Here is a 461,373-nt window from a genome sequence, read left to right on the forward strand (position 1 = left end):
CCTCGGCGCATTCACCGTGGGCGACCAGCTGCTGTGGGGCGCGGCGGAGCCGCTGCGTCGCATGTTGCGGATTCTGCTGGAGCGTTGATCGCTTCCTTGCATTGAAAAACCCCGTGCCCTGGTGACAGGCGCGGGGTTTTTTATTGCCCTGGCTTGCCTGCGATGAGGCCATCAGCCATCCCCCAAAGCCCCAGGCTAATTGCCTCACCCCCAGCCACCCGGTAAAGTGCCGCTCCCCCCGCAATGCCCGAGGCAGCCCCATGACCCAGACCTTTGAAATCGCCGTGATCGGCGCCACCGGCACCGTTGGTGAAACCCTGGTGCAGATCCTCGAAGAACTGGATTTCCCGGTAGGCACCCTGTATCTGCTGGCGGGCAGCAACTCCGCCGGGGCATCGGTGCCGTTTCGCGGCAAGAATGTGCGGGTCAAGGAAGTCGACGAGTTCGATTTCAGCAAGGCGCAATTGGCGTTCTTCGCGGCGGGGCCGGCAGTGACCCTGAGCTTCGCGCCGCGGGCCACGGCCGCCGGATGCTCGGTGATCGACCTGTCGGGCGCCTTGCCCGCAGAGCAGGCGCCCCACGTGGTGCCGGAGGCCAATGCTGAGGTGCTGAAGGGGCTGAAAAAGCCATTCCAGCTCGCCAGTCCCAGCCCCTCTGCCACCAACCTGGCGGTGGTCCTGGCGCCATTGCACGGCCTGCTGGATATCCAGCGGGTGAATGTCACCGCCTGCCTGGCAGTCTCCGCCCAGGGCCGTGAGGCCGTCAGCGAGCTGGCCCGGCAAACCGCCGAGCTGCTGAACGTGCGTCCGCTGGAGCCGCAGTTCTTTGATCGGCAGATGGCGTTCAACCTGCTGGCGCAAGTCGGCACGCCAGATGCCCAGGGCCACACCGCGCTGGAAAAACGCCTCGTCCACGAACTGCGCGCGGTGCTGGGCTTGCCTTCCCTGAAGATTTCCGCCACTTGCGTTCAAGCCCCGGTGTTTTTTGGCGATAGCCTGACAGTGTCGTTGCAATTGGGGGCGGCGGTGGATCTGGCTGTCGTCAATCGCGCGCTGGACGCAGCGCCCGGCATCGAGCTGGTCGAGGAGGGCGATTACCCCACCGCCGTGGGCGACGCGGTGGGCCAGGATGTGGTCTATGTGGGCCGAGTGCGCGCCGGTGTGGATGACCCGGCGGAACTAAATTTGTGGCTGGCGTCAGATAACGTACGCAAAGGCGCAGCGCTTAACGCCGTACAGCTGGCGCAGTTGTTGATAAAAGGCCTTGCGTAAAAGATACTTGGCGGCAATTTGTAGATTGATTCTAGCCAGGCGCTATGCTTGGCCCGAAGCGGAACAGAAGCGTGTCGGTGACCTATCGGCTCGCCATGCCTTATGGCAGCGGTTACCAACCTTCTCGCAGGCCGGGGAGTGTTCAAACAAAGGATGAGGCTATGGTTCAAGTTCGCAAACTGGTGTTAGCAATAGCGGCCGCCTCGGCGCTGTCCTCCGGTATGGCGCAGGCGCTGCAGCTGGGGGAGATGACCCTCAAGTCGAAGTTGAACCAGCCGTTGTCGGTGGAAATCGAATTGCTCGATGTCGGTGGCCTCACGGCGTCCGAGATCACCCCGAGCCTGGCTTCCGACCAGGCGTTTGTGGATGCCGGGGTTGACCGCCAGGCCTTTCTCAATGACCTGACCTTTACACCGGTGGTCAATCCCAACGGCCGCAGCGTGGTGCGTGTCACCTCCAGCAAGCCGTTGCCCGATTCCTACGTACGCTTCCTGCTGCAGGTGCAATGGCCCAACGGCCGCCTGATGCGCGACTACAGCGTGTTGCTTGACCCGGCAAAATTCGACCAGCCAGCGCCGACGGCAGCAGTCCCTGCACCGCGTGCGGGGACTGCAGCCAGCACCGCGCCTGCCGCGACCAAGCCTGCGCAACACACAACCACCTCCCGCGATACCTTGTGGGAAATTGCCGCGAAGAACCGCAACGGCGGTTCGGTACAGCAGACCATGCTGGCTATCCAGGCGCTCAACCCCGATGCGTTTATCGACGGCAATATCAACCGGCTGAAAACCGGCCAGGTCCTGCGCCTGCCCGACACGGTGCAAAGCACCGCACTCGCGCAACCACAGGCGATTGCCGAAGTCAGCGCACAGAACGCCGCCTGGCGTGAGGGGCGCCGTTCGGGCACGAATCAGGCGGCAGGCAAGCAACAGCTGGACGCCACCCGGCGTACCCAGGCCGGTAATGCACCGGCAAGCACCAACGCCAAGGACAACCTGAGCCTGGTCTCGGCCGAAGCCGCGCGCAAGGGTGGCAAGGGCAAGGCCGGCGACGGCCAGGCGCTGAGCGACAAGCTGGCGATGACCCAGGAACAACTCGACACCACTCGCCGCGACAACGAAGAGCTGAAAAGCCGTGCGGCCGACTTGCAGAGCCAGTTGGACAAGCTGCAAAAGCTGATTCAGCTGAAGAACGATCAACTCGCGCGCTTGCAGGCGGAGAAGGGTGATCCGAGCGCGCAGGCCACGGCGGCGATGCCCGCGCAGTTGGCCAGCGACCCGGCGGCCGCTTCAACGGCCCCTGCAGCCCCGGCCGCTGCCGCTACGCCAGCAGCGCCCGCACCCGAGCCGATCAAGCCGGAGGCTGCGCCCGCCACCACCGAAGGCAAATTCAATGACCTGCTGACCAACCCGATCGTCCTGGGGGTGATCGGCGGTGCGGCGGGCTTGCTGGTGCTGCTGCTCCTGCTGTTGTGGGCGCGTCATCGCAATGCGCGCCTGGAAGAGGAAAAGCACCTGCGCATGGCGCGGGCCCTGGCTGAAGAGCCGGCCTTCACCTCCAATATCGACCATGACCTGCCGCCCGACAGCTTCGAAGGCCTGGAAGTACCGCCGCCGAACGTCAAGCTGGCGGCCGCCCCCGCGCCGGCCCCCGTGGTTGAACCGGCGGTGGTGGCGCCGACGGTTGCTTCGGTGCTCGCGCCGCTGGCCGTTGCCGTGGCCCCGGAAAACGCCAACGACGCATTGGTACAGGCGCAGTCGCATATAGACCGTGGCCATCTGAACCAGGCCGCTGACGTGTTGGAGCAAGCGATCAAGCACGAGCCCAAGCGCAGCGACCTGCGCTTGAAGCTGATGGAAGTCTACGGCCTGCAAAACGACAAGGACGGTTTCGTCACCCAGGAGCGTCAACTGGTCGCCAACGGTGAAAACCATGCCCAGGTCGAGCAGCTCAAGAGCCGCTTCCCGGCCATGGCGGTGCTGGCGGCAGGCGTCAGTGCCGCCGTCGCCGCGGCCGCGCTGGATGCCCAGTACGTCAAGGATTTGCTTGAAGACAAACCCGCGGCCCCTGAGCCTGAGGCGTTCGACACCGATTTCGACCTGAGCCTGGACGATCTCGAAGCGGCTTCGCCGGCCGAGGTCAAGGGTGATCAGCAGACGTTTGAATCGCTCCTGCAGCAGCAGACCGAAGCCAAGGCGAGCCCGGATGATCTGTCGGACTTCGACCTCGACCTGCAGTTGGATGCCCCGGTTTCGGCGCAGTCCGACGACGACTTCCTTTCCGGCCTTGAAGACCAGATGAAGGATGTGCCGGCGGTCGAGCCGCCGACCCTGACGCCTGCGGCGCTGGATGACTTCGACCTGCCGGAAGATTTCGACCTGTCCCTGGCCGACGAACCGGAGGCCACCGCCAAGCCTGATGCCTTCGCCTCGGAGCTGGATGACGTCAACGCAGAGCTGGATCGCCTGTCGCAGAGCCTGGAACACCCCTCCATCGAGCCGTCCTTCACCGCTGAAGACGCGGCACTGGGCGGTGATGAACCGGAGTTCGACTTCCTCTCCGGCACTGACGAAGTCGCCACCAAGCTCGACCTGGCCCAAGCCTATATCGACATGGGCGACGCCGACGGTGCGCGGGATATCCTTTCCGAAGTGCTCACCGAAGGTGATGAAGTGCAGCGCGGCGAGGCCAAGGAAATGCTCGGCCGGCTGGCGTAACAGTCAATAGTTGATGCAGCGGCGACCTTCGGGTCGCCGTTTTTGCTTTTGTCGGCGCTGATTTGCCGGCGATACCCTTCACTCGGTTTTACCGAAAGACCGGGTCGCTTGCATCGCAGGCAAGCCAGCTCCTGCACAAATCGGCATAATGGCGGCCTTTGCGCAACTCATCAGGCTCTCAGTTCTTGGCAAATATAGATAATCCGGTCGCCGAAATGGCGGCTGACGGCTTTTACCGCATCGCCCTGGGCGTGGAATACAAAGGTTCGCGCTATCGCGGCTGGCAGCGTCAGGCCTCGGGCGTGTTGACGGTGCAGGAAACCCTCGAGAATGCCCTGGCGAAAGTCGCCGACTCCCCCGTATCGCTGATGTGCGCCGGACGCACCGATGCCGGCGTGCATGCGTGCGGCCAGGTGGTGCACTTTGACACCCAGGCCGAGCGTTCGATGAAAGCGTGGGTGATGGGCGCCAATATCAATTTGCCGCATGACGTCAGCGTCAGCTGGGCCAAGGTCATGCCGGCGCATTTTCATGCGCGTTTCAAGGCGATTGCCCGGCGTTATCGCTACGTGATCTACAACGACCAGATCCGCCCGGCGCACCTCAACCAGGAAATTACCTGGAACCACCGCCCGCTGGACGCCGAGCGCATGGCCGAGGCCGCGCAGCACTTGGTCGGCGTGCATGATTTCAGCGCCTTTCGCGCGGGGCAGTGCCAGGCCAAGTCGCCGATCAAGGAAGTCCACCACCTGCGCGTGACCCGTCACGGCAAGATGATCGTGCTGGATATCCGTGCCGGGGCGTTCCTGCACCATATGGTACGAAATATTGCCGGTGTACTGATGACCATCGGTACCGGCGAGCGTCCGGTTGAATGGGCCAAGGAAGTGCTGGAAAGCCGTATACGCCGCACCGGCGGGGTGACGGCGCATCCGTTCGGCCTGTACCTGGTGCAAGTGGAGTACCGTGACGAGTTCGAGCTGCCGGAGCGTTTCATCGGGCCACACTTCCTCACAGGTTTCAGTGAACTTGGCGGCTGACGCCCGGAAAAGCTTTTGTTACCATCCGGGACTTTCTCGGTTCAACCCCTGAGGTTTCTACGATATGTCTGCCGTTCGCAGCAAGATTTGCGGGATTACCCGCATAGAAGACGCGCTGGCGGCAGTCGAGGCGGGGGCGGATGCCATCGGTTTCGTGTTTTATGCACGCAGTCCGAGGGCGGTGAATGTGTTGCAGGCGCGGGCGATCATCAATGCCTTGCCGCCGTTCGTGACCACCGTGGGCCTGTTCGTCAATGCCAGCCGCTGCGAACTCAACGAAACCCTGGATGCCGTGCCGCTGGATATGCTGCAGTTTCACGGCGACGAAACCCCTGATGAATGCGAAAGCTACCAGCGCCCGTATATCAAGGCGTTGCGGGTCAAGGCCGGTGACGATATCGCCCGTGCCTGCGCCGCCTATGCCGGTGCACGCGGGATCCTCCTGGATACGTATGTCGAAGGTGTGCCCGGTGGCACCGGCGAGGCGTTCGACTGGTCGCTGATTCCTCCGGGGCTGAGCAAGCCGATCATCCTCGCCGGGGGGCTTAACCCCGACAACGTCGGCGCGGCGATCGCGCAGGTGCGCCCGTATGCGGTGGATGTCAGCGGTGGGGTAGAGCAGGGCAAGGGCATCAAGGATCACAGCAAGATTCGCGCATTCATGCAGGCTGTGCGCAACAGCAGTGGCGGGATGTGACGGCTGGCAGTCTGCCGCCGTCCATAACTACCACTGTGTAAAACAGCCCGGCGCCGCCTGTGGGTGGCCCGGCAATGAAGTGGCAAGCCTGCGCTGGCAGGTTGTCTGGAAGGCTGAGGATGCAGGCGGGAAATGGCTGGTCGAACACCTGACCCCGTCCCACCTGTGTCATCGCCACATATGAATTTAGCTCAAGGGCATACGCGGGGCTGTGTTCAAGCCACCGGTACTGGAGAAAGAAAGCATGAGCAACTGGTTAGTAGACAAACTGATCCCTTCGATCATGCGTTCCGAGGTAAAGAAAAGCTCGGTTCCTGAAGGTCTGTGGCACAAGTGCCCATCCTGCGACGCGGTGTTGTACCGCCCCGAGCTGGAAAAGACCCTGGACGTTTGCCCCAAGTGCAATCACCACATGCGTATCGGCGCCCGCGCCCGCATCGATATCTTCCTCGACGCCGAAGGCCGTAACGAGCTGGGTGCGGACCTGGAGCCGGTTGATCGCCTGAAGTTTCGCGACGGCAAGAAGTACAAGGACCGCCTGACCGCTGCGCAAAAGCAGACCGGTGAGAAGGACGCACTGATTTCCGTCAGCGGCAAGCTGCTGGGCATGCCGGTGGTGGTGTCGGCGTTCGAGTTTTCCTTCATGGGCGGTTCCATGGGGGCCATCGTCGGCGAGCGCTTTGTTCGCGCTGCCAACTACGCCCTGGAAAACCGTTGCCCGATGATCTGCTTCGCCGCCTCTGGTGGTGCGCGTATGCAGGAAGCGCTGATCTCCCTGATGCAAATGGCCAAGACCTCTGCGGTACTGGCGCGTCTGCGCGAGGAAGGCATTCCATTCATCTCCGTACTGACCGACCCGGTCTACGGCGGCGTTTCCGCCAGCCTGGCGATGCTCGGTGACGTGATCGTCGGTGAGCCAAAAGCCCTGATCGGCTTCGCCGGCCCGCGCGTAATCGAGCAGACCGTGCGCGAAAAACTGCCGGAAGGCTTCCAGCGCAGCGAGTTCCTGCTGGAGCATGGCGCCATCGACCTGATCATCCCGCGCGGCGAACTGCGTCCACGCCTGGGTAACCTGCTGGCACAAATGATGGGCCTGCCGACCCCTGTGTACGTCGCGCCTAAAGTCGAGCCAATCGTCGTCCCACCGGTGCCTGCAAACCTATGACCCAACGTACCCTCGGCGAATGGCTCGCCTACCTTGAGCAGTTGCATCCGTCCGCCATCGACATGGGCCTGGAACGCTCGCAACAGGTAGCGGCCCGCCTTGGGTTGGGTCGGCCGGCGCCGCGAGTGATCACGGTGACCGGCACCAACGGCAAAGGCTCTACGTGTGCCTTTGTCGCGGCGCTGCTGCAGGCCCAAGGGCTGAAAGTCGGCGTCTACAACTCTCCGCACCTGCTGCGCTACAACGAGCGGGTGCAGCTCAATGGCGTCGAAGCCACGGATGAGCAACTCTGCGAAGCCTTCGCGGCACTTGAAGCCGGCCGAGGCGAGATTTCCCTGACTTACTTCGAAATGGGCACCCTGGCGGCGTTCTGGCTGTTCGAGCGCGCGCAACTCGATGTGGTGGTGCTGGAAGTTGGCCTGGGCGGGCGCCTGGACACGGTCAACGTGGTGGATGCCGACATGGCCCTGGTCACCAGCATTGGTGTGGACCATGCCGACTACCTGGGCAATACCCGTGAGTCGGTGGCTTATGAAAAGGCCGGGATCTTTCGCCAGGGCAAGCCTGCGCTGTGTGGGGACGTGGATCCGCCGTCTACCTTGCTCGACAAGGTCCGCGAGCTGGATTGCCCGTTCTTTCTGCGCGGTCGTGAATTCAATCTCGAAATCGGTGACCAGCACTGGCGGTGGCGCGGGCGTGATGCGCGTGGCCAGGTGGTGGAGCTGCATGACCTGCCGCTGTTGAACCTGCCGATGGAAAATGCCGCGCTCGCGCTGCAAGCCTATCTGCTGCTGGATCTGCCGTGGGATGCCGCGCAGATTGCGGCGACTTTGCTGGCGACCCGCGTCGTGGGGCGCCTGGATCGTCGTGAATTCGAATGGCAAGGCAAGCGCCTGAACCTGCTGCTGGATGTGGGGCATAACCCGCATGCGGCCGAGTACCTGGCGCAGCGCCTGTCACGCACGCCACCGGTCGGGCGTCGCCTGGCGGTCTTCGGGTTGTTGGCGGACAAGGACCTGGATGGCGTGGTTGCGCCGCTGCTGGCGAGCGTCCAGGCTTGGGCGGTCGCGCCGCTGGATACGCCGCGAAGCCGTCCTGCGGTTGAGTTGGAAAAGGCGTTGCAGAACCTTGGTGCGCCGGTGGCGTCGTATGCAAGCCTGACCGCAGCCCTTGAGGCGCAGTGTGCGGTGGCGACGGCCGAGGACGAAATTCTGTTGTTCGGATCATTTTATTGTGTTGCCGAGGCGCTTGAGTGGTTGGCCCGGCGCTCCACGGAGGAAGCTGCACATGGCATTACTGGATAGCGCATACAAGCAGCGAATGGTCGGAGCCCTGGTTCTGGTGGCATTGGCGGTGATCTTCCTGCCGATGCTGTTCTCCCGCCAGGACGAACAGCGCCAGGTGGTGGTGGAGGCGCCAGCCGCGCCGCAGGCACCGGCGGTGCCGCAGGTGCAGGTTGAGCCAGTGGTGGTGCCCGAGCCGCAGGCCCTGCCGGAAGAAGAGCCGGTGCCGACCGACGATGAAGTGGCCGCGCAACAGGCGCCTTCGATGCCCGTGCAGCCAAGCGTGCCGGTGGTCAAGCCGGCTCCGGCCGCACCTGTCGCCGCTGCCAAGCCCGCAGCGCCGGCACCTGCGCCCAAGCCGGTCGCGCCGCAGCCTGCCGCACCGGGTAAGCCGGACGTGGGGCAGAGCCGTATCGACCCGAATGGCCTGCCGATCAGTTGGTCGATTCAAGTCGCCAGCCTGGGCAATCGCGACGGCGCCGATGCGCTGCAGAAAAAGCTGCGTAGCCAGGGGTATAACGCCTATATCCGCAGTGCCGACGGCAAGAACCGGGTGTTTATCGGGCCGCTGATCGAGCGTGCCGAGGCCGACCGTCTGCGCGACTTGCTGGATCGCCAGCAGAACTTGAAGGGGTTCGTCACCCGTTTCCAGCCTGAGCGCGGCTGATCACTGTCACTCTCTGGTTGGAATGCTGGCCAAATGTGGGAGCTGGCTTGCCGCGATGGCGGTGGTTGCAGTCGACAGCGATGTTGAATGCGCCGCCCTGATTGCAGGCAAGCCTGCTCCCACATTGGTTTTGGGGCTGGGTTGAAGTTGGACGGGGTCTCCAAACCATTGATTTGCAAAGCACCCGCAATCACAGCTTACCGACAGCCCGACGCTCTGCTAAAATGCGCCGCCTTATCCGTCCGTAGGCTCAAACGTGCCATTTACCTGGGTTGACTGGGCGATCGTTGCAATCGTCGCCATCTCCGCTTTGATCAGTCTAAGCCGCGGCTTCGTAAAAGAAGCACTGTCGTTGCTGACCTGGATCATCGCAGGAGTCGTAGCCTGGATGTTCGGCGGTTCATTGTCGGTTTACCTGGCCGGATACATCGAGACACCTTCGGCTCGCGTCATCGCGGGCTGCGCCATCATGTTCATCGCCACGCTGCTGGTGGGGGCAATGGTCAATTATCTTATTGGCGAGTTGATACGTGTCACCGGCCTCTCCGGGACCGATCGATTTCTCGGCATGGCCTTCGGCGCCGCGCGTGGCGCGTTGCTGGTGGTTGTGGCGGTCGGGCTGTTAAGCCTGGGGCCGGTACAGCAGGATTCGTGGTGGCAGGAGTCGGTACTCGTGCCAAAATTTCTATTGGTTGCAGATTGGTCCAAGAACCTCATATTGGGGTGGAGCAGTCAGTGGCTGGCCAGCGGAATCAGCGTACCCGCTGATCTTCCGTTCAAGGAACACCTCTTGCCGGCCAAAACGCCTCAGTAAGCTGTGTTCAGTCAAGATTCATTAAGTAGGGGTTGCGTCGCATGTGTGGCATCGTCGGTATCGTCGGTAAGTCGAACGTCAATCAGGCGCTGTATGACGCGCTAACCGTCCTCCAGCACCGCGGCCAGGACGCTGCCGGTATTGTGACCAGCCACGACGGCCGGTTATTCCTGCGCAAGGACAATGGCCTGGTGCGTGACGTGTTCCATCAGCGTCACATGCAGCGCCTCGTCGGGCACATGGGCATTGGCCATGTGCGTTACCCGACTGCCGGTAGCTCCACATCGGCCGAAGCTCAACCGTTTTACGTCAACTCGCCTTACGGCATTACCCTGGCGCACAACGGTAACCTGACCAACGTTGAACAGCTGGCCAAGGAGATTTACGAATCTGACCTGCGCCACGTCAACACCAGCTCCGACTCGGAAGTGCTGCTCAACGTATTCGCCCACGAGCTGGCCCAGCGCGGCAAGCTGCAGCCGACCGAAGAGGACGTGTTCGCCGCCGTGACCGACGTGCACAACCGTTGCGTCGGTGGTTACGCGGTGGTGGCGATGGTTACCGGCTACGGCATAGTCGGCTTCCGTGACCCGCACGGCATCCGTCCGATCGTGTTCGGCCAGCGTCACACCGACGAGGGCGTCGAGTACATGATCGCCTCCGAAAGCGTGTCCCTGGACGTGCTGGGCTTCACCCTGATCCGTGACCTGGCGCCGGGCGAAGCGGTGTACATCACCGAAGATGGCAAGCTGCACACCCGTCAGTGCGCCGTGGCGCCGAAACTCACCCCGTGCATCTTCGAACACGTCTACCTGGCGCGTCCGGATTCGATCATCGACGGCGTTTCGGTGTACAAGGCACGCCTGCGCATGGGCGAGAAGCTGGCCGAGAAGATCCTGCGCGAGCGTCCTGAGCACGACATCGACGTGGTCATCCCGATCCCGGACACCAGCCGTACGGCTGCGCTGGAATTGGCCAACCACCTGGGCGTCAAGTTCCGCGAAGGCTTCGTGAAGAACCGCTACATCGGCCGTACCTTCATCATGCCGGGCCAGGCGGCGCGCAAGAAGTCGGTACGCCAGAAGCTCAACGCCATCGAGCTGGAGTTCCGCGGCAAGAACGTGATGCTGGTGGACGACTCCATCGTGCGTGGCACCACGTGCAAGCAGATCATCCAGATGGCCCGTGAAGCCGGCGCCAAGAACGTGTACTTCTGTTCCGCAGCGCCTGCCGTGCGCTACCCGAACGTCTACGGTATCGACATGCCGAGCGCCCACGAACTGATCGCTCACAACCGTACGACCCAGGACGTGGCCGACCTCATTGGCGCCGATTGGCTGATCTACCAGGACCTGCCGGACCTGATCGAAGCGGTCGGCGGTGGCAAGATCAAGATCGACCAGTTCGACTGCGCCGTGTTCGACGGCAAGTACGTGACCGGTGATGTCGACGAGGCCTACCTGAACAAGATCGAGCAGGCGCGCAACGACTCCTCGAAGATCAAGACCCAGGCGGTCAGCGCGATCATCGATCTGTACAACAACTGAGTAGACACCGGCCCTGAGGGGCCGGTTTTGTATCTTAAATAAAGAATTGAGTAAGGAGTCACAGCATGAGTCAGGAATGGGATGCCGGTCGGTTGGACAGCGACCTCGATGGCGTAGCTTTCGATACCCTGGCTGTGCGCGCTGGCCAGCACCGCACGCCCGAAGGCGAACACGGTGACCCGATGTTCTTCACTTCCAGCTACGTGTTCCGCACTGCCGCCGACGCCGCTGCGCGCTTCGCCGGTGAAGTGCCTGGCAACGTGTATTCGCGCTACACCAACCCGACCGTGCGTGCGTTCGAAGAACGTATCGCGGCCCTGGAAGGCGCGGAGCAGGCCGTGGCCACCGCCACTGGCATGGCGGCGATCCTGGCAGTGGTGATGAGCCTGTGCAGCGCTGGCGACCATGTGCTGGTTTCGCGCAGCGTGTTCGGTTCGACCATCAGCCTGTTCGAGAAGTATTTCAAGCGCTTCGGCATCGAAGTGGACTACGTGCCCCTGGCGGATCTTTCCGGCTGGGACGCGGCAATCAAGGCCAACACCAAGTTGCTGTTCGTCGAATCGCCGTCCAACCCGCTGGCCGAACTGGTGGACATCGCCGCGTTGTCCGAAGTGGCTCACGCCAAGGGCGCGATGCTGGTGGTCGACAACTGCTTCTGCACCCCGGCGCTGCAGCAGCCGCTGAAGCTGGGCGCGGACGTCGTGGTGCACTCGGCAACCAAATTCATCGACGGCCAGGGCCGTTGCATGGGCGGTGTGGTGGCCGGTCGCAGCGAGCAGATGAAGGAAATCGTCGGGTTTTTGCGCACGGCTGGCCCGACCCTGAGCCCGTTCAACGCGTGGATTTTCCTCAAGGGCCTGGAAACCCTCAGCCTGCGGATGAAGGCCCACTGCGCCAACGCCCAGGCCCTGGCCGAATGGCTGGAGCAGCAGGACGGTATCGAGAAGGTGCATTACGCCGGTCTCAAGAGCCATCCGCAGCATGAGTTGGCCCAGCGCCAGCAGCGCGGCTTCGGTGCCGTGGTGAGTTTCGAGGTCAAGGGTGGCAAGGAGGGCGCATGGCGCTTTATCGACGCGACTCGACTGATCTCCATCACCGCCAACCTGGGTGACAGCAAGACCACCATCACCCACCCAAGCACCACCTCCCACGGCCGCCTGGCGCCGCAGGAGCGCGAAGCCGCCGGTATCCGTGACAGCCTGATCCGTATTGCGGTAGGCCTGGAAGATGTAGCCGACCTGCAAGCTGACCTGGCTCGCGGGCTGGCAGCCTTGTGATCGAGTGGTCCATGGAAGCTGCAGCGGCCAGTAACGGCCGCGTCGCATTGGTCACTGGGGCGGCCCGGGGCATTGGCCTCGGGATTGCTGCGTGGCTGATCAGTGAAGGCTGGCAGGTGGTATTGACGGACCTGGACCGCGAACGCGGTTCCAAGGTGTCCAAGGTGCTGGGCGACAACGCCTGGTTTATCACCATGGACGTGGCGGACGAGAAGCAAGTGGCCCAGGGTGTCGCCGAGGTGCTGGGGCAGTTTGGTCGCCTGGACGCGTTGGTGTGCAACGCGGCAGTGGCCGACCCGCGCAATATCACCCTGGAAAGCCTCGACCTGGCTTACTGGAATCGCGTACTGGCGGTGAACCTCAGTGGGCCGATGTTGCTGGCCAAGCACTGTGCGCCGTACCTGCGCGCCCATGGCGGGGCGATCGTCAACTTGGCGTCGACCCGGGCCCGTCAATCGGAGCCGGACACCGAGGCCTACGCGGCGAGCAAGGGCGGCTTGCTGGCGCTGACTCACGCATTGGCGATCAGCCTGGGTCCGGAGGTGCGAGTGAACGCCGTCAGCCCCGGCTGGATCGATGCGCGTGATCCTGCGGCGCGCCGTGCCGAGCCGTTGACGGACGCCGACCATGCCCAGCATCCGGCGGGCAGGGTGGGGACGGTGGAGGACGTGGCGGCGATGGTGGCGTGGTTGTTGTCGCGTCAGGCCGGGTTTGTCACCGGGCAGGAGTTCGTGGTCGACGGTGGCATGAGCAAGAAGATGATTTACAGCGAGTAGGCGGTCTTGAAGCCATTTTGTCTTTTTCAGAAAAACTTCAAGCAGGCTATTGACTTAGGTCCGCTACCTGCGTAAATTTCGCGGCCTCAACGAAGCAAAGGGTGATTAGCTCAGCTGGGAGAGCATCTGCCTTACAAGCAGAGGGTCGGCGGTTCGATCCCGTCATCACCCACCACTTCTTGAGAGTTTTGCCTTCGGGCAAGACGCAACGTTAAAGGTTGCACCGACGCGCAGCGGTAGTTCAGTCGGTTAGAATACCGGCCTGTCACGCCGGGGGTCGCGGGTTCGAGTCCCGTCCGCTGCGCCATATTTTCCAGGTTCGATTCGTCGGGCTTGAGATTGAACAGCCAAGGCTGGTCGATCAGACGTTTCAAGACGGTTGTGGGGTTTACCCGTAGCTGGTCAAGCGATACGCAGCGGTAGTTCAGTCGGTTAGAATACCGGCCTGTCACGCCGGGGGTCGCGGGTTCGAGTCCCGTCCGCTGCGCCATATCTGCCTCAAGGCCCACTGAACGCCTTGAAGCACAAAGAAAGCCTCTGGCTACTTTGATCCGATAGCAAAGACCCTGGTCGAAAGACCGGGGTTTTTTGTGTCTGCGATTTATGAAATGTGCGAGCCCGCTCATGGGCAATGGCGAACTCACGGACGCCATCGCCCGCGAGCGGGCTCCTGCAGGTTTTGCCTCAAAAGCCTAATTTGTCGCGCAAGCCGTAGTACCAGGCGCCCAGTGCGGCAAACGGCGTGCGCAACAGTTGGCCGCCCGGGAATGGGTAGTGGGGCAGGTCGGCAAACGCATCAAAACGCTCTGCCTGGCCTCGAAGGGCTTCTGCCAGTACCTTGCCGGCCAAGTGTGTGTACGTCACGCCATGGCCGCTGCAGCCCTGCGAGTAGTAGATGTTGTCGCCCAGGCGGCCGACCTGTGGCAAGCGCGACAGGGTCAGCAGGAAATTGCCGGTCCAGGCGTAGTCGATTTTCACGTCCTTGAGCTGCGGGAAGGCCTTGAGCATCTTCGGACGGATAATCGCCTCGATGTTCGCCGGGTCACGCGCGCCATACACCACGCCGCCGCCGAAGATCAGGCGCTTGTCGCTGGTGAGGCGGTAGTAGTCGAGCAGGTAGTTGCAGTCTTCGACGCAGTAATCCTGCGGCAGCAGCGACTTGGCCAGTTCGTCACCCAGCGGTGCAGTGGTGATGACTTGCGTGCCGCAGGGCATCGACTTGGCTGCCAGCTCCGGCACCAGGTTGCCCAGGTAGGCATTGCCCGCGACGATGATGAACTTGGCCCTGACCTTGCCCTCGGCGGTGTGCACCACCGGATTGGCGCCGCGCTCGATGCGCACTGCCGCGGACTGCTCGTAGATGCTGCCGCCCAGGGATTCCACCGCCGCTGCTTCGCCCAGCGCCAGGTTGAGCGGATGGATGTGCCCGCCGCTCATGTCGAGCAGGCCGCCGACATAGTTGTCACACGCCACGACCTCGCGGATGCGACGTTCGTCCAGCAACTCCAGCTGCGTATGGCCGTAACGCTCCCACAGGCGCTTCTGCGACTCCAGGTGGCCCATGTGCTTGCTGTTGAGTGCAGCGAACACGCCGCCGTCCTTCAGGTCGCACTGGATCTGGTACTTCGCCACCCGCTCGCGAATGATCTTGCCGCCCTCGAACGCCATCTGCCCGAGCAACTGTGCCTGCTTGGGGCCGACGCTGCGCTCGATCACGTCGATGTCACGGCTATAACTGTTGACGATCTGCCCGCCATTGCGACCAGAGGCACCAAAGCCGACCTTGGCGGCTTCCAGCACGGTCACGCGAAAACCGTTCTCCAGCAGGAACAGCGCGCTGGAAAGGCCGGTGTAGCCAGCACCGATCACGCACACGTCGGTTTCGATCTCGCCTTGCAGGCTTGGGCGTGGCGGTACGGCATTCGCGGAAGCGGCGTAATACGACTGGGGGTAGGGGGTGTTCGCCATCCTGGAACCTCTGTTTTATATTTTTTACGAGTGCCCCGATCCTACCTGAGTTGAAAATTGCCTGCCAGCCACCGAAAAAATACCGATGTGCCGGCCGCAAATAAAAAATTCGCATATTCATAGGGTTAGCTGCAAAAAAGATGTTGACACCCCTCCGGAATTCCGTAGAATGCCGCCTCACAGCAGGCACGTAGCTCAGTTGGTTAGAGCACCACCTTGACATGGTGGGGGTCGTTGGTTCGAGTCCAATCGCGCCTACCAAACAAAATCCGCTCTGCTGGGCGGTCTAGAAGGGCTCACCGAAAGGTGGGCCCTTTTTTGTTGCCTGGGATTTAATCCTGACGCCGCCCTCAATTAATCGACCGACACGCCGATGCAGTCGGTAAGCCTTCATCATCGGACATTTGGCATGCTCATCAACATTAGCAATCCTCCTGCCGTAGCCAGCAGTCAAAGCGTTGCAACCTCGACGGTTCCCCAGGCAAGCGAGAGCACCAACCGTACCGGCGGCCTGACCGTCAATATGAACGCGGGCACGCAAGCGACTGCGGGTGCTGGCGGCGGTGGCCAGGCGTCTTCCAGCTCGACGGAGTCGGACACGGTCAAGGAGTTGAAGAAGCAGATCGAGCAGTTGCAAAAGCAACTTCAAGAGCAGCAACAAGCCATGCAGCAGGCGCAGTCCAGCAACCAGAGCGAGGCGGCCAAGGTTGCTGCGGTTGCGGCGGCGCAAGCGCAGATTGCAACCACTGCCGCTGCGTTGCAGACAGCAACTGCCGCGCTGTTGCAGGCTGTCACCGCTGAGGGCGGCAGTGCGACGGGATCAATCGTCAGCACCACCGCCTAATTCGACGAGGCGGCGTTCAACCGCGCTTCAACACACTTTCTCCCGCGTGCGCTGGCAGTCGATAGACGTCTACCAGCGCGAGCGCCCCCAGCAATGCCACCCCGATGAACGCCACCCGGAAGTCACCCACTTGTGCGTGAATCTCATGCCCCTGCACGCTCATCGACGCGCGCAACAACAGCGCCGCTGCCGTCACGCCCATCCCCATGGCCAGCTGAAACGACATGCTGAACAACGCCGACGCCTCGCTCATGCGTGGCTTGGGCACATCTGCAAAGCCAATCGAGTTGTAGCAGGTGAACTGCATCGAGCGTGACAACCCGCCCACAAACAGCACCACTGCGATGACCGCGAGCGGGGTCTGCGCGGTGAAAAGGGCGCAAGCCGCAATCGACGCCACCCCGATCAGGCCATTCACCAGCAGCACCTGGCGAAAGCCGAAGCGCTGCATGATGGCCGTGGTCAGGGGTTTCATCGCCAGGTTGCCGGCAAAAACCGCCAGCACCAACAGGCCCGCGTCCACCGGGGATAAGCCAAAGGCCACCTGAAACAACAGCGGCAGCAGGAACGGCAGCGCGCTGATGGCCAGGCGAAACAGCGACCCACCATAGATACTCACGCGAAAGGTATTGATCGCCAGGGTCTGCAGCGGCAACAGCGGGTCAGTATGGTGCTGACAGTGGTGCACGGCCCACACCGCCAACGCAATGCCCGCTGCGACCAGCGCCACGCCTGGGATGAGCATTTCGCCGGCCTGGCTGCCCAACCATTCCAGCCCGCCCAGCAAGGCGACACAGGCGCCTGCGAGCAGTACGAACCCCTTCGCATCAAACTTGCGCACGCTGGCTTCGCGACCTTCCGGCACCAGCCACAGTGCGGCGGCCAACGCCAATACGCCCAGCGGCAGGTTCACGTAGAAGATCCAGGGCCAGGAGGCATGGGTGACGATCAGTCCGCCGGCCACTGGCCCCAGGATCGGCGCCACCAGGCCGGGCCAGGTGATGATCGCGATCATTTTGACCAAGTCTTTTTTATCCGTATTGCGCAGCACCGCCAGCCGCCCCACGGGCACCATCAGTGCGCCACCGATGCCCTGCAGGACGCGCGCAAAGACGAACATTTCAAGGCTCTGGCTCAGCCCGCACAGCAGCGAGGCGAGGGTGAAGACGATGATCGCGCCGGCAAAGACCCGGCGCGCACCCAATCGGTCGGCGATCCAGCTGGACAACGGTATGAAGATCGCCACGGCGAGGATGTAGGCGGTGATGCCGATGTTCATGTCGACCGGCGTGACCCCGAACGCTGTGGCCATGGTCGGCAATGCCGTGGCGATCACCGTGGCATCGAGGTTTTCCATGAAGAAAGTCACGGCGACCACCAGGGCGATCAGGCGGGTCTGGATGCTGAGGCCATTCTCGGCGGTGGGTGTGGCGGAAGAAGTCACCGGTGCTGCCCCTTGTTCATTGACGGTCGTTCTGGGTTGACGATACCGGGTCGGGCTTGAGTACACACTCACCGGTATGCAGTTATTTCAAAAAAGCCGGAGTGATGTCTAAATGATATCGCGCATGTACAATCGTCGCCGGCCGATATCCGGCCATGCCAATGATGGCGATAAGGAGCGGTAGTCATGAGCGTTCGGTTAGTGGTGGGGATTGCGGCACTGATGGTTCTGGCGGGATGCGCCACGAGTCGGTCGGAAGTGGATGTCAATGTTGCGCCGCTCAGCACAAGCCAGGCCGCAGCAACAAGCAATGGCAAGAAAGTCCTGATCAGCACCGTGGATGATCGCGTTTTCCAGATCGCTCCACGAAGCCCGGATACGCCATCGCTGAAAAATGACGAGGTCAATGACAAGTCGATTACCGAGCGCGCCATTGCTCGTAAGCGCAACGGTTACGGCAAAGGGTTGGGCGACGTGTTGCTGCCCTCTGGCCGCACCGTTTCCCAACTGGTGAATGAGTCGGTAGCCGCGGCTTACAAGCAGGCCGGTTACCAGGTCGTCACCGAGCCAGGCACTCCGGATGCCGCGCCAGTGAACGTGCATATTGTCGAATTCTGGTCCTGGTTTACCCCAGGCTTCTTCTCTGTCGACGTGAGTAACAAAGCCCACCTGCGTATCGAAACCCCGGGCGCCACTGCGCTGAATGTGGTGACGCGCAAGAATGAAAGCATGCAGGCGGTGACGGAGAGTGATTGGAAGAAAATCACCGAGGCCGGTCTGCAAGAAGTGTCGCGTGAGACCCTCAAGCAACTCTGAAGCAAGCCAGGCGGAATTGCAGTGTCAGGGCCAACCCAGCGGTTGGCCCTTGTTTAAGGCGCGGTGGCTTACTGGGCCTTGGCGCTCTTGATGTCGCTGATCATCTGCTTGGCGATTGCCTGGACCTGCTTCTGCGTCATTGCCGAAGCCACGCCTTCCCAGGCCGAGGATGACGTGTCGTAGGTGCGTGAGCCAATGGGCGCGCCGGATTTCAAGTCGGAGTAGTCGGCGCGGGAGAACACCCAGGCATTACCCACCAGCGCACCGGCGACATACCGCGAACCCGGTTCGATGTAGCGAAACTTGCTCACGTTGATGCTGATGCCCACGCCGTCTTCACCATTGGCCGCGACTTTAGGGCTTTCGGTGACCGTGAAGCCGGCCTGGCGTGCTTCGACCTGGAGCGCGTTATTCCAGTCGCGCTTGAGCAGGTTCCAGTCAGGGTTTTGCTCCACCTGTTTTTCGCCCTGGATGCTCACCACCAGGTTCTGCTTGGCCGCTTCCGGGATGGCCAGTGCTGCGCTGCCGCCACTTTTAACTTTCGCTGCACAACCGCCCAGCAGGGACAGGGCAACGGCGCACGAGAGGGCGATCAGGACCTTTTGGGTTTTCATCGAATTTCCATATCCACAACAATAGTGAGAGAGGCGTGCGCCGGTACCCGGTGCCGCACCCGATCAACGGGCGGCGCTAAGATGCGTGACTCGCGGGTTACCTGTCCACATCTTGTTACGTGTGCGCAGCAAACCCCGACAAAATTTATTGGTTTGCAGCAACAATTTTTCTTGTTGGACACCTCCCGCCCCCAGGCAGCAAAGTTGCCGCCACTGACGCTCGACCTTCCGGGTCAACAATAAAAAACCGAGCCGACTGCACGCCACTTCCTGCTGTGAACCCTTTGTTCACATCCTGCTGTAACGGCGCCGCAGCGCGCATTAAAGGACCTCACCGCCATGCAAACTGTTGTGAACTTATGGCCGTTGATCGGCGTACTTGTGATCGTGGTTGGCTTTGTCTTGCGCTTCAATCCGCTGTTGGTGGTGACCGCCGCCGCCATCGCCACCGGGCTTGCCGCCCACTTCCCGCTGGAAAAAATCCTCGCGACCATGGGCGACGGTTTCCTTCAGACCCGTGCCCTGCAATTGATTCTGTTGCTGCCCCTGGCCGTCATCGGCCTGCTGGAGCGTCATGGGTTGCGCCTGCACGCGCAGAACTGGATTGCGCGGTTCGAGCGCGCCACGGTAGGGCGCCTGTTAATCATTTATCTGTTTGTGCGCGAATCCACGGCCGCCATGGGCTTGACCAGCCTCGGCGGACACCCGCAGATGGTGCGCCCACTACTGGCGCCGATGGCCGAGGGCGCAGCGGAAAAACGCTACGGCAAGTTGCCGGACAAGCTGCGCCACAAGGTGCTGGCCATGTGCGCTGCGACGGACAATGTCGGGCTGTTTTTCGGTGAGGACATCTTCGTCGCCTTTGGTGCGATTGCGCTGATGCACACCTTCCTGCTGGGCTCGGGGATTGATGTCGAGCCGCTGCACATCGCGGTGTGGGGCATCCCGACGGCGATCTGCGCGTTTATCATTCACGCGATTCGCCTGCATCGGTTCGACCGGCGGCTGACCCGTGAGATGACGCCGGTGGCCACTGCCGTGGAGGCCGCGCAATGATCATCTCGATTCAATACCTGTACTGGCTCGCCGGAGTGCTGCTGCTGATCACTGCGGGCATGATCCTGATGGACCGGACCCACCCCAAGCGCTGGTCCAGCGCCTTGTTCTGGTTGCTGTTCGCGGTTCCGTTCCTGGTGGGCGAGCGCCTGCCCTCGGTGGTCATTGGTGTGGGCGTGGTGGTCATGGCGTTGATTGCCGGGCTGGGCGGCGTCGGCCGTGGCACGCACGCCGAGCTGCATGACAAGGCGTCCCGCGCCAGCGCCGGTCGCCTGGGGCACAAACTGTTTATCCCGGCGTTGGCGATTCCCCTGACGACGGTGATCGGCTCGGTATTACTCAAGCACACCGAGATCGGCGGCGTACCGCTGCTGGACCCGAAAAACACCACCTTCGTTTCCCTCGGCATCGGGTGCCTGATCGCCCTCGGCCTGGCGTGCTGGCTGACCCGCGACACCCCGGTGCAGGCCTTGCGCGAATCGCGGCGCCTGACCGAGGCCCTGGGCTGGGCCATGGTGCTGCCGCAAATGCTGGCGATGCTGGGGCTGTTGTTCAATGAAGCCGGGGTCGGTACGGCCGTCGCGCATGTGACCACCACCTACATCAACCTGGATTTCAAGCTGGTGGCAGTCATGGTGTATGTGCTGGGCATGGCACTGTTCACGGTGATCATGGGGAACGGCTTCGCGGCATTCCCGGTGATGACCGGCGGCGTCGGCGTGCCGGTGCTGGTGGGGATCTACGGCGGCAACCCCGCAGTGATGGCCGCGATTGGCATGTTCTCGGGTTACTGCGGTACGTTGATGACACCGATGGCGGCCAACTTCAATATCGTGCCAGCAGCACTGCTGGAGTTGCCCGACAAAAACGCGGTGATCAAGGCCCAGCTGCCGACCGCGCTGATGATGCTGGTGGTCAATATTGTCCTGCTTTACCTGTTGATGTGAGGCCATGATGCAGACCCTATTGTTGACGGGTTTCGAGCCCTTTGATCAAGACCCGATAAACCCGTCCTGGGAAGTGGTGCGCCTGCTGGATGGCTGGCAACTGGGCGCCGATGTGCAGGTTGTTGCGCGTCGGCTGCCGTGTGCGTTTGCCACGGCGGGTGAGTGCCTGATCCAGTTGATCGACCAATTGCAGCCGGCGATGGTGATCGCCACGGGGCTGGGGCCGGGGCGCAGTGCTATTTCCATGGAGCGGGTGGCGATCAACCTGAATGACGCGCGTATTCCCGACAACCTCGGCGAGCAGCCGATTGATGCCGCCGTGGTGGCTGACGGCCCCGCAGCCTACTTCACCACGCTGCCGATCAAGGCGATGGTCAAGGCGGTGCGCGAAGCGGAGATTGCGGCGACGGTGTCGCATACGGCCGGTACCTTCGTGTGTAACCAGGTGTTTTACCTATTGCAGCATGCACTGGCTGCTAGCGCCGTGCGCAGTGGGTTTATCCACGTGCCATATCTGCCCGAACAAGTGCTGGCTTCGGGCGCGGCGTCAATGGCACTGGAGACGCAGGTCGAGGGACTGCGGGTGGCGTTGCTGGCCGCTTGGCATACATCAGTGGATGTGACGGAAACGGGCGGGCAGGTCAGCTGACCTGCGCGGGTCATCGTCAGGTAGCAAACAAGCGGGTGAGCCCGAAGGTGATGGCGCACGCCAGGCCAGTCATTGCGAAGGCGGTGGCCACGTACCATTTGATGAGATTCACCTCGGTGGTCGTAAGGTCGGCCTTGGTCGCGAAGTGCTTTTCCAGGGAGTCTGCCCTGCTCGAAACGGTGATCAGCCTTTCTTTCATTTCAGCCAGCCCCTTTTCCAGTAGACCCAATCGTTTTTCCATGCCTGAACCTCCGTCGTTACCGCCACCACCTCTGCCTTGAGGTGGGGTGTTCAGCGAGTTTGTCCCGCCGAATCGATAGTGTTTCCTTTCCACTGCACTTCACCTGTTTCCAATACTGAGCGTGCGCTTTGGGGAAAGAATAGTGGGAACTCCGGCCAGGGGTGACAGCCAAATTTTTGCAAAATAACACCAGGCGCCTGGGGCGCGCGATTCAGTCGTCCCGCCTCGGAAAAAACAACTCAAAACACGTCAGTCCTGCCTCGCTGGTCACGCTGTATCGACCGTTATGCAACTGCATGATGGTCGCTACAATCGACAGGCCCAGGCCATTGGACTGGGCCGAGCGCTCGCGCGATTCATCCACCCGGTAAAAGCGCTCGAACAGCCGTGGCAGGTGCTCGGCAGCAATGGTTTCACCCTGGTTGCTGACCCTCACGGTGATGCCTTCGGCCTGTGGCACCGCCTGGATCAGCAGCTCGGAACGCGGCGCGCCATATTTGATCGCGTTGGCGCACAGGTTCGCCAGGGCCCGGCGCAGTAGCATCGGTTCAGCCCAGATCACACCTTCACCTTCGGCACGAATGCTGACCTCCACGTCACTGGCCAGGCCTTCGAAGTAATCGGCGATTCGTTCCACTTCATCCGCTGCGCTGAGTTCCTGGCGTTGGCGCAGGGCGCTGGCCGGATCAGTGCGGGCGAGAAACAGCATGTTGTCGAGCATCCGCGCCAGGCGTTCAAGCTCTTCGACGTTGGACGCCAGCAACTGCTGATAACTCTCGATGCTGCGGCTCTGTTGCAGCGCGACCTGGGTTTCGCCCAGCAGGTTGTTGATCGGCGTACGCAGTTCGTGGGCCATGTCTGTGGACACCTGGCCCAGTTGCACAAACCCTCTGGCCAGGCGTTCGAGCATGGTGTTGAACGCGTCGATCATCGGCAGCAACTCTTTTGGCGCGCCGTGGCTGTCGAGGCGCTCGGCCAGGTTGCCGACGCCGATGCCTTGGGCATGCCGGGCCAGGCGTCGCAACGGCAGCAGGCCACGGTGCACCAGCAAGTACCCGACCAGGGCAAGGATGATCGCGGCAATGCTTGCCAGGATAAACACGCTCAGGCGATAGCTGGCGAGCATGGCGGTGCGTTCGGTCATCAAGCGTCCGGTGGTGACTTGCAGGCTGCCCAGGTCCCCGGAATCGATCGACGCCGCCACGGCGGCGAAGGGGACATTGTTGACCCCAGGCAGATGGTGCACATCGGCAAGGCCCAGCGCGTGGTCTTTGGCAACGGCTGGCACCACCGGCATCTCGATATTGCCTGGGTTGACCAGTAGCAAGGGCTTCTGCCCCGGCGCCGCGATGCTCAGCACTGACTCGCTGTTGCCCAGCATGTTCTGGAACAGCTCCGGCTTGGTCTTGATCAGGTCCAGCGTATTGCTGTCGTTGAGCAGGTTGCGTAACTGATCGGTGCGATAGATCAGCGCAGCGTCGTCACGCTTGATCAACTCACGCTCGAGTTCGCGGTACAGCGCAACGCCCAGCGTGGCCAGCAGCGCGAAGGCCAGCAGGGCGAAAATCACTGCCAGGCGCAGGGTCAGTGAATAATGGCGACGGCGGGTCATGGTTGGGTATCGAAGCGGTAGCCGATGCCCCGCACGCTGTGGATCAACTTGAGCTGGAACGGGTCGTCGATTTTCAGGCGCAGGCGCCGCACGGCCACGTCCACCACGTTGGTGTCGCTGTCGAAGTTCATGTCCCACACTCGCGAGGCAATCAGCGAGCGCGACAACACCTGATCCTGGTGAGTGGCAAACAAATGCAGCAGGGCAAACTCTTTGTTGGTCAGGGTGATGCGTGTGCCGGCGCGGGTCACGCGGCGTTTCAGCACATCGATCTGCAGGTCGGCGACCTGCAGTTGTTCTTCTTCCCGGCTCGGGCCACGGCGGGTCAGGGTGCGCAGGCGCGCCACCAGTTCGGCGAAGGAGAAGGGCTTGATCAGGTAATCATCGGCGCCGAGTTCCAGGCCCTTGATGCGGTCGGCGATATCGTCGCGGGCCGTCAGAAAAAGCACCGGCGTATCGGCTTCCTTGCGCAGGCGGCGCAGGACCTCCCAGCCGTCCATCTTCGGCATCATCACATCCAGCACGATCACGTCGAACGAGGTTTCCAGGGCCTGGTGCAAACCGTCCACGCCGTCGCGGGCGAGGCTGACGGAGTAGCCCAGCTCCTGCAGGCCGTTAAGCAGGTAATTGCCGGCCTTGGGTTCGTCTTCGACTACAAGAATGTTCATGGGAGTTGCCCTGCTTCTGTGCGTTGCGCAAGTGTAGTCCGATCAATTGTCACTCGGGCAACCGATCGCCTGTACCTGGTAGTCCAGCACGTGTTCGCGGCCCTGGTGGTCCAGGTAGTCGAGACGCGCGGGAACGATGCCGCATTGGCCGTAGGTATCGGTACTCGACAAGACTTTGTCGACATCCAGGTGCACGAAAAAGCCGGTCTTGTCGTGGATGACGGGTTCGGCAGCGAACACAGTGCCAGTGGCAAACAAAGCGGCAAAGCCGAGGATAAACAGTTTCATGGCGATCTCTCTCTTAATAGGTTGGCTGCCAGAGCGTGGCAGTGGGTTCACGGTAACCAAGCGCTCCGAACAGCCAACCAACAGGTTCATGACAAGTTTGTAATGCAAGGGCTCAAGGCTGGCGGCCGGAGGCTTCGAGGATCAGGTCGGTGATTTCCTTGGCGTGGGACACCAGCGACAAGTGGCTCGAGGGCAGCTCGATCGTGCTGGCGTTCATGCGCTTGGCGAGGAACCGTTCCAGGTCCGGGTTGATGGTCTGGTCCTGGGTCGACACCGCGTACCAGGACGGCTTGGTGTGCCAGGCGGCGTTAACGGTGCGGCCGCTGAACAGGCTCTTGGTGATGGGTTGCTGCACGGCGTACAGCTCCATGGCCTTGGCGTGCGGCACGTCGGCGGCGAAGTACTTGAGAAACGCGTCCTGGCTCAGCGTGAGGTAGCCGTCGTGATCCTCCACACCGGCCCGCACCGGCATGGTCGGGTACTTGGCGGAAAGCGCGACAAAGTCTTCATTGGCATCCGGGGCGCGGGCCGCCACGTACACCAGGGCGCTGACGTTGGGGTTCACCCCGGCATCGCTTACCACGGTGCCAGCGTAGGAATGGCCGACCAGCACGGTAGGACCGTCCTGTTGATTCAGTACGCGGTTGGTGGCGGCGACATCGTCGGCCACCGATGTCAGTGGGTTTTGCACGGCGGTGACGTGCAGGCCGGCGGCCTGGAGGCGGGTGATCACTTCGGACCAGCTCGAGCCATCTGCCCAGGAACCGTGCACCAGCACCACGTTGTTGGCTTTGACCGGTGCGACAGTGCCGGCCAGGGCGGTGCCGGTACCCAGCATCAGCAGGCTGGCGGCGATCAGGCAGAGTTTGCTTGCAGGTTTCATGGGGTGACCCTTTTCATCAGTGGGAAGGTGGCGTCAACCGGTGTGGGTGACTGACGCCGCCACTGTATGAAGTGAGGGTGCTGACAAGACTTACAGCTTCATTACAAAGCTGTAATGCGATCGAGGGGTTGGCGGCGTTTACAAGCACCGAGGTGATCCGTAGATTGCATCGGGCCGATTATTTGTTACCGCCCACGAGGAAGCCACGCAGTGTCCATCCGAGGTTCAGCCGTATTTGCCCGCCGTTACCGCGCCTTTCTGTTCGATATGGACGGCACCCTGCTCAACTCCATCGCCGCCGCCGAGCGGGTGTGGAGCACCTGGGCCGAACGCCACGGCCTGGACGTGGCGGCGTTCCTGACCACCATTCACGGCGCCCGCGCGATCGATACCATCACCCGCCAGGCGTTGCCGGGGGTTGATCCCGAAGTTGAGGCGCAGTGGATTACCGAAGCGGAAATCAATGATGTCGAAGGCATTGTCGCGATCCCCGGCGCGGTCGCGTTTCTGAACCACCTGCCGGGCGATCAATGGGCGCTGGTCACCTCAGCGCCTCGTGAGCTGGCGTTGCGTCGGCTGCGAGCGGCCGGGATTGCCCCGCCGGCGGTGCTGGTCACGGCCGAAGACGTCGCCATTGGCAAGCCCGACCCGGCCTGTTACCTATTGGGGGCACAGCGCCTGGGCGTGCCGGTGCAGGACTGCCTGGTGTTTGAAGATGCGTCGGTGGGGATTCGTGCGGGAGAAGCGGCAGGGGCGGACGTGATGGTCGTAACGTCGACGCACCTCAAGCCCATGGTGACCGAGCACGCCAGGATTGACGGCTATGCCCACCTGCGCGTGCAGCGCGGTGCTGATGGCTTGCTGTCCTTGCAGAATGAAGTGGGCTGATACAAAAAGGCCGAGCCCGTTACTGGTCTCGGCCTTGTTCGCAGCCAGGTGAAGCAGAGGGAGGCTGCATCCGGTCATTCCTCATCGCCTGGCGGGACAGCACCATTTCCCTGAGAATTTCATTCGCCAGCCGGGCAATGGCTTCCGCCCCACGATAGTGCGCGCGCACGATTCCGGTAATTGCGAAATGGTCGGTTTCCGGGCCGCTGAGCACCGCCGAAAGGGTGCCGTCGGCGTGCAATGTGCAGGTGACCTTGTAGCTCGGCAGACGGGCAGCCAGTGCAGACTCGATTTGCGATTTGCTCAAAGTGTCCATCGGTTTCAGCACCTTTCAGTGAGCGTGCAGAGCAAAGCATAGGTCGTGCTGCGTCGCTGTAAATACCGGCGATCTGATAGCGAAGCGCTGCGCATCAACGTGCATTTTTCTGAGCGGTTTGTTGACACAATTTAAGCTGCACGGCCCTCTGGATGGGCTTGAGGCAGAACATGAAGAGGTAGCCACCCAGCACCAGTGTGAGGTCGAGCCAGGACGGCGGATCGGCGGGGTCGGTGCCTGCGATTTCAAGCCTCAAGCCATATTCCAGCCCCACGAATGCCAGCCCTATCAGGAGGGCGATGATCCAGGCTCGTAGAGCGAATGGTTGCGCAGGGGTTAGCCTCATCGACGTGCTCCTTCGCGCACACGGATGGCAGGGTATCAGTAGAAGATTCGGCTATGGATGACACGACAAGTTCAAAGCGTGAAGACAGTTTCATCTTGGCGCGAAGATGAATGCATTGGAGGCGTCAATCACGCAATAGACACAAGAGCGGTTCGAAGGGGTTTTCGCCAGCCGTTACAGTGAACGAAAGGGCTGGCTACTGAAGGTTCTTCAAGGCGTCTGGTTTTTGTCCGGGGCACTCAGGCCGGCCTGGATGCGCTGGTAGATCTCCTCGCGATGCACGGCAACATCCTTGGGTGCGTTGATGCCGATTCGTACTTGCTGGCCGCTGACGCCCAGGATGGTGATCGTGATGTCATCACCGATGTTTATGCTTTCACCGACTTTGCGGGTGAGTATAAGCATGGACTTCTCCTTGATTACTTTTAAGGACACGTGTTTCAGACAGGGCAGATGTCAGATGTGTGTAGCTTACTGCTAAGCGCTTCCCTGTGGCTGCCTCTTTTAGGACGCATAGAGGCGGCATTAATTCCCATGCCGGCATCATACAGGTCTGCGATACATCATTCGCATTGTTTAAGCCAACGTTTATGACGGCCAGAATAGACAGTGAATGATAAAGTCGCCTCTTTAATCCTTTAAGGAGCAGGGCAGTGCGTAAAGTAGCGATGGCAATTGCGGTGTTGGCATTGGCCGGTTGCGGTGAAGGCAAAAGCGTCGATGCGCCCAAGGCCAAGCCTGCCGTGACTGAAAGCCAGCCACAAACCGGCGCGATTGCCGCTCAGGAGTGGGATGTATGGGTCGGGCCACCCGACCACAAATTACAGGCGCTCACCGACCTCACGGCCTGGTTGCTGGAACATGGTTTCAATTTTTACATCGTGAAGGTCGACGGCAAGGACGAAGTGCTGCTGGGGCCGTTCGCCACCAAGGCTGAAGCCGAGGCCAAGCAGGTGCAACTCACTGAAAAGCTGGCCCGCGCCAAGAAAACCGATACCGAATCGCAAGTCATCGAGCACGCGGCTGCGCAATAACCGGCTGGATGGGCGGGAGTACCGCCCAGTTTCAACCGCAGGCCTTCAGGTTCACCGGGCCGACGAACTCATTGCCACGTCCCATCACACACGCCACGGTCTGGTTGCGCTGGCGCTCCCAAGCCTGCACCGGGTAGGTCTTGTTCCAGGCTTCGTAGAGCTGGCGATCCTGTTTCGACAGGCGCAAGCCGTACTGCTTGCTCATATAGAAATAGGTGCGCGCGATCATTCCGCGGATGGACGGGCGGGGCATGACCTTCTTGGCCTTGAAGTCGACCTGGGTCAGGCATGAACCGTACTGCCCGCTTTGCACCGGCAGCCAGCCAAAACTGAAGTTGTTACGGTCACCGTTGACCTCGCCGATACTCGGCACCAGGTTGTGCAGGTCTGCCTCGGCGCGCTTGAACACGTCATCGTGGCGCGTGCAGTTCTTGCGCCCGCCGTTCTGCCAGCACTGGCGCTGGTGCCCGATCTGCCAGGCCGGAACAATGTGCTCCCACTCGATGCGGGCGGCGCGGTTGGCGTTTTTGCGCGGGATGTAGCCGCAGGCTTTCAGGTCTATGCGGTTGCCGGTGTATTTGCAGCCGCAGTAGAACTCGGTGGATTGGGGGGCATAGAGTTTCCAGGCAACTTTCTTGGCTTCGCTGAAGGTGCGGGGTGCCTGGGCCTGGGCACCGACAGCAAAGAACAGGCAGCACACAGCGATAAAACGGACACTCATTGAATCAATCTTCCTTCGGTACAACCCAGAAAATCTGCACGCCACCGTCGTCCCGATAGGCGAGGGTGACGTTGTCGTTCTCCGCAATTTCTTCCAGCAACCGCTCCCACTCATCCTCCGGCTCGTCCGGCAGGCGGAAGATCAAGGCTGCCTTGGCTTTTTGGGCGTTGGTCGAGTTGATGATCTTTTGCACACGAATGGCCAGGCGTTCGTAGGCATCAGGCGGGGTTGGCGCTGCGGAAGAGGACTTTGCCACGGAGTATTCCTTAATAAGCTGTACGCGCATACAGTATTTAACTGTGGGCGATTTCGCAACTGCTTAAATTTCAAGAAGTTCGTCTGACAGCTGTTCAGGTAGTTTTGCGTAAGGCGGGGGAGTGAAATGTGTAGGAGCGCGTCTGGAGAGGCGAGCTCCTACAAGGTATGGCCAGGAATCAATATTCCCAGAACATCCGTTGCAGCTCTTTGCTGTCCTGGGTCTTGGTCAGGGCGACCATGGCCAGGATGCGGGCTTTTTGCGGGTTCAGGTCATGTGCGGCGATCCAGTCGTACTTGTCGTCAGGTTGTTCAGCATTACGCAGAACGAAGCCACCGGCATTCACGTGGGAAGAGCGGATGATCTGTACGCCTTGCTTGCGCAGTTCCTGCAGGGCAGGGACCACCTTGGAAGACACCGAACCATTGCCGGTGCCGGCATGGATGATGGCTTTGGCGCCAGCCTGGGCCAGGGCCTTGACCGCTGTGTCGCTCACGTTGCCATAGCCATAGGCGATTTCCACGTCCGGCAGGCTCTTGATGGTCTTGATGTCGAATTCCGAATCCATGGTGTGGCGCTTGGCAGGCAGGCGGAACCAGTAGGATTTGCCTTCAACCACCATGCCCAGCGGGCCCCATGGGCTCTTGAACGCCTCGGTCTTGATGTTGATCATCTTGCTGACGTCACGACCCGACTGGATCTCGTCGTTCATGGTCACCAGCACGCCTTTACCGCGCGCGTCTTTGCTGCCGGCCACGGCCACGGCGTTGTACAGGTTGAGCACGCCGTCCGCCGACATGGCGGTGCCTGGGCGCATGGAGCCGACCACGACGATTGGCTTGTCGGTTTTTTCCACCAGGTTCAGGAAGTAGGCGGTCTCTTCCAGGGTGTCGGTACCGTGGGTGATCACGATGCCATCCACGTCCTTGCTGTCGGCCAGTTCGGCGACGCGACGGCCCAGTTGCAGCAGGTTTTCGTTGTTGATGCTTTCGGACGCAATTTGCATCACTTGTTCGCCGCGTACATTGGCGATCTGGCTAAGCTCAGGAACACCAGCGATCAATTGCTCGATACCGACTTTCGCCGCCTGGTAGGTGGCACTGTTGGCCGCGCTGGCGCCAGCGCCGGCAATGGTGCCGCCGGTGGCGAGAATCACCACGTTGGACAGCTTGGTCTTGGTTTCGGCTTCCTTTGCCTGGGCGGCAACAGGGAACAGCAGCAGGAGGGCTAATGCGCCCGGGACAATGTTCTTCAGTGCAGATTTCATTATTTTTCTCTCTGGTTTTTGATGAGTGCTGTAGCAGGTTCATCTAGAACACCCGGGCGGTTCTGAATGCCACGAGGTGCAGGATGAGAGCAGGATCTGTACCAGGCTGATTGTATTCGCGGATATAAATTAAGCTGTTGATTTAAAACAACTTATTTTGTTGTTTTTGAGTGCGTTCGAACGCCCTTCGTCCGGCTTTCCGAACATTGGCTGCGATTGCGTTCGGTTGTCCGAAAAGGCGCACTGGTTCCATGAAGGCGGTGGCGAATGTTCCGGCAAAGCCTGTCGTTTTAGAGAACGAAGGGCAGGTCGCGATGTTTAATCTCGCGCCTTGCACACTGCGAGGCCAGGCACTAGAGGGCTTGGATGAAAGACGGGTTTCTACCGTTGACAAATCTCGACAAGGTTCTCATAGTTTGATTAACGCAAACGTTTGCGAGATGTTTCACGGCGCACTCCTGGAGTAACGTGACAGCTCGTATCAGTCACCCCGGGTGGGAGGGCTGCCGAAGCACTCTTCGGTGCAAGCGTTGCTCACAATAATCATAAGATCGGAGTGAACCCATGAAGCTGCCATTCGCTGGACGTCTTCTTGCTGTCGCTGTGCTTGCTGCCGCATCCGCCGTTTTACCTCTTTCCTCTGCATTCGCCGATGACGCCGCCAAACCCAAGGTTGGCCTGGTGATGAAATCCCTCGCCAACGAATTCTTCGTGACCATGCAGGACGGCGCCAAGGCTTATCAGAAAGACCACGCCGCCGATTTCGACATGATCACCAACGGTATCAAGAACGAAACCGATACCAGCGCGCAGATCGATATCGTCAACCAGATGATCCTCGCCAAGGTCAACGCCATCGTCATTGCGCCCGCCGATTCCAAGGCACTCGTGACCGTGTTGAAGAAAGCCTCCGATGCCGGCATCAAGGTGGTCAACATCGACAACCGCCTGGACCCGGACGTGCTGAAAAGCAAAAACCTCGACATTCCGTTCGTAGGCCCGGACAACCGCAAAGGTTCCAAGCTGGTCGGCGACTACCTGGCCAAGCAACTGGCCGCGGGTGACAAGGTCGGCATCATCGAAGGCGTACCGACTACTACCAACGCCCAGCAGCGCACCGCAGGCTACAAGGATGCGATGGACGCTGCCGGCATGAAGATCGTCTCGACCCAATCCGGCAACTGGGAAATCGACCAAGGCCAGAAAGTGGCCTCGGCCATGCTGAGCGAATACCCGGACCTCAAGGCCCTGTTGGCCGGTAACGACAACATGGCGCTGGGCGCGGTTTCCGCCGTGCGTGCGGCCGGCAAGGCTGGCAAGGTCCTGGTGGTTGGCTACGACAACATCGAAGCCATCAAGCCCATGCTGCAGGACGGCCGCGTCCTGGCGACCGCTGACCAGGCTGCTGCCCAGCAAGCTGTGTTCGGTATCCAGAACGCGCTCAAGCTGGTCAAGGGTGAGAAAGTCGATGCCAAAGATGGCGTGATCGAAACCCCGGTCGAACTCGTCCTCAAGAAGTAATCCTGGCAGCACCCAACAGCGCCCGCTCGTCCTGAGCGGGCGCCTGGAGATTTTCCTATGTCATCTTCCGCCCCGAACGCTGTCCTCTCGGTCAGCGGTATCGGCAAGACCTATGCCCAACCGGTTCTGTCCGACATCACCCTGACGCTCAATCGTGGGGAAGTGCTGGCGCTGACCGGTGAGAACGGCGCTGGTAAAAGCACGTTGTCGAAAATCATCGGCGGGCTGGTCACGCCGACGACCGGGCATATGCAGTTCAACGGCCAGGATTACCGTCCCGGCAGCCGCACCCAGGCTGAAGAACTGGGCGTGCGCATGGTCATGCAGGAGCTCAACCTGCTGCCGACGCTGACCGTGGCCGAAAACCTGTTCCTGGATAATCTGCCCAGCCACTGTGGCTGGATCAGTCGCAAGCAGTTGCGCAAAGCCGCCATCGAAGCCATGGCCCAGGTCGGCCTGGACGCCATCGACCCGGACACCCTGGTCGGCAGCCTCGGTATCGGCCACCAGCAAATGGTCGAGATCGCCCGCAACCTGATCGGCGACTGCCATGTACTGATCCTCGACGAACCCACGGCCATGTTGACTGCCCGTGAAGTCGAGATGCTGTTTGAACAAATCACCCGCCTGCAGGCCCGGGGCGTGGCGATCATCTACATTTCACACCGGCTTGAAGAACTCGCCCGTGTCGCCCAACGCATTGCAGTCCTGCGTGACGGCAAGCTGGTGTGCGTCGAGCCGATGGCCAACTACAACAGCGAGCAACTGGTCACCTTGATGGTCGGTCGCGAGCTGGGCGAACACATTGACCTGGGGCCGCGCAGCATCGGCGGCCCGGCCTTGACGGTTAAAGGCCTGACCCGCGCGGACAAGGTCCGCGACGTCTCCTTTGAAGTGCGTGCCGGCGAGATCTATGGCATCTCCGGCCTGATCGGCGCCGGTCGCACCGAGTTGCTGCGCCTGATTTTCGGCGCCGACCTGGCCGACAGCGGCACAGTGGCCCTGGGTTCGCCGGCCCAAGTGGTGAGCATTCGTTCGCCAGTGGACGCGGTCGGCCATGGCATTGCGCTGATCACCGAGGATCGCAAGGGCGAAGGCCTGCTGTTGACCCAGTCCATCAGCGCCAATATCGCCTTGGGCAACATGCCGGAAATCTCCGGCGGCGGCGTGGTCAACAGCCGCGACGAAACCGCCTTGGCCAAGCGCCAGATCGACGCCATGCGTATCCGCAGTTCCAGCCCGGCGCAGCTGGTGTCGGAGCTGTCGGGCGGCAACCAGCAGAAAGTCGTGATTGGCCGCTGGCTGGAGCGCGACTGCTCGGTGATGCTCTTCGACGAGCCCACGCGTGGCATCGACGTGGGTGCCAAGTTCGACATTTATGCCTTGCTCGGCGAATTGACCCGCCAGGGCAAAGCGCTGGTGGTGGTGTCCAGTGACCTGCGCGAACTCATGCTGATCTGCGACCGCATCGGCGTGCTGTCCGCCGGCCGCCTGATCGAGACCTTCGAGCGCGACAGCTGGACCCAGGACGAATTGCTTGCCGCCGCCTTTGCCGGCTATCAGAAACGTGATGCGCTGCTCAATGACGCAGTGCTTAGGGATACCCCATGAAAACAACAACTTCCCCCGGTAAAACTGGCGGCAACTTCTACGGCCTGGGCACCTACCTGGGGCTGGCGGGCGCGTTGCTGGCGATGATTGCGCTGTTCTCGGTGCTCAGCGACCACTTCCTGTCCTATGACACCTTCAGCACCCTGGCCAACCAGATTCCAGACCTGATGGTGCTGGCGGTCGGCATGACCTTCATCCTGATCATCGGTGGCATCGATCTGTCGGTGGGCTCGGTGCTGGCACTGGCGGCGTCGGCGGTCAGCGTGGCGATTCTCGGCTGGGGCTGGAGCGTCTTGCCGGCGGCCGTGCTCGGCATGGGCTGCGCCGCATTGGCCGGCACTATCACCGGTTCGATCACCGTGGCCTGGCGGATCCCCTCGTTTATCGTGTCCCTGGGCGTGCTGGAAATGGCCCGTGGCGTGGCGTACCAGATGACCGGTTCGCGCACCGCCTACATCGGCGACTCGTTTGCCTGGCTGTCCAACCCGATTGCCTTTGGGATTTCGCCGTCGTTCATCATCGCCTTGCTGGTGATCATAGCGGCCCAGTTGGTGTTGACCCGCACTGTCTTCGGGCGTTACCTGATCGGCATCGGCACCAACGAAGAGGCCGTGCGCCTGGCGGGGATCAACCCCAAGCCGTATAAAATCCTGGTGTTCAGCCTCATGGGCCTGTTGGCCGGTGTGGCGGCCCTGTTCCAGATTTCACGCCTGGAAGCGGCGGATCCGAATGCTGGCTCCGGCCTGGAGCTGCAAGTGATTGCAGCGGTGGTGATCGGCGGCACCAGCCTGATGGGCGGACGCGGTTCGGTGATCAGCACCTTCTTCGGCGTGTTGATCATTTCGGTATTGGCCGCTGGCCTTGCGCAGATCGGTGCCACGGAACCGACCAAACGCATCATCACCGGGGCCGTGATCGTGATTGCCGTGGTGCTCGATACCTACCGCAGCCAGCGCGCCAGTCGTCGAGGCTGAACCATGGCAACGATCAAGGATGTGGCGGCGCTTGCAGGCATTTCCTACACCACGGTGTCCCACGTGGTGAACAAGACGCGCCCGGTCAGCGAGCCGGTACGGATCAAAGTCGAAGCGGCGATCAAGCAGCTCGACTACGTGCCCAGCGCCGTCGCGCGCTCGCTCAAGGCCAAGACCACGGCAACCATTGGCTTGTTGGTGCCCAACAGCCTCAACCCATATTTTGCCGAACTGGCGCGCGGCATCGAAGATTATTGCGAGCGTAACGGCTACTGCGTGATCCTCTGCAACTCCGATGACAACGCCGAAAAGCAGCGCAGCTATTTGCGCGTGTTGCTGGAGAAGCGCGTCGACGGGTTGATCGTGACCTCAGTGGGCGGCGATGACAGTGGCCTCGCCGCCGGCTTGAGCGCGGTGCGCACGCCGATGGTGATCGTCGACCGGGCGCTGGACGGCATTGATGTCGACCTGGTGCGCATCGACCATGAGCAGGGCGCGTACCTGGCCACCCGGCATTTGCTCGAGCTGGGCCATCGGGACATCGCCTGCATCGGCGGCCCGGCCCATACCCGTGTCGCGCAGATGCGCCTGGCGGGGTATCACCGCGCACTGCGCGAGGTGGGCGTCGAGGTGGCGGCTGATCGTGCGCAGGAAAGTGATTTCACCAGCACCGGCGGGTATGCCGCGGCGGTGAAGCTGCTGGCGGAAAACCCGCCCAGTGCGATTTTCGCCAGCAACGACATGATCGGTTTCGGCGTATTGCGCGCCGCTGCCGAGCGTAATATCCGTGTACCCGGCGAGCTGTCGGTGATCGGGTTCGATGACATTCAAATGGGTCGCTATGTCTACCCGGCGTTGACCACGGTCGGGCAGTCGATCGTGCAACTGGGCGAGACCGCGGCCGAGCTTTTATTGCGACGAATTGCAACACCCCAACTGCCGATCGATCAACGGATCGTGACGCCGAGCATCGTGTTGCGCGAGTCGACGGCGCCTATCGCCGGTACGTTTGCGCAATACCGCTGAACCGAATTGATGAGTACTGATGTATGCCAGCAAAAGTAGTGGTAGTAGGCAGCTTGAACATGGACCTGGTCACCCGTGCCAGCCGGCTGCCGCGTGCCGGTGAAACCTTGGTTGGCCAGACGTTTTCCACCGTGCCCGGCGGTAAGGGCGCGAACCAGGCTGTGGCGTCGGCGCGGCTCGGGGCGGAGGTCGCGATGGTCGGCTGCGTCGGCAGCGATGCGTATGGCACTCAGCTGCGTGACGCGTTGCAGGTGGAAGGCATCGATTGCCAGGCCGTCAGCATCGTAGATGGCTCCAGCGGCGTGGCGTTGATTGTGGTCGACGACAACAGCCAGAACGCCATCGTGATCGTCGCCGGCAGCAATGGTCAGCTGACGCCCGCCTCGTTGCAGGCGTTTGACGCCGTGCTGCAGGCGGCCGACGTGATCATCTGCCAGCTGGAAGTGCCGATGGAGACCGTGGGTTATGCCCTCAAGCGCGGTCGCGAACTGGGCAAGACGGTGATCCTCAACCCGGCCCCGGCCAGCGCGCCCTTGCCGGCCGAATGGTACGCCTCGATCGACTACCTGATCCCCAACGAAAGCGAAGCCAGTGCACTGAGCGGCGTGACGGTTGATTCCCTCGACAGCGCCAAGGTCGCTGCGACGCAGTTGATCAAGGCGGGCGCCGGTAAGGTCATCATCACCCTGGGGGCCCAGGGCGCGCTGTTTACGGACGGCCAAGTGTTCGAGCATTTGCCGGCACCCAAGGTCAAGGCAGTGGACACCACTGCGGCCGGCGATACGTTTGTCGGTGGCTTCGCGGCAGCGCTGGCCAATGGCAAGCGCGAAGCCGAGGCGATTCGTTTTGGCCAGGTCGCGGCAGCGCTGTCGGTCACTCGTGCCGGTGCGCAACCCTCCATTCCCACGCTGCACGACGTACAAGGTTTTGTGCCCTCATGAAAAAGACCCCTCTGCTCAATATCGCCCTGTCGCGCGTGATCGCCTCCCTGGGGCACGGCGACATCCTGGTGATCGGCGATGCCGGCTTGCCGGTACCGCCCGGCGTCGAGTTGATCGACCTGGCGTTGACCCAGGGCATCCCGGATTTCATCAGCACCTTGCGCATCGTGCTCAGTGAGATGCAGGTGGAAAGCCATGTGCTGGCCGAAGAGATCCTGCTCAAGCAGCCGCCGGCGCTGGCCGAGCTCAATACGCTCACCGAACAGGCGGCCCTGGGTGAGCGGCGGCTGGTCAACCATGACGAATTCAAACAGCTCAGCCGCAAGGCGCGCGCCGTGGTGCGCACCGGCGAATGCCAGCCTTACTGCAATATCGCGCTGGTGTCCGGCGTAACCTTCTAGAGTTCCCAACGACAAGGAGTGTTTTATGCAACGTGGTCTCCCAACCCTGAAAAATCTGTTTCGGAGTGTTCTGCTTTTGTCCGCGCTCACTGCTGCAAGCGCCCAAGCGGCGGAAAAAATCGACTTGATCATCGACACCGATCCTGGCGCCGATGATGTGGTGGCGTTGCTGTTCGCCATGGCCTCGCCGGATGAGTTGAACATTCGTGCGCTGACCACCGTCGCCGGCAACGTGCGCCTGGACAAGACCTCTCGCAACGCACGCCTGGCCCGCGAGTGGGCAGGGCGCGAGGACATTCCGGTGTACGCCGGTGCGCCACAGCCACTGCTGCGCACGCCGATCTACGCCGAGAACATCCATGGCAAGGAGGGGATTTCCGGGGTCACCGTGCATGAACCGAAAAAGGCCCTGGCTGACGGCAATGCCGTCGACTACCTGATCAAGACCCTGAGCACCGCCAAGCCCCACAGCATCACCATCGCCATGCTCGGTCCGCAGACCAACCTCGCACTGGCGCTGACCCAGGCGCCGGAAATCACCCAAGGCATCAAGGAAGTGGTGGTGATGGGCGGTGCGCACTTCAATGGCGGCAATATCACGCCCGTGGCCGAGTTCAATCTGTTCGCGGACCCGATAGCGGCCGAGATCGTGCTCAAGAGCGGGGTGAAGCTGACTTACCTGCCGCTGGACGTGACCCACAAGGTCCTGACCAGTGAAGCGCGCCTGAAACAGATCGCCGATATCAAGAACAACGCGAGCAAGATCGTCGGCGATATCCTGAATGAATACGTCAAGGGCGACATGGAGCACTACGGCATCCCCGGCGGCCCGGTGCATGACGCTACCGTGGTTGCCTACCTGCTCAAGCCTTCGCTGTTCAGCGGCCGTGAGGTCAATGTGGTGGTGGACAGCCGTGAAGGCCCGACCTTCGGCCAGACCATCGTCGATTGGTACGATGGCCTGAAACAACCGAAGAACGCGTTCTGGGTTGAAAACGGCGACGCCCAGGGCTTCTTCGATCTGCTCACCGAGCGCCTCGCGCGCCTGAAGTAACGCTGCTGCCGGTCGGCGCTCGCCGACCGGTTCTTATTCGCGCTCGGGGTCGTGTGCGCCCATGTGGTCGGCCGGGTATTTCTCGAATATCTGGCCGATGAAGGCTTGCGCCGCCTGAGTGCCGAGTTCCTTGACCAGCAGGTCGATACCGATGATCGCCAATTCCTCCGGGCTTCCGGGGCTGTAGGAGCTCTGTCCTTGGGGCCACTTGGCTTTGATGTCGGCTTGGAGGGTTACGGTGGTCATGGAAATCTCACGGGGCTGAAAGTACTGGGCAATGCGCTGGAACGCGGTTCTCACGGGCGCAGTTAACCATTTTGCGCAGCGTTTGGCACTGCTACTTAGGCATCAAGCGCTTCGGCAGATGCCCAGCCCTGTGCGACACTGTCCGCCTGTCCAATTGCCGGGGAACACCGCGTGCAGATCGATTTGAACAACCCCGAGAACCTGACCCTGGCTGCCGTGCGTCAACTGATCGCCAGTGCCAGCGACGACGAACATACCCAGTTGCGGGTGACCAAAGGCGGCATTGCCTACATCTCTTCCGGGAAGGCTGTGGGCGGCGTGGACATCGATGGGCTGCTGTTTCGCCTGGAAACCTGGGCCAAAGGCTCTGGTTACGTAGGCAATGTGGCGGCAAGCGATGAGGTATGGGTCACGCAGATTTTCAATGCGTTGAAGCAGAACTGGCCGAAGCCGCCGTTTGACTACATCGATATCTACTGATTGTTTTCATATCTGGTCACGATTGACCGGGCGAATGCCGGTGCAGAGTCAGGCAGACTTGCCCGGCGGCGGTTTACGTCTTGAAACCAATCCGCGCGACTGCTGTCGCACGATCTCTGTCCATTTTTTATCATAGGAGGCTTCATGCCTTGGAAGCTCGCATCATTCGGTACTTTGTTGGCAGCACTCGCGTTGGCGGGTTGCAGCACCCAGGGTGCCTCTGAGCCAGCCAAAGACGCCGCCGTGGCCGATGCCGGTCATAGCCGCTGTGAGTCGAAGGCCGCCGAATTCACGATCGGCCAGAAAGCTTCGCCCCAGTTGCTGGAGCAGGCCCGTACCCGTGCCGGTGCGCAGAACGCGCGCATCCTCAAGCCCAACGATATGATCACCCTGGAATACCGCTCCGACCGCTTGAACCTCAACACCGACGATAACCTGGTGATCACGCGGGTCAACTGCGGCTGATAGCCTGCCGGCTTTTGCAGCGCGCATAAAAAACCCCGTCACATGGACGGGGTTTTTTTTAGCTCAGCGGAGAATTACTCGCCGCGAACCTGTGCAGCTTGCATACCCTTTTGGCCTTTCTCAGCCACGAAGGAAACGGTTTGGCCTTCTTTCAGGCTTTTGAAACCGTCGCTTTCGATAGCTTTGAAGTGTACGAACAGGTCGTCACCGCCACCTTGAGGAGTGATGAAGCCGAAGCCTTTTTCATCGTTGAACCATTTAACGGTGCCGGTTTGGCGATTAGACATGGTGTATCTCCAAGAAACATATATTTTCAGTAGTGCTGTGCTGCTCAGGCCAACTGGGCACACTGGGCTATCATAGTCGAAATGTTCGACTTGGGAGCCCCCCCAAGGCATTGTTTGCTAATCAATAGCGTTGCGTTTAGTACTGTTCTTGGCTGAAAGCCCCGATCTACGGGGCTTTAGCGCGAAATATCAGCTGTTAAAAAAAGCCGTAAAAGCTGCGTAATTTGTGCGAAATGGCAGTTTTCAGGACTTTTTTTCAGCAAAACGACCGTCTGATTTCGGGTCGGAGTTACTTTTTCTTCACGACTTTGCACGACGTAATCGCCGCGACTGCCTTGTTCTTGAGCGCAGGATCCGCGTTCTGATTGGTCATCAGCTCCTTGATCTCGGCAGTGCTCAATTCTGCGTTGATCTTGTCGGCGCCACATTCGCAATGGTCTTTGGCAGTTTTGGCGTCCACGTTCTGTTGGGCGGCTGCACTGCAGTCTCTGACGAAGCTGTCACGGGCGCCGGCTGGCCAGTTGGATGGGGCTGCAGCCTGCGCGCCGAGGGAAAGGAGGCTCAGGGTAGCGGCGAGAGCGAGGGTAGATGTGAAACGCATCATGGGATGCTCCTTTGGGTCGAGGACGAACGGCGATTCTCAGTGGGTTTGAGGCATGGCGTACAGCTCAAGTTCACTTTTGCAGCTATAAAGGCCGGAATTTGCGTTTACGCAGGATGCCGTCGGCGCGATGACCGTTCATCTGTGCTAGCATCTTGCGCTTGGCGAATTCCGGGCGTGCCAATTGCCGCCTTGCCATGTTTCTTTTTAGCTCACTCCAGTCACTCTGGTTCGATTATCGGTTGGCCGAAAGGCTCCTGCCGCTGTAAGGCAGGCGTTCATCACTGAACGGCCTGGTGTTGGATCTTGTACTGGCTCATCCCAACCCACGTGACCTTTGGTAGGGGTCACCACTAGGAGAGGAGGCGCCATGCCAACTATTACTCTTCCCGACGGCAGTCAACGTTCATTCGATCATTCGGTTTCCGTAGCCGAGGTCGCCGCATCCATTGGTGCAGGCCTGGCCAAGGCCACCGTGGCCGGCAAGGTCGACGGCAAGCTGGTGGATGCCAGCGACCTGATCACCCGTGACGCCAGCCTGCAAATCATCACGCCCAAGGATCAAGAGGGGCTGGAGATCATTCGCCACTCTTGCGCGCACTTGATTGGCCATGCGGTCAAGCAGCTGTACCCGACCGCGAAGATGGTGATCGGCCCGGTCATCGAAGAAGGCTTCTATTACGATATCGCCTACGAGCGTCCTTTCACCCCGGACGACCTGGCGGCTATCGAGCAGCGCATGCACGCGCTGATCGAAAAAGATTACGACGTGATCAAGAAGGTCACGCCGCGCGCCGAAGTGATCGACGTGTTCACCGCCCGTGGCGAAGACTACAAGCTGCGTCTGGTGGAAGACATGCCGGACGAGCAGGCCATGGGCCTGTATTACCACGAAGAATATGTCGACATGTGCCGTGGCCCGCACGTGCCGAATACACGCTTCCTCAAGTCGTTCAAGCTGACCAAGCTGTCCGGTGCCTACTGGCGCGGCGACGCGAAGAACGAGCAGCTGCAGCGGATCTACGGCACTGCCTGGGCCGACAAGAAGCAGCTGGCGGCCTACATCCAGCGCATCGAAGAAGCTGAAAAACGCGATCACCGCAAGATCGGCAAGCGCCTGAATCTGTTCCACCTCCAGGAAGAAGCGCCGGGCATGGTGTTCTGGCACCCGAACGGCTGGACCCTGTACCAGGTGCTCGAGCAATACATGCGCAAGGTCCAGCGCGAAAACGGCTACCTGGAGATCAAGACTCCACAAGTCGTTGACCGCAGCCTGTGGGAGAAATCCGGGCACTGGGCCAACTACGCCGACAACATGTTCACTACCCAGTCGGAAAACCGCGACTACGCCATCAAGCCGATGAACTGCCCGTGCCACGTGCAGGTGTTCAACCAGGGCCTGAAGAGCTACCGCGAGTTGCCGATGCGCCTGGCCGAGTTCGGTGCCTGCCACCGTAACGAGCCCTCGGGTGCGCTGCACGGCATCATGCGTGTGCGCGGCTTCACCCAGGACGACGCCCACATCTTCTGCACCGAAGAGCAGATGCAGGCCGAATCCGCCGCGTTCATCAAGCTGACCATGGATGTCTATCGCGATTTCGGCTTTACCGAAGTCGAAATGAAGCTGTCCACTCGTCCGGAAAAACGCGTCGGTTCCGACGAGCTGTGGGATCGCGCCGAAGCTGCCCTGGCCGCAGCGCTAGACAGTGCGGGCCTTGCGTACGACCTGCAGCCGGGCGAGGGGGCCTTCTACGGGCCGAAGATCGAGTTCTCGCTGAAAGATTGCCTTGGCCGTGTCTGGCAATGTGGTACCTTGCAGCTCGATTTTAACCTGCCGATCCGTCTGGGAGCCGAATACGTCTCCGAAGACAACAGCCGTAAACACCCGGTTATGCTGCACCGGGCGATCCTCGGCTCGTTCGAACGGTTCGTCGGGATCCTGATCGAGCACTACGAGGGTGCATTCCCTGCGTGGCTGGCTCCGACCCAGGCAGTGATCATGAATATCACTGATAAACAGGCAGATTTTGCCGCTGAAGTTGAAAAAACTCTCAACGAAAGCGGATTTCGTGCCAAGTCCGACTTGAGAAATGAAAAGATCGGCTTTAAAATCCGCGAGCATACTTTGCTCAAGGTTCCCTATCTTTTGGTTATCGGAGATCGGGAAGTCGAGATGCAGACTGTCGCTGTGCGTACTCGTGAAGGTGCTGACCTGGGCTCGATGCCCGTCGCCCAGTTCGCTGAGTTCCTCGCGCAAGCGGTTTCCCGGCGTGGTCGCCCAGATTCGGAGTAATTATTATTAAGCGTGAAATGAGACAAGATAAACGAGCTGCACCGAAAGCCCCGATCAACGAGAATATCTCGGCACGCGAGGTTCGGTTAATTGGCGCTGACGGCGAGCAGATTGGCATCGTCTCGATTGATGAAGCGCTTCGTATCGCTGAAGAGTCCAAATTGGACCTGGTGGAAATCTCCGCCGACGCAGTCCCGCCTGTTTGCCGGGTGATGGACTACGGCAAGTCGATCTTCGAGAAGAAGAAGCAGATTGCTGCGGCGAAGAAAAACCAGAAGCAGATTCAAGTAAAAGAAATCAAGTTTCGTCCAGGGACGGAGGAAGGGGATTACCAGGTAAAACTGCGCAACCTGGTACGTTTCCTGAGTGATGGGGACAGGGCCAAGGTATCCTTGCGATTCCGCGGCCGTGAGATGGCCCACCAGGAGCTGGGGATGGAACTCCTCAAGCGGGTTGAAGCTGACCTGCTCGAGTACGGTTCGGTCGAACAGCATCCTAAGATGGAAGGACGCCAGCTGATCATGGTCATCGCCCCGAAAAAGAAGAAGTAATCAACAGGGCACGGCAGGCCTTCTGATTATGTTTATCAACTGAATGCGGAGTATCCGAACATGCCAAAGATGAAGACTAAAAGTGGTGCTGCTAAGCGGTTTCTGAAAACTGCTAACGGTATCAAGCACAAGCACGCTTTCAAGAGCCACATCCTGACCAAAATGTCGACCAAGCGTAAGCGTCAACTGCGCGGTAGCAGCTTGCTGCATCCGTCTGACGTGGCAAAAGTCGAGCGCATGCTGCGCCTTCGTTAATTTTTGGATCAAGAATAGAGGAAGTAACTCATGGCTCGTGTAAAGCGTGGCGTCATTGCCCGTAAACGTCACAAAAAAATTCTGAAACTTGCTAAAGGCTACTACGGCGCACGCTCACGCGTATTCCGTGTTGCCAAGCAAGCGGTAATCAAGGCAGGCCAATACGCCTACCGTGACCGTCGTCAGAAAAAACGTCAGTTCCGCGCTTTGTGGATCGCTCGTATCAACGCTGGTGCTCGTGTTAACGGTCTGTCCTACAGCCGTTTCATCGCTGGCCTGAAAAAAGCGTCCATCGAGATCGACCGTAAGGTTCTGGCTGATCTGGCAGTGAACGAAAAAGCGGCGTTTGCTGCGATTGTCGAGAAAGCTAAAGCCACCTTGGCTTAAGTACCCCCGACAGTCACCCTGGGTCACTCCTGTGGCCCAAGGTGTTAAACGTCATAAATAGGGGAAGAGCCTTCAAGCTCTTCCCCTATTTTGTATCTGGAGTCTGTACATGGAAAACCTGGACGCGCTCGTCGCTCAAGCTCTTGAGGCTGTGCAAAGCGCTGAAGATATCAATGCCCTGGAGCAAATCCGGGTTCACTACCTTGGCAAAAAGGGCGAATTGACTCAGGTGATGAAGACCCTGGGGAATTTGCCGGCTGAAGAGCGTCCGCAAGTCGGTGCGCTGATCAACGTCGCCAAGGAGCGTGTCACAGAGGTGCTCAATGCGCGCAAGGCGTCGCTCGAGGAGGCCGATCTAGCGGCCAAGCTCGCCGCCGAGTCGATTGACGTGACCTTGCCTGGCCGTGGCCAGGCCTCGGGCGGTCTGCATCCGATCACCCGGACTCTGGAACGAATCGAGCAGTTCTTCACCCACATCGGCTACGGCATTGCCGAAGGCCCTGAGGTCGAGGACGACTATCACAACTTCGAGGCGCTCAACATCCCAGGCCATCACCCGGCCCGGTCGATGCACGACACCTTCTATTTCAACGCGAACATGCTGTTGCGCACCCATACCTCGCCGGTACAGGTCCGCACCATGGAAGCGAATAAGCCGCCGATCCGCATCGTCTGCCCAGGCCGTGTGTACCGTAGCGACTCCGATATCACCCACTCGCCGATGTTCCACCAGGTTGAAGGCCTGCTGGTTGATCGCGACATCAACTTCGCCGACCTCAAGGGCACCATCGAAGAGTTCCTGCGGGTGTTCTTCGAGAAAGAGCTGGCGGTGCGCTTCCGTCCTTCGTTCTTCCCGTTCACCGAGCCGTCCGCCGAAGTCGACATGGAATGCGTGATGTGCAGCGGTAAAGGCTGCCGCGTCTGCAAGCAGACTGGCTGGCTGGAAGTGATGGGCTGCGGCATGGTTCACCCCAACGTGCTGCGCATGTCCGGGATCGACCCGGAAGAGTTCTCGGGCTTTGCCTTCGGCATGGGCGTCGAGCGCCTGGCCATGCTGCGTTACGGCGTGAATGACTTGCGTCTGTTCTTCGACAACGACTTGCGGTTCCTCGCGCAATTTCGCTAGTCGTAACGAATCTTTAGGAGAGCAGGATGAAATTCAGTGAACAATGGCTGCGTGGCTGGGTAAGCCCGCAGGTAGGTCGCGACGAGCTGGTTGCTCGTCTGTCGATGGCCGGCCTTGAGGTCGATAGCGTGACGCCGGCCGCCGGTGTTTTCAGTGGCGTGGTGGTGGGCGAGGTGCTGAGCACCGAGCAACATCCGGACGCCGACAAATTGCGTGTGTGCCAGGTCAGTAATGGTGCGCAGACCTTCCAGGTCGTGTGCGGAGCGCCTAACGTGCGCCCGGGCCTGAAGATCCCGTTCGCCATGATCGGTGCCGAGCTGCCAGGCGACTTCAAGATCAAGAAGGCCAAGCTGCGTGGCGTCGAGTCCAACGGCATGCTGTGCTCCCAGGCCGAGCTGCAGGTGGGCGAGGGCAACGACGGCTTGATGGAGCTGCCGGCCGACGCACCGGTTGGCCAGGACATTCGTGTCTACCTGGAACTGGAAGACGCCAGCATCGAGGTCGACCTGACCCCGAACCGTGGCGACTGCCTGTCCCTGGCCGGCCTGGCCCGTGAAGTGGGTGCGCTGTACAACGCCCCCGTGACCCGTCCCGTGGTCGCTCCCGTAGCGGCAGTGCACGATGAAGTGCGCTCGATCGAAGTGCTGGCATCCAACGCCTGCCCACGTTACCTGGGTCGGGTAATCCGTAACGTCGACCTGTCCAAGCCTACTCCGCTGTGGATGGTCGAGCGTCTGCGTCGCGCTGACGTGCGCAGCATCGATGCCGCTGTCGACATCACCAACTACGTGATGTTGGAATTGGGCCAACCGCTGCACGCGTTCGATCTCGCCGAAATCAACGGTGGCATCCGCGTACGCATGGCCGAAGAAGGCGAGAAGCTGGTGCTGCTCGATGGCCAGGAAGTCAGCCTGCGTGCCGATACCCTGGTAATCGCCGACCATTCCCGCGCCCTGGCCATTGCCGGTGTGATGGGTGGCGAGCACAGCGGTGTATCCGCGACTACCCGCGATATCTTCCTGGAGAGCGCGTTTTTCGACCAGATCGCCATCGCTGGCAAGGCGCGTTCCTACGGCCTGCACACCGATGCCTCGCACCGCTACGAGCGTGGTGTGGACTGGAAACTCGCCCGTGAAGCCATGGAGCGCGCCACGGGCCTGCTGCTGGAAATCACCGGTGGTGAAGCGGGTCCGATCACTGAAACCGTCAGTGAGCAGTACCTGCCGTCCATTGCGCCGATTACCCTGCGTGCCAAAAGCGTCGAGCAGATGCTCGGCCTGGTGATCGCGCCGGCTGAAATCGAGCAACTGTTGTCCGCTCTCGGCCTGGGTATTACCGCCGGTGGGGAAGGGCAGTGGCACGTTGAAGTGCCAAGCCATCGCTTCGATATCAGCCTGGAAGTCGACCTGATCGAAGAACTGGCGCGTCTATACGGTTACAACCGTCTGCCGGTTCGCTACCCGCAAGCCCGCCTGGCACCACAACCCAAGGCCGAGGCGCGTGCGCACTTGCCTGAGTTGCGCCGTCTGCTGGTTGCCCGTGGCTACCAGGAAGCGGTGACCTACAGCTTCATCGACCCGAAGCAGTTCGAACTGTTCAACCCGGGCGTCGAGCCGCTGCTGTTGGCCAATCCGATCTCCAATGACATGGCTGCCATGCGTTCGTCGCTGTGGCCTGGCTTGGTGAAGGCGCTTTCCCACAACCTGAACCGTCAGCAAGACCGCGTGCGCATGTTCGAAAGCGGCCTGCGTTTCGTCGGTCAACTCGACGGCCTCAAGCAAGAGCCAATGCTGGCGGGCGTGGTCTGTGGCAGCCGTCTGCCGGAAGGCTGGGCGCAGGGCCGCGATGGCGTGGACTTCTTCGACGTCAAGGCCGACGTGGAAGCAGTATTGGGCTTTTCCGGTGCGTTGGATGACTTCACTTTTGTACCGGGTCAGCATCCGGCACTGCATCCGGGCCAGACTGCACGCATCGAGCGCGAAGGTCGCCTGGTGGGTTTCGTGGGGGCTATTCACCCTGAGCTGTCGAAAACCCTGGGGCTGGACCGCCCAGTCTTCGTTTTCGAGCTGGTCCTGGCTGAAGTCGCCGCGGGCAAGATGCCTAAATTCAGCGAGTTGTCGCGCTTCCCTGAAGTGCGTCGCGACCTGGCGCTGATCGCTGACCGTGAAGTGGCCGCCACTGCCGTTCTGGATGTAATCCGTGAAAATGCAGGGGAATGGCTGACAGACCTCAGGCTATTTGACGTCTATCAGGGTAAAGGCATTGATCCGCATAGAAAAAGCCTTGCAGTTGGCTTGACCTGGCAGCATCCATCGCGCACTCTTAATGACGATGAGGTGAATACCACGACACAAAATATCCTCACCTCGCTCGAACAAAGGTTGAACGCCACGTTAAGGAAGTGACGTATGGGGGCTTTGACGAAAGCTGAGATGGCGGAACGTCTGTACGAAGAGTTGGGTCTGAACAAACGCGAGGCCAAGGAATTGGTCGAGCTGTTTTTTGAAGAGATCAGGCACGCTCTGGAAGACAATGAGCAGGTCAAATTGTCCGGTTTCGGCAATTTTGACCTGCGGGACAAACGCCAGCGGCCTGGCCGCAATCCAAAAACGGGAGAAGAAATCCCGATCACGGCTCGCCGTGTGGTCACCTTTCGTCCAGGGCAGAAGTTGAAGGCCCGAGTTGAGGCTTATGCTGGAACCAAGTCATAACGACGAGCTACCCGTCATCCCAGGCAAACGCTACTTCACCATTGGTGAAGTCAGCGAGCTATGCGCGGTAAAGCCGCACGTGCTGCGCTATTGGGAGCAGGAGTTTCCTCAACTCAACCCCGTCAAACGCACCGGGAACCGTCGGTATTATCAGCGCCAGGATGTGCTGATGATCCGACAGATCCGTGCGTTGCTGTACGACCAGGGGTTCACCATCAGTGGTGCGCGCCAGCGCATGTCCGGTGATGAAGCCAAAGATGACACCACCCAATACAAGCAACTGATCCGCCAGATGATCTCCGAACTCGAAGATGTGCTGGTGGTTTTGAAGAAATAAATCCGGCTTTTAAAATACTTCCACATTTCAAAAGCTTGCGGTATATTCCTGATCGCTTCGTTGCGAAGCAAACCCAGTAACACGCCTAGTCGGGGCGTAGCGCAGTCCGGTAGCGCACTAGCATGGGGTGCTAGGGGTCGAGTGTTCGAATCACTCCGTCCCGACCATATTTTTCAATGACTTAGCCCAATCTGAAACGATTGGGCTTTTTCATGCCCGCAAAAAATAATCGCGCCTCGCAGGCTGGCCGCGAAGGTCGGTGAAGTCCCCACTTTGTTAACGCTGCAGCCTATCTGAATACCCGCCGTCCCCCCTGAAAAATCAGAAAACTCGATCATCATCATCGGCATTTTACGGTTTTTCGATAACGCCCATTGACGATAATCCAAGCTTCTCAAAAAGGGAGGGCTATCCGAATGTCGAAGGCAGAAAGCTATACGGCCACCGCGAAGTGGTTGCACTGGGGCATGGCGCTGATCTGGGTGGTGGCTTGGTTTGTCGGGATTGTGGCGGTGCATTGGCGCGATGAGCTTAACCCTCAGCACCAGCTCACCTTTGTCCATAAGGCGATGGCCAGCGTTCTGCTCTTGCTTATCGTGCTGCGTGTTGGCTGGCGTCTTACACATGCGGCCCCGGCGATGCCTGCGACGATGAGCCCGCTGATGCAGCGGGGCGCGTTCGTCGGTCATCTGCTGTTGTACGGCGTTGCGCTTGTGGGGTTGCCGATGTCCGGCTGGTACTGGAGTTCGGTTGCAGACAAACCCATCCTGCTCGCCGGGTTGTTGCTGTTGCCGCCGCTGGTGGAGCCTGATCAAAGTCTCTATGACTTGGCGAAGGCCATCCACACCTACACTGCCTGGCTATGCGGGGTACTTGTGGGTGGGCATGCATTGGTGGCGTTGAAGCATCACTTCATTGACAAGGACAACGTGCTCGCAGGCATGCTGCCCGGCCGCGGCGATTGAAGGGGGAGCGTGATCGGCGCGCTCCAGGGCTTGGGCCCTGGAAGTGCTGCGCGTAGGCTTACTGGAGCATCGCCTCGACTTCCCCCAGCGTCACGCGGGGTATGACGCTCTCGGGGATCCGCGAGCAGTCGGAGAAGTTGTACACCATGAAGTCATTACCCATGACCTTCCTGGACATCAGCTCGAGCGAGGGAAGGATGCGGGTTTCATAGTGCTCATCGAGCCCGCAGGGCGACTTGACCGAGTCTTGGGTCTCGTAGAACCGTCCCGAATTTTCATGCAGGTCGACGCCGACCAGAAAGACCTTGGTGAAGCCTGCGTGGTAGGCCAACTGGATGGCCAGGTAGGCCACGGTTCGTGCGTCGAAAAAGCCCTTGCTCATGTCTTTGCTGAAGCCTACCGGCCTTTTGCGCATTGCGAGCAGGGAGTGGTCAGCCACCAGGGCAGCGTGTCTGCCCATGGTCGCATCGAGCCAGGAGGGTCTTTTCGCCTTGGTCAGCCGATAGAGCTGCCCGGTCGGACGCGCACGGGACGATTGCGCATGGTCCTCCCACAGCGCCACGCGTTTGCTGGTTGCCATGGCGTATTTGAATAAATCCGGCTGTTGCTTGGAGAAGCTTCTGTCGGTGCAGGCGTAAAAAAACGGTTGGATGTCTGTGTTCAGAAACATCGAGACAGCGCCATTCATCGTGATCATAGGCACGTGCGCAAACGTTTCGAACGGGAATGACTTGGCCGACAGGCCGGAGGCAATAATAAATACGGCGCCTGATTCGATATTCCGACAGCTATCAAAGTCGTGCACAGCCTGCTGGCTTGCGTTAGCGTGCCTGGGGCCTGAGAGGCGGGCATACAGAGCGTCCTTGGCGGCGCCAGCATGCTCGGTCTCGACGAAGGACATCTGTTTCATCCGACCCATCCGTGTAGTGAAATGAAAATAGGTACATCAGCCGACCCGGAAGCTTCGTGGGAGTTCCTTTATAAAAAAGACTACATAAACGCACGCTTCGAAAAATCCGAAACTCTTGTGGCTCTTTTCCCTATTTTTCAGGGAGGTGGCGTCGCCATTTCCCTGCGATGTTGAAGAAAGTTGGCCGAAGCCTGTCCCCTTTTTTCGCCTCGCCTGTCATTCCAGGCAAGTGAACAAAATCGAGAGCTTCCTCCAATGCCCGCAGTTCTACCTTTGCGCTTGCGCCCGTTGCTGAAACTGAGCCTGATGCTGAGCCTCAGCGCCAGCCCGTTGTTCGTCCCCGTCAGCTATGCCGAAGACACCGCCGCCCGGCGCAGTTACCAGGTGCCGGCCGGCAGCCTGAGCGCGGCGCTGACCCGGTTTGCCGGGTTGTCGGGCGTCAACCTGTCCGTCGACCCGGCGCTGGTCAGCGGCCGCAGCAGCAGTGGCTTGTCCGGTGAATATGGGGTGGAGGAGGGCTTTGCCCGCTTGCTGCAAGGGTCGGGCCTGCAATTGCAACCGATGGGCGACCGCGATTACATGCTGGTGCCGATACCGGATGGCAGCAGCCTGGAGCTGGCGCCGACCTCGATTCTCGGCACCACCGGCCTCTACGACGGCGACACCTACGCCGGTGGCCAGGTGGCGCGGCGCGGCTCGCAGGGCCTGCTGGGCACGCGGGACTTCATGGAAACCCCGTTCAGCATGACCACCTACACCCAGGATGCGGTGAAGAATCAGCAGGCGCGCACGCTCGGTGACCTGATTGCCAGCGACCCGTCGGTACGCGCCACCAACCCGGCCGGTGGGCGCTATGAACAGTTCACCATCCGCGGCTTCAGCCTGTTCAACAGCGATGTGGCCTACAACGGCCTCTACGGCGTGTTGCCGACCTACACCATCGACATGGAAATGGCCGACCGCGTCGACATCTTCAAAGGCCCGACCCAGTTGATCAACGGCATCTCGCCGCGTGGCAGCGTGGGCGGCGGGATCAACGTGGTGCCCAAGCGCGCCACCGACAAGGACATCAACTCGTTTACCGGCAACTGGGCCTCCGACAGCCAGGCCGGCGGCGCCGTGGATGTAGGGCGGCGCTTTGGCGAGGACAACAAGTTCGGTATCCGCTTCAACGGCGTCAAGCAGTCCGGCGACACCGAGTGGGACCACCAGAGTGTCGACCGTGAAATGGCCGTGCTCGGCCTGGATTTTCGTGGCGAGCGCCTGCGTCTTTCCACGGATATCGGTCACACCGAGCGCGACACCGATGCCCCGCAGGAGCGGGTGCAGGTGGCAGCCAATGCGCCGGTGCCGAGCGCCAACGATGTGCGTCGCAATTACGCGCAGTCCTGGAGCAAGGCCAGCACCAACGACACCTTCGGGACGGTCAACGCCGAGTACGACCTCAGCGATAACGTGATGCTGTACGGCGGTATGGGCGCGCGCAAAAGTAACCACGACTTCCTGCGCCATGCAGTGTCTGTGACCAACGCCGCCGGCGACTTCCTGGTGCTGCCGCGCGATTTCACCCGCGATGAAAATGTGCGCACCTACACCGCCGGCGTGCGCAACTGGTTCCAGACCGGCTCGGTGAGCCATGAGGTCAACCTGGCCGCCAGCTACTTCTATATGGATTTCGAAAACGGCGGCGCACGGTATGCGCAGGGCCGCAGCAACCTCTACAACCCTGTGCAGATACCGACACCCTCGGTGCAAACCCGCCCCGATCCGAAGGTCTACACCGAGAACCGCTTCAGTGGCGTGGCGTTGTCCGATACCCTGGGCTTCTTTGACGACCGCCTGCTGTTGACCCTCGGCGCGCGCTGGCAGCGGGTCAAGGTGGATGACTGGAACAACGGGGTCAAAGGCCGCACCGCCTATGACGAAGAAAAGATCTCGCCGTCCGGTGGCCTGTTGTTCAAGGCCACCGACAAACTGTCGCTGTATGCCAACTACATGGAAGGCCTGAGCCAGGGCAAGGTCGCGCCGTCGACCTCGGCCAACGACGATGAAATCTTCCCGCCGTTCATCAGCCGCCAGGTGGAAGTCGGCGCCAAATACGACGCCGGCGCCTTTGCGGTGACCGCTGCGGTGTTCCGTATCAAGCAGCCTGCCTACGAAACCAATGCCATCACGACGGTGTTCGGTCCCAACGGCAAGCGCCAGAACACCGGGGCGGAGCTGAGCATGTTCGGCGAGCCGCTCAAGGGCGTACGCCTGCTCGGCGGGGTGATGTACATCGACAGCAAGCTGCAGGACACCACCAACGGCGCCACCAACGGCAACCGCGCGCCGGCCACGCCCAAGTACAACGTCAACCTCGGCGCCGAATGGGATGTGCCGGGCCTCGAAGGCTTGACCCTGACCAGCCGTGGCATCTACTCCAGCTCGCAGTACCTGGACACCTCCAACGTCAAGGAGATCGACGCCTGGAACCGTGTCGACGTCGGCGCGCGCTATGCGTTCAAGGTGGATGACAAGCACATTACCTTGCGCGCGAACGTGGAAAACGTCGCCGATAAACGCTACTGGAGTTCGGCGGGAGCGTCGGATGACAGCGAGCCGGGGCTGACCCTGTCGACACCGCGTACGTATTTGCTCTCGGCTACTGTCGATTTCTGATCGCTGTGACGGGTATGCCTGGGTAGGGGCTTTCTATGGTGAGCAGGCTTTCTATGGTGAGCCTGCAGGGCGGGGTGCACAGGATCTTTTGTGGCGAGCGGGCTTGCCCCGCGTTGGGCTGCGCAGCAGCCCCTTTCAAGCAAAAAGCGGTGTGCCAGGCATTCCATGCTGATCTGTTTTGGGGCTGCTGCGCAGCCCAACGCGGGGCAAGCCCGCTCGCCACAGGAGCGTGCTCACCACAATAAATTTGCTGACTCCAACAAACGTGCTCACCACAATAAGTTTGTTGGCTCAAACAAACCTGCTCACCCCAACAGGTTTGCTGACCCCAGCAGGCTTGCTCAGCACAGCAAGCCCGTTGCCAGGGTGGAAATGAGAATGTTTTTTGATCACGCCGCGCCGATATGGAATAGTACCCGCCGTTTTCCCCAGCCTGTCTAGCCGGGGTGTTTTAACGCCGAGGTACTTGTCATGCGAATGCTGCGCTCCATCCCGACCCTTGCCGCCTGCCTCCTGGCGTTTTCTTCAAGCGTGTTAAGCGCTGCGCCCATCGACCTCAATGACGGCCAGCACGCCGTGCATCTGCCGGATGCGCCCAAGCGCGTGGTGGTGCTGGAGTTCTCCTTTCTCGACAGCCTGGCCGCCGTCGACGTCACACCCGTTGGCGCCGCCGACGATGGCGACGCCAACCGCGTGCTGCCCAGGGTGCGCCAAGCCATCGGCCAGTGGCAGTCCGTAGGCTTGCGTTCGCAGCCGAGCATCGAGGAAATCGCTCGGCTCAAGCCGGACTTGATCGTTGCCGACCTTAACCGTCATCAGGCGCTGTACAGCGACTTGGCAAGCATTGCGCCGACCCTGTTGCTGCCCTCGCGCGGCGAGGATTACCAGGGCAGCCTCAAGTCCGCCGAACTGATCGGCAAGGCCCTCGGCAAAGGCCCGCAGATGCAAGCGCGTATCGCGCAGAACCGCGACAACCTGAAAAAAATCGCCGCGCAGATCCCCGCCGGTACCAACGTATTGTTTGGTGTCGCGCGGGAAGACAGCTTCTCGGTGCACGGCCCGGACTCCTACGCGGGCAGCGTACTGCAGGCGATCGGCCTGAAGGTGCCAGCGGTACGCGCGAATGCGGCGCCGACCGAGTTCGTCAGCCTGGAGCAACTCCTCGCCCTCGACCCGGGTTGGTTGCTGGTCGGCCATTACCGCCGCCCGAGCATCGTCGACAGCTGGAGCAAGCAGCCGCTGTGGCAAGTGCTTGGCGCCGTACGTCACCAGCAGGTGGCCGAAGTGGATGGCGACAGCTGGGCGCGTAACCGTGGGGTGCTGGCGTCGGAGCAGATCGCCGAAGACGCGTTGGCGATTCTCAAGGGCGGTAAAGCCGTACTGAGCCAATAAGCATGGCGCGCAGTGTGGCGGCAGCCGGCATTCTGCTGCTCGGCGCCGGGTTGTTCTGGCTGTCGTTGTACAGCTGGTCACCGTTCACCCTGACGGCGGCGGATGCCTGGAACGGCCTGGTTCATCAGGGCCGTGTCGGCGGCAACATGGCCTATATCGTGGCTCAGTTGCGTGTGCCGCGTGCGGTGTGCGCGGCGTTGGTGGGGGCTTGCCTGGGCCTGGCCGGGGCGCTGATGCAAGGCATCACCCGCAACCGCCTGGCATCGCCTTCGTTGTTCGGCGTGACGGCGGGGGCGGCGTTGGGGCTTGCGTTGTTTTCCACCGGGTTGGTCGCGTTGCCGTTCGCCGGTGGCGCCTTGCTGATGACCTGCTTGGGCGGCGCACTGGCCTGGATCACGGTGTTCAGCCTCGGCGGTGCCTGGTCGCCGACCACGGCCCAGGGGCGCCTGGTATTGGCGGGCGTTGCCGTCGCAGCCCTGTGTGCAGCCTTGACCCGCCTCACCGTGATCCTGGTCGAGGCCCAGGCGCAAAGCGTGTTGAACTGGCTGGCCGGTTCCCTGGCCAACGTCGGTGCGGCGCAGGTGCAATTGCTTTGGCCGTGCACCTTGATCGGCGGCCTGTGGGCGCTGTGGTGCGCGCCGCGCTTGAACCTGATCAACCTCGGCGAAGACGCCGCGCGCTCGTTGGGCGTGGGCATCGCCAGCCTGCGCCTGCAGGTGTTTGTCGCCAGCCTGTTGCTGGTGGGCGCTAGCGTTTGCGCGGTGGGGCCGATTGGTTTTGTCGGGCTGATCGCGCCGAATATCCTGCGCCAGTTTCTCGGCAACGATTACCGCTGGCTGATCCCGCTGAGCGCAGCGTTGGGTGCGGTGATCGTGCTGGGCGCCGACCTGCTCAGCCGCGCCGTGGCCTTCCCGGTGGAAACCCCGGCCGGGGTGGTCACCGCGTTGATTGGTGCACCGTTCTTCCTCTTTCTCGCCAGGCGTACCCTATGACCCAGCCACGATTGCGCCTCTGGCTGTTGCTCGGCCTGTTGCTGCTGGCGACCTTTGTCAGCCTCAGCGCAGGCACCGTTTGGCTCGCTCCGGAGACCGTGCTGGACCGGCTGCTGGCCCATGACGCGCTCGACTTTGAAGTGTGGAACCACCGCCTGCCACGCAGCCTGATCGCGATCCTCGCAGGCTGCGCATTCGGCCTGGCCGGGGCGATTGTGCAGGGGGTGATTCGCAACCCGCTGGCCTCGCCGGAAATCCTCGGCGTGACCCAAGGCGCGGGATTGGCGCTGACCGTGGCGATCATCGGTTGGCCGCACCTGCCGATCGCCTGGCTGCCGCTGGTGGCGTGCCTGGGCGGTGCCGGCGGCGCGTTGCTGCTGGCGCTGTACAGCACCGGTGTGAGTTTTTCCGGGGTGCGCTTTGCGCTGTCCGGGGTGGCGATTGCGGTGACCTTGTCCAGCGTCACCGAGTTTCTGATCCTGTCCCATCCGCTGGATATCAACACCGCCTTGCTCGCGCTGACCGGCAGTCTGTGGAGCCGCAACTGGCACCATGTGGCGCTGGTGCTGCCGTTCCTGGTGCTGATCCCGCTGGGTTTGTGCCTGGCCAAGCCGCTGAACCTGATCGCCCTGGGCGATGAAGCCGCCCACAGCCTGGGCACCGCGCTCGGCCGCACGCGCTGGCTGGCAATGGCTTGCGCGGTGCTGCTCACCAGCCTGGGGGTGGGCGTGATCGGCCCGATCGGGTTTATCGGCCTGGTCGCACCCCACATGGCGCGGCGCCTGGTGGGCGGGCATCACCACTATTTGCTGCCGGCAGCGATGCTGATCGGCGCGCTGCTGCTGGTGCTCGCCGACACCCTCGGGCGCAGCTTGATTGCGCCCAGCGAAATCCCTGCGGGGGTGCTCACGGCGGTGATTGGCGCGCCGTATTTTCTTTGGTTGCTGGCACGGTTCAAGGGCTGATCACATGAGTATTCTCCACGCACGACAGCTCGATATCGGTTACGGCGCGACGCGCATCGTGCAGGGCCTGTCGTTCGCGCCGCCGGTGGGCAAGGTCACCGCGTTGATCGGCCCCAACGGCTGCGGCAAGTCCACCTTGCTCAAGGCATTTGCGCGCATTCTCAAGCCGACCCAGGGTGAGTTGACCTTGGATGGCCAGGCCTATGCGAGCCTGTCTGCCCGCCAACTGGCCCGACAGGTCGCGTTTCTGCCTCAGGTGTTGCCGGTGCCGGAGGGCGTCAGCGTGCGCCAGTTGATCGCCTACGGTCGCAGCCCGCACAACTCACTGTGGGGGCGCCTGAGCGGCAACGACCAGTCTCATGTGACCCAGGCCATGCAGCGCCTGGAACTGGATAACCTGGCCGACCGTGCCCTGGCCGACCTGTCCGGCGGCCAGCGCCAACGTGCCTGGCTGGCCATGGTGCTGGCGCAGAACGCGCCCGTGGTGCTGCTCGACGAACCCACCACCTACCTCGACATCAGCCACCAGGTCGAACTGCTCGACCTGATGGGCGAACTCGCCGCCGAAGGCAAGACGGTGATCACCGTGCTCCACGACATCAACCAGGCCTGCCGCTACGCCGATCACCTGGCGGTGATGCACGGCGGCAAGCTGGTGGCCGATGGCGCGCCGGAGCAAGTGATCAGTGCCGAATTGATGCGCCAGGTGTTTGAAGTGCAAGTGCAGATCATGCAGGAGCCGGTGGCGGGCACGCCCATGTGCCTGGTCGAGAAGAGCACCCGGCTCGGTTAGAAAATGTGGGAGCGGGCTTGCTCGCGAAGGCGGTGTGTCAGTCACCTCATGCAGTGGCTGACCCACCGCCTTCGCAGGCAAGCCAGCTCCCACATTTGGGTTGTATTTCAAGTTCGAACCGGGTCGTACGTCGGCGCGAATGTTGGCGAAACACCCCAAATCCCAAACCCGGACGACGATCAAAACTGTGGGAGCGGGCTTGCTCGCGAAGGCGGTGTATCAGTCACCTCATGCAGTGGCTGATCCACCGCTATCGCAGGCAAGCCAGCTCCCACATTTGGGTTGTATTTCAAGTTCGAACCGGGTCGTATCGTCGGCGCGAAGGTTGGCGAAACACCTCGAATCCAAACCCGGACGGCGATCAAAACTGTGGAAGCTGGCTTGCCCGCGAAGGCGGTGTGTCAGTCACCTTATGCAGTGGCTGACGGACCGCTATCGCAGGCAAGCCAGCTCCCACATTTGGGTTGTATTTCAAGTTCGAACCGGGTCGTATCGTCGGCGCGAATGTTGGCGAAACACCTCGAATCCGAACCCGGACGATGATCAAAACTGTGGGAGCGGGCTTGCTCGCGAAGGCGTTGTGTCAGCCATCTCATGCAGTGGCTGACCGACCGCTATCGCAGGCAAGCCAGCTCCCACATGGGTTTTGTATTGTGGCTCAGGGCACCGTCCAACCTGTGGGAGCTGGCTTGCCTGCGATGGCGGGCTATCCGTCGATACAAGGTCAACTGACCCACCGCCTTCATGGGCATCTCCGCGGTACTGCTATCAGCGAGCGTCAACACTCCACGCTGCCTTCTTTACTTCAATCGCCTTGGGCAGCAGGTGGTTCTGAAAGAACAAATCTGCCGTCGCCTGCTGCGCGTTAATGATCCCCTCATCAATCGGCAAGATCGGCGAAGGCGGGCGGTTATCCATGTAGCGTGCGATCACTTCGCGGGGCAGGCCCATGAACTGTGTCAGCACGCGCAGGCTGTCTTCGCGCTGGCTGCGGGTGAGGGCTTCGGCGCTGCTGAGTTCCTCCAATAGATCATGGATAAAGCCGCCGTTGGCGTTCGCATATTCGCGCCGCGCGGTATACACCGGCCCCGACAGGCCCAGGCCTTCGCCGTTGGCCAGCACATGGCTGGGGCTCTGGCTCAAGGCGAGTGACGAGTAGGGTTCCCAGATCGCCCAGGCATCCACGCTGCCTTGTTCGAACGCCGCGCGCGCGTCAGCGGGGGGCAGGTACACCGGCTGGATATCCTTGTAGCTCAGGTCGGCTTTATTCAGGGCGCGCAGGATCAGGTTGTGAGAGCTGGAGCCTTTCTGGAACGCGACTTTCTTGCCCTTCAGGTCCGCCACTGAATGCAGCGGGCTGTCGTTGCGCACCAGAATGGTTTCGGCACTGGGCTTGGGGGGCTCGGCGCCGATGTAGACCAGGTCGGCACCGGCGGCCTGGGCGAACAGTGGCGGGATGTCACCGGTCGAGCCCACGTCCAGCGCACCGACGTTGAGCGCTTCGAGCATCTGCGGGCCGGCGGGGAATTCGATCCACTTCACGGTCGTCTGCGGAAAGCGCTGTTCGAGCAAACCATGTTCCTTGGCCAGCACCAGGGCGATCGAGCCTTTCTGGTAGCCGATGCGCAAAGTGTCGGGTGCGGCCGCCAACGCGGTGTGCGTAACCGCCAGCAGGCTGAGCAATAACGCGGCAATCCTCATGCCTGAACCTCCTTGAAGCGATTTTGCGGGCGCGCCAAACCGAGGTTTTCGCGCAAGGTCGAGCCGCTGTATTCGGTGCGAAACAGGCCGCGCCGTTGCAGCTCGGGCACCACCTCGCGGGCAAAGTCTTCCAGCCCCCCGGGCAGATGCGGCACGAGGATATTGAAACCATCCGCTGCACCCTGTTCGAACCAGCGCTGCAGCTCGTCGGCGATCTGCGTGGGTGTGCCGATCAGGCTGTAATGCCCGCGACCGCCGGCAATTCGCCGGCCCAGTTGTGCCAGTGTCAGATGCTCGCGTTCGGCCAGTTCGCTCAACAGCTGCTGGCGGCTGCGCTGCCCGCTGTCGGTTAACGGCAGCGCCGGCAACGGCCCGTCCAGCGGGTAGCCGGACAGGTCGAAATTGCCCAGCATGCGCCCCAGCAGCGCGACGCCCACTTCAGGTTCAACCAGCGCCTGGAACGCGGCGAATTTGGCCTGCGCCTCGGCCTCGGTCTGCCCGACCACCACAAACACGCCGGGCATGATTTTCAGCGCGTCCGCCTCACGTCCATACCGGCTCAACCGCGCCTTGAGGTCGGCATAGAACGCCTGGGCATTCGCCAGCGACGTCTGCGCGGTAAACACCACCTCGGCGGTCTGCGCGGCCAGCTCGCGGCCCGCTTCGGAAGAGCCGGCCTGCACGATCACCGGCTGGCCCTGGGGCGAGCGCGCCACATTCAACGGGCCCTTGACCCGGAAGTGTTCGCCGACATGCTCCAGCACATGCCGCTTGCTCGGGTCGTAATAGGTGCCACTGGATTTGTCGCGCACAAAGGCATCGTCTTCCCAGCTGTCCCACAGGCCGGTGACCACTTGGTGAAACTCGCGCGCGCGGCTGTAGCGCTCAGCATGGCCCAGGTGTTCCTCGCGCCCGAAGTTCTGCGCTTCGGCGGCGTTGTCCGAGGTCACCAGGTTCCAGCCGGCGCGCCCGCCGGACAAGTGGTCCAGCGAGGCGAATTTACGCGCCACATGGTAAGGCTCGTTATAGCTGGTGGTCGCCGTGGCGATCAGGCCGATATGCTCCGTCACTGCACTCAACGCCGACAGCAATGTCAGCGGTTCGAAATGGTCCGAGCGCGCCATATGGCTGGCGACCTCACCGGTGGCCGCAGCGATGCTGTCCGCCACGAACAGCGCATCGAACTTCGCCGCCTCGGCCACGCGCGCCAGGTGTTTGTACTGGGCGAAATCCAGCCCGGCATTCGCCGGTACGTCCGGGTGGCGCCAGGCGGCGACATGGTGCCCGGTGGCCATCAGGAAGGCGCCGAGTTTCAGTTGACGGCTCATGCTTAGAAATCCTTGCGCAGTTGCACGCCGAAGTAACGTTCATCGTCACGGGGCACGGCGCGGTAGATGTAGTTGCCGCCGGTGGCCAGCAGCGGTGAGTAGGACTTGTCGGCAAGGTTCTTGGCCAGGAACGCCACGCGCCAGCCGTTGCTGTAGTCGGCCAGGGCCACGCTGGCGTTCCAGATGCCGTAGGCGCCTTGCTTGGTGTCGACATTCTGGCTGATGTCGTACTGCACTTCGCTCTGCCAGCTGTAATCGGTGCCCAGTTCGATGTCCAGGCCGTTATCCAGCGGGATTGTGTAGTCGGCGCGCACGTAGCTTTTCCAGTCCGGGCTGTACGGCAGCGGCTTGCCATTGACATTACAGGTGGCCGCCGCGCCCGCCGGGCAGGCGAATTCATCGATGCGTGCACGGGTGTAGGCCAGGGCACCCGAGAATTTTAGCTGTTGGGTGGCCTGCAAGGCGTAATCCAGTTCGACGCCCTCGGTGCTGACGCTGCCGGCGTTGATCAGGCGCGTGACCACCTGCCCGGCAACCGTGTCGAAAAAGTTGGCCTGGTAGTTGTCGTAATCGCTGTGGAACACCGCCAGGTTGGTGGTCAGGCGGTTGTTCCAGGCCGTGGCCTTGATCCCGGCTTCCCAGGTGTTGGAGGTTTCCGGCTTGAGCGCGTCGGTGTCACGCGCCAGCATGTTGAAGAACACGTTGTACGCCGGGCCTTTGTAGCCGCGCGAGTAGGTGAGGTAGCTGGTGATGTTGTCGGTGATGTCGTACTGCACGCCGAGGCGACCGGACCAGCCATCCTCATCCACCGAGCCGGAACTCGAGGTGGCCGGTTGAATCCCGCTGACCAGGGTGGCCGAGGTGGAGGTGCGACGGTGATCGTATTTCAGGTCGTCGTGGGTATAGCGCAGGCCGGCGATGCCGCGAAAGCGCGAGGTGAAATTCAGTGTGGTCTCGCCGAATACCGCGTAGCTGTCGCTGGTGGTGCTGTAGTCGGCGATGCCGCGGTCCGTGCGTGTGGTGGTCGTCAGCGTGCGCTGGTAGGTCTCTTTGTCTTTGCCGTGCATGTAGAACAGGCCGCCGACGTACTCCAGGAATTCACCTTTGGGCGACGCCAGGCGTAGTTCCTGGGAGTATTGGTCGAAGGCCAGCTCGCCTTTGTCGGCGGTGCCGGGGAACGCGGCGGTGACGCTGCCGAGGCGGTCGCCATCCTGGTACTGGGTGTTGTCCCAGCCGCGCCAGGCGGTGATCGAGGTCAGGGTGTAGTCGCCCAGGTTCCAGTCCAGTTGCGCAGACAAGCCCTTGTTGGTGTCTTCCACATGGCTGCGGGTGTCGGTGTTGATATCACGGTTGTCGCTGGAGGCGCGCACCGGGTTCAACGCATTGGCGAAGGCCGGAGTCAGGGACTTGCTCACCACGCCATTCGGCGCATCGTCGTGGGACTGCATGTAGTCGGCGATCAGGGTCAGTTTCACGTCGTCATTCGGGGTGAATTCCAGTTTGCCGCGAATGCCCTTGTGGTTGTAGCCGTTGACCTCCTGGCCATTATGTTGGTTGTCGACGTTGCCATCGTAGCTGCCGAACAACGTGCTGATCGAGCCCTTGAGCACGTCCGGCACCAGGCTGCCGCCGATACCGAAGCGGGTACGGCTTTCATTGCCGCTGTAGTAGGACTGGTCGATATAGCCATGGGTTTCGGCCGTCGGCGCCTTGCTGGTGATGTTCAGCACGCCGGCCGAGGCGTTCTTGCCGAACAGCGTGCCTTGCGGGCCGCGCAGCACTTCGATGCGTTCCAGGTCGAGCAGGTCGAGGGTGGCCTGGCCAGGGCGCGCGTAGACCACGCCGTCGACTACGGTGGCCACGGTGGGCTCGACGCCAGGGGAGGTGGAAATGGTGCCGACGCCGCGCACGAACAGCGACGTGTCCTTGTTCGATGCGCCGGTGCGGAAGTTCAGTGACGGCACTTGTTGTGCGATGCTCGCCACGCCGTTGCGGTTGTCGCGCTCCAGTTGCTCGCCGTCCAGGACGGAGACCGCCACCGGGACTTTTTGCAGCGACTCTTCGCGGCGGGTGGCCGTGACCGTGACGGACTTGAGCGTCGGTTCCGCCTCGTCGGCGGCAAAGGCGCCGGTTACGGGGAGCGCCGTCAAACCGGCGAGTAAAAACAAGTGAGTGCGTCTGTGCATGCTGTGTCCGCTCGAAAGAAATGCCCTGAACCGCTGCGGTTCTTGCGACCGTCAGCGCCTGTGAAACTGTCTTGGGCATTCGCTCGAGCGAGTAGCAGACAACGCGCTTTGTTAGCGCTAACATCGGCATTATTGGTAGGTCTGGTTTAGAGCGTCAAATACTAAAAAATTAGCCCTATATTCTTTTTGGTTTTTAACAGGATCATCCCGTGAGCGAAGACAAACCGCGCAAACGCCGTGGCGCCGGGCGCGTCACCTTGAACACCGTGGCGCGCCAGGCCGGGGTATCGGCGATTACCGTGTCGCGCTATTTCAACCAGCCGGAACAGGTCTCGCCCGAGCGTCGCGAGCGCATCGCTGCGGTAGTCGCCGAACTCGGCTATGTGCCCAACCTGGTGGCCGGCGGGCTGGCTTCGGCGCGAGGACGGATTGTGGCGATGGTGATCCCGAACATCTCGGGGCCGATCTTCGCCAATACCATCCAGGGTTTCAGCGACACGCTCAGCCGCCACGGCTATCAGCTGTTGCTGGCGTCCAGTTACTTCAGCGCCGAACAGGAAGAAAGCGCGGTGCGCGCCTTCCTCGGCTGGTCACCGGCGGCGCTGGTGCTGACCAGTCGCTTCCACAGCGCGGGCACCGAAAAGATGATCGCCGACGTCGATATCCCGGTGGTGGAAACCTGGGACTACGTGCCCGAGCGCGAGCCGTTGCAGATCGGCTTTTCCCACTACGACGTGGGCGTCACGGCCGCGCGCTACCTGCATGGCCAGGGCTATCGGCGCATCGCCTTCGTGCAGAACAGCGCCCCGGGCGACTTCAGCGCGTTGGAACGGCGAGACGGGTTCGCCGCGACGCTGACGGCGTTGGGCGTCGCCCCCTGGGTATTCGCCCCCGACGCTGACCGCGCGCCCTTTGAAGCGGGCAAGCAGGCGATGGAAACCCTGATGGGCCATGCGACACCGCCCGACGCGATCTTCTTCGCCAATGACAACCTGGCCGCCGGCGGCCTGTTGGCCGGGCAGCGTGCCGGCGTGAAGATCCCGCAGGACTGCGCGGTGCTGGGGTTCGGCGATTATCCGTTTGCCGAAATGTTGTTGCCGAGCCTCAGTACGATCAAACCGCCGGCCCTGGATATCGGTGTATTAGCAGCGACGCGGGTTCTGCAAAGTTTGGGCGTATTGCCGGTTGAAGAGGAAGTTCAGCGCTTGAATCTTTTGCAATGTCGCTTGATCGAGCGCGAAAGTGCCTGAATAACTAAGCACGTGGCTAATTGCAATTAGCCAATTCCTGACGGCAGGTAAAGAAGGCTTTAAATCAAGGGTTGTACCGGAAATCCGGGACAGTCCTTGGCTATTCTTTTCAGTTTGTTTCCGAGCTTCCGGAACTAGCGTTGTAACTTCCAGTCGATAACCCCGGTTAACTTCGACTGCGGCGTGGCGAACTAATGGCCTTTTACCTTTAATGCCCAGTAGTTCCAAATAGCCATACTTTCTCGCAATCAGACACCCACTACTATGTCGTCCATGCCTATCGATGCCTGCCATCTGCAGATACCGCACACCGACCAAGTGTGCGCGTGGCTGATGCAGCACGCCGGGCTGAAAACCGTCGATCTGGAGCGTGCCCGACGCTTGTCCACCGATGCCGACGACCTGCTGGGGCTGCTGACGCGCCTGGGGCTGGTCTCGGAAATCGAGCTGGCGCGTGCCTGGGCCGGCCTGCTCGGTGCGCCGCTGTTGCTGGCGGATGCCGCGCCGCCGCTGCTCGACCCTTTGCCGGCGCTCACCGAGCGCTTCATGCGCCACTACCAGGTGGTGCCCATGGGCTGGAACCAGGGCGGGCTGCGCGTGCTCGCGGCCAACCCGGCGCAGGCCTATCCGTTCCAGGCCCTGGCCTACGCCTGCCAGGTGCCGGTGTGGCTGGCGATCGGCCCGCGTACTGAAGTCGACACGCTGATCGAGCGCTATTACGGCCAGGGGCGTTCCGCCATGGGCACGCTGATCGAGAACCTCGATGAGCAGGGCGGCGCGCTGGAAGATATCGAACACCTCAAGGACATGGCCTCCGAAGCGCCGGTGATTCGGCTGGTCAACCTGATCCTGCAGCGCGCCGTGGAACAGCGCGCGTCGGATATCCATATCGAACCCTTCGAAAGCCAGCTCAAGGTGCGCTACCGCATCGACGGCGTGCTGCACGACGCCGAGGCACCGCCGGCCAGTTCGTCGGCGGCGGTGATCTCGCGGGTGAAAATCATGGCGCGCCTGGACATCGCCGAGCGACGCCTGCCCCAGGACGGGCGGATCATGCTGCGTATCCAGGGCAAGGAACTGGACTTGCGGGTCTCCACGGTGCCGACCAGTTTCGGCGAGTCGGTGGTGATGCGCCTGCTGGACCGGCAAACCGTGCAGTTCGACTTCCCCAGCCTGGGCTTCGACGGCCAGCGCCTGGCGGCCTTCCTCGATCTGCTGGAGCGGCCCCACGGCATCCTGCTGGTCACCGGGCCCACCGGTTCGGGCAAGACCACCACGCTGTACACCGCGTTGGCGCGGCTCAACACCACCGAACGCAAGATCATCACCGTGGAAGACCCGGTGGAGTACCAGCTCGAAGGCATCAACCAGATCCAGGTCAAGCCGGCCATCGGCCTGGACTTCGCCGGTGCGCTGCGCTCCATCGTGCGCCAGGACCCGGACGTGATCATGATCGGCGAGATCCGCGACCTCGAAACCTGCCGCATCGCTATCCAGTCCTCCCTCACCGGCCACCTCGTGCTGTCCACCCTGCACACCAACAGCGCCGCCGCGAGTATCACGCGGCTGCTGGACATGGGCGTGGAAAGCTACCTGATCGCCTCGACCGTCAGCGGCATCCTGGCGCAGCGCCTGGTGCGACGGCTGGATCCGGCCACGCGCGTGGCGTTCGAAGCACCGCCGGAGCTGGTCGAGGAACATGGCCTCGACCGCCTGACCGACCAGCGCCCGATCCTGCTCTACCGTGGCAGTTATCACGGCCGCAGCGCCATCACCGAACTGTTGGTGATGAACGATGAACTGCGCAGCCTGCTGATGCGCCACGCCGACGCCGACACCCTGGAGCAGGCCGCCCGTCGTGCCGGCCTGCGCACCTTGCATGAAGAAGGCCTGCGCCAGGCCTTGGCGGGCATTACCTCGCTGGAAGAAGTACTGCGCGTCACCCGTGGAGAGGGCGCGTGAGCCTGTTCAAATTCCGCGCCCTGGACAGCCAGGGTGCCAAGCAGAGCGGCACGTTGGATGCCGCCGACCAGGCTGCCGCCGTCGCCGCCTTGCACAAGCGCGGCTTGTTGCTGCTGCACATCGAAGCGGCGGGCAGCCGGCTGCTGCGCAACACGCGCGGGCCGTTGAAGGGCGCAGCGCTGGTGAGTTTCACCCAGCAACTGGCCACGCTGTTGGGCGCCGGCCAGCCCCTGGAACGTGCCCTCGGCCTGTTGCTCAAACAGCCCGGCCCGCCCGCGGTGCGCGCGTTGATCGAACGCATCCGCGAGCAGGTCAAGGCAGGCCAGACGTTATCCGCGGCGCTTGCGCAAGAGGGCGACAACTTTTCCCCGCTGTACCTGAGCATGGTGCGTGCCGGTGAAGCTGGCGGCGCGCTGGAAAGCACCTTGCGCCAGCTCAGCGATTACCTGGAGCGCAGCCAGTTATTAAAGGGCGAAGTGATCAATGCGCTGATCTATCCCGCGTTCCTGGTGGTCGGCGTGCTCGGTTCCCTGGCGCTGCTGCTGGCGTATGTGGTGCCGCAATTCGTGCCGATCTTCGAGGACCTGGGCGTGCCGATTCCATGGATCACCGAGGTGATTCTCGCGCTCGGCCAGTTCCTCGGTCGCTATGGCCTGGCGGTGTTGGCGGCATTGATCGGGATGGCCTCGACACTCGCCGCGCGCCTGCGCGATCCCCTGCGCCGGCAACGCCACGACCGTCGCCTGCTCGGCCTGCGCCTGATCGGACCGCTGTTGCAGCGGGTCGAAGCCGCGCGTCTGGCGCGCACCCTCGGCACCTTGCTCAGCAACGGCGTGGCGCTGCTGCAAGCGCTGGTGATCGCGCGGCAGGTCTGCAGCAATCGCGCGCTGCAGGCCCAGGTGGCGCAGGCGGCGGAGTCGGTGAAAGGCGGCGGCACCCTGGCCAGCGCGTTCGGCAGCCAACCGCTGCTGCCGGAGCTGGCCCTGCAAATGATTGAGGTCGGCGAACAGGCCGGTGAACTGGACAGCATGCTGCTCAAGGTGGCCGACATTTTCGACGTCGAGGCCAAGCGCGGCATCGACCGCCTGCTCGCCGCGCTGGTGCCGTCGCTGACTGTGGTCATGGCCGTGCTGGTGGCAGTGATCATGCTGGCGATCATGCTGCCGCTGATGAGCCTGACCAGCAATATATGAACCTTCAAGGAGCCACACCGATGAAATCTTCACGCCGCCAACGCGGTTTCACCCTGCTGGAAATGCTCGCGGTGATCGTGCTGCTCGGCATCGTTGCAACCATTGTGGTACGCCAGGTCGGCGGCAATGTGGACAAGGGCAAATACGGCGCGGGCAAGGCGCAGCTGGCGAGCCTGAGCATGAAAATCGACAGCTACGCCCTGGATGTCGGCTCGCCGCCCAACAACCTGCAGCAGTTGGTGGACAAGCCCGGCAACGCGGCCAGTTGGGCCGGGCCATATGCCAAGCCGTCGGACCTCAAGGACCCGTTCGGCCACGCCTTCGGTTATCGCTTCCCCGGTGAACACGGCGCTTTCGACCTGATCTTCTACGGCCAGGACGGCCAACCGGGCGGCGACGGCTACAGCGCCGACCTGGGCAATTGGGAGTAACCCGGCGATGGCCCAGCGCGGCTTTACCCTGCTGGAGATGCTGGTGGTGATCCTGCTGCTGGGCGTCGCTGCCGGGCTGCTGGGGCTGGGGGTGCGCCAGGGGCTGCAGGCGGCGCAGGAGCGGCGGGTGGTCGGGCAACTGGTCGATGCGCTGCGCACCACGCGGGCCGGGGCGATTGTCGACGGCCAGGTAGCGCGCACGGCGTTCGATTTGCCGGGCAGGACTTTCCAGGCACCGGGCCGTGCGCTGCAACACTGGCCGCCTGAGTTGCAGGTCAGTTTGCACACGGCTGAACAGGCGGGATCGGCCATCGAGTTTTACCCCGATGGCAGTTCCACCGGCGGCCATCTGGTGCTGGCCAACGGCAGTCGACGTTGGCGCATTGATATCGGCTGGCTGACCGGCAGCGTCCAGTCCCGGGTGCTGCCATGAAACGCCAGGCGGGATTCACCCTGCTCGAAATGCTCGCGGCGTTGACGCTGATGGCGGTGTGCAGCACGGTGCTGCTGGTCGCGTTCGGCCAGAGCGCGCGCTCGTTGGCACACGTCGCCCGCAGCGATCGGCTCACCCACGTGGCGCTCACCGTGCTGGACCAGGAAGCGGCCGGGCGCCTGGTCGAAGGGCGCAGCCAGGGCGAACTGGATGGCATCCACTGGCAACTGACCCGTACCCGCCAGCAGCCGCAGCTGTTTCGCCTCGACCTGAGCGTGCGCGAAGGCCAGCACCAGGCGCACTTCAGCACCCTGAAGGCACGCCTGTGACGCGCCGCGAGCAGGGCTTCACCTTGCTGGAAATCCTTGTGGTCCTGAGTTTGCTCAGCATGTTGCTGGTGCTGGTGGGCGGCGCATTGCTGGGCGCCAATCGCGCGGTGGCCAAGGCCCAGCGCTACACAGTCAGCCTGGATGAAAGGCGCGCCGCCCAGCAGTTTTTGCGCACGGCGATCAGCGAAGCGCTGCCCCTGGACGTGACCGAGGACGACAGCCAGGCCGATGGGTTTTTTGTCGGCACGCCCGAGCGCCTGCAGTTTGTGGCGACCTTGCCCGGTGTACTCGGCGGCGGCATTCAACGCTTCACGGTGCAAAGGACCGGGCAGCAATTGCAGGTGGCGTTTTCGCGCTTGGAATCGGCCAGCACCGTCGCGCGTGATGAGCCGCAGGTGCTGCTCGACCACCTGCAAAGGTTGCAATTGAGCTATCGCGGGCTATCCCCGCTGGGCCAACCGACTGGTTGGATCGACACCTGGCCGTGGCCCCGGCGCCTGCCGGCGGCGGTGCGTATCGCCGCGCATGTCGACGGACCGGTGCCCTGGGTGACCCAGGTGATTGCCCTGCGCCTGAACCTGTCCAGCGGGAGCGTCGAGGAATGAGGCGCCAGCGCGGTGCCGCGCTGCTGCTGGTGCTGTGGGTGCTGGCCTTGCTCGCCGTGTTGCTCGGCGGCCTGGCCGGCTGGGTGCAACTGGAAAGCCGCCAGGCATTGTGGCTGCGCCAGCACACCCAGACCGTACTGGCCGCCGAAGCCGGCATCGCCATGGCCATGGCTGATCGACACTGGATCGCCGATGGCCGCGACAGGGCCTTGAGTTTTGATGACGCGCAGGTGCAGGTGAACCTGCGCAGCGAGCGCGGCAAGCTCTACCTGATCAACGCCGAGGCGCAGGACCTCATGCGCCTGGCCCTCGCCTGCGGCGCCAGTCCGGCCGAGGCCGGGCAGTGGGTCAAGGCGCTGGAGGCGCGACGCAACCAGGGCCTGGCGCCGTTTCGGGTGCTGGAAGAAGTGCGCCAGTTGCCCGGCATGACCCAGGCGCTGTACAGCCAACTGCTGCCCGAGATCACCTTGTGGAGCGACCTCGATCGCCCCGACCCGGCCTTCGCCAGCCCCTTGATGCGCCAGGCGCTCAACCTGCCACACGCGGACGCCGAGGGCGCCGACCCGGGTGAAGTGCTGGTGGTAGACAGCCGCGCCCAACGCCCCGGCGGCTATCAGGCCCGGCTGCAAGTCACGGTTTTATTGAGCCCATCGGAGGACAGCGCACAACCCTACCGGGTGCTGCGTTGGCAAGAATGAATCGACTCGAACCCATCGCCCGGCACTGGCGTGGCAGCCTGCTGCAACAAGGCTGGCGCCTGTGGCTCGCGGAACTGCGCGGTTGCCTGCCGCGTTGGCTGGTGCTGCGCGAACCGCCGGAGCAGATCCACCCGTGGCCGCTGACGGCGCCGGTTGCCGTGGATAGCACGCGCCAGGTGCTGATGCTCGCGCCCGAGGCGGTGTTGCTGCAAACCGTGCAACTGCCGCTGGCAGCCGCGCGCAATCTCAACGCCGTGGTCGGCTATGAACTGGACCGCTACACGCCGTTCGAAGCCGAACAGCTGTACTTCGTCGCCCGCCAGGAGCGGCGCACGTCCAGCCACCTTGAGGTGACATTGGTCGCCATCCTGCGCGAGCGCCTGGACCAGATCCTTATCGACTGCGCAGCGTTCGGCCTGCATCCCCATCGGGTGGATGTGGCCAATCTGGGCATCGACCTGCTTCCGGCGCCGTTGCGTCCGCGTCAACGCCCGGTGGGCAAGGGCTTGCAACGCAGCCTGCCGTGGCTGTGCGGCGCCTTGCTGATCGCGGCGATGCTGCTGTGGCTCAACGACCGCCAACGCGTGCTCGACGCCATGCACGCCAGTGTCCAGCAACAAAAGGCCGAGGTCGCGCAGGTGCATGCGCTGCGCCAGCAACTGCTCACGACACGTGGTGCGGCGCAGTACCTGACCCGGCGCAAACTGGCACAACCGCCCCTGGCTGCGCTGCTCAATGACTTGACCACCTGCCTGCCCGCCGACACTTGGCTCGACCAGCTGGATGTGAAGGACGGCGAGATTTCGTTTGCCGGGCAAAGCGCCAAGGCCAGCGCCCTGATTACCCGGATCAAGGGCTGCCACAGCCTCGAAAACGCCCAGTTCGAAGGGGTGATTCAACCCGATGCCCGCACCGGCAAGGACCAGTTTGCCTTGCGCGCTCATCTACGCCAGGAGGCCGCCGATGCGCCGACCCCTCACACCCCGTGAACGTCGCGGCGCGGCCTTGCTGTTGTTGGCCATGGTGGTCGGCGCGGCCTATTGGCTGCTGATCGACAGCTGGTTCGCCGGCCCCCTGCGCGCCATGGGCGAACAGGCCGAGCAACTGCGCGAGCAGCAGCAACGCTACGCCGGCGTGCTGCGCCAGGGCGATTCCCTGCGCCAGCAACTGGAGCAGGCCAGGCAGGACCCGGCCAGCAGCACCAGCCTGTTGCCCGGGGATGACCCCGACGTGGTCGCCGCCGACCTGATGCAACGCCTCGCCGACCTGATCAACAGCCACGCCAACCTCGGCGGCGGCTGCAGCCTGACCCAGCGCCAGCCGATCACCCCGGAGCAGGACGACGGCGAGCCCTATCGCCAGGTCAAGGTCAGCCTCACCCTCAACTGCGCCATCGAGCCGCTCACGGCGATCCTGCACGAGCTGGAATACCAGCCGCCGTTCCTGTTCGTCGATGCACTGCGCGTGCGCCGTGCCCAGCAGGCCCCGGCCAGTGGCGGCGCGGGCCAACTGGTGGTGCACCTGCTGGTGCGCGGCTACCTGCAACCGCAGGGGGCGCGATGATCAGTGCCTTGCGCCCCCTTGAATGGGGCCTGCTGGTCCTGGCTGCCGCCTTGGGCGTGTTGATGGCGGTGATCCTTAGCAGCATCGGCGATGAACCGCAGTGGCTGCCCGAGCCCGCCGCGCGTGCCCATCCTTCGGCCAGCGTGCAGGTGGCGCCCAGCGTGCCGTTGGAAAGCCTCGCCGCCACCTGGCAGGCGCCGCTGTTCAGCCCCGATCGCAGCCCCGATCGCGTGGTCGGCAAGGCCCAGGTGTCGAGCCTGGCCAACCTGACCCTCAGCGGGATCATGATCACCGGCAACCTGCAGATGGCGATGCTCAAGCAGGCCGATGGCCGCGCGTTGACTGTGCGCCTGGGGCAGACCCTGCCCAATGGCTGGCGCCTGGAACACCTGACCCCGCAATACGCCCGTTTTGTGCTGGACGGCCGCACGCAAACCTTGAGCCTCTACGCCAGGCGCTTGCCGCCGCCGTCCTCCCGCCCACCGACTTCTCTTCCCCGCGAGCCCCTCCCTTGATCGATTTGCGCACCTCAACGTTTTGCCTGGCCACCGCCATTGCCCTGGGTGGCTGTGGCGCCTTTCCCGATCGTCTCGAGCCGGACGACGATCTGCTCCACGAAGCCATGCAAGGCACCGGTTCGCAACGACCGCCCAGCGCACCGCCCGTGGCCGAAAACCCGCAAGCGGCCATCCCTGCGCCGCCGCAGCGCCAGCTGATTCGCGGCAACCAGCAGTTCGTGCGCCAGCCCGCCGCCACGGCGCAGGGGAAGGAGGAGGGCAGCGGCGATATCGTGTTCAACTTCCAGGACCAGCCCATTGAAGCGGTGATCAACAGCGTGATGGGCGACCTGCTGCATGAGAATTACAGCATTGCCCAGGGCGTGAAGGGCAATGTCAGCTTTTCCACCTCCAAGCCGGTTGACAAACAGCAGGCGCTGTCGATCCTCGAAACCCTGCTGTCGTGGACCGATAACGCCATGATCCGCCAGGGCCAGCGCTACGTGATCCTGCCGGCCAACCAGGCCGTGGCGGGCAAGCTGGTGCCGCAAATGCCGGTGGCCAAGCCGTCCAGCGGCTTGTCGGCGCGGCTGTTTGCGTTGCGGTATATCTCGGCGACCGAGATGCAGAAACTGCTCAAGCCGTTCGCCCGGGAGAACGCATTCTTGCTGGTGGACCCGGCGCGCAACGTGCTGAGCCTGGCGGGCACCCCGGATGAACTGGCCAATTACCAGGACACCATCGACACCTTCGACGTGGACTGGCTCAAGGGCATGTCGGTGGGCGTATTCGGCCTGCAACGTGCTTCGGTGGCCGAGCTGATGCCCGAGCTGCAGAGCCTGTTCGGCCCGGACAGCGGCATGCCCCTGGCCGGCATGCTGCGGTTTTTGCCGATCGAGCGCACCAACTCGGTGGTGGCGATCTCTTCGCAGCCGCAGTACCTCAGCGAAGTGGGCGACTGGATCCGCACCATCGATGAAGGCGGCGGCAACGAGCCGCAGATGTACGTCTACGATGTGCGCAACATGAAAGCCTCCGACCTGGCCAAATACTTGCGGCAGATCTACGGCAATGGCGCGATCAAGGACGACACCCCGGCCAGAGTCGCACCGGGCCTGCGCACCACCACCCTGTCATCGCTCAACAGCAGCGGCGGCGGCTTGCAGAACACTCCGCCACCGCCTGCCGATGAGCCCGAAGCCACCGAGGAAACGCCATCCGCCGCGCCGGACAAAAGCCTCGAGGCCGGCACCCGTATCACCGCACAACAAAGCAGCAACCAACTGCTGGTGCGCACCCGCCCGGCACAGTGGAAAGAGATCGAAGCCGCGATCAAGCGCCTCGACAACCCACCGCTGCAAGTGCAGATCGAGACCCGCATCCTCGAGGTCAAGCTCACCGGCGAGCTGGACCTCGGCGTGCAGTGGTACCTGGGGCGCCTGGCGGGCAATTCCGCCAGCACCACGGTGGCGAATGCCTCGGGCAGCCAAGGCGCCTTGGGCGGCGGCGGGGCAGGGCTGGGCGCGACGGATTCGCTGTTCTACTCCTTCGTCAGTTCCAACCTGCAAGTGGCCCTGCACGCCCTGGAAACCAACGGCCGCACCCAGGTGCTGTCGGCGCCGTCGCTGGTGGTGATGAACAACCAGCCGGCGCAGATCCAGGTCGGCGACAACATTCCCATCAGCCAGACCACGGTGAACACCGGCGATGCGGACACCACCTTGAGCAGCGTCGAATATGTACAGACCGGGGTGATCCTGGATGTGGTGCCGCGCATCAATCCGGGTGGCCTGGTGTATATGGATATTCAACAGCAGGTCAGCGACGCCGAGAACCCGGGTTCCAACAGCGACACGCCGGTGAACCCGCGCATCTCCACGCGCTCGGTGTCGACCCAGGTCGCGGTGCAGAGCGGGCAGACGGTATTGCTCGGTGGGTTGATCAAGCAGGACAACGCCGAGAGCGTCAGCGCGGTGCCGTACCTGGGGAAAATCCCCGGGTTGCGGTGGTTGTTCGGCAATACCAGCAAGTCCAAGGATCGCACCGAGTTGATAGTGTTGATCACGCCCAAGGTGATCACCAGCAATGGCCAGGCGCGGCAGGTGACAGATGATTATCGGCAGCAGATGCAGCTGCTGCGGCCTTGAACCGACCGGTGTGGTCAACATGTAGGGGCTGGCAAGCCAGCTCCCACACAAAAGCCAATCAGCTTTTGATCCGGCTTTTGATCTGGCTTTTGATCTTGATCCTCAGGCGCCCCATTAACCACGCTGGCCGAAAACAGGTAGTACGGAGCGGGTAAACCGGCAGGACGCCGGTTTAGCCGCGACGGGGCAGGGACGCCCCGTCGCGGCGGCCCGCTTCGGGCTGCCTGTTTTCGGGCACACCGAGCCTAGGCGAGGTGCCGAGTGGTGGGGCAAGAGCGTTTTGCTTACTTTTGCGCTTTTCAAAAGTGAGCCGCCGTAAGGGCGGAACCCATAGCCGCCGTTACCCAGATAACAGATATGTACCCCCACCCCCACCAAACATAATCTCAAAAAGACATTACCAACAAGAATAAAACAAATAACAAATAATGAATTTAGAGAATATTAGCTTATGCCCAAATAGCATTATATTTTTGATATCCATTCCTTTATGTTGAATCCAACAGCCTACCCCTGACCTCGGATGGTACCCAGCGTAATTCAGATTCTGCCCGCCACAACCGGGTCACGCGCCCCGCGGCAGAATCGTTGGAAGGGAGTTCAACGTATGTTGCCAATTCAATCCCCACACCTGCCCCACACCTAGTTCCAATCGCCGCAACACCCCTTGAAAAAACATCGAGCACCGCGCACGACCGCGTGATTGCCCGACCTCGCGATTTGGAAAGTCTGGAGTGGCTATGAAGCACGTTTTACAACCGACCGCCGTAGTGGCCCTGGCAATCCTGGCCGCTGCGGCCCAGGCCCAGGACGACAGCACCCTGTCTACCGTGGTGGTCACCGGTAACCGTGGCGCCGAACAACGCACGGTCACCAGCAGCCCGGTGCCGATCGATGTGGTCAGCGCCAAGCAATTGCAGAGCACCGGCAAGCCCGGTCTGATGGAAGCCCTGAGCGCGGTGATCCCGTCGCTGACCCTGCCGGAAAAGACCGGCTGGGACGCCAGCGGCATTGCCCGCGCACCCAACCTGCGCGGCATGAGCGCCGCCGAAGTGCTGGTGCTGGTCAATGGCAAGCGCCGCCACACGGCCGCGACCTTGAATATCAACGGCATCAACACCGGCGCGGCGCCGGCCGACCTCGACCTGATCCCCATCAGCGCCATCGACCATGTGGAAGTGCTGCGCGACGGCGCCGCTGCCCAGTACGGCTCGGATGCCATCGCCGGGGTGATCAACGTGATCCTCAAGGCCGACACCAGCGGCACCTCGGTGACCAATGTCGGCCAGGGTTATGACGGCAAGAAGCAGACCGTGCAGCAAAGCCTCAACAAGGGCTTTGAAATCGGCAACGGCGGCATCGTGCAGCTGGCGCTGGATGCACGCAGCCAGAACGATGACAACAAGGCCAGCGCCAACGGCTACACCTACGCCCAGGCCTATGAGCAGGCCGGGCGCTCCACCTACGGCGGCTACGGCACCCCCAAGACCAACCTGCTGACCCTGGGCTACAACGCCGAGTTGCCGATCGACGACAGCTTCAGCCTCTACTCCTTCACCACCTATTCGCGACGCAAGGCCGAGCAGGGCCAGAACTTCCGCCTGCCGACCATCACCAACACCATTACCACCGGACCCAACGGTTACCCCGGCGGCTACACGCCGACCTGGTTTATCGACGAGGACGATTTCCAGGCCGCGTTGGGTGGCAAAGGCACGGTCGGCGAGTGGGACTGGGACTTGTCCACCACCTACGGGCGCAACGACGCAGAGCAGGGCACCACGCATAACCAGAACCCGTCGCTGGGCGAGGCCACGCCGAACCACTTCACCTCCGGCACCTGGATTTCCACCGAGCTCACCACCAACCTCGACTTCAAGCGCGGTTTCGACATCGGCCTGCAAAAGCCCCTGGACCTGAGTTACGGCTTCGAGCATCGACGTGACACTTATGAGGTCCAGGCCGGTGATTACGCGTCCTATGCCAACGGCGGCTACTGCGTGGCGCCGGGCAACTGTGCATCGTCCGGGGCGCAGGTCACCAACGGCATTTCGCCGGATGAAGAAAGCAGCGCCTCGCGCAACAGCCTGGCCAGCTATGTCGACGTCGGCTTCAACCCGGTGCCGGACTGGTACGTGGGCACTGCCTTTCGCTACGAACACTACAACCAGGGCGTGGGTGCGACCCGCAGCGGCAAGCTGACCACCCGCTATGACTTCACCCCGCAGTTCGCCGTGCGCGCCACCGTGAGCAATGGCTTCCGTGCACCGTCCCTGGCCAACAGCCTGTTCAGTGCGCGCTCGACCACGTATGGCGTGGTGAACGGGGTGTACCAGTCGATCAACTACGGCGTGCTGCCGGTCGGTTCGGCGGCGGCCAAGGCCCTCGGTGCCGAGGAACTCAAGCCCGAGCGCTCGACCAACTTCAGCCTCGGTTTCACCCTGACGCCCACCGATCGCCTGAACTTCACCGCCGACGCCTACGTGATCAACCTGCGTGACCGCATCACCCTCACCGGCACCTTGCTCGGCCCCGAAATCACCCAGGTACTGCAAGGCAACGGCATCACCTCCACCTCCGGCGGGCAGTACTTCATCAACGGTGCCGACACCCGCACCAAAGGCCTGGACCTGGTCGGCAACTACAGCCAGGACCTGGGCCAATACGGCGCGCTGAAGTGGACGGCGGCGTTCAACTGGAACCAGACCAAGATCCTCAACTACAAGGAGTCGACCACGATCCTGGGCACCGCCTATGACCTGATGGACCGCCAGGCGCGCAACCTGATCACCGGTGTGCAGCCCAGCACCAAGCTGATCCTGGGCGGCGACTGGAGCATCGACCGCTTCAACCTCAACCTGGCCCTGACCCGCTACGGCTCCTACAAGGAGGTCAACGTCTCCGATGACCGCAGCCTCGACCGGGTCTACAGCGCCAAATGGATTACCGACCTCGACCTTGGCTACAACCTCACCAAAGACCTCAACGTGGCCATCGGGGCCAAGAACCTGTTCGACGTCTACCCCAAGAAACAAGGCGTACCCAGCAGCACCATGGTCAGCAGCTACGGCACCTATTCGCCCTTCGGTTTTACCGGTGGCTACTACTACACCCGCTTGACCTATGCCTTCTAAGGCCGAGGAATAAACCATGCCCATTGTCGCCAAATCCTATGACCTGATTGATGAGGTCACCGACCCGCCGGTTCGCCAGAGCCGTGTCTCCACGCCGATCAAGGCCCTGCAGGTGGTGCCGGCCCGGCATCCCTGGCGCTGGGCAGGGTCGATCTTTGCCGCGCTGGTGCTGCTCGCCATCGTGCACTCCCTGGCCACCAACCCACGCTGGGAGTGGGGCGTGTTCGGGCAGTGGTTCTTCTCGCCGTCGGTGCTGCGCGGCCTCGGCCAGACGCTGTTGCTGACCCTGCTGAGCACCGTGTTCAGCATCATCCTCGGCACCGCGCTGGCGCTGGCGCGGCTGTCGGGGTCGCCGCTGCTGGCGGCCCTGGCCTGGGGCTATATCTGGTTTTTCCGCTCGATGCCGGCGCTGCTGGTGCTGATCATCCTCTACAACTTCGCCTACCTGTACGACCACATCGTGCTCGGCGTGCCATTCACCAGCGTGGTCTTCGCCGAGTGGTCGACGGTGGACGTGCTCAGCCAATTCACCGTGGCGGTGCTCGGGCTGAGCCTGATGCAGGCGGCCTATGCGGCCGAGATCATTCGCGGCGGCCTGATCGGCGTCGACGCCGGCCAGCATGAGGCCGCGGCGGCCCTGGGGCTGCCGGCTTCGCGGCGGATCTTCCGGATCATCCTGCCCCAGGCGCTGCGCTCGATCCTGCCGTCGGGGTTCAACGAAATCATCGGCCTGGTCAAGGGCACCTCGATTGTCTACGTGCTGGCCCTGCCGGAGCTGTTCTACACCGTGCAGGTCATCTACAACCGCACCCAGGCGGTGATCCCGCTGCTGATTGTCGCGACCGTCTGGTACCTGATCATCACCACCGTGCTCACCAGCGCGCAGTACTACGTCGAGCGTCACTTTGCACGGGGCACCGCGCGCGTGTTGCCGCCCACGCCGCTGCAACGCATACGCGGCTGGCTGAAGGAGAAAACCCATGGCTGAAGCACGCGCAGGGCGTATCCAGATCCAGGGCGTGGGCAAGCGCTTTGGCAACCAGCAGGTGCTCAAGGACATCGACCTGACCATCGATCCAGGCAAGGTCACGGTGATTCTCGGGCCTTCGGGCTCGGGCAAATCCACCTTGCTGCGCACCATCAACCACCTGGAGAAGATCGACAGCGGGCACATCACCATCGACGGTGAATACGTCGGCTACCGGCGCAAGGGCGACCTGCTCTATGAACTCAAGGAGCGCGAGATTCTCAAGCGGCGTATCGACGTCGGTTTCGTGTTCCAGAACTTCAACCTGTTCCCGCACCTCACTGCCTGGGAAAACATCGCCGAGGCGCCTTTGGCCCACAAGCGCTGGAGCAAGGCCGAGGCGCAGGCCAAGGCCAGTGAACTGCTGGCCAAGGTGGGCCTGGCCGACAAGGTCGACGCCTACCCGCGCCAGCTCTCTGGCGGCCAGCAACAGCGCGTCGCCATCGCCCGCGCCCTGGCGCTGGACCCCAAGGTGCTGCTGTTCGATGAACCGACCTCGGCCCTCGACCCGGAACTGGTGGGCGAGGTGCTCGACGTGATCAAGGGCCTGACCCAATTGGGCGTGACCCTGGTGATCGTCACCCACGAGATCGGCTTTGCCCGCGAAGTGGCCGACCACGTGGTGTTCCTCTGTGACGGGCAACTGATTGAAGAAGGCCCGCCCGAACAAATTTTCCGCCAACCCCGACATCCCCGCACCGTGGCCTTTCTCGGCAAGGTGCTTTAGTTCAAGGAGTGACTGCCCATGTTTATCACCACAGCCCGCGTGGCCCTGCTGGCGCTGGCCGTCAGCACCGCGCAAAGCGCCTTCGCCGTGCAACAGGTTGACCTCAGCCCTGACCGCGTGCGCATCCATGTGCCGCGCAATGAAGCGGCGATCGCGCAGATCCCGCCAGGCTTCAAGTTCGCCCAGCCGGGCAAGTTCACCGTCGCCGTGTCCGGTGTCGCCGGGCCGCCCCTGGCGCTGCTTGCCAGTGACGACAAGACCACCATCGGCAGCGAAGCCGATACCGCGCAACTGGTGGCCGACAGCCTCGGCCTGCAACTCAACGTGGTGCAGACCAGTTGGGAAGACTGGCCCCTGGGTGTCAGTTCGGGCAAATACGACGCGGTGATCAGCAACGTCACCGTGACCGAGGCGCGCAAGAAGCGCTTTGACTTCGCCACCTATCGCCAGGACGTGCTGGGCTTCTACGTGAAGAGCACCAGCAAGATCACTGAGATCAAACAGGCCGAGGACATTGCGGGGCTGAAGATCATCGTCGGCTCCGGCACCAACCAGGAAAAAGTCCTGCTGGCCTGGAACGACGCCAATGAAAAGGCCGGCCGCAAGCCTGCGCTGTTGCAGTACTTCGACGACCAGGCCGCCGCGCAACTGGCGGTGCAGTCCGGGCGCAGTGATGCGCTGTTCGGGCCGAACTCGGTGTACGCCTATTCCGCCGCGATCACCGGCGGCATCAAGCGCGTCGGCACCGTCAACGGTGGCTGGCCGTTGCAGGCGGATATCGCCGTGACCACGCGCAAGGACAACGGTCTGGTCAAGCCGATCCACACCGCGCTGGAAGGCGCGATTGCCGGCGGCCAATACGAGCAGGTGCTGCAACGCTGGGGCCTGGACGTGGAGCGGGTCGACAAGTCGCTGATCAACCCACCGGGCCTGCCGGATTAAGGAGGATTTGACATGGGACTGACACGACGTGAAGCGCTGTCCAGCATTGCTGCGGTCGGTGGCGAAAAAGCCGTCAAGGATGCGCTCGCGGTATTGGGCCTGGGGCCTTCATCCCACCGCCGCCCGCAACCGCTGAAACTCAAGGAAGGCCTGGGGCAGGGCACCCGCGTGCTGGTGCTCGGTGCCGGGATTGCCGGCCTGGTCACCGCCCTGGAATTGACCCGCGCCGGCTTCAGTGTGCAAGTGCTGGAGGCGCGTGAGCGGGTCGGCGGACGCACCTGGACCCTGCGCAACGGCGACCGCGTCGACTACAAGGACGGCCGCACGCAAACCGTGGCATTCGATCAGGGCCTGTATTTCAACGCCGGCCCTGCGCGCATCCCCAGCCAGCACCGCACGATTCTCGACTACTGCAGCGAGCTGGGCGTGCCCCTCGAAGTGCTGGTCAACAGCAGCCATGGCGCTCAGGTGCGGCCGGATGTGAGCAAGCCGGCGTTCACCGTCGGCCAGGCGATCAACGATGCGCGCGGGCACCTGTCCGGGTTGCTGGCCAAGGCGGTGCAGCGCGATGCCCTCGATGATGTGTTGAGCAGTGAAGAACGCACGCGGTTGCTGGCGTTCCTGCAGGTGTATGGCGACCTGTCCCAGGAGCTGGCCTTCGAGGGCACGATTCGTTCCGGGCACCTGGAATCGCCCGCGCATCCTGGTGCCTTGCCGGCCAGCCGTGGTCCGCTGGCGCTGGATCAACTGCTGCACCCGGAACTCTGGGGCGCTTTGTTGCACACCGAGTTTCCGGAATTCTCGGCGACCATGTTCCAGCCGGTCGGCGGCATGGACCGCATCACCGATGCGTTCTACGAGCGGGTTCGTGGACAGGTGCAACTGGGCGCGCAGGTGCGCCAGATCCGCCAGCTGGAAGACGGCGTGGCAGTCACCTACCACGACACCCCGAGTGGCCGTGAACAGGTGGTCCGCGCCGATTACCTGGTCTCGACCCTGCCGTTGCCGCTGCTGGCCAGGCTCGATACGGACTTCAGCGACCCGATCAAGGCCGCCTTGCTCAGCACCCGCAGCGACCAGGCCACCAAAGTCGCCTGGCAATCGCCGCGCTTCTGGGAGACCGACTATCGCACCTACGGCGGCCTGTCCTGGATCGAGCACCCGGCGCGCCTGCTGTGGTACCCGAGCAACGATCTCAACACCCGCGAAGGCCTGCTGGTGGCGGGCTACGTGACCGGAGAGGGCGCCGCTGCCTTTGGCGCCCAGCCGTTCGACAAGCAGTACGCCACCTCCAAGGAAGCCGTGGAGCTGTTGCACCCGGGCTACTCGAAACACCTGCGCAACCCGCTGGCCGTGTCCTGGGAACAGATTCCCTACAGCGAAGGCCCGTGGCTGCAACGCGAACACTTCCCCGCCGACGCCAGTGCCTTGCTCGAACAGGCGCATGGGCGCGTGTACTTCGCCGGCGATGGCCTGGTGCAAAGCGGCGTGGGTATCTGGCAGGAATCGGCGGCCAACTCGGCACGGCATGTGGTCGCGCAATTGGCTGAGCGCGTGACCCAACAAACCCACCTTGCGGCCCTGGCCGCCTCCTGAGGATCAACACCATGAGCGACAGCATTCAACGTACCAGCGTCGGCGATTTCCCGATCTCGCAGACCGTCACCGTGCCGGCCTCCGCCAGCCTGATCTTCGTCAGCGGCACCTTGCCGGACCTGCACGACGCCAATGCCCAGGCGGGCACGCCGGCGGCCTATGGCGATACCGAAGTGCAGACCGTGTCGGTGTTCAACAAGATCCGCAGGATCCTTCAGCAACACGACCTCGACCTGGGCGATATCGTGCAATTGCGCGTGTTCCTGGTCGGCGCCGAAGAGACGGCCGGCAAGCTCGATTTTGCCGGCTTGCAGCGTGGCTATACGCAGTTCTTCGGCACGCCCGAGCAGCCGCACAAACCCGCGCGCACGGCGTTGCAAGTGGTGGCGTTGCCACTGCCCGGTGCACTGGTGGAAGTCGAAGCCATCGCTGCCCGCACCGCTTGATGCCAACCAGGAGACCTCCCATGTCCACAGCACTACGGCAACTCAAATTCGGCGCCATCCTCACCGGTGTCGGCACCGCGCAAAACGAATGGCTGCACCCGCAGATCCCAGGCGATGCCAGTGTCGATATCGACTGGTACCGTGCCCAGGCGCGGCAGGCGGAAGCGGCCAAGTTCGACCTGGTCTTCATCGTCGACAGCCCCTACATCACTGCGGATTCGGCGCCGCATTTTCTCAACCGCCTGGAGCCACTGACCTTGCTCTCGGCCATCGCCGGGGCGACCTCGAAGATCGGCCTGGTGGCGACGTTGACCACCTCCTATACCGAACCTTTCAACGTCGCGCGGCAGTTCGCCTCGCTGGACCTGATCAGCGGCGGGCGTGCCGGCTGGAACGTAGTCACCACGGGCCTTGAAGGCGCAGCTGGCAACTTTGGCCGTGAACAGCATATCGACCATACCGAGCGCTACCGCCGCGCGGCCGAACACCTGGAGGTGGTGCAAGGCCTGTGGGACTCCTACGAGGACGACGCCTTCGTGCGCGACAAAGCCAGCAAGGTCTTTCTCGACCCGCAGCGCCAACATCGTCTCGACCACCATGGCGAGTTTTTCTCGGTGACCGGGCCGCTGAATATCCAGCGTTCGGCGCAGGGTCAGCCGGTGATTTTCCAGGCGGGCATCTCCGAGTCCGGGCGCAGCCTGGCGGCCAATTATGCCGAGGGGATTTTTGCCGGCGTGGGTAACTTCGAGGACGCCCAGGCCTACTACAGCGACATCAAGCAACGCACCGCAGCGGCGGGGCGCAACCCTGACCACGTGACCATCCTGCCGGGCATTTCGCCGATCATTGCCGACACCGACGAAGAGGCCCAGGCCATCGACCGCGCGCGCAATGGCGAGCTGGACCTGGACAAGGCGCTGGTACAACTGGGGCGGCCGTTCAACTACCACGACTTCAGCCAGTACCCGCTCGACGAACCTTTTCCGGAACTGGGCGACCTGGGCAGCAACGGCTATCGCGGGCATGCCGAGAATATCAAGCAGGTGGCCCGTGACCAGAAGCTGACCCTGCGCCAGGCGGCGCTGCGTTTTGCCAAGCCGTTTTCGAGTTTCGTCGGCTCGCCGAAGACCGTGGCGGACGAGATCGAGCGCTGGTTTGTCGAGGGCGCGGTGGATGGTTTCAACATCCACGTGGGCGCGCCGGATGACTTTGCGCGGTTTACCGATCAGGTTTTGCCGCTGTTGCGTGAGCGTGGGTTGTTTCGCCATGAGTACAGCCACGACACTTTGCGTGGGCACCTGGGCTTGCCGGTGCCGGTGAATCGCCACACGGCGGCGCGGGTGACGGATGAGGTTTTGAGGGTTGTTGGGGCTTAGATTGTGTGGGGATCCGTTGTTTGGGTAATGGCTGCAATGGGGTCCGCCCTTACGGCGGGTCACTTTTGAACAGCGCAAAAGTAACCAAAGGGCTCTTGCCCCAACACTCGGCACCTCGCCTAGGCTCGGTGTGCCCGCACGCAGGCTTGAATCCGTGGGCCGCCGCAATGGGCCATCCCTGGCCCAGTGCGGCTAACCCGGCGTCCTGCCGGGTTACCCACGGATTCAAACCTGCGTGCGGCCAGCGTGTTTAATGGGGCGCCTCAGATCAAGATCAAAAGCGGCTCGCTTCGCATCGTGGATGCGCTTTTTGATCTCTGTAGGAGCCGGCTTGCCGGCGAAAAAAATGTGGGTGCGCCGCGTGCATTCTGATTTTCTCGCGTCATCGTTAACGACCATCGCAGGCAAGCCAGCTCCCACATTTGATCTCTATACACCCGGGGGCCTGAGCCATACCTCAATTCCTGTGGGAGCAGGCAAGCCAGCTCCTACACATATCCGCTCTTGATCTAACCACTCAGGCCGGCTGCCAGGCCGCCTTGCTTTTGCTTTTGATCTTGATCTGGGCGCCCCATTAAACACGCTGGCCGGAATTCGATATTGATTTGGGGGGTAAACCGGCAGGGATGCAGGTTTAGCCGCCCCGCGCCATGGATGGCGCGTGGCGGCGGCCCCCCAAATCAATGTCGGATTACGGGCACACCGAGCCTAGGCGAGGTGCCGAGTGTTGGGGCAAGAGCCTTTTTGGTTACTTTTGGGGCTCTTTTCCAAAAGTGACCCGCTGTAAGAGCGGAACCATAGTCGACCATCACCCAAATAACGGATATGCCCCCCATCCCCCAAACCCCAAAAAATGCAATTAACTGATCATCCACCGCAAGCATATTAAAAAAAGCTGATTATTAGCATATGACTACAAAGCCTTTTACAGACGTTTCTTAGACGAATACCTTTCAACCCAGCGACAACACACTCGACCCGACCCCTCGCATGGTGGAGGTGAGCACCGACGATACCCACCTGCGAGGGGCCCCCTGATCATGACGACCTGACCACACTTCCCGCCGCCACACCGTCCTTGCGTTTTCACTGCCGGCCCTGCCGAGCCACGGATTCGCTCGCCTATAAAAACTGCCTGATCAGGGGTTGCCTGTATGAGTCATTCCACACTGTTCCCACAAACCATCTACACCTTGCCCTACGACAATAATCGCCTGGCGCTGGGCGCCGTGCCCACCCATGACGACCCGCTGCAAGAGCGCCTGCACCGCAAGCAGCGCCTGGCGGCCGCCTACCGCCTGTTCGGCCGCCTGGGTTTCGAGGTAGGCGTGGCGGGACATTTCACCGCCCGCGACCCGGTCCATCCCGAGCAGTACTGGATCAACCCGCTGGGCGTGCCGTTCTCGCAGATCACCGTGTCGCACTTGTTGCGCGTCGATGGCAATGGCCAAGTGGTGGAAGGCGAGGGCCTGCTGAATACCAGCGCCCTGGAACTGCACCACGACCTGCAACAGGCGCGCCCGGACGTAGTCGGCATTGCGCACTTTCATGGTTTTCATGGCCGCGTCTGGTCGTCGTTGGGCCAGCTGTTCGAGCCGATCACCGCCGAGTCCGGCGCCTTCCTCAATGACCAGGTGATCTTCCCGCGTCACGCCCTGCGCACCGCCAGTGGCGCGCTGGAACAGGACCGCAACATCGTCAGCCAGGCGTTCGTCGAGACCTTCGCCCAGAACAACCTGTTGGTGTGGCAGAACCATGGCCTGTGGGTCACCGGCGCGACGGTGGAAAGCGCCGCCTGGCGGTTCATCCTCGCCGAAGACACCGCCCGCGTGCACCTCGCCGCGCGGTCGGCCGGGCAGCCGCTGGTGCCGCCGGCGGACGCCTTGGAGGGCGGCATCGACAAGGCCCGCCACGAGTTCTTCGCCTGGCTCAACTTCCTGCCGCTGTGGGACCAGATCCGCACCGAAGAACCCGACCTGCTCGACTGAGGCACCTGCCATGCACACCCTGACTCGTCGGCAATTACTGTTGGCTGGCGGCACCCTCGCGGCTGGCGCGCTGCTGGGCGCCCAGGCCGCCGAACCCTTGCGCGTGTGGCGCTACAAGGGCACCGCCGCGTCGTTTCTGGCCGACGCCGGCCAGGCCGACACGCCGTACCCGGTGGAATGGGTGGATGTCAGCGGCGGCAACCTGGTACTCGAAGCCCTGAGCAGCGGCCACCTGGACTACGCGTTCATGAGCGAGATCCCGCCGATCTTCGCCTCGATCGCCAAGGTGCCGATTGCACTGGTGGCCCAGTACGCAGGCGACCGCAACGACACGAGTCTGGTGGTGAAAAAAGGCGCTGGCATCCGCACGGTCCAGGACCTCAAGGGCAAGACCATCAGCTACGTACGGGCCACCAACACTCACTACTTTGTGCTGAACATGGGCGCGCAGAACGGCCTGTCCCTTGCCGATGTGACGGCGGTACCGCTGCCGATGCAGGACGCACTCACCGCGTTTCGCAACGGCCATGTGGATGCCATCGCCACCGGCGGCATCAGCGCGCTGCAAGCCACCAGCCAGATGGACGGCGAACTGCTGGCGGACGTCAGCCGCTACTACTCCGGCAACTACGTGATTGCGACCACGCAACAGGTATTGGCCAACCCTCAACGCCGCAGCCAGGTAGGCGATTTCTTGCGGCGTGAGCAAGCTACCTGGGCCTGGGTCAACGCCCATCCCGAACGCTGGGCCGAGCGCAGTGAAGCGCTGACCGGCATCGATCGTGCCCTGTACCTGCGCCAGTTCCAGCAACGCAGCCGGCCGGGCCGCCTGCAAGCAATCGATGCCGACGCCATGACCTCCCAGCAGCAGGTGGCCGACCTGTTTTATGCCAACCATTTGATCAGCCAGAGCGTCGATGCACGACCGCTGTGGCGTGACGACTTCAACCCTATTCTGAACAGTTGACCTGCCATGAAACCCATTGCCTACCGTTCCACCCTGCAACTCGCTCCCTTGATATTCGCCGGCTTTTCCATGCTGCCAGCCTACGCCGCCACCAGCGATGACACGCTCGACACGGTGATCGTCACCGGCTCGCGCGGCAGCGAGGCGCGCACCGTCACCAGCAGTCCGTCGCCTATCGATGTGATCAGCGCCCAGCAGCTGGAGAAAACCGGCTCCAGCAGCCTGCGGACCGCCTTGCAGAAAACCCTGCCGTCGTTTTCCCAGCGGCCTTCGGGCACGTCCAACGACAGCATCGCGCGGCCCTACAGCCTGCGCGGCCTCAACGGCTCCAACGTGCTGGTGCTGGTCAACGGCAAGCGCCGCCACAACAGCGCGGTGATCAACCTCGACTCCACGGCGGCCTACGGCACCAACCCGGTGGACCTGGACATGATCCCGGTCAGCGCCATCGACCATATCGAGGTGCTGCGCGACGGCGCCTCGGCGCAGTACGGCTCGGACGCGATTGCCGGGGTGATCAACATCATCCTCAAGCAGAACGACAACGGTGGCTCGGTCAGCACCTCCTATGGCGAGTACACCAAGGGCGACGGCGGCACGATTCGCCAGACCCTGAACAACGGTTTCGCGCTGCCCAACGACGGCTTTTTCAACCTGTCGCTGGACGCCAAGTCCCAGCAGACCGCCGTGCGTGCCCGCGATGCGACGGGCGCGTTCTACTACCCGCAGGCCAACGGCTCACCGGACCCGCGCGAGGCCAACGACAAGGACGTGCAGAAAAACGGCCTGCCGAAAATCAAGGCGATCAACGTCGCCTACAACGCCGAACTGCCCCTGGACGACGTGACCCTGTACTCGTTCTCGACCCTCAGCCAGCGCGACGCGCGGGGCGGGCAGAACTACCGGCGGCCCAACTCCACCAACATCATCCCCTCGATTTACCCCGACGGTACGGCGCCGTTCTACACCCTGCGCGAAACCGACTACCAGGTCGCGGCTGGCGGCAAGGGCAAGATCGCCGAGTGGAACTGGGACTTGAGTTCGACCTTTGGCCGCGACAAGGGCGTGGCCGGCGCCGACGAGACCCTCAACGCCTCGCTCGGCCCGTCGAGCCCCACGCACTTCACCACCTACACCAACTATTTTGACCAGTGGACCAACAACCTCGACCTGACCCGCGCCTTCGACATCGGCCTGAGCAAGCCGCTGCAAGTCTCGGCCGGCCTCGAGCATCGGCATGAGCGCTACAAGACCGAGTCGGGCAACCCGCTGTCTTACATCAACGGCGGCTATGTCTACCCCAGCGGTCCGCTGGCCGGGCAACCCGGCGCGGTGGGCGCCCAGGGCGCAATCACCCTGACCCCGGATGACGAAGGCCAGGCCAGTCGCAACAGCTACGCCAGCTACCTGGATGTGGGCCTCAACCCCACCGAGAAACTCTATGTGGGCGTGGCCGGGCGCTTCGAGTATTACGACGACAGCTCAGGCAACACCAGCAGCGGCAAGCTCTCGTTGCGCTATGACTTCACCCCTGAATTCGCCTTGCGCGGCACCCTCAGCAACGGTTTTCGCGCGCCGTCGCTGTCGCAATCGGTGTATGCGCAGACCGCCAACCAATACACCACCGTCAATGGCGTGGCGCAGTTCGTCGAGGCCAAGTCGGTGCGGGTCGATTCGCCGCTGGCCCAGGCGCTTGGCGCAGAGGATCTGAAGCCGGAGAAGTCGCGCAATATCAGCCTCGGCTTCGCCTACAAGCCGGTGCCCGAAGCGAATATCACTGTGGACGCCTATCAGATCGAGATCAGCGACCGCATCGCCCAGACGGGTTTCCTCTACGGCAGCGGCGTCGACCAGATCCTGCAGGCCAACGGCTTCCGCCCTGGCTACCGGGTCAAGTACTTCACCAACGCCGCCGACACCACCACGCGCGGCATCGACCTGGTCACCGACTACCGCGTCGATTACGGCGCCTTCGGCACCGTCAAATATGGCGTGGCGGCCAACTACAACAAGACCACGATCGACAGCATCAAGTCGACGCCCGCCGCACTCACCGCCGTGGGCAGCAACCTGGCGCTGTTCGACCGCGTGGCCCAGGGATACCTGACCGTGGCCAACCCCAAGACCAAGCTGATCCTCAGCGCCAACTGGAAGGTCGACAAGTTTGACATCAACGCCGGCCTGACCCGCTACGACAAGGTCATCGCCCGTGACACCAACCCGGCCTATGACGTGACCTACGGCGCCAAGTGGCTCACCGACCTGGAGGTGGCCTACAACCTCACCAAGGACCTGAACCTGGCGGTGGGCGCCAACAACCTGCTCAACGTCAAGGCCGACAACAACGCGTTCCCCCAAGGCGATATCAACGGGTTCCCCAAGTTCGGCAGCATCTCGCCGTTCGATCCCTACGGTGCGTTCTGGTACACCCGCGCGACCTACACCTTCTGATGAGGACTGCGACATGAGCCAACAAGAACGACAGATACTGCTCGGCGCCTTCATTCCGAGTGCCGGGATCATGGGGTCGGCCTGGCGCCACCCGAGTGCCGCCGCCGACTCGTTCCGCGATTTCGAGCACTTTCGCTGGATCGCCGAAAAGCTTGAAGCGGCGCGTTTTCATGCGTTGTTTTTCAACGACACGGTGAACGTCGACCTCGACCCCCTGGCCCTGGCGCGCGGCCCCAACAGCGTGCGCTGGGACCCGCTGGTGCTGTTGCCGGCGCTGGCCCTGGCGACGCGGCATATCGGCCTGATCGCCACCGCCAGCACCACCTACAACGAGCCGTACAACATTGCGCGCAAGTTCGCCAACATCGATCACCTCAGCGGTGGCCGGGTCGGCTGGAACCTGGTGACCTCACTGGGCGGTGGCGAGAATTTCAACCGCGACGACCACATCAAGCACGCCGACCGCTATGAGCGCGCCGAAGAGTTCTACGACGTGGTCACCGGCCTGTGGGACAGCTGGGCCGACGACGCCTTTATCCAGGACAAGGCGTCCGGGCAATGGCTGGATACCGACAAGCTGCACGTGCTCAACCACCACGGCAAATACTTCCAGGTGCAGGGCCCGCTCAACGCCGCGCGTCCGGTGCAGGGCTACCCGGTGATTGCCCAGGCCGGCTCCTCCGATGCCGGCCGGCGCTTGGCGGCGCGGGCCGGGGAGTTGATCTTTACCGCCCAGCACACCGTGGAGCAGGGCCAGGCGTTCTACCGTGAAATCAAACACACCGCTGCCGGGTTGGGGCGTAACCCCGAGCACCTGAAAGTACTGCCGGGCGTCTCCACCGTGATCGGGCGTACCCAGGCCGAAGCCCAGGCCAAATACGATCAACTGCAGGAGCTGCAGGACCCGAAGGCGTTCCTCAGTTCGATCTCGCGCTTTACCAGCTTGGGTTTCGACCTGTCGGAGCTGCCGTTCGATTCATTGGTGCCGCTGCCGCCCGAGCAGTTCGACACCAACACCCACAAGAGCCGGCAGAAGCTGGTGTTTGACCTGATCCGCCGCGAGCGCCCGACCGTGCGTGAGCTGTTCAACAAGCTCACCGCCGGTGGGCATCGGATCCTGATCGGCACGCCCGAAAGTGTGGCGGATGACTTCCAGGAATGGTTCGAAAGTGGCGCCGCCGATGGCTTCAACGTGATGTTCTCCGGGCTGCACCAGGGCATCGCCGATTTTGCCGATGGCGTGGTGCCGCAGTTGCAGCGCCGCGGTTTGTTCCGCCAGGAATACCAGGGCCAGACCCTGCGCGAAAACCTCGGCTTGCCGTACATCGCCAACCGTCGTCAGGGAGCGCGTTCATGAAGCCGTATTCAGTCGCACTGTTGGCGCTGCTGCTGGCCGGCTGTGGCGGCCCGTCCGGCGAGGTCAGCCAGGCCGACCCGTCCAAGCCCCACAGCGGCGGCACTCTGCGCGTGGCCCTGGACGGCGATCCGCAGTGCGTCGACCCGCAGCAGGCAGGCAATAACACCGCGCTGAACGTCGGGCGGCAATTGGTGGACTCCCTCACCGACCAGGACCCGGTCACCGGCGCCATCGTGCCGTGGCTGGCCGAGCGCTGGGAGGTGGATGCGGATTCGCGGCGCTTCACCTTTGTGCTGCGCCAGGGCGCGACCTTCAGCGACGGCGCGGCGGTGGACGCTGCGGCGGTCAAGGCCAACCTGGAAGGCATCCTGGCCCTGGGCGCGCGCTCGATCCTCGGCTCGACCTACCTGGCCGGGCTCAAGCGCATCGACACCCCGGACAGCCACACGGTGGTGGTCGAGTTCGAGCAGTCCAACGCGCAATTCCTGCAAGCCACCTCGACCATGACCCTGGGACTGTTGTCGCCCGCCAACCTGGCCTTGTCGTCAGGCGAGCGCTGCCAGGGCCAGTTGGTCGGCTCGGGGCCGTTTGTACTGAAGTCATTCGTGCATAACCAGAAAGTGTCGCTGAGCCGGCGCGAGGACTACGCCTGGGGTTCTTCCTTGGCGGCCCACACGGGCAAGGCCTGGCTCGACGGCATCGAGTTCCTGATCATTCCCGAATCCGGCGTGCGCCTGGGCAGCCTGGCGTCCGCGCAGATCGAGGTGAACACCAGCGTCGCGCCACAGGATGAACCGGGCATCGAAGGCCAGGGCCTGGTGCTGTTGACCCGTGCCAATCCCGGCGTGGTGTTCAACCTGGCGCTGAATGAATCGACGCCGCTGTTCGCCGATATCAAGGTGCGCCAGGCGCTGAACAAGGCGATCGACCGGGCTGAGTTGCAGCGCATCATTTCCCGCTACCAGAAACCCGCCACCGCCTTGCTCGCCACCAGCACGCCGCTGTACCGCGACTTTTCCGGCCTGTTGGCCTATGACCCGGACGGCGCGCGCCGGCTGTTGGACGAGGCCGGCTGGCAAGTGGGCGCGGATGGCGTGCGGGTCAAGGACGGCAAGCGCCTGGCGTTTCGCCTGGACTACTGGCAGCAGACGCCCATCCTGGAACTGGTACAGCAGCAATTGAAGGGCGTGGGCATCGACTTCCAACTAAATAAATCCACCATCAGCCAGGTCACGGCGATCCAGGCCGGTGGGGATTTCAGCGTGCGCTTTCTCAACCTGACCCGCGCCGACCCGGACGTGCTGCGCACCGTGTATGACGCCCGGGGCTACAACATCAACAAACGCGAACCGGGCGAGGTGGACCGGCTGTTGAGCGAGTCGTCCAAGACCCTCGACAGCGCCAAGCGCCAGGGACTGATCGACCAGGCCAGCGAGTTGCTGCTGCGTGACGGTCATGCGATTGCCCTGGTGGAGCTGGCGACGGTGCTGGCCCACGGCAAGAAGGTCCAGGGCCTGCATTACGAAGCGTCCTCGCGGCTGCAGTTCTTCGACACCTGGTTGCAGCCATGAGGGGCACCGCGCTGTACCTGTTGGGCCGTGGCGGCCAGGCGTTGCTGGTGCTGTGGGCGGCGTTCAGCCTGTCATTCGTGATTCTGTACGCGCTGCCCAGCGACCCGGTGAGCATCATGCTCAACCAGAGCGGCGAGCAGAGCACCGTCAACCAGCAGCAAGTCGCGGCGCTACGCGCGCAGTACCATCTCGACGAGCCGCTGGCGGTGCAGTACGGCATTGCCCTGTGGCATGCCGTGCAGCTGGATTTCGGCAACTCGATCCAGAGTGGCCAGCCGGTATCGGCGTCATTGGCCGAGGCCTTGCCGAAGACGGCGGCCCTGGCGCTGGTGTCGCTGGCGGTGGCGCTGGTGCTGGGCGTGAGCCTCGCGCTGGTCGCCAGCCTGACCCGCCGGCGCTGGCTGCGCGACCTGTTGCTCGGGTTGCCGGCGGTGGCCGTGTCGTTGCCGACCTTCTGGGTGGGGCTGCTGCTGTTGCAGTGGTTTTCCTTCGGCTGGCACTGGTTTCCGGCGATGGGCAACCAGGGGTTTGCCTCACTGGTCCTGCCGACCCTGACACTCGCGATTCCGACCAGCGCGGTGATCGCCCAGGTACTGGCGCGCTCGTTGGCCGCCACCGCGCGCCTGCCATTCGTGGATGCTCTGCGCGCCAAGGGCTTGAGCCCGCTGCGGGTGCTGTTGACCCATGTGCTGCACAACGCGGTGATCCCGATCCTCAGCTTGAGCGGGGTGATTGTCGGCTCGCTGCTGGCCGGCTCGGTGGTCACCGAGACCGTGTTCTCCCGTGAGGGCGTCGGCCGCCTGGCCCAGGGGGCGGTCAGCACCCAGGACATTCCGGTGGTACAGGGCGTGGTGGTGTTGGCGGCATTGATCTTTATCGCGGTCAACCTGCTAGTCGACCTGTTGTATCCGTTGCTCGACCCACGTATTCGCGGAGCCGCACGATGAGCCTTGCCTTGACCGCTGTTTTGCCGCGTCCGCACCACTTGCGCGCGTTGCGCCGCCGCCCGTTGCTGCCGCTGGGCGTGATCGTCCTGCTGCTGGTGTTGGGCTGGGCGTTGTGGCCGCAACTGTTCACGCATTTCGACCCGCTGCTCGGGATGCCGGCCAATGCCTTGCAGAGCCCGTCCCTGGTGCACTGGTTTGGCACCGACCACCTCGGCCGCGACCTTTACAGCCGTACCGTGTACGGCGCCGGGCTGTCGTTGCGCGCGACCTTGCTGGCGGTGCTGATTGCGCTGGTCAGCGGCATCCTCCTCGGGGTATTGGCGGGGTTCTTCGGCGGCTGGGTGGACGCGGTGCTGATGCGCCTGGTGGAAGTCTTGATGGCGATCCCGGCATTGCTGCTGGCCATGGCGGTGATCACGGTGCTGGGGTTTGGCACGCTGAACATCGCCCTGGCGGTGGGCCTGTCGTCGGTCGCGACCTTCGCGCGCCTGGTGCGCGGCGAAGTGTTGCGTTGGCGTGCGAGTACCTTTGTCGAGGCCGCATCGGCCTGTGGTGTCGGGCCGTGGACCATTATCGCGCGGCACATCCTGCCCCACGCCAGCGCGCCGGTGCTCGCGTTGGCCGCGCTGGAATTCGGCAGTGCGGTGCTGTCGGTCTCGGCCTTGAGTTTTCTCGGCTTCGGCGCGCCACCGCCGCAACCCGAATGGGGTCTGCTGGTGGCCGAAGGGCGCAACTTCATGATTGCCGCCTGGTGGTACACCAGCCTGCCGGGCCTGGTCGTGGCTGCGGTCGTGGTGTCGGCCAACCAACTGGCGCGGGCGTTGCAACAGGATCAAGGAGGCACACGATGACAGACCACCTTTTGCTCGACGTACGCGACCTGCGTATCGCCTATCACGGCCGCGATGGGCGTACCGAAGGCGTGGCGGGTATTGATTTCCAGCTCAAGGCCGGCGAGATCCTGGCGATTGTCGGCGAGTCCGGCTCGGGTAAATCGACCACGGCGGCGGCCTTGGTCGGCTTGCTGGCGGGCAACGCGCAGATCGAATCCGGCAGCATTCGCCTGGCAGGCGAGGAATTGACCACTGTCAGCGAACGCCAGTGGCAAAGCATTCGCGGGCGCAGCGTGGGCTTTGTGCCGCAGGATCCGGGCTTGTCCCTCGACCCGGTCAAGCGCATCGGCCACCAACTGGTCGAGGCCCTGACCCTGCACGGCATGCCCAAGCCGCTGGCGCGCCAGCGCAGCGTGGCACTGTTGCGCGAAGTCGGGCTGGCGGACGCCGAGCGTGTTGCTCGCGGTTATCCGCATCAACTCTCCGGCGGCATGCGCCAGCGCGTGCTGATCGCCATCGCCCTGGCCAATGACCCGCCGCTGGTGATCGCCGATGAGCCGACCAGCGCGCTGGATGTGGGCGTGCAGCGGCAGATTCTCGACCGCCTGCAAACCCTGGCCCGTGAACGTGGCACGGCGGTGTTGCTGATCACCCATGATCTGGGCGTGGCCCTCGACCGCGCCGACCGGCTATTGGTGATGCACCAGGGGCGCATCGTCGAAACCGGCGACGCCCGTCGCGTCTTCGAGGCGCCGCAGCATGCCTACACCCGGCAGTTGCTGCAGGCGGCGCCAAGCTTGTTGGTGCAGCAACGCCGGCAGGTGAGTGCGCAGCGTGTGGAGGCCACGCCGCTGTTGACGGTGCAGGGGCTGCGCAAGGATTTCTCGACCTGGCGCCACCCGACACCGCTGGCGGTGGATGGCGTTTCATTCCATCTGCCGCGTCACGGCACCACCAGCCTGGTGGGGGAGTCGGGGTCGGGCAAGTCGACCACTGCGCGCCTGATTCTCGGGTTGGAGCGGCTGGACAGCGGCAGCGTGGTGTTCGATGGGCAGGACATCAGCCACGTGTCGCGCCGCGAGTGGCTGGCGTTGCGGCGGCAGATCCAGGTGGTTTATCAGAATCCCTATGCGTCGCTGAACCCACGGTTGAGCCTGGAGCAGATCATCAGTGAGCCGTTGCAGGCCTTTGCGTTGGGCGACAGCGCCTGGCGCCGACAGCGCGCGGCGACCTTGCTGGAACAGGTCGAGTTGCCGGCGAGGTTGCTGGGGAGTCGGCCGGTGGAGTTGTCGGGCGGGCAGCGGCAGCGGGTGGCGATTGCACGGGCGCTGGCATTGGAGCCGCAGTTGCTGGTGCTGGATGAGGCGTTGTCGGCGCTGGATGCGTCGATTCAGGGACAGATTCTGACGTTGCTCGCGGACCTGCAAGAACGGCTGGGCTTGAGCTACCTGTTTATTTCCCATGATCTGGCGGTGGTGCGGCAGATTTCCGATCATGTGGTGGTGATGCAGGCGGGCAAGGTGGTGGAGCAGGGCGCCTGTGAACAGATCTTCACCGCGCCTGCCCATGACTACACCCGTAGCCTGCTGGCCGATATTCCCGGCCAGCACACCCCCTGCAGGCGCCGGCTGGCCGGCGATGAGGCGCCTTCTTTGAGCGTCAATTCGGCGACCGCCATCGCCGGCAAGCCGGCTCCTGCCAGGAGGGTGGTGCAGCTTTAGGCCTCGATAAGCTGCGGGCTGCCACTCTCCACGACAAAGTGCTTGAGCGTCGACACCGTGGCGTTGGGGTCCAGGCGATCGGAGATCGCCTGCATCTTCACCGCCAGGCGCTCAGGCGTCAGGTCCAGCGACAAATACCCACGGGGCCGACTGTCGTAAAAGCGGATCTGCGGATTGGCCGGCAATATGGACTGCACCGCCTCGTAGCTCGGCCCATTGGAGGTGATCGAGGTGCCGACAAACTCCGCCGCCACCAGCTTCGACTCCGGATCCTCCGGCCGCTCATACAAATGGTTGGCCCAGAACGAGTGATAGTCCCCGCTCAAGACCACCGGGTTCGCCACCCGGCTGTCACGCAGGTTGTCGATCAGCCGCCCGCGTGCCGCCTGGAAACCGTCCCAGCTGTCGGTCCAGTACCGCGCGCCATCGGTGCCCGGCCGTTCCGCCCGCAGCGGCGCCACCAGCAGATCCTGGGCGAGCAGGTTCCAGCGGCTGTCGCTGCGGCGCAAACCGTCGTACAGCCAGCGTTCCTGCTCAAACCCCAGCAGCGTGCGCTTGGGATCGGAGAGGTCCACGCAACTGCTCAGTTCCATGTGGCCTTTGCCGAAATTCGGCGCCTGGTAGCACGGCTGGCGCGAGCGGTACTGGCGGCCATCGAGCACCGGGATCGCGGCGAGATCGCCATAGGTGAAACGCCGGTAAATCTGCGGGCTGCCATTACTGCCCAGCGGCGGGCGCCGCAACGGCATGTTCTCCAGGAAGGCCTGGTACGCCGCCGCCCGGCGTTGCTGGAAGGCCGCGAGGGTCACGCCCGGATCCTTGGAGGACACACCGGAGTAGTCGTCCTGCACCTCATGGTCGTCCCAGGTCGCGATCCACGGTGCAGCGGCGTGCAGCTGTTGCAGGTCCGGGTCGGTCTTGTGCAGTGCGTAGCGGTACCGGTAGCCGGCCAGGTCGGTGGCTTCGGGGGCACCGTATGAACGGGCCAGGCCCTGTGTGCCGGGGGCGTTGGTGTATTCGTAGATGTAGTCGCCGAGAAACAGCACCAGGTCGGGACGCTCGTCGGCCATGTGCCGATACGCACTGAACAGCCCACGCTCGTAATGGGCGCAGGAAGCGACGCCCAGGCGCAGGTGATCGACTTTGGCGTTCAGTGCCGGCAGGGTCAGGGCGCGGCCGGTCGGCCCGCGCTCGCCCAGGGCGATGAAGCGATACCAGTACTCGCGGCCCGGTTGCAGCCCGTGCAATTGCACGTGCACGGCGTGGCCGTTGATTGCCAGGGCCTGGGTGCGTCCGCGCTGGGCAATGCGCTGGAAGTGTTCATCCAGGCCGACTTCCCAGTCCACCGGGATGCTCGCCGGCAGCGCGTATTCATTGCCAGGAAACAGCGGCAGCGTGCTCAATCGAGTCCAGATCACAAAACCATCGGGCCAGGGATCGCCACTGGCGACCCCCAGCGTGAATGGCGTGGCGACATTCGCCAGCGCGCTGCCGTAACGCAACACCAGGGGCGCAGCCGCCGCCCCGGCCAGCAGGCGCAGGGCCTGGCGGCGGTTCAGATCAAAAGTCATGGCAGGTCCCTAGAATTTGTAGCTGGCCTGGACACCCACGGTGCGTGGGTCGCCCGGCGTGGCGATTTGGGCGTTGGACAGGAACGAGCCGTGGTACAGGTCGTATTTCTTGTCGAACACGTTGCGGGCCCACAGTGCCCCCGACCAGTTGCTGCCCTTGGGCGTCACACCCAGGCGCGCATTCGCCAGCCAGTAGGCCTGGGTGGTGGTGCCGTTGCTGCCGGTAATGCGGTCGTGGAACGAGTAGTCGCTCTCGGCGCTGAAGGTAAAACCGCCGACGTCCCACACATATTGCAGCTGGCCGCCGTAGCTGATTTTCGGGAAGTTGGTCAGGCTGGAACCGGAGAAGTCGGTGTACACCGGGTAGGCAAACCCCACCGCGCGGGTCGCGGTGCTGTTCAGGCCCTGGTAGTCGACGTACTTGCCTTTCTTGGTGCCGAAGTACTGGCCGAGGGTCAGGCCCGACACCGGCTCCCATTGCAGTTCCAGCTCATAGCCGTAGATCTTCGACTTGGGAATATTCACCAGCCGGCCGACATTGCCCACCGCCTGGCTGATCCACACCTGCGACTGGTATTGCTGGTCGCGATAGTCGTAGTAGAACGCCGAGCCGTTGAAGCGCAGCGTGTCGCTCAAGTCACTCTTGAAGCCGACTTCATAGGCCAGCAGTTTTTCCGGTTTGACCGGTGCGATCTGCTCGGCATAGCTGGAGTTGTAGGCGGTAAAACCACCGGACTTGATCCCGCGGCTGACCGTCGAATACAGCAGGGTCGACGGGGTGAGCTGGTACTCGAGGCCGAGCTTCCAGGAGGTGGAGTTGCTGTCCAGGTCGCTGTCGGCGGCCGGGAAACTCAACTGCCCGAGACGGTACACGCCGTTGTTGACGAGGATGCGCTGGGTGGAGAAATCCTCGAGTTCGCGGTGTTCTTTTTCCTGGCGCACGCCGATGATCAATTTCCAGTCATCGGTCAGCTGGTAGTCGCCTTGGGCGAAGGCGCTGTAGGTGTTGGATTTCTGCGTGTAGGAGGTGTAGGTGCCGTAGCCGAGGTTGGCGCTGAAGTCCGAGTAGAAGTTTTCGTCCAGGCGGTCCTGGGCGAAATACAAGCCGGTCTGCCAGTTGAAGCGCTCGTTGTCGTGGGAGGCCAGGCGCAGCTCCTGGGAGAACACTTCGATCTTGGAGTCGAAGTATTCATCCGATTGCGGGATCACCGACGCGTCCCAGTCGATGTATTCGCGGCGCCGAAAGCGGTCGGATGCGGTGATGCTGGTCACGCTCAAATGGTCATTCAGGTCGAACGTACCCGTGAGCGCGAAACCGGTGTTGTCGTTATCGCGATGCGGCTTGTCACCCACCGACAGCCCGGTGAGCTTGGCAAAGCCCGGGGTCAGGCCCCAGCCGGTTTTCTTGCCGTCGTTTTCCGGGCTGATGCTCGAGTAGGCGGCGCCGTTGGCGTTGGGTTTCAGCCCCTGATACAGGTACGAGCCGCGGCTGTCAGACTTGTCCTCACCGGCATGCACGGTCAGGTTGAAGTTGATGTCCGGCGTGGCGTCCCAATCGAACTGGCCGCGCACCGAGGTGTTGTCCTTGTCGCCCAGGCTTTGCCCGGTCACCCGGTTCTCCTGCCAGGCGCCGCCTTGTTCGGTGATGAACGCCAGGCGTGCGCGCAGGGTGTCGCTGAGCGGCCCGGAGAGAAACCCCTCGACGTTGCTGGCGTTGTAGGAGCCGTAGCTGGTGGTCAGCCCACCGTGGAATTCACGCGTGGGTTTGTTGGTGATGAAGTTGATCGCGCCGGCTGTGCTGTTGCGCCCGTACAGCGTGCCCTGCGGGCCACGCAGCACCTCGACGCGTTCCAGGTCGAAGAGCTGGCCCTGGGTCTGGATCGGGTAGGGCAAGGCGACCTGATCCAGGTACACGCCGACGGTGGAGGTGTTATTGCTGCCGTAATCCTTGAGCCCGACGCCGCGAATGCGGAACAACGGGTTGCCGCCGCCGTACTGCGGCGCGATGTCGAGGTTGGGCACGTAGTTCTGCAGCTCGTTGACGTTGGTCACACCCTTGTTCTGCAGGTCCTGGCCGCTGAGCGCGGTCAGGGCGATACCCACGTCCTGGGCGGATTCTTCATGCCGCTGGGCGGTCACCGTGACCTGGGGCAGGGCAGTCGTGGTCTGGTTGTCGGCCCCCAGCGCATCGCCGGCCAGCAACGCCATGAAGGGCGCACTGGCAAGGACAAACGGGCGGGCGGGTTTGGTGTAGCGATGGTTGCGAAGCAGCGAGTGCATGGCAAGGTCCCTTAAGAAATCCGATTCTTGAGCGCGGGGCAGGCGGAATGCCGTCCCATCGCGCAGGGGCCGCTCTTTGAAGAGTAAGCTGCTGACATCGATAGCAAGCTATATGCCATCATTTTGTCATAATTAAGTTGATGAATTTATTGGGGATTTTTCAACGGGCACGGTTGGAGCGTTGCTTATGCAACACGCGGGCGGCAGGTTGTTACGCAAGCAACAGCGGCAGTCACCCCCTTGCAGGAGCCGGCTTGCCAGCGAAGATCTTCAACAATGACGCGGCAACCCAGGCGCAACGCGGTGCCCGAAAGATTTTCGCCTGCAAGCCGGCTCCCACAGGGTCAGCGCGTACCCGGATACCGCGTCTCCATCACGATCGACAGTGCATCCGGGCGCCAGTATTCCTGGTCGAATTCCACCGCCTGGTTGTCCTCGCCGAAGTTCAGGCGCTCCAGGTACACGCTGGTGGAGCCTGGCGACAATTGCAGCAACTCCGCCTGTTCTTCATTCACCGTGCCGATGTGCATCTGCAGTTCACAGCGTGATTGCACCCGCGCAAAACGGTCGCGCAGCAGTTGGGTCAGCGAGGTATTGAGGTCGGCTTCCAGCAGGCCGGGGCACCAGCTGGCGAGCAGTGCGTTGAATTCCAGCAGCACCGGGCGGCGGTCGATCCAGCGGCGGCGCTGCAGGAAAAACACCGGCTCCTGCGTCGAGGCCAGGCCCATGCGCTTGGCCAGCCAGGCGCCGGCCGGGCGCAGTTCGGCGTGCAGGCATTCGGTGCGGGGTGTGCGGCCCTGGGCGCTGACGTAATCCATGAAGCCGCTGATACGCGTCGGGTCGTAGCGGATGCGCTGTGGGCTGACGAACCAGCCCCGGCGGTTTTCGCGGTACACCAGGCCCTCGGCCTCGAGTTGCTGCAAGGCCTGGCGCAAGGTGACGCGGGTGCAGCCGAAGCGTTCGATCATTTCCCGCTCGGAGGGAAATTTCTCGTCGGCCTGGGGCACACCGGCGGCGATGTCGTGGGCGATCTGTTCGCGGATGCGCTGGTAGTGCGGCGAGATGGGGTCGAAAGGCATCCTGGGGTTCCGTGTGCAGGCATGACGTGGGGCAGACTCTACCGTTCCTGTCGGCGCAGGTCACCTGGTCCCACGCAGGCTTTATGCAAAGCGGAACGAGGCGCCGTGCGCCGAGGCGGGCAGGCGATCACTGCCGTCGACGCTGAGCCGCGAGCGCAGCGTGCCGGTTTGCGCGGTGGTGCGGTACAGGCCGCGCTTTTGCAGGGCCGGGATCACCAGTTCGACAAAATCATTCAGCGAGCCGGGGCTGATCAGCGGGTTGAGCATGTAGCCGCTGGTGCCCGAGATGCGGGCGTGCTCCTCGATCTTTTGCGCGATCTGCTCCGGGGTGCCGACCAGGATCAGGTCGCTGCCACGGGTGACATTCGCAAAACGCTGGCGCACCTCGCCGGCAGTCAGCGGCTTGCCGCTGCCATCGGGTTTCATCACGTAGGAGGTCATGCCTTCGGTGTGGGTCGACAGCGCTTCATTGTCGGCGTAGCGGCTGATGTCGATGCCGGTGTCGCCGGCATAGCTCACCAACTGCGCTTGCAGGTGATAGTTGCTTTGCAAGGTGTCGTATTTTTTCTGCGCCTCGATAGCGGTGGGCGCCGTGACGATGCGCAGCACGGTCAGTGACTTCACGTCGGCGGCGCGGCGGCCACGGGCTTCGGCCTGGCGCCAGATGTCTTCGAGGCCCTGGCGGATTTCCAGTGGATTGGACTTGGCGATAAACACCAGCTCCGCGTGCTTGGCCGCAAACTGCCGACCGCGTGCCGACCAGCCGGCCTGGATCAGCAGCGGCGTGCGTTGCGGCGATGGCGAGGTCAGATGCGGCCCGGCCACGCGGTAATGCTCGCCGGCATGCGCGATCGGCCGCACGCGGGCGCCATCGGCATAAGTGTGCGCCTGTTTGTCGGCGCGCACCGCGTTATCGGCCCAACTGCCTTCCCAGAGCTTGTACACCACGTCGAGAAACTCCTCGGCGCGCTCATAGCGGTCGTCGTGCTTGATCATCTGCTCCAGGCCGAAATTGCGCGCTGCGCTGGACAGGTACGAGGTGACGATGTTCCAGCCGATCCGCCCTTCAGACAGGTGATCGAGGGTGCTGAAGCGCCGCGCGTGGGTGAACGGGTGCTCGTAGGTGGTGGTCACGGTGACGCCGAAGGCGAGCTTTTCGGTGAGGGCCACCAGCGCCGGAATAATGCTTAAAGGATCGTTGGCCGGGGCTTCCACTGCCCATTTCAACGCCATGGCTTCGGAGCCACCGAACACATCGTAAAAGCCCAGCACGTCGCCGAAAAACATCAGGTCGAGGTTGGCTTCATCCGCCGTGAGGGCCAGGTTCGACCAGTATTTGAGGGTGTTGATGCCCAGCCTTTCATCGCTGGGGTGGGTCCACAGGCTGGGCGCGCCGCCGCAGCCGACACTGGCTTGTTCATAGAGACCGAATAACAGCGGGGTAGGATCGGACATGGTGCTTCCTGCGTGTAAAAAAAGTGCGGCGACAGACTATCGCCCGTGGAGATAAGCCTTGCCGTAGTGCCGTTCCAGCCGGGCCTGGATCAGCTCCAGGCCGATCGACAACAGCCAGTAGATGACGGCGGCCGTGGTAAGCATTTCGATATAGCGGTAAGACGAGCGGCCATAGGATTGCGCGAGGAACATCACCTCCCACACGCCCATCACCGAGACCAGGGACGAGTCCTTGAGCATCGAGATGAACTGGCTGGTGGTCGGCGGAATAATGGTGCGCATGGCCTGGGGCAGCACGATCTGCCAGAACGTCACGGCCCGGCCCATGCCCAGTGCAGCGGCGGCATTGCGTTGGCCCTGGGACACGCCAAGAATGCCGGCGCGGAAGATCTCGCTCAGGTACGCCCCGTAGTTCAACGACAGCGCAATGATCCCGGCGCTGATCGCGCCGGGCACCACGCCCAGTTGAGGCAGGCCGAGGTAGATCAGCAGGATCTGGATCAGCAACGGCGTGCCGCGAAAGAACGAGGCATAGAAACTGGCGATCCCGAACGCCACGGCGCTGCTCGACAGGCGCGCCAGGGCGGTGGCGAAACCCAGGGCCACCGACAGCCAGATCGAGCAGAAACACAAGAACAGCGTCAGCGCCGCGCCTTGCAGAAAGCCCTGGGGCGAGAGGTGCAGCCCCACCAGGTTCTGCCACTTCGCGGCGACGATGGCGAACTGCAGGTCAAAGCTCATGAACATCGCGGTGAACAGGCCCAGCATCACGCCCCAGGTCAGCCATAGCCGCACACGGAACGACAGCCGTGTGCGCTTGGCCACGGGCGGCTTGATCGTGGTTGGAGGGGTAGGGAAAACACTCATTGGGTGATGTCTGAGCCGATCCATTTCTGCGAGATCTTCGCCAGCGTGCCGTCGCTTTTCAGCTCGGCGAGAATCTGCGTCAATCTGGCATCCCATTGTGGATCACCCTTCTCGGTGGCGACCACATTCGGCTCGGCGTACAGCACCGCGCCGGTGATCTTGAAGCGTGGGTCGTGGTCGATGCGTTCCTTGGCGGTGACCAGGTTGGTGACCATGGCATCCAGGCGCTTGCCGGTGCCCAGCGCGAGGTCCTGGAAAGCGATGGTCTCGTTGTCGTAGGGCACTGCCTGCACGGCCTTGAACGGGTAGTCGATCGGTGTGTTGGCGCCTTCGATCACCAGGTCCTTGGCCAGGTACGCCTCGTAGGTCGATGCACTGCCCACGCCGACTTTTTTACCGCTGAGGTCGGCTGCCGACTTGATCGTGTCGTCGCTGCTGTTTACCACGACCACGGCCGGCGAGGCGTAGTACTCGAACGGGAAGTTGAAGACCTGGCCGCGCGCGGCGCTGGGGGTCATGGAGCAGATGCACACGTCATAGCGGCCATTCCAGCGGCCAGCGGCGATGACTTCCCAGGACGGCGTTTCGAGTTTCAGTTTCACCCCGAGTTTGTCGGCGACGGCCTTGGTCACGTCGACGTCAAAACCATCCAACTGGTTTTGTTCGTTGAGGAATGAGAAGGGTGGGTAATTCTCCATCAGCACGCCGACCAATTGCTTGGATTGGGTGATGCGGTCCAGGGTCTGCCCGGCGAAGATCGCCGGGCTGGCCAGGAGGAGAGTGACGCTGAGCGCGGCGGCAGTGCGTAAGTTCATAAAAGCATCCAAGCGAGGTTTTATATATTTAAACGCGATAGATGCACTTGTGTTTAATGATATTAAACGCTGTAAACCGAAGCTTTGGTTATATGTTCCTGTTGGTGCAGGTCACGCTGCCATGCCCGCAGACCATAGGCCGCCAGCCATACAAAGCCGGCGTAGAGCGCGGCGGTGAGTTGCAGGTCCTTGTACAGGAACAACCCCACATAGGCCGCGTCCAGCAGGATCCACAGCCACCAGCTGACCACGTATTTGCGCGCCGCCCACAGGCTCGCCACCAGGCTGAAGGCGGTGAGCAGCGAATCCAGCCAGGGCAGCGCGGCATCGGTGAAGTGGTGCATCACGGCACCCAGGGCCACGGCGCCGATCAGCCCCGCGAGCAGGTGGCGCCACGCCTCCCGGAGTGGCAGGCGTTCCACGCGGACCTTGCCCGCCTCGATGCGCCCGGTGCTCCAGCGCCACCAGCCATAACCTTGCAGCACGGCGAAGACCAACTGCAGGAGCATGTCCGAATACAGCTTCACGTCGAAGAAGATCCAGGCATACAGCAACACCGCGACCACGCTGACCGGCCAGCACCAGCGCACTCGCTGTGCGGTGAGCCAGACCCCGGCGATGTTGAAGAATACGGCGACGATTTCCAGTGGCGACATAGGGTTCTCACACGACTAGTTTTCTAGTGGCAGCGCCTGTTGCTTGAGCTGGCGCTTGCGTTCAAAGGGCAGTTTTTCCTGGTCGCCATAGGGCGCGCTGTACCAGTTGCCATACGTAGGGTTGGGCAGCAGGAACCAGCGTTGGCCGAGCCAGGCCAGGTACGGTTCGGCTGCCTTGCGCTGGTCGGCCAGGGTGTTGTGCTCGGCCTGCACGAAATCGCCCAGCGAGTCGCCGGCGAGCATCAGCACACGGGCATGCGCGGCCACCCATTGGCGGCGGCAGTTCTTGCCATAACCGGCCTGTTCGCAGTGGCCGGTCGGGGTGCTGGCGGCCAGTACCTGTTCGTTGCGCTGCACCGGGAAACCGCGCAGGCGCAGGTTGTCGACCGTAGCCTGGACCTGGCTGTGTTCACGGTTGGTGATGTAGTAGACGGTGATGCCTTTTTTATCGGCCGCTTGCAGGAACGCTACGGCGCCGGGCAGCGCCTGGGCCTTGGCCTGGTCGACCCAGGTGTTCCAGCGGTCATAGGAATACACTTGGTTGTTGATGATGTCCCGCGCGTTGAGCGGCACGTTGTCGAGCACGGTTTCATCGATATCCACTACCACTGCCGGTGGCAGCCCGGCGAGGTTGCGCGGCGGCAAGGGCAGGGCGTCCCAGGTTGGGTCGGCCAGCGCGGCGTCCAGCTGGCGCGTGGCGCTGGCGAATACCTGGCGATAAATCAGCTCGTGTTCGATGGAGGTCTGGGTCCACAGCACCGCGTCCAGTTGGTCGTTGGCAGGCGGATGCTGCTGGCAGCCGACCAGGGCGGTGGAGAGCAGGCAGACACTGGCAAACATCAGATTACGCATAAACACTCAGCCTCAGAAATTGACGGTGGCGGACAGCCGTGCGGTACGCGGCGCCCCCAGGAACAGGTAGCCGTCGCCTGCGGATTCACCCACGTCCCGCCAGTAGCGTTTGTCGAACAGGTTGTCGACGGTCAGGCGCAGCACAGTAGCGTAATCGCCGACTTTGGTGGTGTAGCGACCGCCCACATCGAACACCGCATAGTCGTCGACTTTCACCGTGGCCTCGCGGTTGGCGTATTTGCTCGCGCTGTATTGCACCCCGCCGAGCAGGGCCAGGCCCGGTACCGCCTGGATGTTGTAGTCACCGTGCAGGCTGGCACGCAGCTTGGGCACGTTGATCGCCTGGTGGCCGTCGTAGTCATCGGTGCCGCTGCCGTCGACTTCGGCGCGGATCGCCGCGATGCTGGCCGACACTTGCAGGTCGGAAGTCACGCGGCCGTTGGCCGACAGTTCGATCCCCACGTTCTTCTGCTTGCCTTGCTGCACGAAGGTGATGCTGCCGTCGTCGTTGGGGCGGTTGTATTGCAGGTCCTGGGTGATCTGGAACAGCGCAGCGGTCAGGCTCAGGCGCTGGAAGTCACGCTTGATCCCGACCTCCAGCTGGCGCGAGGTGGTCGGCGGCAGTACCTCGTCGGCATTGCTGCTGAACCACGCGGCCTCGCCACCCAGCGACAGGCCTTTGCTGTAGCTGGCGTACAGCGAGGTGTCGGGGCGCGGTTTGTAGATCAGCGCGACCTGGGGCAGGAACACGCTGCGCTGGGTATGACGCGTGGTGGCGCCGGCCTGGTTGTAGGTCTCTTCGTCGAGGCGGACCTGGCGCCCGCCGAGGAGGGTTTGCCATTGTTCGTTGAAGCTGATGCGATCGCTGGCGAACAGGCCGTACTGGCGGCTGTCGAGGCGTCGGTAGGTGTGCCCCAACGGGCCGTCGTAGGGTTCCAGTACCGGTGACGGCTGGTAGATATTGCCCTCGCCGATGTACTCGTTGACCGACTTGCGCCGGTCCACCAGGCGGCGGAAGGCGGTGGTGCCGAAGGTCAGGTCGTGCTTGAGAAAGCCGGTGTCGAACTGGCCGTTGAGGGCCGCCTGGGCTTCCTCGTTGCTGCGGGTGTCGTCGGGGCTGCGGTAGTCGGAGATGTCGTAGTCGCCCTCGGCGCTGAAGTGGTTCGGCACGGCGGTGTTCGCGCAACTGGCGGCGCCGTAGCAGCCCCAGGCGAAGGTGCTGTAGTCGTCGATCACCACGCGGCTGCGCGACGCGCTGAAGCTGGCTTTCCAGGCTTCGTTGAAGCGGTATTCAAACAGCCCGTCGAGGTTCAGCGACTGGATGCCCACCGGGTTCGACCAGCTCTGGTACGCCAGCAGGTCCTTGGGCGACACGTGGTGCGGCACCTCGGTGCCGCCGAGCAATTGATAACCCGGCACCGAGCGCTGCTCGCGGTTCTGGTACTCGGCGTTGAGTTGCAGCAAGGCGTTGGGGCTGATGTTCCAGTCCAGCGCCAGGGAGGCGAAATCGCGCTTGCCGTCGGCGTGTTCGACATAGGAGCGGATGTCTTCGTGGGCCAGGTTGATGCGCACGCCCACCTGTTGCTCGGTGCCGAGCCAGCCGCCGATATCGGTGGCCAGGTAGCGCTCGCCTTGCTCGTTGGTGGACACCGTCACCGAGCGCACATTCTCCGGGCGCTTGCTCACGTAGTTGACCAGCCCGCCGGGTTCGGACACGCCGCTCTGCAGGCCGGCCAGGCCCTTGAGCACTTCCACTTGCTGCTTGTTTTCCAGCGCCACGTTCTGCTCGCCGGTGATGGTGCGGCCGTTGATCTTGTAGCTGCTGGCCGGGTTCAGGGCGAAGCCGCGCACCACGAAATTCTCGTAGTAGCCGACCGGGGCATAGCTGTCGCCCACCGACGCGTCATTCTTCAACACCTCGCTGAGCAGGCGTGCCTGCTGGTCTTTCAGGCGGGCCTCGGTGATCACAGCGACCGAGGCCGGGGTGTCCAGCAACGGCGCGTTGTCAAAGCCGGCCACGGCGGCTTTTTTTGCCTGGTAATCGCTGGCCTCCTGGCCGACCACGGTGACGGTGTCCAGGGTCGCCTCCTGGGCATGCGCCGCGGTTGCGGCGAGGGTGATGCTCAAGGCGAGCAGGGTGTGGCGATAAGGTGTAGCCATGTAAGGAGCGCTCCAAGGGCCGGACCGCCGCTGCCGTACGCTTTTATCGGGCAAAAGGCTGCCCAGCGCTGCGCAACGAACGGGTTGCCAGTACGAAATGAAAAAGCCGAGTTCGCCGAAAGTGGCGTCAGGCCGGAGCTGCTCCGGTAGTCATTGGTAAACGTGCGTCGGCGGCCCATTCCTGCAGGGAACCGTCGTAGAGGGCGATGTCCTGGCGACCCAGCAGGGTCAGGGCCAGGGCGTTTGCGGCGGCCGAGATGCCGCCGCCGCAATACAGCACCAATGGGCCTTCGCTGTGCAGCAGCGTGGGGCCGATCGCCAGGGCCAGGGCATCCTTGGGCAGGTAGCGGCCGTGGGCGTCGAACAACTCGCGGGCCGGCAGGTTTTGGCTGCCGGGGATGTGCCCGCGTCGGGCGTAGCGGGTGGGCGCGGTGCCTTCGAACAGCGCCGCGCCAAGGGCACAGATCAACACGCCGGGTGCTTGCCCGGCGACGATGGCTTCGACGCCGCGGCGGTCAATCCACAGCCCGGCACGCGGGTTGATTGCCCAGGGTTGCACCGGCATGACCGGCTCGGCTGGGCCGTTGTGTTCCGGCAAACCGGCCGCGCGCCAGGCGTTGAACCCGCCATCGAGTACCTGGGCGTCGACGCCTGCGCCGCGCAGCATCCACCACAGGCGAGCGGCCCAGAAACCATCGGCACGGTCGTAGATAACCAGGGTTTTCCCTTGGCCGGCGCCGAGCTTGGCCAAACTGTTTACCAGCGCTTCAGGCGTTGGCAGGGCGAAGCTGAAACTGGCGTGGGTGTCGGCCAAGTCAGTCAATAAATCTGCGTGTCGAGCGCCTGGAATATGCGCCTGCGACCAGCCGTCTTCGCCGCTTTGGACGCGGTAATCACCATCGAACGCCGGCGACGGCAATACCACCGTGGCATCCAGTATCACCAGCGTGGGATCAGCCCGATGCGCGTGCAGCCACTGAGTATCGACCAGCATGCTCATACGCTTTTACGCCGGATATGGCCAAGCAAACGTTGCCCTTCGGCACCGGCGAACCAGCGCAGATGGCCGAGCAGGTAGGCGTAATAGGCGATATCGGCGCTGGCGGTGGAGCCCACCACGTCCTGGTAATACGCCACCTCGGACAGGGCGAAATCCACGTGCACCAGCGGCAACAGGGCGCTGAGGGTGAGCAGGTCGCGGGTGCTCAATGGGCGTACTTGGTGATACCCGGCGAGCAGGGCATCCACGCTGTCGAGATCGGCGCGCGCTACGCCACCCGTATCAAGGTCCAGCCAGGGCACGGCGTTGCGTTCGATGGCAGTGGCGAGGTCGAAGAGGGCGAAAGTGCGGTCGGCCAGGCCGAAATCCAGCACGCTGGAAACGCTGCCGTCGGCGTTCCACAGCAGGTTGGAGGCGTGCCAGTCGTTGTGGGTCCACAGTGGCGGTTGCTCACGCAACAGCGGATGCAGTTCTGCGTGCCACGGCAACAGCAACTCGCCGAGTTGAGTGCGCCACTCCTTGTCGGCGAGGTAGGGGCTGCTGATGCCTTCCAGCGGGTTTGATTGTTCTATCAACCGTGCGTTGGCCAGCAGCACCGGGGTCTGGCGTTGAGGGGCGTCGTAGGCTTCGGCCGCCAGGTGCAGACGGGCCAACGCCTGGCCTGCGGCGAGCGCATGCCGGGTATTTTGAAACGGCGACCACGACAGCGCATCGCGGTACAAGTCCAGGCCCTCGGCAACGTGGTGCACTTCATACGTCCACTCACCTTGCCCCGTCGCCGTGGCGCCATGCTGGTTCGATACCACTGCCGCCACCGGTGCGCCCTGGCGATGCAGATGGGCGATCAGGCGATGCTCTTCTTTCAGCCACGCCGCTTGGCGCACCTGTTGGTGATGGCGTTTGACGAACAGCGTGCCAGCGCCGGTGGTGATCAACCCCGCGGCGGAAAACGGCCGTGGACTGTGCCAATGCAGGCTGTGCAAGGGGCCCAGTTGGGGGTAGTCAACCAGCAGCTGCTCGATGTCGGCTTCATGCAGGGCCGGCCAGTCGGCGGCGACCGGCTCCAGCCCCAGGCCGTGGGCGGTGCGTTGGGGGGTCATGCGCTTACCTCTGGCAGGTAGGCGTTGCTGGTCGCGCCTTGCCAGACCTGCGGGTTGTCGAGCACGGCATGCTCGTGCAACCACTCGGCGTAGGTTTGCAGAAGCGCCTGGCGTTGCTCGCCCCAGCGGCCTCTGTGCAACCACGTCGGGGCGATTTTATGCAGCGAGGCGCTCAACAGTTCAGCGGGGAAATACGGCGTGGTGTGTTCGTAGGCGGTGAGCGCGATTGACGGATCTTGCGCCACGGCCAAGTAACCTTTTGCGGTGGCCGCGAGGAAATCACGCACCAGGTCGGGCTTGTCGGCCAGGGTGCGCTCATGGGCGCCGAGCAGGTAGCTGTGATAGGCCGGTGCGCCGATCTCATCCACCGGCAACACGACGCGACGCTCGGCGTCGATGGGGCTGTGCATCAGCGCTTCCCAGGCCCAGTAGCCGCCGAAGCTGGCATCGGCAATACCCTCGGCAAGTTGCTCGGGCCGCAGTTCGCGCACGCCGCTGTCCACCAGGATCACGCCGTCCGGATCACCGCCATCGCGGCTGACCAAATGACGCACCATGGCCAGGCCGCGTGGCGTCGGGTTGAGCGCCAGGCGTTTGCCCACCAGGTCGCGGGGGCGGCGGATGCCGGAGTCGGTGAGGGTCTGGATCGACTCCAGGCCTGCGTGGTTGATGGCGGCGATGCCTTGCAGCGCCTGGCCCAGGCCACGGCGTACGAGAAGGCGGTTGCTGGGGAAGATGCCGAAGTCTGCGGCGCCGGTCAGCAGGTGTTGCAGGGTGTCGCCGTGGTAGGGGTCGTGGACGACCAGTTCTACATCCAGGCCGAGTTCTTCGTACCAGCCGCGTTCGCGTGCCAGGTACAGACCGGCCGAGTTTGGCCAGGGGTGGAAGTACTCCAGCATTACCTTTACCGACACCATCGTTTGCTACTCCAGCGCAACGTTCTTTGATGGGGGCGATTTATAAGGGAGTGATCTGGTATATACCAATATCGGTTGGTGCTATGGATATAACTGGGTGGGGGTTGGGTTTGAGTTTGAGTACATATCCGTTGCTGCGGTAACGGCCACTTAGGGTTCCGCTCTTACAGCGGCTTACTTTTGGAAAGGCCCAAAAGTAAGCAAAAGGCCTTCGCCCCAACACTCGGCACCTCGCCTAGGCTCGGTGTGCCCTCACTCCGGCTTTGGAGCGTGTTTGACGGGGCGCTTCTAGATCAAAAGCAAGAGCGCGGCGGCCTTAGAGCCGACCGGGTTTTCAGTTGGAGTGAGTTCAAATGTGGGAGCTGGCTTGCCCGCGATGCAGGCAACTCGGTACATCAGGCATACCCAGTTGATGCCATCGCAGGCAAGCCAGCTCCCACAGAAAAGCTGATTTCACAGGGTAAGGAAGCCGGACACGGTCAAAAATGTGGGAGCGGGCTTGCTCGCGAATGCGGTGGATCAGCAATGAATTTGTTGACTGACACACCGCATTCGCGAGCAAGCCCGCTCCCACATTTGGATCTCCACTTTTCAGGCAGAAAGCGGTGTGCTCTGGCTCTGTTTTTGATCTTGATCTTGATCCTAGGCGCCCCGTTAAACCACGCTGGCCGAACGCAGGCTTGAATCCGTGGGTAACCCGGCAGGACGCCGGGTTAGCCGCGCTGGGCCAGGGATGGCCCATCGCGGCGGCCCACGGATTCAAGCCGGAGTTGAGGGCATGTCGAGCCTAGGCGAGACACCGAGTGGTGGGGCAAGAGCCCTTTGCTTACTTTGGGGCTTTTCCAAAGTGAGCCGCCGTAAGGGCGGAACCATAATCAGCCGTTACCTAACCAACGGATATGCCCCCATACAGACCGATCAACCCCCGCTGTGTACACTCCACCGCCATCATTCACTTCAAAGGAGAGTCCGGTGGACCTACGCCAGTTGGAAGCATTCACCGCCGTCATGTCGGCAGGCAGTGTCACCGGAGCCGGGCAGATGCTCGGTCGCTCACAACCCACCGTGACGCGCCTGATCCAGGAGCTTGAGCAAGAACTGGGCTTCGCCTTGTTCGAACGCAGCGGCCCCAAAGTCACCCCCACGCAAAAAGCCTTCAAGCTCTCGGCCGAAGTCGACAGTGCCTTGCAAGGGGTTCGCCATGTTCAGCAGCGCGCCTTGAACATCGCCCGCGACGAAAACCTCAGCCTGCGCGTGGTCGCAACTCCCGCCTTGGCTGCCGGTTTGCTGCCTCCGGCGATTGCACGTTTGCCAGCGCAACTGCGCCCGCAGCAATTGCAGATCCAGAGCCTCACCCCCGAAGGCGTGGTGCAGGCCGTGCTGGCCAAGACCGTCGACCTCGGCGTGGTCAGCCTGCCGTTGGAGCATCGCGGCCTGGAGGTGCATTGGATCGGCGAGGCGTCTTGCGTTGCGGTACTGGCGCACGACTCACCCTTGGCGAGCGAGTCGGTGCTGAGCATGGAGACGCTGGCGCAGCACACGCTGATTAGTATTTCCAACCCGTTCCGTTTTCGCCGTCGCATCAACAAGGCTTTTGAAAACATGGGTGCCGAGCCCCAGCACATCCTCGAAACCAACACTTCGCTGACCGCCATGCAAATGGCCCGCGCCGGTCTTGGGGTAGCGTTGGTGGACCCGTTCACCGCATTCGGTGTGCCGCTCGATGGCGTGGTCGTGCGGCCGATTGAAAGCACCATCCCGTTTTTCTTCGGTCTGATTTCGGCCTTTGCCAGCCCGTTGTCGGACGTGGCCAGTGCGTTGATCGACACCCTGCAAGCCTCGTCCCAGGAGTTGCTGCCGGGCATGATCATCCACCCGGCCAACCGTCATGACGCCTTGATGCAGCGCATCTACGCCAGCTGACCCTTATATAAATTTTGGAATATGCATAGCTCTATTAATTAGTAGATGGAATAAGTGATGCCCTTTAGTATTCATTTACCGCATTCAGTGCGCTAATGAATAACGAAAACGAATAGATGGCTGTTCACCCAGCCACCTTGCTTCGCGGACATCCAGCCGACCTCGGCAAATCGCCGCACGACCAGCAACACCCTTTTTGGCGATTTTCCGGGGAGTACCCAGATGCAAAACAGCTTTTCTTCGACTGCATTATTTTCACCGGCAGCCTTTGCGCTGACCGGCCTGTGCCTGGCGTCCGCGCCGTTGATGGCAGAGGAAGACCAAGACACCGAACGCAAGAAAGCCGAGCCGGTGATGCAGACCGTGGTCTCGGTCGGTAACCGTGGCAACCAGCGCACCGTGGCGCAAAGCGCCGTTCCGATTGATGTGATCGGTGGCGATGACCTGCAAAAGCAGGGCGGTAGCACGGCGCTGCGGGATGCCCTTGAGCATCTGCTGCCGTCCTTCAACGTGGCCAAGGTCACCGGCGGCGCCTACAGCAACGTGGCGCGGGCTGCCGGTTTGCGTGGCCTCGGCGGTGGCTATGTGTTGGTGTTGGTCAATGGCAAGCGTCGCCATGGCGGCTCGGTGGCCTCGGAAAACTCGGTACTGGTGGAAGGCTGGAACCCGGCTGACCTGGACCTGATTCCCATCAGCGCCATCGACCGCGTTGAAGTATTGCGTGACGGCGCCGCTGCCCAATACGGTTCGGATGCGATTGCCGGGGTGATCAATATCATCCTCAAGTCCGACAGCAGCGGCGGCAGTTCCAGCACCATGGCCGGGCGCCGTTCGCATTACGCCAGTGGCGTCGGCTCCAATGGCGAGACGTACCAGCAAACGCTCAATTACGGCCTGCCGCTGCCCAACGACGGTTTCTTCAACTTCGCCCTCGACGCCAAGAAGCAGGACAGCACCAAGCGTTCCGGCGTGGCCACCGGCGCGTTTTACTACCCGGTCAACGGCCAACCCGACCCGCGTGAGAACACCGTGGAAAAACGCAGCTTCGGTGGCGGCCTGCCTGAGATCAAGCAGATCAACGTGTCGTATAACGCTGAGTTGCCGCTCAATGATGCGACCTCGTTGTACTCGTTCAGCACCTTGGGCAAGCAGAACGCACTGGTCTCCATCGGTTTCCGTCGGCCCAACTCCAACACCATCATCAACGAGTTGTACCCGGACGGTATCGCCCCGGATTTCACCTTTGAAAGTCTCGACTACCAGAGCACGTTCGGTGCTCGTGGCGATGACCTGGCGGGCTGGGGCTGGGACCTCAGCACCTCCTATGGCGCCAACCGCCAGAAGCAGATGACCGAGAACAACCTCAACCCGTCCCTCGGCACCGCAAGCCCCACCGATTTCACCTTGCAGACCAACACGTTTACCCAGTGGACCACCAACCTGGACCTCAACCGCAAGCTCGATATCGGCACACGCAACCCGCTGAACTTCGCCACCGGCCTTGAGTACCGTTTCGAGCAGTACCGCACCGAATCCGGTGATGCGGACTCCTACCGTAACGGCAACTATCGCTACCCGGTCGGCCACCCGCGCGCAGGCCAGTTGGCCGCCATTGGCGCCTTGGGCAACTACCTGTTGCTGCCGGAAGACGAAGTGAACCTGCGCCGCAGTGACTCGGCGGCGTATGTCGACCTGGGCCTGGATGTCACTGATAAATGGTTCGTCGGCGCTGCCGGGCGTTTCGAACACTACACCGACAGCTCGGGCAATACCTGGACCGGCAAGCTCTCGACCCGCTATGCCTTCACGCCGGAAATCGCCGCACGCGGCGCCCTCAGCACCGGCTTCGTGGCACCGTCGATGGTGCAACAGGGCTACGCCAAGACCGGCTTGGGCCGCCGCACCGTGGGCAACACCACCCAGGACATCATGATCAAACGCGTGCAGACCACCTCGGCGATTGGCAAGGCGTTGGGCGCCGAAGACCTGGAACCCGTGAAGTCGCAAAGCGTGTCCGCCGGCCTGACGTGGACGCCGGTCAAAGACTTGAACGTGGCACTGGACGCCTACGTGATCGACCTGCAGGACCGTATCGCGCTGATCAGCCCGCTGTCGGGCGCCGCCGTCGACCGGATCCTTGCCGCCAATGGTTTTTCCCATGTACAGCAAGTGCAGTACTACGCGAATGCCTTCGACACCCGCACCAAGGGCCTCGACCTGGTGGCCGATTACACCCAGTACCTGGACCGCTTCGGTCGCCTGCGCTGGAACGTCGGCGCCAACTGGAACAAGGCGACCATCACTGACCTCAAGGCCAACCCATCGCAGCTGCAAAGCCTTGGCCTGCAACGCTTCGAACGCACCGAACTGGGCGGCATCACCGACCTGACCCCCAAGAGCAAGTACATCGTTGGCCTCAACTGGCAGGTCAACGATTGGGACGTGGGCGTGCGCACCACCCGCTACGGCAAGGTCAAGCGGCTGGGCAGCGGCACCACCGGCGTGGATGAAACGTTCAGCGCCAAGTGGATCACCGATGTCGACGTGACCTATGCCCTGACCGACAACGTGCGGGTCTCCCTGGGCGCCGACAACCTGTTCAACATTTACCCCGACAAGCACACCGTGACCGATGTCTCCGGCGGTTCCTACTACTCGTCGATCTCGCCATTCGGTTCTTACGGGGCGTTCTACTACAGCCGCCTGAACATCGACTTTTAACCCTTGCGGGCCGCGTGCCCGCTCACTTGATCGAGTACCCCAACGATGCCGCACACCACCGCACCCATCGGTCTACCCGCCCTCGAAGCGCGCCTGCGCGAGGACCTGGAGTGGCTCGATCTTCCTGCCCAGCCTTGGGTCAAACCGCGCCAGCTGGACGGTCAGCCGCTGCTTGAAGTGGCGGTGATCGGCGGCGGTATGGCGGGCATGGCGGTGGCCGCCGAACTCGGCCATCTGGGTGTGCGGGCGGTGGTATTCGACCAGGCGCCACAAGGTTTTGAAGGGCCGTGGGCAACCACGGCGCGCATGCAAACCCTGCGCTCGCCCAAGCAGTTGAGCGGGCCGGCGCTGGGCTTGCCGGCGCTGACGTTTCGCGCATGGTTCCAGGCGCAGTTTGGCCTGGAAGCCTGGGATGCGCTGGACAAGATCCCGCGCCTGCAATGGGCGGATTACCTGCGTTGGTATCGCCAGGTGCTGCGCCTGGATGTGCGCAACAGACACCGGGTCACCCGTGTGCAACCGCAGGCGGATGGGCGTGTTGAATTGCACGTGGATGCACACGGCCAGGCCCAGGTGTTCTCTGCGCGCCACGTGGTACTCGCGACGGGGCGTGATGGGTTGGGCGGCCCGTGGGTGCCCGAGTTGGCGCGCCAGTTACCCAGCGAATACTGGGCGCACTCGGCCGATGGCTTGCAGGATGAGTGGTTCGTCGGCAAGCGCGTCGCAGTGATCGGCGGCGGCGCATCAGCGATGGACGCAGCGGGCACGGCACTCGAAGCCGGTGCGCTCAACGTCGACCTGCTGGTGCGGCGCAAGGACCTGCCGCGCATCAACAAGGGCAAGGGCGCTGGCAGCCCGGGCATGACTCACGGCTACTGGCGCCTGTCAGACGATTGGAAGTGGAGCATCCGCCACTACCTGAACCTGCAACAGGTGCCGCCCCCTCACGGCAGCACCCTGCGCGTTTCGCGCCACGCGAATGCTCGGTTCTTGCTCGACAGCCCGATTGAATCGGTGGCGGTGCAAGCCGATGGCAGCCTGTTACTGCACACGCCTTCCGCACAACTGCGCTACGACTTTCTGGTGTTTGCAACCGGCTTTCGCAGCAACTTTGCGCTGCGCCCGGAGTTCTCGCCGTTTGCCCCGCATATCAAACTCTGGCGCGACCGCTTCACCGCACCCGCCGGCCAGGAAGACCAAGAACTCTCGCAACTGCCGGACCTCGGCCCGTTGTTCGAATTCCAGCCCCGCAACGCCGATGCCTGTCCAGGCCTTGAGCGCGTGCACTGCTTCAGCTACCCGGCAGCACTGACCTACGGCGGTGTTTCCGGCGATATCCCGGCCATCAGCGAAGGCGCCAAGCGCATGGCCCAGGGCCTGGCCGGGCAGTTGTTCAACGACGATGTCGCGATGCACTTCCAGGCCATGCAAACCTACGCTGAGCCGGAGCTGCAAGGTGATGAATGGCAGGTTGGCAGCCTGCGCACCGAGGAGTTGCGTACATGAGCCTGTGGTTGCTGCGGCGCGTGGGCCAGGCCGTGCTGGTGATGTTGCTGATGACGGTGATCGTGTTCGTCGGTCTCAACGCCATCGGCAACCCGGTGGACATTTTGATCGGCGAAGACCTCAACCAGGCCGAACGCGTGCAAGCCATTGCCCGCCTGGGCCTGGACCAGCCGCTGTGGCAGCAATACATCACATTCCTCAATGGCGCGACGCATGGGCATTTGGGCAAGAGTTTCGTGCACCACGAAGACGCCTTGCAGCTGATCTTGCAGCGTTTGCCGGCGACCTTTGAGCTGGCGTTCAGCGCGTTGCTCATGGCGATTGTGATCGGTGTACCGCTGGGTCTGTTCGCCGGGTTGTACCCGGACCACTTCGCCTCGCGGCTGATGATGACCGGCAGCATTGTCGGCTTTTCGCTGCCGTCGTTCTGGGTCGCGCTGATGTTGATCATGCTGTTCTCGGTGCACCTGGGTTGGCTGCCCGCCAGTGGCCGTGGTGCCACCCGCGAATGGCTGGGCATTCAGTGGTCGTGGCTGACCCTCGACGGCTGGCAGCACCTGCTGTTGCCGGCGTTGAACCTCGCGCTGTTCAAAATCTCTCTGGTGCTGCGCCTGACCCGCGCCGGCGTGCGCGAGATCTTGCCCCAGGATTTCGTCAAGTTCGCTCGGGCCAAGGGCCTGTCACCGCTGCGAGTGACCCTTATGCATGTGTTGCGTAACACCCTGATCCCGCTGGTGACGGTGCTCGGCCTGGAGCTGGGCTCGACCATCGCCTACGCGGTGGTCACCGAAAGCATCTTTGCCTGGCCCGGCGCCGGCAAGCTGATCCTCGACAGCATCAACACCCTCGACCGCCCCGTGGTGGTGGCGTACCTGATGGTGGTCGTGGTGATTTTCGTCAGCCTCAACCTGCTGGTGGACGTGCTGTACCGCCTGCTTGACCCGCGTGTACGCCTGGAAGGTGCGCAATGATCCGCGTGGAATCGTTGTGGCAACGCGGTGTGCTGGATTTTCTGCGTTCGCCCATGGCCATTGTCGGCCTGCTGATCCTGGCAGTGATCGTGTTGGCGGCGCTGTTCGCACCGTGGATCACCCCGCAGAACCCTTACGACCTGATGCAACTGGATGTGCTCGACGCCCGCCTGGCTCCCGGCGCCACCAGCGGCGAAGGGCACTACACCTACTGGCTGGGCACCGATGGCCAGGGCCGCGACCTGTACTCGGCGATCGTCTACGGGCTGCGTATCAGCCTGTTGGTGGGGGTCGGTTCGGCGTTGATCGCGGCGGTGATCGGCACCTTGGTCGGGCTGGTCTCGGCGTATGCCGGCGGCTGGGTCGATGCATTGCTGATGCGCCTGGTGGATTTGCTGCTGTCGTTCCCCGGCATCCTGATGGCGCTGATGATCCTGGCGTGGCTGGGCAAAGGCGTGGGCAATGTGGTGCTGACGTTGGTGGTGCTGGAATGGGCGTATTACGCCCGCACCGCCCGTGGCCAGGCATTGGTGGAAAGCCGCCGCGAGTACGTCGAGGCGGCGCGCGGGCAGGGCATCAGCCGCTGGCGCATCCTGGTCGGGCACATCCTGCCCAACTGCCTGCCGCCGTTGATTGTGATCGGCGCGTTGCAGATTGCTCGTGCGATTACGCTGGAGGCGACCTTGTCATTCCTTGGCCTGGGCGTGCCGATTACCGAGCCGTCGCTGGGCCTGCTGATCGCCAACGGTTTCCAGTTCATGCTCGGCGATGAGTACTGGATCAGCGTGTTTCCCGGCCTGGCCCTGTTGCTCACTATCGTCGCGATCAACCTGGTGGGTGATCGCCTGCGGGACGTGCTCAACCCGAGGTTGCAACGATGAAGGCACTCGAAAACGCCGTGTTACCGGCGACGCTTGAAGTGCGCAACCTGTGCACCTCGTTCCATACCCGCGACGGGATTTTACCGGCGGTGCGTGACGTGTCCCTGCGTTTGCAACCGGGGCGCATCCTTGGGCTGGTGGGGGAGTCGGGCTCGGGTAAATCCGTCACCGGTTTCTCCATCCTGGGGCTGGTGGACGCGCCGGGCCGTATCAGCGGCGGCGAGATTCTGTTCCAGGGGCGCGACCTGGTGAAGCTGCGCCCGGCCCAGTTGCGCCAGCTGCAAGGCAATCGCATCGCGATGATCTTCCAGGACCCGATGATGACCCTCAACCCGGTGCTGCGCATCGACACGCAGATGATCGAAGCGGTGCGTGCCCACAACCCGATGAGTCAGCGCGAGGCACGTCAACATGCCTGCGACACCTTGGCGTCGATGGGCATCGCCAGCCCCGAAGAACGCCTGCTTGCCTATCCGCACCAACTGTCCGGCGGCATGCGCCAACGGGTGGCGATTGCCATTGCGTTGTTGCACCGCCCCGACCTGATCATCGCCGACGAACCGACCACGGCACTGGACGTGACCATCCAGGCGCAGATCCTCGGCGAAGTGCAAAAGCTGGTGCGCGAACAAGGCACTGCGCTGATCTGGATCACCCACGACCTGTCGGTGGTCGCCGGCCTCGCCGACGACGTGGCGGTGATGTACGCCGGGCGCATTGTGGAGCAAGGCCGTGTGGACGACGTGCTCGACCGGCCGTTGCATCCGTACACCCAAGGCTTGATCGACAGCCTGCCGAGTCGCAACCAACGCGGCCAGCGCCTGCGGCAGATTCCGGGCATGGCCCCGGACTTGCGGTCGATGCCTCCCGGCTGTGCGTTTGCCGAGCGTTGCAGCCGTGTCAGCAGTGCGTGTATCGAGCAACCGCAGCCTCTTGAAATCGAACCGGGTCGCAGCGTGCGTTGCTTCCATCCTGGAGTTGCCCATGGCGAATGAATCCGTGCCGTTGATCGAGTTACACCAGGTCAGCAAACAGTTTGGCCAGGCGCCGGGTGGCGTGCTGCAACGCCTGGGGCTGAGCAAACCGCGGCCGCTGACGCGTGCGGTGGACGGCGTTGACCTGCGCATTGCCAAGGGCGAAGTGGTGGGTTTGGTGGGGGAGTCCGGCTGCGGTAAATCCACCCTCGGGCGCATGGTCGCCGGCCTGCTGCCGACGTCCAGCGGCAACGTGACGCTGGACGGTCAGCCTATGCAGACGTTGAGTGCGGCGCAAAAGCTCAAGGTGCAGATGATCTTCCAGGACCCTTATGCGAGCCTCAATCCTCGGCTGCGGGTCGACCGAATCGTTGGCGAAGGTGCGTTGCGCCAGGGCCTTACCGACCGTGCAGGCTTTGACGATTACGTCAGCGCGCAACTGCGCCGTGCAGGCTTGAGCCCCGAGTTGCGCCAACGTTACCCGCACCAGTTCAGCGGCGGTCAACGCCAGCGCATCGGCATCGCCCGCGCCCTGGCGGTGCAGCCGCAACTGCTGGTGTGCGATGAGTCGGTGGCGGCGCTGGATGTGTCGATCCAGGCGCAGATCCTTAACCTGTTCATGGACCTGCGCGAACAGCTGGGGCTGACCTACCTGTTTATCAGTCATGACTTGGGCGTGGTCGAGCACCTGTGCGACCGCGTGGTGGTGATGTACCTGGGACGGGTGGTGGAGTCGGCCACCGTGGACGAATTGTTCGCCCGCGCCAACCACCCGTATACCCAGGCGCTGCTGGCGCAGATCCCCAAGTTCGAGCTGCGGCGCAGCCAATACCAGGCGATTCGCGGCGAAATCCCCAGCCCCTTGAACCCGCCTTCCGGCTGCCATTTCCACCCGCGTTGCCCGCATGCCACGGCGCGTTGCCGTGAAGAAATCCCGCTGCTCAAAGAAGTGTCGCCCGACCACTTGAGCGCTTGCCACCTCAACCTTGCCTCTTAGGAATTTGCCATGAAGCCCTTGCTGCTGACGCTACTGACTGCTGCGCTGTTGACCGGCGCAACCGGGGCAACCGCCCAATCCTTGCGTATTGCCTATGCCGACCCAGTGTCGTCACTGGACCCGCAACTGAACAACCATGCCGGCGACCGCTCCCTGGCCTTGCACGTTTGGGAGTCCTTGCTGGACCGCCGCGACGACAAGAACCTGCCGGGCCTGGCCGAAAGCTGGAAGGCGATTGACGCCACCACTTGGGAATTCAAGATCCGCCAGGGCGTGAAATGGCAGGACGGCCAGCCGTTCACCGCCGACGACCTGGTGTTTTCCCTGGAGCGTGCGCGCAACGTACCCGGCAGTGTCGCGCCGTATTCCAGCAGCCTGCGCACGGTGGAATCGGTGAGCGCGCCAGATCCTTACACCTTGCGGGTCAAGACCACGGTGCCAAACCCATTGCTGGTGCAGAACATCGATTCCGTCTACATCGTCAGCCGGCATATCGGCGCAAAGTCCAGCACCGAGGACTACAACAGCGGCAAGGCGGTGATCGGTACCGGGCCGTATCGCTTGGTGTCCTATGCCCAAGGCGACCGCACGCTGTTTGAGCGCAACAAGGAGTACTGGGGCGCGCAGCCGCTGTGGGACACGGTGGATTACCGCTTTATCGCCAACCCGGCCAGCCGTACGGCGGCCTTGTTGGCGGGTGACGTGGATGTGATCGACAAGGTTTCGCCCCAGGACGTGAAAAAGCTGCAGGCCACGCCGAGCGTCAAGGTGTTTGCCTACCCGGGGCTACGCGCGCTGCTGATCCAGCCGAGCTTCCGTCCGGGGCCGAACGAGTTCGTGCGTGACAACCAGGGCAAGCCGCTGGCCGAAAACCCGCTGCGCGATGTGCGGGTACGCCAGGCGCTGTCGCTGGCGATCAACCGCAAGGCGATTGTCGAGCGCATCCTGCAAAACACCGTGACCGAGGCCAACCAGTGGATGCCGGCCGATACCTTCGGCTACAACACCGACGTCAAGAACATCGCCAACGACCCGGCCCAGGCGAAAAAGCTGTTGGCCGAAGCGGGTTTTCCGGACGGCTTCCAGTTGACCGTGCACGTGCCCGGCGACCGTTACCCACTGGCGCCGGAGAGCATGCAGGCGGTGGCGCAGTTCTGGGCGCGGATCGGCATCAAGGTGGATTTGCAGGTGGTGCCATGGTCGGTGTATGCCGCCCGCGCCAATAAAAACGAATACGCGGTCACGGTGATTGCCTGGGGCAACGGCACCGGCGAGGCGGGTTATGGCCTGCTCAACGTGTTGGCCAGCGCCGACCCGAGCAAAGGGCAGGGCTCGTCGAACTGGGGGCGCTACAGCAACCCACAGGTGGACAAGGACCTGGAACTGTCGTCGGCCGAGTTCGATGAAGCCAAGCGCGAAGCGATCCTGCGTGATTCGGTGCAACGCGTGAGCGACGACGTCGGCATCCTGCCGTTATTCCACTACCAGAACATCTGGGCGGCCCGCAAAGGCCTGCGTGTCGATCCACTGGTGAGCGACCGCACCACCGCCTCGATGGTGACGGAGGAAAAGTAATGGCGCGCCTGCTGATCACGCCCCTCGATGGCCTGCTGGATGAGCCGCGCCACATCGTCGTCGAAGGCGTGACGCCGGGCGCGCGGGTGACATTGACCAGCCGCACCCTGCGCGGTGGCGGACAGCCGTGGCAGAGCGCCGCAACCTTCGTGGCCGATGCCCAGGGGCGCGTGGACCTTGAGCGTGACGCCCCGGTGGCTGGCGACTATAGCGGTGTCTCGGGCATGGGCTTGTTATGGAGCCAGCGCATCGAGCAGGGCCACAGTGCGGCGGTGTTTCCTGATTCGGTCCTGGAACCCTTGCACACCCGCATAGAGGTGCAAGACCAGGCGCTTGTACTGGTGCAACGCCTGGCCGCCGCCGGCGTGACCCGGCGAGAGGTCCGCGAGGACGGTCTGGTGGGCACCTTGTTCCAACCCGCAGGCGCTGGCCCGCATCCGGCGGTGATGGTGCTCAATGGCTCCGGCGGCGGCATCAACGAAGCCCGCGCGGCACTGTATGCCTCGCGGGGCTACAGCGCGTTGGCACTGGGGTACTTCAAGGCACCGGGGTTGTCGGACTACATCTCCAACACGCCGCTCGAGTATTTCGAGAGGGGGCTGGCGTGGATGCGTCGCGAGCTGGTACCGGCCGATGATTTCATCGCGCTCAGTGGCCAATCCCGTGGAGGTGAGTTGGTGTTGTTGCTCGCCAGCCTGTTTCCCGACACCGTGTCGGCCGTGATCGGCTATGTGCCGAGTGCCCTGGTGCATGGTGGGCAAGCCGCCGCTGACCCGGCAGTGGGGCGCGATGGTCCCGCGTGGTTGTATCGCGGGCAGCCGCTGGTGCACCTGTGGAACGACAATCGCCATGCTTCATGGGCGGCCCGTGATGCCGGGCAGCGTAATGCGGTGTCGATGAACACCGCGCTGGAAGACGACGACGCGGTAGCGCGTGCGCGCATCCACGTCGAACGCATTCGCGGGCCGGTACTGACCTTGACCGCCGGCGATGACGCGGCATGGCCGTCCAGCCGTTTCGGGCAAATGGTCAGCGCGCGCCTCCAGCATTTCGATCACCCCTGGCCCGTGCTGCAACGGGATTTTCCGTTAGCCGGCCATAGCATTTTGCTGCCCTACATTCCCACCACCTACACCGACGACGGCCAGCCCGAGGCCAACGCCCAGGCCAACGAGCATTCGTGGCAAACCGTGGTGGAGTTTCTGCACAACGCCGTGGCCGAGCGCCGCGCGCATTCCAAGGAGTTGCAATGAACAGTCCCGCCTTACCCGACCTGCTGACCCGCTTGGTGCTCGGCGAAACCAGCCCGGTACGAGGCCTGCGCCAAGCGCGGGCCAAGATCACCGACGCCACCGAAGGCAGCTACCAGGCGCTGTTTGCTGCCGACTTGCCTGGCAGCCTGACCCTGCAGGAACGCCTGCTGGTGGCCGAATACGCCAGCCAACTGACCCCGCAACCGGAGCTGGCCGCGCATTACCTTGAACGCCTTCAAGGGTTTACGGCGCCTGAGGATTCGCCGCGCCTCAAGGCTATTCTCGACTTCACCCGCACCCTGGTGCTGGCCCCCGTGGAAGGTGATCGCCAGGCGTTGACGGCCCTGCTGGACGCCGGTCTGGACACCGTCGACGTGGTCACTCTCGGTCAGTTGATCGCGTTCATTTCTTACCAAGTACGCCTGGCCAGCGGGCTCAAAGCCCTGGAGCAATTGCAATGAGCGAACCCCTGGACATCCAAGGCTTCACCAACCGTAGCCTGGGCTGGAAATCCTGGCTGCCGACCCTCGACCTGGCCCAGGCCAACCCCGAACAAGTGGCGGTGTTGGAGGAGAGCCATCCCCAGGCCAAGGTTTCCGAGTACTACCTCACGTTGATTCACCAGCCCGAAGTGTTACGCCAGCGTTCGTTGGCCTTTAACGCGATCATGTATGCACCGGGTGGGTTGTCACGGGCTGAGCGGGAGTTGGCGAGTGCGGTGGTGTCGCGCGTCAACCAATGCGTGTTTTGCGCGTCGGTGCATGCCCAGCGGTTTGAGCAGTTGGCCAAGCGCAATGATGTGATCGCGCAGGTTTTCAGTGATCCGCAGACGGCCGGAACCACGTCGCGGGAGAGGGCGATTGTGCGGTTTGCGATTGACCTGACGTTGGCGCCTGGGGAGGTCGGTGCGGGGGCGTTGAGGGTGCTGCGCGAGGAGGGGTTGGGGGATGGGGAGATTCTTGATTTGGTTCATGCGATTGCGATTTTTGCTTGGGCTAATCGGTTGATGCTTAATCTTGGGGAGCCTGTTTGGGGGGCGTGATTGGGGTGTACATATCCGTTGTTTAGGTAACGGCTGATATTGGTTCCGCTCTTACAGCGGGTCACTTTGGAAAAGAGCCCCAAAGTAACCAAAGGGCTCTTGCCCCAACACTCGGCACCTCGCCTAGGCTCGGTGTGCCCTCACTCCGGCTTTGGAGCGTGGGCCGCCGCGATGGGCCATCCTTGGCCCATCGCGGCTAACCCGGCGTCCTGCCGGGTTACCCACGCTCCAAAGCCTGCGTTCGGCCAGCGTGTTTGACGGGGCGCCTCAGATCAAAAGCAAGAGCGCGGCGGCCTTAGAGCCGACCGGGTTTTCAGTTGGAGTGAGTTCAAATGTGGGAGCTGGCTTGCCCGCGATGCAGGCAACTCGGTACATCAGGCATACCCAGTTGATGCCATCGCAGGCAAGCCAGCTCCCACAGAAAAGCTGATTTCACAGGGTAAGGAAGCCGGACACGGTCAAAAATGTGGGAGCGGGCTTGCTCGCGAATGCGGTGGATCAGCAATGAATTTGTTGACTGACACACCGCATTCGCGAGCAAGCCCGCTCCCACATTTGGATCTCCACTTTTCAGGCAGAAAGCGGTGTGCTCTGGCTCTGGCTCTGTTTTTGATCTTGATCTTGATCCTAGGCGCCCCGTTAAACCACGCTGGCCGAACGCAGGCTTGAATCCGTGGGTAACCCGGCGTCCTGCCGGGTTAGCCGCGCTGGGCCAGGGATGGCCCATCGCGGCGGCCCACGGATTCAAGCCGGAGTGAGGGCATGCCGAGCCTAGGCGAGGCACCGAGTGGTGGGGCAAGAGCCTTTTGGTTACTTTTGGGCTCTTTCCAAAAGTGACCCGCCGTAAGGGCGGAACCAATACCAGCCGTTACCCAAAAAACGGATATTCACCCACACTCCACATCACTGATAACTATCAGACACCCCCCGCAAATGCCCCATCACCATGTCCCGAAACAACAACGCCTGCGGCGACAATGGCTTAAAGCTGTTATGAATCACCGAAATATTCACCGCCGCCGCACTCTCAAACCGCCGGATCACCAACGGCAGCAAATTCCCCGAAACCGCCAGCGCATCGACCACCGCAATCTCCCCACTGGCCAAACTGAACAGGCTCGCAATCAACCCCGAACGCACCTGCAACCCAATATTCAATTGCGCCAATACGTCGCCATACACCTTCTCTTCATTGATCCCATACAACTCCTGCAACGGTACCGAAATCAGCCGGTGGCCAATCAAGTCCGTCGGGCTGATGGACGCAAGCGAAGCCAGCGGATGCGAAGGCGCCATGATGCACACCAGCGGGCAGCTATAGCGCGCATGCACCGTGATGCTCGGGTGGTCGACTTCAAAGGTGGTGATGCCGATGTCGACGATTTTCTCCGCGACCACATCGGTCAGGGCGCCGGGCAGCGGCAGGATCACTTTCACGCTCAGGTCCGGCCGCTCCTTGACCGTCTGCGCCAGGCTCTGCGGCACCACCGACATGCCCAGGCTGGGGGAGGCCGCGATGTACAGGTTGCCCTTGGACGGGTTGGCCAGTTCGCTGGACAACTCACGCACCCGTTCCACGTTGCGCCACAGCCGCTCGACCTCTTCGTACAGCTCGCGCGCTTCGCTGGTCGGGACCAGGCGGCCCTTGACCAGTTCGAACAACTTGGGACCACCACGTTGCTGGGTGTGGCTGAGCATTTTGCTCACGGCGGACTGGGAGATATGCAACAACTCGGCGGCGCCCGCGATGCTGCCGGTGAGCATGATGGAACGGAAGACTTCCATCTGGCGAAGATTCATAAGTTAGAACACTCGGGTATTGCCTGTTAATAAAACCGAGCACTTATAGCCTGATCTTTTATCGCGCTCAATCAATAAACCGTCTTCAAATAGACCGTGTTCTTTTAACCATATAACCGCAGTGCCACATGAGTAAAAGTTAGTGTTGCCCACTGTTTTTTCCATAGGTAAGCCTGCGCAGGCCGGGTAGATTGGGCCCCGTGTGACATACCAGGCAAGCAATCAACACACCACCGAATTGCCCCCTGGCCACTCTTTTATCAACTTTTGAATAGACAAATGTTCGACAGCCACTGCCCCTGCGCTTATGTCAGGGCGCGGTGACGGCTGTTGGCTGGGGAATAAGGAATGATCAAGGGCAGGTTCAAACAGTGCAGGCTGTCGCTCGCAGTGGTGGCAGTCGTGGCGGGCATGCAGGCACACGCGGCAGAAGACAGCGAGACCACCCCGCAGTTGAATGCGGTAGTGGTCACCGGCACCCGTTCGGAGAACCGTACGGTGCTGGAGTCGATGCAGCCGATCCAGGTGGTGTCCAGCAAGACGCTGCAAAGCACCGGCAGCAACGAGTTGTCCGAAGCCTTGTCGCGGTTGATCCCGTCCTTGAATTTCCCGCGTCCGGCCAGTTCAGGGTTTACCGGGATCATTCGCCCAGTGCAGATGCGTGGCCTGTCGCCGGACCAGGTATTGGTACTGGTCAATGGCAAGCGCCGCCATACCAGCGCTTTCCTCAACACCAACGTGACCCAGGGCCGTGGCTCGGCGCCGGTGGATCTGGGGGCGATTCCGCTGTCGGCGATCGACCATATCGAAGTGCTGGGCGACGGCGCATCGGCGCGTTACGGCTCGGATGCGATTGCCGGGGTGATCAACGTCATCCTCAAGAAAGATGACGAGGGCGGGCAGGTCACCACCAGCTACGGCCAGTATTCCAAGGGCGACGGCATCCAGCGTCATGTCGACGCCGACACCGGTTTCAAACTCGGCGAGCGCGGCAGTGCGCACTTGAGTTTCGACGGCAACAACAATGACTTCACCAACCGCGCCGGTCCGGACAATCGCAATCCTGGCGCGCCGGGTTATGGCAGCACCACGTATCGCCTTGGCGACCCGGACATCACCAACGGCAAGGTCATGCTCAACGCCGAATACGCCTTGAGCGACGACCTGACCGCCTACGGGTTTGCCGGCTACAACAAGTCCACTGGCGATACCTGGGATGCCTTTCGCAACGGTCGCGCTTCCACCTTCGACCGCGCTGCGCACCCTGAAGGTTACCTGCCGCGCCTGCACGCCGAGACCCAGGACCAATCGCTGGTACTGGGCCTGCGTGGGCTGTTGGCCGATTGGAAATGGGACGCCAGCGTCGACTATGGACGCAATGAAATCGACCTCAGCAGCCGCGACACCCTCAATCGTTACCTGTACCGCGACACCGGCAATGCCCAGCAGAACTTCGATGACGGCAGCCTCACCAGCAGCCTGGCGGTGTACCAGTTGGACTTCAGCAACGAGTTGGCGGTGCCGCTGTTGAGCAACCCGTTGTCGGTGGCGTTCGGCCTGGAATACCAGCACCAGACCTACCAGGAAAGCAGCGGCGAAGCCAACTCCTACTACGGCACCGGCGCCGAAGGTTTCTCCGGCCTCAAGCCCGGCGACAGCGGCAGCTACCGCCGCGATGTGGTGGCGCAGTACATCGACCTGGAAACCAACCTGACCGATAAATGGCGCGCCTCGGTTGCCCTGCGCCATGACGACTACAACGACTTCGGCGGTGCCACCACCGGCTCGTTCTCCAGCCGATATGACTTCAACCCGGTGGTCGCCGTGCGCGGCAGTGTGTCCACCGGCTACCGCGCGCCGTCCCTGGCGCAACAGCATTACTCGGCGACCACCAGCGCCCTCAACACGTCGATCAACGCCTACCAGGACCAGCTCACCGCCTCGGTGGATTCGCCGATTGCACGCTTGCTCGGTGCAGAGGATTTGAAGGCCGAGAAGTCGCGCAACATCAGCCTGGGTTTGGTGCTGCAACCGACTGATGATTTCAGCGCCACGCTCGATGTGTACCAGATCAACATCAATGACCGGGTGACCCTGTCGAGCAACCTCAACGTGCAAACCGCCGCCGGCCAGGCTTACCTGGCGGCCAACGGGATTGCCACCGATCTCTACCAGTCGGTGCGCTACTTCACCAACGCGGTGGACACCCAGACCCGTGGCGTCGACCTCACCGGCCAGCATCGCTACCGTTTCGACAATGGCGGTCGCCTCAACAGCACCGTGGGCTACAGCTACAGCAAGACGCGCGTCACCGACATCAAGGACAACCCCACCGCGCTGGCGCAGAGCGGCCTGAACCTGGACCGCATCGACCGCCGCGACCGCTACGGTGTACTCACCGACAGCACACCGCGCAGCAAGCTGTCGTTTTCCACCGACTACAGCAAGGACAATTGGGGTCTGCACGCCAACCTCGTGCGCTACGGCAGCTTCCTGGCGGTGAGTAACACCGGCGCAGCCTACGACCAGCGTTTCGATGCCAAATGGGTGCTGGACCTGTCCACCAGCTACCGCTACACCGACTGGCTATTCACCGTGGGCGGCGACAACGTCACCGACGCCTACCCGGACAAACGCAACAGCCTGAACAACCCCGGCCATCAGAACGTCAACTACATCTCCTACTCGCCATTCGGCATGAACGGCGCGTTCTACTACCTCAAGGCGACGTATTCGTGGTGATGCGGTTGCTCAAGGCCTGGCTGGCGGTCAGCGTGCTGACGGCTGCGCTGGGCGCGATGGCCGAGGACGGGTCGGTGTTGCAGCGCATCCACGCGCGTGGGGTGGTCAACGCCTGCACCAATGTCGAGAACCGTCCGTTCGCCTACCTGACGCCGTCGGGGCAGGCGGTGGGTTTCAACGCCGACCTGCTGGAAAACCTGCGCCAATCCCTCAGCCAGCGCCTGGGCCGCGAGATCGGCGCACAGACCATCGCGACCAGCGGCGCCAATCGCGTGCCGTTCGTGCAGCAGGGTAAGTGCGACGTGATCATCACCGGCTTCAGCGTGACCGAAGAACGCCAGCGCCTGGTGGACTTCATCTTCCCGGGCTTCTATGCCTCTGGCGCGGTATTGCTGACCCGTGACGACCAGCCGGTGGCAAGTTGGGAGAGCCTGCGCGGTGCGACGTTGTGCAGCAGCCAGGGCTCGACCTACAACCAGGCGGTGTCCGAGCGTTATGGGGTCAATATCCTCGCGTTCGCCGGGCTCACCGAAAGCGCCCAGGCCCTGCGTGACCGACGCTGCATCGGCCAGGTGATGGACGAGGCGGTGGCGCGCCTGCGCCTGCAGGACAGCCAGCAATGGCAGGGCTATCGCATCCAGTTGCCGGTGATTCTCGAAGCCCCCTGGAGCATGGCCGTGGCCAAGGGCGACGCGCAGTGGCGCGAGCTTCTGGAGCAACTGGCGTTGCACTGGCGCCAGAGCGGTTTCCTGTATGAACTGGAAAGCCGCTATGGCTTGCCCCACAAGCATCCGCTGGACCCGAGCGAAGTCGAGAGTGCGGCGCAGGACAAACAGAGCCTGCCGTATTTCCTGCAACGCCTCACCGACGGATTTGAACGTCTCAATACCCGCACCGGCTGGAATTTTCCGGTGTTCTACGACGGCTGGACCGCCCGCCAATTTGCCTCCGGCATCGTCACCACCTTGCAACTCTCGGCCATTGGCATTTTCGGTTCGTGCTTGATCGGCCTGTTCGGTGCGCTGGCGATGGGGGCTTCGCGGCCGTTGCGCTGGCTGGTGCGCGGTTATGTCGAGCTGCTGCGCAATACGCCCAGCCTGGCGCAGTTGTACTTCATTTACTTCGGCGTCGGCGCGTTGTTGCGCGGCGGCCTGGAGGGTGGCGCGGCCCCTTGGTACGCCAACCCGTTCGGGCTGGCGGCGTTGTGCATCACCTTGCATTACGGCGCGTTTGCGGTGGAAATCGTGCGCGCCGGGCTGCTCGCGGTGCCGCCCAGCACCCGCGACGCGGCCCTGGCCTTGGGGTATGGGCGCGCGAGTCGGCTGTGGCATATCCAGTTGCCCCTGGCCTTGCGTGCCTGTTTGCCGGCGCTGGGCAACAACATGGTGCAACTGATCAAGGGCAGCTCCATTGCCTACGCCGTGGCAGTGCCTGAGGTGTTGTACAGCGCCCAGGAAATCTGGAGTGAGCGGTATAACGTGGTGGAAATGATGCTGCTGGTCCTGGTCACGTATTTCTGCGCAATGGCAGTGCTGGCCTGGGCACTGCACCGTCTGGAAGGGCGCCTGCAGATTCCCGGGGGTGGTGCATGAACGAGGTGATTGTGGCCCTGCTGCCGTGGTTGCCGCTGATGCTCAAGGGCTTTGCGCTGAACCTGTGGATCGGTGTGTTGGCGATGCTGTTGGCGTGCCTTGCCGGTGTCTGTCTGGGGACCCTGCAGCGCGCCCGTTCGCGCGTGCTGCGGCTGGGCGCACGTGGGCTGACGCAGTTGCTGCGTAACGCGCCGTGGCTGGTGGTGATGTTTTTTGTGATGCACCTGCTGCCCTATGAATGGCACCTGACCGGCGCGGTGATCAGCTTGCCGGCGTGGCTCAAAGCGGTCTTTGCCCTGGCCTTGCCGGCGGCGGGCAATGCTTCGGAAATCGTGCGCGGCGCCTTGCAGTCGATCCCACGGACCCAGTGGGAAGCCGCCACCGCCCTGGGCTACGGCCCGGTGGCCCAACTGCGTCATGTGATCCTGCCCCAGGCCTTGCGGCTGATGGTGCCGCCGGCGTTGGGCCTGTACTGCGTGGTGACCATGTCCAGCGCGCTCGCCAGCCTGGTCGGGGTAGGGGAGTTGCTCAGCGCCAGCCGCGAGATCCTCGCCGCCACCGCGCGCACCGATCTGTTGCTGCCGGTCTACGGGCTGGTGCTGGCGTTGTTCTTTTTCTACATCTTTCCGCTTTCACTGCTGGCCCGTTCCCTGGAACGGCGCCTGGCCTACAGGTAACCCATGAAACGTATCCTGGAAAACCCCTTTATCGCCTTGCACGCGGTGAGCAAGGCCTACGGTGACACGCCGGTGCTCAAGGGCATCGACCTGGCCGTGGGGCGTGGCGAAGTGGTGTGCATCATCGGCCCGTCGGGGTCGGGAAAGTCCACGGTGTTGCGCTGCATCAACGCCCTGGCCGAGATCGACCAGGGCGAAATCACCCTCGACGGCGCGCTGATCGGCAGCCCGCAATTGCCCCTGCAGCAGTTGCGCCAGCGGGTGGGCATCGTGTTCCAGAGCTACAACCTGTTCCCCCATCGCACGGTGTTGCAGAACGTCAGCATGGCGCCGGTCCAGGTCCTCGGGCGCGACCGCCACGCCGTCGAGCAAGAAGCCCGCGCGCTGTTGCAACAGGTGCGCCTGGAAGACAAGGAACAGGCGTATCCCGGCGAGTTGTCCGGCGGCCAGCAGCAGCGGGTGGCAATCGCCAGGGGCCTGTGCATGCAGCCCCAGGTGATGCTGTTTGATGAGGTGACCGCCGCCCTCGACCCGCACACCGTGAAAGAAGTGCTGGGGGTTATCCGTTCGATCGCCGCCCAGGGCATGACCTGTGTACTGGTCACCCATGAGATGCGCTTTGCCCGCGAGGTCGCCGACTACGTGTATTTCATCGATCAGGGCGAGGTGGTGGAGCACGCCACGGCCGAGGCATTTTTTGACACGCCACGGGACCCGCGTACCCGTGACTTTCTCGACACCGTGCTATGAGCGCTTTTTATGACGTGGCCGTCGTCGGCGGTGGCGCGGCCGGGATTGCCGCAGCGCTGGCAGCGGCCGAGTGTGGCCGGCGCGTGGTGTTGATCGAGGACTATGGTTTCTTCGGCGGCACTGCGACCATCTCCGGGGTGCAGTCCTACTGTGGCTTCCTCACCAGCGGCCCGACGCCGGAGCGGGTGGTGGCTGGCATGGGGCAGCGGGTGCTGGATGCCCTGCAGGCGTTCGGGCATTCGGTGGAACCGGTGCTGCAAAGCTCGGGTAACTGGATCATCCTGCTCGACCCCGAACGCCTGAAGACCGTGCTCGATCGCCTGGTGCTGAGCGCCGGCATCACGCCGCTGCTGCATTGCCGCGTCATCGCTACCGAAGGCAAGAACGGCCATATCGATGCCTTGCTGTGCAGTCATCCCGAAGGCAGCCTGCGCCTCGAGGTCGGCAGTGTGGTGGATGCTACCGGCAACGCGAATGTGGCGGCGATGATCGCCCCGCACAGCCTGCGCCCGCGCCTGCAGGCCGCGACCCTGACCGTGCGCATCGGCAATGTCGAGCCCGGGCATGCGCCGGACCGCGAGGCCCTGCAAGCGGCCGTCATCGACTACCAACGGCGCACACGGCGTCACCTGGCGCGCAGCAATGGCGGTTACTTCGTGCCGTTGCCGTGGTCGGGCAGCTACTGGGCGATGATGATCGATGTCGACCTGGTCAACACCGACGCGCACTACCTGACCCGCGCTGAAATCGAAGCCCGCACCATCGCCCATGACTACCTCGAATCGTTGCGCCGCACCGTGCCCGGGTTTGCCCAGGCGATCCTGGAAACCAGCGGGCCGCAACTGGGCATCCGCTCCACCCGCTGCGTGATCTCCCAGCAGGACGTGGTGGCCGACGACGCGCTGAGTGCACGGCAACGCTCGAATGGCATCGCCCGTTCCGGCTGGCCTTGTGAATTGCACCCGCGGTCCGGCGTCACCGAGTACCGCGCCATCCCGCACCACGGCTGGTTTCATGTGCCGTTTGGTGCACTGATTCCCGAAGGCAGCGACAACCTGTGGCTGGCCGGCAGCTCGATTGGTGCCGACGACATCGCCTTCGGCTCCGTGCGGGTGATGGGCACCAGTTTTGCCACCGGGCATGCGGCGGGCGTGTCGGCCGCGCTGTCCAGCCGGCTGGCGCAGCGCACCAGGTTTGATGCGGTGAAACGTGTGTTACTCGAACAAGGCGCCTTGCTATGAGCCCTTCAAGACGTGTGTTGATCACCGGTGCCGGCAGTGGCATCGGCCTGGCCGTGGCCCAGGTATTCCAGGAGCAGGGCGCCGAAGTGATCGGCTGGGACCTGGCGCCGAATCCGCAGGCCGGGTTTCCCATCACCGCCGTGGATGTGCGTGACCCGGCCGCCCTCCAGCGCGCCGCCGAAGGCTTGCAGCGCCTGGACGTGTTGGTGACCTGCGCCGGTATCGCGCGCCGCGCGTCGGCCATCGATATGCGTGCCGAAGATTGGCAGGCGGTGCTGCAGACCAATCTCAGCGGCGCGTTTTACAGCTGCCAGGCGGCGTTTCCAGCATTGGCGGCGTCGGGCACCGGGTTGATCGTCAACATCGCTTCATTCATCGCTCACCGTTCCGGCCCCGGCCGGGCCAGCTACGCCGCCGCCAAGGCCGGCGTGGTGGCAATGACCGAGGTGCTGGCACTGGATTTCGCCGCGGCCTCGGTGCGCGCGATCTCGGTCAGCCCCGGCTACACCCGCACGCGCATGGTCGCAAGCGCCATCGAGGCCGGGCGCCTGGATGAACAACATCTTCTGGCCAGCATTCCCCTGGGCCGGCTCGCCGAACCCCGGGAAATGGCGCAGGCCATCGTGGCCCTTACCGGGCCGGCTTTTCAGTACGCCAACGGCACGGACTTCGTGATCGATGGCGGCATCATGGCGCAAGGGGTTCAATAACCGTGGCAACGACGATAGACCGGCAGTGGGTCGCACGACATCTGCTATTGCTTGAGGCTCCCATCCCCGACGCGGTCTCGCGTGCGCTCGGGCGGCTGCTCGCCGACACCGTGGCGATCGCCGCGTACGCAAGGCGCCATCAAGTGGGCGGCACCCGCATCGACAGTGCCCTGGCGCAGCCGGTCGCCGCCGGGTGCTCGGTGTGGGGCGCGACGCTGCGCACCGACCCCGCGCGCGCCGCGCTGCTCAATGGCACCGCCGCCGAGGCGCTGGACTTCCAGGAGGTGTTGATCAACCCGCGCAACAACGGGCACGCCGCCGTGGTGATCATCCCGGCGATTCTGGCGCTGGCCGAACAACATGGCGTGGTCGGCAAGCGCTTGCTGCGGGCGCTGTGGATCGCTTTCGCAGCCAATATTTCCCTGGCCGAGGCCCTGGGACGTGGCCACCGCACGGCGCAGGCGGGGTTTCGTACCACCTCGCTGATCGCACCGGTGGCCGCGGCGCTGGGTGGTTCGGCGTTGCTCGATGACGACCTTGACCGCGCTTGTCACGGCACCGCCATTGCCGCCAGCGCCCTGAGTGCCGGGTTGCTGTCAGCGCTGTCGCCGACGGTGGGCAGTTACAGCCAGGACAAGGACCTGGCCGTGGGGTTTTCCGCCCAGCACGCAGTGCAGTCGGTGTTGCTCGCCCAGGCGGGCGCCACCGGGCCGGCGGCGTTCCTGACCGGCGAACACGGCTGGCTGGCCAGCTTTGGATTTGATACCGCACAGGATGGGTTTTTATCCGCCGATCCGCTGGAGAAGCACCTCGATAGCTTCGCGATCAAACCGTATCCCGCCTGTTTTGGTTGCCAGACGGCGATTCGCCTGGCGCTGGAACTGCGCCAGCAGGTGCCGGCGGGGCAGGTGGTGAGCGTGGTGGTGCGGGTCAACGCCGGCAGTGCACGGTCGCTGTCGACCCGGGCGATCGACAACGACCTGGCCGCGCGTTTCAGCTTGCCGTATGTGGTGGCCAGCGCGTTTGTACGCGGGCGCGCGGCGCTGGAAGACTTCGAGGGCGAGGCGCTTGCCGATCCGCAGGTGCTGGCGTTCATGGCGCGTGTGCATATTGAAGCGAGTGCCGAGATGGACCAGCGCCAGGCGCGCAGCGGAGGATTTCCCGCGGCCCTGAGTGTGCACGCGTTGACCGGCGAGTCGGTCGAGTTGGACTATGACGGGCCGGACGCTGCGCTGGATGCGGCCGGCCGCGATGGTTTGTTGCACGCCAAGTTGCACGCGCTGTGTGACGGCCCGTTGCTGGCGACCCTGCAGGCGCTGGTGACGGCGCCGCTGCAGGCCGAGCGCCTGTTCGGGATCGGCCCATGAGGTTGCTCGCACTGCTGCTGAGCCTGGCGATTGTGCCGGCGTACGCCGAGGTCAGCCCCCAGGCGCGTGCGCTGCATGAACGCTTGCTGGTGCTCGACAGCCACCTGGATACGCCTCGGCAATTGTCGCGCCCGGGCTGGAGCCTTTTGCAGCGGCATGGCCGTGAGGACTTGTCCCAGGTCGACCTGCCGCGCATGGTCGAAGGCGGTCTCGACGGCGGTTTCTGGGCGGTGTACACGCCCCAGGGCAGCGACGATGAAGCCGGCGTGGTGCGGGCCGCCGACCAAGGCCTGGCGACCCTGACGCGCATCCGCGACATGGTGGCGCGCTACCCGGCGCAATTCGGCCTGGCGTTGCAGCCGCAGGATGCGCCACGCCTGGCTGCCGAGGGCAAGCGCGTGGTGTTTATCAGCATGGAAAACGCCGAGCCCCTGGCTGCCGACCCACGGCTGTTGGCGACTTATCAGCGCCTCGGCCTGCGCATGCTTGGCCTGGTGCACAGCGCCAACAATCGAGTCGCGGATTCGGCCACCGCCATTCCCCAATGGCACGGCCTGAGCCCGGTCGGGCGCGACCTGGTGCAGCGCGCCAATTGCCTGGGCGTGCTGCTGGATGCCTCACATGCGTCCGACCAGGCGTTCGACCAGATGCTCGCCTTGTCGCGCGCGCCGATCATCGTCTCGCATTCCAGCAGCCGCGCGATCAACCCGCACCCGCGCAACCTCGACGACGCGCGCATGCGTCGCCTGGCGGCGAGTGGCGGGGTGATTCAGGTCAATACCTATGGCAGCTACCTGATCGCGCAGCCGCCCAATCCCCAGCGTGACAAGGCGCTCAAGCCGCTGTTCGAGCGCTTGCGCCTGATGCCGGCGCTGCAGCCGGCGCAGTTCCAGGCGCTGTCGGCGCAGATCCTCGACGTGCAGCAGCGTTATCCCAACCCCCAGGCGACTTTTGCCGACTTCATGCGCCATCTGCTGCACGCGCTGGAGCAGGTCGGGCCGCTGCACGTAGGGATCGGCGCGGACTGGGACGGCGGTGGCGGGGTGCGGGGTCTGGAGGATGTCAGCCAGTTGCCGAAGATCACCGAAGCGTTGCTGCAGGCCGGGTACAGCGAGGCGGATATCGGCAACATCTGGAGCGGCAACCTGCTGCGCCTGGTGGGCCGGGCGCAAGCGCAGGGGCGTCAATTGCAGGCTGAGGGACAGTGCCGGGGTAAGTGAACATTGCGAAATGTTTCGTCGAATGCGAAACTGACGTAATTGTGAATACTTATCATCTGGCCCCATCTTTATCCCCCAGCCCGCGCATCCTGATCATCGAGGATGACGTCGAGCTGTGCACGCACCTGAGCAACCATCTCAGCCGGCGCGGCTTTGCCTTGAACAGCGCCCATTGCGGTGGCCAGGGCCTGGACCTGGCGCTGCAGGCACCGGTGGAATTGATCCTGCTGGACATCATGCTGCCGAGTGAAAGTGGCTTGAATATCCTGGCGCGGCTGCGCCAGGAGCGCGGTACGCCGGTGATCCTGATGTCGGCCCTGGGCGCCGAGCAGGATCGCATCACCGGCTTCAGCCAAGGCGCCGATGACTACCTGCCCAAGCCCTTCAGCCTGGCCGAACTGGATGTGCGCATCGACGCGTTGCTGCGGCGCGTGGCGATCGATTGCGGCACGCGGGCGCCGTCGATGCCTTCGCGGCATTCCGCCCTGGCGTTCGACGCGCAGGCGCGGGACGTCAGCTTCGACGGCCGCGCCGCCGGCCTGACCTCATCGGAATTTCGTCTGTTGTGTACGCTGCATGAGCACACAGGCGAGGCACTGACCAAGGCCTTCCTCTACCAGCATGTGCTGCACCGGCCCTACACCCGCCTGGATCGTGGCCTCGATGTACATGTGTGCAACCTGCGGCGCAAGTTGGCTGCCATCGAGGTACAGGGCATCCGCATCGACGCGGTGCGCCATCAGGGTTATGTGCTGTTGTGCGACGGCGCCTGATGCAACGTCGTCATCCCTTGCTGTGGAAAATGGCGCTGCTGCAAGTGTGTGCCTGTTTGCTGCTGGTCTGGCTGGTGTGGAGTTGGGGCTTGCGGGTGGAGCGCAACACCTACTTCCTGGAGACGTCCGACCGCATCGCCCTGGCTGCCTATGCGGCCGAGGCCGAGCACGTGGCAGCGACTGGCGACGCCGCGGCGGTAGAGCGCTGGCGCCTGGCATTGCAGCAGCGCGAACACACCTGGGTGGCGGTGCTGGATGACTACCTGCAAAGCCTGGGCACCACGCCGTTGAGCGCCGAAGAGGTCAGCCACCTGACGTTCATGCGCAAGCTCAGTTGGCCAATGAGCAAGCGCCTCGAAGACGAATTGCCGTACGTGAGCATGGCCTTCCCGGAGCACCCCGAGCGTGGGCGGTTGGTGATGCAATTGCCTGAACGCCTGTTGCCGCCGGGTCTCACGCCGTGGACCCATGTGTTCACCCACGGCCTGGTGCCGGCGTTATTGGCGCTGGCACTGGGGCTGGTGCTGTACCGCCATCTGGTGCAGCCGTTGAATGAACTGCGCGAACGCGCCAACGCGTTGAGTGCCGGCGACCTCGCACCGCTGGCCAGCAGCAGCGTGACGCGCCGTCCGGATGAACTCGGCGAACTGGCCCGCGCCTATGAACACATGGCCGAGCGCCTGCGCCAGAGCCTCAATCAGCAGCGGCAATTGCTGCGCACCTTGTCGCATGAAATCCGCACGCCGCTGGCACGTTTGAAAATCGCCAGTGACAGCGGCCTGCCGCCCGAGCAGTTGCAGCAACGCCTGTCGCGGGAAGTGGAGGAGATGCGCCGGCTGGTGGACGACTCCCTCAACCTGGCCTGGCTCGACACCGAAAAACCTCGCCTGGAAGCCGAAGCGGTGGTGGTGGCCTCCGTCTGGGAAGCGCTGGTGCAGGACGCGCATTTCGAAACCGGCTGGCCGCTCGAAGCGCTGGTGTGCGAGCTGGACAGTACGTGCCAGGTGCACGTACACCTCAACAGCTTTGCCCAGGCCGTGGAAAATATCCTGCGCAACGCCATCCGCCACTCACCGCCCAACGGCGTGATTCGCCTGAGCGGCCAGCGGGATGGCGACCGCTGGTGGCTGGTGATCGAAGACCAGGGGCCAGGCGTTGCCGAGGGCGATCTGCAGCGCATCTTTGAAGCCTACCTGCGGCTGGACGGCACGGTGGGCACGGGTTTTGGCCTGGGATTGAGCATCGCGCGGCGTGCCATCGAACTGCAGGGCGGCGAGCTGTGGGCGACCCAGGGGGCCTCGGGATTGCGCATGAATCTGCGCCTGCCCACGGCAAATGTTTAGAAAGTTAATGTTCTTTACTCGCAATTGCATCTGATTATCATCTGCGATCTTTGATGGCCCACCGCTATCGGTCGGGCTGCGCTTGGAGATCCCCGCATGTTCCGCTTGTCCCTGCTTGCCGTGAGTATTTGCAGCCTGTTGCCCGTCAGCAGTTTCGCCGCCGAGGCCGAAGCCCCTGCGCAGATGGAACTGCCGACCCAGACCGTATTGGGTACCGCGCAGGAAGAGATCAAGCAGATGCCCGGTGTGTCGATCATCACCGCTGAAGACATCAAGAAACGCCCACCGGCCAACGACTTGTCGGACATCATCCGCACCATGCCCGGCGTCAACCTCACCGGCAACTCCAGCAGCGGCCAGCGCGGCAACAACCGCCAGATCGACATTCGCGGCATGGGCCCGGAAAACACCCTGATCCTGGTGGACGGCAAGCCGGTCGGCAGCCGCAATTCGGTGCGCTATGGCTGGCGTGGCGAGCGTGACAGCCGCGGCGACAGCAACTGGGTACCGGCCGATCAGGTCGAGCGCATCGAAGTCATTCGCGGCCCCGCGGCAGCGCGTTATGGCAACGGTGCGGCGGGTGGCGTGGTGAATATCATCACCAAGCAGCCGGGTACGCAAACGCACGGCTCGGCAACGATCTACCACAATTTCGCCCAGCACTCGGCCGAAGGTGAGACCGAGCGCATGAACTTCGGCCTCAATGGCCCGCTCACCGACACCCTCAGCTACCGCGTGTACGGCAACGTGGCCAAGACCAACGCCGACGATGCCGACATCAACAGCGGGCATGAATCCCTGCGCACCGGCAACCAGGTCGGCACGCTGCCGGCGGGGCGCGAGGGGGTGCGCAACAAAGACGTCAACGGCCTGCTCAGCTGGAACATCACTCCCGAGCAAACCCTCGACCTGGAGGCCGGTTTCAGCCGCCAGGGCAATATCTATACCGGCGATACCCAGAACACCAACAGCAACGCCACCGTGAAAAACATGCTGGGGCATGAAACCAATATTCTCTACCGTGAAACCTACGCCGTGACCCATCGCGGCGAATGGGATTTCGGCAGCACCCTGGCCTACGTGCAGTATGAAAAGACTCGCAACCGCCGTCTCAATGAAGGCCTGGCCGGTGGCCTGGAAGGGATCTTTTCCGCCAACAGTTTCAGCACCAACGAACTGCGCGACCTGACCGCCCACGGTGAAGTCAACATGCCGCTGCACGCAGGGGTCGACCAGGTGCTGACGCTCGGCAGCGAGTGGGTCGAACAGAAGCTCGGCGACCCGAATGCCAACCTGCAAACCACCACGGCTGGCGGCAGCGTGCCTGGCTTGTCGAGCACCTCTCGCAGTGACTCGTCGGCGTCGCGCATTTTTTCGCTGTTCGCCGAAGACAACATCGAGCTGCGCCCCGGCACCCGCCTGACCCCGGGCCTGCGCCTGGACCACCACAACATCGTCGGCGACAACTGGAGCCCGTCGCTCAACCTGTCCCAGGTGCTCACCGACACGTTGACCTTGAAGGCCGGCATCGCCCGTTCGTACAAGGCGCCGAACCTCTACCAGCTCAACCCCAACTACCTGCTGTACAGCAACGGCCAGGGTTGCTACGGCCAGACCACCAGTTGCTACCTGCAAGGCAATGCCGACCTCGAGGCGGAAACCAGCGTCAACAAGGAACTGGGCCTGGAGTACCGCAATGACGGCGTGGTCGCCGGCCTGACGTATTTTCGCAACGACTACAAAAACAAGATCGAGTCCGGCCTGACCCCGGTGGGCACGGCGTCCGGCGGCACCGGCAGCACCGCCCGCGCGAGCATCTTCAAGTGGGAGAACGTGCCCAAGGCGCTGGTCGAAGGCCTGGAAGGTACCGTTGCGCTGCCGCTGGGCGAGCAGGTCAACTGGACCAACAACTTCACCTACATGCTCCAATCGAAAAACAAACAGACCGGTGATGTGCTCTCGGTCACGCCCAAGTACACCCTCAATTCGATGCTCGATTGGCAGGCCACCCAGGACCTGTCCCTGCAGGCGAGCGTGGCCTGGTACGGCAAGCAGACTCCGAAGAAATACGACTACCACGGCAACCGCGTGACCGGCACCAGCAACAACCAACTCTCGCCGTATGCGATTGCCGGGGTGAGCGGTACCTACGCCCTGACAAAAAACCTCAGCCTCACCGCCGGCGTGGACAACGTGTTCGACAAACGCCTGTGGCGCGAGGGCAATGCCCAGGGGGTGAACAACATCGAAGGCGCCGGCGCCGCGACCTACAACCAGTCCGGGCGCACCTTGTACACCAGCCTGACGGCGTCGTTCTGATGGCGCGCGCATGCTGGTTGGCGTTGTTTTTTGTGCAATGCGTCTGTGCCCAGCCGGCACCCGACCAACTGATGGATGCACCGGTATTGCGTGAGGCCAGCGACTACCAGTTCAGCACGCTGGAGCTGGACTCGGCTGACGGCGCGCGGCACTACCGGGTGTGGCTGGGGCGCCCGCTCAAGGTCAGCGCGGCCAGCCCCGTGGCCTATCTGCTCGATGGCAATGCGGCGATGGCGGCGCTGGATACCGAACTGCTCAACCACCTGTCCCATCGCCCGGCGCCGCCGGTACTGGTGGCGGTGGGGTATGCGACCCCGCTGCGTATCGAGCGCAATGCGCGGACGTTCGACTACACCCCGAGAGTGGGCGAGGGCGCGCAACGTGATCCCTTGACGGATGTGCCCAGCGGAGGCGCCGATCAGTTCCTGGATTTGCTGACGGAGCAGATCCGGCCGCTGGTCAACCAGCGCCTGGAGATACAACCCAGGCGGCAATTACTGTGGGGGCATTCCTATGGTGGGTTGTTGGTGCTGCATGCCTTGACAACGCGTCCGCAGGCGTTTGACGACTACGCCGCGGCGAGCCCGTCGCTGTGGTGGAACAATGGCGTGATTCATACCGACGGACTCGCGCAGCGCCTGCACGCAAAGCGGCCGACCTTGCTGCTGATGCGCGGGGATGCAGAACCGGCCAGCCCGGCCAGGGCCGCCAAGCCGCAGGACGATGGCGCGGTCAAGCGCCTGTTGGCCTCGCTGCAAAGTGTCGAGGGACTGACCGTGCGCTACCAGGCATTCCCGGGCCTGGGGCACGGGCCGATGTTGGCGGCTTCATTGCGCTACACGTTGGAGCAGATGAGCCAATAACTGCTCCCACCTTTGATCTTCATACACCCGGGTTCTCAGGCCCCACCCCAATCCCCTGTGGGAGCGGGCTTGCTCGCGAAGGCGGTGTATCAGTTGATGCATTTGGTGGCTGACCCACCGCCTTCGCAGGCAAGCCAGCTCCCACATTTGACCTGCGTACACCCGGGGTCTCAGCCCTCACCCCAATCCCCTGTGGGAGCGGGCTTGCTCGCGAAGGCGGCCTGTCAGCTGATGCATTCGGCGACTGATCCACCGCCTTCGCAGGCAAGCCAGCTCCCGCATTTGATCTCCATATGCCCGGGTACCTGAGCAATACCTTGGGCCCCCTGTGGGAGCGGGCTTGCCCGCGAAGCCGGTCTGTCAGTTGATGCATTTGGTGCCTGACCCACCGCTTTCGCAGGCAAGCCAGCTCCCACATTTGATCTCCATACACCCGAGGGCCTGAGCCATACCTTGAGCCCCCTGTGGGAGCGGGCTTGCTCGCGAAGGCGGCCTGTCAGTTGATGCATTTGGTGGCTGATCCACCGCTTTCGCAGGCAAGCCAGCTCCCACATTTGCTCTGCGTACACCCGGGGTCTCAGGCCCGACCCCAATCCCCTGTGGGAGCGGGCTTGCCCGCGAAGGCGGCCTGTCAGCTGATGCATTTGGTGGCTAACCCACCGCTTTCGCAGGCAAGCCAGCTCCCACATTTGATCTCCACACACCCGGGTGCCTGGGCCCTACCTCAATCCCACCTGTTGGCCTTCTACCCCAGCTTCAAGGCGCACACACCATCGCCTGGCGTTCATAGTTCAGCGCCTTGTTCTGAGGTGCCAGCGCATAGTGGGCGCTGCATTGCTGGTCGCCCCACTTGATCACTAACGTACCTTGATCCTGCTCGACCAACGCCAGCGCATTCCCATTCGGGTCGGCAATTGCCAGTTGCTTGCCGTTGCCATCTTCCAGCGAAGCGCCGAACGACAGCGGCTTGTGCTGTGCATCAAACAACTCGAACAGCACCCGCCGTCCGGTGGTGCCGCTGTAATGCGCGACGACCACGGCGCCTCGGCGCGGCACCAGTTGTTGGGTGGCGTTGGTGACTTCCACATTGCCGCCCAGGTCGCGGGTGTCCAGGCTGATCCAGTTGACCCGGTAAGGTTGCGCCGTCGGGATCACCGCATAGCCGTTGTAGCCGGTCTCCACGCCGCTGTAGCTGCTGATCTTCGCCCCGGAGATGCCCGGCACTTCAGCCAGCGCGAAGGTCTCGCTGACGGTTTGCCCCAGGTTGATGCCGCCTGCATGGGCTACCACGGAGCCGGCGATGTTGAGGTTCTGCGAGTTGTAGCCCTGGCCCTGGCTGTAGCCGAGGCTCACGTCTGCCATGGAGGTGCGGCTGTTGAGGTTCACTGAACCGGAACTGCCGCTGGTGTCGCTGTGGCCCGCTTGCACCGAATAAAAGGTGTCGCTGGTGTCGGCGACGTAGCCATTGATACCCGCCTGGGTGGTGGTGTCGCCGTGCTGGCGGCTGGTGGTGACAAACGCCCGCGGTGCGCGCGCCTGGCTGCCCAGCGGGAACGAGATGGACAGGTTCAGTTGCGTGTCGCTGCTCGGCGCGCCCCAGGTCACGATCTGCTTGGTGCGTGTCACGCCGAGGTTGTAGCTCAGGTCACCCCAGTTGCTGGTGTAGCCGGCCGAAAAGCTCTGCGACCCACCGCGATTCCAGTAGCGCTGGTCACTGGCGTTCACATACAGGCTGCCGAACGCATTGTTGCGGCCCAGGCTCTGGTTGATGGTCAGGTCGGTGCGGGTTTTCGAATGGCCGGTGTGCACGCGCACGTCTTCGCTCATGTCCTCGACGTGGTCGGTGAGGGTGCGGTAGCCCTCGGTGGAGTAGCGGTAGGCGGCCAGGGTGAAGTTGGTGTCGGTGCCGGCAAACGTCTTGGCATACAGCGCGCGCACGCTGCTGCCCTGGGTGGTTTGCCCACGGGCCTTGCTGGATGAATGCGTGGCATCCAGGGAAAACGCACCCAGCGCGGTGTTCTTGCCGGCGCCGATCGACAGCGCGCTGTAGTCCTCGCTGGCTTGCACGCCGACGATGCCGCTGAGGTTGCTGGTCAAGCCGTACGCCAGGGTGCTGCTGATAAAGCGCGGCGTCGCCAAACCGTCGGCATTGCTCTTGAAGGTACCCGCCGAGAGGCTGTATTTGACTTGCCCCTCACGCACCATGATCGGCAGGCTGGAGAACGCCTGCATCGTCACGCGGCGGCTGCCGTCGGACTCGATCACGGTGATTTCCAGGTCACCGTTGGAGCCGCTGGGGTAGATGTCGTTGATTTCGAACGGCCCCGGTGCGACGTTGGCGGTGTAGAGGATGTAGTCGTTCTGGCGGATTTCGACGGTCGCGTTGGTCTGCGCCACGCCCCGAATCACCGGCGCATAACCGCGCTCGCTGTCTGCGCGCATGCCGTCATCCGAGGCCAGTTTCAAGCCGCGATAGCGCACGCTGTCAAACAGGTCGGCGTCGGAGAAAATCTCACCGGCGCTGAACTGGCCCTTGATCGGCGTGACGTCATGCTGCAGGTAGGTGCGATTGCTGGTGAACGTGTTCGAGCGCCCGGTGCCGCCATTCATGTTCGACTCGTTGCGCAGGCGCCAGGCACCCAGGTTGATGCCGTTGCGCAGGCCGAGGTTGTTGTTGATGCGGGTGTCGGCGTCGCCAGCGCTGCGGTTGCTGTTGAGCTGGTAGTTGATGAACGCCGCAGGCACGCCGTCGTCCCACAACTGCGGGTCGACATACCCGCGCAAACCGCGCTGCATGGCCACCTGCGGAATGCTTGCCAGCAGGCGCAGGCGGCTGCTGTCGTAGCGCACGCTGGCCTCCTCGATCATCTCGGCGAGGGCGTAGCAGTCCTGCGGGTGCTGCGGATCCAGCTTGCCCTGGGCCTGCAAGCGGGCCATGTCGATGCCCAGTTGCTTGAGCAGGTCGAGGGTCAGGCAGGCTTCGACGCGACCGTTCCCGGGGTTGCGCTTGAAGTCGATGTCACGGCGACCCACCAGCACTTCGTTGCTGTACAGGTCGACGCGGTAAGTGCCTGGCAACACGCTGTTGGCCGACAGCAATTGCTGCAGGTCGACGGCGGACTGCGCGCCTTGCAGGAAGGTGGTGTTGAAGGTTTCCGCAGGCTCGTCGGCCAGTGCCCAGGCGGGCAGGCTGGCGGCAATCGCGAGCGACAGCGTCTTCAACTTCAGTGCGCCACGTACGGGCCTGTTGCTGGAAATAAAAGACATGCGAAGACCTGTGACATCCCTGGTTGGCGAACAGCCGGGCACGCAAACACGCACGCGAAGTGAGCCTGTGGGTTAGACGAAGTGCTTAGGGTTTGAGGCGCGATTCAGTCGCGTACGCGGCTGCCGCAGCGCCGATGGACAGGGGCGCGGTGTAGTGGTTTTGCGCGCCGTAGTCATTGATGCTGGAAAACGACAACTGCACCGGGCCGCTGGCGGGCGTCGCGCCGAGCGGGAACTGTTTTGCCTCGCCGGGCGCAATCATGGTGGAGTCGCTGGCCAGTTGCGCCTGCACTTTGATGTCGGCCATCGACACGTGGTACAGCGTCGGGTTCTTCACCAGCAGCAGGGTTTGCGTGCCCTGTTTGGCCAGGCGCCACTCCAACTGCGCCGGGGCTTGCAACGCATTGCCGGGCAAGCCGGCAGGGCGGTAGAAGATCTTGATGCGTTGGCGGATGGCCAACTGCAACGTGTTCTCGGCCTCACTGGCCTTGGGGATTTCCTGCACATTGAGCCACACCACCGACTCGCGGTCGGTCGGCATGCCGGCGCCTTGATAGAGGATGCGCAGCAGTTGCTGCTCCTTGGCAAACACCCGTGCCAGGGGCGGGGTGACGGCAAACGGTGCACGGCTGCCACTGGCGTCGTTCATGTCGACCCAGGACTGAATCAACACGTCCTGGTTGCCGTTGCGCACGGTGATATTGGCTTCCTTGTGGCTGCCATCGAACACGATACGCGTGGCGTTGAGTGAAATGCTGGCGGTGGCCTGGGTAGCCATAAGCATGCCCAGCAGCACCAGGCTCGCGGTGATAATACGAGGCTGCATGAGGGTGTCCGGTGTCATCAAAAATAAATGGCGAGGCCGAAGGGCCTCGCGCGTTCGGTGCTCAGGCGCGCCGAGTTACTCGTATTGCAGGATGAACGGCAGGGTCGCGTCACCGCGACCGGCGGTGGAGGCACCGGCGGCACCGGTGGTGACGTAGGCGGCTGCGAAGCTCATGGTGGCGTCGCCGCCTTCAGTGCCCTGACCGTGCATGGTGCTTTCAATGCGTGCGGTGCTCGGCGAGCTGAGGTCGATCAGGCTGCCTTTGCTGTCGAGCAGGGCGATGCCGACGTTTTGCGCGGTGGCCGAACCTGGGTTCAGGGCCAGGACTTTCTTGCCGGTGACCAGGCCCGAACCGCCGTTGTTGGCGTCAAAGATCATCGCGACTTTGGTGCCCTGGTTGCAGTTGACGTTCAGGTTGAAGTCTTTGGCGGTCACGCGACCTGCGGTTGGGTTTTCGGCGGTGCCCATGTCCTTGATCGAGACGTTGCCCATGTCCACGGAGATGGTGCGGTCGGAGTTGGCGCCGTCTACCGAGCACGCGTCATTGTTGATCACGCCAGTGAAGGTAATTTTGCCGCTGCCGCCCAAGGTCGGCGTCGGTGCCGTTTCATCGGCAAATGCGCTGCCGGAGGCCGCAACCAGGGCCGAGGCGATAACAGCCAGGGAAAACTTCTTCATGATGATGTCCGTTAGTGTGAGTTGGAAAGTGCGGTTGTTGAACTGCGGGGCAAGAATAAAAAGTCCAAGGTTTGGACGACATAAGACGATTCTTATAAACCCCTGAGCAGGCAGGAAAACTGCGGTCTAGAGCGGGCAGGCACGGTGGCGGGGCGAAGCCATTGCCTTGAATGGCTTGCTGGAGGGGCAGGTCAGTTGAAGATATTACGCGCCAGGCAATAAGCGAGCAGGTCCTGGTCGCTGTTCACTTCAAGTTTGCGCATGGCCGATATCTTTTGCGCACTGATGGTCTTGGAACTTCGATTCTGGCTGCGCGCAATATCACTCACGCTCATGCCCGAGATAAACAAACGCAGGATCTCGAACTCCTTGGGCGACAGGCTGGTGAAGCGCTCGTCGAAGTCCGTGAGGGTCTCGATCACTGATGTCTTCGGCGGTTCCAGGCTGCGATAGGCGCTCTTCTGGGCAATCGCCTTGAGCGCCAGTTGGATCTCGGTGTGCAACTGGCTTTTCTGGATGATGCCGACCACGCCCAACTCCTGCAGGCGCGTGAGAATCAGCTGGTTGGAAATCATCGTCAGGATCAGGATCTGCACCTGCGGGAAATGCCGCTTGAGGTACTCCACCAGTTTCAGGCCATCGCCGTAGGGCGAGTCGCCCGGCATGTTGTAGTCGGTGATCACAATGTCGACGCCCTGGCGCTGCAACAGCGCGATCAGCCCGGCTGAACACACGGCCTCGCCGACCACTTGGAAGCGGGTGTCGCGCTCCACCAGCTCGCGAACGCCCAGCAATACGATCGGGTGATCGTCCGCGATTACCACGTTGAATTTTTTCATAAAGGGCCGTCCGTAGTGCCAGTTCAGGTGAGTGAAGGGTGCCCGGGCCGAAGCGTGTCCAGGACGGCCGACAGGCGCTGCATCACCGCCTTCACCTTGAGCGCAAGGGCAGTGTCGAGGCTGCCGCGGTTAAGTTGGTCTTCCAGTTCGATACAGGCCTGGGCCAGGTCGAGGGCCTGCACGGCGCCCAATGCGCCGGCGGCCGAATGCAGCAGTTGGCCGAGGGCACGCGCATCGCGGCGTTCGAGCGCCGCGCCGATGCGTTGCAGGTCCTGCTCTACGCTGCTGATGAACAACGGGCGCATGGTGTCCGACAACTGCACGCTGTCGTCGCAGGGCACGAGGTCGGGCTCGACCGGCGGCTTGACCTTGCACAGTCTGATCAACTGGCCGCGCAGGGTCTGCAGGCTCAACGGCTTGACGATCCAGGCGTTCATGCCCACCGCCAGGCAGCGCACGCCTTCCTCGCGCATCGCGTTGGCGGTCACGCCGATAATCGGCAACTGCGGATCATGCTCGCGCAGGGCGCGGGCGAGTTCATAGCCATTCATCAACGGCATATTCACGTCGGTGAGCACCAGGTCGAAGGCCTGCGGCAGCCACAGCTGCAACGCCTGCTCGCCGTTGGCCGCCAGGGTCACCGAGCAACCGAGCGCCTCCAGCTGTTCCTTGATGATTGCCTGGTTGACCGGGTTGTCCTCGGCCACCAGGATGCGCAGCCCCAGTTGCCCGGCACTGTGCGGCCGGGCCGCTGGCGGTTGCTCGTGCTTGCCGTGCTGCGCCAGCGAAACGGTGGCAGCGATGGCGCGCACGTCGTGCAGGTCGACGACCCAGCCCTGCTCGGTGTGCAGTGGCGGGCTGTGAGCGCCTGGCAGGCAGCGCACGCGTTGGCCGGCCCAGGGTTGAGCGGGGTCGCCGGGCAGCAGGTCGACCAGCACTGCATGGCGGCTGTCCTGCTCCTGGGTGGTCGCCGCCAGCGCCGCCGCGATGCCCAGGCGATTGAGCCAGTCACTCATCGACTGCGCCAGTTCGCGCACCGGCGCCTGCACATACACCGGCGTCGGGCTGGGCTCGATCAACGGCAGCTGGGTCAGCGCACCGCCACACAGTGGCAGGCGCAATTTCAGGGTAAAGCTGCTGCCCAGGCCCGGCTCGCTGACTACGCGGATCTCACCGTCCATCATCTGCGCCAGCCATCGGCAAATCGGCAGCCCCAGCCCGGCCCCGCCTTCGCTGGCGGTGTCCGGTGCCTGGTAGAACAGATCGAACAGCTTGGCCTGCTGGGCCTCGGGGATACCGACGCCGGAGTCGGTGACCTGCCATTCCAGGTCGACGTTGCCGGCGTCGCGCGCCGTGACCCTGGCGCGAATCACCACGCGCCCGATGTCGGTGAACTTGATGGCATTGCTCACCAGGTTGTTGAGGATCTGGCGAATACGCATCGGGTCGCCCATCACGCAATCGGGCAATTGCGCATCGATGCAACTGTAGAGCTGCAAGCCCTTGCGCTGGGCGGACGCGGCGTAGGTGTGCAGGGTGTCTTCGAGCATGTCCAGCGGGCAGAAATCCACGGCCTCTATCGCCATTTGCCCGGACTCGATTTTCGACACGTCCAGCACATCGCTGATCAGCTGGAACAGCGTGCCGGACGAACGCTGGATGGTGTGCAGGTAGGTTTGCTGGTGCGGGTCGAGGTCGGTCAGCCCGAGCAGTTCGAGGGTGCCGAGCACGCCATACAGCGGCGTGCGGATTTCATGGCTCATGGTCGCCAGGAATAATGTCTTGGCCTCGTTGGCGGCATCGGCGGCGCGGCGTGCATCTTCCAGTGCCTGGGCGTCGTCGATGTGGCGAGTGATGTCGTTGAAGGCGTAGAGGCGCACGTCTTCGGCCTGATAACGGGTCGACACAAAGCCGATCTGCAGGTGCCGGCCTTCGATCTCCAGGTGCGTCTCGCCGCTCTCGGCGCTGTCATGCGTGCCGGCCATGGCGGTGACCAGGCGCGCGGTGCCGGGCCATTGCTGGGCGCGCTGGTTCTCGATGAGGACTTTGCCGTCGCTGCGCCGCACCACGCACAAGCCGGTGGGCGCGGTGTCGATGATCACCCGGCTGAAGGCCACGCTTTCGGCAATGCGCTCGTGGGCCAGGCGCGCCGGGTTGATCACCTGGCGCCGGTACCAGCGGCTGCCGCCCCAGCCCAGGGTCACCAGGCCGACGAAGAACAGCGCCAGGCTGCTCAGCGGCCACAGCGCGGAGTGGAAGAAGTGCGAGTAGTTCAGGCCATAGACCGCGCTCCATGGCTGGTCGCCTGGCTGGGTCATCTTGAATTCAAAGCCATTGGCATTGAAGTGCACGCCATCGCTGAGCTGCCCGACGTCCGGTCCTGCCAGCCGGGTGCCGTCGGGTGCGATCAGGGTCAGGCGATCAAAGGCCGAGCGGTCCAGCGCGCGCTGTACATCGTCGACCCGCGCGAGGTCGAGCAAGGTGCCGACCACCGCCTGTTCCTGACCGTCCAGCGGCAGGCCGATATAGGCCAGCAAGTGCCCGGGCGCGGGGCCGGCCTGCCAATACACGCGGTTCTGCTCGAGCGGCTGCGGGGTGTTTTCCAGGGTTTGCTGCACGGCGTTGACCAGCGCCACCAGGTTGCCGGTTTCCTCGGTGTTCTCTCGACGCTGGTAGCCCACCGACGGCACCGTGATGGTGTAGTGGGTGTGGCGATTGAATAGAAAGGTTTGCGGCGCCTCGTACGGCGACGAAGACCAGAAGGCGCTGTAGTAGCTGGTCAGGTGCGCGCCGAGGGCGAAAATCTGCGGCCGCGCGGCGGGGCCGACTTGCTGCTCATCGAACTTGACGCTGAAGGGCACCGAAAACGAGTACTTCTGGCCTTCGTACAGCGTGCGGTGGTTGTCGACCATGCGGCTTTTCAGGCTCACCTGCACGTTGGTCGCGCGCAGCAGTTCGACCTGGATGCCGGGGTGCGTCAGGCTCCTGAGGTACGACTCCTGCTCCGCCAGGTTTTCCATCAGCCGCGCGAAATGAAAGCGCGTCGCGCCGTAGCGGGTTTCGACCCCGCGTTGCAACGACCAGTAGTTGGTCAGTATCAGCAACAACGCGATGCCAATCAGCACCATCAGGCCTTTGTTCAGGCGCAGGGAGCTGCGGGTGAAGGCTTCGAGTATCGCGTTGTTGTGCTTCATCAGGGGGTTCCGCAGGCGCAGGATAAATCGGCACTGGAGGGAGCTTACTCCTTATTAAAGAGCAAATAATCCAGGGCCGGCTGCTAGTGAGATGTCGCAGGGCCATCATTGTTCAGAAGTTGTTGAAATTGATCCGAAGACACCGCGTGGGAGATCAGGAAACCCTGCACCTGGTTGCAGTCGATCTTGCGCAGCAACGCCAGTTGCTGGGGCGTCTCCACGCCTTCGGCGACCACGGTCAGGCCGAGTTTGCGGCCCAGCGCAATGATGCTCGCCAAGGCCTGGGCGATGCCTTCGTTGTCATGGCTGCCCTGGACCAGCGCCTGGTCGATCTTGAGTTCGGTAAACGGCGTGGACACCAGGTTGAGGTAGGAGCTGTAGCCCTTGCCGAAGTCATCCTGGGACAGGCCGAAGCCTTTGATGCGCAAGCGGCAGGCGCCGGCGTAGAAGTTGCTGATGTCCTGTGGCACCGAGCATTCCATCAACTCGAAGCAGATCATCCCCGGGATACCGTCGTGGTGCAGCACGAATTCCAGCAAACGGTCGGCCAGGTCGTGGCTGTTGAGCAGGTGGGTGGGCAGGTTGATCGACACCGGGATTTCATAGCCGCGCTGGCGCCACTGCTCCTGGGCGTAGATTGCCTGCTTGAGCACCAGCCACAACAGCCGTTCCTCCAGCTCGAAGGCCTTGATCGCCGGCAGGAACGCGGCGGGCAGCATCACGCCTTGCTCGGGGTGCATCCAACGCACCAAGGCCTCGGCGGCGACGATACGCCCGTTGGCGAGGGATTTTTTCGGTTGGAACCAGGCCTGGAACTGGCCCGCGCTCATGGCCTGCACCAGCGTGTGACGGTCGATGTCCAGGTGCTCGGGCAGTTCGGGGGAGGGCGTGCGTACCCGGTTGCGCAACTGGTCCACCAGGCTGCGCAAGGCGTCGGCGGCGACCGGTTTGGAGATCAGCCCGATCACCTCCACATCGAGGTTTTTCGCCACCAGGCTGGCCGCCATCAACATGCGCCGCGACGCCGCGCTCATGATCGCCAGCGCCGGCTTGCAGCGCAGGCTGGCCAGGCACTGGATAAACTGCACGCCGTCCATGCCGGGCATCAGCAGGTCGGTGAGTACCAGGTCGAAATCGCGCTGGCGCAGCCGCTCCAGCGCTTCTTTGCCGTCCTCGGCGGTTTCGAGCCTGAAATCCCCCAACTCACTGAGCAGGTGCTGCAGGTAGATGTGCTGCAGGGGGTGGTCCTCGACTATCAAAATACTAAGGGGCTTCATGGGTGTTCCGTGCATAAGGCGCCAGGGAGTTGAATAGAGCCCGCAACGCAAAGGGTTTGACCAGGCAATGGTTCATGCCGGCGGCCAGGCACAGGTCGGCCTCGCCGCGCATGGCGTTGGCGGTGGCCCCGATGATCGGCAACGGGCAGCCCTGGCGGCGCAATTCGCGGGCCAGTTCATAACCGTTGATGTGGGGCATGTTCACGTCCGTCAACACCACATCGAAGTTGCCGGCGGTGTACAGCTGCAACGCTTCCTGGCCATCGGCCGCCAGCTCCACGGTGCAGCCGAGTTCTTCGAGTTGGTCGCGCAATATCAGCTGGTTGATGATGTTGTCCTCGGCCACCAGCAGATGCAGGTTGAGTTTGCTCAAGTCACGCTGGCGTATTTGCTCGTCGCTACGGGCCACCCACAGCCCTTGCGCCTGGCTGACGGCCTGGTGAATCGCCGCCAGGTGATTGAGGTTGACGTGCCACGCGCCGGCGTCGGCTTCCACGGCGGTGCAGGCGTTGCTGCTCACGTGGATCACCGGGCCCGGCCACTCGGGCGCCAGCGACGGGTCGATGCTGCCCGGATGCACTTGCAGCAGCAGATGACTGTCCGCCAGCGTCGGCAGGCCGGTCTGCGCCCTGGCGCCCCAGCGCCGCAGCCAGCCGCTGATGGAGTGCGCCAGCTCGGGGATCGGCGCGACCACGTAGATGGTCTCGGCCAGCAGCGGGGTCATCGGCGGGGTGGGCGCCTCTTCCAGCGGCAGGATCAGGCTGAAACTGCTGCCCAGGCCCATTTCGCTGACCATGCGGATATTGCCGTTCATCAACTCCGTGAGGCGCTGGCAGATGGGCAGCCCCAGGCCCGTGCCGGCGACGACGTTGGTGTTGCCTTCGCTCTGGTAGAACGGTTCGAAAATCATCGCCTGGTCTTCCTGGGCGATGCCTTTGCCGGTGTCCGACACCTGCCACAGCAGGCTCGAGCGCTCGCCGTCGCGCCCCAGCACCTTGACCCGCAATACCACGCGCCCGTAGTCAGTGAACTTCACCGCGTTGTTGAGCAGGTTGTTGAGAATCTGGCGGATGCGCGTCACGTCACCGATCAGCCGTTCCGGCAACTTCGGGTCGAAGCAGGCATACAGTTGCAGGCCTTTGCCCTGCGCGGCTGCGGCGTAGCCCTGGATGATTTCGTGCACCAGCTCCAGTGGCGAGAACTCACTCAACTCCAGGGCCAGTTGCCCGGCCTCGATCTTCGACACATCGAGCACGTCGCAGATCAACTGCAGCAGGGTCGAGGACGACCCTTCGATGGCGTGCAGGTAGTCCTTCTGCTGGGCGTCCAGTTGCGTGCGCGCCAGCAGTTCGAGGGTGCCGAGCACGCCATACAGCGGCGTGCGGATTTCATGGCTCATGGTCGCCAGGAACAGGGTCTTGGCAGCGTTGGCGGCATCGGCTGACTGGCGGGCTTCCTCCAGCGCCGCCTCGACCTGCTTGCGCGCACTGATATCGCTGAATGCACAAAACAACACGTCTTCGCCGCGATAACGGGTGGGGGCGCTGCTCAGGTACAGGTGGCGGCCGTCGATGGTTTCAAAGTAATCGCAGTGTTCGTGGGCGTCATCGGCAAACGCCTGCTCGATCCAGCCAGCGCGCAATGCCTCACGCTCCGGGCCATGGCCCAGCCATTGCTGGGCCAAAGTGTTTTCCAGCACCACCTGGCCGTCGGTGCGGCGCAGCACGCAGAGGGCGACGGGCGCGGTCTGGATCACATCGCGGCCGAACGCCTCGCTTTCGATCAGCGCCTGGATACGGTGGATCGAGGGGATGATGAAACGCTGGTCGACACGGCGCATCACCAACCAGATCAGCGTCACGCTGAGCAGGCAGAACAGCAGCGAACCGAGCAGCTGCTTCCACAGCCCGGAGACCACGGCGTGCAGGTCGATGGAGTACATCAGTTGCCAGTCCGAAGACTTCAGGTGCTTGCGAATCACCAGGTGATCGGGCAGCCAGCCGTTGCCGACAAAGCCGAAAAAGCTGTCTTCCTGGGGCTTGAGGCGTTGCTGGCTCCACTGCGCATCGTCGCTGTTGGTGAACACCAGCATGCCCTGGGAATTGAGCATCATGAACTCGCCGGCGCTCTGGTCGCTGAGGGTCTGGGACACCTCTCGGCTTTCCATCTCCAGGCCCAGCCAGCCGGAGCGGGGGTCGCGCTCGTCCAGGCGGATGAACAGATAGAGGTGCGAGTGGTGCTCGGTCTTGTCGCTGAGCCACAGCTCTTTGAGCGTCGACGGGTCGCTGCGTTGCAAGGCCTTGAGGCGATTGAGCAGGCACTTGGAAATCGGCAGCACTTGCGCGGTCGAGTCGTACAGGCGCGTCACCTGCGGCTCGGGGCCGGTGTTCACATAGAGCAGGTTGACCTGCTTGGCCTTGAGGTAGTCGCGCATCCGCGCGGTCAGCCAGATGCTCCACTGGTTGCCCGGCGTGTCACCCAGTTGCAGGTGTTGTTCTTCTTCGGAGGAGGGGTAGAGCCGCGCCTGCTTGCGCACTGCCGAGAGGCTGAGGCTTTCGAGCAAGGCCTCGCGGTTGGTGAAAAAAGTGTGGGCTTCGGCGATGGCGCTGCTCATGTAGCCGCGGCGTTGGGAGATGTCGTTGTTGAAGGTCGACAGCAGAAAGGTATACACCCCGCTGAAGATGCCGATAAGCAGCACGGTCGCAAAAATACGTAGCAGCCTTCTGGCTGCTTCGGGTCGGGAGAGGACGGGGTTGATCTGCAGCAGGTAACTTTTCAATCGCATCGGCGCACTGTAGAGACCCGCGTGCGCCAAGGGCATAAGACGATCCTTAAAATTCGCCTACTTGTAATACATATCTACCACCACGGCGGCGTCGAAGGCGCCGGGGAGCGGCAGGGTGCGCCATTTCAGATCGGCACGAAATTCATCGTGGCTCTGGCCCAGGCCCATCAGTTCCTGCAGGGTGAACCACGCGTTGAACGGCAGTTGCTGCTGGCTCTCGGCGCGCGACAACGAAATGCCCACCGAATTGTTGTTGTCCGGCACCAGCAAGCCATTGCTCACACTGCCGCCGCCCGCCGTGGTCGCGAAGCGCGCACTGACGGTGTAGGGCGTGTCGCAGCCTTTGCGCAGGTTCAGGCTGAAGTTGGCGCTGCTGGCGACTTCGCCGATCGAGGCTTTGCGCGACGGTGTCGGGAAGTTGACCACGCTGGGGGTGATGGTCAGCTCGGGCGTGCAGGGCACGAAGCGGATGCCGTTCATGCCGGTGACCACATAGTTGAAGTTGCTGTTGGGCCGTGAGTTGAGACCGCGTACGCCGTCCAGCTGGAACACCCGGTAAGAGGTCAGGGTGCTGGCCTGGCCACTCGGTGGGGTAGGGTCGTATTTTTCGATGAACACGCTGAAGTTGAGGGTGAAGCGCGCCTTGTCCCAGCCCACGCAGTTGGCCAGGTTGCAGCCACGGTCGGAATAGAACCCGGTGCCGACTTTGCCGCTGCTTTGGGTAATTGGCTGGTTGTTGTAACGGATGCCCACGCGGATACCGGTGCCGATGCTCACGTTGGCCGGGTTGACGTAGAAATACACTTCCTCGCGGCCATGGTTGTAGTCGTCCTTGCAGATCACATTGGTCGAGCGCGGGCCGGATTCCCAGATGATGCTGCCGTTGGGGGCATCGGCAGCCACCGCCAGCGCGGTGCCCAGCGCCTCCTCGGTGATGATCGAGTTGGTGCCGTCCTCGCGGCAGGCCAGCGCATGGCTGGTGGCGGGCAACACGGCACAGGCCCACAGCAGCAGGGGCAGGAAACGTTTGGTCGGTGACATAGGTGCAAGTACCCCGCGATCGGTCATTTGAGCAGTGCGCTACGGCGCGCCTGCAGGCCGATATCGTTGATTTCGGTAAAGTGGAGGGTGGTGCCGGCGGCCAGCGGGCTCGGCGTGTCCAGGGTTTTGCGCTCGTAGGGCTTGAGCAACAGGTAGTCGCTGAGCGCCTGGCTGTCGGTCTGCACGTCCACCAGCGACAGGTGAAATGCACTGGGATTGCTGACCGTCACGCTGCCCCCGTCGTTGCGGCTCCAGACCAACTGCTGCACCGCCTCGCTCGATCCCCCCTTGAGCGCGGGCGGGCGATACAACAGCTTGAGCCGTTGGCGGATTGCAAACTGCACGCTGTTGGAGTCCTGCGGCTTGAGCGGAATTTCCATGACGTTGAGCCAGAGCAGCGACTCGCGATCGGTCGGCAAGCCCTCGCCGGCATACAGGATGCGCAGCCGGTGGTGCTCGCCGGCGCCCAGTTGTACCAGCGGCTCGGTGGCGGCGAACGGCACGGTCCGCCCGCTTGCATCGTCCTCGCCGGTGATCCAGGTCTGCACCACTACTTCACGCGGCGCCTGGTTGACCACGCCGAGGGTGGCTTCCCTGTCCTGGCCGAAATAGATCAGGCGCGTGCCCTCGATCTTCAACGCCGCATTGACGGGACGTGATGCGAGGGCCAGCAAGGCGCAGGCTAAAAACACCATTCTGAGTAAAAACATGAGCACAGGCGAATCCAGGGGAGCGTGAGGGACGCGGCCCATGGTAGGGGCAGGGCGGTGCGAGGGCTTTGAGGCGATTCTTAAAAATGCGTGGGGGTAGCGGCGTACCGTTTCAGAATCGCCTTAAAGTCAGGTTTGCTGGCTGACGGTTAACGTATTCAGCGTTGAATGATCGACGCGGATGCCCAACTGTCAGGTTTACCTATGTCCAATAAAGCGTTACGCCTTCTGATTGCCGATGCAGACCTGCTGCAACGGATCAAGATCGAGAAAATGCTCAACCAGCTGGGCTATTACCGCATCGCCCCGCTGAGCACGTTCGACGAGCTGCAGGCCTTGACGCGCTCGGGCACGGTGGCGTTCGACCTGTTGATCATCAACACGGCGCTGGTGTGCGCGCGGCCGTTCAACCTGCTGAAGTACTGCCATGACAACCCGCTGATCCGCCACGCGCTGATCTATGACGGGCAATGCGTGCAGGGGTCGGTGGTGTCGGTGTCGGTGAGCCATACGTTGCATTTGTCGCTGTCGCAGTCGCCGGACTTCAACTCGTTGCGCCACTGCATGGAAATTATCGACCCACAGCATTGCGCGCCAGCCGTCGAGCGGCCGATGTTGCGCGCCGTCGACGGTCGGCTGCTGTCGCCTGCGATGGCCCCGCGCGCTCACTATCCGCAGGATTCGGCGGTGGTGGCGTGCGCGGTCGGGCTGTCGCCCAAGCGCTGATCAACCCGCCAGGCTCAGGCGGATCGGCACCGATTTGGCCGCCGGCACCTTGCTGCGTTCGGCATGGTGCCAGAGCGGCACCAGCGGGTTGCATTCAGGGTAATACGCCGCGGCGCAGCCTTCGGGAATGTCATAGGCGACGATCTCCAGCGGCCCCACCTGGCGCTTGACCTGCGGCTCTATGGCGGTAGTCAGCATCACGCCCTGGCCGTTCTCGAAGCCCAGCCGCGCGATGTCGTTGCGGTGCATGAAAATCACCTCGCGCGTGCCGCTGATACCGCGAAAGCGATCCTCGTAGCCATAAATGGTGGTGTTGAATTGATCGTTGCTGCGCAGCGTCATCAACTGCAGCACATCGCGTGGCAGCACCTCGGGGTTGACGTCGTCGTCTTCGTTGAGGGTGCTGGGCAGCACGAATTGTGCCTTGCCGCTGTGGGTCAGCCACTCACGCCGGGCGACCGCGATGGGGCGGTGGAAACCACCCGGTTCGGCCATGCGGGTTTCCATGTCGTGGAAGATCTGCGGGTAGATCGCGCCAATGGCGGTGCGCACCTGCGAGTAGTCGGCGCTCCAGCCTTGCCAGTCAATCTTGCTGCCGGCCGGCAAGGTCGCCAGGGCCAGGCCGGCGACGATGCTGGCCTCGGCTCGCACCTGCGGGCCGACCGGTTCCGCGCTGCCGCGCCAGCCGTGGATGCAACCGGTGCTGTCCTCGGTGGCCCAGGTCTGGGCGACGCCGTTCTGCCGGTCGATTTCGATGCGTCCCAGGCACGGCAGCAGCCATTGGTTGGCTGCAGGCAACAAGTGCGTGCGGTTGAGCTTGGTCGCGATCTGCACGTTGAGTTGCAGCGTCTGCCAGGCCGGTTCCATGCGTGAGGTGTCCGGGATCGCGCGCAGGAAGTTGCCGCCCAGCCCGATAAAACCGCGCACGCGCCCGGCGAGGATGCCTTCGCAGGCGTCCACGGTGCACAGGCCCATCTGCTCGGGCACCTTGAAGCCGAAGTGCTGTTCGATCAATTCGACCGGGACTTTCTTCGGGTCTTCGGTAATACCGACGGTGCGCTGGCCTTGCACATTGGAGTGGCCACGCACCGGGCAAATCCCGGCGCCCGGCTTGCCGAAGTTGCCGCGCATCAGCAACAGGTTCACCAGCATCTGCACGTTCTGCACCCCGTGGCGATGCTGGGTGAGGCCCATGCCATAGATCATCATCACCCGCTCGCTGCGCGCATACACCTGCGCGGCGGCCTCCAGGGCGCTGCGGCTCAGGCCGGACTGGCGCTCGACAGTCTGCCATTGGCAAGCCCGCACCAGCGCCGCGAAGGCCTCGAAACCCTGGGTGTGCTGGGCAATAAAGGCGTGATCGAGCACCGCCGCGCGCCCCTCGCGCTGCGCCTGGTCGTCCATCTCCAGCAGCACCTTGGCCAGGCCGAGCAGGGCGGCGCTATCGCCGCCAATCGCTACCTGGTGGTATTGCGTGCTGATCACGGTGGATGCTGGCGTGAGCATTTCTACCGGCGACTGCGGATTGACGAAGCGCTCCAGCCCGCGCTCACGCAGCGGGTTGAAGGTGATGATCGGCACGTCGCGTCTGCGCGCATCCTGCAGTTGATGAAGCATGCGTGGGGCGTTGCTGCCGACGTTCTGGCCAAAGAAAAACAGGCAGTCGGTGTGTTCGAAATCGTCCAGGGTCACGCTGCCGACCGGTATGCCGATGCTTTCCTGCAGCCCCACCGAGGTGCTCTCGTGGCACATGTTCGAACTGTCGGGCAGGTTGTTGGTGCCGTAGGCCCGGGCGAACAGTTGGTACATGAACGAGGTTTCCAGCGACGCGCGCCCGGAGGCGTAGAACACCACGCTGTCGGGTTGCATCGTCTGCAATTGCGCGCCGATCTCGCGGTATGCCTGCTCCCAGGTGGTCTCCTGGTAGCGGTCGGTGGCCGGATCGTAGCGCAGCGGGTGGGTCAGCCGCCCGTGTTGCTCCAGGTCGTAATCCGACCATTGTCGCAGTTCGCTGAGGGTGTGCTCGGCGAAGAACGCCGGCGAGGTCTTCAGCGAGGTCAACTCCCAGGCCGTGGCCTTCGCGCCGTTCTCGCAAAACTCCAGGGCGTGCGGCTTGCCCGGCTTGGCCCAGGCACAGCTGACGCAGGCAAAGCCGTCCGGCTTGTTCTGTTTCATCAGCGCGCGCGGGCCCTTGGCGAAAGCCTGCTCGCGCCACAGGATTTTCATCACCGACTGCGCCGAGCCCCAGCCGCCGCTCGCATGGGTGTAGGGGTGAAAATGGGCTTTTGGATAGATCAGCATGGCGGCACCCGGGAATCATCAGGAGGGATAAGGCTGTGACGAATGCGCGCTGCAAAAGGTTCGAGCTGATCTCCGGACGGTAGGCGACCACCGCTCGTCCGACGTCATGCCGATTTGTTGAACATCCATTTGATTGCTCCGGACCTATGAATCACCACGCCTGGATTTTTTTCCGGCGTGCCTGACTATTAAAAAAAGCCTGCCGTGATCCCTATGCCGAGCGGAGAGATACCTGATGAACGACCTACCTGTAGTCAATCCAGTGCGTGCGCCGTTGCCCTTTGAGGCGTCCTTCGAACAGATCCCGGAAGATGAAGCGCAGACCAGCGCGGAGCTGGCTGAAGCCCTTCACGGCATTATGCAGACCACGTTTCGCGACAGTGGGCACGCCACCCGCAGTGTCCACGCCAAGGCCCACGGTTTGTTGCGCGGGCACATCACGGTGCTGGATAACCTGCCGGCCGAACTGGCCCAGGGCGCCTTCGCCAAGCCGGTGACACTGCCGGTGTTCATGCGCTTTTCGACCAACCCTGGCGACATCCTCGATGACAAGGTGTCCACCCCGCGCGGGCTGGCGGTCAAGATCGTCGGCGTCGAGGGTGCGCGCCTGCCGGGCAGCGATGGCGAGGTGACGCAGGATTTCGTCATGCAAAACGCCAAGGCCTTCACCGCCGCGACGCCGAAGGATTTCCTCAAGACCCTGAAGTTATTGGCCAAGACTACCGACAAGGCCCCCGGTATGAAGAAAGCCTTGTCGGCAGTGCTGCGCGGCGTGGAGGCGACGCTGGAGTCGCTCGGTGGCGAAAGCGGTACCCTGAAAAGCCTGGGCGGCCACCCGCAGACGCATATCCTCGGCGAGAGTTTTTCCAGCGTCGTGCCGATGCTCTACGGGCCTTACTACGCCAAGGTCGCGGTGGTGCCGGTGTCGTCGAACCTGACGGCGCTGACCGACCTGCACGTGGATTTCGGTGGCAACCCCGATGGCCTGCGTGCAGCGGTCGAAGCCTACTTTGCCCAAAGCGGCGGCAGCTGGGAGGTGCGCGTCCAACTGGCCACCGACCTGGAAAAAATGCCCATCGAGGACGCCTCGGTGCAGTGGCCTGAAGACCTCAGCCCGTATGTGACCGTGGCGCGCATCGACCTTGCACCGCAAGCGGCCTGGAGCCCGGAAAATGTGCAGCAGATCGACGATGGCATGGCCTTCAGTCCGTGGCACGGGCTGGCGGCGCATCGGCCCCTGGGCGGGGTGATGCGGGTGCGCAAGCCCGCTTATGAGATGTCGTCCGGGTTCCGGGCCGAGCACAACGGCTGCCCGATCCATGAGCCACGGCCGTCAGCCACGCCATAACGGCCGTCGTTGATCATCCAGCGTCCAATGCGGCTGGCGGGGTGAGAGACACACGCCGCCAACCCAGCGCACGTCGCTGGCATGGTCCAGCCAATAGGCATCGCCCTGCAGTACCGCGTGGCCCAACGCGGTGAGTGTCAACGGGCGGCGAGGCCATGGCTGGTCGGTGCCGGTCTCGATCAGCAACGGCTGCTCGGCGTCGATCAATGGGCGCAGCAGCGCGTGGAACATCATGTCGCCCAGGAACGGCAGCGGCTCACGCTTGGCCATCAACTCGGCGAACACCCGGCCGAAAGGCACCGGTCCAGCCTCGGCGATGTAGCTCAGCGATAACTGTTCGGTGAGTGACAGACCGTTGTGCTGGCTGGGCAACTCCTGCAACTGACGCAGTAGCGCCGGCCCGAGAAAGGGCAGGGAAGGGTGATTGCCGTGCGCCAGTTCGGCGAGGGTGACGGGCGAGTTGTCGCAGTACGCCGACCACACCTGTCTGGCCAATTGCACCGCGTCATCGTCGATCAGCCGGCGCTGCGGCCATAGCCACGCCAGGACGTCAGGCGCCAACTGGCCGATGCCGATGAAGCGCTCGACGCCCGGAATGCGGCCCACCTCGATCAGCTCCAGCTTGCGCGGCGCGTGGTCCAGACTTGCCAGTGTGCGGACCAGGAACAGTTGGTCATAGGCGTCCGCCTCGCACCACAGCACGCTGTGATCGGCGCCGGCCAAGGCATTCAGCTGTTGGTATTCATCGTCCACGCGGCGCGCTGTCTCGGCGTGGTCCAAGGCAAAGGCCTGGCTGATGAAGGCGCTGCGCAGCGCGCGGAATGCTTCATCCGGCACATCACGTACCGGGCCCATGCATAACGGGTCGGTGAGCATCCGGAACTGGCCCTTGAACCCGGCCAGTTGCAGGCTATGGGCGATGTCATTGCCACAGCGCCAATGGGTGGTGCGCGCTTCATCGCTGGCGGCGAAGTCGGGGTGCTGCGCGGCGAAGTCGATGGCATCGATATGCGCCTTGAGCCTGGGCCAACTGCTGAAGCCCAGCTGTTTGGCAATCGTCCATTGGGCCTGGGACAAAGTCGCGTGCGGGTCTTGGGTTTTCAGGCGCGGCAACAGTTCCTTGGCGCGCTTGCGCTGCTGCTCAAGGTTAAGGCGGCCATCGGTGTTGAAGTGTTGGGACATACGATCTCCTTGCACAGACCTTTTCCGCTTTAAGGCTGGGGAGTCGTAGAAAAAAAGGAGGTAGCAGTGTCTTGGGCGCAGCCCTTTCCGCGGAAGGTGGCGTAGAGAGCGCCAGGCGGGAAATATAGGCAGCATCGCCGTTCACTGCAACCCTCAAGAGGGGGGCGCGAGCATGCCCGCGCCCACATTCAGGCCGGTTTACTTATCCTTGCGTGCGTCCATGGTCTTTTGATGCTCGGCCAGGAACGGCTGTTCTGCCGGGTCAAAGCGGTCGATGCCTGCAGTAAACCGGTGCCAGTACGGGTACAACGGCTGGCGACGGGTCACGGCCTCGATGCGCGAGGATTGCTCCTCAGTGAGCTTCAATTCGGTCGCCGCAAGATTGTCGCGCAGGTGTTCTTCGGTACGTGCGCCGACGATCAACGAGGTGATCCCTGGGCGATCCTTGAGCCAGGCCAGGCATGTGCGGGCCACCGAGACGCCATGCTCGTCGCCGACGGCAGCAAGGGTTTCGATGATATCCAGCGCGCGCTCCTGGTCATGCACGTAGGGTTCCGGCCAGCCGCTGCCTTGGCGGGTATTGGCCGGTGGCTGGTGTCCGCGGCGGGTCGAGCCGGTCAGCAAACCTTCGCCCATCGGGCCCCACACCAGGGTGCCGATGGACTGGTCCAGCGCCAGTGGCAGCAACTCATACTCGGCCTCGCGCGATTCCGGGGTGTAGTAGATCTGCTGGGTGATGGGCTTGAGCATGCCGTGCAATTCGGCTTTGCCCAGGGTTTTCATCATTTGCCAGGCGGTGAAGTTGCTGGTGCCGAAGTAGCGGATCTTGCCCGATCCCACCAGCAGCCGCAGGGCTTCGAGGGTTTCCTCGATGGGCGTCATGCCGTCCCAGTTGTGCAGTTGGTAGAGGTCGATATGGTCGGTGCCCAGGCGCTTCAGGCTGGCTTCGCACGCGCGAATCAGGTGGTAGCGCGACGAGCCGGAGTTGTTCGGGTTCTTGTCCACCGGGCTGCGGCCTTTGGTCGCCAGCAGGATGTCGTTGCGCTTGTCGCCCAAGGCCTTGCCGACCACTTCTTCGGCCAGGCCGTGGGAGTAGAGGTCGGCGGTATCGACCATATTCACTCCGGCGTCGAACGCGATGTCGAACATGCGCTTGGCCTGGGGCACGTCCACCGAGCCGCATTTTTCGAACTCGGCACGACCGCCAAACGGCACGGTGCCCAGGATGATTTCGGATACCAGCAGGCCGGAATGGCCCAGTTGTCGGTACTGCATGTCGCCTCCTGTTTACGTTGCACGTGAAGGTGTGAACGACGTGGCTGGCGATAGTTTGAATTTTTTCATGAAATCTTCCCGCGTGTGCCGCACCATTGCGTCTGGCAGGATTTACGAGGAACCCCGCGTCCATGAGCGCATTGATACAAACCCGCGCCCTCACGCGCGTGGATGAACGCCGCCAGGTGGCTTTGCTGCAACCCACGGACTTCACCTTGCACGCCGGCGACCGCGTGTCGATCACCGGTTCGTCCGGCTCCGGAAAAAGTGTGTTCCTGCGCGCCCTGGCGTTGCTGGATACGCCGACCTCGGGGCAGATCCTGTGGAACGGCCAGCCGATCGCCAATGCGCAGATTCCCCATTACCGCAGCCACATCAGCTACCTGTCGCAACGCCCGGCGCTGCTCGAAGGCACGGTGGAAGACAACCTGCGTTTCCCGTTCAGCCTCAGGACCCTGCGCAAGCGCCACTTTGACCGCGCGTCAGTCATCACGCTGCTGGAGCATGCGGGCAAGGCGCCGGACTTCCTGGCCAAGCACGCGCTGGACTTGTCCGGCGGTGAATCCCAGGTGGTGTCGCTGATCCGCACCCTGCAACTCGACCCCGAAGTGCTGTTGCTGGACGAACCCACCGCCGCCCTCGACCCGGCATCTTCGCGGGACGTCGAAGCGCTCATCGACGCCTGGTTCGCCGCGGACAACGCGCGCGCCTATGTCTGGGTGTCCCACGATCTCGACCAGGCCCGGCGCATGAGTGACATCCACTTGCAGATGAGCGCAGGCGTGCTGGATGGAGCGGCCCAGCCATGAATTATCAGAACCTCACGGCCCTGGACATGGGCATCGCCGCCTCGCTGATCCTGATCAATGGCGCGCTGTCAGTGCTGTTGCGCCTGGGCCTGGGCCGACAGTTGCTGTGGGCGGCGGTACGCACCGTGGTGCAACTGTTGGCGATCGGTTACCTGCTGGGATGGGTGTTCGAGTTTGCCTACTGGTACGTGGTGCTGCCGTTGATGTGCGCGATGACCTTGATTGCCGGCCTCTCGGCCGCCGGCCGTGGACGCCGCACGTATCGCGGGCAGCGCGTCGATAGCATCCTGTCGGTGTGGGGCAGTTCCTGGCTGGTGACGGCGGTGGGGCTGTTCGCGGTGATTCGCATCCATCCCTGGTACGAGCCGCAGTACGCGATTCCGATCCTGGGAATGATCCTCGGCAACACCCTGACCGGCGTGTCCCTGGGCATCGAGCGCATGACCCAGGAACTGACCTCGGGCCGCAACACCATCGAGATGATCCTCGCCCTCGGCGGCTCGCGTTGGGAAGCCGCGCAGGAAGCGATCCGCCAGGCAGTGCGCGCCGGCATGATCCCGACGCTGAACCAGATGACCGTGGTCGGCATCGTCAGCCTGCCTGGCATGATGACCGGCCAGGTGCTGGCGGGGGAAAGCCCGGTGGATGCGGTGCGGTATCAAATCGTGATCATGTTCCTGATCGCCGCATCGTCGGCGCTGGGCACGGTGGGTGCGGTGCTGCTCACCTACCGACGGTTGTTCTCCACCAGCCACCGGTTTTTGCGTGATCGGTTGCAAGAGCGCTGAGTGCGGGCTGGTTGTTGTGGGCACGCTTGTTGGTGAGCACGCTTGTTCTGGCAGGCGCGCTTGTTGGTGAGCAAGATTGTCCTGGCAGGCGCGCTTGTTGGTGAGCAAGATTGTTCTGACAGGCTCGCTTATTGTGGTGAGCGGGCCTATTGTGGTGAGCGGGCTTGCCCCGCGTTGGGTGGCGAAGCCGCCCTAAAACCATCCACCGCATTGTGTCTGACGAAATGCGGCAGTCTTATTGGGGGACGCGCTTATTGTGGTCAGCGGGCTTGTCCCGCGTTGGGTGGCGAAGCCGCCCTAAAACCATCCACCGCATTGTGTCTGATGGAATGCGGCAGTCTTATTGGGGGACGCGCTTATTGTGGTGAGCAAGCTTGCCCCGCGTTGGGTGGCGAAGCCGCCCTAAAACCATCCACCGCATTGTGTCTGACGAAATGCGGCGGTCTTATTGGGGGACGCGCTTATTGTGGTGAGCGGGCTTGCCCCGCGTTGGGTGGCGAAGCCGCCCTAAAACCATCCACCGCATTGTGTCTGACGGAATGCGGCGGTCTAATTGGGGGACGCGCTTATTGTGGTGAGCGGGCTTGCCCCGCGTTGGGTGGCGAAGCCGCCCTAAAACCATCCACCGCATTCTGTCTGATGGAATGCGGCGGTCTTATTGGGACCGCTTCGCGCTCCAACGCGGGGCAAGCCCGCTCGCCACAATAAGCAAGCCCGCTCACCACAGTTTCACTTTCAGCCACAATCTCATTCCCTGCCACAGTCTCACTTCCAGCCTCAGTTTCACTTTCAGCCACAATCCCATTCCCAGCTCCAACCCTCACAACGACGCAGTAATTCCCCCGTCCACATAAAGAATATGCCCGTTGACGAAGCTCGCGGCGTCGCTGGCGAGGAACACGGCGGCGCCGGCCAGCTCGGCCACGTCGCCCCAGCGGCGGCTCGGGGTGCGCTGCACCAGCCAGTCGCTGAATTCGGGGTGGGTCACCAGGTTGGCGTTAAGTTCGGTCTTGAAGTACCCGGGGCCGATGCCATTCACGGTCAACCCATGCGGGCCCCAGTCGATGGCCATGCCCTTGGTGAGCATCTTCAACGCGCCCTTGCTCGCCGCATACGGCGCGATGCCCGGGCGGCCCAGTTCACTTTGCACCGAGCAGATATTGATGATGCGCCCACGCTTGCGCGCGATCATTGCTCGCGCCACGGCCTGGCCGACCAGAAACGCGCTGTCGAGGTTGGTGCTGATCAATTCGCGCCAGTGCTGCTCGCTGTAGTCTTCGAGCGGCCCTCGACGCTGCATGCCGGCGTTGTTGACGAGGATTTCCAGCGGGCCGAGGCGCTCTTCGATATCCGCCACCGCAGCCTGGATCGCCGCGCTGTCGGTGACATCGAATGCCTGGGTGTGCACCTCCAGGCCCTCCAGCGTGAGCATCGCGGCTGCATCGCACAAGTTGCCGCGATTGCGTCCGTTGAGCACCACCCGTGCGCCGGCCTGGGCCAGCCCGCGCGCAATGGCCAGGCCGATACCGGCGCTGGAACCGGTGACCAGCGCGAGCCGGCCATCCAGGCGGAAGTTGTCTAAAACACTGTGCATGGAACCGTTCTCCGAACGCGCGGGTGATAACCAAACAGGCCTTGATGGGCTTAACTTCGCTGCAATCCAGGGGGTAGGTCCAATGTTCATTTATGATCTTCTGATCAATATCGGTGATCACCAGGGTAGGGTATGGAGCTCAAACACTTGCGGGCCTTTGTGGTGCTCGCCCAGGAGCTACATTTCGGTCGGGCGGCAGCCCAGCTGTCGATTGTGCAACCGGCGCTGAGCATGCAGATCAAGTTGCTCGAAAGCGGCCTCGGCGTGCGCCTGCTCGACCGCAATCGCCACTCGGTGGCGCTGACCGAAGCCGGTCGCGTGTTCCTGCCGGAAGCCCAGGCCACCTTGCACCAGGCGACGCGGGCGGCGGATGCGGCGCGCGCCTCCAGCCGTGGCGAGATCGGCCGGGTGCGCCTGGGGTTTGTGTCCTCGGTACTCCCGCAATGGTTGCCCGAGTTGATCCGCGCGGTGCACCAGCGATACCCGCGCCTCGAGCTGGAACTCAAGGACATGCCCGGCCCCGACCAGGCCATCGCACTGAAGAGCGGCCTGCTGGATTTCGGCCTGATGCGCCTGCCGGCCGCGCACCCGGGGATCCAGACCCGCGCGGTGCTGCACGAGAGTTTTTGCGTGGCGTTGCCCGTGGATCACCCGCTGGCGGCACACGCGTCCATCCAGCCCGCCGACCTGCTCGATGTGCCGGTGTATATCCTCGCGCGGCGCTATGCCCCGGGCTTCTACGATGAGTTTATCCAGGCGCTGGGCATCCCCCTGCACATCGCCTCGGAGCTGGGCGAGTTCACCACCATGCTCGCGCTGGTCTGCGCCGGGTTGGGTGTTGGCGTGCTGCCGGTGCAGGCGACGCGGGCCCTGCCGGCCAATTGCGTGTCTCGGCCCCTGCAACTGGGTGGGTTCGAGACCAGTACGGGGCTGGCCTGGACCGCGTTGGACAGCGCGGTCAAGCGCACGCTGTTCGATCTGATCGTCGATTTGCTTGGTGAGTGATTGTTTCACCGGGTGAAATGCTGGATTGTAAAACCTGGTGATTCCATCGACCCGGGCAGCGATGGAACATGCGGTGTGTCGAACCCCTCTTTCGGAGCCTTCCATGTCCCAGCCTGCGATCAAACTCTACGGTTTTCCATTGTCCGGCCACACTCATCGGGTCGAGCTGATGCTGTCCCTGCTGGGCTTGCCCAGTGAATTCATTCTGGTCGACCTCAAGCAGGGCGCGCACAAAGCGCCTGAATTCGTCGCCACCCTCAATAGCTTCGGCCAGGTGCCGGCGATTGACGACAACGGCACGGTGCTGGCGGACTCCAACGCGATCCTGGTGTACCTCGCGAGCACCTACGGCAAAGGCCAATGGCTGCCGAGCGATCCCGTAGGCCAGGCGCGCGTCCAGCGCTGGCTGTCGGCCGCCGCCGGGCAATTGCACGCCGGCCCCGCTGCGGCACGCCTGGCCCTGGTGTTTGGTGCCCAGGTCGATACCGACACCGCGATCAGCCGTTCCCACGCCTTGCTGCAGTTGGTGGAGCAGCAATTGCGCCACAGCCGCTTCCTGGCCAGCGAACAGCCGAGCATTGCCGACGTGGCCTTCTACACCTACGTGGCCCACGCGCCGGAAGGCAATGTGTCGCTGGACGACTACCCTCAGGTACGCGCCTGGCTCGCCAGCATTGAAGCGTTGCCAGGGTTTGTCGGCATGCCGCGCACGGCGGTGGGGCTGCAATCACACTGATTTTCACGAGGCCTGTCGATGGACCGATTCCATGAAATGCAGGTGTTCCTGGCGGTGGCCGAGGAGGAGGGTTTTGCCGCCGCCGCGCGCCGCCTCAACACCTCGCCACCCAGCGTGACCCGCGCCATTGCCGCCATGGAAGCGCGGATCGGCACGCAGTTGCTCGCGCGCACTACCCGCAGCCTGCACCTGACGGAAGCCGGCCAGCGTTACCTGGAAGACTGTCGGCGCATCCTGGCTGAACTCGACGAGGCCGAGGAAGCGGCGGCGGGCAGTTATACGATTCCCTGCGGCCACCTGACGGTGACCGCGCCGGTGTTGTTTGGCGAGCTGTATGTCGCACCGGCGCTGGGGGAATATCTCGACCGTTTTGCGCAGGTGAGTATCAATGCGCTGCTGGTCGATCGCGTGGTCAACATGCTCGACGAAGGTGTCGACGTGGCCGTGCGCATCGGCCATCTGCAGGAGCCGGGGCAGCAGGCGATCAAGGTCGGTGAGGTGCGCCGCGTGGTGTGTGCGGCGCCGGCTTACCTGGAGCAGTACGGCCGGCCCCGGCACCCCTCGCAGTTGCGCGATGCGAAGATTGCGACCTCGTCCTCCAGTCAACTGGTCAGCGAATGGCGATTTGTCGAGGATGGCCAGCCACTGACCGTGCCGATTGAGCCGCGCCTGGTGGTGACGGCGAACAATGCGGCGATCAACCTGGCGAGGCAGGGCTGGGGCATGACGCGGGTGCTGTCCTATCAAGTCGCCGCAGCGGTGGCGGCCGGTGAGCTGGAGATTGTCCTCGAGGCTTTCGAGCCCGCGGCGCTGCCGATCCAGGTGGTGTTCCAGAAAAGCCCGCGAGTGCCGGCCAAGATCAACACTTTCGTGGATTTCCTCACCCACCGCCTGGGCCAGGACGCAGCCCTGAATCCGGCGATGAAGCGGCGCGGATGATGGAGCGATACCGCCATATGCAGCTGTTCGCCGCGCTGGCCGGGCACCCGAGCCTGGCCTCGGCGGCGCGCAGTGTCGCGGTGTCCGGCCCGACCCTGATGCGCGCGGTTGCCCGCCTGGAAGCCCGCCTGCGCGTGGCGTTGCTGGTGCGCAGTACACGCGGCGTCAGCCTGACCGAGGCAGGCCAGGCCTACCTGGCCGACTGCGTGCGCCTGCTTGCCGCCGTGGATGCTGCACAGGCTTCGGCCAAGGGCATGCACGATCAGGCCCAGGGTAATTTGCGCGTGTTCCTGCCGCTGCTCTTCAGTCGTTATGTGATGGCGCCCGTGTTGGCCGGTTATATGGATCGCTACCCCGACGTGCACCTGGTGGCGCACTACCACGACTATTACCCCAACCTGCACGAAGAGGGGCTGGACGTGGCGATTTTGGTGGGCGAGCTGCCCAGTTCATCCCTGGTTGCGCGACCGGTCGGGCACGCGCGGCCGATCCTGTGTGCCAGCCCCGGCTACCTCGCTGCCCATGGCGAGCCGCGGCACCCGGACGCGCTGAAGCAGCATCGACTGATCGCCAGCACCAACCCGGTCGATTGGGCCTTCAAAGGCGGCCCGCTCAAGGCGCGTGCGCGCTTGAGGTACACCACGGTGCAAGGCGCGATCAATGCGGCCGTGCAGGGGGCGGGGCTGATTCGCTGCCTGAGCTATCCCGTGCATGAGCACCTCCTCAGCGGCGAGCTGTGTCGTGTGCTGCCGGACTATGAGCCGCCGCCGTTGCCGGTGCACGTGGTGTACCGCGACGGCCGCCATGCGCCGATGCGCGTGCGCAGTTTTGTCGACCATTGCGTGGCGGCGCTGCGGGATCATCCGGCATTTCAGCTGGTGTAACAGTCGATTGCCCGGCGTGGGCATTCTCGTGTGGGGTGCCAGCGCGCACCATTGGCCTATCCACTCGGAGGTGAGCAGCATGAATCCCATCGAACGTTCCCCCTGGCATGCCGGCGAACGGTATCTGCAGCAGAGCGCCGGCGCCGCCGAGCGCATGGCCGTGGTCGGGCCCAAGGTGATCCGCGATCACTTGCCGGAGCAGCATCGGGACTTCTATCCCCTGTTGCCGTATCTGGTGCTCGGCGTGGTGGATGAACAAGGGCTTCCCTGGGCGACGATGATCGAAGCCGCGCCAGGGTTCGCGCATTCACCCGACCCGCAGACCTTGCAGATCGACAGCGTGCCATCCGTGAACGACCCCGCCCGTGCTGCGTTGCATCGCGGCGCCAGCGTGGGCGTGCTTGGCATCGACCTGAACACACGCCGACGCAACCGCCTGAATGGCCGGATCGGCAGCCTGGGGCACAAGGGTTTTTCGATCGAGGTGGTGCACACCTACGGCAACTGCCCCAAATACATCCAGCTACGGCCGGTGGTTGGCGTCGCACGTAGACCCGACACGCGGGTCGAGCGCCTCGACGGCCTGGATGCCGCGGCCCACGCAATGATCCGCAACGCCGACACGTTCTTCGTCGCCAGTTACGTCGACGTCGCCGGCGAACGCTCGGTGGACGTGTCCCATCGCGGCGGCTACCGCGGCTTTGTGCACATGGAAGGTAATCGGCTGACCATCCCCGACTTCGCCGGCAACCTATTCTTCAACACCCTGGGCAACCTGCACGTGAACCCGGTGGCGGGGTTGTTGTTCATCGATTTCGAATCGGGGGACGTCCTGCAGATCGCCGGGCGCACCTCGTTGATCCTCGACGGACCGCAAGTCGCCCGCTTCGAAGGCGCGCAACGCTTGTGGACCGTCACCGTGGAGCATCTGGTGCGGCGTCCGGCAGCCCTCGCGTTGAGGTGGCGCTTCGTGGAGTTCTCGCCGCACAGCCTGGCTATGGGAAATGGGTAGCCTGGGGATTGGCATAGGAGGCTGCAGGGAACAACTGGTTGGTCATCTCGATGATCTTGTTCTGTGCGCTGATGAACTTGTCCGGGCGCCCGCCACCCCAGGTCGCGTCATACAGCGCCTGGCCGACGCGGTGACCGTTTTCAAACACCTGGATGTCGGCAAAGGTCATGTACAGCGCAAAGTCCCAGCTCCAGGTGCCGATGTAGGTGGTCGACAGTGCACAGCTCGCGGGCGGACTGCCCGGCGGCAACTCGCGGGTCTGGAAACCCTTGCTGCGCAGCTGCGCGGTGTAGGTGCTGTTGAACCCGCTGCGCAGGCCTGCGGCGGGAATCATGCAGATTTCAGCGGATTGGGCAGGTGACAAGGCCACCGGGGTAACGGTCTGCGTAATGCTGCACCCCGAGAGGAAAAGGGCGGTCAGCACAACAGCGGAAGCAGATAGCGGGCGCATAGGGACTGTCCATGTCTTGAGTGGTGGCTTAATGATAGCTGATCCCTTGCAGGAGCCCGGCTTGCCGGCGAATGCATCAGGGTCGCTATCGCCAGCAAGCGCGATGGCCTTCGTGGGCTCAAGGTATTCGTGCCCTGCGGTTAAAACTCAATTGCGCCATCGCCGGTGTTTACCCCCGGGTCATCAGGCAATACTGCGTCGGGATTTTTCCCGAGGTTTCAAGCATGAACAACCCGAGCCGACTGGCACTCCTGATCACTGCTGCGGCGGTTCTGACTGCCTGTGGCGAATCGTCCAAGCTGCCCTTCGAGGCCGGTGTCGGCCCCACGCCCCAACTGCCGGAGCCCAGCACTTCGTTGATGCCCACGCTCAAGGTGTCCAAGGCCGTGGGCTGGCCCGAGCAGGTGCAGCCGCGTGCCCCCGAAGGCTTCACCGTCACCGCGCTGGCCGACCATCTCGACCACCCGCGTTGGGTCTACACCTTGCCCAACGGTGATGTGCTGGTCGCCGAAAGCAATCATCCGCCGATGCCAGAAGGCGCGACCGATGGAGGCACCGGCTTGATCGCCTGGGCCCGCCGCACCGCGATGGGCATCGTCATGGGCCGCGTCGGCGCGGATACGCCGAGCGCCAACCGCATCACCCTGCTGCGCGATGCCGATCACGATGGGCATGCCGAGGTGCGCAGCGAGTTCCTCACCGGCCTCGCGTCGCCCTTCGGCATGGCACTGGTGGGCGATGAGTTGTACATCGCCAATGCCGACGCGGTGGTCAAGGTGCCCTATACCCCCGGCCAGACGCACATCGACGCCACCCCGGTGCACGTCACTGACCTGCCGGCCGGCATCAACCACCACTGGACCAAAAACCTGCTGGCCAACCCGGAAGGCACGCGGCTCTACGTGACCGTGGGGTCCAACAGCAATGTCGGCGAAAACGGCCTCGACGCCGAAGCAGGCCGCGCGGCCATCTGGGAGCTGGACATCGCCAGCGGCGCGAAACGCCTGTTTGCCAGCGGCCTGCGCAACCCCAACGGCCTGGCGTGGAAACCCGGCTCCACACAGCTGTGGACGGTGGTCAACGAACGCGACGAAATCGGCAGCGACCTCGTACCCGACTACCTCACCTCGGTGCAGGACGGCGCTTTCTACGGCTGGCCGTGGAGCTACTACGGTGCCCACGTCGACATCCGCGTGCAGCCGCCACGCCCGGACAAAGTCGCCCAGGCCATCGCCCCCGACTACGCCCTCGGCACCCACGTCGCGCCGCTGGGCCTGACCTTTTCCGACGCCCGCAGCATGCCGGCGGCGTTTGCCGATGGCGTGTTCGTCGGCGAGCACGGCTCGTGGAACCGCAACCCGCAGGCGGGCTACAAAGTGGTGTTTATCGCCTTCAAGGACGGCCAGCCGACGGGCACACCGGTGGACTTCCTCACCGGCTTCCTCAATGCCGAGGGCGAAGCCCAGGGCCGTCCGGTGGGCGTGACCCTGGACGCGCAGGGCGCATTGCTGGTGGCGGATGATGTGGGGAATACGGTGTGGCGGGTGGTGCGGGACAAGCCTTGAGGCTGGGGTAACTGGTGCTCTGAAATCCCCATGTTTGATGGCAAGTAGGCTTCCCGGGGCAAGTGGGCTTCCTGAGGCAAAGAGGGGCCTTTCTTGTGGCGAGCGGGCTTGCCCCGCGTTGGGCTGCAAAGCGGCCCCAAATCAGACGCCGCGGTTCCCCAGGAAACACCGCGTCGATCTTACTGGGACTGCTGCGCAGCCCAACGCGGGGCAAGCCCGCTCGCCACAAAAAGGCCCGCGAAAACTGATCGAGGCTCACTACCTGGAGCATTGGCCGCTGGAGCGGGTGATGCAGGAGGCCAAGCGCCGGTTTTTCCTTCGCTATGCGCAGCAGACGCCGCGGGCGTATCGGCTGCGGCAGTCGGAATTGCGCTGACGTCCCAAGCGCCGCCCAGCGCCGTGTACAGGTTCACTTCGGCCACCAACTGCGCGAGCCGATCGATGATCAGCGCCTGCTGCGAACTGAACAGCGAACGCTGGGCATCGAGGAACGTCAGGTTGCTGTCCACGCCACTGCGGTAACGGTGTTGGGCCAGGTCGTAATAAGCCTGGTTGGCCGCGACGAAGTCGCGTTGGGCCGCGAGCTGGTCGGTGAACGTCTGGCGGGCGGCGAGGCCATCGGCGACTTCCTGGAAGGCGCTCTGGATGGATTTTTCGTACTGCGCCACGCTGATGTCTTTTTGCAGCTTGGCGTAGTCGAGGCTGGCGCGCAGGCTGCCGGCGTTGAAGATCGGCAGGTTGACCTGCGGCTGGAACGTCCAGGTGCCCGAGCCGCCCTTGAACAGCCCCGACAGTTCGGTGCTGGTGCTGCCGGCGTTGGCCGTGAGGGTGACCGACGGAAAGAACGCCGCGCGGGCTGCGCCGATATTGGCGTTGGCCGCCTGCAGCTGGTATTCGGCCTGGAGGATATCCGGACGGCGTTGCAGCAGATCGGACGGCAAGCCAGCGGGCAGGCGCGCCACCAGTTCGTCGGCGAGTGGGCGTGACGGCAGGTGTTCATCCACCGGGCTGCCCACCAGCAGCGTCAGGTTATTCAGGTCCTGGGCGACCTGGCGCGCGTAGCGGGCCACGCTGGCGCGGGTGCTGTCGACGCTGGTACGCGCCTGCACCACGTCCAGCGCCGAGGCCTTGCCGGCGATTTTACTGCGCCGGGTCAACTGCCAACTGTGCTCGTCGGCGGCCAGGGTTTGCTGGGCCAGGGCCAACAGTTCCTGGTCGGCGCGCCAGGTCAGGTAGGCATTCGCGACATTGGCCACCAGGCTCAGCTGCGTGCTGCGCCGCGCCTCTTCGGTGCCCAGGTAAGTCAGCATCGCCTGTTCGCTGAGGCTGCGCACACGGCCGAACAGGTCCAGCTCGTAGGCGCTGAGGCCCAGGGTGGCGGAGTAGTTCGAAGTGATCGCGGACTTGCCCGTACCGGTCACATCCCCCGGCAGTTGCTGGCGCTTGCCGGCACCGGTGGCGGACACGGCGGGGAACAGGTCGGCACGCTGGATGCGGTACTGCGCCTGGAAGGCTTCGACGTTCAGCGCGGCCACTCGTAGGTCGCGGTTATTGAGCAGCGCCGCGCCGATCAGTTGCTGCAGCGCCGGGTCGTGGAACATGCCGTGCCAGTCCGAGGTGGGCATGGCGCGGTAGACCCCACCCTGGGGGTACTGCGCCGGCACGGGAGACTCGGGCCGCTGGTACTCGGGGATCAGCGAGCAACCGCCCAGCATCCAGGCCAGGGCGAAGGTGATGAGCGCGGGTCGGTTCATCAGGCGCCGACCATCCATTTGGCCAGGCCGTGTCGGCCGCTCACACCAAGCTTGGCGGCGGCGCGCTTGAGGTAGGTTTCGATGGAGCTGTTTTTCACGCTGAGTTTTTCCGCCATCTGCGGCACGGTGCCGCCCGTCAACAGGCCGAGGCACACCTCCTGCTCGCGCGCCGACAAGGTGATGTCGCCCAGGGACAGGCGTTTGTAGAACGCGTGCTGCAACTGCGACTGCTCCAGCAGGGTGTGGGCCGGCTCCAGCGCGGGAGACGGCGCCTGGCGCAGGCTCTGGGCGTGGCACTCGATCAACGGCAGCAACGTGTCCGACAGGCACTTGAGAAACGACAGCTGCGCCAGGGAAAACCCGCGCTGGGTCGGTGGGCGGTAGAACGAAATCACGCAGCGTCGATTGCCCTGGCGTGACACCAAGTTGCACTGGTGCGAGGTGCCCCGTGGGTGCGCGCTGTCGGCCTTGGCCTTGAGCTGGATCAGTAACGGGTCCTGCATGCCGAGCATGTCGCGCAGCAGCGGGTGGTCGTTGATCGAGTGCAGGCTCAGGGGCGGCGGCAGGTCCTGGTTCTGGCCGGCACTGCCGAGCAATTTGATATCGAGCACGCGGTCGCGCAACTCGTCCAGGGTCCATTCACTGAGGTCCACCAGGTGGATCGGTACCCATTTGTCCACCAGGTGCAGCATGTGGGCAGCAAAATCCGCGTGCCCACAGTTGGCAATCAACTCGCCCATTTCGGCATAAAAATGCGTGCTTTGCGTGTTGGCAAAACTGCTCGTCAAACTCATAGCCATCTCATCCTTGATGTCGAAAACCGTCACAAACTCCCTGGGCCTCTACGGGGCGATCCGTTCTTCATGAAGCAGAGTCGGCACTCGAGCGTGTAGTTAGCCTGGGGATTCGTCCTACGTATGTAGCAGAAACGAGGGACACAACGTGCCATAAAAACATCGTCATTAATTCGACGTTTCTGACGGTCCATTCCGGCCGAGATAAATCGAAAATGGTTTTTAGAGTGAATTAACTATTTGATAAATAAGATAAAAATAATCCTTGAAAATCATTCCTGAAAAAATGACATCGGCCGGATATAGCCAATTTCCTACAGCCCTTTAATCGTTTCAGCAGTGAGCCATCAGTCAAGCCCGTTTCGCGCCTTCCGGCTGTCCGGGTTTCGGGTGTCAGAGGGCCTGCGGACCCCATGCTCAAATCCGGCCATTTCGCCGTCCCCGAGTGGCCAGCGCCTGATACCCATGAGAAGGATCTTATGAAGCATTCTCCCAGCTTCCCCCTCACCGCCGCCCAGCAGGACATCTGGCTCGACCAACTGCGCGCGGGCGATTCGCCGCTGTACAACATCGGCGGCTATGTCGACTTCGCGGGTGCGGTGGAGCCCGTGCTGATGCAGCGCGCCATCGAGCAGTTGGTAGCGCTGCACGATGCCTTGCGCACCCAACTGCACAGCGACGCCGACGGCTTGCCACGCCAGACCTTCGCCGCCAGCTTGACGCTGCACGTGCCCTTGCACGACCTGTGCGCCCATGCCGATCCGCAGGCGGCGGCCCAGGCCTTGATGCAGGCGCACATGGCCCGGCCCTATGCCTTGGACGGCGGGCCGCTGTGGCATTTTTTCCTGGTCAAGCTCGATGACCATCACTATCGCCTCGGTACCCAGGCCCACCACCTGATCCTCGACGGCTGGGGGTTCGGCCAGATGCTGCAATCGCTGGCGCAGCTGTACAGCGCGCTGGAGCAAGGCCGGCAGCCTGAGTGCCTGGCACCGTCCTATGGCGACTTTATCGAGGCCGACCAGCGCTACCACGCGTCCGCGCGCTACCCCCGCGACCGTGCCTATTGGCTCGACCGCTACCCGACCTTGCCCGAGCCACTGCTGGTGCCACGCCACGCCACGCCGACGGCCAGTCACACACTGGTCGAGCCGTTCCCGGTGGCGTTGCTGGACCGCATGGAGGCGGTGGCCAGCCGTTACCAGGCCTCGGCGTTCCATGTGCTGCTGGCGACGCTGTATGTGTATTTCACCCGCGCCTACCAGCGCGATGAGTGGGTGGTGGGACTGCCGATTCTCAACCGTTCCAACGCGGCTTTTCGCGCCACGGTCGGCTTGTTCACCCAGGTCAGCGCGGTGCGTTTCAGCTTCAGCGAACAGCTGACGTTCGGCGCGCTGGTGCGCGGTGTGCGGGATCAGCTCCAGCAGGATTTTCGCCACCAGCGTTTTCCCCTGAGCGAGATGAACCGCGAACTCGGCCTGCGCCGCAGCGATCGCGGCCAGCTGTTTGATCTGTCGGTATCGTTCGAACAGGACGACCACGATCTGCGCTTCGGCCAGGTCCAGGCGCGTGCCGTCAAAGTCTCCAACCACCATGAAGCGCTGCCCCTCGCCATCCACTTGCGCAGCAACCGCTGCCAGGCCACCGCGAGCCTGCATTGCGTGTACCACCAGGCTTACTTCCAGCACGACGAAGTGCAGGCGCTGGCACGACGTTTTAGCTGGCTGCTGGAACAAGGCCTGGCGGACACCGCGCAGCCGATCGGCGAGTTTTCCCTGCTCACGCCTGCCGAGCACGCCCAGTTGCAACGCTTCAATGCCACCGCGCAGCCCAGTGCCGAACCGTACACGCTGCACACCCGTATCGAAGCGCAGGCCGCGCGCGCACCGGACGCCGTCGCCGTGGTGCAGCAGGGCCGGCAACTGACCTACGCCCAGCTCGATCAACAGGCCAACGCCCTGGCCCATCAGTTGCTCGAACATGGGGTGCAGCCGGATGATCGCGTGGCGATCCTGGCGCGGCGCAGCCCGGACACGCTGGTGGCACTCCTGGCGATCCTCAAGTCCGGCGCCTGCTACGTGCCGGTGGACCCCGCGCATCCGGCGGAACGCTTGCATTACCTGCTGCACGACAGCGCGCCGGTGGTGGTGCTGACCCAGCACGGGCTGCTGGCGCGCCTGCCGGCGCTGGACGTGCCGGTAGTCCTGCTGGATCGCCCGGCCTCTCACCGGGCCGGCAATCCGCGCGTAGCGGTCAGCGCGGCGAACCTCGCCTATGTGATCTACACCTCCGGTTCCACCGGGTTGCCCAAGGGCGTGATGGTCGAGCACCGCACCGTGGCCAATCTGGTCGACTGGCACTGCCGGGCCTTCGACCTGAACGCCGGCAGCCACACCGCCAGCGTCGCCGGCTTCGGGTTTGATGCGATGGCCTGGGAAGTCTGGCCGGCCTTGTGCGTCGGCGCGACGCTGCACCTGCCACCGGCCCACGATGGCGCGGAGGACATCGACGCGCTGCTGCACTGGTGGCGCGCCCAGCCGTTGCAGGTGGGGTTTCTGCCGACGCCGGTGGCCGAATACGCCTTCAGCCAGCAGCAGGGCCATCCGACCCTGCGCACCTTGCTGGTCGGCGGCGACCGCCTGCGCAGCTTCAACCAGGCGCAGACCTTCGAGGTCATCAACAACTACGGCCCCACGGAAGCCACGGTGGTCGCGACGTCCGGCCGGGTGGAGGCGGGCCAGCCCGTGCATATCGGTGCGCCTGTCGCGAATGCCCGCGTCTACCTGCTGGACGCCCGGCAGCGCCCGGTGCCGATTGGCGCAGTGGGGGAGTTGTACGTCGGCGGCCGGGGCGTGGCGCGTGGTTACCTGAATCGCCCCGAACTGAACGCCGAGCGCTTTCTCGATGATCCTTTCAATGCTGGCCGGATGTACCGCACCGGCGACCTCGCGCGCTGGCTGCCCGACGGCAACCTTGAGTACCTGGGGCGCAATGACGACCAGGTGAAAATCCGTGGCGTGCGCATCGAACTGGGGGAAATCGAAGCGGCGCTGGTCACCCATCCGGCGGTCAAGGACGCGGTGGTGCAGTACCGTGAAGGGCAACTGCTGGCGTGGTTTATCCCGCAGCATGCGATTGCGCCCGAAGCCCTGCGCACCCATCTGCACGCCTCGCTGCCGGACTACATGTTGCCCGTGGCCTATGTGCAGTTGGACGCGCTGCCCCTGACCAGCAACGGCAAGCTGGATCGCAAGGCGCTGCCGACACCGACCCAGGCAGCCTTTGTCACGCGCCTGTTCGAGGCCCCGCGTGCAGGCGTGGAAACCACCCTGGCGCAGCTCTGGGCCGAGCTGTTGCAGGTGCAGCAGGTGGGTCGGCATGACCACTTTTTTGAACTTGGCGGGCACTCGTTGCTGGCGGTGCAACTGGTGCAACGCATGCGCCAGGTGGGGCTGCAGGCCGATGTACAGGTGCTGTTCGGCCAGCCGACCCTGGCCGCGCTGGCGGCCGTGAGTGAAGGTCGCGATGAGCCGGTACCGGCCAATCGGGTGCCGGCGGATTGCCTGCGCATCACCCCGCAGTTACTGGTCCTGGCCGAGCTGGATCCGCCGAGCATCGAGCGCATTGTCGCCGGCGTCCCCGGTGGCGCCGCCAATGTGCAGGAGATCTATCCGCTGGCGCCGTTGCAGGAAGGCTTGCTCTACCACCACCTCACCGACGAGCGCGATCCCTATCAGCAACACGCGTTGTTCAGCTTCGCGCGCCGCGACCAGTTGGACGCCTTCGCGCAGGCGCTGCAACAGGTGATCAACCGCCACGATATCCTGCGCACCAGCCTCGCGTGGGACGCCCTGGAGCAGCCGATGCAGGTGGTGTGGCGCCATGCGCAATTGCACGTCGAACCGCTGCGCGAACCGGCTGAACCGCTCGACTTGCGCCAGGCCCCGCTGATGGCCCTGGACTACGCCGAAGAGCCCCAGCACCAGCGCTGGATCGCGCGCCTGCGGTTTCATCACCTGATCAACGACGCCGCCTCGACCGCCGTGCTGGTGGATGAAATTCGCGCTCACTTGCTCGGTGAGCAGGCCCAACTACCGCCATCGGTACCGTATCGCAACGTGGTGGCGCAGGCCCGCGTGCCAGCGCGCCAGGCCGCCCACGAGGCGTTCTTTCGCGAGCGCCTGGCCGCTGTGGATGAACCGACCCTGGCCTTCGGTGTGCAGGCGCGCCAGGCGGATCGTAAGCACATCGACGCCTTCGAACAGCCGGTCGGCGATGCCCTTAACCAGCGCCTCAGGGCCCAGGCGCGTGCGCTTGGGGTCAGCGCCGCCGGTCTGTTCCACCTGGCCTGGGCCCAGGTGCTCAGCCGCGTGGCCGGCCGCGAGGATGTGGTGTTCGGCACCGTCTTGCTCGGCCGCCTGCAAGCGGGCGAGGGCGCCGACCGCGCCCTGGGCATGTTCATCAATACCCTGCCGCTGCGCCTGCGCCTGGCCGGGCAGACAGTCATCGAGGCCGTGCACGACACCCATCGGCAACTCAGTGCCTTGCTGGCCCACGAACATGCCTCGCTCGCCCTGGCCCAGCGTTGCAGCGGTACGACACCGTTGTTCAACAGCTTGCTCAACTACCGCCACACCGGCGCCGACCCACAGCCGAAACTGGTCCCCGGCATCGCCTTGCTCAGCAGCGAAGACATCCTCAGCTACCCGTTGATGCTCACCGTGGACGATACCGCCAGTGGCTTCCAACTCAAGGCCAAGGCGCCGCGCCAGGTCGGCGCCGAGCGCTTGCTGGGCTACCTCGACAGCGCATTGGACGGCTTGGCGGCGGCGTTGGAGCACGCCCCGCAAACGCCGTTGCGCGAGGTGCAAGTGGTGCCCGCCCACGAGTTGCAGACATTGCTGGTGGGCTTCAATGCCACCGCCAGCGACTACCCCGACACCCTTACCGTGCAAGCATTGTTTGAAGCCCACGCGCGGCAAATCCCGCATGCCATTGCGGTGCAGGCCGGCGAGCAGCACCTGACTTATCGACAGCTCAACGAACGCGCCAACCAGCTTGCCTACGCTCTGCGCGAGCGCGGCGTGCAGCCGGATTCGCGGGTGGCGCTGTGCGTCGAGCGCGGGCTGGACCTGGTGGTCGGCTTGCTGGCGATCCTCAAGGCCGGTGGCGCCTACGTGCCGCTGGATCCGGGCTACCCGCGCGAGCGCCTGGCCTACATGCTGCACGACAGCCAGCCAGTGGCGTTGCTGGTGCACGCCGCCACACGCGAGGTGATGGGTGACGTGACAATCCCGGTGATCGACTTCGACCGCTGCGCCTGGAGCCAGGCGCCGGACGGCAATCCACGGGTACCGGGCCTGAGTGTCGCCAACCTCGCGTATGTGATGTACACCTCGGGCTCCACCGGTACGCCCAAGGGGGTGATGATCGAACACCGTGGCCTGGGCAACCTGCTGCACTGGGGCTCGCAGCTGTGCCCGAATGCCGAGGGCGGCGCGGTGTTGCAGCGCGCGCCCTTCAGCTTCGATGGCTCGGTGTGGGAGCTGTTCTGGCCGCTGGCCAACGGCATGCGCCTGGTGCTGGCGCGGCCCGATGGGCATCGCGAGCCGGCGTACCTGGCGCAGGTGATTCGCGAGCAGCGGATCACCGTGATCAAGTTCGTGCCGGCGATGCTGCAGCAGTTCCTCGAACTGCAAGAATCCGCCCTGTGCACCAGCCTCACCGACGTGCTGTGTGGCGGCGGCGAACTCACTGAAGCCCTGGCGCGTGGCGTGCAGGCGCGTTTGCCCCAGGTGCGCTTGCATAACGTCTACGGCCCCACCGAAGCCACGGTGGACAGCAGCGCGTGGACCCTGGCCCCCGGCGCACCCGTGCCCGCGCGGCAACTGCCGATCGGCCGCGCGATCAGCAACACCCGCCTGTATGTGCTGGACGAGCACGATGCGCCGGTGCCGCTGGGCGTCAGCGGCCAGTTGCATATTGGCGGCGTCGGTGTTGCGCGCGGCTACCTGGGCCTGGAGCAAATGACCGCCGAGCGCTTTATCGACAGCCCGTTCGTGGCCGGTGACCGCTTGTATCGCACCGGCGACCTGGTGCGCTATTTGCCCGATGGCAACCTTGAATTCCTCGGGCGCAATGACTTCCAGGTCAAGCTGCGCGGCGTGCGCCTGGAGCTGGGGGAGATCGAGTCGCGCCTGCTGGCGCATCCGGCGTTGCGCGAAGTGGCGGTGTTGATCCGGGATGAACGCTTGGTGGCGTACTTCACCGTGCGCGCCGAGCCGCCGAGCCTGCAGGCATTGCGCGCGCATATGCTGGAGCAATTGCCGGAGGTCATGGTGCCGGCTGCGTTTGTGCAACTCGACACCTTGCCACTCAACCCGGCCGGCAAACTCGACCGCAAGGCGCTGCCGGAGCCAGGGATGGAGGCGGTGGTCAGTCGCGCTTACGAGGCTCCACTGGGCGAGGTGGAAACCTTAATGTCGGGCATCTGGGCCGAGGTGTTGAAGCTGGAGCGGGTAGGGCGCCACGATCATTTCTTCGAGCTGGGCGGGCATTCATTGCTGGCGGTGAACCTGGTGGCGCGCCTGCGCAAGGCCGGGTTGGCAGTCGATGCGCGGACGCTGTTCAGCCACCCGACCCTGGCGCAGCTGGCCGCCGCCACCGTGATCCCGGTGCAACGCGTGGAAGCGCCGCCCACGGCCATCCCCCACCTCAACCGCCGCCGTCGACTCTGACCCAACAACCTATGGGCGCCGGCTTGCCGGCGATGGCGGTCTATCAGCAACGAGTAAAGTCGATGACCCGCCGCCATCGCCAACCCGCCACCTCCGGCAGGTTGGCCACGGTCGAACGCGCCAATACATGCGGCCTGCCTACAGGTCCTATACGTACGAGGATAACTGCCTACGGCGCGCTGAAAGAAATTCGCTTAAAGAACGACAGTTGTCTCACATTCCCGGGAACTATTTCGTCGCCGTCACCAATAACGTGAGCGTCCCTGATGCATTCAGGGGGACGTTCCAGTGCAATTGAACTTTGAAAACAAGGTAGCCATGAGCTTTTATATTAACGATAACCCTGCAATTTCCCCGCTTTCTCAAGTCGCCCAAAACACGCAACCCGGCATCACAAATAATCAGGATAATCCCGACGGTGAAGCGCGCTTGCAGCAGGTCCTCAAGGACAACCCTATTCTGAACCGGGGAATCCTGTCGAATGACGATGCTTTCAGGCCTGACAAGCAAAGGTTGTTTGAGGGTCTAAAAAAACACGTAGGTGATTTCACCGACGCCAATAAAGATCCAAGCAAGCGCGCCGATGCGTTGCAGAAGTTAGCCGATAAAGCCAATGAAATTGATAAAGACTCAAGTCTTTACAGGCATTCGGGCAGCACACCCGGGGATGGTTTTTTGGATCAGAAATCCGAGGTAGAAGCACTGCGCAAGTACAGCGAAGAACCCGTGCCGGCCCAGAAACAGTCACAGTAACCCGGTTCTACTGGCGGTCGCCCTGACCGCCAGTGTTGCGCAGCAGCGGCAACACCTCCGCCCCCACATGAATCGCCTCTTCCAGGTGCGGAAAACCGGACAGGATAAAGCTGTCCACGCCCAACTGGTGATACTCCTCGATCCGCTCAGCCACCCGTGCATAACTGCCCACCAGCGCGGTGCCGGCGCCACCCCGCACCAGGCCGACCCCGGCCCACAGGTTGGCTGACACTTCCAGCTCCCGCGCCCCACGGCCACGGCCTTGCATCAACTGGGTCTGCCGGCTCTGGCCGACGGACTCATACGTCGCCATCTGCCGTTGCGCCTGGTCGATGGCATCCTTGGGGATTTCTTCCAGCAAACGCTCCACATGCGCCCATGCCGCCTCATCGGTAGGCGCGGCGAACACGTGCAGGCGCAGGCCGAAGCGCAGGGTACGGCCCTGGGCGGCAGCGAGGTCGCGCATGCGCTGGATGCGTTCGGCGATCATCGCAGGCGGCTCGCACCACATCAGGTAGGTTTGCCCATGGGCCGCGCCAACGCGTTCGGCGGCTTCGGACGCGCCGCCGAAGTAGATCGGCGGCGCAGTCGCCCCCGGCGCCATGGGCGTGTGGATGCCGCTGCGGTAATAACGGCCGGGGTGCGTCGGTGGCTGGCCGGCCCAGACGGCCTGGAACACTTGCAGGAACTCGGCGGTGCGCGCGTAGCGTTCGTCGTGCTCGAGAAAGTCGCCGAGGGAGCGCTGCTCGAAGCGGCTGGAACCGGTCACTACGTGCAATGCCAGGCGGTTTTCGCTGAGCAGTTGCAAGGTCGCCGCGCGGTGCGCGGTGTAGGCGGGCAGCTCCAGGCCAGGACGCAGGGTCAGCAGGAATTTCAGGCGACGCACTTCCTGGGCCAGCACGGCGGTGATCAGCCAGGGGTCTTCAAAGCCGCTGGCAGTCGGCACCATGATGCCGTCGAAGCCGGCCTGTTCGGTGGCGCGCACGATCTGGCGCAGGTAATCCAGGGTCGGCGCGCGTTCGCCTTGCTGGAACAGCCCGACCTTGGGCAAGCCGCTGCTGGTGAGGTGGCGCCCGTCGCCATTGGTGGGCAGGAACCAGTCCAGCTGGATCGGTGGGCGTGCATCAGTGTTCATGAGCGCTCCTTGCGCAAGAGAGGGACAACCTGTTCGCCAAAGCGCAGCACTTCGCTGACCGCCGGCCCGCCTTCCAGGATCAATTGGCTCAAACCCAGCCCGTGCAGTTCCTGCAGGCGCGTAGCGATCTGTTGCGCCGTGCCGACCAGGATCAGCGGCTGGCCCGGCGCCAACTGCAGCAGGTTCGGGTGCACTTCCCATTGGCGCAGCGGGTGACGGGCGCGGGGCAGGGTGGCCAGCAGCTCGTCGGGCAACGCCGGCACCGGCAGCAGCGTGGCGGCGGTTTCCCAGGCGAGGTCTTCGCTGTCGCCAAGGATCAGGCCAAAGGTGCAGGCAAATTTGAGCGACGGTTGAATCGCGCGCCAGCCCTGGATTTCCTTGGCCAGCGCCTTGGGAGGGCCGGGCGCAAGCAGGCAGGTCTGGGCATGCGCGGCGAGCAGCGTGTGGCTCTGGCTGTCGTCCAGCACCAGCGCGGGCGCGGGCAACTCACGGCGGGCGACGCCGGCGTTTTCCAGCTGGAAGTAACGGCCTTGGTAGTCGAGGCCGGTGTCATTGGGCGCGAGCAGTTGCTGGAGGATGTCCAGGTATTCGCCGATGCGTTCGCTGCGCTGGTCGCGGTTGAGCCATTCGCCAAACGCGCTGCGCTCACTGTTGGGCAGGTGCAACTGCACGCGGTGGTTGCTGATCGATTGCAGGCTTTGCAAGGTCGTGGCCAACGCCGCCGGCAGCATCACCTCGGGCGGCACGCTCACCGACAATTGCACCCGCCGGGTGTGCGCGCACAACGCCGCCGCCACGCCCAGGCTGTCGGCACACAAGGCCCCGCCGGGAATCCACAGGCCGTCGAGGCCGGCGTATTCCACGGCTTGGGCCAGCTGAATCCACTGCCCCGGCCGTGCCGCCCAGTCAGGGGTACACAGGGGCATCAGCCAGCTGAATGCTAAGGGCATGCACACGCTCCACTCTTCATGGTCTTTTCCAACCCAAGGCCGGGGCAATGTCCCTGGCGAGGATTTCCAGGCGCTTGAGAATCTGCGCCTGGGTCGAACTTTCGGCCTGGACGACAGCGATCAGGTCATCAGCATAAGGCAGCAGCGAGGGATCGTGCTGCATGCTTTCAATCACTTCATCGGGATGGCCGTGGTGCACATTCATCAGGCGCAGGTGTTTCTGCAGGTCGACGGCCTGGTCGATCAGGCCTTCGCGTTGCAGGCGCGGGATGTGCCGCTCGATATCCACCGCCAGCTCCGCCTGGGCGCTGGCGCGGTCCGCCGCCGGGAACACCGCGCGGACCACGCCGATACGCGGCGCGCGGCCTGGGTGGGACCAGGCCTTGAGGTACGCATCGGCCAAGGGCTTTTGCACGGTCAGCGGATCATGGGTCGCGGTGCCCAGCAGCAGGCCGTTGCCCTGTTCGGCGGTGTAGGTGGCGCCGTCGATGCTGGCGTGGGAGTGCCACAGGCGCTGGCTCAAACCGCGCGCGGGCGGCTGCAGTGTAAGCCCACCCGTCAGTAGCTCGCCCTCCAGCAGCCGTTGAAGCGTTTGCTGGCGCTCGGCGAACTCAGCCTGGCGTCGACTCGGGTCGCGCTCGAACGCACTGAAATTGTCCAGGTTGGCGCCGCCGCTGCCCAGGCCCAGTTGCACACGGCCGCCGCTCAAGGCGTCGAGCACGCTGGCGTCCTCGGCCAGGCGGATCGGGTCTTCGAAAGGCAATACGATCACGCCGGTACCCAGCCCGATACGCTGCGTGCGCTCGGCCACCGCCGCCAGCAACACCAAGGGTGACGGCAGGCGCCCGAAGCCGTTGCTGAGGTGGTGCTGGGCAATCCAGCCGCTGTCGAAACCGAGGGCTTCGGCCACTTCGAATTGTTCGATCAGGTCGCGGTAGACCTGCTGTGGATCATCGCCAAAAGCGTGGCTGAGAAAGCCCAGTTTGAACGTCATGACGGGGTTCCTGTGGGCTGCCAGCCCAGGGCTGGGGCAATGTGTTCGCGGATGATTTCCAGCGCGCGAATGGCATCGCGCAACGGCGTGCTGACGGTCTGCACCTGCAGGATCAGCTGGTCGTGGGCGGTCAGCGCCGGACCTTGCTGCAACTGCTCGACCATCTGCTGTACCGGGCCGTGCAGGACGCCGAGGCGCTTGAGGGTCGTGTCGAAATCGTCATCGATCGCGCCCTTGAACACGCCAATGCGTTGCTGGCGCTGCACATAGGCGCGGATGTCGTTGCGGGTGGCGTCGTCCGGTGCCGGGAACAGCGCCTGCACCCGCGCGACCCGCGCCGGGGTGCCGTTGTCGCCGGTCCAGGCATTGCGGTAGCGGTTCACCAGGTCTGTGCCGGCGTCGGCGGGCTGGTGCGGGTTGGGTGCCATGATCAGGCCGTGGCCGCGTTCGGCGACCAGTTCCACGCGGGAGGTCGCCTCCCACAACCGATGGCTCAAGCCGTTGGCGCGTGGCAGCAGGCGCGAGCCGCTGTCGGTCAGGGGCGCGTTGCCGAGTGCGTTGAGCAACTGGTGCAGGTGTTGTTCGTAGTCACGGTGGCGCGCGTCATGGTCGCGGCCAAAGGCGAGGAACGTCTCGGGGTCGAAACCTGCGCCGAGGCCCAACTCCAGGCGGCCATTGCTCAGCAGGTCGAGCACCGCCGCGTCTTCCGCGAGGCGCAGCGGGGGTTCCTGGGGCAGCACGATAATCCCGGTGCCGAGGCTGATGTGCCGCGTGCGTTGGGCCACGGCGGCAAGCAATACCAGCGGCGCAGGCAGGCGTCCGTGCTCACTGGCGAAGTGGTGCTGCGCCACCCAGCCGCTGTCGAAGCCCAGCGCCTCGGCGACCTTGAACAGTTCCAGGGTGTCGCGGTAGACCTTGGGGTCAGCGCTGGGGCTGTAGACCCGGCTGAGGAACCCCAGGGAAAAGCCGCCACTCATGGTTTCACCTCCTGCGCCAATTGCTTTTGCAGCGCCGGGCCTGCGCTGACCGATTCCGGCAGGCCACTGAAGGGGCTGATGGTCAGGTAACCCTTGTTCAGCCAAACCGCTTCGTCGTTCTGTTGCGCAGCCGTCGCGGCAGGGCTGTACTGAAAACCAATGCCCGGCTTGCCCGGCAGGTTGAACTGCTTGAGGTCGTCGGTGTAGAGCGCCTCGAAACCCACATAGCTGCCGACCCGGGTGAGTTTCACGCCTTTGATCTGCGCCTCCTTGGGCAAGTTGATGTTCAGGCCCAGGCCCGGCGGCAACAGCGCGCCGTTGGGCTGGCGATGTTGATCGAGGGCCTTGACCAGTTTCGCCACCAGCAGGGCGGCGCGCTGCGGGTCTTTTTCCTTCAGGTCGGTACTCACCGCCAACGCCGGGATCCCGGCCTGCAACGCCACGCTGGCAGCATTGAAGGTGCCGGAGGCCATATTGATCGCGCCCAGGTTGTTGCCGGGGTTGGGACCAACAATCACCAAGTCGGGGTGCGGCAGGATTTTATTCAAGCCCATCAGCAGTGCCATCACTGGTGTGCCGCTGATTTCGATCTGCACTTCCTTGCCGGCGCAGTCGGCGCTCTGGCACACGCCTTTTTCAAAGGTGCTGAGGTAATAGCTGTCCGGATAGGCCGGGTCGCTGTCGTGGCCGACCGTCACTTCGCGGCCGAAAAAGAACGCGCCGCCACGTGCACTCTGGTCACTTTGCGGCGCGGCAATCTTGACGTTGTGGCCCTGGGCCTTGAGCTCGGTGTACAGGGCGCGAATATTGGGGTGTTGATAACCGTCGTCGTTGCTCAGCAAAATGTTCAAGGCAAACGCCTTGGAGGCGATCAGGCTGCCAAAGGCGAGCATCCATGCGCTGCGTTTCATGCGGTGGCTCCTTGGGTAAAGCGGTTGGGCGGGCGCGGCAGGCCGAGGTTGTCGCGCAGGGTGGTGCCTTCGTATTCGAGACGGAACAGGCCGCGCGCCTGCAGCAGCGGGATCACCTGCTCGACGAACAGGTCGATGGCGCCGGGAAAGTACGGGAAGAACACATTGAAGCCATCGCAGGCTCGAGCCTGGAACCATCGCTCGAAGTAATCGGCGACGTCCTCGGCGGTCCCGATCACCGGGTTGCCGCCAGCCAGGCGCAGGTACAACTGGCGGATGCTGAGGTTTTCACTGCGCGCCAGTTCCAGCACTTTGTCGCGACGGCTGCCACGCTGGCCCACCGGGGTGTCTGGCAGCGGGCCGTCGAGGTCATGGCCGGACAGGTCGATGTCATCGCCCAGGGTGTCGGCCAGCAGGCGCAGGCCCAGCACCGGGTCGATCAGCGCCTGGAATTCCTCGAACAGCGCCTGGGCCTGCTCGCGGGTATCGGCGATGAACGGGGTGACACCGGGCAGGATTTTGACGTGGTCCGGGTCGCGCCCGAGGGCGGCGGCGCGTTGCTTGATGTCCTGGTAGAACGCCTGGGCGCTTTCAAGGCTATGGGCGTGGGCAAAGATCAGTTCGGCGACGCGCGCGGCCAGCTGCTTGCCCGGCTCCGAAGCACCGGCCTGTACCAGCACCGGGTGGCCCTGGGGCGGACGTGCCACGTTGAGCGGCCCCCGGACGGCAAAGTGTTCGCCCCGGTGGTTGAGGGTGTGCAACTTGGCCGGGTCGAAGTATTCACCGCTGGCCTTGTCGCGGGTGAAGGCGTCGTCGTCCCAGCTGTCCCACAGGTCCTTGACCACGTCGTGGAATTCTTCGGCGCGCTGGTAGCGGTCGCCATGGTCCACGTGGTTTTCCCGGCCGAAATTCCAGGCTTCGTCGGAGACCACCGAGGTCACCAGGTTCCAGGCGGCACGGCCCTTGGACAGGTGGTCGAGGGAGGCGAACTTGCGCGCGATATGGTACGGCTCGTTGTAGGTGGTGGTGGCGGTGGCGATCAGGCCGATATTGCGGGTCACGGCGGCCAGGGCCGACATCAGCGTCAGCGGCTCGAAGTGTTCGGCGCGGGCGGTGCGGCTGAGGGCGTCGTGGTGATGGCCCCACAGCGCGACCACATCGGCGATGAACAGCGCGTCGAACTTGCCGCGCTCGGCGGTTTGCGCGATGTGCTTGAAGTGCTCGAAATCCAGGCTGGCATCGGCCTGGGCGAGAGGGTGACGCCAGGCAGCCACGTGGTGGCCGCTGTTGGCGAGGAAGGCCCCCAGTTTGAGTTGATCGGTGCGGCGGGTCATGAACAGGCTCCCATCGAGGTCAGGCACGGAGCCGGCGAACCGGCCCCGTGGGCTGGGTCAGAAGTTGTAGGTCACGCCGGTGTACCAGTAGCCGCCGGTGGTGCCGTAGGGCGAGAAGTTGCCGTAGGGGAAGCCGCCCGAGCTGCTGGCCAGGTCGGTGCGTTCCGGGTACTTGTTGAACAGGTTGTTGGCGCCCGCATTCAGAGTGATTGCCGGGGTCAGGTGGTAGTCGATATTGAGGTCGGTGATCCACGCCGGCGAGAAGGTGCGGTCGTAGATTTCAGCCGTACCGTACTGGGTGTATTCGCCGTAGCGGGTCAGGTTGAGGCCGACTTCCAGCTTGTCGTAGGTCCAGGTGGTGCCCAGCAGCAGCTTGGATTGCGGCAGGCCGTACTTGAGGTTGCCCTGGCGCTGACGGTCGTAGCCACCGTCCGGGCCGAGGGCCTGGGCAGCGACGGCGGACGCGTGGATGTCGTCGATCTGCGTGGTGTTCCAGTTGAAGCCCGCAGAGTATTTCAGGCTGCCCCAGGCGCCGATGTCCTGGCGATAGTCGCCGACCAGGTCGATACCTCGGGTGGTGGTGTCCAGGGCGTTGGTGAAGTAGGTGACGGCCTGGTTCGGGTTGAGCCCGGCGGCGGCGAGAATCGCGCTGATCTGCGGGGTGCCGCCGAGGTAGCCGGTCTGGGCGATACGGTCCTTGATTTTGATCTGGTACGCATCGAGGGTGATGTTGGTGGCGTCCGTGGGTTGCAGGGTGATGCCAAGGCTGAAGTTGGTGGATTTTTCCGGCTTGAGCTTGCTCGCGCCCAGGGCCTTGGCCACGTCGGAGTCGACCGCCACGTTGCGGTAGTCGAACAGCTGGCCATTCACGCTGGTCTGCGAGGTGGCGCTGTAGATCTGCTGGGCCAGCGATGGTGCGCGAAAGCCGGTGCTGACGGTGCCGCGCACGGCCAGGATCGGGGTCAGCTGGTAGCGCGTGGAGAGCTTGCCGTTGGTGGTGTTGCCGGAGCCGTCGTCGTAATGCTCGTAGCGCCCGGCCAGGTCGACGTGCCATTTATCGGTGAAGTCCTGGCCGATTTCGCCGTAGGCGGCCAGGCTGTCGCGGCTTTTCTCGGCGGCGTCGGCGGGCGTGGTGCCGGCACCGGAAATGGTCCCAGGCGGGATCAGCGCGCCGTTGGCACCGGTGCTGAAAGGCCCGCTGGCGTAGGAGGCTACGTCACCCTTGCCGATCTTGTAATCCTCGTAGCGATGTTCCAGGCCCCAGGAAATCTGCGTGGGCTTGTACAGGCCGAGGTCGAAGGCGCGGGTCAGGTCGAGGTTGTTGGTCCACTGGCTGAAGGTTTTTACCCCGGTGTCCACCGAGGTCGGCGACGTCGGGCCGTAGCTCAGGTTGTAGGTGTCGGTGAGGGTGGCGCGCGCGTGATCCTGGCCAAACGTGCTGGACAGGTCATAGTCCCAGCCGGCGGCCTTGCCCTTGCCGCCGAACGCGACCTGGAAGTCTTCTTCGATAAAACGCAGGTTGTCTTCAATCCCTTCCGGATAGGGCGTCTGGATGCCGTTGAAGCTCGACGGCTGGTGGAAGGCCAGGGGCTTTTCCGAGTTGCGGTGGGTGTAGGTGGAAAACGAATACAAGGTCAGCGCATCGTCCACCGGCAGCTCGGCGTTGTAGCCCAGGCTGAAGTTCTTCGCCTCGGGCAGGCCGGTGCCGTAGTAGGTGTGCTGCAGACTGGTGTTGCCGGCAGAGTCGGTGTACGGCGCGTTGTCGGAACGGTCGGAGATGTTTTGTTTTTTCACGTCCAGCGCCAGGTTGATAAACCCGTCGTTGGGCAGGGCCAGGCCGATATTGCCGGTCTGGCGCGCGGTTTCGCCGTCGCCGTTTTCATAGTTCTGGCCGTAGCTGGTGGACAGGCTGCCGCCGTGGTCGGTCTGCTTGAGTACCACGTTGACCACGCCGCCGATCGCATCCGAGCCGTACTGGGCCGAGGCGCCATCGCGCAGCACTTCCACGTGATCCACCAGGGCGGTGGGGATCATGTCCAGGTCCACCGGTTGCGAGCCGGAGTTGAGGTAAGTGCCGTTGTTGAGCAGCGCGCTGTTGTGGCGGCGCTTGCCGTTGACCAGCACCAGCACCTGGTCGCCGTTGAGGCCACGCAGGCTGATCGGGCGGACCACCGAGGTGGAACCGAAGCCGGAGGACGCCGGCTGATTGAGCGACGGCAGCACCTTGCTCAAGGCGCGGGTCAGGTCGCCCTGGCCGGTGGCGAGCAGTTGCTTGGAGGAGATCACATCCACCGGCGCCGGGCTTTCGGCGAGAGTGCGCGCCTGGCCACGGTTGCCGATCACCACCACGGTGTCCAGGGGGTTGTCGCTGGCCGGGGCGTCGGCGGCGAGGGTCAGGCTGCTGTAACTGGCGGCCTCGCACAGGGCGAGGAATAACAGCGTGTGGGCGAAGGCCTTGCGGGGCCTGTGGCCGGCGGCGCGGGATGCATTCATGATGGGCAACACTCCAATGGGTAGGGTGGCTTGTTGAGTTCAAGCTCTGGTGGGAGGCTTGAGAGCAAGGCCTGTGCCATGTGGAAAAGTTGTTTAAAAACAATTATTTGATGAGTTGTTGAACAGGACGCTGGTGTTTTTCTAACAGGCGCGAAGGCAGGGTGTTGGTTTTTGTGCAGGGGTTTTCCCACGCCATCCGGTTTTGCCTCGCGAGATCGGGGCGCCGATGCTTGGCACACCCCTTGCTCTCCCCACGCCATACCTAAACCCAAGGAAGCTTTTTCTGTATGCCTAGACCCGGCCCGCGCAACGCCCTCACTGATATCCCAGGCCTTACGGTCGGCCACGCCACGGACCTGCACGTCGACACCGGCGTCACGGTGATCCGCCCCGATGGTTTCTGGACCGCCAGTATCGACATCCGCGGCGGCGGCCCCGGCGGGCGCGAGACGGCCGCCCTGGAGCCGGAAAACATGGTCGGCCAGCTGCATGCCCTGGTCTTCGCCGGCGGCTCGGTGTTTGGCCTCGGCGCCGCGGATGCCGTGGCCGCGAAGCTGTCCCAGGACCAGGTCGGGCTGCACCTGAAACCGGGCGCACCGGCGATCCCCATCGTGCCCGCTGCGGTGTTGCATGACCTGGCCAATGGCGGCGACAAAGCCTGGGGCCTGGAACCGCCTTATCGGCGCCTGGGCTTTGAAGCGCTGGCAAATGCCGCCGAGGACTTCGACCTGGGCTCGGTCGGCGCCGGCCGTGGCGCCATGGCCGGGGTGTTGAAGGGCGGGCTGGGCACGGCCTCGCTGGACCTGGGCGACGGGCTGATCGTCGCGGCCCTGGTGGTCGCCAACCCGATCGGCTCGGTGTACATGCCCGACGGCAAGACTTTCTGGGCCTGGCCCTGGGAAGTCGCCGGTGAGTTCGGCGGCCAGCGGCCCGAGGGCGTGATGGACTGCAGCGACCCGATCCCCGAGCTGTCGCGCCTGGATTCCATGGGCCGCCTGCAAGCCGGGGCGAACACCACGTTGGTGGTGGTCGCCAGCACTGCGCGCCTCAGTGTTGCCGAGTGCAAGCGCGTGGCGATCATGGCCCAGGACGGCATCGCCCGCGCCGTGCGCCCGGCGCATTTGCCGTTCGATGGCGACACGGTCTTTGCGCTGGCGTCGGCGGCAGTGGAGCTGACCGATGGACCACGGCGTCAGGTGGAGATTGGCTGTATTGGTTCGGCGGCGGCCGATTGTGTGGCGCGGGCGATTGCCCGGGGGGTGTATGCCGCGCGAAGCCAATGAGCAGCACGGATTCCTGTAGGGGCTGGCTTGCCGGCAAGGGCAATCTGTCAGTTGGACCACATGCCGCTGACCGACCGCTATCGCAGGCAAGCCAGCGCCTACTGTTTGGATCTGTGAACATCAGGTAAAGCGTGCAAGCCGCTCCTGGGCTTTTGCTGCCTGCTCCGGCAACCCCAGCGCCTCATATACCCGCACCAGGCAGCGATTGGTCGGCACGTCCCAGTCGTCATACCGGCGGCGCAATTCCAAGGCCTGCTGGGCGCTGGACCAATCCCCGGCTTGCAAGCGCGCATCCAGCTCGACCTGGGCGAACAAGTCGCGCTGGGCGTGGCTGCCGCCAATTTCGTTCAGGCGCGGCAGGGCAATGCCCAGTTGTTCAAGCGCGACGTGGGCATCGCCGCGTGCATGGGCGAGCAGGCCGCGTGCCAACGGCAGCGTCACTTCGCCCCACACCGGCCGTGCGTGAAGGCTGTGGTGCTGCAGCGCCGCCAGCAGGGTGTCTGCTTCCGGCTGACCCGCGCGAGCCAGGCCATACAGGTACTGCACGCTCAAAAACGGCTGCACGGTGTCGGCGGTACGGCGTTGCAGGTAGGGCGCCAAGGCCTGCCAGCGCTGGCCCACGTCGATGCCGGCCAATTCCAGGCGCGCCAGCAGGGACACGGCGCCGACCTGGTCCTGGGAGTACTCCGGGAGGATGCCCCACACATGCTGGTCGTAAATCGCCAATACGCGTTGATCCTCGCCCCGGGCCAGGTAAAACAGCGCGAGGTGCCACCAGTTGTGGGTGTACATGAAGGAGTTCAGGCCGTCCCAGTGGTGCTTGACGCTTTCCAGGAACGCGGTGCCTTCCTCGATGCGCCCGTGGGTCAGCAACACGTGGGCAAGGGCGTGTTGAGCCCAGGGCTCCGACGGTTGCAGGCGCAGGGCTTCGCGGGCGCTGGCTTCGGCCTCTTCGAGCAGGTGGCACTGCTCGTAGGCGAAGGCGAGCAGGCCGTGGCTGTGGGCAATGTCGGGTGCGCCGGCACGGGCCTTGAGCCCGATGCGCAACAGCGCCGGCCAGTTGCCGCGGTTGAACTCCAGGTACTGGTTGAGCTTGGCGGCGAACAAGTCGCGAGGGTAGCGGTCGAGCAGGTTTTCGCTCAACTGCAGGACCTGATCGAGGTCGTCCTTGATCCAGGCATGCAGCACGTCAAGGTACAACTGGGCGCGCGGGTGGTCGGTGTTCACGGCTGCGCCGCGCTGGCGGTATTTTTCCGCCAGCGCCGGGCCTTGCGGAGACTCGATGAACATCAGCAGCAAGCCGGCAAACGCATTGGCCAGCGCCGAGTCCGGGTTGGCATCGGCGGCGGCAAGGATGCCTTCGGCGCGGGGCTGGTAGCCGAGGAAGCCGCCGATGAAATCGTCCAACCCCTGGCGGGTGATGGGGTCGGTGGTGTCGATGGGGTTGCCCAGGTAATCCAGTGGCATGGTGAAGAGGCTCTTGGTTTCAGATGGGGTTGGAGGGGCAAACCTTGTGCCAGCTGACACCGTGGCGCTCATGTGGGCGCTGGCGCCTGCGAGAGCGGTGGGTCGGCGATGGATTTGTTGGCTGAGACACCGCCATCGCCGGCAAGCTGGCTCCTGCAGGGGCTGTTGCTTTTTGCACACTCACGCAGGCCGCTGTGGTTTTTTCATCACCTTGCCGGGCCATTGGCTCAGCAATCCCCTGCCAATACCCCCATGGCACAGCCCTTGCAAAATCCCTCGCCTGTCTTTCCAGTCGAGGAGCCTTCATGCGCCCATTTTCTTTCCGCCGTGCCCTCACGTCCGTGGCACTGTGCACCGCGTTGCTGGCCGGCCAGGCACTGGCGCAACCCCAGGACGGCGGGGTGCTGAACCTGGTGGCCCAGCCGGAGCCGCCATCGCTGATGCACGGCGTGGTCAGCCACGTGTCCACCCAATACGTGAGCGGCAAGGTGCTGCAGGGCCTGTTGACCTTCGACACCGACCTCAACCCCAAGCCGGTACTGGCCAAGGCCTGGACGATTTCCCCCGACGGCCTCACCTACACCTTCGACCTGCAGGACGGCGTGCATTGGCACGACGGCCCGGCGTTGACCGCCGATGACGTGGTGTTCAGCTTCCAGACCTTCTACCCCGAGGTCGACAAGCGCCTCGGCGGGATCATCACCGAATACGTCGACAGCATCACCGCCAAGGGCCCGCTGCAAGTGGTCTTCCACCTGAAGAAACCCTTCGCGCCATTGCTCTCGGCCCTCGGCAGCGGCCTGCGCCCGGTGGTGCCCAAGCACCTCTATGAGCACACCGATTTTCGCAACAACCCCTACAACCTCAAGCCGGTGGGCACCGGGCCGTTTGTATTCGTGGAGTGGAAACGCGGCGCCTACATCAAGCTGGCCAAGAACCCCAATTACTGGAAAAAAGGCCTGCCGCACCTCGACAGCATCATCTTTCACGTGATCCCCGATGGCTCTTCGCGCGCCGCCGCGTTCGAGCGCAATGACGTGCAAGTGCTGCGCAGCGGTGATGCGGATTACGCCGACCTCAAGCGGCTCAGCGCCTTGCCGAATGTGCAGTCCTCGGAGAAAGGCTGGGAGCTGTATGCCGGCCTGGCCTTCCTGCAGATCAACACACGCAAGCCACCGCTGAACAACCCCAAGGTGCGCCAGGCGATCCTGTATGCGCTGAATCGCCAGTTCATCGTCGACAATATCTTCTTCGGTTCGGGCAAGGTCGCCCAGGGTGAGTTTGTCTCGACCACGCCGTACCACGACCCGCAGTTGCCGCAGTACACCTATGACGTGAAAAAGGCCAAGGCGCTGATTGCCGAATCCGGCGTGGACGTCGGCGCGGTGCGCATCCGCCTGCTCAATGGCGAGAAGGGCGGTGCCTGGGAGCGCCTGGCCGAATACACCAAGCAGGCCCTGCAGCCGTTGGGCTTCAAGGTGCAGGTGGTGACGTCCGATGCGGCGACCTGGTTCCAGCGCGTGAGTGATTGGGACTTTGACCTGACCTACAACTTTATCTTCCAGATCGGCGACCCGTACCTGACCAGCGCCTATCTGTTCCGCTCCGACTACATCCTCAAGACCTCGCCGTTCGCCAACGTCAGCGGCTACAACAGCCCCGAGGCGGATGCGCTGTGGAGCAAAATCGCGGATACCCCGGAAGGCCCCGAGCGCAAGCAGCTCTTCAGCCAACTGGAGAACGTACTGAACACCGACCTGCCCATCGCGCCGATCTTCGAAATGCGCTACCCGACGCTGTTCCACACCCAGGTGAAAAACCTGCTGCAGACTGCCACCAGCCTTAACGAGGACTACGAAAGCGTGTACCTCGAGGCGCCGGCACCATGAATGGCGTGCTGTATATCGGTGGGCGCCTGGGCAAGGCGCTGCTGATGGTGGTGGCCGTGCTGGTGTTGAGCTTTTTGTTGATTCACCTCGCGCCGGGTGACCCGGCGCTGCTGCTGGCCGGCGAGGCCGGGGTGGATGATGTGCAGTTCATCGAGCAATTGCGCCAGACCATGGGTTTGGACAAACCGCTGCTCCAGCAACTGCTGATTTACCTGGGCAATATCGCGCACCTCGACCTCGGTTACTCCTACCGCAACCAGACCGCGGTGTGGTCGCTGATCGCCGAGCGCTTGCCGGCGACCCTGGCGTTGATGGGCTCGGCGTTCGTGCTGTCGTCGGTGCTGGGGGTGACCCTTGGCGTGCTCGCGGCGCGCGCGCGGCAGAAGCGTCATTGGCTCGACGGCCTGATCTCCCACGGCGCCTTGCTGCTGTATGCGATGCCGCCGTTCTGGCTGGCGATGCTCCTGATCCTGCTGTTCTCGGTGAGCCTGGACTGGTTGCCGGCGTTTGGCATGGAGACCGTGGGCCGCGACTTTTCGCTGCTTGATCGCCTGCAGCACTTGCTGTTGCCGTGCCTGTCGCTGAGCGTGATGTTCCTCGCGTTGTACATCCACCTGACCCGCGCCGCCGTGCTCGATGCCCTTGCCCAGGAGTACGTGCGCACCGCGCACGCCAAGGGCTTGCACCCACGGCGGATTCTCTGGGTGCATGTGCTGCGCAACGCGTTGTTGCCGGTGGTGACCTTTGCCGGCTTGCAACTCGGCCAGCTGGCCAGCGTCGCCTTGCTGGTGGAGGTGGTCTATTCCTGGCCCGGCATCGGGCGCTTGATGTATGACTCGCTGGCCCAGCGCGACTATGGCGTGTTGATGGGCGGCTTCCTGGTGATCTCGATGCTGGTGGTCGGTTTCAACGTGTTGACGGACGTGCTCTGCCGCGTGCTCGACCCGCGTATTGGCGCTGGAGGGCAGGGCTGATGCGGTTGTTGAAGCGCTTTGTGCGCCAACCCTCGGCGCTGCTCGGCGCGGTGTTTTTGCTGGTGCTCGCCGCCTTGGCGATTGCTGCACCGTGGCTGACCAGCAGCTCGCCGTGGGAAATGAACAGCCAGCCGATGCTGGCGCCGTTCCATGATCCGGCCCATTGGCTGGGCAGCGACCTGCTTGGCCGCGATCTCGGCATCGGCTTGCTGTATGGCGCGCGAGTGTCACTGGCCGTGGGCGTGCTGACCAGCCTGGCGACCTTGCTGATGGGCCTGCTCGTGGGCGCCATCGCCGGCTACTTCGGCGGTTGGGTAGACGGCGTGCTGATGCGCATCGCCGAGTTCTTCCAGATCATCCCGCAACTGGTGCTGGCGGTGATCCTGGTGGCGGTGCTGGAACCGTCCCTGGGCACCATCGTGCTGGCGATTGCACTGGTGGCGTGGCCGGCCGTCGCGCGGTTGGTGCGCAGTGAATTCCTCACCCTGCGCCAGCGCGAATTCGTGCAGGCGGCGCGGGTGCTGGGCCAGTCGCCGTGGGGGATCATCAGCCAACAGATCCTGCCGAATGCGCTGGCGCCGTTGCTGGTGGTCATGACCTTTGTGATGGCCACGGCGATCCTCACCGAATCCGCCCTGGCATTCCTCGGCCTCAGCGACCCCGAGGCGATGAGCTGGGGCTACATGATCAACGCCTCCCGTGGCCTGCTGCGCGATGCGTGGTGGATGAGCTTCCTGCCGGGGCTGGCAATTGCATTGTGCGTGCTGGCGGTGAATCAGGTCGGCGAAGGCCTGCGCGTGGCATTTGAACCAGAGAGGTCGCTATGACGTTATTGAGTGTCGAGCACCTGCGCATCGCCTTGCCGCCGGGAGCCGACCGCAGCCATGCGCTGTATGACCTGTCGCTGCAGGTGCGCAGCGGCGAATGCCTGTGTGTGGTGGGCGAGTCCGGGTCGGGCAAGTCGATGTTGGCCAAGGCGCTGTTGCGCCAGTTGCCGCGCCCGTTGAGCGTGCAAAGCGGGCGACTCCTGTTTCGCGGCGAAGACCTGGCGGCGCGCAGCGAAGCGGCCATGCGCGAACTGCGCGGGCGCCACATCAGCATGGTCTTTCAGGAGCCGATGAGCGCGCTGAACCCGCTGTTGCGGGTGGGCGAGCAGATCGATGAAACCCTGCGCGCCCACGGGGTGAAATCCGCCAGTGCACGGCGCGCCCGGGTGGTGGAGTTACTCGGCTATGTCGGCCTGCCGGACCCTGAGCGCCTGCGCCTGGCCTATCCGTTCGAGCTTTCCGGCGGTCAGCGCCAGCGCGTGGTGATCGCCATGGCCCTGGCGTTCGATCCGGCGCTGTTGATTGCCGATGAGCCAACCTCGGCCCTGGACGTGACCACCCAGGCGCAGATCCTCGAGCTGTTGCGCCGCATCCAGCAGGACAAGGGCATGGCGCTGCTGTTTATCACGCATGATTTTGCCGTGGTCGAGGCGATTGCCGACCGCGTGCTGGTGCTGGAAAAGGGCCAGGTGGTGGAGCAGGGCAGCGCCCGGCAGGTATTGCGCGAGCCGCAGGCCGCCTACACGCGGCAATTGCTTGCGGCAGTGTCGGCCCAACCCTTGGCACCGCGCACTACGGTGGACGGTGCGGTGGTGCTCAAGGCCGAGCGACTGGGCAAGGTGTTCAGTCGCCGCACGGGCTGGTGGAGCAAGCACACCACGCGGGCGCTGGACGCAGTGGGGTTGCAGGTCCGTGAAGGCGAGACCCTCGGCATTGTCGGTGAGTCGGGCTCGGGCAAATCCACCCTGGGCCGCTGCCTGGTGCGCTTGCTGCGCGCCGACAGCGGCCAGATCGAATGGCTGGGCCAGGACGTTGCAGGGTTGTCCGAAGCCCGCCTGCGCCCGTTGCGCAGCGAAGTGCAAATGATCTTCCAGGACCCGTTTGCCTCGCTCAACCCACGCCAGACCGTCGGGCGCATCATCATGACCGGACCGTTGGTGCAGGGGCGCACCCGCGCCGACGCCGAACAGCGGGCGCGGGCCTTGCTGGAACTGGTGGGCCTGCCCGCCACGGCGTTCGAACGCTATCCCCATGAGTTCTCCGGTGGCCAGCGCCAGCGTATCGGCATCGCCCGCGCCTTGGCGGTGGAGCCCAAGGTGCTGATCGCCGATGAGTGCGTTTCGGCCCTGGATGCGTTGATCCAGGTGCAGATCCTGGAGCTGTTGGAGTCGCTGCAACGGCGGCTGAAATTAAGCATCATTTTTATCACCCATGACCTGCGTGTCGCGGCGCGTCTGTGCGACCGCATTGCGGTGATGCAGAACGGCCGGGTGGTCGAGCAGGGCGACACGGCGACGCTGTTTGCCGATGCGCGCCATCCCTATACCCGGACCTTGTTGCACTGTGGCGGTCGGCTTGCCGGCGATAGCGCCCTGTCGAGCGCTGCCACGTCCGAATCTTTCATCGCCGGCACACCGGCGCCTACCCAAGGCTGTGTATGACGTTCTCTTTTGCCGATCTACCCGTGGTGCGCGGCGAGTTGCTGGAAATCCGCCCCAATCGCACCTTGAGCATTGCCCACCACGTGGGCACCACCCAGGCCGACACCGTGGTGTTTTTCTGCCATGGCGCCGGCGGCAACAAGGACCAATGGCGTCTGCAATGGCCGGCGCTCAAGGCCGCAGGCTACAGCTTGGTGGCCTGGGACCTGCTGGGCCATGGCGACAGTGGTCGGCCACGCAATGCCCAGGCCTACGCCTGGTCCGAGCTGGTGGCCGACTACCTGGCGATCCTGCAGCGCTACGCCGGCACGCGTAACCTGCTTGTCGCGCATTCCTTCGGCACCGGCCTGAGCCTCAGCGCGTTGCTGGCCAAGCCCACCGCGCGCATCGACGCAGCATTGCTGTTGGGCGCGCGCCTTCACCGCCCTGTGGTCAACGGCGGGTTGATGGCCTTGCCGGCGTGGCTCCTGGAATGGCTGCGCCCGGTCTTGGCCAAGGGCTTTCGCAAGCATGCCTGGCATGCCTCGGTCGACCCGGCGCTGGTGGCTTACGAAGAGAAACTCACCGAGCGCAACCGCCTGCACATGTTCAAGGCCCTGACCAGTAAGGCCCAATGGCCGGATGCGCAACAGATCCCCGGTCTGACATTGCCGGTCAGTGTGCTGGCCGGTGACAGCGATGGCCTGACCCCGGCCAGCGGTGGCCAGGCGCTGGCTGAACAATTGCCGAATGCTGACTTCCAGCTGCTGGAGGCCTGTGGTCATCAATTGATGCTGGAGAAGCCTGCCTTGGTGCTGAAAGCATTCAACAAACTGCTGGCAAGGCGCTTATAACTCAAAATCTTTTTGCTATGCGATTCAGCTATTGGATTGTTCATAAGGTAATGCATTTAATCCGAGGCCTAACTCATTGTTGTGCGGAATAAATCAGCGCCCTCGTGCGTTGCAATGAGCCATCGTTACGCCTTAGAGATTCGCCATGAGCAACCTCGTTGCCCCCGTGCCCCTGGTCCGCCTGCTGGACCTGAGCAAGTCCTTTGGTGCCCAGCGGGCGCTGGATCAGGTCAATCTGGATATTTATCCGGGGGAAGGGGTGGCGGTTTTGGGGGCCAGCGGCGCGGGCAAGTCGACCCTGGTGAAAATCCTCAGCGGCAGCCTCGCGCCGGACACTGGCGAAGTGTGGGTGGAGGGGCAGCGCCAACGTTTCACCTCGCCGCTATCAGCGCGCCGCGTTGGCATTGTGGCGGTGCACCAATGTCCCGATGATGCCATCGCACCGGGGCTGAGCGTGGCCGAAAACCTGTTGCTCGACGAACTGGGCCAGCCTGACGCCGACTTCCTGCTCAACCGCAAAAGCCTGTTGCAACGTGCCGAAGCCATCGCCGCCGGGCTGGGCCTGGAGCTGCCGTTGCAACTCCCGGTAGAACGCCTGGGCCAGGCAGACCGCCAACTGCTGGTGCTGGCGCGCGCGTTTGCCCTGCACCCCAAGCTGCTGATTCTCGACGAACCCACCGCTGCCCTCTCGGCCGCCGACGCCGAACGCCTGCTCGGGCTGATCGACAGCCAGCGCGCGCGTGGCGTGGCGATCCTCTGCATCTCGCAACGGCTGTCTGACCTGCAACGGGTGACCAACCGTGCGATTGTGCTGCAGCAAGGGCGCCTCACCGGCGACCTCAATACCCGGCATCTGCCGAGTGCGGCTTACACCCTGTTTGGCGACACGGCCGAACATCCACCCATCACTGCGGACAAAGCCTTGCCGGTGCCATTCCTGGAACGCTTTACCCGCGCCGGGTTTATCCGCAACCGGGCGGAGGGGCGGGCGGTGCAGGAGCAGGTGCTGGGCAGCGGCGTCGCACCGACCGAAGAGGTCAGCCCTGCAACGTCCAAACCGCGCTGACCTCACTGCAACGGCGGATACACAATCAATTCCAGATAGCCTTTGTGATAACGCTTGCCGCCTGGCGGCAGTTGCCCGGCCTCGCGCATTTCACTGGTGCTGTTGACGCGCATCAGCACACCGACCGAACCGTGCTGGCGGGCCTCGCTGATCCAGGCCTGGACCTGTTCCAGTTCCACCTTGCGGTGCATCGAGCCCGCGTACTGCAAGCCGTAGCGCAGTTCACCTTCGGTGTCGTACAGCGACACTTGCGTGCGCTTGAGACGCCAGGCCAGGGCGCTGGCGTTTTCCAGGGAGTTGGCCAGCAACGCCTGGGTTTGCTGCAGTTCGTTCATATGCTCCAGCACGAACTGGTCGGGCATTTCGTTATCGGCGATCTGCGCCGGCATGCTCGCCGGCAACAGGATCACCAGCAAGCCAATGCCCAGGGTCGGCATCGCCCACAGCGTCAACGGACGGAAGGCTTGCAGCAGGTTGCTGAGGATCCACACCAGCAGCACGATAAAGGCCAGGGACAGGCCGAACATTTCGGCATGGCTGTGGCCATACAGCGGCCGGGCGATTTGCAGGTAGATCAGGCCGATCATCGCGGCCATGCCGATTGCGAAGTTGAGCAGGCCATTGAGGCTGATCGTGCGTGCGCGGCCGTTGTCGAGCAGGTCGACCAGCGTGTGCCCCATCAACAGCGCCAGGGGCAGCAGGCACGGCATGATATAGGTCGGCAGTTTGCCGTTGCTCAGGCTGAAGAACCCCAGTGGCAACAACAGCCACAGGGCCAGGAAGGCGATCGCCGGCTGGCGCTTTTCGCGCCAGGTGGTGCGCAGGGTCGAGGGCAGCAGGCCGGCCCAGGGCAGGCAGGACACGGCGATGATCGGCAGGAAAAACCACCACGGGCGTACGTGCTGCGCATCGTCGGCGCTGAAGCGGCGAATGTGTTCATTCCAGAAAAAGAAGCGCCAGAAGTCCGGTTCCTGCAGATGGATCGCCACCACCCAAGGCAGGCACACCAGGACCGCCACGCCCACGGCCAACGGGCCATAGCGCAGCAATTCGCCCAGGCGCCGTTGCCAGAGCATGTAGGGCACGGCAATCAGCACCGGCAACGCCCACGCGAGGAACCCCTTGGTCATGAAGCCCATCGCGCAGGCCAGGCCCACCACGGCCCAGGCTAGCAGGCGTCCACGGGTGCTGGTGCTGTCGAGCGCAAACCACAGGGCAACCAGGCTGAGGTTGACCCACAGGGTAAATTGCGGATCGAGGTTGGAATACCCGGCTTGCCCGGCCACCAGGCCAAAGCTCAGGTACAGCAGGGCGCAGGCGAAAGACTTGCGCGGGGTGTTCCACAGGCGGCGGGCGATCACATAAGCCAGTAGCACACTCAAGCCGGTGGTCAGGGCCGAGGCGATGCGCACACCGAACAGGTTCTGGCCGAACACGGCCTGGCCCAGGGCGATCAGCCAATAGCCGCCGGCGGGTTTTTCGAAATAGCGAATGCCCATGTAATGCGGCGCGACCCAGTTGCCGCTCAGCAGCATTTCCTGGCTGACCTGGGCGTAGCGGGTTTCGTCCGGGGTCCACAGGCCGTGCAGGCCCAGCGGCAACAGGTAAAAGGCGGCGAAGGCCAATAACAACAACGGCAGGGGTTTGAATCGGATCGTCACAACGTCGCTCCTTGACGTGTACTGGCAAACATTTGCAGTAAGGAAGTAATAGCGGAAAACATCAAAACGTTCACTGAGTGACAGAAGATATTCATGACGTCCTTAATTAAAAGGCGCAACTAAACATGCCAGAACATGGCTGTCTTTTTGCTGAACATAGAGGGTGGCGGCGGGCAGGAAAGTACTTACAGTTGTTTTAACGCGGCCGGCCAGTCCTGATTATTGACCAGGCCCAGGGTCTTGAATTTGCCGTTGGGCAAGACTTGCACGAACAGCGCGCTGCCGTACTCGGGGAAGGTGGCGTGGGGGAAACCCAGGGTGGTTTCGAAGTCGGCGATGCAGCCGCTGTGGGTGACGAACACCAGGTTGCGCCCCGGGGTCTTGTGGCTGAGCAACTCTTCGCCCATGGCCGCACCGCAGACGGCTTGCTGGCCGGAGGTCAGCTCGTTTTTACCGAACATGAACCGCAGGGTCTGGGCGGTCCGAATGGCCGGGCTGGCGAGCACATCGCTGCCGTCCATGCCCAGTGTCTTGAAGGCCTTGCCGAGGTTTTCGGCTTGTTGGCTGCCTTTGATCGTCAGGCCTTCCACCGGCCCCAGGCAAGCATTCGACGAGCGGTCGCAGCGCTCTTCATGGCGCACCAGCACGATCAGGTCGCCGTCGCGCCACAGCGGCAGTACCTGGGAGGTCAGCAGGCGGTTGCCCACCCCCAGGTCACGCGGTGACGCCGGCCACAGCAGGCCGGCGGTAAGCAACAGGCTGATCACTACAATCCCCAGCCACAGCGGTTGCAGTCGCTTGATGACGGCCCTGCGCGAGCGTGGTTTGGTCAGGGTCAGGTCAACCACTTCATTCACCTTGGGCACTGTTGGCAGTGTTGTATTAGTTAGCTGACGCAACGTGTTGGCGAATGCCTGCAGTATGACTTGAGGCTGGCACAGGACGGCTGTCTTTTCGCTGAACACGTGGCGGGTAAAAGTTGTCAGGCGTGGCAACTAACAAGTTGCCGATACCTGACGCTTGGCCGGTAATTTAAAGTGCGGTGGGTGGGCAACCGGTGAAATCCATGTGAAAAATTTGCGTGGCCGCCATCACCAGCCGTTATTCTCGATGGCCACCCCTCACACGAGTGTTCCCATGCTGCAGGTGCAAGGTGTTTTCAAAAGCTATGCCACGCCCCAAGGCCCGTTGGCGGTGTTGGCCGGTGTCGACCTGCACCTGGCCGCGCGCAGCAGCCTGGCGTTGATGGGCGAATCCGGCAGCGGCAAGAGCACGCTGCTGCACCTGGTGGCCGGGCTCGATCGGGTGGACGGCGGCAGCATCCAGGTGGGCGAGCAGCGGCTCGACCAACTCGGCGAAGCGCAACTGGCGCATTGGCGACGCACTGAAATCGGCCTGGTGTTCCAGCAGTTCAACCTGATCGGCAGTTTGCGCGTCGACGACAACCTGGCATTCCAGGCGCGTCTGGCGGGGCGCTTCGATGCCCGGTGGCAGGCGCAACTGGTGGAGCGCCTGGGCCTGGGTGACTTGCTCAAGCGTTATCCGGAACAACTCTCGGGTGGCCAACAGCAACGGGTGGCGGTGGGGCGCGCACTGGCTTCGCGCCCGGGGTTGCTGTTGGCCGACGAGCCCACCGGCAACCTCGACGAAGCCACCAGCGACGAAGTCCTGCAACTGTTGCTGGACCTGCTGCGTGACAGCCCCACCAGCCTGTTGATGGTCACCCACAGCCCGCGGATCGCTGCGCGACTGGACCGCCAGGTGGTGTTGCATCGCGGACAGGTGGTGCCGACGTGAGTGTGTTTTATTGGACGGTGCGCGCCTTGCTCAGCCATTGGCGGCGCCATCCGGTGCAGTTCTTCAGTGTGCTCACCGGCTTGTGGCTGGCCACCGCCCTGTTGACCGGCGTGCAGGCCCTCAACAGCCAGGCGCGCGACAGTTATGCGCGCGCCAGCCAGTTGATCGGCGGCGAGCCCCAGGCCAGCCTCAGTACGCCGGACGGCGCGAGTTTCCCACAGGTGCTGTTTGCCCAATTGCGCCGCGCCGGGTGGCCGGTGTCGCCGGTGGTACAGGGGCGGGTGCAGCTCCAGGGCCACGAGGACATGCGCCTGCAACTGATGGGCATCGACCCGGTGTCACTGCCCGGCAGTGGCGCAGTGGCGGGGCAGCGTCTGAGCCAGGCGCAAATGCTGGCGTTCTTCGATCCGCCGGGGCGTACCTGGATCGCGCCGCAGACCTTGCAGGCCCTGGGGCTGCGCGCCGGTGAGCAGCCGCTCACGCTGAACGGGCAGCGCCTGCCACCGTTGCAAGCCCAGCCGGACATGGCGCCGGGGTTGTTGCTTACCGATATCGGCTTCGCCCAGCCGCTCCTGGCGATGCCCGACCGACTGTCACGACTGCTGGTAGACAAGGCGTTTGCCGCCCGCCATCCCACGCCACCTGCCGAACTGCAACTCAAGCAGGGCGAGGACAACAACCTCGCGCGCCTCACCGAGAGCTTTCACCTGAACCTCGACGCGCTGGGCTTCCTGTCCTTCGTGGTCGGGCTGTTTATCGTGCACGCGGCCATCGGCCTGGCCCTTGAGCAACGGCGCGGGCTGCTGCGCACCCTGCGTGCCTGTGGGGTGAGCGCACGCATGTTGATCCTCGGCCTGGGCGTCGAGTTGGGCGCCTTGTCGTTGCTTGGCGGTGTGCTCGGCGTCGCCAGTGGCTACCTGCTCGCGAGCTTGCTGCTGCCGGACGTGGCGGCCAGCCTGCGCGGCCTGTATGGCGCCGAAGTGCCAGGGCAATTGAGCCTGAGCCCAGGGTGGTGGCTGGCGGGACTCGGCTTGAGCCTGCTCGGTGCCTTGCTCGCCGGTGCCAGCAGCCTGTGGCGGGCGGCGCGCCTGCCGTTGCTGGCGCTGGCCAATGCCCAGGCCTGGCACGAGGCCCACGGGCGCTGGTTGCGACGCCAGGGTTGGGTCGCGGGCACGGCCTTGCTGATCGCGGTGCTGGCGCTGTGGCTGGGCGATAGCCTGGCGGCCGGTTTTGTGCTGATGGCCGCGCTGCTGCTCGGCGCCGCCCTGGGTTTGCCGGTACTGCTCAATGCCTTGCTCAAAGCGGTACTGGGACGCAGCCGCTCGGTGCTCGGCCAATGGTTTCTCGCCGACTGTCGCCAGCAATTGCCGGCCTTGAGTCTGGCGCTGATGGCCCTGCTGTTGGCGCTGGCAGCGAATATCGGCGCGGGCTCGATGACCTCGGGTTTTCGTCACACCTTCAATAACTGGCTGGAGCAGCGCCTTACCGCCGAGCTGTACCTCAATCCCCAGACCCCGGCCCAGGCAGCACAACTCAACACTTGGCTCAAGCAACAACCGCTCGTGCAGACCGTGCTGCCGACCTGGCAGGTCGCGGTGCAATTGCAGGGCTGGCCGGCGGATCTGTTTGGCGTGGTCGATGACCCGACCTATCGCCAGCACTGGCCATTGCTGGAGGCGGTGAGTGAGCCGTGGGATCAGTTGCAGCACCACGACACGTTGATGCTCAGCGAGCAATTGGCGCGGCGGCTGGCGATCAAGCTGGGCGACACGCTGAGCATTCCCACGCCGCAGGGCGTGTGGTCACCGACGCTGGTGGGGATCTACGCCGATTATGGCAACCCCAAGGGCCACATGCTGGTCAATGCCGCACACCTGCTGGCTCACTGGCCGACGCTGTCACCGGCGCGGTTCAACCTGCGGGTGTTGCCGGCGGATGTGGCGCCGCTGGTCCAGGCCGTGCAACGGGCCTTTGCCCTGGAAGACAGCCGCATCGTCGATCAACAGCAGCTCAAGGGCTGGTCGAGCCAGGTGTTCGAGCGCACCTTTGCCGCCACCGCGGCGCTGAACAGCCTCACCCTCGGCGTGGCCGGGGTGGCACTGTTCATCAGCCTGCTGACCCAGAGTCAAAGCCGCCTGGGCCAACTCGCACCGCTATGGGCGCTGGGCGTGACGCGCCGCCAATTGATGCTGCTGAACCTGGGCCAGACCTGGCTGCTGGCGGTGCTCACGCTGATCCTGGCATTGCCCCTGGGCTTGCTGCTGGCGTGGTGCCTGGATGCGGTAATCAACGTGCAAGCGTTTGGCTGGCGCCTGCCCCTGCAGGTGTTTCCTTGGCAACTGGCGCAATTGCTCGGGCTGGCATTGCTCGCCACGTTGCTGGCCTCGGCCTGGCCGTTGTGGCAGTTGTACCGCAGCCGTCCGGCGGACCTGTTGAGGACGTTTGCGCATGAAGATTAAATCCTTGCTGTGGCTGGCGCTGTTACTGGTGAGCGCGTGCGACCAGGCGCCCGCACCACCGGAAAGTTTCGCCGGCCTGGGCAGCGATGCGGCGGACTTCACCCAGGTAGTGCCGGGCAAGGTCTTCAGTTTTCCCGAGGACCATGGGCCGCATGCTGGCTTTCGCATTGAATGGTGGTACGTCACCGCCAACCTCAAGGATGCGCAGGGCAACGTGTTTGGCGTGCAATGGACGCTGTTTCGCAACGCCCTCAAGGCCGGGCCGACGCAAACCGGCTGGCAGGACGCGACAGTCTGGCTCGGCCACGCCGCCGTCACCTCAGCCACCCGCCATTACGCCGCCGAACGCTACGCGCGCGGCGGCGTTGGCCAGGCTGGCGCCCAGGCAGTGCCGTTCAACGCCTGGATCGACGACTGGAACTTCGCCAGCCGCCCCGGTGCCGTGAGCCCCTTGGCCGATATGCAACTCAAGGCCAGCGGCGCGCACTTCGCCTATGACCTGCACCTGACTTCCAGCCGCCCGCTGGTGCTGCAGGGTGATAACGGCTACAGCCGCAAATCCGATCAGGGCCAGGCCTCGTACTACTACAGCCAGCCGTTTTTCAGTGCCAGCGGCAGCGTGAGCATCGACGGCCAGGTGTATGAAGTCACGGGCCCGGCATGGCTGGATCGCGAATGGAGCAGTCAACCCCTGAGCGCGAGCCAGACCGGCTGGGACTGGTTCTCCCTGCACCTGGACCGTGGCGAGCAGTTGATGCTGTTTCGCGTGCGGCAAACCGATGGTGGGTCCTACCTGACCGGCACCTGGATCGACCACGAAGGTCACACCCAAACCCTGCACAACGCCGATATCCAACTGACCCCGTTGGACACCACGACGCTCGACGGGCGCAAGCTGCCTACGCGCTGGTCCCTGAAAATTCCCGGCAAACACCTCGACATCACCCCTGAAGCCGTCAACCCCAACGCCTGGATGAACCTGAGCATTCCGTACTGGGAAGGACCCGTGCGGTTCGACGGTGGGGTGGGTTACCTGGAAATGACCGGTTATTAGGGTGTTTCTGTAGGGGCTGTTTCTTCTTCAGGTAGGCAGCTTCCTAAATGCAATTCGATCGCCCTGGGCTGGTGTCCGGGGCGGGGTCGTTTTTTTCGAAAAAATACTGTACATCCATCCAGTCTTATCCTACATTCCATCCCAGGTGACCGGATGTCACCTGAGCTTCACTTTTTAACTATGGATGGATAAAAAATGAAATCGAAAAAAGCTCTCATGCTGGGCGCGGCCATGGCGGCCACCTGCTTTGTCTCGGCCTTTGCCCTCGCTGAACAATACCCTCACCTGGCTGCGCAAGCGGCGTCTCCCACGGTCAAGCACGGCTTGAAAAGCGCTGTGAAGATCAACGCCAACAAGGCGACGGCTGCCCTCAAGCAGCAACTGCTGGCGGGGGCCCAGCAGAAGAAACCATTGTTTGCCGCCAAGGCGAAAGCCGACTCGGTGGTCGAAGACAACACCGCGCCGGCCAGGGTGACCAAGGTACAAAAAGCCACGGCCCAGTCGGCACCCGCCGTACAGGCCGCGCTGGTCCAGGGTTGTGAACAGACGCTGGATATCAACTCTCTCTACACGATCAATGGCGTACAAACCGGCGACCTGCTGTGCTACCACTTCAACCTGCCGCAGAAAGCGCGGATCAACGTTCTGCTGGTCAACCAGACTGCAGGCACCGATATGTCGTTGTCGCTGTTCCAGGACGATGGCCAGGGCAATCCGCTGCCCCTGGGCACTTCCAATAACCCCGGCACCGGCGATGAAAGCCTTGGCGGCGTGGTGCCGGCCGGTGACTACTACTGGTTCATGGAGGCCAACGCGGCGGTCCAGGGGTCGAGCTTTCAGTTCGGGGTTGCGGTCGATACCAACCTCGACGCCTATGAGCCCAATGACACCCCGGACACAGCCTTCCAACTGCCGGACACTCTGAACTACATCAACGGCAATGCCGACAGCCTGGATGACGTCGATTACTTCGATTTCACCGCCGTCCGTGGGCAGAGTGTCGGTATTGCGCTGACGGCCGATGCGGCCAGTGGCAGCACGCGTAACAAGTGGATCCTCGAGCGTTTCGATGGCGGCCAGTGGGTCACCGTGGGTGCCAACGTCGTGTCGACCTCGATCCCCAGCCCGGGCGTCGGTGGCGTAGTCAAGGTGCGTGTGCGGCCGAACCAGCACCCCAATGAGCCGTGGAGTGCGACGGGCAAGTACAACCTGTCGTTTGGTTCCAACCCGCGGGTCAACAGCCCGGATGTGAAGGGCGAGGCGAACGTGTTGCGCATCCCGTATTCGGCTTCCAACGTGGGCTATGGCTACATGACCACCCAAGCCTATCGGGACCTGACCTGGACCATGGGCCTGTCGGACAGCACCGGTGCACCGCTGGTGGGCCTGCACCCGATCGTCTATCTCGACCAGCGCATCGACCCGGCCAACGGCGACATCGTCTACAAGGCGTATTCGGCAGCGACCGACAGCTCGGGGCAAGCCTCTGGCACGATCAATGTGGGCGCGTGCAGCGGCGGTGATTTCCAGACCACCTTTGTCGATTACTCCCAGGGCTACAACAACACCTGGCGTACCGACTTCAACTACGGCGTGTGGCGCATGGAAGTGCTGGAATACCCGGGCATCGGTGTCGGTGGCGAGAATACCCAGTTCGTCAGTTTTGGCCACCTGTGCAAGCAGACCCTGCTGAGCAGCACCAAGAGCTGACATGATTGACCCGTAGTACCCAGGGCATACAGGCCAGGCGCCTGTATGCCCTTTTTGCGTTATGGCGCCAACGCCAGCTTCAACGGCAGGCGCGCCATGCTCGTGCTCTTCAGCGAACCCAGGTACAGCCACTCGCCATACTCCCGGGCGGTGGTGATCGGCGAGTAATTGCCGGTGCTGCCATCCTGCAGGTTGGCGATGACGTTACCGTCGGTGTCCAGCCCCAGCACGAAGGCTTTGCGCTCGATCGGCTTGGGCACCACCATCAGCGCCCGCACCATGACTTTGCGCAGCAGTGGGTAGCCGGCAAAACTGTCCAGCAGTGGATTGCGCGGCGAGTAAAGTGCCACCCAGAAGCGGTCCTGGCCGTTGAAGCTGAGGTTGTCCGGCAGACCGGGCAGGTTGTCGATAAACAGGTCGTGCTGCCCAGCGCGCTCGCCCTTGAGCCAATAGCGGCTGATGCGATAGGCACCGGTTTCATTTACCAGTACATAGTTTTCCTCCGGCCCCAGGGCCACGCCGTTGGCGAATTGCAACTGGTCGAGCAATACCTCGGTGTTGCCGTTGCTGAAGTCATAGCGCAGCAGCCGGCCGTCGCCGCCGTGCTCGATCACTGCCTCGCCGTCCTGGCCATAACCCCAGCGGCTTGAAGCATCGCTGAAGTAGGCATAACGCCCGCTGGCATCCACCGTGACGTCATCGGTAAAGCCAAAGGGCACGCCATCGGCGGCGGTGCTCAGCGACGTCAGTTGGCGATGGGCGTCGAGCGCGAGCAAGCCCTTGATCCCGTCGGCAATGATCAAGCGCCCATCCGGGTGCAGCGCCATGCCCAGCGGGCGCCCGCCGGTATTGGCCAGCACTTCCAGGCTGCGGCTGTCGGGCGAGGTACGGATGATGCGCCCGTCGTGCAGCCCGCTGATCAGCAATCCCTGGGCATCCATCAGCAACGCCTCGGGCCCGTCGATGCCCTGGGCACCGATTTTCTGCACGCCCTTGAGGCGTTGGTTTTCCGCGTAGGCGCCGTCCTGCAGGGAGGGCGCCTTGGGCGGTGTCCAGTTCACCGGTTGCACCTTGGTGGGCATCAGCAGCAGAAACGCGATCACGACCAGCAGCAACATAAACAGCAGATGACGCAGTTTTCTGGGACGGGTACTCATGACGATTCCTGGTTGTCGTGGGCGCCGGGCTCCCAGTACAGGGTGCCGAACAGGTAATCCATCAGCGGCATGACGATATTGAAGTTGCGCCCCTGCATCAGCTCGCGGCGGTGATGCAGCGCGTGCAGGCGGTGCATCTGGCGAATCCACGGCAGGCGCGCCAGCGGGTGCTCGACAGGCAAGTGCTCGCAGGCGTGGAACACTTCGTACAGCAAGTAGCCGAGAATCATGCAGCCGGCAAACAGCCCGGCGACGTTGGGACTCAGTTGCTTGAGCAGCCACCAGGCGGGCAGCGTGATTGCCAGGCTGTGCAGCACGATCAGCCAGGCCGGGAACAGGATTACGCGCCAGTCCCTGGGGCTGTCGTAGGTCATGTGCCCGGGGGTGAAGAAACTGTGGTGATCGCCGGTGTGGCGGGCGTAGAACAAGCGGGCGAGGGCGTGTTTGTGGTGGCCGAGGTGACGGTGCACGAGGTAGATGCACAGGTTGAAAAACACCAGGGTCAGGGGAACGCTCAGCCACTGGAGCGCGGTGATGTTGTCCGTGGAGGACCAGGCCAGGGTGATGCACAACGCCCCATAACCGAGGACGAAACTGGCGTGCAGCCAGGGGTTGTAAAGAGGGCTGACGGCCGCGCGGTAACGTGCGCGGAAGGTCTCGGTGGGATCGGGCATGAGGGGCAGCTCAGGGTTTTTTTATTGGAAACTGAGCTTAGTTGGTGCGCGCAATTGTGCGAGTTTTTGCCCCGTGCGCGGGTTAAATCAAGGGGTCCCAGCGTTGCGACCAGTCACTCTCGGCCTTGACCACGTCGCGCAGTAACGCCAGGGCCTGTTGCAGCACTGCCGAGTCGCGCGCCCGCGAATACACCACGAAGGTCGGGAAGTTGAATTCCGGGGCCTTGGGCACGCGCTGCATCACGCCGCTGTCCAGGTAGCTTTGCACCACCCGCGTGCGGAAGTAGCCGGCGCCGCCATTCTCCAGGATGTACTGCAACGCCAGCGGCCCGAGGTTGAAACTCAGCGCGGCACGGGCCCGGTCGGGCAGGGCGGCGTCATGCTGCTGGCGAAAGCCCGGGCCCCAGTCGATGTAGACGTACGGGTCCGGCTTGCTCACCAACTGCACCAGGATGAGTTTTTCTTCCAGCACCTGCTCGACCTGCAGCCCAGGCCAATATTGGGGTTGGAACACCAGTGCGGCATCGAGCACACCGAGTTCGAGTTGGCGCAGCAGGTATTCGCCCTCACGCACTTCGGTGCGCAGCGCGTGCCCAGGGATCTGTTCGCGCAGGGCCTGGGCCCAACCGAGCATCAGTGGGTTGCACAGGCTCACTTCACCGCCGATATGCAGCACGTTGCGATAGCCATCGGGCAACGGCAGGTCACGCCGCGCGGCTTCCCAGGTTTGCAGCAGCTGGTTGGCGTACACCACAAAGGCCTCGCCGTCGGCGGTCAGGCGCGCACCGGCGCGGTTGCGGATAAACAGCGTGCTGCCCAACTGGCTTTCCAGGCTCTTGACCCGCGCGGTGATGGCGGTCTGGGTAACGTGCAGCTTCTCGGCCGCGGCGGCGAGGCTGCCGCAGCGGGTGATTTCGAGGAAAGTGCGTGCCAGTTCGATGTCCATGAAACCCCCGGGAATGAATGGGCACAGTGTAATGGAATGCGATCAAGACCGGGGGCGGGTGCCCACTACAGCTCCTACAGGGGATTGGCGGTGTTTCCCTGATTTCAATCCCTTGTGTGATCGCAGTAGCCGGCGCGACGCAGCTCAAGTGTGGGAGTTGTCGAGCCCGAGCGAGGCTGCGAAGGCGGCGGCATTGCTGGCATTTTCTGCGCCTGAGACACCGCTTTCGCAGCCCGCTAAAGCTCGACAACTCCCACAGGGGATTGGCGGTGTCGGCCTGATTTCAATCCCCTGTGTGATCGCAATATCCGGCGCGACGAAGCTCAAGTGTGGGAGTTGTCGAGCCCCAGCGAGGCTGCGAAGGCGGCGGTATTGCTGGCATTTTCTGCGCCTGAGACACCGCTTTCGCAGCCTGCTGGGGCTCGACAACTCCCACAGGGGGTTGGCGGTGTCGGCCTTATTTCAATCTCCTGTGTGATCGCAATATCCGGCGCGACGCAGCTCAAGTGTGGGAGCTGCCGAGCCTTGGCGAGGCTACGAAGGCGGCGGCATGGGCGATACAGGGGTTGGCTGACCTGCCACCCCCGAAAGCCCCCCCAGTTGAGTCCACTTCAGGTCTGCGGCGCTTGCAAGTGCGGTGTGGGGAACGCTTTGGCGTACACCTGGCAGACCTTCAGTACCTGTTCATCGGCAAACCGCGCGCCCACCACATGCAACCCTACCGGCAGACCATTCGCCGCCAGCCCGCATGGCACCGATGCCGCCGGTTGCTGGGTCAGGTTGAACGGGTAGGTAAACGGCGTCCACTCCATCCATGCCTGCATCCCGGAAGCCGGCGGCACGTTGTGCCCGGCGTCGAACGCGGTGATCGGCAGCATCGGCGACACCAGTATGTCGTAATGCTCATGGAACGCGGCCATCTTCGCCACCAGCGCCGCGCGGGCTTCGAGGGCGTCGTTGAAGTCGCCAAGACTGAGCTGTTCACCGCGTTGTGCGATGCGCAACAGACCGGGGTCCAGCAGCTGTTTTTGCGCATCACTCATGGCGCCGGTCAGGCGCGCGGCACCGGCGGCCCACAGGGTATTGAACACTTCCAGTGGGTCGCTGAAGCCTGGATCGATCTGCTCGACATGGGCGCCCAATTGCACCAATCCCTCGACTGCCTGGCCCACGACCTTGGCAACCTGCGGATCGACCTTCACATAGCCGAACGTCGGGCTATAGGCCACGCGCAACCCTTTGAGGTCCGCAGCGCCCGTCAACCAGGGCGTCGTCCGCGGCGCGCCGATCAGGCCGTCCCGCGCGTCTGGCTGGGCGATGGTCTGCAGCATCAACACGCTGTCTTCCACGGTGCGGGTCATCGGCCCCAGGTGCGACAGAATCGTCATGGAACTGGCCGGCCACTGCGGCACATAACCGAACGTCGGCTTGATCCCGAAAGTGCCGGTAAACGCGCACGGAATCCGGATCGAGCCGCCGGCATCGCTGCCCTGGTGCAATACGCCGAGGTTCAACGCCGCCGCTGCACCGGCGCCGCCGGACGAACCGCCCGCCGTGGTGCGTGTGTCCCACGGGTTGCGCGTGATGCCGTACAGCGGGTTGTCGGTCACGCCTTTCCAGCCGAACTCCGGGGTGGTGGTCTTGCCCAGCAGCACGGCGCCGGCCTTGCGCATCAAGGCGGAGAACGGCGCGTCGACGTCCCACGGCCCTTCGGCGGATGAGGTGCGCGAGCCCTTGCGGGTGGGCATGCCGATTGTCAGCGTGAGGTCCTTGATCGACGCCGGTACACCGTCCAGCGCGCCGCAGGGCTGGCCCTTCAACCAACGCTGCTCCGAGGCTCGCGCAGCCTGCAGCGCGCCTTCGGGGTCGACGTGGCAGTAGGCGTTCACCACCGGGTTGTAGCGTTCGATACGCAGCAGGGCGTCCTCGGTGACGTCCACCGGTGACAAGGTCTTGTCGCGAAAATGCTGCAGCAGTTGCACCGCCGTCAGTTGGCCCATCTCACTCATGCCCCGTCCCCCTGTGCCGCATTGACCATGGCGCGCAACAGCACCGCGCAGCCTGCCGCGAGGTCATCCGGCGCGGCGTTTTCGATTTCGTTGTGGCTGATGCCGCCTTCGCACGGCACGAAAATCATCCCGGCCGGGCCGAGTTCGGCGACGAAAATCGCGTCATGCCCGGCACCGCTGACGATGTCCATATGGCTCAAACCCAGCGCGCCTGCCGCGTCGCGCACGGCATTGACGCACGCCGGGGCGAAGTCCAGGGGCGGGAAGTCGGCGGTCGGCGTCAGCTCGAACGTCAACCCATGCCGGGCCGCGCTGGCTTCGATCACGCTGCGCACTTCATCGACCATCGCTTGCAGCTTGTCCGCATGCAGGTGGCGCAAGTCGAGGGTCATGTGCACCTGGCCGGGAATCACATTGCGCGAGCCGGGGTGCAGGCTCAGGCAGCCGACGGTGCCACAGGCGTGAGGTTGCTGCTGGTGAGCGATGCGGTTGACCGCGCTGACCACCTCGGCGGCGCCGATCAGGGCGTCCTTGCGCAGGTGCATCGGCGTCGGGCCGGCGTGGGCTTCGACGCCGGTGAGGGTCAGGTCGAACCACTTCTGGCCCAGGCAACCCATCACCACGCCAATCGTGGTGGCCTGGTCTTCCAGCACCGGGCCCTGTTCGATATGCGCCTCGAAATACGCCCCCACGGGATGGCCGAGCACCGCACGGGAACCGGCATAGCCGATGCGCTGCAGCTCGGCGCCCACCGACAGGCCCTGGTCGTCGAGCTTGTCGAGCGTGTCCTGCAGGTCGAATTTCCCGGCAAACACCCCGGAGCCCATCATGCAGGGCGGAAAGCGCGAGCCTTCCTCGTTGGTCCAGACCACCACCTCGATCGGCGCCTGGGTTTCGATGTTGAGATCATTGAGGGTGCGGATCACTTCCAGCCCGGCCATCACCCCGTAGCAGCCGTCGAACTTGCCACCGGTGGGCTGGGTGTCGATATGGCTGCCAGTCATCACCGGCGCCAGGGCCGGGTTGCGCCCAGGGCGACGCGCAAAAATATTGCCGATGGCGTCGACACTCACGCTGCACCCGGCGGCCTCGCACCACTGCACAAACAAGTCGCGGGCCTGGCGATCGAGATCGGTGAGGGCCAGGCGGCACACGCCGCCCTTGACCGTGGCGCCGAGCTGGGCGAGGTCCATCAGCGATTGCCACAGGCGGTCGCGATTGATCAGTGGGGCATTGCTCTGGAGCGGTTGCGCAAAGCTATTCATCAGTGTTCTCCGGTCAGGCGCTCAGGGCCAGGTAGCGGTTCTTGATGGTCGGGTCGGCGCGGAAGGCGGCGGCGCTGCCCTCGTAGACCACGCGGCCCTGTTCGAGCACGTAATGGCGGTCGGCGAGCTTGTCGCAGACCATCAGGTTCTGTTCCACCAGCAGCACGGGGAGGCCGTCGTCCTTGACCTTGCGCAGGATCTTCACCAGCTCGTCGACGATCACCGGGGCGAGGCCTTCGGTGGGTTCGTCGAGGATCAGCAGCTTGGGATCGTTGAGCAGGGCGCGGGCGATGGCGAGCATCTGCTGCTCGCCGCCGGACAGCGCGTGGCCGGCGTTTTTGCGCCGCTCCTTGAGGCGCGGGAACATGCCGTAGACGTCTTCCAGCTGCCAGCGGCTGGTCTTGCGCGCGGCGATGCGCAGGTTTTCCTCGACGGTGAGCAGGCGGAAAATCCCGCGGTTCTCCGGCACCAGCGCCAAGCCCTGGCGCGCGATTTCAAAGATCTTCTGGCCCACCAGTGCCTGGCCGTTGAAGTGAATCTGGCCCTGGCGCGGGCAGATGATCCCGAGAATGCTGCGCAGCGTGGTGGTCTTGCCGGCGCCGTTGCGTCCCAGCAGCGTCACCAGCTCGCCGGGGTTGACGGTCAGCGACACGCCTTCGAGCACGTGGCTCTTGTCGTAGTAGGAATGGATATTGTCGACGATCAGCATCAGGCAGCCTCCCCAAGATAAGCCGTGCGCACACGTTCATCGGCCCGCACGAATTCCGGCGTGCCTTCCACCAGGATCTGCCCGTGGCTCATCACCGTGATGCGTTGGCTGATCGACATGACGATGCTCATGTTGTGTTCGATCAGCAGCACCGTGTGGTCGCGGCCGAGGTCGCTGATCAGCTGGGTCATGATCGGAATGTCATCGATGCCCATGCCCGAGGTGGGCTCGTCGAGCATCAACAGTTTCGGTTTCGAGCAAATCGACATGCCCACCTCCAGCACGCGTTGCTGGCCATGGGAAAGCTCGCCGGCCAAGGTGTCGGCACGCGCGCTGAGCTGCAGGCGTTCGAGCACCTGGTCGGCCATCTCCAGGTGTTCGCGCTTGCTGTCGACCCGGCGCCAGAAGTTCAGCGCGCGGGCACCGTCGCGACCTTGGGCGGCCAGGCGCAGGTTCTCGCGCACGCTGAGGTTCTGGAACAGGCTGGTGAGCTGGAACGAGCGCGCCATGCCCAGGCCGACGCGGCCGTGGGCGGGCTTGCGCATCAGGTTCTTGCCGTCGAAGTGGATCGCCCCGGCAGTGGCCTGGCGCTCACCGGTCAGGCAATGAAACAGGCTGGTCTTGCCCGCGCCATTGGGGCCGATGATGGTGTGGATGGTGCCGGCTTCGACCTTGAGGTTCACGCCATTCACCGCATGGAACGCGCCGTAGGCCAGTTCCAGGTCTTTGGTTTCCAGCAGGATGCTCATAGCACTTCCTCCTTGGTGATGACAGCGGCCTTGCGTTGGCCTCGCACCTTCTCGAACAGCGACGCCAGGCCTCCCCACAACCCACCGCGCATGAAGATCACCACCAGGATCAGGATCACCCCCAGCAGCATCAGCCAGCGCGGCCACAGGTCGGAGAGAAAATCCCCCAGCAGTACGATGGAACCGGCCCCCAGCAATGAGCCGAACAGCGAGCCGGTGCCGCCGACGATGGTCATGATCAGGATGTTCTCGGACATCGCCAGGTCGATATTCGACAGCGGCACGAAGTGCAGCAGCATCGCGTACAGCGCGCCGGCGATGCCGGTGACCGCGCCGGACAGCACGAACACCAGGATCTTGAAGTGGCGAGTGTCGTAGCCGATGGCCGAGGCGCGGGTTTCGTTTTCGCGGATCGCCATCAGCGTGCTGCCGAATGGCGAAGCGATCACCCGGCGTGCGCCGATGAAGATCAGCAGGAACAGCACCGCGACAAACCCATAGAACGCACGGGCGTCGGCCAGCGACAGCAGCACGGTGTCGCCGAGGCGGATTTCCGGGCGCGGCACGCTGAGCAGGCCGTTGTCGCCACCGGTCCAGTCACTCAAGGTGTAGGCCACGAAGTAGGCCATCTGGCTGAACGCCAAGGTCAGCATCACGAAGTAGATGCCAGTGCGCCGGATCGCCAGGGCGCCCACCAGCAAGGCCAGGAAGCCACCGGCCACGGCAGCGCCGAGCAACGCGGTGAACAGGCCCAGTTGCAGATGAATCATCAGCAGCGCCGCGCAATAGGCGCCGGCGCCGAAGAAGATGCCTTGGCCGAACGACAGCAGCCCGGTGTAGCCGAGCAACAGGTTGCAGGCGAGGGCGGCCATGGCAAAGATCAGGATCTCGGTGGCCAGGGTCGCCGAGGGCAGCACCAAGGGCAGGCCGATCAGCACCGCGAGTACCCACAGCAACATGGCTTTGGATTGGGTCTTGGCAAACGGCAGCGGATTTTTCTCGCTCATCTCAGGCTCTCCCGAACAGGCCGTAAGGGCGTACCAGAATCACCACGGCCATTGCGCCGTAGATCATCAGGCTCGCGCCTTGGGGCCAGAGTGTGGTCATCAGGCTCTGCACCACGCCCACCAGCAAACCGCCGACCAGCGCACCGCTGAACGAGCCCATGCCGCCGATCACCACGACCACGAAGGCCACGCCGAGGATCTCCGGGCCGACAAAGGGCTGCGCGCCGCGCAACGGCGCAAACAGCACGCCGGCGACACCGGCCAGGGCCACGCCGAGGGCGAAGGTCATGGAAAACAGGCGGAAGATATTCGTGCCCAGCAGCGACACGGTTTCGGTGCTTTCACTGCCGGCGCGCACCAGTGCGCCGAAGCGCGTGCGTTCCAGCAGCAGCCACAGGCCCAGGCCGACCAGCCCGGAAAACACGATGAGGAACAGGCGGTAGTAGGGGTAGACGAAGTCGCCGACCACCAGCACCCCGCGCAGCAGTTCCGGCACAGCGACGCTCTTGCCCACCGGGCCCCAGATCATCACGCTGGCTTCCTGGATGATCAGCGCGATCCCCAGGGTGACGAGGATCTGGAACATGTGTGGCAGGTGGTAAATCCGTTGGATCAACAGGCGCTCGATCACCCACGCCAACGCAGCCACCACCAGCGGCGCGATCAGCAGGGCCAGCCAGAAGTTGCCGGTGAGGCTCACGGCGGTGTAGCAGATGTAGGCGCCCAGCAGGAAGAACGCACCGTGGGCGAAGTTGACGAAGTTGAGCAGGCCGAAAATGATCGTCAGCCCGACCGCGATCAGGAAGTAGATCATCCCCAATCCCAGGCCGTTGAGTATCTGGAACAGATAAAGATTAAGCATGCAGAAACCCTCGGACAGGCGGCCGCGAACGCGGCCCTGTCGTGTTTAGCGAGTCAGCGGGTCAGGCGAGCGTGCAGCCCGTGGCGTCCACCGGCGGGAAGGACTGGCCGGCGCTGAGCACCTTGGCCAGGTCGTCCTTGTCGGCCATGTCGCCGGCGGCCTTGCCGATCAGCAGGTAGTAGTCCTTGATCACCTGGTGGTCGCCGGCGCGGATCGATTCCTTGCCGGTCGGGCCTTCGTAGCTCAGGCCCTGCATGGCCTTGGCCACGGTCGGGCCGTCGAAGCTGCCGGTGGCGATGATGGTTTCGAGCATGACCTTGGTGCTGATGTAGTCAGCGGCCAGCGGGTAGGTGGGGTTGATGCCGTACTTGGCCTGGGTCAGCTTGACCAGCTCGCGGTTGAGCGGAGTGTCGACCTGGTGCCAGTACTGCGCGCCGAGGTACACGCCTTCGAGCACATCGCTGCCCAGTTCCTGGAATTGATCGAGACCGGCGGACCACACCAGCAGCACTTTCATGCGCTCCTTGATGCCGAAGTTCACCGCCTGGCGCAGGGTGTTGGACGACTGGCTGCCGAAATTCAGCAGCACCAGCACGTCGGGCTTGGTGGAGATGGCGTTGGTCAGGTAGCCGGAGAATTCCTGTTCCTGCAACGAGTGATAGCTGTTGCCCACGTGCTCCAGGCCGTGTTCCTTGAGGACATTTTTGGCGCCTTCGAGCAGGGCTTCACCGAACACGTATTGCGGGGTGATGGTGTACCAGCGCTTGGCGTCCGGCAGCAGCTTGATCAGCGGCACCATGGTTTCGCGGATCGCGCCGTAGGTCGGCACCGACCAGCGGAACGTCGCCTTGTTGCAGTCCTTGCCGGTGACTTCGTCGGCACCCACCGGGGTCATGAACACGCCGCCGACCTTGTCCACTTCCTTGGCCACGGCCAGCGCCGACGACGACAGCGTGCACCCCTGGAAGAACCGCGCGCCGTCCTGCTGGATGGCTTCCTGGACCTTGCGCACCGCCTTGCCGGCGTTGCCTTCGGTGTCGATCACCTTGTAGTTCAGCGGGCGACCGAGCACGTCGGGGTGCTGCTCCACCGCCAGCCGCGAACCCATGTCGGCAAACTTGCCATAGCTGGCAAAGGCGCCGGACATGGACTTGAGGCCGTAAAAGGTAAAGGGCTCGGCGGCGAATGCCGAACGCACGCTCAGCGGAAGGCTGAGGGCGGCGGCGGCGGTGAGACTGGCTTTCAACAACGTACGACGCTGCATGGGGTGACTCCCTGGTTTAGTTATTGGCAGGAGTAGCAATGGCGATACGGTGGAGCAGGGCCTGTGGGCAGGCCTTTTTATTGAGGCGAAACGCGGTCAGGAAATGTGCGGGCGGGCTTGCTCGCGAATGCAGTGCATCAGTCTCCGGATGCTTTGCTGACCCACCGCATTCGCGAGCAAGCCCGCTCCCGCACTGGGTCTGTGGTGTTGTTAAGAGTGATCGAACTCCAGTAGAAAATGCGGGCTGACCTGGCCTTCCAGCGCGGTCATGTGGTGTTCGGCGTCGCACATGTGTTCGTGCATCAGGCTGCGCACGGCTTTTTCATCGCCGGCGCGAAACGCGCTCAGCAACTGTTTGTGATAGTCGAGGTTGGCCGCGTCGAACTGCTTGCGCTTGGGCTTGTAGGCCTTTTTCAGCACCACCAGGTCACGCAGCAGGTCATTGAGGAACTGCGCCATGAAGCTCAGCAACGGGTTGGGGCACGCCTTGGCCAGCAGGTTGTGGAACTCCAGTTCCGCCAGGCGCTGCTCACGCTGGCCGGCCTCGCTGTCTTCCGGCGCGCTGCAGAAATCCACGTTGTCCTGCAGGGCCTGGTAGTCGTCTTCACTCAGGCGCCCGAGTACCGAGACGGCCAGTTCCACTTCGATGACCTTGCGCAACTGGTAGACCTGCTCGCCATCCAGGTGCTGGAAGTGCAGGTAGTTGCGCAAGGCGCGGCTGGCCGGCTCGGTGCCCGCCTGGTTGAGGTAGGCGCCGCCGCTGGGGCCGGTGCGCGTGCTCACCAGGCCCTCGACTTCCAGCGCCTTGAGCGCCTCGCGGGCCGAGCCCTTGGAGCACTGGAAGCTTTCCATCAGCTCGCGCTCGGTGGGCAGGCGATCGCCGGGCTTGAGTGCATCGGTGACGATAGAGCGCTTGACCGACTCGACAATCACATCGGACAGCTTCTGGCGTTTGCGTCGTAGCGGGCGGCTTAGCATGGGTTCGATTTATCGTATTAATGCGGATAAATAGCACTTAATAACGATTGGGTCGCAGCGTCAACGCAGGGTGTCGTTTTCGGCCGCAACAGGTCGCAAACGGCGCGCTACTCCCAAGCGCCTGAATCGAGGCAGCGCGTCGACGCCGGCGGCTGCTTGCCATAGGCAAGGAAGTCGCCCACCCATTGGTTGACGCAGCCGCTGGGGCCTGGCGTGGCGGTGTCCTTGAGGTGCAATTGTGCAACCCGGGGCGCGGCCTTTTCGCCGGGCGCCGCATTCACCAGCACCATGCGCGCGACGCGGTCGGGAAACAGCGCGCCGTAATGGCTGCCCAAGCGCGTGGCGCCGGCGTTACCGAGGTAGTGCAGCTGCGCGTCACCGAGTTGGGCCCGCACGAATTCCATGTCGCGCACGGCCTGCTCGAGGCCATTCTTGTGCTTGAGGTCGCGCGGGCTGAGTTCGATCACGTCATAGCGATTGAGCAGCGTGCGATAAGCCTGGTTGGAATAGGCACCCCAGCGGCTGGCCAGTTGCACGGCGAAGGTGCCGCTGCGGTTGCGCCGGGTGGTGTCGCCAGCCTGGGCGAACACCACGCCTTCACGGCTCAGCGGATCGCGCGCGCCGACACGGGTGACGTACAGGCGCAGGTTGCCTTGGCGTGGCGCGGCGTAGTTGCGCGGGACACTGACGACGCCGCATTGGGTGCGCGCCAGCACTTCGGGGTCCAGGTGTTCGACCTGGGGGATGGGGCAGTCGAGCAGCCAGTCGATGGCGCTTTCGGTGATCAGTGGCTGGGCCAGGGCGGTGCTTGCCATCAGCCAGATACCGCCACAAGCGAGGTGTTTTGCAACAGTCATCAGGAGGTCCCGGGCAGCCGTGTGATGGCGGCTTTTTTACCAAGGACCTGGGTTGAAGAATGTAGGTCGAGAAAACAGCTCGTGTACGAAAGTGGAGTTTTGTTTAGCGGATATCAGTCTCCCAGCCGCCCCCCAGTGCTTTGTACAAGGCGATGCTGGCCTGCAGGCGCGACAGCCGCAGTTGCACGTTCAAGTCCTGGGCCGCGTACAGCGTGCGTTGGGTCTCCAGCACTGTCAGCAAGTCCTCGGCGCCTGCCTGGTAGCGACTCTCGGCGATCTGGAACGCGGTCTGCGCCTGTTGCAGCTCTTCGCTTTGCCATTCGCGCTGCTGGTCGAGGCGGGTGATGCTGCTGAGGGCTTTTTCCACATCGGCAAAGCCGTTGATGATCGCGCCACGGTAGGTTTGCAGCAGCTCATCCTGGCGGGCGCGGGCCTTGTCGCGCTCGGCGCTTAAACGGCCGTTGTTGAAGATCGGCCCGACCAGCCCGGCGGTCAGCGTGTAGTACGGGCTGCGCAGCATTTCTGCGGCTTTGTAGGCGTCCGAGCCAAGGGTCGCACCGAGGGTCACGGTCGGCAGCATGGCCGCCCGCGCCACGGTGACGTCGGCTTGTGCCGCCGCCAGCTGCGCCTCGGCCTTGGCGATGTCGGGGCGGCGACTGAGCAATTGGCTGGGCAGGCCCGCGCCGATGGTCGGCCAGCTCAGCGCCTGGAATGGTTCGGCGCCCAGGTCGAGGGCCTGCACCGGTTGGCCGAGGAGCGCCGCGAGGGTGATCCGCGACTCTTCGGCCAATTGCTCGATCAGCGGCAGTTGCCGTTGTTGGCTCGCCACCAGGCTTTTCTGCTGGGCCAGTTCCAGGGCCGTGGCGGAGCCGGCGTCGTAGCGCGTCTGCACCAGGTCGAGCACGTTGCGCGCGTTCGCCAGGTTGAGCTGGGCAATCTGTTCGCGCTCAACGGCTGCCAGGGTTTGCGCGTAGCGGTCGGCCACATTGGCGAGCAAGGTCAGCTCCACCGTCGCCTGGTCAAACTCGCTGGCCCGCAGGCTGTGCAGGGCGCTGTCGCGGGCAGCCGCGCGGCCACCCCAGAAATCCACTTCGTAACTGGCAGTGAGGTTGGCGCCGAAGTTGTCGACAACCTCATCGCTTTGCGACGCGTCCAGGCTCGGTCCGCCCTTGCCGCGCAGCAGTTTCTGGCGGCTGGTGTCGAGATTCAGCTTGACCTCGGGCAGCAGCGGCGCGCCGGCAATCACTGCGCTGGCCTGGGCCTGGCGGACCCTGGCCATGGCGGCGGCGACGTCGAAACTGTCACGCCGCGCCTGGTCGACCAGGCGATTGAGTTGCGGGCTGCCAAAGTGCGTCCACCAGCGCTGGTTGGTGGCCTGGGTCGCGTCGCGCTCGGCAAATTGCCAGGCGGCCGGCGGCGCAATACCGCTGTCGATGGCGCCGGGACTGCCGGTGCAGGCGCTCAACATCAGGCACAGGCTGAGCAGGGACAGGTGCGTGGGCAGGGATGGTTTATTCACTGGTCAATGCCTTAACCGGATCGAGCCGGGCAGCTTTACGGGCCGGCATAAAGCCGAATACGACGCCGGTGACCAGCGCGCAACCAAATGCGCCAAGGACCGCCACCAGGGAAAACTGGACCGCCACCTTGGCCAGCACCAGCACGCCGCCCACCAGCAGGGCCAGGGCGATACCGCACAGGCCGCCGACCACCGAGAGCATCACTGCCTCGGTGAGGAACTGGCGCAGGATGTCGCGCTGGCGCGCGCCGGTGGCCATGCGGATGCCGATTTCGCGGGTCCGCTCGCGCACCGTCATGAGCATGATGTTCATCACGCCGATGCCGCCGACCAACAGCGAAATCGCCGCAATCGAGCCGAGCATCAACGACAGCGTGTTTTGGGTGCGCGCCTCGGCCTGGATCATCGCGGCGTTGTTGGTCAACTCGTAGTCGCGCTTGCCGTTGTGCAGCTTTTGCATCAGCGCGTCGATGGCCACCTCGGCCTCGTGGACCTTGCGCGCATCGGCGGCGGCGATCACCACGTATTCGGGGTTGTAGCTGCCAAACAGGCGCACGCTGGCGGCGGTGTAGGGGATGGCGATGCGGTCGTCGCTGTCCTTGTTGCCGGAACTGGCGCCTTTTTCCGCGAGCACGCCGATCACCTGGAACGGCACGTTCTCGATCAGGATGTACTGGCCGATCGGGTTGACCTGGCCCTTGAACAGCTTTTCGCGGATGCGGTGGCCAATCACCGCCACCGTGGCACCGGCGCGCTCATCGGCGGCGGTGAAATAACTGCCCTCAACCACCGGCCAGTTGAAAATATCCGGGAAGTTGGTGTCATTGCCGCCCACATAGGCCATGTAGTCGACATTGCCAAAACGCACCCCGGCCTCGGTGCCGTTGACCGGCATGATGCGCTTGACCTGCGGCAGTGCCGCCAGCGCCGCGACGTCATTGAGGGTGACGATACCCAGCGGCGTGCGCGGGTTGGGCGACGAGCCGCTGAGATAAAGAATGTTGGAGCCGAACGCGCCCATCTGTGCCATGACCTGGCGCTTGCTGCCTTCACCGACCGCCAGCATCACCACCACCGACGCCACGCCGATGATGATGCCCAGCAGGGTCAGCGCCGTGCGGAAACGGTTGATCCACATCACCCGCCAGGCGGCCTGCACCGCGTCGATCAGTTCGGCTTTCCAGGCGCCGTTGTGTTCGGCACCGTCGGCCAGGCGCTGGCGCAGGTCCACGGCCTGCAAGGCGCCGTTGCTGGCGGGTGCGGGGACGTAGCTGTCGGCCTCGGCCGAATCGCTGATGATCAGGCCGTCGCGAATCTCGATGATGCGATTGGCCCGCGCCGCGACTTCGCGGTCATGGGTGATCAGGATCACCACGTGGCCTTGGCTCGCCAGCTCATCGAGCAAGGTCATCACCTCGGCGCCGCTGTGGCTGTCGAGGGCGCCGGTGGGTTCATCTGCGAGGATGATGTGCCCGCCATTCATCAAGGCGCGGGCAATCGACACGCGCTGCTGCTGGCCGCCGGACAACTGGTGCGGACGGTTGCCGGTGCGGTCGGCCAGGCCCAGGCGGGTGAGCAGGGCCTTGGCGCGGGCGTGCCGTTCGGCGGCGCTGATGCCGGCATAAATCGCCGGCATCTCGACGTTTTCCTGGGCCGAACCCGACGGGATCAGGTGGTAGCCCTGAAACACAAAGCCGAACGCTTCACGGCGCAGCCAGGCCAGCTCATCGCTGTCCAGGTGCGCGACATTTTCGCCGGCGAACAGGTAGTCGCCGGTTGTGGGCCGGTCGAGGCAGCCGAGGATATTCATTAAAGTGGACTTGCCGGAGCCGGACGCGCCGACAATCGCGACGAATTCCCCGGCGTGGATCGACAGGTCGATGCCGCGCAAGACGTCGACCTGCGGGCTGTCGCCGCCGCCGTAGGATTTGCGGATGTGCTTGAGTTCGATCAGGGGCGTGGTCACCTCAACCCCCGTTGCCGTCGGCCGGGCCGATCAGCAGGTGATCGCCTTCATGCAGGCCGTCGAGCACTTCGACGCGCAGGCGATCACTGATGCCCAGGCGCACTTCGCGCTCCTCGATGCGCCCGTTTGCCGCCACTACGCGGGCAATCTGCCTATCGGCGCTCGAGGTGCCCTGCAACGCAGCGACCGGCACGGTGAGCGCGTCCTTCACGGCGCCCGCGACAAAGAACACCTGGGTGGTCATTTCGGCCATCAAGGCGTTGTCGCTGTTGTCCACATCCAGCAGCACGGTGTAGAGCACCACGCGGCCGCTGCCGCTTTTGTTGGCGCTGTTGGGGCTGCCGCTGCCCTGGGTTTCATTCAACGGCTTGGGCGGAATCGGCAGGATTTGCCGCACGGTGCTGGTCCAGCGCCGGTTGCCGCCGCTCAGGGTGGTGAAATAGGCGGTCATGCCGGGTTTGACGTGGCCAATGTCGGCTTCCGAGACTTCCGCCCACACGGTCATCGGCGACAACTTGGCGATACGCAGGATCAACGGCGTCTGCTGCTGGGCGTTGAGGGTCTGGCCGACCCGCGCGTCCACCGCCACCACGGTGCCGGTCATCGGCGCATAAATGCGCGTATAGCCCAGTTCCGCTTCGTCGCTGCGCAGGCTGGCCTGGGCCTGGAGGATCTGCGCCTGGAACATGTCCATCCGCGCCTGGGTCGCGCTCAATTCGGCCCTGGCGGTTTGCACATCTTCTTCACGGGTCGCGTTGCCGGCCGCCAGGCGCTGCTGGCGCTGGTATTTCTGGCGCGCCAGTTCGTGCTGGGCTTTCTGCTCCTGCAATTGGGCCTTGAGGTTTTCGATGGCGTAGCGGCTGGCGTCGAGCTTGGCCTTTTGCGTGGACGGGTCGATTTCCACCAGCAACTGGCCTTCCTGGACCTGATCGCCGGCTTCGACGTGAATCTTGCGGATCTGCCCGGAGGCCTGGGCGCCCACGTCCACATATCGACGCGGTTGCAGGGTGCCGAGGGCCGTGACGCTGTTTTCGATATTGCCGCGGCTGACGGTGACGGTGGTGAGCGTGTCACGCCCCGGCGGCAACACCTGCCAGGCGGCAACGGCGATGAGGGGGATCAGGCACGCGATAACAAGCAAGGCGCGTCGGGCAGGGCGAGGGCGTTTCATGCTTAGGTTCCAGCCAGGAAAGTTCGGAGCGCAGTTGCGCAGAGCTGACAGTTAAACGAGAGAATTGCCCGGGGATTTAGGCTGTTACACAAGCGGTTACAGGTCCTTTGAAGAAAAATAATCGTCCATCGGTGCAAGTCTGCTTTAAAAGTAGATGAGAATTACTATAAATTGCACGCACCCAAACTGCCATTACCTCATACGCTGTCTTTTTCGCACTCAAGGACCTAATGCCGCCACCCGGCGGTCGGGAGTCATGTTGGAAAACTACTATCGCGAGCTGGTGTGTTTCCTCAACGCCAAGCTGGGCAACCGCCAGGTTGCCGAGGATGTGGTGCATGACGCTTATGTCCGGGTGCTGGAACGTTCCAGCGACACCCCCATCGAACAACCCCGCGCCTTTTTATACCGCACCGCGCTGAACCTGGTGATCGACGGTCACCGGCGCAACGCCTTGCGCCAGGTCGAGCCGCTGGATGTGCTGGACAGCGAAGAACGCTTCGCCCCCTGTTCGCCCCACGCCACCCACGACCACGGCCAGCGCCTGGAACTGCTCGAACGCGCCCTTGCCGAGCTGCCGGCGGCGTGCCGCGACAGTTTCATGCTGCGCAAGCTCGATGGTTTGACCCACGTGCAGATCGCCGAGCGCCTGTGCATTTCCCGCGCGCTGGTGGAAAAACACATCGTCAACGCGATGAAGCACTGCCGGGTGCGGATGCGCGAGTGGGACGCGCACTGATCACCGATCAGTTAAATTTTATTTCACTGTCCTCGTTTCCTATCAACACATGACCTGTTGTGCAGGTCTTGAAGGTATTCCCGCCCCACCGCCAAGGGGCTTATCCAGAGGACACTGGAATGACACAGGCAATTGCTTCGCCCGCGGTTCACGACCTGATCGGTATCGGTTTCGGCCCTTCGAACCTGGCGCTGGCCATCGCCCTGCAGGAGCGCGAAAAGGCCCAGGGCAAACTGGACGTGCTGTTTCTCGACAAACAGGCTGACTACCGCTGGCACGGCAATACCCTGGTGACCCAGAGCGAGCTGCAGATTTCCTTCCTCAAGGACCTGGTAACCCTGCGCAACCCCACCAGCCCGTACTCCTTCGTCAATTACCTGAAAGCCCACGACCGCCTGGTGGATTTCATCAACCTGGGCACCTTTTATCCGTGCCGCATGGAGTACAACGACTACCTGCGCTGGGTCGCGGGGCAGTTCCAGGCCCAGGCGCGCTACGGTGAGGAAGTGTTGGCGATCGAGCCGATCCTGCACCAGCAGCACGTCGAGGCGCTGCGCGTGATCTCCCGCGATGCGCTGGGCGAGCAGCATGTGCGCACCACCCGTTCGGTGGTGGTCAGCGCCGGCGGCACGCCGCGTATTCCCGACGCGTTCAAAGCGCTCAAGGGCGACAGCCGGGTGTTCCATCACTCCCAGTACCTGGAGCGCATGGCCTCGCAGCCTTGCGTCGACGGCAAGGCCATGCGCATTGCGATCATCGGCGGTGGCCAGAGCGCGGCCGAGGCCTTTATCGACCTCAACGACAGCTTCCCGTCGGTGCAGGTCGACATGATCCTGCGCGGCTCGGCGCTGAAGCCAGCGGACGACAGCCCGTTCGTCAACGAAGTGTTCTCGCCGGCCTTTACCGACCTGGTGTTCCAGCAAGTCGGCGCGGAGCGTGAGCGACTGGTCGCCGAGTACCAGAACACCAACTATTCGGTGGTGGACCTGGACCTGATCGAGCGCATCTACGGGATTTTCTACCGCCAGAAAGTCTCCGGCATCGCCCGCCAGGCCTTCCGCACCATGACCGTGGTCGAGAAGGCCACGCCGGGTCCGCTGGGCATCGAACTGGCCTTGCGCAACAACGCCAACGGCGAAACCAGCGTCCACCATTACGACGCGGTGATCCTGGCCACCGGCTATGAGCGCCAGATGCACCGCGAACTGCTGGCACCGCTGGAGGCCTACATGGGCGACTTCGAAGTCAGCCGCGATTACCGTATCGTCACCGACGAGCGCTGCAAGGCCGGCATCTACATCCAGGGCTTCAGCCAGGCCAGCCACGGCTTGAGCGATACCTTGCTGTCGGTGCTGCCGATCCGCGCGGACGAGATCGCGGCGTCGCTGCATGCGCTGGACCGGCATCGCGGCAACGCGCGTTCGGTGCAGGACCTGCTGCTCGCCACCGCCAGCTGAGTCTGTCGGAGCCCGGCTTGTCGAATCGCCGCGGTGCGACGATACGACAAGCCCTGCACCTACCAGTCATCATTCCAGGCTGGTATTCGGGATTGCTCGCTGATACTGTACAAAAAACCAGTATCGGTAGCCCTCCATGCAGTTGATCGAAAAACTCAGCATCCTCGCCGACGCCGCCAAGTACGACGCCTCCTGCGCGAGCAGCGGCGCGCCCAAGCGCAGCTCGGAGGGCAAGGCGGGGCTGGGTTTCACCGACGGCATGGGCATCTGCCACAGCTATACCCCGGACGGGCGCTGTGTGTCGCTGCTCAAGGTGCTGCTCACCAACTTCTGTCTCTACGACTGCCAATACTGCGTCAACCGCCGTTCCAGCGATGTGCCCCGCGCACGTTTCAGCCCGGAGGAGGTGGTGACCCTGACCCTGGATTTCTACCGGCGCAATTGCGTCAGCGGGCTGTTTCTCAGCTCGGGCATCATCCGTTCGGCCGACTACACCATGGAGCAGCTCGTCCGCGTGGCCAAATTGCTGCGCGAAGAACATGACTTTCGCGGCTACATCCACCTCAAGACCATCCCGGAGGCTGACCCGGCGCTGATCGCCGAGGCCGGGCGCTACGCCGATCGGCTGAGTGTGAATATCGAGTTGCCCACCGATGCCAGCCTGCAGACGCTGGCGCCGGAGAAACAGATCGGCTCGATCAAGCAGGCCATGCAGACCATCTACACCGGCGAACAGACGGTATTCAACGAACCGCGCGCGCCGCGTTTTGCCCCGGCCGGGCAGAGCACGCAGATGATCGTCGGCGCCGATGATACCGACGACAGCACCATCCTTCATGGGGCCGAGGCGCTGTACGGCAACTTCAAGCTGCGCCGCGTGTATTACTCGGCTTTCAGCCCGATCCCCAACAGCCCGAAAAGCGTGCCGCTGGCCGCGCCGCCATTGATGCGCGAGCACCGCTTGTACCAGGCGGACTTCCTGCTGCGCAGCTACGGCTTCAGTGCCGGTGAGTTGTTCCAGGGCCCCGGCCACCTGGCCCTGGACATCGACCCCAAGTTGGCCTGGGCGCTGGAACATCGCGAGGTGTTCCCGCTGGACCTCAACCGCGCCGAGCCGACGCTCATCGCCCGTATCCCTGGCATTGGCCTGCGCACCACCCAACGCCTGGTCGACCTGCGGCGTGAGCGCAAGATCCGCTTCGAAGACCTGGCACGCATGCGTTGCGTGCTGGCCAAGGCCAAGCCGTTTTTCATCACCAGCGATTACCACCCGCAGCAGGCCGACAGCACCAGCGTGTTGCTGCGCGAACAATTGCGCGACCGCCCGCAGCCGCAACAGATGGGGCTGTGGGGATGATCAGCCTCGAATGCGACAACCTCTTCAGCACCTGGCGCGAGCAGGCGCGCTGGTTGCTCAGCCATCAGGTCGACCCCAGCCAGGTGAGCTGGGGCGAGGCCGAGGTGGCGGACCTGTTTGCCACCGACGAGCCGATTCCGGCGGGGCTTGGTCCGTTCCAGGCGCGGATTCCCAAGGCACTCCTGGAGTTGCTCGAGTCGGCTGCCTGTTACCACGGCGATCAGCGCTGGAGCCTGTTGTATGAGGTGTTATGGCGCGTCAGCCATGGCGACCGCACCGCGATGCTGGCGGGGGACAAGCTCGGCAGCGAGCTGCAGCGGCGGATCAAGCAGGTGAGTCGCGAGGCCCATCACTTGCACGCGTTTGTGCGCTTTATCGCTGTGCCAGCAGAGGCGGGGCCGGAGTTGCCGGAGTACGTCGCCTGGCATGAGCCGGCCCATGACATCCTGAAAAGCGCGAGCCAGCACTTTATCGGGCGCATGGGACGCCATCGCTGGATGATCGCTACGCCGCTGGATGGGGTGTATTACGACGGCGAACAGTTGATTCATCAGCGCGAGTGCCCCGAGGCCTGGCAGCAACTGGCGCAGAATATCGAAGACCCGCACAGTGCCATGTGGTTGACCTACTACAGCCACATCTTCAACCCGGCGCGCTTGAACCCCAAGGTCATGGAAGGCCACTTGCCCAGCCGGTTCTGGAAGAACCTGCCGGAGGGCAAGTTGATCCCGGGATTGATCAGCGAAGCGCGCACCGGCAAGCAGAAGGATGGGCAGGCAAAGCTGATTGGAGCCCGACCCGGAAAGAGAATAGCCAATCCGATCAATGGCGGCGCTGGCTTGCCGGCGATGGCGGCGGGTCAGTTGGATCAACGTTGACGGGTGCACCGCTATCGCAGGCAAGCCAGCTCCCACCTTTGGTTGTATTCCAAGGTTGGAACCGGATTGTGTCGCCAGCTCGGATATTGGCAAGCCCCAATCCCCAGCCCAAACAGCGATCAACACTGTGGGAGCGGGCTTGCCCGCGAAAGCGGTGTATCAGTCGCCGAAAATGGTGGCTGATCTACCGCCTTCGCGAGCAAGCCCGCTCCCACATTGGGTTGTATTCCAGGGGTGGGACGGGGTTGTATCGCCCGCTCGGATATTGGTCGACACCCAATCCCACACACACACACACATACGGGATCTTCATGGTCCAGGCAGGTAGGGCCTCAGGTCAGTTCGGTGGCGGTGTTCTTGACCACCGCCAACTCCGGGTGCGCGACCAGTTTGTCGATGTGCAATTCATCATTGTTCAACCAGGTCTCGGTCAGCACCCGGTAGTGTTCCATGTCGCGGCAGCGCATGCGCAGGCTGTAGTCGAACGGCCCGCTGATCAACTGGCATTCGAACACCTGCGGACAGGCCTTGATGCAGGCTTCGAAGGCCTTTTGCGCCGAGCGGCCACTCTGGTTGGACAAGGCCACCAGCACCAGCAGCGACAGCCCCGGTGAGACCATCTGCACATCGATGATCGCCCCATATCCACGGATCACCCCGCGTCGCTCCAGCTTGCGCACCCGTTCCAGGCAGGGCCTGGGCGTGAGGTGCACCAGCGACGAGAGCTTTTCGTAGGTGATACGTCCCTGATGGCGCAGTACGTCGATGATTGCCTCGTCGATGCGGTCCAGCGCAGGGGAAGAATGGGGTCCGTTGGCCTTGGTATCCATGGGTTTCACTTCAAACGGTTGGAAAGAAATTGCTGCAAGCGCTCGCTGCTGGGGTGGTCGAGAATCTCGGCGCCGCCTTGTTCCTCGACCCGACCCTGGTGCAAAAACAACACTTGGCTGGACACCTGGCGGGCAAAGCCCATCTCGTGGGTGACCATCAGCATGGTACGACCTTCCTCGGCCAACGTCTGTATGACTTTGAGGACTTCTCCTACAAGTTCCGGGTCGAGTGCCGACGTCGGCTCATCGAACAGAATGATTTCCGGCTCCATCGCCAATGCGCGTGCGATAGCCACGCGCTGCTGCTGGCCACCGGACAGGAACGCCGGGTATTGATCCGCCACACGGCCGGGCAGACCGACCTTGTCGAGGTACATGCGTGCACGTTTTTCCGCGTCGGCGGCACTCACGCCAAGCACCCGGCGCGGCGCCATGGTGATGTTTTCCAGCACGGTCATGTGGCTCCACAGGTTGAAGTGCTGGAACACCATGGCCAGGCGCGTGCGCAGATTCTGCAGTTGCTCCTGGTGCGGCGCGCGGGTGCCGGCGCGGCCCTGGCGCATTTCGATGCTGATGCCATCCAGGGTGATCACCCCGGCATCGGGTTGTTCGAGAAAGTTGATGCAGCGCAGCATCGTGCTCTTGCCCGAGCCACTGGCGCCGATCAGGCTGATCACATCGCCGTTGCGTGCGTTGAGGGACACGCCCTTGAGCACTTCGTGTTCGCCGTAGCGTTTATGGATGCCTTCGACTTGCAGCTTGACGGCCGCCGTTGCAGTTTTGCTGACGGGCATGTCGACCGGATAAGTGGCCAGGGCCTGCGCGGACTGATTCATGGGTTAGCCTCGGGTAGGAACAAGAAAACGCATCCAGCGACGTTCGGCCAGTCGGAACAGGCCCACCAGTGCAAAGGACAGCAGCATGTAGAGCAAGGCGGCGATGCCGAAGGCCTGGAACGTCAGGAACGTCTCGGCGTTGGCATCGCGGGCCACCTTGAGGATGTCGGCGACGGTGGCGGTGAACGCCAGCGACGTGGCGTGCAGCATCAGGATCATTTCGTTGCTGTAGGCCGGTAACGCACGGCGCAAGGCGGCGGGGACCACCACAAACAGGTTGAGACGCCAGCCGTGCAGGCCGTAGGCGCGTGCGGCTTCGATTTCGCCATGGGGAATGTTGCGGATCGCGCCGGCGAAGATTTCCACGGTGTAGGCGCAGGTATTCAGCACGAACGCCAGCAAGGTGCAGTTGAGCGCGTTGCGGAAAAACTGGTTGAGCAGGGCGTTGTCCTGCACCACCTCCAGGCTGTACAGCCCGGTGTAGCAAATCAGCAGTTGGATATACAGCGGCGTGCCGCGAAACAGGTAGGTATAGACCTCCACCGGCCAGCGCAGCCAGAAGTGCTCCGAGACGCGCGCGAGTGCCAGCGGGATCGACAGGACGAAGCCGAACACCACTGAGATAATGAACAGCCACAGGGTCATGGCGACGCCGGACAGCCCCGCGCCATCACTGAACAGATAGGCCAGGCCGTATTGCTGGAACAGTTCGATCATCGCGCCATCCCCTTGATGCCGAGGTTGTAGCGCCGCTCAAGGCGCTTGAAGATGCGGTTGGACAGGGTGGTGATCACCAGGTACACGAGGCCGGCGAGGATCAGGAAATACAGCGGCTCGTTGGTGGTCTTGCCAGCGTTTTGCGCGGCCTTGACCAGGTCTGACAGGCCGATGATCGACACCAGCGCGGTGGACTTGAGCAGCACCAGCCAGTTATTGCCCAGGCCCGGCAGGGCAAAGCGCATCAGTTGCGGGAACAGCACCAGGTGAAAGCGCTGCCAGCGGCTCAGGCCGTAGGCGGTGGCCGCTTCGAGTTGGCCGACCGGCACGCTGAGGATCGCACCGCGAAAGTTCTCGGTGAAATACGCGCCGTAGATAAAACCCAGGGTGATCACCCCGGCGGTGAATGGGTCGATTTCAAAGTAATCCCAGCCGAACACTTCGCTGAGGTCGTTGAGCCACAGTTGCAGGCTGTAGAAGATCAGCAGGATCAGCACCAGGTCCGGCACGCTGCGGATCAGCGTGGTGTAGAGCGTGGCCGGCACCCTTAGCCATTTGGCGCTGGAGAGTTTGGCGCCAGCCGCGATCAGGCCGAGGGAGAGGCTCAGGGCCAGCGCGAGGAACGCCAGCTTGAGCGTCATCCAGGCGCCCTGGGCCAGCATCGGGCCGTAGCCTTGCAGGTTGAGGAGTTCGTTCATGGGAGAGTCTCTAAGGGGCGCAGACGACCCTTGTAGAGCCGGCTGATGGGGGAGGGGCTTGCCCCCGATAGCAGTGGGTCAGTCCATACCAGTGTCGACTGACACGCCGTCATCGGCGGTAAACCCCCTTGCGCACAAGCCAGGTCCTACAGGGGTGAGGCGTTGGCATCACTCGTTGTAGATGTCCTGGTCGCCGAAGTACTTCTTCTGGATCTTGGCGTAGGTGCCATCGGCCTGGACGGCGGCGATGCCTTTGTTGATCAGCTCGCGCAACGCCTGGTCGTTCTTGCGCAGGCCCATGGCGATGTCCAGCGGCAGGGTCGGGTCCTTGAAGGCCGGGCCGGTCTTGAAGTCGGCGCCTTCAGGCTTGGACAGGAAGTTGAGCTGGGCTTCGAGCTTGTCGGTCAGGGTGGCATCGAGACGGCCGTTCTGCAGGTCGGCGTAGTTTTGCTCCTGGGACTGGTATGCCTTGATCTGCGCGCCCAGCTTGGCCAGGTGCGCGCGGGCGTAAGCTTCCTGCAGCGAGCCTTGCAGCACGCCGACCTGCTTGCCGTTGAGGGATTGCGGGGTGTCGCCAAAGTCGGCGTTTTTGCGGGTGATCACCGACGTTGGGCTGAGGAACAGCCGGTCGCTGAAGTCGATGACTTTCTCGCGTGCCGGGGTCACGGCCATGGACGACATGATGGCGTCGAATTTGCGCGCGCGCAGGGCCGGGATCATGCCGTCGAATTCGTTGTGCACCCAGGTGCATTTGACCTCGAGCTTGGCGCAGATGGCGTTGCCCAATTCGATATCGAAGCCTTGCAGGCTGCCATCGGCGGCCACGGATTCGAAGGGGGGATACTCGGGGAATACGCCGAAGCGGATTTCTTGCCAATCCTGGGCGTGGGCAGCGGTTGCACACAGTGGCAACAGCAATGCAGCGAAAAGTGATCGCAGTGGAGTCATGTGTATTCCCTATATTTTGTAATTGATGTCAGGGCAGTAAACGGATCAAGCAATGTTTTCCAGGGTGCAGGGCTCTTCGTGGCGAGGGGGCTCGCCCCCCTTGGACTGCGCAGCAGTCCTCAATCCTGTCACCGTGTCTTTTGGGTCGTTCGTGGAGCATGTACGGGGCCGCTTCACAGCCTGTCGCGGGCAACCCCGCTCGGCACAGAGAATGCTTCATAGTGGTGCGTTTTTTGTGTCGTTTGGTTGGGGGTTAAAGCGCAAATTGCGCTGTTAAAACTGCCAATGCAGCGGAATCGGCTGCCGTACCCGCTGAATCGGCTTTTGACCCCCTCAATTCTGGCCTGCCCCCGGCGCAAAGCGGCAGGCCAGAGCGGTCTCAGGCGCGCTTTTTCTGCTGTACGCGGGGTTGTTGGGCCAAGCGCGCAAACAGGTCTTTCGGGTCGGCGAGGTCCGGTACCAGTTCCAGTTCGCTGCCCACGTCCAGCGCCTTGGCCACGTCCAGGACGTAGCGCAGGGCCGAGTAGTCTTCGATGGCAAAACCGACCGAATCGAACAGGGTTACCTGGCGCGCATTCTCGCGGCCGGGCTGTTGGCCGTTGATCACCTGCCACAGCTCGGTCACCGGCGAATCTTCCGGCATGTGCTGGATTTCACCTTCGATACGGCTTTGCGGTTCGTACTCGACGATCACGCGGGCACGCTCGACGATACGTCGGTCCAGCTCGGTCTTGCCCGGGCAGTCGCCGCCCACGGCGTTGAGGTGCATGCCGGGTTCGATCATGTCATCGGTGAGGATGGTGGCGTAGGCCTTGTCGGCAGTGACGGTGGTGACGATGTCCGCACCCTTGACCGCTTCCGCCACGCTGCCGGCGAGGATCACTTTGATCGCCGGGAAGGCCTTGAGGTTGGCCGCCAGCTTGGCGGTGGCCTTGGCGTCGATATCGAACAGGCGGATTTCGTTGATGCCGAGCATGGCATGGAAGGCCAGGGCCTGGAACTCACTCTGCGAGCCATTGCCGATCAACGCCATGCTGCGGCTGTTGTCGCGGGCCAGGTAGCGGGCGACCAGCGCCGACGTCGCGGCGGTACGGATTGCCGTGGTCAGGGTCATCTCCGCCAGCAGCACCGGCTTGCCGGTGTCGACGTCACCCAGGGCGCCGAAGGCCATGACGGTGAGCATCCCGGCCAGGGTGTTCTTCGGGTGGCCGTTGACGTACTTGAAGGCATACAGCGAGGCGTCCGAGACCGGCATCAGCTCGATCACGCCGTCCGGCGAATGGTTGGCCAGGCGCGCGCATTTTTCAAAATCCTGCCAGCGCAGGTAGTCGGCGCGGATGTACTCGGCCATCTCGGTGATGCAGGTTTGCAGGCCTTTTTGCGAGACCAGGTAGCTGAGATCGTTGACGTCGATATAACGGGTCATGGCAAGACTCCTTATTGAAATGAGGGACGGGCCGGCAGATGCACTTCGGCCAGCATGCAGCGGGCACTGCCGCCGCCGATGCGTTCGATGTTGTCGATGTTCACCACCACCGGCCGGGTGTGGCGTTCCACGTGCGCACGCTGGGCCGGTTGCAGGGCACCCCAGGCGCTGGCCGACATCACCAGCAGCGGCTGGCCGTCGCGGTCGTGGACTTCAAGCATGTTGCCGGCGAAGGCTTCGAGCTGGTCGAAGTCGAGGGCGAGGATGTCTTTGCCGGTGTCACGCAGGGAGCGTTCCAGGGCCTGGCGCTCGTCGGCATGGGGCAGGGCTTGCAGGCACACCACCGAGAGGTCGCGGCCGACGCTCATCATCACGTTGCTGTGGTAGATCGGCGCGTGGTGGCGGTCGACGGCGTGGAACACGCACAGTTGGTAGTCGAGGCGTTCGGCGAACTGGCGCAGGGCGTCGTGATGGGTGCGCCCGGAGTGGCAGGCGTAGCTGATGCGATGCTGGCGGTCGAGCACCATGCTGCCGGTGCCTTCGAGGAAGATGTTCTGTTGTTCGAGGTGACTCAGGTCGATGGTGTGCTTGATCGCAAAGCGCTGTTCCAGCACTTGCAGCACGCCTTTGTTGCGCTCCAGTCGTCGGTTCTGCCCTTCCATCGGGTACAGCACCAGGCTGCCGTCGGCGTGGCTGCTCCACCAGTTGTTGGGGAAAATCGAATCGGGAGTGTGGGGCGCCGGCGTGTCCTGCACCACCAGGACTTCCACGCCGTGCTGGCGCAGGGTGTCGACATAGCCATCGAACTCTTCCAGCGCTTTGTGCTGTGCACTGAGCGGGTCAAGGGGCGGGCGCTGGAAGCGGTTGTTGATCGCGGTGTCCGGGTTGAAGGCAAAGCGCGCCGGGCGAATCATCAGGACGGTGTTGGTGGTTTGCATGGGTGCACGGATCCATGGGGTTGAGCAGTGGCGCTATTTTGTCGCTTGTGCGGGATGAATCCCGGCTGAAACGAAGGGGTGGCTCAGCCGGGAAAGCTGAAAAGGTGGGTAAGGCAGCCGAATCGGCTGTAAGGGTTGGAGCAGGGGCGAAAGGTGGGAGCGGGCTTGCTCGCGAATGGGGTCTGTCAGTACTGGATTGGCTGACTGACACTGCGCATTCGCGAGCACGCCCGCTCCCACATTGGTATGGTGGCGTCTGCCAAACCGCCGCAGCAAGGAGCAATTATGTCGACCGCTGTCCGTACTGCCCAACCCGCCGATGCCGAGGGAATCAGCCAGGTCATCCTGGCGGCCTTGCACAGCAGCAATGCGCGGGATTACCCCGCGGATGTGATTGCCCGGGTAGCGGCTAACTTCACCCCCGATGCAGTGCTGGCATTGCTGACGCGCCGGGTGGTGCTGGTGGCGGTGCAGGAACAGGTGATTGTCGCCACGGCCGCCCTGGACGCCAATGTGGTGCGCTCGGTGTTCGTCAATCCGGCGCTGCAAGGGCAGGGCATTGGCCGGCTGTTGATGATTGAAATCGAAGTGCGCGCCCGCGAGGCCGGGGTGACGGTGTTGAGTGTGCCGTCTTCGCTGACCGCCGAACCGTTCTATACCAAGCTGGGGTTTCAAACGGTCCGCGATGTTTACCACGGCAACGAGCGCACCTTGGTGATGGAGAAGACGCTGTTGTCGCGCCATCCCATCGGGCTTTATCGCGACCGCCAGCACCGGGCGCAGGTGGTGGCGTTGTGGCAGGAGGCATTCGGGTATGACACCGCGCACAACCTGCCAACCCTGGCTATTGATAAGAAGCTGGCCGTCAACGATGGGCTGTTTTTCGTGGCAACGGATAAGAAGGTGGTGATCGGCACGATTCTGGCCGGCTACGACGGCCATCGCGGCTGGCTGTATTCGGTAGCCGTGCACGCTGACTATCGGCGTCATGGCCTGGGTTCCTCGCTGGTGCGCTATGCCGAGCAGGCATTGACGGCCCTGGGCTGCATGAAGATCAATCTGCAGGTCACCAGTGGCAACGAGGCGGTGGCGGGGTTCTACGAGGCGTTGGGGTATGGGGTGGAGGCGAGGATCAGCATGGGCAAGAAGATTGCCGCGAACATCCCCAAGAGCGGGGCATAAACCGGTAGGAGCCGGCTGCCGGCGATGAGGCCCTTGAATCCAATTCAGTATTCAAGGTAGCCATCGCCGGCAAGCCGGCTCCTACAGGGTCGTGTGGCTCAGCCGGCTGTGGGCTGTCAGACCTTGACGATCCAGCCCGCCGGGGCTTCGATGTCGCCGGTTTGCACGCCGGTCAGCTCTTTGTAGAGCTGCTGGGTGATCGGGCCGACTTCGGTTTCGCTGTGGAACACGTGCAGCTTGCCGTTGTACTGGATGCCGCCGATTGGCGAGATCACGGCGGCAGTGCCGCAGGCGCCGGCTTCCTTGAAGTCCGCCAGTTTGTCGATGAACACTTCGCCCTCGATCACTTCCAGGCCCAGGCGGGTCTTGGCCAGTTCGATCAACGACAGGCGGGTGATGCCTGGCAGCACCGAAGGCGACTTCGGCGTGATGAACTTGTTGTCGTGGGTGATCCCGAAGAAGTTCGCCGAACCGACTTCCTCGATCTTCGAGTGGGTCATCGGGTCCAGGTAGATCGCGTCGGCGAAACCGGATTTCTTCGCCTCGGAACCCGGCATCAGGCTGGCGGCGTAGTTGCCACCGACCTTGGCGGCACCGGTGCCCTGTGGCGCGGCGCGGTCGAAGGTGGAGATCTGGAAGTTGTGCGGCACCAGGCCGCCCTTGAAGTAGGCGCCGACCGGGATCGCGAACACCGAGAAGATGAACTCCGGCGCGGTACGCACGCCGATGTTGTCACCGGTGCCGATCACGAACGGGCGCAGGTACAGCGCGCCGCCACTGCCGTACGGCGGGATGAAGCGCTCGTTGGCCTTGACCACTTGTTTGCAGGCTTCAATGAAGTCTTCGGTCGACACATGTGGCATCAGCAGGCGGGCGCAGCTGCGTTGCATGCGGGCGGCGTTCTGGTCCGGGCGGAACAGGTTGATCGAGCCGTCCTTGCAACGGTAGGCCTTGAGGCCTTCGAAGCACTGCTGGCCATAGTGCAGGGCGGTGGAGCCCTCACTGATGTGCAGCACGTTGTCGTCGGTCAGGGTGCCTTTTTGCCACTCACCGTCTTTCCAGACCTGGAGAAACCGTTTGTCGGTCTTGATGTAGTCAAAACCCAGCTTGTCCCAATTGATGCTTTCGTTACCCATGACACCCTCTATCTCTGGTCAACCGCCTGGTCGAAGGCAGGCTTGTCGGTTTTTTTCTGGATGGGCGCAACAATACTTCATTCTTGGCCGGTGTGGGAGCGGGTGGGCGGGCCATTCAGCAGCTGTATTGGCAGATCCACCGCTATCGCAGGCAAGCCAGCGCCCCCATTTGCAATGCATTTTACCTGTGGGAGCTGGCTTGCCTGCGATGGTCTCCCCGCGGTTGTTAAAGGTGCAGCGCGTGGCCCAGGGCCCTTAAAGCGGCTTCCTGCACGGCTTCGCCGAGCGTCGGATGGGCGTGGATGGTGCCGGCCACGTCTTCCAGGCGCGCGCCCATTTCCAGGCTCAGGCCGAAGGCGGTGGACAGCTCGGACACGCCGACGCCCACGGCCTGCCAGCCGACGATCAGGTGATTGTCCCGCCGCGCCACCACCCGCACGAAGCCGGTTTTCGACTCCAGGGTCATGGCCCGGCCATTCGCCGCGAACGGGAAACTCGACACGATGCAATCCAGTCCGGCCGCCTTGGCCTCGTCCGGGGTCTTGCCGACCACTACCAGCTCGGGGTCGGTGAAACACACGGCCGGGATGGCGGCCGGGTTGAATTCGCGGGACTTGCCGCTGATCAGTTCGGCGACCATTTCACCCTGGGCCATGGCGCGGTGCGCGAGCATCGGTTCGCCGCTGAGGTCGCCGATCGCCCACACATTGCGCATGCTGGTCTGGCAACGGCTGTCGATCTTGATCGCGGCGCCATTCATTTCCAGGTTCAGTGCCTCGAGGTTCCAACCCTGGGTGTTGGGTCTGCGACCCACGGCAACCAGTACCTGATCGGCGTCCAGCGACACGGTGTCGCCATTCGGATCGCGGACCTGCAGGCTATTGTTGTCGAACCCGGTGACACTGTGCTTGAGATACAGCTTCACGCCCAGGTGCTTGAGGGATTCGGCCACCGGCTGGGTCAGCTCGGCGTCGTAGGCGGGCAGGATGCGGTCCTGGGCTTCGACGACGCTGACTTGCGCGCCAAGCTTGCGATAGGCAATCCCCAGTTCCAGGCCGATATAACCGCCACCGACCACGATCAGGCGCTTGGGCACGCGAGTTGGCGCCAGGGCCTCGGTGGAGGAAATGATCGGCCCGCCAATCGGCAACATCGGCAGGTTGACGCTTTTCGAACCGGTGGCCAGCAGCAGGTGCTCGCACTGGATGCGCTGGTCGCCGACGTCGATGGTCTTGCCGTCTACCACCTTGGCCCAGCCGTGGATCACCTGCACCTTGTGCTTCTTCAGCAGCGCGGCAACGCCGGTGGTCAGGCGGTCGACGATGCCATCTTTCCATTCCACGCTCTTGCGGATGTCCAGGGTTGGCACGTCCACTTCGATGCCCAGTTGCGAGCCCTGGCTGTGGTGGATGGTTTGCTGGAACTGTTCGGCCACGTGGATCAGGGCCTTGGACGGGATACAGCCGATGTTCAGGCAGGTGCCGCCCAGCGCCTGGCCTTCCACCAGGATGGTCGGGATGCCCAGCTGGCCAGCCCGGATTGCTGCCACGTAACCGCCAGGTCCGCCGCCGATGATCAGCAGCGTGGTATTCAATGTCTGAGTCATGCCCTTACTCCAGGAACAGGCTGGCGGGTTGTTCGAGCAGGCCACGGATGGCCTGGATGAATTGCGCCGCGTCCATGCCATCGACCACGCGGTGGTCGAAGGAGCTGGAGAGGTTCATCATCTTGCGCACCACGATCTGGCCCTTGATCACCATCGGTCGCTCAACGATACGGTTGACGCCGACGATGGCCACTTCGGGCAAGTTCAGCACCGGGGTGCTGACGATGCCGCCGAGCGCGCCCAGGCTGGTCAGGGTAATGGTCGAACCCGACAATTCATCGCGGCTGGCCTTGCCATTGCGTGCGGCCGTGGCCAGGCGCGCGATTTCCTCGGCGTTGCCCCACAGGCTGCGGGCTTCGGCGTGTCGCACCACCGGTACCATCAGGCCGACGTCGCTCTGGGTGGCGACACCCACATGCACCGCGCCGAGGCGGGTGATGACCTGGGCTTCGTCGTCATAGCGCGCGTTGATCTGCGGGAAGTCGCGCAACGCCACGACCATCGCCCGCACGATGAACGGCAGCAGGGTCAGCTTGCCGCGGGTGGCGCCATGCTTCTCGTTGAGGTGCACGCGCAGCTCGTCGAGGGCGGTGACGTCGATCTCTTCCACGTAGCTGAAATGCGCGGCGCGCCGGGTAGCATCCTGCATGCGCTGGGCGATCTTGCGGCGCATGCCGATCACCGGGATCTGTTCTTCGCTGGTGCGTTCGGCGTAGGGGTTGGCAGCGCTGTGATGGTGCGCCGGGCGCTGCAGCAAGTAAGCGTCCAGGTCTTCGTGCAGAATGCGCCCCGCCGGGCCGGAGCCCTGGACCAGGCGCAGCTGGATCCCGGCATCCAGCGCATGCTTGCGCACGGCGGGGGAGGCCAGCGGGCGTTCGTCGGCTTCACGCGCCACGGGCGCCTGGGCCTTGATGACTGCCGGTGCCGGCTTGCTTTCAACCGGCGCCGGTTTGGCTTCGACCACGGCAGCGGCTTGCACTGGTTCACTTACCGCAGGCGCTTCCTTGGCGTTACCGGCGCCTTCGACTTCAATACTGATCAAGATACTGCCCACGGCCATGACTTCACCCGGCTCGCCGCCGAGGGCAATCACCTTGCCGTGCACCGGCGAGGGAATGTCCACCATTGCCTTGTCGGTCATTACATCCGCCAGCACCTGGTCTTCGACGACCATGTCGCCGACCTTCACGTGCCACACCGACAGTTCAACTTCCGCGATGCCTTCGCCAATGTCCGGCATCTTGATAACGTGCGTGCCCATTCAGACCTCCATGACCCGTTTCAACGCCGCGCCCACTCGGGACGGCCCTGGGAAATACGCCCACTCCTGCGCGTGCGGGTAGGGGGTGTCCCAACCGGTGACGCGTTCGATCGGCGCTTCCAGGTGATGGAAACAATGCTCCTGCACCAGCGACACCAACTCGGCACCAAAGCCGCAGGTGCGGGTGGCTTCATGCACCACCACGCAACGGCCGGTCTTTTTCACCGACTTGACGATGGTTTCCAGGTCCAGTGGCCACAGGCTGCGCAGGTCGATGACTTCGGCGTCGATGCCGGTTTCCTCGGCGGCAACTTGCGACACATACACGGTGGTACCGTAGGTCAGCACGGTGACGGCCGAGCCCGGACGCACGATGGCGGCCACGTCCAGCGGCACGGTGTAGTAACCGTCCGGCACCTGCGCTTGCGGGTGCTTGGACCACGGCGTCACCGGGCGGTCGTGGTGGCCGTCGAACGGGCCGTTGTACAGGCGCTTGGGCTCGAGGAAGATCACCGGGTCATCGTTTTCGATCGAGGCGATCAGCAGGCCCTTGGCGTCATACGGGTTGGACGGCATCACGGTGCGCAGGCCGCAGACCTGGGTGAAGACCGCTTCGATACTCTGGCTGTGGGTCTGGCCGCCGTAGATGCCGCCGCCGCAAGGCATGCGCATGGTCAGCGGCGCTGTGAACTGGCCGGCCGAGCGATAACGCAGGCGCGCGGCTTCGGAGATGATCTGGTCGGTCGCCGGGTAGACGTAGTCGGCGAACTGGATTTCTGCCACCGGACGCAGGCCATAGGCGCCCATGCCCACGGCCACGCCGATAATGCCGCTTTCGGAGATGGGCGCGTCGAACACCCGCGAACTGCCGTACTTGGTCTGCAAGCCTTCGGTGCAACGGAATACGCCGCCGAAGTAACCGACGTCCTGGCCGAATACCACCACATTGTCGTCACGCTCAAGCATCACATCCATGGCCGAGCGCAGGGCCTGGATCATGGTCATGGTGGTGGTGGTCATGGCGGTTTCCAATTCGATGTTGTTGTTGTGATCGTTCATGTCAGATCCCCAACTCTTGACGCTGGCGCTTCAAGTGCTCCGGCATCTCTTTATAGACGTCTTCGAACATGGTCGCGGCGCTTGGAATCTGGCCACCGGCCAGGGTGCCGTACTGTTCGGCTTCTTTCTGGGCCGCAATCACTTCGGCTTCCAGTTCAGCGCTGACCGCCGCGTGCTCCTCTTCGGACCACTGGCCAATCTTGATCAGGTGCTGCTTGAGACGGGCAATCGGGTCGCCCAGCGGGAAGTGACTCCAGTCGTCGGCAGGCCGGTATTTGGACGGATCATCGGAGGTTGAGTGCGGACCGGCGCGGTAGGTGACCCATTCGATCAGGGTCGGGCCGAGGTTGCGGCGCGCACGCTCGGCAGCCCAGGCGGAGGCGGCGTACACCGCGATGAAATCGTTGCCGTCGACCCGCAGGGAAGCGATGCCGCAGCCCACGCCGCGTCCGGCGAAGGTGGTGGCTTCACCGCCGGCGATAGCCTGGAAGGTGGAGATTGCCCATTGGTTGTTGACCACGTTGAGGATCACCGGCGCGCGGTAGACGTGGGCGAAGGTGAGGGCGGTGTGGAAGTCCGATTCGGCCGTGGCGCCGTCGCCGATCCAGGCGGAGGCGATCTTGGTATCGCCCTTGATCGCCGAGGCCATGCCCCAGCCCACACCTTGCACGAATTGTGTGGCGAGGTTGCCGGAAATGGTGAAGAAACCCGCGTCCTTGACCGAGTACATGATCGGCAGCTGGCGACCCTTGAGCGGGTCGCGCTCGTTGGACAGCAGTTGGCAGATCAGGTCCACCAGCGGCACGTCGCGGGCCATCAGGATGCTTTGCTGGCGGTAGGTGGGGAAGCACATGTCGTCGATGTTCAAGGCCAGGGCCTGGGCGCTGCCGATGGCTTCTTCGCCAAGGCTTTGCATGTAGAACGACATTTTTTTCTGACGCTGGGCGACGACCATGCGGTTGTCGAAGATGCGCGTCTTGAGCATCGCGCGCATGCCTTTGCGCAGGATCTCCACCGGGACGCCTTCGGCCCACGGGCCCAGGGCCTGGCCCTGGTCGTCGAGGACGCGGATCAGGCCCTTGGCCAGGTCGGCGGTGTCGGCGGGTTCTACGTCGATGGCGGGTTTGCGCACCAGGCCGGCGTCGGTCAGGCGCAGGTAGGTAAAGTCGGTCTTGCAGCCGGGGCGGCCTGAGGGTTCAGGCACGTGCAGGCGCAGTGGTTCGTACTGCTGGGTCATGGCTTTCTACGCTCTATCTTGTGAATTTCTTGTAGTGGGCGCGCTAGCTGACAGTCAGTCTTCGGGTAGAAGAAATCTTGTCCTACAACAATCATAGGCGTGGCGTAGAAGAATATTTATCTGTGTTTCATTGCGCTCGGGATCATTTGCGGATAAAAAAACTGCATAAACATAATAAACAGGTGATTTTGTCTCATGCGCAAACTGGACCGTACCGATATCGGCATTCTCAACGCCCTGCAGGAGAATGCGCGGATCACCAACGCCGACCTCGCCCGCTCGGTCAACCTGTCGCCGACGCCGTGTTTCAACCGGGTCAAGGCGATGGAGGAACTTGGGCTGATTCGTGACCAGGTCACGCTGCTCGATGCCGACCTGCTGGGGCTGCACGTCAACGTGTTCATCCATGTGAGCCTGGAAAAGCAGAACGAACTGGCGTTGCAGCAGTTCGAGGGGGCGATTTCCGACCGTCCCGAAGTGATGGAGTGCTACCTGATGGCTGGCGACCCGGACTACCTGATCCGCGTGCTGGTGCCGACGATCCAGTCGCTGGAGCGCTTCATGATGGATTTCCTGACCAAGGTGCCGGGCGTGGCCAACATCCGCTCCAGCTTTGCGCTCAAGCAAGTGCGCTACAAAACCGCGCTGCCGCTGCCGGCCAATGGCATCAGCCTCGGCAATTGATTGACACCGCTCTCACAGATCCAAACACAGCCCAACATGTGGAACCTGGCTTGCCTGCGAAAGCGCTGGGCCAGCCAGCTTATCTGCACCTGATACACCGACATCGCAGGCAAGCCAGCTCCCACACGGGATCGATGTTTTTACAGTGGGTTGAGGGCGATCTTCAGGTACGTCACGCCATTCTCCTCAGCCGGCAATAACCTCGACATCCCTAACCCTGACACAACCGAGGACAAATGTGGGAGCTGGCTTGCCTGCGAAAGCGGTGGGCCAGCCAGCTTATCTGCACCTGATACACCGCCTTCGCGAGCAAGCCCGCTCCCACAGGGGATTAGGGGTGAGGCCTAGGTCCCCGGGTGCATGGAGATCGAATGTGGGAGCTGGCTTGCCTGCGAAAGCGGTGGGCCAGCCAGCTTATCTGCACCTGATACACCGCCATCGCAGGCAAGCCAGCTCCCACACGGGATCGATGTTTTTACAGTGGGTTGAGGGCGATCTTCAGGAACGTCACGCCATAATCCTCAGCCGGCAATAACCTCGACATCCCCAACCCTGACACAACCGAGGACAAATGTGGGAGCTGGCTTGCCTGCGAAAGCGGTGGGCCAGCCAGCTTATCTGCACCTGATACACCGCCTTCGCGAGCAAGCCCGCTCCCACAGGGGATTGGGGGTGAGGCCTAGGTCCCCGGGTGCATGGAGATCGAATGTGGGAGCTGGCTTGCCTGCGAAAGCGCTGGGCCAGCGAGCTTATCTGCACCTGATACACCGCCATCGCAGGCAAGCCAGCTCCCACACGGGATTGACGTTTTTACAGTTGGTTGAGGGGGATCTTCAGGTACGTCACGCCATTCTCCTCAGCCGGCGGCAGATTGCCCGCGCGCACGTTCACCTGGATCGCCGGCAGCAGCAATGTCGGCATCCCCAGCCCGGCATCGCGCGTGGTGCGCATCTCGACAAACGCGTTTTCATCGACCCCGTCATGCACATGAATATTGCCCGCGCGCTGCTCGGCCACGGTCGTCAGGCACTTGGCCTCGCGGCCCTCGGGCGGATAGTCATGGCACACATACAGCTGGGTCTGCGGGGGAAACGCCAAGAGCTTGCGCATCGACGCATACAACTGCCGCGCATCGCCGCCGGGGAAGTCGCAGCGCGCCGTGCCCACGTCCGGCATGAACAACGTGTCGCCCACCAGGATCAACTGGTCGTCGATCAGGTAAGCCATGTCCGCCGGCGTATGCCCCGGCACGTGCAGCGCCTGGGCCTTGAGGTTGCCGATATGAAACACCTCGTCCGGCGCAAACAGGTGGTCGAACTGCGAGCCGTCCACGCGAAACTCCGGCTCCAGGTTGAACAGGTGCTTGAAGACGCCCTGCACCTTGCTGATGGACGCGCCGATGGCAATCTTGCCGCCCAGGAGGCGGCGCAGGTACGGCGCCGCGGACAGGTGATCGGCATGCGCGTGGGTTTCCAGCAGCCATTGCACGTGCAGGTCGTGCTCGCGGACGAAGGCGATGACCTTGTCGGCCTGGGCCGTGTCGGTGCGCCCCGAAGCCGGGTCGTAGTTGAGCACCGAGTCAACGATGGCGCAGGGGCCACCGTCGGTTTCATGCACGACGTAGGTGTAGGTCGACGATGCCTCGTCCAGAAAGGCTTGAATCAACGCTGGCATGGCGGCGGTCCCTGGTGAAGAAAAAAGTGGTTACAATCAGTTTACATTTACACATAATGTTTTGAGCTTAAGTGACAGAAAGGACCCGAGGCAAATGGAATCTACTCTGAGTGAGGGCGAAGTCGCCCAGTTGCGCGCATCGGCGTCCAAGGCCTGTTCCTTGCTCAAGGCGCTGGCCAACGAAGACCGTTTGTTGATCCTCTGCCAGCTGACCCAGGGCGAGCGCAACGTCGGCGAGCTGGAAACCATGACCGGCGTGCGCCAACCGACGCTGTCACAACAGTTGGGCATCTTGCGCGATGAAGGGTTGGTCGCCACCCGTCGGGAAGGCAAATACATCTTCTACGGGCTGGCCAGCCACGAAGTGATCCAAGTGATGAAGACCTTGTCCGGGCTGTACTGCGGCGCGGTCATGAAAAGCTGGGCGTGACGCCATCCGGCAGCGACCCTTGTGTGCATGTATAAGAAAGGCGATCGACCATGAATGACCAACACTGGGGCCCTACCATCAGTGGCGATATCGTAGTCATCGGCGGCGGTTCGGCGGGCATCGGCCTGCTGGCCAGCCTGCTCAAGCGCGACCCCCACCTGAACATCACCCTGATCGAACCCAGCGACCACCATTGCTACCAGCCGGCCTGGACGTTGGTGGGCGGTGGTGCCTATGACCTGGAAAAGACCCGCCGCCCGCTGGCCGATGTGCTGCCCAATGGCGTGACCTGGGTGCAGGCTGCGGTCACCGAGCTGTTGCCCGACGAACACACCCTGGTACTCGACAACGGCCAGCGCGTGACCTGGCAGAACCTCATCGTCTGCCCCGGCCTGCGCCTGGCCTGGGAGAAGATCGAGGGGCTGCAGGACACGCTGGGCCGCAATGGCGTGACCTCCAACTACAGCTATCAGTACGCGGCCTACACCTGGCAGTTGGTGCAGCAATTGAAGGGCGGCAAGGCGATCTTTACCCAGCCGGCGATGCCGATCAAATGCGCGGGCGCACCGCAGAAGGCCCTGTACCTGTCCTGCGACCATTGGCTCAAGCAAGGTCATCTGAACAATATCGACGTCGAATTCAACCTCGCCGGTGCGGCGCTGTTTGGGGTCGCGACCTTCGTGCCGCCGCTGATGAAATACGTGGAGAAGTACAACGCCCGCCTGGCATTCAATGCCAACCTGGTGAAAGTCGACGGCCCGGCACGCAAGGCCTGGTTCGACGTGAAGGATGCCGAGGGCAACGTCACCGTGGTCGAGAAATCCTTCGACCTGCTGCACGTGGTGCCACCCCAGGTCGCACCGGAGTTTATCCACCAGAGCGCACTGGCCGACGCCGCCGGTTGGTGCGAAGTGAACCCCCATAGCCTGCAACACCTGCGCTACCCGCACATCTTCGGGCTGGGCGATGTGTGCGGCACCACCAATGCCAAGACCGCTGCCGCCGTGCGCAAGCAAATCGTGGTGGTCGCCGAAAACCTGCTGGCCCTGCGCAAACAGGCACCATTGCCGCTCAAATACGACGGCTACGGCTCCTGCCCGCTGACGGTGGAGAAGGGCAAGGTGGTGCTGGCCGAGTTCGGCTATGGCGGCAAGCTGTTGTCGACCTTTCCCCTCGACCCGACCCGCGCGCGGCGTTCGATGTGGTTCCTCAAGGCGACGTTGCTGCCGTGGTTCTACTGGAACGGCATGCTCAAGGGTCGCGAGTGGCTGACCCGCTTGAGCAAGGTGGACTGAATGCTGCTGGCGAGTGTTTTAGGCATCTTGATGGGCCTGGTCATGGGCTTGACCGGCGCGGGCGGCGGCATCCTTGGCGTGCCGGCGTTGGTGCTCGGCTTGGGCCTGAGCATGACCCAGGCCGCGCCCGTGTCCTTGCTGGCGGTGGGTGCGGCGGCGGCGGTGGGTGCGATTGACGGCCTGCGCCATGGCCTGGTGCGGTACCGTGCCGCGCTGTTGATCGCCTTGCTCGGCGCGCTGTTCTCGCCGCTGGGGGTGTTCCTTGCCCACCAGATGCCGGAAGCGCTGCTGATGGGCCTGTTCAGCGCGCTGATGGTGCTGGTGGCCTGGCGCATGTTGCAGCGCGAAAAGGTCGAAGCCGGGCCGAGTGACCATGGCGCCGCGTCCTGGGGCCAGAAGAACTGCATGCTCGACCAGCAGACCGGGCGTCTGGCCTGGACCGCCAAGTGCAGCGCGACACTCGCCGCCCTTGGTGCGGTCACGGGCGCCGTGTCCGGCCTGCTCGGGGTCGGCGGTGGCTTCCTGATCGTGCCGGCGTTCAAGCAACTCACCGATGTGCAGATGCGCGGCATCGTCGCCACTTCGCTGATGGTGATCAGCCTGATCTCGCTGATCGGCGTGGTCGGCGCGTTCCACGCCGGTGTGCGCATCGAGCCGATGGGCTGGGTGTTCATCGCCGCGAGCATTGTCGGCATGTTGATCGGCCGACGCCTGTGCTCGGTGATTCCCGCGCGAACCCTGCAGGTCGGGTTTGCCAGCCTGTGCGTGCTGGTGGCGGCCGGCATGTTGGTCAAGGCGGCGGTCTGATGTGAAACGCCGCGACGCCACGACAATTCATCCCATCGCATCCCCCCACCCAGTACCCAAGTAGCATAGGTCCCACCCCCGGGCCTTCGTACACTCATGCTTCAGAGGGGGAACCAGCGATGCACAACAGTGAAGGCGTAGTCAGTGCCATGTCCCAGGCCGCCGATGCCGGGCAGGCGGCCGAGGAGTTGGCGCGGCAACTGCTGCATCCGTACCTGGGGTTCGTGCTGTTTTTCTGTTCCGCTTCCTACGACCTCCAGGCACTCGGCCAGGCCCTGCAGCAGTGCTTTGGCAGTGTGCGTGTGGTGGGTTGCACCAGTGCCGGCGAGATCACGCCCCAAGGTTATGGCCGCAATTGCATCACGGCGGTGGGGTTCAATCACGCGCACTTCTCCATTGCCACCGAACTCATCGACCAGGTTGAACACTTCAGCCTGATCAACGCCCAGGACATGGTCGAGCGGCTGGTCGGCGGCTGTCGCAGCAATACCCTGGCGCCGATCAAAGGCAATACCTTCGCCCTGACCTTGCTCGATGGCCTGTCCAGCCGTGAAGAAATGGTGCTCGCCGCCCTCAGCGCGGCGCTCGGCGACATCCCGCACTTCGGCGGTTCGGCCGGCGACGACAACTTCCTCACCGACACCCACGTGTACTTCAACGGCGCTTTCCACAGCGGCGCGGCGGTGGTGGTGCTGGTCAACACCTGGCTGGACTTCGAGGTCTTCACCACCCACCACATCCTGCCGCGCACCGAGAAGCTGGTGGTGACCGGCGCCGACAGCCCGTCACGCCGTGTGTTCGAGCTCAACGCCGAACCCGCCGCCGAGGAGTACGCGCGGCACATCGGCGTGGCCGTGGCCGACCTCGACCACCGCCTCTTCGCCGCCCACCCCCTCGCGGTGCGCATCCACGACCAGTACTACGTGCGCGCGATCCAGCAAGTGCACGCCGACCTGAGCCTGAGTTTCTACTGCGCGGTGGAAAACGGCATCGTCCTCACCGTGATGAAGCCCGGGCCGATCCTGCCGAACCTGCAAGGCCTGTTCGATGGCCTGCACGCGCGGCTCGGCGACCTGCTGCTGACCATCGGCTGCGACTGCTTCCTGCGCCGCCTGGAGCTGGAAGACACCGGCACCCTGGAGCAGATCGGTGGCTTGCTGCGTGACCAGCGGGTGATGGGGTTCAACACCTACGGAGAACAGTTCAATGGCATGCACATCAACCAGACCTTCACCGGGGTCGCCATTGCCCGTGGCCGGCGCTGAGCTGCTCGCCGAGGTCGCCCGGCTGCAACAGGACAACCACAAGTTGGCGCGGATCAATGCGGCGCTGATCGAGCGCATCGAGTCCGGCATGACCCAGGGCAACAACCCCTACACCACCTTTCAGCATTCGGTGGTGCTGGCCGAGCAAGTCCGCGAACGCACCGACGCGCTGAACCAGGCGATGGCCGAACTCAAGGCCAGCAACCACCTGCTGATCAACGCCCGGCTGCGTGCCGAAGCCCTGCGCGGCGAACAGGTGGCGGCGCAGCAGGCCCAGGCCAGCGAGCGCTGGATTCGCCTGATCACCGACAACGTGCCGGCCCTGATCGGCTACCTGAATGCCGACCTGGTCTACGAGTTCACCAATAAAGTCTATGAAGAATGGTACTGCTGGCCGCGCGGGATGATGCTTGGCCAGAGCCTGCGCGAAGTCCACAGCGAGCAGCATTGCCAACGCCTGGATGCCTACGTCGCCCGCGCCCTGGCCGGGGAGAGCGTGACCTTTGAGTTCGCCGAGACCAACATCAATAACCAGGAGCGCTACATGCTGCGCTCCTATGTGCCGAACATGCTCGCCAACGGTGAAGTGGTGGGGATTTTCGTGCTGATCCGCGACATCACCGAACGCCGGCGCACCGCCGAAGCCCTGCACCAGGCCTATCAGCACCTGGAGCAGCGCGTGGCCCAGCGCACCTCGGAACTGACCTCGCTCAACGGCCAGTTGTTGAAGGAAATCGACGAGCGCCGGCGCATGGAAGCACGCCTGCGCGAGGCCAAGCGCGAGGCCGAGCAGGCCAACCTGTCGAAAACCAAATTCCTCGCTGCCGTCAGCCACGACCTCCTGCAACCGCTGAACGCGGCGCGGCTGTTTACCAGTGCATTACTGGAACGCCCCAGCGAAACCCTGGTGCGCAACGTGAGCAATTCCCTGGAAGACGTGGAAAACCTGCTGGGCACCCTGGTGGATATTTCCAAGCTGGATGCCGGGGTGATCAAGGCCGATATCGCCCCGTTCGCCCTGAGCGAGTTGCTCGATAACCTGGCGGCGGAGTACACCGAGCTGGCCCGCAGCGAAGGCCTGCAGTTGCATTTTGTCGGCTGCTCGGCGCTGGTGCACAGTGACATCCAGCTGCTCGCGCGGATCCTGCGCAACCTGCTCAGCAACGCGATTCGCTACACCTACAAGGGCCGCGTGGTGCTGGGCTGCCGACGCCAGCACCAGCGCGTGTTGATCCAGGTGTGGGACAGCGGCATGGGCATTGCCGAGGAGCGGCTGGAGGAGATTTTCCAGGAGTTCAAGCGCGGTGATGTGCAGCGCCCGGACCAGGATCGCGGCCTGGGCCTGGGGCTGGCGATCGTGGAGAAAATCGCCGGGATACTCGGCCATCGCATCAGCGTCAGGTCCTGGCCGGGCCAGGGCTCGATGTTTTCGGTGGAGATGCCGTTGAGCACCACCGCGCCCAGGTCCTTGCCGATACCGTGCATGAGCGAGCCGCTGCTGGAGCGCCTGCAGGGCGCGCGGGTGTGGGTGCTGGATAACGATGCGGCGATCTGCGCGGGAATGCGCACCTTGCTCGAAGGCTGGGGCTGTTGCGTAGTGACGGCGTTGTCAGAGCAGGACCTGGCGCGGCAAGTGGACAACTACCATGCCGAGGCGGACCTGCTGATCGCCGACTACCACCTCGACCACGACCAGAACGGCGTGGACGCCGTCGCCCGCATCAACGCCCGGCGCGGTCGTGCGATCCCGGCGATGATGATCACCGCCAACTACAGCAATGAGTTGAAGCTGCAGATCCGCGAGCTGGGGCACACGCTGATGCACAAGCCGGTGCGGCCGATGAAGCTCAAGACGGCGATGAGTCACTTGCTCGGCCAACACGTCGCCCTGTAGGCGTGGGGAGCTGGGCAGGATCAGCGACGCAGGTAGGAGCCGAAATCAATGTCCCCGGCACTGAGGATCGCCTGCACCCGGTTATGCACATTCAATTTGCGCAGGATCGCCGACACGTGAGCCTTCACCGTGGTCTCGGCAATCTCCAGGGTGTAGGCGATCTGCTTGTTCGACTCGCCCTTGGTCATGCGCTCCAGCACCAGCAGCTGCTTGCGGGTCAGGGCTTGCAGCAGCTCGGGGGCGAAGCCGGGGTTTTCGTTGAGGCGCCGGTGCGTGCCGGGCTTCTGGGTGCGGATGATGTCCGGCGGCAGGTACACATTGCCGTTGAGAATCTGCTGGATCGCCTCGGTCATCTGCAGGCGCGGCGAAGACTTGGTGATAAACCCCACGGCGCCATAGGTGATGGCCTGCAGCACGATCTGCTTGTCCTGCTCGGCGGAGACAATCACCACCGGGATGGTCGGCGATTCGTTGCGCAGGTTGATCAGGCCATTGAGGCCGTGCATGCCGGGCATGTTCAGGTCGAGCAGGATCAGGTCGAGGTCGTCGTGTTCCTGGGTCAGCGCGAGGGCACTGTCCAGGTCGGCGGTTTCCATCACGTCGCTGCCGGGGAACCCGTCGCTGATGACGTTATGGATCGCCTCGCGAAACAGCGGGTGATCGTCGGCAATCAGAATTTTGTACATGGCCGTTCACCTTCTTGTTGTGGATTTTTATTCAAAGGGTTCGGGTGCTGCAGCCGTCACTGGCAGTTTCGCCGCTTCCCATGCGTCCAAGCCATCGCGGTACCAATACACAGAGGTATAGCCCAGGTTGGCGGCTCGTTTTACCGCGTTCCAACTCAGCCAGCAATCGGCGCGGCAGTAGAACACCAGCGGCCGGTTCAGGTCGCCGTGGGTGTATTTGTACAGGTGCCGCACGAAATAACCCTGCCATTCCGGCGTGAGGTCGCCGTCGCCGGTATTGGCCAGCCAGTGGCTGCCGGGCACGTTGGCATGCGGCTGGTCCTCGATGAAGCGGCCTTGCAGCCACTGGCGGCGGTACACATCGACCAGCACCGGCGCGGGCGTCTGGCGCAGCAGGGTTTGCAGGGCCGGGGTGTCGACAATCGTCGCGCCTGGCAGTTGGTCGGGCGTAGGGCTGCGGTACAGGCTGAGACGGTAGCCTTCGGCGGAAAACAGCGGGGTGTCGGCGCAGGTGTAGCCGACGAACAGGCACAGCAGTGCCACGAGGGGCAGTCGAGCGGGCAGCATGGCAAGGCAATCCTTATCGTTATGCGCCCATTACACGTGAGTCGCGCTGCCTTGGGAATGCGACGATAGACAGCAAAACCAGTACCAAAGTAGTAGGTCGCGGCAGACCCCGGGGTTCTAGCATGGGGAAGATACGCTGCCATTGGAGGCACTATGAACATCCTGCTGGTCGATGATCACGCCGTGGTCCGCCTGGGGTATGCAGGCCTGCTGCGCGACGGGCTGCCGGGCGTGGTGGTCCGTGAAGCGGCGAGCGGCGAGGAGGCCCTGGCGCGGGTGCACGAGGCGGTGCCCGCGCTGGTGATCATCGGCTTCGGCCTGCCGGGGATCAGCGGCCTGGAAACCACTCGCCGCCTGCGCCAGCGCCTGCCGCAGTTGCGCGTATTGTTCTTCAGCCAGCATGCGGAACTGCCGGTGGTGCGCCAGGCCCTGGACGCCGGCGCCGCCGGTTACCTGACCAAAAACGCCTCGCCGGCGGTGATGCTTGAGGCGGTGCAGCGCATCCTCGACGGCCACACCTACATCGAACAGGACCTGGCCACGCAACTGGCCTATCATCCCACCGACCGTCGCCTGCAGGGCATGACCCAGCGCGAGCTGGAGATTTTCCTGATGCTCGCCAAAGGCACCCCGGCACGCTCGATCGCGGCCCAGCTGAGTATCAGCAGCAAGACGGTGTCCAACCACCTGACCTTGCTCAAGAGTAAATTGCAGGTGAGTTCCCATGCCGAACTGGTCCACCTGGGCATCGATATGGGCGTAGTGCGAGTGGCGGGCTGATCTCTACCTGATGCACGCGGACCCTGTGGGAGCGGGCTTGCTCGCGAATACGCGGTGTCAGTATCAGGTGTGCTGACTGACCCGGCGCTTTCGCGAACAAGCCCGCTCCCACATGTTGATCCGCGGCGTTCTAGCGATCCCAGGTGGTGGGGCAGTCCTTGCAGCCTTCCATGTTCGCGTCCTGGAAATTCCCGTAATGCTGGCGCGCACCGGTCAGGGTGGCGTTTTCCAGATTGCTTTCACCGAACTTGGCTTCCTGCAGATTTGCATCGCGCAGGTCCGCCCCTTGCAGGTCGGCCTTGCTCAGCCAGGTCATTTCCAGGTCCGCCGCGCGCAGGTTGGCCTTGTGCAGCTTGGCTCCGGACAGCCGCGCAAATTGCAGGTAGGCCGCACTGAGGTTGGCATTCTCGAATTGCGCCCCCTGGGCGAAGAGGCCCCAGCCCTGGATCGCCATCAACGTCGCGTCGGTGAAATTGGCCAGGCGCAGGTTGCTCTGCTGCAGGCTCGCGCGGGTCAGGTTGGCGCCTTGCAGCTGGGCTTTTTCCAGGTTGGCCAGGTCGAGGTTGGCGTGGCGCAGATCGGCCTCGCGCAAGTCGGCGCCGGCCAGGTTCATCTTGCTCAGGTTTTGATTGCTCAGGTTGGCGCCCTTGAGATTGGCGCCAGGGCACTGGCTGTGTTCGGCGATGGTGCAGCCGTTGATCACCAAGGGCGCGTCGTCGCCATCGTCGGCGTGGGCCAGGGGCAGGGACAGCAGGAGTAACAAGGGCAGGTATTTCATGACGAGACCTCGAAGGTGGCGGGGTACCTGTCGCACCGGCTGCGCAGCAGCCGATGCGACAGGAAGAATGCCGGGGCCGCTTCGCAGCCCAGCGCGGGGCATGCCCGCTCGCCACAAAAGGCGACCCCGCATTCTCGTAGGGGTTACTTCTGGGCGGTTTTCAGGTCCCAGCTCGGGATCTTGAACACCCAGAACGAACCCCCTTGTGCCACCGGCTTGGTCAGCTCGGCCATGTCGCCGCCCCACAACGGCACCGCGCCGCCATAACCGACGGTGACGCCGATGTACTGCTCGCCATCCTGTTCCCAGGTGATCGGCGGCGAGACGATGCCGCTGCCGGTCTGGAACTTCCACAGCTCCTTGCCGGTTTTCGCGTCGAAGGCCTTGAAGAAGCCGTCGCCGGTGCCGGTGAACACCAGGTTGCCCTTGGTTGCCAGTACGCCGGCCCACAGTGGCAGGTGTTCCTTGTGTTCCCACACCACTTTGCCGGTGGTCGGGTTCATCGCGCGCAACGTGCCGACGTGGTCGTCATACATGCGCTTGATGCGAAAACCCATGCCCAGGTACGCCGAGCCTTTCTTGTAGTTGACCTCTTCGGTCCAGTATTCCTCTTTCCACTGGTTGCCCGGGATGTAGAACAGGCCAGTGTCCTGGCTGTAGGCCATGGGGTTCCAGTTCTTGCCGCCCAGGAACGGCGGCGAGACTTCCACCGGCTTGCCCTTGGTTTCACCCGGCAGCGGTTTGGCCGGACGCTGGCCTTCGTTTTCCACCGGACGCCCGGTCTTCAGGTCGATATGGCTGGCCCAGGTGATGTTGTCGACGAACGGGAAAGCGTTCTGCAGTTTGCCGTTGGTGCGGTCGACCACATAGAAAAAGCCGTTGCGGTCGGCGTGGCCGGTAGCCTTGGTGACTTTGCCGTCCTTGTCCTTGTAGTCGAACAGCACCAGTTCGTTGTTGCCGGAGAAGTCCCAGGCATCGTTCGGGGTGTGCTGGTAGAACCACTTCACTTCGCCGGTGCTCGGGTCGACGCCGACCTGGCCGGAGGTGTAGAGGCTGTCGAAATCGTGTGGGTTGCCGTCCTTGGAGGTCCGCGCCCAGGTGTTCCACGGACCCGGGTTGCCGGCGCCGACGATGATGGTGTTGGTCTCGGCATCGAAGCTCGCGCTCTGCCAAGGTGCGCCGCCGCCGTGGCTCCAGGCCTCGACCTTGCCGGTTTCGGTGGTCGGGTCATCCGGCCACGATGGCGCCTTGACGTCGCCGGTCGGGGTGCTGTCCTTGCCGTTGAGGCGGCCCATGTGGCCTTCCACGAACGGGCGCATCCACACTTCTTCGCCGGTGTCCGGGTCGCGCGCATAAAGCTGGCCGACCACGCCGAACTCATCGCCGGAGCTGCCGTGGATCAGCAGCACCTTGCCGCTGACCTTGTCCTTGATCAGCACCGGGGCGCCGGTCATGGTGTAGCCGGCGGCGTGGTCGCCGAATTTCTTGTTCCACACCACTTTGCCGGTGTTCTTGTCGAGGGCGATCAGGCGCGCATCGAGGGTGCCGAAGTAGATCTTGTCGCCGAAGATCGCCGCGCCACGGTTGACCACGTCACAGCACGGGCGAATGTTGTCGGGCAGGCGGTGGTTGTAGGTCCACAGGCGTTTGCCGGTCTTCGCGTCGAGGGCGAACACGCGGGAGTAGGAACCGGTGACGTAGACCACGCCGTCGCTGACGATGGCCTGGGATTCCTGGCCGCGCTGTTTCTCGTCGCCGAACGAGTAGGACCAGGCTGGCGTGAGCTTGAACACGTTCTTGTCATTGACCTGGGCCAGCGGGCTCCAGCGCTGGGCGTTGGTGCCCATGCCGTATTGCAGCACGTCCTTTGTGGTCAGGTGGTCGTTGGCGATGTCTTCCCAGGTGACGTTGCGCGTCTGCTTCGCAGGTTCGGCAGCGGCATGGCTGGCAGCACTGAGGGACAGGCTGCCCACCAGCAGAAAGGCTTGCAGGGCAAGACTCAAGGGTGAGAGGGCGGGTAGCGATCTTATTGTCATGGTTGCAGTTCCCAGTGGAGGTTTTGGCCTGCACAGGGTGCGACGTCCATGGGCGTGCGAATACGGAAAAAGTCCCGGTGTTGCCGGGACAATTTCCCGAACCGCCTCTGATTTAGCAGTGCCCCACAAGGCCTGCTACCAACGGATGAGAACCCGACAACCAAAGCAGCATACGGGTGCCGCCGAGCGCTTCCTAAGATGGTTGCCATAGCCTCTGCCAAGAGGTTTTGCGTGCACTCCTGAGGGAAAAAATAATGACAACAAAACGCAACGCCTGGATGACCGCCTGCCTGTTTGCCGGGGTACTCGGTGCCGGGTCCGTCATGGCCCACGGCAACGTCACACCGACCGCCGTGGAAACCAAGGGCCTGACCCCGATCAAAGACGCCGGCGTGCCGCTGGACGCCGATGGCTGGGCCGCGACCAACCCCTATCGCACCTCACCCGAGCACGACAAGGCGGTGGAAGTCGGTGCCTCGGCCTACAACCAGAACTGCGCCGCCTGCCATGGCCTGGAAGCCAAGTCCGGCGGGATCGCACCCGACCTGCGCATGCTCGATGTGGGCGACGCCGGCGATGAATGGTTTGTCGAACGCGTGCGCCACGGTGCGGTGCGCGATGGCCGGGTCTACATGCCGAAAATGGCCGACTACCTGAGCCAGGAAGCCCTGTGGGCAGTGCGCACCTACCTCGACAGCGTGCACGTCGAGGAGTAGGGCATGCGCCTGCGCGGGGTGTGGGTCTGCTGGTTGCCGATGCTGGCCTGGGGCGCGCCCGTGGACCCGGTGCCGTCGGTGATGTGGGATTACTACCACCAGCGGTTTCTCGACAATGCGCCCTTCGTGTTCGACGCGCGCGTCAAGCTGCTGGCCCCGCCGTTCGCCGAAGATGCGCGCCAGGTGCCGCTGGAAATCGACGCCCGCGCGTTCAAGGGCGAGGTGGTGAAAATCCTCGCCTGGGCCGAGTTGAACCCGTTGCCGAAAATCGTCGACTTCCAGCCCCGCGAGGGTGTGCTGCCGTGGTTGTCGATCCGGATTCGCATCGAACAGGCCACGCCGTTGCGCGCGGCGGTGCTGACCAGGGACGGCCTCTGGCATGTCGGCTCGACCCTGATCGATGCGGCCGGCGGCGGCTGCACCGCACCCAGCGTGGTGCGCACCCAGGCGGGTTGGGAAGAGCACCTCGGCGAAGTGTTCGGCGGGCGCTACCCGCGCGCCGAATTCAGCCGCGTCAAGTTGCAAGTCGCGCACCCGATGGATAACGGCATGGTCAGCGGCATTCCCGAATTCTTTATCAACACGGCCGAACTCCGCGGCGCCGACGGTCAGTTATTGGCGACGCTGGAGCTGTTTCCCGCGGTCAGCGAAAACCCCAGCCTGGCCTTTGATATCCAGGCGACCGGCCCCACCCGCCTGACCCTGCGCGACACCAGCGGCAGCCAGTTCGAGGCGGCCCTCCCATGACCCTGCGCTGGACACTCTTGTGGCTGATCCTGTTCAGCCTGCCGGTGCTGGCCGAGCTGGATTACGCCCTCAAGCCGCGGCTGATCGCCGACAACACCTGGTTGCTCGAAGGCAGCACCGACAATTTCGCCAAGGACAATGGCGGCAACATCGTCAATGTCGGGTTTATCGTCACCGAGCCCGGCGTGGTGGTGATCGACACCGGGCCGTCCCGGCGCTACGGCGAAGCGTTGCGCCAGGCCATCGCCCGGGTCACCGACAAACCGGTGATCCAGGTGCTGCTGACTCACCACCACCCCGACCATGCCCTGGGCAACCAGGCGTTCAAGGACGTGCCGATTGGCGCACTCGCTGGCACCACCGCATTGCTGCATGAACAGGGCGACAGCCTGGCCGAGAACCTCTACCGCCTGGTCGGTGACTGGATGCGCGGCACCGAAGTGGTGCTGCCCGGTGAAACCCTGCAGCCGGGTGTGAAGACCTTCGGCAGTCACGAGCTGCAACTGCTGCAGCTGCGCGGCCACACCGGCGCGGACCTGGCGATCCTCGACCGGAAGACGGGGGTGTTGTTCGCCGGTGACCTGGTGTTCTACCAGCGTGCGCTCACCACCCCGCACTCACCGGGCCTGGCCGTGTGGCTGAGCGATATCGCCACCCTGCAAGGCTTGCCCTGGACCCTGATCGTGCCTGGCCACGGCCCTGTGGCGACCGACGCCAAACCGCTGGAGCAGATGCGCGACTACCTCACCTGGCTCGATCAATTGCTGCGCGACGCTGCTGCACGCGGCAGTGACATGCCGGAGCTGATCCGCAGCCCGATCCCTGCACGTTTCGCGGCGATCAACCTCAGCCGCTATGAATTGATCCGCAGCGTGACCCATCTGTACCCGCAATACGAACGCACGCAGATGCAACGCATCAACCCCTGACAATACCCACAACAGACAGAGGCCTCACCATGATCTACGCACAACCTGGCACCCCCGGCGCCGTCGTCAGCTTCAAGCCGCGCTATGGCAACTACATCGGCGGTGAGTTCGTCGCGCCGGTCAATGGCGAGTATTTCACCAACACTTCACCGGTCACCGGTGAGGCGATCGCCGAATTCCCGCGCTCGACCGCCGCCGATATCGACAAGGCCCTCGACGCTGCGCATGCCGCCGCCGACGCTTGGGGCAAAACCTCGGCCCAGGACCGTGCCCTGGTGCTGCTGAAGATCGCCGACCGCATCGAGCAGCACCTCGAAGTGCTGGCCGTGACCGAAACCTGGGACAACGGCAAGGCCGTGCGCGAAACCCTCAACGCCGATGTGCCGCTGGCCGCTGACCATTTTCGCTATTTCGCCGGCTGCATCCGCGCCCAGGAGGGCGGTGCCGCCGAGATCAACGAGCTGACCGCCGCTTATCACTTCCACGAGCCGCTGGGCGTGGTCGGGCAGATCATTCCGTGGAACTTCCCGCTGCTGATGGCCGCATGGAAACTCGCCCCGGCCCTGGCTGCCGGCAACTGCATCGTGCTCAAGCCGGCCGAGCAGACGCCCCTGTCGATCATGGTGTTTGCCGAGCTGGTCGGCGACCTGCTGCCGCCGGGCGTGCTGAACATCGTCCAGGGCTTTGGCCGCGAGGCGGGCGAGGCACTGGCCACCAGCAAGCGCATTGCCAAGATCGCCTTTACCGGCTCGACTCCGGTGGGCGCGCACATTATGCATGCCGCCGCCGAGAACATCATTCCGTCCACCGTGGAGCTGGGCGGCAAGTCGCCGAATATTTTCTTCGAAGACATCATGCAGGCCGAGCCACAATTCATCGAAAAAGCCGCCGAAGGGCTGGTGCTGGCGTTCTTCAACCAGGGCGAAGTGTGCACCTGCCCGTCGCGGGCGCTGGTGCAGGAGTCGATCTACGAAGCGTTCATGGCCGAGGTCATGAAGAAGATCGTCAAGATCAAGCGTGGCAACCCGCTGGACACCGAGACCATGGTCGGCGCGCAGGCTTCCGAGCAGCAATTCGAAAAGATCCTCTCCTACCTGAAAATCGCCCAGGAGGAGGGCGCGGTGCTGCTCACCGGCGGCGCGGCCGAGCGCTTGGAGGGGGATTTGTCCAGCGGCTATTACATCCAGCCGACACTGCTCAAGGGCCACAACAAGATGCGCGTGTTCCAGGAAGAAATCTTCGGCCCGGTGGTGGGCGTGACCACCTTCAAGGACGAGGCCGAGGCACTCGCGATTGCCAACGACAGTGAGTTCGGCCTGGGCGCCGGGCTGTGGACCCGCGATATCAACCGGGCCTACCGCATGGGCCGGGCGATCAAGGCGGGTCGGGTGTGGACCAACTGCTATCACCTGTACCCGGCGCACGCGGCGTTCGGCGGCTACAAGAAGTCGGGTGTGGGGCGTGAGAACCACAAGATGATGCTGGACCACTATCAGCAGACCAAGAACCTGCTGGTGAGCTACGACATCAACCCGCTGGGTTTCTTCTGACCCTGACCTGAAGGGCAAGCACCTGTGGGAGCCGGCTTGCCGGCTCCTACCATTCGATCGTTGTACCTGCGCGACTAATGCAGGGTGAGGGTTGCTTCGAAAGTAGCATTCGCCTCGCCCATCCTGCGTGCATTAATGGATTCACCGGAATCTTCCGGCACAACAAGAGGACGCTCCCCATGTGGATCAAACCCGCTTTCACTGACCTGCGTATCGGCTTCGAAGTGACGATGTACTTCGCCAGCCGCTGATCTGGCGTGCTGCAGGGAAGATGCCTCTTTGGTCTGATTGCTTTCGCGGCCGGATCGGTTAGTGTGGAGCGCATCTTCCAAAATAATAAGAAACAGGCTTAACAATGAGCCCAAACCTGAGCCTCCTGCGTAAATTCGTCTCGCCTGAAATCATCTTTGGCGCCGGCTGCCGGCATAACGTCGGCAATTACGCCAAGACCTTCGGCGCGCGCAAGGTGCTGGTGGTCAGCGACCCCGGCGTGATTGCCGCCGGCTGGGTCGCCGATGTCGAAGCCAGCCTGCAAGCCCTCGGTATCGACTACTGCCTGTACACCGCCGTATCGCCCAATCCGCGCGTCGAAGAAGTGATGCTCGGTGCCGAGGTGTACCGCGAAAATCATTGCGACGTGATCGTGGCCATCGGTGGCGGCAGCCCGATGGACTGCGGCAAGGCCATCGGCATTGTGGTCGCCCATGGGCGCAGCATCCTCGAGTTCGAAGGCGTGGACACCATTCGCGTGCCCAGCCCGCCCTTGATCCTCATTCCCACCACGGCCGGCACCTCGGCGGACGTGTCGCAGTTCGTGATCATCTCCAACCAACAGGAACGCATGAAGTTCTCCATCGTCAGCAAGGCGGTGGTGCCGGACGTGTCGCTGATCGACCCGGAAACCACCGCGAGCATGGACCCGTTCCTGTCCGCCTGTACCGGCATCGACGCGCTGGTGCATGCCATCGAGGCGTTCGTCTCCACCGGGCATGGCCCGCTTACCGACCCCCATGCGCTCGAGGCGATGCGCCTGATCAACGGCAACCTGGTGCAGATGATCGCCAACCCCGGCGACATTGCCCTGCGCGAGAAAATCATGCTCGGCAGCATGCAGGCCGGGCTGGCGTTTTCGAATGCGATCCTCGGGGCGGTGCACGCCATGTCCCACAGCCTGGGCGGCTTCCTCGACTTGCCCCATGGCCTGTGCAACGCGGTATTGGTGGAGCACGTCGTTGCGTTCAACTACAGCTCGGCGCCGGAGCGGTTCAAGGTGATTGCCGAGACCTTCGGCATCGACTGCCGTGGCCTCAACCATCGGCAGATCTGCGCGCGGCTGGTAGAGCACCTGATTGCGCTCAAACACGCGATCGGTTTCAACGAGACGCTCGGCCTGCACGGCGTGCGCATGGCCGACATCCCGTTTCTGTCCCAGCATGCGATGCATGACCCGTGCATCCTCACCAACCCGCGCGAGTCCAGCCAGCGTGATGTCGAGGTCGTCTATGGCGAAGCTCTCTGACGCGCAACAGCGCGCCCTGGCCGGGCTGCTGGGGCTGGGCGACCAGTCGGCGCGCAAGAGCCATTACCCGGAACTCACCGCGCGGCTCGACGAGCTGGAGGCCGAGCGCAATCGCTACATCCGCCTCAACGACGAACTGGAGCAGCGGGTCGCCGCGCGCACCGACGAGTTGCTGGAGGCCAACCTCAACCTGCAACAGCAGATTGCCCAGCGCGAGCAGATCGAACAGGACCTGCGCGACGCCCGCGACGCCGCCCAGGCCGCCAATCGCAGCAAGGACAAATACCTCGCCGCCGCCAGCCATGACCTGCTGCAACCGCTGAACGCCGCGCGGCTGCTGATCTCGACCTTGCGCGAGCGCAACTTGCCGAGCGTCGAGCAGGTACTGGTGGAACGCACCCACCAGGCCCTGGAGGGCGCCGAGGACTTGCTCACCGACCTGCTGGATATCTCGCGGCTCGACCAGGCGGCGGTCAAGCCGGACGTGGCGCTGTATCGCCTGGATGAGTTATTTGCGCCGCTGGTCTCGGAGTTCCAGTCGGTGGCCCAGGCAGCCGGCCTCAACCTGCGCGCGCGTACCGGCGGGTATGCGATCCGTACCGACTTGCGGCTGCTGACGCGGATTTTGCGCAACTTCCTCAGCAATGCCTGCCGCTATACCGATGAGGGCTGCATCCTCCTTGGCGCGCGCCGGCGCAGTGATCGCCTGCGCCTGGAGGTGTGGGACACCGGGCGCGGGATTGCGGCGGATCGGTTGGGTTCGATCTTTCTGGAATTCAACCAGCTCGACGTCGGCCGCGCGTCGGACCGCAAGGGGGTAGGGCTGGGCCTGGCGATTGTCGAGCGTATCGCCGATATTCTCGGCTACCCGGTGGCGGTGCGGTCCTGGCCGGGGCGCGGTTCGATGTTCAGTATCGAGGTGCCGCTGAGCGACGACATGCCACTGGCGATCAGTCAACTGCCCGTCGCGCCTACCACCGGTAATCCGCTGCCGGGACGGCGCTTGCTGGTGATCGACAACGAGGTGAGCATCCTCGAAAGCATGCGCGCGCTGCTCGGCCAGTGGGGCTGCGAGGTGGTCACCGCCACTGACCAGGCGGGCGCCTTGCTGGCGCTGCAGGGCAGGGCGCCGGAGTTGATCCTGGCCGACTATCACCTCGACCATGGGGTGGTCGGCTGTGCAGTGGTCAAGCATCTGCGTGAGCACTTCGAGCAGAAGATCCCGGCGGTGATCATCACCGCCGATCGCACCGACCAGTGCCGCCGCGCGCTGCGCCGCCTGGAAGCGCCGCTGCTGAACAAACCGGTCAAGCCCGGCAAGTTGCGCGCGGTATTGAGCCAATTACTGGCCTGACGCCCGGCGCGTTGATACCCGTCAACACACCCTGCGGCCTTATGCGCCATGCTCCCGGCCTGAATGGAAGGCCTACGGAGTACCGCATGAACGCCCACGCAACAACCGCTGCATCCTTCAAGTTGCCCCTGGGCCTGGTGGTCGCCGTGCTGGTGATGGTCGGCGTGTTGCTGTTGCCGCTGCCGGCGGACTTGCCGGTGGCCGGGCACCGGATGCTGGCGATCCTCGCCTTTGCCGTGGTGGTGTGGATCACCGAGGCGGTGTCCTATGAAGCCAGCGCGATCATGATCACTTCGCTGATGGCGTTTTTACTCGGCACCGCGCCGTCGCTGCAGGACCCTGCGCACCTGATCGGCTCCAGCCCGGCGATCAGCATGGCGCTGACCGGCTTCGCCAACCCGGCGCTGGCGCTGGTGGCGGGGGCGCTGTTCATTGCCGCAGCGATGACCCACACCGGCCTGGATCGGCGTATCGCGCTGGTCACCCTCAGCCGCATCGGCACCAGTACCCGGCGCATCCTGTTGGGCGCGATTGCGGTGACCATTTTGCTCAGCCTGGTGGTGCCCAGCGCCACCGCGCGCAGTGCCTGCGTGGTGCCGATCATGATGGGCGTGATTGCCGCCTTCGGCGTCGACAAGCGCTCGAACATTGCCGCCGGGATCATGATCGTGGTCGCGCAGGGCACCAGCATCTGGAACGTCGGCATCCAGACCGCCGCGGCACAGAACCTGCTGACAATCGGCTTCATGGACAAGATGCTCGGCCAGCGTGTGTCGTGGCTCGACTGGCTGATCGCCGGCGCGCCGTGGGCGGTGATCATGTCGGCGGTGCTGCTGTTTTTGGTGCTCAAGTTGCTGCCGCCGGAAACCGACAGCATTCCCGGCGGCCAGGAGGCCGTGGCGCAGTCGCTGGTGGACATCGGGCCGATGACCGGGCCGCAGAAGCGCCTGTTGAGTGTCTCGGTGCTGCTGTTGCTGGCGTGGGCCACCGAGGGCCGGTTGCACAGTTTCGACACCACCTCGACCACCTACGCAGGCCTGGTGTTCCTGCTGTTGCCGGGGCTGGGCGTGATGACCTGGAAGGATGTGCAGTCGCGTATTCCGTGGGGCACGGTGATTGTGTTTGGCGTCGGCATCAGCCTCGGTACGGCGCTGCTGACCACCCAGGCCGGGCAGTGGCTGGGCGCGCAGGTGGTGACGCACACCGGGTTGGATCAGCTCGGGCCGCTGGGCGTATTTGCCATCCTCGGGGCCTTCCTGATTGTGATCCACCTGGGCTTTGCCAGTGCCACCGCATTGACCTCGGCGTTGTTGCCGATCCTGATCGCGGTGTTGCAGACCTTGCCGGGTGAGTTCAGCCGCCTGGGGATGACCATGCTGCTCGGGTTTGTGATGAGCTACGGGTTTATCCTGCCGATCAATGCGCCGCAGAACATGGTGTGCCTGGGGACCGGCACGTTCACGGCGCGCCAGTTTGCCAAGGTGGGGATTCTGGTGACGCTGCTCGGCTATGGCCTCATGCTGATCTTCGCCGCCACGTACTGGAGTTGGCTCGGCTGGATCTGAGCTGGAATCTGCGCCGGCATTTGTCTGGCAGGCGCGCTGCTGGGATCAATTGCACCCTCGAGATGGCAAGATGAACTCCGCTCAGGTTTACTACTCCCTGAGTAATGGTTTTACCGGCGTCCCCCGCCGGGTCATCTAGGTCACCGAATGGACAAATACACCCCCCACACCTGGCAGCCCCACGAGCGACCGAGCCTGCCTGGCTCGCCGTCGACGCCGCTGCACCCCACGCACAAACGCTGGCTGTTTGCGCTGGTCGGCGTGCTAGTGGCGATTACCGGCGGACTCGGCAATGCGCTGGTCATCGCCAACCTGCAATACCTGCAAGGCGCCCTGGGCGCGACAACGGCGGAAATGGCCTGGCTGCCCGCCGCCTATGTGATGACCAACGTGTGCATGAACCTGCTGCTGGTGAAGTTTCGCCAGCAGTTCGGCCTGCGCGCGTTCACCGAAGTGTTCCTGGTGCTGTATGCGCTGGTGACCTTCGGCCATTTGTTCGTCAACGACCTCAGCTCGGCCATCGCGGTGCGGGCGGCCCACGGGATGGTCGGCGCGGCGCTCAGTTCGCTGGGGTTGTACTACATGATCCAGGCGTTCCCGGCCAAATGGCGGATGAAAGCCCTGGTGCTGGGGTTGGGCACCGCGCAATTGGCGCTGCCGTTGGCGCGGCTGTTCTCCGAGGATTTGCTGCAAATCGCCGAGTGGCGTGGCCTGTACCTGTTCGAACTGGGCATGGCCCTGATCTGCCTGGGGTGCGTGTTCCTGCTCAAGTTGCCGCCTGGCGACCGCTTCAAGACCTTTGAAAAACTCGACTTCCTGACCTTCGGCATCCTCGCCACCGGGGTCGCCTTGCTCTGCGCCGTGTTGTCGCTGGGGCGCATCGACTGGTGGCTGGAAGCACCGTGGATCGGCGTCGCCTCGGCCTGTTCGCTGGTGCTGATCATGGCCGGCCTGGCGATCGAGCATAACCGCGCCAACCCGTTGCTGATGACCCGTTGGCTCGGCAGTGGGGTGATGATCCGCCTGGCGCTCGCCGTGGTGTTGATTCGCATGGTGCTGTCGGAGCAGTCCACCGGCGCCGTGGGGTTCATGCAGATGTTGAACATGAGCTACGAGCAGATGCACACCCTGTACGTGGTGATGCTGGCCGGGGCGATTGCCGGGCTGGTGGTCAGTGCTCTGACGATCAACCCGGCGCACCTGCTGATGCCGCTGATCATCTCGCTGGCGCTGATGGCCGTGGGGTCGGTGATGGACAGTTTTTCCAGCAACCTGACCCGGCCGCAGAACATGTACATCAGCCAGTTCCTGCTAGGCTTTGGCGGCACGTTCTTCCTGGGCCCGACCATGGTGCTGGGCACCCGCAACGTGCTGACCAACCCGCGCAACCTGGTGAGTTTCTCGGTGATGTTCGGGATCTGCCAGAACCTCGGCGGCCTGATTGGCGCAGCGTTGCTCGGCACCTTCCAGATCGTGCGCGAGAAATTTCACTCGAGCATGATCGTCGAGCACCTGACCCTGCTCGACCCGCGTGTGGCCGCGCGGGTGCAGAGCGGTGGCTCGGCCTACGGCGGGGTGATCGCCGACCCGGAATTGCGCAACCTCATGGGCATTCGCAGCCTGGCCACGGCGGCCACGCGTGAGGCGAATGTGATGGCTTACAACGATGTGTTCATGCTGATCGCGATCATCGCTATCCTCACCATGATCTGGATCTTTATCCGCAGTCTGTGGCTGATGAGCACCACCAAGGCAGCAGCCCCTCCCGTTCAACCCAGCGGCGCCACTTCATGACCGAAACGACCACCACCACGACCACCAATGCCATTGCCTCCACCCCGGAAGGCACCGCGCCGCCCGGCGCGAGCGTGACCGAACCGCGCTCGCTGCGGGTGCGCATCATCTCGTCGCTGGGCTTCGCCGCGATTGCCATCATCGGCGTGCTGATCGTGTTGTATGCTTGGCAATTGCCGCCGTTCAGCAGCGCCGTGGAAACCACCGAGAACGCCCTGGTGCGCGGCCAGGTAACGATTATCGGCCCGCAACTCAGCGGGTATGTGTTCGAAGTGCCGGTGCAGGACTTCCAGTACGTCAAGGCCGGCGACCTGCTGGTGCGCCTCGATGACCGCATCTACAAGCAGCGCCTCGACCAGGCGCTGGCGCAACTGGCGGTGCAGAAGGCTTCGCTGGCCAATGTGGTGCAGCAACGCAACAGTGCCGAAGCGACCATCAAGCTGCGCCAGGCCGCCTTGGTGGACAGCCAGGCCCAGGCGCGCAAGAGCACCGCCGACCTGCGCCGCAATGAAGAACTGATCAGCGACGGTTCGGTGTCCAAGCGCGAGCTGGACGTGACCCGTGCCGCGAATGCGCAGACCATCGCCGCCGTGGCCCAGGCCCAGGCCAGCCTGGAGATCGCGCGGCAGGACCTGCAGACGGTGATCGTCAATCGCGGCTCCCTGGAAGCGGCGGTGGCCAGTGCCGAGGCGGCCGTGGAGCTGGCGCGGATTGATTTGTCCAACACCCGCATCACCGCGCCGCGTGACGGCCAGCTGGGGCAGATTGGCGTGCGCCTTGGCGCCTTCGTCAATTCCGGCGCGCAGTTGATGGCGCTGGTGCCCCACCAGTTGTGGGTGATCGCCAATATGAAAGAAACCCAGATGGACAATGTGCAGGTCGGGCAGCCGGTGACCTTCACCGTGGATGCGCTCAACCACCGCAAGTTTCGCGGCACGGTGCAGCATATTTCCCCGGCGACCGGCTCGGAGTTCAGCCTGTTGCAGGCGGACAACGCCACCGGCAACTTCGTGAAGATCGCCCAGCGTGTGCCGGTGCGGATTACCGTGGATCCGGATCAGGCCGAAAGCGAGCGGCTGCGGCCGGGTTTGTCGGTGGTGGTGAGTATCGACACGGCAGGGCGCCTGAAAAACAGCCCGCCCTGACCACCCCAGCCACCCTGTAGGAGCCGGCAAGCCGGGCGCCTACAGGGGAAGGTATTTCAGGGTGAAATCGAGTTGAGTCGATTGGCCTTGTTCCAACAGTTTCAACCCGGGCCGTCCCGGCAGGTGATGCGCATTTACCGGATGGCTCACCGGTTCGATGCAGAAAAATCCCAGCCCCGGTGGGCAGAACAGCAGGAAGTAGTCGGTGCCAGTGGCTCGGCATTCCAGCGCATAGCCCAGCTCCGGCTGCTCGATCCGACACTGCCCGTCCCACTGGCAAAAGCCATTGTCCACCAGGCGCTCCGGCAGCGCCTTGAGCTGACGGAAATCCCAGTCCGCCGACAGCGGAGCGAGCCCCGTCGGCAGCTTGGATGCATCACTCATCCACACCTGCTCGGCGTTGGCCTGCAAGCGCGTGGCCGGCCGGCGCGGTAAGTAGGGGTGCAAGCCCAACCCATGCCACGCGGCCTTGTCGGCCAGATGCGTGACGCGCAGTTCGATGCTCAATTCGCCGCCACCCAGGCGAAACCGCTGCTCGGCGCGATAGGCAAACGGTGTGTCGCACTCCACCGCCAGCACCACCTCATCCGCCGACTGGCTGACCACCTGCCACACCTGCTGCCAGGCCGAACCATGAATCGGCAGCGGGTCGAGCGGGCTGTTCGGTGTCAGCGCCAGCCAGCCATCCGGGGTGTCGAAACCGCCTTCGGCAATCCGATTGGACCAGGGCGCCAACGGATAGCACCCCAGCTTGCCCGGCAACCCGGTAGCGATCGCCTGCTCATCGCTATGCCGCAGCAGCGGCTGCCCGCTGGCGCGCACGCTCCAGTTGACGATGCTGCCCCCCACGGCGGGCGCCAGGGTCAGCACGGTCAGGTCATCTCTGAGTTCCAGCATCACAGGTTCACCTCGAAATGAAAGCTGCCTGCAGGCGCTGGCTTGCCGGCGCCTGCAGGGTAGGGCGTCACAGGCTGTATTCCTACGCAGAGCGTTATAGCACCACGCTTGGCAGCCACAGCGACAACGCCGGAATGTAGGTCACCGCCATCAACACCAGGAACAGTACGGCATAGAACGGCAGCAGCGCCTTCACGGTTTTCTCGATGCTGACCTTGCCCACCGCCGCACCCACGAACAGCACCGCGCCCACCGGCGGGGTGATCAGGCCGATGCCGAGGTTGACCAGCATGATCATGCCAAAGTGCACCGGGTCGACACCGATGCCGAGGATCACCGGCAACAGGATCGGCGTGAGGATCAGGATCAGCGGTGCCATGTCCATCACCGTGCCGAGCAACAGCAGCATCATGTTGATGCACATCAGGATCACGTAGCGGTTGTCCGACAGGGTCAGGAACATCGTGGTGATCTTCGCCGGGATCTGCATCAGGGTCATGATGTAGCCGAAGCTGGCGGCGAAGGCGATCAGGATCATCACGATGGAAATGGTGCGCACCGTACGGTGCATCAGCTTGGGCAGCTCGCTCCATTTGTAGTCGCGGTAGATGAACATGGTCACGAAGAATGCCCACAGCACCGCGATTGCGGCGGACTCGGTGGCAGTGAAGATACCCGAGAGGATGCCGCCGAGGATGATCACCATGGCCATCAGGCCCCACAGTGCATCGGCGCAGATTTTCAGTGCCTGCTTCAAGGGAATGACTTCGCCCTTGGGGTAATCGCGTTTCTTCGCGAAGATCAGGCACAGCACCATCAGGCACGCGCTCATCAGCAAGCCCGGGACCACGCCGGCCATGAACAGCGAGGCGATGGAAACGGTGCCGCCGGCGGCCAGCGAGTAGAGCACCGAGTTATGGCTGGGCGGGGTCAGCAGCGCTTGTACCGAGCCGCTGATGGTCACCGCGGTGGCGAATTCGCGTGGATAGCCACGGCGCTCCATTTCCGGGATCAGCACCGAGCCGACCGACGCCGTGTCGGCCACCGACGAGCCGGAGATTGCGCCGAAGAACGTCGAGGCCATGATGTTCACCAGGGACAGGCCACCGCGCACAAACCCCACCAGCACGCCGGCAAACGCCACCAGCCGCCGCGACATGCCGCCCTCGGCCATGATCGCCCCGGCCAGGACGAAGAACGGGATCGCCATCAGCGAGAATTTATTCACCCCGCCCGCCACCTGGATCATCAGGGCCTGGAACGGAATGTCGATCCACCACGCGCCAATCAGCGCAGACAGCCCGAGGGCGTAGGCCACCGGCATGCCGATCAGGATCAAGGCGATAAAGCTGCCCAACAGAATCAACGCATCCATATCAAGCCGCCCCTTCGCTTTCTTCCACCAGGTCAAAGCGCACCACGCGCCGCTGGCTCTGGTCGCCCAACAGGAGTTTTTCCAGCACGAACACCAGGGTCAGCAGCCCGCCAATCGGGATCGGCATATAGGTGATGCCCACGCGCAGGGTCGGGATGGCGCTCATGAACTGGTTCCAGGTGGACAGGCACAGCTTGCTGCCCCAGATCGTCATGAACAGGCAGATCGTCGCCATCAACAGTTGCGAGACGATGCCGACTACCTGGCGTTGGCGCGGCGGCAGGCGGTCGGTGATCATCGCCACCGACATGTGCGCGCCGGCGCGGTAGCTGGCAGCGGCGCCGATGAAGGTGAACACCAGCATCAACAGGATGGCGGTGGGTTCCGGCCAGCTGGAGCCGGTGCCGAGGATGTAGCGGGCGAAGATGCCCCAGGGAATGATCAGTGCCACTCCCAGTACCGAGAGGCCGGCGACCCAGATGCAGGTCATGTAGAGGCGATCGTTGATGCGCAGCAGCAAATTCTTCATGGCGTTCACCGTAACCGGGCGCGTCGATACCGACCGCGCCTGGCCTTGCTGGAGGAGGAGGGTGATTACTCGACGGCGTCGATGCGCTTGATGATGTCGGCGTACGCCTGGCCGTACTTGGCGCGCACGGGAGCGGTCGCGTCATAGAACGGTTTTTTGTCGACGGTGATGAACTCGACGCCGGCGGCCTTGAGTTTCTCCTCACTGCTGGCGGACTTCTTGTCCCACAGCACGCGCTCGTCGGCCTGGGCGACCTTGGCGGCGTTTTTCACCATGACCTGCTGCGCGGGGGTGAGCTTGTTCCAGGTGATTTTCGACATCACGATGGGCTCGGGCAAAATCAGGTGTTCGGTGAGGGTGTAGTACTTGGCGTTCTGGTAGTGGTTGTGTTCCAGCAGGGTCGGCGGGTTGTTTTCCGCGCCGTCGATCACCCCGGTCTGCAGGGCACTGAAAATCTCGCCGGTGTCCATGGCGATGCCGTTGGCCCCCATTTCATTGAAGGCGTCGATGAACAGCGGGTTGCCCTGCACACGAATCTTCATGCCCTTGAGGTCTTCGATCTTGCGCACCGGTTTCTTGGTGTAGAGGTTGCGGGTGCCGCCGTCCATCCAGGCCAGGGCGACCAGGCCGAACTCGGAGTCGGTGATCTTGGCAAGGATCTCGTCGCCAATCTCGCCATCGATGACCTTGCGCATGTGCGCCTGGTCGCGGAACACGAACGGCAGGTTGAACACGTTCACGTCCGGCACCACCGGGCCGACGATGCCGAGGCTGACGCGGGTCATCTGGATCGCCCCGACCTGGGCCTGTTCGACCACTTCCTTCTCGGAACCCAGGACGCCGCCCGGAAAGTACTTGAAGGTCAGTTCGCCGTTGCTTTCCTTGGTCAGGGCCTTGCCCATGTTTTCTTCGGCAACCACGGTGGGGTAGCCGGCGGGGTGAATGTCGGCGAATTTGATTTCCAGCGCGTGGGCCGCGCCGGTGAAGAGGAACGTCAGGGGAAGTGCAGCGACGAGCAAAGTGCGTTTGAAGTCCATGGGGTGTGTCTCCGTCTTGTTATTGTTGTATTCAAGGCACAGCAATGCAGCTAGAGGGTGAAGGTGGGCTCCGGCAATCCGGTAACGCCGGGGTTGAGGGCGAACACGCCGCCTGACAGTGACTGCTCACTCTGGTCGTCGCGGATCGAGGTGACGAACAGGGTGTCCAGGCGACTGCCGCCGAAGGCGCACATGGTGGGTTTTTTCACCGGCACGCTCAGGGAGCGGTCCAGGCGACCGTCGGGGGTAAAGCGGTGAACCAGCCCGGCGTCGTTGGCGCAGATCCAGTAGCAGCCCTCGGCATCCACTGCCGCGCCGTCGGGGCGACCGGGGTGCTGGTGCATGTCGACGAATACGCGGCGATTGGACGGCGTGCCGGTCTCGGTGTCGTAGTCGAAGGCCCAGATCTGCTGCACCAGCGGGTGCGAGTCCGAGGCGTACATCGTGCGGCCATCGGGGCTGAAGGCCAGGCCGTTGAGGGTGATGAACCCATCCAGCAGCGCCTGCGGTGCGCTGCCGGTGGCAAAGCGGTAGAGGATGCCCTCGGCTGCGTTCAGGCTCATGTCCAGCACCATGCTACCGGCCCAGAAGCGGCCCTGGCGATCACAGCGGCCATCGTTGAGGCGCATGTCCGCACGCGGGTGCTCGACACTGGCCAGGGGCGTGGTGTCGAGGCTGCCGTCGTTGTGCGGGGTAAGCTGGAAGAAGCCGCTTTGCAGGCCGGCGACCCAGTTGCCGGCGCTGGTGCGCGCGATGCAGGCGAGTGCCTGCGGGGCTTTCCACGCGGCGATATGCCCGGTCGCGGCGCTCCAGCGCTGCAGGCCGCCGTGGGGAATATCCACCCAGTACAGGGCGTTTTCTTCAGGCACCCACACCGGGCATTCGCCCACGGCATTGCGGGCGTCGACAATTAATTCTGCAGTCATGGCCACTCATTCCCTTGGGTTGGTCTGGCGTCAGTCACCGAACGGCCCCGCCGCGCAGAACGCGCCGCCCTGGTAGACCTTGGCCGGGTCATCGGCGGCTACCGGTGGCTGGGCTTCGACTTGGGCGCGAAACACTTCGGAGTTGTCCTTGGGGGCGAAACCCAGGTGCGCGGCGTAGCGATTGTCCCACCAGGTGTCGAGGTTATCCGACATGCCGTAGACCACGGTGTGGCCGACATTCGGTGTATACAGCGCGCGTTCGAGGAGTTGGGTCAGGTCATCGAAGCTCAGCCAGGTGTGCATCATCCGGCGGTTCTGCGGTTCCGGGAACGAGGAGCCGATGCGGATGCTCACGGTCTCGATGCCGTAGCGGTCGAAGTAGAAACTGGCCATGTCTTCGCCATAGGACTTGGACAAGCCGTAGTAGCTGTCCGGGCGACGCGGGGAATGTGCGTCGATTTTTTCGCCCTGCTTGTAGAAGCCGATCACATGGTTGGAACTGGCGAAGATCACGCGCTTCACGCCGTGGCGACGCGCGGCTTCGTAGACATGGAAAATCCCGCTGATATTCGCCCCGAGCACTTCCTCGAACGAGCGCTCTACCGACACCCCGCCAAAATGCAGGATGGCATCGACGCCTTCCACCAGGTGGTGCACCGCTTGTTTGTCGGAGAGGTCACAAGGTTGCACTTCTTCGCTAGCATCCGCGGCCGGAGCCATCTCGGCGATGTCCGACAGGCGTAGCACCTTGGCGTACGGACGCAGGCGTTCGCGCAAGACTTTGCCCAGGCCGCCGGCAGCACCGGTGAGCAGCAGGCGGTTGAATGGAACGGGTGTGGAGGTGGTCGTGGTCATGGGGGTTCCATTGTTGTTGTAGGTTGTCGTATGACTAGGTGGAAGTATCGTGATTGATTCCCTGGCTTGTCAACACACGCCTTCCTTGCCGGTGCTGGCTTGCCAGCGATGGTGGCCCCACGGTCGGTGGTGACTATTGAGCTGCCATCGCCGGCAAGCCCGCGCCTACCTAAAGTGTATCCGCGGGTTACAACAGGGAGATCGGGTAGCTGATGAAGATCCGGTTTTCATCGAACTCATTGTTGCTGAAGTCCCGACGCATGGTCGCATTGCGCCACCGCAGATTCAGGTCCTTCAGCGCACCGCTTTGCACGGTGTAGGCCAGTTCCGATTCGCGGCCCCATTCCTTGCCGTCGGTGATCGCCCCGGTGTGCACGTTACTGCCGCTGATGTAGCGGTTCATCATGGTCAGCCCGGGAATGCCGAGGACCACGAAGTTGAAATCATGGCGCACCTGCCAGGATTTTTCCTTCACGTTGTCGTAGCTCGCGTTGTAGCTGTCGTTGGCCAGGGTGCCGCCGCTGGTGCCGTTGACCTTCATCCACACACTGTCGCCGGTGAGCTTCTGCAGGCCCACGTAGAAGGTGTTGCCCAGGTACTTGGCCGAGAGCAGGGCGAAGGCGGTCTTGTTGTCGAGGTCGCCGGCGAGGGCGCTGCCGTCTTCCTTGCCGTTGAAGAAGCCGAGGTTGGCGCCCAGGGTCCAGTCGCCGACCGGCTGGCTATGGGTCAGGTTGATGTACTGCTGCTGGTAGATATCGCTGAGTTCGGCGTACCACACGCCGACCTGGGTGCGTTTGTCATTGAAGGTGTATTCGCCGCCGCCGAAGTTGAAACGGTCCGAAGTGAACGCCGCTTTGCCGTTCATGAACATGTCTTCCATGCTCGCGTCGTTGCGCGGGCTGTTGCCGCGAAATTGCCCGCCGTAGAGGGTCAGGCCGACGATTTCATTCGAGGTGACCTGGCCGCCACGAAAGGTCTGGGGCAGCGAGCGGCCGTCGTCGGAGCGCAGGATCGGCAGCACCGGCATCCATTCGCCGACTTTCAGTTCGGTCTTCGACAGCTTGGTTTTCAGCGCTACGCCCAGGCGCCCGAAGTTGTCAGCGGGGCGGCCATCGTCGTGCGTTGGCAACAACTGGGTGCCGGCGGTGCCTTTACCGCCATCGAGCTTCTGCGAGTACAGGCCCAGCACGTCGATCCCGAAGCCGACAGCGCCCTGGGTGTAGCCGGACTTGGCGTCGAGAATGAAGTTCTGCGTCCACTCTTCGGCCTTGGCCTGGGGGTTGGTCGGGTTGGTGAAGTTGCGGTTGAAGTAGGCGTTGCGCAGGTTGAGCGTGGCCTTGGCGTCGTCGAGAAAACCTTCTGCCTGGGCACCGAGGGGCAGGGTCAATGCCAGGCTGCCAAGACCGATCAGGCCGATACGCGCGGAGGAATTGCGGGCGAATTGACTCACAGTGAAGCTCCCTTTTTGTTGTTTTTATTATTTGTCGTACGTCGTCGTACAACATTGGAGCGAATATTTGCGAGGTTTTCGAGGGGTGTCAAGCAGAAGTTATACGATGACTGCGTGATTGAGCCGAGACATACACCGACGGGGTGGGAGTGGGGTTGGTCGCGAAGGCGGTGTGTCAGTCACCGGAAATAGCGACTGAAGCAGCGCTTTCGCGAGCAAGCCCGCTCCCACATTGGGGAATGGGTCGTCCATGCTTGCGGCGCAACGCCTGGCGATTTCAATCGCGCAACCACGCCCCAGGCTTCACACCGATCAAAAATGTGGGAGCGGGCTTGCCCGCGAAGGCGGTGTGTCAGTTATCGGAAATATCGACTGAACCAGAGCTTTCGCGGGCAAGCCCGCTCCCACAGTGGGGAATGGGTCGTCCATGCTTACGGCGCAAGGCCTGGCGATTTCAACCGCGCAACCACGCCCCGAGCCCCACACCGCTCAAAAATGTGGGAGCGGGCTTGCCCGCGAAGGCGGTGTATCAGTCACCGGAGATATCGACTGAACCAGCGCTTTCGCGAGCAAGCCCGCTCCCACAGGGGGGAATGGGTCGTCCATGCTTACGGCGCAAGGCCTGGCGATTTCAACCGCACAACCACGCCCGAGGCTTCACACCGATCAAAAATGTGGGAGCGGGCTTGCCCGCGAAGGCGGTGTGTCAGTTACCGGAAATATCGACTGAACCAGCGCTTTCGCGAGCAAGCCCGCTCCCACAGTGGGGAATGCGGCGTCCACGCCGGCCGCGCAAGGCCCGGCGATATCCCGGGCACGTCCCACATTGATCGAGTACGACACGCGCCTGCCGTGGATTCAGTTGGCCATGACCATCGGCGGAAGGGTGCCGAGCAGGGAAACGGCGGCTACTGCTGAAACACCTAGTAACCATTCCAGCATCACGCTGGCTTTCAAACTGCCCAGGTGCTGTTCGCCGCGATCAAGGCGCAATCGGTTCAGCAAGGCCAGCGCCAACATGCCCAGGACCAGCATCACCTTGATCAACAGGATCAGCGCGAAGCCATTGAACAACGGCGTGGGCCACAGTTGCCCGGTGAGCACGCGCACGTTGATCAAGCCCGTCACCAGCAAACCGGCGACCAGGCCATAACCGACGCCGCTGAAACGCCTGAGGATCGGTTCCAGGCTGGGCCGTTGCGGTTGCCTGAGGATCAACACCAGCAGCAACAATCCACCGAGCCAGGCGCCCACGCAGACCAGATGCACCACCTGGTTGAGGATCAGCAATTGGCCGCTGAGCCCATCGAGCATGGCGCCATGGCCGACCGGGGCGAGGGTCGCCAGCAGCAGGGCGGTCAACGGCAGGCGCAGGGCGGGCCAGGGTTTGAGCAGCGCAATCACCAGCAACAGGTTCAGCAACAGGTGCCAGACCCACACCTGGCCAAAGAAGGTCTTGCCCAGCACCAATTGCACGGTGGCCGGTTGCAGGGCCGCCTGCCAACTGCCGGCCATGCTCGCGGTGATCAGCAGCAACCACGCCACGCCGGAGCCCAGGCCCAGCCAGGCGAGGGCGCGCGTGATGCGCAATAGTTGCCGGTCCAGTGTCGGTTGCGCTCCAGCGCCTAATAGCCAGGGCCTGAATGCACAGGCCCCGAACATCAGCAGCACGACGATGAAATGCAAAAAACGGCACAGCACCAGCAGCGTTGCCATGGGTTATTGGCCGACCTTGAAGCTGTATTCACCGTTGCTCTTATGGGTGTCGACCGACACGGCGTTCCACACCACTTTGTAATTGCCGGCTGCCAGCGGGGCGGCAGGGGTGACTACCAGGGTCTTCTTGTCGGCGTCGGGAGTTTCCAGGCCCTTGATCGCGACTTCGGTGCCGTCCTTGCTCAGGGAGACTTTGGTAAACGTGGCTTCGACACCTTCGCTGAAGCTCAGGCGCAGGTCGGCAGGCGCGGCGACGGTGCTGTCAGCCGCTGGCGTCGAACTCTTGAGGTGCGCATGCGCGAACGCCGCCGAGGCGCCCAGCAGCGAGGCGAGCAGGGCGACGGCGGTCAACGTGTTCTTGATCAGCATTGTTCAGTACCTTCAGGGTTGAGGAGTCGGTAGAGCCATGTGCAGCAAGGGAAAGGGCTTGCCTTCGCCATCCAGCGGCGAGCGCGCGACCTGGATGAAACCATAGTGCAGGTAGAAGCCCACGGCCTGCGGATTCTGTTCGTTCACGTCCACCGTGAGGGTATCGTGACGGGCGCGGGCGTGGTCCAGCAACTGGCGGCCGATGCCCTGGCCACGGCGGTCGGGGTCGATAAACAACATTTCCACATTGTGTCCGCCGGTGGCGATGAAGCCGGCGATGCCGACGTCATCCTCGAACACCCACGTGTCGAGTGCCGGCATCGGCAGGTAAGTGTCGCGCACCAGCGGCAGCAAACGCTGGATGTCATCCTCGGGGAGGAAGTCATGGGTGGCCCGCACCGAACGCTCCCACAGTGCGCCCAGCACGGGGTCGTCGGTGGCCAGGCGAGGTCGAATACTCATGGCAATGATCCTTCATAGGGATCGCGATCCTAACCAATCCTATTTATGCGCGAAAGCTTCGCGTAAGAAGTTTCATTGTGGCCTGTCGCCGCGATCTAGAGCCGATGGTAGTCTTTAAGCCAAGTTGTTGTCAGGGAGCCCTTATGGGCAATCACAAGAGTGGAATTCGTCGGGTCAACGTCGAAAAAATCCTGCTGGCGGCGGAGAAAATCTTCGCCGAAAAGGGCTATGGCAGCACCGCCATGGCCGACATCGCCGAAGAAGTGCAACTGCCGCGCTCCAACCTGCATTACTACTTCACCACCAAAAGCGAGCTGTACAGCGCGGTGCTGTTCGACCTGTTGGAAGTGTGGAAGCAGGATGCACTGAGCTTCGAGACCTTCGATGATCCGCGCGTCGTGCTCAGCAGCTACATCCGCGCCAAGATGCAACGCTCGCGCACGCGGCCGTATGGCTCGAAAGTCTGGGCCAACGAAATCATCCACGGCGCGCCGACACTGGGTGAGGCACTGGATGAAAGCCTGTACGACTGGGCCAAGATGAAGGAAGCGAAAATTCGCCAATGGGTGGAGGACAAACGCATCCTGCCGGTGGAACCGTCGAGCCTGCTGTACATGATCTGGGCGTCGACCCAGCACTACGCCGACTTCGATCATCAGGTGAAGATTCTGAATGATCACCAGCCGCTGTCGGACATGCAGTTCGAAAAGGCGATTCAGACGGTGACCAGTGTGATTTTGCGCGGGATCGGGTTGGAGCCGTGATGATCGCTCCTACGCTGCGCGCGGGAATTGAGCCAGGGGCGCTGCGCGTTCCAAGCGCGGACGCAGAGCGTCCAGTGAGGCATTCCCACGCGGAGCGTGGGAACGATCATATAAAGGGCTACATAAAGGGCTACACCGCCTCCCGGTAGGGGTTGCGCGGATCCTGCGTCCAATTCAGGAACGGCTTGCCCGTCTCGATCGGCACCATCTCGATGCAGTCCGCCACCGGGCAGGTGATCTGGCACAGGTTGCAGCCCACGCACTCATCGTCGATCACCTCGTATTGGTGCGTGCCATCGGCCAACTTCAAGCTCGCGATGGCCTGGTGCGAAGTGTCCTCACAGGCAATATGGCAACGCCCGCAGCCGATACAGGCGGCCTGGTCGATCTTGGCGATGACCTGATAGTTGATGTCCAGGTACTTCCAGTCCGTGGTGTTGCCCACCGCTCGCCCGGAAAATTCCTGCAGGCTCTGGTAACCCTGACTGTCCATCCACCGCGACAGCCCATCCTTCATCTCTTCAACAATGCGGAACCCGTGCAGCATCGCCGCCGTGCACACCTGCACCGCGCCGCAGCCAAGGGCGACGAACTCTGCTGCATCGCGCCAGTTGCCGATGCCGCCAATGCCGCAGATCGGCAGGCCCTGGGTCTGCGGGTCGCGGGCGATTTCGGCGACCATGTTCAGTGCAATCGGCTTCACGGCTGAACCGCAGTAGCCGCCGTGGGTGCTCTGGGTGCCGACCACCGGCAGCGCGACCATGCGCTCCAGGTCGACGCTGGTGATGGAATTGATGGTGTTGATCAGCGACACCGCGTCCGCACCCCCGCGATACGCCGCACGCGCCGCCACCCGGATGTCAGTGATGTTCGGCGTGAGCTTGACGATCACCGGCAGCGAGCAATAGGTCTTGCACCAGCGGGTCACCTGTTCCACATACTCCGGCACCTGGCCCACCGCCGCGCCCATGCCGCGTTCGGGCATGCCGTGGGGGCAGCCGAAGTTCAGCTCGATGCCGTCGCATCCGGTGGCTTCCACCAGCGGCAGGATGTTTTTCCAGGATTCTTCGACACACGGCACCATCAGCGACACGATCAGCGCGCGGTCGGGCCAGTCCTTTTTCACCTGGGTGATTTCCCGCAGGTTGATCTCCAGCGAGCGGTCGGTGATCAGTTCGATATTGTTGATACCCAGCACTTCGCGGTTGGCGCCGAAGTGCGCCGAGTAGCGTGACGACACATTGACCGCCGCCGGGTCTTCACCCAGGGTCTTCCACACCACGCCGCCCCAGCCCGCTTCGAAGGCGCGGACCACGTTGTAGGCCTTGTCGGTGGGCGGCGCGGAGGCCAGCCAGAATGGGTTGGGGGCCTTGATACCGGCGAACACAATCGAGAGATCGGCCATTACGCAGCCTCCACATTCAGCATGAGTTGGGCGTGCATGGCTTCAGCGGCCAGCTTGCCGTGTTGCACCGCCTGCACGGTGAGGTCCTGGCCGAGGCTGACGCAGTCGCCGCCGGCATAGATCCCGGGAATGCTGGTTTGCAGCTGTTCATCGACAAAGATCCGCTCGCCCACGCGATGCAGTTGCTGGGCGAGGGGATCCTGCAGCGCACCGTTGTCGAAGCCCTGGCCGATGGCCTTGAAGATGGCATCGGCGGCCAGCTCGAAGGTTTCGCCGGTAGGCTGCAGTCGACCGTTTTCCATGCGCGTGCGCAAAAAACGCATGCCGCGTACCTGGCCCTGATCGTCCAGCAAGACGGCTTCGGGCTGCGCCCAGGTCAGCAGGCGTACCTGATTGGCCTTGGCGATGTCTTGCTCATGGTGAGTGGCGCCCATGTCAGTGAGGCCACGGCGGTACACCAGGTTGACATCGCGGGCACCGAGGCGAGCCATTTGCACGGCCATGTCGATCGCGGTATTGCCGGCGCCAAGCACGATGCAGCGGTCGGCCAGTGGCAGTTGAGTGAGGTCATCGGCCTGGCGCAGTTCGCGGATGTAGTCGGTGGCGGCGAGCAGGCCGGGGGCGTCCTCATGGGGCAGGCCCAGCTGTTTGCTTGCCGCCAGGCCGAGGCCCAGGAACACCGAGTCGAATTGCTGGTGCAGTTCGCTCAAGGTCAGGTTGTCGCCCAGGCGTTGGCCGTGACGAATTTCGATACCGCCGATCTGCAGGAGGAAATCCAGTTCCTGCTGGGCGAAGTCATCCACCAGTTTGTATTTGGCGATTCCGTATTCATTCAAGCCGCCGGCTTTTTCGCGGGCTTCGAAAATCACCACGTCATGGCCGTGCAGCGCCGCGCGATGGGCGCAGGCCAGACCGGCAGGCCCCGCGCCCACCACTGCGATGCGCTTGCCGGTCGGTGCGGCGCGCTGGAATGGGTGTTCACTGAAGTGCGCGTTGTCGATGGCGTAGCGTTGCAACAGGCCGATCAGCACCGGGGCGCACTCTTCGGCGTTGTTACGCACGCAGGCCTGCTGGCACAGGATCTCCGTGGGGCAGACCCGCGCACAGCTGCCGCCGAGGATATTCGCCGAGAGAATCTTCTGGGCCGCGCCTTGCACGTTTTCGGTGTGGATATTGCGGATGAACGACGGGATATCGATCTCGCTGGGACACGCATTCACGCACGGCGCGTCGTAGCAATACAGGCAGCGCGAAGCTTCCAGTTGGGCCTGGCGGGCGTTGAGCGGCGGCGCGAGGTCGGTGAAATGGCTGGCGAGTGTCGGCCCATCTTCATGGGGATGGGGGAGGTGGGTCAGGGTCTGGATCACGGTAGTGGCCTCACGGTTATTGAGGTGCTGCCTCTGATGGGCAATCGTTTTTTTGTTGCCTGTGCCGGCCTCTTCGCAGGCAAGCCAGTTCCCACATTTGAATGTGTTCACACTTCAGGAAATGTGGGAGCCGGGCTTGCCCGCGATCGGCCGAAGGCCGCTTTCAGCGTTTCACAGCAGTGGGCCTGGAACGCTCGGCCCGCTTGCTCAGTTGCTCGAACACCGCCGGATACGCCGGCCGCTCGACGTAGCGCCCGGCACCGCGCTCGGCGCGCAGGTCGCCATCGGCCCAGACCAGCTTGCCCTGGCTGATGGTGTGGCTCGGCACACCGCGCACGGTCTTGCCTTCGAAGATGTTGAAGTCGACCTGCTGGTGATGGGTCTTTGCCGAAATGGTCCGGGTGCCCTCGGGGTCCCACAGCACCAGGTCAGCATCGGCGCCTACACGGATCGCGCCTTTGCGCGGGTAGAGGTTGAAGATCTTCGCGGTGTTGGTAGAGGTCAGCGCGACGAAATCCTGCATCGACAGGCGCCCGGTGTTGACCCCTTCGTCCCACAGCAGCGCCATGCGGTCTTCGATACCGGCGGTGCCGTTGGGGATCTTGCTGAAGTCGTCACGGCCAGCCGCTTTCTGCTCGGCGCAGAAGCAGCAGTGGTCGGTGGCGGTGGTGTGCAGGTTGCCCGACTGCAGGCCGCGCCACAGGGCTTCCTGATGCCCGCGCGGGCGGAAGGGCGGGCTCATCACGTAGCCGGCGGCGGTCTGCCAGTCGGGATGCTGGTAGACGCTGTCGTCCAGCAGCAGATGGCCGGCGAGCACTTCGCCGTACACCGCCTGGCCCTTGCCACGGGCGTAGGTGATTTCATCCAGCGCTTCCTGGGTGGACACATGCACCAGGTACAGCGGCGTGCCGATGGTCTCGGCGATGCGGATGGCGCGGCTGGCGGCCTCGCCTTCCACCTGGGACGGCCGCGACAGCGGATGCGCTTCCGGGCCGGTGATGCCCTGGGCCATCAGCTTGCGCTGCAAGTGGTACACCAGCTCGCCGTTTTCCGCATGTACGGTGGGCACCGCGCCGAGTTCCAGGCAGCGTTCGAAGCTGGCGACCAGGGTGTCATCGGCCGCCATGATCGCGTTCTTGTAGGCCATGAAGTGCTTGAAGCTGTTGATGCCGTGGTGGCTGACCAACTCGGCCATTTCCTCGCGCACCTGTTCGCTCCACCAGGTGATCGCCACGTGAAAACCGTAGTCGGCCGCCGACTTTTCTGCCCAGCCGCGCCACTGGTGAAAGGCTTCCAGCAAGGACTGCTGCGGGTTGGGGATCACAAAGTCGATGATCGACGTGGTGCCCCCCGCCAGACCCGCCGCCGTGCCACTGAAAAAGTCTTCGCTGGCCACGGTGCCCATGAAGGGCAGTTGCATATGGGTGTGGGGATCGATGCCGCCGGGCATCAAGTATTGGCCGCTGCCATCGAGTATCTCGGTGCCGGCGGGAATATCCAGATCAGTGCCAATAGCGCGGATTAGACCGCCTGCGCATAACACGTCGGCTCTATAACTTTCATCATGGGTAATTACGGTGGCGCCACGGATCAACAGCGACATGTCGAGTTCCTCACAGGCTTGACCGGCTTGTGCCAGTTCTAAGTGTTGTAATGCTGCTTGCCGATGGTCGGTTAATTCCTGTCATCGGTGACAGGAATAGAAACTAGCCCGAGTTTTTCGATTGGGCAAGAAGATTTTTCTTAAGCTTATAACTTAAATAAGTAATTGATTTATAACGATAAAATATCAAATTCACCAAAATGTAGCGGCGTCTCACCATTTTGACGCACTTGACAGGTTCGTAAATTGAGCAACATTTCTTATTGCAAATCAGACGCTTGAGATATGCCGCTTGACGGCAGTGGGAAATAAAAATAATTGTGGTGCACCAGATTGACTCCTGATCGTTCGGGCAACTTCCACGTTATTTAGCCTGAGTAACGCGGCAAGTACCGAAGGCGCAATCGGAAAGCTGATTAACATCAGCACGTTATATAAGCGGTGTGGGTTCGGTTACGGTTGTCGGCACGGTTATTGAGTGCAGTGGCAGCTGGCCGGACCCGTGATGTCATGTTGTTCACGAGGTACTCCGGCCGCCTGCATTGAAGTGCAGGCGAGCAACAATAATTCGAAAAAACCGTGGAGCGGCCATGCAACAGAACAGATCGCAAGTCATTGAACGCAACGGCCTGTACGAACTCGACGCCGGCCCCGACGTCCTCGACAGCCCCCGCTACAACCACGACATGGCACCGACCAAGGTGCATGAGCGCACCTGGAACAAGTGGCACATCACCGCGTTGTGGGTGGGCATGTCGATCTGCGTGCCGACCTACACCTTGGGCGGCGTGCTTACCGCGTATTTCGGCTTGTCGGTGGGCGAGGCGCTGATGGCGATCCTGCTGGCCAATATCGTGGTGCTGGTCCCGCTGACCCTCAATGCGTTCCCTGGTACCAAGTACGGTATTCCGTTCCCGGTGCTGCTGCGGTCGTCCTTCGGCATCCTCGGCTCCAATGTGCCGTGTCTGATTCGCGCGCTGGTGGCCTGCGGTTGGTTCGGTATCCAGACGATGTTTGGCGGGCTGGCAATCCACCTGTTTCTCGGCTCGATTTTCGAGGGTTGGAAATCCCTCGGCGGCACCGGTGAAGTGATCGGCTTCATGATCTTCTGGACCCTCAACCTGTGGGTAGTGCTGCGCGGCGCCGAGTCGATCAAGCGCCTGGAAACCCTGTCGGCGCCGCTGCTGGTGGCGGTGGGGATCGGCCTGCTGGTGTGGGCGATGCCGAACGTGTCGATCAGCGAGCTGATGGCGATTCCACCCAAGCGGCCTGAAGGGGCGAGCCTCACCGGTTACTTCATGGCCGGCCTCACCGCGATGGTGGGTTTCTGGGCCACGTTGTCGTTGAATATTCCCGACTTCAGCCGCTACGCCAAGAGCCAGAAGGACCAGATTCTCGGGCAGATTTTCGGCCTGCCGCTGACCATGTTCCTGTTCGCCGCCCTCGGCGTGATCATGACCGCCGCCTCGGTGAAACTGGTGGGCGTCAGCGTGTCCGACCCGGTGACCCTGATCGGCCATATCCAGAGCCCGGTGTGGGTGGCCATCGCCATGGCGCTGATCATTATCGCCACGCTGTCCACCAACACGGCGGCGAACATCGTCTCGCCCACCAACGACTTCCAGAACATCGCCCCCAAGCTGATCAACCGCACCACGGCGGTGATCCTCACCGGGCTGGTCGGGCTGGCACTGATGGGCCATGAACTGCTGAAAAAGCTCGGCCTGATTGTCTCCGACGTCAGCCTGGAAACCGTGTATTCCAACTGGCTGCTGGGCTACTCGAGCCTGCTGGGCCCCATCGCCGGGATCATGGTGGTGGACTACTTCATCACCCGGCGGCAGCAGCTGGACCTGGCCGGCCTGTACCGCGACGACGTGTACCCGGCGTGGAACTGGAGTGGCTTTATCGCCTTCGGCGTGCCGGTGGTGCTGACCTTGCTGTCGCTGGGCAGCGATGCATTCAGCTGGTTCTACAGCTACGGCTGGTTCACCGGTTCGGCGTTGGGCGGTTTGCTGTATTACGGCCTGAATGCCAAGCGCGGCATCAGTCCGGTCACGGCAAAATCCCCGCTGTAAAGGCGTTGAAATGCAATCCAAATGTGGCAGCGGGCGTGCTTGCGAATGCGGTCTTGCAGGCGACATCTGCGGCGACTGTCACGGCCTCTTCGCGCGAGGCCCGCTTCCACATGTTTGACCCCATTCCATGGTTGGAATCGAGTCTATTCATAACAAATACAGCCTGAGGAGATCCCCATGAACGCTGCCCTCGACGTTCTGCAATCGACCCATCAGCACATCAACCGTGATCGCTTGTGGCAGTCGCTGATGGACCTGGCCAAGCTCGGCGCCACCCCCAAGGGCGGCGTGTGCCGCCTGGCCCTCACCGACCTCGACCGCAAGGCCCGCGACCTCTTCGTGCAGTGGTGCGAAGATGCCGGCTGCACGGTGACCATCGACGGCATCGGCAATATCTTCGCCCGCCGCCCCGGACGCAATCCCAACCTGCCACCGGTGATGACCGGCAGCCATATCGATACCCAGCCCACCGGCGGCAAGTTCGATGGTTGCTTCGGCGTGCTGGCGGGCGTGGAAGTGCTGCGCACCCTCAACGATCTCAAGGTGGAAACCGAGGCGCCGCTGGAAGTGGTGGTGTGGACCAACGAGGAAGGCTCGCGCTTCCCGCCGTGCATGATGGGCTCCGGGGTGTTTGCGGAGAAATTCAGCCTGGCGGACACTTTGGCCAAGGTCGACGTGGACGGTGTCAGCGTTGGCGATGCGCTGAACGCGATTGGCTATGCCGGCACGCGGGAGGTCAGCGGCCACAAGGTCGGGGCGTATTTCGAAGCGCACATCGAACAAGGGCCGATTCTCGAGGATGAGAAAAAGACCATCGGCGTGGTGCTCGGCGCCCTCGGGCAAAAGTGGTTTGACCTGAAACTGCGCGGTGTCGAAGCGCATGCGGGGCCAACGCCGATGCACCTGCGCAAGGATGCCCTGGTCGGCGCGGCGGCAGTGGTGGCGGCGGTGAATGCGGCGGCGCTGGGGCATCAGCCGCATGCCTGCGGGACCGTCGGTTGCCTGCAGGCCTATCCGGGCTCACGCAATGTCATCCCCGGCGAAGTGCGCATGACCCTGGACTTTCGTCACCTGGAACCGGCGCGCCTGGATTCGATGATTGCCCAGGTGCGCAAGGTGATCGATGAGACCTGTGCCAAGCACGGCCTGAGTTTCGAGATGGAACCCACCGCCGACTTCCCCCCGCTGTACTTCGACAAGGGCTGCGTGGACGCTGTGCGCGACGCCGCGAATGGCCTGGGCCTGTCGAACATGGACATCGTCAGCGGGGCAGGGCACGACGCAATCTTCGTCGCCGAACTCGGCCCGGCGGGGATGATCTTCGTACCGTGCGAAGGCGGGATCAGCCACAACGAAATCGAGAACGCCGCGCCGGATGACCTGGCGGCGGGCTGCGCGGTGTTGTTGCGGGCGATGGTGGCCGCATCCGCTGCAATCGCCAGCGGCAAACTCGCTGCCTGAAAGGCCCTCTTCATAAAGTCGGCTGTTGTGGTGAGCAGGCTTGCCCTGCGTTGGGCTGCGAAGCAGCCCCAGTAAAGACGCTGAGGTTCTTCCTGAAAGAACTCATGTCTGGATTGGGGGCCGCTTCGCAGCCCAACGCAGGGCAAGCCTGCTCACCACAGGGGAGCGCTCAGGCCCCGCCTAACGCCGTCACCAACCCCCGCTCGTCTGCAACAGCGGGGCAGGGCACGACGCGCTCTTCGTCGCCGAACTCGAAGTCGGCTGTTGTGGTGAGCAGGCTTGCCCTGCGTTGGGCTGCGAAGCAGCCCCAGTAGAGACGCTGAGGTTCTTCCTGAAAGAACTCATGTCTGGATTGGGGGCCGCTTCGCAGCCCAACGCAGGGCAAGCCTGCTCACCACAGGGAAGCGCTCAGGCCCCGCCTAACGCCGTCACCAACCCCACGCTCACCTGCAACAACGGAGCAGGGTACGACACAATCTTCGTCGCCGAACTCGAAGTCGGCTGTTGTGGTGAGCAGGCTTGCCCTGCGTTGGGCTGCGAAGCAGTCCCAGTAAAGACGCTGAGGTTCTTGCTGAAAGAACTCATGTGTGGGTTTGGGGCCGCTTCGCAGCCCAACGCAGGGCAAGCCTGCTCACCACAGGGAAGCGCTTAGGCCCCGCCTAACGCTGTCACCAACCCACGCTCACCTGCAACAGCGGAGCAGGGCACGACACAATCTTCGTCGCCGAACTCGAAGTCGGCTGTTGTGGTGAGCAGGCTTGCCCTGCGTTGGGCTGCGAAGCAGCCCCAGTAAAGACGCTGAGGTTCTTGCTGAAAGAACTCATGTCTGGATTGGGGGCCGCTTCGCAGCCCAACGCAGGGCAAGCCTGCTCACCACAGGGAAGCGCTCAGGCCCCACCTGACGCCGTCACCAACCCCACGCTCGCCTGAAACAGCGGGGCAGGGCTCGACGCGCTCTTCGTCGCCGAACTCGAAGTCGGCTGTTGTGGTGAGCAGGCTTGCCCTGCGTTGGGCTGCGAAGCAGCCCCAGTAGAGACGCTGAGGTTCTTCCTGAAAGAACTCATGTCTGGATTGGGGGCCGCTGCGCAGCCCAACGCAGGGCAAGCCTGCTCACCACAGGCAATGCAGGGCAAGCCTGCTCACCACAGCGGGGCGATCACGGCTCAGGCGCCGGGTTGCCAGCCGCCGCCTAACGCGGTCACCAATCCCACGCTCGCCTGCAACTGCCGCGTCTGCACCGCCTGCAATGTCCGTTGTGCCTGCAACGCCGCCGTCTGCGCGGTCACCACATCCAGGTAGCTCACCGCCCCCGCCTGATAGCTGTTCATTGCCAGGGCCTGGGTATGCTGCGCCGCATCCGCCGCTGCTTGCTCATCCTGTGCTTCCTGCTGCAAATCCCGCAGTTGCGCGAGGTTGTCCTCCACCTCGCGCACGGCTTTCAATACATGGCTGCGGTACTGCGCCGAGGCCTCTTCAAACTCGGCCTTGGCCTGGCGTTCATTGGCGCTCAGGCGTCCGCCATCAAAGATCGGCAGATTCACCAGCGGCCCCAGCGCCCAATACCGATTGCCAGCGGACAGCAGGTTGCCAACCCCTTGCGTCTGGCCGCCGATCAGCCCGGTCAAACTGAAATCCGGGTACCACGCTGCCTTGGCCACGCCGATATTCGCATTGGCGGCAAACACCCGGCGTTCTGCCGCCGCGATGTCCGGACGCCGTTGCAGCAGGTGGCTCGGCAGCTGCGACGGAATCCCCGGCAGGGCAATCAACTGCTTGCTGGGCGGCAACGTGAAGTTGCTGGCCGCCACCCCCACCAACTCCCCAATGGCATGCTCGGTGAGGTTGCGTTGCCCGCGCACTTCATCCAGTTGCGCCTTGGCTTCGGCCAGTTGATTCTGCGCGCGGGTCAGGTCGAGCTCGGAGGCGATCTGCCCCTCATAACGACTGCGCGTCAGTTGCAGGGCCTGGCTGAAATCCTCCAGCGAGCTGTTGAGAATCCGGCTCTGTGCATCCAGCCCGTTGAGCTGCACATACAGGCTCGCGAGTTGATGTTGCAGGCTCAGCCGCGCCACCGCGAGGTCATCGCCGGAGGCTTGCGCCTGGGCATCACCGGCCGCGACCTGGTTGCGGATCTTGCCCCACAGGTCGAGGTCGTAGCTCAGGGAAAATCCTGCCGTGTTGCTGTTGTACACCGAAGGCTGCGTGTCGCCGCGCAGCGGTCGCGAGTCGGATTGACGCTGGCGCAACGGCTGCGCACTCGCGGTGATCTGCGGCAACAGCCCCGCATGCAATTGGCTGGCATACGCCTGGGACGCATCGAAGTGCGCCAGCGCTGCCGCCAGGTCCGGGTTGGCCTTGAGCAGTTGCTGTTGCAGGCCATCCAGGCGTGCATCGTTGTAGAGCTTCCACCATTCGGGAGCCAATTGATCGGACGGTTGCGCGCTGTGCCACGGGCCGTCGCTGGTCTGTTCGCGGTAGCCGGCCGGCAGGTCCACCGTGGGCACTGTGTAGGTGGGCGCCATCGAGCAACCTTGCAACGCCAGCAGCATCAGGGCCGCGAGGGGCTTAAGCCTTGGGCGCATGCGCACCTCCGGAGGCATCGGCGAGTTGCACCGGGTCGCCTTCGCGCAGGGCATCGGGCGGGTTGTCGACGATACGGTCGGCGGGTTTCAGGCCTTGATCGATCACCAGGCGTTCGCCGAGGTCGAGGCCGATATGGATGTCCTGCAAGTGCACGTGGTTCTGTGCGTCCAGCACCGCCACCTGGGTGCCTTGGGCGCGGAAGATCAGCGCGCTGGCCGGGATGCTCACACCATGGGTATCCGCTGGAATCGGCAAGGTGGCTTCGGCGTAGTCACCGGGCAGCAATTCGCCGTTGGGGTTGTCGGCGACGAACTGCGCGAGCAGCGTGCCGGAGCGACGGTCGATGGCGGTGGAGTCACCGATCAGGCGCGCCTTGAAGTGCTCGCCAGGGTGCTCGGGCACCGTCAGTTCGGCTTCGAGCCCGGGGTGGATGACCGCCGCGTAGTTCTGCGGCACCGGCACGTAGAGGCGCAATTGGTGGGTGTCGGCGATGTTGAACAGCTCCGGATCGCTGTCGGTATCGGCCTTGATCAACTGGCCGATATCGGTATTGCGGGCGGTGATGGTGCCGGCAAACGGCGCGCGGATGGTCTTGTAGCTTTCCAGGGCCGACAGCCGTGCGTAATCGGCTGCAGCCGCCTCGGCGTTGGCTTTGGCCGCCGCGGCGTTGGAGGATTTTTCATCGGCCTCCTGGCGCGACACCGAGTGGCTCGCCAACAGGTTTTGCCAGCGCGTGGCGGTGGTTTCTGCCAGGCGTGCGTTGGCTTGTTCCTGGATCAGGCGGGCGTGGGTCTGGGCCAATTGCTGATCGAGGTCGGGGCTGTCGATTTCGGCGAGGACTTGCCCGGCCTTGACCTGGCTGCCGATGTCGACTTTCCAGTCCTTCAAGTAGCCGCTGACCCGGGCATGGATCGGCGCCTTGCTCCAGGCGTCGAGGTGGGCGGGCAGGCGCAGGGTGTCACCGGCCGCGTTCTGCTGCGGCTGGAACACCATCACTTGCGGGATGGCGGCAGTTTCGGTCCACGCGGTCACCGATTGTTCGTGCATCGTGCGGGCATGCAGGCCGTTGGCGACCAACAGGGCGGCCAGTGTCAGGCCGCCGACACCCATGAGCATCAGACGCTTGCGCGAGGGTTTGTGATCAGACGACATGTGGGGTTTCTCCAGCAGCTGCGCGAGTAGGGTGACGACCGTGGACCAGGCTGAAGACCACGGGAACAAACAACAAAGTGGCAATGGTGGCGAAGATCAAGCCACCGATCACGGCCCGGCCGAGCGGGGCGTTCTGCTCCTCGGAAATGGCCAGCGGCAACATGCCGATGATCATCGCCAGGGCGGTCATGCACACCGGCCTGAAGCGCGTGTAGCCGGCCTCCATGGCCGCCTTCAGGGCGTCGCCATGTTCGGCCAGGCGTTCGCGGCAGAAACTCACCACCAGGATCGAGTTGGCGGTGGCCACGCCCATGCACAGGATGGCGCCGGTGAGGGCCGGCACCGACAGCGAGGTGCCACTGAGGAACAGCATCCACACGATCCCTGCCAGCGCCGCCGGCAACGCGGTGATGATCACGAACGGGTCGGCCCAGGACTGGAAGTTGACCACGATCAGCAGGTAGATCAGCACCACCGCGCCGAGCAGGCCGAAGCTCAGGCCGCTGAAGGCTTCATGCAGCGCGTCGATCTGCCCATGCAGGCTGATCACCGCACCCTTGGGGCGCATGGACGCGGTGTCATCCAGCACTTTCTGCACGTCGCGGGCGACGCCGCCGAGGTCGCGGCCCTGGACGTTGGCGTACAAATCCAGGGTCGGTTCGATGTTGTAGTGAGTCACCACTGCCGGGCTTTGCACGCGCGATATGCTCGCCACGCCGCCGAGGATCTGCGACTGGCCATCGGCACCGGTGACCGGCAAGGCTTCCAGCGACGGCAGGCTGTCGAGACGGTACTGCGGGGTCGCGGCGACAATCGAATACGACACGCCATTGGCCGGGTTCAGCCAGAAGGTCGGCGCGGTCTGCGAGCTGCCGGCGAGGGAGGCGACCATGCTGTTGGTCACGTCGCGCTCGGTGATACCCAGGCCATTGGCCCGCATGCGATCAACATTCACCTGCAGCGACGGGTAACCGGTGGACTGCTGGATGCGCAGGTCAGCGATGCCCGGTACATGCTGCAGGCGACGCTCAAGCTCCACGGCGTAGGCGCGGTTTTCTTCATCGCTGCGCCCGGAGATCTTCACATCCAGCGGCGCCGGCGCACCGAAGTTGAGGATCTGGCTGCTGATATCCGCCGGCAGGAACGCGAAGTGGCTGCCGGGGAAACTTTGCGGCAGGGCTTCGCGCAGTTTCTTCACGAAGTCGGCGGTCGGCGCGTGATCCTTTTTCAAGGTGACCTGGATGTCACCATCCTGCGGGCCGATGGTGCCGCTGCTGCTGTATGCCATGTCGATGCCGCTCAGCGGAATGCCGATGTTGTCGACGATGGTGTCCAGCTGTTCAGCGGGGATCACTTCACGAATCCGCGCTTCAATCCGGTCGAAGGCCGCCGCGCTTTCTTCGATGCGCGTGCCCAGTGGCAAGCGCACATGCAGCGCCAGGGCGCCGGCGTCGGTGGCCGGGAAAAAGTCCTGGCCCAGGCTTGGTAGCAACAGGAGCGAGGCGAGCACACAGGCCAGGAAGCCGACGATAAAGCGCTTGCGATTGCCCAGCGCCAACAACAGCAGGCCGTGGTAGGTGTCGCGGATATTCGAGAAGCGACGCTCGAATCCCTGCTGGAAATTCAACACCGCTTGCAGCGCGCGATTGCGTGGCTTGCGGTGCTGCTCACCTTCGTGGTGATTGATGAATTGGTCTTCCGGATGATGCCCTGCGCCTTGCTCCGGCACGTGCGGCTTGAGCAGGAACATCGCCAGGGTCGGCACCAGGGTACGCGAGAGGATGAACGAACTGGCCATGGCGAAGATCACCGCCAGCGCCATTGGCCGGAACAGGTAGCCGGCGATGCCTTGCAGCAGGAACATCGGCACGAACACGATGCAGATGCACAGCAGCGAGACAAACGCCGGGCCGACGATCTGCGCCGCGCCGTCGAGAATCGCGGTCTTCACCGCCTTGCCTTGCTCCAGGTGCCAGTTGATGTTTTCGATGGTCACCGTGGCATCGTCCACCAGGATCCCCACGGCCAACGCGAGCCCGCCGAGGGTCATCACGTTGAGGGTCTGCCCGCTGACTGCCAGCAGCGCGATGGCCGACAGCACCGCCAGCGGAATCGACGCGGCGATGATCAGCGTCGAGCGCCAGCTGCCGAGAAACAGCAGGATCATCGCACTGGTCAGCAGTGCGGCGATGATGCCTTCCTGGGCCACGCTGCCTACCGATTGCTTGACGAATACCGAGGCGTCACCGAGCAGCGAAGTCTTCAGCGACGGCGGCAGGGTTTCGTTGATGCGCGGAAGCATCTGGCGGATACCGTCGATGATCGACAGGGTCGAGATGCTGCCATTTTTCAATGCCGGCATCAGCACCGCACGGTGGCCGTCGACGCGCACGACGTTGGTCTGCGGCGGCGAACCGTCACGCACGTGGGCCACTTGGCCGATGGTGATCAGCGCGCCGTCGACAGTCTTGATCGGCAGGTCGTTGAGCTCGTCGATCGCCTTGGGACTGTTGTTGAGCAGGATCGTGTATTCATTGGGACCGAGCTTGGCGGTGCCCACCGGGATGATCTGGTTCTGCAGGGCCAGGGCATTGCCCACGTCCTGTGCCGACAAGCCTTTGGCGGCCAGCGCCTGGGGGTCGAGGTCGAGGGTGATCTGGCGTTGCTTGCCGCCCATGGGCGTGGGCATGGCGAGACCGGGCAGGGCGCTCAAGGGCAGGCGGATGTTGTTCTGCACCAGGTCGCGGATCTTGGCTTCCGAGAGGCTGGGGCTGGAGAACGCCATTTGCAGGATCGGCACCGTGGAGGCGCTGTAGTTGAGGATCAGCGGCGGCGTGATGCCCGGTGGCATCTGCTTCAGCACGGTTTGTGAAACCGCCGTCACTTGCGCGTTGGCCGTGCGGATGTCGACGCCCGGTTGGAAGAAAATCTTGACGATGCCCATTCCGGGCAGCGATTGCGATTCGATGTGTTCGATGTCGTTGACGGTGGTGCTCAGGGAGCGTTCGTAGGTGTAGATCACCCGGCCCGCCATGGCGTCCGGTGACAGGCCGTTGTACTGCCACACCACGGCGACCACGGGGATGCCGATATCGGGGAAAACATCAGTGGGGGTACGCAGGGCCGCCATCGGCCCGATGATGCAGATGAATATGGCCAACACGATAAACGTGTACGGCTTTTGCAGTGCGGTCTTTACCAGCCCGAGCATGCGTGAACCTCCAGAGGAGCAGGATTGCAAACCCCGGCAGTCTTGCCCGACCCACCTAACACGCACCTTTCAGCCAGGTGAAGGAACATTTAGTTAAGGGCTGAAGATCGTTTCATATGTATTCATTTGTTCTACAAAGGATGGCTGCCCAAGCTTGTAGCCCATCGGAGGCGATACCTTTCGCCGCGTATTTTTACTGATGTCCTTTGGAGCCCTGCCATGTCACTTAAACCGCTGTTGTTGATTCCTGCCCTTGGTGCCGTACTGTTGTTGTCGGCGTGTGCCGGCCCGATCCCCAAGGCTGACCCGAGCGAAGCCTGGATTGGTTTGAAGGAGGAAGCGCCGAACGACCTGATGGCCGAGCGCGTGGACGGCAAGCGTGTGGATGACGGACGCTTCTTCGAGGTGACCCCGGGGGATCATCGGCTGGATGTGACGTTATTCGAGGAGGAGCCAGGCGACGACAATCAGCAGGATTGCCAGGGGCGCGTCGAATATAAAAACTTCAAGGCGGGTGAGCATTACACCCTGGTCGAATCGAGCCTGGGCACTACCGTGCGCGCCTCGCTCAAGGATGGTCACGGCAAGGAAGTTGCCGCCACTCAGGACTTCAATTGCATGCCTGGCTAGGCGTGGCGTACCGCGGCCTTGTGAGGTTTGGCGGGCGCCGCGGGCTTGACGTGGGGGTGATGGTGCCGACGGGTGATGCGCAACACCCCCCACAACATGGCGCCGGCTACCGCCAGCCAACCGCAGATCAACAGGAAAATCGTCGTTGCAAGGCTCATTCGGGCCTCCTTTCGCCCCTCAGGGGGCACACACAGTCTTCTCAATGGACAGTCTAGCTACCTGGCGGTTGCCTGCTATTGACCAATGGTCGTGTCCAACCAACTTCTTTGCTCTATCACTGACCGTTTACTGCGCCTGTGGGCTATACCCGTGTGGCAGAGCGTCCTATGATCAGGGCCTTCACCGGCCATTGATCAAGAGAGTAAAAAATTGCGGTTACGCTCGAACGTTAAAACCTCTTTGTTGCTGGCTGTTGCCATAGGGCTTGCGGCCTGTTCCAGCCACCCCTCGAAATTGCCGGGCCTGCCCGAGCGTGTCGAACTCAATGGCGTGCCGACATTTCGCAGCGAGGCTTATCAGAGCGGTCCTACGGCTTTAGCCAGCATGCTGTCGCAACAAGGCATTGTCATGACACCGGGCTTGCTGGATAAGCCGCTGCACTTGCCGGGCGGTGAAGCCGACCTTGAACGCAACATGCAGGTACTGGCGCGTGAGTACGGCCTGATGGTGTACCCGTTGGATGCCAAGCTGACGGCGGTGCTGGCGCAGGTGGCGGCGGGTTACCCGGTGATGGCGCGCATTGGCGGCGGGCTGTGGTCTGACGCGCACTACGTGGTCGTGGTCGGGTTCAACCAGCAGAAGAGCACGATACTGCTGCGCTCAGGCATGGACCGGCGGCTGTTGATGAGCTTCAGCGATTTTGAATCGAAGTGGAGCAGCGCCGGACAGTGGGCAATCCTCACCCAGCGCCCAAGCCAGTTACCGGCGAATGTCGACGCTCAGCGCTGGCGAGATGCTGCCAACGCCACGGCCCAGGCCGGGCAGGAGCAGGCGGCGGCGCAGGCGCTCAAGGTGCTGGCGGAAAAAAAGTAACCGCAAGCATTCAGTGAGGACCGGCTTGCGTGGGAGTCGGGCGTGCCCGCGATGCGGGCACTGAGGGGGAGCAGTGATACTGCGGTGATGCTATCGCAGGCAAGCCAGCTCCCACACGAGCCAGCCCACACAAGACAGCGCTCACATCAAGGTGCGGTCAACGACTGGCTTCTGCCGCGTTCGGACGGTTCTTGAGGTTTTTGTCCGCCTTGTAGCGCAATGCCACGTCCGGCACCGAGCCGCTCTTGCCGGTCTCGACCCAATTGCGGATACGGCTGGCATCGGCGAAGTGGGTGAATTTGCCGAAGGCGTCCAGGATCACCAGCGATACCGGGCGGTTACCCATGCTGGTCACCAGCACCAGGCAGTGGCCGGCCTGGTTGGTGAAGCCGGTCTTGGTCAGCTTGATGTCCCAGTTGGCGCGGTTGATCAAGTGGTCGGTGTTGGAGAAACCGAGGGTGTAGTTGGGCTTGCGGAACGCTACGGTCTTTTCCTTGGTGGTGCTCAGCTGGCTGAGCATCGGGAATTTGCGCGCATACGCCAACAGCTTGCTGAGGTCGCGGGCGGTCGACACGTTATGAATCGACAGGCCCGTCGGCTCGACGTAGTGGGTGCTGGTCATGCCCAGGGCCTTGGCCTTGGCGTTCATGGCGGCAATAAAGGCCGCGTAACCGCCCGGATAGTGATGCGCCAGGCTCGCGGCCGCGCGGTTTTCCGAGGACATCAGGGCAATCAGCAGCATCTCCTTGCGCGGCATCTGGCTGCCGATCTTCACGCGCGAGAAAACACCTTTCATCTCCGGGGTGTCGGTGATGTTGATGTCGATGTATTCATCCATGTTCTGCTTGGCTTCAAGCACGATCAGGCCGGTCATCAGCTTGCTCACCGAGGCGATGGGCACCACCACGTCGGGGTTGCTGGAATAGATGACCTTGTTGGTCTGCAGATCCACCAGCATGGCGCTGCCGGAAGCAATTTGCAGTTTGGACGTATCACGCGGGGCCTGGGTGGTTTCGGCGGCGTGCGCGAAGGTGCCTGTGAACGCAAACAATAGGCTGACAATAGAAAGACGAATTTTCACGCGGATGAACTCGCTAAAAAAGTAAGGAAATACCGTTCTGGAACGGGTCATATGACAAATGCCGTTACATTTTAGGAGTATGGACGAGAGACTGTCGAATGTTCTTCTAAAATCAGACGAAAGTACTTAAAAACAAAGAAAAAACAGGTTTTATTGCGGGCAATAAAAAGCCCTGCGATAAGGCAGGGCTTTTTCAGCACGGCTGGTTATTAGTCGTGCAGCGACTCTGCCGCGTACAGGGTGTTTTCCAGCAGGCAGGCACGGGTCATCGGGCCAACGCCGCCGGGTACCGGCGTAATCCAGCCGGCGCGGGGCAGGGCGGTCTCGTAGACCACGTCGCCGACCAGCTTGCCGTCTTCCTGGCGGTTGATGCCGACGTCGATGACGATCGCGCCTTCCTTGATCCACTCGCCCTTGACCAGCCCCGGCTTGCCGGCAGCGACCACGACCAGGTCCGCGCGGCCGACGTGGCCGGCAAGGTCCTTGGTGAAGCGGTGGGTGACGGTTACGGTGCAGCCAGCCAGCAACAGTTCCATCGCCATTGGGCGGCCAACGATGTTGGAGGCGCCGACGATGACGGCGTCGAGACCATAGAGGTCGACACCGGTGCTTTCCAGCAGGGTCATGATGCCTTTGGGAGTGCACGGGCGCAGCAACGGGATGCGCTGGGCCAGGCGGCCGACGTTATACGGGTGGAAACCGTCGACGTCCTTGTCCGGGCGAATGCGCTCGAGCAGCTTGGAGGCGTCCAGGTGCTCAGGCAGCGGCAGTTGCAGCAGGATGCCGTCGATGCTCGGGTCATCGTTGAGACCGTCGATCAGGTCGGTGAGCGCCTGCTGGGTGGTGTCGGCAGGCAGGTCGTAGGCCTTGGAGATAAAGCCGACCTCTTCACAGTCTTTACGCTTGTGCGAGACATAAACCTGAGAGGCAGGATCGCTGCCGACCAGGATCACCGCGAGGCCAGGCGTGCGCAGGCCTTGCTGGCTACGCTCGGTGACTCGTTTGGCGATCTGCTGGCGCAGGCTGGCGGCGATTGATTTGCCGTCGATAAGTTGTGCAGTCATTACGCGTGATTAACCATCGAGAGGGGGAAGAAAAGTGCGCGCATTCTCGCATGCCAAGCCGTGAGGGCAAAGGCGCTTGGTCTGCAAATTGGCCTAACCCCTTAAATAAAATGAATTTTTTTCAAAAAAGATTTGACGGGTTTCAGGACCCTCTATACTATTCGTCGCACTTGTCGGGCACAGCCTAGCACTGGTTAAGAAGGTCGAGCAGGATTGTTGTTCTGCAAGGCTGGAAGCACTTAGTTTGTAGTCCTTAAAGAGTACAGATTAATCAGGCGCCCGTAGCTCAGCTGGATAGAGCATCCGCCTTCTAAGCGGATGGTCGCAGGTTCGAGTCCTGCCGGGTGCGCCATTAGGCAGCTTTGGCACAAGTAGCGCTATATGGTGGGCGTAGCTCAGTTGGTAGAGCACGGGATTGTGACTCCCGTTGTCGAGGGTTCGATCCCCTTCGTCCACCCCATATTTTGAAAGGCGCCAGATTAATCATCTGGCGCCTTTGCTTTAAGAGCTTCAAGCGCGGATGTGGTGGAATTGGTAGACACACTGGATTTAGGTTCCAGCGCCGCGAGGCGTAAGAGTTCGAGTCTCTTCATCCGCACCAATAAAAGCTTTGTCCCTCCGTCAGGTGGGTAAGGCTCGACAAAGAAGTGGTTTGGTTTCTTTGTTAACGCAATATGGTGGGCGTAGCTCAGTTGGTAGAGCACGGGATTGTGACTCCCGTTGTCGAGGGTTCGATCCCCTTCGTCCACCCCATATTCGAAAGGCGCCAGATTTAACAGTCTGGCGCCTTTTTTGGTTTTAGCGGTTCGAATATTCGGCGGCTGCAGGTAGTGGGTCGCAAGGGCAGGCGTTTCGTCGTATTTATGTGTCTCGATGATGCCGCGCTGCCTGCTGGCCCTGTTTGAGGGTTGGCCGTCAGGGAGATGGATGACGACTTCTTCTATATATAGAAGGGGCGGCGCAGAGCCCTGGCGTGATGGGCTGTATTTGTCACCGGGGCGAGGTACATCAGTGCCTTCGTACCGATAAATTGCCGGCTGTTTCCGGGCGTATTCTCAGTAGGGTGACTTCTTGAGTTTGACCCACTAGAATGCATGCCCTTGATTGGGGTCGGAAATGGCCGGCTAACGTCTGTGCAACGAGGAATATCCATGCAAGTTTCTGTTGAAAATACTACTGCTCTCGAGCGCCGCCTGAGCATCACCGTGCCGGCAGAGCGTATCGAGACTGCGGTCAACAAGCGTCTGCAGCAGACTGCCCAAAAGGCCAAGATCGCTGGTTTCCGTCCAGGCAAAGTGCCAATGAGCGAAATCAAGCGCCGTTTTGGTGCTGATGCGCGTCAGGAAGCGGTAGGCGACGTGATCCAGGCTTCCTTCTATGAAGCAGTTGTCGAGCAAAAGCTGAACCCGGCTGGCTCGCCTTCGATCGAGCCGAAGTCCCTGGAAGCGGGCAAGGACCTGGAATACGTTGCCGTATTCGAAGTGTTCCCAGAGTTTGAAGTGGCAGGTTTCGAAGGTATCGCTATCGAGCGCCTGAGCGCTGAAGTAGCTGATTCCGACCTGGACAACATGCTGGAAATCCTGCGCAAGCAGAACACCCGTTTCGAAGTGGTCGACCGTGCCGCCCAGAACGAAGACCAGCTGAACATCGATTTCGTTGGCAAGGTTGACGGCGAAGTGTTCGCTGGCGGCTCCGCCAAGGGTACTCAGCTGGTGCTGGGTTCCAACCGCATGATCCCTGGCTTCGAAGACGGCCTGGTTGGCGCGAAGGCGGGCGAAGAGCGCGTTCTGAACCTGACTTTCCCGGCTGACTACCAGAACCTGGACCTGGCTGGCAAAGCCGCCGAGTTCACCGTGACCGTCAACAGCGTTTCCGAGCCTAAGCTGCCAGAACTGAACGAAGAATTCTTCGCTCAATTCGGTATCAAGGAAACCGGCATCGAAGGCTTCCGCACCGAAGTTCGCAAGAACATGGAGCGCGAACTGCGCCAGGCCATCAAGTCCAAGGTCAAGAACCAGGTCATGGACGGTCTGCTGGCCGCCAACCCGATCGAAGTGCCTAAGGCCCTGCTGTCCAACGAAGTGGACCGCCTGCGCGTGCAAGCTGTGCAGCAGTTCGGTGGCAACATCAAGCCTGACCAACTGCCGGCCGAGCTGTTCGAAGAACAAGCCAAGCGCCGCGTCGTGCTGGGCCTGATCGTGGCTGAAGTGGTCAAGCAGTTCGACCTCAAGCCTGACGAAGATCGCGTTCGTGAAATGATCCAGGAAATGGCTTCGGCCTACCAGGAGCCTGAGCAGGTCGTGGCTTGGTACTACAAGAACGACCAGCAGCTGAACGAAGTACGTTCGGTTGTGCTGGAAGAACAAGTTGTGGATACTGTTCTGCAGAAGGCTAAGGTGACCGACAAAGCGGTCTCTTACGAAGAAGCAGTCAAACCGGCGGAAGCAGCACAAGCCGACTGATTGTCCAACTCGTTGGAAATTCAACCATAAGCCAGCCTCGCGCTGGCTTATGCGTTTTCAAGACATGACTATTTGGGAGTAACTGCAGAGCATGTTCCGTAATTCCTATATTCAGCAGAACTCTGATATCCAGGCCGCAGGCGGCCTGGTCCCGATGGTTGTCGAGCAGTCCGCTCGTGGCGAACGCGCCTACGACATCTACTCGCGCCTGCTCAAGGAGCGAGTGATCTTTCTGGTGGGCCCGGTAGAGGACTACATGGCCAACCTGATCTGTGCGCAACTGCTGTTCCTTGAAGCGGAAAACCCGGACAAGGACATCCATCTCTACATCAACTCACCTGGCGGTTCGGTGACGGCGGGCATGTCGATCTACGACACCATGCAGTTCATCAAGCCGAATGTATCGACCACTTGCATCGGCCAGGCCTGCAGCATGGGTGCGTTCCTGCTCACCGCAGGCGCCCACGGCAAGCGTTTCTGCCTGCCGAACTCGCGCGTGATGATTCACCAGCCACTGGGCGGTTTCCAGGGCCAGGCGTCGGACATCGAAATCCACGCCAAGGAAATCCTCTTCATCCGCGAGCGTCTCAACACGCTGATGGCCAAGCACAGCGGGCGCACCCTGGAAGAAATCGAGCGCGACACCAACCGCGACAACTTCATGAGCGCCGAAGTCGCGCGTGATTACGGGTTGATCGACGCAGTGATCGAAAAGCGCCCCGCTTAATATAAGCCGCTCAAAATAGGGCTGGTCGGCATGTCCGATCATCGGCGGGCTTGAAAAAGCCCGCATAAGCCTTCATCTTGTGTTGCAAGCCTATCGGATTTGGATCGAACGAATGACTGACACCCGCAACGGCGAGGACAACGGCAAGCTGCTCTATTGCTCCTTCTGTGGCAAAAGCCAGCATGAAGTACGCAAATTGATTGCCGGCCCCTCGGTCTTTATCTGCGACGAGTGCGTCGACCTGTGCAATGACATCATCCGTGAGGAGGTGCAGGAAGCACAGGCCGAAAGCAGCGCGCATAAATTGCCTTCGCCTAAAGAAATCAGCGGCATCCTTGACCAGTATGTCATCGGTCAAGAGCGTGCAAAGAAGGTTTTGGCCGTAGCGGTGTACAACCACTACAAGCGCTTGAACCAGCGTGACAAGAAAGGCGACGAAGTCGAACTCGGCAAGAGCAACATCTTGCTGATCGGTCCTACAGGCTCGGGTAAGACCCTGCTTGCAGAAACCCTCGCTCGCCTGCTGAACGTTCCGTTCACCATCGCCGACGCAACCACCCTCACCGAGGCTGGCTACGTGGGTGAGGACGTCGAGAACATCATTCAGAAACTGCTGCAGAAATGTGACTACGACGTAGAGAAAGCCCAGATGGGTATTGTCTACATCGACGAAATCGACAAGATCTCGCGCAAGTCCGACAACCCGTCGATCACCCGGGATGTTTCCGGTGAAGGCGTGCAGCAGGCCCTGTTGAAACTGATTGAAGGCACGGTCGCTTCCGTACCGCCACAAGGCGGCCGCAAGCACCCGCAGCAGGAATTCCTTCAGGTTGATACGCGCAACATCCTGTTCATCTGTGGCGGTGCGTTCTCGGGTCTGGAGAAGGTTATCCAGCAGCGTTCCACCCGTGGCGGTATCGGTTTCAGTGCAGAAGTGCGCAGCAAGGAAGAAGGCAAGAAGGTGGGCGAGTCCCTGCGTGAAGTCGAGCCTGACGATCTGGTCAAGTTCGGTCTGATCCCGGAATTCGTCGGCCGTCTGCCGGTCCTGGCCACGTTGGACGAGCTGGATGAGGCTGCTCTGATTCAGATCCTCACCGAGCCGAAGAACGCCCTGACCAAGCAATACGCGAAGCTGTTCGAAATGGAAGGTGTAGACCTCGAGTTCCGTACCGACGCGCTCAAATCGGTGGCCAAGCGGGCACTGGAGCGCAAGACCGGTGCACGTGGCCTGCGCTCGATTCTCGAAGGCGTGTTGCTCGACACCATGTACGAAATCCCCTCGCAGTCCGAGGTGAGTAAAGTGGTGATCGATGAAAGCGTTATAGAAGGCAAGTCCAAGCCACTGTATATCTACGAAAACAGTGAGCCGGCTGCCAAGGCTGCGCCAGACGCGTAAGCGTTTCGCAGTTTCGGTACAAACAAGGGGCCTTTAGGGGCCCCTTTGTTTTTCATGAAGATTTTTTACTGCGTGTAACTGCCAGCATTGAGCTTGTTTTTTTTACACGCAGCCCCCATCTTGGTTTCAAGCTTACTTTTCAACTGTCATAGAGGCGAAATCATGAAGACAACCATCGAATTGCCTCTCCTGCCGTTGCGTGATGTCGTCGTCTATCCGCACATGGTTATCCCGCTGTTCGTGGGGCGCGAGAAGTCTATCGAAGCCCTCGAGGCCGCGATGACGGGCGACAAGCAGATCCTGCTGTTGGCCCAGAGAAATCCTGCCGATGATGATCCTGGCGAAGATGCCCTGTATCGCGTCGGTACCATTGCCACCGTACTGCAACTGCTCAAACTGCCCGATGGCACCGTCAAGGTGCTGGTCGAAGGCGAGCAACGCGGTGCGGTCGAGCGCTTCATGGAGGTGGACGGCCACCTGCGCGCCGAAGTGGCGCTGATCGACGAAGTCGAAGCCCCTGAGCGCGAATCCGAAGTCTTCGTCCGCAGCCTGCTCTCGCAGTTCGAGCAGTATGTGCAGTTGGGCAAGAAAGTCCCGGCTGAAGTGCTGTCTTCGCTTAACAGCATCGATGAGCCCAGCCGCCTGGTCGACACCATGGCTGCGCACATGGCGCTGAAGATCGAGCAGAAGCAGGACATCCTCGAAATCATCGACCTGCCGGCCCGTGTCGAACACGTGCTGGCGCTGCTGGATGCCGAAATCGACCTGCTGCAGGTTGAGAAGCGCATCCGTGGTCGCGTGAAGAAACAAATGGAGCGCAGCCAGCGCGAGTACTACCTGAATGAGCAGATGAAGGCCATTCAGAAGGAACTCGGCGACAGCGAGGAAGGCCACAACGAAATCGAAGAGCTGAAAAAACGCATCGATGCCGCCGGCCTGCCGAAAGACGCGCTGACCAAGGCCAATGCCGAGCTGAACAAGCTCAAGCAAATGTCGCCGATGTCCGCCGAAGCCACTGTGGTTCGCTCCTACATCGACTGGCTGGTGCAGGTGCCGTGGAAGGCCCAGACCAAGGTACGCCTGGACCTGGCGCGCGCCGAGGACATCCTGGATGCCGACCACTACGGCCTCGAAGAAGTCAAAGAGCGCATCCTCGAATACCTCGCCGTGCAAAAGCGCGTGAAGAAGATTCGTGGCCCGGTACTGTGCCTGGTAGGGCCGCCTGGTGTGGGTAAAACCTCCCTGGCCGAGTCCATTGCCAATGCCACCAACCGCAAATTCGTGCGCATGGCCCTCGGTGGCGTGCGTGACGAAGCGGAAATCCGTGGTCATCGCCGTACCTACATCGGTTCGATGCCAGGAAGATTGATTCAAAAGATGACGAAAGTGGGCGTGCGCAACCCGCTGTTCCTGCTCGATGAAATCGACAAGATGGGCAGCGACATGCGCGGCGATCCGGCCTCGGCATTGCTCGAAGTGCTCGACCCCGAGCAGAACCACAATTTCAACGACCATTACCTGGAAGTCGACTACGACCTTTCCGACGTGATGTTCCTGTGCACCTCCAACTCGATGAATATCCCGCCAGCGCTGCTGGACCGGATGGAGGTGATTCGTCTGCCGGGTTACACCGAAGACGAGAAGATCAACATCGCCGTCAAATACCTCGCGCCCAAGCAGATTTCGGCCAACGGCCTGAAGAAGGGCGAGATCGAATTCGAGGTCGAGACGATCCGCGACATCGTTCGTTACTACACTCGCGAGGCCGGTGTGCGCGGCCTTGAGCGCCAGATTGCGAAGATCTGCCGCAAGGCAGTCAAGGAACATGCGCTGGAAAAACGCTTCTCGGTGAAGGTCACGGCCGACTCCCTGGAGCACTTCCTGGGTGTGCGTAAATTCCGCTACGGCCTGGCCGAGCAGCAGGACCAGGTAGGGCAGGTGACTGGCCTGGCGTGGACCCAGGTGGGCGGCGAATTGCTGACCATTGAAGCAGCAGTGATCCCGGGCAAGGGCCAGTTGATCAAGACCGGTTCGCTGGGCGATGTGATGGTCGAATCGATTACCGCCGCGCAGACCGTGGTGCGCAGCCGCGCAAGGAGCCTGGGGATCCCCCTGGACTTCCACGAGAAGCACGACACCCACATCCACATGCCGGAAGGGGCGACGCCCAAAGACGGCCCTAGCGCAGGCGTAGGCATGTGCACGGCCCTGGTGTCGGCATTGACCGGTATTCCGGTGCGCGCCGATGTCGCCATGACCGGGGAAATTACCCTGCGTGGCCAGGTATTGGCTATCGGTGGTTTGAAAGAGAAATTACTCGCTGCGCACCGGGGTGGAATCAAGACCGTGATCATTCCTGAAGAGAATGTTCGCGATCTGAAGGAAATTCCTGACAACATCAAGCAGGATCTTCAGATTAAACCGGTTAAATGGATTGACGAGGTCCTGCAAATTGCGCTGCAATACGCGCCGGAGCCCTTGCCGGATGTGGCTCCGGAGATAGTCGCTAAGGACGAAAAGCGCGAGTCTGATTCCAAGGAAAGAATTAGCACGCATTAATGTGTTGAAGCCTGGGGGCTTCCTTGACAGCTTTTTAGAGCCCTTGTTATAAAGCGGCTCTTAAGTGTCTGTAGGCCATTCAGCACTGGTTTTTGCTTTCACCAAAAAACTTAGAATCATACTCAATAGATATATAAGGGGACTTAGAGTGAACAAGTCGGAACTGATTGATGCTATCGCTGCATCCGCTGATATCCCGAAAGCTGCTGCTGGCCGTGCGCTGGATGCAGTAATCGAATCCGTCACTGGCGCTCTGAAGGCCGGCGACTCCGTAGTACTGGTAGGCTTCGGTACTTTCTCTGTGACTGACCGCCCAGCTCGCACTGGCCGTAACCCACAGACTGGCAAAGCACTGCAAATCGCTGCTGCCAAGAAACCAGGTTTCAAAGCCGGTAAAGCCCTGAAAGAAGCCGTTAACTAAGCTTCGATCAAGCCTTTGCCTACCCGGGTCGGACGCAGGTCTGGCCTGGCAGCGGAGCGGCAGCTGACCCACGTATCCATCGGGTCGCCACGCCGGGGGTGTGGGTTCAAACCCCCGTCCGCTCCGCCAGTTACGAGAAGGCGCATCCTCGGATGCGCCTTTCTTCTATCCGGACTCTACCCACGCTCCACGGTTGCCAATTTTTGAAGTTCAACCGTTTCTGGGGGACGCATGCTGCAAAATATCAGGGACAATTCACAAGGCTGGATTGCCAAGACCATTATCGGGATCATCGTCGCTTTGATGGCGTTCACCGGTATCGAGGCTATTTTTCAGGCTTCGACCAACACCAAGCAGGACGTGGCCAAGGTCAACGGTGAAGAAATCACCCAGACCGAACTGAGCCAGGCTGTCGACATGCAACGTCGCCAACTGATGCAACAGCTGGGCAAGGATTTCGATGCTTCGCTGCTCGACGAAAAACTGCTGCGCGACGCCGCCCTCAAGGGCCTGATCGATCGCAAGCTGCTGCTGCAAGGCGCGGCTGATTCCAAGTTCGGCTTCTCTGAAGCAGCACTGGACCAGGTCATCCTGCAGACACCGGAATTCCAGGTGGACGGCAAGTTCAGTGCCGAACGCTTTGACCAGGTGATCCGTCAACTGGGCTACAGCCGACTGCAGTTCCGTCAGATGCTGACCCAGGAAATGCTCATCGGCCAGGTTCGTGCAGGCATCGCCGGCAGCGGTTTCGTGACCGACGCCGAGGTGAACGCTTTTGCCCGTCTCGAGAAGCAGACCCGCGATTTCGCCACCGTCAACATCAAGGCCAACCCTGGCGCGGTGAAACTCACCGACGACGAGGTCAAGGCTTACTACGACCAGCACGCCAAGGAGTTCATGACCCCGGACCAGGTGGTCATCGACTATCTGGAGTTGAAGAAGTCGTCCTTCTTCGACCAGGTTGCGGTCAAGGACGAGGAGTTGCAGGCGGCCTATCAGAAAGAAACCGCCAACCTCGCTGAACAGCGTCGTGCGGCGCACATCCTGATTGAAGTCAACGACAAGGTCACCGACGCGCAAGCCAAGGCCAAGATCGAGGAAATCCAGGCGCGCCTGGCCAAGGGCGAGTCGTTCGAAGCCCTGGCCAAGGAGTACTCCCAGGATCCAGGTTCGGCCAACAATGGCGGCGACCTCGGCTTTGCCGGCCCTGGCGTCTACGACCCGGACTTCGAAACCGCCTTGTACGCGTTGAACAAGGACCAGGTTTCGGCGCCGGTGCGCAGCACCTTCGGTTGGCACTTGATCAAGTTGTTGGGCGTTGAGGCACCGCAAGTGCCGACGTTCGCCAGCCTGAAGGACAAGCTGACCCGCGAGCTCAAGACCCAGCAGGTCGAGCAGCGTTTTGTCGAAGCGACCAAGCAATTGGAAGATGCGGCATTCGAAGCCTCTGACCTGGCCCAGCCAGCGTCCGACCTGAAGCTGACCGTGCACACCTCCGCGCCGTTTGGCCGTGAAGGTGGCGAAGGCGTTGCGGCCAACCGTGCCGTGGTCACCGCTGCGTTCAGCCCGGAAGTCCTGGATGAAGGTGCCAACAGCAGCGCCATCGAACTCGACCCGGAAACCATCATCGTGCTGCGTGCCAAAGAGCACCGCAAACCTGCGCAACTGCCGCTGGAAAGCGTTGCTGCGCCGATCCGTGCACAGATGATCAAGGAGCGCGCCAGCGCCGCTGCCAAGACGCATGCCGACGAGTTGATCGCCAGCCTGCGTGATGGCAAGACCCCGCTGAACCAACCGATCGATGGTCAGGCCTGGAAAGTCACTGAAGCGGCTACCCGTAGCCAGGAAGCGATTGACCCGGCCGTGCTGCAAGCCCTGTTCCGCATGCCCAAGCCTGCGGCCAAGGACAAGCCGACCTTTACCACCGTGACCCTGGCTGACGGTAGCCTGGTGATCGTGCGCTTGAACGGCGTCAATGAAGCCGCAGCCCCATCGGAAGAAGAAAAAGCGCAATACCGCCGCTTCCTCGCTTCCCGTGTCGGCCAGCAGGACTTCGCGGCGTACCGCAAGCAGTTGGAAACCAAGGCCGACATCAAGAAGTACTGATGGCGGTTTGAATAAGAAAGCCCCCGGCCAGCGATGACCGGGGGCTTTTTTTTGTGCGCTAGACTGGGGGTTCGCAATCGTCGAGCAAGGAGGTTCACGCGTGTTGATTCAGGAACAGGAAGGCTGGGTGATCCGTCGCGCCACTGAGGCGGATGTTCCTGCGGTGCTGCAGGTGTTTGACGAGGTGATTGAGTGGTTCGCACGCCTGGGCAATAACCATCAATGGGGCACTGAGCCCTGGTCGGCCTCGCCCCGTCGAGTCGCGCAAGTGTCGCAAGCCTGCGCACTGCCGGGTGCCTGGGTGGTAGAGGCTCCCACGGGGCAGATCCTGGCTGCACTGGTGCTGGGCGAGCCGATGCCTTATGTGCCTGCGGCGACCGAGCCGGAGGTGTATGTGCGATTGTTGATCGCCGCGCGCGACCCCCGTGTACGCGGCCTGGGGCGGCGCCTGTTGGCATTCGCCGATGACCAGGCGCGCGCAGCCGGTGTCACGCGCCTGCGGGTGGACTGCTACGCCGGCGGCACAGGTGACCTGGTGGGTTTTTATGAGTCGTGCGGCTATACGCGAATCTCAACCTTCAACCTGGAGGGTTGGCCGGGCCAGTTGCTGGGGCGCCGCCTGTGAGGCGCCGGCCAGGGCCAGCAGCATCAGCAGTACCACCGCCCAGGCAAAGGCCGAGACGCCCCAGCCCTGCAGCAATACGCCGCCGGCCAGGCCGCCGCCGGCTATGCCGAGGTTCCACACGGTCACCAGCATCGATTGCGCAGCGTCCGCCGACGCTCCCGCTGACTTCGCGAGTGCGGTCTGCAGCAAGGCCGGCAGTCCGCCGAACGCCAGGCCCCATAAGGCTACTGCGACATAGATGACGGCGGGGACGTTGATCCAGAACGCCAGGGCCACGGCGATCAGGCCAAACAGCGCACAACTGATCAGCAGCAGTGTGCGCAACCACTGGTCAATCAGCACCCCAGCCAGCCAGATGCTCAGCAATGCGGCCAAGCCAAACACCAGCAGCACGCGGTCGACGTCGGCGGTAATCCCGGCCGGCACCAACAGTGGAGCGATGTAGGTGTAGAGAATGTTGTGGGCCAGTACGTAGGTAAAAGTCACCCACAGCACCGGACGAATGCCGGGTAACCTGAGTACCTGGCGCAGGCCCAGGCGCTGCTGTGCGGGTTGGCCGGCAAAGTCCGGAAGCTGCCAGCGCGCCCACACCAGCAACACCAGCGTCAGCCCGGTCATGATCGCAAAACTCAGGCGCCAGCCGACTAGCGTGCCGAGCAGGGTACCGGCCGGTACGCCCAGGGACAGGGCCAATGGTGCGCCGAGCATCGCGATCGCGATCGCCCGGCCTTGCAGGTGCGGGGCAACCATCCGGCTGGCATAACCGGCCAGCAGTGCCCAGAGCAACCCGGCGAAGACCCCGGCAAAAAAACGCGCTACCAGCGTCAGTCCGTAATGGCTGGACAGCGCGGTCACGCTGTTGACCAGGGCAAAGCCGCCGATGGCAATCAGCAGCAATGGCCGTCGCCGCCAGCCGCGGGTCAGCAGCGTGAGCGGGATGGCCGCCAGCAACGAGCCCAAGGCGTAGAGCGTGACCAATTGGCCGACCAGCGCGGGCGACACGCCGAGGCCTTCGCCCATCTGCGGCAGGAGCCCGGCGGGCATGGCTTCGGTGAGGATGGTGATAAAGCCTGCCGAGGCCAATGCGAGCAAACCGCCGAGCGGCAGTGCGTCACGCTGGGTAACGGGTGGGGAATCGGTGAGTGCGGTCATCAAACTCTATCCATGCAAAAGGGCAAGGCGCCAGAGTAGGGGGCTGTGCACGTCGGAAAAACAGGCTAAGGTTCCGAACTTATCGGACTCAGGCGTCCGTAATCAAAAAGGGCGTGATCATGGACAGCTTGGGCAGCCTCTCGGTTTTCGTGCAGGTGGCGGAAACGCGCAGTTTCACCGCCGCCGGTCGCGTGCTGGGGGTGTCCTCTTCAGCAGTGGGCAAAAGCATTGCACGCATGGAGGAACGCCTCGGCGTGCGGCTGTTTCATCGCAGCACCCGCAGTATCACCTTGACCAGCGAAGGCTCGCTGTTTCTGGAGCGATCACGGCGCATTCTTGCCGAGGTGGAAGCCGCCGAGCGCGAGCTGACCGAGGCCAGCGCAACGCCCCGCGGCAAGCTGCGCATCAGCGTGCCGCAAGTGCGGGGCCTGCTGATGCCGGTGCTCAGCGACTTCATGCGCGCTTATCCGGACATCGAGCTGGATGTGGATTTTTCCGACCGCATGGTGGACGTGATCGAGGAAGGGTTCGATGCGGTGATTCGCACCGGCAAGCCGGAAGATTCGCGCTTGATGGCGCGCCACCTGGGGCATTACCAATTGGTGCTGGTCGGCACCCCGGCTTACTTTCAGCAGCATGGTACGCCGCTGCAGCCCCACCACCTGAGCGAGCATGCTTGCCTGCGCCACAAGTTCTGCGCCACCGGTAAACTCGAGCACTGGCCGCTGCGCCTTGCGCCGGGCACTGCGGAGCCGACCTTGCGTACACCGTTGGTCAGCACCACCATCGAGTCGCTCAACCATGTGGTGCACGAGGGCCTGGGCATAGCCTGCCTGCCGGACTACATGGTCAACCAGGCCGTGGCGCAGGGACGCCTGCAACGGGTGCTGGATGACTACCTCGAACACCGGGGCAGTTTCTGGATGCTATGGCCATCAAGTCGCCATGCCTCGGCGAAATTACGCGTGTTTATTGATCATATGTGCGCTGGGCTTTTTCCCACGGCAGCTGTCGTGTAGGCCTGTGACGTTTTACCGACAGGAATGCGCGCGCCAAGCACGCGTTCTGTTGCACAATACCGCCCGGACTGTTTTCCTCAGGATTTTCAATGTCGACATCATTTCACTTGCGTAGCCTCGGGTTGGCGCTGGTGTTGGCGGGCGCCGCGGGCTGCTCGTCACCCAAGACCGCTATTTATGAACATGAGAATTTCGACGACTCCGGTACGTTTTCCCGGGATTATCCGGTCACCGATGTCGCGGCTTGCGAAGCCGCACGCCGGGCCTTGCTGAGCCAGGGCTACATCATCACCAGCAACGATCCGAAACTGGTGGTCGGTAACAAGAGCTTCCAGCAGACCGGCGAGACCCATCTGCAGATCAGCTTCAACGTGGTGTGCGCCGATGATGGCAAAGGCAACAACCACTCGACGATGTTCGCCAATGCCTTGCAGGATCGCTATGCGCTGAAGAAGGTCAACAACTCCGCGAGCCTGGGTGTGGGAGTGTTGGGGTCGGTCTCGATGCCAATTGGCTCCACCGATGACTCGATGGTCAAGGTCGCGAGCGAGACAGTCTCTGCGCCGAAGTTCTACGACCGTTACTTTGCGCTGGTGGACGTGTTCCTGCCGCAGGAAGTGAAGAAGGCCGAGCATATTCCCGAGAAGCCCAAGGCTGACCTCGGTGTGCCGGAGCCCAAGACACCGCCAGCCGCCGAAAAGGTCGAGGCGCCGAAGGAAGAACCGGCTGCGCCAGCGGCCTCTGAGCCGGTGGTGCCGGCTCCCGAGGCTGCACCGATTGCGCCGCAGGCCGAACCTGCACCCGCAGCGACTACCCCCGACCTGCCGCCGCCGACAGAGGCGATTCCTCCTCTGCCGACGCCCGCGCAGTAACTCAGACGGCTACGGGATCGACCTTGTCGACGTTGATCCCGTAGCGTTTGATCGCTTCACTGACCTTGTCCCGACCGATCACGCCGTCATCCGCCAGCGCCTTGAGGGCCGCCAGCGCGATGAAGTGCCGGTCCACCTCGAAGAATGCGCGCAACGTTTCCCGGGTGTCCGATTGTCCGAAGCCATCGGTGCCCAGCGCGACAAAGCGTCGAGCGGGAACGAACGGGCGGATCTGATCGGCGAACAGCTTCATGTAGTCCGTCGCGACCACCACGGGGCCCGTGTGCGCTTGCAGGCATTGCTCGACGTAACTCACGCGCGGCTCACTGTCCGGATGCAGCAGGTTCCAGCGTTCAACCGCGTGCCCGTCACGGCGCAATTCGGTGAGGCTGGTCACGCTCCACACCGCGCTCTGCACGCCGAAATCCTCGGCGAGCAGGGCGGCGGCGGCGATGACCTCGCGCAGGATCGAACCACTGCCCATCAGCTGCACCTGGGCTTTGGGGTCACCGCTGAGGCGGTACATGCCTTTTAGAATGCCGTCTTCCACTCCGTCCGGCATCGCCGGGTGCGGGTAGTTTTCGTTGAGCAGGGTGATGTAGTAGTAAATGTCCTCCTGTTCGACGTACATGCGCCGCATGCCTTCGCGAATAATCACCGCCAGCTCGTAGGCAAAGGTCGGGTCGTAGGACACGCAGCACGGAATCACCGAGGACAGGATGTGGCTGTGGCCATCGTCATGCTGCAAGCCTTCGCCCATCAGCGTGGTGCGCCCGGCCGTGGCGCCGAGCAGGAAGCCGCGTGCCCGTGCATCGCCAGCAGCCCACGCCAGGTCACCGACGCGCTGGAAGCCGAACATCGAATAGAAAATATAGAACGGCACGGTCATCAGGCCGTGGTTGCTGTAGGACGTACTCGCCGCGATCCATGAGGAAATAGCGCCGGATTCATTCAGGCCTTCCTGCATGATCTGTCCGTCCTTGCTCTCCTTGTAGTAGCTCAGTTGCCCGGCGTCCTGTGGCGTGTAGAGCTGGCCGACGGCCGAGTGGATGCCGATCTGGCGGAACAGGCTTTCCATGCCAAAGGTGCGTGACTCGTCCGGCACGATAGGCACGACCAGCTTGCCCAGGTGCGGGTCCTTGAGCAGGGTGCCGAGGATGCGCACGAAGGCCATGGTGGTGGAGATCGCGCGGTCACCGGTGTCCTTGAGCTGGGTGGCGAAGGCGCTCAGTTCGGGGATCTGCAACGCTTGGACCGCCGCGTGCCGCGCTGGCACGTAGCCGCCCAACGCCTGGCGCCGTGCCGCGAAGTAGCGTGCTTCCGCGCTGTCGGCGGCCGGCTTGAGGTAGGGGATTGCGTCGAGTTGATCGTCAGCCACGTCCAGGTCGAAACGGTCGCGGAAGGCCTTGACGGCGTCGGCGCCCATTTTTTTCAGCTGGTGGTTGATGTTCTGGCCTTCGCCGGCTTCGCCCATGCCGAAGCCCTTGACGGTTTTCGCCAGGATCACCGTCGGGCGTCCCGTGTGGCGAACGGCTGCCGCATAGGCGTTGTAGACCTTGTCCGGGTCATGGCCGCCGCGTGAGAGTTTCCAGATTTCGTCGTCGGACATATCCGCAACCAGTGCGAGCAATTCCGGGTATTTGCCGAAGAAGTGTTCGCGCACGTAGGCACCGTTCTGCGACTTGTAGTTCTGATAGTCGCCGTCCACGCATTCCATCATGCGTTGGCGCAGCAGGCCGCTCTGGTCTTTTTCCAGCAACGCGTCCCAGCCGCCGCCCCAGATCACCTTGATCACGTTCCAGCCGGCGGCGCGGTACAGGCTTTCGAACTCCTGGATCACCTTGGCATTGCCACGCACGGGGCCGTCGAGGCGCTGCAGGTTGCAGTTGACCACGAAGATCAGGTTGTCGAGTTTCTCGCGACCGGCCAGGGAGATGGCGGCCAGGGATTCCGGCTGGTCCATTTCGCCATCACCGAGGAATGCCCACACCTTGCGGCCCTGGTGCTGCTTGAGGCCACGCAGTTCCAGGTAGCGCATGAAGCGCGCCTGGTAGGCCGAAGTGATCGGCCCAAGTCCCATGGACACGGTGGGGAATTGCCAGAAGTCCGGCATCAGCCGCGGGTGAGGGTAGGACGAAATACCGTCGCCACCCGCCTCGCGGCGGAAATTGTCCAGCTGGGCTTCGCTGATACGGCCTTCGAGGTAAGCGCGCCCGTAGATGCCCGGTGAGGAATGGCCCTGGATATACACGAGGTCGCCGTCGAAGGTGTCGGTACGGCCACGGAAGAAGTGGTCAAAGCCTACGTCGTACAGCACGGCGGCCGACGCATAAGTCGCGATATGCCCACCCACACCTGAGTGTTTGCCTGCACGCAACACCATGGCCATGGCGTTCCAGCGGATAAACGCATTGGTGCGTCGCTCAATGGCGAGGTTGCCGGGGTAGGGCAACTGGCGGTCCACCGGGATGGTGTTGACGTAGGGCGTGGTGACGCGCCCGTAGAAGTCGCCATGCCGCGCCACGTCGAAATCCAGCAATTGATCGATCAGGTAGTGGGCGCGCGGGCGGCCTTCGGTGGACAGCACCGATTCGATGGACTCCAGCCACTCGCGGGTTTCCTGTGGATCGTCATCGCGGCGGACTGCGTTGTTCGGGGTCATGGGAGGCTCCAGGGTAGGCGGATTTCAAGTGGCGGTCTCCTTGTGGGAGTGCCGTCAAAAGTAATTGCAATTGCAACTACATGGCCGAATCTAGCGCGGGATGAGCTACTATTGCAACCTTCTTGAAATTCCCCGGATGGTGTTGCATGTCGTCGAAAGAGCCTGATGTCTGGTTCCGCTTTGTCAGGGCCCACAGGACGGTCATCCGTGAAATCGAGCGCCGCCTGGCCGCGGCCGACCTGCCGCCCTATGCCTGGTACGACGCGCTGTGGGGCCTGGAAAGCGGCCCCGACGGTACCCGCCGCATGCACGAATTGGCCGACGTGCTGGCCATCGAGCGCTACAACCTCACTCGCCTGGTGGACCGCCTGGAAAAGGACGGCCTGGTGCTGCGTTCGCGCTCCGACGGTGATGGCCGCGCGGCGTTTGCCTCGATCACCGACGCCGGCCGGATCTTGCGCAAAAAAATGTGGACGATCTACGAAAGCACGGTGGACGAGTTATTCCTGTCGCAGATCGAGCCGGAGCAGCGCCAGGCCTTCGCCGACGCACTGGAACGCACTGCCGGGCTGGCGATGGGCGCCGGCGTCCAGACCCGCAGTCGCCGCAAAACCTGAAGCCCCACGCAGAAACCGTGTAGGTGCCGGCCTGCCGTCAAGCGCATTTCAATGCATAGCGATTCATCGCGGCCTGTACGTGCAGCGCGTCGATCCGCCCTTCATCCGCCAACGCCCTGAGCGCCGATACCACTATCCAATACTGACTCGGCGCCGCCGCCTGCACCGACCCCGCGCCCAACGCGACGAAGCGTGCATCCACATGCGCCCTTAACTGATCGACAATCGCTTGCGGATAGCCGGTGACGGCAACCACCGGCGCGCGACTTCCCGCCAGGCAGTCACGCAAGTGACAGCTGCGTTTGGGCGCGCCCGGATGCAGACGATTCCAGCGTTCGGCGGCCGCTGCCTCGCGGGCCAGCCGTGTGTAGCTGGGGCAACTCCAGAGCTGTGCGCTGATGTTCCAGTCCTGCTCCAGCAGGCGCGCGGCCTGCACCACCGCTTCCAATGCATGGCCCGCACCGAGCAGGCGCACATCCGCGCCTTCACGCCGGATCGGGTACATGCCCTTGAGCGCATCCTCACGCGCCTGCTCCGCCATCGGCACCGCGCATTCATGGTCGTGCAGGGCCAGGTAATAGAACCCCGGCTGGCCGTCGACGTACAACGCGCGCAACCCCGCCAGCACAATCGCCCGCGCTTCGTCGCCCGAGGCCGGGTCATACGGGGTGCAGCGCGGGTTGGTGGCCAGCCACAACGGCAGCGAAGGTTGCGCGCCCCGGGGCCAGGGCGAGGGCTGGTTCTCGATGTCGTTGCACAAGATGCCGCGCTGCGCGGTCTCGTCCGACAGCGCACTGAGCTGCGCCGATGACATGGCGCTGTGCAGGTACAACAGCGGCTTTTCCCCGGTGTTGCGCGCGAACCAACTCGGCCAATTACTGACGCGCCGGGAGCGCGACTGGCCACGGATCACCCAGGCCTGGCGACTCAATTCCAGGGTGTTGGCCATGGTCATCACGGCATACAGCGGTGAGCTGCGCGCATGTTCGGTCGTGGTCAGCGCATTGATGCACAACTGCGCGGCGTTGGCGGTAGAGACGGGCATGGGGCAAGGCTCCTGGCAACAGAGGCTCGTACCCTACTGGAAATATGATTGCATTTGCAATGATTGCAATCGCACCTCAACGACGAGGTGCTAAATCAGCCCGACGCTGCTACGTTTAATCTGCACGTGCAGGAACGTCATCGCATCGACTTTTTTTCGTCATCACGGCACTTTAGGCTGGCAGTGCAGGTCATTTATCTGCAGCCGCTTTTCAATCAAACAAGGAGTCCACGATGGACGATTACCAGGAAGAACTGCTCGAGTACCACGCGATTGAGTTGGACCCGCTGGAACCCGCAGACGATGCAACAGAGCTGTAAGACCGACTTCAGGCGGAATGCCGCTGACTGCGGCGAAATTCCCCTGGGGTCTGGTTGTTCCACCGCCTGAAGGCGCGTTGAAACGCCTGGGCCGAGGCAAAACCGAGCAAGTAGGCGATTTCGCCGAACGCCAGTTCCGTATCGCGAATGTAGGTCATGGCCAAGTCGCGACGGGTATCGTTGAGAATCGCGCGAAACTGAGTGCCTTCTTCGGCCAGTTTGCGGCGTAGCGTCCAGGTTGGCAGCTTCAAGCGTGCCGCCACTTCTTCCAGGTCGGGTTCCCGGCCGCCATTGAGCATCGGCCCGAGCAAACGGGTAATGCGCTCGCGCAGGCTGCGGGTGCGGGTCAACTGCTCCAGTTCGCGTTCACACAATTGCAGCAACAGTTGCCAGGTACTCGGGCAGTGCTGTGGATTGCGCAGCGCCAGGGTCGGTTGGCTCAAGCGCAGTTGATTGACCTCGGCCCCAAACTGGATCGGACTGTCGCCCAGCATGCTGTATTGCTCGCTGTAGTCGGGCGCTTCGAATTCGATCTCGACCTTCTGCGCCTGCACCGGTTGCTGGGCCAGGCCCGACAATTGGTGCAGCCAGCCGGCGATGATCGAGTCCACCACAAAGCGGTTATAGGCGTTGTACGGGCTGATGGAATAGAAGCGCAGCCAGGCGCCTTCGGCGTCTTCGTGAAAGCTCGATTGCCCGCGATAGTTGGAGCCGTACAACGCCTCGAAGCGTGTCAGCGTGCGGGCGGCCTCGCGCACGTTGGGCGCCTGGGCGGCGGTGACCCCGGCCAGCCCGGCCTGGCTCAGGCGGCTGAGCTGGCCCATGCGCAGGCCCAGGGCGGGGTCGCCGGTGAGCTGGATGGCCGCGTGGCCCAGGCGCATGTAGCGTGGAATCGACAAGCGTGCGCCGGCCTCGGCGAGACGCGCCGGGTCCAGGCCGTATTGCAGCAGCAGCGGCTGGGGGTCGAGGCCGTGACTGTGGATGGCGTCTGCCAGGGTGTGCACGAAGCCCACCGACAGATCCCCCAGCCGGACCGGTTTCACAGCCAGATATTCAACAGGCGTGCGCCACGGGCCTCGCCGTCGGCGTTGATCTGCCCGTTGTTGCTGAGAAAGCTGTGGCCGGCGGTGCCCAGGTCCCAGAACTGCCCGCGCAGGAATACGCTCATGCCGGCCGTGGCATGGCTGACGGGCGACTGGCTGATCAGCGTGAGGCGACGCCACGCCTCACCTTCGCTGAGCTCTTCGGGCTTGAGGCTGATTTCGGTCGGCGTCGACACGCTTTTGAAGCCGCGCCATGGGCGATCCCAGGTATCGCGGCCGAGCACAAAGGCGGGCACCGCGATCAGTTGCGCGCCTTGCTCGTTGAGCTTGCGGTAGTTGTCCGGGTACCAGCTGTCACTGCCGACCAGCACACCGAGGCGGCCGGCCGGGGTGTCGACCACGCTGACGACGTTTTCGTCACCCGGTTGGATAAAACCGCGTTCATCGTAGATCGGGTAGAGCTGGCGCTGCGGATCGCCAAGCGGCAGGCCGTCAGCATTGAAGACCACGCTGGCGTTATAGAGCGCGCCCGAGCCGATCTGCAGTTGCCCCTGGCTGACACTGGGGTTGGGCAGGGTGATGGACCCGGCCACCAGGGTCACGCCAAATTCCTTGGCCAGGCCGCCGAACAGCAACTGATAGTCGCGGGCCATGCCCTTGGCCTTCATGCGCAGGTAGGCGTCGTCGGTGCGGCTGTCGCCGGTGGCGCTGATCCAGGCGCGCAGGAACAGCACGGGGTTGCTGACGGACAGCCAGTTCATCGCATCCTTCACGTGCAGGGCCTGGTACACCTCGTTCTTTTCGCCGGTGAGCATCAGCCACGTGCCGATGTGTTCCGGCAGCACCACGATGGTCTTGTCGTTGATCAGCCCCTGGTCACGGGCTTTTTGCAGGTAGGCCGCGAGCTTCAGGTGCAGGCGTTCCAGGCTCTGGTAGTCGGCGGGAAACAGCTCAGGCTGGATGCCCAGCAAGTTGCCGCGGTCGGCAGGCAGGCCTTCGTTGACGGCGAGGGTGATGCGCAGGTCCGACAGGTAATGCGCCACGGGGCGCTCCTGGGTCCAGACCAGATACGCGGCGATGGCGGCAACCAGGGCCATGGTGACGGTAAAAGCTAGAAGTTTACGCATGGGGCAACAGACAACAGACCGAGTGCGGGGTTCGCCGACTAGGGTAGGGCCCATGCACCCGCTTGCCAAGGGGCGCTGTGCATTTGGATCAATAACTTGTCAGTTTCAGTCATTGAGCACCGGCGGGCGGGCTCTTAGTCTGTGGGACATAAACCGATGGCACACCGTTCGAGTGCGCCACGTCCCGTGATGATCCGTTGTGGAGCTGTACCATGACCGCTGCTGCCTACCCGCACCTGCTGGCCCCGTTGGACCTGGGTTTTACCACCTTGCGCAACCGCACCCTGATGGGGTCGATGCACACTGGCCTGGAAGAAAAGCCCGGCGGCTTCGAACGCATGGCCGCTTATTTTGCCGAGCGTGCGCGTGGCGGCGTCGGCCTGATGGTCACCGGCGGCATTGGCCCGAACGATGAAGGTGGGGTGTATGCCGGCGCGGCCAAGCTGACCACCGATGAAGAGGCGCAGAAGCACAAGATCGTGACGAAGGCCGTGCACGAGGCGGGCGGCAAGATCTGCATGCAGATCCTCCACGCCGGCCGTTATGCCTACAGTCCCAAGCAGGTGGCGCCGAGCGCGATCCAGGCGCCGATCAACCCGTTCAAGCCCAAGGAGCTGGACGAGGAGGGCATCGAGAAGCAGATCCAGGATTTTGTCACCTGCTCGCTGCTGGCCCAGGTTGCCGAGTACGACGGCGTGGAAATCATGGGGTCCGAAGGCTACTTCATCAACCAGTTCCTCGCCGCGCACACCAACCAGCGTACCGACCGTTGGGGCGGCAGCTACGAAAACCGCATGCGCCTGGCGGTGGAGATCGTGCGCCGCGTGCGGGAAGCCGTCGGCCCGAACTTCATTATTATCTTCCGCCTGTCGATGCTCGACCTGGTTGAAGGCGGCAGCACCTGGGAAGAAATCGTGCAGTTGGCCAAGGCCATCGAACAGGCCGGTGCGAGCATTATCAACACCGGTATCGGCTGGCACGAAGCGCGCATCCCGACCATTGCCACCAAGGTGCCGCGTGGCGCGTTCAGCAAAGTCACCGCCAAGCTGCGCGGCGCGGTGCAGATTCCGCTGATCACCACCAACCGTATCAACACGCCGGAGATTGCCGAGCAGATCCTCGCTGAGGGCGATGCCGACATGGTCTCGATGGCGCGGCCGTTCCTGGCCGATCCGGAGTTCGTCAACAAGGCTGCCGCCGGGCGCGCGGACGAAATCAACACCTGTATCGGCTGCAACCAGGCCTGCCTGGACCACACCTTTGGCGGCAAGCTGACCACCTGCCTGGTCAACCCGCGCGCCTGCTACGAAACCGAGCTGAACTACCTGCCGGTCAAGCAGATCAAGAAGATCGCCGTGGTCGGCGCCGGTCCTGCAGGCCTGGCGGCAGCCACCGTGGCGGCCGAGCGCGGCCATCAGGTGACATTGTTCGACTCGGCCAGCGAGATCGGCGGCCAGTTCAATATCGCCAAGCGCGTGCCCGGCAAGGAAGAGTTCTTCGAAACCCTGCGCTACTTCAAGCGCAAATTGCAGACCACCCACGTCGAGTTGTGCCTCAACACCCGCGTGGATGTCGCCCAACTGGCGGCGGGCGGTTATGACGAGATCATCCTCGCTACTGGCATCGCGCCGCGCACGCCGGCGATCCCCGGCATCGACAATGCCAAGGTGCTGAGCTACCTGGACGTGATCCTTGAACGCAAGCCGGTCGGCAAGCGCGTGGCGGTGATCGGCGCCGGCGGTATCGGTTTCGATGTGTCGGAATTCCTCGTGCACCAGGGCGTGTCCACCAGCCTGGACCGCGAAGCATTCTGGAAGGAATGGGGCATCGACACCCAGTTGCAGGCGCGTGGCGGTGTGGCCGGTATCAAGCCGCAACCGCATGCCCCGGCGCGTGAAGTGTTCCTGCTGCAGCGCAAGACCTCCAAAGTCGGCGATGGCCTCGGCAAGACCACCGGCTGGATCCACCGTACTGGCCTGAAGAACAAGCAGGTGCAGATGCTCAACAGCGTCGAGTACCTGAAGATCGATGACCAGGGCCTGCATATCCGCATCGGTGCCGAGGGCGAGCCGCAGGTGCTGGCGGTCGACAATATCGTCATCTGCGCCGGGCAAGACCCGCTGCGTGAACTGCAGGACGGCCTGGTTGCGGCCGGCCAGAACGTGCACCTGATCGGTGGCGCCGACGTGGCGGCCGAGCTGGATGCCAAGCGCGCAATCAACCAGGGCTCGCGCCTCGCCGCCGAGCTGTAAGACGACGAAAGGGGCGGTGGTAGACTACCGCCCCTTTTTTCATGCAGACCCTTCCCGATGGGCCCCTTCGATTGGCTTCCCTACGCTCCGCTTGAACCTGTGCAGCTCGATTGGCTGGACGGCGTCGAGCTGGCCGTGCTGCGCCTGGACCGCATCGACCCGCTGATCAGCGGCAACAAGTGGTTCAAGCTCACCGAGCACCTCGCGCAAGGTCGGGCTGCTGGCGCCAGTGGGATCATCAGCCTGGGTGGCGCGCATTCCAACCATCTGCATGCGCTGGCGGCGGCGGGCAAGCGCTTTGGCTTTGCCACCGTCGGCCTGCTGCGTGGCCATGCGCAAGACACCCCCACCGTCCTCGACCTCAACGCCTTCGGCATGCAGTTGCACTGGCTGGGCTATGGCGGCTATCGCGCGCGGCATGCGCCGGATTTCTGGGGGCCTTGGCGCGAGCAGTACCCACACCTGCACCCGGTGCCCGAAGGTGGCGGTGGCCTGGCGGGAGCGTTGGGCTGTGCGGTACTAATGGAGCAGGTGCGCGCGCAATTGAGCGACATCGGCTGGGCGGATTATGACGGCTGGTGGCTGGCAGCGGGCACTGGTACCACGCTGGCGGGACTGGTGCTGGCGGAGGCGGGCGCGCATCCGGTGTATGGCGCGCTGGCGGTGCCCGATGACCACGGGGTGGCGCAGCAGGTACAGGCGCTGGTGCAGCACGGTTATCAATTGCTGGAGGCCAGCCGGGGCGGCTTTGCCAAGGTTGATCCGGAGTTGCTGGCCTTTATCGACGCCACCGAGCACGCCTGTGGCCTGCCGCTGGAGCCGCTCTACACCGGCAAGGCGTTGCTGGCGCTGAAGCAGCAGATTGAAGCCCGCCGCTTCGTCTGCGGTACGCGCCTGATCTTTGTCCACACCGGCGGCTTGCAAGGCCGCCGGGGTTTCCCATCGTTGAGCTCAGGGCATCCGCGAGTGTGATCCAGCAGTCGATGGCGTTACTGAATGCTCCCTCGCTTGCCGGGCATCATGCGCAACGCCGTGTTGTCACGCAGGATGTAATGATGAGCGATCCCCGCCAGCGCATGCAGCCCGATCAGCCAGTAGCCGATCTTGCCGAACAGCACGTGCCAGCTTTCAATCTCCTTGGCCAACCCTTTGTTTTCGGCAATCAGCGGCGGCAACTCGATGCCGTAGAACATCACCGAATGGCCTTCGGCACTGACGATCAACCAACCGGCAATCGGCATGCCGATCATCAAGGCATACAGCGCCATATGCATCAGGGTGGCGAGCAGGGTTTGCCATTGCGGCGGCGCCGGCACGATCTTCGGCGCCACCCCCAGGCTGCGCGCAAACAGGCGTAGCCACACCAGCACAAACACGGTGAGGCCGAACATGAAGTGCATCTCGACGATCAGCGTCCGCGCGCCGCTGCCTTTGGGAAACTGGCCGCGCAGTTCAATGCAGGCGTAGACCACCGCCAGCAGCACCACCATCAACCAGTGCAACGCGATCGACATGGTGCTGTAACGCGTATCGGAATTTTTCCACGGCATCGCTGTGTTCCTCACTCATCAGGGCAAACCGGTGGCGAGGGAGCAAACTCCCTCGCCACCGGTACAGTTTCATCACTGGACAACATTGCGTTCTTGGGTGACGCAGTGACTTAACTGTATGCCGGTTTTGAGCGCTTTGCCTGGCGCGATTGCCGTTGTCTTGACCTTGATCAGTGGCTTTGCGGCATTTCACCGCGGGCCAGGCGCTGGTTGATGTCGGTGACCACTGCCGGCAGCTCGTTGATCGTGTCGATCAGGTAGTGCGGGCGCGAGCCTCTGAACATCGCCTCGATGCGCTTGCGTTCGCTGGCCAGCGTGGCGGCGTCCAGTGCGCGGAACTGCTCGTAGGTCAGCCCCAGCGCGTTGCCGGAGCAGGTCAGGGCCACCGTCCACATGCCGGCGCGACGGCCTTCGAGGATGCCGGGCACGGTGTCGTCGACCTTCACGCAGGCGGCGACATCATCAATGCCCAGGGCGATCACGTTGGCCAGGGCCTGGGCTGGCCATGGGCGGCCGTTGGGCACTTCATCGGTGGCCACCACGTGGTCGGCGATGTAGCCGTTGGTGGCGGCGAGGGCGACGACCTTGTCCATCACTTGCTTGGGGTAACCGGAGCAGGAACCGATCTTGATGCCTTGCACACGCAGCCGTGCGATCGTGTCGAGGGCACCGGGGATCAGCGCCGAGTGTTCGGCGATCTTCTCGATCTGCAGCGGCATGAAGCGCTGGTAGATGGCGGTCACGTCGTCATCGGTGGGCGTGCGGCCGAAGGCCTTGCGGTAGCGTTCGGCGACTTGCGGCTGGTCGCAGAGGGTGCGGATGTGGTCCCACTTGCCCATGCCCATCGGGCCACGGGCTTCTTCGATGGAGACTTGCACATCGAACTCGGCAAAGGCCTCGACGAAAATCTGCGTGGGCGCGAAGGAGCCGAAATCGACCACGGTGCCGGCCCAATCGAGGATCACGGCCTGCAGGGTGTTGGGGTTCTGATAGTTCATACACAAATCCTGTAGAAGCTGGCTTGCCAGCGATGAACGAAAATGAGGGGTTACAGAAGAACTGCGTCGCCGGTGATCGCCGACAAGCCGGCTCCTGCAGGTTCGAGCACATGCATGTCTTGCAGTGTTTGCGCGATCGCCGTGACCGCTGCCTGCATGCCTGTCGCATCGACGTGGCCGATGCAGCCCACGCGGAAGGTTTCGACCTGGGTCAATTTGCCTGGATACAGAATGAAACCCTTGGCCTTGACCCGCTCGTAGAAGTCCTTGAACTGGTAGCGCGCATCTTGCGGGGCGTGGAAGGTGACGATGATCGGCGCCTGGATCTCGGCCGGCAGGAAGCTGCGCAGGCCGAGTGCGGCCATGCCGTCGAGCAGCGCCTGGCAGTTGTCGGCGTAGCGTTGATGGCGCGCGGGCAGGCCACCTTCTTCGGCGTATTGCAGCAGCGCTTCGTGCAGCGCCGCGACCACGTGCGTCGGCGGGGTAAAGCGCCATTGGCCGGTCTTGACCATGTAGCTGTGCTGGTCGAACAGGTCCATCGCCAGGGAGTGGCAGTTGCCCTGGGCGGCGGCGAGGGCCTGTTTTTCGGCGAAGACGAACCCCATGCCCGGCACGCCTTCCAGGCATTTGCCCGAGGCGGCGATCAGCGCATCGAACGGCACTTCACGGGCATCGATCGGCAGCGCCCCGAAGGAACTCATGGCGTCGATGATCAGGCGCTTGCCGTGGTCCTTGACCACTTGGGCGATCTCCGGCAACGGGTTGAGAATGCCGGTGCTGGTTTCGCAGTGGATCAACGCGACATGGGTGATGGCCGTGTCGGCGCGCAGCAGGCGGTCGACGTCGGCGGCGGTGGTGGGCTGGTCTTCGGCGGTTTCAAAGGTGCTGAAGTCGCGGCCGAGTACTTCGCAGATTTTTGCCAGGCGCTTGCCGTAGGCGCCGTTGATCAGCACCAGGACCTTGCCGTCACGCGGCACCAGGGTGCCGATGGCGGCTTCGACGGCGAAGGTGCCGCTGCCTTGCAGGGGCACGCAATGGTGGCTGTCTGTGCCGTGAAGGATCGCCAGCAGTTGCGAGCAGACGCTGGCAGTGAGGGCATTGAAACGGTCATCCCAGGACCCCCAATCCACCATCATCGCCTGACGCGTGCGGTTCGATGTGGTCAAGGGGCCAGGGGTCAGCAGGATCGGCGCGGCAGTGGTCATCTCAAGTCCTCGCAAGGCATCGGGGGTTGAATCTACGGGGCCTAAATTGCAGTTTGGCTTGTCATCAATCAAATTGTTTGTTGTTATGCGAGCTATCAGTGAGGCCGATAGATATGAACCTGTTCCAACTGCGCGCATTCGATGCCGTGGCCCGCGAGGGCAGTTTTACCCGTGCGGCGGCGCGGCTGTTCATCAGCCAACCGGCGGTGACCGGGCATATCAAGGCCCTGGAAGAGCATTACCAGATCCCGCTGCTGCGCCGCACCGCACGCCGCGTGGAGCTGACCGAGGAGGGCGCGCGCCTGGCCGCGATCACCCGTGCGATCTTCGGCCTGGTCGACGAAGCGCAGACGATGCTGGAGGCCAACCGGCAGTTGCTCACCGGGCGCCTGGAGGTGGCGGCTGACGGCCCGCACCTGGTCATGCCGATGATCGCCAGCCTGCGTGCGCGCTACCCAGGGATCACCGTCAACCTGCGCCTGGGCAACGCCCAGGAAACCCTGGCGGCACTGTTGTCCGAGCATGCGGATGTGGCGGTACTCACCGAGGTCGAGCCGCGCAGCGGCCTGCACCTGCAACCCTTGAGCGAGTCGCGGATCTGCGCCCTGGTGCCGGCCAGCCACCCGTGGGCGCAGCAGTCCAGGGGGATTCGCCTGGAGCAACTCGACGAGTTGATCATGGTGTTGCGCGAGCCCAGTTCCATCACCCGCCGCACCTTCGACGCGGCGTGCGCGGCGTCGGGTGTGCAGCCCAAGGTGCTGCTGGAACTCGACAGCCGTGAGGCGGTGACCGAAGCCGTCGCTGCCGAGCTGGGCGTCGGCGTGGTCTCATCGATGGAAGTCAGCCCGGACCCACGCGTGCAGGCCGTGGCAATCCAGGGCGAGGGGCTGCGCAACCGGCACATGCTCGGCTGCATGGAGCGGCGCCGCGCGTTGCGCTTGATTCAGGCGTTTTTCGAGTTGGCGCCCGGCTGAAGACTGTCGCGCACGATCTGCAGGAACGTCGCCACCACCCGCCGCGAACTTTGCTCCTTGAGGCACACCAGGGTTTCCTTCATGCGCTGGCTGCAGTCGCGGATGGGCATGGCGTACACCCGCGAGTCGGCGCCGAACTCCGCCGCCGAGACCACCCCCACGCCAATCCCCACCACCACCGCCTCACGCGCGGCCTCACGGCCTTCGACCTGGATCGCCGGGCGAATGCGCAGGCCGGCCTGGCTCATTTCCTGCTCCAGCGTCTGCCGGGTGACCGAACCGATTTCGCGCAGCACCAGCGGCGTGTCATCCAGGTCGGCCAGGCAGATCGACTCACGCCCGGCCCAGGGGTGATTGCGCGCGACGAAGGCGAGCAACTGGTCGTCGGGCAACGGCAGTGACAGCAGGCGCTCATCGTCGACATCGCGGCCGAGCAAGGCCAGGTCGGCCTGGTAGTTGTACAGGCGAAACAGCGATTCGTCGGTGTTGCCGGTTTCGATCTTGACGCTGATGCCCGGGTACAGCTGGCAAAACCGTGCGATCTGCGGCAGCACGTGCACCGGGGCATCCACGGCGAGGGTGAGGGTGCCGGTGAGCAGCGCGCGTGAGTCCTGCAGCAACTCCTCGGCTTCGGCCTCGATCACAAACAGGCGCTGGGTGATGGCCAGCAGGCGCTCGCCCAGATCGGTCAGGCGCACCGAGCGCTTGTTGCGGTGGAACAGCAGCACGCCGAAGCGTTCTTCGAGTTTGCGCACCTGGTCGGAAATCGCCGGCTGCGTCAGAAACAGGCGTTCGGCGGCCTGGGTGAAACTGCCGTGTACGGCCACCGCATGGAAGGCCTTGAGCTGGGCGTGGGACACCGACATCGCTGATCCTCTTACAAGCTGGGCTTATATTTGAAATACGATAAATCGATTTTACCTATTAGTCAGCCATTGCTTTGATACGCCTCAACCGCCGTAGGTTGAGTCCTACAACCACGGCGGCCATGGGACCTGGGACACAGGTCTCATCTGACCAATGCCACCGTGTCCACGGCTCGGCATTGCAGTGCTCAACCATAAAAAGAACAGGCATTTGCTTCTCGATTCTGCCGGCACACTCACCTGAGGTCAGAACCACCATGAATATCCCAATGGGTAGCATCAAGCGTTGGCGCGTGCAGATTTTCGCCATCACCTGGCTGGCGTACGCGGCGTTCTATTTCACTCGCAAAGCGTTTTCCGTGGCCAAGCTGGGGATCGTGGATGACCCGAGTTTCCCCCTCGATAAAATGATGATGGCCAACCTGGATGGCATTTACCTGGCGGCCTACGCGGTCGGGCAGTTCACCTGGGGCATGTTGGCCGACCGCTTCGGACCGCGGGTGGTGGTGCTCGGTGGCTTGCTGATTTCCGCTGCCGCCGCGCTGGTGATGGGCACCTTTGCGACCTTGCCGATCTTTGTCACCTGCATGCTGGTCCAGGGGCTGGCGCAGTCCACCGGCTGGTCGGGGCTGTGCAAGAACCTTGGCAGTTTCTTCCCGGCGCAGCAGCGTGGGCGGGTGCTGGGGCTGTGGAGTTCGTGCTACGCGTTCGGCGGCCTGGTGGCCTCGCCCTTTGCCGGGTGGTGGGCCTACACGTTGATCGGCACGTGGCACGCGGCGTTTATCTCGAGTGCGGTGGTGGTGGGGGTAGTGGCGCTGTTGTTCTTCATCTTCCAGCGCAACACGCCCGAAGATGTCGGCTTGCCGGCGGTCGAACCCGAGCCGGTGATGACCGCCGAGGAAAGGGCGGCCGCAAAACGCATCAGCGTGTTGGAGCCACTGCGCGCGATTCTGCGCAACCGCACGGTGCTGACCTTGGGCCTGGCGTATTTTCTGCTGAAACCGGCGCGTTACGCGATCCTGTTGTGGGGCCCGGTGATCGTCTACGAACAGATGCCCTCGGTGGGCAAGGTCGGTGCGGCGATTGTGCCGACCGCGTTTGAACTGGCCGGGTTGCTTGGACCGATTCTGATCGGGCTGGCGTCCGACAAGCTCTTCGGCGCGCGGCGCATGCCCGCCTGTGTGCTCAGCCTGCTGGCGCTGACCGTGGCCCTCGCGTTGTTCATGGGCGCGCTGCACACCGGCAGTGTGATGCTGGTGATGGCCTTGCTGTTTGTCATGGGCCTGACCCTATACGGGCCGGACTCGATGATCAGCAGCACTGCCGCCATCGACTTCGGTACCGCCAAGGCCGGCGCCACGGCGGCTGGCTTTGTCAACGGTTGCGGCTCGGTGGGCGCGGTGCTCGGCGGCTTGCTGCCGGGCTACTTCGACACGGTCACGGTGTTCATCGTGTTTGCCGGCGCCGCGCTGTTTTCTTCGCTGGTGTTGATGCCCTATTGGAACGCCAGGCCGGCGGTGCTGGCCGAGGTCGGCGATTTTGTGCCGGACCGCAACGTCACGATCAAACCCTTGCGCACCTGACAGGCTGGCCGGTTTTTTGGTGGATTAGAGTGTTTTTGCCCTATAAACTCTGCCCCCAAAGCGCCGGCCAGTAGACGTTTCGGCGCGATGGACGAAAAGAGAGTGAGTCATGGGCGCACAGTGGAAAGTCAAACATAAAGAAGCGGCAGCCAATGCCAAGGGCAAAATCTTCGGCAAGCTGGTGAAAGAAATCACCATCGCCGCCCGCAACGGCGCCGACACCGCGACCAACGCCCACCTGCGTCTGGTGGTGGAGCAGGCCAAAAAAGCCTCGATGCCCAAGGAAACCCTGGACCGCGCCATCAAGAAGGGCGCCGGTCTGCTCGGCGAAACCGTGCAGTACCACCGCGTGACCTACGAAGGGTTTGCCCCGCACCAGGTGCCGTTGATCGTCGAGTGCGTGACCGACAACATCAACCGTACCGTGGCGGAAATCCGCGTGGCCTTTCGCAAGGGTCAACTGGGGGCTTCCGGCTCCGTGGCCTGGGACTTCAACCACGTCGGCCTGATCGAAGCTTCGCCGGACAGCCCTGACGCTGACCCGGAAATGGCCGCGATTGAAGCCGGCGCACAGGATTTCGAAGACGGCGAGGAAGAGGGCACCACCCTGTTCATCACCGAGACCACCGACCTCGACGCCGTGCAGAAAGCGCTGCCGGAGCAGGGCTTCACCGTGTTGTCGGCCAAGCTGGGCTATATCTCCAAGAACCCGGTGACGGGTTTGAGCGATGAGCAGATGGCTGAAGTCGAAGCCTTCCTCGAAGGCCTGGACAACCATGACGACGTGCAGGATATGTTCGTCGGCCTGGCGGGCTGATACAGCGTGTTGAACCCCTCCCTGTAAGAGTCCGGCTTGCTGGCAATGGCCTGTTTGAGATGGCCATCGCCGGCAAGCCGGGCTCCTACAAGGTTTGCAGCGTGGCTTGTATCGCCTCGAAACCTGGCCGGGCGAGTACGTCGGGTTGGCAGCACTGCTCCCGCAAGCCTTCCAGCACCAGGCGTGTCGCCTCGCTCAACCCTTCGTCAACCCGCTCCAGCAACTCCCCCAGCAACACACCAAACGCGCGCACTTCAATGCGCTGCAACGCGCGAGTCTCCAGGGTGTCCGCCGTGGCATGGAATGACGCCGCGCCAAAGTCCCCGAGCAGGCAATCGCCCGCCGTATTCCACAGGATATTGTGGCCGTACAGGTCGCCATGGGTGATGCCGTGCCGGTGCAAGTGCGCGGCTACCGAGGCAATGCCGCGCGCCATGCGCAGCGCTACCTCGAGGCTGAAACGGGTGTCGGGTGCGTAGATGTCGCGGGTGCACGAGGCCAGGCTCGGCAGGGCGGCGAGGTTGCCGTAGCTCGGGTCGATCAGGTCCATCACCAGCGCGGCCTGGTCCTCGGGATGGCCACTCACGCGGCCCTGCACCTTGATCAGGTTGGGGTGCAGCCCGGCGGCGATGCAGGCCTGCATTTCGTGCAGCGGCGAGCCATCGCTGGTGATCGTGCCCTTGTACAGCTTGACGGCGACGGGCAGCGCCCGCGGTTTCCACAGCGCCTTGCGAATCACCCCGGAGGCACCTTCGCCGAGCACTTCGGCCAGTTCCAGTTCGGTCCAGGGAATGGTCGGCGTGGTGTCATCCGCGGCTATCTCCACGGCCATTTCCACTGGGTTGCCGGCATAGGCCAGCCAGGTCAGGCTCGGCAGCGTCAGCAACCATTCGGGCAGGCGCGTGAAGCGGTTGGACGCGATGCGCAGCAGTTCGAGGTTGTGGCAGTTGGCCAGGCTTGGCGGCAGGGCGCTCAACCGGTTACCGGCCAGCATCAGTTTTTGCAGCAGCGGCCGCGCGCCCAGCTCATCGGGCAATTGGTCGATGCAGTTGTCGGTGAGGATCAACCAGCGCAACAACGGTGGCAGCGCGGCGGCGGGCACGCGGCTGATGCGGTTGGCCTTGAAGCCGATCATGCTCAGCTTCGCGCACTGGCCAAGGCATTCCGGCAGGTCGGTAAAGGCGTTGTCCGAGCAGAACAGCACGCGCAGGTGCGGCAGGCGGTGCAGATCATCGGGCAAGCTGCTCAGGGCGTTGCCGCTGAGGTTGAGGATTTCCAGGGAGTCGGCCAGCGTGAAGATTTCCGGCGGGAATTCAGTCAGCCCGCAGGACAGGTCCAGGCGTGTAATACCGGCCAATTGGCCAGCCTTGAGTTGGGCGAGGGTATGCATGAACGGCGCGGTCACTCGGCAAAGGGACGTGGAGGTCGCTCATGATACCGGGTCGGGCAGGGCTTGCGGGTTGGCCTGCTGCAATTGGTTCAGGCGGCTGGCGGTGCGCGCAAGGTCGATGGCCTGGCCTGCCAGGCACTCGGCCAGCGGCCGTTCACCGATCAGGGTCAGGTGCTTGTCCTGGTCGTAGAGCACGTCCACCAGGTTGATGAAGCGCTGCTGCACGGCAATCGGACAATCGCCCAGTAGGGGCAGGCCGTCGATGATCCAGTCGTCGAAGTCTTTGCACAGCAGCAGGTAGTCCATCACCGCCGTGGGTTGCTCGCACAGGTCGTTGAAGGTGAAGGCGACGGTGCGCCCCTGGTGCCAGCGCACCCGTAATTGTCGGGTGCCGACCGCCAGCGTGAGCGCCGGGCAATCCACCGCCGGCACCCCGAACGCCGCACGCTGCGCCGGGCTGCCGGGCCAGATGAACGGCCCCTGGGTGAAGCGCTGCTGGCCGTGATTGTGTGGCAGGCCCCGGTAATCCTGGGGCGCGTTGACCTCCATGACGTCCATGCGCGCGCCGATCAGCTCGATCACCGGCTTGAAGCGCTGGTGATACAGCGGGTTGGGCAAGAGCCCTTCGGGCGGGTAATTGGAGGTCACCAGCACCACCACGCCGCGCTCGAACAAGGCCTTGAACAGGCGGGTGATGAGCATCGCGTCGCCGATATCGTGGACATGGAACTCGTCGAAACACAGCACGCGGCAGCCTTCGAGCAATTCATCCAGGGTGACCGCAAGGGCGTCGGGCTGCTGGCGATGGCGGAACATGCCTTGATGCAGGCGGGCGAAAAAGTCGTGGAAGTGCACCCGCTGCTTCTGCGCCAGGGGCAGCGCCTGGAAGAACCCATCGAGCAACCAGCTCTTGCCGCGCCCCACGGCGCCGTGCAAGTACAGGCTGCGCGGCGTGTGCTGCTGTTGCAGGGCAGCGGCTATCTGCGCCATGCGCTCGATGACCTGCTGCTGGCTCGGGCTCAGGGTGTAGCCCTGGCGCCGGGCCTTGCGCTGGAAGTACGTGGACACGTCATCGGACGTGGCGGGAGCGGCGGCAGGCTTGCCGAACAGTCGGCGCAGGGCAGGGGGAAGGACAGCCAAGGGCGAGGGTTCCGTGGGGTGAATGGCGTTAGGGTGCAGCGCTCGCGCTAATTTAACCAATACAAAATGTGGCGGCCAGCGATCTCAAAAAGAGACCGGTCACCGCGCGTCGGCTGAGCGCCGAAATCGATGCAGGCACATAGCCATCTCGGATATCCTTGGCGGCGTTTCCTACCTCGCGGTTTCCTCAAGGTCATTCATGTTCGTCATCCATCGCCTCTTGCTGGTCGTGGGCGCCTGCTGCCTGTGGGCGAGCCCTGCGCAGGCGGTGGTCAGCAGCGGGCAGATCAGCGCGCAGTTGGTGATCACTGCCGGCTGTGAAGTCAGCCCGGGCAGCGCTGCGAGCCGCCCGCTCGTGCGCTGTAGCACTGCCTCCGACAGCCCCACCGAATTTACCGTCAGCACTGAGCAGGCCCCCCAGGAAGATGGCAGCCCGCGCACCCTGGTGACGCTGAACTGGTAACAAACGTACAACATTTTTGACAGTCGTATTTCTGACGCGACTGGCAGCTTTGCCCTCCACTGCTAACCTGATCCTGGTACGCCATTCCTCAAAAGGATTGAGGCCGTGAATGGATCTATGGTTTTGGCCATCGTAGGCACGCTGTGCAGCGCGCAAGCGTTGGCCACACAATTGCAGGTGGAGGTGCGCGTCAATGTGATGCGTGGCTGCCAGTTGGTCGGTCTGACGCGTGACGCGGGGATCGAGCAGCTCGGTGTGCTCGATTTCGGCAGCACCGCCCGTCTCGACAACCCCGCCGGCCCCTTGAGCGCTGCGCTGACCAGCACGCGCCAGCCACGCCTGGAATGCAACCCCGACACCCCTTATCAAGTGCGTATCGACGGCGGCCTGCATGGTGGCATCGGCGAGGTGCGCTACCTGGCCGGCGAGCGGCATGCCTCGCCGATTCCCTATCGTCTTTACCGCGATGCCGCCCGACGCGTGGCATTGCCAGTCAATGAGACAGTGAGCGGCACGGTGCCCGACAGTGGCTCGGTGGAGTTGCCGCTGTATGCGCGCATCGAACCCCTGGCTCAAATCCCAGCAGTGAGTCGCTACAGCGACGTGGTGAAGGTCACGGTGACCTGGTAAGCATTTTTGTGCAGTGACTGCCGGGTGGACTCGGCAGGTAAAGGAATGTCGCCCAAGGTTGGGCGGCCAACTGGTTTTATCCTGATGGAAGTGGGATCGATATGAAGCACTTCACCTGTACCGCGCTGTTGCTCAGCCCCCTGTTGTTGGTTGCGGGGGATGCCGAGGCGGTCGTCACCGGCAGCATCCAGGCGCGGCTGGTGATCCTGCCGGCCTGCCAGGTGAGCGCCGGTGCCCAGGACCTGCCTGCCAACCTGGGCCAACTCGATTTCGGCAATCAGGGCCCGACCTGGACCCGCCCGCTCAACGCCAATGTCGAGGGCAATGGCGGGGCGCTGCAAGTCACCTGCAATGCCTCGGTGCGCGGCTTTACCGTGACCATCGACGGTGGCGTCAACGGTGATGGCACCACCCGGCGCCTGAGCAATGGCCGCCAGACCATTCCCTATCGACTCACGGCCGATGCCGCCGGGACGGACATCTATCGCATTGGCCAGCAACGCAATTTCGCCGTCAGCGCCGGCAGCCTGGGACCCATCCCGGTCTATGGCGCGGTGGTGGCGAATACCAGCGCACTTCCCGCCGGCACCTACCGCGACACCCTGACGGTCACGCTGGATTGGTAATTCAACAGAGGAAAAGCACCATGCAATCACTCGCTTTGCGTCTCGCTGTACCTGTTCTGGGCCTGGCCCTGGCCGCCGGTGCGCAGGCCGCCACCACCGTGACCGGGCAGATCAGCTCCAGCCTGATCCTGACCAGCAGTTGCCTGGTCAACGGCGGTGCGGGTACCACCAACCTGAACTTCGGTAGCCTGAACTTCGGCACCACCACCAGCCTGTTCACGCAGACCGGCACACAACTGGTGGCAGCCGGCGGCGGCGCGGTGTCGATCCAATGTTCGTCCGGCACCACGCCCACGGTGACCATCCAGGGCGGCCTGCACGACGGCCAGTCCACCGGCGGCACCCGCGCACTGTATGACGGCGTGGCCAACTTCGTGCCCTACGATCTCTACACCGACTCGGGCTTCAACAATCTCCTGGCGGCCAATGGCGTGATCAACCTGGCGGCCAGCACGGGCGCAGCGCAGACCATCAACCTGTGGGGCAAGGCGGTGGGTAAAGCCGGGCTGCCGGCGGGCACCTACACCGACACCATTGCCGTGCAATTGAGCTTCTGAGTGCGATGGCCCGGCATGGATGCGCCGCTGTGCTGCTGGCCTGTGCGTGCAGCGTGCCGCTGCCACTGGCGGCGGTCACCGGTACGAGTTTCCAGGTCAGCGCCAGCATCATTGCCGGCTGCCTGGTGGTAGGCGGTGGCAGCAATTACGGCAACCTCACGTACGGCAGCTATTCGGCGTTGTCCACCAGCACGGTGTCGACTGCGCTGGCCAGCAGCGTGCAGTTGCAATGCACGCCCGGCGTGACCCTGGCCATGAGCGTGGACGGTGGGCAGAACAACAGCAGCGGCCGGCACCTCAAGCTCAACAGCGGCACGGCGCAGGTGGCCTATCAGCTCTACCGCGATGCGGGGTTCAGCCAGGCGCTGGGGATCAGCCAGAGCGTGAATGTGGCCTACAGCAATGCGAACAACATCACGCTGCCGATCTACGGCCGGGTGGTGCTGCCGGGGAATCAGCCGGCGGGGACCTACAGCGATGTGGTGCAGGTCCAGCTGACCTTCTAGGGACATGTGAATTGAAGCGTTTTTCAATCTAAGGAGCAGAGCTTGCCTATATGTTTACCCACGTCCCTGCGTCAAGGGCTGCTGGCCATGGCCCTGCTGGGCGCAAGCCAGGTACAGGCTGCCAGCTCGGTGCTGATCTGGCCCATCGACCCGGTGCTGGAGGCTGACCAACAGGCCAGTGCACTGTGGTTGGAAAACCGTGGTACTGAAACCGCCAACCTGCAGGTCCGCGTGTTTGCCTGGCGCCAGAACGGCTTCGATGATCAGTACCAGAACCAGCGTGATGTGATCGGCAGCCCGCCGGTGGCCCGTATCGAACCGGGACAGAAGCAACTGGTGCGCCTGACCCGTACCAAGGACGTGCCACCGGGCCAGGAGTTGGCGTATCGCATCATCATCGATGAGATCCCCGCGCCCCGGCAGCCGGGCGCCGAGGATGGCAAGACGGCCGCGTCGATCCAGTTCCAGATGCGTTACTCGGTGCCGCTGTTCGCCTACGGCGCGGGGCTGTGGAGCAAGGAAGACCTGACGCGCCAGCGCGACCCCAAGGGCGCCGGCGTGCCGGACCTGACCTGGCGCAAAGTGGCCGAGGGCGGACGCTCCTATATCGAGATCCGCAACCGGGGCGCGGTACATGCACGGCTGACGGATGTGGCCGTGAAGCAAGGTGGCCAGAACCGGCCGGTGACCGAGGGCCTGATGGGCTACGTGTTGCCGGGCGCAACCATGCGCTGGCCAGTGCCGGAACCCTTGGCCAGTGGCCAGGAGTTACTGCTTAAAGTCAACGGTGCGCCGACGGTACAGAGCGTCAAGCCCGGCCCGTAAAAGACAGGGAGTGAGCTGAGTGTCGGCTCGTTGTATCCAAACAGTGCGATGGATCGCCATGGGGTGTTGCTGTCTGGTGTTTATCCCGCGGGTCGATGCCGGTGAGCTGCCGCCACCGCCCACCAGCCTGGAGGCCATGCCCGATGCCCAGCTGTACCTGCAATTGCTGGTCAACCAGATGGACACCGGCAAGGTCATCGTGGTCGAGCAACGGGCGGGGCAGCTGTACATGCCCGCCGCTGACCTGCAGGCGATCGGCATGAAACTGCCCGCCTCGGTGTCCGCCGAAGTGGCCCTGGACCAGTTGCCGGGGCTGCACAGCGAATACGACAGCCAGGGCCAGCGCCTGCTCTTGAGCGTGCCGCCGGACTGGCTGCCGGCGCAGTTCCTCGGCAACCGCAAGGCGTACCCGCGCACCGAGGCGATGACCAGCTTCGGCGCGATGCTCAACTATGACCTGTACCTGAACGACACCGATGAGGCCGGCACCTACCTCGCTGCCTGGAACGAAGTGCGGGTGTTCGACACCTGGGGCACCGTCTCCAACACCGGGCAATACCGCCGCAGTTTCGGCGCGAACACCGGCAATGGGCTGGACAACGGCTACCTGCGTTATGACACCACCTGGCGCTATTCGGACGATGAAAGCCTGTTGACCTACGAGGCCGGCGACCTGGTCAGCGGCGCTTTGCCGTGGAGCAATTCGGTACGCCTGGGCGGTGTGCAGCTGTCGCGCGATTTCGGCGTGCGCCCGGACCTGGTGACCTACCCCTTGCCGCAGTTCGCCGGCGAGGCGGCGGTGCCGTCTTCGGTGGACCTGTTTATCAATGGCTTCAAGTCGTCCAGCGACAACGTGCAGCCGGGGCCCTACACCCTGACCAATATCCCGTTCATCAACGGTGCGGGCGAGGCGGTGGTGGTGACCACCGATGCCCTTGGCCGGCAGGTGTCCACCACGGTACCGTTCTATGTCACCAGCAGCCTGCTGCAAAAGGGCCTGTCTGACTTCTCGGTGGCTGCCGGTACCCTGCGCCGCGACTACGCGCAGCAGGATTTTCGCTATGGCCAGGGTGTCACCTCCGGCAGCCTGCGGTATGGCGTCAGCGATGTGTTCACCCTGGAAAGCCACGCCGAAGCGTCCAATGACCTGACCCTGGGCGGCGTTGGCGGCAACGTGCGGCTCGGCTCGTTTGGCGTGCTCAACAGTGCGGTCAGCCAGAGCCGTTTCGACGGGCGCGAGGGCCAGCAAGTCAGCCTCGGCTATCAATACAGCAGCCAGCGCTACAGCCTCTCGTACCAACGGCTGGAACGGCATGCGCAGTATGCCGACCTCACCGTGATCGACTCGCCCTACATCAGTTTGAGCAAGCGCAGCGAGCAGGTCACTGCCAGCCTCAACCTCGACAGCTGGGGCAGCCTGGGCGCCGGTTATTTTGATATCCGCGCCGCCGATGATTCGCGCACGCGCTTGCTCAACCTGAGCTGGAACCGCCCGCTGTGGGGCAACAGCAGCTTTTACCTGTCGGCCAACCGCGAGATCGGCGACAGCAACTGGGCGGTGCAGGCCCAAGTCGTGATCCCGTTCGACCTCGATGGCAGCCTGAGCATGAGCATGGAGCGCAGCACCTCCGGCGAGAATCGCCAGCGGGTCAATTTCAGTCGTGCGGTGCCGGGCCCCGGCGGCGTGGGGTACAACCTCGGCTACGCACATGGCCAGGGCCCGGATTACCGCCAGGCCGATCTGACCTGGCGCCTGCAGTCGGTGCAATTGCAGGCCGGCGTCTACGGCAGCAGCGACGCCGAAACTCGCTGGGCCGACGCCAGCGGCTCGCTGGTGTGGATGGACAAGCATGTGTTTGCGGCCAACCGGATCAACGATGCCTTTGTGGTGGTGAGTACCGACGGCTACGCCAAGGTCCCGGTGCGTTATGAAAACCAACTGGTCGGCGAAACCGACCAGAGCGGCCGCCTGCTGGTGCCGTGGAGCAGCGGTTATTACCGCGGCAAATATGAAATCGACCCGCTGAACTTGCCGGCCAATGTGCTGAGCCCATCGGTGGAACAACGGGTGGCGGTGCGCCGCGGCAGCGGCTATCTGCTGGAGTTTCCGCTGACCCGGATCAACGCCGCCAGCATTGAACTGGTGGATGAACACAATACGCCGTTGCCGCTGGGCGCGACTGTGCTGCATGAGCAGAGCGGCGCGGCGGCAGTGGTGGGCTGGGATGGCCTGGTGTACCTCGACCGGTTGGCGGCGCAGAACACCCTGCGCGTGACCCTGGGCGGCGGCGCCAGTTGTCAGGTGCAGTTTGCCCTGCCGGAATCCAGCGAGCAGGTGCCGATGATCGGGCCATTGGTTTGTCGATAGACACAGGAGGTGTCGGGTGAAAGTGCGGGGTGTGGTAGCGGGGTTGGTGTTGAGCGGTTTGGCGTCCCAGGTTCAGGCATTGTGTTCGGTGGTGGCGACCAATGCGGCCGGGTTCGGCCCGGTGAGTTCGATCCTGGTGCGCACCACCACGCAATCTACTTCGACCACCAACGGCGGGTTGCGCTGTACCGGTTCGCTGTTGTCGCTGCTCACCACCAATGACCACTTCTACGCCACCATCACGTCCTCAACGGCCGGTATGGTCGGCCCCACCGGTGATGTGATCGGCTACAACCTGTACGCGACCAACAACACCGGTGCTGCGTATCTGATCACCCGCGGTGTCCAGTATGACTTCGCGCGCAACGGCATCATTGACCTGCTCGGCTTGTTGGGGGGCTCTACGCCCAAGACGGTGCCGCTGTACCTGGGGACGATTACCGGCAGTAACGTTGCGGCGGGGATCTATACCGAAACCCTGAGCATCTTCTGGGATTGGAGCTACTGCTCTGGCATTGGCGCGCTGGGCATCTGCCTCGGGCGCGATACCAATTCGGGGACGACCACCTTGACGGTGAACATGACCGTCACCAACGACTGCACGATCACCGCGCCGAATATCAGCTTCGGCGGCGCGCCGGTGGTGAGTGCCTTCGGCACGGTCAACCAGACCATCAACATTTCCTGCACCAAGGGCAGTGCCTACACGGTGGGGCTCGACCCGGGCCAGAACGCCAATGCCGGACGGCGGCGGATGGTTTCGGGGGCCAACTACCTGTCCTACGACATCTTCCAGAGTGCCGGCACCACCGTGTGGGGCAGTGTCGGCGCCGCGCGCCGCGCGAGTACCAGCGCCGAGGTCAACCCCGGCAATGGCATGGGCAGCAACGGTGCCCAGGTCTTCAACTACAACGCCAGGATCTACACCGACCAGACCACACCCCCGGCCGGCACCTATACGGATAACGTGATCCTCGACGTCGGTTTCTAGAACTTCAGCATCGGCGGCGCGGGCTGGTCCGTCGGGCTGACCACTGCGTAGTTATAGCCGGCGCCGGACCAGTACTGCGCCTGCAGCCCATCCGCGCTGCGGCTGCCACGCGGCAAGAAACCGTTTTCCGGACCCGGTGGGCGAATATAAAAACTGATACGCCGGCCTTGCGCGTCCTGGTACAGCACCATGGCCGCCGCGCCTTGCTCGGTGGTAAGCAAGCGCCCGCTGACGGGGGTGAAGCCTGCGGCGCTCAAGTCGGGCAGGCGGTGGGCCTGGTTGAAGTAGCGGTCCAGCCAGGCCTGCATGTTGCCGCCGTCCTGGACGTTATAGTCGGCGGGCATGATGCCGTCCTGGGCAAACAGACGGAACGCCTGCATCGCATCGGCCATCGGCAGCAGCGGCGGCTGGGTGGCTTCGCGCGCCTGCCAGCCGCCGACCCCGCCGAGGCTGACGGCCACCAGCAGCACCGCCGCTGTGGCCCAATGGCGGCGCGAGCGCTGCTGGATGCGCTGGCGGATCAGCGCGGGGTCCAGGTCAGGGTTGGCCGGCTGTTGCAGGGCCCCGCCGAGGGACGCGCGCAGCAATTGCGCATCCTGTTGCCAGGCGTGGACCTGGGCCGCGACGTCGGGGTGTGCCGCCAGCCAGGTTTCAAGGACACGGCGATCGCTCTCCAAGAGCTGGTGATCGACGTAGGCGTGCAAATCGCGTTCGCTGGGGGGCAGGCTGATCATTTGAGTCTCCGCAGGGAAGGGCTGGCTATTTCACCATCACTGAGTTGGCGCAGGGCCTGGCGCGCGCGGGACAGGCGCGACATCACCGTGCCGACTGGCACGTCGAGAATCTCGGCGACCTCCTTGTAGCTCAAGCCCTCCACCGACACCCACAACAGCAGGGCGCGCTGTTCGGTGTTGAGTTGATCGAAGGCTTGCAGGGTCGACTGGGCAATGACCGTGCGCTCCACCGACGGCTGCGCATCATCCCGACCGGTAAAGAACTCCAGCATGCGGGCGTAACGCCGGGTGCGCCGATGCGCATCGAGAAACTGCCGATAGAGGATCGAAAACAGCCACGCCCGCACGTCGCCTTCGAGGCGCTTGTCGGCCCAGCGGGTGATCGCCCGTTCCAGGGTCGACTGCACCAGGTCGTCGGCGCTGCTGGCGTTACGGGTCAGGGACACGGCAAAACGCCGCAACCTGGGGATGAGTTCACGTAACTGTTCGTCGAGTGCATGCATGGGAATGGGAGTCTAGCCGGTTGTGCTGAGGTAGACGCCGGCCGCTGTAGGTTATTCCATCCGCGTGCGAAAGAATCTTGCGCTATGTGGTTTATACGTTTCGGTATTGTTCGTAGGCCTGTAATCGCGGGCACTGCCCTCTCTCCACCCTTGTATCTGTCGGCACTCAGTCGGCAGTTAACCGCAGAGGGTGTGTCCATGACGTTTTCACCACAGGATAAATCGCAATTTTGCCGACAGGCGCTTGTGCACTGGCCCGTCGCACAGCAGGACCTGTTTGAACGCTGGGCGCGCGGCCCGTCGGCCCCACCGGGACATGGCTGTGTGCACCACGCTATCGAAAGGCAGGCGGCGCTGGCGCCCGACGCCACGGCCGCCGTGTGCCAGGGGCAGCGCATCAGCTACGCGCAACTTGACCGGCAGGCCAATCGGTTGGCCATGCGTTTGATCGAGCAGGGGGTGAAACGCGGTGACACGGTGGCGCTGTTCGTCGAGCGCTCGATCCCGATGCTGGTAGGGTTGCTGGCGGTGATGAAGGTCGGCGCGGCGTATGTGCCGCAAGACGCCAGGATCGTGCCGCCGATGCAATTGGCGATGGTCCTTGAAGCGTTGTCCAGCCGGCTGATCCTGACCCTGTCGCCACTGCTGGAGCGCCTGCCCGAGACGCACGCGTCGCAGTGCCTGTGCCTCGATGAGTTCCTGGCCGAAGTCCCCTGGATCGCCCAGGACAATCAGCCGGTGTGCGCTGTCGTCGACCCTGCCGACCTGTGTTTTGTGCTGTTTACCTCGGGCACCACCGGGCGCCCCAACGGCGTCCGTGTCAGCCATCGCAATCTGTGCAACATTCTGCTCACCGAGCCTGGGCGGATGGGCATGGCGCCGGGGCGCACGGTGGGGCAGATCCTCAATATCGGCTTTGACATGGCTGCCTGGGAAATCCTCGGCTGCCTGGCCCATGGCGCGACGCTGATGATTCGCGGCAAGCACATCGCACCAACGGCGGCGCAGTGTGACGTGCTGATCGCAACGCCGTCGATATTGGCCACCCTCGAGCCTCGGCAGTGCCCTCTCCTGAAGGTGGTTGCGGTGGCAGGCGAGCCTTGTCCGCAAAGCCTGGCCGACCACTGGGCGGGCCACTGCGACTTCTACAACGGCTGTGGACCCACCGAAACCACCATCGTCAATACGCTGCACCGGCATGTGCCCGGCACGTTGGTGACCATTGGCCAGCCCACGCCCAATAACACGGTGTATGTCCTTGACGCTCAGGGGCAGGCCTGTGCACTGGGCGAGATCGGTGAAATGTGGGCCGGCGGTGCCGGTGTGACAGCAGGCTACCTGGGCAATCCCGAGCTGACCGCGCAGCGCTATCGGCCGGACCCTTTTATCGGTGCCGGCGCGCTGATGTTCCGCACCCGCGACCTTGGCCGCTGGACCCGCGACGGGCAGCTCGAACACCTCGGGCGGGTGGATGACCAGGTCAAGGTGCGTGGGTTTCGCGTGGAGCTGGACGCGGTGTCCGCCACGCTGGAAGCCGGCGCAGGTTGCACGCGGGCGGTCACGCTGAAACTCGATGACCGCCACCTGGTGGCGTTCGTGTCACCGGCCAGCGTCGATATCGATGCCTGCCGCCGGCACTGCGAGCAGCGCCTGGCCTATTACTGCGTGCCGTCGCGAATCTACGCGCTGGATCAGTTGCCGCTGACGAGCCGCGGCAAGGTGGATAAGGCGCTGCTGCTGCAATGGGCGCGTCAACGCCAGGCCGTGAAGGAGACCGGCGATGCTTGATGCCCTGACCCAGGCCGTTGTAACGCCCAAGGCGCGGTTATGGCGAAGGCTCGCCGCGCAGCCATTGTTTTCCTATTACCACCGCCTGTTTGCCCTGGTGATGCTCGCCAATGCCCTTGTTGTCTGGCTAGGGCCTGGCGTGCAGGCCATGGGCGTGGACACGCTGTCGAGCATGGTCTTGATCAACCTCTCGCTGGCCACGCTGATCCGTCAGCAGTACGTGATCAATGCGCTGTTCTGGTGCGTGACGCGGGTGCCGACCCGCTGGCCGCTGTGGTTGCGTCGGCGTGTGGCGAAGGTTTACCACGTGGGTGGGCTGCACAGTGGCGCCGCGGTGGCGGCGACGGGCTGGTTCGCTGCCTTGTTCGGGGTGCAGGTCTTGCAGCAGCTGCGCGAGCCGGGCAGCGTGTCGGCCGTCTGGCTGTGGCTGAGCGCTGTGCTGATGACCTTGCTGCTAGTGATGGTCGCCATGGCGCTGCCGTGGGTGCGAGGGCGCTTCCACAATGGCTTCGAACGTGTGCACCGCTTTGCCGGCTGGAGTGTATTGCTGCTGTTCTGGGGACTGGCGTGGCAGGCCTCTACCGAACAGCAGGCCAGTGGCACGTTCTGGATGCTGGGGCTACTCAGCCTGAGCATTGCCCTGCCATGGCTGCGCCTGCGCAGAGTACCGGTCGACAGTTTGCGGCCATCCCGGCATGTGGCCATTGTGCGCTTCATCCACACCACGCCGTTTACCGGCTCCTCCACCAGCATCAGCCTGAACCCGCTGTTGGAATGGCATTCGTTCGCCAATATTCCTGCGCCGGGCGAGCTCGGGTTTCGGCTGATCATTTCGCGGGCGGGGGATTGGACGGGCCGGTTCATCGAGCACTTGCCGTCACATGTGTGGGTCAAGGGAATCACCACGGCCGGCGTGGCGAATGTCGAGACGCTGTTCAAATCGGTGCTGTACGTCGCCACCGGCAGCGGCATCGGCCCGGTGCTCCCGCATTTGCTGGCGGGCAACGTGCCTGTGCGGTTGCTCTGGTCGGCACGCAGCCCGCGACAGACCTACGGTGATGCACTGATCGACGAAATCCTGCGGGCCGAGCCCGACGCGTTGATCTGGGACACCGATGCGCGCGGTCAACCGGACCTTGTGCAACTGGCCTGCGCCGTGGTGCACACCTATGACGTGGAGGCGGTGATTTGCATCGCCAACCAGCACCTGACCCGTCGCGTGGTGCAGGCGCTGGAAGCCAGGGGCATCCCAGCCTATGGCGCGATCTGGGATTCCTGAATCCACGCGCGATACCCCGGCAGTGCATCTGCTTTGAAAAAAACTACAGTGAACAGGGAATAAACCTACATGGGATTCGTCTCATAGCACTTTTCCCCTGCGGCCATGTGCCCTGGAGCTTTTCATGGTAGATCACTCATCACCGCCGAAACCGCCACTCAGCCGCGCCAGCCTGGTTCTCAGGCTGGCGTGTATTGGTGGCGTGGTGGCGGTTATGGTCGGGGCATTTGCCTACGTCAATGGCACCCTCGACCCACAACGCCTGCGGCCGAAAACCCTGGTCAATGCTCTCGAAACCAACAACGGCGTGCACCCCGGATTCCGGCGTAACCACGCCAAGGGCATCTGCGTGGCGGGCTACTTCGAAAGCAGCGCCGAGGCCCGTGCCTATTCCAGCGCCCAGGTGTTCAACGCGGACAAGACCCCGGTGGTCGGCCGCTTCGCCTTGCCCAGCGGCAACCCGTATGCGCCGGACAGCAGCGTGCCGATCCGCAGTTTCGCCGTGCAGTTCAGCCAGGCCAACGGCCAGCAATGGCGCACCGGGATGAACAGCATGCCGGTGTTCCCGGTGGGCACGCCCGAGGCGTTCTACCAGATGCTCAAGGCGGGCGCGCCCGACCCGGCCACCGGCAAGCCGAACCCGGCGAACATGCCGGCGTTTTTCGCCGCGCATCCGGAGACGGCGGCGTTCCTGGCGTGGGTCAAGACGGCCAAGCCTTCGGCCAGCTATGCCACCGAAACCTACAACGGCATCAATGCGTTTTATCTGGTGAGCGCGCAGGGCAAGCGCCAGGCGGTGCGTTGGGGCGTGGTGCCGCAGAGCCAGGATGCGCCGGGGGATAGCGCGCCGGCAGGTAACGATTTCCTCGAGAAAGACTTGGTGCAACGCCTGGCTGCCGGGCCGTTGCGCTGGCAGTTGAACATGACGCTGGCCAACCCCGGCGACCCGCTGGACGATGCCAGCAAAACCTGGACCGGCGAACATACCGTGCTGAATGCCGGCACCCTGGTGTTGCAGAGCAGCCAGGCGCAGGCGGACGGCGATTGCCGTGACATCAACTTTGATCCGTTGGTGTTGCCCAGCGGTATCGAAGCCTCCAACGACCCATTACTGGCCGCCCGGTCGGCGGCGTACGCCAGCTCGTACCTGCGCCGCGCCGGTGAAGTCAGCCCGCTGCACAGTGCCCCTCAGGAGTCGAAGCCATGAATGCCCAACCACGGTTTTTCGCGCCCCTGACGCGCCTGCTGCACTGGCTGATGGCGCTGATGGTGATCGCCATGCTGTTTATCGGCGCGGGGATGGTGGCCTCGGTTTCAGAGCGGCATGAGTGGCTGATTCACCTGCACAAGCCGCTGGGTATCGCGATCCTGGCATTGGTGATCGTGCGGCTGGTGGTGCGCTTTTCCACGCGTCAACCGCCATTGCCCGCCGACTTGCCGCTGTGGCAGGTGCTGGCGGCCAAAGCCTCTCACGTGGTGTTGTATGCGTTGATGCTGGTGTTGCCGCTGCTGGGCTGGGCGATGATTTCGGCGGCGGGCGATCCGGTGATGCTCGGCAGCGAGGTGCAATTGCCGGCACTGGTCGGCGCGAACGCGCCGCTGTTTGCGCTGTTGCGCAAGGCCCACGGGTTTCTGGCTTATCTGCTGTTCCTGACGGTGCTGTTGCACCTGGCGGCAGCGTTGTTCCATGGGCTGATTCGGCGTGACGGTGTGCTGCAAAGCATGACCGGCACCCGGGACTGATGCCGTGGCTTGCCGGCGATGCGTGCTGAACCACGCGACCGCCGGCAAGCCTGGCTCCTGCGCGGGTTAGCGCAGGGTGCCGACGATATCGGCCACGGTGCTCAACACATCCTTACCCAACTGTATCGAACGTTTGCCCGACCAGCCGGTGTGCGGGTTGGGGGCGTCGTCGTTGTCCTTGAAGGGCATTTCCAGGGTCAGTGACAGGCAGTCGTATTTCTCGCCGACCGCGTTACAGGCCAGGGTCATGTTGGCCTCGCCCGGCAGGTCGCGGGTGTAGCCGTGAACGGTCTGGAAGTCGCGGGTCAGGGCGCTCAAGTGGCTGCGGAAGTGTTTTTCCAGGGCTTCGATGCGCGGGGTGTAGCCGGGGTTGCCTTCGCAACCGGCGGTAAACACATAGGGGATTTCTTCGTCGCCGTGGATATCCAGGAACAGGTCGACGCCGTATTTTTCCATCTGCTGCTGCACGAACAGCACTTCCGGGCTGAGTTCCTGGCTGGCGCTCTGCCAGGCCCGATTGAGGTCCTGGCCCATGGCGTTGGTGCGCAGGTGGCCGTGGAAGGCGCCGTCCGGGTTCATGTTGGGCACCAGGTACAGGTCGGCCACCGCCAGCAGTTTTTTCAGCTCGGCGTCCCCGTCCTGCTGCAGGCGTTCGATGATGCCTTCCATAAACCATTCGGCCATGTGCTCACCAGGGTGCTGCTGGGCAATGATCCAGACCTTGCGTCGGCCTTCGCCGCCCTTGCCGCGACGCAGCAAGGGGATATCACGACCTTCGACACTTTTGCCGGTGGCCAGCAATTGGGTGCCCGCACGGCTCAGGGCCTGGGCGATCAGCCCGTCATGGCGTTCACGGCTGTAGGGCTCGAAGTAGGCAATCCAGGCGTGCTTCTCGCGCGTCTCGAGGCTGATGTGCAGGATCTCGCCGTCAAAGCGTGTGGGCACACGGAACCAGTTGATATGGTCGTAGGAGGCCACCGCGTTGTAGCCGCTCCACGCATGGTGGTAGGACGACTTGCCGGCGTTGCTCAGGCGGAACGTGTGGGTGTGGCCCACGTGCATGCCTTCGGCCTTGAAGTGGAACCACTGGAAATGTTGGCTGCGCGTATCCGGGTTGATCGCCAACAGCAACTGGTAGGCATCGCTGGCGTCGAGCACCTGGATATTGCCACTGTCGAAGTCGGTGCTGATCTTGATGGAGGTCAAGGCCACGGTCATAGTCTGGTTGCCTGAGTATGAGTGTTGTGGCGGCTATCTTACACACGAGTCTGGTAAAGACTGGACGCAAAATTGTTGCGGAGGAGGGGGGGCGTCGTCCCTGACGCCGCCGCAGCTTAGAATCTATGAGATTGATTCTCAAGCGCTATTTCGCAGAGAACTGGGCTAGAGCGCTCGCACGGCTTTCTTTTGACGATGGTCTTTTGCTACCATGCGCGCCATCGAGCAACACACAGTCTTCATTAGCCTGAAGCCATGCCAGGAAAACTGGCAAAAAAAAGACCCGGCCAAAGAGCCGGGTCAAAAACCGTGATTAGCCTGATGAGGAGATATTCCAAGAGTCCGACCTAAGGTCCCTTGGTCTATCGACTGATCTCGCGATCAGCTGGGTCCAATAATAATCATTATCATTTGCAAGTCAAATGTTTTTATCCGTGTGATAGAAATATTTTTCCTTCGCGCCGCTTATGCGCTCGCCTGAGCGTCAGGCGCTTGCAGTGATCGCTCCACCATCGCCTTCGCCATATCAATCAAATACACCACTGAAAAGGCCAGGTCGCGTTGGTTGCCCTGATGGCTGCTCGCTGATTCGTAGGCGGTGGCCGCGGCACTGCGCAACAGGTCCGAGGCGTGCACCAGGGCCTCCTCCTGGCTGATGCCCGGCTTGATGGCGAAGAACGTCCCGTCCGGGGTTGGCGTCGACATATTTTCTTTCAAGTAAAAGTCCAATGCGCGCTGTGCTGCGCCGCTGCTGCGCAGGTCGTGCAAGTCGGCATTTTCGCAAGGGTCAGGCAGGAGATACGGGCTCGTCGTCATAAGGGCGGTGCTCTGGGGTGAGTGTCTAAAACCTTGAGTTCGATGATAGTACGTATCGTATTCATGTCGTTTTATGGATTACTACAAACTGTTTATTGCCCTGGAAAATCCGTGACGTATCGTCTGGCGCCATGGATAACTGGATAGCGTTGGTCAAGGCCAACATGGAAGACCGCAAGGTCACGCAGGTCGAACTCGCCGAGCGCTTGGGCATGTCCCAGGGCGGGATCGGGCATTGGCTCAACAAGCGCCGGGTACCGAGCCTGGCGGACATGAACCGGGTGCTCGAAGAGCTGGGGCTGGGGTACCTGGAAGTGGTGCTGCAGATCCGCGAAAAGACCGCCGGGGACCGAGCTGCGCCGCCCCGCTACAACCCGTATTTCCGCTACCCGGTCAGCGACTGGAAAGGCCTGTGCGAACTGCGCGAAGAGCGCCCGGCCTATGGCGCCGCCCGCTTCGAGCTGACCGATTACCACGCCCGTGGCGAGGCCTTCTGGCTGCCGGTCAGCGGCGACGCAATGACCGCGCCCAGCGGTCTCAGCATCGGCGCCGGGTCAATGATCCTGGTCGACCCGGCGTTGGCGGCCGAACCGGGCAAACTGGTGGTTGCCCAATGGGCCGGCCATCCCCAGGCGACCTTCCGCCAACTGCTCGAGGAGAGCGGCCAGCGGTACCTGGTGCCGCTCAACCCCACCTACCCGAAACAGTTGCTCACCGACGCGTGTCGCATCCTGGGCGTCGTCGTGCAGGCCACGGCGAAGTTCTAGCCCGCCGCGTCGAGTTCCACCAACGCCGCGCCCTCGGCAACCATTTCGCCTTCCTGGCAGAACAGCGCCTTGACCACCCCGGCCTGGGGCGCACGGATGCTGTGCTCCATCTTCATGGCTTCCAGCACCACCAACTGCGTGCCGGCCTCCACCGTTTGGCCAACATCCACCAGCACCCGCACGATGCTGCCATTCATCGGCGCCGTCAGGCCGCCCTGATGCGACTGGTTGGCGTCGACCGCAGCAATCGGATCGAACAGGCTCACGCCGTGCACCTCACCGTCCCAGCGCAGGAACACAGTGTCTCCGCTGCGAACTGCGAGATGCGCGCGACGCACGCCCTGGTGCTCGGTCAGCAACTGCTCGCCGTGCAACTGCGCGGCATCTGCCGCCAGCGTGACCAGCCGATCCTGCCCATTGCAGCTCAAGTGCAGCGACACCTCGGCCGGCAAGCCGAGGCGCAGGCCACGGTTGTCCGCCCAAGGCCCGTCAGCCGCCGGCAAGCTGTGCATGACGGCCGCACCTGCAGCCTGCCAGAACGCGTCGCTCAAGGCGCCGGGCACCGGCAGCAACTCCTCCTGATAGCGCGCAATGAACCCGGTATCCAGCTCGGCGGCGGCAAATGCCGGATGGCCGATAATGCGCCGCAGGAAGCTCAGGTTGGTCTTCAGCCCGCCGACGGCAAACTCATCGAGCATGCTCGACAGGCGCAGCCGCGCCTGTTCACGGTTCTCGCCCCAGGCAATCAACTTGCCGAGCATCGGGTCATAGAACGGCGAGACGTTGTCGCCCTGTTCGACGCCGCTGTCCACTCGGCGGCCCGGGCCAGGGGCCGATTCGCGGTACAGCGCCAGGTGCCCGGTGGCGGGCAGGAAATCATTCACCGGGTCCTCGGCATACAGGCGCACTTCAATCGCATGGCCGATCAGCGGCACTTGTTCCTGCGTGATCGGCAGCGCCTCGCCCTGGGCGACACGAATCTGCCAGGCCACCAGGTCCAGGCCGGTAATCGCTTCCGTGACCGGATGCTCCACCTGCAGCCGCGTGTTCATCTCCATGAAGAAGAAGTCGCCACGCGCATCCAGCAAGAACTCCACGGTGCCCGCGCCGACATAGCCGATGGCCTGGGCCGCGCGCACCGCCGCCTCACCCATCGCCCGGCGTTGTTCAACGCTCAGGCCGGGTGCCGGCGCTTCTTCGACGACTTTCTGGTGGCGCCGCTGGATCGAGCAATCGCGTTCATTGAGGTACAGGCAATGCCCATGCTGGTCGGCAAACACCTGGATTTCCACATGGCGCGGCTTGAGCAGGTATTTCTCTACCAGCATTTGCGCGTTGCCGAACGACGACAGCGCCTCACGCTGGGCAGACGCCAGGGCTTCGGCCAATTGGCTGACGTCCTCGACCACCTTCATGCCCTTGCCGCCACCGCCGGCGGTAGCCTTGAGCAGCACGGGATAGCCAATGCGTTCGCAGGCGGCGCGAAAGGTGTCGAGGTCCTGGGCTTCGCCGTGATAACCGGGCACCAACGGCACGCCGGCTGTTTCCATCAGGGCCTTGGCCGCCGACTTGCTGCCCATGGCGTCGATGGCCGAGGCGGGCGGGCCGAGGAATATCAAGCCAGCGGCTTCGATCGCACGGGCAAAGCCGGCATTTTCCGACAGGAAGCCGTAGCCCGGATGGATCGCCTGGGCGCCGCTGGCCTGGGCGGCGGCGATCAGTTTGTCGATCTGCAGGTAGCTCTCGGTGGCCTTGCTGCCACCCAGGTCGACACGTATATCGGCTTCGCGGCTGTGCCGCGCATCGCGGTCGATGGCGCTGTGCACGGCGACGGTGGTCAGGCCCATGGCCTTGGCAGTGCGCATCACCCGGCAGGCAATTTCGCCACGGTTGGCCACCAGCACGGTGGTCAATGTGCTCATGAACGCGGCTCCTGTGCCTGCCAGCCTGGCTGACGTTTTTGCAGGAAGGCACGCAAGCCTTCCTGGCCTTCGGCGCTGACACGGATACGCGCAATGGCATTTTCGCAATAGCGGCGCAGGGCCGGGGTCAGTGCACCGTTGCCGACCTCGCGCAGCAGGTCCTTGCTGGCGCGCATCGCCGCCGGGCTGTTCTGCAGCAGGTTGGCGATCCACTGTTCCACTTGCCCGTCGAGTTCGCCGAGGGGATAGCTTTCCGCCAACAGGCCGATTTCCCGCGCGCGCTGGCCGCCAAAACGTTCGGCAGTCAGGGCATAGCGGCGCGCAGCACGCTCGCCAATGGCCTGGACCACAAACGGGCTGATCACTGCCGGTGCCAGGCCGATGCGCACTTCGGACAGGCAGAACTGCGCGTCGTCGGCGCCGATGGCCATGTCGCAGCAACTGATCAACCCCAGCGCGCCGCCATAGGCCGCGCCTTGCACGACTGCCAGGGTCGGGATTTTCAGCTTGGCCAGGTTGTACATCAATTCCGCCAGCTCGCGGGCGTCGTCCAGGTTGGTGTGATAATCCAGCTCGGCCGACTGCTGCATCCAGGCCAGGTCGGCGCCGGCGCTGAAGTGCTTGCCGCGCCCGCGCAGGACCAGGAAACGCAGGGACGCATCTGCCTGGACCTGGTCGAGGGCGATGATCAGCTCGCGGATCATCTCGGCATTGAACGCGTTGTTCTTGGCTTCACGACTGAGCCACAGCGTGGCAAATCCACGGCTGTCGGTGATCAGTTCGAGGGTGTTGAAGTCGCTCATGGGGTATAGCTCCATTTACATGCGGAACACGCCGAAGCTGCTCTGCTCGATCGGGGCGTTCAGTGCGGCGGACAGGGCCAGGGCCAGCACGTCGCGGGTCTGCAGCGGGTCGATGACCCCGTCGTCCCACAGGCGCGCACTGGAGTAGTAGGGATGGCCCTGGGTTTCATACTGATCGAGGATCGGCTGCTTGATCGCGGCCTCTTCTTCGGCGCTGAACCCATGGCCGGCCCGCTCGGCCTGCTCGCGCTTGACCTGCACCAGCACGCCTGCCGCCTGTTCGGCGCCCATCACACCGATGCGCGCGTTGGGCCACATCCACAGGAAACGCGGGTCATAGGCGCGGCCGCACATGCCGTAGTTGCCGGCACCGAAACTGCCGCCGATGATCACGGTGAACTTCGGCACCTTGGCGCAGGCCACCGCGGTGACCAGCTTGGCGCCATGCTTGGCGATGCCGCCGGCCTCGTATTTTTGCCCGACCATGAAGCCGGTGATGTTCTGCAGGAACAGCAACGGAATCCCGCGCTGGCAGGCCAGTTCGATAAAGTGCGCGCCTTTTTGCGCGGCTTCGGCGAAGAGAATCCCGTTGTTGGCGAGGATCGCAATCGGGTAGCCGTGCAAGTGCGCGAAGCCGCATACCAGCGTGGTGCCAAACAGCGCCTTGAATTCATCGAACACCGAACCGTCGACCAGCCGCGCGATCACTTCGCGCACATCGAATGGTTGCTTGGCATCGGCCGGGATCACCCCGTAGAGCTCTTCGCTGTTGTACAGCGGCGCCACGGGCGGGCGTTGGCTTACCTGACCCTGCTTGCGCCAGTTGAGGTTGGCCACGCTGCGCCGGGCCAGGGCCAGCGCGTGTTCGTCGTTGTCGGCATAGTGGTCGGCCACGCCGGAAACCTTGCAATGCACGTCGGCACCGCCGAGGTCTTCGGCGCTGACCACTTCACCGGTTGCGGCCTTCACCAGTGGCGGCCCGGCGAGGAAGATGGTCGCCTGGTTGCGCACCATGATCGCTTCGTCGGCCATCGCCGGCACATAGGCGCCGCCGGCGGTGCACGAGCCCATTACCACGGCGATCTGCGGGATGCCCTGGGCGCTCATGTTGGCCTGGTTGAAGAAGATCCGTCCGAAGTGCTCGCGGTCCGGGAATACCTCGTCCTGGCGCGGCAGGTTGGCGCCGCCGGAGTCGACCAGGTAGATGCACGGCAGGCGGTTCTGCTCGGCGATAGTCTGGGCGCGCAGGTGTTTTTTCACCGTGAGCGGGTAGTAGGAACCCCCTTTCACCGTGGCGTCGTTGGCGACGATCATGCACTCGACACCTTCGACGCGGCCGATCCCGGCGATCACCCCGGCGGCAGGCACGTCCTCGCCGTACACCTGATGGGCGGCCAGTTGGCTGAGCTCAAGGAACGGCGAGCCCGGGTCGAGCAGGCGATTGATGCGCTCGCGTGGCAGCAGCTTGCCGCGTGAGGTGTGGCGTTCCTGGGCCTTGGCGCCGCCACCTTGCTGCACATGGGCGAGCAAGGTGTGCAGGGCGTCGACCTGTTGGCGCATTGCCGCGCTGTTGGCGACGAATTCCGCCGAGCGCGGGTTGAGCTGGGTGTGCAGGGTGGCCATGAGTGCGCTCCTTCAGCGGGTTTCGTTGAAGAGTTCGCGACCGATCAGCATCCGCCGAATCTCGCTGGTGCCGGCGCCGATTTCATACAGCTTGGCATCACGCAGCAGGCGCCCGGCGGGGAATTCGTTGATATAGCCGTTGCCGCCCAGGATCTGGATCGCGTCGAGGGCCATTTGCGTGGCGCGTTCGGCGCTGTAGAGGATCACCCCGGCGGCGTCCTTGCGCGTGGTTTCGCCGCGCTCGCAAGCCTGGGCCACCGCGTAGAGGTAGGCGCGGCTGGCGTTGAGTTGGGTGTACATGTCGGCGACCTTGCCCTGGATCAGCTGGAATTCGCCGATGCTCTGGCCGAACTGCTTGCGGTCGTGGATGTACGGCACGATCAGGTCCATGCACGCCTGCATGATCCCGGTGGGGCCGCCGGAAAGCACCACGCGTTCGTAGTCGAGGCCGCTCATCAGCACTTTCACGCCGCCATTGAGCACGCCGAGAATGTTCTCCTCGGGCACTTCCACGTCATCGAAAAACAGCTCGCAGGTGTTGGAGCCGCGCATGCCCAGCTTGTCGAACTTGGTGCTGCGGCTGAAACCTTTCCAGTCGCGCTCGACGATAAACGCGGTAATACCGTGGGGGCCTTTTTCCAGGTCGGTCTTGGCGTAGATCACATACGTGCTGGCGTCGGGGCCGTTGGTGATCCAGGTCTTGCTGCCGTTGAGCACGTAGCGGTCGCCGCGTTTGTCGGCGCGCAGTTTCATCGAGACCACGTCGGATCCGGCGTTCGGTTCGCTCATGGCCAGCGCACCGACGTGTTCGCCACTGATCAGCTTTGGCAGGTACTTGAGCTTCTGCGCGTGGTTGCCGTTGCGGTTGATCTGGTTCACACACAGGTTGGAGTGAGCGCCGTAGGACAACGCCACCGACGCCGAGCCGCGGCTGATCTCTTCCATGGCGACCACGTGGGCCAGGTAACCCAGGCCGGCGCCGCCGTATTCTTCCGGCACGGTGATGCCGAGCAGGCCCATGTCACCGAACTTGCGCCACAGGTCGGCGGGGAACAGGTTGTCGATGTCGATCTGTGCCGCGCGCGGGGCGATTTCCTTGGCCACGAAGGACTGCACCTGGTCGCGCAGCATGTCGATGGTTTCACCGAGGGCGAAGTTCAGGGACGGGTAACTCATGGACAGGCACCTTAATGTGAGCTTTGTTGTTGTGTGGATGGCGCACCAGGGAAGGGTGCTCACCTTTACGTTAACGTAAGCTTGCGTTAAGGCGCTGTCAATCGTAGTTTACGTTTACGTCAACCTACAAAAAAGACAACAGGGGTCGTTATGGATCAACCGAACCAGAGCTACAGCCGTGGCGCTCAGGACAAGGCCTTGCTGGCCATGACCATTGGCCAGGCCTTCGATCACACCGTCGCGCAATACCCCGATGGCGAAGCGTTGATTGTCCGCCACCAGCAGTGCCGCTACACCTGGCGGCAACTGGCCGAGGCGGTGGATCTGCATGCGCGTGCGTTCCTCGCCCTGGGCATGCAGACCGGTGATCGCCTGGGCATCTGGGCCCCCAACTGCGCCGAGTGGTGCATCAGCCAGATCGCCAGCGCCAAGCTCGGGGTGATCCTGGTGAATATCAACCCGGCCTATCGCAGCAGTGAGCTGGAGTATGTGCTCAAGCAGTCCGGCTGCCAGTGGCTGGTGTGTGCCGGGTCGTTCAAGACCTCCGATTACCATGCCATGTTGCAGGAATTGAAGCCCGACCTGCGCGGCCTTATCAGCCTCGACCCCAGCCCGCCGCCGGGATTCCTGCCCTGGGCGCAGTTGGCGGCACTCGGTGCCGGCATCCCGCCCGAACACTTGCGTACTCGCCAGGCCAGCCTGCACTTCGATCAAGCCGTCAACATCCAGTACACCTCCGGCACCACCGGCTTCCCCAAGGGGGCCACCCTCAGTCACCACAACATTCTCAATAACGGCTACATGGTCGGCGAAAGCCTGGGCCTGACCGCGCAAGACCGCCTCGTCATCCCGGTGCCGCTGTATCACTGCTTCGGCATGGTCATGGGCAACCTCGGTTGCATCACCCACGGCACCACCATGATCTACCCCAATGACGGCTTCGACCCGTTGCTGACCTTGAGCGCCGTCGCTGAAGAGCGCGCCACCGGTCTGTATGGCGTACCGACGATGTTCATCGCGATGCTCGATGACCCACGCCGCGGCGAGTTCGACCTGGCGACCTTGCGCACCGGCATCATGGCCGGCGCCACGTGCCCCATCGAGGTGATGCGCCGGGTCATCAGCGAGCTGCACATGGGCGAGGTGCAGATTGCCTACGGCATGACCGAGACCAGCCCGGTGTCGCTGCAGACTGGCGCGGAGGATGACCTGGAGCGCCGCGTGACCACCGTCGGCCGCACCCAGCCGCAGCTGGAAAGCAAGATCATCGATACCGATGGCAATACGGTTGCACGCGGTGAGATCGGCGAATTGTGCACCCGTGGCTACAGCGTGATGCTCGGTTATTGGAACAACCCCGACGCCACCCGCGAGGCAATCGACGACGCCGGCTGGATGCACACCGGCGACCTGGCGAGCATGGACGAACACGGCTATGTGAGCATTGCCGGGCGCAACAAGGACATGATCATTCGCGGTGGGGAAAACGTCTATCCGCGCGAGCTGGAGGAGTTCTTCTTCACCCATCCGGCGGTGGCCGATGTGCAGATCATCGGTATTCCGGATGCGCGTTACGGCGAGGAGATCGTCGCCTGGGTCAAGTTCCATCCGGGGCATGTGGCCAATGCGCTGGAACTGCAGACCTGGTGCAAGGGGCGCATCGCACACTTCAAGACGCCCCGGCACTTCAAGTTCGTGGATGAGTTTCCGATGACGGTGACCGGCAAGATCCAGAAATTTCGCATGCGCGAGATCAGCATCGAGGAGCTGAACATCCGCCGCTGATGCGGGGTGCATGCCTACCGCGTCCCGCGCGCGGGTGTTGCCTAGAGTGGCGCAATATTTCGCCACTCGAAGGCTACACGCATGACAGGAAGCATCACTGACCCACCCGCCGACAGGGTGTCGGACCTGCAAAGTCCGCACCTGAGTGTCATCAAGGACAATACTCCCGACTGGTACACCGAGGCGCAGGGCAGCCGCAAAACTGAACTGGCGTCATTGGACCTGCGAATTCCCGACTGGTACAAAAAGGCCCCGCAGGCTGACAGGGACCGCCTGGGCAAGGTGCACAAGCGCAGCCGGGCGTCGTTGAACCAACTGGATCAGCTGCTCGGTGAGCTGAAGCCACCGGCAGAGTATGCCGAGCCCCTTTTGGCGGCCGCGATCGAACAAAAGTTCGGGAAACGGCTGGACCCCAGGAAGGTGTTCTATGCGCGCAAGCTGGAGCAAACCAGCTGCGACGCACAGCTCACTGAGGTCTCGACCACACGCGTCAGCGAATTGGGCCCGCAGTTTTATTCTTATAAAGGTGTCAGCCTGTTGGAAGCGGCGCTGAACAACTTTGCCCCGGACCAGGCGAATGAGCCGGTGTGCGCGGACTGTCACTTGATCACCGGGTACGATTTTCACCGGTATTCAAGCGCGCTGGTGCACACCTCAGCCAATGTCAAGTCGCTCAAGCTCGACATCAAGGCCCACGCGTTCGCCCAACTGTGCAGGGACTTGGATCTGGGGCGTTCCTACTACGAATACCTGCGAGCCACCATCAACCGCCATAGTGCGCCGGCAACCCAGAATCAGCCGGCGGGCAAGTTATATAGCAGCCTGATCATCAGTCATCGAAACCAATTGGAACTGGCGGCAGAAATCGCGGTGATGAAGGGTGATATCCAGCCTGCGCAACACCAGTTGATCTGCAGCCTGCTGCTTAATCAGTCCACCGGTAAATGGTCAGGAAAGGCGGTCAAGTTTTCGCCGTTGCGGCTGTGCAATCTTTATATCGAGAACATCCTGGTCATCGGGCCGGTGGAGTGGCGGGAAAACACAAGGAATGCCCAACTCCTGCCGCTGCCCTGCATGGTGTATATCCCTGGCGATCCGCTTCATCCACTCAAGCGCTATGACCACATAGCAGCCTTTACCGACCATTTGACGACACGTCTGTGCCGGGCTGAATACCGCAAATTCTTCAGCCAGTTTGTGCCGCTCGCCCATCAGGACGGTTTTTTTACCCGGCTCAAGGCCTTGCTCGACCCCGGCGCGGCGCATGCCGTGGATGAAGATTTTGCCGCCGCCAATAAAAGTCGCATCACCGACCAGGGGACGTATGCCGCCTCATGGCGGGATGTCTGGATGGACTGCGCGATGCAGCGTATCCGGCTGATCATGAACAACGCCAGTGCCGCCGTGGCCTCCACCCAATCGGTGACCGATCGAGCGTATAACGCCTGGCTTTGGTCGTGGGGCAGCACGGCGCTGGATATTCTCAATCTGGCGTCCTTCGTGGTGCCCTTCCTGGGGGAGGCCATGCTGGTCGTCGCGGCCGTGCAGATGGTCTATGAGATAGGCGAAGGCGTTGAAGCGTGGTCCGACGGCGACACCCGCACGGCCTGGGCGCACTTTTCGGCGGTGGGTCTGGATCTGGCCGGGCTGGCGGTGCCCCATGTGCTGATGGCTGCCAAAGACACGGCATTTATCAAGCGCCTGGTACGGGTGGAACTCGGCGGGCGCACGCGTTTGCACAGTGTCAATCCGAGCCAATACCTGCACCGGATCGCCTTGCCCAAAGGGCTGCGGCCAAACGCGCAGGGGCTATATGCCCATGAGGGAAGCCTCTATCTGCCGGCAACTGACGGTGGCCACTACCAGGTCGTTACCGGCTCGGAGGGGCAATCCAGGCTTCTGCATCCCGATGGCGATTCACGTTATGCACCGCGCATCCACCATAACGGCACGGGCGCCTGGGTCCATGAGTTCGAACAACCCCTGACGTGGGGCCGCAAGACCTTGCTGCGGCGCATTGGCCATACGGTCGATCACCTGAGCGATAGCCAGCTCGAGCAGGCGCGGCTATTCAGCGGGGTGTCGGATGACGCGTTGCGCCAGGTGTTCGTCGAGCACCGGGCGCCGCCGCCGCTCTTCAGGGACATGCTGCGGCGATTTGAGTGCGACGCCAGGCATCAGGCGTTTATCGACCGGTTGAGCAGCTCCGATCCCAACGTGTTCAGCCGCGTCAACTGGTACATGCAAGTGAAATTGTTGATCGATAATGGCATGTGGCCTAAATCGCGGGTGCTGCTGGCCTTTGATTCCGAGGGCGATCTGACGTGGCTTTCAGCCAAAGTGAGAAACCCTCGGGAGGTGGTCAAGTTGCAGCCTAAACATCTCGACAGTGGGGCCTTGTTTCCCGCCATGCTCGAACAAATGACTGAAACTGAAATACGCGAGTTGTTGGACGAGGACGAGGTCGAGCGCGAGATACTCGCGGAGCAAGTGATGCTGGGCATCATTACGCCCGGTGAGCGTTCGGTTGACGGTAAACCGACATTCACCGAAGAACGCATGGCGCAACTGATGCGCGCAGAACGCGCACCTGCGGTCAGGGCGGCACGGTACCGGGATCGGTTGCTGACAGCGGCTAAAAACACCCGGGCTGAGCTGTTCAATCTGGAGATGTCAGCCGGTGATATCTCCAGTGATGTCCATGTCCAGTGGCTGCAGCGCAGCTTTCCCAGCCTGCCTAAATTGGCTGCCGAAGAGATAGTCGCCCATGCCAGGCCCGATGAATTGGCACGCTGCATCGAACCCACATCACGCTTGCCGTTGCGGTTGGCCGAAGAGGCACGCCGTTACGCTCAGAAGGCGCGCGTCATGCGCGCACAGGCTGATCTTCTGTTCGACAACGCGCTCACAATGGACGGCGTACACCTGGCGCTGCACAAGCTGGCCGCCATCCCGGGGCAGTTGGATGGGGTGTGTATTGAGCTGCGTGCCGATACGTATGAAGGGGCTGTACTGGACCGGGTCGGCGATACGACCGCCCCCAGGCAGCTTCGTCTGATCCGCAGCGACATGAAGGAGTGGATGTTATACAGCGTGCCGCAACAAAGACTTTATTGGCGCTATGACAAGGACGCCTTTTTCAGCGCGCTGTGGCTTGCCAGCGGCGGTCGGTTCACCCGCTGGCCAGCGTTGCAATCGTCCACCAAGGCCTTGAAAGCGCAACTGGCGCACTTGCCGCTGGACGAGCAGGCAAGCCGGCGTGCGCTGGGCCTGCAACCGATCAGGCCCGGCTTCAAATCCCCGATGCGTCTGGCGGATGGGCGCATCGGTTATCCGTTGAGTCCGGTGGGCGGCGTTGCACAGCGTCCGTTTGATTGCACGATGAAAGCCATGCTGCTGTACTCCAAGCCCCTGGAGGAGGTCGAGAGCCTGCTCGGGCTTCAAGGTGCCTCGGATGCCGTGCTGTTGGCGAGGCTGGTGCACCTGGAAACCGAGTTTTCCGACCTGAATAAAGCGCTGGTCAACTGGCAGGAGGAGGACTCCGGCTATGCGAGTGCCAGGCGCAGAGTGTCGACGACGATCAAATATGCCTGGCAGCGAATTGCGTTCCAGCAATGGCTGGTAGATGGAGTACTCATCGGCCCCGGCCTCGATCTGTCCACTGAAGCGGTGGGTGAACTGCCTGCGATTACCGCCAATATGGATCATGTGGGCAATTTGAAGTTATGTGGAATGGGGCTTTCAGACGAATCGTTGCCTTTTTTGCAGGCGTTTGGTGGCTTGCGCTGGCTGGACATGAGCGAAAATAATTTAACCCAACTGCCGGTGTTTCGAGACGGCGGGGCAGGGCTTACCGCACTCAACTTGCGCAGCAATGATATCCGGCTGAACGGGCCGAGCCGATTGCGCCTGGAGAGCCTGCAGCAGTTGAAGAGTTTGAACCTTGGATACAATCGACATTTGGGTTGGTCTGCCAATCTGAGCCGCCTGCGCCAGTTGAACGAGCTGCGCCTGCCGTATACCGGCACCACCCGGTTCCCCATCGGCGCCGAGCGTTTGCCCGCCCTGACCTTGATCGATCTGCATTCAAACCAGATCACCACGTTGCCTGAATACGCTTATGAGCACCGCGAGCGCATCAATGTGCACGAAAATCCCTTGTCGGCGGCCACCCTTGCGCGCCTTGAAATGGGCGAAGAATGGGGCGATCACATCACCTCGCAGGAAGCGCGCGACCGTTGGTTGGAGGAAGTCCCGCCCGCCGAGTTGGCGCGGTACGGCGCGATCTGGGATGAGCTGTCGGGCTGCACTGGTTCGACAGATTTTTTTACCGTCTTGGCCGACACCACCCGCAGTGCCGAGTACGCCAGTCAAACTGCCCGACCCGAAATTACCCAGAGGGTCTGGGACATGCTTGAGGCTGCGAGTGAAACCGAGAGTATCCGGCAGTCGTTATTCCCGATCGCCGACGGTCGCATCACCTGTGGCGACGGCAGTTCGGTTGAATTCATGAACCTGGAAAGCGAGCTGATGGCGGCCAGGGCGCTGGAGTTGGTGCAAACGCAGAATGCGGAGGGCGCGCTGATATCCACTGCCCGCAAACTATTCCGTCTACACCTGGTGGACGCCATTGCGCAACGGGATGTCGTGGCCAGGGGGCCGGGGTTCACTGAGCAGGTCGAAGTGATCCTGGCTTATCGCATCGGTCTTGCAGACAGGCTGGGGTTACCGGTCAAGTCCCGTGAGATGTTGTTCCCCCACCAGGCCAATGTCAGCGCCGCGGCGATTGATGAAGCTTATGCAACCGTGCTCAGGGAGGAGCGGGATGCCACTAAGCAGGAGGTGTTTTTTGTGGGTTGCCCGTTTTGGGAAAGGCACCTTCAAACCCATTACTCGCAAGCGTTCAACGCATTGATAGCGCCAGAACTGGAGCTGCTCGAGAAGAAAAGCACTGCGTTGGATGAACTGTCGGATCTGCAACGCGAGCAAGACAGTGCAGCAGGTCAGGCGACGCAAGATGTGTGGCAGGCAAGCTATGACGCGGCGGCCGACCGGCTGGCGGGTCTGTTGGGCAAACGCCGGGATGAAATTCTGGTATCGGGCTCGATGCAAAGTGCTTTTTACGTGAGAGAACACGAGCAGGTGAGTGCCGCACGTCAGGCGCTGGAACAACGTGCCCGGCAAATCTTGACACGCAAGGTGCTTGATAACGCCGCAGACGAGGAGGGGACATTGCCCTGAGTGATGGTCGTGCAGAAAGCACAAAGGGGACCCGAGGGTCCCCTTTAATTTGTCGTTGCGTGCTCTTTTTTTATTATTGAGGGGCGGTCTATTGTTGTTTTTGGCAACCGTTACCCTTTACCGCTGTTTTTGGCGACCCCCATCCGGGGTCAAGAGCAAACGTATTTTTTTGAGCGCTGATCTGCTTCTTCGTTATCGATCCAACCAGTGGGTAGCTACCTGAGGTAGTTTTATTTTTCTCTAACCGGTTGCGGGTTGCGGCACGCCGTACCCTGCGAAGCACATCTTCTCCAAAAAAATCTGTTAGCTGCGTCTCTGCCGTGTTGTTTTTGTTATGTCAGAGTCGTTTCGTCTTATTTTTATTAGGTTTGGCGCTTTTTATTCTTGTTATGCCATAGAGATAGCAGAAGCCGTGCCAACTTTACAAAACCCTTTAAAATCAATAAGTTAAATTTTGTGTGGGTAACGGACTACGGCAAATGCGACAAAATATGTTCCCGTGTTACTCGATGTGTAGCTGTGCGGTAACACATTGTCACGCCCGCGCTACTCAACTGGCGTTACGTGCCTTGGCCACCCGCGAGCCGGTAGGCCGGCCCAACACCTGGCTGATGTGCTGGCCCGCGCGCATCAATGCGTCCAGATCGATACCGGTGTCGATGCCCAGGCCATTGAGCAGGTAGAGCACGTCTTCGGTGGCGACGTTACCGCTGGCGCCCTTGGCGTAAGGGCAGCCGCCGAGGCCCGCGATAGAGCTGTCGAACACGTTGATACCTTCGAGCAGGCTGGCGTAGATATTGGCGATGGCCTGGCCATAGGTGTCATGGAAGTGGCCGGCCAACTTGTCGCGTGGTACCTGCGCGCCCACCACGTCGAACAATCTGCGAGTGGCGCCTGCCGTGCCGGTGCCGATGGTGTCGCCCAGGGACACTTCATAGCAGCCCATCGCATACAGTTCGCGCGCGACCGCCGCCACTTGCTCCGGCGCGATCTCGCCCTCGTATGGGCAGCCCAGCACACAGGACACATAGCCACGCACACTGATGCCGTGCTGCCTGGCCTGGGCCATCAGCGGCGCAAAGCGTTCCAGGCTTTCACTGATGGAGCAGTTGATGTTGCGCTGGGAAAACGCCTCGGACGCCGCGGCAAACACTGCGACTTCCTTCACCCCGGCCGCCAGCGCGTCTTCAAAGCCGCGCAGGTTCGGCGCCAGTGCGCCGTAGGTCACGCCGGGCTTGCGCTGGATCTGCGCGAACACCTCGGCAGAGCCGGCCATCTGCGGCACCCACTTGGGCGAGACAAAGCTGCCGACTTCGATATAGCTCAAGCCCGCCGCGCTGAGGGCATCCACCAGGTGAACCTTGTCGGCCACGCTGATGGGCTGGGCTTCGTTCTGCAAACCGTCGCGCGGGCCGACTTCCACCAGGCGTACGTGTGAGGGGAGGGGCATGGCAGCTACCTTCTGGTTAATGACCGGCCTGGTTCATGGTCTGTGCGAGGGCCTGGGTGCAGCGCTCTTCGGCGGTGTCCAGTTCCAGTTTCATCTGTTCGATATCCAGCAACTGTTGCTCCAGTTGCTCACGGCGCTCGGCGATCTTCGCGAGCATGCTGTTGAGCTGGATATGGTTGCCGCTGGTGGGGTCGTAGAGTTCGATCAGCTCGCGACACTCGGCCAGGGAAAAGCCAATGCGCTTGCCGCGCAGGATCAGCTTCAGGCTGACCTTGTCACGCGCCGAGTAGATGCGCTCCTGGCCCCGGCGTTCCGGGGCCAGCAGGCCTTGTTCTTCATAGAAGCGAATGGCGCGGGTCGTGATGTCGAGCTCGCGGGCGAGGTCGGAGATGCTGTAGGTGGTGCTCATGGGGGCGCTCAAGAAGGTCTTGGCGCTAAGCTAATGTCAGGTTGACGTTTACGTCAAGGCGGATTGCTCAGGGGGCTGCTTCGCCGCCCGACGCAGGGCAAGCCTGCTCGCCACGGCAAGTCCGCTCACCCGGGGTCAAACCTGCTTGCCATCGAGCTTCTTCTCATGCGCGGTCACCTGCTGGCACAGCTCGATCATCTGCTCGCGCATCCAGCGATTGGCCGGGTCCTGGTCGGTGCTTTCGTGCCAGTACAGGTGGGTTTCCACCGGCGGCACATCGTTGACCGGCAGGTTGAACCAGTGCAGTTCATGGCGACGGGCGAAACGCTCCGGCACGGTCATGACCATGTCGGTCTGCTGCAGCACCTGCGAGGCCATCAGGTAATGCTGGGAGCGCAGGGCAATCTTGCGCTGGATGCCCATCTTGCCCAGGGCCAGGTCGACGTGGCCCAGGCCGTTGCGGCGGCTGGAGATATGAATGTGGGTCAGCGACAGGTAGTCATCCAGGGTGAATTTGTCCTTGCCCGCCATCGGGTGGCCCTTGCGCATGGCACACACGTAGCGGTCTTCCATCAACTTGACGTGGCGCACTTGCGGGTCGGTATTGAGCGGCGCATCCACGGCAAAATCCAGGCGCCCGGCCGCCAGTTCCTTGGTGGTCTCGCGGCGTTTGGACAGGAAGCTCTCGATCACCACGGTCGGCGCCAGGCGGCGCAGGCGCTGGAACAGCAGGGGCAGAATCACCGCCTCGGTGAGGTCGGTCATGCTGATGCGATAGGTCTTCGCCGCCTGCTGCGGGTTGAAGATGCGGCTCTCCTGCACCGACACCCGCAGCAACGACAGCGCATTGCGCACCGGGCCGATGATGTTCTGCGCCATCGGCGTAGGCACCATGCCCTGGGCGGTGCGCACGAACAGCGGGTCGTTGAAGGTTTCCCGAAGACGCGCCAGGGCGTTGGACACCGCCGGCTGGGTAATGCCGACAATCTGCCCGGCACGGGTCAGGTTGGCTTCGGTGTAGATCGCGTCAAAGACGATAAAGAGGTTGAGGTCGACCTTGCTCAGATTCATTTCGTTGCGCTCTTATTGTTAGGTGTCCATACGCCGATCATATATCGGTGATGAATGTTAATACACGCCGAGAATAGGCTAGGTAAATTATCAGCGCTGTTCTAGCATCGATTGCATGACCTAAACAACCTCTCAGAGAAGGGAGCTGCTCATGGATTTCGCCTATTCGCCCAAGGTTCAGGAACTGCGTGAACGCGTCACTGCGTTCATGGATGCTTACGTTTACCCGGCCGAGCCGGTGTTCGAACGCCAGGTCAGCGAAGGTGATCGCTGGCAGCCCACCGCCATCATGGAAGAGCTGAAAGCCAAGGCTAAGGCCGAAGGCCTGTGGAACCTGTTCCTGCCCGAATCCGAACTGGGCGCCGGCCTGACCAACCTTGAATACGCGCCGCTGGCCGAAATCATGGGCCGCTCGCTACTGGGCCCGGAGCCGTTCAACTGCTCCGCCCCCGACACCGGCAATATGGAAGTGCTGGTGCGCTACGCCAATGAAGAACAGAAGCAACGCTGGCTCGAACCGCTGCTGCGCGGCGAGATTCGCTCGGCATTCGCCATGACCGAGCCGGATGTGGCCTCCTCGGACGCCACCAACATGGCCGCCCGCGCCGAGCGCCAGGGCGACGAGTGGGTGATCAACGGTAAAAAGTGGTGGACCTCCGGCGCCTGCGACCCGCGCTGCAAGATTCTGATCTTCATGGGCCTGAGCAACCCGGATGCGCCGCGCCACCAGCAACACTCGATGATCCTGGTGCCGGTGGACGCCCCCGGCGTGAAAATCGTCCGGCCGCTGCCGGTGTTCGGTTACGACGACGCCCCCCATGGCCATGCCGAAGTGCTGTTTGACAACGTGCGTGTGCCGTATGAAAACGTGCTGCTCGGTGAGGGCCGTGGCTTCGAGATTGCCCAGGGGCGCCTTGGCCCGGGCCGTATTCACCACTGCATGCGCTCAATCGGCATGGCCGAGCGCGCACTGGAACTGATGTGCAAACGCTCCGTCAGCCGCACCGCGTTCGGCAAGCCGTTGGCGCGCCTGGGCGGCAATATCGACAAGATTGCCGACTCACGCATGGAAATCGACATGGCGCGCCTGCTGACCTTGAAGGCCGCCTACATGATGGACACCGTGGGCAATAAAGTGGCGAAAAGCGAAATCGCCCAGATCAAGGTGGTGGCCCCGAACGTCGCCTTGAAGGTGATCGACCGGGCGATCCAGATCCACGGCGGCGCCGGTGTGTCCAACGACTTCCCGCTGGCCTACATGTACGCCATGCAACGCACCCTGCGCCTGGCCGACGGCCCGGACGAAGTGCACCGCGCAGCGATCGGCAAGTTCGAGATCGGCAAATATGTGCCTAAAGAGTTGATGCGCAGCGGGCAGTAAAAAGGCCGCTCGAAACGCGCTCCATTGTGGTGAGCGGGCTTGCCCCGCGTTGGGGGGGCGAAGCCCCCCTGAAACCTGAGTACCCTATTTACCTGAAGGACCGCGGCGTTCTTGATCGGGCCTGCTGCGCAGCCCAACGCGGGGCAAGCCCGCTCACCACAGGGTGGTTGCTGGGCGCTTGCTTGGCGCTTTTCAGTACACCCACACCTCCACCCGCCGATTCTTGATCCGTCCCTCGTCCGCCGTATTCGCCGCCACCGGCATCTGCGCGCCGAACCCACGGATATCGCGCAGTACCACGCCGCTCTTGACCAGCTCACGGCGCACCGCCATCGCGCGCAACTTCGACAGCAGCGCGGCGCGCTGCGGGTCGTTCTTGGCGTCGCCGAAACCCACCAGCGTCACTTGTTTATCCAGCTTTTCATGGCTTTTCAGGTACGTCACCACGCGCTGCAGATCCTGGCGCGCCTTGTTGTCGAGGCTTGCGCTGCCTTCCTCGAAACGAAAATTCACCGTCAGCCGCTGGGCCTCACGGGCGATGGCCTGATAATCCTCGGGCATCGATGGACGTGGCTGCACCGCGATCGCCTGCACCTGCTGTGCGATAAACCCGTTGGCCGCGACGATCGCCTGGCCCTTGCTGGTCTGGGTGAAGTCCACCAGCGCCTTGGCCCAGGGGTTGTGCCCGGACGGCGGCAGGTAAAAGAACAAGCGGCGCGACAGCGGGTAATCCTCGGTAGCGATCAGGCTATTGAGCGCCAGCATCGGTTGCGAATCGCCGTCGACAATCGCCACCGCCTTGGCCTGGCGCACGTAGGGCAGGCCGATGAAACCGATGCCCTGGGGATCCTGGCTGATCGCATCGGACAGCGCTTCGCTGGACTCGAAACGCTTGGCTGACGCGACGAGAGGCTTGCTGCGCCGATTCAGCACCAGTTCCTTGAACGTGTCGTAAGTGCCGGATTGATCATCGCGCGCGTACACGTGAATGGGCCCGCCGATGCCACCGAGGGCCTCCCAGGTGCTGGCTTCGCCGTTGAAGATCTGCGCCAGTTGTTCGGTGTTCAACGTGTTCAGTGCGTTTTGCGGGTTGAGGATGATGGCCAGGCCGTCGATGGCGATCACCTGCTCGGCGCCGGGGCTTTTCAGGTCGCCCAAGGGTTCGAGGTCCACCAGCTCGCTGTCCTTGATCGGACGCGACGACGCTGCAAGGTCGGCGCCGGCTTTTTTCAGTGCGGCAAATCCGGTGCTGGAGCCGTGGGCCGCGACTTCGATGGTCACGGTCTTGCCCTGGCGCGTCTTGCCGATGACCCGCTGTTCATTGGCGCCATCGCCAGGTTCGCTGTGCACGCTCTGCAAGCCTTGATGTTCCATCAAGCCCTTGACCAGCGCGGGGCCGAGCGCCGCACCGATGGTGTTGGAGCCCTGGATGCGCAAGGCGGGGCCTTGCTCGGGAACGGGGAGGGAAGCAGCGACAGCGAAGAGAGGAAAAAGGGTCAGCACTAACAGAACGCGCAGCATCATGCCGGCACCTTCTCAAGCCAAAGGGGGTGCGGCGAGATTAAGTCAGCAAGATTGCATTCATGTGACGAGCACCCGTAGGAGCCGGCAAGCCGGCTCCTACAGTGGAGCGTGTGGTCAGCTCAGTTCAAGCCAGATCGGCGCATGGTCCGACGGTTTTTCCAGCCCGCGCAATTCGTAATCCACCCCGGCATCCTTGACCCGTGGCACCAGGCCATTGGATGCGAGGATCACGTCGATGCGCAGCCCGCGCTTGGGCTCGTCTTCAAACCCGCGGCTGCGGTAGTCGAACCAGCTGAAACGGTCGGCCACGTCCGGGTTGAGGTGGCGGAAGCTGTCCACCAGGCCCCAGTTCTTCAGGCGTGCCATCCACTCGCGCTCTTCCGGCAGGAAGCTGCACTTGCCGGTTTTCAGCCAGCGTTTGGCGTTGTCGGCGCCGATGCCGATGTCGCAATCTTCCGGGGAAATATTCACATCGCCCATCACCACCAGTGCCTGGTCATTGCTGAACTGGCTTTCCAGCAGTTGCTGCAAGTCTGCGTAGAAGCGCTGCTTGGCCGGGAACTTGGTGGGGTGGTCACGGCTTTCGCCCTGGGGGAAATAGCCGTTCATGATGGTGACCGGCTGGCCGTTCTCGTCGGCGAAGGTGCCCCAGATAAAGCGGCGCTGGGCGTCTTCTTCATCGCTGGCAAAACCTTTGTGCACGCTCAAGGCTTCTTTGCGCGACAGCAGCGCCACGCCGTAGTGACCTTTTTGCCCGTGGTAGTACACGTGATAGCCCAAGGCCTGCACTTCGGCGAGGGGGAACTGGTCGTCGTGGACCTTGGTTTCCTGCAGGCCGATCACGTCGGGCTGGTGTTTTTCAATCAGCGCCGCCAGCTGATGAGGGCGGGCGCGCAGCCCGTTGATATTGAAGGAGACGATTTTCATGGTCGGCAGTCCAGTCCTGGCAAAAGGGCGATGCTAGCGGACAAGTCGGACGGGGGCCAGCGTGGCGGTAGGACAGATGCACTGCTAATGTCTGGGAACGACTGATGCTGCGTAGGTTCGTACCCATAAGAACGCCACCTTTTGAGTGGTGCCCAGGGAGATTGACTGTATGCCTGAAACCTCGACTGCCATTGCCGATATTCGCCTGCTCAACAGCGGCTATTCCCGCGAGGCCCGCTCCCTGCTGTACCAGGCCTATCGGCATGAGCCGACGTTCGCCTACATTTTTGAGGCCGAGCGCCCAGGCTATGAACAACGGGTCCGTGCCACCGTGCGCGAGCTGGTCAAGCAGCACTTTTTCCAGAAACTGCCGGCGATTGGCCTGTTCATCAACGACCGCCTGATCGGCATCGCGTTGATCGCCCCCCCGCAACGGCGTCTGGGGATCACCGAAAGCTGGGCCTGGCAGCTGCGCATGTGGTTGAGCACCGGTGTACGCGGCACCCGTCGCTACCTCGAATACCATCAGGCGGTGTTGGCCTGCCTGCCCAGCGAATCGGTGCATGTGCTGCCGCTGCTGGGCATTCATCCGCAATTCCAGTGCAAGCATTACGGCGAGCAACTGCTGGAAGCCGTGCACAATTGGTGCGCCGAAGACCCGCATTCGTCCGGTGTGGTGCTGGATACGGGGAATTCTCGCTATCTGGAGTTCTACAAGCGTCAGGGCTACGAGGAAATCGGCGAAGTCGCTATAGGACCTGTCCTTGAGCACGTTTTTTTCCACCCCAATCCGCAGGTGTTACATGCTGCAACGGCTTAAGACAGAATTATTCAGACAATTCTGAGTTCAAAGAGTCTCCCTTGCTCGTGTAGCATCCGCGCCTATGAAGTTTCCAGGAAGATTTACCAGCGGCTTGGTTCTGCTGTTCACCAGCTGCGGCGCATTCGCGCAAAGCGAATTGGACGTGCGGATCAAGCCATCAAACGACGCGTTGAAAGCCAACATCGAAGGCTATATCGGCGGGGTGGGCGATCGTGATGAAGAGGCCTTGCTGCGGTTCAGCCGTGGCGCCGAGGAGCAGGCGCGCAAAGCCGCGCAGGCACTGGGTTTCTATCAGCCACTGATCGAGAGTGATGTGAAGGGCGGCAAGAACCCGCGCCTGATCCTCACCATCGACCCCGGCGAGCCGGTGCATTTGCGCAACGTGACCATTCGGGTCGACGGTCCTGCCGCGAACCTCAAGACGTTTCGCGTGCCCGCCAGTGACGACCTCAAATCCGGCGCCGTGCTCAACCACGGCCATTACGAAGACGCCAAGCGCCTGATCCAGAACCAGGCGTCGCGCTACGGCTTTTTCAGCGGGCGCTTTACTCGCCAGACACTCTCGGTTGACCCGCAGGCCGGCGTCGCCGATATCGAACTCATCTATGACAGTGGCCCGCGCTACACCCTGGGCAAGGTCAGCTTTGCCGGCGATACGCCGTTTGACGAAGACCTGCTGCAACGCATGGTGCCGTTCAAAAGCGGTGACCCCTACGATTCCGAACTGATCGCCGAACTCAACCAGAACCTGCAGGCCAGCGGCTTTTTTGAAGGCGTGCGCGTGGACGCCGCCCCGGCGGCCTCGAGCAAAGACGTGATCCCGGTGGCCGTCAACCTGCAAACCCGCAAGCCGCGCACCATGGGCCTGGGCTTGGGTTTCTCCACCGACGTCGGCCCGCGCGGCAAGGCCAACTGGACCCGTCACTGGGTCAACCCCCAGGGCCACAGCTATGGTTGGGAGGCCGAACTGTCGGCGCCACGCCAGAACGTCGGCCTGTGGTACGACATTCCGCTCGACCCGCCGCTCACTGATAAATTGCGCTTCGCCGGCGGTTACCAGAATGAAGAGATCGCCAATACCGACACCTTGAGTAAATTGCTCACCCTCGGCCCTGAATGGCACAGCAAGTTGCCCAGCGGCTGGACCCGCGTGATCTCGCTCAAATACCAGCGCGAAGAATATCGGTTGGGCAATGACTCCGGCCTCAGCAACCTGGTCATGCCCGGCATCAGCTATTCCTACCTGCGCAGCGATAACCGCATCGACCCGCACAACGGCTACCGCCTGCAGTTCGACACCAAGGTCGCGAAGGAGGGCCTGGGCTCCGACACCAACCTGCTTTACGGCACGGCCATGATCAAGGGTTTGACCACCCTGTGGGACAACCACCGGTTCCTGGCCCGGGCCCAGGTCGGCGGCAGCGCGACCAATGGCTACAAGTCGGTGCCGCCGTCGCTGCGCTTCTTCGCCGGTGGCGACCAGAGCGTGCGTGGTTACGAGTACCAGACGCTCTCGCCTGAGAACGACCGCGGCGACCGTATCGGCGGCCGCTACATGGTGGCCTTGAGCGCCGAGTACCAATATTCCATCGCCGAGAAATGGCGGATCGCAACCTTTATCGACCAGGGCAACTCGTTCAATTCCCTGGAGCTGCCCAGCCTCAAGACCGGTGTCGGTGTCGGCATTCGCTGGGTCTCGCCGGTGGGGCCGATCCGCCTGGACCTGGCCCATGCCCTGGAAGACCCGGGCGGCGTTCGTTTGCACTTTTCCATGGGGCCTGAGCTGTGATGCGTGGTGTGAAAATAGCGGGGCTGGCCGTACTGGCAATCCTCGCCGTGCTGTTGCTGGCACTGTGGGCAATCCTCGGCACCCAGGCCGGCAGTCGCTGGGCCCTGGGGCGTGTGCCGGGGTTGAGCGTGGAGAATTTCCAAGGCCATTTGGGCGGCCAGTGGAGCGCCGACCATCTGCTGTGGGCGCAAGACGGCAGTCGTGTCGAGCTGAAGGCGCCGACCTTGGATTGGTCACCGGCGTGCCTGTTGCGCATGACCGTGTGCATCAATCGCCTGGACGTGGATCAAGTCAGCCTGCAGTTTGCGCCCAGCACCGAAGAGAGCAGCGGTCCGATTCAATTGCCGGATCTGAAGTTGCCCGTTTCCATTCAATTGGGCGACGTTCGCGTCGGCAGCCTGCTGTTCAATGGCAGCGAGGAACTCAAGGGCCTGCAGCTGGCAGCGCACTGGACCGCCGCCGGGATGCAGATCGACTCGGTGCACCTGCAACGCGACGACCTGGTGCTGGACCTTGCTGGCCTGCTGCAACCCAGCGGCGACTGGCCGTTGACCGCCAGCGGTGACCTGAGCCTGCCTTACGCCCCCGGCGGTGCGCCGTGGAAAGTGGCGCTCAAGGTCGAGGGCGATTTGCTCAAGACCCTCAAGCTCGACGCCGACAGCAGCGGTTACCTGCCGGCCAAACTGCGCGGCGAGCTGCAACCCCTGGCGGAAAACCTGCCCGCGCAGTTGCACATCACCGCGGATGGCTTCAAGCCGAGCGCCGATTTGCCCGACACCCTGCAACTCAATCAACTCGACCTCAGCGCCAAGGGCGACTTGAGCAGCGGCTACCAGCTGCTGGGCAAGGCCGTGCTGCCGGCGGAAAAGGGCCCGGTGGACCTGCTGTTGCAAGGCAAGGTCGACGCCAAGGGCGCGCAGATCGCCGGCCTCGACCTGAATGCCGGTGACCGCCAGAGCCTGAAGCTCACGGCGCAACTGGACTGGCAACAAGGCTTCAGCGCCGAGGCCAGGATCGATTGGCTGGACTTCCCGTGGCATCGCCTGTACCCGCTGATCGACGAGCCGCAGGTCGTATTGCGCACCTTCAACGGTGAAGTCTCCTACAAGGACGGCAACTACCTCGGCAATCTCAAGGCCGACCTCGACGGCCCGGCCGGCAAGTTCACGGTGGTCACGCCCTTCAGCGGCGACCTCAAGCAAGTGTTCCTGCCCGAGCTGAAACTCAGCGCCGGCCAAGGCAAGGCCGAAGGCCACCTGAACCTGCAGTTTGCCGACGGCATCGCCTGGGACACCGCGCTGGACCTGTCGGCGCTGAACCCGGCGTACTGGGTCGCCGAGTTGCCCGGCACCCTGGCCGGGCCGCTGCGCAGCCAAGGTGAATTCAAGAACGAACAGCTCAAGCTCAACGCCGACCTCGACCTCAAGGGCCGCCTGCGCGGGCAAACCGCCGTGCTGGCCGCCAAGGCCGAAGGCGCGGGCGAGCAATGGACCCTGGCCAACCTGGATATTCGCCTGGGCGACAACCGCATCAACGGCAGCGGCAGCCTGCAGCAACGCCTGGCCGGGCAGATCGATATCAAGCTGGCACGCCTGGCCCAGCTGTGGCCGCAGCTGCGTGGGCAGGTCAATGGCCGGCTCGACGTGGCCGGCAGCCTCCAGGCGCCGCAAGGCAAGCTCGACCTCAAGGGCCAGCAACTGGCATTCGCCGATAATCGCCTGCAAAGCCTGAGCCTGGACGCCAACCTGGACAGCGCCCAGCGCGCCAGGATCGACCTCAAGGGCAGCGGCATCCAGGCCGGCGACACCCAGGTCGGCACCCTTACGGCCAGTGCCCAAGGCGATATCAAGAGCCAGAAGGTCCAATTGGACCTGGCCGGTCCGTTGGTCAAACTGGCCCTGGCCCTGGATGGCAACCTCGATAAAGGCAACTGGCGCGGGCGCCTGGCCAGTGGCGATGTGCAAGCCGGGGGCCAGGACTGGAAGCTGCAGGCCCCGGCAAAAATCGAGCGCCTGGCCGACGGCAAGCTGACATTTGCCGCGCACTGCTGGGTGTCCGGCGCGGCCAGCCTGTGCGGTGAAGACCAGCGCCTAATGCCCGAGCCGAAGTTGCGCTACCACCTCAAGCAGTTCCCCATCGACAGCCTGGCGGCGTTTTTGCCCAAGGACTTCGCGTGGCAGGGCAAGCTGAATGCCGACGTGCAACTCGACCTGCCCGACAGCGGGCCCAAAGGCGTGATCTCGGTGGATGCCAGCGGCGGCACCATGCGCGTCAAGGACAAGGACCAGTGGCTGGATTTCCCCTATGACACCCTCAAGCTGGAAACCACCCTCAACCCCAAGCGCATCGACACCCAGCTGAACTTCCGTGGCGGCCAGCTCGGCGAGCTGTTGCTGCAGGCGCAGATCAATCCACTGCCGAAAAACAAGCCGATCACCGGCAACTTCAGCCTCACTGGCCTCGACCTCGCCGTGGCGCGGCCGTTTGTGCCGATGGTGGAAAAACTCACCGGCAAGCTCAACGGCAGCGGGCGGATTTCCGGCGGATTGCTGGCGCCGCAGGTCAACGGCAACGTCAACCTGGTGGGCGGTGAAGTGTCCGGGCCGCAACTGCCGGTCAGCCTTGAAGGCCTGAACGTGCAGGCGCTGATTGCCGGCGAGAGTGTGCAATTGAATGGCGCCTGGCGCAGTGGCAAGGCCGGGCAGGGCAGCCTCAAGGGCCAGATCGACTGGGGCCAGGCGCTGGTGGTGGACCTCAGCCTGCAAGGCTCGCAACTGCCGGTCACGGTAGAGCCTTATGCGGTGCTGGAAGTGGCGCCCGACCTGAAGATCAGCCTGAAGAACGACAAACTGGCGATTGCCGGCAAGGTGCAGATCCCGCGCGGCGACATCACCGTGCGTGAGCTGCCGCCGTCGACGGTCAAGGTCTCGGACGACACGGTGATCGTCGGCAGCCAGACCGAGGAGGGTAAGCCGCCAATGGCGATGGCCATGGATATCGACGTCGCGGTGGGCGAGGACAAGCTCAACTTCGCCGGCTTCGGCCTGACTGCCAAGGTGCAGGGCCATGTGCACATCGGCGACAACATGGACACCCGTGGCGAGCTGTGGCTCAACGACGGCCGCTACCGCGCCTACGGGCAGCGACTCGATGTGCGTCGCGCACGCCTGCTGTTCGCCGGGCCGATTGACCAGCCCTACCTGGACATCGAAGCGGTCCGCAAGACCGACGACGTGGTCGCCGGTATCCGCCTCAGCGGCAGCGCCGAGCAGCCGACCACGCAGATCTTCTCGGAGCCGGCGATGAGCCAGGAGCAGGCGCTGTCCTACCTGGTACTGGGGCGCCCGCTGAGCAGCACGGGTGAAGACAACAACATGCTTGCCCAAGCCGCCCTAGGCCTGGGGCTGATGGGCAGCGCCGGGGTGACCTCGGACATCGCCAACAAACTCGGTATCCAGGATTTTGACCTCGACACCCAGGGCAGTGGCACCACCACGGCGGTGGTGGCCAGCGGCAAGATCACCGAGAAACTCAGCCTGCGCTACGGGGTCGGGGTGTTCGAACCGGCCAGCACCATTGCCTTGCGTTATCTGCTGAGCAAGAAGGTGTACCTGGAAGTGGCGAGCGGCGTGGCCAGCTCTCTGGATATCTTCTACAAGCGCGATTTCTGACCTTCCCCTGTTGCCGGCGATAGCGGTTCATCAGTCGATCTTTTCATTGACTGATACACCGCCATCGCCGGCAAGCCTGCGCCTGCAGTTGCGGTTTTCTGCCGCCTGTCAGCTAATTAGCAAGCAAGCTAATTATTCCATTTGACATTCGCTGCCTAAGCAGTAACATCTCGTCATACATTCACTGCCTAGGCAGTAATAAGGTGACTTCCGATGAAACACTTCACCCCTGACAACTTCCACAACTGCCATCTCGGCCTGTTGCTGGGCCGCGCCGCACTGCTCAAAGACCGCATCATCGACACCCATATGGAACCCCATGGCATCACCGCCGCGCAGTTCAAGGTGCTGATCATCATGGCCCAGTACGGCGTCGACACCCCGGCGGAGCTGTGCCGCAACCTGTCGCTGGACAGCGGCTCGATGACACGCATGCTCGACCGCCTGGAGCAAAAGGGCCTGCTGGGTCGCAAGCGTTCCGAGCTGGACCGCCGCCAGGTGCAGTTGGTGCTGACCACCGAAGGCCAGCGCCTGGCGGACATGCTGCCGCACATCGGCGCCGATGCGCTGAATCAGTTGGCCGGCGCCCTGGAGCCCGGTGAGCTGCAAACCCTGGAAAAGATCCTCAAGAAAATTCTGATAGCTGCCGGTGATCCCATCACCCTGCAGCGGGTAGGTAAAGAATGAACACACGTGCCCTTAGCCTGGTGCTGGTGGCCATGAGCATGGCCGGTTGCGCCAACTTCAGCGGCCTCGACACCCAGGGCCAGCGCCTCGACGCCAATACCTTGCAGGCCGGTAAGTCCTTGAGCGGCGTGACGCTGTCGAGTGCTGCCTGGCCCACCGCCGACTGGTGGAAAAGCCTGGGCGACCCCCAGCTCGACGGCCTGATCCAGGAAGCCCTGCAGAACAGCCCCGACATGCAAGTGGCCGGCGCCCGTGCCCATCAGGCCGAAGCCGCTGCCTATGCGGCGAATGCCGCTCGCATGCCGACCCTCGACGCCAGCGCCGGTGTGAGCCGCTCACGCCTGGCCAAGGATCAGGACCCGCTGGGGCAGGGCGATGCCTACGCCACCGTGCGTAATATCGGCGCCAGCTTCAATTACAACTTCGACCTCTGGGGTGGCCAGCGCGCCGCGTGGGAAGCCGCGCTGGGCCAGGCACGTGCCGCCGAAGTCGACCAGCAGGCCGCGCGCCTGACACTCGCCGCCAACGTGGCCAAGGCCTACAGCGATTTGGGCCAGGCGCATATCGTGCGTGACCTGGCCAATGATGACCTCAAGCGCACCCGGCAAATGCTCGACCTGGGCAAGCGTCGGCTCAACTCCGGCATCGACAGCCAGTACCAGTACCAGCAGACCGAAAGCCTGGAAGCCAGCTCCCAGTCGCAACTGATCGATGCGGAAAAGCAACTGCAGAGCGCCAAGATCGCCCTCGCCGTGCTGCTCGGCAAAGGCCCGGACCGTGGCGGTGAGTTGACCCGTCCCAACGTGCTGAAACCCAGCGCCGTGGCGGTGCCTTCGGTATTGCCGGCCGAATTGCTCGGCCGTCGCCCGGACCTGATCGCCGCGCGTTGGCGCGTGGAGGCGGCGAGCAAGAATATCGCCGCCGGCAAGGCCAACTTCTACCCCAACCTCAACCTGAGCGCGAGCGCCGGGGCCGAGTCGTTGCTGGGTGACGCGATGTTCGGGTCGGCCAGCCGCTTCTTCAGTATCGCGCCGACGATCTCGCTGCCGATCTTCGACGGTGGCCGCCTGCGCGCCGACCTCGACGCCCGCGACGCCGACTACGACCTGGCGGTGGCCCAGTACAACAAGACCCTGGTGCAAGCCCTGGGCGATATCGGCAACACCCTGTCGCAACTGCGTGACACCGGTCGGCAGATCCAGGCCCAGCAACATGCCGCGGACATTGCCCAGCAGTCCTACGACACCGGGGTGCAGCGCTACAGCTCCGGCATCGGCAACTACCTGGATGTGCTGAGCATCGAGCAGCAGTTGCTGCAGGCCCAGCGCCAGCTGGCGACGCTGAATGCAGCGCAGATCGATCTGTCGATTCAATTGATGCAGGCCCTGGGTGGCGGCTACAGCGCCAACAAACTGGCAGCGACCACCCCAGCCACACGCACGGAATAATTTGAGGTATTTGTCATGGCCACTGCCGAAAACACCAACGCAAGCGAACAACCCAAAGCCACCGAACAACCCAAAACGGACAACAACCCGCGTAAACGCAAGATCATGCTGATCGGCCTCGCGCTGATCGTCATCCTCGGCGTGCTGGGCGTGTGGGGCTGGTATGAGCTCTACGGCCGCTTCAATGAAAGCACCGACGACGCCTATGTGAACGGCAACGTGGTCGAGATCACCCCGTTGGTCACCGGCACCGTGGTCAGCATTGGCGCCGACGATGGCGACCTGGTCCACGAAGGCCAGGTACTGGTCAACTTCGACCCGAATGATGCCGCCGTCGGCCTGCAAAGTGCCCAGGCCAACCTGGCCCGCACCGTGCGCCAGGTGCGGGGTTTGTACAGCAACGTCGACGGGATGAAAGCCCAGGTGCTGGCGCAGCAAGCCAATGTGCAGAAGGCCCAGGACAACTACAACCGTCGTAAGAACCTCGCCGCGGGCGGCGCGATCTCCCAGGAAGAACTCTCCCACGCCCGTGACGACCTGACCTCGGCGCAAAACGCCCTGGCCAACGTGCAGCAGCAGTTCAAGACCACCAGCGCGCTGGTGGACGACACCGTGATTTCGTCGCACCCGGACGTCCAGGCCGCCGCCGCGCAACTGCGCCAGGCCTACCTGACCAATGCGCGCAGCACCTTGATCGCGCCGGTCACCGGCTACGTGGCCAAGCGCACCGTGCAACTGGGCCAGCGCGTCCAGCCGGGCACTGCGCTGATGGCGGTGATTCCGCTGGACCAGCTGTGGATCGACGCCAACTTCAAGGAAACCCAACTGCGCGACATGCGCATCGGCCAGCCGGTGGATATCGAGTCGGACATCTACGGCAGTGACGTGAAATTCAGCGGCACCGTGGACAGCCTGGGCGCCGGTACCGGCAGCGCGTTTGCCCTGCTGCCGGCGCAGAACGCCACCGGTAACTGGATCAAGATCGTGCAGCGTGTACCCGTGCGTATCCACATCAACGCCGATGAGCTGGCCAAGCACCCGCTGCGAGTGGGCTTGAGCACCGTGGTCAATGTCGACCTGCACGACCAGAGCGGCCCGGTCCTGGCGCAGCAGGCGCCGCAAAAGGCTTCGTTCACCACCAACGTGTATGACCGCCAACTGGCCGAGGCTGACGCCATGATCACGCAGTTGATCCATGACAACAGCAGCGCCGCACCCAAGGCTGCGCAACGCTAATGAGCAATAACGCCTCCTTCACGCCACCCAGCCTGTTGATGGCCACTATTGGCCTGTCGCTGGCGACCTTTATGCAGGTGCTCGACACCACCATCGCCAACGTGGCGTTGCCGACCATTTCCGGCAACCTCGGCGTGAGTTCGGAGCAGGGCACCTGGGTGATCACCTCGTTTGCGGTGAGCAACGCGATTGCCTTGCCGCTGACCGGCTGGTTGAGCCGGCGCTTTGGCGAGGTGAAGCTGTTCCTGTGGGCGACCCTGCTGTTTGTGCTGGCGTCGTTCCTGTGCGGTATTTCCACCTCGATGCCCGAGCTGATCGCCTTTCGGGTCGTGCAAGGCCTGGTTGCCGGGCCGTTGTACCCGATGACCCAGACGCTGCTGATCGCGGTCTACCCGCCGGCGAGGCGCGGCATGGCCCTGGCGTTGCTGGCGATGGTCACGGTGGTGGCGCCGATTGCCGGGCCGATCCTCGGCGGCTGGATCACCGACAGCTACAGCTGGCCGTGGATCTTCTTCATCAACGTGCCCATCGGGATCTTCGCGGTGATGGTGGTGCGTTCGCAGCTGAAGAAACGCCCGGTGGTCACCAGTTACCAGCCGATGGACTATGTGGGGCTGTTGAGCCTGATCGTCGGGGTCGGCGCCTTGCAGATCATCCTAGACAAGGGCAACGACCTGGACTGGTTCGAGTCCAACTTCATCATCATCGGTGCGGCGATTTCGGTGATTGCCCTGGCGGTGTTCATCATCTGGGAACTCACCGACAAGCACCCGGTGGTCAACCTGCGGCTGTTCGCCTACCGGAACTTCCGCATCGGCACCATCGTGTTGATCCTGGGGTATGCGGGCTTCTTCGGTATCAACCTGATCCTGCCGCAGTGGCTGCAAACGCAGATGGGCTACACCGCGACCTGGGCCGGCCTGGCGGTGGCGCCGATCGGCATCCTGCCGGTGCTGATGTCGCCGTTTGTCGGTAAGTACGCACACAAATTCGACCTGCGCCTGCTGGCAGGCCTGGCCTTCCTGGCGATTGGCTTGAGTTGCTTCATGCGGGCCGGCTTCACCAACGAAGTGGACTTCACCCACATTGCCCTGGTGCAGCTGTTCATGGGCATTGGCGTGGCGCTGTTCTTCATGCCGACCCTGAGCATCCTGATGTCCGATTTGCCGCCCCAGCAAATTGCCGACGGCGCCGGCCTGGCGACCTTCCTGCGGACCCTGGGCGGCAGCTTCGCGGCCTCGCTGACCACCTGGATCTGGATTCGCCGCGCGGACCAGCACCATGCGTACATGAGCGAAAACATGACCACCTACGACTCGGCCACCCGCGACGCGCTGCAAGCGCTCGGTGGGGCAGGGCACAAGGCTTATGCGCAGCTGGACCAGATCCTCACCAGCCAGGCGTACATGATGTCCACCGTGGACTACTTCACGTTGCTGGGGTGGATGTTCATGGGCTTGATGTTGCTGGTATGGCTGGCCAAGCCGCCGTTCGGCGCGAAGGCCGGGCCGGAAGCCTCCGGGCACTGATACCCGGATCATCCCGAGCCTTGCAGGACCCGGCTTGCTGGCGATGGCGGTGGTTCAGTCGATAAATCTATTGACTGACAGACCGCCTTCGCAGGCAAGCCAGCTCCCACATTGAGGTCGCTGTTCACAAGGGATGCGCGGTGTTTGGGAATAAGGCACCGGGCAACGCCAGTTGCGGCTTCACAACCTCAAGCTGAGACAGCACGCGGTCAACAAAGGTGGGAGCGGGCTTGCTCGCGAAGGCGCAGGATCAGTCGATAAATGAATCGACTGACACACCGCCTTCGCAGGCAAGCCAGCTCCCACATTTGGATCTCTGTTCACAAGGGATGCGCGGTGTTTGGGAATCAGGCGCCAGGCAATGCCCACTGCGGGTTCACAACCTCAACCTGAGACAGCACGCGATCAACAAGGTGGGAGCGGGCTTGCTCGCGAAGGCGCCGGATCAGTCGATAAATGAATTGACTGACACACCGCCTTCGCAGGCAAGCCAGCTCCCACATTTGGATCTCTGTTCACTAGGGATGTGTGGTGTTTGGGAATCAGGCGCCAGGCAATGCCCACTGCGGGTTCACAACCTCAAGCTGAGACAGCGCGCGATCAACAAGGTGGGAGCGGGCTTGCTCGCGAAGGCGCCGGATCAGTCGATAAATGAATCGACTGACACACCGCCATCGCCGGCAAGCCAGCTCCCACATTTGGATCTCTGTTCACAAGGGATGTGTGGTGTTTGGGAATCAGGCGCCAGGCCATACCCACTGCGGGTTCACAACCTCAACCTGAGACAGCACGCGGTCAACAAGGTGGGAGCGGGCTTGCTCGCGAAGGCGCCGGTTCAGTCGATAAATGAATGGACTGACACACCGCCTTCGCAGGCAAGCCAGCTCCCACATTGAGGTCGCTGTTCACTAGGGATGTGTGGTGTTTGAGAGTCAGGCGCCAGGCAGCGCCAATTGCGGGTTCACAACCTCAACCTGAGGCAGCACGCGGTCAACAAGGTGGGAGCGGGCTTGCTCGCGAAGGCGCCGGATCAGTCGATAAATGAATCGACTGACACACCGCCTTCGCAGGCAAGCCAGCTCTCACATTGAGGTCGCTGTTCACAGGGGATGCGTGGTGTTTGGGAATCAGGCACCGGGCAACGCCAGTTGCGGGTTCACAAAGTCAAACGCCGCCAGCTGAAACCCTTGCTCATCCACCTGCAAGGCCCAGCCTTGCTTGTCCCAGTCCCCCAGCACGATGCGCTTGGCCGCCTGGTCTCCAATCTGCAACTTATGGATGGCCGGGCGGTGCGTGTGGCCGTGGACCAGGGTGCGCACGCCGAACTGCTGCATCACCCTGGGCACTTCCTCGGGGGTGACGTCGACGATGTCGTTGGTCTTCATGCGCGTTTGCGCGCGGCTTTCACTGCGCAGCTTGCGCGCCAGCTTGTGGCGGGTGCGCAGCGGCAGGTGGCGCAGGATAAACAGCACGATCGGGTTACGCAGGATGCGCCGCAGCTTCATATAGCCAAGGTCGCGGGTACAGAGGCTGTCGCCGTGCATCAACAGCACAGGCTCGCCATGGAGCTGCACGACACTCGGGTCCTTGAGCAAGGTGGCGCCTGCAGCTTTGCAGAACCCCTTGCCGATGAGGAAATCACGGTTGCCATGCATGATGAAAATCGGGGTGCCGCTGTCGCTCAGCTCGCGCAGGGCTGCGCAAATCGAGCGCTGGAAGGGCGTCATCCCATCGTCGCCAATCCAGGCTTCGAAGAAGTCCCCCAGAATGTACAACGCCTGGGCGCCACGGGCGCGGTTGTGGAGCAGATCCAGAAACGCCCGGGTGATGTCCGGGCGCTCCTCTTCCAGATGCAAATCTGAAATCAGCAATATCACTCAACGATCTCGGCTTTCTCGACGATCACGTCTTCTACCGGAACGTCCTGGTGACCGGCTTTACCGGTGGTCTGCACGCCTTTGATCTTGTCGACGACGTCCTGGCCTTCGGTGACTTTACCGAACACTGCATAGCCCCAGCCCTGCACGTTCTTGCCGCTGTGGTTCAGGAAAGTGTTGTCGGCGACGTTGATGAAGAACTGCGCGGAGGCCGAATGCGGCTCCATGGTACGGGCCATGGCGACGGTGTACTTGTCGTTGGAAAGGCCGTTGTCCGCTTCGTTCTGGATGCTTGGACGCTTGTCTTTCTTTTCCTTCATGCCAGGCTCGAAACCGCCGCCCTGGACCATGAAGTTGCCGATGACACGGTGGAAAACAGTGTTTTCGTAGTGGCCGGCCTTAACGTATTCGATGAAGTTGGCGACGGTGATCGGCGCTTTCTCGGCGTTCAGCTCGATGACGATGTCACCGTGGTTGGTGGTCAGTTTGACTTGAGTCATGTTCACTACTCTTTTCAGGGAATTCGTGGGTTTGGACGCCTGCGCGCCTTACCAGGTTGGCGAAATCGCGGCCAAGGCGCGCAGTTTAGCGTGCCCGGCAGGAATTTCGAGGTGGTTTTTTACCGCCCGTGCATTAAATGCAGCAGTTTTTGGCCACGCTCTGTCAGCGGCTTGACCGCTTCGGCTATGATAAGCCCTTTGTTTTACTTGGCCCCAACCGGCCACGAACCTGTCTGTTCAAGGATCCTATGAGCAAGCCCACTGTCGACCCTACCTCGAATTCCAAGGCCGGACCTGCCGTCCCGGTCAATTTCCTGCGCCCGATCATCCAGGCGGACCTGGATTCGGGCAAGCACACGCAGATCGTCACCCGCTTCCCGCCAGAGCCCAACGGCTACCTGCACATCGGTCACGCCAAGTCGATCTGTGTGAACTTCGGCCTGGCCCAGGAGTTCGGTGGCGTCACGCACCTGCGTTTCGACGACACCAACCCGGCCAAGGAAGACCAGGAATACATCGACGCCATCGAAAGCGACATCAAGTGGCTGGGCTTCGAATGGTCCGGTGAAGTGCGCTACGCCTCGAAGTATTTCGACCAGTTGTTCGACTGGGCCGTCGAGCTGATCAAGGCCGGCAAGGCTTACGTCGACGACCTGACCCCGGAGCAAGCCAAGGAATACCGTGGCACGCTGACCGAGCCGGGCAAGAACAGCCCGTTCCGCGACCGTTCGGTGGAAGAGAACCTCGACTGGTTCGCCCGCATGCGCGCCGGTGAGTTCCCGGACGGCGCCCGCGTACTGCGCGCCAAGATCGACATGGCCTCGCCGAACATGAACCTGCGCGACCCGATCATGTACCGCATTCGCCACGCTCATCACCACCAGACCGGTGACAAGTGGTGCATCTACCCGAACTACGACTTCACCCACGGTCAGTCGGACGCCATCGAAGGCATCACCCACTCGATCTGCACCCTCGAGTTCGAAAGCCATCGCCCGCTGTACGAGTGGTTCCTCGACAGCCTGCCGGTGCCGGCGCACCCGCGCCAGTACGAGTTCAGCCGCCTGAACCTGAACTACACCATCACCAGCAAGCGCAAGCTCAAGCAACTGGTCGATGAAAAGCACGTGCACGGCTGGGACGACCCACGCATGTCGACGCTGTCGGGTTTCCGCCGTCGCGGCTACACCCCGGCATCGATCCGCAATTTCTGCGAGATGGTCGGCACCAACCGCTCCGACGGTGTGGTCGACTACGGCATGCTCGAGTTCAGCATCCGTCAGGACCTCGACGCCAACGCCCCACGCGCCATGTGCGTGCTGCGTCCGTTGAAAGTCGTGATCACCAACTACCCGGAAGACAAGGTCGACCACCTCGAACTGCCGCGTCACCCGCAGAAAGAAGAACTCGGTGTGCGCAAGCTGCCGTTCGCGCGTGAGATCTACATCGACCGCGATGACTTCATGGAAGAGCCGCCAAAAGGCTACAAGCGCCTGGAGCCGAACGGTGAAGTGCGCCTGCGCGGCAGCTACGTGATCCGCGCTGACGAAGCGATCAAGGACGCCGACGGCAACATCGTCGAACTGCGTTGCTCGTACGACCCGGACACCCTGGGCAAGAACCCTGAAGGCCGCAAGGTCAAGGGCGTGATCCACTGGGTGCCGGCCGCTGCCAGCATCGAGTGCGAAGTGCGCCTGTACGATCGTCTGTTCCGCTCGCCGAACCCTGAAAAGGCCGAGGACAGCGCCAGCTTCCTGGACAACATCAACCCTGACTCCCTGCAAGTACTCACTGGTTGTCGTGCCGAGCCATCGCTTGGCGACGCACAGCCGGAAGACCGTTTCCAGTTCGAGCGCGAAGGTTACTTCTGCGCGGATATCAAGGACTCGAAACCAGGCGCTCCGGTATTCAACCGTACCGTGACCTTGCGTGATTCGTGGGGCCAGTGATTTAAGGGATTTGTCGTGCTAACGATCTACAACACACTCAGCAAGACCAAAGAAGTCTTCAAGCCGCTGGATGGCAACAAGGTGCGCATGTACGTGTGCGGCATGACCGTGTACGACTACTGCCACATCGGCCATGGCCGCAGCATGGTTGCCTTCGACCTGGTGACGCGCTGGTTGCGCTTCAGCGGTTATGACCTGACCTACGTGCGCAACATCACCGACATCGACGACAAGATCATCAATCGCGCCAACGAAAACGGCGAGTCGTTCGACGCGCTGACCGAGCGCATGATCGCCGCGATGCACGAGGACGAGGCCCGCCTCAACATCCTCAAGCCGGACATGGAACCGCGTGCCACGGACCACATCCCTGGCATGCACGCGATGATCCAGACCCTGATCGACAAGGGTTACGCCTACGCCCCGGGCAATGGTGACGTGTACTACCGCGTCGCCAAGTTCATGGGCTACGGCAAGCTGTCGCGCAAGAAAATCGAAGACCTGCGCATCGGCGCACGCATCGAAGTCGACGAAGCCAAGCAGGATCCGCTCGACTTCGTGCTGTGGAAAGCCACCAAGCCCGGCGAGCCGAGCTGGGAGTCGCCCTGGGGCGCCGGGCGTCCGGGCTGGCACATCGAGTGCTCGGTGATGTCCACCTGCTGCCTGGGCGAGACCTTCGACATTCACGGCGGCGGCAGCGACCTCGAGTTCCCGCACCATGAAAACGAAATCGCCCAGAGCGAAGCCGCCACCGGCAAGACCTACGCCAACGCCTGGATGCACTGCGGCATGATCCGCATCAATGGCGAGAAGATGTCCAAGTCCTTGAACAACTTCTTCACCATTCGCGACGTGCTGGCAAAGTACCACCCGGAAGTCGTGCGTTACCTGCTGGTGTCAAGCCACTACCGCAGCGCCATCAACTACTCGGAAGACAACCTCAAGGACGCCAAGGGCGCCCTGGAGCGTTTCTACCACGCGTTGAAAGGCCTGCCCGCCGTGGCCCCGGCCGGCGGCGAAGGTTTCGTGGCGCGCTTCACCGAAGTCATGAACGACGACTTCGGCACCCCGGAAGCCTGTGCGGTACTGTTCGAGATGGTGCGCGAGATCAACCGCCTGCGCGAGAGTGATCTCGACGCAGCGGCGGGCCTGGCGGCGCGCTTGAAAGAGCTGGCCAGCGTGCTCGGCGTGTTGCAGATGGAAGCCGATGACTTCCTGCAAGCCGGCGCCGAAGGGCGTGTGGATGCGGCTGAAGTCGATGCGTTGATCCAGGCGCGCTTGACCGCCCGTACCAATAAGGACTGGGCGGAATCCGACCGTATCCGTGACCAACTGACCGCGATGGGTGTGGTGTTGGAAGACGGGAAGGGTGGGACGACGTGGCGGTTGGCTGATCAGGCTTGATTGGTAAACGCTGAATGGAAAACGCCCCGACTGGTTCGGGGCGTTTTTTTTTGCATGCCGGTTTAACGGCTCACTCGATCCATTGTGGGAGCGGGCTTGCTCGCGAAGGCGGTGTGTCAGTCGCTAATGTGCTGACTGAAAAACCGCGTTCGCGAGCAAGCCCGCTCCCACATTTTTTACCGTGTCCACTTCGCGAGTTCTTCGGTTTCCGATTTATCTGTGAAAAGCCAAATGCTTGCCAGCGCTTGAGCTGACGCCAGGTCCTCCGTAGCGTTGACCGGCAGCGTCTGGGTACGATAAACACGCCATAGCCTTCAACGGACGGCTATGGTTTTTCAGAAGGGTTTAGTCAATGGATTGTTGGCAGACACGCGGCCGATCCGCAGATGTCCCCAATCCAAATGTAGGAGCTGGCAAGCCAGCCCCTACAGTTTTCAGCGTGGCCGCTTCATTGCGTCGTTATCTACGCCTGACGTAGTCCACCCATTCGTACTCAAGGCCCTCGTGCTGTCGGACGCCATGGCGGCAGACCTCAACGAACTCATCCTCAAAACGCGGAAACCTGGCTTCACCCTCGTGATCATCGTTGAACAGGGTCAGGTACAGCCTGTCCACAAGGTGTATCGCTTGGTCATAAAGCTCTGGCCCGCCACCGATATGAATTTCCTCGGGGGTGTAGAGGGCTGCGCGTTCTAGTGCCGCTGCCAGGGATTGGCAGGCGATCGCGTGCTCGTGCACATAGTCAGGGTTTCTGGACAGCACGATGTTGGGCCGATCGGCCAATGGCCTACCGCTGAGGGCAATGACCGACTCGAAGGTTTTTCGGCCCATGATGACCGGCTTGCCAATCGTCTTGGCAGCGAATCTGCGCAGATCATCCGGCACCATTCGCAACAGCCCGCTGGCTTTGCCGATGGAGCGATTACGGCTGCCTATGCCTGCGACCAATGCGAGGGGTGGGTTCATGGTCTGTTCCTTCAGAGAAATCCATTATTGCGCGGCGTGAGCGCCTGACATTACTTGATACCGACTTTGCACAAAACCATTGTCCGACACGTAGGTGCCAACATGCTGCAGCTCCTGCTCACTGCCAACCTGGCTGAACAGTGGAATGCCTTGCCCCAGCAAAACCGGGATACGCGTAATGATCAGCTCATTGACCAGGCCCGCTTCAAGAAACGCCTGGATCGTCTGGCCACCGTCGATATAGAGGTGCTTCATACCGCGTTCGGCTAACGTTGCCACGAGTGAGGTGACGTCTCCTGCCATGACCTCGACCTTGCCCTCCAGGTGCGCAGGGATCTGCAGAGGCTGATGGGAGAGGGCAATGACGGGAGTGCCCTCGTAGGGCCAGTCCGGGAAGGACAAGACTTTCTCCAGGGTTTTGCGACCCATTACGAGTGCATCGACCGTGGCGATGAAGGATTCATAGGTCACGCCGTTCAACTCGGCGGTTTCGTATTCAGGTCGGTGCAACCATTCGATATCACCGTCTGGACGGGCAATAAAGCCGTCGATGCTGGTTGCGATAAAAACGGAACAGCGGATATCCATGGCGAAAACTCCTTTTTAGTGCGCTTTGACGCTAATACTCATTTAATCCTCGCGTGCCACAACCGGGCGTCCGAGAAACAATCCTGATGCCCTTTTCTGTCGTGCGAGGATGTATGCGAAGTTGGTTGATCCGTTACCGTTACGCAATCATTTTCTGGATATGCTTCGGCGTTTTCCGTACCTCCCTGGCAGACTGGAATCCGATTCCCTCCGGCTCCATGCGCCCGACCTTGCTGGAAGGCGATGTGGTGCTGGTCAATCGCGTCGCGTATGACCTCAAGGTCCCGCTCACGGACATTTCCCTGGCCCACCTCGATAACCCCCAGCGCGGCGATGTGGTGACGTTTTCGTCACCCAAGGATGGCATGCGCCTGATCAAGCGGATTGTCGGCGTTCCCGGCGACACCCTGGAAATGCGCGATGAAGTGCTGTGGGTCAACGGTACGCCAGCCACCTACAGTGATGCGCAGGACATCAGCGAGCCAATTGTCCCAGGTCATACGGTACCTGGGATCAAGCTGAACGAATTGGCCGCCAACCGCCAGCGTACTGTGCAGTTCATGCCGACGGTGCGGGCGATGCGCAATTTCGCGCCAGTGGTGGTGCCGGCCGACAGCTATTTCATGCTGGGGGATAACCGCGATAACAGCGATGACTCGCGATACATCGGCTTTGTGTCACGTCGGCTGTTGATCGGGCGGGCGCATCACGTGCTGGCGTCGGCGCAGATCCTCGATGATTGGATGCCACGGTTTCGCAGGTTTGGCGCGTCGATCTTGTAACGGAATCTGTGCTATCTGAAGGGCAACAAGAGCCACTGATGGAGATTCAAATGACGTGTATTTTCTGCAGCATTGTTCAAAAGACCTCCCCAGCGCACATTCTGTGGGAAGACGACCAGCATATGGCGTTTCTTTCGATCTTTCCCAACACACCGGGTTTCAGCGTGGTAATCCCCAAGCAGCACTACGGCAGCTATGCGTTTGCGCAGTCGGATGAGGTGTTGGCCGGGCTTGCTATCGCCGCGAAGAAGACTGCGCAACAGATCGACCGCGCGTTTCCCGATGTGGCCCGTACGGGGATGATTCTTGAAGGGTATGGAGTGGATCATTTGCATGCGAAGCTGTTTCCCATGCATGGGACGGGCGGGGACAGTACCTTCAAGCCCATCAGCTCCAAGGTGGAGAAGTTCTTCGAAGCCTATGAGGGCTATATCTCGTCCCACGATTTCGTGCGGGCGGATGATGCCGAGCTAGCGGAGTTGGCGGCGCACATCAGATCATTTGTCTAATGCAAAACCAAATGTGGGAGCGGGCTTGCTCGCGAATGCGGTGGGTCAGTCGCTGATGTGCTGACTGAAAAACCGCCTTCGCGAGCAAGCCCGCTCCCACATTTTTTACTGTGTTCGCTTGATGAATCAGCGGCGGCTGCTGACTTCGGCGGGTACATCATCGCCCGCCATGCGCTTGCGAAACAGCGCGGTGCGCGCCAATAGCAACGTGGTTACCGGCACCGTGATGGAGAGCAAGATCGGGATCAGCCAGCCGTGCAACACCGGCCCGGACTTGAGCACCGAAAAATAGATAATCGACGCCAACGCCACGCACCAGGCGCCCAGCGTCGAAGCCAGGGCGGGCGGGTGCATGCGCTGGAAGAAGTCCTTCATCCGCAGCAAGCCAAGCGCGCCAATCAACGCAAACACGCTGCTGAGCACCAGCAGCACTGCGACAACGATTTCCATCCACAACGGCATCATTCAATCACCTCCCCACGCAGCAGGAATTTCGCCAGGGCAAACGAGCCCACGAAGCCGAACAGTGCAATCAGCAGCGCCGCTTCAAAGTAGGTGTCACTCGCATACCGAATGCCCAGTACCAGCATCATCAGCATCGCCAGGATGTACAGGTAGTCCAGCGCCAGTACCCGGTCCTGGGCCGACGGGCCCTTGAACAGGCGGATCAGGGTCAGCACCATGGCCAGCGAGAACAGGAACAGGCTGAACAGGATCGCATTGGAAAGCAGGGCGCTCATTCGAAGATCTCCATGAGGGGCCGTTCATAGGCATCCTTGAAGTGCTGGATAAAGTGCGCTTCGTCATCCAGGTCGAACACGTGCAGCAGCAGGATGCTGCGGTCCAGCGCCAGTTCAGACCAGACGGTGCCGGGCGTGACGCTGGTGATCATCGACAGCACGGCCAGGCCGTTGGCGTCGCGCAGGTCCAGGGGGATCTTGATAAAACGCGAGCGCGGCGGGCGTGACCCACACGTCAGCACGCCCCAGGCCACTTGCAGGTTGGAGATGATCACATCCCGGCCCACGCGCAAGAACAGGCGAATGATCACCCCAGGGCGACGGATACGGATTGGCAACGGCCGCAACGGCGCCATCAGCAAGGGCGCAAGAACCCCCAGCAACGCACCCAGCAGCAGGTTGCCAGGGCTCACCGACAGGTTCAACACCAGCCACAATACCCACAACGCCAGGGACAGCCACGGGGCAGGGAACAGACGCTTCATGGCTGCACCTCCAGCGCGGCGGACTTGGCTTCAGGGCTCGGAATCGGGCGCGTTGCCATGACGGCCATCACGTAGTGTTCCGGGTTGTTGAGGCTCTCGGCGGTGGCCTGGGTGTAGCGCATCAACGGTTCGGCCTTGAAGGTCAGCAGGATGCTCAAGCCCAGCAGGAAGAAGATCGGCACGCACTCATAGCGGCGCAGCAGCGGCGAGGGGCGCTCCTCCGGGGTCCAGAAGCGCTGGATGCCCAGGCGGGCGAAAGCGATCAGCGAGGCCAGGCCGGACAGGATCAGCAGCGCCACCAGGCCCCAGGCCGCAGGACGAATCGGCTCATCGACACTGACGCCCAGGCCCAGCGGATTGACCAGCGCACTCAACAAGCTGAGCTTGCCGATAAACCCCGACAGCGGCGGCATGCCGATGATCAGCAAGGCGCACGCCACGAAGCTCAAGCCGAGGAAGGCCATGGTCCAGGGGATGACCTGGCCGATCACGGCTTTCTGCTCGTCATCGAGGTTGACGCCCGGACGCGGGTGCAAGGATTCCATGGCCTTGGGCAGCGCGTCGATTTCCTCGTCCAGCGGCAGGTCATTGGCCGAGCGCGAGCGTTCGATCAATTCGGCCAGCAGGAACAGCGCGCTCAGCGCCAGCGTGGAGCTGACCAGATAGAACAACGCGCCGGCAGTCAGGCTGGGCTGGGCAAAGCCCACCGCCGACAACAGGATCCCGGCCGAAACCAGGATGCTCAGGCTTGCCATGCGCTCCAGCCGCTGCGCAGCGATCATCGCCAGCGCCGCGCAGATGATCGTGGCCATGCCGCCGTACACCAGCCAGTCGCCGCCAAACAGCGCCGAGGCCCCGGCCTGGCCGGAGAACAGCAGGGTCCACAACCGCAGCACGGTGTACACGCCGACCTTGGTCATGATCGCGAACATCGCCGCCACCGGTGCGCTGGCCGAGGAATAGGCGGGCGCCAGCCAGAAGTTCAGCGGCCACATGCCGGCCTTGGCCAGGAACGCCGTGGCGAGGATTGCCGCACCGGCGTGCAGCAAGCCGCGATCAGCCTCGGGCACCAGCGGGATTTTCAGTGCCAGGTCAGCGAAGTTCAGCGTGCCGGTGACGCCGTAGATCATCGCCGCACCAATCAGGAACAACGACGACGCCAGCAGGTTGATCGCAATGTAATGCAGCCCCGACGACACCCGCGCCCGCCCCGAGCCGTGCAGCATCAAGCCGTAGGACGCCGCCAGCAGCACCTCGAAGAACACGAACAGGTTGAACAGGTCGGCGGTCAGGAACGCGCCGTACAGGCCCATCATCTGGATCTGGAACAATGCATGGAAACTGGTGCCGGCACGGTCCCAGCGAGCCATGGCGAACAGCAGCGCGCTCACCCCGATGATCCCCGTCAGCACCAGCATCAGTGCCGACAGTTGGTCGATCACCAGCACAATGCCGAACGGCACCTGCCAGTTGCCCGGCAGGTACACGCCAATCGAGCCAGGGCCGCCTTTTTGCGTCCAGTACAGCAGCAGAATCGCGATACCCAGGCCGATCATGCTGGAGAACAGGTTGATGCGCGCCTTGAGCGGGCGGTGCTTCTCGCCGAGCATCAGCATCAACGCGGCGGTCAGCAGCGGCAGCAGGATCGGCGCGACGATCAGTTGATTCATCCACGTCATTCCTTGGGCTCCCGGCCGTCCACATGGTCCGTGCCGGTCAGGCCCCGGGAGGCCAGCAGCACCACCAGGAACAAGGCGGTCATGGCGAAGCTGATCACGATTGCCGTGAGCACCAGCGCCTGGGGCAGCGGATCGGTGTAGTTGAGCAGGTCTTGCGGCACGCCGTCCTTGATGATCGGCTCCTTGCCGATAAACAGGCTGCCCATGCTGAAGATGAACAGGTTGACCCCATACGACAGCAGGCACAGGCCCATCACCACCTGGAACGTCCGTGGGCGCAGGATCAACCAGACGCCGGAGGCCGCCAGGACCCCAATGGCGATTGCGATGACTTCTTCCATCAGGCGGCTCCTTCCGTTGCGGCAACCACTTTGGCCTGGTTGCTCGGTTTATGCGCTCGTACGGATTGGTGACCGAGGGCGGTGAGCATCAGCAGCGTCGAGCCGACGACCATGGCGTACACACCGACGTCGAAGAACAACGCGCTGGCGATATGAATGTCGCCCAGCAGCGGCAGGCTGAAATGCCAGGTGTGCGTAGTAAGGAAGGGATACCCGGCAAACAGCGCACCGAGCCCGGTAAGGGTCGCCGAGAACAGCCCGAAGCCCATCCAGCGCATCGGCCGCAGGCTCATCTGCGCCTCGACCCACTGGGTGCCGGCGACCATGTATTGCAGGATAAACGCCACCGACATCACCAGCCCGGCGACGAAGCCGCCGCCCGGTTGGTTGTGGCCGCGCATGAACAGGTAGAACGACACTACCAGCGCAATCGGCAGCAGCAGGCGCACCAGCACCGCCGGCACCATCATGAAGCCCAGGGCGGTGTCGCTGGCCTGGCGCGGGTTGACCAGGTCGGTGGCCACGTCCGGCGCGAGCTGGCGCTGTTGCGCCGGCAGTTGCATGCTTTCCTTGGACGGGCGGAAACGGCGCAGCAGGGCGTACACCGTCAGCGCCACGGCGCCGAGCACGGTGATTTCGCCCAGGGTGTCGAAGCCCCGGAAGTCCACCAGCATTACGTTCACCACATTGCTGCCGCCGCCTTCGGGCAGGGCGCGACTCAAGTAGAACGAGGAAATGTCGTTGGGCGTCTGGCGCGTCAGCATCGCGTAGGACAGCAGCGCCATGCCGCCGCCCACCACGGTGGAGAGCAGGAAGTCACGCAGGCGACGGATACGTGCCTTGCGCAGCGAGCTGGGCAGTGGCGAGACTTCTTCAATCCGCCGTGGCAGCCAGCGCAGGCCCAGCAGGATCAGCACGGTGGTCACCACCTCGACCACCAGCTGCGTCAGCGCCAGGTCCGGCGCCGAGAACCACACAAAGGTGATGCAGGTCATCAGGCCGCACACGCTGACCATGGTCAGGGCCGCCAGCCGGTGATACTTGGCCTGCCAGGCAGCGCCGAGGGCACAGGCAATCGCCAGCAGCCACAAGGTCACGAACACGATGGAACCCGGGATTTTCGGGCGGTCGCCCCAACTGATGCCGCTGTGCAGCATCGGGATCAGGCCGGCGATCACTGCCGCCAGCACCAGCAGGAACAGCTGGGTCTGCAGGCGTTTGGTGCTGATGCGTTTTTCGATCTTGCGCACGCCGCGCATCATCACTACCAGGCTGCGCTCGAAGCCGCGCTTGCCGTTGAAGTAGCTGATGATCGGTGGGTATTTGAAGCGCCCGCGCTTGAGCTGCTTGCGCAGCAGCAGGTACAGCACCACGCCACCGGACATCGCCACCAGGCTCATGATCATCGGCGCATTCCAGCCGTGCCAGATCGCCAGGCTGTACTCGGGCAGCACTCCGCCTACGACCGGCAGGGCGGCGGCGGCGAGAATCGAACCGACCACCTGGGCCGGGAAGATCCCCACCAGCAGGCAGGTAAACACCAGCAGCTCGACCGGCGCGCGCATCCAGCGCGGCGGTTCGTGTGGGGTGTGCGGCAGGTTGGTGGCGGTCGGGCCGAAGAACACGTCGACAGTGAAGCGCAGGGCGTAGGCCACGCTGAACGTACCGGCAATGGTCGCGATCAACGGCAGGGCGAACTCCACCCAGGCGGTCGAGGTGATGAACACGGTTTCGGCGAAGAACATCTCTTTGGACAGGAACCCGTTGAGCAACGGTACGCCGGCCATGGAGGCACTCGCGACCATCGCCAGGGTCGCGGTAAACGGGATCAACCGCACCAGGCCGCTGAGCTTGCGGATATCGCGGGTACCGCTTTCGTGGTCGATGATGCCGGCGGCCATGAACAGCGAGGCCTTGAAGGTCGCGTGGTTGAGAATGTGAAACACGGCGGCGACGGCGGCCAGCGGGCTGTTGAGGCCCAGCAGGAGGGTGATCAGCCCGAGGTGGCTGATCGTGGAGTAGGCCAGCAGGCCCTTGAGATCGTTTTGGAACATGGCGCAGTAAGCGCCGAGGAGGAGGGTGAGGGCGCCGGCACCGCCGACGATCCAGAACCATTCTTCGCTGCCGGACAGCGACGGCCACAGGCGGGCCAGCAGGAACACGCCGGCCTTCACCATCGTCGCCGAGTGCAGGTAGGCGGAAACCGGGGTCGGCGCCGCCATCGCGTGGGGCAGCCAGAAGTGGAACGGGAACTGTGCGCTCTTGCTCAGGGCGCCGATCAGCACCAGCGCCAGCATGACCGGGTAGAGCGAATGCGCGCGAATCTGATCGCCCGCCGCCAGCACCTGGTCCAGGTCATAGCTGCCGACGATATGCCCCAGCAGCATCACCCCGGCCAGCAGGCACAGACCGCCCGCACCGGTGACCATCAGCGCCATATAGGCACCCCGGCGTGCATCGGCGCGGTGGTGCCAGTAGCCGATCAGCAGGAACGAGAACAGGCTGGTCAGTTCCCAGAAGAACACGATCTGGATCAGGTTGCCGGAAATCACCAGGCCCAGCATGGCCCCCATGAAGGCCAGGAAAAACGCGAAGAAACGCGGCACCGGGTCTTCCGGTGACATGTAGTAGCGGGCGTACAACGACACCAGCGTGCCGATGCCCAGCACCAGCATCGAGAACAGCCACGCGAACCCATCCATGCGCAGCACGAAGTTCAGCCCGAGGCTGGGCAACCACATGAATTCTTCGCGGATCACGCCACCGTGGGCGATCTGGGGGTAGAGCAGGGCGACTTGAATCGTGCCGACCAAGGCCACAAGGCCCGCCAGCAGGGATTCGGTGTTACGTGCATTGTGCGGCAGCAAGGCCGCCAGACAGCTGCCAATAAAAGGCAGAAGCAGTAGAACTATCAGGGACATAGGCTTCTAATCTGCGGGAGTTTGGGATGCATCATACGTGCCGCTTTCTCGATCACCAAACGGCAAGATGTGGCAGGATCCTACAGAGGTCGTAGACGGCAGCTATAAGCGGCAAGCTACAAGAGGATAGCCGAGGGTATATTTCTTGCCCTTTGCCGTTTGCCGCTTAAATCATCAACCCTGGCTTTCCGGTTCAACCTCGGCTTTGGCGTCGACAACTTTCGAACCGCGCGTCTTCAGCTCACTGACAATCACCGCCACCACAATCAACGCCGCACCCAGCATCGCCAGCGGCGGGAAGCGTTCCCCGGCGATCCGCCCGATGACCCCGGCCCACACCGGCTCGCCGGCATAAATCAACGTGGCACGGGTGGGCGAGACGCTCTGCTGCGCCCAGTTCATCGCCACCTGGATCACCGCGCTGGTCAAGCCCAGGCCCACGGCGCTGAATACCAGCAACCATGAAAACCCCGGCAGCGCTTCGCCCATCGGCACCACCATCAAAAATGACAGCAGCGACGCCGTGGCCAGTTGCACCACGGTCACCCGGCGCACGTCCACCTGCCCGGCATAGGCGCCGATAAGGATGATTTCGGCCGCCACCGCGATCGCGCAGATCAGCGTGGCGATCTCGCCGGGGCTGAAGTTGAGCGAGGCTCCGGTCGGGCCGGTCAGCAGCATCAACCCGGTAAAGGCCAGCATGATGCCGATGCTGGGCATCAGCCCCGGACGGCGCCCCAGCACCAACCACTGCAACAGCGGCACGCACGGTACATACAGCGCCGTGATGAAGGCCGATTGGCTGCTTGGAATGGTTTGCAGGCCGATGGTCTGCATGCCGTAGCCGAACATGATCGAGGTGCCGATGAAGGCGCCCGCCTTCAACTCGAACAGGGTCAGGCCGCGCAGGGTGCGCAGGGAGAAGAAGCCCACCACGATGGCCGCTGCGGCAAAGCGCAGGCCCACGAAAAACATCGGCCCGCTGACCGTCATGGCATGCTGCACGAGCAAGAAGGTGCCGCCCCAGATCATGGTGATAAACACCAGGAGGCATTCGGCTTTGCTGAAACGGTTGAAACGTGGGGCGGTATTCGCGGCGGTCATGGCGGCTCGGTCTTGCAAGGGAAAGGCACGGACCGCACAATGCGCCGCACTGCTGGGCAGTATACTGCGCACACCCACCTTATGAGCAATATAGTGCACAAAGAAAATCCGCAACGGGCCTCGGTCCTGCAGCACGTCAGCCAGAACGTCAGGCGCCTGCGCCATGCCGCCGACCTGAGCCAGACTGCGCTCTCGGAAAAGTCCGGGGTGAGCCGGCGCATGCTGGTGGCCATTGAGGCGGGCGAGAAGAACGTCAGCCTGTCGACCCTCGACCGCGTGGCCGAAGCATTGGACGTGGCGTTCAGCGACCTGATCCAGGCCCCGGATGCGCCCGACCACAGCCGCATCAACGAACTGGCCTGGGCCGGGGATATTCCCGGCAGCAAGGCGGTCTTGCTGGCCAGGGCCCACGCCCGTCGCGAAGTCGAACTGTGGGAAATGCGCCTGGAGCCGGGAGATCGCTACAGCCCCGAGCCGGATCCTGAAGGCTGGAGTGTGCAGCTGTTCGTGTTCGAGGGAAGCCTGACGCTGCTATTGGACGAGGAAGAACGGCACGTCGCGGCCGGCGAGTTCTATATGTTCGCCAGCCGCCAGGTCCACGCCTATTGCAATCAGGGTGATGTGGCCGTGCGCTTTGTGCGCAACGTGGTGATCTAACTGTCTGCCAGGCAACAGTGGATGGACACTTTGCTGGTTTGAAACGCGCCCTGGTGCCCTGATTTACCAGCAACTCGCTGATTTTATTGGCGATTAAATTCAGGCACGACTCCTGCAATCACTCCAGCATCCCATCGGAGCCTGGAGTCGGCCCATGTCAGCCCATCCTCAACACCCTGCCCATATCATCCGCTCGGATGCCGAAGCCATCGAGGTCGCCAAGCGCCTGGCCGAACGCTTCGCCGTCGACGCCAGCGTGCGTGACCGCGAGCGCCGCCTGCCGGTGGCCGAACTCGACGAATTCTCCGCCAGCGGCCTGTGGGGCATCACCATTCCCAAGGCCTACGGCGGCGCCGAAGTGTCCTACGTGACCGTGGCCGAAGTGATCAAGTTGATCTCCGCCGCCGACCCGTCCCTGGGGCAAATCCCGCAGAACCACCTGGGCGTGGTGGACATCCTGCTGCAAACCGCGACCGAGGAACAAAAACGCCATTACTTCGGCAAGGTGCTGGCCGGCTACCGTTTCGGCAACGCCTTCTCCGAAGCCAAGAGCAAAAACGCCGGCACCTTCGACACGCAGATCCGCGTGCACGGCGACACCGCCCAAATCAACGGCGAGAAGTTCTACTGCACCGGCGCGCTGTTCGCGCATATCGTGCCCACCGTCGGCAACAACGAACACGGCCAGGCGTTTATCGCCTTTGTCGAGCGTGACGCGCCGGGCTTGAGTGTGATCGACAGCTGGGACGGCTTTGGCCAGCGCACCACCGCCAGCGGCGGCGTGACCCTCGACGGCGTCACCGTCCCTCTCAGCGCGGTGATCCCCGCCCACCAGGCTTTCGACCAACCCACCGCCAACGGCCCGATCTCGCAGATCATCCAGGCTGCCGTCGACACCGGCATCGCCCTCGGTGCCTTGGAGCAGGCGAAGATTTACGCACGCCAGGCGCGGCCATGGATCGACAGCCAACAGGATCACGGCTGGCAAGACCCGTTCACCATCGCCGCCATCGGCGACCTGGAATGGCGCGTGCACGGCACCGAAGCGATCCTCGCCAAGGCCGGCAAAGCAGTGGACCAGGCGCTGGCCGAGCCGAATGAAGACAGCGTCGCCAACGCTTCACTGGTCGTCGCCCAGGCCAAGGTGCTGTCGGCGGAAACCGCCTTGCTCGCCAGCAGCAAACTCTTCGAACTGGCTGGCACTCGCTCGGTCACCGGAAAACACAACCTCGACCGCTTCTGGCGCAACGCGCGCACCCACACCCTGCACGACCCGGCCCGCTGGAAATACCACCTGATCGGCAACTTTGTGCTCAACGGCGTGAAGCCCGCACGCCACGCCTGGAACTGAGGAGCCTGACCCATGACTGCACTGAATCAAGCGCGCCAACTGCTGGACAGCACCCGCCGCGCCGTCGCGAAAAGTGACGACCCCTACGTGATCAGCCGCTTCGGCGACCTGCAGATCCGCGTGGACGTGGCCGCCGCCTTGCTCGAACGCGCCGAGACCCACCCGAGCCCGGTGGCCATCACCGAAGCACAGATCGCTGCCGCCGAAGCCCTGCTTTTTGCCAGCGCCACCGAATTCGAACTGACCGGCCAACGCACCGCATTGCCGCCGAGCCTCGATGACCCGCTGCGCCACAAATACCAGGTTGTCGGCAACTACCACCTCAACGGAGTGCTTTGATGTCCCGTGAAATCCGCTTGAACGCCTTCGACATGAACTGTGTCGGCCACCAATCCCCTGGCCTGTGGGCGCACCCGCGTGACCGTTCGTGGCAGTACAAGGACCTGGAGTACTGGACCGACCTCGCAAAAATCCTCGAGCGCGGCAAGTTCGACGGCTTGTTCATCGCCGATGTGCTGGGCATCTACGACGTCTACAACGGCAACGGCGACGCGGCGATTCGCCAGGCGGCACAAGTGCCGGTCAACGATCCGCTGTCGCTGATCGCACCGATGGCACTGGTCACCGAACACCTGGGTTTCGGCCTGACGGCGTCGTTGTCGTTCGAACACCCGTACCCGTTCGCGCGCCGGCTTTCGACCCTCGATCACCTGACCAAGGGCCGCGTCGGCTGGAACATCGTCACCTCCTACCTCGAAAGTGGTGCGAAGAACCTGGGCCAGAAAGCCCAGACCGAACACGATGCGCGCTACGACTACGCCGAAGAATACCTGGAGGTTTGCTACAAACTCTGGGAAGGCAGCTGGGAGGAGGGCGCGGTACTGCGTGATCGCGAGCGCCGGATCTTCAGCGACCCGAGCAAAATCCACGAGATCCGCCACGTCGGCAAGCACTTCCAGGTGCCCGGCATTCACCTGTGTGAACCGTCGCCGCAGCGCACGCCGGTTCTGTACCAGGCCGGCGCGTCGAGTCGCGGCAAGCAGTTCGCCGCCGAGCAGGCCGAGTGCGTGTTCGTCGCCGCACCGTCCAAAGTGCTGCTGAAAAAGACCGTCGCCGACATCCGCCGGCGTGCAGCCGAGGCGGGGCGTGATCCGAAGAAAATCCTCATCTTCAACCTGCAGACGGTGATCGTCGGCGAGACCGACGCCGCTGCCAAGGCCAAGTTCGAGGAGTACAAATCCTATGTCAGCTATGAAGGCGCGATGGCGCTGATTTCCGGCTGGACCGGCATCGACTTCAGCCAGTTCAAACCCGATGAGCCACTCAAGCACGTGCACACCAACGCCATTCAGTCGGCGGTGGAAGCCTTCTCCACGGCGGACCCGAACAAGGTCTGGACCCCGAATGAATTGGCCGATTGGGTTGGCATCGGCGGCTTCGGCCCGCTGTTTGTCGGCGGCCCGGAAACCGTGGCGGACCTGTTGCAGGAATGGGTGGAAGAGACCGATGTCGACGGCTTCAACCTGGCCTACGCGCTGACCCACGAAACCTTTATCGACGCCGTCGACCTGCTGGTGCCGGAACTGCAGAAACGCGGCGTGTACAAGACTGAATACGCCCAGGGCACCTTGCGCGAAAAGCTCTTCGGCGACGGTGCACGGCTGGCGTCGAACCATCCGGGGGCCGGTTATCGCGACCTTAAGGCCAGCGCAATCTAACTGACTCAAGCCGATCCCCGTGGGCGCCGGCACGCCAGCGCCCACAGGGGAGCGGTGTCGAGTCAAATAATTCAGCCAGCGGACCACCGCACGCACACCCCTTGAATAGGAGCATCACCCCTATGAGCGTGCACGAACTCAAGCGTCCGCTGGCCCTGGAATGGCCTGCCGAACTGCTCGGCAATCTGCCCAAGGCCCTGGAGCAACTGCAGCATTGGGCGCAGATCACACCGCTGCGCACCGCGCTGCGCCACAAGCGCCAGGGCCAGTGGTATGCCTGGCGCTGGATCGACGCGCTGCGCGATGTCGAGCGCCTGGCCGACGGCTTGCGCCAGCAGGGGTTCGGCGAGTCGTCGCGGCTCGCCCTCAGCGGTGCATTCGAGCCCAACCTGTTGCTGCTGGCCCTGGCGGCGCAGTCCGTGGGCGGACCGGTGCTGACCCTCGCCGATCACCTCGACACCGAAGCCTTGCACCAGCAGTTATGGCGCATTCGCCCCACCCATTGTTATGTGCAGGACCGCCAACAGGCACGGCATTGGCCAGCCGCCAATCGACTCGATTTTGCCCAGCTGCTGGGCCCCACCGACCCGGCGCAGCAGGTGCAGCGCTGGTGGCAACCCAGCGGCGAAACCGCGCTGTGGAGCGAGGAGGGTACCCAGTGGCAGGGCGGCCTGGCGGTGGTGCTCGAGCAATGGTTGAACAGCGGGCACGGCCTGGCGTTCCCGGAAAGCCCGGCCTCGGCGCGGCGCGATCGCAGTGAAGTCGCTCCCACCGGCCTGCTGCTGTCGCCCGCGCGCCTGCAATCTTTGGCCGAGGATATCGAAAGCCGCCTGGCACCCCACGGCACCTGGCGCCGGCGCCTGTGCGACTGGGCCATCGCCCACCCCCACAGCGGCCTGCGCCGCCTGCTGAAAAATCGCGTGCGCAAACTGCTCGGCTTCCAGCGCCTCACCTACATCTGGCAGCCCCTCACTTCCACGACAGAGCCGACATGGCTTGCCGAATTCAAACGGGAAAGCGCATGACCCAGGCCATTCTCCAGGTGCGGGATATCTCGCTGTCGTTCAAAGGCGTGAAGGCGATCAATGCGTTGTCCTTCGAGGTGCGGCGCGGTGAGATCTGCGCGTTGATCGGCCCCAACGGCGCCGGCAAAAGCTCGTTGCTCAATGTGCTCAACGGCGTGTATCGCTTCGATGCCGGCGAGATCGTCTTCGAGGACCAGCACTTGCACCGCATCGATCCGCTGGGCGCAGCGCGCCGAGGCATTGGCCGGACCTTCCAGAACAATGCGCTGTTCAAGAAAATGAGTGTGCTCGACAACGTCCTCACCGGCCTGTCGCGGCACATGCGCAGCAGCTTGATCGAGCAGGCGCTGGGCTTGCCCCGCGCCCGCCGTGAAGCCGAGGCGTTCCGTCAGCGGGCGCAGGGCATCCTCGAGTTCCTGGAGCTGCAGGCCCACCGCGATGTGCTGGTGGGCAACCTGTCCTACGGCCTGCAAAAACGTGTGGAGCTGGGGCGGGCGCTGATCGCCGGGCCCAGCCTGTTGCTGCTCGACGAACCCATGGCCGGGATGAACGCCGAGGAAAAACAGGAAATGGCGCGTTTCGTCGCCGACGTAAACCGCGACCTCGGCACCACCGTGGTGTTGATCGAGCACGACATGGGCGTGGTCATGGGCCTGTCCGATCATGTGGTGGTGCTCGACTACGGGCGCAAGGTCGGCGACGGCACGCCGGCGGACGTGCAAGCCAACCCCGAGGTGATCGCGGCCTACCTGGGAGTCGCACACTGATGACCTTCTTCTTCGAAACCCTGCTCGGCGGCCTGCTCGCCGGTACCATGTACTCGCTGGTCGCCATCGGCTTCGTGCTGATCTACAAGGCCAGCGGTGTGTTCAATTTCGCCCAGGGCTCGATGCTGCTGTTTGCTGCGTTGACCTTCGTCAGCCTGCACGATCAGGGCGTGCCCTTTGCCCTGGCATTGCTGCTGACGGTGATCGTGATGATCGTCGGCGCGTTGCTCATCGAGCGCCTGGTGCTGCGCCCGCTGGTCAACCGTTCGCAGATCACCCTGTTCATGGCCACGCTCGGGCTGTCATTCATTATCGAAGGCCTTGCCCAGGGTTTGATGGGCTCGCAAGTGCGCGCGCTGGACCTGGGCATCGACGACGTGCCGCTGTTTGTCGGGCCGCTGATGCTCAGCCAGTTCGACCTGATCGCCGCGACCGTGGCCGTGGTGCTGGTGACGGTGCTTGCGCTGCTGTTCAACAAGACCCGCATCGGCGTGTCGTTGCGCGCGGTGGCGGATGACACCACGGCGGCGCTGTCGATCGGCATCAACCTCAACCGTATCTGGCAGATCGTCTGGGCCGTGGCCGGCGTGGTCGGGCTGGTGGCGGGGTTGCTGTGGGGCGCGCGCCAGGGCGTGCAGTTCTCGCTGTCGCTGGTGGTGCTCAAGGCCTTGCCGGTGTTGATTATCGGCGGCTTTACCTCGATTGGCGGGGCGATCGTCGGCGGGCTGATTGTCGGCGCGGCGGAGAACCTCGCCGAGGTGTACATCGGCCCGTTGATCGGCGGCGGCATCACGCCGTGGTTCGCTTATGTATTGGCCCTGGCCTTCCTGTATATCCGTCCCGCCGGCCTGTTCGGCGAGCGCGCCATCGAGCGAGTCTGAAACCATGTCGACCCCTGTTGCTCAACTCACCGCGCCGCTCTTGCTGGTCCACCGGCGCGTGCCCTGGGGCCTGCTCGGCCTGTTGGCAGTGGCCTTTATCGGCGTGCCGCTGTGGGGCAATGACTATTGGCTCAACGCGATCCTGATCCCGTTCCTGGTGCTGTCCCTCGCCGGGTTGGGCCTGAACCTGCTCACCGGCTATACCGGGCAGACCTCCGTGGGCGCGGCCGGCTTCATGGCAGTCGGCGCCTTCGCCACCTATGGCTTCCTGCTGCGCCTGCCGGAACTGGGCTTGCCGGTGGCGCTGCTCGGCGGCGGGATTATCAGCGCGTTGGTCGGGCTGCTGTTCGGCTTGCCGAGTTCGCGGATCAAGGGCTTCTACCTGATGGTCACCACCCTGGCCGCACAGTTTTTCCTGGAGTGGCTGTTCGTCAAATTCCCCTGGTTCTACAACTACGGCTCGTCCGGCACGATCTCGGCGCCGAAGCTGGCGTTGTTCGGGTACGACCTCAATACGCCGCTGGGCCGTTACCTGCTGACCCTGGTGACGGTGCTGCTGCTGACCTGGACAGCGATCAACCTGGTGCGCAGCCAGGTGGGGCGCAACTGGATGGCGATCCGCGACATGGACACCGCCGCCGCCGTGGTCGGCATCCCGGTGGTGCGCTACAAGCGCCTGGCGTTTGCGGTCAGCTCGTTCTACCTGGGGATCGCCGGCGCGCTGTGGGCCTTTGCCTACCTGGGCACGGCGAGTGCCAGCAGCTTCGATATCAACCGCTCGTTCCAGATCCTGTTCATCATCATTATCGGCGGCATGGGCAGCATCGCCGGCAACTTCGTCGGCGCGGCCTTCATCAGTTTGCTGCCGATCTTCCTCAGTCATGCCGGGCAAGCATTGTTCGGTGGGTCGGTGGATGCAGGGCAGTTGCAGAACCTGCAGAAAATCATCTTTGGCGTGTTGATCATCGTGTTCCTGATCAAGGAACCCGAGGGGCTGATTCGCCTGTTGCACAACCTGCGTGACCGTGTGCGGCAGTGGCCGCTGCGTTTCTAACATTCCCTCAAGAGAATTCCCATGCGTGCATCCTTGAAACGTTCCCTGGCCGGCGCCGCCTTCACGCTGGCTGCCCTGGCCGGCGCTGTGCCCCCGGCGATGGCTTCGCCCGACCAGCAATTCATTCCCCTGGCGACCTACCGCGTGGGCGCCTACGCGTCCAGCGGCGTGCAGGTGTGGGCCGGGATGATCGACTACCTGCGCTATATCAACGAGGTCGAAGGCGGCATCAACGGTGTGAAGCTGGTGTGGCAGGAATGCGAGACCGAGTGGACGGCGGAGAAGGGCATCGAGTGCTACGAGCGCTTCAAGAATGGCCTGGACGGTGCGCCGGTCGCGGTGTACCAGCCCAACGGCGCCCCGGCGGCCTATGCCTTGAGCGAGCGCGCCGAGGTCGACAAGATCCCGCTCATCACCCTCGGTTACGGTCGCACCGAAGCCACTGACGGCACGGTGTTCCCCTATAACTTCCCGGTGATGCTGACCTTCTACAGCGAAGCCTCGACCCTGGTGAATTACATCGCCCAGCGTGAAGGCGGTTTCGACAAACTCAAGGGCAAGAAGATCGCCACGGTCTACCACGACTCGGCCTACGGTCGCGAAACGCTCGGCCCGCTGAAGTTGCTCGCAGAGAAATACGGCTTCGAAAATATCCAGATTCCGGTCGCCGATCCCGGCAACGAGCAGTCGGCGCAATGGCGCCAGGTGCGCCAGGCCAACCCGGACTGGGTATTCCTGCGCACCTGGGGCGTGTCCACCCCGGTGGCGGTGAAGACCGCCGCGCGTTTCGGCTTCCCGGTCGACCACATCATTGGCGATATCTGGGCCAGCTCCAGCGAAGACGTGCTGCCCGCCGGTGCCTCCGCCAAAGGCTACCTGGCGCTCACGCCGTACCCGGCCGGCGCGGATTTCGAGATCCACAAACGCCTCAAGCAATACATCCTCGATAAAGGCCACAGCGACCTCAAGGACCTGAAAAACTTCGGCAGCGTCTACTACAACTCCGGCCTGGTGAACGCCGCCGTGGCTGTGGAAGCGATCCGCACCGGCCAGGCCAAGTTCGGCAAGCGCCCACTCAATGGCGAAGAAGGCCGCTGGGGCCTGGAACACCTGAATATCGATGATGCGCGCCTCAAGGACATGGGCTACCTGGGCCTGATGCAGAACCTCAAGCTGTCATGCCGCGACCACGAAGGCGGCGGTTCGGCGCGGGTGCAGCAGTGGGACGGCGCCAACTGGACGCTGGTCAGCGAGTGGATCGCCGCCGACCGCGCGCTGTTGCGTCCGCTGATCGATGAGAAGTCGGCCGCGTTCGCCAAGGAAAAAGGCCTGACGCCGCGTACCTGCACCGGGGATGAATAAACCATGAGCCAGCCCGCCGCCGACGCCGCGCGCCCGTCACTGCTGACGGTCAACGACATTGAAGTGATCTACGACGGTGCGATCCTCGCGGTGGCCGGGGTGTCGCTGGAGGTGCCCAAGGGCGGTATCGTCGCCTTGCTCGGCGCGAACGGCGCCGGCAAGAGCACCACGCTCAAGGCGATCTCCGGGCTGGTGCGCGCCGAACGGGCCGAAGTCAGCCGGGGCACGATCGAGTACGCCGGCGCCAACCTGGCCGGTGTCGAGCCCGGCCAGCGCGTGCGCGATGGCATGGTGCATGTGCTGGAGGGCCGCCATGTGTTCGGCCAGCTCAGCGTCGAGGACAACCTGCGCAGCGGCGGTTTCGTGCGGCGCCCGAGCCGCAAGGACCTGGAGCGCGACCTGGAGCGCATCTACGCCTGGTTCCCCCGGCTCAAGACCAAACGCCACACCCGCGCCGGCCTCACCTCCGGCGGCGAGCAACAGATGGTCGCCATCGGCCGGGCGTTGATGACCCGTCCTACTTTGGTACTGCTCGACGAGCCGTCCATGGGTTTGGCGCCTATGATCGTGCAGGAAATCTTCGAGATCATCGCGCAGCTCAATCGCGAACAGCAGGTGAGCTTCCTGATCGCCGAGCAGAACATCAACGTCGCGCTCACCTATGCGTCCCATGGCTATGTGCTGGATACTGGGCGCGTGGCCTTGAGTGGCAGCGCCGCTGAACTGCTGGCGCGGGGCGATTTGCATGACATTTATCTGGGTAAACAGTAAGGGCCAACCTGCATGACTGAAACCATCCGCAACGCCGATGTCCTGATCATCGGCGGCGGCCTGAGCGGCACGATGCTCGCCGTGCAACTGCTGCGCCTGCCGGGCCAGCGCCGGATCCTGGTGATCGAGCCGCGCGCCGAACTCGGGCGTGGCGAGGCCTACAGCGCAGTCGAGCTGGGCCACACCCTGAACGGCAATGCGGCGCGCATGAGCGTCGACCCCGACAATGCCGACGACCTGACCCAATGGCTCACCGATTACATCGGCGCCGGCGGATGGCCGGAGTCGGCCGAGCAACCGGTGCCCGTCAGTGAACTGTTCCCGCCGCGCGGGCTTTTTGGCGTGTACGCACAGCAACGCCTGACCGAGGCCAGGGCCTTGTCTGCGTCGACTGTCGAGCATGTGCGCGGGGAAGTGGTCGACCTGCAAGTGAGCGCCGATTCAACCCTGCTGACCCTCGATAACGGCCAGCAACTGCGCGGCGCCCGCGCGGTGCTGGCTACCGGCATGTTCCCGGCGGCGCGTACGCCGCAGACCGAGTCCAGCGGCTTGAATGCCGCTGCGGTCGACCCGTGGGATGTGCAGGCGATGACCCAGATCGACCCACAGGCCCCCGTGCTGATCATCGGCTCCGGGTTGACCATGGTCGATGCCGTGGTGTCTTTGGAGCAGGCCGGGCATCGCGGGCCGATCGAGATTTTTTCCCGCCACGGACTGTTGCCCCATGCGCGCCGCCAGCCGCCGAGCTGGGAGGATTTTCTCGCTGCCGACCACCGCCTGCGCAGCCCTCTGCAATTGCTGCGCGAGGTCCGTCGTCAATGCCGTCTTGCGCTGGCGCAGGGCATCGATTGGCAGGCGCCGCTGGACACGGTGCGTGCGCATATCGGGCGGTTGTGGAGCCAGGCCAGTGAGCGCGAGAAGCGCCAGTTCGTGCGGCATGTGCGGCCATGGTGGGAGAGCCATCACCACCGCTCACCGCCGTTGAGCGCGCAGTTGGTGGCGCGATTGCGGGAGGAAGGGCGGTTGCGCATTCGGGCGGCATCGTTCAAAGGGCTGGAGCCTGGCGGCGAGGGCGTGACGATCCGCCTGCGCGCGCGTGGCGAGCAGGCGATCCGCCAGGTGTCGGGGGCGGCGCTGATCAACTCCAGCGGCATCGAATACGACTGGCGCCGCGTGGCCCGGCCGTTGCCACGGCAGTTGCTCGAACGCGGGTTGATCCAGCCCGGACCCTTGGCGCTGGGGATTGCGGCGGATGTGTCGGGGGCGGTGCTGGATGCCGAGGGCAATGTCAGCCAGCGCCTGTTCGCCATGGGCCCGCCGTTGCGCGGGATGTGGTGGGAGAGCACGGCAGTGACCGACGTGGCGATCCAGGCCAAGGCGCTGGCTGCCAAGCTCACACAGCTCTGATGTGGAAGCTGGCTTGCCTGATTCCTGTGCCTGGCGCAGTTCCCACACTGGTTTGTGGCTGGCTTGATTCCTGTACCTGGCACAGTTCCACTTTGGGAGCTGGCTTGCCTGCGATAGCGGTGGGTCAGTCAACCATGATGCAGCTGATCCACCGCCTTCGCAGGCAAGCCAGCTCCCACACTGGTTGGTGGCAGGCTTGATTCCTGTGACTGGTTCAGTTCCCACACTGGTTGGTGACTTGCTTGATTCCTGTGCCTGGCGCAGCTCCACTGTGGGAGCGGGCTTGCTCGCGAAGGCGCAGTGTCAGCCAACCATGATGCAGCTGACCCACCGCCTTCGCAGGCAAGCCAGCTCCCACACTGATTTGTGGCGGGACTGAGTCCTGTACCTGGCACAGTTCCACTGTGGGAGCTGGCTTGCCTGCGATAGCGGTGGGTCAGTCAACCATGATGCAGCTGATCCACCGCCTTCGCAGGCAAGCCAGCTCCCACACTTATTTGTGGCGGGCCTGAGTCCTGTGTCTGGCTCAGCTCCCACACTGGTTTGTGGCTTGCCTGATTCCTGTGTCTGTCTCAGTTCCCACAGTTTTTGGCGGGGCTTGCCTGATTCCTGTGTCTGGCACAGTTCCACTGTGGGAGCGGGCTTGCTCGCGAAGGCGCAGTGTCAGTCAACCATGATGCAGCTGATCCACCGCCTTCGCAGGCAAGCCAGCTCCCACACTGGTTGGTGGCGGGACTGAATTCTGTGCCTGGTTCAGCTCCCACACTTATTTGTGGCAGGCCTGAATCCTGTGCCTGGCTCAGTTCCCACAGTTTTTGGCGGGGCAGGCCTGATTCCTGCGCCTGGCGCAGTTCCACTGTGGGAGCTGGCTTGCCTGCGATAGCGGTGGGTCAGCCACCCCTGTATCAGCAGATAACCGCAAGCCAGCCCCCCACATTTGAATGTTCATTTATCCCGGGATCTTCACATACCCAGGTTTCAGGCCAAACACCTCAACCCCCTGCGGGGTCGATTGCCCGGTGGTGACCTTGACGCGCTCCACCGGTTTATCCATTGCCGCTCGATACTCCACGGTCATGTCCGCCTGGAGCGCCTGGCTTGGAATCACCATCGCCTGTTCATTGTTGTACGTGACGATGGTCAAGCGCGCACTCATCCCCAGCCGCACTCGCTGCAACTGCTGCGGGGTCAGCTTGGGGATCGACAGGGTCACCGGAAACTGCGCGCTGCCCTGGCCGTCGCTGGAAATCGCCAGGCCGCTGACCACGCTCACCGAGCCGCTCAGCCGCTCCCCATCAAAACCGTCGCCCATCACTTCCACCGCCTGGCCCTGATGGAGTTGGTTGATGTCCAGCTCCGAGACTTTGGCGACGATTTTCAGCCGTTCGATATTGGCCAGGCCAAACAGCACCTGCCCCTGGTTGACCCTGCTGCCGGCCTGCACCGGTGCGTTGTTGTTGCCGCCGCCCTGAGTGGCGTTGTTGCCGGGCGGCGGCACTACGATCCCGGAAAACGGTGCCTTGAGCTCCTTGCCTTCGAGCAGTGTGTGCAGGGCATCGTATTTCACCGTCGCGTTGGTCAGCTCCATGTCCGCGATCTGCCGATATTCGCCTTTGCCCTGGTCCAGTGCCTGTTGCAGCTCACTGCGCGCTGAAGCGAGGTCAAGCTGTTGCTGCTGGGTCTGCTGCCTGAGGTCGTCCAGTTCGTTGCGCGGAATGATGCCGCGCTGGAACAGGTTTTCGCTTTCGGTCAGCTTGCGCTGGGTGTTGCCGGCGCTCATTTCGGCCGTGCGCAGGCTGCGCCGGGCGCGGCTGACGGTGGGGCCGCTGTCCCAGTCCTGCATCTCTTGCACGGTGCGCCGTGCCTTGAGCTGCGCGGAGAGGGCTTCGCGCAATTGCACTTCGAGGATGGCCGGGTCCATGCGCAGCAGCACCTGCCCGGCTTCGACCTGCTGGCCTTGCTCCACCAGGTTGGCCTGCACAGTGCCATCGAAGGGCGCGGTAAGGGTCAGGGTGGTGTCGGGTTCGATCTTGCCCACCAGGCCGATCTGGTGCACCAGCGGGTCGGGCTTCACCGCCAACCATTGCTCGCCGGCGGTGGCCGGGCCTTCAGTCGGGTTGCGCAGGGCCAGCCCCGCGCCGGCCAGCAGCACGATCAATACAACCAACAGGCCTTTGTGTTTAGTAGTCATTGAGGGCGATTTCCCAACTTTCCAGCGTCATGCCCAGGGTCAAGTCAAGCTGGGTCTGGGCGTTCAAATAAGCGATCAGCGCATTGAGTTGCGCGTTCTCGGCGTTGCGCAGGTCAGTCTCGAAGCTCAGCACCTGGAAGTTGGTGGAGCGTCCGGCGCTGAGTTTTTCGCGCTCGATCTCGATCTTGCGCCGCGACAATTCCACCGCGCGCTGGGATATCTGGTATTGCCGCCAGCGGGTGCCGAGGTCACGCACCACGTCGTTGACGCTGCGTTCCAGTTCCTGGCGCGCATCGGTGATGCGGATCTCCTGATCCTCCACATTCACCCGCGCACGCACTTCGGCCTGGCGCGTGCTGATATCGCCGATGGGGATCTGCACCTGCACTCCAGCGTAGCTGTCCCAAGTGCGGTTGTTGGAGCGGCCGGCATCGTTGTCGTAGGCGTCGCGGACCTGATTGGCGCCGGCCACCAGGTCCACCTGCCAGCGCCCGGAGTCCTTGGCAATCACCAGGTTGAGGTCGGCCTGCTGGCTGCCGAGCAGGGCGGCGAGGTATTCCGGTTGCTGGCTCTGCGCGAGGTTGAAGGCCTGGCGCTTGTCGATCTGCAGGGGGCTGGCCTCCAGGGCTTCGGTGGCGCGAATCGGCGTGGACAGGTCCAGCGCCAGCAAGCGCAGCAGGGCCAGGCGGCTGGTGTCGAGCTGGTTCTGGGCTTCCTCGACACCGAGTTGCTGGGTGGCGATATCGGCTTCGGTCTGCACGATTTCGAACTCGGCCATGCGTCCGGCGCTGATCAACGCCTTGTTCACCTCCAGCAACGTGCCGGAGCGCTTGAGGGCGTCCTGCACGATGCTCAGTTGCTCCTGGGCACGCAGCAATTCGCGGTAGGTGGCGATGATCTGGCTGATGGTCTGGGCCACGGTGGCCTTGAGGTTCAGGCGGTTGGCCTGTTCCGACAGGCGAGACAGGCGCAGCGGCGCGGTGGTGGCGTCCCAGCCGGCGCCGCGCATCAATGGCTGGATGATCGCCAGGTCGAGACCGTCGCTGCGGTAGCGGCCGGCGCGGTCGGCGTTGTTCAGTTGCTGGGTCCAGGCCATGCTCAGGCGGGTGCCGTACTCGCCGAGCAGGCTGGTGGCCGGGGCGACGCTGGCATTGCGCGCGTTGTCGGCCGAGCCACGGTTGCTGCGGTAATAACTGTTGAGGGTGAGCTTGGGGTTGAACACATCCTCGGCCACGCGCAGATCGAACTTCTGCGCCACCCGTTGCAGATACGCACTGCGGATCGCGGGGTTGTTGCGCAGGCCCAGGTACACGGCGTCACCGAGGGTCATGTCGGTTGCCTGGGCCTTCAACGACACGCCCCGGTCGTAGCCGCTGCGAGTGGTGCTGGGTGCGGACGGCTTGATGACAATGTCGGCGGCCATGCCGTGCAGGCTGATCAAGGCGAGCAACCACAGCCATTTACTCATCGCGCAAGGCCTCCACCGGCTGCAGCCGCGAGGCCGAGACCGCCGGATAGATACCGAAGAACAAGCCCACCAGCAACGTGCTGCCCACCCCCAAGGGCAGCGCGGCGGTGGCCAGCGCAAATGTCCAGCCCGACATCCACGCGTACAGCCAGGCGCAGGTCATACCCAACACCGCGCCGCACAAGGCCCCCACTGCCGTGAGTGTCACGGCCTCGAGCAGGAACAGGTTGCGGATATCGCGCCGGCGCGCACCCAGGGCCATGCGAATGCCGATTTCGCGGCGGCGTTCCGAGACGTTCATCAGCATCACGTTCATCACCCCCACGCCGCCGCCCACCAGGGAGATCGCCCCCAGTGCCAGCAGCAGGTAGGCGAACGTACGGCTTTGGCGGGTCATGCCATCGATCATTTGCTGGGGCACCGTGATTGCGACTTCATGATTGGGCGTTTGCGTTTGCAAGGCCGCGGCCGCCTGCTTAGCAATAAGGTCCATGTTCTGTTCGGGCGCGGCGCGGATGATCACATTGCCAATTTGCGGGGTGGCGTAGATGCGGCGCATGCCCTCGGCGGGGAGAAACAGTGATTCGTTGGCCTGTACCGGCATCAGCATTGCGCGGGGCTGGGATTGCAGGATGCCGACCAGCAGAAACAGGTAGTCATTGATGCGCACGCGATCACCCAATTTCAGTGGATCGCCCGGAGTACTCAACGCCTGGAACAGCTGATCACCGATCACGGCGTAGGTCTCATTGGCGTCGAAGCTCGTCAGGAACCGTCCCTCGCGCACCACCAGTCGCATCGCGTCCTTGATATCGTCGGTGCTACCGACGAAGTTGGCGTTGACGGTACGGCCATGGAACAGCAGGGGGCCGCTGAACAGCGTCAATGCGCCGATATGTTCGATCCCTGGTGCCGCCTGGCGCACTGCCTCCAGATCCAGGCGGGCGCGCATCGGCGCAGTATTGCTGCCCTTGGTGGCAAACTGGGCGACCAGCGTGTCGGTGCCCATGTCCTTGAAAATCATCGCGGCATCCACCGCCGCGTTGTGGCCGATATTGATCAATGCGACCACCGAGGAGCTGCCGATCACGATGCCGAGCAGGGCCAGGATCGAGCGTTTACCCAGGGTGCGCAGGCTCACCAAGGCTTCATGCAGCAGTTGGCCGAGACTCTGTTCGACCCGCAGGCTGCTCTGTGCCTGCCCCCTCATAGGCGCCCGGCCTCTTGCACCACGCCATTGCGTACCAGGATCTTGCGTTCCAGGCGCTCGGCGATGTGAGGGTCGTGGGTGACGATGATCAGCGTCACCTGCTGCTCGCGGTTCAACTCCAGGAGCAGGTCCATGATGTCCTGGGCGGTGGTGCTGTCGAGGTTGCCGGTGGGCTCGTCGGCGAGGATCACCGAAGGGTTGCCCACCAGGGCGCGGGCAATCGCCACGCGTTGGCGCTGGCCGCCGGAGAGGTCGGCAGGGCGGTGATGGGCGCGTTCGGCCAGGCCGACCTGTTCAAGCATGCGCAGGGCCTGCTCCACCGATTCGTGACGCGACACACCGCGGTAGCTCAGGGGCAGGGCGACATTGTCGAGGGCACTCAGGCGGGGCAGCAGGTTGAAGCTCTGGAACACAAAACCGATCTGCTGGTTGCGGATCGCCGCCAACTGATCGGGGCTGGCGCTGAAAATATCGTGGCCGGCAAAGTGGTATTTGCCGCAATTGGGCAGGTCGAGCAGGCCAAGGATATTCAGCAGGGTACTTTTGCCGGACCCGGAAGCGCCGAGAATGCCGCAACTGTCGCCGCTGGCGATCGTCAGGCACACATCATTGAGAATGGACAGGTGTTGACCGGCCAGCTGATAGCTTTTGCCGATGCCTTGCAGGGAAATCAAGCCTGGGTGCGCGGGGGTATCTGTCATCATGACTACGCCTTCAGTCTCGACGCGGCCGCACTGCCCCCGGTAAATCCTTGTAACAAGTTCGGGAGCTGCCTGGAACGCGTCACGGACTGGTTTTATTTCTTGTTTTTAAAATATTGTTTGAATACTAACCGTGTTCTACGCGCTTCGCCAGCCATGGATATAGAGCGGTTTTACCCTTTGAAATGATTTCCCCGACAGGCCAGCAGGCTCGGCAAAAACCCTTCAACTACCCTCAACGAGCCCGCCGGCAAAGGCTTTCAATCATATGGCGCAGTGTCACTACTTGCTTTCGATCAGCGGCCCCGGTATAAAAAATCAAATTATTTTTTAAAACAATATTTCCCACGTGGAACTTGTATGGTCGCGAAGAAACTCAGCGCTCCAAATGTAACCAAGACTCGACTGCTGGATGCGACAGAGGCTCTCTTCATCAAATACGGCTACGACGCCGTGCTGCTGCGGCAGATCACCGAGCGTGCCCAGGTGAATCTGGCCGCGGTGAATTATCACTTCGGGGACAAGGATTCCCTGATGAAAACCCTGCTGATGCAGCGCCTCGAGCCGCTCAACGAGCAGCGCCTGGAACTGCTGGCGCGCTGCGAAGCCGAATCCGACGGGCCGCTGGACTGCGACACGTTGCTCGGGGTGCTGTTTGCGCCGGCCATGGGCCTGGAGCGCAGTGACCCGGCGAGTGCCAGCGGGGAAGGGCGCTCGTTCATCCGGTTCCTGGGGCGGGTCTACAGCGACACGTCGCCGTTTATCCAGGAATACCTCAAGGTCCATTACCAGCCGGTATTCCAGCGCTTTTTCGAAGCCTTTGCCCTGGCGCTGCCGGACCTGCCGCGCAATGAGCTGGGCGTGCGCCTGCAATTTGCGCTCAAGGCCATTTCCGGGGTCATGGCCGGCACCGAATTGCGCCTGCTGATGAACTCCATGAGCCTGGGACGCCCAGCCACTGACGCCGAAGTCATGGCCAAGCTGATCACCCTGGTGTCCGCGGCCATTCGGGTGCCCCAGCAAAGCCCGGAAGCCGAAAACGCCTTGGCCAAGGTGCTGGATACCCAGCGTGCCATTCGCGAGCAAGCGGCAGCCCCGGCCGCCAAGGCTACGCGCTGATAGTCCTGTAGATGCCGGTTTGCCGGCGAAAAACTCAAAGCGATAACGTTCAATTTCAAACTGAACGCGGCGCCTGGGTTTTTCGCCGGGGAGTCGATCCTGGCAAAAAACGCGCAAAAAAAAGCCCGCTGGGGCGGCGGGCTTGATGTGCAACGTTTGTAACGGATGAGGCTTTACCCTACGTCTTGGGATGTGAATAAAACGTGAAAAATATGTAAGAAAAAGTGTGAAGGTTTGAAGTTTTGTCCAGTGAGGCTTTTCTGATTTTTCCATGAGCGATTTGCCGTCCGTCGCTACTGTCAATTCTGACAGGTAGACGCTCACTCCCTGCGGGTGTCTGATTTTCCTTGCCTCATGCGCGCCTATTTCCGCGCGCATCCCCTCCAGCAAGGAGTCCGTTCCATGTCCAATCTACCCGTTGATCCCGCCGCCGATTCCCGCGGTGATGAAGCCCCACCGCTGCTGCTGTCACAGGACATGGTGGTCTACAACACCCCCAACCCAACGGCCAACAGCCCCCGGCGGATCGAAGACCTCGACCCGCCTTTTTCCGCCTACCCCCATATCCCACTGCACGCCACCCTTTACCCGGAAAACGCCGTGTACGGCCTGGCCATCCGCCATGTCACCCCGTATGCCTACTTCGTGTTTGAAAAGTGGACCGGGTGGAGCCTTTCCGACTTTTACGGCCTTTACCTGGATGATCTGCTTAACGCAGTAGCGGCCGATATTGCCCTTGAGGACGAGCCGAGATACGGTCTGTTCGTGCCCAGAGAGCATGTTCCTGAAGGCGAGATACCGATGTACGGCCGGGTATTGCGCGCCGGCACCTTTCAGGAGAGCACCTCGCCGTTGCAGACCATCCTGATCAAGACCACTCGCCCCGGCGGCACTGATACTGACCCGGGCAGTGAGTGGCATACCGGCCTGGTGATGACCGTCGAGGGCTTGCCGGAAGGGTCGACGATTGATCGGTTAATTGCCGAGGGCGGCGTCTGGTGCCTGATTGAACCGTATGAACATATCCGCCAGAACGACCGTATCGAACTGTCCTGGGACGGCATCTTCGTCATACACATTGTCAGCCCTGCAGAGGCGGCCGGCAGCGGACCGATCCGGATTTTCGTCAGCAAAGACATCATCCTCCAGGGCGGCCAACTGGGGCCCCTGACCTTGCGCTTTCGGGTGCAGGACGTGGTGGAGAACATGTCCGGGGAAAAATACGCGTATTCCAAGCGTTACATCCTGATGAGCGAACTGGACCCCAGCCTGCTGGAAGCGCCGATCTTTATGATCGATAGTGTTGAATCAACCCAGGTTGATGTCGATACCCAGAGCGACGCGGTCTTTACCCTCTCGTGCTTCACTGGCCGCCAGATTCCCGCACCCAATCCGCCACACAAGGTCATCGCCACCCTGTATGCCACGTTGGCGGATGGTTCGACCCCGCCATTTACCCTGCCTGCGGTGAACGCGACCAATACATACCTGACCACTGTCCCGGTCAGTAACGATGTCATCAAGCAGATCGTCGGCGGCTCCTTCCGGGTTTCATTCGTGATAGAAGATGCCCACGGCGTCTTCATCGGGAAATCCGGCAGCATCACCGTCACCGTGATCGGCACACCAGTGTCAATGCCGGGAGTGACGATCAACCCAATCGAACTGGGCTTGATTGACCCTGAGGATGACATCACCGTCACCATACCTTTCTACGAACCGCACAACCCCGACTGGCTGGAAACCCTGTACATCGAGCACCGCATACCCGGCGGCGGTGGTACACCCTATATCGACTCCCAACTGGCGGGCACCCAGGGTGGCAGCCGTTATGTCAGCAAGGAGGACCTGCAACAGTTCAACGGCCTGGGCCTGATTTATTTCTACTACGTGGTGACCGACGGTGTCACCACGCGCAAATCGGCAGAGGTGGGTGCCCAAGTGGGCGAACGTGTTGTCGACATGCCGCAGCCGCAGCTTCAGGGCACCGAAGGCAACAATATCAACCCCGACCGCATTCCCGGCCCGACCGTGCTGCTGACCTTGCCCTACCTCGATGCCCGAGACGGCGACGTGTACCACTGGATTTGCGTCGGTTCAGCCTTGGGCGGCTCGGCGAATGGCACCATTCATGTCAATGCGGCGACCCAGGGCCAGCCACTGACATTCCCGGTCAGCCGCACCATCCTCGACTTCAACCTCAACGGCAGCCTGCGCATCAGCTACAGCCTGGAACGCGTCGGACCACCCCGGCAGGTATTGCGCTCGGAAGTGCTGAACCTCACCGTTGGCGTGGGTGTGGAGTTGGACCGCCCGGAAGTCGCCGAAGCCCAGCGCTTCCCGGATCGTCTCGACCCGTTGGCAGCTTTGTCGGGCGCCCACGTAATCGTGAAATTCCGGCCGATGCATGCGACCGATCGGATTTTTATCGACTGGCTCAGCCCCGATGGCAACGGCAGCTACGCCACAGAAGTGCAGGGCAACCCCGCCACCAACGAGGTGAGCGTTCCGATTCCAAGCGAGTTTATCGCCAAAGGTATTCGCCACAGCGGCAATCGCATCAGCGTGCAGTACCATTTTTTCCGCGGTGCCATTCCCTACGAGTCAGATGTATTGAACCTGGAACTGCTGCCACTGACCGGATTGCCTACGCCGACCATTGACGGAGTGGGCGACAGCATGGTGTTGCAACTGTCGCAAATCAACGATGCCGCCCGCACGCGTGTTTCCGTGTGGAACTTCATCGCGGCCAACCAGCGTATGTGGATGACCTACGAGGGCACTTATGCTGATGACACGCCGTTTATCGAGAACACCTACACGGCCAATCTGGTCACCACCATTGGCGAGACGAATGGTATTTCCCCGCCTGCGCCGGTAGACAAACTGCGCCGGCTCAAGGATGGCTCGCGGCTGACCATCCGCTTCTGGGTGACCTTGTCCGAAAGCTTGAGCAAGGATCAGGCGGTGTTGTTTGGAGTACGCGAGCATATTGTGCAGGCGATTCCTTCGACATTGCCGGCGCCGGCCTTCGCCAACCGTATCGGCGCTAACCTGAGCATTTACCCGCTGGACTACGAAAATACCGCCTCGGTGACGGTCGCCTATGGGGGGATGAATGGCTCGCACCGAATTCAACCCCACTGGATCTACCCTGATGGCACCATGGCCAGCATCGCCGCCAAGGACGGCCTGGACGGCGGTCGTGTTGACTTTGCCATCAGCCAGAAGATCCTCGCCGACAGCGTGGGCAAGACCATCGAATTGCGTTATATCGCCACCATCAATGGCGAACCGGTGGACTCCTTTATTCAGACGTTAACCGTGCAGCGAATCAACGCATCAGACCTTCCACCAGTGTTGATCAACAATGTTGCCAGTGGCGGCATACTTGATCTCAGCACCATTACCGGCAACCCGACGGCTGCTGTCGCCAAGTGGCGCTTGAGTGTGGCCGGCCAGCGCGTCTGGTTGAGGTGCAGCAGTGCTGGTTCAGCTGATTTGCCCGTGCTCGATGGCGTCGCGATTACGGCGCCGGAAGCGCAGAACGGGCTGGCGAACAAGGCAGTCCTGCGCAGTTGGCTCGCGGCATTGCCGAACAATCAACAGATCACCGTCACCTGCAGAGTGACCTTTGACGGCAGCGCTGTCGAGGCCAACGCCCAACTGTTCCAGCAGTCCATCTACACGGTGCGCTTAGCACTTAGGGACTTGCCCCTGCCCGTGCTGATTCAAGCGGCCGGCAGTGGTGCCTCGGTGACCCTGGCTCCGTTGAGCGCCTTGAATGGCGGTACGGTGCGGGTGTCCTACCCCGACATGCAGGGAACCGACCGTATCAAAGTCTTCATGGTGGGTAACGGTGCTGCGGGCTCTCCCGACATTGCAGCCAAGGACGGCAGCACAAGTGGCTCCGTTGACTTCACGATTCCCTCCGGCGCCATCGCGGCCAATATCGGCAGCAGTAACCGGACGTTCACCCTCAGGTACGAGGTAACGCGTAGCGGCGCGACCACACCATCCGATACCGTCACCGTGACGGTCACACCGATTTCTGCGGCGAACTTGCCACGCGCAATCATTAATAACATCGCTACGGGGGGAAGATTGGATCTGAACACATTTACTGGCAACGCGCTGGCTGCAGTGGCGAAATGGCATTTCAGTGCTACGGGGCAGCGGGTGTGGATTACTTGCAGCAGTGCCGGGACGGCCGATTTGCCTGTGCTCAATGGCGTTGCCATCAACGCAACAGAGGCTGCAAATGGATTGGTCGACAAGGTGGTGTTACGCAGTTGGCTGGCCGGTTTGTCGAATAACAGTGAGGTCACTGTCAAGTGCGAGGTGGCGTTTGATGGTAGTGCGGATAAGGCGAAGGCACTGTCATTTCCTGATACCCGTTACAGCCTCATTGCCATTCGCCCCCCGGCACTGGTGCTTGATACAACACCCAGAATCATTCCCAACCTGCGTTTTCTGTTGGTTAATTTCGGGCCCACAGACATTGCTTACTTTGGCTCCGTGCGCCTACCCAGCGGAGGCGTTAAACCTTATACATACTCATCCAGTGACTCAAGCATTGCTTCAGTAGATGCCACAAATGGCAGAGTAACGATCAAGGGATTGGGGACTGCCACTATCACTGTGATAGATAGCGCTCAACAGACCGCTAGTTATAACATCCAGATCATGGGTACTTATAGAAGTTGCTATACTCTTGGGACAGGTACATATAGCGCAATGCGAGCCGCAGCCCTACCATACGGCAGAATTCCAGGGCTCCATGAACTGTATGATCTAACGGCTATATTTGGAAGCAACTGGCCTATCCGCGATATAACTTGGAGCTCAGAAATCTACTTGCCGCCGAATATACATTTTCTCCTCGGAATACAAACTGGCACCGAAGTAAGAGCGGTTGCAACAGCGGTCTACGATGGTATCGCTATCACGTAAACTAAAAGACTCACGGAGAAGTAAAAAAGAGACAGTGCGGCAAGAGCGGGAGACCCAGAACCTTGTCTCTACACAAGCCAAGGGATATCCCGCTTTCATATTGCGGACAAACGCGACGGCTTATTTAATCGACAATTTCATCCGCTTTTAGTACCTCACTACAAACGCTCAAAGACCAGCAATCCATATCTCCTTAACTTGCAGACCGCTTCCTAGACAATCCCACGGCCTAACGCCTGCTCACTCCAATGTCTAGCCTTCGCTTCGTCGCTGCATATCAGCGATCGGATGTGGAAGTCTGGAAATTTAGTAGGTGTCAAGCGTGAACATCCATCAAACAGATGTCGCCGCCGTTAACGCTGCAACCGGGTACGTGATCGGAAACGCAAACGGGTCATCAACGATTACTGCTCGCGATCGAAACAATTCGACTGCCTCCTATGTTGTTCAGGTAAGCAATGTCTATCGCCTGCTTCAAAATGGTTTGGCACTTTCTTTCGGTGCCGCCTTGGCGTGGAGGAATACTAATCTAGCTCTCGCCGTGGATCTCACCGCTGAGAATGATATGAAGCGTAGATATCAAGCACCTTGGCCAGCCGTTAGAAATTATTGGTATTGCGATGACCGAGGAGTAGGCTGCGCCGCTAATCATTCAATTTACTACGACAGCACTGCGCGTGCGGCACTCTGCCAATACATTTACGACGCTAACGCTAATTTTGGCGCTTGGTGTCTACAGAGGATCTGACCTCTACCTCTTAACTCTGTAAAAGCCGGGACAGTTCGATTTCCAATGAACTGTCCCTTTTTTTTACGTCACGAAAAAATCATATGGCCGACTCATACCTGAGTCGGCCTTTTTTAATCGCCTTAAATCCCCCACCGCTTCGCGCTTTTGGCCAGCCGCCCCCGCATCGCATCCACGTTCGCCGCCAACTGCACCGTCAACAACCGATACCCATCCAGCGCACTGTACACCGGCGCATCCAGCGCAGGTTCGTTGCCGGTGATGTGGCTCGGCCGTTCCAGCCGTTCCGTCACCCCCGACTTCAACGCCCGCGCCATTCCCACCAGTTGCACCCGGATCTGCCGGTGCTCGGCTTTCAACATCACCTGCATGCGCGCCATCGCCTGTTCATCGCGTGGGTCGGGCCGGGTGTTGCCGAGGATCTCCAGGGTGCTGATGCACATGCGCAGGTGGCGCTGGATCGCGTCCAGCTCGGTCATGGAGATGCGCACTTCCTTGGACACCGACGGCATCAGCGAGCGCAGTTGCAGCATCGCCGCGTTGAGGCGGTTGAGCAGTTTCAGGTGTTCATCGTCAGTCACCGACTGGCCATTGATGATGCGGCTATAGATCGCGGCGCAGTCGCGCAGGGCGCTGGCCAGGTTGTAGCGCCATGAGTACACGGCATACAGCGGCAGGGCGAACGAGAAGGCCAGGGCCAGCACGATACCGATCAGGATATCGACCGTGCGCCACAAACCGTCCGAGATCGGGTTGTCGCCATGCCCCGCGACGATAAACACAGTGATCGCCGACAGCAGCGCGATGTACCCGCCCTTGCCGATGGCGTGGTAGGAAAAGAACCCGCACACCACTGACATCAACAGGTAGGTGAGCAACGGCAGGCCGAAGTAGGCCTGTTGCACCACCAGCAGCAAGCCGACACTGGCGCCGATCAGGGTGCCGTAGGCGCGCTCCACGGCTTTCTTGCCGATATTGCCGTGGTGCTGCAGGCCGCCGATCACGATCAACATGGTCACCGAGGCCCACTCACCATGGGGCAGGTTGATGCCGGTGGTGAGCAGGATCGTTGCCAGCAGGCCGATGGACACGCGCACGGCGTGGATCAGCTTGGCATGCCGATAGCGGCGGTAGGGGTAGAGCAGGGGGCGCAGCAGGCGCCGGGCAAACAGGGGCAGGTTCATCGGTATTGAAGGGGCCTCAAAAAGTCAGGGTTAACTCGAGCCACTGTGGGCGCTGGCTTGCCTGCGATAGCATCCGCCCGGTGGGTCTGCAGCACCGAGGTGTTTGCATCGCAGGCCAAGCGCCTACAGAAGCCTGCTGTCAGAAAATGTAGTCGGTGGTCAGGAAGCTTGAGTCACGGTTGCGCAGGATATCGCTGACCAGCGCCTTGTTGCTTTCCTGGAATTTGGTGGCCACCAGGGTGCGGATCGAGAACACGCGCAGCGCGTCATGTACCGACAGCGTGCCCTCGGCCGAGTTCTTGCGCCCGTTGAACGGGAAGGTGTCCGGCCCGCGCTGGCATTGGGCGTTGATATTGATCCGGCCGACCTGGTTGGCGAACGCGTCGACCAGGCGCCCGACTTCCACGGCATTGGTGCCGAAGAGGCTCAGTTGCTGGCCGAAGTCCGAGTCGAGGACGTACTCGATCACGCTGTCCAGGTCGCGGTAAGGCACGATCGGCACCACCGGGCCGAACTGTTCCTCGTGGTACACGCGCATCTGCGGGTTCACCGGGTACAGCACGGCCGGGTAGAAGAATGTGCCGCGTGAGGTGCCGCCATTGGCATTCACCACCTGGGCCCCGTGCTGGGTCGCATCCGCCACCAGCGCGTTGAGGTAGTCGACCTTGCCGGCTTCCGGCAACGGGGTCAGGGCGACGCCGTCTTCCCACGGCATGCCCGGTTTCAGGGTGGCCAGCTTGGCGTTGAATTTCTCGATAAAACGCTCGACCACGTCCTCGTGCACAAACAGGATCTTCAGCGCGGTGCAGCGTTGGCCGTTGAACGACAGCGAGCCGGTGACCGCTTCGCTGACCGCATTGTCGAGGTCCACATCGGGCAGCACGATGCCGGGGTTTTTCGCATCCAGGCCCAGCGCGGCACGCAAGCGGTGCGGCTTGGGGTGCAGCTTCTTCAAGTCGCTGGCGGCCTTGTTGGTGCCGATGAACGCAAAGATATCGATCTTGCCGCTGGCCATCAGCGCACTCACGGTTTCACGGCCGCTGCCGTAGATCACGTTGATTACCCCGGCCGGGAAGCTGTCGCGGAACGCTTCCAGCAGCGGCCGAATCAGCAGCACGCCGAGCTTGGCCGGCTTGAACACCACGGTGTTGCCCATGATCAGCGCCGGGATCAGCGTGGTGAACGTCTCGTTCAGCGGGTAGTTGTAAGGTCCCATGCACAGCGCCACGCCCAGCGGCACGCGGCGGATCTGCCCGAGCGTGTCCTGTTCCAGCTCGAAGCGGCTGCTGCGCCGGTCGAGTTCCTTGAGCGCATTGATGGTGTCGGTGATGTAGTCGCAGGTGCGGTCGAACTCTTTCTGCGAGTCCTTGAGGTTCTTGCCGATCTCCCACATCAGCAGCTTGACCACCGCATCCCGCTGTTCGCGCATGCGCCGCAAAAACGCTTCGACGTGCTGGATACGGTCGGCCACGCGCATCGTCGGCCATTCACCCTGGCCCCGGTCGTAGGCGCGCACGGCGGCGTCGAGGGCGAGGAGGGCGGTGTCGGCGTCGAGCAGCGGCGTGCTGCCGATATGCACCCGCTCGTCCCCCAGCTGTACCGGGCTGAGCACCTGGGCCAATGGGCCGTTCCATACCTGCAACTGGCCATCTACCAGGTAATCACGCTGTTCAATGGGCGCCGCCAGGCGAAACTGTTCGGGAATGTCCGCGGCGGAGGCGGGAAACAGCTGGGCGAGCAGGTTGCTGGTGGTCATGTCACTACCCCTGGAATAGTTGCAAAACATGACTAGAGAGTCACCCATCCAAGGTCTGTATGGCAAGGGCCAGACGCGTTACAGCAGCCCGCCGGCTGGCTGCGCCGGGCGAAAGCGTCCCGTGCAGTGCAGGTCACGCCCAAGGGGTGGGCGCAGTTGAAGGCGCAGTTGGGCCTCGATCCGCGCTGCCTGGAAAACCTCGAGCACAAGCCCGCGCTGGCCGCGCGCGTTGGGGTAAACTGCGCGGCTTTTCAGAAGGAGTTCACATGAGTCAGTACCAGCCGGGCATTCTTGCCGCACCGGTGCCTTTGCAGGCGCGCCACCTGTTTTTTGCCGTGGATACCCTGGCAGCCGTGCCCGCTGCGCTTGACGCGCTGGTGCAACTGGCCGATTCGGCGGCAGTGGTCGGGTTGGGTGAACCGCTGGTAAACGCGCTGGGCGCGCGCATTGACGGCTTGCGTGCATTCCCGGCGGTCAGTGGTCCGGGGGCGCACAACCCGTCGACCCAGCAGGCGTTGTGGGTGTGGTTGCACGGCGTGGATCGCGGTGAGTTGCTGTTGCGTAGCCGTGCGCTGGAGAAGGCCCTGGCGCCGGCGTTTCGCCTGGAGCAATCGACGGAGGGGTTCCGCTTCAAGACCGGTTTTGACCTCACCGACTACGAGGACGGTACCGAAAACCCACACGACGACGCCGCCGTTGACGCCGCCCTGACCGACAGCGGCGCCAGCTTTGCCGCGATCCAGCAATGGCAGCACGATCTTGACGGGTTTGCCGCGTTGCCGGCCCAGGAGCGCGACCACATCATCGGCCGGCGCCATGGCGACAACGAAGAGTTGGAGGACGCCCCCGAATCCGCCCACACCAAGCGCACTGCCCAGGAGAGCTTCACCCCGGAAGCGTTCGTGGTGCGCCGCTCGATGCCTTGGGCCGAGAACGGCCAGGCGGGGTTGATGTTCCTCGCGTTCGGCCATTCCTTCGATGCGTTTGAAGCGCAACTGCGTCGCATGAGCGGGTTGGAGGATGGCATCGTCGACGGGTTGTACCGCATCAGCACGCCGTTGACCGGCGGCTATTACTGGTGCCCGCCGGTCAAGGACGGGCACCTGGACCTGAGTGCGATGGCGGTTACCGCGCCGCTCTGAAAAGTCGCTGCCGGCGGGTTTGACCCTGCGCATTCGCCAGGCCCGTTCACACCTTGAGTGTGCCGGGCCTTGCCTCTGCAGGCCGTCCGCCCAGCAGATTCCCCCTCTGCGCAAACGCCGGCCTCAGCCCCGCACCACGGCAATGACTGCTGCCGTGTATCCCACTGTATCCCTGGACCTTGCTGATACACCGGCATGACGTTCTGGCGTGTTCGCGACACAGAGCGGATACACGCCTGGCTTTAACTCTGTCCACCAGCCGGCGCCGGCGGTCACGTACCGCCACTCGCGCCCTGGTCACACTCAGTCAAGCCAGGAGATACACCGATGAAGCGTTCCTACGCAGCCCTCGCGGCCACCCTTGCGCTGTCCCTCAGCGCCTTTGCGGCGGTGGCCCACGCCGATGAACCCAAGCCCCAGGAAAAATGCTTCGGCGTGTCCCTGGCCGGGGCCAACGACTGCGCCGCCGGCAAAGGTACCTCGTGCGCCGGCACCGCCACCGCCGACTACCAGGGCAACGCCTGGGTACTGGTGGACAAAGGCACCTGCACCCAGATCAAGACGCCCAAAGGCTACGGCAGCCTGACGGAGCAGCCGTGATCCAGCGCCTGCTGCCACCGGCACTGCTGTTGCTGGTCGCGCGGCTGGGGATCGCGGCGGTGTTCTTCCTGTCGGGACGCACCAAGGTCACAGGTTTTCTTGAACTCAAGCCTTCGACCTACACGCTGTTTCGCTCGGAATACGCCTTGCCGTTGATCCCGCCGGAGTGGGCCGCCCACCTGGCGACCTACGCCGAGCACCTGTTCCCGCTGCTGCTGGTACTGGGCCTGCTGACCCGTCCGGCTGCCGCCGCGCTGCTGGGCATGACCCTGGTGATCGAGGTCTTCGTGTACCCCGACGCCTGGCCGGTGCACCTGACCTGGGCGGGCCTGTTGCTGCCGCTGCTGGCGTATGGCGGTGGGGCCTGGTCGTTGGACCGCGTGATCCGGGCTAAACGTTGCAACCCTTAATGGAGACATCCTGATGCGTATGCTTTCTTCCCTGGCCATTGCCATGGCCATGACTGTTCCGCTGTTGGCCCAGGCGGCCGACGCACCTCAACCCGGCACCGGCAAGAGCGTGGTGATCGTGCCCGGCTCGTTCGTCGACGGCTCTGGCTGGCGCGTGGTCCACGACATCCTGATTCACAAGGGCTACAAGGTCACCGTGGTGCACCAGGGCCACGAAAACCTCGCCGCCGATGTGGCCGAAGCCCGTGAAGTGCTGGAGCAGCAGGTCGGCCCGGTGGTGCTGGTGGGCCACAGCTCCGGTGGCGCGGTGATCTCGATTGCCGGCGACCGCGACAAGGTCAAGTCGCTGGTGTACGTCGCGGCCCTGCAGCCGGAAGTCGGCGAAAACATGGCCCAGTTGATCGGCTCGATGCCGGCGCCGAGCGATGACATCAAGCCGAGCCGCGACGGTCACCTGTTCTTTGATCGCGCCCGGTTCAATGCCGACTTTGCCGCCGACCTGACCACCAACCGCACCGATTTCATGGCCGCCTCGCAGGTTCCGGCGACCACGGCGTTGTTCGGCGGCACCGTGTGGGCCGCGGCCTGGCACAAGAAGCCGAGCTACGCGGTGGTCTCCACCGAAGACCGCGCCCTGAGCCCGGACCTGCAGCGCTGGATGTACCAGCGTGCCGGCTCCAAGGTCACGGAAATCAAGGCCAGCCATTCGGTGTACATCTCCCAGCCCGAAGCCGTGGCGAAGGTCATCGAAGACGCGGCTGCGGTCATCAAATAACCCACACCCCCAAAAGGAAAACACCATGAACACTGCACTCAAATCCCGCTTGAGCCTTGCCGCTGCCGCCGCCCTGATCGCCATGGCTTCTGCTTCATTCGCCTCGGCCGCCAGCGCCGCCGACCAGCAGGAAAAACCCGGCCGCTGCTACGGCGTCAACACCTGCAAGGGCACCAGCCTCTGCGCCACCGCCAAGAACGACTGCAAGGGCCTCAACAGTTGCAAGGGCGAAGGCGTGATCGTCAAGACCCCTTCCGAATGCCTCAAGGCCGGCGGCACCCTGACTGAGCCGAAGTAACGCCCCTGGGTGGCGAGTCAGCTCCCTCGCCACCGTTTTTGATGGAGAAGCGATCATGTCGAATTCGACCGCGCACTTTGCAGGCTACGGCCTGGGGCTGCGCAAGGAGCACTACTGCGACTTCCTGGAAACCTCGGTGCCGGTGGATTTCGTCGAAGTGATCTCCGAAAATTTTATGGTCGCAGGCGGCCAGCCACGGCATATCCTGCGCCAGGTCCGCGAGCGGCACCCGGTGGCGCTGCACGGTGTATCGATGTCGATTGGCAGCGCCGAAGGGCTCGACCCGGACTACCTGCGGCGCCTCAAGGCGCTGGTGGACGAGATTGACCCGCTGTTCGTCTCCGACCACCTGAGCTGGTCGCGCAGCGGCGCCTTCAACGCCCACGACTTGTTGCCCGTGCCCTACACCGACGAAGCACTCGACCGCGTGTGCGCGAACATCCACCAGGCCCAGGAAGCCCTGGGCCGCACCCTGTTGTTTGAAAACCCTTCCAGCTACCTGGCCTTCGAGGGCGCGTCCATGAGTGAGTGGGCTTTTATCACCGCCATGGCCCAGCGCACCGGTTGTGAGCTGCTGCTGGACGTCAACAATGTGTATGTCAGTGCCAGCAACCATGGCTTTGATGCACGGGATTTTCTCGACGGGATCCCGGCCGAGCGCGTGCGCCAGATTCACCTGGCCGGCCACAGCCAGGGCGCCGAGTTATTGATCGACAGCCATGACAGCCCGGTGTGCAGCGGGGTCTGGGACCTGTACGCCGAGGCCATCGCACGGGTCGGGCCGGTGGCGACCATGATCGAGCGCGACGATCACCTCCCGCCTCTCGCCGAGCTGCTGCATGAGTTGTCGATGGCGCGTGCGGTGGGGGCGCGGCGATGAACCTGGCCGAACTCCAGCAGACCTTTCGCCACTGGCTGGTCAGTGCGGCGGATGACGCTGCGAGCGCGCTGGGCAATCACCGCGCGGGCCTGGCGGTGTACCAGAACAACTATCGTGCGCAATTGGTCGCGTGCCTGGAGCAGGCGTTTCCACACCTGCGCCGTTGGCTCGGTGACGAGGCCTTCCTGGCCGCCAGCATTACCCATATCGACCGGCATCCGCCGCACGCCTGGACCCTGGATGCCTATCCCGAGGGGTTTTACCCGACGTTGCTGGAGGTGTTCCCCCACAACCCGGATGTGCATGAGCTGGCCTGGATCGAATCGGCCCTCAACCAGGCCTTTGTCGCCGCCGATGCCCAACCTTTGGCACTGGAGGCGCTGGCCACGCTGGAGTGGGACACGGCGGTACTGCGCCTCGCGCCGTCCCTGCGTTGCCACGCCCTGACCACCAATGCCGATGCCATCTGGTCGGCGCTCTGGCAGGCGCAGCCCGCACCGCCGGCGCAGATGCTGGAGGCGGCGGGCGGCGTGCTGGTGTGGCGGCGCCAGTTCACCTCGCGTTTGCGCCCGGTGGATGCGTTGGAGTTTCAAGCGCTGGCGCAGCTTCAGGGCGACGGCAGTTTTGCCGGGTTGTGCGAATGGCTGGTGGCGCGGCTGGGCGAAGAAGCCGGCGTGGCGCGGGCCGGTGAATACCTGGCCGGATGGCTGGGCAGTGAATTGATCGTGGAGGTGAGTGATGGTTGATCGGCGTGGTTTTTTACTGTTGGCCAGCGTGACCGTGTCGATGCCGACGTTGGCGCTGCAACAGGTCAGCACCGATGAATTCGAGATGCGTTATGAAGCCGCAGGGCCGGAGGAGGGCCACGCGATCCTGTTGTTGGCGGCGGATGTCGGCGCGTTCGCCGAAATGACAGCGCCATTGGCGGCCCAGGGTTTTCGCGTGATCGTGCCTTCCCTGCGCAGCGCCGATGAGGCGGTGCTGGGCCAGGACGTGCTGGAACTGATGAACGCCCTGCACATCCCCGAGGCGCTGCTGGCCGGCCTGGAACTGGGCGCGCGGGTGGCGGCCCGGACGGCCAGCCTGAAGCCGAGTCGGTGTGTGGGCATGGTCACGCTCAACACCTCGGCACAGGCCGGCTTCGCCGAAGCGGTGGCATTGATGGCGACCACCGCGCACTGGCGAACATGAAAATTTCGACAGCCAGGCAATCACTCACTGAAAAAATCCCGATCTGCCCGTAATCTAGACACCTTTGCCACCTGTGCGGATTGTTCATGTCTTCTGTTGCCGATGGGCTGCCCCTCAACAAACGCCTGCCGGCCGTGATCGCGATCTCCCTGGGGATCGGCATGGCCACCCTGGACACGGCCATCGTCAACACCGCACTGCCGACCCTGGCCGAAGGGATCGGCACCGATTCCGCCTCGGTGATCTGGGTGGTCAACGCCTATCAACTGGCGATTATCGCCACGGTGCTGCCGTTCGCGTCCCTGAGTGATGTGCTGGGGCATCGCCGCGTGTACCTCGGCGGGTTGCTGGTGTTTATCCTCTCGTCGCTGTTTTGCGGGCTGGCCGGTTCGCTGGTCACGCTCACCGCTGCGCGGGTGGTGCAAGGATTGGGGGCGGCGGCGATCATGAGCGTGAATACCGCGCTGCTGCGGCATATCTACCCGTCGAAAATGCTCGGGCGTGGCCTCGGCTATAACTCGCTGGTCGTCGGGCTGGCGTTTACCCTGGGGCCGACCGCAGCGTCGGCCATCCTCTCGGTGGCGACCTGGCACTGGCTGTACCTGATCAACGTGCCTTTGGGGCTGCTGGCCTTGGCGTTGGGATTGCGCTCATTGCCGACCCTGCCGATGACCGGGCACGCCTTCGACCGGTGGGCGGCGGTGCTGTGTGCCGGGCTGTTTGCCCTGTTGGTGCTGGGCCTGGGCACGGCGGTGCATGGCGCCGAGGGCGCGCTGACCCTGGGCCTGATCGCCGTGGCGCTGGTGTGCGGTGCGTTGCTGTTGCGTCGCCAGGCCGGGCACCCGGCGCCGATGCTGGCCCTGGACCTGTTCAAGCGGCCGGTGTTTGCCTTGTCGTCCCTGACGGCAATCTGTGCCTTCAGTGCCCAGGGCCTGGCGTTTGTGTCACTGCCGTTCCTGTTGCAGGCGGTGCTGGGGCATAGCCAGGTGGAAACCGGTTTCCTGATGACGCCGTGGCCGGCGGTGGTTGCGGTGATGGCGCTGGTGGCCGGACGCCTGGCGGACCGCGTATCGCTGGGCGCGTTGTGCGGCATCGGCCTGCTGATGCTGAGTGTGGGCATGGCCGCACTGGCGAGCCTGGGTAGCGGCGCCTCGGCGTTCGATATCGGTTGGCGCATGGCGTTGTGCGGTGCCGGTTTCGGTTTCTTTCAGTCGCCCAACCTCAAGGCGTTGATGACCAGCGCGCCATTGGCACGCAGCGGCGGTGCCAGCGGTATCGTGGCGATTTCACGCTTGCTCGGGCAGACACTGGGGGCGTCGTTGGTGGCCTTGTGTTTCCACCTGTTTGTCGGCAGCGGCCCGCAGTATGCCTTGTGGCTGGGCTGTGCATTCGCGCTGGTGGGCGCCGTGGCCAGTGGCTTGCGTTTGCTGCCCTATGGGAAAAAGCCGTTGTAAAACCCGCGGTGGGAAGGCTACCGTGGCGACCTGAATATTTCGGGATGTTTCAGATTTATGTCCAGCCTGGCCCTCCGTACCGCTGATACCCAGTCCCGCCGCGCCGCGCTGACCCTCGCCTTATGCCTGCCCAGTGACGTGTTGCTCTACCTGTTGCTGCCCATGGAGTCCCAGGCCTTCGGCATCACCCTGGCGCAGGCCGGGGTGCTGTTGGCAGCCAACCGCCTGGTGCGGATTTTCGGTTACCGCCATGTATTGAATTTCTACGCGCGCAACGGCGACCGGCTGACCTGCATGATCGCCGCCGGGGCCGCCACGCTGTGCGCGCTGGGCAATTCGGTATTGTCGGGCTTTGCGGCGCTGCTCGGGCTGCGACTGGTCTGGGGCTTGTGTTTTGCCGCGCTGAACCTCTCGACCCAAGTGCTGGCGACCGCGGAACCGGCCGGTGCCGCGCGCCGGGCAGGGCGGTCGCGGGCGTTGATCGCCCTCGGGCCGATGCTGGCGTTGCCACTGGGTGGCTGGCTGACAATGTGGGCCGGGCCGCGTCCGATTTTTCTGATTCTGGCCGGGTGCTGCCTCGTGGGCTTGTGGATGGCGCGCGGCCTGCCTACTGTCGGACATGATTTGCACAGCACCCCGGGGCGGCGTTTCAAGTGGCCCGACAGCGTGGCGCTGTGGTCGTTTATCGAAGGGGTGGCACTCGACGGGCTGTTTATCTTTGGCCTGTCGATCCAGGCGCAGAAGCTGCTCGGCGGCGATGCGGTGTTGATCGCCGGTGGCTTGATGGCGCTGCGTTATGTCTCCGAAATGCTCCTGAGCCCCCTCGGCGGCCATGCTGCCCAACGCTTTGGTGCGACGTCGATGCTGTTGCTGTTTTCGTTCCTGAGTGCCCTGGCCCTCACCGCGTTCGGCAGCTATTGGGTGATTGTCGGCGCAGCGGCGGTGCTGGTGCTGCGTGCGCTGCAACTGCCGTTGGTGACCACCCTGGTGGCCGAGCGCAACCCCGGTTCGATGCGCGTGTCGGCCCTGGCCTCCAATGCGGTGTGGCGTGATATCGGCGCGGGCCTGGGGCCGTTGCTGGCGGGCCTGCTGCTGCCGATCGCCTCGGCACCGTGGGTGTTCGGCGTGGCCGGCGCGGCGATTGCCGTGAGCGCGGTGTTCTGCTGGCGCGCGAGGATTTCCAACTGACAAGCTGAGGTTGTGTGTGTCCCGACAAGAACCCTTGATACAGGCGCTGGACGCTGCCTATCGCCACTGGACCGGCCAGGGACTGCCGACGCCCGCTCACCTGGATCCGCAACAACGCCTGGACTGGCTGCACACCCAGGCGCCCTACAGTCTGTTGGCCCATGATGGCGCAGCGGACCCGTGTTTTACCTACGCGAATGAATGCGCCTTGCAGTGCTTCAAATACCCGCGCGAGCGCTTTATCGGCATGCCGTCGCGGTTCAGTGCCTCGGAACTGGACCGCGCCGCACGCCAGGCGCTGCTGGAACAGGTCAGCGCCCATGGCATCGCCGAGGGCTACAGCGGTTGGCGGGTGGACGCGCATAACCAGCCCTTCATGATTTATGCCGGGGTGGTGTGGACCTTGCTCGATGCGGCGAACCGGCCCTGCGGCCAGGCGGCGCTGTTCTGGCCGGATCGGCAACGTATCGGCGTATTGGCTTAAGCGCTTTTAAGACGTTCCAGCCAGGCGGGATCGAGGCGGGTTTGCTCGGCGTCGATCCCCAGTGCCTGCATCTTTGCGGCGTGCGCCTGGATCTCCCCGGCCAGTTGCGCCTGGGCGCTGGAGTTGGCGTCCAACGCGTGCATCTGCGTCAGCCCCAGGTGATAGAAGCGCAGCAGCTTGATCGCCGTCGGGTCATCGGCCTGCACGCGCGCGGTGACGGTGTGCATCACATTGGTCACGCTCATCAGGCTGCGCTTGAGCTGCCAGCCATACACCGCTGCCGCCAGCCACGGCTGGTTCCAGAACAGCCCGCGCACCAGGGCGACGGTGACCAGCACCCCGGCAAAGACGCCGCCGACATTGAAACGCATGTTGTCACCGCCGGGCTCGCCGAACAGCATCACCGCCAGGCTCGACAGCAGCATCGCCAAGGCCAGGAACAGCACCGCCACGATCAGCGTACTGCGGCGGGTCTGTTGGCGGTAGGTGACGGGGTCGCAGGGTTTGAGTTCGAACATCCGGGTCATTTCTCCACATAGGGCTGGCATCTTCGCATGCTTTGCGCAATCAAGTTGAACGATGGTTCCCAGGGCTTTCTCTAAACCTGGGTACACCACAACCCCCGTGAGGTGAACCGTCATGCCCGACTACAAGCAGCCGCCACCCGGTACCCCCGACCCCGATCGCACACCCGGTGAAGAAGAGCGCGACAACGATGCGTTGCGCCCCAATGACCCGAAAGAGCGTGACGAACACGATGATGTCGAGCGCGTCGAGGAAGACCTCGAAAACCTCCACGACCAGGCTCGCCCGCTGTAACAGGAGACGGTAATGAACAAACGCCCAGATGGCCCGGCTTCCAACGAACAGGCGCGTGACAAGGATGAATTGGGCTTCGACCCGGACTCGCCGGACGTGTCCGACCCGCAGGTCGACCCCATCGGTGCGGCAATCGCGCCGTTGGATCAGAAGGATAAGGATGAGGCAAAAAAAAAGCCGCCCTACGATCCGTTGGGCGACTTGAAGCAGTAAACGAGCCCCGCCATTGAGCGGGGCTTTTGTTTACTTGGGTGGTGTCCAGGTCACTTCGGTAATCCCGTATTTTTCTGCCCAGGGACGCGTGGTTTTCTTCACCTGCTCGTGACCCACGCGGCCGATTCGGCTGACGTGTGCAATGTCGGCATCAACGGCCGCCCAGTGCCAGGCCTCGGCGTTGTTCATCACTTCGGCGCGCACTACAAAGGACTTCGGTTGACCGTGCAGCTGATAGTGGATGGTGTAGATTTTTGCGGTACTCATGTTGCCTCCCTGTCTTGTTATAGATGGATATGGGAGTGTTCAAAAAGGTTCATTCAAAATGACAATCCGCACGTCGGCACGGCATAGTGACGCACCCGCCCCGTGCCCAAGGACCGTGTCATGCCGCGACTGATTCATAGCCAGCTATACCTGCAACGCCTGGGCTACGACACCGTGCCACCGCCGACCTTGCAGACACTGCAGGAGTTGCAGCTGCGCCACGTCTGCACCTTCGCCTTTGAAAGCCTGTCGACCCTGCTGCGCCTGCCGGTGCCGATCGACCTGCCCAGCGTCGAGCAAAAAGTACTGTTCGATGGGCGGGGCGGCTATTGCTATGAACTCAACCAGATGTTCCTCGCGTTGTTGCAAGAGCTGGGTTTCGACGCGCGCGGCATCACCGGCCGCGTGGTCATGGGCGGGCCGCCGGATGCGCACACCGCGCGCACCCATCGCCTGAGCCTGGTGACCCTGGACGGCGTGCGCTACATCACCGATGTCGGTTTCGGCGGCATGGTGCCCAGCAGCCCGTTGCAACTGGACAGCGAGGCAGTGCAGGCCACCGCCCACGAACCCTATCGGCTGAGCTGCGACGGGCAGGGCAGTTACACCTTGTGGGCGCAGGTGGGCGGGGAGTGGCGTGGGTTGTATGTGTTCGACCTGCAAGTGCAGGCGGCCATCGACTACGAAATCGGCAACTGGTACGTCTCCACACACCCGCAATCGCCGTTTGTGGGCCAACTGAAAGTCGCGCGCCTGGCCGCGGGCAAACGCCATACCCTGAACAACGCCCACTACGCGGTGCATTACCTGGATCGTCCAAGTGACAAGCGCACGCTTGAGAGCGCGGATGAGCTGTCGACGTTGCTTAGCGAGACCTTTGGTATTCGTCTGCCGCAGGAGGCTGTGTTGCGTCCGGCGCTTGATGGCTTAATAGTGGCATCTGCGTAAGAGTATTGATCTAGAGCCTGCGCTGAACCGTTTTACCTCCAAAACCGGGCAAATTAATTCGAACCTTTGGCGCGAGCGGGGGTTCGAACCGGTTCCTGAATAATTTGCTCACCAGACAAGGAGATGTAAAACGATGTCCAAGCTATTCGGAAAATTCCTCAAGAACACCTCGGTACTGGCACTGGTTGCCGCGCCTGCCGTGGTGTTTGCGGCCCCGTCCACCGACCCGATTTCGACCTTCGGGATCCAGGGCAGCTACAACGACTTCAAACTCGAAGGCGGCAGCGAAAGCGACAAGGACCACATGCCTGAAGCGGGCCTGTTCTACACCTTCGGCAACAAGCTGACCGGTGAATCCGGGTTTATCTACCAGGCCGGTATCGAGGCCAAATACGGCGAAAAGAGCGACAACAAACTCAAGGAAGGCCAGGCCGACCTGGACCTCGGCTGGCGTGCCGCGCTGGATGCGCGCAACTTCGTCGACGTGATCGTGGGCGGTGGCTACAGCTGGACCCGCTACGAGCCGGACACCAACGACTACGACGTCAAGCTCACCAACAAATCGCCGTTCGCCAAGGCCGCGCTGGGCTACAACCACCAGTTCGATGACATGACCCTGCGTGTCGAAGCCGGTGCGCGCCGCACCCTCGACGGGCGCGCCAAGCTCAAGGTAGATGACGTCGGTAGCGACACCGTCGACCTCAAGGACCGCACCAACCCGTATGCCGAGGTCAGCCTGCTGATGAACCAGAAGGGCGACCTGCCAGTGATGGCGGGCCTGTACTACACCCGCACCGAGTACAAGCTCGACGAAGACTCGGCAGTGGCCGACAACACCAAGCTCAAGCGTGATGAATACGGCTTCAAGGTCGGTATCGCGTTCTAAGCCCCACGGCCGGATGCAGGGAGGCCAACGCCCCGCATCCGGCTGTCCGTTAATGCCCCCCTTTGTGTCCCGCAAAACCCTCAACGCCGCGCCGCCGCTGCCTTAGTGTGGAATCGCTTTCCACCGTATAAGAAGAGAGGCTGGCCATGCGTTGCATCGCCTTGTTGTTGGCCGTATCCGGCCTGCTTGCCGCCTGTGACGACACCCCCAAACATCCCCCCGCACGTGCCACGGCCGCGATTGCCATGCCCGTCGACCCGGCACTGGCCCAGGTCTACGACAGCAGTTGCAAGCTGTGCCACGCCAACCCGGCGTCCGGCGCACCGCTGAGCGGCGACAAGGCCGCATGGCGCCCACGTGTTGCCCAAGGCGTGGACACGCTGCTGGACCACAGCATCAACGGCTACAACGGCATGCCGCCGATGGGCCTGTGCATGCAGTGTTCCGAAGAGCAGTTTGTGGCGCTGATCAGCTTTATGGCCGGTGTTCAACTCCAACAAGAATAAAAGGGGTGGTGGATGACGCTTTCACGGCGGCAACTCTTGCAAGGCTCGGCGCTGGCCGGGGCGTTCCTGGCACTGGCGAGTAACCCGACACTCGCCCAGCTGGCGCGGGCGCCGCGCCTGATTCCGTGGCGCAACTGGTCGGGGGCGCAGACCTGCCTGCCCTTGGCGCGGCTGGCCCCCAAGGACCTGGACGAACTGGTGCAGGTGATTCGCCAGGCGCCGGGGCAGATCCGTCCGGTAGGCTCGGCGCATTCCTTCAGTGCGCTGGTGCCCACCGACGGCACGTTGCTGTCGTTGAGTTATTTCAACGGGCTGCTGGACCACGACCCGGCCACGTTGCAAGCCACCTTCGCCGCCGGCACGCCGATGTCGCGCATGGGCCCGGCGCTCAAGGCCGTGGGCCAGGCGCTGCCGAACATGGCGGACATCGATTACCAGACCCTGGCTGGCGCGATCTCCACCTCGACCCATGGCACCGGCGTCGGCTTTACCTCGTATTCCGGCTGCGTCACCGGGCTGCAACTGGTGACCGCCCAGGGCGAGGTCCTGGACTGCGACGCCCAGCGCCATGCCGAGGTGTTCAACGCCGCCCGGGTCTCCCTTGGCGCATTGGGCGTGGCCACCCGGATCCGCTCGCAGAACCGCGCGCCTTACCGCCTGCGCGAACGCCAATGGATCGCCAGGACCGAAGAGCTGCTGGAAGACGTCGAGAAGAACACCCGCGAGAACCAGCACTGGGAAATGCTCGTGGTGACCCATTCCGACTACGCGCTGTCCATCGCCCTCAACGAAACCGGTGATGCGCCGACGCCGCCCATCGACCCGGCCGAGGCGGGCGGCAACGAATTCGTGTCGATCATCGAAAAGCTCGACAAGTACGCCAGCGACTTTCCGGACACGCGTCGCATCTTGCTCAACAGCCTGCGTTTTCTCGCCAGTTTCGAGGACCGGGTGGCCGAGTCGTTCGAGGTCTACGCCAATGTGCGCAACGTGCGTTTCAACGAGATGGAGTATTCGGTGCCCGCCGAACACGGCCCGGCGTGCCTGCGCGAGATCCTCAAGCTGATCAACGACAAGGACCTGCGCACCTGGTTTCCCATCGAGTACCGCTACGTCAAGGCGGATGACATTCCCTTGAGCATGTTCGAGGGCCGCGACAGTTGTTCGATCTCCGTGCACCAGCACTACGCCATGGACCACCACAACTTCTTCGCCGCCGTGGAGCCGATCTTCTGGAAATACGCCGGACGCCCGCACTGGGGCAAGTTGCACACCCTCAATGCCCGCACGTTGCAGCCGCTGTACCCGCGCTGGGATGAATTCACCCGCGTACGCCGCGAGCTGGACCCGAGCGGCAAATTCCTCAATGCGCACCTGCAATCGATCCTGGGAGTGGCCCGATGAACCGCCGACATTTTGTGCTGGGCACCGCGGCTTTAGTCGCGGCGGGTGCCTGGCTGCTGCGTCCGAGTGATCGCGGCGCGCCGTACAGCGAATATTTTCGCAACCTCAATAATGAGTTGAAGGCCCATGGCCCGATGCGGCCGGTGATGCTGATCGACCTCGACCGCCTGGACCACAATATCGACGTGGTCATGCAATCGGTGCAGCGCGGCGGCAAGCAGCTGCGGCTGGTGGAGAAGTCACTGCCGTCGCCGGGGCTGCTGGCGTATATCGCCAAGCGCGCTGGCACTCAGCGGTTGATGTCGTTTCACCAGCCGTTTCTGAATCACGATGCGCAGGTATTTCCCGACGCCGATATCCTGATGGGCAAGCCATTGCCGGTGCGCTCGGCCGAGCTGTTTTATCAAACGCATAAAGGGCCGTTCGACCCCTCGCGGCAGTTGCAGTGGCTGCTGGATACGCCTGAGCGGTTGCAGCAGTACCTGACGCTGGCCCAGGGCCTGGGCACGCGTCTGCGGGTGAATATCGAACTGGATGTGGGGCTGCACCGCGGCGGTATCCGTGACAACGCGGTGCTGGGGCAGATGCTCACGCTGATCGGCGCGCACGCGCAGCACTTGGTGTTTGCGGGCTTCATGGGCTATGACCCGTTCGTGGGCATGGGGGTGCCGGGTATCCTCGGCTCGCCCCAGGCGCTGTTCGAGCAGGTGATGCAACGCTACAACGGCGCTGTGGATTTTACTCGCCAGCAGTTCCCCGGGTTATGGCGCGACGGGTTGACGCTGAACACGGCGGGCAGTCCGAGTTATCGCATTCATGAGCAGGAGCGCTTGAGTACCGAGGTGTCGGTGGGCACGGCGTTGCTCAAGCCTACGCATTACGATTTGCCATCGCTGAGTGAGCATGTGCCGGCGGCGTTTATTGCCACGCCGGTGTTGAAAAGCACGGGCCCGGTGGATATTCCGGCGCTGGAGGGGGCGTCGCGGTTGTTTTCGTGGTGGGACCCGAACCAGCGGGAGACGTTGTTTATTTATGGCGGAAACTGGATGGCGGAGTTTGAATCGCCCCAGGGGTTGCAGAGCAATGAGGTGTTTGGGCGTAGTTCTAACCAGGAGATGGTCAATGGCTCGCCTGCGGTGGGCTTGAGGGTGGAGGACCAGGTGTTTTTGCGGCCGACCCAGAGTGAGTTTGTGTTGTTGCAGTTTGGGGATTTGCTGGCGGTTCGGGGGGGGAGGGTTGTTGATGCTTGGGCTGTTTATGGCTGACTTTTGTGGGTGGATCCATTGTTGGGGTAATGGCGGCCTATGGTTCCGCCCTTACGGCGGGTCACTTTTGGAAAAGAGCCCCAAAAGTAACCAAAAGGGCTCTTGCCCCAACACTCGGCACCTCGCCTAGGCTCGGTGTGCCCGTAATCCGACATTGATTTGGGGGGCCGCCGCCACGCGCCATCCATGGCGCGGGGCGGCTAAACCGGCATCCCTGCCGGTTTACCCCCCAAATCAATATCGAATTCCGGCCAGCGTGTTTGATGGGGCGCCTAGATCAAGATCAAAAGCAAAAGCAAAAGCACGGCGGCCTGGCCGGCCTGAGTGGTTAGATCAAGAGCAGAAACCTGTAGGAGCCGGCTCCCACAGGGGATCGGCGGTGTTAGCCTCAATACCGGCCTGCCGCTAGCAGCCCTGAGTCACCCCCAATAATCCGCCGCCCCAAAGACCAAATGTGGGAGCCGTCGAGCCCCAGCGAGGCCGCGAAGGCGGCGGCATTGCCAATGAATTTAGTGCCTGACCCACCGCTTTCGCGGCCTCGCCGGGGCTCGACGGCTCCCACAAGGGATCGGCAGTGTGGGCATCGATATCGGCCTGGCGCAAACAAACACAACCCACGATGCGAAGCGAGCCGCTTTTGATCTTGATCTTGATCTTGATCTAGGCGCCCCATTAAACACGCTGGCCGAACGCAGGCTTGAATCCGTGGGTAACCCGGCAGGACGCCGGGTTAGCCGCCCCGCGCCATGGATGGCGCGTGGCGGCGGCCCACGGATTCAAGCCGGAGTGAGGGCACACCGAGCCTAGGCGAGGTGCCGAGTGTTGGGGCAAGAGCGTTTTGGTTACTTTTGCGCTGTTCAAAAGTGACCCGCTGTAAGAGCGGAACCATACGCAGCCATTACCCAAATAACGGATATGTACACCACCCCCCCCCAAAAAAAAACCTCACAAAGCAAACGGAATCGTCACCTTGGCCCACAACATATCCCCCTCCGGCCGATTCTCCACATCAAACTCCTTGGCCCACCGCACCTCTGCGCTGGCGTACTTGAGAAAGGTGAAATACACCGCCGGGCCGATCGCAAAAACCTGTCCGCGCACCCCGTCGTTCACCTCCTCACCAAAGATATTCACCACCGTGTGCCCGTACTGCTTATCGTCAGTGGTCTGCTTGAGGTAGTAACCATTCACCCCCAGGCTCAGGTTGTCAGTGACCTTGTAGCTGGCCGAATAATCGAAGTGAAAAATCTGCCCGGAGCGGTAGTCGGTGTCGTGATTTTCCTTGTTGAAGCTGTAAGTAGCCTTGATCGACAGTTCAGTGCGATCGTCAGGCATCCAGGTCGCCGAGACCAACGGTTTATAGGTGTAGAAATTGTTGCTGGTGTTGGCCAACCGCGAGGCGTCGTATTCGCCGGTGGGCAGGGTGATCTCCACGGCGGTGGCCAAGGTCAGGCGGGGGCCCATGTCCCACAGGATGATCGGCGCCACAGTGGTGTCGCCCATGCTTTCGCGCTGGTCCGACATACCGAACAGCGCCACCTGTTGCTTGAGGTAGGGCTGGGCAATGTAGCCGCCCAGGCGCCCGCCGAAAATGCGCACCGGGCTCAGGTAGTCCAGGCGCGGGATGATCGCGTCGGACTTGATGCGCACGTCCGGCACCTTGCCGCCCAGGGAGCTGATGTCCAATTTCCGCGCTTCGTAGTGGTTGTAGTACAGGTTGAAGGCGAACATATGGTCCGGCAGGTTGTTCACATCCAGGGGCAGGATGTAGAAGCCGTCAGTGCCGGGGCCGATGTTGTCGACGCCGCCTTCGGTGGCCAGGGCCGGCAGGCTGATCAGGCTCAACAGGGCGAACGGCAGTGGGTGAAACGCACGGGTGGGGTTCATGTCTGGCCTCTTTATTATTGTTAGGGCACCGCTGGCCCATAGAAATAAGCCCTGGACGCCCGGCAGGGCAGGGTTTTGGCGGCCAGATAGGGGGACTTTGCCGGACAGTTTTCACTCATGGTGCAGCGGCTCTTGCAAGCGCCTATGATTAACAGGATGTTTCCAAAACAAGAACTGAAGCACTCAGTCAGGAACCCGTGAGCCATGCAAAGGAAAGCCGTAGACCCGCACTTTGAGTTGGCGCTTGTGTCGCCGTTCCTGTTGCAGACGCTCGGGCAGGTGGTGGCGCAGAAAGGCGCCAATGCCGAGGCCCTGTGCCGTGGCCTGGGGTTCACCCTGGCCGACCTGGATGACCCGGCCCAACGCATTTCCTATCGCCAGGCCGTGGCGATGATCCAACGTGCGCTGAGGGTGTTGCCCGACCAGGGCCTGGGGTTGTGGGTGGGCCATCAGAATGTGCTCGGCACCCTCGGCTTGCTCGGCCACGTGATTTCCTTGTGCAAGACCTTGCGCGATGCGTTTGCCATCGGCGAGCGCCATCAGCACACCTCCGGGGGCATCGCCACCACCCGCACGCATGAAGGGCCCCACGAGGTGTTTATCGACGTCGAGTGCCTGCTGCCGTATGCCGAGGTCCAGGTGTTTGCCGCCGAGGAGTTCTTCGCCAGCCTGATGGTGTACGGCCGCGCACTCGTGGGGGCTGAGTTCATGCCGCTGCGCGTGGAGTTCGTGCATGCCGCACCGCCTTATGCGGCGCAGTACCCGCAGCTGTTTGGCGCCGATGTGCGTTTTGGCTGCTTGCACAACCGCATGGTGCTGGCGCCCCATTGGCTGGATGTGCGCTTGCCCAATCACCATGCCCTGGCGCTGCGCCAGGCCCTGGAGTTGCTGGAGTTGGAGAGTGCCCAGCTGCACCAGAAGATGGACCTGATCCAGGCGGTGGAGCGCGCAATTTCCCGCGACTTGCAGGGCAGCCACTTGGAGAAGGTTGCGAGTGACCTGAACATGAGCGGGCGCACCCTGCGTCGGCGCCTGACCGAACACGGGCTGACCTTCGAGGCCTTGCTGGAGCAGGTTCGTCGCGCCCGGACCATGGGGCTGCTGGGCAATCCGGGATTGTCTATCGAGCGCATCACCGAGGAAGTCGGCTACAGCGACGTGCGCAGTTTTCGGCGGGCGTTCAAGCGCTGGACGGGGGTGAGCCCCAGTGCGTTTCGCGGTGACGGGGGAGGGGCGGCGTAGTCGGTCGCGTAAGCTTTGCCTGGTGATTGCCCAGAACGCAAAAACGGCACCCGAAGGTGCCGTTTCTGTTGACTGCATCCTGCTAAGCGATCAAACGCCCAGTACCGCGTGCTGCACCAGGGTGAGCAACGGTTGTGGGTACACGCCCAGGAAGAACGCGAGCAGGGCGATGGCCAGCAGCATCACGCCGCCTGCCTTCTGTTCCCAATGCAGCTCGGCGTCCACACGGCGCAGGTTTGGCTCGATCAGGTACAGGGTGACCATCACGCGCAGGTAGTAGAACACGCCGATGGCGCTGCCCAGCACCAGCGAGGCAACCAGCCACCATTCGTGGGCTTCGACACCGGTAGCGACAATGTAGAACTTGCCGATGAAACCTGCAGTCAGCGGGATACCGGCCAGGGACAGCATCATCACGGTCAGTACGGCGGTCAGGTACGGACGGCGCCAGAACAGGCCGCGGTATTCGTACAGGGCGTCGGCGTCACGGCCTTTGTACGGCGAGGACATCAGGGTAATCACGCCGAACGCGCCGAGGCTGGTGATCACGTAGGTGACCAGGTACACGCCGATGGCTTCCACGGCCAGGCCTTTGCTCGCCACCAGGGCGATCAGCAGGTAGCCGAAGTGGGCGATGGACGAGTAACCGAGCAGACGCTTGAGGTTGTTCTGGGTCAGGGCCAGCAGGTTACCGAACAGGATCGACGCGATGGCGATCACGGTCAGCACGTTGCTCAGCACCCCGGTGTTGGCCGCTGGCGAGATCTGGAACAGACGCACCATCACCGCAAATACCGCCACTTTCGACGCGGTCGCCAGGAACGCGGCCACCGGCGCCGGGGCGCCTTCGTACACGTCCGGGGTCCACAGGTGGAACGGCACCAGCGACAGCTTGAACGCCAGGCCGATCAGCATCATCGCCAGGCCCAACTGGGCAATCGGCGCCGGGCTGTTGGTGGCGGCCAGGGCGTGGCCGATACCGGTGAAGCTCAGGCTGCCGGCTTCGGCGTAGAGCAGGGCCATGCCGAACAACAGGAACGCGGAACCGGCCGCCGACAGCACCATGTACTTGATGCCGGCTTCCAGGGAGCGCTTGTTGAAGAAGGCGTAGGCCACCAGGCCGTAGGTCGGGATCGACAGCAGTTCCAGGCCGATGAACAAGCCAGCCAGGTGCTGCGCGCTGACCAGCACGATACCGCCGGCCGCAGCCAGCAGGATCAGCAGGTACAGCTCTTCCTTGTTGCCTGGGTAGCCGGTGCCGCCTTCGCCGAGGTAGGCGTGGGCGAGGGTGACGCAGGCCAGTGTCGCCACCAGGATCAACGCGATATACAGCAGCGCGAAGTCATCGACCATCATCAGCGGGGTGACCGCCAGTGGCGCGACCTTGAGGGCCGGGATGATCGACAGCAGGGCCAGGTTCAAACCGGCACAGGACAGCAGGAACGTTTGCGAGTGATTGCGGCGCCAGGCGATCGCCAGCATCACCACCACGATGGTGAGGCTGGTGATCAGCAGCGGCGCAAGCGCGATAAAGTGTTGGATCGTGAATTCCATAGCGCTCTTACCGGGCCGAAGCGAGTTGAGAGAAGGCGGTGCCGAACCACTGCTGCACGCCATGCATCGTTGCGGCAGAAGTGTCCAGGAACGGTTGCGGGTACACGCCGATGTAGATCAGCAGTACCGCAAGGCCGAGCACCATGATCAGTTCGCGAGCATCCATCCCTTGCAGGACGGTGTCGGACTTGGCCGGGCCGAAGTACGCGCGGTGGATCATGATCAGCGAGTAGACCGAACCGAACACCAGGCCGGACGTCGCGATGGCACTGATCCAAGGCGTCTGGACGAACGACCCCATCAGGATCAGGAACTCGCCGATGAAGTTACCGGTACCCGGCAAGCCCAGGGACGCGGCGGCGAAGAACAGGCTGATCGCCGGCAGGTACGCGATGCGCGACCACACGCCACCCATTTCACGCATGTCACGGGTGTGCAGGCGCTCGTACAGCTGGCCACTCAGGATAAACAGGGCAGCGGCCGAAACACCGTGGGCCAACATCTGGATCACTGCGCCTTGCAGCGCCAGTTGGCTGCCGGAGTAGATGCCGATCAGTACGAAGCCCATGTGGGAAACGGACGAGAAGGCAATCAGGCGCTTGATGTCGGTTTGTGCGAAGGCCAGGAAGGCACCGTAGAAGATCCCGATCAGACCCAGGGTCATGGCGATCGGCGCAAACTCGGCCGAGGCATTCGGGAACAGCGGCAGGGCGAAACGCAGCAGGCCATAAGCAGCGGTCTTCAGCAGGATACCGGCCAAGTCCACAGAACCTGCGGTTGGCGCCTGGGCGTGCGCATCCGGCAGCCAGGAGTGGAACGGCACCACCGGCAGCTTCACCGCGAAAGCGATGAAGAAGCCCAGCATCAGGATGTACTCGGTGGTCAGCGACATCTTGGTTTTCAACAGGTCGGCGTAGTTAAAGGTAATCACGCCGGTGTTGTTGAAGTTGACCAGTACCAGGCCCAGGATCGCCACCAACATGATCAGGCCGGAAGCCTGGGTGAAGATGAAGAACTTGGTCGCCGCGTAGATCCGGGTTTTCTTGCCGTCCGAAGAACTGTGACCCCAGAGCGCGATGAGGAAGTACATCGGCACCAGCATCATTTCCCAGAAGAAGAAGAACATGAACAGGTCGAGGGCGAGGAACACGCCAACCACACCGCCCAGGATCCACATCAGGTTCAGGTGGAAGAAGCCCACGTGACGCTGAATCTCTTTCCAGGAGCAGAGTACCGAGAGGATACCCAGCAGGCCGGTCAGCAGGATCATCAACAGCGACAGGCCGTCGAGGGCCAGATGCACGTTGATGCCGAAGCGCTGGATCCAGACGTGCTTGAACTCAAGCGCCCAGGTCGGATCGGCGCCAGGCGCCGGAGCAAATGAATAGTCACCGTGGGCCCACAGCCAAAGGCCGAGAGCGAGTTCCAGGGACATGGTCAGCAACGCAATCCAGCGGGGGAGGGTGGCGCCGAAGCGTTCACCCATCCAGCAGAGCAGGCCGCCGATAAAGGGGATCAGGATTAGCCAGGGCAGAATCATGACGGGCTCGTTTCCTTTCGCAAGTTCGCAAAGTTCATATCAGACCGCTACCACAACAATGGCGCCGATCACCAGGACGGCACCAGCCGCCATGGAAGCTGCATACCAACGCAATTGGCCAGTCTCGCTGCGGCTCAGGGCAGTGTGACCACCCTTGGCGGCGCGCGGGATCAAACCGATGGTCTGGTCGAGTGGGTCTTTGCGCAGTACATGGCTGATGGCGAGGTAGGGCTTGACGAACAGTTTGTCGTAGATCCAGTCGAAGCCCCAGGCGGCGAACCACCAGGCCGAAAGGAAGCGGCCAATGCCACTGTTGGCAACGGCCGTGACGAAGCGGCGCTTGCCGAGGAACAGCAGGGCCGCCAGCAGGATACCGGCGATGGCGATGGCGCCCGAGGCGATCTCCAGGCTGTGCTTGGCAGCACCGCCGGCATGGCCAGCGCTTTCCGGCAGGACGCCGGCGAGTGGCGGAGTGATCATGGCGCCGATGAAGGTCGACAGGATGATCAGCACCGACAGTGGCAACCAGTGGGAGATGCCGTGGCCTGCGTGTGCTTCGGTCTTGGCTTCACCGTGGAAGGTGATGAAGATCAGGCGGAAGGTGTACAGCGAGGTCATGAAGGCACCGACCAGGCCTGCGTACAGCAGGTTCTGGTTACCGCTGGCAAAGGCTTCCCAGAGGATTTCGTCTTTCGAGTAGAAACCTGCGGTCACCAGTGGCAGGGCAGCGAGTGCGGCACCACCGACGATGAAGCTGGCGTAGGCCAGTGGCAGTTTCTTCCACAGGCCGCCCATCTTGAAGATGTTCTGCTCGTGGTGGCAGGCAACGATCACCGCACCGGAAGCAAGGAACAGCAGGGCTTTAAAGAAGGCGTGGGTCATCAGGTGGAAGATCGCCGCGTCCCAGGCGCCGACGCCCAGGGCCAGGAACATGTAGCCGATCTGGCTCATGGTCGAGTAGGCGAGGATCCGCTTGATGTCGGTCTGCACCAGCGCGGCGAAGCCGGCCAGTACCAGGGTCACGCCGCCGACCAGGCCCACCAGGTGCAGGATTTCCGGCGCCAGGGTGAACAGGCCATGGGTACGTGCGATCAGGTAGACACCGGCGGTCACCATGGTTGCCGCGTGAATCAGTGCGGAAACCGGGGTAGGACCGGCCATGGCATCCGCCAGCCAGGTTTGCAGCGGCAGTTGCGCCGATTTACCCACGGCGCCGCCCAGCAGCATCAGGGTCGCCAGGGTGATCCAGAAGTCGCCGACCTGGAATTTCTGCGGTGCCAGCACCAGCAGTTCCTGGATGTTCAACGTGCCCACTTGTTGGAACAGGATGAACAGGCCGATGGCCATGAACACGTCGCCGATCCGGGTCACGATAAAGGCCTTGAGTGCCGCGTTACCGTTGTTGCGGTTGCTGTAGTAGAAACCGATCAACAGGTACGAGCACAGGCCCACGCCTTCCCAGCCGAAGTACAGGAACAACAGGTTATCGCCGAGCACCAGGAACAGCATGCTGGCGATAAACAGGTTGGTGTACGAGAAGAAGCGCGAGTAACCGGCTTCACCGCGCATGTACCAGGACGCGAACAGGTGGATCAGGAAGCCCACGCCGACGACCACGCCGAGCATGGTGATCGACAGGCCGTCGATGTAGAGGGCGAAGTTGGGCTTGAAGCCCTCCACCGACATCCACTGCCACAGCACCAGGGTGTAGTGGCCGCCTTCCGGCGGTGCCACGTTGAATTGCCAGATGACGTAGGCGGCGACAATCGCCGACAGGCCAATGGAACCCACGCCGATCAGGGCAGACAGGTTTTCCGACCAGCGTCCACGGGAGAACGACAGCAGCAGGAAACCGATCAGGGGAAATACGAAAGTCAGAAAGATCATGTTCATCCGCGCATCTCACTGGCAGCGTCGATATCAAGCGTGTGGAAGCGACGATACAGCTGCAGCAGGATCGCCAGGCCGATACTGGCCTCGGCGGCTGCCAGGCTGATCACCAGGATGAACATCACTTGTCCATCCGGCTGGCCCCAACGGCTACCGGCCACGATGAATGCCAGTGCCGCGGCGTTCATCATGATTTCCAGGCTCATCAACACGAACAGAATGTTACGGCGGACCATCAGGCCGACCAGGCCAAGGCAGAACAGGATGCCGGCGACCGCCAGACCATGCTCCAAAGGGATAGCAGGCATCGTCATTGCTCCTTGGCTTCGTTGCGGCCCAAGTGGAAGGCAGTGATGGCTGCAGCGAGCAGCAGCATCGAAGCCAGTTCGACCACCAGCAGGTACGGGCCGAACAGGCTGACGCCCACGGCTTTCGCGTCCACGGTGGTGTGGCCGATGGCCTGGCCGCTCTGGTGAGCGAACAGCACATACAGCAGTTCAGCCAGCAGCAGGGCTGCCAGGATCACCGGGCCGAGCCAGATGCCGGGCTTGAGCCAGACGCGCTCCTGGGCGACCGAGGCCGGCCCCAGGTTGAGCATCATCACCACAAACACGAACAGCACCATGATGGCGCCGGCGTAGGCAATCACTTCCAGTACACCGGCGAACGGTGCGCCGAGGCTGAAGAAGGTCATGGCCACGGCGATCAGCGAAATGATCAGGTAGAGCAGGGCGTGCACGGGGTTGGTGTTGGTGATCACGCGAAGCGTGGACACCACTGCAATACCCGATGCGAAATAGAAAGCGAATTCCATCTTTCTTCCTTAAGGCAGCAAGCTCTTCACGTTGATCGGCTCGGCTTCGTTTTGTGCGGCGCCTTTCGGCTTACCGGCAACGGCCATACCCGCAACACGATAGAAGTTGTAATCAGGGTTTTTACCGGGACCAGAGATCAGCAGATCTTCTTTCTCGTACACCAGGTCCTGACGTTTGAACTCGGCCATCTCGAAATCCGGTGTCAGCTGGATTGCGGTGGTCGGGCAAGCTTCCTCGCAGAGGCCGCAGAAAATGCAGCGCGAGAAGTTGATGCGGAAGAAGTCCGGGTACCAGCGACCGTCTTCGGTTTCAGCTTTCTGCAGGGAGATGCAACCCACCGGGCACGCCACGGCGCACAGGTTGCAGGCTACGCAACGCTCCTCGCCATCGGGGTCACGGGTCAGCACGATGCGGCCGCGATAGCGCGGCGGCAGGTACACCGCTTCTTCCGGGTATTGCAGGGTGTCGCGTTTGCGGAAGCCATGGCCGAAAACCATCACCAGGCTTCGCAACTGGGTACCGGTACCCTTAACGATGTCGCCAATATATTTGAACATGGGTCAAATCCTCACTGAACCGCGCCGGCTGGCGTGTTCAACAACACAACGGCAGCCGTCACCAGCAAATTGATCAGGGTCAGCGGCAGGCAGAAACGCCAGCTGAAATCCATCACCTGGTCATACCGTGGACGCGGGATGGAAGCGCGCAGCAGGATAAACAACATGATGAAGAACGCGGTCTTCAGGAAGAACCAGAAGAACGCCAACTGCGGCAGGATGCCGAACGGACCGTGCCAGCCGCCGAAGAACAGCGTGACCAACAGGGCCGAGATCAAGATGATGCCGATGTACTCACCGACGAAGAACATGCCCCATTTCATGCCGGCGTATTCAATGTGGTAACCGTCGGCCAGTTCCTGTTCCGCTTCCGGCTGGTCGAACGGGTGACGGTGAGTCACGGCCACGCCAGCGATGAAGAAGGTACAGAAGCCGAAGAACTGCGGAATGATGAACCACAGGTTCTGCGCCTGGTACTCGACGATGTCGCGCATGTTGAACGAGCCGACCTGCACCACGATGCCCATCAGCGCGAGGCCCATGAAGACTTCGTAGGAGACGGTCTGGGCCGAGGCCCGCAAGCTGCCCAGCAGGGCGAACTTGTTGTTGCTCGACCAACCGGCGAACAGCACCGCGTAGACCGACAGGCCGGCCATGGCGAAGAAGAACAGCAAGCCGATGTTCAGGTCCGCGACGCCCCAGGTCGGGGTGATCGGGATGATCGCGAAGGCGATCAGCAAGGCGCTCATGGCCACGACGGGTGCCAGGGTGAAAATCACCTTGTCGGCAAACGGCGGGGTCCAGTCTTCCTTGAAGAACATTTTCAGCATGTCGGCGGCGATCTGGAACATACCGAATGGGCCAACGCGGTTCGGACCATAACGGTCCTGCCACCAGCCCAACAGGCGACGTTCGACGAAGCTGAGCAGGGCGCCCGCGACGACCACGGCCAACAGGATCACGATGGCCTTGACGACCGCGATGATCACGTCGATCACTTCAGGGGTGAACCAGGTCATTGCGCTGCCTCCTGCAGACCGTCAACGGTTTTGCCAAAGATCGCCGCTGGAATACCCGCGAAGCCCTTGGGCAGTGCAACCAGGCCGGCACCCAACTCTTCGTTGATGCGCAGCGGCAGGCGCAGGGTCTGGCCAGCCACGTTGAGGCTGAGCAGGGCACCGTCGTTGACGCCCAGGCGGTCGGCTTCGGACTTGGCCACGGACACATAGGCGGCTGGAATGCGTTCTTGTACCGGCGCGGCTTTGGAAGAGGTTTCTTCACTGCCGAACAGGTGGAAGAACGGCACAACCTGCCAGGTGCCCTGGGCCGGGTTGAACGGACGCGGTACCGCGGCGAACCAGTTCAGCGAATCACCCGTGCTTTCGATCAGGCGGGTGCCCGGGTCGCCAGCACGGATGTGACCACCGACTTCGTCCTGGAACTTGTTCCAGGCCTGCGGCGAGTTCCAGCCCGGCGACCAGGCAAATGGCACTTGCTGACGCGGCTCGACCGAACCCGAGTAACCTTCCATGGAGAAGGCAAACGCGGTGTCCGGGTCTTGCGGGGTACGCGGCTCGTGCACGCTGATATCAGCACGCATGGCGGTACGACCGGAGTAACGCAGCGGTTCGCGGGCCAGTTTCAAGCCCTTGATGCGGAACGAGGCGGACGGTGCAGCATCGACGATACGTGCCAGCTGCGGTGCGCTTGCGGCGGCAGCAGCGGTGACGTGGTCGAGCTGGGTCCAGTCGATCGGCTGGTTCAGCAGGGTCGCGCGCAGGGCATGCAGCCAGCGCCAGCCTTCGTGAACCAGGATGCTGGCGTCCATGTACTTCGGATCGAACACCTGGAAGAAGCGCTGGGCGCGGCCTTCCTGGCTGACCAGGGTACCGTCGCCTTCGGCGAAGGTGGCGGCTGGCAGGACCAGGTCGGCACGTTCGCTGGTGGCGGTCTTCTGGTGGTCGGCAACGATCAGCACCTTGGCGGCGTCGAGCGCAGCATCAACCTTGGCGGCATCGGTGCGGGTGTACAGGTCGTTTTCCAGCACCACGATGGCGTCGGCGTTGCCGTCGATCACGGTTTGCAGCGCCGCGTCCAGCGATTCGCCACCGAGCATGGCCAGGCCAAGGCTGTTGGCTTCCGGCACGACGAGGCTGATGGAACCGTTCTTGTCGCGCAGCTTCAGGGCCTTGGCGATGTTGGCAGCCGCCTCGATCAGCGCCTTGGAACCCAGCGAGGTCCCGGCAATGATCAACGGGCGCTTGGCCGCGAGCAGGGCGTCGGCGATGCGCTGGGCCAGTTCGACGGCTTCAGTGTCCAGGCCGTCGACGGCAGGCGCGCTGGCGTCAAGGGCGTGGGCCACGGCGAAACCGATGCGGGCCAGGTCGTCGGGGGCTGCGTGTACGCATTCTTCGGCGATGTCGTCGAGCTTGGTTTCAGCCAGGCTGGCGATAAACAGTGGGTTCAGCGCGTGCTGGCCGATGTTTTTCACGGCGGCGTCGAGCCACGGCTGTACGCGCATGGCCTCGGCCATGTCTTCAGCCTTGCCCTTGACCGACTGGCGCAGCGACAGGGCGATGCGGGCAGCGGTCTGGGTCAGGTCTTCACCAAGCACGAAGATGGCGTCGTGGTCTTCGATGTCGCGCATGTTCGGCACGGGCAGCGGGCTGTCGTTCAGCACTTGCAGCACCAGGCGGATGCGCTCCAGTTCACCGGCTTCGATACCGGAGTAGAAGTGCTCGGCACCGACCAGCTCGCGCAACGCGTAGTTGCTTTCGAGGCTGGCGCGTGGCGAACCGATACCGACGATGTTGCGCCCGCGCAGCAGGTCGGCGGCTTTATCCAGCGCCGCGTCCAGGCTCAGCTTGGCGCCATCGGCCAGCAGCGGCTGGCGTGGGCGGTCTTCGCGGTTGACGTAGCCATAGCCGAAGCGGCCACGGTCACACAGGAAGTACTGGTTGACCGAACCGTTGAAGCGGTTTTCGATCCGACGCAGTTCGCCGTAGCGCTCGCCCGGGGAGATGTTGCAACCGCTGGAGCAGCCATGGCAGATGCTCGGCGAGAACTGCATGTCCCATTTACGGTTGTAGCGCTCGGAGTGAGTCTTGTCGGTGAACACACCGGTCGGGCAGACCTCGGTGAGGTTGCCGGAGAACTCGCTTTCGAGCACGCCGTCTTCAACGCGACCGAAGTACACGTTGTCGTGGGCGCCGAAGACGCCCAGGTCGGTGCCGCCGGCGTAGTCTTTATAGAAGCGCACGCAGCGATAGCAGGCGATGCAGCGGTTCATCTCGTGGGAAATGAACGGGCCGAGGTCCTGGTTCTGGTGGGTACGCTTGGTGAAGCGATAACGACGCTCGTTGTGGCCGGTCATCACCGTCATGTCTTGCAGGTGGCAGTGACCGCCTTCCTCACAGACCGGGCAGTCGTGGGGGTGGTTGGTCATCAGCCATTCGACAACGCTGGCGCGGAACGCCTTGGATTCATCATCGTCGATGGAAATCCAGGTGTTGTCGGTGGCTGGGGTCATGCAGGACATGACGATACGACCACGGGTGTCGTTCTCGTCGGTGTATTGCTTGACCGCACACTGGCGACAGGCACCGACGCTACCAAGCGCGGGGTGCCAGCAGAAATAAGGGATGTCGAGGCCTAGTGACAGACACGCCTGTAACAGGTTGTCCGCCCCATCGACTTCGAGCGCTTTGCCGTCTACGTGGATAGTGGCCATGGTTCAAAGTTCTTCGTTGGCCCGTTGTCAGCGGGCGTGGCTAATGGAATCTTGTTATTCATGTGCATCTACACAGCCTTGACGGCGTCAGCACATGAGAAAGCGAAGGGCACGGACCCTTCGCTCTTTAAGCGTTACGCGCCGACTACGATCGGCCTCGCCAGAGGCGGGACGGCGGCGCTGGTAGGCGCGATGCCGGCTTCGAACTCCGAGCGGAAGTATTTGATTGCGCTGCCCAATGGCTCCACGGCGCCCGGTGCGTGAGCACAGAAGGTCTTGCCTGGGCCGAGGAAACCGACCAGACCCAGCAGGGTCTCGATGTCACCCTCGCGGCCTTCGCCGTTTTCCAGGGCCATCAGCAGCTTGACGCTCCACGGCAGACCGTCGCGGCATGGGGTGCAGAATCCGCACGATTCACGGGCAAAGAATTGCTCCATGTTGCGCAGCAGCGAGACCATGTTCACGGTGTTGTCCACTGCCATCGCCAGGCCGGTACCCATCCGGGTGCCGACCTTGCCGATGCCGCCGGCATACATCTGTGCGTCGAGGTGCTCGGGCAACAGGAAGCCGGTACCGGCACCGCCTGGCTGCCAGGCTTTCAAGGTGTAGCCGTCGCGCATGCCGCCGGCGTAATCCTCGAACAGCTCGCGGGCGGTCACGCCGAAAGGCAGCTCCCACAGGCCCGGGTTCTTGACCTTGCCGGAGAAGCCCATGAGCTTGGTGCCCATGTCTTCGCTGCCTTCGCGGGCCAACGATTTGTACCAGTCGACGCCGTCGGCGATGATCGCCGGCACGTTGCACAGGGTCTCGACGTTGTTCACGCAGGTCGGCTTGCCCCACACGCCCACGGCGGCAGGGAAGGGCGGCTTGGAGCGCGGGTTGGCGCGGCGGCCTTCGAGGGAGTTGATCAGTGCGGTTTCTTCACCGCAGATGTAACGCCCGGCGCCGGTGTGCACGAACAGTTCGAAGTCAAAACCCGAACCGAGGATGTTCTTGCCCAAGAGACCTGCAGCCTTGGCTTCTGCCACGGCACGGTTGAGGTGCTTGGCGGCGGTGGTGTATTCGCCACGCAGGAAGATGTAGCCGCGGTAGGTTTTCAGCGCGCGGGCGCTGATCAGCATGCCTTCGATCAGCAGATGGGGCAGTTGCTCCATCAGCATGCGGTCTTTCCAGGTGTTCGGCTCCATTTCATCCGCGTTGCACAGCAGGTAGCGGATGTTGATGGATTCGTCCTTGGGCATCAGGCCCCACTTCACGCCCGTGGGGAAGCCTGCACCGCCGCGACCTTTGAGGCCGGCGTCTTTCACGGTCTGGACGATATCGTCCTGGGCCATGTCGGCGAAGGCTTTGCGCGCAGCGGCGTAGCCGTTCTTGGCCTGGTACTCGTCGAGCCATACCGGCTCGGCATCGTCACGCAGGCGCCAGGTCAGTGGGTGGGTCTCAGGCGAACGCTTGATCAGGTTGGCCGGGCCGAAAGATGTAAGGGTCATGGGTAGCCCTCGAGCAATTGGGTCACGCCAGCAGGCTGCACGTCACCGAATGTGTCGTCGTCGATCATCAACGCCGGCGCCTTGTCGCAGTTGCCCAGGCAGCACACCGGCAGCAGCGTGAAGCGGCCGTCCGGGGTGGTTTGGCCAAGGCCGATGCCCAGCTTGTTCTGGATTTCGCTGACCACCGACTCGTGGCCACCGATGTAGCAGACCATGCTGTCGCACACGCGAATGATGTGGCGGCCCACGGGCTGGCGGAAGATCTGGCTGTAGAACGTTGCCACACCTTCAACATCACTGGCCGGGATGCCGAGGATCTCGCCGATGGCGTAGAGGGCGCCGTCCGGCACCCAGCCACGTTCCTTCTGGACGATCTTCAGGGCTTCGATCGACGCCGCGCGCGGGTCTTCGTAGTGATGCAGCTCGTGCTCGATGGCCGAGCGCTCGGTTTCACTGAGGGTGAAACGGTCTGTCTGGATAAGCGTGCTGTTCATGCTTAGCGGTCCACGTCGGCCATAACGAAATCGATACTACCCAGGTACGCAATCAAGTCCGCGACCATCTCGCCTTTGATCACCGAAGGGATCTGCTGCAAGTGCGCGAAGCTTGGGGTACGAATCCGGGTGCGGTAGCTCATGGTGCCGCCATCGCTCGTCAGGTAATAACTGTTGATACCCTTGGTCGCTTCGATCATCTGGAAGGATTCGTTGGCCGGCATCACCGGGCCCCACGAAACTTGCAGGAAGTGCGTGATCAGGGTTTCGATGTGCTGCAGCGTGCGCTCTTTCGGCGGCGGCGTGGTCAGCGGGTGATCCGCCTTATACGGGCCGGCCGGCATGTTGCGCATGCACTGCTCGATGATCTTCAGGCTCTGGCGCATTTCTTCGACGCGCACGATGCAACGGTCGTAGGCATCGCCATTGGCCGCCAGCGGGACTTCGAATTCGAAGTTCTCGTAGCCGGAGTACGGGCGCGCTTTACGCAGGTCGAAATCGCAGCCGGTGGAACGCAGGCCAGCACCGGTGACGCCCCATTCCAGGGCTTCCTTGGTGTTGTACTGGGCGACGCCGATGGTGCGGCCCTTGAGGATGCTGTTGTCCAGCGCGGCTTTCTGGTACTCGTCCAGACGCTTGGGCATCCAGTCGATGAATTCCTTGACCAGGCGTTCCCAGCCGTTAGGCAGGTCATGGGCGACACCGCCGATGCGGTACCAGGCCGGGTGCAGGCGGAAGCCGGTGATGGCTTCGATGACCTTGTAGGCGCGCTGCCGGTCGGTGAAGGTGAAGAACACCGGGGTCATGGCGCCGACGTCCTGGATATAGGTACCCAGGAACAGCAGGTGGCTGGTGATCCGGAAGAACTCGGCCATCATGATGCGGATGGTGTCGACGCGGTCCGGGACCTTGATGCCGGCCAGCTTCTCGACCGAGAGCACGTACGGCAGGTTGTTCATCACGCCGCCGAGGTAGTCGATACGGTCGGTGTACGGGATGAAGCTGTGCCAGGACTGACGCTCGGCCATCTTCTCGGCACCACGGTGGTGGTAGCCGATGTCCGGCACGCAGTCGACGATTTCTTCGCCGTCCAGTTGCAGGATGATGCGGAACGCACCGTGAGCCGAAGGGTGGTTCGGGCCCAGGTTGAGGAACATGTAGTCCTCGTTGGTGCCGGAGCGCTTCATGCCCCAGTCTTCCGGACGGAAACGCGCAGCCTCTTCTTCAAGCTGTTGCTTGGCGAGGTTGAGGCTGAACGGGTCGAATTCGGTGGCGCGCGCAGGGAAGTCCTTGCGCAGCGGGTGACCTTCCCAGGTCGGCGGCATCATGATGCGCGTCAGGTGCGGGTGGCCCGGGAAGTCGATCCCGAACATGTCCCAGACTTCACGCTCGTACCAGCTGGCGTTCGGCCAGATACCGGTCACGGTCGGCACGCTCAGGTCGCTTTCGGACAGGGCGACCTTGATCATCACGTCGCTGTTACGTTCGATCGACAGCAGGTGATAGAACACGGTGAAGTCGGCGCCGCTCGGCAGCCCCTGGCGCTTGGTGCGCAGACGCTCGTCCACGCCATGCAGGTCATAGAGCATGACGTACGGCTTGGGCAGGTTGCGCAGGAAGGTCAGGACTTCGACAAGCTTGGCACGCGCCACCCACAGCACCGGCATACCGGTGCGTGTGGCCTGGGCGGTGAAGGCGTCAGGGCCAAAACGGTTATTGAGTTCGACGACCACATCCTGGTCGTCTGCCTTATAAGGCGGGATGTACAGAGCACTGCCTGTAGTCATGGTTTTTTATCGCTTTCGGTCAACGTAAAGAATGAAGCCAGGTTTTCGTTCTATAAAAGAAGCGGGGCTGGATCAGACTTCGTCGGGGCTGCGCAGGTTGGTGACTGCGATTCGCTGTTCGCGGCGCTGTTCCTTTTGCGAAGGCATCTCGGCGCGGTACACGCCTTGATCGCCGACGACCCAGGAAAGCGGGCGACGCTCCTTGCCAATCGACTCCTGCAACAGCATCAAGCCTTGCAGGAAAGCTTCAGGGCGAGGCGGGCAGCCAGGCACGTAGACGTCCACGGGCAGGAACTTGTCCACCCCCTGAACCACGGAGTAGATGTCGTACATGCCACCGGAGTTGGCGCACGAACCCATGGAGATAACCCACTTCGGCTCGAGCATTTGCTCGTAGAGACGCTGAATGATCGGCGCCATCTTGATGAAGCAGGTTCCGGCGATAACCATGAAATCCGCCTGGCGCGGCGATGCCCGGATAACTTCGGCGCCAAAGCGCGCGATGTCGTGGGGCGCCGTGAAGGCGGTGGTCATTTCCACGTAGCAGCACGAAAGACCGAAGTTGTACGGCCACAGGGAGTTTTTACGCCCCCAGTTGACCGCGCCACTCAGCACGTCTTCCAGCTTGCCCATGTAGATGTTTTTGTGGACTTGGTCTTCTAACGGGTCGGAAACGGTTTCCCGTTCGCCGATGGGGTACTGCTCGTTAGGAGCATCCGGGTCGATCCTGGTGAGATTGTATTGCATCGCCAAAGCCTCATTGTTTCAGCTTCGCTTGCCGCTTACGACGAGCTTCCGGAGCCCAGTCAAGGGCGCCCACTCGGAATAGGTAGACAAGGCCTGCCAACAGAATTGCTATGAAAACGAGGGCTTCGACGAATCCGGTCCAGCCGCTTTCGCGGACGGACACAGACCAGGCAAAGAGAAAGAGGGCTTCGATGTCGAAGATCACGAAGAGCATCGCGACCAGATAGAATTTGGCTGAGAGCCGCAAGCGGGCGCCACCTGTAGGGAGCATGCCGGACTCGAACGGTTCGTTTTTGCTGCGGCCCCAGGCTTTTGACCCGAGGAGGCTGGAGACGCCGAGCATGAAGGCGCAGAGGCCGACAACACCGAGGAGGAAAATGGCAAAGCCCCAGTTGTGGGCCATGAGTCCTGTCGCTTCGGTCATGCTGGAAATCCTTAACAGAGAGCAAAGGTCTCTGAGCTCGAAAAAGTAACGATGCAGTGACGATATGTCGCACTGCAATCAATCGCGGTGATTTTATGGCTAAACACCGGGCAAGTAAAATTCCTATAGCGAAATTATTCGATGGAATAAGGACATAGTGCACCTTTGTGGGGCTGCAGCCCTTGCGGTGTGGGCATTAGCGAGCTTTTCACCAATTATGTTTTGTTTAACCTGTAACGAAGTTTTCATGCGCTAAATGATAATGAATATTGTTTGCGTGGGGTTTAAGCGATTGTTTCTCATGTGGCGGGGGAAGTTGCCGTTACTTGCTGGAGTGGCGCTAGTTGGTGGAGGGGATCTTTTAACTGATTTGAGTCGAGTAAATACCGCTCTGGATCAATGTTTTGCGCAAAATCCCCAGGTAGCCAGCATTCCTTGTGGGAGCCGGGCTTGCCCGCGAAGGCGATCCGTCAGTTGATGCATTCGGTGACTGACCCAGCGCTTTCGCAGGCAAGCCAGCTCCCACATTGGATCTCCATACACCCGGGGACCTAGGCCTTATCCCCAATCCCCTGTGGGAGCGGGCTTGCTCGCGAAGGCGATCCGTCAGTTGATGCATTCGGTGACTGATCCACTGCTTTCGCAGGCAAGCCAGCTCCCACATTTGATCTCCATGCACCCGGGGACCTAGGCCTCACCCCCAATCCCCTGTGGGAGCGGGCTTGCCCGCGAATGCGGTGTGTCAGTTAATGCATTCGGCGACTGACCCAGCGCTTTCGCAGGCAAGCCAGCTCCCACAGTCGATCTCCATGCACCCGGGGACCTAGGCCTTATCCCCAATCCCCTGTGGGAGCGGGCTTGCTCGCGAAGGCGGCCTGTCAGCTGATGCATTTGGTGCCTGACCCACCGCCTTCGCAGGCAAGCCAGCTCCCACATTTGATCTCCATGCACCCGGGGACTTAGGCCTCATCCCCAATCCCCCTGTGGGAGCTTGCCCGCGAAGGCGATCCGTCAGTTGGTGCATTCGGCGACTGATCCACTCCTTTCGCAGGCAAGCCAGCTCCCACATTCGATCGCCATACACCCGGGGACTTAGGCCTCATCCCCAACTCCCTGTAGCCAGTTCCATCTTGGATTTTGGTGTTCTTTAAATAAAAAAACGCCCCGAACCAGTCGGGGCGTGATTGTGGTGCGGCACTGCGGTTAGGTCTTCCTTGGGGCCGCAGTGGCCGTGTACGCGGTGCTTAGTGGAACTGTTCTTCTTCGGTCGAACCGGTCAGCGCGGTCACGGACGAGGTGCCGCCCTGGATCACGGTGGTCATGTCGTCGAAGTAGCCAGTGCCCACTTCCTGCTGGTGCGCCACGAAGGTGTAGCCCTTGGCGGCGTCAGCGAATTCCTGCTCCTGCAGCTTCACGTAGGCAGTCATGTCGTTGCGGGCGTAGTCGTGCGCCAGGTTGAACATGCTGTGCCACATGTTGTGAATGCCGGCCAGGGTAATGAACTGGTGCTTGTAGCCCATGGCGGACAGTTCGCGCTGGAACTTGGCGATGGTCGCGTCGTCCAGGTTCTTCTTCCAGTTGAAGGAAGGCGAGCAGTTGTAGGACAGCAGTTGGTCCGGGTATTCCTTCTTGATCGCTTCGGCAAAGCGGCGCGCTTCGTCCAGATCCGGCTTGGCGGTTTCGCACCAGATCAGGTCGGCGTACGGCGCGTAGGCCAGGCCGCGGGCGATGGCCTGGTCGAGACCGGCGCGCACCTTGTAGAAGCCTTCCTGGGTGCGTTCGCCTGTCACGAACGGCTGGTCGTACGGGTCGCAGTCCGAGGTCAGCAGGTCAGCGGCGTTGGCGTCGGTACGGGCCAGGATGATGGTCGGGGTACCGGCAACGTCAGCAGCCAGGCGCGCAGCAGTCAGCTTCTGTACAGCTTCCTGGGTAGGAACCAGTACCTTGCCGCCCATGTGGCCGCATTTCTTCACCGAGGCCAGTTGGTCTTCGAAGTGCACGCCGGCAGCGCCTGCCTCGATCATGCTCTTCATCAGTTCGTAGGCGTTCAGCACACCACCGAAACCGGCTTCGGCGTCAGCCACGATCGGTGCGAAGTAGTCGATGTAGCCTTCGTCGCCCGGGCCTTTACCGGCTTTCCACTGGATCTGGTCGGCACGGCGGAACGAGTTGTTGATGCGCTTGACCACGGTTGGCACGGAGTCCACCGGGTACAGCGATTGGTCGGGGTACATGGACTCAGCGGAGTTGTTGTCCGCTGCCACTTGCCAGCCGGACAGGTAGATCGCCTGGATACCGGCTTTTACCTGTTGGACTGCCTGGCCGCCAGTGAGGGCGCCCATGCAGTTGACGAAATCTTTGTCGGGACGGAAGGACGGCTTGGCGCCCTGGGTGACCAGGTTCCACAGCTTCTCGGCGCCGAGTTTTGCAAAGGTGTGCTCAGGTTGAACCGAGCCACGCAGGCGGACGACGTCAGCAGCGGAATAAGCGCGGGTCACGCCTTTCCAGCGTGGGTTTTCAGCCCAATCTTTTTCAAGGGCTGCAATTTGCTGTTCGCGTGTCAGTGCCATGGGGAAAAACCTCGTCGCGTCTTGTTTGAAGTATCCGTTTGCCAGCCATGCATTCATTGCGTGGGCAGGGCTGCTCGCTGATCAGAAGCGTAGGCGCTCAAGACAGGTTCGACGGAGAAGGCGACGGGATGAACGATGGGGCTCAAGGGAGAGTTGAGCAGGTAAGGGCGAACTGCGAACGGTCTTCGGGCGTCGTGGGCCTTTGTACGATCCAACAGCGTGTTGCCGGGTTACCTGGTTAGCTTCCGTCCCTCGGGACAACTTCGTTCCAGTCGCAACCTCGTCAAACACACCTTGTGGGCGGTACAGACACGAATCGGCTCAGGTGGGTAGCTTAGAGCGGCGATCCGAAGGCCCTTGCCAGGGCCCCTGATTAGCGGGAGCGAGGCCATCATGCCCATGCTTTTTTGGATCGTCAAATGTTTTGTAGTGCTTTTTTTCAAGCACTACATCTTTAGTCTAATACGACTCATCAGTCAGTTTTTGGTGCTTCAGTTCAGGGTGTCGACCTTGACCCGCAGAGTCAGGTCATCGCGGCCTTGGGTAGAGTAGCTGCGGGTTGTAGAGGATTTGTCGGCCTGGGTCTCGCGATTGATGCCGGCCAGTGGAATCCATTCGCCAAGGCGGCCGCTGATGGTTGTGTCGGTGCTTTGCACGTTCACTACATCGGGACGTTCCTGGCTCATGCGGTCACGGTTGGTACTGATCGCCAGGTGCACGGTCTCGCCGGTAACGCTGGCGGTGACATAGAAACCCTGGGTGACATTGCGGTACTGGGTCTGGTTTTGCGGGCGGCCGTAGGCATCCGGCTGGGTGGTGGTCAGGGGGACGCTCTGGCCGACCTGGATCAGCGCGGGCACACCCTCGCTCGCCTGGATCTGCTGGATGCCACCGTCGCGGCTGGCAGTGCCGTAGCTGATGATGCGGGTCTGGCTGTCACCGCTGTTCTGCTGGTTGTTTTCATTGCTGTCGACCGTGATCAGCAGGCGCTTGGCCGGCGTGTCCAGCTGCGCGAGCAGGGCGCGCAGGTCCTGGATCTTGCCGGGGTCGGCGTTAACAATAAGCTGGTTGCCGTAGGCGCTGACGGTGCCGTCCTTGCCGATGAAATTCTGCGCCACCGGCAGCAGGTCGGCGCTGGTGCGGTTGCTGAGGTTGACGACTTCGGTGTCGGCCATGGCCGAACAGCTGGCAGCCAGGAGGAGGGCGGTGAGCAGGGTGCGTAGGGACATGTCCGTTATCTCTGCGAGTCATTTAGGCGTGATAGTGCCAGTTTGTCGGCCTGGCAGGGCGCAAGTTGAATCGTAGACGGCAAAATGCCCTGGCAAGGCAGGGCATTGTTGGTGTTGCTGAAATAGCTATCGGGGGCAAGCCCCCTCCCATACTTGACCGCATTTCAAAATATGTACTCGGTCAAATGTGGGAGCTGGCTTGCCGGCGATAGCAGCGGCGCGGTATTGGATCAGTCCCCGCGCACCATATCCACATGCGGAATCCCGACTTCAAGGAACTCGTCACTGACGATCTTGAAGCCCAGGCGCTCGTAGAATGGTGCCGCATACACCTGTGCGCTGAGAAATTGCCGGGTCTGGCCGCGTTGCTCGGCCGCGCCAATCACCGCTTCCATCAGCTTGTCGCCGACCTTCAGGCCGCGCCAGTCCTTGAGTACCGACACGCGGCCGATCTCGCCGCTGGGCAGCAGGCGCGCAGTACCGATCGGAAAGTCGCCTTCGAAGGCTAGGAAATGCACTGCGTCTGCGTCGTCCGCATCCCACTCCAGCTCAGGTGGGACCGATTGTTCAGCGATAAAGACCGCTTCACGAATGCGCCGAATCTCGGCGATATCCTTTTGCCAGTCCGCGACACTTACGTGAATCTTATTCATCGGCAAACCCCAGGCTTCCTTGCTTGACCAGCTCGCACAGCAGGTCGCGGCCATCTTCGTCGGCCAGCCATTCGCCAAGGTTCTCGCTGTGCAGCGCATCGGCAGAGCACACCAGCTTCAGCAGCTCACGCAATTTGCCCGGCAGGTAACGGCTCTGGCCGCTGGCGAACAGCAGCACGTCGTCGTCGACTTCGGACCAGGCCAGGCGCGCGCTTGGGTTGCGCACCAGGATCGCGCCGTCTTGCAGGCTGGTGACGAAGTCGTCTTCGCCCAGCTCTTCGCCGGCTACCAGTTCCGGGTAGCGCGGTTCGGTCATGAACTGGCCGAACCAGGTCAGCAGCATGCGCTCGTCGCTCATGTGCTCGGCCAGCAGGCTCTTGAGGCGGTCGAGTGCATCACTCTGGATCTGGTGCGGATCGCTGACCGGCTGGGCATCGGCGTCGGTGTAGCGCTCTTCGTCGGTCAGGTACTGGCTGAGGAAGTCGGTGAAGTGGGTCAGCACTTCAGCTGCGCTCGGCGCGCGGAAGCCGACCGAGTAGGTCATGCAGTCATCTTCGGCAATGCCGAAATGCGCCAGGCGCGGCGGCAGGTAGAGCATGTCGCCCGGTTCCAGGACCCATTCGGCGCTCTCTTCGAATTCGGCCAGGATGCGCAGGTCGGCGTGTTGCAGCAGCGGGCTTTCGGCGTTGCACATCTGGCCGATCTTCCAGTTGCGCTTGCCCTGGGCCTGCAGCAGGAACACATCGTAGTTGTCGAAGTGCGGACCGACACTGCCGCCCGGTGCGGCGAAGCTGATCATCACGTCGTCGATGCGCCAGCTGGGCAGGAAGCGGAAGTGTTCGAGCAATTCGGCGACTTCCGGCACGAACTGGTCGACGGCCTGTACCAACAGGGTCCACTCGCGCTCGGGCAGGGTGCTGAAAGCGTCTTCGGCGAATGGGCCGCGGCGCAGTTCCCACGGGCGCTCGCCGTGCTCGATCACCAGGCGCGATTCGACTTCTTCTTCCAGCGCGAGGCCTGCGAGTTCGTCGGCGTCGATCGGGCTTTCGAAGTCAGGGATGGCCTGGCGGATCAGCAGTGGTTTTTTCTGCCAGTAGTCGCGCAGGAATTCCCGTGCCGTGATGCCGCCCAGAAGTTGAAGAGGGATATCAGGATTCATGTGTAACCTATTGAAAAAAAGCACTTTTCAGACTGGAATAAAAACGCCCGGCGCGGCCGGGCGTCTCAAAGGGTCGTGCGTGGATCAGATGCGCTTGGCTTGCTCTACAGCGTTACCGATGTAGTTGGCCGGGGTCAGCAGTTTCAGCTCGGCCTTGGCCGCGGCTGGCATGTCCAGGCCATCGATGAAAGTCTGCAACGCCTCAGGGCTGATGCCCTTGCCGCGGGTCAATTCTTTCAGCTTCTCGTAGGGGTTTTCGATGTTGTAGCGACGCATCACGGTCTGGATCGGCTCGGCCAATACTTCCCAGCACGCGTCCAGGTCAGCGGCGATCTTCTGCTCGTTGAGCTCGAGCTTGCTGATGCCCTTGAGGCTGGCTTCGTACGCGATCACGCTGTGGGCAAAGCCCACGCCGAGGTTACGCAGTACGGTGGAGTCGGTCAGGTCGCGCTGCCAGCGGGAGATCGGCAACTTGCTGGCCAGGTGCTGGAACAGCGCGTTGGCGATGCCGAGGTTGCCTTCGGAGTTTTCGAAGTCGATCGGGTTGACCTTGTGCGGCATGGTCGACGAACCGATTTCACCGGCAATGGTGCGCTGCTTGAAGTAGCCCAGGGAAATGTAGCCCCAGATATCGCGATCGAAGTCGATCAGGATGGTGTTGAAGCGCGCGATGGCGTCGAACAGCTCGGCGATGTAGTCGTGCGGTTCGATCTGCGTGGTGTACGGGTTGAAGCCCAGGCCCAGTTCGTCTTCGATGAAGGCGCGGGCGTTGGCTTCCCAGTCGATCTCGGGGTAGGCCGACAGGTGGGCGTTGTAGTTGCCGACAGCGCCGTTGATCTTGCCCAGCAGCGGGACGGCAGCCACTTGAGCGATCTGGCGCTCCAGGCGGTAAACCACGTTGGCCAGTTCTTTACCCAGGGTGGTCGGCGACGCCGGCTGGCCGTGGGTGCGCGACAGCATTGGTACGTCGGCGAAACGGATGGCCAGTTCGCGGATGGCGTTGGCGGTCTGGCGCATCAGCGGCAGCATCACGTCATCACGGCCTTCGCGCAGCATCAGGGCGTGGGACAGGTTGTTGATGTCCTCGCTGGTGCAAGCAAAGTGGATGAACTCGCTGACCTGGGCCAATTCCGGCAGCTTGGCCGCTTGCTCCTTGAGCAAGTATTCGATGGCCTTGACGTCGTGGTTGGTGGTGCGCTCGATCTCTTTGACACGCTCGGCGTGCTCCAGGGAGAAGTTTTCCGCCAGGGTGTCGAGCACAGCGTTGGCTTCGGCGGAGAACGCCGGCACTTCGCTGATGGCGGGGTGAGCGGCCAGGCGCTGGAGCCAGCGCACTTCAACCAGTACACGAGCACGGATCAGGCCGTATTCGCTGAAAATAGGGCGCAGGGCCTGGGTTTTGCCGGCGTAGCGGCCGTCAACAGGGGAAACCGCAGTGAGCGAAGAAAGCTGCATGGGGTGTTCTCGGACAGTCGGGCAACGAAATGGGGCGCGTATCATACATGAAAAAATCCGCCGGTCCGTTGCCAACTGACCGGCGTATTACGCGTGGGGCTATAAAAAACGTGGTTGTTGCGACTTATTCGTTGCGCATCAACGGGTAAAGCTCTTTGAGCAATTTGCGTCGGCTGATCACCAGTTGCCAGCGATGACCGCCCAACTGGCGCCACAACCGTGCCGAACGAATACCGGCCAGGAGCAGGGCGCGGATTTTCGAGGCGTTGTTCGGTTGCTGCAGGTTGCGCATGTCGCCGTGCACCTGAATCCGTTGGCGCAAGGTGCTCAAGGTGTCCTGGTACAGCGCACCGCAGGCGGCAATCACGTTTTCGTGGGCCGGGCCGAAGTGCTCTACCTGGGATTGGATCTGCGGCAGGCGCTTGCCGATGACTTCCAGCATGTCTTCACGCTTGGCCAGTTGGCGCTCCAGGCCGAGCATCGACAGGGCGTAGCGCAGCGGCTCGCGCTGCAAGGTGCTCGGGTCGCGCTCCAGGGCGCCGATCAGCGCGCGGTAACCTTCGCGCAGCGCCAGGTCGTCGCCGCCATACACTTCCAGCGTGTCCTTGGGGTCGCGGATCAGCAGGCTGCCGAGCATGCAGGTCAGGCCTGCCTCGGTGACCTGGCCGGTCTTGGCGATCTTGTCGACCAGCACTGCGGCGAGGAATACCCCGCCGAGGGCGGTCAATTGCTCCTGGGTCGGGCTCATGCCGGGTTGCTCCAGGGCTCGGCGACTTCAATCACGCCGCCGCCGAGGCAAATCTCGCCGTCATAGAACACCACGGACTGGCCTGGCGTGACCGCGCGTTGCGGGTCATCGAAGGTGGCGCGGTAGCCGCTGGCGGTTTTTTCCAGGGTGCAGGGCTGGTCGCTCTGGCGATAGCGCACTTTGGCGGTCAGGCGGCGCGGGGTGCTCAGGTCGATCGGGTTGACCCAGTAGATCTCCGACGCCAGCAGCGCACCGGAGAACAGCAACGGGTGCTCATTGCCCTGGCCGACGATCAGCACGTTGTGCTCGAGGTCCTTGACCAGCACGTACCACGGCTCTTCGCCGGCGTCTTTCAAACCGCCGATGCCCAGGCCCTGGCGCTGGCCGATGGTGTGGTACATCAGGCCATGGTGGCGGCCGATCACTTCGCCTTCGGTGGTCTTGATCTCGCCGGGTTGCGCGGGCAGGTACTGCTTGAGGAAGTCGCTGAAGCGGCGCTCGCCGATAAAGCAGATCCCAGTGGAGTCCTTCTTCTTGGCAGTGGCCAGGCCGTGTTTCTCGGCGATCTTGCGGACTTCGGGTTTTTCCAGCTCGCCCACCGGGAACAGGGTCTTGGCGATCTGTTCGCCGCCGACGGCGTGCAGGAAATAGCTCTGGTCCTTGTTCGGGTCCAGGCCCTTGAGCAGTTCGGTGCGACCATCAACGTCGCGGCGGCGCACATAGTGGCCGGTGGCGATCAGGTCGGCGCCGAGCATCATGGCGTAGTCGAGGAACGCCTTGAACTTGATCTCGCGGTTGCACAGGATGTCCGGGTTCGGCGTGCGGCCGGCCTTGTATTCGGCCAGGAAGTGCTCGAACACATTGTCCCAGTACTCGGCGGCGAAGTTGGCGGTGTGCAGCTTTATGCCAATCTTGTCGCAGACGGCCTGGGCATCCGCCAGGTCGTCCATGGCGGTGCAATATTCCGTTCCATCGTCTTCTTCCCAGTTCTTCATGAACAGGCCTTCCACCTCATAACCCTGCTCCATGAGCAGAACGGCGGAAACGGAAGAATCCACGCCGCCGGACATGCCGACGATGACGCGCTTCTTTTGTGTGTCAGAAGGGGCTGGATCACGCATAGGATTTCAACGGGTGTCTTGAAAAAGGACGCGATTCTAGCAGGCCTGGGCCCGCAAGGCTAAAGAGAAGGGCGGATCAGTTCGAGGCTGTGGCACTGGCCGGCCAAATAATCATCGATACAGCGGATGATCAGCTCGCTGCGCCAGTCATTGCGCACGGCCATCAGTTCATCGCGGGTCATCCAGCGGGCGCGCAGGATGCCTTCGTCGAGTTGATAGTCGGGATGGTGTTTCAGCGCCTTGGCGATAAAGCATACCCGCTGATAGGTCACGCCATTGCTGGGGGCGGTGTACAGGTAGATGCCGACGATGCCGGTGGCTTCCACGTCCCAGCCGGTTTCCTCGAGGGTTTCGCGCACGGCGGCTTCGGTCAGGGTTTCGTGTGGGTCGAGGTGGCCGGCAGGCTGGTTGAGCACGGCGCGGCCGCCCTTGAGTTCCTCGACCATCAGGAAGCGGCCGTTGTCTTCTACGAGGGTGGCGACGGTGATGTGGGGTTGCCAGGTCATGGAGGGCTCTCAAGCGATCAGTGGGGCAGGCGCCCATCATACAGGGGCGCCCGCCGGGTGTTGCGCTTGGTTACCGGGCGGCCTTGGTGATGGCGTCGAAGGCGACCATGTCGTCAATGACTTCACCGCCGGTGGCTTTGGTCTGCGCTTGCCACACGACGATCACCACGTTTTGCGTAGGGTTTATGTAGATGAACTGGCCGAAAATGCCGGCAGCCGTGAAGGCTTTGTCGGCTTTTGACGCGGCAGTCCAGGCCGGCCACCACATGGAGGCAAAGTCGCCGTAGGCGGCGTCGGTGCCGGTGGTGGCGCTGGCAAAGCTCATCCAGCCTTTGGGCAGTACTTGCTTGTCGCCGGCTTTGCCGCCACTGAGTACGAACTGTCCGAAGCGCCCGTAATCTTCCAATGTTGCGCTGATGCCGCTGCCGCCCACTTCGTTGCCGTTCGGGCCGTCGAGCCACCAGTTCGCATCGGTCTGCATGCCATACGGCGCCCAGATTTTCTCGCTGAGGTAGTTCGCCAGGGGCTTGCCCACGGCGGCGCTGACCAGTTGGCCCAGCACTTGTGTCTCGCCGGTGCTGTAGTTGGTGCGGGTGCCAGGCGGCGCAGCGCTGGGCAGGCTCGCCATGAACTTGAGGGCGGAGCCGGGCACTTGTTCGGTTTGCAGCTTGAGCATCATGCGTCGATCCGACGTCGGGTCGGCGTATTTCTCACTCCATTTGACTCCCGAACGCATCGCC

General features: G+C 62.9%; 393 protein-coding genes, 9 tRNA genes and 1 pseudogene (2 of these 403 only partly in view). 225 read left to right on the forward strand and 178 right to left on the reverse strand.

The genetic code is table 11. From position 1 onward, the window contains the following. The 15 genes from asd to C9990_RS10165 form a co-directional block, all read left to right on the forward strand. On the forward strand, positions 1-88 hold the end of the coding sequence (asd, locus tag C9990_RS10095) for an aspartate-semialdehyde dehydrogenase (protein ID WP_106803178.1). Its footprint begins 1,025 nt before the window's first position; only the last 88 of its 1,113 coding nucleotides appear in the window; the start codon falls outside the window, past its left edge; it ends in the stop codon at positions 86-88. A 172-nt stretch (positions 89-260) separates the two neighbouring features. Beyond that, on the forward strand, positions 261-1,271 hold the full coding sequence (locus C9990_RS10100; RefSeq protein ID WP_106803179.1) for an aspartate-semialdehyde dehydrogenase: 1,011 nt from the start codon (positions 261-263) through the stop codon (positions 1,269-1,271). 161 nt (positions 1,272-1,432) lie between these two features. Continuing rightward, positions 1,433-3,988, forward strand: coding sequence for a FimV/HubP family polar landmark protein (locus tag C9990_RS10105; protein WP_106803180.1), 2,556 nt, complete (start codon positions 1,433-1,435; stop codon positions 3,986-3,988). Between the two features lie 215 nt (positions 3,989-4,203). Beyond that, the gene (gene truA / locus C9990_RS10110) at positions 4,204-5,028 is read left to right on the forward strand and encodes a tRNA pseudouridine(38-40) synthase TruA (RefSeq protein WP_106803181.1); all 825 of its coding nucleotides are present in this window, start codon (positions 4,204-4,206) and stop codon (positions 5,026-5,028) included. A gap of 64 nt (positions 5,029-5,092) precedes the next feature. Further along, a complete protein-coding gene (locus C9990_RS10115) occupies positions 5,093-5,725 on the forward strand; it encodes a phosphoribosylanthranilate isomerase (protein ID WP_106803182.1) in 633 nt (210 codons plus the stop codon). A 244-nt stretch (positions 5,726-5,969) separates the two neighbouring features. Then, positions 5,970-6,890, forward strand: coding sequence for an acetyl-CoA carboxylase, carboxyltransferase subunit beta (gene accD / locus C9990_RS10120; RefSeq protein ID WP_025856447.1), 921 nt, complete (start codon positions 5,970-5,972; stop codon positions 6,888-6,890). After that, complete coding sequence (gene folC / locus C9990_RS10125; RefSeq protein ID WP_106803183.1) at positions 6,887-8,194, forward strand: bifunctional tetrahydrofolate synthase/dihydrofolate synthase; 1,308 nt, start codon at positions 6,887-6,889, stop codon at positions 8,192-8,194. Before accD ends, folC begins: the two co-directional genes overlap by 4 nt. Next, the gene (locus tag C9990_RS10130) at positions 8,178-8,840 is read left to right on the forward strand and encodes an SPOR domain-containing protein (protein WP_106803184.1); all 663 of its coding nucleotides are present in this window, start codon (positions 8,178-8,180) and stop codon (positions 8,838-8,840) included. Before folC ends, C9990_RS10130 begins: the two co-directional genes overlap by 17 nt. A gap of 256 nt (positions 8,841-9,096) precedes the next feature. Beyond that, entirely contained in the window at positions 9,097-9,654 is a 558-nt protein-coding gene (locus C9990_RS10135) for a CvpA family protein (RefSeq protein ID WP_003192538.1), read from the forward strand. Positions 9,655-9,695: 41 nt separating this feature from the next. Beyond that, a complete protein-coding gene (purF, locus tag C9990_RS10140; protein WP_065904549.1) occupies positions 9,696-11,201 on the forward strand; it encodes an amidophosphoribosyltransferase in 1,506 nt (501 codons plus the stop codon). Positions 11,202-11,266: 65 nt separating this feature from the next. Then, positions 11,267-12,478, forward strand: coding sequence for an O-succinylhomoserine sulfhydrylase (locus C9990_RS10145; protein ID WP_106803185.1), 1,212 nt, complete (start codon positions 11,267-11,269; stop codon positions 12,476-12,478). 11 nt (positions 12,479-12,489) lie between these two features. Then, positions 12,490-13,254 (forward strand): SDR family oxidoreductase, encoded by a 765-nt coding sequence (locus C9990_RS10150; protein ID WP_065904573.1) that lies wholly within the window; start codon positions 12,490-12,492, stop codon positions 13,252-13,254. Positions 13,255-13,353: 99 nt separating this feature from the next. Further along, positions 13,354-13,429 (forward strand) — tRNA-Val (locus C9990_RS10155). A 55-nt stretch (positions 13,430-13,484) separates the two neighbouring features. Then, positions 13,485-13,561, forward strand: a tRNA-Asp gene (locus C9990_RS10160). Between the two features lie 106 nt (positions 13,562-13,667). After that, a tRNA-Asp gene (locus tag C9990_RS10165) sits at positions 13,668-13,744 on the forward strand. Positions 13,745-13,938: 194 nt separating this feature from the next. Here the strand turns inward: C9990_RS10165 and C9990_RS10170 are convergent. Then, complete coding sequence (locus C9990_RS10170; RefSeq protein WP_106803186.1) at positions 13,939-15,222, reverse strand: FAD-binding oxidoreductase; 1,284 nt, start codon at positions 15,220-15,222, stop codon at positions 13,939-13,941. 184 nt (positions 15,223-15,406) lie between these two features. Here C9990_RS10170 and C9990_RS10175 point away from each other — a divergent pair. Next, a tRNA-Val gene (locus tag C9990_RS10175) sits at positions 15,407-15,483 on the forward strand. A gap of 148 nt (positions 15,484-15,631) precedes the next feature. Continuing rightward, positions 15,632-16,066: a hypothetical protein gene (locus C9990_RS10180; protein ID WP_106803187.1), complete on the forward strand. Its 435-nt coding sequence runs from the start codon at positions 15,632-15,634 to the stop codon at positions 16,064-16,066. A 16-nt stretch (positions 16,067-16,082) separates the two neighbouring features. On the opposite strand, the gene C9990_RS10185 is transcribed toward C9990_RS10180, so the two are convergent. After that, positions 16,083-17,510 carry a DHA2 family efflux MFS transporter permease subunit gene (locus C9990_RS10185; RefSeq protein WP_106803188.1) on the reverse strand — a complete coding sequence of 476 codons (1,428 nt, stop codon included), beginning with the start codon at positions 17,508-17,510 and terminating at the stop codon, positions 16,083-16,085. Between the two features lie 186 nt (positions 17,511-17,696). On the opposite strand from C9990_RS10185, the gene C9990_RS10190 reads away from it, so the two are divergent. After that, complete coding sequence (locus tag C9990_RS10190; protein WP_177343943.1) at positions 17,697-18,326, forward strand: flagellar biosynthesis protein; 630 nt, start codon at positions 17,697-17,699, stop codon at positions 18,324-18,326. Between the two features lie 68 nt (positions 18,327-18,394). Here the strand turns inward: C9990_RS10190 and C9990_RS10195 are convergent, their stop codons facing one another. After that, the gene (locus tag C9990_RS10195) at positions 18,395-18,940 is read right to left on the reverse strand and encodes a DUF4410 domain-containing protein (RefSeq protein ID WP_065903742.1); all 546 of its coding nucleotides are present in this window, start codon (positions 18,938-18,940) and stop codon (positions 18,395-18,397) included. A gap of 339 nt (positions 18,941-19,279) precedes the next feature. On the opposite strand from C9990_RS10195, the gene C9990_RS10200 reads away from it, so the two are divergent. Genes C9990_RS10200 through pcp form a run of 3 tightly spaced genes read left to right on the forward strand, consistent with a single transcriptional unit; the run spans position 19,280 to position 21,592 of the window. After that, a complete protein-coding gene (locus tag C9990_RS10200; RefSeq protein WP_065903737.1) occupies positions 19,280-19,996 on the forward strand; it encodes a DUF969 domain-containing protein in 717 nt (238 codons plus the stop codon). Further along, complete coding sequence (locus tag C9990_RS10205) at positions 19,993-20,943, forward strand: DUF979 domain-containing protein (protein ID WP_065903735.1); 951 nt, start codon at positions 19,993-19,995, stop codon at positions 20,941-20,943. Before C9990_RS10200 ends, C9990_RS10205 begins: the two co-directional genes overlap by 4 nt. 7 nt (positions 20,944-20,950) lie before the next feature. Continuing rightward, positions 20,951-21,592, forward strand: coding sequence for a pyroglutamyl-peptidase I (gene pcp, locus C9990_RS10210; protein ID WP_106805624.1), 642 nt, complete (start codon positions 20,951-20,953; stop codon positions 21,590-21,592). Positions 21,593-21,608: 16 nt separating this feature from the next. Here pcp and C9990_RS10215 read toward each other — a convergent pair whose 3' ends face one another. The 5 genes from C9990_RS10215 to C9990_RS10235 form a co-directional block, all read right to left on the reverse strand. Beyond that, positions 21,609-21,833 (reverse strand): hypothetical protein, encoded by a 225-nt coding sequence (locus C9990_RS10215; protein WP_065903730.1) that lies wholly within the window; start codon positions 21,831-21,833, stop codon positions 21,609-21,611. 211 nt (positions 21,834-22,044) lie between these two features. Continuing rightward, positions 22,045-23,445, reverse strand: a complete 1,401-nt coding sequence (locus tag C9990_RS10220; protein WP_106803189.1) for a heavy metal sensor histidine kinase — start codon at positions 23,443-23,445, stop codon at positions 22,045-22,047. Beyond that, positions 23,442-24,113 carry a heavy metal response regulator transcription factor gene (locus C9990_RS10225; RefSeq protein ID WP_065903725.1) on the reverse strand — a complete coding sequence of 224 codons (672 nt, stop codon included), beginning with the start codon at positions 24,111-24,113 and terminating at the stop codon, positions 23,442-23,444. The genes C9990_RS10220 and C9990_RS10225 overlap by 4 nt, the downstream gene beginning before the upstream one ends. Positions 24,114-24,155: 42 nt before the next feature. Further along, positions 24,156-24,401: a DUF2790 domain-containing protein gene (locus C9990_RS10230; RefSeq protein WP_106803190.1), complete on the reverse strand. Its 246-nt coding sequence runs from the start codon at positions 24,399-24,401 to the stop codon at positions 24,156-24,158. A 112-nt stretch (positions 24,402-24,513) separates the two neighbouring features. Beyond that, a complete protein-coding gene (locus tag C9990_RS10235; RefSeq protein WP_065903721.1) occupies positions 24,514-25,284 on the reverse strand; it encodes an alpha/beta hydrolase in 771 nt (256 codons plus the stop codon). Positions 25,285-25,494: 210 nt separating this feature from the next. Here C9990_RS10235 and C9990_RS10240 point away from each other — a divergent pair, with 210 nt between their 5' ends. Beyond that, positions 25,495-26,172, forward strand: coding sequence for an HAD family hydrolase (locus C9990_RS10240; protein WP_106803191.1), 678 nt, complete (start codon positions 25,495-25,497; stop codon positions 26,170-26,172). Positions 26,173-26,191: 19 nt separating this feature from the next. Here C9990_RS10240 and C9990_RS10245 read toward each other — a convergent pair whose 3' ends face one another. The 3 genes from C9990_RS10245 to csrA form a co-directional block, all read right to left on the reverse strand. After that, positions 26,192-26,488: a hypothetical protein gene (locus C9990_RS10245; RefSeq protein ID WP_106803192.1), complete on the reverse strand. Its 297-nt coding sequence runs from the start codon at positions 26,486-26,488 to the stop codon at positions 26,192-26,194. Between the two features lie 94 nt (positions 26,489-26,582). Further along, entirely contained in the window at positions 26,583-26,834 is a 252-nt protein-coding gene (locus tag C9990_RS10250) for a hypothetical protein (protein WP_106803193.1), read from the reverse strand. Between the two features lie 210 nt (positions 26,835-27,044). After that, on the reverse strand, positions 27,045-27,239 hold the full coding sequence (gene csrA, locus C9990_RS10255; RefSeq protein ID WP_027604095.1) for a carbon storage regulator CsrA: 195 nt from the start codon (positions 27,237-27,239) through the stop codon (positions 27,045-27,047). Between the two features lie 263 nt (positions 27,240-27,502). Between csrA and C9990_RS10260 the strand changes: the two genes are divergently transcribed. Then, the gene (locus C9990_RS10260) at positions 27,503-27,868 is read left to right on the forward strand and encodes a penicillin-binding protein activator LpoB (protein ID WP_065903706.1); all 366 of its coding nucleotides are present in this window, start codon (positions 27,503-27,505) and stop codon (positions 27,866-27,868) included. Between the two features lie 31 nt (positions 27,869-27,899). Here the strand turns inward: C9990_RS10260 and C9990_RS10265 are convergent, their stop codons facing one another. From C9990_RS10265 to C9990_RS10275, 3 genes are all read right to left on the reverse strand, one after another. Continuing rightward, on the reverse strand, positions 27,900-28,589 hold the full coding sequence (locus tag C9990_RS10265) for an endonuclease (RefSeq protein WP_106803194.1): 690 nt from the start codon (positions 28,587-28,589) through the stop codon (positions 27,900-27,902). A gap of 4 nt (positions 28,590-28,593) precedes the next feature. Further along, positions 28,594-28,845: a DUF1654 domain-containing protein gene (locus C9990_RS10270; protein ID WP_177343942.1), complete on the reverse strand. Its 252-nt coding sequence runs from the start codon at positions 28,843-28,845 to the stop codon at positions 28,594-28,596. Between the two features lie 178 nt (positions 28,846-29,023). Continuing rightward, a complete protein-coding gene (locus C9990_RS10275) occupies positions 29,024-30,112 on the reverse strand; it encodes an asparaginase (protein ID WP_106803196.1) in 1,089 nt (362 codons plus the stop codon). 564 nt (positions 30,113-30,676) lie between these two features. On the opposite strand from C9990_RS10275, the gene C9990_RS10280 reads away from it, so the two are divergent. The 7 genes from C9990_RS10280 to C9990_RS10310 are packed head-to-tail and all read left to right on the forward strand — an operon-like array spanning position 30,677 to position 37,640. Further along, positions 30,677-31,633 carry a sugar ABC transporter substrate-binding protein gene (locus C9990_RS10280; RefSeq protein ID WP_065903701.1) on the forward strand — a complete coding sequence of 319 codons (957 nt, stop codon included), beginning with the start codon at positions 30,677-30,679 and terminating at the stop codon, positions 31,631-31,633. A gap of 57 nt (positions 31,634-31,690) precedes the next feature. Continuing rightward, positions 31,691-33,244, forward strand: a complete 1,554-nt coding sequence (locus tag C9990_RS10285) for a sugar ABC transporter ATP-binding protein (protein ID WP_065903699.1) — start codon at positions 31,691-31,693, stop codon at positions 33,242-33,244. Beyond that, positions 33,241-34,218 carry an ABC transporter permease gene (locus tag C9990_RS10290; RefSeq protein WP_010209107.1) on the forward strand — a complete coding sequence of 326 codons (978 nt, stop codon included), beginning with the start codon at positions 33,241-33,243 and terminating at the stop codon, positions 34,216-34,218. Before C9990_RS10285 ends, C9990_RS10290 begins: the two co-directional genes overlap by 4 nt. A gap of 3 nt (positions 34,219-34,221) precedes the next feature. Further along, positions 34,222-35,244 carry a LacI family DNA-binding transcriptional regulator gene (locus tag C9990_RS10295; RefSeq protein ID WP_106803197.1) on the forward strand — a complete coding sequence of 341 codons (1,023 nt, stop codon included), beginning with the start codon at positions 34,222-34,224 and terminating at the stop codon, positions 35,242-35,244. A 23-nt stretch (positions 35,245-35,267) separates the two neighbouring features. Then, a complete protein-coding gene (rbsK, locus tag C9990_RS10300; RefSeq protein WP_106803198.1) occupies positions 35,268-36,185 on the forward strand; it encodes a ribokinase in 918 nt (305 codons plus the stop codon). Next, a complete protein-coding gene (rbsD, locus tag C9990_RS10305; RefSeq protein WP_065903671.1) occupies positions 36,182-36,586 on the forward strand; it encodes a D-ribose pyranase in 405 nt (134 codons plus the stop codon). The genes rbsK and rbsD overlap by 4 nt, the downstream gene beginning before the upstream one ends. 25 nt (positions 36,587-36,611) lie before the next feature. After that, a complete protein-coding gene (locus tag C9990_RS10310) occupies positions 36,612-37,640 on the forward strand; it encodes a nucleoside hydrolase (protein ID WP_106803199.1) in 1,029 nt (342 codons plus the stop codon). A gap of 33 nt (positions 37,641-37,673) precedes the next feature. Here C9990_RS10310 and C9990_RS10315 read toward each other — a convergent pair whose 3' ends face one another. After that, positions 37,674-37,886, reverse strand: a complete 213-nt coding sequence (locus tag C9990_RS10315) for a hypothetical protein (protein ID WP_010209115.1) — start codon at positions 37,884-37,886, stop codon at positions 37,674-37,676. A gap of 171 nt (positions 37,887-38,057) precedes the next feature. Between C9990_RS10315 and C9990_RS10320 the strand changes: the two genes are divergently transcribed. Together C9990_RS10320 and C9990_RS10325 are read left to right on the forward strand one after the other, a co-directional pair. Further along, the gene (locus C9990_RS10320; protein ID WP_065903662.1) at positions 38,058-38,366 is read left to right on the forward strand and encodes a hypothetical protein; all 309 of its coding nucleotides are present in this window, start codon (positions 38,058-38,060) and stop codon (positions 38,364-38,366) included. A gap of 144 nt (positions 38,367-38,510) precedes the next feature. Next, positions 38,511-38,831, forward strand: a complete 321-nt coding sequence (locus C9990_RS10325; protein ID WP_065903659.1) for an I78 family peptidase inhibitor — start codon at positions 38,511-38,513, stop codon at positions 38,829-38,831. Between the two features lie 74 nt (positions 38,832-38,905). Here C9990_RS10325 and C9990_RS10330 read toward each other — a convergent pair whose 3' ends face one another. Beyond that, positions 38,906-39,118: a cold-shock protein gene (locus C9990_RS10330; protein WP_003234260.1), complete on the reverse strand. Its 213-nt coding sequence runs from the start codon at positions 39,116-39,118 to the stop codon at positions 38,906-38,908. Positions 39,119-39,407: 289 nt separating this feature from the next. Beyond that, positions 39,408-39,722: a hypothetical protein gene (locus C9990_RS10335; protein ID WP_106803200.1), complete on the reverse strand. Its 315-nt coding sequence runs from the start codon at positions 39,720-39,722 to the stop codon at positions 39,408-39,410. A 367-nt stretch (positions 39,723-40,089) separates the two neighbouring features. Between C9990_RS10335 and thrS the strand changes: the two genes are divergently transcribed. From thrS to C9990_RS10380, 9 genes are all read left to right on the forward strand, one after another. After that, positions 40,090-42,012, forward strand: a complete 1,923-nt coding sequence (thrS, locus tag C9990_RS10340) for a threonine--tRNA ligase (RefSeq protein WP_065903656.1) — start codon at positions 40,090-40,092, stop codon at positions 42,010-42,012. Continuing rightward, on the forward strand, positions 42,012-42,563 hold the full coding sequence (infC, locus tag C9990_RS10345) for a translation initiation factor IF-3 (RefSeq protein WP_169850653.1): 552 nt from the start codon (positions 42,012-42,014) through the stop codon (positions 42,561-42,563). The genes thrS and infC overlap by 1 nt, the downstream gene beginning before the upstream one ends. Positions 42,564-42,623: 60 nt before the next feature. After that, positions 42,624-42,818 (forward strand): 50S ribosomal protein L35, encoded by a 195-nt coding sequence (rpmI, locus tag C9990_RS10350; protein ID WP_002553160.1) that lies wholly within the window; start codon positions 42,624-42,626, stop codon positions 42,816-42,818. A gap of 30 nt (positions 42,819-42,848) precedes the next feature. Next, entirely contained in the window at positions 42,849-43,205 is a 357-nt protein-coding gene (gene rplT / locus C9990_RS10355) for a 50S ribosomal protein L20 (RefSeq protein WP_002553161.1), read from the forward strand. 109 nt (positions 43,206-43,314) lie between these two features. Beyond that, positions 43,315-44,331 carry a phenylalanine--tRNA ligase subunit alpha gene (pheS, locus tag C9990_RS10360; RefSeq protein ID WP_034099107.1) on the forward strand — a complete coding sequence of 339 codons (1,017 nt, stop codon included), beginning with the start codon at positions 43,315-43,317 and terminating at the stop codon, positions 44,329-44,331. 26 nt (positions 44,332-44,357) lie between these two features. Then, positions 44,358-46,736, forward strand: a complete 2,379-nt coding sequence (gene pheT, locus C9990_RS10365) for a phenylalanine--tRNA ligase subunit beta (protein ID WP_106803201.1) — start codon at positions 44,358-44,360, stop codon at positions 46,734-46,736. A gap of 3 nt (positions 46,737-46,739) precedes the next feature. Beyond that, entirely contained in the window at positions 46,740-47,042 is a 303-nt protein-coding gene (gene ihfA, locus C9990_RS10370; protein ID WP_002553164.1) for an integration host factor subunit alpha, read from the forward strand. Further along, on the forward strand, positions 47,023-47,379 hold the full coding sequence (locus tag C9990_RS10375; RefSeq protein WP_003174972.1) for a MerR family transcriptional regulator: 357 nt from the start codon (positions 47,023-47,025) through the stop codon (positions 47,377-47,379). The genes ihfA and C9990_RS10375 overlap by 20 nt, the downstream gene beginning before the upstream one ends. 90 nt (positions 47,380-47,469) lie before the next feature. Next, positions 47,470-47,546 (forward strand) — tRNA-Pro (locus C9990_RS10380). Between the two features lie 6 nt (positions 47,547-47,552). Here the strand turns inward: C9990_RS10380 and C9990_RS32285 are convergent. Next, positions 47,553-47,768 (reverse strand): hypothetical protein, encoded by a 216-nt coding sequence (locus tag C9990_RS32285; protein ID WP_157955063.1) that lies wholly within the window; start codon positions 47,766-47,768, stop codon positions 47,553-47,555. 27 nt (positions 47,769-47,795) lie between these two features. On the opposite strand from C9990_RS32285, the gene C9990_RS10385 reads away from it, so the two are divergent. After that, a complete protein-coding gene (locus C9990_RS10385) occupies positions 47,796-48,344 on the forward strand; it encodes a cytochrome b (protein WP_106803202.1) in 549 nt (182 codons plus the stop codon). Positions 48,345-48,402: 58 nt separating this feature from the next. Here C9990_RS10385 and C9990_RS10390 read toward each other — a convergent pair whose 3' ends face one another. Further along, positions 48,403-49,254, reverse strand: coding sequence for a lipopolysaccharide biosynthesis protein (locus C9990_RS10390; protein WP_106803203.1), 852 nt, complete (start codon positions 49,252-49,254; stop codon positions 48,403-48,405). A 255-nt stretch (positions 49,255-49,509) separates the two neighbouring features. Here C9990_RS10390 and C9990_RS10395 point away from each other — a divergent pair, with 255 nt between their 5' ends. The 5 genes from C9990_RS10395 (at position 49,510) to fecE (ending at position 56,057) form a co-directional block, all read left to right on the forward strand. After that, entirely contained in the window at positions 49,510-51,915 is a 2,406-nt protein-coding gene (locus tag C9990_RS10395; RefSeq protein ID WP_106803204.1) for a TonB-dependent receptor, read from the forward strand. A 477-nt stretch (positions 51,916-52,392) separates the two neighbouring features. Beyond that, positions 52,393-53,307, forward strand: a complete 915-nt coding sequence (locus C9990_RS10400; protein ID WP_371920694.1) for a Fe(3+) dicitrate ABC transporter substrate-binding protein FecB — start codon at positions 52,393-52,395, stop codon at positions 53,305-53,307. Between the two features lie 2 nt (positions 53,308-53,309). Beyond that, a complete protein-coding gene (gene fecC, locus C9990_RS10405; protein ID WP_106803205.1) occupies positions 53,310-54,299 on the forward strand; it encodes an iron-dicitrate ABC transporter permease FecC in 990 nt (329 codons plus the stop codon). Beyond that, positions 54,296-55,264, forward strand: coding sequence for an iron chelate uptake ABC transporter family permease subunit (locus C9990_RS10410; RefSeq protein WP_106803206.1), 969 nt, complete (start codon positions 54,296-54,298; stop codon positions 55,262-55,264). Before fecC ends, C9990_RS10410 begins: the two co-directional genes overlap by 4 nt. A 4-nt stretch (positions 55,265-55,268) precedes the next feature. Further along, positions 55,269-56,057: a Fe(3+) dicitrate ABC transporter ATP-binding protein FecE gene (fecE, locus tag C9990_RS10415; RefSeq protein WP_065903609.1), complete on the forward strand. Its 789-nt coding sequence runs from the start codon at positions 55,269-55,271 to the stop codon at positions 56,055-56,057. Positions 56,058-56,825: 768 nt separating this feature from the next. Here the strand turns inward: fecE and C9990_RS10425 are convergent. The 3 genes from C9990_RS10425 to C9990_RS10435 are packed head-to-tail and all read right to left on the reverse strand — an operon-like array spanning position 56,826 to position 61,272. Continuing rightward, the gene (locus C9990_RS10425) at positions 56,826-57,758 is read right to left on the reverse strand and encodes a sulfonate ABC transporter substrate-binding protein (protein WP_106803208.1); all 933 of its coding nucleotides are present in this window, start codon (positions 57,756-57,758) and stop codon (positions 56,826-56,828) included. Next, positions 57,755-59,086: an LLM class flavin-dependent oxidoreductase gene (locus tag C9990_RS10430; protein WP_106803209.1), complete on the reverse strand. Its 1,332-nt coding sequence runs from the start codon at positions 59,084-59,086 to the stop codon at positions 57,755-57,757. The genes C9990_RS10425 and C9990_RS10430 overlap by 4 nt, the downstream gene beginning before the upstream one ends. A gap of 2 nt (positions 59,087-59,088) precedes the next feature. Beyond that, entirely contained in the window at positions 59,089-61,272 is a 2,184-nt protein-coding gene (locus C9990_RS10435) for a TonB-dependent receptor (RefSeq protein WP_106803210.1), read from the reverse strand. A gap of 209 nt (positions 61,273-61,481) precedes the next feature. Here C9990_RS10435 and C9990_RS10440 point away from each other — a divergent pair, with 209 nt between their 5' ends. The 27 genes from C9990_RS10440 (at position 61,482) to C9990_RS10575 (ending at position 93,463) form a co-directional block, all read left to right on the forward strand. Then, a complete protein-coding gene (locus tag C9990_RS10440) occupies positions 61,482-62,522 on the forward strand; it encodes a LacI family DNA-binding transcriptional regulator (RefSeq protein WP_106803211.1) in 1,041 nt (346 codons plus the stop codon). A gap of 264 nt (positions 62,523-62,786) precedes the next feature. Continuing rightward, positions 62,787-64,484, forward strand: coding sequence for a type II secretion system ATPase GspE (gspE, locus tag C9990_RS10445; protein ID WP_106803212.1), 1,698 nt, complete (start codon positions 62,787-62,789; stop codon positions 64,482-64,484). Next, on the forward strand, positions 64,481-65,677 hold the full coding sequence (gspF, locus tag C9990_RS10450; protein ID WP_106803213.1) for a type II secretion system inner membrane protein GspF: 1,197 nt from the start codon (positions 64,481-64,483) through the stop codon (positions 65,675-65,677). The genes gspE and gspF overlap by 4 nt, the downstream gene beginning before the upstream one ends. Before the next feature lie 20 nt (positions 65,678-65,697). Continuing rightward, positions 65,698-66,108, forward strand: a complete 411-nt coding sequence (gene gspG, locus C9990_RS10455; protein WP_106803214.1) for a type II secretion system major pseudopilin GspG — start codon at positions 65,698-65,700, stop codon at positions 66,106-66,108. A gap of 7 nt (positions 66,109-66,115) precedes the next feature. Continuing rightward, entirely contained in the window at positions 66,116-66,541 is a 426-nt protein-coding gene (locus tag C9990_RS10460; protein WP_106803215.1) for a Tfp pilus assembly protein FimT/FimU, read from the forward strand. Continuing rightward, on the forward strand, positions 66,538-66,870 hold the full coding sequence (locus tag C9990_RS10465) for a prepilin-type N-terminal cleavage/methylation domain-containing protein (protein ID WP_106803216.1): 333 nt from the start codon (positions 66,538-66,540) through the stop codon (positions 66,868-66,870). Before C9990_RS10460 ends, C9990_RS10465 begins: the two co-directional genes overlap by 4 nt. Next, complete coding sequence (locus C9990_RS10470; RefSeq protein ID WP_106803217.1) at positions 66,867-67,475, forward strand: prepilin-type N-terminal cleavage/methylation domain-containing protein; 609 nt, start codon at positions 66,867-66,869, stop codon at positions 67,473-67,475. The genes C9990_RS10465 and C9990_RS10470 overlap by 4 nt, the downstream gene beginning before the upstream one ends. After that, a complete protein-coding gene (locus C9990_RS10475; RefSeq protein ID WP_106803218.1) occupies positions 67,472-68,173 on the forward strand; it encodes a general secretion pathway protein GspK in 702 nt (233 codons plus the stop codon). The genes C9990_RS10470 and C9990_RS10475 overlap by 4 nt, the downstream gene beginning before the upstream one ends. After that, positions 68,170-69,162 carry a PilN domain-containing protein gene (locus C9990_RS10480; protein WP_106803219.1) on the forward strand — a complete coding sequence of 331 codons (993 nt, stop codon included), beginning with the start codon at positions 68,170-68,172 and terminating at the stop codon, positions 69,160-69,162. Before C9990_RS10475 ends, C9990_RS10480 begins: the two co-directional genes overlap by 4 nt. After that, complete coding sequence (gene gspM, locus C9990_RS10485) at positions 69,137-69,736, forward strand: type II secretion system protein GspM (protein WP_106803220.1); 600 nt, start codon at positions 69,137-69,139, stop codon at positions 69,734-69,736. Before C9990_RS10480 ends, gspM begins: the two co-directional genes overlap by 26 nt. After that, the gene (locus C9990_RS10490) at positions 69,733-70,251 is read left to right on the forward strand and encodes a general secretion pathway protein GspN (protein WP_106803221.1); all 519 of its coding nucleotides are present in this window, start codon (positions 69,733-69,735) and stop codon (positions 70,249-70,251) included. The genes gspM and C9990_RS10490 overlap by 4 nt, the downstream gene beginning before the upstream one ends. A 5-nt stretch (positions 70,252-70,256) precedes the next feature. Further along, the gene (gene gspD / locus C9990_RS10495) at positions 70,257-72,380 is read left to right on the forward strand and encodes a type II secretion system secretin GspD (protein WP_106805625.1); all 2,124 of its coding nucleotides are present in this window, start codon (positions 70,257-70,259) and stop codon (positions 72,378-72,380) included. A 740-nt stretch (positions 72,381-73,120) separates the two neighbouring features. Continuing rightward, on the forward strand, positions 73,121-75,514 hold the full coding sequence (locus tag C9990_RS10500) for a TonB-dependent siderophore receptor (protein WP_065903555.1): 2,394 nt from the start codon (positions 73,121-73,123) through the stop codon (positions 75,512-75,514). 16 nt (positions 75,515-75,530) lie between these two features. After that, positions 75,531-76,502 (forward strand): amino acid ABC transporter permease, encoded by a 972-nt coding sequence (locus tag C9990_RS10505; protein ID WP_106803222.1) that lies wholly within the window; start codon positions 75,531-75,533, stop codon positions 76,500-76,502. Continuing rightward, entirely contained in the window at positions 76,495-77,268 is a 774-nt protein-coding gene (locus C9990_RS10510) for an amino acid ABC transporter ATP-binding protein (RefSeq protein ID WP_065903551.1), read from the forward strand. The genes C9990_RS10505 and C9990_RS10510 overlap by 8 nt, the downstream gene beginning before the upstream one ends. Positions 77,269-77,286: 18 nt before the next feature. Then, positions 77,287-78,210: an ABC transporter substrate-binding protein gene (locus C9990_RS10515; RefSeq protein ID WP_065903548.1), complete on the forward strand. Its 924-nt coding sequence runs from the start codon at positions 77,287-77,289 to the stop codon at positions 78,208-78,210. 12 nt (positions 78,211-78,222) lie between these two features. Next, a complete protein-coding gene (locus tag C9990_RS10520) occupies positions 78,223-79,806 on the forward strand; it encodes an FAD-dependent oxidoreductase (RefSeq protein WP_065903546.1) in 1,584 nt (527 codons plus the stop codon). 11 nt (positions 79,807-79,817) lie between these two features. Further along, complete coding sequence (locus C9990_RS10525; protein ID WP_106803223.1) at positions 79,818-80,252, forward strand: RidA family protein; 435 nt, start codon at positions 79,818-79,820, stop codon at positions 80,250-80,252. Between the two features lie 20 nt (positions 80,253-80,272). Next, positions 80,273-81,628 (forward strand): LLM class flavin-dependent oxidoreductase, encoded by a 1,356-nt coding sequence (locus C9990_RS10530; protein ID WP_106803224.1) that lies wholly within the window; start codon positions 80,273-80,275, stop codon positions 81,626-81,628. Between the two features lie 1,154 nt (positions 81,629-82,782). Next, positions 82,783-83,616, forward strand: coding sequence for a class II aldolase/adducin family protein (locus tag C9990_RS10540; RefSeq protein WP_106803225.1), 834 nt, complete (start codon positions 82,783-82,785; stop codon positions 83,614-83,616). 10 nt (positions 83,617-83,626) lie between these two features. Next, positions 83,627-84,583 carry an ABC transporter substrate-binding protein gene (locus tag C9990_RS10545; protein WP_106803226.1) on the forward strand — a complete coding sequence of 319 codons (957 nt, stop codon included), beginning with the start codon at positions 83,627-83,629 and terminating at the stop codon, positions 84,581-84,583. A 6-nt stretch (positions 84,584-84,589) separates the two neighbouring features. Beyond that, positions 84,590-87,034: a TonB-dependent siderophore receptor gene (locus tag C9990_RS10550; RefSeq protein ID WP_106803227.1), complete on the forward strand. Its 2,445-nt coding sequence runs from the start codon at positions 84,590-84,592 to the stop codon at positions 87,032-87,034. A gap of 13 nt (positions 87,035-87,047) precedes the next feature. Beyond that, a complete protein-coding gene (locus C9990_RS10555) occupies positions 87,048-88,391 on the forward strand; it encodes an LLM class flavin-dependent oxidoreductase (protein ID WP_106803228.1) in 1,344 nt (447 codons plus the stop codon). Further along, complete coding sequence (locus C9990_RS10560) at positions 88,388-89,962, forward strand: ABC transporter substrate-binding protein (protein WP_106803229.1); 1,575 nt, start codon at positions 88,388-88,390, stop codon at positions 89,960-89,962. The genes C9990_RS10555 and C9990_RS10560 overlap by 4 nt, the downstream gene beginning before the upstream one ends. Then, entirely contained in the window at positions 89,959-90,909 is a 951-nt protein-coding gene (locus tag C9990_RS10565; protein WP_106803230.1) for an ABC transporter permease, read from the forward strand. Before C9990_RS10560 ends, C9990_RS10565 begins: the two co-directional genes overlap by 4 nt. Next, positions 90,906-91,760 (forward strand): ABC transporter permease, encoded by an 855-nt coding sequence (locus C9990_RS10570; protein WP_106803231.1) that lies wholly within the window; start codon positions 90,906-90,908, stop codon positions 91,758-91,760. The genes C9990_RS10565 and C9990_RS10570 overlap by 4 nt, the downstream gene beginning before the upstream one ends. After that, positions 91,757-93,463: an ABC transporter ATP-binding protein gene (locus C9990_RS10575; RefSeq protein ID WP_106803232.1), complete on the forward strand. Its 1,707-nt coding sequence runs from the start codon at positions 91,757-91,759 to the stop codon at positions 93,461-93,463. The genes C9990_RS10570 and C9990_RS10575 overlap by 4 nt, the downstream gene beginning before the upstream one ends. Here the strand turns inward: C9990_RS10575 and C9990_RS10580 are convergent. The 12 genes from C9990_RS10580 to C9990_RS10635 all read right to left on the reverse strand — a co-directional run bounded on the left by C9990_RS10580 (position 93,460) and on the right by C9990_RS10635 (position 108,215). Beyond that, entirely contained in the window at positions 93,460-95,034 is a 1,575-nt protein-coding gene (locus C9990_RS10580) for an alkaline phosphatase (protein ID WP_106803233.1), read from the reverse strand. The two genes, C9990_RS10575 and C9990_RS10580, sit on opposite strands and share 4 nt — an antisense overlap. Positions 95,035-95,043: 9 nt before the next feature. Further along, positions 95,044-97,314 carry a TonB-dependent receptor gene (locus tag C9990_RS10585; protein ID WP_106803234.1) on the reverse strand — a complete coding sequence of 757 codons (2,271 nt, stop codon included), beginning with the start codon at positions 97,312-97,314 and terminating at the stop codon, positions 95,044-95,046. Positions 97,315-97,658: 344 nt separating this feature from the next. Further along, entirely contained in the window at positions 97,659-98,393 is a 735-nt protein-coding gene (locus C9990_RS10590) for a UTRA domain-containing protein (protein WP_065904260.1), read from the reverse strand. An 81-nt stretch (positions 98,394-98,474) separates the two neighbouring features. Next, positions 98,475-99,848, reverse strand: a complete 1,374-nt coding sequence (locus C9990_RS10595; protein ID WP_106803235.1) for an NtaA/DmoA family FMN-dependent monooxygenase — start codon at positions 99,846-99,848, stop codon at positions 98,475-98,477. Between the two features lie 36 nt (positions 99,849-99,884). Then, entirely contained in the window at positions 99,885-100,715 is an 831-nt protein-coding gene (locus tag C9990_RS10600; RefSeq protein ID WP_065904255.1) for an amino acid ABC transporter permease, read from the reverse strand. Then, a complete protein-coding gene (locus tag C9990_RS10605) occupies positions 100,712-101,530 on the reverse strand; it encodes a transporter substrate-binding domain-containing protein (RefSeq protein ID WP_106803236.1) in 819 nt (272 codons plus the stop codon). The genes C9990_RS10600 and C9990_RS10605 overlap by 4 nt, the downstream gene beginning before the upstream one ends. Before the next feature lie 62 nt (positions 101,531-101,592). After that, positions 101,593-102,186 carry a nicotinamide riboside transporter PnuC gene (gene pnuC / locus C9990_RS10610; RefSeq protein ID WP_106803237.1) on the reverse strand — a complete coding sequence of 198 codons (594 nt, stop codon included), beginning with the start codon at positions 102,184-102,186 and terminating at the stop codon, positions 101,593-101,595. Between the two features lie 15 nt (positions 102,187-102,201). Next, positions 102,202-103,038 (reverse strand): 5'-nucleotidase, lipoprotein e(P4) family, encoded by an 837-nt coding sequence (locus C9990_RS10615; protein WP_106803238.1) that lies wholly within the window; start codon positions 103,036-103,038, stop codon positions 102,202-102,204. Between the two features lie 12 nt (positions 103,039-103,050). Further along, on the reverse strand, positions 103,051-105,198 hold the full coding sequence (locus tag C9990_RS10620) for a TonB-dependent siderophore receptor (protein WP_106803239.1): 2,148 nt from the start codon (positions 105,196-105,198) through the stop codon (positions 103,051-103,053). Positions 105,199-105,325: 127 nt separating this feature from the next. Beyond that, complete coding sequence (locus C9990_RS10625) at positions 105,326-106,192, reverse strand: sulfurtransferase (RefSeq protein WP_256595073.1); 867 nt, start codon at positions 106,190-106,192, stop codon at positions 105,326-105,328. A gap of 2 nt (positions 106,193-106,194) precedes the next feature. Continuing rightward, positions 106,195-107,298 (reverse strand): phosphotransferase enzyme family protein, encoded by a 1,104-nt coding sequence (locus C9990_RS10630; RefSeq protein WP_106803241.1) that lies wholly within the window; start codon positions 107,296-107,298, stop codon positions 106,195-106,197. Beyond that, the gene (locus C9990_RS10635) at positions 107,295-108,215 is read right to left on the reverse strand and encodes an ABC transporter substrate-binding protein (protein WP_106803242.1); all 921 of its coding nucleotides are present in this window, start codon (positions 108,213-108,215) and stop codon (positions 107,295-107,297) included. Before C9990_RS10635 ends, C9990_RS10630 begins: the two co-directional genes overlap by 4 nt. A gap of 972 nt (positions 108,216-109,187) precedes the next feature. On the opposite strand from C9990_RS10635, the gene C9990_RS10645 reads away from it, so the two are divergent. From C9990_RS10645 to C9990_RS10690, 11 genes are all read left to right on the forward strand, one after another. Then, complete coding sequence (locus C9990_RS10645) at positions 109,188-110,138, forward strand: LysR family transcriptional regulator (protein ID WP_106803243.1); 951 nt, start codon at positions 109,188-109,190, stop codon at positions 110,136-110,138. Between the two features lie 222 nt (positions 110,139-110,360). Next, positions 110,361-112,859, forward strand: coding sequence for a TonB-dependent siderophore receptor (locus tag C9990_RS10650; RefSeq protein ID WP_106803244.1), 2,499 nt, complete (start codon positions 110,361-110,363; stop codon positions 112,857-112,859). A 45-nt stretch (positions 112,860-112,904) separates the two neighbouring features. Further along, complete coding sequence (locus C9990_RS10655) at positions 112,905-114,365, forward strand: FAD-dependent oxidoreductase (RefSeq protein ID WP_106803245.1); 1,461 nt, start codon at positions 112,905-112,907, stop codon at positions 114,363-114,365. Beyond that, on the forward strand, positions 114,362-115,336 hold the full coding sequence (locus tag C9990_RS10660; protein WP_106803246.1) for an ABC transporter permease: 975 nt from the start codon (positions 114,362-114,364) through the stop codon (positions 115,334-115,336). The genes C9990_RS10655 and C9990_RS10660 overlap by 4 nt, the downstream gene beginning before the upstream one ends. After that, complete coding sequence (locus C9990_RS10665; protein WP_106803247.1) at positions 115,333-116,217, forward strand: ABC transporter permease; 885 nt, start codon at positions 115,333-115,335, stop codon at positions 116,215-116,217. The genes C9990_RS10660 and C9990_RS10665 overlap by 4 nt, the downstream gene beginning before the upstream one ends. Beyond that, entirely contained in the window at positions 116,214-117,212 is a 999-nt protein-coding gene (locus tag C9990_RS10670; protein ID WP_106803248.1) for an ABC transporter ATP-binding protein, read from the forward strand. The genes C9990_RS10665 and C9990_RS10670 overlap by 4 nt, the downstream gene beginning before the upstream one ends. Then, complete coding sequence (locus tag C9990_RS10675; protein WP_106803249.1) at positions 117,202-118,188, forward strand: ABC transporter ATP-binding protein; 987 nt, start codon at positions 117,202-117,204, stop codon at positions 118,186-118,188. The genes C9990_RS10670 and C9990_RS10675 overlap by 11 nt, the downstream gene beginning before the upstream one ends. 9 nt (positions 118,189-118,197) lie before the next feature. Further along, positions 118,198-119,763: an ABC transporter substrate-binding protein gene (locus C9990_RS10680; RefSeq protein WP_106803250.1), complete on the forward strand. Its 1,566-nt coding sequence runs from the start codon at positions 118,198-118,200 to the stop codon at positions 119,761-119,763. Continuing rightward, the gene (locus tag C9990_RS10685) at positions 119,763-121,016 is read left to right on the forward strand and encodes an acyl-CoA thioesterase/bile acid-CoA:amino acid N-acyltransferase family protein (RefSeq protein WP_201145397.1); all 1,254 of its coding nucleotides are present in this window, start codon (positions 119,763-119,765) and stop codon (positions 121,014-121,016) included. Before C9990_RS10680 ends, C9990_RS10685 begins: the two co-directional genes overlap by 1 nt. After that, positions 121,013-121,477, forward strand: coding sequence for a CMD domain-containing protein (locus C9990_RS32545; RefSeq protein WP_201145396.1), 465 nt, complete (start codon positions 121,013-121,015; stop codon positions 121,475-121,477). Before C9990_RS10685 ends, C9990_RS32545 begins: the two co-directional genes overlap by 4 nt. After that, the gene (locus tag C9990_RS10690; RefSeq protein WP_106803251.1) at positions 121,474-122,058 is read left to right on the forward strand and encodes a peroxidase-related enzyme; all 585 of its coding nucleotides are present in this window, start codon (positions 121,474-121,476) and stop codon (positions 122,056-122,058) included. The genes C9990_RS32545 and C9990_RS10690 overlap by 4 nt, the downstream gene beginning before the upstream one ends. A 903-nt stretch (positions 122,059-122,961) precedes the next feature. Here C9990_RS10690 and C9990_RS10705 read toward each other — a convergent pair. Beyond that, on the reverse strand, positions 122,962-123,858 hold the full coding sequence (locus C9990_RS10705; protein ID WP_106803252.1) for a LysR family transcriptional regulator: 897 nt from the start codon (positions 123,856-123,858) through the stop codon (positions 122,962-122,964). Between the two features lie 348 nt (positions 123,859-124,206). On the opposite strand from C9990_RS10705, the gene C9990_RS10710 reads away from it, so the two are divergent. The 12 genes from C9990_RS10710 (at position 124,207) to C9990_RS10765 (ending at position 139,455) form a co-directional block, all read left to right on the forward strand. Then, the gene (locus tag C9990_RS10710) at positions 124,207-126,600 is read left to right on the forward strand and encodes a TonB-dependent siderophore receptor (RefSeq protein WP_106803253.1); all 2,394 of its coding nucleotides are present in this window, start codon (positions 124,207-124,209) and stop codon (positions 126,598-126,600) included. After that, a complete protein-coding gene (locus tag C9990_RS10715; protein ID WP_240435316.1) occupies positions 126,600-128,192 on the forward strand; it encodes an ABC transporter substrate-binding protein/permease in 1,593 nt (530 codons plus the stop codon). Before C9990_RS10710 ends, C9990_RS10715 begins: the two co-directional genes overlap by 1 nt. Then, positions 128,189-128,869 carry an amino acid ABC transporter permease gene (locus tag C9990_RS10720; RefSeq protein ID WP_106803255.1) on the forward strand — a complete coding sequence of 227 codons (681 nt, stop codon included), beginning with the start codon at positions 128,189-128,191 and terminating at the stop codon, positions 128,867-128,869. The genes C9990_RS10715 and C9990_RS10720 overlap by 4 nt, the downstream gene beginning before the upstream one ends. A 3-nt stretch (positions 128,870-128,872) precedes the next feature. Continuing rightward, complete coding sequence (locus tag C9990_RS10725) at positions 128,873-129,619, forward strand: amino acid ABC transporter ATP-binding protein (protein ID WP_106803256.1); 747 nt, start codon at positions 128,873-128,875, stop codon at positions 129,617-129,619. Then, positions 129,616-130,860, forward strand: coding sequence for an FAD-dependent oxidoreductase (locus C9990_RS10730; protein ID WP_106803257.1), 1,245 nt, complete (start codon positions 129,616-129,618; stop codon positions 130,858-130,860). The genes C9990_RS10725 and C9990_RS10730 overlap by 4 nt, the downstream gene beginning before the upstream one ends. Then, complete coding sequence (locus tag C9990_RS10735) at positions 130,857-131,570, forward strand: SDR family NAD(P)-dependent oxidoreductase (protein ID WP_106803258.1); 714 nt, start codon at positions 130,857-130,859, stop codon at positions 131,568-131,570. The genes C9990_RS10730 and C9990_RS10735 overlap by 4 nt, the downstream gene beginning before the upstream one ends. Positions 131,571-131,572: 2 nt before the next feature. After that, positions 131,573-132,937 carry an MmgE/PrpD family protein gene (locus tag C9990_RS10740; protein WP_157955064.1) on the forward strand — a complete coding sequence of 455 codons (1,365 nt, stop codon included), beginning with the start codon at positions 131,573-131,575 and terminating at the stop codon, positions 132,935-132,937. Continuing rightward, positions 132,934-134,157: a dipeptidase gene (locus tag C9990_RS10745; RefSeq protein WP_106803260.1), complete on the forward strand. Its 1,224-nt coding sequence runs from the start codon at positions 132,934-132,936 to the stop codon at positions 134,155-134,157. Before C9990_RS10740 ends, C9990_RS10745 begins: the two co-directional genes overlap by 4 nt. A 41-nt stretch (positions 134,158-134,198) precedes the next feature. Then, positions 134,199-134,930, forward strand: a complete 732-nt coding sequence (locus C9990_RS10750) for a response regulator transcription factor (RefSeq protein WP_305887958.1) — start codon at positions 134,199-134,201, stop codon at positions 134,928-134,930. Then, positions 134,930-136,273 (forward strand): sensor histidine kinase, encoded by a 1,344-nt coding sequence (locus C9990_RS10755; RefSeq protein ID WP_106803262.1) that lies wholly within the window; start codon positions 134,930-134,932, stop codon positions 136,271-136,273. The genes C9990_RS10750 and C9990_RS10755 overlap by 1 nt, the downstream gene beginning before the upstream one ends. Positions 136,274-136,369: 96 nt before the next feature. Beyond that, positions 136,370-138,592: a TonB-dependent siderophore receptor gene (locus C9990_RS10760; protein ID WP_106803263.1), complete on the forward strand. Its 2,223-nt coding sequence runs from the start codon at positions 136,370-136,372 to the stop codon at positions 138,590-138,592. Further along, positions 138,592-139,455 (forward strand): alpha/beta hydrolase, encoded by an 864-nt coding sequence (locus C9990_RS10765; protein ID WP_106803264.1) that lies wholly within the window; start codon positions 138,592-138,594, stop codon positions 139,453-139,455. The genes C9990_RS10760 and C9990_RS10765 overlap by 1 nt, the downstream gene beginning before the upstream one ends. A 756-nt stretch (positions 139,456-140,211) precedes the next feature. On the opposite strand, the gene C9990_RS10780 is transcribed toward C9990_RS10765, so the two are convergent. The 9 genes from C9990_RS10780 to C9990_RS10820 form a co-directional block, all read right to left on the reverse strand. Next, positions 140,212-142,722: a fimbria/pilus outer membrane usher protein gene (locus tag C9990_RS10780; protein WP_106803267.1), complete on the reverse strand. Its 2,511-nt coding sequence runs from the start codon at positions 142,720-142,722 to the stop codon at positions 140,212-140,214. Positions 142,723-142,807: 85 nt separating this feature from the next. Continuing rightward, a complete protein-coding gene (locus tag C9990_RS10785) occupies positions 142,808-143,548 on the reverse strand; it encodes a molecular chaperone (RefSeq protein WP_106803268.1) in 741 nt (246 codons plus the stop codon). Positions 143,549-143,623: 75 nt separating this feature from the next. Continuing rightward, positions 143,624-144,226, reverse strand: a complete 603-nt coding sequence (locus tag C9990_RS10790; RefSeq protein WP_065904210.1) for a fimbrial protein — start codon at positions 144,224-144,226, stop codon at positions 143,624-143,626. A 191-nt stretch (positions 144,227-144,417) separates the two neighbouring features. Then, complete coding sequence (locus tag C9990_RS10795) at positions 144,418-145,065, reverse strand: response regulator (protein ID WP_106803269.1); 648 nt, start codon at positions 145,063-145,065, stop codon at positions 144,418-144,420. Between the two features lie 23 nt (positions 145,066-145,088). Continuing rightward, positions 145,089-148,259, reverse strand: a complete 3,171-nt coding sequence (locus C9990_RS10800) for a hybrid sensor histidine kinase/response regulator (protein ID WP_106803270.1) — start codon at positions 148,257-148,259, stop codon at positions 145,089-145,091. Between the two features lie 83 nt (positions 148,260-148,342). Further along, positions 148,343-149,536 carry an EAL domain-containing protein gene (locus tag C9990_RS10805; RefSeq protein ID WP_065904201.1) on the reverse strand — a complete coding sequence of 398 codons (1,194 nt, stop codon included), beginning with the start codon at positions 149,534-149,536 and terminating at the stop codon, positions 148,343-148,345. Continuing rightward, positions 149,523-152,321, reverse strand: coding sequence for an ATP-binding protein (locus C9990_RS10810; RefSeq protein ID WP_106805626.1), 2,799 nt, complete (start codon positions 152,319-152,321; stop codon positions 149,523-149,525). Before C9990_RS10810 ends, C9990_RS10805 begins: the two co-directional genes overlap by 14 nt. A gap of 57 nt (positions 152,322-152,378) precedes the next feature. Continuing rightward, positions 152,379-153,362, reverse strand: coding sequence for a fimbrial protein (locus C9990_RS10815; protein ID WP_106803271.1), 984 nt, complete (start codon positions 153,360-153,362; stop codon positions 152,379-152,381). Between the two features lie 23 nt (positions 153,363-153,385). Continuing rightward, a complete protein-coding gene (locus C9990_RS10820) occupies positions 153,386-154,072 on the reverse strand; it encodes a molecular chaperone (RefSeq protein WP_240435242.1) in 687 nt (228 codons plus the stop codon). Between the two features lie 204 nt (positions 154,073-154,276). Between C9990_RS10820 and C9990_RS10825 the strand changes: the two genes are divergently transcribed. Next, positions 154,277-154,798, forward strand: coding sequence for a chemotaxis protein CheY (locus C9990_RS10825; protein WP_106803273.1), 522 nt, complete (start codon positions 154,277-154,279; stop codon positions 154,796-154,798). Here C9990_RS10825 and C9990_RS10830 read toward each other — a convergent pair whose 3' ends face one another. Continuing rightward, positions 154,799-157,099, reverse strand: a complete 2,301-nt coding sequence (locus C9990_RS10830) for an FdhF/YdeP family oxidoreductase (RefSeq protein ID WP_106803274.1) — start codon at positions 157,097-157,099, stop codon at positions 154,799-154,801. A 232-nt stretch (positions 157,100-157,331) separates the two neighbouring features. Here C9990_RS10830 and C9990_RS10835 point away from each other — a divergent pair, with 232 nt between their 5' ends. Continuing rightward, a complete protein-coding gene (locus C9990_RS10835) occupies positions 157,332-158,447 on the forward strand; it encodes a catalase family protein (RefSeq protein WP_371920695.1) in 1,116 nt (371 codons plus the stop codon). Here the strand turns inward: C9990_RS10835 and C9990_RS10840 are convergent. Further along, on the reverse strand, positions 158,433-159,629 hold the full coding sequence (locus C9990_RS10840) for a DUF1835 domain-containing protein (protein WP_106803276.1): 1,197 nt from the start codon (positions 159,627-159,629) through the stop codon (positions 158,433-158,435). The two genes, C9990_RS10835 and C9990_RS10840, sit on opposite strands and share 15 nt — an antisense overlap. A 198-nt stretch (positions 159,630-159,827) precedes the next feature. Beyond that, positions 159,828-160,904, reverse strand: coding sequence for an aldo/keto reductase (locus C9990_RS10845; RefSeq protein ID WP_106803277.1), 1,077 nt, complete (start codon positions 160,902-160,904; stop codon positions 159,828-159,830). Positions 160,905-161,035: 131 nt separating this feature from the next. Between C9990_RS10845 and C9990_RS10850 the strand changes: the two genes are divergently transcribed. Together C9990_RS10850 and fetB are read left to right on the forward strand one after the other, a co-directional pair. Next, on the forward strand, positions 161,036-161,713 hold the full coding sequence (locus C9990_RS10850; protein WP_106803278.1) for an ATP-binding cassette domain-containing protein: 678 nt from the start codon (positions 161,036-161,038) through the stop codon (positions 161,711-161,713). Further along, the gene (gene fetB, locus C9990_RS10855; RefSeq protein ID WP_106803279.1) at positions 161,710-162,501 is read left to right on the forward strand and encodes an iron export ABC transporter permease subunit FetB; all 792 of its coding nucleotides are present in this window, start codon (positions 161,710-161,712) and stop codon (positions 162,499-162,501) included. Before C9990_RS10850 ends, fetB begins: the two co-directional genes overlap by 4 nt. Before the next feature lie 820 nt (positions 162,502-163,321). On the opposite strand, the gene C9990_RS10865 is transcribed toward fetB, so the two are convergent. Continuing rightward, positions 163,322-164,095, reverse strand: a complete 774-nt coding sequence (locus C9990_RS10865; RefSeq protein ID WP_106803280.1) for a glucose 1-dehydrogenase — start codon at positions 164,093-164,095, stop codon at positions 163,322-163,324. Positions 164,096-164,227: 132 nt separating this feature from the next. On the opposite strand from C9990_RS10865, the gene C9990_RS10870 reads away from it, so the two are divergent. From C9990_RS10870 to C9990_RS10890, 5 genes are all read left to right on the forward strand, one after another. Further along, positions 164,228-165,100, forward strand: coding sequence for a LysR family transcriptional regulator (locus C9990_RS10870; protein WP_106803281.1), 873 nt, complete (start codon positions 164,228-164,230; stop codon positions 165,098-165,100). Between the two features lie 103 nt (positions 165,101-165,203). Next, positions 165,204-165,836, forward strand: coding sequence for a glutathione S-transferase family protein (locus C9990_RS10875; RefSeq protein WP_106803282.1), 633 nt, complete (start codon positions 165,204-165,206; stop codon positions 165,834-165,836). 18 nt (positions 165,837-165,854) lie between these two features. Continuing rightward, on the forward strand, positions 165,855-166,775 hold the full coding sequence (locus tag C9990_RS10880) for a LysR family transcriptional regulator (RefSeq protein WP_106803283.1): 921 nt from the start codon (positions 165,855-165,857) through the stop codon (positions 166,773-166,775). Continuing rightward, a complete protein-coding gene (locus C9990_RS10885; RefSeq protein ID WP_106805627.1) occupies positions 166,775-167,659 on the forward strand; it encodes a LysR family transcriptional regulator in 885 nt (294 codons plus the stop codon). Before C9990_RS10880 ends, C9990_RS10885 begins: the two co-directional genes overlap by 1 nt. A 79-nt stretch (positions 167,660-167,738) precedes the next feature. Beyond that, a complete protein-coding gene (locus tag C9990_RS10890) occupies positions 167,739-168,671 on the forward strand; it encodes a pyridoxamine 5'-phosphate oxidase family protein (RefSeq protein WP_106803284.1) in 933 nt (310 codons plus the stop codon). Between the two features lie 25 nt (positions 168,672-168,696). On the opposite strand, the pseudogene C9990_RS10895 reads toward C9990_RS10890, so the two are convergent. Then, positions 168,697-169,122: pseudogene (locus C9990_RS10895) on the reverse strand (Sbal_3080 family lipoprotein); the annotation flags it as partial. Positions 169,123-169,346: 224 nt separating this feature from the next. Between C9990_RS10895 and C9990_RS10900 the strand changes: the two are divergent. Beyond that, positions 169,347-170,687: a sorbosone dehydrogenase family protein gene (locus C9990_RS10900; RefSeq protein ID WP_106803285.1), complete on the forward strand. Its 1,341-nt coding sequence runs from the start codon at positions 169,347-169,349 to the stop codon at positions 170,685-170,687. A gap of 179 nt (positions 170,688-170,866) precedes the next feature. Here C9990_RS10900 and C9990_RS10905 read toward each other — a convergent pair whose 3' ends face one another. Next, positions 170,867-172,441, reverse strand: a complete 1,575-nt coding sequence (locus C9990_RS10905; protein WP_157955065.1) for an efflux transporter outer membrane subunit — start codon at positions 172,439-172,441, stop codon at positions 170,867-170,869. After that, the gene (locus C9990_RS10910) at positions 172,441-173,235 is read right to left on the reverse strand and encodes a helix-turn-helix transcriptional regulator (protein WP_106803287.1); all 795 of its coding nucleotides are present in this window, start codon (positions 173,233-173,235) and stop codon (positions 172,441-172,443) included. The genes C9990_RS10905 and C9990_RS10910 overlap by 1 nt, the downstream gene beginning before the upstream one ends. A 479-nt stretch (positions 173,236-173,714) precedes the next feature. Between C9990_RS10910 and C9990_RS10915 the strand changes: the two genes are divergently transcribed. Beyond that, positions 173,715-179,972, forward strand: a complete 6,258-nt coding sequence (locus C9990_RS10915) for a non-ribosomal peptide synthetase (RefSeq protein ID WP_106803288.1) — start codon at positions 173,715-173,717, stop codon at positions 179,970-179,972. A 288-nt stretch (positions 179,973-180,260) separates the two neighbouring features. Beyond that, positions 180,261-180,725 (forward strand): hypothetical protein, encoded by a 465-nt coding sequence (locus C9990_RS10920; protein WP_157955066.1) that lies wholly within the window; start codon positions 180,261-180,263, stop codon positions 180,723-180,725. Between the two features lie 7 nt (positions 180,726-180,732). On the opposite strand, the gene C9990_RS10925 is transcribed toward C9990_RS10920, so the two are convergent. From C9990_RS10925 to C9990_RS10955, 7 genes are read right to left on the reverse strand one after another with little or no spacing between them, the layout of a single operon-like run. Further along, a complete protein-coding gene (locus C9990_RS10925) occupies positions 180,733-181,860 on the reverse strand; it encodes an LLM class flavin-dependent oxidoreductase (protein ID WP_065904119.1) in 1,128 nt (375 codons plus the stop codon). After that, positions 181,857-182,810, reverse strand: coding sequence for an LLM class flavin-dependent oxidoreductase (locus C9990_RS10930; protein ID WP_065904116.1), 954 nt, complete (start codon positions 182,808-182,810; stop codon positions 181,857-181,859). Before C9990_RS10930 ends, C9990_RS10925 begins: the two co-directional genes overlap by 4 nt. A 16-nt stretch (positions 182,811-182,826) precedes the next feature. Beyond that, entirely contained in the window at positions 182,827-183,804 is a 978-nt protein-coding gene (locus C9990_RS10935) for an LLM class flavin-dependent oxidoreductase (protein WP_106803290.1), read from the reverse strand. Beyond that, positions 183,801-184,781: an LLM class flavin-dependent oxidoreductase gene (locus C9990_RS10940; RefSeq protein WP_106803291.1), complete on the reverse strand. Its 981-nt coding sequence runs from the start codon at positions 184,779-184,781 to the stop codon at positions 183,801-183,803. The genes C9990_RS10935 and C9990_RS10940 overlap by 4 nt, the downstream gene beginning before the upstream one ends. After that, entirely contained in the window at positions 184,778-185,692 is a 915-nt protein-coding gene (locus C9990_RS10945; RefSeq protein ID WP_106803292.1) for a 5'/3'-nucleotidase SurE, read from the reverse strand. The genes C9990_RS10940 and C9990_RS10945 overlap by 4 nt, the downstream gene beginning before the upstream one ends. Continuing rightward, positions 185,689-187,026, reverse strand: coding sequence for an LLM class flavin-dependent oxidoreductase (locus tag C9990_RS10950; protein WP_065904105.1), 1,338 nt, complete (start codon positions 187,024-187,026; stop codon positions 185,689-185,691). The genes C9990_RS10945 and C9990_RS10950 overlap by 4 nt, the downstream gene beginning before the upstream one ends. 57 nt (positions 187,027-187,083) lie before the next feature. Then, positions 187,084-189,519: a TonB-dependent siderophore receptor gene (locus tag C9990_RS10955; RefSeq protein WP_106803293.1), complete on the reverse strand. Its 2,436-nt coding sequence runs from the start codon at positions 189,517-189,519 to the stop codon at positions 187,084-187,086. A gap of 287 nt (positions 189,520-189,806) precedes the next feature. Between C9990_RS10955 and C9990_RS10960 the strand changes: the two genes are divergently transcribed. Continuing rightward, positions 189,807-190,802 carry a P1 family peptidase gene (locus C9990_RS10960; protein WP_106803294.1) on the forward strand — a complete coding sequence of 332 codons (996 nt, stop codon included), beginning with the start codon at positions 189,807-189,809 and terminating at the stop codon, positions 190,800-190,802. A gap of 120 nt (positions 190,803-190,922) precedes the next feature. On the opposite strand, the gene C9990_RS10965 is transcribed toward C9990_RS10960, so the two are convergent. Beyond that, positions 190,923-192,269: a tetratricopeptide repeat protein gene (locus C9990_RS10965; protein WP_106803295.1), complete on the reverse strand. Its 1,347-nt coding sequence runs from the start codon at positions 192,267-192,269 to the stop codon at positions 190,923-190,925. Between the two features lie 305 nt (positions 192,270-192,574). On the opposite strand from C9990_RS10965, the gene C9990_RS10970 reads away from it, so the two are divergent. The 6 genes from C9990_RS10970 to C9990_RS10995 all read left to right on the forward strand — a co-directional run bounded on the left by C9990_RS10970 (position 192,575) and on the right by C9990_RS10995 (position 199,519). Further along, entirely contained in the window at positions 192,575-194,158 is a 1,584-nt protein-coding gene (locus C9990_RS10970) for an ABC transporter substrate-binding protein (RefSeq protein WP_065904090.1), read from the forward strand. Then, positions 194,155-195,132 carry an ABC transporter permease gene (locus tag C9990_RS10975; RefSeq protein WP_106803296.1) on the forward strand — a complete coding sequence of 326 codons (978 nt, stop codon included), beginning with the start codon at positions 194,155-194,157 and terminating at the stop codon, positions 195,130-195,132. Before C9990_RS10970 ends, C9990_RS10975 begins: the two co-directional genes overlap by 4 nt. After that, entirely contained in the window at positions 195,132-195,959 is an 828-nt protein-coding gene (locus tag C9990_RS10980; protein ID WP_106803297.1) for an ABC transporter permease, read from the forward strand. Before C9990_RS10975 ends, C9990_RS10980 begins: the two co-directional genes overlap by 1 nt. Beyond that, positions 195,956-197,620 carry an ABC transporter ATP-binding protein gene (locus tag C9990_RS10985; RefSeq protein ID WP_106803298.1) on the forward strand — a complete coding sequence of 555 codons (1,665 nt, stop codon included), beginning with the start codon at positions 195,956-195,958 and terminating at the stop codon, positions 197,618-197,620. The genes C9990_RS10980 and C9990_RS10985 overlap by 4 nt, the downstream gene beginning before the upstream one ends. Further along, a complete protein-coding gene (locus C9990_RS10990) occupies positions 197,617-198,453 on the forward strand; it encodes an alpha/beta fold hydrolase (protein WP_106803299.1) in 837 nt (278 codons plus the stop codon). Before C9990_RS10985 ends, C9990_RS10990 begins: the two co-directional genes overlap by 4 nt. Before the next feature lie 145 nt (positions 198,454-198,598). After that, positions 198,599-199,519 carry an ATP-binding cassette domain-containing protein gene (locus C9990_RS10995; RefSeq protein WP_106803300.1) on the forward strand — a complete coding sequence of 307 codons (921 nt, stop codon included), beginning with the start codon at positions 198,599-198,601 and terminating at the stop codon, positions 199,517-199,519. Positions 199,520-199,521: 2 nt separating this feature from the next. On the opposite strand, the gene arnT is transcribed toward C9990_RS10995, so the two are convergent. After that, positions 199,522-201,180, reverse strand: coding sequence for a lipid IV(A) 4-amino-4-deoxy-L-arabinosyltransferase (gene arnT / locus C9990_RS11000; RefSeq protein WP_106803301.1), 1,659 nt, complete (start codon positions 201,178-201,180; stop codon positions 199,522-199,524). A 185-nt stretch (positions 201,181-201,365) separates the two neighbouring features. Continuing rightward, entirely contained in the window at positions 201,366-202,046 is a 681-nt protein-coding gene (locus tag C9990_RS11005) for a histidine phosphatase family protein (protein WP_106803302.1), read from the reverse strand. 271 nt (positions 202,047-202,317) lie between these two features. On the opposite strand from C9990_RS11005, the gene C9990_RS11010 reads away from it, so the two are divergent. The 4 genes from C9990_RS11010 to C9990_RS11025 all read left to right on the forward strand — a co-directional run bounded on the left by C9990_RS11010 (position 202,318) and on the right by C9990_RS11025 (position 208,200). Further along, positions 202,318-202,977, forward strand: a complete 660-nt coding sequence (locus C9990_RS11010; RefSeq protein ID WP_065904059.1) for an ABC transporter ATP-binding protein — start codon at positions 202,318-202,320, stop codon at positions 202,975-202,977. Continuing rightward, entirely contained in the window at positions 202,974-205,436 is a 2,463-nt protein-coding gene (locus tag C9990_RS11015) for an FtsX-like permease family protein (protein WP_106803303.1), read from the forward strand. The genes C9990_RS11010 and C9990_RS11015 overlap by 4 nt, the downstream gene beginning before the upstream one ends. Next, positions 205,426-206,490 (forward strand): lipocalin-like domain-containing protein, encoded by a 1,065-nt coding sequence (locus C9990_RS11020; protein WP_106803304.1) that lies wholly within the window; start codon positions 205,426-205,428, stop codon positions 206,488-206,490. The genes C9990_RS11015 and C9990_RS11020 overlap by 11 nt, the downstream gene beginning before the upstream one ends. 195 nt (positions 206,491-206,685) lie before the next feature. Continuing rightward, positions 206,686-208,200: a hypothetical protein gene (locus C9990_RS11025; RefSeq protein ID WP_106803305.1), complete on the forward strand. Its 1,515-nt coding sequence runs from the start codon at positions 206,686-206,688 to the stop codon at positions 208,198-208,200. Positions 208,201-208,259: 59 nt separating this feature from the next. On the opposite strand, the gene C9990_RS11030 is transcribed toward C9990_RS11025, so the two are convergent. The 15 genes from C9990_RS11030 to C9990_RS11100 all read right to left on the reverse strand — a co-directional run bounded on the left by C9990_RS11030 (position 208,260) and on the right by C9990_RS11100 (position 225,333). After that, the gene (locus C9990_RS11030; protein WP_106803306.1) at positions 208,260-209,357 is read right to left on the reverse strand and encodes an SMP-30/gluconolactonase/LRE family protein; all 1,098 of its coding nucleotides are present in this window, start codon (positions 209,355-209,357) and stop codon (positions 208,260-208,262) included. Continuing rightward, positions 209,354-210,031 (reverse strand): sterol desaturase family protein, encoded by a 678-nt coding sequence (locus C9990_RS11035; protein ID WP_106803307.1) that lies wholly within the window; start codon positions 210,029-210,031, stop codon positions 209,354-209,356. The genes C9990_RS11030 and C9990_RS11035 overlap by 4 nt, the downstream gene beginning before the upstream one ends. Positions 210,032-210,113: 82 nt before the next feature. Next, complete coding sequence (locus tag C9990_RS11040) at positions 210,114-210,977, reverse strand: LysR family transcriptional regulator (RefSeq protein ID WP_065904037.1); 864 nt, start codon at positions 210,975-210,977, stop codon at positions 210,114-210,116. Between the two features lie 611 nt (positions 210,978-211,588). Further along, positions 211,589-212,986, reverse strand: a complete 1,398-nt coding sequence (locus tag C9990_RS11045; RefSeq protein WP_106803308.1) for an amidase — start codon at positions 212,984-212,986, stop codon at positions 211,589-211,591. Next, the gene (locus C9990_RS11050; RefSeq protein ID WP_106803309.1) at positions 212,983-214,251 is read right to left on the reverse strand and encodes a Zn-dependent hydrolase; all 1,269 of its coding nucleotides are present in this window, start codon (positions 214,249-214,251) and stop codon (positions 212,983-212,985) included. The genes C9990_RS11045 and C9990_RS11050 overlap by 4 nt, the downstream gene beginning before the upstream one ends. A 13-nt stretch (positions 214,252-214,264) precedes the next feature. Further along, on the reverse strand, positions 214,265-214,960 hold the full coding sequence (locus C9990_RS11055; RefSeq protein WP_106803310.1) for an ABC transporter ATP-binding protein: 696 nt from the start codon (positions 214,958-214,960) through the stop codon (positions 214,265-214,267). Continuing rightward, positions 214,960-215,709 carry an ABC transporter ATP-binding protein gene (locus C9990_RS11060; protein ID WP_015884778.1) on the reverse strand — a complete coding sequence of 250 codons (750 nt, stop codon included), beginning with the start codon at positions 215,707-215,709 and terminating at the stop codon, positions 214,960-214,962. The genes C9990_RS11055 and C9990_RS11060 overlap by 1 nt, the downstream gene beginning before the upstream one ends. After that, a complete protein-coding gene (locus C9990_RS11065) occupies positions 215,706-216,716 on the reverse strand; it encodes a branched-chain amino acid ABC transporter permease (RefSeq protein WP_106803311.1) in 1,011 nt (336 codons plus the stop codon). Before C9990_RS11065 ends, C9990_RS11060 begins: the two co-directional genes overlap by 4 nt. A gap of 1 nt (position 216,717) precedes the next feature. Beyond that, positions 216,718-217,578, reverse strand: coding sequence for a branched-chain amino acid ABC transporter permease (locus tag C9990_RS11070; RefSeq protein WP_015884776.1), 861 nt, complete (start codon positions 217,576-217,578; stop codon positions 216,718-216,720). 61 nt (positions 217,579-217,639) lie between these two features. Next, positions 217,640-218,842 (reverse strand): ABC transporter substrate-binding protein, encoded by a 1,203-nt coding sequence (locus tag C9990_RS11075; protein ID WP_106803312.1) that lies wholly within the window; start codon positions 218,840-218,842, stop codon positions 217,640-217,642. A gap of 210 nt (positions 218,843-219,052) precedes the next feature. Next, positions 219,053-219,820: a FadR/GntR family transcriptional regulator gene (locus C9990_RS11080; RefSeq protein WP_065904017.1), complete on the reverse strand. Its 768-nt coding sequence runs from the start codon at positions 219,818-219,820 to the stop codon at positions 219,053-219,055. A gap of 107 nt (positions 219,821-219,927) precedes the next feature. After that, positions 219,928-220,677, reverse strand: a complete 750-nt coding sequence (locus C9990_RS11085; protein WP_106803313.1) for an alpha/beta fold hydrolase — start codon at positions 220,675-220,677, stop codon at positions 219,928-219,930. A gap of 103 nt (positions 220,678-220,780) precedes the next feature. Further along, positions 220,781-222,145: an efflux transporter outer membrane subunit gene (locus C9990_RS11090; protein WP_106805628.1), complete on the reverse strand. Its 1,365-nt coding sequence runs from the start codon at positions 222,143-222,145 to the stop codon at positions 220,781-220,783. A gap of 43 nt (positions 222,146-222,188) precedes the next feature. Further along, a complete protein-coding gene (locus C9990_RS11095; RefSeq protein ID WP_065904006.1) occupies positions 222,189-224,162 on the reverse strand; it encodes a MacB family efflux pump subunit in 1,974 nt (657 codons plus the stop codon). Position 224,163: 1 nt separating this feature from the next. Further along, complete coding sequence (locus C9990_RS11100; protein ID WP_106803314.1) at positions 224,164-225,333, reverse strand: efflux RND transporter periplasmic adaptor subunit; 1,170 nt, start codon at positions 225,331-225,333, stop codon at positions 224,164-224,166. A 256-nt stretch (positions 225,334-225,589) separates the two neighbouring features. Between C9990_RS11100 and C9990_RS11105 the strand changes: the two genes are divergently transcribed. The 4 genes from C9990_RS11105 (at position 225,590) to C9990_RS11120 (ending at position 229,764) form a co-directional block, all read left to right on the forward strand. Next, complete coding sequence (locus C9990_RS11105) at positions 225,590-226,072, forward strand: sigma-70 family RNA polymerase sigma factor (protein WP_065904000.1); 483 nt, start codon at positions 225,590-225,592, stop codon at positions 226,070-226,072. A 119-nt stretch (positions 226,073-226,191) separates the two neighbouring features. Further along, a complete protein-coding gene (locus C9990_RS11110; protein WP_065903997.1) occupies positions 226,192-227,529 on the forward strand; it encodes a lysine N(6)-hydroxylase/L-ornithine N(5)-oxygenase family protein in 1,338 nt (445 codons plus the stop codon). A gap of 136 nt (positions 227,530-227,665) precedes the next feature. Beyond that, complete coding sequence (locus tag C9990_RS11115) at positions 227,666-228,886, forward strand: putative DNA modification/repair radical SAM protein (RefSeq protein WP_106803315.1); 1,221 nt, start codon at positions 227,666-227,668, stop codon at positions 228,884-228,886. Next, positions 228,883-229,764: a TIGR03915 family putative DNA repair protein gene (locus C9990_RS11120; RefSeq protein WP_065903994.1), complete on the forward strand. Its 882-nt coding sequence runs from the start codon at positions 228,883-228,885 to the stop codon at positions 229,762-229,764. The genes C9990_RS11115 and C9990_RS11120 overlap by 4 nt, the downstream gene beginning before the upstream one ends. Positions 229,765-230,096: 332 nt before the next feature. Here C9990_RS11120 and C9990_RS11125 read toward each other — a convergent pair whose 3' ends face one another. The 7 genes from C9990_RS11125 to ctlX form a co-directional block, all read right to left on the reverse strand. Then, a complete protein-coding gene (locus C9990_RS11125; RefSeq protein WP_065903991.1) occupies positions 230,097-230,594 on the reverse strand; it encodes an Lrp/AsnC family transcriptional regulator in 498 nt (165 codons plus the stop codon). A gap of 5 nt (positions 230,595-230,599) precedes the next feature. Continuing rightward, positions 230,600-231,430 (reverse strand): ABC transporter ATP-binding protein, encoded by an 831-nt coding sequence (locus C9990_RS11130; RefSeq protein WP_371920630.1) that lies wholly within the window; start codon positions 231,428-231,430, stop codon positions 230,600-230,602. Between the two features lie 3 nt (positions 231,431-231,433). Beyond that, the gene (locus C9990_RS11135; RefSeq protein WP_065903984.1) at positions 231,434-232,147 is read right to left on the reverse strand and encodes an ABC transporter permease; all 714 of its coding nucleotides are present in this window, start codon (positions 232,145-232,147) and stop codon (positions 231,434-231,436) included. Continuing rightward, positions 232,144-232,845, reverse strand: coding sequence for an ABC transporter permease (locus C9990_RS11140; protein WP_106803316.1), 702 nt, complete (start codon positions 232,843-232,845; stop codon positions 232,144-232,146). Before C9990_RS11140 ends, C9990_RS11135 begins: the two co-directional genes overlap by 4 nt. 168 nt (positions 232,846-233,013) lie before the next feature. Continuing rightward, positions 233,014-233,793, reverse strand: coding sequence for an ABC transporter substrate-binding protein (locus C9990_RS11145; protein ID WP_106803317.1), 780 nt, complete (start codon positions 233,791-233,793; stop codon positions 233,014-233,016). A gap of 379 nt (positions 233,794-234,172) precedes the next feature. After that, positions 234,173-235,219 carry an ornithine cyclodeaminase gene (locus tag C9990_RS11150; RefSeq protein WP_106803318.1) on the reverse strand — a complete coding sequence of 349 codons (1,047 nt, stop codon included), beginning with the start codon at positions 235,217-235,219 and terminating at the stop codon, positions 234,173-234,175. Positions 235,220-235,230: 11 nt separating this feature from the next. Next, positions 235,231-236,157 (reverse strand): citrulline utilization hydrolase CtlX, encoded by a 927-nt coding sequence (gene ctlX / locus C9990_RS11155; RefSeq protein ID WP_065903973.1) that lies wholly within the window; start codon positions 236,155-236,157, stop codon positions 235,231-235,233. A gap of 285 nt (positions 236,158-236,442) precedes the next feature. Between ctlX and C9990_RS11160 the strand changes: the two genes are divergently transcribed. After that, positions 236,443-237,339, forward strand: a complete 897-nt coding sequence (locus C9990_RS11160) for a GNAT family acetyltransferase (protein ID WP_083221379.1) — start codon at positions 236,443-236,445, stop codon at positions 237,337-237,339. 116 nt (positions 237,340-237,455) lie between these two features. Here C9990_RS11160 and C9990_RS11165 read toward each other — a convergent pair whose 3' ends face one another. From C9990_RS11165 to C9990_RS11185, 5 genes are all read right to left on the reverse strand, one after another. Then, a complete protein-coding gene (locus C9990_RS11165) occupies positions 237,456-238,475 on the reverse strand; it encodes a branched-chain amino acid aminotransferase (RefSeq protein WP_065903971.1) in 1,020 nt (339 codons plus the stop codon). A 226-nt stretch (positions 238,476-238,701) separates the two neighbouring features. After that, positions 238,702-240,081, reverse strand: coding sequence for a dihydrolipoyl dehydrogenase (gene lpdA, locus C9990_RS11170; protein WP_106803319.1), 1,380 nt, complete (start codon positions 240,079-240,081; stop codon positions 238,702-238,704). Between the two features lie 4 nt (positions 240,082-240,085). After that, a complete protein-coding gene (locus tag C9990_RS11175; RefSeq protein ID WP_106803320.1) occupies positions 240,086-241,342 on the reverse strand; it encodes a dihydrolipoamide acetyltransferase family protein in 1,257 nt (418 codons plus the stop codon). Beyond that, entirely contained in the window at positions 241,343-242,401 is a 1,059-nt protein-coding gene (locus C9990_RS11180; RefSeq protein ID WP_106803321.1) for an alpha-ketoacid dehydrogenase subunit beta, read from the reverse strand. Between the two features lies 1 nt (position 242,402). Further along, positions 242,403-243,638 (reverse strand): 3-methyl-2-oxobutanoate dehydrogenase (2-methylpropanoyl-transferring) subunit alpha, encoded by a 1,236-nt coding sequence (locus C9990_RS11185; RefSeq protein ID WP_065903960.1) that lies wholly within the window; start codon positions 243,636-243,638, stop codon positions 242,403-242,405. A gap of 195 nt (positions 243,639-243,833) precedes the next feature. Between C9990_RS11185 and bkdR the strand changes: the two genes are divergently transcribed. Continuing rightward, positions 243,834-244,322, forward strand: coding sequence for a Bkd operon transcriptional regulator BkdR (bkdR, locus tag C9990_RS11190; protein WP_056861361.1), 489 nt, complete (start codon positions 243,834-243,836; stop codon positions 244,320-244,322). Positions 244,323-245,132: 810 nt separating this feature from the next. On the opposite strand, the gene C9990_RS11195 is transcribed toward bkdR, so the two are convergent. Next, the gene (locus tag C9990_RS11195; RefSeq protein ID WP_106803322.1) at positions 245,133-245,996 is read right to left on the reverse strand and encodes an MBL fold metallo-hydrolase; all 864 of its coding nucleotides are present in this window, start codon (positions 245,994-245,996) and stop codon (positions 245,133-245,135) included. Between the two features lie 94 nt (positions 245,997-246,090). Here C9990_RS11195 and C9990_RS11200 point away from each other — a divergent pair, with 94 nt between their 5' ends. The 5 genes from C9990_RS11200 (at position 246,091) to C9990_RS11220 (ending at position 251,687) form a co-directional block, all read left to right on the forward strand. Further along, positions 246,091-246,426 (forward strand): metalloregulator ArsR/SmtB family transcription factor, encoded by a 336-nt coding sequence (locus C9990_RS11200; RefSeq protein WP_053256978.1) that lies wholly within the window; start codon positions 246,091-246,093, stop codon positions 246,424-246,426. A gap of 50 nt (positions 246,427-246,476) precedes the next feature. Then, complete coding sequence (locus C9990_RS11205) at positions 246,477-247,721, forward strand: FAD/NAD(P)-binding oxidoreductase (RefSeq protein ID WP_106803323.1); 1,245 nt, start codon at positions 246,477-246,479, stop codon at positions 247,719-247,721. Continuing rightward, entirely contained in the window at positions 247,722-248,528 is an 807-nt protein-coding gene (locus C9990_RS11210) for a sulfite exporter TauE/SafE family protein (protein WP_106803324.1), read from the forward strand. A 119-nt stretch (positions 248,529-248,647) separates the two neighbouring features. Continuing rightward, positions 248,648-249,793 (forward strand): nitric oxide-sensing protein NosP, encoded by a 1,146-nt coding sequence (nosP, locus tag C9990_RS11215; RefSeq protein ID WP_065903949.1) that lies wholly within the window; start codon positions 248,648-248,650, stop codon positions 249,791-249,793. Beyond that, the gene (locus tag C9990_RS11220) at positions 249,735-251,687 is read left to right on the forward strand and encodes a NahK/ErcS family hybrid sensor histidine kinase/response regulator (protein WP_106803325.1); all 1,953 of its coding nucleotides are present in this window, start codon (positions 249,735-249,737) and stop codon (positions 251,685-251,687) included. Before nosP ends, C9990_RS11220 begins: the two co-directional genes overlap by 59 nt. Before the next feature lie 20 nt (positions 251,688-251,707). On the opposite strand, the gene C9990_RS11225 is transcribed toward C9990_RS11220, so the two are convergent. After that, positions 251,708-252,373, reverse strand: coding sequence for a response regulator transcription factor (locus C9990_RS11225; protein ID WP_065903944.1), 666 nt, complete (start codon positions 252,371-252,373; stop codon positions 251,708-251,710). Between the two features lie 27 nt (positions 252,374-252,400). Next, positions 252,401-252,940 (reverse strand): PQQ-dependent catabolism-associated CXXCW motif protein, encoded by a 540-nt coding sequence (locus tag C9990_RS11230; RefSeq protein ID WP_106803326.1) that lies wholly within the window; start codon positions 252,938-252,940, stop codon positions 252,401-252,403. 153 nt (positions 252,941-253,093) lie between these two features. On the opposite strand from C9990_RS11230, the gene C9990_RS11235 reads away from it, so the two are divergent. Then, entirely contained in the window at positions 253,094-253,720 is a 627-nt protein-coding gene (locus C9990_RS11235; RefSeq protein ID WP_106803327.1) for a response regulator transcription factor, read from the forward strand. A gap of 130 nt (positions 253,721-253,850) precedes the next feature. On the opposite strand, the gene C9990_RS11240 is transcribed toward C9990_RS11235, so the two are convergent. Both C9990_RS11240 and exaA read right to left on the reverse strand, forming a co-directional pair. Continuing rightward, positions 253,851-254,498, reverse strand: coding sequence for a pentapeptide repeat-containing protein (locus C9990_RS11240; protein WP_065903937.1), 648 nt, complete (start codon positions 254,496-254,498; stop codon positions 253,851-253,853). Between the two features lie 143 nt (positions 254,499-254,641). Continuing rightward, the gene (gene exaA, locus C9990_RS11245; protein ID WP_065903934.1) at positions 254,642-256,534 is read right to left on the reverse strand and encodes a quinoprotein ethanol dehydrogenase; all 1,893 of its coding nucleotides are present in this window, start codon (positions 256,532-256,534) and stop codon (positions 254,642-254,644) included. Between the two features lie 254 nt (positions 256,535-256,788). Between exaA and pedF the strand changes: the two genes are divergently transcribed. From pedF to C9990_RS11295, 10 genes are all read left to right on the forward strand, one after another. Continuing rightward, the gene (gene pedF, locus C9990_RS11250; RefSeq protein WP_106803328.1) at positions 256,789-257,250 is read left to right on the forward strand and encodes a cytochrome c-550 PedF; all 462 of its coding nucleotides are present in this window, start codon (positions 256,789-256,791) and stop codon (positions 257,248-257,250) included. A 3-nt stretch (positions 257,251-257,253) separates the two neighbouring features. Further along, complete coding sequence (locus C9990_RS11255) at positions 257,254-257,997, forward strand: quinoprotein dehydrogenase-associated SoxYZ-like carrier (RefSeq protein ID WP_106803329.1); 744 nt, start codon at positions 257,254-257,256, stop codon at positions 257,995-257,997. 2 nt (positions 257,998-257,999) lie between these two features. Continuing rightward, on the forward strand, positions 258,000-258,926 hold the full coding sequence (locus C9990_RS11260; protein WP_106805630.1) for a quinoprotein relay system zinc metallohydrolase 1: 927 nt from the start codon (positions 258,000-258,002) through the stop codon (positions 258,924-258,926). Positions 258,927-258,955: 29 nt separating this feature from the next. Then, complete coding sequence (locus tag C9990_RS11265; RefSeq protein ID WP_106803330.1) at positions 258,956-260,476, forward strand: aldehyde dehydrogenase family protein; 1,521 nt, start codon at positions 258,956-258,958, stop codon at positions 260,474-260,476. A gap of 179 nt (positions 260,477-260,655) precedes the next feature. Beyond that, positions 260,656-260,727 (forward strand): pyrroloquinoline quinone precursor peptide PqqA, encoded by a 72-nt coding sequence (gene pqqA, locus C9990_RS11270; protein WP_106805631.1) that lies wholly within the window; start codon positions 260,656-260,658, stop codon positions 260,725-260,727. A 104-nt stretch (positions 260,728-260,831) separates the two neighbouring features. Then, positions 260,832-261,995 carry an alcohol dehydrogenase-like regulatory protein ErcA gene (gene ercA / locus C9990_RS11275; protein WP_065903913.1) on the forward strand — a complete coding sequence of 388 codons (1,164 nt, stop codon included), beginning with the start codon at positions 260,832-260,834 and terminating at the stop codon, positions 261,993-261,995. Continuing rightward, a complete protein-coding gene (locus C9990_RS11280) occupies positions 261,979-263,349 on the forward strand; it encodes a hybrid sensor histidine kinase/response regulator (RefSeq protein ID WP_106803331.1) in 1,371 nt (456 codons plus the stop codon). The genes ercA and C9990_RS11280 overlap by 17 nt, the downstream gene beginning before the upstream one ends. Positions 263,350-263,435: 86 nt before the next feature. Beyond that, positions 263,436-264,914, forward strand: a complete 1,479-nt coding sequence (locus tag C9990_RS11285; RefSeq protein WP_106803332.1) for a DASS family sodium-coupled anion symporter — start codon at positions 263,436-263,438, stop codon at positions 264,912-264,914. A 147-nt stretch (positions 264,915-265,061) separates the two neighbouring features. Then, positions 265,062-266,708 (forward strand): MFS transporter, encoded by a 1,647-nt coding sequence (locus tag C9990_RS11290; RefSeq protein ID WP_065903904.1) that lies wholly within the window; start codon positions 265,062-265,064, stop codon positions 266,706-266,708. Further along, positions 266,705-267,853, forward strand: coding sequence for an HlyD family secretion protein (locus tag C9990_RS11295; RefSeq protein WP_106803333.1), 1,149 nt, complete (start codon positions 266,705-266,707; stop codon positions 267,851-267,853). Before C9990_RS11290 ends, C9990_RS11295 begins: the two co-directional genes overlap by 4 nt. A gap of 39 nt (positions 267,854-267,892) precedes the next feature. Here the strand turns inward: C9990_RS11295 and C9990_RS11300 are convergent, their stop codons facing one another. The 10 genes from C9990_RS11300 to C9990_RS11355 form a co-directional block, all read right to left on the reverse strand. Further along, positions 267,893-268,750: an aldose 1-epimerase gene (locus tag C9990_RS11300; protein ID WP_106803334.1), complete on the reverse strand. Its 858-nt coding sequence runs from the start codon at positions 268,748-268,750 to the stop codon at positions 267,893-267,895. 94 nt (positions 268,751-268,844) lie between these two features. After that, positions 268,845-270,125 (reverse strand): TRAP transporter large permease, encoded by a 1,281-nt coding sequence (locus C9990_RS11305; RefSeq protein WP_065903895.1) that lies wholly within the window; start codon positions 270,123-270,125, stop codon positions 268,845-268,847. A 1-nt stretch (position 270,126) separates the two neighbouring features. Beyond that, positions 270,127-270,654 (reverse strand): TRAP transporter small permease, encoded by a 528-nt coding sequence (locus tag C9990_RS11310; RefSeq protein WP_106803335.1) that lies wholly within the window; start codon positions 270,652-270,654, stop codon positions 270,127-270,129. Between the two features lie 65 nt (positions 270,655-270,719). Then, the gene (locus C9990_RS11315) at positions 270,720-271,691 is read right to left on the reverse strand and encodes a TRAP transporter substrate-binding protein (protein WP_106803336.1); all 972 of its coding nucleotides are present in this window, start codon (positions 271,689-271,691) and stop codon (positions 270,720-270,722) included. 50 nt (positions 271,692-271,741) lie between these two features. Further along, a complete protein-coding gene (locus C9990_RS11320; protein ID WP_106803337.1) occupies positions 271,742-272,617 on the reverse strand; it encodes an SMP-30/gluconolactonase/LRE family protein in 876 nt (291 codons plus the stop codon). A 30-nt stretch (positions 272,618-272,647) separates the two neighbouring features. After that, a complete protein-coding gene (locus tag C9990_RS11325; RefSeq protein ID WP_106803338.1) occupies positions 272,648-273,472 on the reverse strand; it encodes an NAD(P)-dependent oxidoreductase in 825 nt (274 codons plus the stop codon). Between the two features lie 187 nt (positions 273,473-273,659). Further along, on the reverse strand, positions 273,660-274,922 hold the full coding sequence (locus C9990_RS11330; RefSeq protein ID WP_106803339.1) for an OprD family porin: 1,263 nt from the start codon (positions 274,920-274,922) through the stop codon (positions 273,660-273,662). 858 nt (positions 274,923-275,780) lie between these two features. Beyond that, entirely contained in the window at positions 275,781-276,638 is an 858-nt protein-coding gene (gene copD, locus C9990_RS11345; RefSeq protein WP_106803341.1) for a copper homeostasis membrane protein CopD, read from the reverse strand. A gap of 3 nt (positions 276,639-276,641) precedes the next feature. Next, entirely contained in the window at positions 276,642-277,007 is a 366-nt protein-coding gene (copC, locus tag C9990_RS11350) for a copper homeostasis periplasmic binding protein CopC (RefSeq protein ID WP_106803342.1), read from the reverse strand. Between the two features lie 12 nt (positions 277,008-277,019). Further along, entirely contained in the window at positions 277,020-277,469 is a 450-nt protein-coding gene (locus C9990_RS11355; RefSeq protein WP_106803343.1) for a GNAT family N-acetyltransferase, read from the reverse strand. A 143-nt stretch (positions 277,470-277,612) separates the two neighbouring features. Between C9990_RS11355 and C9990_RS11360 the strand changes: the two genes are divergently transcribed. After that, positions 277,613-278,233, forward strand: a complete 621-nt coding sequence (locus tag C9990_RS11360) for a TetR/AcrR family transcriptional regulator (RefSeq protein WP_027606227.1) — start codon at positions 277,613-277,615, stop codon at positions 278,231-278,233. Positions 278,234-278,363: 130 nt separating this feature from the next. On the opposite strand, the gene preA is transcribed toward C9990_RS11360, so the two are convergent. The 3 genes from preA to hydA form a co-directional block, all read right to left on the reverse strand. Then, complete coding sequence (gene preA, locus C9990_RS11365) at positions 278,364-279,638, reverse strand: NAD-dependent dihydropyrimidine dehydrogenase subunit PreA (protein WP_065901202.1); 1,275 nt, start codon at positions 279,636-279,638, stop codon at positions 278,364-278,366. Continuing rightward, positions 279,638-281,005 (reverse strand): NAD(P)-dependent oxidoreductase, encoded by a 1,368-nt coding sequence (locus tag C9990_RS11370; RefSeq protein WP_106805632.1) that lies wholly within the window; start codon positions 281,003-281,005, stop codon positions 279,638-279,640. Before C9990_RS11370 ends, preA begins: the two co-directional genes overlap by 1 nt. Before the next feature lie 163 nt (positions 281,006-281,168). Next, positions 281,169-282,608: a dihydropyrimidinase gene (gene hydA / locus C9990_RS11375; RefSeq protein ID WP_065901197.1), complete on the reverse strand. Its 1,440-nt coding sequence runs from the start codon at positions 282,606-282,608 to the stop codon at positions 281,169-281,171. Positions 282,609-283,198: 590 nt separating this feature from the next. Here hydA and C9990_RS11380 point away from each other — a divergent pair. Together C9990_RS11380 and C9990_RS11385 are read left to right on the forward strand one after the other, a co-directional pair. Then, positions 283,199-284,686 carry an NCS1 family nucleobase:cation symporter-1 gene (locus tag C9990_RS11380; protein WP_065901195.1) on the forward strand — a complete coding sequence of 496 codons (1,488 nt, stop codon included), beginning with the start codon at positions 283,199-283,201 and terminating at the stop codon, positions 284,684-284,686. A gap of 177 nt (positions 284,687-284,863) precedes the next feature. Further along, a complete protein-coding gene (locus tag C9990_RS11385; protein ID WP_106803344.1) occupies positions 284,864-286,147 on the forward strand; it encodes a Zn-dependent hydrolase in 1,284 nt (427 codons plus the stop codon). A 1,163-nt stretch (positions 286,148-287,310) separates the two neighbouring features. Here C9990_RS11385 and C9990_RS11390 read toward each other — a convergent pair. From C9990_RS11390 to C9990_RS11400, 3 genes are read right to left on the reverse strand one after another with little or no spacing between them, the layout of a single operon-like run. Beyond that, positions 287,311-288,729 carry an efflux transporter outer membrane subunit gene (locus tag C9990_RS11390; protein ID WP_106803345.1) on the reverse strand — a complete coding sequence of 473 codons (1,419 nt, stop codon included), beginning with the start codon at positions 288,727-288,729 and terminating at the stop codon, positions 287,311-287,313. Beyond that, on the reverse strand, positions 288,713-289,882 hold the full coding sequence (locus tag C9990_RS11395) for an efflux RND transporter periplasmic adaptor subunit (protein ID WP_106803346.1): 1,170 nt from the start codon (positions 289,880-289,882) through the stop codon (positions 288,713-288,715). Before C9990_RS11395 ends, C9990_RS11390 begins: the two co-directional genes overlap by 17 nt. Then, positions 289,872-293,093, reverse strand: coding sequence for an efflux RND transporter permease subunit (locus tag C9990_RS11400; protein WP_106803347.1), 3,222 nt, complete (start codon positions 293,091-293,093; stop codon positions 289,872-289,874). The genes C9990_RS11395 and C9990_RS11400 overlap by 11 nt, the downstream gene beginning before the upstream one ends. Positions 293,094-293,312: 219 nt before the next feature. Between C9990_RS11400 and C9990_RS11405 the strand changes: the two genes are divergently transcribed. After that, complete coding sequence (locus C9990_RS11405; protein WP_065901180.1) at positions 293,313-293,723, forward strand: hypothetical protein; 411 nt, start codon at positions 293,313-293,315, stop codon at positions 293,721-293,723. On the opposite strand, the gene C9990_RS32445 is transcribed toward C9990_RS11405, so the two are convergent. Continuing rightward, a complete protein-coding gene (locus tag C9990_RS32445; protein WP_162946106.1) occupies positions 293,720-293,881 on the reverse strand; it encodes a hypothetical protein in 162 nt (53 codons plus the stop codon). The genes C9990_RS11405 and C9990_RS32445 overlap by 4 nt on opposite strands. 211 nt (positions 293,882-294,092) lie before the next feature. Between C9990_RS32445 and C9990_RS11410 the strand changes: the two genes are divergently transcribed. After that, positions 294,093-294,755 carry a C39 family peptidase gene (locus C9990_RS11410; protein ID WP_065901177.1) on the forward strand — a complete coding sequence of 221 codons (663 nt, stop codon included), beginning with the start codon at positions 294,093-294,095 and terminating at the stop codon, positions 294,753-294,755. A 157-nt stretch (positions 294,756-294,912) separates the two neighbouring features. On the opposite strand, the gene pbpG is transcribed toward C9990_RS11410, so the two are convergent. Both pbpG and folD read right to left on the reverse strand, forming a co-directional pair. Next, positions 294,913-295,836 (reverse strand): D-alanyl-D-alanine endopeptidase, encoded by a 924-nt coding sequence (pbpG, locus tag C9990_RS11415; RefSeq protein WP_065901174.1) that lies wholly within the window; start codon positions 295,834-295,836, stop codon positions 294,913-294,915. Positions 295,837-296,045: 209 nt separating this feature from the next. Beyond that, the gene (folD, locus tag C9990_RS11420; RefSeq protein WP_106803348.1) at positions 296,046-296,900 is read right to left on the reverse strand and encodes a bifunctional methylenetetrahydrofolate dehydrogenase/methenyltetrahydrofolate cyclohydrolase FolD; all 855 of its coding nucleotides are present in this window, start codon (positions 296,898-296,900) and stop codon (positions 296,046-296,048) included. A gap of 275 nt (positions 296,901-297,175) precedes the next feature. Here folD and C9990_RS11425 point away from each other — a divergent pair. From C9990_RS11425 to C9990_RS11475, 11 genes are all read left to right on the forward strand, one after another. Next, positions 297,176-297,252 (forward strand) — tRNA-Arg (locus tag C9990_RS11425). A 32-nt stretch (positions 297,253-297,284) separates the two neighbouring features. Continuing rightward, positions 297,285-297,360 (forward strand) — tRNA-His (locus C9990_RS11430). 56 nt (positions 297,361-297,416) lie between these two features. Next, positions 297,417-297,501, forward strand: a tRNA-Leu gene (locus C9990_RS11435). A 76-nt stretch (positions 297,502-297,577) separates the two neighbouring features. Continuing rightward, positions 297,578-297,653, forward strand: a tRNA-His gene (locus C9990_RS11440). Positions 297,654-298,051: 398 nt separating this feature from the next. Beyond that, positions 298,052-299,362, forward strand: a complete 1,311-nt coding sequence (tig, locus tag C9990_RS11445; RefSeq protein WP_065901169.1) for a trigger factor — start codon at positions 298,052-298,054, stop codon at positions 299,360-299,362. 91 nt (positions 299,363-299,453) lie between these two features. Continuing rightward, entirely contained in the window at positions 299,454-300,089 is a 636-nt protein-coding gene (gene clpP, locus C9990_RS11450; RefSeq protein WP_065901167.1) for an ATP-dependent Clp endopeptidase proteolytic subunit ClpP, read from the forward strand. A gap of 112 nt (positions 300,090-300,201) precedes the next feature. Further along, positions 300,202-301,485, forward strand: a complete 1,284-nt coding sequence (gene clpX, locus C9990_RS11455) for an ATP-dependent Clp protease ATP-binding subunit ClpX (protein ID WP_010209414.1) — start codon at positions 300,202-300,204, stop codon at positions 301,483-301,485. A 162-nt stretch (positions 301,486-301,647) separates the two neighbouring features. Continuing rightward, a complete protein-coding gene (gene lon, locus C9990_RS11460) occupies positions 301,648-304,044 on the forward strand; it encodes an endopeptidase La (protein ID WP_065901165.1) in 2,397 nt (798 codons plus the stop codon). A gap of 148 nt (positions 304,045-304,192) precedes the next feature. Continuing rightward, positions 304,193-304,465 carry an HU family DNA-binding protein gene (locus tag C9990_RS11465; RefSeq protein WP_003174819.1) on the forward strand — a complete coding sequence of 91 codons (273 nt, stop codon included), beginning with the start codon at positions 304,193-304,195 and terminating at the stop codon, positions 304,463-304,465. 231 nt (positions 304,466-304,696) lie between these two features. Beyond that, positions 304,697-306,571 carry a SurA N-terminal domain-containing protein gene (locus C9990_RS11470; protein ID WP_065901161.1) on the forward strand — a complete coding sequence of 625 codons (1,875 nt, stop codon included), beginning with the start codon at positions 304,697-304,699 and terminating at the stop codon, positions 306,569-306,571. 100 nt (positions 306,572-306,671) lie between these two features. Next, on the forward strand, positions 306,672-307,196 hold the full coding sequence (locus C9990_RS11475) for a GNAT family N-acetyltransferase (RefSeq protein ID WP_256595075.1): 525 nt from the start codon (positions 306,672-306,674) through the stop codon (positions 307,194-307,196). On the opposite strand, the gene C9990_RS11480 is transcribed toward C9990_RS11475, so the two are convergent. Next, positions 307,143-308,348, reverse strand: coding sequence for an MFS transporter (locus tag C9990_RS11480; protein ID WP_106803349.1), 1,206 nt, complete (start codon positions 308,346-308,348; stop codon positions 307,143-307,145). The two genes, C9990_RS11475 and C9990_RS11480, sit on opposite strands and share 54 nt — an antisense overlap. 119 nt (positions 308,349-308,467) lie before the next feature. Between C9990_RS11480 and C9990_RS11485 the strand changes: the two genes are divergently transcribed. Continuing rightward, entirely contained in the window at positions 308,468-309,367 is a 900-nt protein-coding gene (locus tag C9990_RS11485) for a LysR family transcriptional regulator (RefSeq protein ID WP_106803350.1), read from the forward strand. Between the two features lie 89 nt (positions 309,368-309,456). After that, positions 309,457-310,239, forward strand: coding sequence for a DUF2242 domain-containing protein (locus C9990_RS11490; RefSeq protein WP_106803351.1), 783 nt, complete (start codon positions 309,457-309,459; stop codon positions 310,237-310,239). 1 nt (position 310,240) lies between these two features. On the opposite strand, the gene aceE is transcribed toward C9990_RS11490, so the two are convergent. Continuing rightward, positions 310,241-312,901 carry a pyruvate dehydrogenase (acetyl-transferring), homodimeric type gene (gene aceE / locus C9990_RS11495; protein WP_106803352.1) on the reverse strand — a complete coding sequence of 887 codons (2,661 nt, stop codon included), beginning with the start codon at positions 312,899-312,901 and terminating at the stop codon, positions 310,241-310,243. A 146-nt stretch (positions 312,902-313,047) separates the two neighbouring features. Here aceE and C9990_RS11500 point away from each other — a divergent pair, with 146 nt between their 5' ends. Next, on the forward strand, positions 313,048-313,518 hold the full coding sequence (locus C9990_RS11500) for a MarR family winged helix-turn-helix transcriptional regulator (protein ID WP_106803353.1): 471 nt from the start codon (positions 313,048-313,050) through the stop codon (positions 313,516-313,518). Positions 313,519-313,555: 37 nt separating this feature from the next. On the opposite strand, the gene C9990_RS11505 is transcribed toward C9990_RS11500, so the two are convergent. From C9990_RS11505 to C9990_RS11515, 3 genes are all read right to left on the reverse strand, one after another. Next, a complete protein-coding gene (locus C9990_RS11505) occupies positions 313,556-314,563 on the reverse strand; it encodes a pyruvate dehydrogenase (RefSeq protein ID WP_106803354.1) in 1,008 nt (335 codons plus the stop codon). Positions 314,564-314,891: 328 nt separating this feature from the next. Continuing rightward, complete coding sequence (locus C9990_RS11510) at positions 314,892-315,926, reverse strand: AraC family transcriptional regulator (RefSeq protein ID WP_065901145.1); 1,035 nt, start codon at positions 315,924-315,926, stop codon at positions 314,892-314,894. Continuing rightward, a complete protein-coding gene (locus tag C9990_RS11515) occupies positions 315,923-317,053 on the reverse strand; it encodes a carbon-nitrogen hydrolase family protein (protein WP_065901143.1) in 1,131 nt (376 codons plus the stop codon). The genes C9990_RS11510 and C9990_RS11515 overlap by 4 nt, the downstream gene beginning before the upstream one ends. 212 nt (positions 317,054-317,265) lie before the next feature. Between C9990_RS11515 and C9990_RS11520 the strand changes: the two genes are divergently transcribed. After that, complete coding sequence (locus C9990_RS11520; protein ID WP_106803355.1) at positions 317,266-319,305, forward strand: NADPH-dependent 2,4-dienoyl-CoA reductase; 2,040 nt, start codon at positions 317,266-317,268, stop codon at positions 319,303-319,305. Between the two features lie 57 nt (positions 319,306-319,362). Beyond that, positions 319,363-320,277, forward strand: a complete 915-nt coding sequence (locus C9990_RS11525; RefSeq protein ID WP_106803356.1) for a 1-aminocyclopropane-1-carboxylate deaminase/D-cysteine desulfhydrase — start codon at positions 319,363-319,365, stop codon at positions 320,275-320,277. Between the two features lie 17 nt (positions 320,278-320,294). Here C9990_RS11525 and C9990_RS11530 read toward each other — a convergent pair whose 3' ends face one another. The 3 genes from C9990_RS11530 to C9990_RS11540 form a co-directional block, all read right to left on the reverse strand. Further along, the gene (locus C9990_RS11530; RefSeq protein ID WP_065901140.1) at positions 320,295-320,855 is read right to left on the reverse strand and encodes a cytochrome b; all 561 of its coding nucleotides are present in this window, start codon (positions 320,853-320,855) and stop codon (positions 320,295-320,297) included. A gap of 170 nt (positions 320,856-321,025) precedes the next feature. Next, a complete protein-coding gene (phnX, locus tag C9990_RS11535; RefSeq protein WP_106803357.1) occupies positions 321,026-321,853 on the reverse strand; it encodes a phosphonoacetaldehyde hydrolase in 828 nt (275 codons plus the stop codon). A gap of 50 nt (positions 321,854-321,903) precedes the next feature. Then, on the reverse strand, positions 321,904-323,058 hold the full coding sequence (locus tag C9990_RS11540; RefSeq protein ID WP_106803358.1) for a 2-aminoethylphosphonate--pyruvate transaminase: 1,155 nt from the start codon (positions 323,056-323,058) through the stop codon (positions 321,904-321,906). Positions 323,059-323,171: 113 nt separating this feature from the next. Here C9990_RS11540 and C9990_RS11545 point away from each other — a divergent pair, with 113 nt between their 5' ends. After that, positions 323,172-324,032, forward strand: coding sequence for a LysR substrate-binding domain-containing protein (locus C9990_RS11545; RefSeq protein WP_106803359.1), 861 nt, complete (start codon positions 323,172-323,174; stop codon positions 324,030-324,032). On the opposite strand, the gene C9990_RS11550 is transcribed toward C9990_RS11545, so the two are convergent. Further along, entirely contained in the window at positions 324,002-324,898 is an 897-nt protein-coding gene (locus C9990_RS11550; RefSeq protein WP_106803360.1) for a LysR substrate-binding domain-containing protein, read from the reverse strand. The two genes, C9990_RS11545 and C9990_RS11550, sit on opposite strands and share 31 nt — an antisense overlap. 257 nt (positions 324,899-325,155) lie before the next feature. Here C9990_RS11550 and C9990_RS11555 point away from each other — a divergent pair, with 257 nt between their 5' ends. Beyond that, positions 325,156-326,481 (forward strand): MFS transporter, encoded by a 1,326-nt coding sequence (locus tag C9990_RS11555; protein WP_106803361.1) that lies wholly within the window; start codon positions 325,156-325,158, stop codon positions 326,479-326,481. A gap of 109 nt (positions 326,482-326,590) precedes the next feature. Beyond that, entirely contained in the window at positions 326,591-327,298 is a 708-nt protein-coding gene (locus C9990_RS11560; protein ID WP_065901129.1) for a YebC/PmpR family DNA-binding transcriptional regulator, read from the forward strand. 85 nt (positions 327,299-327,383) lie between these two features. On the opposite strand, the gene C9990_RS11565 is transcribed toward C9990_RS11560, so the two are convergent. Both C9990_RS11565 and zapE read right to left on the reverse strand, forming a co-directional pair. Continuing rightward, positions 327,384-328,688 carry a protein kinase gene (locus tag C9990_RS11565; RefSeq protein WP_106805634.1) on the reverse strand — a complete coding sequence of 435 codons (1,305 nt, stop codon included), beginning with the start codon at positions 328,686-328,688 and terminating at the stop codon, positions 327,384-327,386. 39 nt (positions 328,689-328,727) lie between these two features. Further along, positions 328,728-329,828, reverse strand: a complete 1,101-nt coding sequence (zapE, locus tag C9990_RS11570) for a cell division protein ZapE (RefSeq protein ID WP_106803362.1) — start codon at positions 329,826-329,828, stop codon at positions 328,728-328,730. Positions 329,829-330,027: 199 nt separating this feature from the next. On the opposite strand from zapE, the gene C9990_RS11575 reads away from it, so the two are divergent. From C9990_RS11575 to C9990_RS11610, 8 genes are all read left to right on the forward strand, one after another. Further along, complete coding sequence (locus C9990_RS11575; protein ID WP_106803363.1) at positions 330,028-330,291, forward strand: hypothetical protein; 264 nt, start codon at positions 330,028-330,030, stop codon at positions 330,289-330,291. Positions 330,292-330,396: 105 nt separating this feature from the next. Beyond that, complete coding sequence (locus C9990_RS11580) at positions 330,397-330,921, forward strand: spore coat U domain-containing protein (protein ID WP_065901124.1); 525 nt, start codon at positions 330,397-330,399, stop codon at positions 330,919-330,921. A 101-nt stretch (positions 330,922-331,022) separates the two neighbouring features. Then, complete coding sequence (locus tag C9990_RS11585) at positions 331,023-331,547, forward strand: spore coat U domain-containing protein (RefSeq protein ID WP_065901122.1); 525 nt, start codon at positions 331,023-331,025, stop codon at positions 331,545-331,547. 20 nt (positions 331,548-331,567) lie between these two features. Then, on the forward strand, positions 331,568-332,104 hold the full coding sequence (locus C9990_RS11590; protein WP_065901120.1) for a spore coat protein U domain-containing protein: 537 nt from the start codon (positions 331,568-331,570) through the stop codon (positions 332,102-332,104). A gap of 5 nt (positions 332,105-332,109) precedes the next feature. Beyond that, the gene (locus C9990_RS11595; RefSeq protein ID WP_106803365.1) at positions 332,110-332,610 is read left to right on the forward strand and encodes a spore coat U domain-containing protein; all 501 of its coding nucleotides are present in this window, start codon (positions 332,110-332,112) and stop codon (positions 332,608-332,610) included. 87 nt (positions 332,611-332,697) lie between these two features. After that, complete coding sequence (locus C9990_RS11600) at positions 332,698-333,435, forward strand: molecular chaperone (protein WP_106803366.1); 738 nt, start codon at positions 332,698-332,700, stop codon at positions 333,433-333,435. 58 nt (positions 333,436-333,493) lie between these two features. Beyond that, positions 333,494-335,803: a fimbria/pilus outer membrane usher protein gene (locus C9990_RS11605; RefSeq protein ID WP_106803367.1), complete on the forward strand. Its 2,310-nt coding sequence runs from the start codon at positions 333,494-333,496 to the stop codon at positions 335,801-335,803. A 16-nt stretch (positions 335,804-335,819) separates the two neighbouring features. Then, positions 335,820-336,794: a spore coat U domain-containing protein gene (locus tag C9990_RS11610; RefSeq protein ID WP_106803368.1), complete on the forward strand. Its 975-nt coding sequence runs from the start codon at positions 335,820-335,822 to the stop codon at positions 336,792-336,794. On the opposite strand, the gene C9990_RS11615 is transcribed toward C9990_RS11610, so the two are convergent. Together C9990_RS11615 and C9990_RS11620 are read right to left on the reverse strand one after the other, a co-directional pair. After that, positions 336,791-337,528, reverse strand: a complete 738-nt coding sequence (locus tag C9990_RS11615; protein WP_106803369.1) for an anti-sigma factor — start codon at positions 337,526-337,528, stop codon at positions 336,791-336,793. The two genes, C9990_RS11610 and C9990_RS11615, sit on opposite strands and share 4 nt — an antisense overlap. Continuing rightward, positions 337,525-338,031: an RNA polymerase sigma factor gene (locus tag C9990_RS11620; RefSeq protein ID WP_106803370.1), complete on the reverse strand. Its 507-nt coding sequence runs from the start codon at positions 338,029-338,031 to the stop codon at positions 337,525-337,527. The genes C9990_RS11615 and C9990_RS11620 overlap by 4 nt, the downstream gene beginning before the upstream one ends. Positions 338,032-338,229: 198 nt before the next feature. Between C9990_RS11620 and C9990_RS11625 the strand changes: the two genes are divergently transcribed. From C9990_RS11625 to C9990_RS11640, 4 genes are all read left to right on the forward strand, one after another. Continuing rightward, entirely contained in the window at positions 338,230-339,819 is a 1,590-nt protein-coding gene (locus tag C9990_RS11625; RefSeq protein ID WP_106803371.1) for an amino acid adenylation domain-containing protein, read from the forward strand. Then, positions 339,812-341,098 (forward strand): hypothetical protein, encoded by a 1,287-nt coding sequence (locus tag C9990_RS11630; protein ID WP_106803372.1) that lies wholly within the window; start codon positions 339,812-339,814, stop codon positions 341,096-341,098. Before C9990_RS11625 ends, C9990_RS11630 begins: the two co-directional genes overlap by 8 nt. A gap of 124 nt (positions 341,099-341,222) precedes the next feature. Next, the gene (locus C9990_RS11635; protein WP_106803373.1) at positions 341,223-342,305 is read left to right on the forward strand and encodes a catalase family peroxidase; all 1,083 of its coding nucleotides are present in this window, start codon (positions 341,223-341,225) and stop codon (positions 342,303-342,305) included. Beyond that, the gene (locus C9990_RS11640; RefSeq protein ID WP_106803374.1) at positions 342,302-342,841 is read left to right on the forward strand and encodes a cytochrome b; all 540 of its coding nucleotides are present in this window, start codon (positions 342,302-342,304) and stop codon (positions 342,839-342,841) included. Before C9990_RS11635 ends, C9990_RS11640 begins: the two co-directional genes overlap by 4 nt. A gap of 66 nt (positions 342,842-342,907) precedes the next feature. Here the strand turns inward: C9990_RS11640 and C9990_RS11645 are convergent, their stop codons facing one another. Both C9990_RS11645 and C9990_RS11650 read right to left on the reverse strand, forming a co-directional pair. After that, positions 342,908-344,059, reverse strand: a complete 1,152-nt coding sequence (locus C9990_RS11645; RefSeq protein WP_106803375.1) for a M14-type cytosolic carboxypeptidase — start codon at positions 344,057-344,059, stop codon at positions 342,908-342,910. A 465-nt stretch (positions 344,060-344,524) separates the two neighbouring features. Beyond that, entirely contained in the window at positions 344,525-344,875 is a 351-nt protein-coding gene (locus C9990_RS11650) for a DUF6124 family protein (protein ID WP_065901086.1), read from the reverse strand. Between the two features lie 131 nt (positions 344,876-345,006). Here C9990_RS11650 and C9990_RS11655 point away from each other — a divergent pair, with 131 nt between their 5' ends. Beyond that, positions 345,007-345,642: a LexA family transcriptional regulator gene (locus C9990_RS11655; RefSeq protein WP_106803376.1), complete on the forward strand. Its 636-nt coding sequence runs from the start codon at positions 345,007-345,009 to the stop codon at positions 345,640-345,642. Here the strand turns inward: C9990_RS11655 and C9990_RS11660 are convergent. The 4 genes from C9990_RS11660 to C9990_RS11675 are packed head-to-tail and all read right to left on the reverse strand — an operon-like array spanning position 345,639 to position 351,166. Next, entirely contained in the window at positions 345,639-347,564 is a 1,926-nt protein-coding gene (locus C9990_RS11660) for an acetyl/propionyl/methylcrotonyl-CoA carboxylase subunit alpha (RefSeq protein WP_106803377.1), read from the reverse strand. The two genes, C9990_RS11655 and C9990_RS11660, sit on opposite strands and share 4 nt — an antisense overlap. Continuing rightward, positions 347,561-348,367: a gamma-carboxygeranoyl-CoA hydratase gene (locus C9990_RS11665; RefSeq protein WP_065901076.1), complete on the reverse strand. Its 807-nt coding sequence runs from the start codon at positions 348,365-348,367 to the stop codon at positions 347,561-347,563. Before C9990_RS11665 ends, C9990_RS11660 begins: the two co-directional genes overlap by 4 nt. A gap of 15 nt (positions 348,368-348,382) precedes the next feature. Continuing rightward, entirely contained in the window at positions 348,383-349,990 is a 1,608-nt protein-coding gene (locus C9990_RS11670; RefSeq protein WP_106803378.1) for a carboxyl transferase domain-containing protein, read from the reverse strand. 12 nt (positions 349,991-350,002) lie between these two features. Then, complete coding sequence (locus tag C9990_RS11675) at positions 350,003-351,166, reverse strand: isovaleryl-CoA dehydrogenase (RefSeq protein WP_065901070.1); 1,164 nt, start codon at positions 351,164-351,166, stop codon at positions 350,003-350,005. A gap of 150 nt (positions 351,167-351,316) precedes the next feature. Here C9990_RS11675 and C9990_RS11680 point away from each other — a divergent pair, with 150 nt between their 5' ends. Together C9990_RS11680 and C9990_RS11685 are read left to right on the forward strand one after the other, a co-directional pair. After that, positions 351,317-352,951 (forward strand): AMP-binding protein, encoded by a 1,635-nt coding sequence (locus C9990_RS11680; protein ID WP_106803379.1) that lies wholly within the window; start codon positions 351,317-351,319, stop codon positions 352,949-352,951. An 81-nt stretch (positions 352,952-353,032) separates the two neighbouring features. Continuing rightward, positions 353,033-358,192 (forward strand): NEL-type E3 ubiquitin ligase domain-containing protein, encoded by a 5,160-nt coding sequence (locus C9990_RS11685; RefSeq protein WP_106803380.1) that lies wholly within the window; start codon positions 353,033-353,035, stop codon positions 358,190-358,192. 550 nt (positions 358,193-358,742) lie between these two features. Here the strand turns inward: C9990_RS11685 and C9990_RS11690 are convergent. The 3 genes from C9990_RS11690 to C9990_RS11700 form a co-directional block, all read right to left on the reverse strand. Then, a complete protein-coding gene (locus C9990_RS11690; protein WP_106803381.1) occupies positions 358,743-359,642 on the reverse strand; it encodes a hydroxymethylglutaryl-CoA lyase in 900 nt (299 codons plus the stop codon). Between the two features lie 16 nt (positions 359,643-359,658). Then, the gene (locus C9990_RS11695) at positions 359,659-360,051 is read right to left on the reverse strand and encodes a MerR family DNA-binding transcriptional regulator (protein ID WP_106803382.1); all 393 of its coding nucleotides are present in this window, start codon (positions 360,049-360,051) and stop codon (positions 359,659-359,661) included. Between the two features lie 135 nt (positions 360,052-360,186). Continuing rightward, positions 360,187-361,122: a LysR family transcriptional regulator gene (locus C9990_RS11700; protein ID WP_106803383.1), complete on the reverse strand. Its 936-nt coding sequence runs from the start codon at positions 361,120-361,122 to the stop codon at positions 360,187-360,189. A gap of 151 nt (positions 361,123-361,273) precedes the next feature. Between C9990_RS11700 and C9990_RS11705 the strand changes: the two genes are divergently transcribed. Beyond that, on the forward strand, positions 361,274-362,503 hold the full coding sequence (locus tag C9990_RS11705; protein ID WP_029298342.1) for an acyl-CoA dehydrogenase: 1,230 nt from the start codon (positions 361,274-361,276) through the stop codon (positions 362,501-362,503). A gap of 192 nt (positions 362,504-362,695) precedes the next feature. On the opposite strand, the gene C9990_RS11710 is transcribed toward C9990_RS11705, so the two are convergent. Continuing rightward, the gene (locus C9990_RS11710; protein WP_106803384.1) at positions 362,696-364,027 is read right to left on the reverse strand and encodes a substrate-binding domain-containing protein; all 1,332 of its coding nucleotides are present in this window, start codon (positions 364,025-364,027) and stop codon (positions 362,696-362,698) included. A 114-nt stretch (positions 364,028-364,141) separates the two neighbouring features. Further along, entirely contained in the window at positions 364,142-364,954 is an 813-nt protein-coding gene (xthA, locus tag C9990_RS11715; protein WP_065901056.1) for an exodeoxyribonuclease III, read from the reverse strand. Positions 364,955-365,123: 169 nt separating this feature from the next. Here xthA and C9990_RS11720 point away from each other — a divergent pair, with 169 nt between their 5' ends. From C9990_RS11720 to C9990_RS11750, 7 genes are all read left to right on the forward strand, one after another. Then, the gene (locus C9990_RS11720) at positions 365,124-365,774 is read left to right on the forward strand and encodes an N-acetyltransferase (RefSeq protein WP_106803385.1); all 651 of its coding nucleotides are present in this window, start codon (positions 365,124-365,126) and stop codon (positions 365,772-365,774) included. 64 nt (positions 365,775-365,838) lie between these two features. Continuing rightward, positions 365,839-367,566 carry an autotransporter assembly complex family protein gene (locus C9990_RS11725; RefSeq protein ID WP_106803386.1) on the forward strand — a complete coding sequence of 576 codons (1,728 nt, stop codon included), beginning with the start codon at positions 365,839-365,841 and terminating at the stop codon, positions 367,564-367,566. Beyond that, complete coding sequence (locus C9990_RS11730) at positions 367,566-371,237, forward strand: translocation/assembly module TamB domain-containing protein (RefSeq protein WP_106803387.1); 3,672 nt, start codon at positions 367,566-367,568, stop codon at positions 371,235-371,237. Before C9990_RS11725 ends, C9990_RS11730 begins: the two co-directional genes overlap by 1 nt. 213 nt (positions 371,238-371,450) lie before the next feature. Further along, positions 371,451-371,924, forward strand: coding sequence for a MarR family winged helix-turn-helix transcriptional regulator (locus C9990_RS11735; protein ID WP_065901046.1), 474 nt, complete (start codon positions 371,451-371,453; stop codon positions 371,922-371,924). Beyond that, positions 371,921-373,372: an efflux transporter outer membrane subunit gene (locus C9990_RS11740; RefSeq protein WP_106803388.1), complete on the forward strand. Its 1,452-nt coding sequence runs from the start codon at positions 371,921-371,923 to the stop codon at positions 373,370-373,372. The genes C9990_RS11735 and C9990_RS11740 overlap by 4 nt, the downstream gene beginning before the upstream one ends. 15 nt (positions 373,373-373,387) lie before the next feature. Further along, entirely contained in the window at positions 373,388-374,608 is a 1,221-nt protein-coding gene (locus C9990_RS11745; RefSeq protein WP_065901042.1) for an efflux RND transporter periplasmic adaptor subunit, read from the forward strand. Beyond that, positions 374,608-376,137 carry a DHA2 family efflux MFS transporter permease subunit gene (locus C9990_RS11750; RefSeq protein ID WP_065901037.1) on the forward strand — a complete coding sequence of 510 codons (1,530 nt, stop codon included), beginning with the start codon at positions 374,608-374,610 and terminating at the stop codon, positions 376,135-376,137. Before C9990_RS11745 ends, C9990_RS11750 begins: the two co-directional genes overlap by 1 nt. Positions 376,138-377,264: 1,127 nt before the next feature. On the opposite strand, the gene lpxH is transcribed toward C9990_RS11750, so the two are convergent. Both lpxH and C9990_RS11765 read right to left on the reverse strand, forming a co-directional pair. Next, positions 377,265-378,014, reverse strand: a complete 750-nt coding sequence (gene lpxH / locus C9990_RS11760; protein WP_106803389.1) for a UDP-2,3-diacylglucosamine diphosphatase — start codon at positions 378,012-378,014, stop codon at positions 377,265-377,267. Beyond that, a complete protein-coding gene (locus tag C9990_RS11765; RefSeq protein WP_003211783.1) occupies positions 378,011-378,514 on the reverse strand; it encodes a peptidylprolyl isomerase in 504 nt (167 codons plus the stop codon). The genes lpxH and C9990_RS11765 overlap by 4 nt, the downstream gene beginning before the upstream one ends. A 248-nt stretch (positions 378,515-378,762) precedes the next feature. Between C9990_RS11765 and C9990_RS11770 the strand changes: the two genes are divergently transcribed. Then, positions 378,763-380,463, forward strand: a complete 1,701-nt coding sequence (locus tag C9990_RS11770; RefSeq protein WP_106803390.1) for a glutamine--tRNA ligase/YqeY domain fusion protein — start codon at positions 378,763-378,765, stop codon at positions 380,461-380,463. Between the two features lie 15 nt (positions 380,464-380,478). Continuing rightward, the gene (gene cysS / locus C9990_RS11775) at positions 380,479-381,867 is read left to right on the forward strand and encodes a cysteine--tRNA ligase (protein ID WP_065901022.1); all 1,389 of its coding nucleotides are present in this window, start codon (positions 380,479-380,481) and stop codon (positions 381,865-381,867) included. A gap of 459 nt (positions 381,868-382,326) precedes the next feature. Here cysS and C9990_RS11780 read toward each other — a convergent pair whose 3' ends face one another. Together C9990_RS11780 and C9990_RS11785 are read right to left on the reverse strand one after the other, a co-directional pair. After that, positions 382,327-382,833: a dihydrofolate reductase gene (locus tag C9990_RS11780; RefSeq protein WP_106803391.1), complete on the reverse strand. Its 507-nt coding sequence runs from the start codon at positions 382,831-382,833 to the stop codon at positions 382,327-382,329. A 24-nt stretch (positions 382,834-382,857) separates the two neighbouring features. Next, positions 382,858-383,421 (reverse strand): dihydrofolate reductase family protein, encoded by a 564-nt coding sequence (locus C9990_RS11785; protein WP_106803392.1) that lies wholly within the window; start codon positions 383,419-383,421, stop codon positions 382,858-382,860. A 113-nt stretch (positions 383,422-383,534) separates the two neighbouring features. Here C9990_RS11785 and lepB point away from each other — a divergent pair, with 113 nt between their 5' ends. Together lepB and C9990_RS11795 are read left to right on the forward strand one after the other, a co-directional pair. Continuing rightward, the gene (lepB, locus tag C9990_RS11790) at positions 383,535-384,203 is read left to right on the forward strand and encodes a signal peptidase I (RefSeq protein WP_106803393.1); all 669 of its coding nucleotides are present in this window, start codon (positions 383,535-383,537) and stop codon (positions 384,201-384,203) included. A 50-nt stretch (positions 384,204-384,253) separates the two neighbouring features. Beyond that, positions 384,254-384,712 (forward strand): HIT family protein, encoded by a 459-nt coding sequence (locus C9990_RS11795; RefSeq protein ID WP_106805635.1) that lies wholly within the window; start codon positions 384,254-384,256, stop codon positions 384,710-384,712. A 126-nt stretch (positions 384,713-384,838) separates the two neighbouring features. Here the strand turns inward: C9990_RS11795 and C9990_RS11800 are convergent, their stop codons facing one another. The 7 genes from C9990_RS11800 to C9990_RS11830 form a co-directional block, all read right to left on the reverse strand. Beyond that, a complete protein-coding gene (locus tag C9990_RS11800) occupies positions 384,839-385,177 on the reverse strand; it encodes a Na+/H+ antiporter subunit G (protein ID WP_065901007.1) in 339 nt (112 codons plus the stop codon). After that, complete coding sequence (locus C9990_RS11805) at positions 385,174-385,452, reverse strand: K+/H+ antiporter subunit F (RefSeq protein WP_005789171.1); 279 nt, start codon at positions 385,450-385,452, stop codon at positions 385,174-385,176. The genes C9990_RS11800 and C9990_RS11805 overlap by 4 nt, the downstream gene beginning before the upstream one ends. Next, positions 385,449-385,937 (reverse strand): Na+/H+ antiporter subunit E, encoded by a 489-nt coding sequence (locus C9990_RS11810; RefSeq protein ID WP_106803394.1) that lies wholly within the window; start codon positions 385,935-385,937, stop codon positions 385,449-385,451. Before C9990_RS11810 ends, C9990_RS11805 begins: the two co-directional genes overlap by 4 nt. After that, on the reverse strand, positions 385,934-387,616 hold the full coding sequence (locus C9990_RS11815) for a monovalent cation/H+ antiporter subunit D (protein WP_106803395.1): 1,683 nt from the start codon (positions 387,614-387,616) through the stop codon (positions 385,934-385,936). Before C9990_RS11815 ends, C9990_RS11810 begins: the two co-directional genes overlap by 4 nt. Continuing rightward, on the reverse strand, positions 387,613-387,957 hold the full coding sequence (locus C9990_RS11820; protein ID WP_003192163.1) for a Na+/H+ antiporter subunit C: 345 nt from the start codon (positions 387,955-387,957) through the stop codon (positions 387,613-387,615). The genes C9990_RS11815 and C9990_RS11820 overlap by 4 nt, the downstream gene beginning before the upstream one ends. After that, positions 387,957-390,878 (reverse strand): monovalent cation/H+ antiporter subunit A, encoded by a 2,922-nt coding sequence (locus C9990_RS11825; RefSeq protein ID WP_106803396.1) that lies wholly within the window; start codon positions 390,876-390,878, stop codon positions 387,957-387,959. The genes C9990_RS11820 and C9990_RS11825 overlap by 1 nt, the downstream gene beginning before the upstream one ends. 174 nt (positions 390,879-391,052) lie before the next feature. Continuing rightward, positions 391,053-391,982 carry a DMT family transporter gene (locus C9990_RS11830; RefSeq protein ID WP_065900996.1) on the reverse strand — a complete coding sequence of 310 codons (930 nt, stop codon included), beginning with the start codon at positions 391,980-391,982 and terminating at the stop codon, positions 391,053-391,055. A 93-nt stretch (positions 391,983-392,075) separates the two neighbouring features. Between C9990_RS11830 and C9990_RS11835 the strand changes: the two genes are divergently transcribed. From C9990_RS11835 to C9990_RS11885, 11 genes are all read left to right on the forward strand, one after another. Further along, positions 392,076-392,639, forward strand: coding sequence for a helix-turn-helix domain-containing protein (locus C9990_RS11835; RefSeq protein ID WP_065900993.1), 564 nt, complete (start codon positions 392,076-392,078; stop codon positions 392,637-392,639). Positions 392,640-392,793: 154 nt separating this feature from the next. Next, the gene (locus C9990_RS11840) at positions 392,794-393,990 is read left to right on the forward strand and encodes an SfnB family sulfur acquisition oxidoreductase (protein ID WP_106803397.1); all 1,197 of its coding nucleotides are present in this window, start codon (positions 392,794-392,796) and stop codon (positions 393,988-393,990) included. A 12-nt stretch (positions 393,991-394,002) separates the two neighbouring features. After that, the gene (locus C9990_RS11845) at positions 394,003-394,329 is read left to right on the forward strand and encodes an acyl-CoA dehydrogenase (RefSeq protein WP_065900990.1); all 327 of its coding nucleotides are present in this window, start codon (positions 394,003-394,005) and stop codon (positions 394,327-394,329) included. Then, on the forward strand, positions 394,329-395,708 hold the full coding sequence (locus tag C9990_RS11850; RefSeq protein WP_106803398.1) for an LLM class flavin-dependent oxidoreductase: 1,380 nt from the start codon (positions 394,329-394,331) through the stop codon (positions 395,706-395,708). Before C9990_RS11845 ends, C9990_RS11850 begins: the two co-directional genes overlap by 1 nt. A gap of 122 nt (positions 395,709-395,830) precedes the next feature. Further along, positions 395,831-396,733 carry an AMP-binding protein gene (locus C9990_RS11855; protein ID WP_106803399.1) on the forward strand — a complete coding sequence of 301 codons (903 nt, stop codon included), beginning with the start codon at positions 395,831-395,833 and terminating at the stop codon, positions 396,731-396,733. Continuing rightward, entirely contained in the window at positions 396,730-397,500 is a 771-nt protein-coding gene (locus C9990_RS11860) for an ABC transporter ATP-binding protein (RefSeq protein WP_065900979.1), read from the forward strand. The genes C9990_RS11855 and C9990_RS11860 overlap by 4 nt, the downstream gene beginning before the upstream one ends. Continuing rightward, positions 397,500-398,381, forward strand: a complete 882-nt coding sequence (locus tag C9990_RS11865) for a branched-chain amino acid ABC transporter permease (RefSeq protein ID WP_065900978.1) — start codon at positions 397,500-397,502, stop codon at positions 398,379-398,381. Before C9990_RS11860 ends, C9990_RS11865 begins: the two co-directional genes overlap by 1 nt. Positions 398,382-398,385: 4 nt before the next feature. Next, entirely contained in the window at positions 398,386-399,435 is a 1,050-nt protein-coding gene (locus C9990_RS11870; protein ID WP_065900976.1) for a branched-chain amino acid ABC transporter permease, read from the forward strand. 21 nt (positions 399,436-399,456) lie between these two features. Beyond that, positions 399,457-400,797 (forward strand): ABC transporter substrate-binding protein, encoded by a 1,341-nt coding sequence (locus C9990_RS11875; RefSeq protein WP_106803400.1) that lies wholly within the window; start codon positions 399,457-399,459, stop codon positions 400,795-400,797. A 3-nt stretch (positions 400,798-400,800) separates the two neighbouring features. Then, complete coding sequence (locus tag C9990_RS11880; protein WP_106803401.1) at positions 400,801-401,568, forward strand: ABC transporter ATP-binding protein; 768 nt, start codon at positions 400,801-400,803, stop codon at positions 401,566-401,568. A 12-nt stretch (positions 401,569-401,580) separates the two neighbouring features. Continuing rightward, positions 401,581-402,975, forward strand: a complete 1,395-nt coding sequence (locus C9990_RS11885; protein WP_106803402.1) for an FAD/NAD(P)-binding protein — start codon at positions 401,581-401,583, stop codon at positions 402,973-402,975. A 949-nt stretch (positions 402,976-403,924) separates the two neighbouring features. On the opposite strand, the gene C9990_RS11890 is transcribed toward C9990_RS11885, so the two are convergent. Genes C9990_RS11890 through C9990_RS11905 form a run of 4 tightly spaced genes read right to left on the reverse strand, consistent with a single transcriptional unit; the run spans position 403,925 to position 408,548 of the window. Then, a complete protein-coding gene (locus tag C9990_RS11890; RefSeq protein ID WP_106803403.1) occupies positions 403,925-405,166 on the reverse strand; it encodes an efflux RND transporter periplasmic adaptor subunit in 1,242 nt (413 codons plus the stop codon). After that, complete coding sequence (locus C9990_RS11895) at positions 405,156-406,634, reverse strand: TolC family protein (RefSeq protein ID WP_106803404.1); 1,479 nt, start codon at positions 406,632-406,634, stop codon at positions 405,156-405,158. The genes C9990_RS11890 and C9990_RS11895 overlap by 11 nt, the downstream gene beginning before the upstream one ends. Beyond that, positions 406,627-407,844, reverse strand: a complete 1,218-nt coding sequence (locus C9990_RS11900; RefSeq protein ID WP_106803405.1) for an ABC transporter permease — start codon at positions 407,842-407,844, stop codon at positions 406,627-406,629. Before C9990_RS11900 ends, C9990_RS11895 begins: the two co-directional genes overlap by 8 nt. Then, positions 407,841-408,548, reverse strand: coding sequence for an ABC transporter ATP-binding protein (locus tag C9990_RS11905; RefSeq protein ID WP_065900960.1), 708 nt, complete (start codon positions 408,546-408,548; stop codon positions 407,841-407,843). Before C9990_RS11905 ends, C9990_RS11900 begins: the two co-directional genes overlap by 4 nt. Before the next feature lie 357 nt (positions 408,549-408,905). Here C9990_RS11905 and C9990_RS11910 point away from each other — a divergent pair, with 357 nt between their 5' ends. Both C9990_RS11910 and C9990_RS11915 read left to right on the forward strand, forming a co-directional pair. After that, positions 408,906-409,664 carry a TetR/AcrR family transcriptional regulator gene (locus tag C9990_RS11910; RefSeq protein WP_065900958.1) on the forward strand — a complete coding sequence of 253 codons (759 nt, stop codon included), beginning with the start codon at positions 408,906-408,908 and terminating at the stop codon, positions 409,662-409,664. Between the two features lie 402 nt (positions 409,665-410,066). After that, on the forward strand, positions 410,067-414,617 hold the full coding sequence (locus tag C9990_RS11915) for an Ig-like domain-containing protein (protein ID WP_106803406.1): 4,551 nt from the start codon (positions 410,067-410,069) through the stop codon (positions 414,615-414,617). 870 nt (positions 414,618-415,487) lie between these two features. Here the strand turns inward: C9990_RS11915 and C9990_RS11920 are convergent. Beyond that, positions 415,488-416,549: an FUSC family protein gene (locus tag C9990_RS11920; RefSeq protein ID WP_106803407.1), complete on the reverse strand. Its 1,062-nt coding sequence runs from the start codon at positions 416,547-416,549 to the stop codon at positions 415,488-415,490. Positions 416,550-416,688: 139 nt separating this feature from the next. Then, positions 416,689-418,305 (reverse strand): NADP-dependent glyceraldehyde-3-phosphate dehydrogenase, encoded by a 1,617-nt coding sequence (locus C9990_RS11925; protein WP_106803408.1) that lies wholly within the window; start codon positions 418,303-418,305, stop codon positions 416,689-416,691. 266 nt (positions 418,306-418,571) lie between these two features. Here C9990_RS11925 and C9990_RS11935 point away from each other — a divergent pair, with 266 nt between their 5' ends. The 11 genes from C9990_RS11935 (at position 418,572) to C9990_RS11985 (ending at position 426,727) form a co-directional block, all read left to right on the forward strand. Further along, positions 418,572-419,447 (forward strand): Dyp-type peroxidase, encoded by an 876-nt coding sequence (locus C9990_RS11935; protein WP_065900950.1) that lies wholly within the window; start codon positions 418,572-418,574, stop codon positions 419,445-419,447. Between the two features lie 327 nt (positions 419,448-419,774). Then, positions 419,775-420,047, forward strand: coding sequence for a DUF2282 domain-containing protein (locus tag C9990_RS11940; RefSeq protein WP_106803409.1), 273 nt, complete (start codon positions 419,775-419,777; stop codon positions 420,045-420,047). Next, the gene (locus C9990_RS11945; protein ID WP_065900948.1) at positions 420,044-420,457 is read left to right on the forward strand and encodes a DoxX family protein; all 414 of its coding nucleotides are present in this window, start codon (positions 420,044-420,046) and stop codon (positions 420,455-420,457) included. Before C9990_RS11940 ends, C9990_RS11945 begins: the two co-directional genes overlap by 4 nt. Positions 420,458-420,470: 13 nt before the next feature. Further along, positions 420,471-421,232: an alpha/beta fold hydrolase gene (locus C9990_RS11950; RefSeq protein WP_065900946.1), complete on the forward strand. Its 762-nt coding sequence runs from the start codon at positions 420,471-420,473 to the stop codon at positions 421,230-421,232. A 25-nt stretch (positions 421,233-421,257) separates the two neighbouring features. Further along, the gene (locus tag C9990_RS11955) at positions 421,258-421,530 is read left to right on the forward strand and encodes a hypothetical protein (protein WP_093123885.1); all 273 of its coding nucleotides are present in this window, start codon (positions 421,258-421,260) and stop codon (positions 421,528-421,530) included. 55 nt (positions 421,531-421,585) lie between these two features. Continuing rightward, positions 421,586-422,410 carry a DUF692 domain-containing protein gene (locus tag C9990_RS11960; RefSeq protein WP_106803410.1) on the forward strand — a complete coding sequence of 275 codons (825 nt, stop codon included), beginning with the start codon at positions 421,586-421,588 and terminating at the stop codon, positions 422,408-422,410. Next, the gene (locus tag C9990_RS11965) at positions 422,407-423,156 is read left to right on the forward strand and encodes a DNA-binding domain-containing protein (RefSeq protein WP_106803411.1); all 750 of its coding nucleotides are present in this window, start codon (positions 422,407-422,409) and stop codon (positions 423,154-423,156) included. Before C9990_RS11960 ends, C9990_RS11965 begins: the two co-directional genes overlap by 4 nt. Further along, on the forward strand, positions 423,149-423,601 hold the full coding sequence (locus C9990_RS11970) for an alpha/beta fold hydrolase (RefSeq protein ID WP_106803412.1): 453 nt from the start codon (positions 423,149-423,151) through the stop codon (positions 423,599-423,601). Before C9990_RS11965 ends, C9990_RS11970 begins: the two co-directional genes overlap by 8 nt. 86 nt (positions 423,602-423,687) lie before the next feature. Further along, entirely contained in the window at positions 423,688-425,055 is a 1,368-nt protein-coding gene (locus C9990_RS11975) for an MFS transporter (RefSeq protein ID WP_106803413.1), read from the forward strand. A 57-nt stretch (positions 425,056-425,112) separates the two neighbouring features. After that, positions 425,113-426,243 carry an MFS transporter gene (locus C9990_RS11980; RefSeq protein ID WP_106803414.1) on the forward strand — a complete coding sequence of 377 codons (1,131 nt, stop codon included), beginning with the start codon at positions 425,113-425,115 and terminating at the stop codon, positions 426,241-426,243. Positions 426,244-426,259: 16 nt separating this feature from the next. Further along, a complete protein-coding gene (locus C9990_RS11985) occupies positions 426,260-426,727 on the forward strand; it encodes an MEKHLA domain-containing protein (RefSeq protein ID WP_177410329.1) in 468 nt (155 codons plus the stop codon). Here C9990_RS11985 and C9990_RS11990 read toward each other — a convergent pair. Beyond that, positions 426,724-427,245 carry a DUF3087 family protein gene (locus tag C9990_RS11990; protein ID WP_106803415.1) on the reverse strand — a complete coding sequence of 174 codons (522 nt, stop codon included), beginning with the start codon at positions 427,243-427,245 and terminating at the stop codon, positions 426,724-426,726. The genes C9990_RS11985 and C9990_RS11990 overlap by 4 nt on opposite strands. A gap of 121 nt (positions 427,246-427,366) precedes the next feature. On the opposite strand from C9990_RS11990, the gene C9990_RS11995 reads away from it, so the two are divergent. Further along, positions 427,367-427,546, forward strand: coding sequence for a hypothetical protein (locus tag C9990_RS11995; protein WP_065900931.1), 180 nt, complete (start codon positions 427,367-427,369; stop codon positions 427,544-427,546). A 12-nt stretch (positions 427,547-427,558) separates the two neighbouring features. Then, positions 427,559-427,759: a DUF6021 family protein gene (locus tag C9990_RS12000; protein WP_106803416.1), complete on the forward strand. Its 201-nt coding sequence runs from the start codon at positions 427,559-427,561 to the stop codon at positions 427,757-427,759. 30 nt (positions 427,760-427,789) lie between these two features. Here the strand turns inward: C9990_RS12000 and C9990_RS12005 are convergent, their stop codons facing one another. Next, on the reverse strand, positions 427,790-428,026 hold the full coding sequence (locus tag C9990_RS12005; protein ID WP_065900922.1) for a DUF6555 family protein: 237 nt from the start codon (positions 428,024-428,026) through the stop codon (positions 427,790-427,792). A gap of 120 nt (positions 428,027-428,146) precedes the next feature. Between C9990_RS12005 and C9990_RS12010 the strand changes: the two genes are divergently transcribed. The 5 genes from C9990_RS12010 (at position 428,147) to C9990_RS12030 (ending at position 433,035) form a co-directional block, all read left to right on the forward strand. Next, entirely contained in the window at positions 428,147-428,974 is an 828-nt protein-coding gene (locus C9990_RS12010) for an arylamine N-acetyltransferase (RefSeq protein WP_106803417.1), read from the forward strand. Between the two features lie 133 nt (positions 428,975-429,107). Then, the gene (locus tag C9990_RS12015; protein ID WP_065900920.1) at positions 429,108-429,860 is read left to right on the forward strand and encodes an outer membrane beta-barrel protein; all 753 of its coding nucleotides are present in this window, start codon (positions 429,108-429,110) and stop codon (positions 429,858-429,860) included. Positions 429,861-430,006: 146 nt separating this feature from the next. Beyond that, entirely contained in the window at positions 430,007-430,366 is a 360-nt protein-coding gene (locus C9990_RS12020) for a cytochrome c5 family protein (protein ID WP_106803418.1), read from the forward strand. Positions 430,367-430,438: 72 nt separating this feature from the next. After that, entirely contained in the window at positions 430,439-431,770 is a 1,332-nt protein-coding gene (locus tag C9990_RS12025; RefSeq protein ID WP_177410368.1) for a D-arabinono-1,4-lactone oxidase, read from the forward strand. A 56-nt stretch (positions 431,771-431,826) separates the two neighbouring features. Further along, the gene (locus C9990_RS12030; protein ID WP_177410369.1) at positions 431,827-433,035 is read left to right on the forward strand and encodes a DSD1 family PLP-dependent enzyme; all 1,209 of its coding nucleotides are present in this window, start codon (positions 431,827-431,829) and stop codon (positions 433,033-433,035) included. A 945-nt stretch (positions 433,036-433,980) separates the two neighbouring features. Here the strand turns inward: C9990_RS12030 and C9990_RS12035 are convergent. Further along, positions 433,981-434,922, reverse strand: a complete 942-nt coding sequence (locus tag C9990_RS12035; protein ID WP_106803421.1) for a transporter — start codon at positions 434,920-434,922, stop codon at positions 433,981-433,983. A 204-nt stretch (positions 434,923-435,126) separates the two neighbouring features. On the opposite strand from C9990_RS12035, the gene C9990_RS12040 reads away from it, so the two are divergent. Next, entirely contained in the window at positions 435,127-436,164 is a 1,038-nt protein-coding gene (locus C9990_RS12040) for an AraC family transcriptional regulator (RefSeq protein ID WP_065907530.1), read from the forward strand. A gap of 90 nt (positions 436,165-436,254) precedes the next feature. Here C9990_RS12040 and nuoN read toward each other — a convergent pair whose 3' ends face one another. The 22 genes from nuoN to C9990_RS12165 form a co-directional block, all read right to left on the reverse strand. Further along, positions 436,255-437,718 (reverse strand): NADH-quinone oxidoreductase subunit NuoN, encoded by a 1,464-nt coding sequence (gene nuoN / locus C9990_RS12045; protein ID WP_003192122.1) that lies wholly within the window; start codon positions 437,716-437,718, stop codon positions 436,255-436,257. Positions 437,719-437,725: 7 nt separating this feature from the next. Further along, on the reverse strand, positions 437,726-439,258 hold the full coding sequence (gene nuoM / locus C9990_RS12050) for an NADH-quinone oxidoreductase subunit M (RefSeq protein ID WP_065907529.1): 1,533 nt from the start codon (positions 439,256-439,258) through the stop codon (positions 437,726-437,728). Positions 439,259-439,297: 39 nt separating this feature from the next. Next, positions 439,298-441,151, reverse strand: coding sequence for an NADH-quinone oxidoreductase subunit L (nuoL, locus tag C9990_RS12055; RefSeq protein WP_065907528.1), 1,854 nt, complete (start codon positions 441,149-441,151; stop codon positions 439,298-439,300). Continuing rightward, positions 441,148-441,456, reverse strand: coding sequence for an NADH-quinone oxidoreductase subunit NuoK (nuoK, locus tag C9990_RS12060; RefSeq protein WP_003219560.1), 309 nt, complete (start codon positions 441,454-441,456; stop codon positions 441,148-441,150). Before nuoK ends, nuoL begins: the two co-directional genes overlap by 4 nt. Before the next feature lie 2 nt (positions 441,457-441,458). Next, the gene (gene nuoJ / locus C9990_RS12065; protein WP_065907526.1) at positions 441,459-441,962 is read right to left on the reverse strand and encodes an NADH-quinone oxidoreductase subunit J; all 504 of its coding nucleotides are present in this window, start codon (positions 441,960-441,962) and stop codon (positions 441,459-441,461) included. Between the two features lie 9 nt (positions 441,963-441,971). Beyond that, positions 441,972-442,520 (reverse strand): NADH-quinone oxidoreductase subunit NuoI, encoded by a 549-nt coding sequence (gene nuoI, locus C9990_RS12070; RefSeq protein ID WP_003174725.1) that lies wholly within the window; start codon positions 442,518-442,520, stop codon positions 441,972-441,974. A gap of 11 nt (positions 442,521-442,531) precedes the next feature. Further along, a complete protein-coding gene (nuoH, locus tag C9990_RS12075) occupies positions 442,532-443,539 on the reverse strand; it encodes an NADH-quinone oxidoreductase subunit NuoH (RefSeq protein ID WP_003219563.1) in 1,008 nt (335 codons plus the stop codon). Further along, the gene (nuoG, locus tag C9990_RS12080) at positions 443,536-446,250 is read right to left on the reverse strand and encodes an NADH-quinone oxidoreductase subunit NuoG (RefSeq protein ID WP_106803422.1); all 2,715 of its coding nucleotides are present in this window, start codon (positions 446,248-446,250) and stop codon (positions 443,536-443,538) included. The genes nuoH and nuoG overlap by 4 nt, the downstream gene beginning before the upstream one ends. A gap of 134 nt (positions 446,251-446,384) precedes the next feature. Next, positions 446,385-447,740: an NADH-quinone oxidoreductase subunit NuoF gene (gene nuoF, locus C9990_RS12085; protein WP_099587018.1), complete on the reverse strand. Its 1,356-nt coding sequence runs from the start codon at positions 447,738-447,740 to the stop codon at positions 446,385-446,387. After that, on the reverse strand, positions 447,737-448,234 hold the full coding sequence (nuoE, locus tag C9990_RS12090) for an NADH-quinone oxidoreductase subunit NuoE (protein WP_003174721.1): 498 nt from the start codon (positions 448,232-448,234) through the stop codon (positions 447,737-447,739). Before nuoE ends, nuoF begins: the two co-directional genes overlap by 4 nt. Before the next feature lie 2 nt (positions 448,235-448,236). Continuing rightward, positions 448,237-450,021, reverse strand: coding sequence for an NADH-quinone oxidoreductase subunit C/D (gene nuoC, locus C9990_RS12095; RefSeq protein WP_025858969.1), 1,785 nt, complete (start codon positions 450,019-450,021; stop codon positions 448,237-448,239). 72 nt (positions 450,022-450,093) lie between these two features. Then, positions 450,094-450,768: an NADH-quinone oxidoreductase subunit B family protein gene (locus C9990_RS12100; RefSeq protein WP_003174719.1), complete on the reverse strand. Its 675-nt coding sequence runs from the start codon at positions 450,766-450,768 to the stop codon at positions 450,094-450,096. A 10-nt stretch (positions 450,769-450,778) separates the two neighbouring features. Continuing rightward, positions 450,779-451,192 (reverse strand): NADH-quinone oxidoreductase subunit A, encoded by a 414-nt coding sequence (locus C9990_RS12105; protein ID WP_003219575.1) that lies wholly within the window; start codon positions 451,190-451,192, stop codon positions 450,779-450,781. A gap of 1,244 nt (positions 451,193-452,436) precedes the next feature. Beyond that, positions 452,437-453,762, reverse strand: a complete 1,326-nt coding sequence (gene aceA, locus C9990_RS12120) for an isocitrate lyase (protein ID WP_025858968.1) — start codon at positions 453,760-453,762, stop codon at positions 452,437-452,439. 491 nt (positions 453,763-454,253) lie between these two features. Then, positions 454,254-454,991 carry a secretin N-terminal domain-containing protein gene (locus C9990_RS12130; protein ID WP_065907521.1) on the reverse strand — a complete coding sequence of 246 codons (738 nt, stop codon included), beginning with the start codon at positions 454,989-454,991 and terminating at the stop codon, positions 454,254-454,256. Positions 454,992-455,221: 230 nt separating this feature from the next. Further along, positions 455,222-455,644, reverse strand: coding sequence for a GNAT family N-acetyltransferase (locus C9990_RS12135; RefSeq protein ID WP_106803426.1), 423 nt, complete (start codon positions 455,642-455,644; stop codon positions 455,222-455,224). Continuing rightward, the gene (locus C9990_RS12140; protein WP_065907517.1) at positions 455,637-456,803 is read right to left on the reverse strand and encodes a cupin domain-containing protein; all 1,167 of its coding nucleotides are present in this window, start codon (positions 456,801-456,803) and stop codon (positions 455,637-455,639) included. The genes C9990_RS12135 and C9990_RS12140 overlap by 8 nt, the downstream gene beginning before the upstream one ends. 84 nt (positions 456,804-456,887) lie before the next feature. Then, entirely contained in the window at positions 456,888-458,258 is a 1,371-nt protein-coding gene (gene purB / locus C9990_RS12145) for an adenylosuccinate lyase (protein WP_106803427.1), read from the reverse strand. 124 nt (positions 458,259-458,382) lie between these two features. Beyond that, positions 458,383-459,006, reverse strand: a complete 624-nt coding sequence (gene hflD / locus C9990_RS12150; RefSeq protein WP_058425015.1) for a high frequency lysogenization protein HflD — start codon at positions 459,004-459,006, stop codon at positions 458,383-458,385. Then, positions 459,003-460,127 (reverse strand): tRNA 2-thiouridine(34) synthase MnmA, encoded by a 1,125-nt coding sequence (mnmA, locus tag C9990_RS12155; RefSeq protein ID WP_106803428.1) that lies wholly within the window; start codon positions 460,125-460,127, stop codon positions 459,003-459,005. Before mnmA ends, hflD begins: the two co-directional genes overlap by 4 nt. Before the next feature lie 59 nt (positions 460,128-460,186). Next, a complete protein-coding gene (locus C9990_RS12160; RefSeq protein ID WP_065907512.1) occupies positions 460,187-460,633 on the reverse strand; it encodes an NUDIX hydrolase in 447 nt (148 codons plus the stop codon). Between the two features lie 70 nt (positions 460,634-460,703). Then, positions 460,704-461,373 carry the 3' portion of a serine hydrolase gene (locus C9990_RS12165; protein ID WP_065907510.1) on the reverse strand. 548 nt of this gene lie beyond the right edge of the window, so the window shows 670 of its 1,218 coding nt (coding positions 549-1,218); its start codon lies off the right edge, out of view; the stop codon is at positions 460,704-460,706.

Source organism: Pseudomonas sp. S5D5, assembly GCF_003013355.1.
GTDB lineage: Bacteria > Pseudomonadota > Gammaproteobacteria > Pseudomonadales > Pseudomonadaceae > Aquipseudomonas > Aquipseudomonas aylmerensis.

What these genes read in the sequence shown, in the direction of transcription:
- C9990_RS10905 (WP_157955065.1), bottom strand. Translation starts at nt 172,441, where the DNA reads ATGAACCGACCCGCGCTCATCACCTTCGCCCTGGCCTGGATGCTGGGC.
- hydA (WP_065901197.1), bottom strand. Translation starts at nt 282,608, where the DNA reads ATGTCGCTGTTGATCCGTGGCGCCACCGTAATTACCCATGATGAAAGT.
- C9990_RS10790 (WP_065904210.1), bottom strand. Translation starts at nt 144,226, where the DNA reads ATGAAGAAGTTTTCCCTGGCTGTTATCGCCTCGGCCCTGGTTGCGGCC.
- C9990_RS12105 (WP_003219575.1), bottom strand. Translation starts at nt 451,192, where the DNA reads ATGACCGAAGCGACAGGACTCATGGCCCACAACTGGGGCTTTGCCATT.
- C9990_RS10570 (WP_106803231.1), top strand. Translation starts at nt 90,906, where the DNA reads ATGAGCCTTGCCTTGACCGCTGTTTTGCCGCGTCCGCACCACTTGCGC.
- C9990_RS11655 (WP_106803376.1), top strand. Translation starts at nt 345,007, where the DNA reads ATGGATAACTGGATAGCGTTGGTCAAGGCCAACATGGAAGACCGCAAG.
- C9990_RS10520 (WP_065903546.1), top strand. Translation starts at nt 78,223, where the DNA reads ATGGGACTGACACGACGTGAAGCGCTGTCCAGCATTGCTGCGGTCGGT.
- C9990_RS11030 (WP_106803306.1), bottom strand. Translation starts at nt 209,357, where the DNA reads ATGAGTACCCGTCCCAGAAAACTGCGTCATCTGCTGTTTATGTTGCTG.
- C9990_RS10850 (WP_106803278.1), top strand. Translation starts at nt 161,036, where the DNA reads ATGAGCGCATTGATACAAACCCGCGCCCTCACGCGCGTGGATGAACGC.
- C9990_RS11825 (WP_106803396.1), bottom strand. Translation starts at nt 390,878, where the DNA reads ATGTCCCTGATAGTTCTACTGCTTCTGCCTTTTATTGGCAGCTGTCTG.
- C9990_RS11515 (WP_065901143.1), bottom strand. Translation starts at nt 317,053, where the DNA reads ATGCGTAAACTTCTAGCTTTTACCGTCACCATGGCCCTGGTTGCCGCC.
- C9990_RS12020 (WP_106803418.1), top strand. Translation starts at nt 430,007, where the DNA reads ATGCGTTGCATCGCCTTGTTGTTGGCCGTATCCGGCCTGCTTGCCGCC.
- C9990_RS11235 (WP_106803327.1), top strand. Translation starts at nt 253,094, where the DNA reads ATGAACATCCTGCTGGTCGATGATCACGCCGTGGTCCGCCTGGGGTAT.
- C9990_RS11175 (WP_106803320.1), bottom strand. Translation starts at nt 241,342, where the DNA reads ATGGGCACGCACGTTATCAAGATGCCGGACATTGGCGAAGGCATCGCG.
- C9990_RS10780 (WP_106803267.1), bottom strand. Translation starts at nt 142,722, where the DNA reads ATGTCTTTTATTTCCAGCAACAGGCCCGTACGTGGCGCACTGAAGTTG.
- C9990_RS10205 (WP_065903735.1), top strand. Translation starts at nt 19,993, where the DNA reads ATGATCATCTCGATTCAATACCTGTACTGGCTCGCCGGAGTGCTGCTG.
- C9990_RS11565 (WP_106805634.1), bottom strand. Translation starts at nt 328,688, where the DNA reads ATGCATACCCTCGCCCAACTCAAGGCTGGCCAATTGGCCGGTATTACA.
- C9990_RS12140 (WP_065907517.1), bottom strand. Translation starts at nt 456,803, where the DNA reads ATGAATCCTGATATCCCTCTTCAACTTCTGGGCGGCATCACGGCACGG.
- C9990_RS10675 (WP_106803249.1), top strand. Translation starts at nt 117,202, where the DNA reads ATGGCGAATGAATCCGTGCCGTTGATCGAGTTACACCAGGTCAGCAAA.
- C9990_RS11720 (WP_106803385.1), top strand. Translation starts at nt 365,124, where the DNA reads ATGCCTGAAACCTCGACTGCCATTGCCGATATTCGCCTGCTCAACAGC.
- C9990_RS10705 (WP_106803252.1), bottom strand. Translation starts at nt 123,858, where the DNA reads ATGAATCTTCGCCAGATGGAAGTCTTCCGTTCCATCATGCTCACCGGC.
- C9990_RS10510 (WP_065903551.1), top strand. Translation starts at nt 76,495, where the DNA reads ATGGCTGAAGCACGCGCAGGGCGTATCCAGATCCAGGGCGTGGGCAAG.
- C9990_RS10265 (WP_106803194.1), bottom strand. Translation starts at nt 28,589, where the DNA reads ATGAGTGTCCGTTTTATCGCTGTGTGCTGCCTGTTCTTTGCTGTCGGT.
- C9990_RS10655 (WP_106803245.1), top strand. Translation starts at nt 112,905, where the DNA reads ATGCCGCACACCACCGCACCCATCGGTCTACCCGCCCTCGAAGCGCGC.
- C9990_RS10970 (WP_065904090.1), top strand. Translation starts at nt 192,575, where the DNA reads ATGCGCCCATTTTCTTTCCGCCGTGCCCTCACGTCCGTGGCACTGTGC.
- C9990_RS11950 (WP_065900946.1), top strand. Translation starts at nt 420,471, where the DNA reads ATGCGTATGCTTTCTTCCCTGGCCATTGCCATGGCCATGACTGTTCCG.
- C9990_RS11065 (WP_106803311.1), bottom strand. Translation starts at nt 216,716, where the DNA reads ATGAGCGAGAAAAATCCGCTGCCGTTTGCCAAGACCCAATCCAAAGCC.
- C9990_RS10620 (WP_106803239.1), bottom strand. Translation starts at nt 105,198, where the DNA reads ATGGCTACACCTTATCGCCACACCCTGCTCGCCTTGAGCATCACCCTC.
- C9990_RS10830 (WP_106803274.1), bottom strand. Translation starts at nt 157,099, where the DNA reads ATGCTGATCTATCCAAAAGCCCATTTTCACCCCTACACCCATGCGAGC.
- C9990_RS11230 (WP_106803326.1), bottom strand. Translation starts at nt 252,940, where the DNA reads ATGCTGCCCGCTCGACTGCCCCTCGTGGCACTGCTGTGCCTGTTCGTC.
- C9990_RS11630 (WP_106803372.1), top strand. Translation starts at nt 339,812, where the DNA reads ATGCTTGATGCCCTGACCCAGGCCGTTGTAACGCCCAAGGCGCGGTTA.
- pcp (WP_106805624.1), top strand. Translation starts at nt 20,951, where the DNA reads ATGCAGACCCTATTGTTGACGGGTTTCGAGCCCTTTGATCAAGACCCG.
- C9990_RS11105 (WP_065904000.1), top strand. Translation starts at nt 225,590, where the DNA reads ATGTTGGAAAACTACTATCGCGAGCTGGTGTGTTTCCTCAACGCCAAG.
- C9990_RS11900 (WP_106803405.1), bottom strand. Translation starts at nt 407,844, where the DNA reads ATGAGGGGGCAGGCACAGAGCAGCCTGCGGGTCGAACAGAGTCTCGGC.
- C9990_RS10285 (WP_065903699.1), top strand. Translation starts at nt 31,691, where the DNA reads ATGTCATCTTCCGCCCCGAACGCTGTCCTCTCGGTCAGCGGTATCGGC.
- C9990_RS10575 (WP_106803232.1), top strand. Translation starts at nt 91,757, where the DNA reads ATGACAGACCACCTTTTGCTCGACGTACGCGACCTGCGTATCGCCTAT.
- C9990_RS10460 (WP_106803215.1), top strand. Translation starts at nt 66,116, where the DNA reads ATGGCCCAGCGCGGCTTTACCCTGCTGGAGATGCTGGTGGTGATCCTG.
- C9990_RS10930 (WP_065904116.1), bottom strand. Translation starts at nt 182,810, where the DNA reads ATGCCCTTAGCATTCAGCTGGCTGATGCCCCTGTGTACCCCTGACTGG.
- C9990_RS11685 (WP_106803380.1), top strand. Translation starts at nt 353,033, where the DNA reads ATGACAGGAAGCATCACTGACCCACCCGCCGACAGGGTGTCGGACCTG.
- C9990_RS10390 (WP_106803203.1), bottom strand. Translation starts at nt 49,254, where the DNA reads ATGAAACAGATGTCCTTCGTCGAGACCGAGCATGCTGGCGCCGCCAAG.
- C9990_RS11240 (WP_065903937.1), bottom strand. Translation starts at nt 254,498, where the DNA reads ATGAAATACCTGCCCTTGTTACTCCTGCTGTCCCTGCCCCTGGCCCAC.
- C9990_RS11955 (WP_093123885.1), top strand. Translation starts at nt 421,258, where the DNA reads ATGAACACTGCACTCAAATCCCGCTTGAGCCTTGCCGCTGCCGCCGCC.
- rplT (WP_002553161.1), top strand. Translation starts at nt 42,849, where the DNA reads ATGGCTCGTGTAAAGCGTGGCGTCATTGCCCGTAAACGTCACAAAAAA.
- C9990_RS12135 (WP_106803426.1), bottom strand. Translation starts at nt 455,644, where the DNA reads ATGAATAAGATTCACGTAAGTGTCGCGGACTGGCAAAAGGATATCGCC.
- C9990_RS10735 (WP_106803258.1), top strand. Translation starts at nt 130,857, where the DNA reads ATGAGCCCTTCAAGACGTGTGTTGATCACCGGTGCCGGCAGTGGCATC.
- C9990_RS11585 (WP_065901122.1), top strand. Translation starts at nt 331,023, where the DNA reads ATGAAGCACTTCACCTGTACCGCGCTGTTGCTCAGCCCCCTGTTGTTG.
- nuoI (WP_003174725.1), bottom strand. Translation starts at nt 442,520, where the DNA reads ATGTTCAAATATATTGGCGACATCGTTAAGGGTACCGGTACCCAGTTG.
- C9990_RS10605 (WP_106803236.1), bottom strand. Translation starts at nt 101,530, where the DNA reads ATGAACTTACGCACTGCCGCCGCGCTCAGCGTCACTCTCCTCCTGGCC.
- C9990_RS10385 (WP_106803202.1), top strand. Translation starts at nt 47,796, where the DNA reads ATGTCGAAGGCAGAAAGCTATACGGCCACCGCGAAGTGGTTGCACTGG.
- C9990_RS10435 (WP_106803210.1), bottom strand. Translation starts at nt 61,272, where the DNA reads ATGCACAGACGCACTCACTTGTTTTTACTCGCCGGTTTGACGGCGCTC.
- C9990_RS32545 (WP_201145396.1), top strand. Translation starts at nt 121,013, where the DNA reads ATGAACAGTCCCGCCTTACCCGACCTGCTGACCCGCTTGGTGCTCGGC.
- C9990_RS10295 (WP_106803197.1), top strand. Translation starts at nt 34,222, where the DNA reads ATGGCAACGATCAAGGATGTGGCGGCGCTTGCAGGCATTTCCTACACC.
- C9990_RS11165 (WP_065903971.1), bottom strand. Translation starts at nt 238,475, where the DNA reads ATGGGTAACGAAAGCATCAATTGGGACAAGCTGGGTTTTGACTACATC.
- C9990_RS10105 (WP_106803180.1), top strand. Translation starts at nt 1,433, where the DNA reads ATGGTTCAAGTTCGCAAACTGGTGTTAGCAATAGCGGCCGCCTCGGCG.
- C9990_RS11645 (WP_106803375.1), bottom strand. Translation starts at nt 344,059, where the DNA reads ATGACCGTGGCCTTGACCTCCATCAAGATCAGCACCGACTTCGACAGT.
- C9990_RS10590 (WP_065904260.1), bottom strand. Translation starts at nt 98,393, where the DNA reads ATGCCTTTCGACCCCATCTCGCCGCACTACCAGCGCATCCGCGAACAG.
- C9990_RS10955 (WP_106803293.1), bottom strand. Translation starts at nt 189,519, where the DNA reads ATGAATGCATCCCGCGCCGCCGGCCACAGGCCCCGCAAGGCCTTCGCC.
- C9990_RS10315 (WP_010209115.1), bottom strand. Translation starts at nt 37,886, where the DNA reads ATGACCACCGTAACCCTCCAAGCCGACATCAAAGCCAAGTGGCCCCAA.
- bkdR (WP_056861361.1), top strand. Translation starts at nt 243,834, where the DNA reads ATGCGCAAACTGGACCGTACCGATATCGGCATTCTCAACGCCCTGCAG.
- C9990_RS10400 (WP_371920694.1), top strand. Translation starts at nt 52,393, where the DNA reads ATGCTGCGCTCCATCCCGACCCTTGCCGCCTGCCTCCTGGCGTTTTCT.
- C9990_RS10275 (WP_106803196.1), bottom strand. Translation starts at nt 30,112, where the DNA reads ATGAAATCTGCACTGAAGAACATTGTCCCGGGCGCATTAGCCCTCCTG.
- C9990_RS10595 (WP_106803235.1), bottom strand. Translation starts at nt 99,848, where the DNA reads ATGTCCGATCCTACCCCGCTGTTATTCGGTCTCTATGAACAAGCCAGT.
- purB (WP_106803427.1), bottom strand. Translation starts at nt 458,258, where the DNA reads ATGCAGCTTTCTTCGCTCACTGCGGTTTCCCCTGTTGACGGCCGCTAC.
- C9990_RS11200 (WP_053256978.1), top strand. Translation starts at nt 246,091, where the DNA reads ATGGAATCTACTCTGAGTGAGGGCGAAGTCGCCCAGTTGCGCGCATCG.
- C9990_RS11320 (WP_106803337.1), bottom strand. Translation starts at nt 272,617, where the DNA reads ATGACTGCAGAATTAATTGTCGACGCCCGCAATGCCGTGGGCGAATGC.
- pedF (WP_106803328.1), top strand. Translation starts at nt 256,789, where the DNA reads ATGACAACAAAACGCAACGCCTGGATGACCGCCTGCCTGTTTGCCGGG.
- C9990_RS10995 (WP_106803300.1), top strand. Translation starts at nt 198,599, where the DNA reads ATGAGCAACCTCGTTGCCCCCGTGCCCCTGGTCCGCCTGCTGGACCTG.
- aceE (WP_106803352.1), bottom strand. Translation starts at nt 312,901, where the DNA reads ATGACCCCGAACAACGCAGTCCGCCGCGATGACGATCCACAGGAAACC.
- C9990_RS11625 (WP_106803371.1), top strand. Translation starts at nt 338,230, where the DNA reads ATGACGTTTTCACCACAGGATAAATCGCAATTTTGCCGACAGGCGCTT.
- C9990_RS11895 (WP_106803404.1), bottom strand. Translation starts at nt 406,634, where the DNA reads ATGAGTAAATGGCTGTGGTTGCTCGCCTTGATCAGCCTGCACGGCATG.
- fecC (WP_106803205.1), top strand. Translation starts at nt 53,310, where the DNA reads ATGGCGCGCAGTGTGGCGGCAGCCGGCATTCTGCTGCTCGGCGCCGGG.
- C9990_RS11295 (WP_106803333.1), top strand. Translation starts at nt 266,705, where the DNA reads ATGACCGAAACGACCACCACCACGACCACCAATGCCATTGCCTCCACC.
- C9990_RS11875 (WP_106803400.1), top strand. Translation starts at nt 399,457, where the DNA reads ATGCGTGCATCCTTGAAACGTTCCCTGGCCGGCGCCGCCTTCACGCTG.
- C9990_RS11120 (WP_065903994.1), top strand. Translation starts at nt 228,883, where the DNA reads ATGATCAGCCTCGAATGCGACAACCTCTTCAGCACCTGGCGCGAGCAG.
- C9990_RS11690 (WP_106803381.1), bottom strand. Translation starts at nt 359,642, where the DNA reads ATGCCCCTCCCCTCACACGTACGCCTGGTGGAAGTCGGCCCGCGCGAC.
- C9990_RS11810 (WP_106803394.1), bottom strand. Translation starts at nt 385,937, where the DNA reads ATGAAGCGTCTGTTCCCTGCCCCGTGGCTGTCCCTGGCGTTGTGGGTA.
- C9990_RS10820 (WP_240435242.1), bottom strand. Translation starts at nt 154,072, where the DNA reads ATGTTTTTACTCAGAATGGTGTTTTTAGCCTGCGCCTTGCTGGCCCTC.
- C9990_RS11185 (WP_065903960.1), bottom strand. Translation starts at nt 243,638, where the DNA reads ATGACCCAGCAGTACGAACCACTGCGCCTGCACGTGCCTGAACCCTCA.
- C9990_RS10760 (WP_106803263.1), top strand. Translation starts at nt 136,370, where the DNA reads ATGTTCCGCTTGTCCCTGCTTGCCGTGAGTATTTGCAGCCTGTTGCCC.
- clpX (WP_010209414.1), top strand. Translation starts at nt 300,202, where the DNA reads ATGACTGACACCCGCAACGGCGAGGACAACGGCAAGCTGCTCTATTGC.
- C9990_RS10935 (WP_106803290.1), bottom strand. Translation starts at nt 183,804, where the DNA reads ATGACGTTCAAACTGGGCTTTCTCAGCCACGCTTTTGGCGATGATCCA.
- C9990_RS10115 (WP_106803182.1), top strand. Translation starts at nt 5,093, where the DNA reads ATGTCTGCCGTTCGCAGCAAGATTTGCGGGATTACCCGCATAGAAGAC.
- C9990_RS10885 (WP_106805627.1), top strand. Translation starts at nt 166,775, where the DNA reads ATGGAGCGATACCGCCATATGCAGCTGTTCGCCGCGCTGGCCGGGCAC.
- C9990_RS11820 (WP_003192163.1), bottom strand. Translation starts at nt 387,957, where the DNA reads ATGGAAGAAGTCATCGCAATCGCCATTGGGGTCCTGGCGGCCTCCGGC.
- C9990_RS11090 (WP_106805628.1), bottom strand. Translation starts at nt 222,145, where the DNA reads ATGTTGAGCGCCTGCACCGGCAGTCCCGGCGCCATCGACAGCGGTATT.
- C9990_RS11385 (WP_106803344.1), top strand. Translation starts at nt 284,864, where the DNA reads ATGAACGCTGCCCTCGACGTTCTGCAATCGACCCATCAGCACATCAAC.
- C9990_RS11255 (WP_106803329.1), top strand. Translation starts at nt 257,254, where the DNA reads ATGCGCCTGCGCGGGGTGTGGGTCTGCTGGTTGCCGATGCTGGCCTGG.
- C9990_RS10280 (WP_065903701.1), top strand. Translation starts at nt 30,677, where the DNA reads ATGAAGCTGCCATTCGCTGGACGTCTTCTTGCTGTCGCTGTGCTTGCT.
- C9990_RS10685 (WP_201145397.1), top strand. Translation starts at nt 119,763, where the DNA reads ATGGCGCGCCTGCTGATCACGCCCCTCGATGGCCTGCTGGATGAGCCG.
- C9990_RS10625 (WP_256595073.1), bottom strand. Translation starts at nt 106,192, where the DNA reads ATGCTGGTCGATACTCAGTGGCTGCACGCGCATCGGGCTGATCCCACG.
- C9990_RS11650 (WP_065901086.1), bottom strand. Translation starts at nt 344,875, where the DNA reads ATGACGACGAGCCCGTATCTCCTGCCTGACCCTTGCGAAAATGCCGAC.
- csrA (WP_027604095.1), bottom strand. Translation starts at nt 27,239, where the DNA reads ATGCTTATACTCACCCGCAAAGTCGGTGAAAGCATAAACATCGGTGAT.
- C9990_RS11010 (WP_065904059.1), top strand. Translation starts at nt 202,318, where the DNA reads ATGCTGCAGGTGCAAGGTGTTTTCAAAAGCTATGCCACGCCCCAAGGC.
- C9990_RS11500 (WP_106803353.1), top strand. Translation starts at nt 313,048, where the DNA reads ATGTCGTCGAAAGAGCCTGATGTCTGGTTCCGCTTTGTCAGGGCCCAC.
- C9990_RS11725 (WP_106803386.1), top strand. Translation starts at nt 365,839, where the DNA reads ATGAAGTTTCCAGGAAGATTTACCAGCGGCTTGGTTCTGCTGTTCACC.
- C9990_RS10260 (WP_065903706.1), top strand. Translation starts at nt 27,503, where the DNA reads ATGGCAATTGCGGTGTTGGCATTGGCCGGTTGCGGTGAAGGCAAAAGC.
- C9990_RS11850 (WP_106803398.1), top strand. Translation starts at nt 394,329, where the DNA reads ATGTCCCGTGAAATCCGCTTGAACGCCTTCGACATGAACTGTGTCGGC.
- C9990_RS10960 (WP_106803294.1), top strand. Translation starts at nt 189,807, where the DNA reads ATGCCTAGACCCGGCCCGCGCAACGCCCTCACTGATATCCCAGGCCTT.
- C9990_RS11540 (WP_106803358.1), bottom strand. Translation starts at nt 323,058, where the DNA reads ATGACCACTGCCGCGCCGATCCTGCTGACCCCTGGCCCCTTGACCACA.
- C9990_RS11050 (WP_106803309.1), bottom strand. Translation starts at nt 214,251, where the DNA reads ATGAATAGCTTTGCGCAACCGCTCCAGAGCAATGCCCCACTGATCAAT.
- C9990_RS11135 (WP_065903984.1), bottom strand. Translation starts at nt 232,147, where the DNA reads ATGATCGAACTGTTCCAGCAATACGGCCTGGCCTATCTGTTCAGTGAT.
- pnuC (WP_106803237.1), bottom strand. Translation starts at nt 102,186, where the DNA reads ATGTCGCCACTGGAAATCGTCGCCGTATTCTTCAACATCGCCGGGGTC.
- C9990_RS11615 (WP_106803369.1), bottom strand. Translation starts at nt 337,528, where the DNA reads ATGATCAGCCTGCCCCCCAGCGAACGCGATTTGCACGCCTACGTCGAT.
- C9990_RS10845 (WP_106803277.1), bottom strand. Translation starts at nt 160,904, where the DNA reads ATGCAGTACCGACAACTGGGCCATTCCGGCCTGCTGGTATCCGAAATC.
- C9990_RS10880 (WP_106803283.1), top strand. Translation starts at nt 165,855, where the DNA reads ATGGACCGATTCCATGAAATGCAGGTGTTCCTGGCGGTGGCCGAGGAG.
- C9990_RS10785 (WP_106803268.1), bottom strand. Translation starts at nt 143,548, where the DNA reads ATGCAGCCTCGTATTATCACCGCGAGCCTGGTGCTGCTGGGCATGCTT.
- C9990_RS11325 (WP_106803338.1), bottom strand. Translation starts at nt 273,472, where the DNA reads ATGACCACGACCACCTCCACACCCGTTCCATTCAACCGCCTGCTGCTC.
- C9990_RS11485 (WP_106803350.1), top strand. Translation starts at nt 308,468, where the DNA reads ATGGACAGCTTGGGCAGCCTCTCGGTTTTCGTGCAGGTGGCGGAAACG.
- C9990_RS10335 (WP_106803200.1), bottom strand. Translation starts at nt 39,722, where the DNA reads ATGATGCGTTTCACATCTACCCTCGCTCTCGCCGCTACCCTGAGCCTC.
- C9990_RS11670 (WP_106803378.1), bottom strand. Translation starts at nt 349,990, where the DNA reads ATGGCCACCCTGCACACCCAGCTCAACCCGCGCTCGGCGGAATTCGTC.
- C9990_RS11395 (WP_106803346.1), bottom strand. Translation starts at nt 289,882, where the DNA reads ATGTCGTCTGATCACAAACCCTCGCGCAAGCGTCTGATGCTCATGGGT.
- C9990_RS10990 (WP_106803299.1), top strand. Translation starts at nt 197,617, where the DNA reads ATGACGTTCTCTTTTGCCGATCTACCCGTGGTGCGCGGCGAGTTGCTG.
- C9990_RS11290 (WP_065903904.1), top strand. Translation starts at nt 265,062, where the DNA reads ATGGACAAATACACCCCCCACACCTGGCAGCCCCACGAGCGACCGAGC.
- C9990_RS10525 (WP_106803223.1), top strand. Translation starts at nt 79,818, where the DNA reads ATGAGCGACAGCATTCAACGTACCAGCGTCGGCGATTTCCCGATCTCG.
- truA (WP_106803181.1), top strand. Translation starts at nt 4,204, where the DNA reads ATGGCGGCTGACGGCTTTTACCGCATCGCCCTGGGCGTGGAATACAAA.
- pheT (WP_106803201.1), top strand. Translation starts at nt 44,358, where the DNA reads ATGAAATTCAGTGAACAATGGCTGCGTGGCTGGGTAAGCCCGCAGGTA.
- C9990_RS10815 (WP_106803271.1), bottom strand. Translation starts at nt 153,362, where the DNA reads ATGTCACCGACCAAACGTTTCCTGCCCCTGCTGCTGTGGGCCTGTGCC.
- C9990_RS11695 (WP_106803382.1), bottom strand. Translation starts at nt 360,051, where the DNA reads ATGAGCACCACCTACAGCATCTCCGACCTCGCCCGCGAGCTCGACATC.
- C9990_RS11055 (WP_106803310.1), bottom strand. Translation starts at nt 214,960, where the DNA reads ATGCTGATCGTCGACAATATCCATTCCTACTACGACAAGAGCCACGTG.
- C9990_RS11020 (WP_106803304.1), top strand. Translation starts at nt 205,426, where the DNA reads ATGAAGATTAAATCCTTGCTGTGGCTGGCGCTGTTACTGGTGAGCGCG.
- pheS (WP_034099107.1), top strand. Translation starts at nt 43,315, where the DNA reads ATGGAAAACCTGGACGCGCTCGTCGCTCAAGCTCTTGAGGCTGTGCAA.
- C9990_RS11910 (WP_065900958.1), top strand. Translation starts at nt 408,906, where the DNA reads ATGGTCGCGAAGAAACTCAGCGCTCCAAATGTAACCAAGACTCGACTG.
- C9990_RS10375 (WP_003174972.1), top strand. Translation starts at nt 47,023, where the DNA reads ATGCTGGAACCAAGTCATAACGACGAGCTACCCGTCATCCCAGGCAAA.
- C9990_RS11140 (WP_106803316.1), bottom strand. Translation starts at nt 232,845, where the DNA reads ATGAACGAACTCCTCAACCTGCAAGGCTACGGCCCGATGCTGGCCCAG.
- C9990_RS10975 (WP_106803296.1), top strand. Translation starts at nt 194,155, where the DNA reads ATGAATGGCGTGCTGTATATCGGTGGGCGCCTGGGCAAGGCGCTGCTG.
- C9990_RS11990 (WP_106803415.1), bottom strand. Translation starts at nt 427,245, where the DNA reads ATGTTCGAACTCAAACCCTGCGACCCCGTCACCTACCGCCAACAGACC.
- copD (WP_106803341.1), bottom strand. Translation starts at nt 276,638, where the DNA reads ATGGCAACGCTGCTGGTGCTGTGCCGTTTTTTGCATTTCATCGTCGTG.
- C9990_RS10730 (WP_106803257.1), top strand. Translation starts at nt 129,616, where the DNA reads ATGAGCGCTTTTTATGACGTGGCCGTCGTCGGCGGTGGCGCGGCCGGG.
- C9990_RS11360 (WP_027606227.1), top strand. Translation starts at nt 277,613, where the DNA reads ATGGGCAATCACAAGAGTGGAATTCGTCGGGTCAACGTCGAAAAAATC.
- C9990_RS11915 (WP_106803406.1), top strand. Translation starts at nt 410,067, where the DNA reads ATGTCCAATCTACCCGTTGATCCCGCCGCCGATTCCCGCGGTGATGAA.
- C9990_RS10200 (WP_065903737.1), top strand. Translation starts at nt 19,280, where the DNA reads ATGCAAACTGTTGTGAACTTATGGCCGTTGATCGGCGTACTTGTGATC.
- C9990_RS11620 (WP_106803370.1), bottom strand. Translation starts at nt 338,031, where the DNA reads ATGCATGCACTCGACGAACAGTTACGTGAACTCATCCCCAGGTTGCGG.
- C9990_RS11745 (WP_065901042.1), top strand. Translation starts at nt 373,388, where the DNA reads ATGGCCACTGCCGAAAACACCAACGCAAGCGAACAACCCAAAGCCACC.
- C9990_RS12100 (WP_003174719.1), bottom strand. Translation starts at nt 450,768, where the DNA reads ATGCAATACAATCTCACCAGGATCGACCCGGATGCTCCTAACGAGCAG.
- C9990_RS10865 (WP_106803280.1), bottom strand. Translation starts at nt 164,095, where the DNA reads ATGCACAGTGTTTTAGACAACTTCCGCCTGGATGGCCGGCTCGCGCTG.
- C9990_RS10580 (WP_106803233.1), bottom strand. Translation starts at nt 95,034, where the DNA reads ATGACTTTTGATCTGAACCGCCGCCAGGCCCTGCGCCTGCTGGCCGGG.
- C9990_RS11305 (WP_065903895.1), bottom strand. Translation starts at nt 270,125, where the DNA reads ATGGATGCGTTGATTCTGTTGGGCAGCTTTATCGCCTTGATCCTGATC.
- C9990_RS11710 (WP_106803384.1), bottom strand. Translation starts at nt 364,027, where the DNA reads ATGATGCTGCGCGTTCTGTTAGTGCTGACCCTTTTTCCTCTCTTCGCT.
- C9990_RS32445 (WP_162946106.1), bottom strand. Translation starts at nt 293,881, where the DNA reads ATGAGCCTTGCAACGACGATTTTCCTGTTGATCTGCGGTTGGCTGGCG.
- gspM (WP_106803220.1), top strand. Translation starts at nt 69,137, where the DNA reads ATGCGCCGACCCCTCACACCCCGTGAACGTCGCGGCGCGGCCTTGCTG.
- nuoM (WP_065907529.1), bottom strand. Translation starts at nt 439,258, where the DNA reads ATGATTCTGCCCTGGCTAATCCTGATCCCCTTTATCGGCGGCCTGCTC.
- C9990_RS11195 (WP_106803322.1), bottom strand. Translation starts at nt 245,996, where the DNA reads ATGCCAGCGTTGATTCAAGCCTTTCTGGACGAGGCATCGTCGACCTAC.
- nuoE (WP_003174721.1), bottom strand. Translation starts at nt 448,234, where the DNA reads ATGAACAGCACGCTTATCCAGACAGACCGTTTCACCCTCAGTGAAACC.
- C9990_RS10720 (WP_106803255.1), top strand. Translation starts at nt 128,189, where the DNA reads ATGAACGAGGTGATTGTGGCCCTGCTGCCGTGGTTGCCGCTGATGCTC.
- C9990_RS11285 (WP_106803332.1), top strand. Translation starts at nt 263,436, where the DNA reads ATGAACGCCCACGCAACAACCGCTGCATCCTTCAAGTTGCCCCTGGGC.
- C9990_RS10480 (WP_106803219.1), top strand. Translation starts at nt 68,170, where the DNA reads ATGAATCGACTCGAACCCATCGCCCGGCACTGGCGTGGCAGCCTGCTG.
- C9990_RS10325 (WP_065903659.1), top strand. Translation starts at nt 38,511, where the DNA reads ATGCCTTGGAAGCTCGCATCATTCGGTACTTTGTTGGCAGCACTCGCG.
- C9990_RS10170 (WP_106803186.1), bottom strand. Translation starts at nt 15,222, where the DNA reads ATGGCGAACACCCCCTACCCCCAGTCGTATTACGCCGCTTCCGCGAAT.
- C9990_RS11100 (WP_106803314.1), bottom strand. Translation starts at nt 225,333, where the DNA reads ATGAAACGCCCTCGCCCTGCCCGACGCGCCTTGCTTGTTATCGCGTGC.
- C9990_RS11970 (WP_106803412.1), top strand. Translation starts at nt 423,149, where the DNA reads ATGGTTGATCGGCGTGGTTTTTTACTGTTGGCCAGCGTGACCGTGTCG.
- C9990_RS10225 (WP_065903725.1), bottom strand. Translation starts at nt 24,113, where the DNA reads ATGAACATTCTTGTAGTCGAAGACGAACCCAAGGCCGGCAATTACCTG.
- C9990_RS10100 (WP_106803179.1), top strand. Translation starts at nt 261, where the DNA reads ATGACCCAGACCTTTGAAATCGCCGTGATCGGCGCCACCGGCACCGTT.
- nuoK (WP_003219560.1), bottom strand. Translation starts at nt 441,456, where the DNA reads ATGCCTGCTATCCCTTTGGAGCATGGTCTGGCGGTCGCCGGCATCCTG.
- C9990_RS10530 (WP_106803224.1), top strand. Translation starts at nt 80,273, where the DNA reads ATGTCCACAGCACTACGGCAACTCAAATTCGGCGCCATCCTCACCGGT.
- aceA (WP_025858968.1), bottom strand. Translation starts at nt 453,762, where the DNA reads ATGGCACTGACACGCGAACAGCAAATTGCAGCCCTTGAAAAAGATTGG.
- C9990_RS10565 (WP_106803230.1), top strand. Translation starts at nt 89,959, where the DNA reads ATGAGGGGCACCGCGCTGTACCTGTTGGGCCGTGGCGGCCAGGCGTTG.
- C9990_RS10540 (WP_106803225.1), top strand. Translation starts at nt 82,783, where the DNA reads ATGAGTCATTCCACACTGTTCCCACAAACCATCTACACCTTGCCCTAC.
- fecE (WP_065903609.1), top strand. Translation starts at nt 55,269, where the DNA reads ATGAGTATTCTCCACGCACGACAGCTCGATATCGGTTACGGCGCGACG.
- C9990_RS11640 (WP_106803374.1), top strand. Translation starts at nt 342,302, where the DNA reads ATGAATGCCCAACCACGGTTTTTCGCGCCCCTGACGCGCCTGCTGCAC.
- C9990_RS10310 (WP_106803199.1), top strand. Translation starts at nt 36,612, where the DNA reads ATGCAACGTGGTCTCCCAACCCTGAAAAATCTGTTTCGGAGTGTTCTG.
- C9990_RS10725 (WP_106803256.1), top strand. Translation starts at nt 128,873, where the DNA reads ATGAAACGTATCCTGGAAAACCCCTTTATCGCCTTGCACGCGGTGAGC.
- ihfA (WP_002553164.1), top strand. Translation starts at nt 46,740, where the DNA reads ATGGGGGCTTTGACGAAAGCTGAGATGGCGGAACGTCTGTACGAAGAG.
- C9990_RS11025 (WP_106803305.1), top strand. Translation starts at nt 206,686, where the DNA reads ATGAAATCGAAAAAAGCTCTCATGCTGGGCGCGGCCATGGCGGCCACC.
- C9990_RS11785 (WP_106803392.1), bottom strand. Translation starts at nt 383,421, where the DNA reads ATGGATATCCGCTGTTCCGTTTTTATCGCAACCAGCATCGACGGCTTT.
- C9990_RS10840 (WP_106803276.1), bottom strand. Translation starts at nt 159,629, where the DNA reads ATGTCCCAACACTTCAACACCGATGGCCGCCTTAACCTTGAGCAGCAG.
- purF (WP_065904549.1), top strand. Translation starts at nt 9,696, where the DNA reads ATGTGTGGCATCGTCGGTATCGTCGGTAAGTCGAACGTCAATCAGGCG.
- C9990_RS11390 (WP_106803345.1), bottom strand. Translation starts at nt 288,729, where the DNA reads ATGCGCCCAAGGCTTAAGCCCCTCGCGGCCCTGATGCTGCTGGCGTTG.
- lon (WP_065901165.1), top strand. Translation starts at nt 301,648, where the DNA reads ATGAAGACAACCATCGAATTGCCTCTCCTGCCGTTGCGTGATGTCGTC.
- gspE (WP_106803212.1), top strand. Translation starts at nt 62,787, where the DNA reads ATGTCGTCCATGCCTATCGATGCCTGCCATCTGCAGATACCGCACACC.
- C9990_RS11315 (WP_106803336.1), bottom strand. Translation starts at nt 271,691, where the DNA reads ATGGACTTCAAACGCACTTTGCTCGTCGCTGCACTTCCCCTGACGTTC.
- C9990_RS11595 (WP_106803365.1), top strand. Translation starts at nt 332,110, where the DNA reads ATGGCCCGGCATGGATGCGCCGCTGTGCTGCTGGCCTGTGCGTGCAGC.
- C9990_RS11830 (WP_065900996.1), bottom strand. Translation starts at nt 391,982, where the DNA reads ATGACCGCCGCGAATACCGCCCCACGTTTCAACCGTTTCAGCAAAGCC.
- C9990_RS11070 (WP_015884776.1), bottom strand. Translation starts at nt 217,578, where the DNA reads ATGCTTAATCTTTATCTGTTCCAGATACTCAACGGCCTGGGATTGGGG.
- C9990_RS10680 (WP_106803250.1), top strand. Translation starts at nt 118,198, where the DNA reads ATGAAGCCCTTGCTGCTGACGCTACTGACTGCTGCGCTGTTGACCGGC.
- C9990_RS10150 (WP_065904573.1), top strand. Translation starts at nt 12,490, where the DNA reads ATGGAAGCTGCAGCGGCCAGTAACGGCCGCGTCGCATTGGTCACTGGG.
- C9990_RS10560 (WP_106803229.1), top strand. Translation starts at nt 88,388, where the DNA reads ATGAAGCCGTATTCAGTCGCACTGTTGGCGCTGCTGCTGGCCGGCTGT.
- C9990_RS10545 (WP_106803226.1), top strand. Translation starts at nt 83,627, where the DNA reads ATGCACACCCTGACTCGTCGGCAATTACTGTTGGCTGGCGGCACCCTC.
- rbsK (WP_106803198.1), top strand. Translation starts at nt 35,268, where the DNA reads ATGCCAGCAAAAGTAGTGGTAGTAGGCAGCTTGAACATGGACCTGGTC.
- C9990_RS10245 (WP_106803192.1), bottom strand. Translation starts at nt 26,488, where the DNA reads ATGGACACTTTGAGCAAATCGCAAATCGAGTCTGCACTGGCTGCCCGT.
- C9990_RS11115 (WP_106803315.1), top strand. Translation starts at nt 227,666, where the DNA reads ATGCAGTTGATCGAAAAACTCAGCATCCTCGCCGACGCCGCCAAGTAC.
- C9990_RS11705 (WP_029298342.1), top strand. Translation starts at nt 361,274, where the DNA reads ATGGATTTCGCCTATTCGCCCAAGGTTCAGGAACTGCGTGAACGCGTC.
- C9990_RS11965 (WP_106803411.1), top strand. Translation starts at nt 422,407, where the DNA reads ATGAACCTGGCCGAACTCCAGCAGACCTTTCGCCACTGGCTGGTCAGT.
- C9990_RS11780 (WP_106803391.1), bottom strand. Translation starts at nt 382,833, where the DNA reads ATGAACCCACCCCTCGCATTGGTCGCAGGCATAGGCAGCCGTAATCGC.
- C9990_RS11265 (WP_106803330.1), top strand. Translation starts at nt 258,956, where the DNA reads ATGATCTACGCACAACCTGGCACCCCCGGCGCCGTCGTCAGCTTCAAG.
- C9990_RS10665 (WP_106803247.1), top strand. Translation starts at nt 115,333, where the DNA reads ATGATCCGCGTGGAATCGTTGTGGCAACGCGGTGTGCTGGATTTTCTG.
- C9990_RS10925 (WP_065904119.1), bottom strand. Translation starts at nt 181,860, where the DNA reads ATGAACACTGATGCACGCCCACCGATCCAGCTGGACTGGTTCCTGCCC.
- C9990_RS10500 (WP_065903555.1), top strand. Translation starts at nt 73,121, where the DNA reads ATGAAGCACGTTTTACAACCGACCGCCGTAGTGGCCCTGGCAATCCTG.
- C9990_RS11840 (WP_106803397.1), top strand. Translation starts at nt 392,794, where the DNA reads ATGTCAGCCCATCCTCAACACCCTGCCCATATCATCCGCTCGGATGCC.
- C9990_RS11225 (WP_065903944.1), bottom strand. Translation starts at nt 252,373, where the DNA reads ATGTACAAAATTCTGATTGCCGACGATCACCCGCTGTTTCGCGAGGCG.
- C9990_RS11545 (WP_106803359.1), top strand. Translation starts at nt 323,172, where the DNA reads ATGAACCTGTTCCAACTGCGCGCATTCGATGCCGTGGCCCGCGAGGGC.
- C9990_RS10890 (WP_106803284.1), top strand. Translation starts at nt 167,739, where the DNA reads ATGAATCCCATCGAACGTTCCCCCTGGCATGCCGGCGAACGGTATCTG.
- C9990_RS11205 (WP_106803323.1), top strand. Translation starts at nt 246,477, where the DNA reads ATGAATGACCAACACTGGGGCCCTACCATCAGTGGCGATATCGTAGTC.
- C9990_RS11920 (WP_106803407.1), bottom strand. Translation starts at nt 416,549, where the DNA reads ATGAACCTGCCCCTGTTTGCCCGGCGCCTGCTGCGCCCCCTGCTCTAC.
- C9990_RS11700 (WP_106803383.1), bottom strand. Translation starts at nt 361,122, where the DNA reads ATGAATCTGAGCAAGGTCGACCTCAACCTCTTTATCGTCTTTGACGCG.
- C9990_RS11085 (WP_106803313.1), bottom strand. Translation starts at nt 220,677, where the DNA reads ATGACTGTTGCAAAACACCTCGCTTGTGGCGGTATCTGGCTGATGGCA.
- C9990_RS11300 (WP_106803334.1), bottom strand. Translation starts at nt 268,750, where the DNA reads ATGCTGGAACTCAGAGATGACCTGACCGTGCTGACCCTGGCGCCCGCC.
- C9990_RS10180 (WP_106803187.1), top strand. Translation starts at nt 15,632, where the DNA reads ATGCTCATCAACATTAGCAATCCTCCTGCCGTAGCCAGCAGTCAAAGC.
- C9990_RS10410 (WP_106803206.1), top strand. Translation starts at nt 54,296, where the DNA reads ATGACCCAGCCACGATTGCGCCTCTGGCTGTTGCTCGGCCTGTTGCTG.
- C9990_RS11160 (WP_083221379.1), top strand. Translation starts at nt 236,443, where the DNA reads ATGTCGACCGCTGTCCGTACTGCCCAACCCGCCGATGCCGAGGGAATC.
- C9990_RS10190 (WP_177343943.1), top strand. Translation starts at nt 17,697, where the DNA reads ATGAGCGTTCGGTTAGTGGTGGGGATTGCGGCACTGATGGTTCTGGCG.
- C9990_RS10810 (WP_106805626.1), bottom strand. Translation starts at nt 152,321, where the DNA reads ATGCGATTGAAAAGTTACCTGCTGCAGATCAACCCCGTCCTCTCCCGA.
- C9990_RS10660 (WP_106803246.1), top strand. Translation starts at nt 114,362, where the DNA reads ATGAGCCTGTGGTTGCTGCGGCGCGTGGGCCAGGCCGTGCTGGTGATG.
- C9990_RS11470 (WP_065901161.1), top strand. Translation starts at nt 304,697, where the DNA reads ATGCTGCAAAATATCAGGGACAATTCACAAGGCTGGATTGCCAAGACC.
- C9990_RS11180 (WP_106803321.1), bottom strand. Translation starts at nt 242,401, where the DNA reads ATGAACGATCACAACAACAACATCGAATTGGAAACCGCCATGACCACC.
- ctlX (WP_065903973.1), bottom strand. Translation starts at nt 236,157, where the DNA reads ATGCAAACCACCAACACCGTCCTGATGATTCGCCCGGCGCGCTTTGCC.
- mnmA (WP_106803428.1), bottom strand. Translation starts at nt 460,127, where the DNA reads ATGCGTGATCCAGCCCCTTCTGACACACAAAAGAAGCGCGTCATCGTC.
- phnX (WP_106803357.1), bottom strand. Translation starts at nt 321,853, where the DNA reads ATGAACTATCAGAACCCCAACACCCTGCAGGCCGTGATCCTCGATTGG.
- C9990_RS11605 (WP_106803367.1), top strand. Translation starts at nt 333,494, where the DNA reads ATGGGGTGTTGCTGTCTGGTGTTTATCCCGCGGGTCGATGCCGGTGAG.
- C9990_RS11860 (WP_065900979.1), top strand. Translation starts at nt 396,730, where the DNA reads ATGACCCAGGCCATTCTCCAGGTGCGGGATATCTCGCTGTCGTTCAAA.
- nuoN (WP_003192122.1), bottom strand. Translation starts at nt 437,718, where the DNA reads ATGGAATTCACGATCCAACACTTTATCGCGCTTGCGCCGCTGCTGATC.
- C9990_RS10805 (WP_065904201.1), bottom strand. Translation starts at nt 149,536, where the DNA reads ATGAAGCCCCTTAGTATTTTGATAGTCGAGGACCACCCCCTGCAGCAC.
- C9990_RS11750 (WP_065901037.1), top strand. Translation starts at nt 374,608, where the DNA reads ATGAGCAATAACGCCTCCTTCACGCCACCCAGCCTGTTGATGGCCACT.
- C9990_RS10950 (WP_065904105.1), bottom strand. Translation starts at nt 187,026, where the DNA reads ATGACCCGCCGCACCGATCAACTCAAACTGGGGGCCTTCCTCGCCAAC.
- C9990_RS10965 (WP_106803295.1), bottom strand. Translation starts at nt 192,269, where the DNA reads ATGCCACTGGATTACCTGGGCAACCCCATCGACACCACCGACCCCATC.
- C9990_RS10915 (WP_106803288.1), top strand. Translation starts at nt 173,715, where the DNA reads ATGAAGCATTCTCCCAGCTTCCCCCTCACCGCCGCCCAGCAGGACATC.
- C9990_RS10465 (WP_106803216.1), top strand. Translation starts at nt 66,538, where the DNA reads ATGAAACGCCAGGCGGGATTCACCCTGCTCGAAATGCTCGCGGCGTTG.
- fetB (WP_106803279.1), top strand. Translation starts at nt 161,710, where the DNA reads ATGAATTATCAGAACCTCACGGCCCTGGACATGGGCATCGCCGCCTCG.
- C9990_RS11885 (WP_106803402.1), top strand. Translation starts at nt 401,581, where the DNA reads ATGACTGAAACCATCCGCAACGCCGATGTCCTGATCATCGGCGGCGGC.
- C9990_RS10290 (WP_010209107.1), top strand. Translation starts at nt 33,241, where the DNA reads ATGAAAACAACAACTTCCCCCGGTAAAACTGGCGGCAACTTCTACGGC.
- copC (WP_106803342.1), bottom strand. Translation starts at nt 277,007, where the DNA reads ATGCTGATCAAGAACACGTTGACCGCCGTCGCCCTGCTCGCCTCGCTG.
- C9990_RS10980 (WP_106803297.1), top strand. Translation starts at nt 195,132, where the DNA reads ATGCGGTTGTTGAAGCGCTTTGTGCGCCAACCCTCGGCGCTGCTCGGC.
- C9990_RS10945 (WP_106803292.1), bottom strand. Translation starts at nt 185,692, where the DNA reads ATGAAACGCAGCGCATGGATGCTCGCCTTTGGCAGCCTGATCGCCTCC.
- C9990_RS11560 (WP_065901129.1), top strand. Translation starts at nt 326,591, where the DNA reads ATGGGCGCACAGTGGAAAGTCAAACATAAAGAAGCGGCAGCCAATGCC.
- C9990_RS10555 (WP_106803228.1), top strand. Translation starts at nt 87,048, where the DNA reads ATGAGCCAACAAGAACGACAGATACTGCTCGGCGCCTTCATTCCGAGT.
- C9990_RS11040 (WP_065904037.1), bottom strand. Translation starts at nt 210,977, where the DNA reads ATGGACATCGAACTGGCACGCACTTTCCTCGAAATCACCCGCTGCGGC.
- nuoL (WP_065907528.1), bottom strand. Translation starts at nt 441,151, where the DNA reads ATGAACATGATCTTTCTGACTTTCGTATTTCCCCTGATCGGTTTCCTG.
- folC (WP_106803183.1), top strand. Translation starts at nt 6,887, where the DNA reads ATGACCCAACGTACCCTCGGCGAATGGCTCGCCTACCTTGAGCAGTTG.
- C9990_RS11555 (WP_106803361.1), top strand. Translation starts at nt 325,156, where the DNA reads ATGAATATCCCAATGGGTAGCATCAAGCGTTGGCGCGTGCAGATTTTC.
- C9990_RS11905 (WP_065900960.1), bottom strand. Translation starts at nt 408,548, where the DNA reads ATGATGACAGATACCCCCGCGCACCCAGGCTTGATTTCCCTGCAAGGC.
- thrS (WP_065903656.1), top strand. Translation starts at nt 40,090, where the DNA reads ATGCCAACTATTACTCTTCCCGACGGCAGTCAACGTTCATTCGATCAT.
- C9990_RS10220 (WP_106803189.1), bottom strand. Translation starts at nt 23,445, where the DNA reads ATGACCCGCCGTCGCCATTATTCACTGACCCTGCGCCTGGCAGTGATT.
- C9990_RS10235 (WP_065903721.1), bottom strand. Translation starts at nt 25,284, where the DNA reads ATGAAACCTGCAAGCAAACTCTGCCTGATCGCCGCCAGCCTGCTGATG.
- C9990_RS12005 (WP_065900922.1), bottom strand. Translation starts at nt 428,026, where the DNA reads ATGAGTACCGCAAAAATCTACACCATCCACTATCAGCTGCACGGTCAA.
- C9990_RS11520 (WP_106803355.1), top strand. Translation starts at nt 317,266, where the DNA reads ATGACCGCTGCTGCCTACCCGCACCTGCTGGCCCCGTTGGACCTGGGT.
- preA (WP_065901202.1), bottom strand. Translation starts at nt 279,638, where the DNA reads ATGGCCGATCTCTCGATTGTGTTCGCCGGTATCAAGGCCCCCAACCCA.
- C9990_RS11980 (WP_106803414.1), top strand. Translation starts at nt 425,113, where the DNA reads ATGTCCAGCCTGGCCCTCCGTACCGCTGATACCCAGTCCCGCCGCGCC.
- C9990_RS10715 (WP_240435316.1), top strand. Translation starts at nt 126,600, where the DNA reads ATGCGGTTGCTCAAGGCCTGGCTGGCGGTCAGCGTGCTGACGGCTGCG.
- C9990_RS11925 (WP_106803408.1), bottom strand. Translation starts at nt 418,305, where the DNA reads ATGACCACCAGCAACCTGCTCGCCCAGCTGTTTCCCGCCTCCGCCGCG.
- C9990_RS11805 (WP_005789171.1), bottom strand. Translation starts at nt 385,452, where the DNA reads ATGAGCGCCCTGCTTTCCAATGCGATCCTGTTCAGCCTGTTCCTGTTC.
- C9990_RS11660 (WP_106803377.1), bottom strand. Translation starts at nt 347,564, where the DNA reads ATGAGCACATTGACCACCGTGCTGGTGGCCAACCGTGGCGAAATTGCC.
- C9990_RS11080 (WP_065904017.1), bottom strand. Translation starts at nt 219,820, where the DNA reads ATGCTAAGCCGCCCGCTACGACGCAAACGCCAGAAGCTGTCCGATGTG.
- nuoC (WP_025858969.1), bottom strand. Translation starts at nt 450,021, where the DNA reads ATGACTACAGGCAGTGCTCTGTACATCCCGCCTTATAAGGCAGACGAC.
- xthA (WP_065901056.1), bottom strand. Translation starts at nt 364,954, where the DNA reads ATGAAAATCGTCTCCTTCAATATCAACGGGCTGCGCGCCCGCCCTCAT.
- C9990_RS11855 (WP_106803399.1), top strand. Translation starts at nt 395,831, where the DNA reads ATGAGCGTGCACGAACTCAAGCGTCCGCTGGCCCTGGAATGGCCTGCC.
- C9990_RS11530 (WP_065901140.1), bottom strand. Translation starts at nt 320,855, where the DNA reads ATGCCGTGGAAAAATTCCGATACGCGTTACAGCACCATGTCGATCGCG.
- C9990_RS10900 (WP_106803285.1), top strand. Translation starts at nt 169,347, where the DNA reads ATGAACAACCCGAGCCGACTGGCACTCCTGATCACTGCTGCGGCGGTT.
- nuoG (WP_106803422.1), bottom strand. Translation starts at nt 446,250, where the DNA reads ATGGCCACTATCCACGTAGACGGCAAAGCGCTCGAAGTCGATGGGGCG.
- C9990_RS12000 (WP_106803416.1), top strand. Translation starts at nt 427,559, where the DNA reads ATGAACAAACGCCCAGATGGCCCGGCTTCCAACGAACAGGCGCGTGAC.
- C9990_RS11150 (WP_106803318.1), bottom strand. Translation starts at nt 235,219, where the DNA reads ATGACCCGTTATATCGACGTCAACGATCTCAGCTACCTGGTCTCGCAA.
- C9990_RS11525 (WP_106803356.1), top strand. Translation starts at nt 319,363, where the DNA reads ATGGGCCCCTTCGATTGGCTTCCCTACGCTCCGCTTGAACCTGTGCAG.
- C9990_RS10635 (WP_106803242.1), bottom strand. Translation starts at nt 108,215, where the DNA reads ATGGTGTCGGTAAAGGTAATGCTGGAGTACTTCCACCCCTGGCCAAAC.
- C9990_RS10430 (WP_106803209.1), bottom strand. Translation starts at nt 59,086, where the DNA reads ATGAGCCGTCAACTGAAACTCGGCGCCTTCCTGATGGCCACCGGGCAC.
- C9990_RS11845 (WP_065900990.1), top strand. Translation starts at nt 394,003, where the DNA reads ATGACTGCACTGAATCAAGCGCGCCAACTGCTGGACAGCACCCGCCGC.
- C9990_RS11310 (WP_106803335.1), bottom strand. Translation starts at nt 270,654, where the DNA reads ATGAAGAATTTGCTGCTGCGCATCAACGATCGCCTCTACATGACCTGC.
- C9990_RS10800 (WP_106803270.1), bottom strand. Translation starts at nt 148,259, where the DNA reads ATGAAGCACAACAACGCGATACTCGAAGCCTTCACCCGCAGCTCCCTG.
- folD (WP_106803348.1), bottom strand. Translation starts at nt 296,900, where the DNA reads ATGACTGCACAACTTATCGACGGCAAATCAATCGCCGCCAGCCTGCGC.
- C9990_RS10985 (WP_106803298.1), top strand. Translation starts at nt 195,956, where the DNA reads ATGACGTTATTGAGTGTCGAGCACCTGCGCATCGCCTTGCCGCCGGGA.
- C9990_RS10550 (WP_106803227.1), top strand. Translation starts at nt 84,590, where the DNA reads ATGAAACCCATTGCCTACCGTTCCACCCTGCAACTCGCTCCCTTGATA.
- C9990_RS10505 (WP_106803222.1), top strand. Translation starts at nt 75,531, where the DNA reads ATGCCCATTGTCGCCAAATCCTATGACCTGATTGATGAGGTCACCGAC.
- C9990_RS10630 (WP_106803241.1), bottom strand. Translation starts at nt 107,298, where the DNA reads ATGACCCCCCAACGCACCGCCCACGGCCTGGGGCTGGAGCCGGTCGCC.
- gspG (WP_106803214.1), top strand. Translation starts at nt 65,698, where the DNA reads ATGAAATCTTCACGCCGCCAACGCGGTTTCACCCTGCTGGAAATGCTC.
- C9990_RS11355 (WP_106803343.1), bottom strand. Translation starts at nt 277,469, where the DNA reads ATGAGTATTCGACCTCGCCTGGCCACCGACGACCCCGTGCTGGGCGCA.
- C9990_RS11870 (WP_065900976.1), top strand. Translation starts at nt 398,386, where the DNA reads ATGTCGACCCCTGTTGCTCAACTCACCGCGCCGCTCTTGCTGGTCCAC.
- C9990_RS10515 (WP_065903548.1), top strand. Translation starts at nt 77,287, where the DNA reads ATGTTTATCACCACAGCCCGCGTGGCCCTGCTGGCGCTGGCCGTCAGC.
- C9990_RS11590 (WP_065901120.1), top strand. Translation starts at nt 331,568, where the DNA reads ATGCAATCACTCGCTTTGCGTCTCGCTGTACCTGTTCTGGGCCTGGCC.
- C9990_RS10195 (WP_065903742.1), bottom strand. Translation starts at nt 18,940, where the DNA reads ATGAAAACCCAAAAGGTCCTGATCGCCCTCTCGTGCGCCGTTGCCCTG.
- C9990_RS11380 (WP_065901195.1), top strand. Translation starts at nt 283,199, where the DNA reads ATGCAACAGAACAGATCGCAAGTCATTGAACGCAACGGCCTGTACGAA.
- C9990_RS11880 (WP_106803401.1), top strand. Translation starts at nt 400,801, where the DNA reads ATGAGCCAGCCCGCCGCCGACGCCGCGCGCCCGTCACTGCTGACGGTC.
- C9990_RS11675 (WP_065901070.1), bottom strand. Translation starts at nt 351,166, where the DNA reads ATGAGTTACCCGTCCCTGAACTTCGCCCTCGGTGAAACCATCGACATG.
- C9990_RS10425 (WP_106803208.1), bottom strand. Translation starts at nt 57,758, where the DNA reads ATGAGGATTGCCGCGTTATTGCTCAGCCTGCTGGCGGTTACGCACACC.
- C9990_RS11145 (WP_106803317.1), bottom strand. Translation starts at nt 233,793, where the DNA reads ATGACTCCACTGCGATCACTTTTCGCTGCATTGCTGTTGCCACTGTGT.
- C9990_RS11060 (WP_015884778.1), bottom strand. Translation starts at nt 215,709, where the DNA reads ATGAGCATCCTGCTGGAAACCAAAGACCTGGAACTGGCCTACGGCGCG.
- rpmI (WP_002553160.1), top strand. Translation starts at nt 42,624, where the DNA reads ATGCCAAAGATGAAGACTAAAAGTGGTGCTGCTAAGCGGTTTCTGAAA.
- C9990_RS10765 (WP_106803264.1), top strand. Translation starts at nt 138,592, where the DNA reads ATGGCGCGCGCATGCTGGTTGGCGTTGTTTTTTGTGCAATGCGTCTGT.
- C9990_RS12160 (WP_065907512.1), bottom strand. Translation starts at nt 460,633, where the DNA reads ATGACCTGGCAACCCCACATCACCGTCGCCACCCTCGTAGAAGACAAC.
- C9990_RS11505 (WP_106803354.1), bottom strand. Translation starts at nt 314,563, where the DNA reads ATGCCCGTCTCTACCGCCAACGCCGCGCAGTTGTGCATCAATGCGCTG.
- C9990_RS12130 (WP_065907521.1), bottom strand. Translation starts at nt 454,991, where the DNA reads ATGTCCCTACGCACCCTGCTCACCGCCCTCCTCCTGGCTGCCAGCTGT.
- C9990_RS11865 (WP_065900978.1), top strand. Translation starts at nt 397,500, where the DNA reads ATGACCTTCTTCTTCGAAACCCTGCTCGGCGGCCTGCTCGCCGGTACC.
- C9990_RS10130 (WP_106803184.1), top strand. Translation starts at nt 8,178, where the DNA reads ATGGCATTACTGGATAGCGCATACAAGCAGCGAATGGTCGGAGCCCTG.
- C9990_RS11490 (WP_106803351.1), top strand. Translation starts at nt 309,457, where the DNA reads ATGTCGACATCATTTCACTTGCGTAGCCTCGGGTTGGCGCTGGTGTTG.
- lepB (WP_106803393.1), top strand. Translation starts at nt 383,535, where the DNA reads ATGCGAAGTTGGTTGATCCGTTACCGTTACGCAATCATTTTCTGGATA.
- C9990_RS10600 (WP_065904255.1), bottom strand. Translation starts at nt 100,715, where the DNA reads ATGAGTGTTTTCCCTACCCCTCCAACCACGATCAAGCCGCCCGTGGCC.
- C9990_RS11740 (WP_106803388.1), top strand. Translation starts at nt 371,921, where the DNA reads ATGAACACACGTGCCCTTAGCCTGGTGCTGGTGGCCATGAGCATGGCC.
- C9990_RS11575 (WP_106803363.1), top strand. Translation starts at nt 330,028, where the DNA reads ATGTTCGTCATCCATCGCCTCTTGCTGGTCGTGGGCGCCTGCTGCCTG.
- C9990_RS11730 (WP_106803387.1), top strand. Translation starts at nt 367,566, where the DNA reads ATGCGTGGTGTGAAAATAGCGGGGCTGGCCGTACTGGCAATCCTCGCC.
- C9990_RS11075 (WP_106803312.1), bottom strand. Translation starts at nt 218,842, where the DNA reads ATGCAGCGTCGTACGTTGTTGAAAGCCAGTCTCACCGCCGCCGCCGCC.
- C9990_RS11960 (WP_106803410.1), top strand. Translation starts at nt 421,586, where the DNA reads ATGTCGAATTCGACCGCGCACTTTGCAGGCTACGGCCTGGGGCTGCGC.
- C9990_RS11220 (WP_106803325.1), top strand. Translation starts at nt 249,735, where the DNA reads ATGGCATGCACATCAACCAGACCTTCACCGGGGTCGCCATTGCCCGTG.
- C9990_RS10615 (WP_106803238.1), bottom strand. Translation starts at nt 103,038, where the DNA reads ATGCGTAATCTGATGTTTGCCAGTGTCTGCCTGCTCTCCACCGCCCTG.
- C9990_RS11795 (WP_106805635.1), top strand. Translation starts at nt 384,254, where the DNA reads ATGACGTGTATTTTCTGCAGCATTGTTCAAAAGACCTCCCCAGCGCAC.
- C9990_RS11045 (WP_106803308.1), bottom strand. Translation starts at nt 212,986, where the DNA reads ATGAGTGAGATGGGCCAACTGACGGCGGTGCAACTGCTGCAGCATTTT.
- C9990_RS10395 (WP_106803204.1), top strand. Translation starts at nt 49,510, where the DNA reads ATGCCCGCAGTTCTACCTTTGCGCTTGCGCCCGTTGCTGAAACTGAGC.
- C9990_RS11635 (WP_106803373.1), top strand. Translation starts at nt 341,223, where the DNA reads ATGGTAGATCACTCATCACCGCCGAAACCGCCACTCAGCCGCGCCAGC.
- C9990_RS11550 (WP_106803360.1), bottom strand. Translation starts at nt 324,898, where the DNA reads ATGTCGGTGTCCCACGCCCAGCTCAAGGCCTTCCATGCGGTGGCCGTA.
- C9990_RS10250 (WP_106803193.1), bottom strand. Translation starts at nt 26,834, where the DNA reads ATGAGGCTAACCCCTGCGCAACCATTCGCTCTACGAGCCTGGATCATC.
- ercA (WP_065903913.1), top strand. Translation starts at nt 260,832, where the DNA reads ATGAGCCCAAACCTGAGCCTCCTGCGTAAATTCGTCTCGCCTGAAATC.
- nuoJ (WP_065907526.1), bottom strand. Translation starts at nt 441,962, where the DNA reads ATGGAATTCGCTTTCTATTTCGCATCGGGTATTGCAGTGGTGTCCACG.
- C9990_RS11400 (WP_106803347.1), bottom strand. Translation starts at nt 293,093, where the DNA reads ATGCTCGGGCTGGTAAAGACCGCACTGCAAAAGCCGTACACGTTTATC.
- C9990_RS11800 (WP_065901007.1), bottom strand. Translation starts at nt 385,177, where the DNA reads ATGATGCCGTTGTGGATGGAAATCGTTGTCGCAGTGCTGCTGGTGCTC.
- C9990_RS12010 (WP_106803417.1), top strand. Translation starts at nt 428,147, where the DNA reads ATGCCGCGACTGATTCATAGCCAGCTATACCTGCAACGCCTGGGCTAC.
- C9990_RS11600 (WP_106803366.1), top strand. Translation starts at nt 332,698, where the DNA reads ATGGCCCTGCTGGGCGCAAGCCAGGTACAGGCTGCCAGCTCGGTGCTG.
- C9990_RS11680 (WP_106803379.1), top strand. Translation starts at nt 351,317, where the DNA reads ATGGATCAACCGAACCAGAGCTACAGCCGTGGCGCTCAGGACAAGGCC.
- C9990_RS11665 (WP_065901076.1), bottom strand. Translation starts at nt 348,367, where the DNA reads ATGAGCGACTTCAACACCCTCGAACTGATCACCGACAGCCGTGGATTT.
- lpdA (WP_106803319.1), bottom strand. Translation starts at nt 240,081, where the DNA reads ATGACTCAGACATTGAATACCACGCTGCTGATCATCGGCGGCGGACCT.
- C9990_RS12035 (WP_106803421.1), bottom strand. Translation starts at nt 434,922, where the DNA reads ATGAACCCCACCCGTGCGTTTCACCCACTGCCGTTCGCCCTGTTGAGC.
- rbsD (WP_065903671.1), top strand. Translation starts at nt 36,182, where the DNA reads ATGAAAAAGACCCCTCTGCTCAATATCGCCCTGTCGCGCGTGATCGCC.
- C9990_RS12015 (WP_065900920.1), top strand. Translation starts at nt 429,108, where the DNA reads ATGTCCAAGCTATTCGGAAAATTCCTCAAGAACACCTCGGTACTGGCA.
- C9990_RS10710 (WP_106803253.1), top strand. Translation starts at nt 124,207, where the DNA reads ATGATCAAGGGCAGGTTCAAACAGTGCAGGCTGTCGCTCGCAGTGGTG.
- C9990_RS11975 (WP_106803413.1), top strand. Translation starts at nt 423,688, where the DNA reads ATGTCTTCTGTTGCCGATGGGCTGCCCCTCAACAAACGCCTGCCGGCC.
- C9990_RS11890 (WP_106803403.1), bottom strand. Translation starts at nt 405,166, where the DNA reads ATGACTACTAAACACAAAGGCCTGTTGGTTGTATTGATCGTGCTGCTG.
- C9990_RS10940 (WP_106803291.1), bottom strand. Translation starts at nt 184,781, where the DNA reads ATGAGTGGCGGCTTTTCCCTGGGGTTCCTCAGCCGGGTCTACAGCCCC.
- C9990_RS10585 (WP_106803234.1), bottom strand. Translation starts at nt 97,314, where the DNA reads ATGCACTCGCTGCTTCGCAACCATCGCTACACCAAACCCGCCCGCCCG.
- C9990_RS11770 (WP_106803390.1), top strand. Translation starts at nt 378,763, where the DNA reads ATGAGCAAGCCCACTGTCGACCCTACCTCGAATTCCAAGGCCGGACCT.
- C9990_RS10690 (WP_106803251.1), top strand. Translation starts at nt 121,474, where the DNA reads ATGAGCGAACCCCTGGACATCCAAGGCTTCACCAACCGTAGCCTGGGC.
- C9990_RS11480 (WP_106803349.1), bottom strand. Translation starts at nt 308,348, where the DNA reads ATGACCGCACTCACCGATTCCCCACCCGTTACCCAGCGTGACGCACTG.
- C9990_RS10825 (WP_106803273.1), top strand. Translation starts at nt 154,277, where the DNA reads ATGTCCAATAAAGCGTTACGCCTTCTGATTGCCGATGCAGACCTGCTG.
- C9990_RS12040 (WP_065907530.1), top strand. Translation starts at nt 435,127, where the DNA reads ATGCAAAGGAAAGCCGTAGACCCGCACTTTGAGTTGGCGCTTGTGTCG.
- C9990_RS10745 (WP_106803260.1), top strand. Translation starts at nt 132,934, where the DNA reads ATGAGGTTGCTCGCACTGCTGCTGAGCCTGGCGATTGTGCCGGCGTAC.
- nuoH (WP_003219563.1), bottom strand. Translation starts at nt 443,539, where the DNA reads ATGACCTGGTTCACCCCTGAAGTGATCGACGTGATCATCGCGGTCGTC.
- C9990_RS11280 (WP_106803331.1), top strand. Translation starts at nt 261,979, where the DNA reads ATGGCGAAGCTCTCTGACGCGCAACAGCGCGCCCTGGCCGGGCTGCTG.
- C9990_RS10330 (WP_003234260.1), bottom strand. Translation starts at nt 39,118, where the DNA reads ATGTCTAATCGCCAAACCGGCACCGTTAAATGGTTCAACGATGAAAAA.
- C9990_RS10670 (WP_106803248.1), top strand. Translation starts at nt 116,214, where the DNA reads ATGAAGGCACTCGAAAACGCCGTGTTACCGGCGACGCTTGAAGTGCGC.
- C9990_RS11735 (WP_065901046.1), top strand. Translation starts at nt 371,451, where the DNA reads ATGAAACACTTCACCCCTGACAACTTCCACAACTGCCATCTCGGCCTG.
- C9990_RS10870 (WP_106803281.1), top strand. Translation starts at nt 164,228, where the DNA reads ATGGAGCTCAAACACTTGCGGGCCTTTGTGGTGCTCGCCCAGGAGCTA.
- C9990_RS10145 (WP_106803185.1), top strand. Translation starts at nt 11,267, where the DNA reads ATGAGTCAGGAATGGGATGCCGGTCGGTTGGACAGCGACCTCGATGGC.
- C9990_RS11765 (WP_003211783.1), bottom strand. Translation starts at nt 378,514, where the DNA reads ATGACTCAAGTCAAACTGACCACCAACCACGGTGACATCGTCATCGAG.
- hflD (WP_058425015.1), bottom strand. Translation starts at nt 459,006, where the DNA reads ATGAGCCCGACCCAGGAGCAATTGACCGCCCTCGGCGGGGTATTCCTC.
- nuoF (WP_099587018.1), bottom strand. Translation starts at nt 447,740, where the DNA reads ATGACCCTTACATCTTTCGGCCCGGCCAACCTGATCAAGCGTTCGCCT.
- accD (WP_025856447.1), top strand. Translation starts at nt 5,970, where the DNA reads ATGAGCAACTGGTTAGTAGACAAACTGATCCCTTCGATCATGCGTTCC.
- nosP (WP_065903949.1), top strand. Translation starts at nt 248,648, where the DNA reads ATGCACAACAGTGAAGGCGTAGTCAGTGCCATGTCCCAGGCCGCCGAT.
- C9990_RS10795 (WP_106803269.1), bottom strand. Translation starts at nt 145,065, where the DNA reads ATGAAAAAATTCAACGTGGTAATCGCGGACGATCACCCGATCGTATTG.
- C9990_RS11935 (WP_065900950.1), top strand. Translation starts at nt 418,572, where the DNA reads ATGAGTCAGTACCAGCCGGGCATTCTTGCCGCACCGGTGCCTTTGCAG.
- exaA (WP_065903934.1), bottom strand. Translation starts at nt 256,534, where the DNA reads ATGACAATAAGATCGCTACCCGCCCTCTCACCCTTGAGTCTTGCCCTG.
- C9990_RS11405 (WP_065901180.1), top strand. Translation starts at nt 293,313, where the DNA reads ATGTCACTTAAACCGCTGTTGTTGATTCCTGCCCTTGGTGCCGTACTG.
- C9990_RS10875 (WP_106803282.1), top strand. Translation starts at nt 165,204, where the DNA reads ATGTCCCAGCCTGCGATCAAACTCTACGGTTTTCCATTGTCCGGCCAC.
- C9990_RS11035 (WP_106803307.1), bottom strand. Translation starts at nt 210,031, where the DNA reads ATGCCCGATCCCACCGAGACCTTCCGCGCACGTTACCGCGCGGCCGTC.
- C9990_RS10910 (WP_106803287.1), bottom strand. Translation starts at nt 173,235, where the DNA reads ATGAGTTTGACGAGCAGTTTTGCCAACACGCAAAGCACGCATTTTTAT.
- C9990_RS10475 (WP_106803218.1), top strand. Translation starts at nt 67,472, where the DNA reads ATGAGGCGCCAGCGCGGTGCCGCGCTGCTGCTGGTGCTGTGGGTGCTG.
- C9990_RS11130 (WP_371920630.1), bottom strand. Translation starts at nt 231,430, where the DNA reads ATGAATCAGTCCGCGCAGGCCCTGGCCACTTATCCGGTCGACATGCCC.
- C9990_RS11995 (WP_065900931.1), top strand. Translation starts at nt 427,367, where the DNA reads ATGCCCGACTACAAGCAGCCGCCACCCGGTACCCCCGACCCCGATCGC.
- C9990_RS11940 (WP_106803409.1), top strand. Translation starts at nt 419,775, where the DNA reads ATGAAGCGTTCCTACGCAGCCCTCGCGGCCACCCTTGCGCTGTCCCTC.
- C9990_RS10215 (WP_065903730.1), bottom strand. Translation starts at nt 21,833, where the DNA reads ATGGAAAAACGATTGGGTCTACTGGAAAAGGGGCTGGCTGAAATGAAA.
- clpP (WP_065901167.1), top strand. Translation starts at nt 299,454, where the DNA reads ATGTTCCGTAATTCCTATATTCAGCAGAACTCTGATATCCAGGCCGCA.
- C9990_RS10490 (WP_106803221.1), top strand. Translation starts at nt 69,733, where the DNA reads ATGATCAGTGCCTTGCGCCCCCTTGAATGGGGCCTGCTGGTCCTGGCT.
- C9990_RS10650 (WP_106803244.1), top strand. Translation starts at nt 110,361, where the DNA reads ATGCAAAACAGCTTTTCTTCGACTGCATTATTTTCACCGGCAGCCTTT.
- C9990_RS10755 (WP_106803262.1), top strand. Translation starts at nt 134,930, where the DNA reads ATGCAACGTCGTCATCCCTTGCTGTGGAAAATGGCGCTGCTGCAAGTG.
- C9990_RS11110 (WP_065903997.1), top strand. Translation starts at nt 226,192, where the DNA reads ATGACACAGGCAATTGCTTCGCCCGCGGTTCACGACCTGATCGGTATC.
- C9990_RS11815 (WP_106803395.1), bottom strand. Translation starts at nt 387,616, where the DNA reads ATGACGTGGATGAATCAACTGATCGTCGCGCCGATCCTGCTGCCGCTG.
- C9990_RS10230 (WP_106803190.1), bottom strand. Translation starts at nt 24,401, where the DNA reads ATGAAACTGTTTATCCTCGGCTTTGCCGCTTTGTTTGCCACTGGCACT.
- C9990_RS11125 (WP_065903991.1), bottom strand. Translation starts at nt 230,594, where the DNA reads ATGGATACCAAGGCCAACGGACCCCATTCTTCCCCTGCGCTGGACCGC.
- C9990_RS11210 (WP_106803324.1), top strand. Translation starts at nt 247,722, where the DNA reads ATGCTGCTGGCGAGTGTTTTAGGCATCTTGATGGGCCTGGTCATGGGC.
- tig (WP_065901169.1), top strand. Translation starts at nt 298,052, where the DNA reads ATGCAAGTTTCTGTTGAAAATACTACTGCTCTCGAGCGCCGCCTGAGC.